Annotated in this window: 406 protein-coding genes, 3 tRNA genes, 2 pseudogenes and 2 riboswitches (1 of these 413 running past the window's edge); of the genes and pseudogenes, 244 read left to right on the forward strand and 167 right to left on the reverse strand. The window is 69.9% G+C overall.

Going from position 1 to position 456,204, the window contains the following annotated elements; genetic code table 11:
- Positions 1-48 precede the first annotated feature (48 nt).
- The 6 genes from ACGFX9_RS15360 (at position 49) to ACGFX9_RS15385 (ending at position 7,184) form a co-directional block, all read left to right on the forward strand.
- Positions 49-1,674 (forward strand): ABC transporter substrate-binding protein, encoded by a 1,626-nt coding sequence (locus ACGFX9_RS15360; RefSeq protein WP_393470859.1) that lies wholly within the window; start codon positions 49-51, stop codon positions 1,672-1,674.
- 90 nt (positions 1,675-1,764) lie between these two features.
- A complete protein-coding gene (locus ACGFX9_RS15365) occupies positions 1,765-2,694 on the forward strand; it encodes an ABC transporter permease (protein ID WP_393470862.1) in 930 nt (309 codons plus the stop codon).
- Positions 2,687-3,640, forward strand: coding sequence for an ABC transporter permease (locus tag ACGFX9_RS15370; RefSeq protein WP_393470865.1), 954 nt, complete (start codon positions 2,687-2,689; stop codon positions 3,638-3,640). Before ACGFX9_RS15365 ends, ACGFX9_RS15370 begins: the two co-directional genes overlap by 8 nt.
- A gap of 11 nt (positions 3,641-3,651) precedes the next feature.
- Positions 3,652-4,713 (forward strand): ABC transporter ATP-binding protein, encoded by a 1,062-nt coding sequence (locus ACGFX9_RS15375; protein WP_393470867.1) that lies wholly within the window; start codon positions 3,652-3,654, stop codon positions 4,711-4,713.
- Positions 4,706-5,857 (forward strand): ABC transporter ATP-binding protein, encoded by a 1,152-nt coding sequence (locus ACGFX9_RS15380; protein ID WP_393470870.1) that lies wholly within the window; start codon positions 4,706-4,708, stop codon positions 5,855-5,857. The genes ACGFX9_RS15375 and ACGFX9_RS15380 overlap by 8 nt, the downstream gene beginning before the upstream one ends.
- A gap of 205 nt (positions 5,858-6,062) precedes the next feature.
- Positions 6,063-7,184 carry an IS630 family transposase gene (locus ACGFX9_RS15385; protein ID WP_393470873.1) on the forward strand — a complete coding sequence of 374 codons (1,122 nt, stop codon included), beginning with the start codon at positions 6,063-6,065 and terminating at the stop codon, positions 7,182-7,184.
- A gap of 32 nt (positions 7,185-7,216) precedes the next feature.
- Here the strand turns inward: ACGFX9_RS15385 and ACGFX9_RS15390 are convergent, their stop codons facing one another.
- On the reverse strand, positions 7,217-8,014 hold the full coding sequence (locus tag ACGFX9_RS15390) for an inositol monophosphatase family protein (protein WP_393470876.1): 798 nt from the start codon (positions 8,012-8,014) through the stop codon (positions 7,217-7,219).
- Between the two features lie 95 nt (positions 8,015-8,109).
- On the opposite strand from ACGFX9_RS15390, the pseudogene ACGFX9_RS15395 reads away from it, so the two are divergent.
- Positions 8,110-8,642: pseudogene (locus ACGFX9_RS15395) on the forward strand (SigE family RNA polymerase sigma factor).
- The gene (locus ACGFX9_RS15400; RefSeq protein ID WP_393470878.1) at positions 8,635-9,288 is read left to right on the forward strand and encodes a hypothetical protein; all 654 of its coding nucleotides are present in this window, start codon (positions 8,635-8,637) and stop codon (positions 9,286-9,288) included. Before ACGFX9_RS15395 ends, ACGFX9_RS15400 begins: the two are co-directional and overlap by 8 nt.
- Positions 9,289-9,899: 611 nt before the next feature.
- On the opposite strand, the gene ACGFX9_RS15405 is transcribed toward ACGFX9_RS15400, so the two are convergent.
- The 5 genes from ACGFX9_RS15405 to ACGFX9_RS15425 all read right to left on the reverse strand — a co-directional run bounded on the left by ACGFX9_RS15405 (position 9,900) and on the right by ACGFX9_RS15425 (position 15,990).
- The gene (locus tag ACGFX9_RS15405) at positions 9,900-10,934 is read right to left on the reverse strand and encodes an ABC transporter ATP-binding protein (RefSeq protein WP_393470881.1); all 1,035 of its coding nucleotides are present in this window, start codon (positions 10,932-10,934) and stop codon (positions 9,900-9,902) included.
- A 52-nt stretch (positions 10,935-10,986) separates the two neighbouring features.
- Positions 10,987-12,012, reverse strand: a complete 1,026-nt coding sequence (locus ACGFX9_RS15410) for an ABC transporter ATP-binding protein (RefSeq protein ID WP_361833212.1) — start codon at positions 12,010-12,012, stop codon at positions 10,987-10,989.
- 19 nt (positions 12,013-12,031) lie between these two features.
- Positions 12,032-13,012 carry an ABC transporter permease gene (locus ACGFX9_RS15415; protein WP_393470884.1) on the reverse strand — a complete coding sequence of 327 codons (981 nt, stop codon included), beginning with the start codon at positions 13,010-13,012 and terminating at the stop codon, positions 12,032-12,034.
- Between the two features lie 86 nt (positions 13,013-13,098).
- Complete coding sequence (locus tag ACGFX9_RS15420) at positions 13,099-14,883, reverse strand: ABC transporter substrate-binding protein (RefSeq protein ID WP_393470886.1); 1,785 nt, start codon at positions 14,881-14,883, stop codon at positions 13,099-13,101.
- Positions 14,884-14,964: 81 nt separating this feature from the next.
- A complete protein-coding gene (locus ACGFX9_RS15425; RefSeq protein WP_393470890.1) occupies positions 14,965-15,990 on the reverse strand; it encodes an ABC transporter permease in 1,026 nt (341 codons plus the stop codon).
- A gap of 374 nt (positions 15,991-16,364) precedes the next feature.
- On the opposite strand from ACGFX9_RS15425, the gene ACGFX9_RS15430 reads away from it, so the two are divergent.
- The 5 genes from ACGFX9_RS15430 to ACGFX9_RS15450 all read left to right on the forward strand — a co-directional run bounded on the left by ACGFX9_RS15430 (position 16,365) and on the right by ACGFX9_RS15450 (position 22,135).
- Positions 16,365-17,996: an ABC transporter substrate-binding protein gene (locus ACGFX9_RS15430; protein ID WP_393470893.1), complete on the forward strand. Its 1,632-nt coding sequence runs from the start codon at positions 16,365-16,367 to the stop codon at positions 17,994-17,996.
- 66 nt (positions 17,997-18,062) lie between these two features.
- Entirely contained in the window at positions 18,063-18,986 is a 924-nt protein-coding gene (locus ACGFX9_RS15435) for an ABC transporter permease (protein ID WP_393470896.1), read from the forward strand.
- Entirely contained in the window at positions 18,979-19,956 is a 978-nt protein-coding gene (locus ACGFX9_RS15440) for an ABC transporter permease (protein WP_393470899.1), read from the forward strand. Before ACGFX9_RS15435 ends, ACGFX9_RS15440 begins: the two co-directional genes overlap by 8 nt.
- 6 nt (positions 19,957-19,962) lie before the next feature.
- A complete protein-coding gene (locus ACGFX9_RS15445; protein ID WP_393470902.1) occupies positions 19,963-21,009 on the forward strand; it encodes an ABC transporter ATP-binding protein in 1,047 nt (348 codons plus the stop codon).
- Between the two features lie 52 nt (positions 21,010-21,061).
- The gene (locus ACGFX9_RS15450) at positions 21,062-22,135 is read left to right on the forward strand and encodes an ABC transporter ATP-binding protein (protein ID WP_393472407.1); all 1,074 of its coding nucleotides are present in this window, start codon (positions 21,062-21,064) and stop codon (positions 22,133-22,135) included.
- A 172-nt stretch (positions 22,136-22,307) separates the two neighbouring features.
- Here the strand turns inward: ACGFX9_RS15450 and ACGFX9_RS15455 are convergent, their stop codons facing one another.
- Positions 22,308-24,497 carry a prolyl oligopeptidase family serine peptidase gene (locus ACGFX9_RS15455; RefSeq protein ID WP_393470906.1) on the reverse strand — a complete coding sequence of 730 codons (2,190 nt, stop codon included), beginning with the start codon at positions 24,495-24,497 and terminating at the stop codon, positions 22,308-22,310.
- Positions 24,498-24,646: 149 nt separating this feature from the next.
- Here ACGFX9_RS15455 and ACGFX9_RS15460 point away from each other — a divergent pair, with 149 nt between their 5' ends.
- The 8 genes from ACGFX9_RS15460 (at position 24,647) to ACGFX9_RS15495 (ending at position 32,369) form a co-directional block, all read left to right on the forward strand.
- Entirely contained in the window at positions 24,647-24,841 is a 195-nt protein-coding gene (locus ACGFX9_RS15460; protein WP_344521425.1) for a hypothetical protein, read from the forward strand.
- An 80-nt stretch (positions 24,842-24,921) separates the two neighbouring features.
- Positions 24,922-25,842, forward strand: coding sequence for an N-acetyl-1-D-myo-inositol-2-amino-2-deoxy-alpha-D-glucopyranoside deacetylase (mshB, locus tag ACGFX9_RS15465; protein ID WP_393470910.1), 921 nt, complete (start codon positions 24,922-24,924; stop codon positions 25,840-25,842).
- Complete coding sequence (locus ACGFX9_RS15470) at positions 25,839-26,291, forward strand: DUF6113 family protein (RefSeq protein ID WP_393470913.1); 453 nt, start codon at positions 25,839-25,841, stop codon at positions 26,289-26,291. Before mshB ends, ACGFX9_RS15470 begins: the two co-directional genes overlap by 4 nt.
- Positions 26,292-26,461: 170 nt before the next feature.
- On the forward strand, positions 26,462-28,702 hold the full coding sequence (locus tag ACGFX9_RS15475) for a hypothetical protein (RefSeq protein ID WP_393470916.1): 2,241 nt from the start codon (positions 26,462-26,464) through the stop codon (positions 28,700-28,702).
- 160 nt (positions 28,703-28,862) lie between these two features.
- Positions 28,863-29,798, forward strand: a complete 936-nt coding sequence (locus tag ACGFX9_RS15480; RefSeq protein WP_393470919.1) for an ABC transporter ATP-binding protein — start codon at positions 28,863-28,865, stop codon at positions 29,796-29,798.
- A complete protein-coding gene (locus ACGFX9_RS15485; RefSeq protein ID WP_393470922.1) occupies positions 29,792-30,526 on the forward strand; it encodes an ABC transporter permease in 735 nt (244 codons plus the stop codon). Before ACGFX9_RS15480 ends, ACGFX9_RS15485 begins: the two co-directional genes overlap by 7 nt.
- Positions 30,527-30,558: 32 nt before the next feature.
- Positions 30,559-31,743 (forward strand): sensor histidine kinase, encoded by a 1,185-nt coding sequence (locus tag ACGFX9_RS15490; protein ID WP_393472410.1) that lies wholly within the window; start codon positions 30,559-30,561, stop codon positions 31,741-31,743.
- Entirely contained in the window at positions 31,740-32,369 is a 630-nt protein-coding gene (locus tag ACGFX9_RS15495) for a response regulator transcription factor (RefSeq protein ID WP_393470925.1), read from the forward strand. The genes ACGFX9_RS15490 and ACGFX9_RS15495 overlap by 4 nt, the downstream gene beginning before the upstream one ends.
- Before the next feature lie 18 nt (positions 32,370-32,387).
- Here the strand turns inward: ACGFX9_RS15495 and ACGFX9_RS15500 are convergent, their stop codons facing one another.
- Positions 32,388-33,230 carry a transglutaminase family protein gene (locus tag ACGFX9_RS15500; RefSeq protein ID WP_393470928.1) on the reverse strand — a complete coding sequence of 281 codons (843 nt, stop codon included), beginning with the start codon at positions 33,228-33,230 and terminating at the stop codon, positions 32,388-32,390.
- An 89-nt stretch (positions 33,231-33,319) separates the two neighbouring features.
- Complete coding sequence (locus tag ACGFX9_RS15505) at positions 33,320-33,835, reverse strand: DUF2000 family protein (RefSeq protein ID WP_393470930.1); 516 nt, start codon at positions 33,833-33,835, stop codon at positions 33,320-33,322.
- Here ACGFX9_RS15505 and ACGFX9_RS15510 point away from each other — a divergent pair.
- Complete coding sequence (locus ACGFX9_RS15510) at positions 33,834-34,649, forward strand: AraC family transcriptional regulator (protein ID WP_393470933.1); 816 nt, start codon at positions 33,834-33,836, stop codon at positions 34,647-34,649. The two genes, ACGFX9_RS15505 and ACGFX9_RS15510, sit on opposite strands and share 2 nt — an antisense overlap.
- Here the strand turns inward: ACGFX9_RS15510 and ACGFX9_RS15515 are convergent.
- Complete coding sequence (locus ACGFX9_RS15515) at positions 34,642-35,478, reverse strand: tetratricopeptide repeat protein (RefSeq protein ID WP_393470936.1); 837 nt, start codon at positions 35,476-35,478, stop codon at positions 34,642-34,644. The two genes, ACGFX9_RS15510 and ACGFX9_RS15515, sit on opposite strands and share 8 nt — an antisense overlap.
- Before the next feature lie 40 nt (positions 35,479-35,518).
- On the reverse strand, positions 35,519-36,538 hold the full coding sequence (locus ACGFX9_RS15520) for a GNAT family N-acetyltransferase (RefSeq protein ID WP_393470939.1): 1,020 nt from the start codon (positions 36,536-36,538) through the stop codon (positions 35,519-35,521).
- Positions 36,539-36,681: 143 nt separating this feature from the next.
- Here ACGFX9_RS15520 and fdxA point away from each other — a divergent pair, with 143 nt between their 5' ends.
- Both fdxA and ACGFX9_RS15530 read left to right on the forward strand, forming a co-directional pair.
- Positions 36,682-37,002: a ferredoxin gene (fdxA, locus tag ACGFX9_RS15525; protein WP_393470942.1), complete on the forward strand. Its 321-nt coding sequence runs from the start codon at positions 36,682-36,684 to the stop codon at positions 37,000-37,002.
- Between the two features lie 119 nt (positions 37,003-37,121).
- A complete protein-coding gene (locus tag ACGFX9_RS15530; protein WP_393470945.1) occupies positions 37,122-38,225 on the forward strand; it encodes a bifunctional succinyldiaminopimelate transaminase/glutamate-prephenate aminotransferase in 1,104 nt (367 codons plus the stop codon).
- A gap of 57 nt (positions 38,226-38,282) precedes the next feature.
- On the opposite strand, the gene ACGFX9_RS15535 is transcribed toward ACGFX9_RS15530, so the two are convergent.
- On the reverse strand, positions 38,283-38,783 hold the full coding sequence (locus tag ACGFX9_RS15535; RefSeq protein ID WP_393470948.1) for an ATP-binding protein: 501 nt from the start codon (positions 38,781-38,783) through the stop codon (positions 38,283-38,285).
- A gap of 303 nt (positions 38,784-39,086) precedes the next feature.
- The gene (locus ACGFX9_RS15540) at positions 39,087-39,980 is read right to left on the reverse strand and encodes a heavy metal transporter (protein ID WP_393472414.1); all 894 of its coding nucleotides are present in this window, start codon (positions 39,978-39,980) and stop codon (positions 39,087-39,089) included.
- Positions 39,981-40,087: 107 nt separating this feature from the next.
- On the opposite strand from ACGFX9_RS15540, the gene dapE reads away from it, so the two are divergent.
- Together dapE and ACGFX9_RS15550 are read left to right on the forward strand one after the other, a co-directional pair.
- Positions 40,088-41,179 carry a succinyl-diaminopimelate desuccinylase gene (gene dapE, locus ACGFX9_RS15545; protein WP_393470952.1) on the forward strand — a complete coding sequence of 364 codons (1,092 nt, stop codon included), beginning with the start codon at positions 40,088-40,090 and terminating at the stop codon, positions 41,177-41,179.
- Positions 41,180-41,266: 87 nt separating this feature from the next.
- On the forward strand, positions 41,267-42,022 hold the full coding sequence (locus ACGFX9_RS15550; RefSeq protein ID WP_393470955.1) for a TIGR00730 family Rossman fold protein: 756 nt from the start codon (positions 41,267-41,269) through the stop codon (positions 42,020-42,022).
- A gap of 58 nt (positions 42,023-42,080) precedes the next feature.
- On the opposite strand, the gene folP is transcribed toward ACGFX9_RS15550, so the two are convergent.
- Positions 42,081-42,941, reverse strand: coding sequence for a dihydropteroate synthase (gene folP, locus ACGFX9_RS15555; RefSeq protein ID WP_393470959.1), 861 nt, complete (start codon positions 42,939-42,941; stop codon positions 42,081-42,083).
- Between the two features lie 124 nt (positions 42,942-43,065).
- Here folP and ACGFX9_RS15560 point away from each other — a divergent pair, with 124 nt between their 5' ends.
- Together ACGFX9_RS15560 and ACGFX9_RS15565 are read left to right on the forward strand one after the other, a co-directional pair.
- Entirely contained in the window at positions 43,066-43,503 is a 438-nt protein-coding gene (locus ACGFX9_RS15560; protein WP_393470963.1) for a DivIVA domain-containing protein, read from the forward strand.
- The gene (locus tag ACGFX9_RS15565) at positions 43,500-44,090 is read left to right on the forward strand and encodes a DNA-3-methyladenine glycosylase I (protein ID WP_393470966.1); all 591 of its coding nucleotides are present in this window, start codon (positions 43,500-43,502) and stop codon (positions 44,088-44,090) included. Before ACGFX9_RS15560 ends, ACGFX9_RS15565 begins: the two co-directional genes overlap by 4 nt.
- Before the next feature lie 7 nt (positions 44,091-44,097).
- Here ACGFX9_RS15565 and ACGFX9_RS15570 read toward each other — a convergent pair whose 3' ends face one another.
- A complete protein-coding gene (locus tag ACGFX9_RS15570; RefSeq protein ID WP_393470969.1) occupies positions 44,098-44,898 on the reverse strand; it encodes an enoyl-CoA hydratase/isomerase family protein in 801 nt (266 codons plus the stop codon).
- Between the two features lie 320 nt (positions 44,899-45,218).
- Here ACGFX9_RS15570 and ACGFX9_RS15575 point away from each other — a divergent pair, with 320 nt between their 5' ends.
- Complete coding sequence (locus tag ACGFX9_RS15575; protein WP_003966491.1) at positions 45,219-45,386, forward strand: DUF3117 domain-containing protein; 168 nt, start codon at positions 45,219-45,221, stop codon at positions 45,384-45,386.
- A gap of 251 nt (positions 45,387-45,637) precedes the next feature.
- On the opposite strand, the gene ACGFX9_RS15580 is transcribed toward ACGFX9_RS15575, so the two are convergent.
- The gene (locus ACGFX9_RS15580; protein ID WP_393472417.1) at positions 45,638-46,336 is read right to left on the reverse strand and encodes an O-methyltransferase; all 699 of its coding nucleotides are present in this window, start codon (positions 46,334-46,336) and stop codon (positions 45,638-45,640) included.
- A 153-nt stretch (positions 46,337-46,489) separates the two neighbouring features.
- Here ACGFX9_RS15580 and sigE point away from each other — a divergent pair, with 153 nt between their 5' ends.
- The 5 genes from sigE to ACGFX9_RS15605 all read left to right on the forward strand — a co-directional run bounded on the left by sigE (position 46,490) and on the right by ACGFX9_RS15605 (position 51,490).
- Complete coding sequence (gene sigE / locus ACGFX9_RS15585; RefSeq protein ID WP_393470972.1) at positions 46,490-47,257, forward strand: RNA polymerase sigma factor SigE; 768 nt, start codon at positions 46,490-46,492, stop codon at positions 47,255-47,257.
- A complete protein-coding gene (locus ACGFX9_RS15590) occupies positions 47,254-48,285 on the forward strand; it encodes an anti-sigma factor family protein (RefSeq protein ID WP_393470975.1) in 1,032 nt (343 codons plus the stop codon). Before sigE ends, ACGFX9_RS15590 begins: the two co-directional genes overlap by 4 nt.
- Before the next feature lie 126 nt (positions 48,286-48,411).
- A complete protein-coding gene (locus tag ACGFX9_RS15595) occupies positions 48,412-50,064 on the forward strand; it encodes a S1C family serine protease (RefSeq protein WP_393470978.1) in 1,653 nt (550 codons plus the stop codon).
- A gap of 82 nt (positions 50,065-50,146) precedes the next feature.
- Positions 50,147-50,632, forward strand: coding sequence for a sec-independent translocase (locus ACGFX9_RS15600; RefSeq protein WP_393470981.1), 486 nt, complete (start codon positions 50,147-50,149; stop codon positions 50,630-50,632).
- A gap of 186 nt (positions 50,633-50,818) precedes the next feature.
- The gene (locus tag ACGFX9_RS15605) at positions 50,819-51,490 is read left to right on the forward strand and encodes a hypothetical protein (RefSeq protein ID WP_393470984.1); all 672 of its coding nucleotides are present in this window, start codon (positions 50,819-50,821) and stop codon (positions 51,488-51,490) included.
- Between the two features lie 77 nt (positions 51,491-51,567).
- Here the strand turns inward: ACGFX9_RS15605 and ACGFX9_RS15610 are convergent, their stop codons facing one another.
- The 3 genes from ACGFX9_RS15610 to ACGFX9_RS15620 are packed head-to-tail and all read right to left on the reverse strand — an operon-like array spanning position 51,568 to position 54,603.
- Positions 51,568-52,701, reverse strand: coding sequence for an Mrp/NBP35 family ATP-binding protein (locus ACGFX9_RS15610; RefSeq protein WP_393470987.1), 1,134 nt, complete (start codon positions 52,699-52,701; stop codon positions 51,568-51,570).
- A gap of 44 nt (positions 52,702-52,745) precedes the next feature.
- A complete protein-coding gene (locus ACGFX9_RS15615) occupies positions 52,746-53,321 on the reverse strand; it encodes a DUF1003 domain-containing protein (protein WP_393470990.1) in 576 nt (191 codons plus the stop codon).
- Positions 53,308-54,603 carry a magnesium transporter MgtE N-terminal domain-containing protein gene (locus ACGFX9_RS15620; protein ID WP_393470993.1) on the reverse strand — a complete coding sequence of 432 codons (1,296 nt, stop codon included), beginning with the start codon at positions 54,601-54,603 and terminating at the stop codon, positions 53,308-53,310. Before ACGFX9_RS15620 ends, ACGFX9_RS15615 begins: the two co-directional genes overlap by 14 nt.
- A 222-nt stretch (positions 54,604-54,825) precedes the next feature.
- Between ACGFX9_RS15620 and ACGFX9_RS15625 the strand changes: the two genes are divergently transcribed.
- On the forward strand, positions 54,826-55,584 hold the full coding sequence (locus ACGFX9_RS15625) for a hypothetical protein (protein ID WP_393470996.1): 759 nt from the start codon (positions 54,826-54,828) through the stop codon (positions 55,582-55,584).
- Positions 55,585-55,662: 78 nt separating this feature from the next.
- On the opposite strand, the gene ACGFX9_RS15630 is transcribed toward ACGFX9_RS15625, so the two are convergent.
- On the reverse strand, positions 55,663-56,175 hold the full coding sequence (locus ACGFX9_RS15630) for a hypothetical protein (protein ID WP_393470999.1): 513 nt from the start codon (positions 56,173-56,175) through the stop codon (positions 55,663-55,665).
- Between the two features lie 24 nt (positions 56,176-56,199).
- Positions 56,200-57,321, reverse strand: coding sequence for a magnesium and cobalt transport protein CorA (locus ACGFX9_RS15635; protein WP_393471002.1), 1,122 nt, complete (start codon positions 57,319-57,321; stop codon positions 56,200-56,202).
- A gap of 478 nt (positions 57,322-57,799) precedes the next feature.
- On the opposite strand from ACGFX9_RS15635, the gene ACGFX9_RS15640 reads away from it, so the two are divergent.
- Positions 57,800-58,384, forward strand: a complete 585-nt coding sequence (locus ACGFX9_RS15640) for a suppressor of fused domain protein (RefSeq protein ID WP_393471005.1) — start codon at positions 57,800-57,802, stop codon at positions 58,382-58,384.
- Between the two features lie 18 nt (positions 58,385-58,402).
- Here ACGFX9_RS15640 and ACGFX9_RS15645 read toward each other — a convergent pair whose 3' ends face one another.
- Positions 58,403-59,656 carry an MFS transporter gene (locus tag ACGFX9_RS15645; protein WP_393471008.1) on the reverse strand — a complete coding sequence of 418 codons (1,254 nt, stop codon included), beginning with the start codon at positions 59,654-59,656 and terminating at the stop codon, positions 58,403-58,405.
- 160 nt (positions 59,657-59,816) lie between these two features.
- Between ACGFX9_RS15645 and ACGFX9_RS15650 the strand changes: the two genes are divergently transcribed.
- From ACGFX9_RS15650 to ACGFX9_RS15660, 3 genes are all read left to right on the forward strand, one after another.
- Positions 59,817-60,458, forward strand: a complete 642-nt coding sequence (locus ACGFX9_RS15650) for a DUF6758 family protein (RefSeq protein ID WP_249587912.1) — start codon at positions 59,817-59,819, stop codon at positions 60,456-60,458.
- Between the two features lie 149 nt (positions 60,459-60,607).
- The gene (locus tag ACGFX9_RS15655; protein ID WP_393471011.1) at positions 60,608-61,483 is read left to right on the forward strand and encodes a PHP domain-containing protein; all 876 of its coding nucleotides are present in this window, start codon (positions 60,608-60,610) and stop codon (positions 61,481-61,483) included.
- A gap of 85 nt (positions 61,484-61,568) precedes the next feature.
- Complete coding sequence (locus tag ACGFX9_RS15660) at positions 61,569-62,171, forward strand: MarC family protein (protein ID WP_393471014.1); 603 nt, start codon at positions 61,569-61,571, stop codon at positions 62,169-62,171.
- A 148-nt stretch (positions 62,172-62,319) separates the two neighbouring features.
- On the opposite strand, the gene ACGFX9_RS15665 is transcribed toward ACGFX9_RS15660, so the two are convergent.
- Positions 62,320-62,472 (reverse strand): hypothetical protein, encoded by a 153-nt coding sequence (locus tag ACGFX9_RS15665; protein WP_393471016.1) that lies wholly within the window; start codon positions 62,470-62,472, stop codon positions 62,320-62,322.
- Positions 62,473-62,680: 208 nt separating this feature from the next.
- On the opposite strand from ACGFX9_RS15665, the gene ACGFX9_RS15670 reads away from it, so the two are divergent.
- Positions 62,681-63,577: an NYN domain-containing protein gene (locus ACGFX9_RS15670; protein WP_393471019.1), complete on the forward strand. Its 897-nt coding sequence runs from the start codon at positions 62,681-62,683 to the stop codon at positions 63,575-63,577.
- Positions 63,578-63,612: 35 nt separating this feature from the next.
- Here the strand turns inward: ACGFX9_RS15670 and ACGFX9_RS15675 are convergent, their stop codons facing one another.
- Together ACGFX9_RS15675 and ACGFX9_RS15680 are read right to left on the reverse strand one after the other, a co-directional pair.
- Positions 63,613-64,467: an alpha/beta fold hydrolase gene (locus ACGFX9_RS15675; protein WP_393471022.1), complete on the reverse strand. Its 855-nt coding sequence runs from the start codon at positions 64,465-64,467 to the stop codon at positions 63,613-63,615.
- Between the two features lie 113 nt (positions 64,468-64,580).
- Positions 64,581-66,854, reverse strand: coding sequence for a DEAD/DEAH box helicase (locus tag ACGFX9_RS15680; protein WP_393471025.1), 2,274 nt, complete (start codon positions 66,852-66,854; stop codon positions 64,581-64,583).
- A 463-nt stretch (positions 66,855-67,317) separates the two neighbouring features.
- On the opposite strand from ACGFX9_RS15680, the gene ACGFX9_RS15685 reads away from it, so the two are divergent.
- On the forward strand, positions 67,318-68,055 hold the full coding sequence (locus ACGFX9_RS15685; RefSeq protein ID WP_393471028.1) for a ferritin-like fold-containing protein: 738 nt from the start codon (positions 67,318-67,320) through the stop codon (positions 68,053-68,055).
- Between the two features lie 54 nt (positions 68,056-68,109).
- Here the strand turns inward: ACGFX9_RS15685 and ACGFX9_RS15690 are convergent, their stop codons facing one another.
- From ACGFX9_RS15690 to ACGFX9_RS15705, 4 genes are all read right to left on the reverse strand, one after another.
- On the reverse strand, positions 68,110-68,379 hold the full coding sequence (locus ACGFX9_RS15690; protein WP_393471031.1) for a hypothetical protein: 270 nt from the start codon (positions 68,377-68,379) through the stop codon (positions 68,110-68,112).
- Positions 68,380-68,596: 217 nt separating this feature from the next.
- A complete protein-coding gene (locus tag ACGFX9_RS15695; RefSeq protein ID WP_393471034.1) occupies positions 68,597-68,824 on the reverse strand; it encodes a DUF3107 domain-containing protein in 228 nt (75 codons plus the stop codon).
- Between the two features lie 129 nt (positions 68,825-68,953).
- A complete protein-coding gene (locus tag ACGFX9_RS15700) occupies positions 68,954-69,595 on the reverse strand; it encodes a TetR/AcrR family transcriptional regulator (RefSeq protein WP_393471037.1) in 642 nt (213 codons plus the stop codon).
- A 144-nt stretch (positions 69,596-69,739) separates the two neighbouring features.
- A complete protein-coding gene (locus ACGFX9_RS15705) occupies positions 69,740-69,955 on the reverse strand; it encodes a hypothetical protein (RefSeq protein ID WP_393471040.1) in 216 nt (71 codons plus the stop codon).
- Positions 69,956-70,169: 214 nt separating this feature from the next.
- On the opposite strand from ACGFX9_RS15705, the gene ACGFX9_RS15710 reads away from it, so the two are divergent.
- The 12 genes from ACGFX9_RS15710 to moeZ all read left to right on the forward strand — a co-directional run bounded on the left by ACGFX9_RS15710 (position 70,170) and on the right by moeZ (position 84,602).
- Positions 70,170-71,159, forward strand: coding sequence for an alpha/beta fold hydrolase (locus tag ACGFX9_RS15710; RefSeq protein WP_393471043.1), 990 nt, complete (start codon positions 70,170-70,172; stop codon positions 71,157-71,159).
- An 8-nt stretch (positions 71,160-71,167) separates the two neighbouring features.
- Positions 71,168-72,637, forward strand: a complete 1,470-nt coding sequence (locus ACGFX9_RS15715) for a DUF3152 domain-containing protein (RefSeq protein WP_393471045.1) — start codon at positions 71,168-71,170, stop codon at positions 72,635-72,637.
- 68 nt (positions 72,638-72,705) lie between these two features.
- The gene (locus ACGFX9_RS15720) at positions 72,706-72,798 is read left to right on the forward strand and encodes an Ms4533A family Cys-rich leader peptide (RefSeq protein WP_393471048.1); all 93 of its coding nucleotides are present in this window, start codon (positions 72,706-72,708) and stop codon (positions 72,796-72,798) included.
- Positions 72,799-72,957: 159 nt separating this feature from the next.
- Complete coding sequence (locus ACGFX9_RS15725) at positions 72,958-74,682, forward strand: ABC transporter substrate-binding protein (RefSeq protein WP_393471051.1); 1,725 nt, start codon at positions 72,958-72,960, stop codon at positions 74,680-74,682.
- A gap of 20 nt (positions 74,683-74,702) precedes the next feature.
- The gene (locus tag ACGFX9_RS15730; RefSeq protein WP_393471054.1) at positions 74,703-75,695 is read left to right on the forward strand and encodes an ABC transporter permease; all 993 of its coding nucleotides are present in this window, start codon (positions 74,703-74,705) and stop codon (positions 75,693-75,695) included.
- Positions 75,692-76,681 carry an ABC transporter permease gene (locus ACGFX9_RS15735; protein ID WP_393471057.1) on the forward strand — a complete coding sequence of 330 codons (990 nt, stop codon included), beginning with the start codon at positions 75,692-75,694 and terminating at the stop codon, positions 76,679-76,681. The genes ACGFX9_RS15730 and ACGFX9_RS15735 overlap by 4 nt, the downstream gene beginning before the upstream one ends.
- Positions 76,678-78,294 carry a dipeptide ABC transporter ATP-binding protein gene (locus ACGFX9_RS15740; protein WP_393471060.1) on the forward strand — a complete coding sequence of 539 codons (1,617 nt, stop codon included), beginning with the start codon at positions 76,678-76,680 and terminating at the stop codon, positions 78,292-78,294. The genes ACGFX9_RS15735 and ACGFX9_RS15740 overlap by 4 nt, the downstream gene beginning before the upstream one ends.
- Before the next feature lie 201 nt (positions 78,295-78,495).
- The gene (locus ACGFX9_RS15745; RefSeq protein WP_393471063.1) at positions 78,496-80,229 is read left to right on the forward strand and encodes a DUF3492 domain-containing protein; all 1,734 of its coding nucleotides are present in this window, start codon (positions 78,496-78,498) and stop codon (positions 80,227-80,229) included.
- Positions 80,226-81,473 carry a hypothetical protein gene (locus ACGFX9_RS15750; RefSeq protein ID WP_393471065.1) on the forward strand — a complete coding sequence of 416 codons (1,248 nt, stop codon included), beginning with the start codon at positions 80,226-80,228 and terminating at the stop codon, positions 81,471-81,473. The genes ACGFX9_RS15745 and ACGFX9_RS15750 overlap by 4 nt, the downstream gene beginning before the upstream one ends.
- A 196-nt stretch (positions 81,474-81,669) precedes the next feature.
- Entirely contained in the window at positions 81,670-82,623 is a 954-nt protein-coding gene (locus ACGFX9_RS15755; protein ID WP_393471068.1) for an NAD-dependent epimerase/dehydratase family protein, read from the forward strand.
- A complete protein-coding gene (locus ACGFX9_RS15760) occupies positions 82,611-83,360 on the forward strand; it encodes a spherulation-specific family 4 protein (RefSeq protein ID WP_393471070.1) in 750 nt (249 codons plus the stop codon). The genes ACGFX9_RS15755 and ACGFX9_RS15760 overlap by 13 nt, the downstream gene beginning before the upstream one ends.
- Before the next feature lie 63 nt (positions 83,361-83,423).
- On the forward strand, positions 83,424-84,602 hold the full coding sequence (gene moeZ / locus ACGFX9_RS15765) for an adenylyltransferase/sulfurtransferase MoeZ (protein WP_393471073.1): 1,179 nt from the start codon (positions 83,424-83,426) through the stop codon (positions 84,600-84,602).
- A 121-nt stretch (positions 84,603-84,723) separates the two neighbouring features.
- Here moeZ and ACGFX9_RS15770 read toward each other — a convergent pair whose 3' ends face one another.
- From ACGFX9_RS15770 to ACGFX9_RS15780, 3 genes are all read right to left on the reverse strand, one after another.
- A complete protein-coding gene (locus ACGFX9_RS15770) occupies positions 84,724-86,286 on the reverse strand; it encodes an alpha/beta hydrolase (RefSeq protein WP_393471076.1) in 1,563 nt (520 codons plus the stop codon).
- An 89-nt stretch (positions 86,287-86,375) separates the two neighbouring features.
- Entirely contained in the window at positions 86,376-87,929 is a 1,554-nt protein-coding gene (locus ACGFX9_RS15775) for an alpha/beta hydrolase (protein WP_393471079.1), read from the reverse strand.
- Positions 87,930-88,037: 108 nt separating this feature from the next.
- Positions 88,038-90,842 carry a flippase-like domain-containing protein gene (locus ACGFX9_RS15780; protein WP_393471082.1) on the reverse strand — a complete coding sequence of 935 codons (2,805 nt, stop codon included), beginning with the start codon at positions 90,840-90,842 and terminating at the stop codon, positions 88,038-88,040.
- Positions 90,843-91,003: 161 nt separating this feature from the next.
- Between ACGFX9_RS15780 and ACGFX9_RS15785 the strand changes: the two genes are divergently transcribed.
- The 6 genes from ACGFX9_RS15785 to nudC all read left to right on the forward strand — a co-directional run bounded on the left by ACGFX9_RS15785 (position 91,004) and on the right by nudC (position 101,933).
- A complete protein-coding gene (locus ACGFX9_RS15785) occupies positions 91,004-91,516 on the forward strand; it encodes an MGMT family protein (RefSeq protein WP_393471085.1) in 513 nt (170 codons plus the stop codon).
- 251 nt (positions 91,517-91,767) lie between these two features.
- Complete coding sequence (locus ACGFX9_RS15790; RefSeq protein WP_393472421.1) at positions 91,768-94,977, forward strand: ATP-dependent helicase; 3,210 nt, start codon at positions 91,768-91,770, stop codon at positions 94,975-94,977.
- Positions 94,978-95,090: 113 nt separating this feature from the next.
- Entirely contained in the window at positions 95,091-95,786 is a 696-nt protein-coding gene (locus ACGFX9_RS15795; protein ID WP_393471089.1) for a hypothetical protein, read from the forward strand.
- Positions 95,787-95,899: 113 nt separating this feature from the next.
- Positions 95,900-99,490 carry a UvrD-helicase domain-containing protein gene (locus ACGFX9_RS15800; RefSeq protein WP_393471092.1) on the forward strand — a complete coding sequence of 1,197 codons (3,591 nt, stop codon included), beginning with the start codon at positions 95,900-95,902 and terminating at the stop codon, positions 99,488-99,490.
- 10 nt (positions 99,491-99,500) lie between these two features.
- A complete protein-coding gene (locus ACGFX9_RS15805) occupies positions 99,501-100,925 on the forward strand; it encodes a dipeptidase (RefSeq protein WP_393471095.1) in 1,425 nt (474 codons plus the stop codon).
- Positions 100,926-100,985: 60 nt separating this feature from the next.
- Positions 100,986-101,933 (forward strand): NAD(+) diphosphatase, encoded by a 948-nt coding sequence (nudC, locus tag ACGFX9_RS15810; RefSeq protein ID WP_393471098.1) that lies wholly within the window; start codon positions 100,986-100,988, stop codon positions 101,931-101,933.
- A 74-nt stretch (positions 101,934-102,007) separates the two neighbouring features.
- On the opposite strand, the gene ACGFX9_RS15815 is transcribed toward nudC, so the two are convergent.
- Entirely contained in the window at positions 102,008-102,262 is a 255-nt protein-coding gene (locus ACGFX9_RS15815; protein WP_393471101.1) for a mycoredoxin, read from the reverse strand.
- Between the two features lie 45 nt (positions 102,263-102,307).
- Between ACGFX9_RS15815 and ACGFX9_RS15820 the strand changes: the two genes are divergently transcribed.
- The 5 genes from ACGFX9_RS15820 to ACGFX9_RS15840 all read left to right on the forward strand — a co-directional run bounded on the left by ACGFX9_RS15820 (position 102,308) and on the right by ACGFX9_RS15840 (position 106,336).
- Complete coding sequence (locus ACGFX9_RS15820; RefSeq protein ID WP_393472425.1) at positions 102,308-104,620, forward strand: ATP-dependent DNA helicase UvrD2; 2,313 nt, start codon at positions 102,308-102,310, stop codon at positions 104,618-104,620.
- A 163-nt stretch (positions 104,621-104,783) separates the two neighbouring features.
- The gene (locus tag ACGFX9_RS15825; protein WP_393471104.1) at positions 104,784-105,158 is read left to right on the forward strand and encodes a hypothetical protein; all 375 of its coding nucleotides are present in this window, start codon (positions 104,784-104,786) and stop codon (positions 105,156-105,158) included.
- 167 nt (positions 105,159-105,325) lie between these two features.
- Entirely contained in the window at positions 105,326-105,694 is a 369-nt protein-coding gene (locus tag ACGFX9_RS15830; protein WP_393405741.1) for a WhiB family transcriptional regulator, read from the forward strand.
- The gene (locus tag ACGFX9_RS15835) at positions 105,691-106,014 is read left to right on the forward strand and encodes a hypothetical protein (protein WP_393471108.1); all 324 of its coding nucleotides are present in this window, start codon (positions 105,691-105,693) and stop codon (positions 106,012-106,014) included. Before ACGFX9_RS15830 ends, ACGFX9_RS15835 begins: the two co-directional genes overlap by 4 nt.
- Before the next feature lie 130 nt (positions 106,015-106,144).
- On the forward strand, positions 106,145-106,336 hold the full coding sequence (locus ACGFX9_RS15840; RefSeq protein ID WP_393471111.1) for a hypothetical protein: 192 nt from the start codon (positions 106,145-106,147) through the stop codon (positions 106,334-106,336).
- Between the two features lie 9 nt (positions 106,337-106,345).
- Here the strand turns inward: ACGFX9_RS15840 and ACGFX9_RS15845 are convergent, their stop codons facing one another.
- Positions 106,346-107,725: an ABC1 kinase family protein gene (locus ACGFX9_RS15845; RefSeq protein WP_393471114.1), complete on the reverse strand. Its 1,380-nt coding sequence runs from the start codon at positions 107,723-107,725 to the stop codon at positions 106,346-106,348.
- A gap of 41 nt (positions 107,726-107,766) precedes the next feature.
- A complete protein-coding gene (locus ACGFX9_RS15850) occupies positions 107,767-108,927 on the reverse strand; it encodes a ThiF family adenylyltransferase (RefSeq protein ID WP_393471117.1) in 1,161 nt (386 codons plus the stop codon).
- A gap of 218 nt (positions 108,928-109,145) precedes the next feature.
- Here ACGFX9_RS15850 and ACGFX9_RS15855 point away from each other — a divergent pair, with 218 nt between their 5' ends.
- The 4 genes from ACGFX9_RS15855 (at position 109,146) to ACGFX9_RS15870 (ending at position 113,030) form a co-directional block, all read left to right on the forward strand.
- A complete protein-coding gene (locus ACGFX9_RS15855) occupies positions 109,146-109,757 on the forward strand; it encodes a M48 family metallopeptidase (protein ID WP_393471120.1) in 612 nt (203 codons plus the stop codon).
- Between the two features lie 117 nt (positions 109,758-109,874).
- Positions 109,875-111,566 (forward strand): TerD family protein, encoded by a 1,692-nt coding sequence (locus ACGFX9_RS15860; RefSeq protein ID WP_393471123.1) that lies wholly within the window; start codon positions 109,875-109,877, stop codon positions 111,564-111,566.
- 11 nt (positions 111,567-111,577) lie between these two features.
- On the forward strand, positions 111,578-112,258 hold the full coding sequence (locus ACGFX9_RS15865; RefSeq protein ID WP_393471126.1) for an AIM24 family protein: 681 nt from the start codon (positions 111,578-111,580) through the stop codon (positions 112,256-112,258).
- A 16-nt stretch (positions 112,259-112,274) separates the two neighbouring features.
- Positions 112,275-113,030, forward strand: a complete 756-nt coding sequence (locus ACGFX9_RS15870) for an AIM24 family protein (RefSeq protein ID WP_393471129.1) — start codon at positions 112,275-112,277, stop codon at positions 113,028-113,030.
- Between the two features lie 55 nt (positions 113,031-113,085).
- Here ACGFX9_RS15870 and ACGFX9_RS15875 read toward each other — a convergent pair whose 3' ends face one another.
- Positions 113,086-113,625 carry an NUDIX hydrolase gene (locus ACGFX9_RS15875; RefSeq protein WP_393471132.1) on the reverse strand — a complete coding sequence of 180 codons (540 nt, stop codon included), beginning with the start codon at positions 113,623-113,625 and terminating at the stop codon, positions 113,086-113,088.
- Positions 113,622-115,112, reverse strand: a complete 1,491-nt coding sequence (locus ACGFX9_RS15880; protein WP_393471135.1) for a zinc-dependent metalloprotease — start codon at positions 115,110-115,112, stop codon at positions 113,622-113,624. The genes ACGFX9_RS15875 and ACGFX9_RS15880 overlap by 4 nt, the downstream gene beginning before the upstream one ends.
- A gap of 191 nt (positions 115,113-115,303) precedes the next feature.
- Between ACGFX9_RS15880 and ACGFX9_RS15885 the strand changes: the two genes are divergently transcribed.
- From ACGFX9_RS15885 to ACGFX9_RS15900, 4 genes are all read left to right on the forward strand, one after another.
- Complete coding sequence (locus tag ACGFX9_RS15885) at positions 115,304-116,416, forward strand: NAD-dependent epimerase/dehydratase family protein (RefSeq protein ID WP_393471139.1); 1,113 nt, start codon at positions 115,304-115,306, stop codon at positions 116,414-116,416.
- A gap of 132 nt (positions 116,417-116,548) precedes the next feature.
- Positions 116,549-117,013, forward strand: a complete 465-nt coding sequence (locus ACGFX9_RS15890) for a molybdenum cofactor biosynthesis protein MoaE (protein WP_393471142.1) — start codon at positions 116,549-116,551, stop codon at positions 117,011-117,013.
- Between the two features lie 128 nt (positions 117,014-117,141).
- The gene (locus ACGFX9_RS15895) at positions 117,142-117,312 is read left to right on the forward strand and encodes a hypothetical protein (protein ID WP_393471145.1); all 171 of its coding nucleotides are present in this window, start codon (positions 117,142-117,144) and stop codon (positions 117,310-117,312) included.
- Between the two features lie 67 nt (positions 117,313-117,379).
- Positions 117,380-118,468 carry a PDZ domain-containing protein gene (locus tag ACGFX9_RS15900; RefSeq protein WP_393471148.1) on the forward strand — a complete coding sequence of 363 codons (1,089 nt, stop codon included), beginning with the start codon at positions 117,380-117,382 and terminating at the stop codon, positions 118,466-118,468.
- Between the two features lie 70 nt (positions 118,469-118,538).
- Here the strand turns inward: ACGFX9_RS15900 and ACGFX9_RS15905 are convergent, their stop codons facing one another.
- Positions 118,539-119,081: a PPA1309 family protein gene (locus tag ACGFX9_RS15905; RefSeq protein ID WP_393471151.1), complete on the reverse strand. Its 543-nt coding sequence runs from the start codon at positions 119,079-119,081 to the stop codon at positions 118,539-118,541.
- Between the two features lie 145 nt (positions 119,082-119,226).
- Between ACGFX9_RS15905 and ACGFX9_RS15910 the strand changes: the two genes are divergently transcribed.
- The 4 genes from ACGFX9_RS15910 (at position 119,227) to ACGFX9_RS15925 (ending at position 124,687) form a co-directional block, all read left to right on the forward strand.
- Positions 119,227-122,184 carry a UPF0182 family protein gene (locus ACGFX9_RS15910; protein WP_393472428.1) on the forward strand — a complete coding sequence of 986 codons (2,958 nt, stop codon included), beginning with the start codon at positions 119,227-119,229 and terminating at the stop codon, positions 122,182-122,184.
- 50 nt (positions 122,185-122,234) lie between these two features.
- A tRNA-Met gene (locus ACGFX9_RS15915) sits at positions 122,235-122,308 on the forward strand.
- A gap of 220 nt (positions 122,309-122,528) precedes the next feature.
- Positions 122,529-124,415, forward strand: a complete 1,887-nt coding sequence (locus ACGFX9_RS15920; protein WP_393471154.1) for a tetratricopeptide repeat protein — start codon at positions 122,529-122,531, stop codon at positions 124,413-124,415.
- 198 nt (positions 124,416-124,613) lie between these two features.
- Positions 124,614-124,687: transfer RNA gene (locus ACGFX9_RS15925), tRNA-Met, on the forward strand.
- A 67-nt stretch (positions 124,688-124,754) separates the two neighbouring features.
- On the opposite strand, the gene ACGFX9_RS15930 is transcribed toward ACGFX9_RS15925, so the two are convergent.
- The 4 genes from ACGFX9_RS15930 to ACGFX9_RS15945 all read right to left on the reverse strand — a co-directional run bounded on the left by ACGFX9_RS15930 (position 124,755) and on the right by ACGFX9_RS15945 (position 128,218).
- On the reverse strand, positions 124,755-125,903 hold the full coding sequence (locus ACGFX9_RS15930; protein ID WP_393472431.1) for an ABC transporter substrate-binding protein: 1,149 nt from the start codon (positions 125,901-125,903) through the stop codon (positions 124,755-124,757).
- Between the two features lie 44 nt (positions 125,904-125,947).
- Positions 125,948-126,829: an ABC transporter permease gene (locus ACGFX9_RS15935; RefSeq protein WP_393471157.1), complete on the reverse strand. Its 882-nt coding sequence runs from the start codon at positions 126,827-126,829 to the stop codon at positions 125,948-125,950.
- Complete coding sequence (locus tag ACGFX9_RS15940) at positions 126,826-127,620, reverse strand: ABC transporter ATP-binding protein (protein WP_393471160.1); 795 nt, start codon at positions 127,618-127,620, stop codon at positions 126,826-126,828. The genes ACGFX9_RS15935 and ACGFX9_RS15940 overlap by 4 nt, the downstream gene beginning before the upstream one ends.
- A 181-nt stretch (positions 127,621-127,801) precedes the next feature.
- Positions 127,802-128,218 carry a Fur family transcriptional regulator gene (locus ACGFX9_RS15945; protein ID WP_393471163.1) on the reverse strand — a complete coding sequence of 139 codons (417 nt, stop codon included), beginning with the start codon at positions 128,216-128,218 and terminating at the stop codon, positions 127,802-127,804.
- Between the two features lie 165 nt (positions 128,219-128,383).
- Here ACGFX9_RS15945 and ACGFX9_RS15950 point away from each other — a divergent pair, with 165 nt between their 5' ends.
- Positions 128,384-129,853 (forward strand): catalase, encoded by a 1,470-nt coding sequence (locus ACGFX9_RS15950; RefSeq protein WP_393471166.1) that lies wholly within the window; start codon positions 128,384-128,386, stop codon positions 129,851-129,853.
- A 58-nt stretch (positions 129,854-129,911) separates the two neighbouring features.
- Here ACGFX9_RS15950 and ACGFX9_RS15955 read toward each other — a convergent pair whose 3' ends face one another.
- Complete coding sequence (locus ACGFX9_RS15955) at positions 129,912-130,331, reverse strand: cyclic nucleotide-binding/CBS domain-containing protein (protein WP_393471169.1); 420 nt, start codon at positions 130,329-130,331, stop codon at positions 129,912-129,914.
- Between the two features lie 149 nt (positions 130,332-130,480).
- Positions 130,481-131,281, reverse strand: coding sequence for a histidinol-phosphatase (gene hisN / locus ACGFX9_RS15960; protein WP_393471172.1), 801 nt, complete (start codon positions 131,279-131,281; stop codon positions 130,481-130,483).
- Between the two features lie 162 nt (positions 131,282-131,443).
- Between hisN and ACGFX9_RS15965 the strand changes: the two genes are divergently transcribed.
- A complete protein-coding gene (locus tag ACGFX9_RS15965) occupies positions 131,444-132,049 on the forward strand; it encodes a TetR/AcrR family transcriptional regulator (protein ID WP_393471175.1) in 606 nt (201 codons plus the stop codon).
- Positions 132,050-132,075: 26 nt separating this feature from the next.
- Here the strand turns inward: ACGFX9_RS15965 and ACGFX9_RS15970 are convergent, their stop codons facing one another.
- The 4 genes from ACGFX9_RS15970 to ACGFX9_RS15985 all read right to left on the reverse strand — a co-directional run bounded on the left by ACGFX9_RS15970 (position 132,076) and on the right by ACGFX9_RS15985 (position 135,628).
- Positions 132,076-132,399, reverse strand: a complete 324-nt coding sequence (locus ACGFX9_RS15970) for a DMT family transporter (RefSeq protein ID WP_393471178.1) — start codon at positions 132,397-132,399, stop codon at positions 132,076-132,078.
- Positions 132,400-132,508: 109 nt separating this feature from the next.
- Positions 132,509-133,519, reverse strand: a complete 1,011-nt coding sequence (rsgA, locus tag ACGFX9_RS15975; RefSeq protein WP_393471181.1) for a ribosome small subunit-dependent GTPase A — start codon at positions 133,517-133,519, stop codon at positions 132,509-132,511.
- A gap of 16 nt (positions 133,520-133,535) precedes the next feature.
- Entirely contained in the window at positions 133,536-134,852 is a 1,317-nt protein-coding gene (aroA, locus tag ACGFX9_RS15980; RefSeq protein ID WP_393471184.1) for a 3-phosphoshikimate 1-carboxyvinyltransferase, read from the reverse strand.
- A gap of 53 nt (positions 134,853-134,905) precedes the next feature.
- Positions 134,906-135,628: a M50 family metallopeptidase gene (locus tag ACGFX9_RS15985; protein WP_393472434.1), complete on the reverse strand. Its 723-nt coding sequence runs from the start codon at positions 135,626-135,628 to the stop codon at positions 134,906-134,908.
- 61 nt (positions 135,629-135,689) lie between these two features.
- On the opposite strand from ACGFX9_RS15985, the gene ACGFX9_RS15990 reads away from it, so the two are divergent.
- The 10 genes from ACGFX9_RS15990 (at position 135,690) to ACGFX9_RS16035 (ending at position 145,818) form a co-directional block, all read left to right on the forward strand.
- The gene (locus ACGFX9_RS15990; RefSeq protein ID WP_393471187.1) at positions 135,690-136,505 is read left to right on the forward strand and encodes an SOS response-associated peptidase; all 816 of its coding nucleotides are present in this window, start codon (positions 135,690-135,692) and stop codon (positions 136,503-136,505) included.
- Positions 136,506-136,518: 13 nt separating this feature from the next.
- Positions 136,519-137,163: an alpha/beta family hydrolase gene (locus ACGFX9_RS15995; protein WP_393472437.1), complete on the forward strand. Its 645-nt coding sequence runs from the start codon at positions 136,519-136,521 to the stop codon at positions 137,161-137,163.
- Between the two features lie 221 nt (positions 137,164-137,384).
- On the forward strand, positions 137,385-138,065 hold the full coding sequence (locus ACGFX9_RS16000; protein ID WP_393471190.1) for a sigma-70 family RNA polymerase sigma factor: 681 nt from the start codon (positions 137,385-137,387) through the stop codon (positions 138,063-138,065).
- Positions 138,062-138,421: a mycothiol system anti-sigma-R factor gene (rsrA, locus tag ACGFX9_RS16005; protein WP_393471193.1), complete on the forward strand. Its 360-nt coding sequence runs from the start codon at positions 138,062-138,064 to the stop codon at positions 138,419-138,421. The genes ACGFX9_RS16000 and rsrA overlap by 4 nt, the downstream gene beginning before the upstream one ends.
- A 172-nt stretch (positions 138,422-138,593) precedes the next feature.
- Positions 138,594-139,952: an HD-GYP domain-containing protein gene (locus ACGFX9_RS16010; RefSeq protein WP_393471197.1), complete on the forward strand. Its 1,359-nt coding sequence runs from the start codon at positions 138,594-138,596 to the stop codon at positions 139,950-139,952.
- A complete protein-coding gene (locus ACGFX9_RS16015; RefSeq protein WP_393471200.1) occupies positions 139,949-141,241 on the forward strand; it encodes an HD-GYP domain-containing protein in 1,293 nt (430 codons plus the stop codon). The genes ACGFX9_RS16010 and ACGFX9_RS16015 overlap by 4 nt, the downstream gene beginning before the upstream one ends.
- 102 nt (positions 141,242-141,343) lie before the next feature.
- Positions 141,344-142,324 carry a tetratricopeptide repeat protein gene (locus ACGFX9_RS16020; RefSeq protein WP_393471203.1) on the forward strand — a complete coding sequence of 327 codons (981 nt, stop codon included), beginning with the start codon at positions 141,344-141,346 and terminating at the stop codon, positions 142,322-142,324.
- A 64-nt stretch (positions 142,325-142,388) separates the two neighbouring features.
- On the forward strand, positions 142,389-143,039 hold the full coding sequence (def, locus tag ACGFX9_RS16025; protein WP_393471207.1) for a peptide deformylase: 651 nt from the start codon (positions 142,389-142,391) through the stop codon (positions 143,037-143,039).
- A gap of 308 nt (positions 143,040-143,347) precedes the next feature.
- Positions 143,348-144,469 carry a multidrug MFS transporter gene (locus ACGFX9_RS16030; protein WP_393471211.1) on the forward strand — a complete coding sequence of 374 codons (1,122 nt, stop codon included), beginning with the start codon at positions 143,348-143,350 and terminating at the stop codon, positions 144,467-144,469.
- Positions 144,466-145,818, forward strand: a complete 1,353-nt coding sequence (locus tag ACGFX9_RS16035) for a cytochrome P450 (protein ID WP_393471213.1) — start codon at positions 144,466-144,468, stop codon at positions 145,816-145,818. The genes ACGFX9_RS16030 and ACGFX9_RS16035 overlap by 4 nt, the downstream gene beginning before the upstream one ends.
- On the opposite strand, the gene ACGFX9_RS16040 is transcribed toward ACGFX9_RS16035, so the two are convergent.
- From ACGFX9_RS16040 to ACGFX9_RS16075, 8 genes are all read right to left on the reverse strand, one after another.
- The gene (locus ACGFX9_RS16040; RefSeq protein WP_393471217.1) at positions 145,772-146,773 is read right to left on the reverse strand and encodes a helix-turn-helix domain-containing protein; all 1,002 of its coding nucleotides are present in this window, start codon (positions 146,771-146,773) and stop codon (positions 145,772-145,774) included. The two genes, ACGFX9_RS16035 and ACGFX9_RS16040, sit on opposite strands and share 47 nt — an antisense overlap.
- A 252-nt stretch (positions 146,774-147,025) precedes the next feature.
- Entirely contained in the window at positions 147,026-148,048 is a 1,023-nt protein-coding gene (locus tag ACGFX9_RS16045) for a ribonucleotide-diphosphate reductase subunit beta (RefSeq protein WP_393471220.1), read from the reverse strand.
- The gene (locus ACGFX9_RS16050; RefSeq protein ID WP_393471223.1) at positions 148,048-150,456 is read right to left on the reverse strand and encodes a ribonucleoside-diphosphate reductase subunit alpha; all 2,409 of its coding nucleotides are present in this window, start codon (positions 150,454-150,456) and stop codon (positions 148,048-148,050) included. The genes ACGFX9_RS16045 and ACGFX9_RS16050 overlap by 1 nt, the downstream gene beginning before the upstream one ends.
- A gap of 159 nt (positions 150,457-150,615) precedes the next feature.
- Positions 150,616-150,693, reverse strand: a riboswitch (cobalamin riboswitch).
- A gap of 136 nt (positions 150,694-150,829) precedes the next feature.
- The gene (gene mctP, locus ACGFX9_RS16055; protein ID WP_393472440.1) at positions 150,830-152,473 is read right to left on the reverse strand and encodes a monocarboxylate uptake permease MctP; all 1,644 of its coding nucleotides are present in this window, start codon (positions 152,471-152,473) and stop codon (positions 150,830-150,832) included.
- Between the two features lie 2 nt (positions 152,474-152,475).
- Positions 152,476-152,745, reverse strand: coding sequence for a DUF3311 domain-containing protein (locus ACGFX9_RS16060; RefSeq protein ID WP_393471226.1), 270 nt, complete (start codon positions 152,743-152,745; stop codon positions 152,476-152,478).
- Positions 152,746-152,855: 110 nt separating this feature from the next.
- Complete coding sequence (locus tag ACGFX9_RS16065) at positions 152,856-153,053, reverse strand: CstA-like transporter-associated (seleno)protein (protein ID WP_393471229.1); 198 nt, start codon at positions 153,051-153,053, stop codon at positions 152,856-152,858.
- The gene (locus ACGFX9_RS16070) at positions 153,050-155,182 is read right to left on the reverse strand and encodes a carbon starvation CstA family protein (RefSeq protein ID WP_393471232.1); all 2,133 of its coding nucleotides are present in this window, start codon (positions 155,180-155,182) and stop codon (positions 153,050-153,052) included. The genes ACGFX9_RS16065 and ACGFX9_RS16070 overlap by 4 nt, the downstream gene beginning before the upstream one ends.
- Before the next feature lie 96 nt (positions 155,183-155,278).
- Positions 155,279-156,052 (reverse strand): GntR family transcriptional regulator, encoded by a 774-nt coding sequence (locus ACGFX9_RS16075; protein WP_393472443.1) that lies wholly within the window; start codon positions 156,050-156,052, stop codon positions 155,279-155,281.
- A gap of 286 nt (positions 156,053-156,338) precedes the next feature.
- Between ACGFX9_RS16075 and ACGFX9_RS16080 the strand changes: the two genes are divergently transcribed.
- The 4 genes from ACGFX9_RS16080 (at position 156,339) to ACGFX9_RS16095 (ending at position 161,068) form a co-directional block, all read left to right on the forward strand.
- Entirely contained in the window at positions 156,339-157,613 is a 1,275-nt protein-coding gene (locus tag ACGFX9_RS16080) for an extracellular solute-binding protein (protein ID WP_393471235.1), read from the forward strand.
- Positions 157,614-157,747: 134 nt separating this feature from the next.
- Entirely contained in the window at positions 157,748-158,728 is a 981-nt protein-coding gene (locus ACGFX9_RS16085) for a carbohydrate ABC transporter permease (RefSeq protein ID WP_393471238.1), read from the forward strand.
- A gap of 32 nt (positions 158,729-158,760) precedes the next feature.
- Positions 158,761-159,567: a carbohydrate ABC transporter permease gene (locus ACGFX9_RS16090; RefSeq protein WP_393472446.1), complete on the forward strand. Its 807-nt coding sequence runs from the start codon at positions 158,761-158,763 to the stop codon at positions 159,565-159,567.
- Between the two features lie 7 nt (positions 159,568-159,574).
- Complete coding sequence (locus tag ACGFX9_RS16095; RefSeq protein WP_393471242.1) at positions 159,575-161,068, forward strand: glycoside hydrolase family 3 protein; 1,494 nt, start codon at positions 159,575-159,577, stop codon at positions 161,066-161,068.
- Between the two features lie 140 nt (positions 161,069-161,208).
- On the opposite strand, the gene nagB is transcribed toward ACGFX9_RS16095, so the two are convergent.
- On the reverse strand, positions 161,209-161,994 hold the full coding sequence (nagB, locus tag ACGFX9_RS16100; RefSeq protein WP_393471245.1) for a glucosamine-6-phosphate deaminase: 786 nt from the start codon (positions 161,992-161,994) through the stop codon (positions 161,209-161,211).
- Positions 161,995-162,175: 181 nt separating this feature from the next.
- Positions 162,176-162,946, reverse strand: a complete 771-nt coding sequence (locus ACGFX9_RS16105) for an SDR family oxidoreductase (RefSeq protein WP_393471248.1) — start codon at positions 162,944-162,946, stop codon at positions 162,176-162,178.
- 105 nt (positions 162,947-163,051) lie between these two features.
- Between ACGFX9_RS16105 and ACGFX9_RS16110 the strand changes: the two genes are divergently transcribed.
- Positions 163,052-163,648 carry a TetR/AcrR family transcriptional regulator gene (locus tag ACGFX9_RS16110; protein ID WP_393471251.1) on the forward strand — a complete coding sequence of 199 codons (597 nt, stop codon included), beginning with the start codon at positions 163,052-163,054 and terminating at the stop codon, positions 163,646-163,648.
- Positions 163,649-163,957: 309 nt separating this feature from the next.
- Entirely contained in the window at positions 163,958-165,424 is a 1,467-nt protein-coding gene (locus ACGFX9_RS16115; protein WP_393472449.1) for a sensor histidine kinase, read from the forward strand.
- A gap of 203 nt (positions 165,425-165,627) precedes the next feature.
- Here ACGFX9_RS16115 and ACGFX9_RS16120 read toward each other — a convergent pair whose 3' ends face one another.
- Both ACGFX9_RS16120 and ACGFX9_RS16125 read right to left on the reverse strand, forming a co-directional pair.
- Positions 165,628-165,885: a WhiB family transcriptional regulator gene (locus tag ACGFX9_RS16120; RefSeq protein WP_016639615.1), complete on the reverse strand. Its 258-nt coding sequence runs from the start codon at positions 165,883-165,885 to the stop codon at positions 165,628-165,630.
- 319 nt (positions 165,886-166,204) lie between these two features.
- On the reverse strand, positions 166,205-167,173 hold the full coding sequence (locus ACGFX9_RS16125) for a diacylglycerol/lipid kinase family protein (RefSeq protein WP_393471253.1): 969 nt from the start codon (positions 167,171-167,173) through the stop codon (positions 166,205-166,207).
- A 92-nt stretch (positions 167,174-167,265) separates the two neighbouring features.
- Here ACGFX9_RS16125 and ACGFX9_RS16130 point away from each other — a divergent pair, with 92 nt between their 5' ends.
- The gene (locus ACGFX9_RS16130) at positions 167,266-167,718 is read left to right on the forward strand and encodes a hypothetical protein (protein WP_393471256.1); all 453 of its coding nucleotides are present in this window, start codon (positions 167,266-167,268) and stop codon (positions 167,716-167,718) included.
- 63 nt (positions 167,719-167,781) lie between these two features.
- Here the strand turns inward: ACGFX9_RS16130 and ACGFX9_RS16135 are convergent, their stop codons facing one another.
- The 3 genes from ACGFX9_RS16135 to ACGFX9_RS16145 form a co-directional block, all read right to left on the reverse strand.
- Positions 167,782-168,846, reverse strand: a complete 1,065-nt coding sequence (locus tag ACGFX9_RS16135) for an RNA polymerase sigma factor SigF (protein WP_393471259.1) — start codon at positions 168,844-168,846, stop codon at positions 167,782-167,784.
- Positions 168,843-169,256 (reverse strand): anti-sigma regulatory factor, encoded by a 414-nt coding sequence (locus ACGFX9_RS16140; RefSeq protein ID WP_135332116.1) that lies wholly within the window; start codon positions 169,254-169,256, stop codon positions 168,843-168,845. Before ACGFX9_RS16140 ends, ACGFX9_RS16135 begins: the two co-directional genes overlap by 4 nt.
- A gap of 247 nt (positions 169,257-169,503) precedes the next feature.
- On the reverse strand, positions 169,504-169,764 hold the full coding sequence (locus ACGFX9_RS16145) for a UBP-type zinc finger domain-containing protein (RefSeq protein ID WP_344530082.1): 261 nt from the start codon (positions 169,762-169,764) through the stop codon (positions 169,504-169,506).
- Positions 169,765-169,810: 46 nt separating this feature from the next.
- On the opposite strand from ACGFX9_RS16145, the gene ACGFX9_RS16150 reads away from it, so the two are divergent.
- The gene (locus ACGFX9_RS16150; RefSeq protein ID WP_393471262.1) at positions 169,811-171,409 is read left to right on the forward strand and encodes a Na+/H+ antiporter; all 1,599 of its coding nucleotides are present in this window, start codon (positions 169,811-169,813) and stop codon (positions 171,407-171,409) included.
- Here ACGFX9_RS16150 and ACGFX9_RS16155 read toward each other — a convergent pair.
- The 3 genes from ACGFX9_RS16155 to ACGFX9_RS16165 all read right to left on the reverse strand — a co-directional run bounded on the left by ACGFX9_RS16155 (position 171,388) and on the right by ACGFX9_RS16165 (position 173,368).
- Complete coding sequence (locus ACGFX9_RS16155; RefSeq protein WP_393471265.1) at positions 171,388-172,326, reverse strand: 1-aminocyclopropane-1-carboxylate deaminase/D-cysteine desulfhydrase; 939 nt, start codon at positions 172,324-172,326, stop codon at positions 171,388-171,390. The two genes, ACGFX9_RS16150 and ACGFX9_RS16155, sit on opposite strands and share 22 nt — an antisense overlap.
- A 64-nt stretch (positions 172,327-172,390) precedes the next feature.
- Entirely contained in the window at positions 172,391-172,981 is a 591-nt protein-coding gene (locus ACGFX9_RS16160) for an N-acetylmuramoyl-L-alanine amidase (RefSeq protein WP_393471268.1), read from the reverse strand.
- Positions 172,982-173,119: 138 nt separating this feature from the next.
- Entirely contained in the window at positions 173,120-173,368 is a 249-nt protein-coding gene (locus tag ACGFX9_RS16165) for a hypothetical protein (protein ID WP_393471271.1), read from the reverse strand.
- A gap of 322 nt (positions 173,369-173,690) precedes the next feature.
- Here ACGFX9_RS16165 and ACGFX9_RS16170 point away from each other — a divergent pair, with 322 nt between their 5' ends.
- From ACGFX9_RS16170 to ACGFX9_RS16195, 6 genes are all read left to right on the forward strand, one after another.
- On the forward strand, positions 173,691-175,097 hold the full coding sequence (locus ACGFX9_RS16170) for a family 2B encapsulin nanocompartment shell protein (protein WP_393471274.1): 1,407 nt from the start codon (positions 173,691-173,693) through the stop codon (positions 175,095-175,097).
- Positions 175,098-175,232: 135 nt separating this feature from the next.
- Entirely contained in the window at positions 175,233-176,276 is a 1,044-nt protein-coding gene (locus ACGFX9_RS16175; protein WP_393472451.1) for a family 2 encapsulin nanocompartment cargo protein polyprenyl transferase, read from the forward strand.
- Positions 176,277-176,515: 239 nt separating this feature from the next.
- Positions 176,516-177,181: a GNAT family N-acetyltransferase gene (locus tag ACGFX9_RS16180; RefSeq protein ID WP_393471278.1), complete on the forward strand. Its 666-nt coding sequence runs from the start codon at positions 176,516-176,518 to the stop codon at positions 177,179-177,181.
- A gap of 78 nt (positions 177,182-177,259) precedes the next feature.
- Positions 177,260-178,036, forward strand: coding sequence for an ANTAR domain-containing response regulator (locus ACGFX9_RS16185; RefSeq protein WP_393471281.1), 777 nt, complete (start codon positions 177,260-177,262; stop codon positions 178,034-178,036).
- 146 nt (positions 178,037-178,182) lie between these two features.
- A complete protein-coding gene (locus tag ACGFX9_RS16190; RefSeq protein WP_393471284.1) occupies positions 178,183-178,779 on the forward strand; it encodes a dihydrofolate reductase family protein in 597 nt (198 codons plus the stop codon).
- Between the two features lie 50 nt (positions 178,780-178,829).
- A complete protein-coding gene (locus tag ACGFX9_RS16195) occupies positions 178,830-179,936 on the forward strand; it encodes an HAD-IA family hydrolase (RefSeq protein ID WP_393471287.1) in 1,107 nt (368 codons plus the stop codon).
- A 35-nt stretch (positions 179,937-179,971) separates the two neighbouring features.
- Here ACGFX9_RS16195 and ACGFX9_RS16200 read toward each other — a convergent pair whose 3' ends face one another.
- Positions 179,972-180,439 carry a pyridoxamine 5'-phosphate oxidase family protein gene (locus tag ACGFX9_RS16200; protein ID WP_393471290.1) on the reverse strand — a complete coding sequence of 156 codons (468 nt, stop codon included), beginning with the start codon at positions 180,437-180,439 and terminating at the stop codon, positions 179,972-179,974.
- A gap of 175 nt (positions 180,440-180,614) precedes the next feature.
- Between ACGFX9_RS16200 and ACGFX9_RS16205 the strand changes: the two genes are divergently transcribed.
- Positions 180,615-181,532 carry a sigma-70 family RNA polymerase sigma factor gene (locus ACGFX9_RS16205; RefSeq protein ID WP_393471293.1) on the forward strand — a complete coding sequence of 306 codons (918 nt, stop codon included), beginning with the start codon at positions 180,615-180,617 and terminating at the stop codon, positions 181,530-181,532.
- A gap of 26 nt (positions 181,533-181,558) precedes the next feature.
- Here ACGFX9_RS16205 and ACGFX9_RS16210 read toward each other — a convergent pair whose 3' ends face one another.
- Complete coding sequence (locus ACGFX9_RS16210; RefSeq protein WP_393471298.1) at positions 181,559-183,607, reverse strand: GTP-binding protein; 2,049 nt, start codon at positions 183,605-183,607, stop codon at positions 181,559-181,561.
- 228 nt (positions 183,608-183,835) lie between these two features.
- Here ACGFX9_RS16210 and ACGFX9_RS16215 point away from each other — a divergent pair, with 228 nt between their 5' ends.
- Entirely contained in the window at positions 183,836-184,129 is a 294-nt protein-coding gene (locus ACGFX9_RS16215; protein ID WP_393471301.1) for a DUF3303 family protein, read from the forward strand.
- A 124-nt stretch (positions 184,130-184,253) separates the two neighbouring features.
- Here ACGFX9_RS16215 and sodN read toward each other — a convergent pair whose 3' ends face one another.
- The gene (gene sodN, locus ACGFX9_RS16220) at positions 184,254-184,649 is read right to left on the reverse strand and encodes a superoxide dismutase, Ni (RefSeq protein WP_160507177.1); all 396 of its coding nucleotides are present in this window, start codon (positions 184,647-184,649) and stop codon (positions 184,254-184,256) included.
- A gap of 145 nt (positions 184,650-184,794) precedes the next feature.
- Between sodN and sodX the strand changes: the two genes are divergently transcribed.
- Positions 184,795-185,235: a nickel-type superoxide dismutase maturation protease gene (sodX, locus tag ACGFX9_RS16225; RefSeq protein WP_393472454.1), complete on the forward strand. Its 441-nt coding sequence runs from the start codon at positions 184,795-184,797 to the stop codon at positions 185,233-185,235.
- Here sodX and ACGFX9_RS16230 read toward each other — a convergent pair.
- Positions 185,139-185,768 carry a CGNR zinc finger domain-containing protein gene (locus ACGFX9_RS16230; RefSeq protein ID WP_393471304.1) on the reverse strand — a complete coding sequence of 210 codons (630 nt, stop codon included), beginning with the start codon at positions 185,766-185,768 and terminating at the stop codon, positions 185,139-185,141. The two genes, sodX and ACGFX9_RS16230, sit on opposite strands and share 97 nt — an antisense overlap.
- Before the next feature lie 104 nt (positions 185,769-185,872).
- Between ACGFX9_RS16230 and ACGFX9_RS16235 the strand changes: the two genes are divergently transcribed.
- Positions 185,873-186,634, forward strand: coding sequence for a class I SAM-dependent methyltransferase (locus ACGFX9_RS16235; protein ID WP_393471307.1), 762 nt, complete (start codon positions 185,873-185,875; stop codon positions 186,632-186,634).
- 59 nt (positions 186,635-186,693) lie between these two features.
- Here the strand turns inward: ACGFX9_RS16235 and ACGFX9_RS16240 are convergent, their stop codons facing one another.
- From ACGFX9_RS16240 to ACGFX9_RS16250, 3 genes are read right to left on the reverse strand one after another with little or no spacing between them, the layout of a single operon-like run.
- A complete protein-coding gene (locus ACGFX9_RS16240) occupies positions 186,694-187,458 on the reverse strand; it encodes an amino acid ABC transporter ATP-binding protein (RefSeq protein ID WP_393471310.1) in 765 nt (254 codons plus the stop codon).
- Entirely contained in the window at positions 187,458-188,396 is a 939-nt protein-coding gene (locus ACGFX9_RS16245) for an amino acid ABC transporter permease (protein WP_393471313.1), read from the reverse strand. Before ACGFX9_RS16245 ends, ACGFX9_RS16240 begins: the two co-directional genes overlap by 1 nt.
- Before the next feature lie 35 nt (positions 188,397-188,431).
- Positions 188,432-189,394 carry an ABC transporter substrate-binding protein gene (locus tag ACGFX9_RS16250; RefSeq protein WP_393471316.1) on the reverse strand — a complete coding sequence of 321 codons (963 nt, stop codon included), beginning with the start codon at positions 189,392-189,394 and terminating at the stop codon, positions 188,432-188,434.
- Positions 189,395-189,945: 551 nt separating this feature from the next.
- Between ACGFX9_RS16250 and ACGFX9_RS16255 the strand changes: the two genes are divergently transcribed.
- From ACGFX9_RS16255 to ACGFX9_RS16270, 4 genes are all read left to right on the forward strand, one after another.
- Positions 189,946-191,160, forward strand: a complete 1,215-nt coding sequence (locus tag ACGFX9_RS16255) for an NADP-dependent malic enzyme (RefSeq protein WP_393471319.1) — start codon at positions 189,946-189,948, stop codon at positions 191,158-191,160.
- Between the two features lie 151 nt (positions 191,161-191,311).
- Positions 191,312-192,274 (forward strand): zinc-binding dehydrogenase, encoded by a 963-nt coding sequence (locus ACGFX9_RS16260; RefSeq protein ID WP_393471322.1) that lies wholly within the window; start codon positions 191,312-191,314, stop codon positions 192,272-192,274.
- 67 nt (positions 192,275-192,341) lie between these two features.
- On the forward strand, positions 192,342-192,551 hold the full coding sequence (locus tag ACGFX9_RS16265) for a helix-turn-helix domain-containing protein (RefSeq protein ID WP_393471325.1): 210 nt from the start codon (positions 192,342-192,344) through the stop codon (positions 192,549-192,551).
- Positions 192,551-193,204, forward strand: a complete 654-nt coding sequence (locus ACGFX9_RS16270) for a Clp protease N-terminal domain-containing protein (protein WP_393471330.1) — start codon at positions 192,551-192,553, stop codon at positions 193,202-193,204. The genes ACGFX9_RS16265 and ACGFX9_RS16270 overlap by 1 nt, the downstream gene beginning before the upstream one ends.
- 11 nt (positions 193,205-193,215) lie before the next feature.
- On the opposite strand, the gene ACGFX9_RS16275 is transcribed toward ACGFX9_RS16270, so the two are convergent.
- Together ACGFX9_RS16275 and ACGFX9_RS16280 are read right to left on the reverse strand one after the other, a co-directional pair.
- Positions 193,216-194,280: a helix-turn-helix transcriptional regulator gene (locus ACGFX9_RS16275; RefSeq protein WP_393471332.1), complete on the reverse strand. Its 1,065-nt coding sequence runs from the start codon at positions 194,278-194,280 to the stop codon at positions 193,216-193,218.
- A 1-nt stretch (position 194,281) separates the two neighbouring features.
- Positions 194,282-195,184 carry a DUF4097 domain-containing protein gene (locus ACGFX9_RS16280; RefSeq protein WP_393471334.1) on the reverse strand — a complete coding sequence of 301 codons (903 nt, stop codon included), beginning with the start codon at positions 195,182-195,184 and terminating at the stop codon, positions 194,282-194,284.
- A 161-nt stretch (positions 195,185-195,345) separates the two neighbouring features.
- Between ACGFX9_RS16280 and ACGFX9_RS16285 the strand changes: the two genes are divergently transcribed.
- The gene (locus ACGFX9_RS16285; RefSeq protein ID WP_393471336.1) at positions 195,346-196,191 is read left to right on the forward strand and encodes a hypothetical protein; all 846 of its coding nucleotides are present in this window, start codon (positions 195,346-195,348) and stop codon (positions 196,189-196,191) included.
- A gap of 46 nt (positions 196,192-196,237) precedes the next feature.
- Here the strand turns inward: ACGFX9_RS16285 and ACGFX9_RS16290 are convergent, their stop codons facing one another.
- From ACGFX9_RS16290 to ACGFX9_RS16310, 5 genes are all read right to left on the reverse strand, one after another.
- Positions 196,238-196,420, reverse strand: a complete 183-nt coding sequence (locus tag ACGFX9_RS16290; RefSeq protein ID WP_003961784.1) for a DUF6104 family protein — start codon at positions 196,418-196,420, stop codon at positions 196,238-196,240.
- A gap of 118 nt (positions 196,421-196,538) precedes the next feature.
- On the reverse strand, positions 196,539-200,333 hold the full coding sequence (locus ACGFX9_RS16295) for a multifunctional oxoglutarate decarboxylase/oxoglutarate dehydrogenase thiamine pyrophosphate-binding subunit/dihydrolipoyllysine-residue succinyltransferase subunit (RefSeq protein WP_393471339.1): 3,795 nt from the start codon (positions 200,331-200,333) through the stop codon (positions 196,539-196,541).
- A gap of 259 nt (positions 200,334-200,592) precedes the next feature.
- Complete coding sequence (locus ACGFX9_RS16300) at positions 200,593-201,681, reverse strand: ATP-binding protein (protein ID WP_393471342.1); 1,089 nt, start codon at positions 201,679-201,681, stop codon at positions 200,593-200,595.
- A 13-nt stretch (positions 201,682-201,694) separates the two neighbouring features.
- A complete protein-coding gene (locus tag ACGFX9_RS16305; RefSeq protein ID WP_393471345.1) occupies positions 201,695-202,435 on the reverse strand; it encodes a response regulator transcription factor in 741 nt (246 codons plus the stop codon).
- Between the two features lie 66 nt (positions 202,436-202,501).
- Positions 202,502-203,206: a spermidine synthase gene (locus ACGFX9_RS16310; protein ID WP_393471347.1), complete on the reverse strand. Its 705-nt coding sequence runs from the start codon at positions 203,204-203,206 to the stop codon at positions 202,502-202,504.
- A 152-nt stretch (positions 203,207-203,358) separates the two neighbouring features.
- Between ACGFX9_RS16310 and ACGFX9_RS16315 the strand changes: the two genes are divergently transcribed.
- Positions 203,359-204,126 (forward strand): rhomboid-like protein, encoded by a 768-nt coding sequence (locus tag ACGFX9_RS16315; RefSeq protein WP_393471348.1) that lies wholly within the window; start codon positions 203,359-203,361, stop codon positions 204,124-204,126.
- Between the two features lie 101 nt (positions 204,127-204,227).
- A complete protein-coding gene (gene lon, locus ACGFX9_RS16320; protein ID WP_393471351.1) occupies positions 204,228-206,657 on the forward strand; it encodes an endopeptidase La in 2,430 nt (809 codons plus the stop codon).
- 107 nt (positions 206,658-206,764) lie between these two features.
- Here lon and ACGFX9_RS16325 read toward each other — a convergent pair whose 3' ends face one another.
- Positions 206,765-207,607 carry a lysozyme gene (locus ACGFX9_RS16325; RefSeq protein ID WP_393471354.1) on the reverse strand — a complete coding sequence of 281 codons (843 nt, stop codon included), beginning with the start codon at positions 207,605-207,607 and terminating at the stop codon, positions 206,765-206,767.
- Positions 207,608-207,892: 285 nt separating this feature from the next.
- Here ACGFX9_RS16325 and ACGFX9_RS16330 point away from each other — a divergent pair, with 285 nt between their 5' ends.
- Positions 207,893-208,381 (forward strand): MarR family winged helix-turn-helix transcriptional regulator, encoded by a 489-nt coding sequence (locus tag ACGFX9_RS16330; protein ID WP_393471357.1) that lies wholly within the window; start codon positions 207,893-207,895, stop codon positions 208,379-208,381.
- A gap of 231 nt (positions 208,382-208,612) precedes the next feature.
- Here ACGFX9_RS16330 and ACGFX9_RS16335 read toward each other — a convergent pair whose 3' ends face one another.
- Positions 208,613-209,458, reverse strand: a complete 846-nt coding sequence (locus ACGFX9_RS16335) for a hypothetical protein (protein WP_393471359.1) — start codon at positions 209,456-209,458, stop codon at positions 208,613-208,615.
- A 357-nt stretch (positions 209,459-209,815) separates the two neighbouring features.
- On the opposite strand from ACGFX9_RS16335, the gene ACGFX9_RS16340 reads away from it, so the two are divergent.
- Genes ACGFX9_RS16340 through ACGFX9_RS16360 form a run of 5 tightly spaced genes read left to right on the forward strand, consistent with a single transcriptional unit; the run spans position 209,816 to position 215,549 of the window.
- Positions 209,816-212,707 carry a nitrate- and nitrite sensing domain-containing protein gene (locus ACGFX9_RS16340; protein ID WP_393471362.1) on the forward strand — a complete coding sequence of 964 codons (2,892 nt, stop codon included), beginning with the start codon at positions 209,816-209,818 and terminating at the stop codon, positions 212,705-212,707.
- A gap of 8 nt (positions 212,708-212,715) precedes the next feature.
- Positions 212,716-213,249 (forward strand): roadblock/LC7 domain-containing protein, encoded by a 534-nt coding sequence (locus tag ACGFX9_RS16345; RefSeq protein ID WP_393471365.1) that lies wholly within the window; start codon positions 212,716-212,718, stop codon positions 213,247-213,249.
- A complete protein-coding gene (locus ACGFX9_RS16350) occupies positions 213,246-213,650 on the forward strand; it encodes a DUF742 domain-containing protein (RefSeq protein ID WP_393471368.1) in 405 nt (134 codons plus the stop codon). Before ACGFX9_RS16345 ends, ACGFX9_RS16350 begins: the two co-directional genes overlap by 4 nt.
- Positions 213,631-214,260 carry an ATP/GTP-binding protein gene (locus tag ACGFX9_RS16355; RefSeq protein WP_393471371.1) on the forward strand — a complete coding sequence of 210 codons (630 nt, stop codon included), beginning with the start codon at positions 213,631-213,633 and terminating at the stop codon, positions 214,258-214,260. Before ACGFX9_RS16350 ends, ACGFX9_RS16355 begins: the two co-directional genes overlap by 20 nt.
- A 56-nt stretch (positions 214,261-214,316) precedes the next feature.
- Positions 214,317-215,549 (forward strand): styrene monooxygenase/indole monooxygenase family protein, encoded by a 1,233-nt coding sequence (locus ACGFX9_RS16360; RefSeq protein WP_393471374.1) that lies wholly within the window; start codon positions 214,317-214,319, stop codon positions 215,547-215,549.
- A 561-nt stretch (positions 215,550-216,110) separates the two neighbouring features.
- On the opposite strand, the gene ACGFX9_RS16365 is transcribed toward ACGFX9_RS16360, so the two are convergent.
- The 4 genes from ACGFX9_RS16365 to ACGFX9_RS16380 all read right to left on the reverse strand — a co-directional run bounded on the left by ACGFX9_RS16365 (position 216,111) and on the right by ACGFX9_RS16380 (position 219,513).
- Complete coding sequence (locus ACGFX9_RS16365; protein ID WP_393471377.1) at positions 216,111-217,289, reverse strand: NlpC/P60 family protein; 1,179 nt, start codon at positions 217,287-217,289, stop codon at positions 216,111-216,113.
- Between the two features lie 150 nt (positions 217,290-217,439).
- The gene (locus ACGFX9_RS16370; protein ID WP_393471380.1) at positions 217,440-217,718 is read right to left on the reverse strand and encodes a hypothetical protein; all 279 of its coding nucleotides are present in this window, start codon (positions 217,716-217,718) and stop codon (positions 217,440-217,442) included.
- A 33-nt stretch (positions 217,719-217,751) separates the two neighbouring features.
- Positions 217,752-218,480, reverse strand: a complete 729-nt coding sequence (locus tag ACGFX9_RS16375) for a TetR/AcrR family transcriptional regulator (RefSeq protein ID WP_393471383.1) — start codon at positions 218,478-218,480, stop codon at positions 217,752-217,754.
- Between the two features lie 94 nt (positions 218,481-218,574).
- Complete coding sequence (locus ACGFX9_RS16380; protein WP_393471386.1) at positions 218,575-219,513, reverse strand: diiron oxygenase; 939 nt, start codon at positions 219,511-219,513, stop codon at positions 218,575-218,577.
- A 216-nt stretch (positions 219,514-219,729) separates the two neighbouring features.
- Here ACGFX9_RS16380 and ACGFX9_RS16385 point away from each other — a divergent pair, with 216 nt between their 5' ends.
- Positions 219,730-220,848: a ferritin-like domain-containing protein gene (locus tag ACGFX9_RS16385; RefSeq protein ID WP_393471388.1), complete on the forward strand. Its 1,119-nt coding sequence runs from the start codon at positions 219,730-219,732 to the stop codon at positions 220,846-220,848.
- Positions 220,849-220,868: 20 nt separating this feature from the next.
- Here ACGFX9_RS16385 and ACGFX9_RS16390 read toward each other — a convergent pair whose 3' ends face one another.
- The 6 genes from ACGFX9_RS16390 to ACGFX9_RS16415 all read right to left on the reverse strand — a co-directional run bounded on the left by ACGFX9_RS16390 (position 220,869) and on the right by ACGFX9_RS16415 (position 226,735).
- The gene (locus ACGFX9_RS16390) at positions 220,869-222,329 is read right to left on the reverse strand and encodes a penicillin-binding transpeptidase domain-containing protein (RefSeq protein ID WP_393471391.1); all 1,461 of its coding nucleotides are present in this window, start codon (positions 222,327-222,329) and stop codon (positions 220,869-220,871) included.
- Positions 222,326-223,696, reverse strand: a complete 1,371-nt coding sequence (locus ACGFX9_RS16395; RefSeq protein WP_393471393.1) for an FtsW/RodA/SpoVE family cell cycle protein — start codon at positions 223,694-223,696, stop codon at positions 222,326-222,328. Before ACGFX9_RS16395 ends, ACGFX9_RS16390 begins: the two co-directional genes overlap by 4 nt.
- A 63-nt stretch (positions 223,697-223,759) precedes the next feature.
- Entirely contained in the window at positions 223,760-224,116 is a 357-nt protein-coding gene (locus ACGFX9_RS16400) for an SH3 domain-containing protein (protein ID WP_393471396.1), read from the reverse strand.
- Positions 224,117-224,245: 129 nt separating this feature from the next.
- Entirely contained in the window at positions 224,246-225,547 is a 1,302-nt protein-coding gene (locus ACGFX9_RS16405) for an ATP-binding protein (RefSeq protein WP_393471399.1), read from the reverse strand.
- Positions 225,544-226,341 carry a hypothetical protein gene (locus ACGFX9_RS16410; RefSeq protein ID WP_393471402.1) on the reverse strand — a complete coding sequence of 266 codons (798 nt, stop codon included), beginning with the start codon at positions 226,339-226,341 and terminating at the stop codon, positions 225,544-225,546. The genes ACGFX9_RS16405 and ACGFX9_RS16410 overlap by 4 nt, the downstream gene beginning before the upstream one ends.
- Before the next feature lie 79 nt (positions 226,342-226,420).
- A complete protein-coding gene (locus ACGFX9_RS16415) occupies positions 226,421-226,735 on the reverse strand; it encodes a hypothetical protein (RefSeq protein WP_393471405.1) in 315 nt (104 codons plus the stop codon).
- A gap of 227 nt (positions 226,736-226,962) precedes the next feature.
- Between ACGFX9_RS16415 and ACGFX9_RS16420 the strand changes: the two genes are divergently transcribed.
- Positions 226,963-227,766, forward strand: a complete 804-nt coding sequence (locus ACGFX9_RS16420) for a nuclease-related domain-containing protein (RefSeq protein WP_393471408.1) — start codon at positions 226,963-226,965, stop codon at positions 227,764-227,766.
- A 435-nt stretch (positions 227,767-228,201) separates the two neighbouring features.
- Here the strand turns inward: ACGFX9_RS16420 and ligD are convergent, their stop codons facing one another.
- Entirely contained in the window at positions 228,202-229,122 is a 921-nt protein-coding gene (gene ligD / locus ACGFX9_RS16425) for a non-homologous end-joining DNA ligase (protein ID WP_393471411.1), read from the reverse strand.
- 102 nt (positions 229,123-229,224) lie between these two features.
- Here ligD and ACGFX9_RS16430 point away from each other — a divergent pair, with 102 nt between their 5' ends.
- From ACGFX9_RS16430 to ACGFX9_RS16440, 3 genes are all read left to right on the forward strand, one after another.
- Positions 229,225-230,295, forward strand: a complete 1,071-nt coding sequence (locus ACGFX9_RS16430; protein ID WP_393471414.1) for a Ku protein — start codon at positions 229,225-229,227, stop codon at positions 230,293-230,295.
- An 87-nt stretch (positions 230,296-230,382) separates the two neighbouring features.
- Complete coding sequence (locus ACGFX9_RS16435) at positions 230,383-230,649, forward strand: type B 50S ribosomal protein L31 (RefSeq protein WP_393471418.1); 267 nt, start codon at positions 230,383-230,385, stop codon at positions 230,647-230,649.
- Between the two features lie 95 nt (positions 230,650-230,744).
- Complete coding sequence (locus tag ACGFX9_RS16440; RefSeq protein ID WP_393471421.1) at positions 230,745-232,148, forward strand: DUF1254 domain-containing protein; 1,404 nt, start codon at positions 230,745-230,747, stop codon at positions 232,146-232,148.
- A 24-nt stretch (positions 232,149-232,172) separates the two neighbouring features.
- Here the strand turns inward: ACGFX9_RS16440 and ACGFX9_RS16445 are convergent, their stop codons facing one another.
- On the reverse strand, positions 232,173-232,835 hold the full coding sequence (locus ACGFX9_RS16445) for a DUF4232 domain-containing protein (RefSeq protein ID WP_393471424.1): 663 nt from the start codon (positions 232,833-232,835) through the stop codon (positions 232,173-232,175).
- 511 nt (positions 232,836-233,346) lie between these two features.
- Positions 233,347-233,418: transfer RNA gene (locus ACGFX9_RS16450), tRNA-Arg, on the reverse strand.
- A 149-nt stretch (positions 233,419-233,567) separates the two neighbouring features.
- Between ACGFX9_RS16450 and ACGFX9_RS16455 the strand changes: the two genes are divergently transcribed.
- The 25 genes from ACGFX9_RS16455 (at position 233,568) to ACGFX9_RS16575 (ending at position 259,836) form a co-directional block, all read left to right on the forward strand.
- Entirely contained in the window at positions 233,568-234,077 is a 510-nt protein-coding gene (locus ACGFX9_RS16455) for a response regulator (protein WP_393471427.1), read from the forward strand.
- Between the two features lie 251 nt (positions 234,078-234,328).
- Positions 234,329-235,423 carry an ArgS-related anticodon-binding protein NrtL gene (gene nrtL, locus ACGFX9_RS16460; RefSeq protein ID WP_393471430.1) on the forward strand — a complete coding sequence of 365 codons (1,095 nt, stop codon included), beginning with the start codon at positions 234,329-234,331 and terminating at the stop codon, positions 235,421-235,423.
- A gap of 84 nt (positions 235,424-235,507) precedes the next feature.
- A complete protein-coding gene (gene lysA, locus ACGFX9_RS16465) occupies positions 235,508-236,899 on the forward strand; it encodes a diaminopimelate decarboxylase (RefSeq protein WP_393471433.1) in 1,392 nt (463 codons plus the stop codon).
- Between the two features lie 142 nt (positions 236,900-237,041).
- Positions 237,042-238,331, forward strand: coding sequence for a homoserine dehydrogenase (locus ACGFX9_RS16470; protein ID WP_393472458.1), 1,290 nt, complete (start codon positions 237,042-237,044; stop codon positions 238,329-238,331).
- A gap of 6 nt (positions 238,332-238,337) precedes the next feature.
- Complete coding sequence (gene thrC, locus ACGFX9_RS16475; protein ID WP_393471436.1) at positions 238,338-239,396, forward strand: threonine synthase; 1,059 nt, start codon at positions 238,338-238,340, stop codon at positions 239,394-239,396.
- 268 nt (positions 239,397-239,664) lie between these two features.
- Positions 239,665-240,582, forward strand: coding sequence for a homoserine kinase (thrB, locus tag ACGFX9_RS16480; protein ID WP_393471438.1), 918 nt, complete (start codon positions 239,665-239,667; stop codon positions 240,580-240,582).
- Positions 240,583-240,955: 373 nt separating this feature from the next.
- Entirely contained in the window at positions 240,956-243,055 is a 2,100-nt protein-coding gene (gene rho / locus ACGFX9_RS16485; protein WP_393471441.1) for a transcription termination factor Rho, read from the forward strand.
- A gap of 318 nt (positions 243,056-243,373) precedes the next feature.
- Entirely contained in the window at positions 243,374-244,495 is a 1,122-nt protein-coding gene (locus ACGFX9_RS16490; protein ID WP_393471444.1) for an LCP family protein, read from the forward strand.
- 172 nt (positions 244,496-244,667) lie between these two features.
- Positions 244,668-244,889, forward strand: a complete 222-nt coding sequence (gene rpmE / locus ACGFX9_RS16495) for a 50S ribosomal protein L31 (protein WP_249587748.1) — start codon at positions 244,668-244,670, stop codon at positions 244,887-244,889.
- Between the two features lie 134 nt (positions 244,890-245,023).
- On the forward strand, positions 245,024-246,100 hold the full coding sequence (gene prfA / locus ACGFX9_RS16500) for a peptide chain release factor 1 (protein ID WP_393471446.1): 1,077 nt from the start codon (positions 245,024-245,026) through the stop codon (positions 246,098-246,100).
- A 47-nt stretch (positions 246,101-246,147) separates the two neighbouring features.
- Complete coding sequence (gene prmC / locus ACGFX9_RS16505) at positions 246,148-247,017, forward strand: peptide chain release factor N(5)-glutamine methyltransferase (RefSeq protein ID WP_393471448.1); 870 nt, start codon at positions 246,148-246,150, stop codon at positions 247,015-247,017.
- A 47-nt stretch (positions 247,018-247,064) separates the two neighbouring features.
- Positions 247,065-247,712, forward strand: coding sequence for an L-threonylcarbamoyladenylate synthase (locus ACGFX9_RS16510; protein WP_393471450.1), 648 nt, complete (start codon positions 247,065-247,067; stop codon positions 247,710-247,712).
- Positions 247,709-248,350, forward strand: a complete 642-nt coding sequence (locus ACGFX9_RS16515) for a protein-tyrosine-phosphatase (RefSeq protein ID WP_393471453.1) — start codon at positions 247,709-247,711, stop codon at positions 248,348-248,350. The genes ACGFX9_RS16510 and ACGFX9_RS16515 overlap by 4 nt, the downstream gene beginning before the upstream one ends.
- A 98-nt stretch (positions 248,351-248,448) precedes the next feature.
- The gene (gene glyA / locus ACGFX9_RS16520; RefSeq protein WP_393471457.1) at positions 248,449-249,720 is read left to right on the forward strand and encodes a serine hydroxymethyltransferase; all 1,272 of its coding nucleotides are present in this window, start codon (positions 248,449-248,451) and stop codon (positions 249,718-249,720) included.
- 130 nt (positions 249,721-249,850) lie between these two features.
- Complete coding sequence (locus tag ACGFX9_RS16525; RefSeq protein WP_393471460.1) at positions 249,851-251,197, forward strand: MraY family glycosyltransferase; 1,347 nt, start codon at positions 249,851-249,853, stop codon at positions 251,195-251,197.
- A 260-nt stretch (positions 251,198-251,457) separates the two neighbouring features.
- On the forward strand, positions 251,458-251,895 hold the full coding sequence (locus ACGFX9_RS16530) for a hypothetical protein (RefSeq protein ID WP_393471463.1): 438 nt from the start codon (positions 251,458-251,460) through the stop codon (positions 251,893-251,895).
- A gap of 276 nt (positions 251,896-252,171) precedes the next feature.
- Positions 252,172-252,939: a F0F1 ATP synthase subunit A gene (gene atpB, locus ACGFX9_RS16535; RefSeq protein ID WP_393471466.1), complete on the forward strand. Its 768-nt coding sequence runs from the start codon at positions 252,172-252,174 to the stop codon at positions 252,937-252,939.
- 76 nt (positions 252,940-253,015) lie between these two features.
- On the forward strand, positions 253,016-253,258 hold the full coding sequence (gene atpE, locus ACGFX9_RS16540; RefSeq protein WP_361833615.1) for an ATP synthase F0 subunit C: 243 nt from the start codon (positions 253,016-253,018) through the stop codon (positions 253,256-253,258).
- 38 nt (positions 253,259-253,296) lie between these two features.
- Positions 253,297-253,845 carry a F0F1 ATP synthase subunit B gene (locus tag ACGFX9_RS16545; protein WP_393471469.1) on the forward strand — a complete coding sequence of 183 codons (549 nt, stop codon included), beginning with the start codon at positions 253,297-253,299 and terminating at the stop codon, positions 253,843-253,845.
- Complete coding sequence (locus ACGFX9_RS16550) at positions 253,842-254,663, forward strand: F0F1 ATP synthase subunit delta (RefSeq protein ID WP_393471472.1); 822 nt, start codon at positions 253,842-253,844, stop codon at positions 254,661-254,663. Before ACGFX9_RS16545 ends, ACGFX9_RS16550 begins: the two co-directional genes overlap by 4 nt.
- A 132-nt stretch (positions 254,664-254,795) precedes the next feature.
- Positions 254,796-256,394 (forward strand): F0F1 ATP synthase subunit alpha, encoded by a 1,599-nt coding sequence (atpA, locus tag ACGFX9_RS16555; RefSeq protein ID WP_393471475.1) that lies wholly within the window; start codon positions 254,796-254,798, stop codon positions 256,392-256,394.
- 20 nt (positions 256,395-256,414) lie between these two features.
- On the forward strand, positions 256,415-257,332 hold the full coding sequence (locus tag ACGFX9_RS16560) for a F0F1 ATP synthase subunit gamma (protein ID WP_393471478.1): 918 nt from the start codon (positions 256,415-256,417) through the stop codon (positions 257,330-257,332).
- Positions 257,332-258,774: a F0F1 ATP synthase subunit beta gene (gene atpD, locus ACGFX9_RS16565; protein WP_393471481.1), complete on the forward strand. Its 1,443-nt coding sequence runs from the start codon at positions 257,332-257,334 to the stop codon at positions 258,772-258,774. The genes ACGFX9_RS16560 and atpD overlap by 1 nt, the downstream gene beginning before the upstream one ends.
- A 109-nt stretch (positions 258,775-258,883) precedes the next feature.
- Positions 258,884-259,258, forward strand: a complete 375-nt coding sequence (locus ACGFX9_RS16570) for a F0F1 ATP synthase subunit epsilon (RefSeq protein ID WP_160507238.1) — start codon at positions 258,884-258,886, stop codon at positions 259,256-259,258.
- Between the two features lie 128 nt (positions 259,259-259,386).
- Entirely contained in the window at positions 259,387-259,836 is a 450-nt protein-coding gene (locus ACGFX9_RS16575) for a DUF2550 domain-containing protein (protein WP_393471484.1), read from the forward strand.
- A gap of 90 nt (positions 259,837-259,926) precedes the next feature.
- Here the strand turns inward: ACGFX9_RS16575 and ACGFX9_RS16580 are convergent, their stop codons facing one another.
- The 3 genes from ACGFX9_RS16580 to ACGFX9_RS16590 form a co-directional block, all read right to left on the reverse strand.
- Positions 259,927-261,762 (reverse strand): glycosyl hydrolase family 18 protein, encoded by a 1,836-nt coding sequence (locus ACGFX9_RS16580; RefSeq protein ID WP_393471487.1) that lies wholly within the window; start codon positions 261,760-261,762, stop codon positions 259,927-259,929.
- Positions 261,763-261,943: 181 nt separating this feature from the next.
- A complete protein-coding gene (locus tag ACGFX9_RS16585) occupies positions 261,944-262,600 on the reverse strand; it encodes a response regulator (protein ID WP_393471490.1) in 657 nt (218 codons plus the stop codon).
- Complete coding sequence (locus tag ACGFX9_RS16590) at positions 262,597-263,811, reverse strand: sensor histidine kinase (RefSeq protein WP_393471493.1); 1,215 nt, start codon at positions 263,809-263,811, stop codon at positions 262,597-262,599. The genes ACGFX9_RS16585 and ACGFX9_RS16590 overlap by 4 nt, the downstream gene beginning before the upstream one ends.
- Before the next feature lie 153 nt (positions 263,812-263,964).
- Here ACGFX9_RS16590 and ACGFX9_RS16595 point away from each other — a divergent pair, with 153 nt between their 5' ends.
- On the forward strand, positions 263,965-264,540 hold the full coding sequence (locus ACGFX9_RS16595) for a hypothetical protein (RefSeq protein WP_393471497.1): 576 nt from the start codon (positions 263,965-263,967) through the stop codon (positions 264,538-264,540).
- On the opposite strand, the gene ACGFX9_RS16600 is transcribed toward ACGFX9_RS16595, so the two are convergent.
- The 3 genes from ACGFX9_RS16600 to ACGFX9_RS16610 are packed head-to-tail and all read right to left on the reverse strand — an operon-like array spanning position 264,537 to position 266,678.
- Positions 264,537-265,109 (reverse strand): cob(I)yrinic acid a,c-diamide adenosyltransferase, encoded by a 573-nt coding sequence (locus ACGFX9_RS16600; RefSeq protein ID WP_393471501.1) that lies wholly within the window; start codon positions 265,107-265,109, stop codon positions 264,537-264,539. The genes ACGFX9_RS16595 and ACGFX9_RS16600 overlap by 4 nt on opposite strands.
- Before the next feature lie 13 nt (positions 265,110-265,122).
- Positions 265,123-265,878: an ABC transporter permease gene (locus ACGFX9_RS16605; protein ID WP_393471504.1), complete on the reverse strand. Its 756-nt coding sequence runs from the start codon at positions 265,876-265,878 to the stop codon at positions 265,123-265,125.
- Positions 265,879-265,895: 17 nt separating this feature from the next.
- Positions 265,896-266,678, reverse strand: coding sequence for an ABC transporter ATP-binding protein (locus ACGFX9_RS16610; protein WP_393471507.1), 783 nt, complete (start codon positions 266,676-266,678; stop codon positions 265,896-265,898).
- Between the two features lie 84 nt (positions 266,679-266,762).
- On the opposite strand from ACGFX9_RS16610, the gene ACGFX9_RS16615 reads away from it, so the two are divergent.
- The 4 genes from ACGFX9_RS16615 to ACGFX9_RS16630 all read left to right on the forward strand — a co-directional run bounded on the left by ACGFX9_RS16615 (position 266,763) and on the right by ACGFX9_RS16630 (position 271,571).
- Positions 266,763-267,404, forward strand: coding sequence for a TetR/AcrR family transcriptional regulator (locus ACGFX9_RS16615; RefSeq protein ID WP_393471510.1), 642 nt, complete (start codon positions 266,763-266,765; stop codon positions 267,402-267,404).
- 147 nt (positions 267,405-267,551) lie between these two features.
- Positions 267,552-268,400: a 3-hydroxyacyl-CoA dehydrogenase family protein gene (locus tag ACGFX9_RS16620; RefSeq protein ID WP_393471513.1), complete on the forward strand. Its 849-nt coding sequence runs from the start codon at positions 267,552-267,554 to the stop codon at positions 268,398-268,400.
- Between the two features lie 164 nt (positions 268,401-268,564).
- Positions 268,565-268,888, forward strand: coding sequence for an STAS domain-containing protein (locus ACGFX9_RS16625; RefSeq protein WP_393471516.1), 324 nt, complete (start codon positions 268,565-268,567; stop codon positions 268,886-268,888).
- A 217-nt stretch (positions 268,889-269,105) separates the two neighbouring features.
- Positions 269,106-271,571, forward strand: coding sequence for an ATP-binding protein (locus ACGFX9_RS16630; RefSeq protein WP_393471518.1), 2,466 nt, complete (start codon positions 269,106-269,108; stop codon positions 271,569-271,571).
- A 71-nt stretch (positions 271,572-271,642) separates the two neighbouring features.
- On the opposite strand, the gene nucS is transcribed toward ACGFX9_RS16630, so the two are convergent.
- Complete coding sequence (gene nucS / locus ACGFX9_RS16635) at positions 271,643-272,314, reverse strand: endonuclease NucS (RefSeq protein ID WP_393471521.1); 672 nt, start codon at positions 272,312-272,314, stop codon at positions 271,643-271,645.
- Positions 272,315-272,526: 212 nt separating this feature from the next.
- Between nucS and ACGFX9_RS16640 the strand changes: the two genes are divergently transcribed.
- Positions 272,527-272,919, forward strand: coding sequence for an SCO5389 family protein (locus ACGFX9_RS16640; protein WP_393471524.1), 393 nt, complete (start codon positions 272,527-272,529; stop codon positions 272,917-272,919).
- A gap of 70 nt (positions 272,920-272,989) precedes the next feature.
- Here the strand turns inward: ACGFX9_RS16640 and ACGFX9_RS16645 are convergent, their stop codons facing one another.
- The gene (locus tag ACGFX9_RS16645) at positions 272,990-274,042 is read right to left on the reverse strand and encodes an LLM class flavin-dependent oxidoreductase (RefSeq protein WP_393471527.1); all 1,053 of its coding nucleotides are present in this window, start codon (positions 274,040-274,042) and stop codon (positions 272,990-272,992) included.
- 212 nt (positions 274,043-274,254) lie between these two features.
- On the opposite strand from ACGFX9_RS16645, the gene ACGFX9_RS16650 reads away from it, so the two are divergent.
- On the forward strand, positions 274,255-274,593 hold the full coding sequence (locus ACGFX9_RS16650) for an ATP/GTP-binding protein (RefSeq protein WP_393471530.1): 339 nt from the start codon (positions 274,255-274,257) through the stop codon (positions 274,591-274,593).
- A gap of 10 nt (positions 274,594-274,603) precedes the next feature.
- Here ACGFX9_RS16650 and ACGFX9_RS16655 read toward each other — a convergent pair whose 3' ends face one another.
- The 7 genes from ACGFX9_RS16655 to mce all read right to left on the reverse strand — a co-directional run bounded on the left by ACGFX9_RS16655 (position 274,604) and on the right by mce (position 284,429).
- On the reverse strand, positions 274,604-275,440 hold the full coding sequence (locus ACGFX9_RS16655) for an ABC transporter permease (protein WP_393472462.1): 837 nt from the start codon (positions 275,438-275,440) through the stop codon (positions 274,604-274,606).
- Between the two features lie 95 nt (positions 275,441-275,535).
- Positions 275,536-276,750, reverse strand: coding sequence for an ATP-binding cassette domain-containing protein (locus ACGFX9_RS16660; RefSeq protein WP_393471533.1), 1,215 nt, complete (start codon positions 276,748-276,750; stop codon positions 275,536-275,538).
- 118 nt (positions 276,751-276,868) lie between these two features.
- Positions 276,869-277,639: an ABC transporter permease gene (locus ACGFX9_RS16665; RefSeq protein ID WP_393471536.1), complete on the reverse strand. Its 771-nt coding sequence runs from the start codon at positions 277,637-277,639 to the stop codon at positions 276,869-276,871.
- Between the two features lie 3 nt (positions 277,640-277,642).
- Positions 277,643-278,632 carry an ABC transporter ATP-binding protein gene (locus ACGFX9_RS16670; RefSeq protein ID WP_393471539.1) on the reverse strand — a complete coding sequence of 330 codons (990 nt, stop codon included), beginning with the start codon at positions 278,630-278,632 and terminating at the stop codon, positions 277,643-277,645.
- A 122-nt stretch (positions 278,633-278,754) separates the two neighbouring features.
- Entirely contained in the window at positions 278,755-279,690 is a 936-nt protein-coding gene (locus tag ACGFX9_RS16675; protein ID WP_344529168.1) for a cellulose-binding protein, read from the reverse strand.
- 182 nt (positions 279,691-279,872) lie between these two features.
- Positions 279,873-283,757, reverse strand: a complete 3,885-nt coding sequence (gene scy / locus ACGFX9_RS16680; protein WP_393472465.1) for a polarized growth protein Scy — start codon at positions 283,755-283,757, stop codon at positions 279,873-279,875.
- A gap of 231 nt (positions 283,758-283,988) precedes the next feature.
- Complete coding sequence (mce, locus tag ACGFX9_RS16685) at positions 283,989-284,429, reverse strand: methylmalonyl-CoA epimerase (RefSeq protein WP_393471542.1); 441 nt, start codon at positions 284,427-284,429, stop codon at positions 283,989-283,991.
- A 136-nt stretch (positions 284,430-284,565) separates the two neighbouring features.
- Between mce and ACGFX9_RS16690 the strand changes: the two genes are divergently transcribed.
- Both ACGFX9_RS16690 and meaB read left to right on the forward strand, forming a co-directional pair.
- Positions 284,566-285,768, forward strand: a complete 1,203-nt coding sequence (locus ACGFX9_RS16690) for an acetyl-CoA C-acetyltransferase (RefSeq protein WP_393471544.1) — start codon at positions 284,566-284,568, stop codon at positions 285,766-285,768.
- A gap of 51 nt (positions 285,769-285,819) precedes the next feature.
- The gene (gene meaB, locus ACGFX9_RS16695) at positions 285,820-286,776 is read left to right on the forward strand and encodes a methylmalonyl Co-A mutase-associated GTPase MeaB (RefSeq protein ID WP_393471547.1); all 957 of its coding nucleotides are present in this window, start codon (positions 285,820-285,822) and stop codon (positions 286,774-286,776) included.
- Positions 286,777-287,026: 250 nt separating this feature from the next.
- Here the strand turns inward: meaB and ACGFX9_RS16700 are convergent, their stop codons facing one another.
- On the reverse strand, positions 287,027-287,689 hold the full coding sequence (locus ACGFX9_RS16700) for a PepSY domain-containing protein (protein ID WP_393471550.1): 663 nt from the start codon (positions 287,687-287,689) through the stop codon (positions 287,027-287,029).
- Positions 287,690-287,833: 144 nt separating this feature from the next.
- Here ACGFX9_RS16700 and ACGFX9_RS16705 point away from each other — a divergent pair, with 144 nt between their 5' ends.
- Entirely contained in the window at positions 287,834-288,499 is a 666-nt protein-coding gene (locus ACGFX9_RS16705) for a response regulator transcription factor (protein WP_393471553.1), read from the forward strand.
- The gene (locus tag ACGFX9_RS16710; protein WP_393471556.1) at positions 288,496-289,923 is read left to right on the forward strand and encodes an ATP-binding protein; all 1,428 of its coding nucleotides are present in this window, start codon (positions 288,496-288,498) and stop codon (positions 289,921-289,923) included. Before ACGFX9_RS16705 ends, ACGFX9_RS16710 begins: the two co-directional genes overlap by 4 nt.
- Positions 289,924-289,926: 3 nt before the next feature.
- Here the strand turns inward: ACGFX9_RS16710 and ACGFX9_RS16715 are convergent, their stop codons facing one another.
- From ACGFX9_RS16715 to ACGFX9_RS16730, 4 genes are all read right to left on the reverse strand, one after another.
- The gene (locus tag ACGFX9_RS16715; protein ID WP_393471559.1) at positions 289,927-290,403 is read right to left on the reverse strand and encodes a MarR family winged helix-turn-helix transcriptional regulator; all 477 of its coding nucleotides are present in this window, start codon (positions 290,401-290,403) and stop codon (positions 289,927-289,929) included.
- A 120-nt stretch (positions 290,404-290,523) separates the two neighbouring features.
- A complete protein-coding gene (locus tag ACGFX9_RS16720) occupies positions 290,524-291,330 on the reverse strand; it encodes an AIM24 family protein (RefSeq protein WP_393472468.1) in 807 nt (268 codons plus the stop codon).
- An 8-nt stretch (positions 291,331-291,338) separates the two neighbouring features.
- A complete protein-coding gene (locus ACGFX9_RS16725) occupies positions 291,339-291,989 on the reverse strand; it encodes an AIM24 family protein (protein ID WP_393471562.1) in 651 nt (216 codons plus the stop codon).
- A 1-nt stretch (position 291,990) separates the two neighbouring features.
- Positions 291,991-292,629 carry an AIM24 family protein gene (locus ACGFX9_RS16730; protein WP_393471565.1) on the reverse strand — a complete coding sequence of 213 codons (639 nt, stop codon included), beginning with the start codon at positions 292,627-292,629 and terminating at the stop codon, positions 291,991-291,993.
- A gap of 168 nt (positions 292,630-292,797) precedes the next feature.
- On the opposite strand from ACGFX9_RS16730, the gene ACGFX9_RS16735 reads away from it, so the two are divergent.
- The 7 genes from ACGFX9_RS16735 to ACGFX9_RS16765 all read left to right on the forward strand — a co-directional run bounded on the left by ACGFX9_RS16735 (position 292,798) and on the right by ACGFX9_RS16765 (position 299,721).
- Positions 292,798-293,142 (forward strand): DUF3817 domain-containing protein, encoded by a 345-nt coding sequence (locus ACGFX9_RS16735; RefSeq protein ID WP_393408162.1) that lies wholly within the window; start codon positions 292,798-292,800, stop codon positions 293,140-293,142.
- Positions 293,139-293,432 carry an MTH1187 family thiamine-binding protein gene (locus tag ACGFX9_RS16740; RefSeq protein ID WP_249587703.1) on the forward strand — a complete coding sequence of 98 codons (294 nt, stop codon included), beginning with the start codon at positions 293,139-293,141 and terminating at the stop codon, positions 293,430-293,432. The genes ACGFX9_RS16735 and ACGFX9_RS16740 overlap by 4 nt, the downstream gene beginning before the upstream one ends.
- A gap of 147 nt (positions 293,433-293,579) precedes the next feature.
- Positions 293,580-294,275: a hypothetical protein gene (locus ACGFX9_RS16745; protein WP_393471569.1), complete on the forward strand. Its 696-nt coding sequence runs from the start codon at positions 293,580-293,582 to the stop codon at positions 294,273-294,275.
- Positions 294,272-294,955 carry a DUF4166 domain-containing protein gene (locus ACGFX9_RS16750; protein ID WP_393471572.1) on the forward strand — a complete coding sequence of 228 codons (684 nt, stop codon included), beginning with the start codon at positions 294,272-294,274 and terminating at the stop codon, positions 294,953-294,955. The genes ACGFX9_RS16745 and ACGFX9_RS16750 overlap by 4 nt, the downstream gene beginning before the upstream one ends.
- Positions 294,952-295,584: a TetR/AcrR family transcriptional regulator gene (locus tag ACGFX9_RS16755; protein WP_393471575.1), complete on the forward strand. Its 633-nt coding sequence runs from the start codon at positions 294,952-294,954 to the stop codon at positions 295,582-295,584. Before ACGFX9_RS16750 ends, ACGFX9_RS16755 begins: the two co-directional genes overlap by 4 nt.
- 330 nt (positions 295,585-295,914) lie before the next feature.
- The gene (locus ACGFX9_RS16760) at positions 295,915-297,759 is read left to right on the forward strand and encodes a glycosyltransferase family 2 protein (protein WP_393471578.1); all 1,845 of its coding nucleotides are present in this window, start codon (positions 295,915-295,917) and stop codon (positions 297,757-297,759) included.
- A gap of 3 nt (positions 297,760-297,762) precedes the next feature.
- A complete protein-coding gene (locus ACGFX9_RS16765; RefSeq protein ID WP_393471581.1) occupies positions 297,763-299,721 on the forward strand; it encodes a galactose oxidase-like domain-containing protein in 1,959 nt (652 codons plus the stop codon).
- Positions 299,722-299,770: 49 nt separating this feature from the next.
- Here ACGFX9_RS16765 and ACGFX9_RS16770 read toward each other — a convergent pair whose 3' ends face one another.
- A complete protein-coding gene (locus ACGFX9_RS16770; RefSeq protein ID WP_393471585.1) occupies positions 299,771-300,808 on the reverse strand; it encodes a glycoside hydrolase family 6 protein in 1,038 nt (345 codons plus the stop codon).
- Between the two features lie 97 nt (positions 300,809-300,905).
- The gene (locus ACGFX9_RS16775) at positions 300,906-301,898 is read right to left on the reverse strand and encodes a DUF5937 family protein (RefSeq protein ID WP_393471588.1); all 993 of its coding nucleotides are present in this window, start codon (positions 301,896-301,898) and stop codon (positions 300,906-300,908) included.
- A 72-nt stretch (positions 301,899-301,970) separates the two neighbouring features.
- On the opposite strand from ACGFX9_RS16775, the gene ACGFX9_RS16780 reads away from it, so the two are divergent.
- From ACGFX9_RS16780 to ACGFX9_RS16800, 5 genes are all read left to right on the forward strand, one after another.
- Positions 301,971-303,326 (forward strand): MFS transporter, encoded by a 1,356-nt coding sequence (locus ACGFX9_RS16780; RefSeq protein WP_393471591.1) that lies wholly within the window; start codon positions 301,971-301,973, stop codon positions 303,324-303,326.
- A gap of 10 nt (positions 303,327-303,336) precedes the next feature.
- Positions 303,337-303,846: a MarR family winged helix-turn-helix transcriptional regulator gene (locus tag ACGFX9_RS16785; RefSeq protein WP_393471594.1), complete on the forward strand. Its 510-nt coding sequence runs from the start codon at positions 303,337-303,339 to the stop codon at positions 303,844-303,846.
- A gap of 68 nt (positions 303,847-303,914) precedes the next feature.
- The gene (locus ACGFX9_RS16790; protein WP_393471597.1) at positions 303,915-304,247 is read left to right on the forward strand and encodes a DUF3817 domain-containing protein; all 333 of its coding nucleotides are present in this window, start codon (positions 303,915-303,917) and stop codon (positions 304,245-304,247) included.
- 74 nt (positions 304,248-304,321) lie between these two features.
- On the forward strand, positions 304,322-306,022 hold the full coding sequence (locus ACGFX9_RS16795) for a methylmalonyl-CoA mutase (RefSeq protein WP_393471599.1): 1,701 nt from the start codon (positions 304,322-304,324) through the stop codon (positions 306,020-306,022).
- A 192-nt stretch (positions 306,023-306,214) separates the two neighbouring features.
- Positions 306,215-307,315, forward strand: coding sequence for an alpha/beta fold hydrolase (locus ACGFX9_RS16800; RefSeq protein ID WP_393471602.1), 1,101 nt, complete (start codon positions 306,215-306,217; stop codon positions 307,313-307,315).
- Here the strand turns inward: ACGFX9_RS16800 and ACGFX9_RS16805 are convergent.
- Positions 307,312-308,697, reverse strand: coding sequence for a sensor histidine kinase (locus ACGFX9_RS16805; protein WP_393471603.1), 1,386 nt, complete (start codon positions 308,695-308,697; stop codon positions 307,312-307,314). The genes ACGFX9_RS16800 and ACGFX9_RS16805 overlap by 4 nt on opposite strands.
- The gene (locus ACGFX9_RS16810) at positions 308,694-309,416 is read right to left on the reverse strand and encodes a response regulator transcription factor (protein ID WP_393471606.1); all 723 of its coding nucleotides are present in this window, start codon (positions 309,414-309,416) and stop codon (positions 308,694-308,696) included. Before ACGFX9_RS16810 ends, ACGFX9_RS16805 begins: the two co-directional genes overlap by 4 nt.
- 65 nt (positions 309,417-309,481) lie before the next feature.
- On the opposite strand from ACGFX9_RS16810, the gene murG reads away from it, so the two are divergent.
- Both murG and ACGFX9_RS16820 read left to right on the forward strand, forming a co-directional pair.
- Complete coding sequence (gene murG, locus ACGFX9_RS16815; protein ID WP_393471610.1) at positions 309,482-310,675, forward strand: undecaprenyldiphospho-muramoylpentapeptide beta-N-acetylglucosaminyltransferase; 1,194 nt, start codon at positions 309,482-309,484, stop codon at positions 310,673-310,675.
- Positions 310,672-311,694, forward strand: a complete 1,023-nt coding sequence (locus ACGFX9_RS16820) for a GDP-mannose 4,6-dehydratase (RefSeq protein ID WP_393471613.1) — start codon at positions 310,672-310,674, stop codon at positions 311,692-311,694. The genes murG and ACGFX9_RS16820 overlap by 4 nt, the downstream gene beginning before the upstream one ends.
- A 16-nt stretch (positions 311,695-311,710) precedes the next feature.
- Here the strand turns inward: ACGFX9_RS16820 and ACGFX9_RS16825 are convergent, their stop codons facing one another.
- Positions 311,711-312,343, reverse strand: a complete 633-nt coding sequence (locus ACGFX9_RS16825; protein ID WP_393471616.1) for a TetR/AcrR family transcriptional regulator — start codon at positions 312,341-312,343, stop codon at positions 311,711-311,713.
- Positions 312,344-312,727: 384 nt separating this feature from the next.
- On the opposite strand from ACGFX9_RS16825, the gene ACGFX9_RS16830 reads away from it, so the two are divergent.
- The 4 genes from ACGFX9_RS16830 (at position 312,728) to ACGFX9_RS16845 (ending at position 317,040) form a co-directional block, all read left to right on the forward strand.
- Complete coding sequence (locus ACGFX9_RS16830; protein WP_393471618.1) at positions 312,728-313,714, forward strand: tetratricopeptide repeat protein; 987 nt, start codon at positions 312,728-312,730, stop codon at positions 313,712-313,714.
- A 674-nt stretch (positions 313,715-314,388) separates the two neighbouring features.
- Positions 314,389-315,006: a DUF6230 family protein gene (locus tag ACGFX9_RS16835; RefSeq protein ID WP_393471621.1), complete on the forward strand. Its 618-nt coding sequence runs from the start codon at positions 314,389-314,391 to the stop codon at positions 315,004-315,006.
- A gap of 140 nt (positions 315,007-315,146) precedes the next feature.
- Complete coding sequence (locus tag ACGFX9_RS16840) at positions 315,147-315,710, forward strand: DUF6114 domain-containing protein (RefSeq protein ID WP_393471624.1); 564 nt, start codon at positions 315,147-315,149, stop codon at positions 315,708-315,710.
- Entirely contained in the window at positions 315,700-317,040 is a 1,341-nt protein-coding gene (locus tag ACGFX9_RS16845; protein WP_393471626.1) for a hypothetical protein, read from the forward strand. Before ACGFX9_RS16840 ends, ACGFX9_RS16845 begins: the two co-directional genes overlap by 11 nt.
- 86 nt (positions 317,041-317,126) lie before the next feature.
- On the opposite strand, the gene pyk is transcribed toward ACGFX9_RS16845, so the two are convergent.
- The 3 genes from pyk to pta form a co-directional block, all read right to left on the reverse strand.
- Positions 317,127-318,554 carry a pyruvate kinase gene (pyk, locus tag ACGFX9_RS16850; RefSeq protein ID WP_393471629.1) on the reverse strand — a complete coding sequence of 476 codons (1,428 nt, stop codon included), beginning with the start codon at positions 318,552-318,554 and terminating at the stop codon, positions 317,127-317,129.
- A gap of 100 nt (positions 318,555-318,654) precedes the next feature.
- Complete coding sequence (locus ACGFX9_RS16855) at positions 318,655-319,893, reverse strand: acetate kinase (RefSeq protein WP_393471632.1); 1,239 nt, start codon at positions 319,891-319,893, stop codon at positions 318,655-318,657.
- 17 nt (positions 319,894-319,910) lie between these two features.
- Entirely contained in the window at positions 319,911-321,995 is a 2,085-nt protein-coding gene (gene pta / locus ACGFX9_RS16860) for a phosphate acetyltransferase (protein WP_393471635.1), read from the reverse strand.
- A gap of 323 nt (positions 321,996-322,318) precedes the next feature.
- On the opposite strand from pta, the gene ACGFX9_RS16865 reads away from it, so the two are divergent.
- Positions 322,319-323,344 (forward strand): ATP-dependent 6-phosphofructokinase, encoded by a 1,026-nt coding sequence (locus tag ACGFX9_RS16865; protein WP_393471638.1) that lies wholly within the window; start codon positions 322,319-322,321, stop codon positions 323,342-323,344.
- A 139-nt stretch (positions 323,345-323,483) separates the two neighbouring features.
- On the opposite strand, the pseudogene ACGFX9_RS16870 reads toward ACGFX9_RS16865, so the two are convergent.
- Together ACGFX9_RS16870 and ACGFX9_RS16875 are read right to left on the reverse strand one after the other, a co-directional pair.
- Positions 323,484-324,259 (reverse strand): annotated as a pseudogene (locus ACGFX9_RS16870) (hypothetical protein).
- Positions 324,260-324,307: 48 nt separating this feature from the next.
- A complete protein-coding gene (locus ACGFX9_RS16875) occupies positions 324,308-324,757 on the reverse strand; it encodes an ATP-binding protein (RefSeq protein WP_393471641.1) in 450 nt (149 codons plus the stop codon).
- A 233-nt stretch (positions 324,758-324,990) separates the two neighbouring features.
- On the opposite strand from ACGFX9_RS16875, the gene ACGFX9_RS16880 reads away from it, so the two are divergent.
- Together ACGFX9_RS16880 and ACGFX9_RS16885 are read left to right on the forward strand one after the other, a co-directional pair.
- The gene (locus ACGFX9_RS16880) at positions 324,991-325,842 is read left to right on the forward strand and encodes a helix-turn-helix domain-containing protein (RefSeq protein WP_393471644.1); all 852 of its coding nucleotides are present in this window, start codon (positions 324,991-324,993) and stop codon (positions 325,840-325,842) included.
- Between the two features lie 8 nt (positions 325,843-325,850).
- Positions 325,851-326,045 (forward strand): DUF397 domain-containing protein, encoded by a 195-nt coding sequence (locus tag ACGFX9_RS16885; RefSeq protein ID WP_393471647.1) that lies wholly within the window; start codon positions 325,851-325,853, stop codon positions 326,043-326,045.
- 45 nt (positions 326,046-326,090) lie between these two features.
- Here ACGFX9_RS16885 and ACGFX9_RS16890 read toward each other — a convergent pair whose 3' ends face one another.
- From ACGFX9_RS16890 to ACGFX9_RS16905, 4 genes are all read right to left on the reverse strand, one after another.
- Positions 326,091-326,816, reverse strand: a complete 726-nt coding sequence (locus tag ACGFX9_RS16890; RefSeq protein WP_393471653.1) for a helix-turn-helix domain-containing protein — start codon at positions 326,814-326,816, stop codon at positions 326,091-326,093.
- 1,105 nt (positions 326,817-327,921) lie between these two features.
- Positions 327,922-332,406, reverse strand: a complete 4,485-nt coding sequence (locus tag ACGFX9_RS16895; protein ID WP_393471656.1) for a DUF6531 domain-containing protein — start codon at positions 332,404-332,406, stop codon at positions 327,922-327,924.
- 70 nt (positions 332,407-332,476) lie between these two features.
- The gene (locus ACGFX9_RS16900) at positions 332,477-333,514 is read right to left on the reverse strand and encodes a hypothetical protein (protein WP_393471659.1); all 1,038 of its coding nucleotides are present in this window, start codon (positions 333,512-333,514) and stop codon (positions 332,477-332,479) included.
- On the reverse strand, positions 333,502-334,158 hold the full coding sequence (locus ACGFX9_RS16905; protein WP_393471661.1) for a hypothetical protein: 657 nt from the start codon (positions 334,156-334,158) through the stop codon (positions 333,502-333,504). Before ACGFX9_RS16905 ends, ACGFX9_RS16900 begins: the two co-directional genes overlap by 13 nt.
- Positions 334,159-334,322: 164 nt before the next feature.
- Here ACGFX9_RS16905 and ACGFX9_RS16910 point away from each other — a divergent pair, with 164 nt between their 5' ends.
- Together ACGFX9_RS16910 and ACGFX9_RS16915 are read left to right on the forward strand one after the other, a co-directional pair.
- Entirely contained in the window at positions 334,323-334,514 is a 192-nt protein-coding gene (locus tag ACGFX9_RS16910) for a hypothetical protein (protein WP_393471664.1), read from the forward strand.
- Positions 334,515-334,667: 153 nt separating this feature from the next.
- Positions 334,668-335,054, forward strand: a complete 387-nt coding sequence (locus ACGFX9_RS16915; protein WP_393471667.1) for an HIT family protein — start codon at positions 334,668-334,670, stop codon at positions 335,052-335,054.
- Between the two features lie 3 nt (positions 335,055-335,057).
- Here ACGFX9_RS16915 and ACGFX9_RS16920 read toward each other — a convergent pair whose 3' ends face one another.
- From ACGFX9_RS16920 to ACGFX9_RS16945, 6 genes are all read right to left on the reverse strand, one after another.
- Positions 335,058-337,241 carry a protein kinase gene (locus ACGFX9_RS16920; RefSeq protein ID WP_393471671.1) on the reverse strand — a complete coding sequence of 728 codons (2,184 nt, stop codon included), beginning with the start codon at positions 337,239-337,241 and terminating at the stop codon, positions 335,058-335,060.
- Between the two features lie 56 nt (positions 337,242-337,297).
- Positions 337,298-338,131, reverse strand: a complete 834-nt coding sequence (locus ACGFX9_RS16925; protein ID WP_393472470.1) for a carbohydrate ABC transporter permease — start codon at positions 338,129-338,131, stop codon at positions 337,298-337,300.
- A gap of 42 nt (positions 338,132-338,173) precedes the next feature.
- Positions 338,174-339,127, reverse strand: a complete 954-nt coding sequence (locus tag ACGFX9_RS16930) for a carbohydrate ABC transporter permease (protein ID WP_393471674.1) — start codon at positions 339,125-339,127, stop codon at positions 338,174-338,176.
- A 146-nt stretch (positions 339,128-339,273) separates the two neighbouring features.
- Positions 339,274-340,635 (reverse strand): extracellular solute-binding protein, encoded by a 1,362-nt coding sequence (locus tag ACGFX9_RS16935; RefSeq protein WP_393471677.1) that lies wholly within the window; start codon positions 340,633-340,635, stop codon positions 339,274-339,276.
- 187 nt (positions 340,636-340,822) lie between these two features.
- Positions 340,823-341,509: a response regulator gene (locus ACGFX9_RS16940; RefSeq protein ID WP_393471680.1), complete on the reverse strand. Its 687-nt coding sequence runs from the start codon at positions 341,507-341,509 to the stop codon at positions 340,823-340,825.
- Positions 341,506-343,479 (reverse strand): ATP-binding protein, encoded by a 1,974-nt coding sequence (locus tag ACGFX9_RS16945; protein WP_393472473.1) that lies wholly within the window; start codon positions 343,477-343,479, stop codon positions 341,506-341,508. Before ACGFX9_RS16945 ends, ACGFX9_RS16940 begins: the two co-directional genes overlap by 4 nt.
- Before the next feature lie 234 nt (positions 343,480-343,713).
- Here ACGFX9_RS16945 and ACGFX9_RS16950 point away from each other — a divergent pair, with 234 nt between their 5' ends.
- Positions 343,714-345,111 carry a cation:dicarboxylate symporter family transporter gene (locus tag ACGFX9_RS16950; protein ID WP_393472475.1) on the forward strand — a complete coding sequence of 466 codons (1,398 nt, stop codon included), beginning with the start codon at positions 343,714-343,716 and terminating at the stop codon, positions 345,109-345,111.
- Here the strand turns inward: ACGFX9_RS16950 and ACGFX9_RS16955 are convergent.
- Positions 345,108-345,746 (reverse strand): TetR/AcrR family transcriptional regulator, encoded by a 639-nt coding sequence (locus ACGFX9_RS16955; protein WP_393471683.1) that lies wholly within the window; start codon positions 345,744-345,746, stop codon positions 345,108-345,110. The two genes, ACGFX9_RS16950 and ACGFX9_RS16955, sit on opposite strands and share 4 nt — an antisense overlap.
- 149 nt (positions 345,747-345,895) lie before the next feature.
- Between ACGFX9_RS16955 and ACGFX9_RS16960 the strand changes: the two genes are divergently transcribed.
- Positions 345,896-347,611 (forward strand): MFS transporter, encoded by a 1,716-nt coding sequence (locus ACGFX9_RS16960; RefSeq protein WP_393471685.1) that lies wholly within the window; start codon positions 345,896-345,898, stop codon positions 347,609-347,611.
- Between the two features lie 45 nt (positions 347,612-347,656).
- On the opposite strand, the gene ACGFX9_RS16965 is transcribed toward ACGFX9_RS16960, so the two are convergent.
- Positions 347,657-348,328 (reverse strand): DNA-binding response regulator, encoded by a 672-nt coding sequence (locus ACGFX9_RS16965; protein WP_393471688.1) that lies wholly within the window; start codon positions 348,326-348,328, stop codon positions 347,657-347,659.
- Between the two features lie 76 nt (positions 348,329-348,404).
- Here ACGFX9_RS16965 and ACGFX9_RS16970 point away from each other — a divergent pair, with 76 nt between their 5' ends.
- The 8 genes from ACGFX9_RS16970 to ACGFX9_RS17005 all read left to right on the forward strand — a co-directional run bounded on the left by ACGFX9_RS16970 (position 348,405) and on the right by ACGFX9_RS17005 (position 354,351).
- Positions 348,405-349,265, forward strand: a complete 861-nt coding sequence (locus ACGFX9_RS16970) for an oxidoreductase (protein ID WP_393472478.1) — start codon at positions 348,405-348,407, stop codon at positions 349,263-349,265.
- An 84-nt stretch (positions 349,266-349,349) separates the two neighbouring features.
- Positions 349,350-349,574, forward strand: coding sequence for a hypothetical protein (locus ACGFX9_RS16975; protein ID WP_393471691.1), 225 nt, complete (start codon positions 349,350-349,352; stop codon positions 349,572-349,574).
- 112 nt (positions 349,575-349,686) lie between these two features.
- Positions 349,687-349,857, forward strand: a complete 171-nt coding sequence (locus tag ACGFX9_RS16980; protein WP_393471694.1) for a hypothetical protein — start codon at positions 349,687-349,689, stop codon at positions 349,855-349,857.
- A gap of 172 nt (positions 349,858-350,029) precedes the next feature.
- A complete protein-coding gene (locus ACGFX9_RS16985) occupies positions 350,030-350,914 on the forward strand; it encodes an SGNH/GDSL hydrolase family protein (RefSeq protein WP_393471697.1) in 885 nt (294 codons plus the stop codon).
- Positions 350,915-350,996: 82 nt separating this feature from the next.
- Positions 350,997-351,101 carry a hypothetical protein gene (locus tag ACGFX9_RS16990; protein ID WP_393471699.1) on the forward strand — a complete coding sequence of 35 codons (105 nt, stop codon included), beginning with the start codon at positions 350,997-350,999 and terminating at the stop codon, positions 351,099-351,101.
- Between the two features lie 63 nt (positions 351,102-351,164).
- Positions 351,165-351,557, forward strand: a complete 393-nt coding sequence (locus tag ACGFX9_RS16995) for a MerR family transcriptional regulator (RefSeq protein WP_393471702.1) — start codon at positions 351,165-351,167, stop codon at positions 351,555-351,557.
- Between the two features lie 23 nt (positions 351,558-351,580).
- The gene (gene trxA / locus ACGFX9_RS17000; RefSeq protein WP_393472481.1) at positions 351,581-351,919 is read left to right on the forward strand and encodes a thioredoxin; all 339 of its coding nucleotides are present in this window, start codon (positions 351,581-351,583) and stop codon (positions 351,917-351,919) included.
- A 164-nt stretch (positions 351,920-352,083) separates the two neighbouring features.
- On the forward strand, positions 352,084-354,351 hold the full coding sequence (locus ACGFX9_RS17005; RefSeq protein WP_393471705.1) for a HelD family protein: 2,268 nt from the start codon (positions 352,084-352,086) through the stop codon (positions 354,349-354,351).
- On the opposite strand, the gene glgB is transcribed toward ACGFX9_RS17005, so the two are convergent.
- The 5 genes from glgB to ACGFX9_RS17030 all read right to left on the reverse strand — a co-directional run bounded on the left by glgB (position 354,308) and on the right by ACGFX9_RS17030 (position 363,571).
- Entirely contained in the window at positions 354,308-356,533 is a 2,226-nt protein-coding gene (gene glgB, locus ACGFX9_RS17010) for a 1,4-alpha-glucan branching enzyme (protein ID WP_393472485.1), read from the reverse strand. The two genes, ACGFX9_RS17005 and glgB, sit on opposite strands and share 44 nt — an antisense overlap.
- 159 nt (positions 356,534-356,692) lie before the next feature.
- Positions 356,693-358,102, reverse strand: coding sequence for a maltokinase (locus ACGFX9_RS17015; RefSeq protein ID WP_393471707.1), 1,410 nt, complete (start codon positions 358,100-358,102; stop codon positions 356,693-356,695).
- Positions 358,103-358,222: 120 nt separating this feature from the next.
- Positions 358,223-359,923, reverse strand: coding sequence for a maltose alpha-D-glucosyltransferase (gene treS / locus ACGFX9_RS17020; protein ID WP_393471710.1), 1,701 nt, complete (start codon positions 359,921-359,923; stop codon positions 358,223-358,225).
- Positions 359,920-362,061, reverse strand: a complete 2,142-nt coding sequence (locus tag ACGFX9_RS17025; protein ID WP_393471713.1) for an alpha-1,4-glucan--maltose-1-phosphate maltosyltransferase — start codon at positions 362,059-362,061, stop codon at positions 359,920-359,922. Before ACGFX9_RS17025 ends, treS begins: the two co-directional genes overlap by 4 nt.
- A 295-nt stretch (positions 362,062-362,356) precedes the next feature.
- A complete protein-coding gene (locus ACGFX9_RS17030; protein WP_393471716.1) occupies positions 362,357-363,571 on the reverse strand; it encodes a S8 family peptidase in 1,215 nt (404 codons plus the stop codon).
- 300 nt (positions 363,572-363,871) lie between these two features.
- Between ACGFX9_RS17030 and ACGFX9_RS17035 the strand changes: the two genes are divergently transcribed.
- A complete protein-coding gene (locus ACGFX9_RS17035) occupies positions 363,872-364,336 on the forward strand; it encodes a nuclear transport factor 2 family protein (RefSeq protein ID WP_393471718.1) in 465 nt (154 codons plus the stop codon).
- A gap of 141 nt (positions 364,337-364,477) precedes the next feature.
- A complete protein-coding gene (gene glgP, locus ACGFX9_RS17040; protein ID WP_393471721.1) occupies positions 364,478-367,108 on the forward strand; it encodes an alpha-glucan family phosphorylase in 2,631 nt (876 codons plus the stop codon).
- Between the two features lie 67 nt (positions 367,109-367,175).
- Here glgP and ACGFX9_RS17045 read toward each other — a convergent pair whose 3' ends face one another.
- The 7 genes from ACGFX9_RS17045 to glgX form a co-directional block, all read right to left on the reverse strand.
- A complete protein-coding gene (locus ACGFX9_RS17045) occupies positions 367,176-368,810 on the reverse strand; it encodes a M4 family metallopeptidase (protein ID WP_393471725.1) in 1,635 nt (544 codons plus the stop codon).
- A 299-nt stretch (positions 368,811-369,109) separates the two neighbouring features.
- Positions 369,110-371,155: a M4 family metallopeptidase gene (locus ACGFX9_RS17050; protein ID WP_393471728.1), complete on the reverse strand. Its 2,046-nt coding sequence runs from the start codon at positions 371,153-371,155 to the stop codon at positions 369,110-369,112.
- Between the two features lie 427 nt (positions 371,156-371,582).
- Entirely contained in the window at positions 371,583-372,314 is a 732-nt protein-coding gene (locus ACGFX9_RS17055) for a DUF4232 domain-containing protein (protein WP_393471730.1), read from the reverse strand.
- Between the two features lie 497 nt (positions 372,315-372,811).
- The gene (locus ACGFX9_RS17060) at positions 372,812-375,574 is read right to left on the reverse strand and encodes a BTAD domain-containing putative transcriptional regulator (RefSeq protein WP_393471733.1); all 2,763 of its coding nucleotides are present in this window, start codon (positions 375,572-375,574) and stop codon (positions 372,812-372,814) included.
- Between the two features lie 77 nt (positions 375,575-375,651).
- A complete protein-coding gene (locus ACGFX9_RS17065; protein WP_393471736.1) occupies positions 375,652-377,661 on the reverse strand; it encodes an ABC transporter ATP-binding protein in 2,010 nt (669 codons plus the stop codon).
- On the reverse strand, positions 377,658-379,490 hold the full coding sequence (locus tag ACGFX9_RS17070; protein ID WP_393471739.1) for an ABC transporter ATP-binding protein: 1,833 nt from the start codon (positions 379,488-379,490) through the stop codon (positions 377,658-377,660). Before ACGFX9_RS17070 ends, ACGFX9_RS17065 begins: the two co-directional genes overlap by 4 nt.
- Before the next feature lie 91 nt (positions 379,491-379,581).
- On the reverse strand, positions 379,582-381,897 hold the full coding sequence (gene glgX, locus ACGFX9_RS17075; RefSeq protein ID WP_393471742.1) for a glycogen debranching protein GlgX: 2,316 nt from the start codon (positions 381,895-381,897) through the stop codon (positions 379,582-379,584).
- A gap of 222 nt (positions 381,898-382,119) precedes the next feature.
- On the opposite strand from glgX, the gene ACGFX9_RS17080 reads away from it, so the two are divergent.
- The 7 genes from ACGFX9_RS17080 to ACGFX9_RS17110 all read left to right on the forward strand — a co-directional run bounded on the left by ACGFX9_RS17080 (position 382,120) and on the right by ACGFX9_RS17110 (position 389,393).
- Complete coding sequence (locus tag ACGFX9_RS17080) at positions 382,120-383,319, forward strand: Ig-like domain-containing protein (RefSeq protein WP_393471745.1); 1,200 nt, start codon at positions 382,120-382,122, stop codon at positions 383,317-383,319.
- A 158-nt stretch (positions 383,320-383,477) separates the two neighbouring features.
- Positions 383,478-384,722 carry an Ig-like domain-containing protein gene (locus tag ACGFX9_RS17085; RefSeq protein ID WP_393471748.1) on the forward strand — a complete coding sequence of 415 codons (1,245 nt, stop codon included), beginning with the start codon at positions 383,478-383,480 and terminating at the stop codon, positions 384,720-384,722.
- A 70-nt stretch (positions 384,723-384,792) separates the two neighbouring features.
- Positions 384,793-385,563 carry an enoyl-CoA hydratase/isomerase family protein gene (locus ACGFX9_RS17090; protein WP_393471750.1) on the forward strand — a complete coding sequence of 257 codons (771 nt, stop codon included), beginning with the start codon at positions 384,793-384,795 and terminating at the stop codon, positions 385,561-385,563.
- 191 nt (positions 385,564-385,754) lie between these two features.
- The gene (locus ACGFX9_RS17095; RefSeq protein WP_393472488.1) at positions 385,755-386,363 is read left to right on the forward strand and encodes an ATP-binding protein; all 609 of its coding nucleotides are present in this window, start codon (positions 385,755-385,757) and stop codon (positions 386,361-386,363) included.
- A 422-nt stretch (positions 386,364-386,785) separates the two neighbouring features.
- On the forward strand, positions 386,786-387,568 hold the full coding sequence (locus tag ACGFX9_RS17100) for a polysaccharide deacetylase family protein (protein WP_393471753.1): 783 nt from the start codon (positions 386,786-386,788) through the stop codon (positions 387,566-387,568).
- On the forward strand, positions 387,568-388,755 hold the full coding sequence (locus ACGFX9_RS17105; RefSeq protein WP_393471755.1) for a YncE family protein: 1,188 nt from the start codon (positions 387,568-387,570) through the stop codon (positions 388,753-388,755). The genes ACGFX9_RS17100 and ACGFX9_RS17105 overlap by 1 nt, the downstream gene beginning before the upstream one ends.
- A gap of 86 nt (positions 388,756-388,841) precedes the next feature.
- Positions 388,842-389,393: a glycoside hydrolase family 25 protein gene (locus ACGFX9_RS17110; protein WP_393471758.1), complete on the forward strand. Its 552-nt coding sequence runs from the start codon at positions 388,842-388,844 to the stop codon at positions 389,391-389,393.
- A gap of 27 nt (positions 389,394-389,420) precedes the next feature.
- Here ACGFX9_RS17110 and ACGFX9_RS17115 read toward each other — a convergent pair whose 3' ends face one another.
- The gene (locus tag ACGFX9_RS17115) at positions 389,421-390,080 is read right to left on the reverse strand and encodes an NADPH-dependent F420 reductase (protein ID WP_393471761.1); all 660 of its coding nucleotides are present in this window, start codon (positions 390,078-390,080) and stop codon (positions 389,421-389,423) included.
- A 232-nt stretch (positions 390,081-390,312) separates the two neighbouring features.
- On the opposite strand from ACGFX9_RS17115, the gene ACGFX9_RS17120 reads away from it, so the two are divergent.
- Both ACGFX9_RS17120 and ACGFX9_RS17125 read left to right on the forward strand, forming a co-directional pair.
- Positions 390,313-390,963 carry an RNA polymerase sigma factor gene (locus tag ACGFX9_RS17120; RefSeq protein ID WP_393471764.1) on the forward strand — a complete coding sequence of 217 codons (651 nt, stop codon included), beginning with the start codon at positions 390,313-390,315 and terminating at the stop codon, positions 390,961-390,963.
- Positions 390,960-392,078, forward strand: coding sequence for a CU044_5270 family protein (locus tag ACGFX9_RS17125; RefSeq protein ID WP_393471768.1), 1,119 nt, complete (start codon positions 390,960-390,962; stop codon positions 392,076-392,078). The genes ACGFX9_RS17120 and ACGFX9_RS17125 overlap by 4 nt, the downstream gene beginning before the upstream one ends.
- Here ACGFX9_RS17125 and ACGFX9_RS17130 read toward each other — a convergent pair.
- Together ACGFX9_RS17130 and ACGFX9_RS17135 are read right to left on the reverse strand one after the other, a co-directional pair.
- Positions 392,036-392,506, reverse strand: coding sequence for an ABA4-like family protein (locus ACGFX9_RS17130; RefSeq protein ID WP_393471771.1), 471 nt, complete (start codon positions 392,504-392,506; stop codon positions 392,036-392,038). The genes ACGFX9_RS17125 and ACGFX9_RS17130 overlap by 43 nt on opposite strands.
- Positions 392,503-393,435 (reverse strand): hypothetical protein, encoded by a 933-nt coding sequence (locus ACGFX9_RS17135; protein ID WP_393471774.1) that lies wholly within the window; start codon positions 393,433-393,435, stop codon positions 392,503-392,505. The genes ACGFX9_RS17130 and ACGFX9_RS17135 overlap by 4 nt, the downstream gene beginning before the upstream one ends.
- A gap of 250 nt (positions 393,436-393,685) precedes the next feature.
- Between ACGFX9_RS17135 and ACGFX9_RS17140 the strand changes: the two genes are divergently transcribed.
- The gene (locus ACGFX9_RS17140; RefSeq protein ID WP_393471777.1) at positions 393,686-394,324 is read left to right on the forward strand and encodes a MerR family transcriptional regulator; all 639 of its coding nucleotides are present in this window, start codon (positions 393,686-393,688) and stop codon (positions 394,322-394,324) included.
- Positions 394,325-394,360: 36 nt separating this feature from the next.
- On the opposite strand, the gene ACGFX9_RS17145 is transcribed toward ACGFX9_RS17140, so the two are convergent.
- On the reverse strand, positions 394,361-395,053 hold the full coding sequence (locus ACGFX9_RS17145) for a FadR/GntR family transcriptional regulator (protein WP_393471780.1): 693 nt from the start codon (positions 395,051-395,053) through the stop codon (positions 394,361-394,363).
- Positions 395,054-395,262: 209 nt separating this feature from the next.
- On the opposite strand from ACGFX9_RS17145, the gene leuA reads away from it, so the two are divergent.
- Together leuA and ACGFX9_RS17155 are read left to right on the forward strand one after the other, a co-directional pair.
- A complete protein-coding gene (gene leuA / locus ACGFX9_RS17150; RefSeq protein WP_393471783.1) occupies positions 395,263-397,029 on the forward strand; it encodes a 2-isopropylmalate synthase in 1,767 nt (588 codons plus the stop codon).
- On the forward strand, positions 397,026-397,817 hold the full coding sequence (locus tag ACGFX9_RS17155; protein ID WP_393471786.1) for an ABC transporter ATP-binding protein: 792 nt from the start codon (positions 397,026-397,028) through the stop codon (positions 397,815-397,817). Before leuA ends, ACGFX9_RS17155 begins: the two co-directional genes overlap by 4 nt.
- Positions 397,818-397,882: 65 nt before the next feature.
- Here ACGFX9_RS17155 and ACGFX9_RS17160 read toward each other — a convergent pair whose 3' ends face one another.
- From ACGFX9_RS17160 to gcvT, 5 genes are all read right to left on the reverse strand, one after another.
- Entirely contained in the window at positions 397,883-398,095 is a 213-nt protein-coding gene (locus ACGFX9_RS17160) for an EF-hand domain-containing protein (RefSeq protein WP_371527050.1), read from the reverse strand.
- An 88-nt stretch (positions 398,096-398,183) separates the two neighbouring features.
- On the reverse strand, positions 398,184-399,569 hold the full coding sequence (locus ACGFX9_RS17165; protein ID WP_393472490.1) for an L-serine ammonia-lyase: 1,386 nt from the start codon (positions 399,567-399,569) through the stop codon (positions 398,184-398,186).
- Positions 399,570-399,727: 158 nt separating this feature from the next.
- The gene (glyA, locus tag ACGFX9_RS17170) at positions 399,728-400,987 is read right to left on the reverse strand and encodes a serine hydroxymethyltransferase (RefSeq protein ID WP_393471789.1); all 1,260 of its coding nucleotides are present in this window, start codon (positions 400,985-400,987) and stop codon (positions 399,728-399,730) included.
- 11 nt (positions 400,988-400,998) lie between these two features.
- Complete coding sequence (gene gcvH, locus ACGFX9_RS17175) at positions 400,999-401,376, reverse strand: glycine cleavage system protein GcvH (RefSeq protein ID WP_127909572.1); 378 nt, start codon at positions 401,374-401,376, stop codon at positions 400,999-401,001.
- A gap of 58 nt (positions 401,377-401,434) precedes the next feature.
- On the reverse strand, positions 401,435-402,559 hold the full coding sequence (gene gcvT / locus ACGFX9_RS17180) for a glycine cleavage system aminomethyltransferase GcvT (RefSeq protein ID WP_393471792.1): 1,125 nt from the start codon (positions 402,557-402,559) through the stop codon (positions 401,435-401,437).
- A gap of 156 nt (positions 402,560-402,715) precedes the next feature.
- A riboswitch (glycine riboswitch) is annotated at positions 402,716-402,821 on the reverse strand.
- Between the two features lie 153 nt (positions 402,822-402,974).
- On the opposite strand from gcvT, the gene ACGFX9_RS17185 reads away from it, so the two are divergent.
- The 11 genes from ACGFX9_RS17185 to ACGFX9_RS17235 all read left to right on the forward strand — a co-directional run bounded on the left by ACGFX9_RS17185 (position 402,975) and on the right by ACGFX9_RS17235 (position 415,254).
- The gene (locus tag ACGFX9_RS17185; protein ID WP_393472493.1) at positions 402,975-403,649 is read left to right on the forward strand and encodes an AAA family ATPase; all 675 of its coding nucleotides are present in this window, start codon (positions 402,975-402,977) and stop codon (positions 403,647-403,649) included.
- A gap of 60 nt (positions 403,650-403,709) precedes the next feature.
- Entirely contained in the window at positions 403,710-404,513 is an 804-nt protein-coding gene (locus ACGFX9_RS17190) for an enhanced serine sensitivity protein SseB (RefSeq protein ID WP_393471795.1), read from the forward strand.
- A gap of 125 nt (positions 404,514-404,638) precedes the next feature.
- On the forward strand, positions 404,639-405,412 hold the full coding sequence (locus ACGFX9_RS17195) for an enhanced serine sensitivity protein SseB C-terminal domain-containing protein (RefSeq protein ID WP_393471797.1): 774 nt from the start codon (positions 404,639-404,641) through the stop codon (positions 405,410-405,412).
- A 362-nt stretch (positions 405,413-405,774) separates the two neighbouring features.
- Positions 405,775-406,779: an ABC transporter permease gene (locus ACGFX9_RS17200; RefSeq protein ID WP_393471800.1), complete on the forward strand. Its 1,005-nt coding sequence runs from the start codon at positions 405,775-405,777 to the stop codon at positions 406,777-406,779.
- A gap of 103 nt (positions 406,780-406,882) precedes the next feature.
- Positions 406,883-408,652: an ABC transporter substrate-binding protein gene (locus tag ACGFX9_RS17205; protein WP_393471803.1), complete on the forward strand. Its 1,770-nt coding sequence runs from the start codon at positions 406,883-406,885 to the stop codon at positions 408,650-408,652.
- 117 nt (positions 408,653-408,769) lie between these two features.
- Positions 408,770-409,771 carry an ABC transporter permease gene (locus ACGFX9_RS17210; RefSeq protein ID WP_393472496.1) on the forward strand — a complete coding sequence of 334 codons (1,002 nt, stop codon included), beginning with the start codon at positions 408,770-408,772 and terminating at the stop codon, positions 409,769-409,771.
- Positions 409,768-410,874, forward strand: coding sequence for an ABC transporter ATP-binding protein (locus ACGFX9_RS17215; RefSeq protein ID WP_393471807.1), 1,107 nt, complete (start codon positions 409,768-409,770; stop codon positions 410,872-410,874). The genes ACGFX9_RS17210 and ACGFX9_RS17215 overlap by 4 nt, the downstream gene beginning before the upstream one ends.
- Positions 410,875-410,897: 23 nt before the next feature.
- Entirely contained in the window at positions 410,898-412,112 is a 1,215-nt protein-coding gene (locus tag ACGFX9_RS17220) for an ABC transporter ATP-binding protein (RefSeq protein ID WP_393472499.1), read from the forward strand.
- 109 nt (positions 412,113-412,221) lie between these two features.
- A complete protein-coding gene (locus ACGFX9_RS17225; RefSeq protein WP_393471811.1) occupies positions 412,222-413,613 on the forward strand; it encodes a M1 family metallopeptidase in 1,392 nt (463 codons plus the stop codon).
- 56 nt (positions 413,614-413,669) lie between these two features.
- Positions 413,670-414,362, forward strand: a complete 693-nt coding sequence (locus ACGFX9_RS17230; RefSeq protein ID WP_393471814.1) for a trimeric intracellular cation channel family protein — start codon at positions 413,670-413,672, stop codon at positions 414,360-414,362.
- A gap of 22 nt (positions 414,363-414,384) precedes the next feature.
- The gene (locus tag ACGFX9_RS17235; protein ID WP_393471817.1) at positions 414,385-415,254 is read left to right on the forward strand and encodes a thioesterase family protein; all 870 of its coding nucleotides are present in this window, start codon (positions 414,385-414,387) and stop codon (positions 415,252-415,254) included.
- Positions 415,255-415,404: 150 nt separating this feature from the next.
- Here ACGFX9_RS17235 and ACGFX9_RS17240 read toward each other — a convergent pair whose 3' ends face one another.
- From ACGFX9_RS17240 to ACGFX9_RS17250, 3 genes are all read right to left on the reverse strand, one after another.
- Positions 415,405-416,448, reverse strand: coding sequence for a YeiH family protein (locus ACGFX9_RS17240; protein ID WP_393471820.1), 1,044 nt, complete (start codon positions 416,446-416,448; stop codon positions 415,405-415,407).
- A complete protein-coding gene (locus ACGFX9_RS17245) occupies positions 416,448-417,017 on the reverse strand; it encodes a cysteine dioxygenase (protein WP_393471822.1) in 570 nt (189 codons plus the stop codon). Before ACGFX9_RS17245 ends, ACGFX9_RS17240 begins: the two co-directional genes overlap by 1 nt.
- Before the next feature lie 113 nt (positions 417,018-417,130).
- A complete protein-coding gene (locus ACGFX9_RS17250) occupies positions 417,131-418,036 on the reverse strand; it encodes a LysR substrate-binding domain-containing protein (RefSeq protein ID WP_393471824.1) in 906 nt (301 codons plus the stop codon).
- Positions 418,037-418,123: 87 nt separating this feature from the next.
- Between ACGFX9_RS17250 and ACGFX9_RS17255 the strand changes: the two genes are divergently transcribed.
- Complete coding sequence (locus ACGFX9_RS17255; RefSeq protein WP_393471827.1) at positions 418,124-419,113, forward strand: helix-turn-helix transcriptional regulator; 990 nt, start codon at positions 418,124-418,126, stop codon at positions 419,111-419,113.
- Here ACGFX9_RS17255 and ACGFX9_RS17260 read toward each other — a convergent pair.
- The gene (locus ACGFX9_RS17260; RefSeq protein ID WP_393471830.1) at positions 419,073-419,915 is read right to left on the reverse strand and encodes an alpha/beta fold hydrolase; all 843 of its coding nucleotides are present in this window, start codon (positions 419,913-419,915) and stop codon (positions 419,073-419,075) included. The two genes, ACGFX9_RS17255 and ACGFX9_RS17260, sit on opposite strands and share 41 nt — an antisense overlap.
- A gap of 76 nt (positions 419,916-419,991) precedes the next feature.
- A complete protein-coding gene (locus tag ACGFX9_RS17265; protein WP_393471833.1) occupies positions 419,992-420,615 on the reverse strand; it encodes a TetR family transcriptional regulator in 624 nt (207 codons plus the stop codon).
- 140 nt (positions 420,616-420,755) lie between these two features.
- Here ACGFX9_RS17265 and ACGFX9_RS17270 point away from each other — a divergent pair, with 140 nt between their 5' ends.
- From ACGFX9_RS17270 to ACGFX9_RS17285, 4 genes are all read left to right on the forward strand, one after another.
- Positions 420,756-420,911 (forward strand): hypothetical protein, encoded by a 156-nt coding sequence (locus ACGFX9_RS17270; RefSeq protein ID WP_393471836.1) that lies wholly within the window; start codon positions 420,756-420,758, stop codon positions 420,909-420,911.
- A 199-nt stretch (positions 420,912-421,110) separates the two neighbouring features.
- Positions 421,111-421,329 carry a DUF4190 domain-containing protein gene (locus ACGFX9_RS17275; RefSeq protein WP_393472502.1) on the forward strand — a complete coding sequence of 73 codons (219 nt, stop codon included), beginning with the start codon at positions 421,111-421,113 and terminating at the stop codon, positions 421,327-421,329.
- Between the two features lie 48 nt (positions 421,330-421,377).
- Entirely contained in the window at positions 421,378-422,541 is a 1,164-nt protein-coding gene (locus ACGFX9_RS17280) for a cysteine desulfurase family protein (protein ID WP_393471840.1), read from the forward strand.
- A 220-nt stretch (positions 422,542-422,761) separates the two neighbouring features.
- Positions 422,762-424,051, forward strand: a complete 1,290-nt coding sequence (locus ACGFX9_RS17285; RefSeq protein ID WP_393471843.1) for a cytochrome P450 — start codon at positions 422,762-422,764, stop codon at positions 424,049-424,051.
- A gap of 5 nt (positions 424,052-424,056) precedes the next feature.
- Here ACGFX9_RS17285 and ACGFX9_RS17290 read toward each other — a convergent pair whose 3' ends face one another.
- On the reverse strand, positions 424,057-424,734 hold the full coding sequence (locus ACGFX9_RS17290; RefSeq protein WP_393471846.1) for an N-acetylmuramoyl-L-alanine amidase: 678 nt from the start codon (positions 424,732-424,734) through the stop codon (positions 424,057-424,059).
- A gap of 61 nt (positions 424,735-424,795) precedes the next feature.
- On the opposite strand from ACGFX9_RS17290, the gene mnmA reads away from it, so the two are divergent.
- The gene (gene mnmA / locus ACGFX9_RS17295) at positions 424,796-425,932 is read left to right on the forward strand and encodes a tRNA 2-thiouridine(34) synthase MnmA (RefSeq protein WP_393471848.1); all 1,137 of its coding nucleotides are present in this window, start codon (positions 424,796-424,798) and stop codon (positions 425,930-425,932) included.
- Positions 425,933-425,961: 29 nt separating this feature from the next.
- On the opposite strand, the gene ACGFX9_RS17300 is transcribed toward mnmA, so the two are convergent.
- Complete coding sequence (locus tag ACGFX9_RS17300) at positions 425,962-426,288, reverse strand: DUF427 domain-containing protein (protein WP_393471851.1); 327 nt, start codon at positions 426,286-426,288, stop codon at positions 425,962-425,964.
- A 58-nt stretch (positions 426,289-426,346) separates the two neighbouring features.
- Between ACGFX9_RS17300 and ACGFX9_RS17305 the strand changes: the two genes are divergently transcribed.
- The 17 genes from ACGFX9_RS17305 (at position 426,347) to ACGFX9_RS17385 (ending at position 448,708) form a co-directional block, all read left to right on the forward strand.
- On the forward strand, positions 426,347-426,892 hold the full coding sequence (locus ACGFX9_RS17305; protein WP_393471854.1) for a TIGR00730 family Rossman fold protein: 546 nt from the start codon (positions 426,347-426,349) through the stop codon (positions 426,890-426,892).
- A 31-nt stretch (positions 426,893-426,923) separates the two neighbouring features.
- Positions 426,924-427,613, forward strand: coding sequence for an SDR family oxidoreductase (locus ACGFX9_RS17310; RefSeq protein ID WP_393471857.1), 690 nt, complete (start codon positions 426,924-426,926; stop codon positions 427,611-427,613).
- The gene (locus ACGFX9_RS17315) at positions 427,610-428,605 is read left to right on the forward strand and encodes a methionine synthase (protein ID WP_393471860.1); all 996 of its coding nucleotides are present in this window, start codon (positions 427,610-427,612) and stop codon (positions 428,603-428,605) included. Before ACGFX9_RS17310 ends, ACGFX9_RS17315 begins: the two co-directional genes overlap by 4 nt.
- A 30-nt stretch (positions 428,606-428,635) precedes the next feature.
- Positions 428,636-430,819: an NAD-dependent DNA ligase LigA gene (ligA, locus tag ACGFX9_RS17320; protein WP_393471864.1), complete on the forward strand. Its 2,184-nt coding sequence runs from the start codon at positions 428,636-428,638 to the stop codon at positions 430,817-430,819.
- 587 nt (positions 430,820-431,406) lie between these two features.
- Positions 431,407-433,458 carry a putative bifunctional diguanylate cyclase/phosphodiesterase gene (locus ACGFX9_RS17325; protein ID WP_393472505.1) on the forward strand — a complete coding sequence of 684 codons (2,052 nt, stop codon included), beginning with the start codon at positions 431,407-431,409 and terminating at the stop codon, positions 433,456-433,458.
- Positions 433,459-433,569: 111 nt separating this feature from the next.
- On the forward strand, positions 433,570-433,866 hold the full coding sequence (gene gatC / locus ACGFX9_RS17330; protein ID WP_016642027.1) for an Asp-tRNA(Asn)/Glu-tRNA(Gln) amidotransferase subunit GatC: 297 nt from the start codon (positions 433,570-433,572) through the stop codon (positions 433,864-433,866).
- A 5-nt stretch (positions 433,867-433,871) separates the two neighbouring features.
- Positions 433,872-435,371: an Asp-tRNA(Asn)/Glu-tRNA(Gln) amidotransferase subunit GatA gene (gene gatA, locus ACGFX9_RS17335; protein ID WP_393471867.1), complete on the forward strand. Its 1,500-nt coding sequence runs from the start codon at positions 433,872-433,874 to the stop codon at positions 435,369-435,371.
- A complete protein-coding gene (locus ACGFX9_RS17340; RefSeq protein ID WP_393471869.1) occupies positions 435,368-435,610 on the forward strand; it encodes a hypothetical protein in 243 nt (80 codons plus the stop codon). The genes gatA and ACGFX9_RS17340 overlap by 4 nt, the downstream gene beginning before the upstream one ends.
- Positions 435,611-435,626: 16 nt before the next feature.
- Complete coding sequence (gatB, locus tag ACGFX9_RS17345) at positions 435,627-437,138, forward strand: Asp-tRNA(Asn)/Glu-tRNA(Gln) amidotransferase subunit GatB (RefSeq protein ID WP_393471871.1); 1,512 nt, start codon at positions 435,627-435,629, stop codon at positions 437,136-437,138.
- A 483-nt stretch (positions 437,139-437,621) separates the two neighbouring features.
- Positions 437,622-438,878, forward strand: coding sequence for an SLC13 family permease (locus ACGFX9_RS17350; protein WP_393472508.1), 1,257 nt, complete (start codon positions 437,622-437,624; stop codon positions 438,876-438,878).
- 142 nt (positions 438,879-439,020) lie between these two features.
- The gene (locus ACGFX9_RS17355) at positions 439,021-441,117 is read left to right on the forward strand and encodes a phosphocholine-specific phospholipase C (protein WP_393471874.1); all 2,097 of its coding nucleotides are present in this window, start codon (positions 439,021-439,023) and stop codon (positions 441,115-441,117) included.
- Positions 441,118-441,343: 226 nt separating this feature from the next.
- Positions 441,344-443,587, forward strand: coding sequence for an MMPL family transporter (locus ACGFX9_RS17360; RefSeq protein WP_393471876.1), 2,244 nt, complete (start codon positions 441,344-441,346; stop codon positions 443,585-443,587).
- Positions 443,556-444,134 (forward strand): GNAT family N-acetyltransferase, encoded by a 579-nt coding sequence (locus ACGFX9_RS17365; protein WP_393471879.1) that lies wholly within the window; start codon positions 443,556-443,558, stop codon positions 444,132-444,134. The genes ACGFX9_RS17360 and ACGFX9_RS17365 overlap by 32 nt, the downstream gene beginning before the upstream one ends.
- Positions 444,135-444,169: 35 nt before the next feature.
- On the forward strand, positions 444,170-444,766 hold the full coding sequence (locus ACGFX9_RS17370) for a hypothetical protein (RefSeq protein WP_393471882.1): 597 nt from the start codon (positions 444,170-444,172) through the stop codon (positions 444,764-444,766).
- A gap of 213 nt (positions 444,767-444,979) precedes the next feature.
- Entirely contained in the window at positions 444,980-445,159 is a 180-nt protein-coding gene (locus ACGFX9_RS17375; RefSeq protein ID WP_393471884.1) for a hypothetical protein, read from the forward strand.
- Positions 445,159-448,395: an AAA family ATPase gene (locus ACGFX9_RS17380; protein WP_393471887.1), complete on the forward strand. Its 3,237-nt coding sequence runs from the start codon at positions 445,159-445,161 to the stop codon at positions 448,393-448,395. The genes ACGFX9_RS17375 and ACGFX9_RS17380 overlap by 1 nt, the downstream gene beginning before the upstream one ends.
- Before the next feature lie 79 nt (positions 448,396-448,474).
- Positions 448,475-448,708: a DUF6191 domain-containing protein gene (locus tag ACGFX9_RS17385; protein WP_393471889.1), complete on the forward strand. Its 234-nt coding sequence runs from the start codon at positions 448,475-448,477 to the stop codon at positions 448,706-448,708.
- Here ACGFX9_RS17385 and ACGFX9_RS17390 read toward each other — a convergent pair whose 3' ends face one another.
- Both ACGFX9_RS17390 and ACGFX9_RS17395 read right to left on the reverse strand, forming a co-directional pair.
- Entirely contained in the window at positions 448,709-449,884 is a 1,176-nt protein-coding gene (locus tag ACGFX9_RS17390; RefSeq protein WP_393472511.1) for a PQQ-dependent sugar dehydrogenase, read from the reverse strand.
- An 84-nt stretch (positions 449,885-449,968) separates the two neighbouring features.
- A complete protein-coding gene (locus ACGFX9_RS17395) occupies positions 449,969-450,961 on the reverse strand; it encodes an aldo/keto reductase (RefSeq protein ID WP_393471892.1) in 993 nt (330 codons plus the stop codon).
- 97 nt (positions 450,962-451,058) lie between these two features.
- On the opposite strand from ACGFX9_RS17395, the gene ACGFX9_RS17400 reads away from it, so the two are divergent.
- The 3 genes from ACGFX9_RS17400 to ACGFX9_RS17410 form a co-directional block, all read left to right on the forward strand.
- A complete protein-coding gene (locus tag ACGFX9_RS17400; RefSeq protein ID WP_393471895.1) occupies positions 451,059-452,009 on the forward strand; it encodes a 2-hydroxyacid dehydrogenase in 951 nt (316 codons plus the stop codon).
- A 376-nt stretch (positions 452,010-452,385) separates the two neighbouring features.
- On the forward strand, positions 452,386-455,322 hold the full coding sequence (locus ACGFX9_RS17405) for a putative bifunctional diguanylate cyclase/phosphodiesterase (protein WP_393471898.1): 2,937 nt from the start codon (positions 452,386-452,388) through the stop codon (positions 455,320-455,322).
- Between the two features lie 233 nt (positions 455,323-455,555).
- Positions 455,556-456,204, forward strand: partial view of an acetolactate synthase large subunit gene (locus ACGFX9_RS17410; protein ID WP_393471901.1) — the 5' portion only. The gene runs 1,199 nt beyond the window's last position; only the first 649 of its 1,848 coding nucleotides appear in the window; its start codon is at positions 455,556-455,558; its stop codon lies off the right edge, out of view.

Below are 456,204 nucleotides of genomic sequence, written 5' to 3' on the forward strand. Positions count from 1 at the left end.
ACGTACCCCCTCTTGTAGTGAACAAGTGGACTCATGAGGAGGAACTCCATGCGTGGTGCCAAGAGCGCCAAGTGGGTTGCGATAGCGGGCGTCGTGGCGCTGACGGCAACGGCCTGCGGTGGCGACAGCGACAGCGGCGGCAACAGTGGCAAGGTCGACCCCAAGGGGATCGTCAGCTACGCCAACGGTGAGCCGCAGAACGCCCTGCAGCCTTCCAACACCATGGAGGCGTACGGCAGCGTCGTCATCGACTCGCTCTTCACGGGCCTGGTCCACTACGACAAGCAGGGCAACATCACCTACGAGAACGCCGAGTCGGTCACCCCCGACAAGGACTCGAAGGTGTGGACGGTCAAGCTGAAGGCGGGCTGGAAGTTCCACAACGGTGAGGCCGTTACCGCCAAGTCGTACGTGGATGCCTGGAACTGGGCGGCCGACCCGGCCAACGGTCAGCAGAACAGCGCCTGGTACCGCGACATCGTGGGCTACGACAAGGTGCACCCCGAGAAGGGGAAGGCCAAGTCGAAGGCGATGGAGGGCCTGAAGGTCGTCGACGACAACACCTTCACCATCACGCTGAACTCGGGCATCCCGTACTACGCGTACAAGCTCGTCTACGCGCCCTTCTACCCGCTGCCCTCGGGCGCGCTGAAGGACCCGAAGGGGTACGGCGAGAAGCCGGTCGGCAACGGCCCGTACAAGTTCAAGAGCTGGGACCACAAGAAGTCGATCCAGGTCACCGCTTGGCCGCAGTACAAGGGCTCCAACAAGCCCAAGAACGGCGGCGTGAACTTCAAGGCGTACAACAAGGACACGGCCGCGTACGCCGACCTGAAGTCGGACAACGTCGACTCCATGCCGATCGTGCCGAACAGCGAGATCGCCAACTTCAAGCAGGACTTCGGCGACCGCGCCATCGAGCAGGACTTCTCGGCGATCAACACGGTCAACTTCGCCTTCTACACGAAGCAGTGGAAGGACGTCGACGTCAAGGTCCTCCAGGGCCTTTCGATGGCGATCGACCGTGACACCATCGCGAAGACGGTGTTCAACGGCACCCGCGAGTCGGCCACCGGCTGGGTCGCCAAGGGCGTCAAGGGCTACCAGAACGACGCCTGTGGCGAGTTCTGCAAGTTCGACGCCAAGAAGGCCAAGGCCTCCATCAAGGCCGGCGGCGGTGTCCCGGGCAACGAGGTCAAGATCCAGTACAACGCCGACCAGCCGCACAAGGACTGGGTCGTCGCGGTCTGCAACTCGATCACCAACTCGACCGGCGTCAAGTGCGTCGGCGACCCGGTGACCGACTTCGCGGCGGACACGGAGATCCGTGACCAGAAGAAGGTCAAGTCGATGTACCGCTCCGGCTGGGTGCTCGACTACCCGTTCAACGGCAACTTCCTCGCCGACCTCTACGGCACGAACGTCGACGGCAACAAGGGCGGTTTCTCGGACAAGAAGTTCGACGAGCTGACCAAGAAGGCCGACGCGGCCAAGTCGATCGACGAGTCCGCGAAGCTGTACCAGCAGGCCGAGAAGCAGCTGGTCAACACCTTCCCGGGCATCCCGCTCTGGTACAACAAGACGCTCTCCGCGTACTCGAACAACGTGAAGAAGATCGAGTTCGACCAGGCCGGCGACCCGATCCTCACCGAGGTCGAGGTCTTCGAGAAGTAGCAGTCGCCGGAGTTCCGTACTCGTGAAGCGACGCCCGGCGATCCCGGGCGTCGCTTCACGGGCGGCTCCGCAATGGACGGAGGCACCACCATGGGGCGTTACGTCGCGAGGCGACTGCTCCAGATGATCCCGGTCTTCATCGGGACAACCCTGCTGATCTTCCTGATGGTCAATGTGCTGCCCGGTGACCCGGTCGCGGCGCTCTGGGGAGACAAGCCGCCGGACCCCGCACAGGTGGCGCAGATCAAGCACGACCGCGGGCTCGATCTGCCGCTGTGGCAGCAGTACTTCCACTACATGGGCGGTCTGCTGCAGGGCGATTTCGGCAATACCATCGCCGGTAACCGGCCGATCCTCGACGAGATCACGCAGGCCTTCCCGGTCTCGGCTCGGCTCGCCGCCATGGCGTGGACGTTCGAGCTCATCGTCGGCATCGGCCTTGGCGTGCTGGCCGGTGTGAAGCGAGGACGCATCCTCGACAACTCGGTGACGCTCTTCACGCTCCTCGTGATCTCCGTGCCGATCTTCGTGTTCGGCCTGTTCCTCCAGCTGATCTTCGGCAACCAGCTCGGCTGGGTGACACCGACGGTCCAGGACTCGGAGAACTTCGGCGAGCTGCTCCTGCCGGCCCTCGTGCTCGGACTCGTCGGTCTCGCGTACGTGGCGCGGCTGAGCCGCACCTCCATCGCCGAGAACCGGCAGGCGGACTACATCCGTACGGCTGTCGCCAAGGGTCTCCCGCGTAAGCGGATCATCACCCGGCACCTGCTGCGCAACTCGCTGATCCCGGTGGTCACCTACCTCGGTACGGACATCGGCACCCTGATGGGTGGCGCGGTCATCACCGAGGGCATCTTCAACGTGACCGGCGTCGGAAATCTGCTCTACCGAGCGTTGTTCCAGCGCGAGGGAGCAGTCATCGTCGGAGTTGTCACCGTCCTGGTGCTCGTGTACCTCCTCGCCAGCCTGCTCGTCGACCTGCTTTACGCGGTCCTGGACCCGAGGATCCGTTATGCCTGACATCACCAAGACCGCCGCCGCGGACGAGCAGGCCATCGTCGACGCGGACGAGGCCATCGTCGACGCGGGTGATGCGCCCGGCAAGCCGCGCAGCCTCTGGGACGACGCCTGGCGTGACCTGCGCCGCAGGCCGCTGTTCCTCATCTCGTCGGCGCTCATCCTGGTGCTGCTGCTCGTGGCGGCCTTCCCGGGCATGTTCACCAGCGCGAGTCCGAGTTCAGGCGACCTGACGCACCACTTCCTGCAGAAGCCCAGCCTCGGTCACGTCTTCCAGCCGGACTGGTTCGGCTACGACCGTCAGGGGCGCAGCATCTACGCGCGGGTGGTCTACGGCACACGCAACTCGATCATGGTCGGACTCGGCGTGACCATCCTGGTCACCCTCTTTGGCGGCCTGGTCGGCATGCTCGCCGGTTACTTCGGCGGCTTCTGGGACAGCTTGCTGTCCCGGCTCACCGACGTGTTCTTCGGCATCCCGTTCCTGCTCGGCGCGATGGTCGTGCTGAACGCCTTCGAGAAGCGCACAGCTCCGGTGATCATCGGCGCGCTGGCCTTCCTCGGCTGGACGCAGATCGCTCGTGTGATGCGTGGCGCGGTCATCACCACCAAGCACTCGGACTACGTGGTCGCGGCGCGGGCACTTGGCGCAGACACCAAGCGCATCCTGTTCCGGCACATCCTGCCGAACGCGATCGCCCCGGTGATCGTCGTGGCGACCATCAGCCTCGGCACGTACATCGTCGCCGAGTCGACGCTGTCGTACCTGGGTCTCGGCTTCGGTGACGACGCGCTCTCGTGGGGCGGCGACATCTCCGACGCCCTCAGCGACATCCGGAACAACCCGCACACGCTGATCTTCCCCGCGGGGATGCTCAGCATGACTGTGCTGGCGTTCATCATGATGGGTGACGCCGTACGCGAAGCCCTCGACCCGAAGCTGCGCTGAGGGAGGCGTAAATGACCAGCATCGACATCAAGGAAGACTCGGTTCCCGCCCCCCGCTCGGGTGAGGAAAAGAGCGGCAGGCTGCTCGACGTCAAGGACCTGCACGTCGAGTTCCACACCCGCGAGGGTGAGGTCAAGGCCGTCAACGGCGTCAACTACAGCGTGGACGCGGGCGAGACGCTCGCCGTCCTCGGTGAGTCGGGCTCCGGCAAGTCCGTGACCGCTCAGGCGATCATGGGCATCCTCGACATGCCGCCGGGGAAGATCCCGCAGGGCGAGATCCTCTTCCGCGGTCAGGACATGCTCAAGATGTCCAACGAGGAGCGCAGGAAGATCCGCGGCCGGAAGATCGCGATGATCTTCCAGGACGCGCTGTCGTCGCTCAACCCCGTGCTCTCGGTGGGCTATCAGCTCGGCGAGATGTTCCGGGTGCACGACGGGCTCGGCCGCAAGCAGGCCAAGGCCAAGGCCATCGAGCTGATGGAGCGGGTGAAGATCCCGGCCGCCAAGGAGCGGGTGAACGACTACCCGCACCAGTTCTCCGGCGGTATGCGCCAGCGCATCATGATCGCGATGGCGCTCGCCCTGGAGCCGGACCTGATCATCGCCGACGAGCCCACCACGGCTCTCGACGTGACGGTCCAGGCGCAGGTCATGGACCTCCTGGCCGATCTGCAGCGCGAGTACAACATGGGCCTGATCCTGATCACCCACGACCTCGGCGTGGTCGCCGACGTCGCGGACAAGATCGCGGTCATGTACGCGGGCCGGATCGTCGAGACGGCTCCGGTCCACGAGCTCTACAAGCGCCCCGCGCACCCGTACACGCGCGGTCTGCTCGAGTCGATTCCCCGGCTCGACCAGAAGGGCCAGGAGCTCTACGCGATCAAGGGCCTGCCGCCCAACCTGCTCCACATCCCGTCCGGTTGTGCCTTCAACCCGCGCTGCCCCAAGGCGCAGGACATCTGCCGTACGGACGTCCCGGCCCTGGTGCCGGTGACCGAGCAGGACGGCGCGGAGCTGCCGGGTCGCGGCAGCGCGTGCCACTTCTGGAAGGAGACGATCCATGGCTGAGCCGCTCAAGAAGACGGATGAGCCGCAGGACGCGATGCCGAACGTCTCCGAGGTGGAAACGGTCGACGCGGCCACCGCCGAGGAGGCCGTCGCGGCCATCGAGGCGCCGGTGGAGCGCGGCGAGCCGATCCTCCAGGTCCGCAACCTGGTCAAGCACTTCCCGCTCACGCAGGGAATCCTGATCAGGAAGCAGATCGGCGCGGTCAAGGCGGTCGACGGCATCTCCTTCGACCTCTACAAGGGTGAGACGCTCGGCATCGTGGGCGAGTCCGGCTGTGGCAAGTCCACGGTCGCCAGGCTCCTGATGACGCTGGAGCGGGCCACGGCCGGCGAGGTCTTCTACAAGGGCCAGGACATCACCAAGCTGTCGGGGCGCGCGCTGAAGGCGGTGCGCCGCAACATCCAGATGGTGTTCCAGGACCCCTACACGTCCCTGAACCCCCGTATGACGGTGGGCGACATCATCGGGGAGCCGTTCGAGATCCACCCCGAGGTGGCTCCCAAGGGCTCGCGCCGCCAGAAGGTCCAGGACCTCCTGGACGTGGTGGGCCTGAACCCGGAGTACATCAACCGCTACCCGCACCAGTTCTCGGGCGGCCAGCGCCAGCGCATCGGCATCGCGCGCGGTCTGGCCCTCAACCCCGAGATCATCATCTGCGACGAGCCGGTCTCGGCCCTGGACGTCTCCGTCCAGGCCCAGGTCATCAACCTGATGGAGAAGCTCCAGGACGAGTTCAACCTCTCGTACCTCTTCATCGCGCACGACCTGTCGATCGTCCGGCACATCTCGGACCGCGTGGGCGTGATGTACCTCGGCAAGATGGCGGAGATCGGCTCGGACGAGCAGATCTACGAGCACCCGACGCACCCGTACACGCAGGCGCTCCTGTCGGCTGTCCCGGTGCCGGACCCGGAGGCGCGCGAGGGCCGTGAGCGCATCATCCTCACCGGTGACGTCCCGTCCCCCGCGAACCCGCCCTCGGGCTGCCGCTTCCGCACCCGCTGCTGGAAGGCGGAGGCGAAGTGCGCGGAGGAAATCCCGCTCCTTGCGATCCCGCAGCGCTTCGTGGGCCAGGACACTCCGGCGGCGCATGAGTCGGCGTGTCACTTCGCGGAGGAGAAGGACGTCGTGCACGCGGCGTAGTCTCGGCGTCGGCTTTTGGCCGTACGTGATGGGGGCGCCCGGAACCACTCGGTTCCGGGCGCCCCCATTTTCGTACGTAACATCCGGGCGCCGCCGAGCGTGTCTATTGCTGTGACCGCATTGGTTCGCCGGGTTGCCGTTGGCGGTGCTGGGCCTCGGGGCGGTTGGATGTCGGGAGACGTTCGATGCTGAGCCGGGAGGCGTGGTGGCAGAGCCGGTCAAGGTCCGCAGGCTGACCGACCAGGAGGGGCAGCAGTTACAGCGGATCGTTAGGCGGGGCAGCACCAGTTCGGTGCGCTACCGGCGGGCGATGATGCTGCTGGCCTCGGCCGGCGGCAACCGGGTGCCGGTCATCGCCCAGCTCGTGGCTGCCGACGAGGACACCGTGCGCGACGTGATCCACCGGTTCAACGAGATCGGTCTGGCCTGCCTGGACCCTCAGTGGGCGGGAGGCCGTCCCCGCCAGCTCACCCCTGACGACGAGGACTTCGTCGTCCGGACGGCCACCACCCGCCCGGCCAAGCTCGGCCAGCCCTTCACTCGCTGGTCGATCCGCAAGCTCGCGGTCTACCTTCGACGCGTCCATGGCCGGGTGATCCGCATAGGCCGCGAGGCCCTGCGCTGCCTGCTCGCCCGACGCGGCGTCACCTTCCAGCGCACCAGGACGTGGAAGGAGTCCACCGACCCCGAACGTGACACCAAACTCGACCGGATCGAGCACGTCCTGGAGCGCTTCCCCGACCTCACGTTCGCCTTCGACGAATTCGGGCCGCTCGGAATCCGCCCCACCGCCGGCAGTTGCTGGACCGAACAGAGCCGCCCCAACCGCCTGCCGGCCACCTACAAGCGCACGCACGGCGTCACCTACTTCCACGGCTGCTACTCGATCGGCGACGACACGCTCTGGGGCGCCAACCACCGCCGCAAGGGCGCCGTGAACAGCCTCGCCGCGCTCCGCTCGATCCGCGCGGCCCGGCCCGACGGTGCCCCCATCTACGTGATCATGGACAACCTCTCCGCCCACAAAGGGGCCAAGTTCCGCAAATGGGCGAGGAAGAACAAGGTCGAGCTGTGCTTCACCCCGACCAACGCGTCCTGGGCGAACCCGATCGAGGCGCACTTCGGACCGCTGCGGCAGTTCACCCTGGCCAACTCGAACCACCCGAACCACACGGTCCAGACCCGTGCGCTGCACCGCTACCTGCGCTGGCGCAACGCCAACGCCCGCCACCCCGACGTCCTGGCCGCCAAACGCAGAGAGCGCGCCCGCATCCGCAGCGAAAAGGGCATCCGCTGGGGCGGACGCCCTCTCCAAGCCGCAGCTTGACCCAATCCGGCTAAACCGGTGTGGTCACAGCACTAGCTTCGGCTGCGGATCATCGACATCAGCAGCCCGTGGGTCTCGGCGTCAGCGGCGACCACAAGCCCGCGGCCTGCCTGCCCGACAGGGGCGCCGTCGATCCCAGTGACTACGCAGCCAGCGGCCCGACACACAGCGATACCGGCGGCGAAATGCACACTCCCGGACAGGTCACCACCATCGGTGACGTACGCGGCGCGCTTGCCGGACGCAACCCAGGCCAACGCCAGCGTCGTGGACACGACCCGCGGCCGGAACCGCTCGACGAACTCGGGGTGGGCCAGCAGGTCCACAGCCCGGAATCGGGGCGCGCTCGGGAACGGAGGATCCAGGTTGACGTCCACCAGTTGGGTGGCGGGCGTGGGCACCAATTGCTCATCGACCCCGCCGTACCGCACCCAGGCGGTCTCACCGTCGGTGAAGAAGACCTCGCTGCTGAACGGGTCGGCCACCGCCGCCGCCCCGTTGCGCAGCGCCACGTTGACGGCCACCAGCGTGTTGCCGACCGCGTAGTTCAGCGTGCCGCACAAGGGATCCACCAACCACCGGCGCACAGCGTCGGCTGCACCCTGCTGCCCGCCTTCCTCGCCGAGAACCGCGTCATCGGGCCGAGCAGCACGGATGACGCCGAGGATCGTCTTCTCAGCCTCCACATCGGCGGCGGTCGCGAAGTCCCCGGCGCCCTTGTCGATGCGGGTGAGCCGCTGGCCGTACATATTGCGCACCACGTCCGCGCCAGCACGTGCCCCAGCTATCGCAACCTCAGCATCGCCGGAACTCGCATATGAGTTGATCATGGCATGCAGAATATCGGGGCGAAGCCACCAACCCGGTGAACCTATGCGGTCACAGCACTATGTCGGAAGCCGAACCGAGGGACGGACGGGGGACGATGACGCAACGGATGGAAGAGCTTGACCATGCTCGGGAGTTCGACGCGTTCTACGCCGCCACCGCCAAGCGGCTGGTCGCCACGGTCTATGCGATGACCGGGGATCTGGCAGAGGCGGAGGACGCGGTGCAGGAGGCGTACGTACGGGCCTGGCAGCGATGGGAGCGGCTGACGCGGGAGGGGGACCCGCTGCCGTGGGTGCGGACGGTGGCCTCGCGGCTTGCGATCAGTACGTGGCGCCGGACCAGGAACCGGCTCCGCGCCCAGCTGAGGCACGGGCCGGTGGGTGACGTGCCCGAGCTGTCGGCGGACCGGGTGGCCTGGTGGCCGCGCTGCGTGAACTGCCGTTGCCACAGCGGCAGGCGGTGGTGCTGCATCACCTGCTGGACCTGCCCGTGGAGCAGGTGGCCCGGGAGACAGGGGCTTCCAACGGGGCTGTACGCACCCGGCTGAGCCGGGCCCGCAAGGTGCTGGGGGAGCGCCTGACCGAGACGACTGCTTTCACCGCGGAAGGGGCGGCCCGCCATGGCTGAGGTCGAGGAACTGCTGGACGAGGTCGCCGTACGGATGCCGACCGCGGCGCAGGTACGGGCGCGGGGGAGGCGGCGGACGGTGCGGCGGCGGGTGGCTCTGGGCGTGGCGGTCACGGCCGTGGTGGCGGGGGCGGCTACGTGGGTGGCGATGCCGGGAGGCGGTGAAGGGCGGGACGTGCGGCCCGCCGCCACGCCGAAGGAGAACCCGTTCATGGTGGACGGCGTGGTGCGGGTGCTGGCCCCCGAGCAGATGCCGGAGGCCGGGAAGTGGCAATGGAAGGGCGATGAGGAGGAAGACACGCGGGATCTGGCGCTGCCCGCGGTGGGCGATACGGACAGCTGCCCGCAGTCGTACGCCGTTCGGAAGGCGCCGAATCAGGTCCAGTACGGCACCAGCTACTACAGCGACAAGGGGGCCGATGCCCGGCAGCGCGTCACCGAATACGACAGCGCGTCCGTCGCGGAGGCTGAAGTGGGGCTGCTGCGCGAGGCGCTGACCGAGTGCGGCTTGCGGGAGCACGGGACGGGGGCGGACCGGTACTGGTCAGGGGTGACCAAGTCCTCGTCGTCGCTCCGGGTCGAGGTGGAGGGCTGGGGCAAGTGGGTCTCGGTGGTCGAGGTGGAAGCAGAGGAGTCCGCCCGGTGAAGCGGTAGCCTCCGGGGCTGGCGGGGCTGGCGGGGCTGGCGGGGCTGGCGGGGCTGGCGGGGCTGGCGGGACCTCCGGGGCCTCCGGGGCTGGCACGGACTGGCGGGGCTGGCACAGCCTGCGGGACTGGCACGGACTGGCGGGGCTGGCACAGCCTGCGGGACTGGCACGGACTGGCGGGGCTGGCACGGGCTGCGGTGCTGGCACGGGCTGCCGGGTCTACCGGATTCCCGGGCCCCCGCAGCCTCCGTTGCTCCCGCATCCGCCGCTGCTCAGCGATGCGGTCGAGGCAGGCGGCGGGCTTTCCCTCGCCCCTGGGCGGCTTGCGTCGGAGGCATGCGGTGGTGGTGGCAAGGGATTGCGAAGAAATTCCGGCGGAGCGCCTGCTGAGGCCTCTGGCGCGGGATTTCCCTGCACCCCCTTGATTCCCCTGATTCCATGGATTTCGTGGATTCCGTGCATTCCGTCGATCTCCGAGGCCCCTCCGAATCGGCCCCCGCCACCCGGCCCGCCCCCCCCAGAACCAGCCGCGCCCCGCTCGGGTCAAAGGGTGGGCGGATCGGTTCCGGGGCGGCGGTCCGGCGTGGAGACCTGCGTCGGAGGGGTAGCGGTCAGAGGGACTTGCGGGCCGAGGGGAGCGTCAGCTGGGTTGAGTCCTCCGGATAGTGGCACGCCGTCAGGTGCCCGCCCCGGTTGCCCTCGATCTGCACCAGCGGCGGAGCCTCCGCAGCGCACTTGTCCGTCGCCTTCCAGCAGCGCGTGCGGAAGCGGCAGCCCGAGGGCGGGTTGACCGGGGACGGTACATCTCCCGTCAGCAGGATGCGCTCGCGGCGCGGGGTGTCGTCCGGGGTTGCCTCAGGGACGGCCGACAGGAGCGCCTTGGTGTAGGGGTGGCGCGGGTTGCCGTAGAGGTCCTCGCGGTCCGCGATCTCCACGATCCGGCCCAGGTACATGACGGCGACCCGCTGCGAGAAGTGCCGTACCACCGCCAGGTCGTGGGCGATGAACAGGAAGGCGATGCCCAGGTCCCTCTGGAGCTGCTGGAGAAGGTTCACCACCTGCGCCTGGATGGAGACGTCGAGCGCCGAGACAGGTTCGTCCGCCACGATCAGCTTCGGCTCAAGGGCCAGTGACCTGGCCACACCGATGCGTTGGCGCTGGCCGCCCGAGAACTCGTGCGGGAAGCGGTTGTAGTGCTCGGGGTTGAGGCCGACCGTCTCCAGGAGCTCGCGGACGCGCGCTTCCCGCCCGCCCGCCGGGTGGATGTCGTTGACCTCCATCGGGCCTGAGATGATCTTGCCGACCGTCTGCCGGGGGTTCAGCGACGCGTACGGGTCCTGGAAGATCATCTGGATCTCCGAGCGGACCGGCGCCAGCTGCTTGCGCGTGGCGTGCGTGATGTCCTGCCCGCGGTACGAGATCTTCCCGGCCGTCGGCTCCAGGAGGCGCGTGATCAGGCGGCCCGTCGTCGACTTGCCGCAGCCGGACTCGCCGACCAGGCCCAGGCTCTCGCCCTCGGCGACGGTGAAGTCCAGGCCGTCCACCGCCTGCACGGCGCCGATCCTGCGCTTGAACGGAAAGCCGCCCATGACCGGGAAGTGTTTGGTCAGCCCGGCGACGTCCAGGAGGGGAGTGCTGTCGCTCATAGTGGTCAAGTCCAGTCTCTTGTACGTCGGTCGGTGCGCGTGCCCGGGTGCGTCAGTCGGTGCGCGTGCCCGCGAAGTCAGCGAAGAATTGCGTCCGCTGTTCCGCCGTGAGGTGGCAGGCGGCGCCACGGCCGTCGGTCAGTTCCAGGAGTGGCTGCTCGTCCGTGCAACGCCCTCCCCCGACCTGCTCGGTGAACGCGCACCGCGGGTGGAAGCGGCAGCCGGAGGGCGGGTTGAGGAGGCTGGGAGGCGTGCCCGGGATCGGCGAGAGCGGCACGTCCACCGGGCCTTCCAGCGAGGGCATGGAGCCCAACAGGCCCCAGGTGTAGGGGTGCTGAGGCGCCCGCAGGACCTCCTTCTTGGTGCCGCGCTCCACGCACCGGCCGCCGTACATCACCAGGACGTCGTCCGCGATGTCGGCGATGACGCCCAGGTCGTGCGTGATGAAGATGATCGACGTGCCGAACTCCTGCTGCAGGTCCTTCAGGAGGTCCATGATCTGCGCCTGGACCGTCACGTCGAGCGCCGTCGTCGGTTCGTCCGCGACCAGCAGGGCCGGGTTGCAGACCAGCGCCATCGCGATCATCGCGCGCTGGCGCATGCCGCCGGAGAACTGGTGCGGGTAGTCGTCCACGCGCAGGTCGGGCTGGGGGATGCCGACCTTCGTCAGCATCTCGATCGACCGGGCACGGGCCTCCTTCTTGGAGGCGCCGGTGTGCTTGCGGAACGTCTCGCCGATCTGCCGGCCGATGGTGTGGTACGGCGAGAGCGAGGCGAGCGCGTCCTGGAAGATCATCGCCATCTTGTTGCCGCGCAGCTGCTCCAGCTCCCGCTCGGTCGCGACGAGGAGATCCTGGTCGTCGAGCCGGATCTCGCCGTCGATGGCGGTGCTGTCCTTGTGGTGCAGGCCCAGGATGGCGAGGTTGGTCACCGACTTGCCGGAGCCGGACTCACCGACGATGCCGAGGGTCTTGCCCTTCTCCAGGTCGAAGTCGAGGCCGTCCACGGCCTTGACCATGCCGTCCTCGGTGGAGAAGTGGACGCGCAGGTCGCGTACGGACAGGAAAGGGGTGCTCATCAGATCTCTCTCCTGAGCCCTAGGCGAGGCGCACGCGCGGGTCGATCAGCGCGTACAGGGCGTCGACGATGATGTTGAAGATGACGATCGCGGCGGCCGCCACTAGGACCACCCCGAGCAGCAGCGGCAGGTCGCTGGTGTCGACCGCCTTCACCGACAGCTCGCCGATGCCGTGCAGGGCGAAGGTCTTCTCGGTGATGATCGCGCCGCCGAGGAGCACGCCGAGATCGAGGCCGAAGATCGTGACGATCGGGCCCATGGCGCCGCGCCAGGCGAAGCGGAAGAAGACCGTGCGGCGCGAGAGCCCCTTGGCGCGAGCCGTGCGGACGTAGTCCTCGCTCATTGTCTCGACCAGCTGCGAGCGGGCCATGCGTGTGTAGTTCGCGGTGAAGATGAGCGCGAGCACGAGCCAGGGGATCAGCAGTCCGGAGAACCACTTGGCGGGGTTCTCCGAGATGGGTGTGTACGTGGGCCGGTCCAGCAAGTGCAACTGGTCGGTGAGGAGGTACACGGCGAAGACGCCGACGACGTAGATCTGCATCGAGGACGCGACGAGCGATGCCGATGACGCGATCTTGTCGAGGGCCTTGCCCTGCTTGACGGCGGCCAGCATGCCGGTGCCCACACCGAAGACGACGAACACGACCGCGGCGCCCATCGAGAGGGAGACGGTGGTCGGGAAGCGGTCGAGGATGGTGGCGAGGACGGGCTCGCGGTTACGGAACGAGTAGCCGAGGCAGGGCGCGTCACAGAAGCCGTACGAGTCGTAGTCGCGGCCGACGAACAGGCCCTCGAACCAGTGCCAGTACTGCACGGGCAGCGGATCGGCGATCCCCAGGTTGTGCTTCACCAGCGCCAGCGTGTCCGGCGGGCAGACCTTGCCGCAGGCCAGGCGCGCGGGATCGCGCGGGGCTGCGTAGAAGAGGAGGAAGACGATCGCGCTGATGACCAGCAGGATCACCGCGCCGCCGATGATGCGGCGAATGAGGAAGCGGAGCATGGCAGTTGGGATTCCTGACGGATGCCGTTAGGGAGGTGGGGGCCGGGGCGGGCTTTCCCCGTGGGGAGCCCGCCCCGGGGCGGGCGTCAGGCCTTGACGTACGTCTTGCAGAGCAGCGTCGCGGCGAACTGCGGGTCGTGGATGGCGCCGCCGACCTTGGAGCCGTGCAGGTACCAACGGCGCTGGTAGGTCTCCGGGATGATCGGCACGACCTCCTTCATGATCCGCTTGTCGAGCGCGGCCCAGGCCTTGCCGGCTTCCTTCGGGTCCGCGATGACGGCGTTCTTCTTGATCGCCTCATTGATCCAGGGGATGTCCACCTGCGAGATGTTGTTCTGGCCGTCACCGATCGCCGAGCCGTCGAAGAGCGGCTGGATCAGGGTGTAGGCGGTCGGCCAGTCCGGGGACCAGCCGAACCACATCACGTCGAACTTGTTGTCCAGGCGCTGTGCCTGGTCGTAGAAGTCCGTCGAGTTGAGCGGCTTGATGACCGGGTCGAAGCCCGCGGCCTTCAGGTTCTTCTCGATGACGATCTTGGTCTTGTCGTACGTGGGGCGCCGCGGGAAGGCGTAGACGATCTTGGTGCCGAGCTTGCCGGCCTTCTTCAGGATCTCGTGGGCCCGCTTCACGTCGCCCTCCGGCTTGTCCAGCTTGCCGTAGAGGTCGAACTTCTCGCGGCCCAGGATGTCGGGGCTGAGGATCGTCGTCGCGTAGTCACCCGCGGAGGTGCCGCCGTAGATCTTGCGGCTCTGCTCAAGGGGCCAGGCGATGAGGAGGGCCTTGCGCACTTCGAGGTCCGTGACGCGCTTCATGTTGATGGCGAAGTAGTAGGTGCCCGACGAGAGGCCGTTGAAGCTGCGCTCCTTGATGTCGGGCGTGGTGAGCACCTTCTGCATGCGCTCGGCGGGGATGGGCTCGTAGATGGCGACCATCTGCTGGTCGTTGCCCTGGTCCGCGATGAAGCGGTCGTTGGACTCCAGGCCGGTCGGCCCGAACTCGAACTCGAAGCTGTCCGGGTAGGCGTTGCGGATCGGGTCGGTCTTCGGGTCCCAGTGCTTGTTGCGCGTCAGCGTCATCGACTTGTCGATGGTGCGGTGCTTGACGATGTACGGGCCGCAGGAGAAGGGCGCCTTGTCGTACTTCTCCTTGGTGTCGTGCTTCACGGGCGTCGCCGCGTACGAGTGCATCGCCAGCGTGAAGTTGAACTCCGGGCGGGCTTCCGCCAAGTGGAAGGTGATGGTCTTCTTCGCCTTGTCGGTGACGATCGAGTCCAGGTGCTTGCCCTTGTACGGCCCCTCGTACGCGTCACGCCACTTGCCGCCCTTGCCCGTCAGCGCCTGCTGGGCGTAGATGGCGCCTTCGGTGATGAACGGGGCCCAGCCACGCTCGAAGCCGTGCCGGACGTCGTCGACCGTGAGCTCGCTGCCGTCCTGCCACTTCAGGCCGTCCTTGAGCGTGAAGGTCCAGGTCTTGTTGTCGTCGGACGGGGTGCCCGCGTCGGTGGCGAGGTCGCCGACCAGGGTCTGATGGCCCTTCATGTCGGTGTAGTAGCCGGTGAGGGCGCGCGCGTAGAGGTTGGCGAAGGAGGAGTTGTACGCGAAGTAGATGCGCTGCGGGTCCAGGTGCGACGCGTCGTCCTCGGCGACGCCGTAGATCGTGCCGCCCTTCTTCCCGCCGGGGACCTCGGGCGCGGGCCCGGTCGAGTCCTCCTTGGTGCCGATCTTCACGGTCGCGTTCGTGTACTCGGTGGTACCGCCGTGCGATCCGCCCTTGCCGCCGCCCGAGTCGCCGCTGCTGCATGCGGACAGGACGAGCGAGCCGCCCGCTGCCACGGACGTCGAGATGAGGAGGTTTCTGCGTGAAATTGCCATGTGGCTACCAACCCTGAGTGAAGGAGTAAGAGCGGAGGCGGACCGGCACAGCCCCGTCGCGCGTGCCGGTCCCGGGGAGTGTCAGCGTTTGGTCTTCGGGTCGAGCGCGTCGCGCACCGAGTCGCCGAGGAGGTTGAAGGCCACCACGAAGATCACCATGGCGAGGCCGGGGAACACCATGAAGGTGATGTCGTCCTGGTAGTACTTCGAGCCGTTCTGGATCATCACTCCCCAGTCCGGCGTGGGCTCCTCGAGTCCGACACCGAGGAAGGCGAGTCCCGCCTCGGCGGTGACGAACAGGGGCAGCGCGAGCGTCGCCTGGATCAGGATCGGCGTCCACAGATTGGGCAGCAGCTCCTTGAAGATGATGCGCGCCGGAGACGCCCCCGTGACCTTGGCCGCCTCCACGAACTCCCGCTCGCGCAGGGCGAGTACCTCACCACGCAGCAGGCGGGCCATGGGGGCCCAGCCGAAGGCGGTCATCACCGTGATGAGGCTGGTGACGGTCAGCCAGAGCGGGATCTTGTCCTCGGGGCTGACCAGGATCGAGATCATCACCGGGAAGAAGGCGATGTAGAAGAGCGTGGAGGGGAAGGCGAGCAGGATGTCGATGACCCGGCCGATGAGGTAGTCGGTCTTGCCGCCGAGGTATCCGGCGGTGACGCCGACCGTGATCCCGAGCAGTGTCACCAGGATCGTCGTCACGGCCGCGATCAGAAGGGAGTTGCGGATCCCGTAGAGGAGGAACGTGAAGACATCCCGGCCGAGCACCGGCTCGACGCCGAACCAGAAGTTGCCGTCGATGCCGCCGTTGGGCTTGACCGGGTAGTTGAAGTCGTTGAGCAGCCCTGGCTGGTCAAGTCCGTAGGTGTCGTACGGGTTCTTTCCGTACACCGCCGCGATCAGCGGCGCGCAGAGCGCGATGACGAAGAAGAAGAGCACCACCCACGCGGCGATGACGCCCGACCTGTCTCTCTTGAACCGCGTCCACGCGAGTCGGCCAGGTGAACGGCCTTTGCTGCCCTGGTTCTTGGGCGAGCCTGGTATGCCGTCAGTTTCGTCCGTCACTTCAAGTGCGGCTGAGGCGGCGGATGTCGGAGTGGTCATGGCGCTCCTGGGTGGCCCGATGGGGTCGTGGGATTCCGCAGGAGGAAAGTCCCCACGGGCTGGGCGCGACCTTCGCAAGGCATTTATGGCGCGGTCAATGAATCCTGTTCCTCCTTGGAGGGCTCTTGAGATCCTTGGCTAGAACTTGACTGTAGGTATGGGTGGTATTTGCCTTCGCGTAATCAAGCGTGATGGACAAGCCGGGGTGTTCCGGTTGAACCAGGCAATGTGTCCGATATCTGGGCTGAGCTGTCTGTCATGCGTACGGCCGAAGAGGTCCCGGACCCGTACGGACGCGGCAAATGTGCGTGTCTTTGCTGATACGGCGATATTTGGCGATAGCACCGGGACGGCATCAGAACAGGAGACTCTCCATGCGTGGAGCCACGCACGCCAAGTGGGCCGCATGTGCGGTGACCGTCGCCCTCGCGGCGACCGCCTGTGGTGGAGGCGGGGACAGCGGCGGGGGCGGCGACGGCTCCGGGATCGTGGGTTCCTCCTGGGGTGATCCGCAGAACCCGCTGGAGCCCGCCAACACCAATGAGGTGCAGGGCGGCAAGGTCCTCGACATGATCTTCCGGGGTCTCATGCGGTACGACCCGAAGACCGGCGAGGCCAAGAAGATGATCGCCGACAAGATCGACACCAAGGACTCGCAGAACTTCACAGTGAAGATCAAGAAGGGGTGGAAGTTCAGCAACGGCGAGAAGGTCACCGCGAAGTCCTTCGTCGACGCCTGGAACTACGGCGCCCACCTGAAGAACAACCAGAAGAACGCCTACTTCTTCGGCTATATCGAGGGCTACGACAAGGTTCACCCGGAGAAGGGTGACGCGAGCGCGGACAAGCTCTCCGGGCTGAAGGTCGTCGACGACACCACCTTCACCGTCAAGCTCACGCAGAAGTTCTCCACCTGGCCAAAGACCCTCGGCTACCCGGCCTTCGCGCCGCTTCCCAAGGCGTTCTACGACGACCACGACGCCTGGCTCTCCAAGCCGGTCGGCAACGGCCCGTACACCGTGGACTCGTACGACAAGGGCTCCAAGATGTCCCTGCGGAAGTGGGACGGCTACAGCGGCGACGACAAGGCACGGAACGGCGGTGTGGATCTCAAGGTCTACACCGACAACAACACCGCCTACACGGATTTGATGGCGGGGAATCTCGATCTCGTCGACGACGTTCCCGCCTCGCAGCTCAAGAACGCCAAGAACGACCTGGGCGACCGCTACATCAACACCCCGGCGGGCATCATCCAGACGCTGGCCTTCCCCTTCTACGACAGCAAGTGGTCGAAGGCGGGAATGGAGAAGGTCCGCAAGGGCCTCTCCATGGCGATCAACCGTGAGCAGATCACCGAGACCATCTTCCAGAAGACCCGCACCCCGGCCACCGACTGGACGTCCCCGGTGCTCGGCGAGGCCGGCGGCTACAAGTCGGGGCTCTGCGGTGACCCCTGCAAGTACGACGCCAAGCAGGCGAAGAAGCTGATCGACGACGGCGGCGGAATCCCCGGCGGCACGCTGAAGATCACGTACAACGCGGACACCGGCTCGCACAAGGAATGGGTCGACGCCGTCTGCAATTCCATCAACAAGTCCCTCGGCAATGACAAGGCCTGCGTCGGGAATCCGGTCGGGACGTTCGCCGACTTCCGCAGCAAGGCCTCCCAGCAGAAGCTGGACGGCGCCTGGCGCGCGGGATGGCAGATGGACTATCCGCTGATCCAGAACTTCATGCAGCCGCTGTACTACACGGACGCCCCGTCCAATGACGGCAAGTGGTCCGACAAGGACTTCGACAAGCTCGTCGACAAGGCGAACGCCGAGACCGACACCGGAAAGGCAGTCAGCACCTTCCAGGACGCCGAGAAGGTGCTCGCCGATCAGATGCCGGTCATTCCGCTCTGGTACCAGAACGGCAGCGCCGGCTATTCGGACAAGGTCTCCGACGTGGCGTTGAACCAGTTCAGCGTCCCGGTCTACAACGAGATCAAGGTCAGCTGAGGCACAGGGAGCGGTCATCCGGCGAGTCGCGCCGGATGACCGCTCCCGTTACTTCCGGAGCCCCTCATGGGACGTTATGTGATCCGGCGTCTGCTGCAGATGATCCCGGTCTTCTTCGGCGCCACACTGCTCATCTTCCTGATGGTGAACGTGATGGGCGACCCCATCGCGGGCCTGTGCGGGGACCGCAAATGCGACCCCGCTACGGCCGCCCAGCTGAAGAAGGAGTTCGGCCTCGACAAGCCCGTGTGGCAGCAGTACGCGACCTATATGGGCAATGTCTTCACCGGCGATTTCGGTACCGCCTTCAACGGGCAGAAGGTCACCGAACTCATGTCGACGGCGTTCCCGCTGACCATCCGGCTGACGATCGTCGCGATCCTCTTCGAGATCGTCATCGGAATCACGCTTGGCGTCATCACAGGGCTCCGCCGCGGGCGGCCCATCGACACCGTCGTACTGCTGCTCACGCTCGTCGTCATCGCCATTCCCACCTTCGTCACCGGCCTGCTGCTCCAGCTGCTGCTCGGCGTCGAATGGGGGGTCATGAAACCCTCCGTCTCCTCGGAGGCGCCTTTCGACGAGCTGATCATTCCCGGACTCGTCCTCGCCTCCGTGTCATTGGCGTACGTGACCCGTCTGACCCGCACCTCCATCGCCGAGAACCGCCGCGCCGATTACGTCCGCACGGCCATCGCCAAGGGGCTGCCCAGACGCCGCGTCATCACCCGGCATCTGCTGCGCAATTCACTGATCCCGGTGGTCACCTTCATCGGCACGGACATCGGCGCGCTGATGGGCGGCGCGATCGTCACCGAGCGGATCTTCAATATCCACGGCGTCGGATTCCAGCTCTATCAGGGAATTCTCCGGCAGAGCACACAGACCGTCGTCGGCTTCGTGACCGTCCTCGTCCTCGTCTTCCTGGTGGCCAACCTGATCGTCGACCTGCTGTACGCCGTACTCGACCCGAGGATCCGTTATGCCTGAATCCAAGGAGCCAGACGGAGCCATCGCCCCGACCGGTGCCGGGGGCGCGATGGACCTCGCGGCGACCGAGGGATCGACGCTGGACAAGGCCCCCGAGGGACCGGGCGGCACCGGGCCATCCGCGCCCGCCCGCAGCCTGTGGTCCGACGCCTGGCGCGAGCTGCGGCGCAACCCGGTCTTCATCATCTCGGGCCTCATCATCGTCTTCCTCGTCGTCATCTCGATCTGGCCCTCCCTGATCGCCTCCGGCAACCCGCTCGACTGCGATCTCGCCAACGCCCAGAAGAGCTCCTCGTCCGGTCACCCGTTCGGCTTCAACGGCCAGGGCTGTGACGTCTACACGCGGACCGTGTACGGGGCCCGTGCCTCGGTCACCGTCGGCGTCTGCGCCACGCTCGGCGTCGCGATCCTGGGTAGCGTGCTCGGCGGGCTCGCGGGGTTCTTCGGCGGGTTCTGGGACGCGATCCTCTCCCGCATCACCGACGTCTTCTTCGCCATCCCCGTCGTACTCGGTGGCCTGGTGCTCCTGTCGGTCGTCACCAGCAACACCGTCTGGCCGGTCATCGGCTTCATGGTCCTGCTGGGCTGGCCTCAGCTCTCGCGCATCGCCCGCGGCTCCGTGATCACCGCCAAGCAGAACGACTACGTGCAGGCGGCGCGCGCCCTCGGCGCCTCCAACTCGCGGATGCTGCTCCGGCACATCGCGCCGAACGCCGTCGCTCCGGTGATCGTGGTCGCCACCATCGCGCTCGGCACGTACATCGCCCTGGAGGCGACCCTCTCGTATCTCGGCGTCGGTCTGAAGCCGCCGACCGTGAGCTGGGGCATCGACATCTCGGCCGCCTCCCAGTACATCCGCAACGCCCCGCACATGCTGCTCTGGCCCGCAGGAGCGCTCGCGATCACCGTGCTCGCGTTCATCATGCTCGGCGACGCGGTGCGCGACGCCCTCGACCCCAAGCTGAGGTAGGCGCCCATGGCAACCGTGGCATCCGACGCGTCCACCCCGCCCACCACGGGGACGCCCAAGCTGCTCGAAGTCCGCGACCTGCACGTGGAGTTCAGGACCAGGGAAGGCGTCGCCAAGGCCGTCAACGGCGTCGACTACAGCGTCGCCGAGGGCGAGACGCTCGCCGTGCTCGGCGAGTCCGGGTCCGGCAAGTCCGTGACCGCGCAGGCCATCATGGGCATCCTCGACATGCCGCCCGGCAAGATCACCGGCGGCGAGATCCTCTTCAAGGGCCAAGACCTCCTGAAGCTCAAGACGGAGGAGCGGCGCAAGACGCGCGGCACCGGCATGGCGATGATCTTCCAGGACGCCCTGTCGGCCCTCAACCCCGTGGTCAGCGTCGGCCAGCAGCTCGGCGAGATGTACGTCGTCCACCAAGGCATGTCCCGCAAGGACGCCAAGGCCAAGGCGGTCGAGCTGATGGACCGGGTGCGGATCCCTGCCGCGAAGGAACGGGTCGGGCAGTATCCGCACCAGTTCAGCGGCGGCATGCGCCAGCGCATCATGATCGCGATGGCGATGGCGCTCGAACCCTCGCTGATCATCGCCGACGAACCGACCACCGCCCTGGACGTGACCGTCCAGGCCCAGGTGATGGACCTCCTCGCCGAGCTCCAGCGCGAGCTGCACATGGGCCTGATCCTCATCACCCACGACCTGGGCGTCGTGGCGGACGTCGCCGACAACATCGCCGTCATGTACGCGGGCCGCATCGTCGAGAAGGCCCCCGTCCACGAGATCTACAAGGTCCCGGCGCATCCGTACACCCGGGGACTCCTGGAATCCATCCCGCGCCTGGACCAGAAGGGCCAGGAGCTCTACGCGATCAAGGGCCTGCCGCCCAACCTCATGAACATCCCGCCCGGCTGCGCCTTCAACCCCCGCTGCCCGATGGCACGAGACGTCTGCAGGACCGATGTGCCGCCGCTCTACGAAGTGGCGTACGAAGGCCTGGCCGCCGACCGCCGGAGCGCCTGCCACTTCTGGAAGGAGACGCTCGATGCCTCATGGTGAGCACATCAGCAGGAAGCAGCTGGAGGAGGAGGGCCAGACCGCACGGCAGCTGATGGACAAGGCGCGGGCGGAGAACGAGTTCGCCGCGCACGGCTCGCCGTCGGGGCGCGAGCCGCTCCTCCAGGTGCGGGGCCTGGTCAAGCACTACCCGCTCACCCAGGGCATCGTCATCCGCAAGCAGGTCGGCGCGGTCAAGGCCGTCGACGGCGTCGACTTCGACCTCGGCCGGGGCGAGACGCTCGGCATCGTGGGGGAGTCGGGCTGCGGCAAGTCGACGGTCGCGAAGATGCTGGTGAACCTGGAGCGGCCCACGGCGGGCGAGATCCGCTACAAGGGCGAGGACATCAGCAAGCTGTCGGGGCGCGCGCTGAAGGCCGTGCGCCGCAACATCCAGATGGTCTTCCAGGACCCCTACACCTCGCTGAATCCCCGGATGACGGTCGGCGACATCATCGGGGAGCCGTACGAGATCCATCCGGAGGTCGCGCCGAAGGGTTCGCGGCGGCAGAAGGTGCGGGAGCTGCTCGACGTGGTCGGTCTCAACCCCGAGTACATCAACCGCTATCCTCACCAGTTCTCCGGCGGGCAGCGTCAACGCATCGGGATCGCCCGGGGGCTGGCGCTGCGGCCGGAGATCATCGTGGCGGACGAGCCGGTGTCGGCCCTTGACGTGTCGGTGCAGGCGCAGGTGATCAACCTGTTGGACCAGCTGCAGAACGACTTCGATCTGTCGTACGTCTTCATCGCGCACGACCTGTCGATCGTGCGGCACATCTCCGACCGGGTCGGGGTGATGTACCTGGGCCGGATCGTCGAGATCGGCTCCGACCAGGAGATCTACGAGCATCCGACGCATCCGTACACGCAGGCGCTGCTCTCGGCGGTGCCCGTGCCCGATCCCGAGGCCCGGGACCGCCGGGAGCGGATCATCCTGAGCGGCGATGTGCCGTCGCCGGCCAATCCACCGTCGGGGTGCCGCTTTCGCACGCGGTGCTGGAAGGCCCAGGAGCGGTGTGCGCTTGAGGTGCCGCTGCTGGCGGTTCCGGCGGAGTTCCGCCATGTGGAGGGGCCCGCGGCGCATGACTCGGCGTGCCACTTCGCTGAGGAGAAGCAGGTGGTGCCGTAGGGGGCTGAAGTTCAGCCCGCCCCGCGGAACCCGCTTAACGCCGGTGCAACCCCCGCGTCGCGCCCGCGATATACGCACTCGGCATGCTGGACGACGTACGGCCGTGCGGGTGCCGTAGATCGGCCGGGGTTCGCCATGTCGCCCCGGCCGATCGCCGTTTCCCGAAGTCAAGTCAGGCAAGGCCCAAGGAGCGCTTCAGGAAGTCGGCCTGGAGCAGCAGGAGGTTCTCCGCCACCTGTTCCTGCGGGGTCATATGCGTCACTCCGGAGAGCGGGAGCAGCTCATGCGGGCGGCCCGCGGCGAGCAGCGCCGACGACAGGCGCAGGGCGTGCGCCACGACCACGTTGTCGTCCGCGAGGCCGTGCACGATCATCAGCGGCCTGCTCGGGTTCTCCGGGGCCACCAACCCCTCCTCGGTGACGAGGGAGTTCAGGGCGTACGGCGCCGGGTCCGTGCCGGGGTCGCCCAGATACCGCTCCGTGTAGTGCGTGTCGTAAAGACGCCAGTCCGTCACCGGCGCCCCCGCGATCCCCGCGTGGAAGACGTCCGGGCGGCGAAGCACGGCGAGGGCCGCGAGGTAACCGCCGTAGGACCAGCCGCGGATGGCGACCCGGTCCAGGTCGAGGGGGAACGAGGCGGCGAGGTCCTGCAACGCGTCCACCTGGTCGTCCAGGGTGAGGGTGAAGTCACGCCGGACCGCCTTCTCCCAGGCGGGGGAGCGGCCCGGAGTGCCCCGGCCGTCCGCGACGATCACCGCGAAGCCCTGATCGGCGAACCACTGGGACGTCAGGTAGGGATTGTGCGCGGCCAGGACCCGCTGGCCGTGTGGGCCGCCGTAGGGGTCCATGAGGACCGGAAGCGGAACCCCCGAGGACGCGTCGTAGTCCGTGGGGAGCAGGACGGCGCACGGGATCTTGCGTGCGCCCCCTTCGGTAAGGGTCACGCGCGGGGTGAGCCCCGGGCGCTGGGCGTGTGAGGCGACGGTGGCCACCTGCTTGCCGTCGCGCAGTACCCGGACGCGGGAGCCCGGCTGATCCAGGGTGGCCGAGACGAGGACCGTGAGGCCACCGGCGCGCACCGCCGAGTGCACCCCGGGTTCGGCGGACACGCGCTCGACGCCCAGCTCGTTGACCCGGTAGACGTGCACCTCACCGGTCTCGGGGGCCGCTGCCGACGCCCCCGCCGACGCCGAGATCAGCACATCGTCGTCCGCCACGTCCAGCACCGCGCGGACGTGCAACTGCTGCCCGGTCAGCGGGCGTTCGCCCACCGCGAGGACCCGCGCGCCGCCCTCGTCCACGATGCGGACCAGCTTTCCGCTGGGGGACCAGGACGGCGCCCCGGGGAAGAGTTCGAGCCACGCGGTCTCGTCGGCGTCCTCCTCCGCGTGCACCATGCGGGTCGAGCCGTCGTCGGGGTTCACCGCCAGGTAGAGCTGGCTGAGCTGGTCACGGGACTGGACGAGGAGCAGCGGAGCCCCGGCCGACGACCAGTGCACCCGCGCCAGATACGGATAGCGGGCGCTGTCCCACGTCACCTCGGTGCGCGTGCCCTCCAGGTCGACCACGAAGAGGCGTACGTCCGCGTTGGCGGTGCCCGCCGCCGGGTACGAGACCCGCGTCGGCTCCGACTCCGGGTGCGCGGGATCGGCGATCCACCAGCGCCGTACAGGGGCGTCGTCGGCGCGCGCGACAAGGAGGCGGTCCGATGCGGGCGACCACCAGAAACCGCGCGAACGCCCCATCTCCTCGGCCGCGATGAACTCCGCGAGGCCGTACGTGACGGTCGCCTTCTCGGCGGAGTCCGGCTCCGGCGCCGCCAGCGCCCTGTCCCCCTCGCCGTCGGCGCCCGTCACCCGCAGGGCGCCCCCGGCGACGTACGCGATGTGGCGGCCGTCGGGCGAGGGGCGCGGGTCGATCACCGGTCCTGGGGTGGGCAGTTCGCGTGCCGTGCCCGCGCGCAGTTCCGCCGCGAAGAGCCTGCCGGAGAAGGTGAAGGCCGCGAGCTCCACCGCCGCGTCCGTCGCGTAGCCCACGATGCCCGCGCCGCCCTCACGGCTGCGCTCACGCCGGGCCCGCTCCTGGGCGGAGAGGCGCTCGGCCGCGCCGTTCAGCAGGACCCGCGGGTCCGCCGCGACGCGCTCGACGGCGCCGTCCGCCAGGTCCAGGACCCAGAGTTGGCCCGCCCGGTCGGTGCCGGACGACGAGCGGAGGAAGACGACGCGGGACCCGTCCGGCGCCACCGTGAACGCACGGGGCGCACCGAGAGTGAAGCGTTGCGTGCGGGCGTGCAGGCGCGGGAAGGAGAGCCGCTGCGCCGGACTCTCGGCATGCCCGGTCGTTCCGGGCGTCTCGGTGGTCATCCACCGAGCCTATGGGGCATGCGCCCCCTTGTGCTGCTGTGCTCCGAGTCATGCGGACCCACGGATAGTTATGATCCGTAGCGCTTAGTGGGTATGTACCTGCTGGCGTCCGCACTGGTGCAGGGTCTTGGACTTGGAGGTGAGCCGCCGTGGCACTCTCGATTTCGGCGGTGGTGCTGCTGGCGATCATTGTCTTCTTGCTGGTCAAGAAGTCAGGATTGAAAGCGGGCCACATGATCGTCTGTGTGTTGCTCGGCTTCTATCTGGCGAGTTCCTCCATCGCCCCGACGATCAACGAGCTGACGACGAACGTGGCGGGGATGATCGGCGACATCAAGTTCTGATCCGTTTCTGATCCGTGCGCGGTACGTTTCCGTGCGCAGTGCGTTCCGATCGGCGCGCGGGGTGCTCGTAGGGTGGTCCCATGACGGAACTGCCCGCCCGGCGTCTGCTGCTCGTGCACGCGCACCCCGACGACGAGTCGATCAACAATGGCGCGACGATGGCCGCGTACGCCGCCGACGGCGTCCACGTCACGTTGGTGACCTGCACGCTCGGCGAGGAGGGCGAGATCATCCCGCCCGAGCTCGCGCACCTCGCACCCGACCGCGAGGACGCGCTCGGCGCGCAGCGCATCGGCGAGCTGGCCGCCGCGATGAAGGAGCTGGGGGTCACCGACCACCGCTTCCTCGGCGGCACCGGCCGCTACCGCGACTCCGGGATGATGGGCGTCGAGCAGAACCACCGGGAGGGCGCCTTCTGGGCCGCCGATCTCGACACGGCTGCCGCGCACCTCGTCGAGGTGATCCGCGAGGTGCGGCCCCAGGTGCTCGTGACGTACGACCCGGACGGCGGGTACGGCCACCCCGACCACATCCAGGCCCACCGGGTCGCGATGCGCGCGGCGGACCTGGCGGCCGAGGACGCCTTCCGCACGGATCTCGGCGAACCGCACACCATCAGCAAGATCTACTGGAACCGCGCGCCGCGCTCCGTCGTCCAAGAGCGGTTCCGGTGGATGGCGGATGTGCTCCCGCAGTCGCCGTTCACCACCCCCGCCGCGGTCACGGACGTGCCCGGTGTGACGGACGACGAGCGGATCACGGCGGAGATCGACGGGACCGCTTTCGCGCGGGCGAAGGCGGCCGCGATGCGCGCGCACGCCACACAGATCGAGGTGCGGGGTCCGCTCTTCGTCCTGTCCAACGGGCTCGCGCAGCCCGTTTTCGACGTCGAGTACTACGAGTTGGTGCGAGGAAAGGCCGGTGCGATGGACGGCGGGCGCGAGAGGGATCTGTTCGCGGGGCTCGAAGGCGCGGAGCGCGAAGGGGTGAAGGCGCTGTGAGCACTCGTTCGCGAGCGGCGTCGGCCGCGGGCTCCTCGCCCGCCGCCCCCTCGCCTGTCGACAGCGCGCTCGCCCAGCCGCTCAATGCCGGGCACCTGGCCGCCTATGCCGGACTCTTCGTGCTGGGCGCGGTCATCGGCGTGGCCGGTGCGCTCGTCCAAGGGGGCTGGTTCCCCGGCGGGTTGCTGCTCGCGCTGCTCGGAGCCGCCGGGCTCTTCTACGGAGGGGCGCGGGCGGTCGGGACCAGAGCGGGGGCGGTGGCGCCGGCGGCGGGCTGGCTCGTCGCCGTCATGCTGCTCACGGCCAGCCGGCCCGAAGGGGACTTCCTCTTCGGCGCGGGCATCGGCTCGTACGCCTTCCTGCTCGGCGGAATGGCGGTCGCTGTGATGTGTGCCACCCTCGGTCAGCAGCCGCAACCAGGCGGGCCCGCCGCCCGACTTGGCAAGTGACGTACCACTTCAACCCGTGTGCCGCACGGGTTTGACGGCGGTCACAGGATGAGTGCCGACGGCGGCCAGTATGGTGGTGCGCGCCGCCGAGCCTCCCCCAGCCTCCGGCCGGGGGGACCCCCAGTCCGCGCGGGGAGCACGGGCGGCGGAGCCAACCGGGAGAACCTGCCTTGAGTCGTGAAACTGACAGTTCGTCCTCCGGGCCCCAGGGGCGCGGTGGAGCCGCATACCCCTCGGGGACGCCGCCGTACGGCTCCCCCGCGCAGGGCGCCGCGTCGGACGGCGCCCCGGAGGGCGCGCAGCGGCAGGCCGACGATGAGCGGCCCGACCAGCCCAAGACCGAGACCACGCTGACCACGCGCATCCGGATCAACATCCCCGGATCGCGGCCCATCCCACCGGTCGTCATGCGCACGCCCGTCACGGACAGCGACCCGGGTGCCTCCCGGCCGCTGGACGCGGGCCGCTCGGCGACCGCGTCCGGCGCCGGGGACGGCCCGGGGCGCCCGGGGTCCGCGAACGGCGCGGGTGGTCCCGCTTCCGCCGGGGCGCCCGACGCCGGTGCGGCAGGCCCCGCTGGAGCGCCCTCCGGGGGCGCGGCGCCCGCCACCGCTCAGGCCGAGGAGAAGACGAGCGACTGGTTCGCCCCGCGCAAGGGCGGTACGTCCGGTGGCAACGGCGCGGCCGGGTCCGCCGGTTCGGGTGGCGCCAGCAGCGGCGGCAACGGCAGCGGCTCCGGCACGGGCTCCTTCGACGTGTCCGGCGCCGTGGCGTCGGGCCCGCTCGGCGCGGGCGGCTCGGGTGGGCCCCACGGCCCCCAGGGCGGCGACCCGCAGCGCGGGGATCTGCCGTACTTCTCCGGAGGAGCCGGAGGAGCCGGGGGAGCCGGAGGCAACGGCGGGCGCGGGCCCGCCGGGCCGACCGGCGGACCGGTGACCGGTGACAGCCCGCTGACGCGGAACCAGACCGCCCCGTCCGACCCGGCGAACCAGGCCAACCCGGCGGGCCGCGCGAACCCGTTGGCCCCGCCGAACGTGGGTAATCCCGGCAACTCGGGTATTCCCGGCGCTCCGGGCAGCCCTGGCAACCCGGGCAACCCTGGCAACCGCCCCAACCCGGCCCGTCCTGCCCCCCGTTCCGGCGCGGGCGCCGGTTCGATGGGCGACGACACCGCCATCCTCACCCCGCAGAAGGCGGGCCCCCTCCAGGGCCCCCTCCAGGGTCCCCCCGGCGGCCCGGTCCCCGGCGGCCCCGGATCCATCCCCGGCGGCCCCAGCGCGCCCTCCCCCGGGACCAACGTCTCCGGCGACACGCTGACCAGCGGCATCCCCGTCGTACCGCCCGCCCAGAACTCCCCGTTCGCCACGGGCCCGCAGTCCGACGGACCCGTGCCGCACACCCCGCCCAAGCTCCCCGAGCCGGTGCAGCCCAACGTGCCCGTGGCTTCGGCGCCGCCGAAGAAGAAGGGGCGCAACAAGCTCGTTCTGCTGGCCGTGGCCGTGGTTGTCGTGGCCTGCGGGGCGTACGGCGCAGGCCTTTTGATGAACCACGCCGACGTGCCGAAGGGCACCACCGTGCTCGGCGTCGACATCGGCGGCGGCACGCGCGACGAGGCCGTCAAGAAGCTCGACGCGGCGATCGGCGAGCGCGTGGCCAAGCCCCTGAAGCTGTCTGTCGACGGCGAGGCGGTCACGCTCAAGCCGGACCAGGCGGGCCTGACCCTGGACAGCCAGGCGACCGTCCGCGAGGCGGCGGGCAGCGACTACAACCCCGTCTCGGTGATCGGATCGCTCTTCGGCGGCGAGCGCGTCACCGAGCCGGTCATGCCCGTGGACGAGGAGAAGCTGGCGGCGGCCCTGGAGCGCGCCGCGGGCGGCTCCGGCACGGCCAAGGAGGGCTCGGTCAAGTTCGTGCCCGGCAAGGCCGTCCCCGTGTACGGCAAGGCGGGCAACGGCATCGACATCGCCGCTTCGACGAAGGCCGTGTCGGAGGCGTACAAGAAGCAGATCGAGACCAACAGCGCGGGCACCGTCGCGGTGCCCGTCACCACGCGCAAGCCGACCGTCCCGAACGCCGAGGTCGACAAGTTCATGACGCGCTTCGCGAAGCCCGCCATGTCGGCGAACGTCACGATCAAGGCGGGCACCGCCTCGATCCCGTTCGGCCCGGCCAAGTCGCTGCCGAAGATCCTTGAGACGAAGGTGGCGGCGAACGGCAGCCTGCAGCCGCACTACAACCTCGTAGAGCTCAAGAAGCTGTACGGCAATGTCTTCGACGGCATCCTCATCCAGCGCGGCAACGGCTCCAAGACGCCGGTCCAGCCGAGGGATGTGGCCGCCGCGATGAACAAGGCGCTGACCGGCAAGACGCCGGCGGAACGGGTCGGCGTGATCGAGACCAACGGCAGCTGAAAGCGCCGTTGGGACGGCAGTAGGGGAACTGCGGGCCGGCTGTGGCCGATCGCGCGGTTCCCCGCGCCCCTTCGGGCGCCCACGGCATGACATCTGTCATCCAGGACCCGGCACACACGACACTGCCGCCGCCGACCGCCTCCGGCGGACGATGGCTCACATGACGACGCAGACCACAGCACCGCCCGCGACCCGCGCGGTGAGCTTCGAGCAGGTGACCAAGAACTACGGCGACGTACGTGCCGTGGACGCCCTCACGCTCGATCTCCACCCCGGCGAGACCGTCGCGCTCCTCGGCCCGAACGGCGCGGGCAAGTCCTCCACACTCGATCTGCTGCTCGGACTGCGGCGCCCGGACAGCGGCTCCGTACGCGTCTTCGGCACGAGCCCGCGCGAGGCGATCACCGCGGGCCGGGTCGGCGCGATGCTGCAGAGCGGCGGCCTGATGGGCGAGGTCACCGTCCGCGAACTGGTGCGGCTCGCCTGCTCCCTGCACCCGAGGCCGCACCGCGTGGACGACGTCCTCGCCCAGGCGGGCGTCAGCCAGCTCGCCGACCGCAAGGTCGACAAGCTCTCCGGTGGCCAGGAGCAGCGCGTGCGCTTCGCACTCGCGACCGCCGGGGCGAACGACCTGATCGTCCTGGACGAGCCGACCACCGGCATGGACGTCACCGTGCGCCAGGCCTTCTGGGCCACCATGCGCGAGCAGGCCGACCAGGGCCGCACCGTCCTGTTCGCCACGCACTACCTGGAGGAGGCCGACGCGATCGCGGACCGGGTCCTCGTCCTGCACCGAGGCCGCCTCCTCGCGGACGGCACCGCCGCCGAGATCAAGGCGAAGGCGGGTGCGCGGAAGGTCTCCTTCGACCTGGAGACCCTCGACGAGGTCCGCACCCGGGAGCTTCGCGCGCTGCCCTTCCTCACCGCCATCGACGTGTCGGGTCACACGGTCCGGCTCCAGTCGACGGACGCCGACGCCACCGTGCACGCGCTGTACGGGCTCGATGTCTACCCGCGCAATCTGGAGGTCGCGGGCCTCGGCCTCGAACAGGCCTTTGTGGCGATCACGACGGCCGAGGAGGCCAAGGCATGCTGATCAAGCTGGAAATCATCCGCGCACTGCGCAACAAGAAGTTCCTGTTCTTCTCGGTGCTCTATCCGTCGATGCTCTTCCTGATCATCGCGGGCGGCCAGGACAGCACGGACATGGTCGGCGACACGGGGCTCGCGCTCCCGGCCTTCTTCATGGTGTCGATGGCGTCGTTCGGCGCCCTCACCGCCGTCCTCATGGGCAACAGCGAACGCATCGCCAAGGAGCGCGAGAGCGGCTGGGTCCGCCAGCTGCGCCTGACGAGCCTGCCGGGGCGCGGCTATGTGATCGCCAAGACCGCGAGCGCCGCCGTGGTCAGCCTGCCGTCGATCGTCGTGGTGTTCGTGGTCGCGGCGGCCGTGAAGGACGTACGTTTCGAGGCCTGGCAGTGGCTTGCCCTGATCGGCGCCATCTGGGCGGGCAGCCTCTGTTTCGCCGCGCTCGGTGTGGCCATCGGCTACCTCGCGACCGGTGACGCCGTCCGCCCGATCACGATGATCGTGTACTTCGGGCTCTCCGTCCTCGGCGGCCTGTGGATGCCCACGGCCACTTTCCCGCAGTGGCTCAGCGACATCGCGTCCTGGCTGCCGACCCATGCGTACGCTGCCCTCGGGCAGGCCATCGAACTGGGCGACGCCCCGCACGCGAAGGACATCGCGCTCCTCGTCGGGTACTTCGTCCTCTTCGCGGGCGGCGCGGCGTGGCTGTACCGGAAGGACACCCTGAAGGCGTGAGCGACACCGACCCCACCGAGCGGGCCCACCCGATGGACGGATTCGGGCATCCGGCGGCCGGCCGCCGCCAGGTGCTGACGAAGGCGCTCTGGATAGGCATCTGGCTGGTGTTCCTGGCGAGCCCGGTGCAGGACCTGGTGCGGACGGACCGCGCCGGTGTCGCCGTCGCGTTCGGCTGGCTCGGTCTCGCCGCCTTCGTGGCCTGCTACCTGTCCCTGGTCTTCCGCTACACCTCCAAGGTGTCCGAGTGGCGCGTGGTGCACGCGACGTTCGGGGTGCTGCTCGCGCTGGCCGTCGGCCTCTCGTTCGCCTTCGGCACGTCCTGGCTCGGGCTCTTCGTGTACGTGTCCGTGTCCGCGGGGGCAGTGCTGCCGATGGGCCAGGCCATGTGGGTCATCCCGGCGGTCACCGTCGTGATGGTCGGGGTCGGCCTGCGCACCGACAGCATGGGAGACTTGCTCGGCAGCTTCGCCGTGCTGACCGTCCTGGTCGGCTTCGCGATGACGGGGGTGCGCCAGCTCGTCCGTACGACGATCCAGCTGCGTCAGGCACGGGCCACCGTCGCCCAACTGGCCGCCAACGAGGAGCGGCTGCGGCTCGCCCGCGATCTGCACGACCTCCTCGGCCACTCGCTCTCCCTGATCACGCTGAAGAGCGAGCTGGCAGGGCGGATGCTCCCGGACCACGTCGACAAGGCCGCACAGCAGATCGCGGACATCGAACAGGTCAGCCGCCAGGCCCTGGTGGACGTACGTGAGGCGGTCTCCGGCTACCGCAGGCGCACCCTCTCCGGGGAGCTCGCGGGCGCCCGTACAGCGCTCACGGCCGCCGGCATCGACGCCGACGTACCGCTGGAGGCGCCCGCGGTGCTGCCGGGTGACGAGGGGGAGGCGGCGCTGGCCTGGGCGCTGCGCGAGGCGGTGACGAACGTCGTACGGCACAGCAACGCGCGCCGCTGCGCGGTGACGTTCACCTCCCGGCAGACCCTGGACGGGCCCCTGCTCGAACTGGCGGTGGAGGACGACGGCTCGGGCGGTGCCACCGCGGCCCACGGCAACGGACTGACGGGCCTGACGGAGCGCGTGACGGCGGTCGGCGGCGTACTGGACGTGGCGCCCGGCGCCCGCGGCGGCTTCCGGCTCACGGCAAGGGTGCCGCTGGGGGAGGGTGCGGGGCGGGCAGGGGCCGCTCGGCAGGACCTAGGATCCTCCGCATGAGTACGAACAGCGCGGGCGGCCCCGTCAGGGTGCTCCTCGCCGAGGACCAGTCGATGGTCCGCGAGGCGCTCGCGGCACTGCTCGGCCTTGAGCCGGACATCGAGGTGGTCGCGCAGGTGGCCCGAGGCGACGAGGTGCTCGCGGCGGCACGCGACCACGCGGTGGACGTGGCGCTCCTCGACATCGAGATGCCGGGGAAGACGGGCATCGAGGCGGCGGCCGAACTGCACGCCGAACTGCCGGAGTTGAAGATCGTCGTCCTGACCACCTTCGGCCGCCCCGGCTACCTCCGCAGCGCCATGGAGGCCGGAGCCGACGCGTTCCTCGTCAAGGACGCGCCCGCGGCCCAGCTCGCCGAAGCGGTCCGCAAGGTCCTCGCGGGGGAGCGGGTCATCGACCCCACGCTCGCGGCGGCGGCCCTCGCCGGGGGCGCGAACCCGCTGACCGACCGCGAGCGCGAGGTCCTGCGCGCGGCGGCCGACGGCTCCACCAACGCCGAACTGGCCAAGGCCCTGCACCTCTCCCAGGGCACGGTCCGCAACTACCTCTCGACGGCGATACAGAAGCTGGCGGTGCGCAATCGTGCCGAGGCGGTCAAGGTCGCCCGGGACAAGGGCTGGCTCTGAACTGCCCGACCCAGGCCGTCAGTTCAGCATCGCCCTTGCCCCCGACGCCTCCTGGCGCAGCCGCGCCGCCGTCGCCTCGTCGGTGGCGGCGATGGCATCGGCGTACGCCTCGATCCCTGTCGCGCCCGCGAGATAGTCGCCGCGCTGGACGAGGAGCTTGGCCCGGTCGTAGTGCAGCCGGTCGGAGTGTGCGGGCAGCAGCAGGGAGAGCTCGACCGCCCAGAGCGCCACGTCCGAGCGCTCGGGGCGGGCCGCCGCCCACGCGCGGATGTTGTTGAGGACGCGCAGGACGATGTCCAGGGGCTCCGCGGGGCTCAGCATCGACGGCAGGAGCGGCGCGCCCGTGGCGCCCGCCACCAGCAACTGGGCGTCGGCGTACGCCAGTACGTGGCCGCCCGCGAACGGGTTGGCGAGCACCTGCTCCTCGTCGGCGCCGAAGCCGACCACGAAATGGCCGGGCAGGGCGACGCCGTGGGCGGGCAGGCCCGCACGCTGGGCGACCTCGATCCACACCACCGAGAGCAGGATGGGCAGGCCCCTGCGGCGCCGCAGCACCTCGTGCAGCAGCGCGGAGCGGAGGTACTGGTAGTCACCGGGCCTGCCCTTGAACCCATGGCGCGTACCGAGGAGTTCGGCCAGGGCGGCGGCCCAGGACCGGGGGTCGCCCGCGCGGCCGGAGACCAGCTCGGCCAGCTGGTCGGCGAGGCGGTCGAGTACGCGCCGCGCCGCGAGGAGGTCCGCGTCGTCGAGGGCCGGGTCCGCCTCCGCGCCGATCAGCAGGCACAGCAGTGCGAGATCGGGCCGCGCGGACCGTGCCTGATCGGCGAAGAGGCGTCGCCGCTCCGGGGAGTGGGGGTGCATAGATGCTTCGTGCCCGTCCGGGCCGATCGATAGCGCTCCGATCTCACCCCTCTCTCCCCGATCTCTCCCCTTGTGGTCGCGCTTGTCGGTCAAGGGTGCATCCGGGCCCCTTTGAGGACCTTGTCGACCGCGTTGCGCGGCCCATGGACGAGCAGCCCCACCAGGTCGAGCTGATCGGCCGGTACGGCCCGCACCGCCGCCCGGTTGTCCCGGTCGTTGCCGGTGGCGAACAGGTCCGACGTGAACACCGCCCTCGGCAGCGAACGGGACAGCGCGCGGCCGTGCGCGGCGGTCAGGGTCTCCTTCGAGCCCTCGAAGACCAGGACGGGCTGGCGGAACATCGGCAGGTAGGGGGTGCCGTCGGCGTCCTCGTACGGTTCGCCGACCACCTCGGGCGCCCCCGTGCCGAGCCCGCTGACCAGGAACGCGGTCACGTTGAGCCGCTGCCAGGGCTCCAGGTCGTCACGGAGCAGGACGGCGATCTTCGTGTCGAAGCGGACGGGGGCCTCGCCCGTGACCCCGGCGGTGGTGTCTGTCTCAGCGGTGGTTCTCATGCTTCGAGACTGCCGATCGGCCCGCCGCCACGTCTTGTACGTTCTTTGCATGGTGGCCCGGCAGGAGATATCCGCATGGCGCCCGCCGGTCGCGGGTGTCGTGGAGGTCTTCCACGCCCACTTCACCGAGCACGCGTATCCGATGCACGTCCATGACGCGTGGACGCTGCTCATCGTGGACGACGGCGCCGTCCGCTACGACCTGGACCGCCACGCGCACGGCACCCCCGCCGACACCGTCTCGCTGCTCCCGCCGCAGGTCCCGCACAACGGCTCGCCCGCCACCCCCGGCGGCTTCCGCAAGCGTGTGATCTACCTGGACATGACGCAGCTGGACGCGAGCCTCATCGGCCCGGCGGTGGACGGCCCCGACCTGGTGGACCCCGTCCTGCGCGGTCGCGTGGGCCGGCTGCACACGGCCTTGGAGCGGCGGGGCGACGAGCTGGAGGCCGAGAGCCGCCTGGCCCTGATCGGCGAGCGGCTGCGGGACCACCTGCGCCCCAGGCGCACCACCGGCACCCCTGACCCTGGCCGGGGCGTCGCACAGGACCTCCGGGACCTCCTCGACGAGCGGCTGCTCGACGGCGTGACCCTGGCCGAGGCGGCCCGCCTTGTCCACGCCCACCCCACCCACCTCGTACGCGCCTTCAGCGGGGCCTTCGGCATCGCACCGCACCAGTACGTGATGTCCCGCCGGGTCGACCGCGCCCGCGGTCTCCTCCTGGCGGGCCTGCCGCCGGGCGAGGTGGCGACCGCCGCCGGGTTCTACGACCAGTCGCACCTCACCCGGCACTTCAAGCGGGTGGTGGGCATCGCACCCGGGCGGTACGCCCGCACCGGAGCGGCCGGGCGCGCCGTCAGTTGAGCATCGCCCGCGCCGCCCGCGCCTGGTCCCGCACACGGTCCGCCGTGGTCGGCTCCACCGTCGTCACCACATCGGCGTACATCTCCAGCTCCGCGGCCCCGGTGAGGAAGTCCCCGCGCTGGACGAGGAGTTGGGCCCGCTCGTAGCGAAGCCGCGCGGGGTGCGAGGGCAGCAGCAGGGACAGTTCGACCGCCCAGAGCGCCACGTCCGAGCGCTCGGGGCGGGCCGCCGCCCACGCGCGGATGTTGTTGAGGATGCGCAGCACGATGTTCAGCGGATCGGCGGGTGTCAGCATCGAGGAGGACACCGTGCCGCCCGACGTCTTGGCCACCAGGAGCTCCGCGTCCTCGCCGGTAAGGAGCTGCCCCCCGGCGAACGGATCGGTGAGCACCTGCTCCTCGCGCTCCCCGAAGCCGACCACGAAGTGGCCGGGCAGCGCCACGCCGTAGACGGGCGCCCCGGCCCGCCGCGCCACCTCGATCCACACCACCGAGAGCAGGATCGGAAGCCCGCGGCGGCGCCGCAGCACCTCGTGCAGGAGGGAGGACTCCAGGCGCTGGTAGTCGGCGGGCGTTCCCATGAACCCGTGGCGCGCGCCCAGGAGTTCGGCGAGCGCGCCCGCCCACTCCCGTGCTCCGCCGGGCCGGTACGGCAGCAGTCCGGCGAGCCGGTCGAGCTCGATCTGCGCGGCGTCGATGCCGTCCTCGCCGAGTTCCGGGTCGGCCTCCGCGCTCAGCAGGAGGCACAGCAGGGAGAGGTCGGGCCGCTCGGACCTGGCCTCCTCGGCGAAGCGCCGCCGGGACGCGGCCGTCCTTGACTCCTCGTGCATGCGTGCCTCGTGCCTTACTTACCGAGCCGGCCGGTAGGACCTACCGAGCCGACGGGTATCGATAGTGGTGGTACGTGTGGTGCGCGGCGAAGCCAAGACCGCCGTACAGCGCCCGCGCACCCTCGTTGTCGTTCTCGACCTGCAGCCAGGCCGCCGAAGCGCCCTCGGCGAGAGCCTGCCGGGACAGCGCGGCCATCACCGCGGTCGCCAGTCCCCGCCTGCGGTGGGCCGGATCCACTTCGACCGCCATGAACCCCGCCCAGCGCCCGTCCACGACGCACCGCCCGATCGCCGCGGGCCCCTCATCGGCCAAGGCCCCGGGCACGGAAGCGAACCACACCGACGGGCCGCTCGCCAGCACCTTGCGCACATGGGCTCCGGGCTCCCTGAATCGCTTGTACCGCCGCAGCCACGCCTCGTCGAAGGAGCGGGAAAGACGCACCCGATCCACGTCCGCATCGGGCAGGGCCGGATCGCCGAGCGGCGCGAGAGCGCCGACGTGGATCTCCGAGCTGACCTCGCGCTCCCAGCCGTGCTCTTCGAGCCGCGCGCAGAGCAGCTCCTGGGTGCCTTCGGCGCCGGTCGCGGTCTGGACGTAGGCGGGAAGCTCCCGCTTCTCGTACCACTGACGTACGTAATCGAGGGCTTCGTCCAGCGGCCGTCCCGGCTCGCCCAACGGCAACACCGAGTTGGCCCGCCGCGTGAATCCGGACGCCGCCCGCAGCTCCCACTCGCCGAGCCACTCGCTCTCCACCGGCTGCCAGGCGCGCGCGGTGACCCGCGCCAGCTCCGGATAGGACGCGGCGGGGCCACGCCTGCGGGCCGGGGCGGCGGGGACGATCTTGCCCGCGACGAGACTGTTCTCCACGATGCGGACACGTTCGCCGTCACGTCGTGTGATCAGTACCACACCGTCATTCCACGATGTGAGAACACCCACCGTGTCAGTGAACTTGCCACCCGTCACAGGCCCTTCGTTCAGGCGCCGTACCGAGACCCGTTTACCCACGTCAGCAGGGGTGATGTGCACCTCTAGCCGTCCGCCCGCAGTGAATTCCACAGCTCTGTACGCCCCTCCTGTTCGGATCATGCCCGGGAACGGAGATACTAGAGGCGGGCATCGACGACGCCGCGCTCCCGCGCGCCAGGCGAGCGGAGCCTGAAGACGGCCCGCCAACGCCCGTATCGAGGAGGAACGACAGCGTGACCTACGTCATCGCGCAGCCTTGTGTCGACGTCAAGGACAAGGCGTGCATCGAGGAGTGCCCGGTCGACTGCATTTACGAGGGCTCCCGGTCCTTGTACATCCACCCGGACGAATGCGTCGACTGCGGAGCCTGCGAACCGGTCTGCCCGGTCGAGGCGATCTTCTACGAGGACGACACTCCTGAAGAGTGGAAGGACTACTACAAGGCGAACGTCGAGTTCTTCGACGATCTCGGCTCGCCCGGTGGTGCCAGCAAGCTCGGCCTGATCGAGCGCGACCACTCCTTCATCGCCGCATTGCCGCCGCAGAACCAGTAACGGCTGCTTGAAGCGCCGCCCCGGTCCCGTACGGCATCAGTCGCCGTACGGGACCGAGGCATTTGTCCATACACGCAGTCCATACACGCAGTACGTACACGCAGTACGGGAGTGAGCACGTGTCCGCAGTCTCAGGTCTCTCCGGCCGCCTTCCCACCTTCCCCTGGGACAAGCTCGAGCCGTACAAGGCCACGGCCGCCGCCCACCCCGGCGGCATCGTCGACCTGTCGGTGGGCACCCCGGTCGACCCGGTGCCCGAGCTGATCCAGAAAGCGCTGATCGCGGCGGCGGACTCACCGGGCTACCCGACGGTGTGGGGCACGCCCGAGCTGCGCGACGCGATCACCGGCTGGTGCGAGCGGCGCCTCGGCGCGCGCGGCGTCACGCACCACAACGTGCTGCCGATCGTGGGCTCGAAGGAACTGGTCGCCTGGCTCCCGACCCAGCTGGGCCTCGGCCCGGGCGACGTCGTCGCCTACCCGCGGCTCGCCTACCCGACGTACGAGGTGGGTGCCCGTCTGGCCCGCGCGGAGTACGTCTCGTACGACGACCCCACGGAACTGGACCCGACGAACCTCAAGCTCCTCTGGCTCAACTCGCCCTCCAACCCGACCGGTCGCGTCCTGACCAAGGACGAGCTGACCCGCACCGTCGCCTGGGCGCGCGAGCACGGCGTGCTGCTTGTCAGCGACGAGTGCTACCTGGAGCTCGGATGGGAGGCGGAGCCCGTCTCGGTCCTTCACCCGGACGTGTGCGGTGGTTCGTACGAGGGGATCGTCGCCGTCCACTCGCTCTCCAAGCGGTCGAACCTCGCGGGCTACCGCGCGGCGTTCCTCGCGGGTGACGCGGACGTCCTCGGCGCCCTGCTGCAGATCCGCAAGCACGGCGGCATGATGACCTCCGCGCCGACGCAGGCGGCGGTCGTGGCGGCGCTCGGCGACGACGAGCACGTCCGTGAGCAGCGCGAGCGGTACGCGGCCCGGCGCGCGCTCCTGCGCGACGCCCTCCTGAAGCACGGCTTCCGCATCGAGCACAGCGAGGCGAGCCTCTACCTCTGGGCGACCCGCGACGAGTCCTGCTGGGACACGGTCGGGCACCTCGCCCGGCTCGGCATCCTCGTGGCGCCCGGCGACTTCTATGGCCCGGCGGGCGACCGCTTCGTACGCGTGGCGCTCACGGCGTCGGACGAGCGCGTGGCCGCGGCGGTTCAGCGACTCGCCTGAGACATGAGGGAGGGCCCGCAGCCGATGGCTGCGGGCCCTCCCTCATGTGCCTGTGGATCAGCCGATCGGCAGGCTCTTGACCGGCAGCTGGTCGGTGGGCAGGCCGCCCTTGGTGACCGCGTCGGTGGGCAGACCGCCCTTGGCGACCGCGTCCGTCGGCAGGCCCTTGCCGACCGCGTCCGTCGGCAGACCGTCCTTGGTGGCCGTGCCTGCGGTCTCGTCGACCAGGCCACCGGCGTTGCCCGCGAGGTCACCCGCGGCCTTCTGCGCCACCGGGGTCGTGGTCTTGGCGCTCGTGCCGACGACCTTGCCCGCGGCCGGGACGCCGGTCTTCACGGCCTTGCTGCCGGCCTCACCCGCGAGACCGGTGGAGGTGCGCGCCGCGCCGTCGACGGTGTTGCCCAGACCGGCACCGTCCAGGGCGCTCACGCCGCCCAGGTCGGGGGTGGCCGGAAGTTCGGCGGCGCTTGCGGAGCCGGCCGCACCGACCACGGGAGCCGCCCCCGCTGCGATGAGCAGCGCGGCGCGGGCGATCCGGCGGGTCAGGGGGAGGGACATGATGCTCCTTCAGACGGGAGAGAATATGGGTGCGTCCGGCCGGATGGGGCCCGGCGCTTGGACGCAGTGACTACCGCTCGAAGGCCGCGAAGGTTGCGGTGCTTCAACGTAAAGAGTTGGCAATGCATCGCATTATCGGTTGCGGATAAAAACGGGCAAAGAGATCTTCGTGTTAATGCCTGCCGAAACGTCACTGCCCTGTGTTCGCAAGGGGTGTGACGCGTGTGGGAAGGGGTGCGCGAAAATCTGGGCGGCAGATCGGCCCTGAGTGATCGGCGTGGCCCGATCGGGTGACCCCCCGCACTACTGCCCGGTGACGATTCGGACCTCGCCCGCGCCGGTTCCGGCGCCGGACAGCTGCTCGTCCGTGCCCGTGGCGCCCGTCGTGCCTGCTTTGCCGGGCTTGCGCCATGCCGTGCCGTCGTCCCGGGCACTCCACTCCCGGCCGCCGTACGAGACGCGCTCGATGCCGAGCGCGGACGCCTGGGCCACCGCCCAGTGCGCGAGTTCCCAGCCCCGCTGCCGGGCGCCGCCCCCCGAGCTTCCCGCCGTGGCGTCCACCGGCACGGTGACCGTGGAGCCGCCGCTCCGCGCTGCCACGCCGCGGCCGAAGTCACGGGTCAGGGCGGCCCGCACCTTCGCCGGGTCGCCCGGCTCGTCGGCCGTACGGCCCTCGCAGGTGAGAGTGGCGGGAGCGCGGCCGGTCAGCGCGGCGGCGAGCAGCGCGGCGTCCGGCTCGTGCTTCGCGTACGCCTGGGGGTAGCCGCTGCGCTGCACGCGCTGGGCGGCGACGGTCAGGGGGAGCCGTGAGTAGCCGGGAACGTCCTTGAGATGGGCGTAGAAACGCGCCGCCGAATACGCCGGGTCCATGATCTGTTCCTCGTTGCCCCAGCCCTGCGAGGACCGCTGCTGGAAGAGGCCGAGCGAGTCCCGGTCGCCATGGCTGATGTTGCGAAGCCCCGACTCCTGAAGGGCCGTCGCCAGGGCGATGGTGACCGCGCGCTCCGGCATGCCGCGGGAGGTGCCCACCGCGGTGACCGTCGCCGCGTTCTGGGCCTGCTCGGCACTGAACTCGTACGAAGCGCCGTCGCCGCTGCCCGAGACGACCCGGCAGCGTGGAGCGGCCTTGCCCCCGAAGACGTACTGCACGACCACATAGCCCACGAGCGCGAGCAGGACCGCGACGGCGGCCCCCATGCGCAGGAGGCGGCCGCGCCGGACGAGGGTGGGGGGCTCAGGCACGCGACCAAGGTACTGGAGGCCACCGACAAGGCGTCGCGCCGAGGGGCGTTAGGGTCGAAGCCATGGCTCAGACCTCACACAACGCGTCGCTCGACCTCACGCTCGACGCCGCCGCGCTCACCGCCCAGCTCGTCGATTTCCCGTCGCCGAGCGGCGAGGAGAAGGCGCTCGCGGACGCCATCGAGACGGCCCTGCGCGGCCTGTCGCACCTCACCGTCGACCGGTACGGCAACAACGTGGTGGCGCGCACGAACCTGGGCCGGGCCGAGCGTGTGATCCTCGCCGGGCACATCGACACGGTCCCGATCGCGAACAACGTGCCCTCCCGCCTGGACGAGGACGGCATGCTGTGGGGCTGCGGCACCTGCGACATGAAGTCGGGCGTCGCCGTCCAGCTGCGCATCGCGCAGACCGTGACCGAGCCCAACCGCGACCTCACCTTCGTCTTCTACGACAACGAAGAGGTCGCCGCCCACCTCAACGGCCTCGGCCATGTCGCCGAGGCCCACCCCGAGTGGCTCGCGGGCGACTTCGCGGTCCTCCTGGAAGGCACCGACAACCAGGTCGAGGGCGGCTGCCAGGGCACGCTGCGGGTCCTGTTGAAGACCAAGGGCACGCGCGCGCACTCCGCGCGCGCGTGGCTGGGCTCGAACGCCATCCACAAGGCGGCGGCCATCCTGGCCAAGCTCGACGCGTACGAGCCGCGCAAGCCGGTCGTCGACGGCCTCGAATTCCACGAGGGCCTCAACGCCGTACGGATCGAGGGCGGCGTCGCCACCAACGTCATCCCCGACGAGTGCACCGTCGCCGTCAACTTCCGCTACGCGCCGGACCGCAGCGAGGACGAGGCGCTCGCCTTCGTACGCGACTACTTCGCCGACTGCGAGATCGACGAGTTCATCGTCGACGACCACACGGGCGGGGCCCGCCCCGGCCTGGACCACCCGGCGGCCGCCGCCTTCATGGCCGCGGTCGGCGGCGAGGCGTACCCCAAGTTCGGCTGGACCGACGTCTCCCGCTTCAGCGCGCTCGGTGTGCCCGCGGTGAACTACAGCCCGGGCAATCCGCTGCTCGCCCACAAGATCGACGAGCGGGTGAAGGCCTCGCTGATCCCGGAGGCCGAGAAGCGTCTGAGCGCCTGGCTGACATCCTGAGTTCCCGCAAGGGTGCGTCGCCTGTAACGCCCGTAGATCTACGCTGAAGCGGCACGTGAGCAAGACCGTCAGCGGAAGGGGATGTTCATGGGTATTCCGGAAGCGCAGGGCCCGCCGGACGAGCAGCACTTGGGGCCCGTGGTGCGGCGGCGTGAGCAGATCACCCCCGGTACGACCGATCAGCGGCTCCTCGACACCGACACCGAGGGCGAGTCCGAGTGGGTGCACACCGACCCCTGGCGGGTCATGCGCATCCAGTCGGAGTTCGTGGAGGGCTTCGGCGCGCTCGCCGAACTCCCCAGCGCCATCAGCGTCTTCGGCTCGGCGCGCACGCCGGCCGGTTCGCCCGAGTACGACGCGGGCGTCCGCATCGGCCAGGCGCTGGTCAACGCGGGCTTCGCGGTGATCACCGGGGGCGGCCCCGGTGCCATGGAGGCGGCCAACCGGGGCGCGCGCGAGGCCAAGGGCGTCTCCGTGGGGCTCGGCATCGAGCTGCCCTTCGAGCAGGGCCTCAACGAACACGTCGACATCGGTGTGAACTTCCGCTATTTCTTCGTACGGAAGACCATGTTCGTGAAGTACGCGCAAGGGTTCGTGGTCCTGCCCGGCGGGCTCGGCACCCTGGACGAGCTCTTCGAGGCGCTCACCCTCGTACAGACCCGCAAGGTGACCCGCTTCCCGATCGTCCTCTTCGGCTCGGAGTACTGGGGCGGACTCGTCGACTGGCTGCGCGACACGGTGGTGGCGGGCGGCAAGGCGTCCGAGCACGACCTGCATCTGTTCCACGTCACGGACGACGTGGACGAGGCGGTCACGCTGGTGACCAAGGAAGTCGGCAAGTAGCACGCACGCTCTCGCCGGGCGGGCGTCCACTCGGCCCGCCCGGCATGCTGTTCCGTCGCTACGCGAGTCCCCGCCGTGCCACGGCCGGCTCCCGGTGTCCGGCGATGGCCGCGACCATGTCCAGGACCTGCCGTGTCTCCGCGACCTCGTGCACCCGGTACACCTGCGCCCCCAGCCACGCGGAGACCGCCGTGGTGGCCAGCGTCCCCACCACCCGCTCCTTGACCGGCTTGTCGAGCGTCTCCCCGACGAAGTCCTTGTTGGACAGCGACACAAGCACCGGCCACCCCGTCGCGGTCATCTCCCCGAGCCGCCGCGTCGCCTCCAGCGAATGCCGCGTGTTCTTCCCGAAGTCGTGCCCCGGATCGATCATCACGGACTCCCGCGGCACCCCGAGCGCGACCGCGCGCTCGGCGAGATCCAGGGTGACCGAGAGGATGTCGGCCATGACGTCCTCGTACGTCGTCCGGTGCGGGCGGGTGCGCGGCTCGGCACCGCCCGCGTGCGTGCACACCAGGCCCGCTCCGTACCGCGCGGCCACCTCCGCGAGCCGGGGGTCCACCCCGCCCCACGCGTCGTTCAGGAGGTCCGCACCCGCCTCGCAGACCGCCTCGCCGACCTCGTGCCGCCACGTGTCGACACTGATCACGACCTCGGGGAAGCGCCTGCGCACCTCGGCGACGAAGCCGACCGTCCGCCGCGCCTCCTCCTCGGCCGTCACCTCCTCGCCGGGGCCCGCCTTGACCCCGCCGATGTCGATGATCGCCGCGCCCTCCGCCACCGCCTGCTCCACGCGGGCGAGCGCGGGCTCGTCACGGAACGTGGCGCCCTGGTCGTAGAAGGAGTCAGGGGTCCGGTTCACGATCGCCATGATCACCGGCTCGTGCGCGTCGAATTCGCGCCTGCCAAGCCTGAGCATCCCCTGTGAGCCTCCTCCGTCGGTGCCGTGGTCCGGCCGCCTGCGACCTTAACTGTCACTGCCGCATGGCACGATCAGACCCTGACAGTTTCAGCACGGCAGTCGAGCGTGGGGGCCTGAAGAGATGGTCTTGTTCTTGTTTCTGGTCATCGCCCTCGTGGTGGTGGTCGGCGCCGTGACGCTGGCCGTGATCGGCGGTGGAGAGCGCGGCGCACTGCCCGAGGTTCTGCCCGAGCGGTTCACCGACTCGCTGCCCCCGGACCGCGCCCTGCGCCGCGCGGACGTCGAGGCACTGCGCTTCCCGCTGACCCTGCGGGGTTACGACATGGCGGACGTGGACGACGCCCTCGGCCGCCTCGCCGCCGAACTCGCCGAGCGCGACGCCCACATCGCGGAGCTGGAGGCGGCACTCGCCGGCGCCCAGGCCACCGCGGTCGGCGGCCCCGGCCTCTTCAAGACGTACGCCCCGGCGACACAGGGCCCTGTGGCCCCGGACGACTCGGTGACCCCGCAGGACTCGGCGTCTTTGAAGGACGCGGCCGAAGAGGAGAGCGACAAGTGAGCGGCGACGCGGTGGCGGGACCTGACGGCAGACTGCGCTGCCCCTGGGGCCTGTCGACCGAGGACTACGTGGCGTACCACGACGAGGAGTGGGGCCGCCCGGTCCGCGGGGACGACGCGCTGTACGAACGCCTCTGCCTGGAGGCCTTCCAGTCGGGCCTCTCCTGGATCACGATCCTGCGCCGCCGCGAGGGCTTCCGCGCCGCCTTCGCCGACTTCAAGATCGCCGAAGTGGCGCGGTTCACGGACGCCGACCGTGAGCGGCTCCTCGCCGATCCCGGCATCATCCGCAACCGCGCCAAGGTCGACGCGACCCTCGCCAACGCGCGCGTGCTCGCCGACTGGGCCGAGGGCGAGCTGGACGAGCTCATCTGGTCGCACGCGCCGGACCCGGCCTCCCGCAAGACACCGGGCGCCCTGTCCGACGTACCGGCGATCACTCCGGAGTCCACGGCCCTGTCCAAGGCCCTGAAGAAGCGCGGCATCCGCTTCGTGGGGCCCACCACGGCCTACGCCCTGATGCAGGCGTGCGGCCTGGTGAACGACCACCTGGAGGACTGCGTGATCCGCGTCCCCAAGAGCCGGTAGCTCCTTCTCAGCGGCCGAGGTACTTCGGCTTCGCCTTGTCCAGGAACGCCTGGACGGCGATCGTGTGGTCCTCGGACGCGCCCGCCTTCGCCTGGAGTTCGTCCTCCTTCTCCAGGGACTCCTCCAGGGTGTGGCCCGCCGCGTAGGCGAGGGACTCCTTGAGGGCCCCGTAGGCGAGGGTCGGGCCTTCCGCCAGGGTGCGGGCCACCTTCAGGGCCTCGGCCGCCAACTCGGCCTCGGGGACGACCTTGTTGGCGATGCCGAGGTCGTACGCCTCCTGGGCGGAGATGTTGCGCGGGAACAGCAGCAGATCGGCGGCACGGCCGGGGCCGATCACCCGCTGCAGGGTCCAGGAGACGCCCGAGTCGGCGGTCAGCGCGACTCCGGCGAAGGAGGTGTTGAAGCGCGCGGTGTCCGCGACGATCCGGTAGTCGGCCGCGAGCGCGAAGCCGAGGCCCGCCCCGGCCGCGACGCCGTTGACGCCCGCGACGACCGGCTTGGCCATCCCGGTCAGCGCGCGCAGGACGGGGTTGTAGTGCTCCCTGACCGTGCTCATCGTCTGTCCGCTGCCCGACTCGCGGTCCGCCATGAGTGAACCCACGTGTTCTTTCAGGTCCTGCCCCACACAGAACGCGCGCCCGGTCGCGGTGAGCAGTACGGCACGGACCGCGGGGTCCGACTCGGCCGACTGCACCGCCTCTCGCAGAGCGACCTTGGCCTCGACGTTCATCGCGTTCATCGCCTCGGGGCGGTTCAGCGTGATGGTCGCGAGCCCGTCGCTCACCTCGTAGAGCACGGTGTCGGCCATGGTGAATCCCCTCCAGTGGTCCTGCGCCGGTCATCTTTGTCCGAGCCCAGCATGACGGAGATCATCGGGCTCCGACATGAGGGGAGATATGTGACCTGCGTCAAAGAATTCCTGGCCGAAGAGGCGTAAGGAGTGGCGCAGTATCGCAGCCACATCGCCGAATTGAGTGGTTTTGCGGGCGCGCGTTGCGCAAGCGATGCAGACCGATGTTGGTCATCGGGTCCTGCCATGCGGGATAATGGCCTGGAAGCAATGTGTTCGATGCCGGTGACACCTGGGTTGTCGGCTGCGATGAGCTGGTTTCAGGAAGGGGAACGAGCATGGCGGCCATGAAGCCGCGGACGGGCGACGGCCCGCTCGAGGTGACCAAGGAGGGGCGGGGCATCGTCATGCGCGTTCCGCTCGAAGGCGGCGGACGACTTGTCGTCGAACTGACTCCGGACGAGGCCGATGCACTCGGCGACGCCCTGAAGAAGGTCGTCGGCTGACGCGGAAGCGCATACTCTTTCACTGCCCCGGCACCGTACGACGTGCCGGGGCAGTGCTATGTGCGGGGCTGGGTGCGCCCTGGGGGGGCGCCCCGAAGGGGCGCGGGGCTGTGACATGTGCGGCTCCGCCGCGCGGGCGCGATCAGCCACGACGTGCCCGCAGACATCCCGGCGGCGTGCAGCGCAGCGGCCAGCCGCGGCGCAGCCGCAGGCACAGGCACATACGGTTCAACCCGCGGAGCGCTCAGCTCTCACCGTTTGACGGCGCAGAGCAACCCGTCCCCCACAGGCAGCAGCGCCGGCATCAAGTCCTGGCTCTCCCGCACCGCGCGCAGCAGCTCCCGGATCCGCAGTACGTCGGCCGGCTGTGGACCGGAGTCCACCGTGCGGCCGTCGGCGAAGGCGCCCTCGAAGCAGACGAGCCCGCCGGGCCTCAGCAGGCGCAACGATTCAGCGAGGTAGTCCAGGTACTCGGTGCGGTCGCCGTCGCAGAAGACGAGGTCATAGCCACCGTCAGCGAGCCTGGGCAGTACGTCCAGTGCGCGGCCGGGGATGAACCGCGCGCGGTTGCCCGCGAAGCCGGCGGCGCGGAACGCCTCCCGCGCGAACTGCTGGCGGTCGGGCTCGGGGTCGACGGTGGTCAGGACGCCGTCCGGCCTCATTCCGTGCAGAAGATGGATTCCGGACACGCCCGTGCCGGTTCCGATCTCGGCGACCGCCTTGGCGTCCGCCGTGGCGGCGAGCATCCGCAGCGCGGCGCCGGTACCGGGCGACACCGAGGGCAGCCCAGCCTCCCGGGCCCGGTCACGGGCCCAGCGCGCTGCCTCGTCCTCGGCGACAAAGGCGTCGGCGAACGCCCAGCTCGTCTGCCGGTTGCCGGTAATGGCCCTCTCCTGTCCCCGTGGATGCCTGGCCGTGACTGTATCCGTTGGTGCCGGGAACCCGCAGATGGGACCGGGCGTTTAGTAGGGGTAGGCGGACAGCGGGGGTAACGAATGGATCAAGACCGGATGCGGGCCCTTCGACCAGGCAGGACACCTGGCGGGAAGCCTGTGCCAAATTCCGGTAAAAACACTTATCCGGAGCTAACGGGCGAGGTGGTTATGGTAGGGGCTCCACTGGACACCACCAGAGCCGACAGGGGAGGTGCGGCTGCGTCCGCAGGCCGGGGAGGAGCGCTGAGACGTTTTCTCGGGCTGGCGGGTGAGCCGAAATCCGTGACCGACACCGCTGACCGATTCCACACCGCCAGTTCCGCTCAGACCGCGACCTTTGCCGCTGATGCGGAATCGCAGGCGTGGACTCCGCCCACCTGGGAGGAGATCGTCAGCACGCACAGCGGACGGGTCTATCGCCTGGCGTACCGCCTGACCGGCAATCAGCACGACGCCGAGGACCTCACGCAAGAGGTCTTCGTCCGTGTCTTCCGGTCCCTGTCGACGTACACCCCCGGTACGTTCGAGGGCTGGCTGCACCGCATCACCACCAACCTCTTCCTGGACATGGTGCGCCGCAAGCAGCGCATCCGCTTCGACGCCCTCGGGGACGACGCGGCGGAGCGCCTCCCCAGCCGTGAGCCCTCCCCGCAGCAGGTCTTCAACGACACGCATTTCGACGCGGACGTGCAGCAGGCCCTTGACACCCTCGCGCCCGAGTTCCGCGCCGCGGTGGTCCTGTGCGACATCGAAGGCCTTTCGTACGAGGAGATCGCCGCCACCCTCGGCGTCAAGCTGGGCACGGTCCGCAGCCGTATCCACCGCGGCCGCTCGCAGCTGCGCAAAGCCCTTCAGCACCGGTCGCCCGAAGCCCGCGCCGAGCGCCGTCTCCTCGCCGGAGCCGTGGCGCCGGGAGGAGGGGGCGCGACCGCGTGAGTGGATCACGGTCGAAACCTGTCGAGCCGCACCTGGCCGAGCAGCATCTGGGGGACCGGCTCGCCGCCCTTGTGGACGGAGAGCTGGGCCATGACGCGCGTGAGCGATGCCTCGCTCATCTCGCGACCTGTCCGAAGTGCAAGATAGAGGCCGACGCACAGCGGCGGCTCAAGAGCGTCTTCGCCGAGGTGGCACCGCCGCCTCCCACCGAGAGTTTCCTCGCGCGCCTCCAGGGCCTTCCCGGCGGCTGCAGCGAGCCCCCGTCCGGCCCCCGGCCTCCCGCGAGCGGCGGCTTCGCCACCGCGGACAGCGAATCCGGGCTGCCGCCCACCGGAGTCTTCGGCGTGCAGCCCGAGACCTTCGGCTATGCCCCATCGGGCAGCCACGCCGCGGTGCTGCCGAGCACGGGGCGCGGGTTCCGTATCCATGACGTCAGCCGGCAGGACGTCAGCAGGCATGAGACCGAGCGTTCGCTATGGCGCGGGCGGCGGTTCGCGTTCGCCGCCGCGGGCGCGGTCTCGCTCGCCGCGATAGCGCTGGGCGGCGTCACGACGGGCGTTCCCGCCGACCCGGGTGAGCCGCGCGCGGGCTCGGGGAGCAGTAACAGCAACAGCAATGCGTCGCCGCTGCGTTCGCAGGGCTCGGGTGCCACGACGGCCCCCGATTCCGTACGACGCCGTGGCAGCGGCCCCCTCTCCGCGCTCGGCCAGCGCCCTGGCGTGCTCGCGGCGCCGGTCGCGCCGACGCAGGCCACCGGGCCCCTGCTGCCGGGGGTGCCCGCGCGAGGGCCCCACGTCCAGGAGTCCTTGCCCGTGGTGCCCGAGGTCGCGGCGCCGATGCTGACCGGTGCGGCGATCATGTCCCCGATGATCCGCCCGGTCTCTCCCCTCGCCCCGGTCGGCCCGTCTTCCGGGGGCACCGTCCCGACGCTGGGCGGCACCACCGCGGTGGCTGGAGCGGACCCGGCGCGGACCGCGGCGGCCTCCCCCATCGAGGGCACACTGCAGGGCACTTCGCAGATCCGCTGACGTGCTCTGCGCTTCGGCGCGGGAACCTGGTTGAATCCTCGGTGGGCCGTGCCTGCCCGAGGCTTGTGGCGGGCGCGGAGTTGAGCACATATGCGGCGTCTGCCGGTGGCCAGTTGTGGGGAGAGCATGGACGAGGGCAAGCCCACGAAGGCGAAATGGTGGAGCCGCCCGAAGCAGGCGTCCGCGCCGGGCGCCACGGCCGCGGAGCCGGGGGGTTCCGGCCCCGACGAGGCGATGGACACCGCCGGGCGGCCGGCGAGCACGGAAGGTGACTTCACCCTGGCGGCGGCGACACCGCCCGAGGCGACGCCCCCGACCACCCCGCCCGGCCCCGGCCCCGCCGCGGAAACTCCGGCTGCTCCTGCTCCTGCTCCTGCTCCTGCTCCTGCTCCAGCCGCGGCCGACCGCCCCCGCCCGCTGCACGACCCCGACCCGTACAGCACCCCGCCCTACGGCGAGCCCGGCCCCTGGGCCCCCGCCCCGCCCGTACAGCACCCGGCGGCGACCCCGGCGCACGGCACACAGCTCCCGGCAGCGGCCCCCGCCGTACCCCCGAGCCCCGCCGGCCCCCCGAGCCCTGGCGGAACCCCGCCCCGGCAGCCGTACGACCCCTGGAACGCGCCCCTCCAGCAGAGTGGTGCCGTGCCCGTCGACAAGGCCAAGACGAAGAGGCGGGCGCGCCGGATCGTCATGATCGGGATCGCCGTCATCGCCCTGGTCTCCGGCGGCATCGGCGGAGCCATCGGTTCCTATCTGGAGCGCAACGCCGGCGTCACGGACGTCGAGCTGCCGCAGGCTGACGCCGAGGGCAAGGCCCGGGCCAAGGACAGCGTGGCCGGGATCGCGGCGAGCTCGCTGCCCGGCGTCGTGACGCTGCACGTCAGCGGCGACGACGCGCAGGGCACCGGGACCGGCTTCGTGCTCGACGGCAAGGGGCACATCCTCACCAACAACCACGTGGTCGAGCCCGCGGGCACCGGCGGCGAGATATCGGTGACGTTCAGCGGCGGCGAGACCGCGAAGGCGGAGGTCATAGGACGCGACTCCGGGTACGACCTGGCGGTGGTCAAGGTCTCCGGCGTACGCGGACTCAAGCCGCTGCCCCTCGGCAACTCCGAGAACGTCCAGGTGGGCGACCCCGTCGTGGCCATCGGCGCCCCCTTCGACCTGGCCAACACGGTGACCTCCGGCATCATCAGCGCCAAGGAGCGCCCCATCACCGCGGGCGGCGAGAAGGGCGACGGCAGCGACGTCAGCTACGTGGACGCGCTCCAGACCGACGCGCCCATCAACCCCGGCAACTCCGGCGGCCCGCTGGTCGACTCCGAGGCCCACGTCATCGGCATCAACAGCGCCATCCGCTCCGCCGACGACAGCGCATCGCCCGGCGGCGGCCAGGCCGGTTCCATCGGCCTCGGCTTCGCCATCCCGATCAACCAGGGCAAGCGCGTCGCCGAGGAGCTGATCAACACCGGCAAGGCCACGCACCCCGTGATAGGCGTCACGCTCGACATGGAGTACACGGGCGACGGGGCCCGCGTCGGCGAGAAGGGCAAGGACGGCGGCCCCGCCGTGAACAAGGGCGGTCCTGGCGACCGTGCCGGAATCGAGCCGGGCGACGTCATCACCGAAGTGGACGGTCAGCGCGTCCACTCCGGTGACGAACTGATCGTCAAGATCCGCTCCCACCGCCCCAAGGACAGCCTCGAATTGACGCTCCAGCGCGCGGGAAAGGACCGGAAAGTGACGCTCGTGCTCGGCGCGTCGGGGGGCAATTGATCCATGTCTGTCGCCCAGCGGCTACCGGACGGACAGGAACGCCGGGTACCGTGGACCCGGTCCGGATGGCAAGGAGCTCAAGGTGTTCTCAGACATTGGCCCGCTCGAGGTAGTGGCGCTGATCATCCTCGCCGTGCTCGTTTTCGGCCCGGACAAGCTGCCCAAGCTGATTCAGGACGCCTCGCGCACCATACGTAAGATCCGGGAATTCTCGGACAGCGCGAAGGCGGATATACGCAGTGAACTCGGCCCGGAATTCAAGGACTTCGAGTTCGAGGACCTGAATCCGAAGACCTTCATCCGCAAGCAGCTCGACAACGACGAGCTGGGTCTGAAGGAAATCCGGAACGGCTTCGACCTGAAGAAGGAGATGGCCGAGGTCACGGACGCCGTCCACGGGCGTGAGAGTGAATCGGCCGAGGGTTCGGACGCCAAGGGCGACGGCGCGGCCGGTGACCGTGTCGACATGGCCAAGAAGGACGGCCGGGGCGACCGTATCGACATGGACAAGAAGCCCGGGGCGACCGCGCCTCCGGAGCACCCGCCGTTCGACGCGGACGCCACCTGACCTCCTGCTCGTCACCCGCGGTACGTCCCTGAGCGCGCCGCCCGGCACACCCCGTGAGACACCCGTACGCCGACCGGTGTCCCAGGTTCCGGAACGGGTGTGGCTATCCTGCCTTGTTGTCCGGCTGAGGACGCCCGAGGGGGGCGGGCCCTGCGGACCGATGAGAACGAGGAGGCGGCCGGGTACATGGAGACGACAAGTCGCGTAGGCGCACAGGCGCCGGCCGCGGACGGCACCGCACAGGCGATGTCCTCCGCCCGGCGCACGGTCGACGCTTACCTGCTGGCGCCATTCCCCTGGTACGGCCTCGATGAGGCCTTCACGGGAGAGCGCTGGCTGATGCAGGTCGGCACCGCCGCGGACGGCGCGGTGGAGCACGGAGCCATCGGGCACGGCGACGAGCCGTCGGTGCGCAGCGAGATGTCCGACGACGGCAAGGACAAGGAGCGCTTCGCGGTCGTGGTGACCGTCGCGGCCAACCCGGTGCGGCGCAGCCCGGACGGCACGGGCCTGCTGGAGGCGACGTCGGTGTCGTCCGCGGCCTGGCTCGCCGGAGTGGGGCTGCTGTCCATCACCTGGCCCAGCCAGATGGACCACACCCTGCGGGACGACTGGCTGGACCAGCAGACCGAGACGGCCTGGGTCCTGGCGGACGACCTTCAGGGCGAGGACTGGTCGACGCTCTCGCTGCCGGTGGACGGGGTGCCGACCTCGTTCCACTACCGCGAGTCCGAGTTCGGCTGGGTGCTCGCCGGATCGACCAAGGAAGGCGTGCACCTGGGCGCGTACGGGCGTGGCATGAGCGCGTACGGCCTGGGCTTCTCGGTGGTCAAGGACATCAAGGAGTACGCGGCCTAGCGCCTCACAGACGTACGTACGCCGATGGGGGCGCCGCTCGACACGAGCGGCGCCCCCATCGGCGTACGGCGGAGAACTCAGAACTTGTTGCGCGGCGTGATGCCGAGCGTCATGCCCGCGAGGCCGCGCTGGCGGCCGCCGAGCTTGCCCGCGATCGTGCGCAGCGCCGAGCCCGCCGGGGAGTCCGGGTCCGTCAGGACGACCGGCTTGCCCTCGTCGCCGCCCTCGCGCAGCCGCAGGTCGATCGGGATGGAGCCGAGGACCGGGACCGTGGCACCCGTCGTCTTCGTGAGGCCCTCCGCGACACGCTGGCCGCCGCCCGTGCCGAAGACGTCGACCATGTCGCCGCAGTGCGGGCACGGCATCCCGGACATGTTCTCGACGACGCCGACGATCTTCTGGTGGGTCTGTACGGCGATGGAGCCCGCACGCTCGGCCACCTCGGCCGCTGCCTGCTGGGGCGTCGTCACGACGAGGATCTCGGCGTTCGGGACGAGCTGCGCCACGGAGATGGCGATGTCACCGGTGCCCGGCGGCAGGTCCAGGAGCAGGACGTCCAGGTCGCCCCAGAAGACGTCCGCGAGGAACTGCTGGAGCGCGCGGTGCAGCATCGGGCCGCGCCACACCACCGGGGCGTTGCCCGGGGTGAACATGCCGATCGAGATGACCTTCACGCCGTTCGCCGACGGCGGCATGATCATGTCCTCGACCTGGGTGGGCTTGCCGTCGACGCCCAGCATCCGGGGCACGGAGTGGCCGTAGATGTCCGCGTCCACGACGCCGACCTTCAGGCCGTCCGCGGCCATCGCTGCCGCGAGGTTCACCGTCACCGAGGACTTGCCGACGCCGCCCTTGCCGGACGCGACGGCGTAGACGCGGGTCAGCGAGCCGGGCTTGGCGAAGGGCACCTCGCGCTCGGCGGTGCCGCCGCGCAGTGCGGTCGCCAGCTCCTTGCGCTGCTCGTCGCTCATCACGTCGAGGGTGACGTCCACGCGCGAGACGCCCTCGACGGCGGCGACCGCGTCGGTCACGTTCTTCGTGATGGTCTCGCGCATCGGGCACCCGGAAACCGTCAGGTACACGGTGACCGCTACCACCCCATCGGCGGAGATATCGACCGATTTGACCATCCCCAACTCGGTGATGGGTCGGTGGATCTCGGGGTCGTTCACCGTCGCCAGTGCTTCACGCACCGCGTCTTCCGTAGCCATAAGACCGATAGTACGGCGCGGTAACCCTGCTCAGGAAAGGGCCGTCAACGGTCGCCTACGTCACTGCCCCCGCGCTCCTCTGCCGGGAATACGACGCGGCGGCCCGTCCGCTGCTCCTCCAGCTCCTTGACCAGGTCCTGGAGCTCGGAGCGGATCCAGTCGCGGGTGGCCACCTCGCCCAGGCCCATGCGCAGCGAGGCGATCTCGCGGCTGAGATATTCGGTGTCCGCGATGGCACGCTCGTTCTGCTTGCGGTCCTGTTCGAGATTGACCCGGTCACGGTCGTCCTGCCGGTTCTGCGCGAGCAGGATCAGGGGCGCCGCGTAGGACGCCTGGAGGGACAGCGCGAGGGTCAGGAAGAGGAACGGGAACGGGTCGAAGCGCAGTGAGTCCGGGACGGTGATGTTCCAGACGACCCAGACGGTGATGGTGACCGTCATCCAGACGATGAAGCGCCCCGTGCCCAGGAACCGCGCGATCCGCTCCGAGAGCCGCCCGAAGGCCTCGGGGTCGTACTCCGGCAGGAGCCTGCGGCGCGGCGGCCGAGGCTGGTCGAGCCGGAAGCGTGGCGTGGCCCGCGGCTCGGCACGGCCGTCCCGCTCGCGGTCAGCCGCCGCCATGGGGCGCCTCCTCCTCGGTCTCCTCGGTCTCGTCCAGGTGGAACTCCGTCTCGCGCCAGTCGTCCGGCAGCATGTGGTCGAGCACGTCGTCGACGGTCACCGCGCCGAGCAGCGAGCCGCCCTCGTCGACGACGGGGGCCGCCACCATGTCGTACGTGGCGAAGAACCCGGCGACCTCGGGCAGCGCGGTCTCCGGCGCGAGCGGCTGCAGATCGTCGTCCAGGATCGAACTGACCAGGGTGTACGGCGGATCGCGCAGGAGCCGCTGGAAGTGCACGGTGCCCAGATACTTGCCCGTCGGCGTCTCGTCCGGCGGCCGGCACACGTACACCTGGGCGGCGAGCGCGGGGGAGAGGTCCTGCTGGCGCACCCGCGCGAGGGCGTCGGCGACGGTCGCGTCGGGCCGCAGCACGATCGGCTCGGTCGTCATCAGACCGCCCGCGGTGCGCTCCTCGTACGCCATCAGACGCCGCACGTCGGCGGCGTCGTCGGGCTGCATCAGGGTGAGGAGGCGCTCCTTGTCGTCCTCGGGGAGCTCGGCGAGCAGGTCGGCGGCGTCGTCGGGGTCCATCGCCTCCAGGACGTCGGCGGCGCGCTCCTCCTTGAGCTTGCCGAGGATCTCGATCTGGTCGTCCTCGGGAAGCTCTTCGAGCACGTCGGCGAGCCGGTCGTCGTCGAGGGCGGCGGCCACTTCGGCCCGCCGTTTGGGCGAGAGGTGGTGCAGCACGTTGGCGAGGTCGGCGGCGCGCAGCTGCTCGAAGGTGGCGAGCAGGCTCTCGGCGCCCTGGCCGTGCTCCTCCAGGGAGAAACCGTCGACGGCCGACCACTCGACGGTCAGCGTCTCCCCCTTGCGCCGGAAGGTGCCGCCCTTCCCCTTGCGTACGAAGACCCGGTCGATCTCCCAGTCCCGGCGGGCCGGCAGCTGCTGGACCGCCACGTCGAGGACGGTCACCTCCTCGTCCGTCTCGATCAGCCGGACCCGGCGGTCGAGCATCTCGCCGAGCACGAGCCGCTCGGTGGGCCGCTGTTCGAAGCGCCGGACGTTCAGTACGCCGGTGGTGATGACCTGGCCCGTCTCGATGCCCGTCACCCGGGTCATGGGCAGGAAGATGCGCCGCCGCGTGGACAGCTCGACGACGAGGCCGAGCAGCCGGGGCGGCCTGCGGTTGACCCGGAGCATCGCGACCAGGTCGCGCACCCGGCCCACCTGGTCGCCGTTCGGGTCGAAGACGGCGGTGCCGGCCAGATGCGAGACGAAGACCCGGGAGGTGGTCGCGGCCATCACACGCGCCCTCCTCTGCTCCTCGTGAGCTCGTAGCGTCTTATGCCGTTCTGTCCCGTAATACGGGCTTCAGGCTAGCCCGTCCCGGTCGGATCCGCCCCGGCGGGTCATCCGTCAGGACTGGCGGTGATGCGACTGGTCAGCACGGGTACGCTGCCGTACTGCCGTAGCCGTAGCCGTCGTCCCCCACGAGAGGCAGGGCCCCCTGTGTCCGCTATCCCCATGGCCCGCCGCACCCGCAGGGCGGCACTCGTGAGCGCGTTGTGCGCGGGTCTTGTCATGGGGGTCACCGGTCTCACCGGGTGCAGCAGCGACGAGGATCCGGACGCGGGCACGAACGGCATCGGCAAGCTCTCCGCCACCAAGATCCAGAGCAAGTCCCGTTCGGTGGCCTACGCGGCGCCCGCGGTGCGGCTGTCGGGTTCCCTGGTCAGCAAGGGGCACACGTACAAGCTCGACATGCGCCTGAAGGAAGAGGGCGGCACCGGCTCCGTCACGTCGAAGGGCGAGACCTTCCAGCTGCTGCGCGTCGGCAAGCAGCTCTTCCTGAAGGCCGACGCCGGCTTCTGGACGCACGAGGACGCCAAGGGCGGCCAGAAGCCCGGCAAGACGGACGGCGCCGCCGCGGCCAAGCTCGACGGCAAGTACGTGAAGGTCCCCCGGGAGGACGCGGCCTACCAGCAGCTGAGCGGCTTCACCGACAAGGACGTCCTCCTGGAGGGCATGCTCACCCTGCACGGCAAGCTCGCCACCGGCGACCGCGGCACGACCAGCGGCGCCCCCAGCATCAAGATCACCGGCGACGAGGGCGCGGGCGGCACCCTGTCCGTCTCCCTCAAGGGCAAGCCCTACCCGCTGCGCCTGGTGCGCGCGGGCGACGCGGGCACGCTGCTGCTCAGTGACTGGGGGCGGGACTTCGCCCTCAACGTGCCGGCGAAGGACGAGATGGTGGACTACGGAGAGCAGCTCCCCGAGTCGTGACGGCGTGTCACGTGACGGCGTATCAAGGGGGCGCGGAGGAGGACAGAGGGGCGCGACGGGGTCCGCCCGCGCCGGGGCTCAGCCCTTCTGCTTCTTCCGCTTGAACAGCAGCCGCGGCAGCGCCTGAGGCACCGGCTGCCGGGTGGTCGCCGGGGTCGGCAGCGGCGGGGCCGCGAGGGAGCCGTCGGGCAGGTCGGTGACCGTCTCCCGCGGGGTGAGCCGGACCACCCGGCACTCGTCCGCCCAGCGCTGCGGCATCCGCTCGCCGTCGGGGGCGTTCAGGCGCTTGCCCTTGAGCTCGGCGACGGCCGCCTCCCACGCATCGGAGCGCGGCGCGAGCTCGGTCACCAGGGCCGTCCAGGCGATGAGCCTGCCGCCCTTGTCCTTGCTGCGTACGGTCACTTCGGCCCAGCCGCCGTCGACGAGTCCCGGCAGTGGCTGCTCGCCGGGGCCGTCGCCGACGAGGTGCGCGGCGCCCTCGTGCCACACGTGCCACAGGGCGCGGGCCGGTTCTTCGCCGCGCACCCAGATGAGGCCCGACTTCTTGGTGGCCTCCTCGACGAGGGCCCGGGCGAGCAGCGTTTCTGTCATGCGCGCACCCTATCGAGTGGCGGGCTACAGCCAGCCGTTGCGCTTGAGGGTGCGGTGGATGGCCCAGCAGACGCCGCCGATGAGGCCGAGGACCATCGGGTAGCCGAAGCGCCAGTGCAGCTCGGGCATGTGGTCGAAGTTCATGCCGTAGACCCCGCAGACCGCCGTGGGCACGGCGATGATCGCCGCCCAGGAGGTGATCTTGCGCATGTCCTCGTTCTGCGCGACCGCGGCCTGCGCGAGGTTGGCCTGGAGGATCGAGTTGAGCAGTTCGTCGAAGCCGACGACCTGCTCCTGGACGCGGGCCAGGTGGTCGGCGACGTCACGGAAGTACTTCTGGATGTCCGGGTCGACGAGCCGCATCGGCCGCTCGCTCAGGAGCAGCATGGGCCGGAGCAGCGGGGAGACGGCCCGCTTGAACTCCAGGACCTCCCGCTTGAGCTGGTAGATCCGCCCGGCGTCGACACCGCGCGCGGAGCCCTTGCCCTTGCTCGGCGCGGAGAACACCTCGGTCTCCACCTCGTCGATGTCGTCCTGCATCGCGTCGGCCACCGCGAGATAACCGTCGACGACGTGGTCGGCGATGGTGTGCAGGACGGCGGACGGCCCTTTGGCGAGCAGCTCGGGCTCCTCCTGGAGCCTGCGCCGCAGGGCACGCAGCGAGCCATGGCCGCCGTGCCGCACGGTGATGAAGAAGTCCCGGCCGGTGAAGCACATCACCTCGCCGGTCTCCACGATCTCGCTGGTGGCGGTGAGTTCGGCGTGCTCGACGTAGTGGATGGTCTTGAAGACGGTGAAGAGCGTGTCGTCGTAGCGCTCCAGCTTGGGCCGCTGGTGGGCGTGCACCGCGTCCTCGACGGCGAGCGGGTGCAGCCCGAACTCGGCGGCGATACCGGCGAATTCGGCCTCGGTCGGCTCGTGCAGACCGATCCAGGCGAAGCCGCCGTCGCGCCGCACCTGGAGCATCGCCTCGTGCGGCGTGAGCGTGTCGTCGCAGGCCGCGCGGCGGCCGTCACGGTAGACGGCGCAGTCGACGACGGCGGAGGCGGCGGTCGGGTCGCGCGTGGTGTCGTACGAGCTGTAGGGGCTGCCATCCTTGCGGAGCGAGGGGCGAACGGCGGCGCGGAGGTCACGGATCATCGACATGGGCAGGCTCCTTTGACGGAGGCCGCCGGCGGCGGGTGGAACTACCCGGAATGAGGACGTCCTGCTGAGGATGTTTGGCACGTCCACAAAGCGGGGAGCACCGCACCATCGCGGTGGCAGCTTCGCTACTGACTCAGATTCAGAGAACAGAGAAATCAGAGAGATCAGGTGGAAACGAAGTGCTCTTCCGTCGCACGCGAGCACGGGGAGTACAGGCGCACAGTGGCAGCTACAGGGCTGCGTGAGGTGTCAGACGGAAGAACGGGTGGTACTGCACGGTCGACTTCGATCCATGGCAGCCCCACCTCCTCCGGCCGGTCCCCCGTAGGGGAGTCCCAAGCGCGTAGCGCGCGAAGTCATCTGGCCGGGCTTGAGAGCACGCTCTGCGTGCTGCCCGGGACCAGCGGCCAACACTATCAGCCGACTGAAGTGTCAAGCCCCGCCTTTACCCCACACTGACGAGTTCTATGCTCGCGTCATGGCTGATGTTCTTGCTCTGGTCGAAGCCCGTCTCCGCACTGCCCTCGGTGAACCGGACGCCCGCGCCGCGGTGACCTTCCTCGGCACCGACCGCGTCGAAGTGCTGCGCTTCACGGACGGGGACGTGGTCCGCTACGCCACCCTCGGCATGTCGGGCAAGCCGATGGCCGACCCCACCGCCGCGCTCGCCGACCCGGTCAAGGGCCCGCGAGCGGAACTGGTCCTTTCGGTACGAGGTGGCGTCGCCGACACGGACAAGGTGCTGCGCCCCCTCGCGGTACTGGCGGCCTCGCCGCAGGTCGAGGGCCTGATCGTGGCGCCGGGTGCCTCGCTCGACGTGGGCGAACCGCTGTGGCCCGGCGCGCAGTTCACGTCGGTCCTGGTGGCGGAGCCGGGCGGTCTGGTGGAGGACCTGGAGCTCGATGAGCCGATGGAGCCCGTACGGGTCCTGCCGCTGCTGCCCATGACGCCGAACGAGGCCGCGTGGAAGCGGGTGCATGGGGCGCAGGCTCTCCAGGAGCGCTGGCTGAACAGCGGGACGGACCTGCGCGATCCGCTGCGCAGGTCCGTGTCCCTGGACTGAACTCCTCTGCTGGGAGCCTCAGTTGGCGAAGACGGTGACGCCGTCCTCCGCCGCGTGCTGGGGTTCGAGCTCCTCGGCCTCGTGGGCGAGGGAATTTCTGCGGACATAGACCACGACCGCGCCGAGCACCGCCGTGACGGCCGCGACGACGAACGGGATGTGGATGTTGCTCCACTCCTCGATCTTCGGCGCGAAGAACGGCGCGGCGGCTGCGGCGAACCACCGGACGAAGTTGTAACCGGCGCTGGCCACCGGCCGCGGCGCGTCCGATACGCCGAGCGCGAGCTCGGTGTAGACGGTGTTGTTCACGCCGATGAAGGCGCCGGACAGGATCGTGCAGACGATGGCCGTCGTGTGGTTGCCGTAGCCGAGCACGAGCACGTCCACCGCGAGCAGCACGAGCGAACCGCCGAGCACCTTCAGCGAGCCGATCCGCGCCTGCAGCCGTGGGGCCACGAGCACGGAGAAGACGGCGAGCAGCAGACCCCAGGCGAAGAAGATCGCACCCGACTTGTACGGGGTCGTGTTCAGCACGAACGGCGTGAAGGCCAGGACCGTGAAGAACGTGTAGTTGTAGAAGAACGCGGAGGCGGCGGCCGACGCGAGCCCGCCGTGGCCAAGCGCCTTGATCGGCGCGAGCAGTGAGGTCTTCTGCGCGGGCTTCGGCTGCTCCTTGAGGAACGCGGTGATGCAGAGGAAGCCGACGGCCATCAAGACCGCGGTGCCGAAGAACGGGTAGCGCCAGCTGGCGTTGCCGAGCACCGCGCCGAGCAGCGGTCCGCACGCCATGCCGAGGCCGAGCGCCGATTCGTAGAGCAGGATCGCCGCGGCGCTGCCGCCGGCCGCGGCGCCGACGATGACGGCCAGCGCGGTCGAGACGAAGAGCGCGTTGCCAAGGCCCCAGCCCGCGCGGAACCCGACGAGTTCGCCGACCGATCCGGAGGTTCCGGCGAGGCCCGCGAAGACCACGACGAGCGCGAGCCCGAGGAGCAGGGTCTTCTTGCCGCCGATCCGGCTCGACACGAAGCCGGTCACCAGCATCGCGACGGCGGTGATCAGGAAGTACGAGGTGAAGAGCAGGGAGACCTGGCTTGCGGAGGCGTCCAGGCCCTTGGCGATGGAGGGAAGGATCGGGTCGACGAGCCCGATGCCCATGAAAGCGACGACGGACGCGCCGGCCGTGGCCCAGACGGCCTTCGGCTGCCGCAGAAGGCTGGTCGCCCCCTCGTCGAACGGGTCCCCTTCACGGGGCCCTCCTGTGCTGCTGTTCATGCCAGCTCCTTAGCGGCTTCCGTCGAGGTCGTTGACGTATACACATATTAGTTAGCGAGACTAAAAGATGCAAGCTACATCTAATATTGCCTGGTGACAGGGCCACCGGACGGGTGATCGTCCTTGACGGGGGGACGGCCGGGGAGGACCGTTGGTCGCTATGAGGGGCGAACCCAGTTGCCCGAAGTGTGGTGGCCGGGTCAGGGCTCCCGGTCTCTTTGCCGACTCCTGGCAGTGCGATGTGCACGGGACCGTGCATCCGCTGCAGCCTGTGATCCCGCCGAGCGTCGAGGCCCTCCAGGTCGTGGTGCACCGTGCGCAGGTGCCGGTGTGGATGCCGTGGCCGCTGCCGGTCGGCTGGCTCTTCACGGGTGTGGCCTGCGCGGGCGACGACCGCAGCGGCGGCCGTGCGACCGCTGTGGCCTGCTCGGGGCCCGCGCCGCTCGGCGGCATGGGCGAGCTGGTGCTTGTCGCCGAGGAGCTCGGCGTCGGTCTCGGCGCGCGGTACGCGGGCATTGACGGCCCGGACCCCGGCCCGTATCTGAACGTCGAGAAACCCCCGCAGGCCAAGCTGCTCGCGGCCGGCCGGCCGACCCCGATGTGGCATGTGGCGGGCACGCCGGACGACCGCGCGGTCTTCGCGGGCGAGGCGCGGGGGCTGTGGCTGTGGGCGATCGCGTGGCCGGAGCAGTCGGGGCTCTTGATGTACGACGAGCTGGTGCTGACCGATCTGCGGGACGCGGGCGCCGAGGTGGACCTGCTGCCGTGCGGGGCGCTTTCGCCGCGGATTTTGATGCCGTGAGGTGGGGGCGGCGCCGGTGCTGAGGGTGAGGGGGGTCTCGTCCGGGGCGGGTGGTGGAGCGGTCGCCTCCCGTTATCCTTGAGCGTCCCCCTTGCGACCGTCCCCCGTGGACTTCCGCATCCGTACCGTCAGAGCCTGGAGTACGCGTCGTGCGCATCGACCTGCACACCCACTCCACCGCTTCCGACGGCACGGACACCCCGGCGCAGCTGATGCGCAACGCCGCCGCCGCAGGGCTCGACGTCGTCGCGCTCACGGACCACGACAGCACCCGCGGGTACGCGGAAGCCATCAAGGCCCTGGCGACACTCGACCGGGGCCTCACCCTCGTCACCGGCGCCGAACTCTCCTGCCGCCTCGACGGCGTGGGCCTGCACATGCTGGCCTACCTCTTCGACCCCCACGAGCCTGAGCTCGCCCGTGAGCGCGAGCTCGTGCGCGACGACCGGGTGCCCCGCGCGAAGGCGATGATCGGCAAGCTTCAGGAACTCGGCGTCCCGGTCAGCTGGGAGCAGGTCGCGCGCATCGCGGGCGACGGCTCGGTCGGCCGCCCGCACATCGCCGAGGCGCTGGTGGAACTGGGCGTCGTGCCCACCGTCTCGGACGCCTTCACGTCCGACTGGCTCGCCGACGGCGGCCGTGCGTACGCCGAGAAGCACGAACTCGACCCCTTCGACGCGATCCGCCTGGTCAAGGCCGCGGGCGGCGTCACCGTCTTCGCGCATCCGGCGGCCGTCAAGCGCGGGCAGGTCGTGCCAGAGGCCGCGATAGCGGCGCTCGCCGCGGCCGGTCTCGACGGCGTCGAGGTCGACCACATGGACCACGAACCGGCCACCCGCACCAGGCTGCACGGCCTCGCCGCGGACCTCGGCCTCCTCGCCACCGGGTCGAGCGACTACCACGGCAGCCGCAAGACGTGCGTGCTCGGGGAGTTCACCACCGACCCCGAGATCTACGGGGAGATCACGCGACGGGCCACCGGGGCGTTCCCCGTGCCCGGCGCGGGCGGAAGCGCCACCGCGTAACTCTCACGCGCCCCTTCGCGCCGCCCTGCCGCGCGGCGTTTCGTAGCACTTCACCACTCTCACCACTCTCTGCAAGGCCATCACTGTGTTCGACGCTGCCGTTTTCGGATCCCTCTTTCTCACCCTTTTCGTGATCATGGACCCTCCCGGGATCACGCCGATCTTCCTCGGTCTCACCTCGGGCAGGCCCGCCAAGGTGCAGAAGAAGATGGCCTTCCAGGCCGTGTGCGTCGCCTTCGGTGTGATCGCGGTCTTCGGGGTCCTGGGTCATCAGATCCTCGACTACCTGCATGTCTCCGTCCCCGCGCTGATGATCGCGGGCGGGCTGCTGCTCCTGCTGATCGCGCTCGACCTGCTCACCGGCAAGACCGACGAGCCGAAGCAGACCAAGGACGTCAACGTCGCCCTCGTACCGCTCGGCATGCCGCTGCTCGCGGGCCCCGGCGCGATCGTCTCGGTCATCCTGGCCGTGCAGGACGCCGACAGCGTCGGTACGCAGATCTCCGTCTGGGCGGCGATCGTGGCGATGCACGTCGTGCTGTGGCTGGTGATGCGCTATTCGCTGCTGATCATCCGGGTCATCAAGGACGGCGGCGTGGTCCTGGTGACGCGCCTCGCGGGGATGATGCTCTCCGCGATCGCGGTCCAGCAGATCATCAACGGCGTGACGCAGGTGGTCAACGGCTAGACCCGCGCCGCCGCCCCCGGCGACCTCGCCGGGGCGGCCGGGCATGCCAAGGGCCCCGTACATCTGCGTACGAGGGCCCTTCACCGTTGTTCGTCACAACCTGATCGTTACAACCTGTGCGGCACACGAATGTGCCGCCACATGTGCGTTACGAGGCCGGGGATTCGGCCGGGCGGATGTAGATGCGCTGGCCGATCGCTGCGGCCTGCTGCACGATCCGATTGACGGAGGCGGCGTCCACGACGGTCCGGTCCACGGCGTTGCCGTCGACGTCGTCGAGTCGCATGATTTCGAAGCGCATATGGCTTCTCCCTTCGTCTGGTCATCCTCCTGAAGGAGAACTACTCATTGTGGCCGCCGGGACAGCTGTGTCCGGCGTTCCATACGGGTACAACGGGTTGCCCCCAGCAAACATTCCCTACGCTAAGGAAATTTTTCGACAGACTAATTACTCACGAGTAGCGAGACCGGTTGTGTTCGCTGCGTGACCAGCGGGACAATGAACCTCAATGAACGACGAGATCGACATCAGCGCCCAGCTGGAGCGCACCAACGGACTCCTCGAGCGTGTGCTCGCCGAGGTGGCGAAGACACCGTCCACGCACGCGATCTTCGTCGACGCCGGGTATGTGTACGCGGCGGCGGGGCGGCTCGCGGTCGGCACGGAGGACCGGCGGGCCTTCGATCTGGACGCGGAGGGGCTGATCGAGGCGTTCATCGACAAGGCGCGCACGATCTTCGCGGACAGCCGTCTGCTGCGCGTCTACTGGTACGACGGCGCGCGCCGCCGCATCCACACGGTGGAGCAGCAGTCGATCGCCGAGCTGCCCGACGTCAAGGTGCGCCTGGGCAACCTGAACGCGAACAATCAGCAAAAGGGTGTCGATTCCCTCATTCGGACGGATCTGGAGTCCCTTGCCAGGCACCGCGCGATCAGCGACGCGGCCCTGATCGGCGGCGACGAGGACCTGGTCTCGGCGGTGGAGGCGGCGCAGGGGTACGGCGCGCGGGTTCATCTGTGGGGCATCGAGGCGGCGGAGGGCGGCCGCAATCAGGCGGAGCCGCTGCTGTGGGAGGTCGACAGTCAGCGCACGTTCGACCTCGAGTTCTTCAAGCCGTACGTGTCGCGGCGCACCGTGACGACGTACGAGACGGCGGGCACGCCGCGGCCCTCGCGTGAGGACGTGCGGTTCGTGGGCGCGCAGATCGCCGCGAAGTGGCTGGCGGAGCGGGGGCGTGCGGCGCTGGTGGATCTGCTGCCGGGGCATCCCTATCTGCCGGGTTCGGTTGACCAGGAGCTTCTGGTGGAGGCGGAGAAGCTGCTCGCGTACTCGCTGCGGGGGCAGTCGGATCTGCGGCGTGCGCTGCGGGACGGCTTCTGGGAACGGTTGCAGACGCACTACTAGCCACGCGGTACTAGCCACGCGGTACCGGCCACGTACTACTGGCCGGCGCTGATCCCGTCCCAGAAGCTGATGAGCGCGGCTGCGGTCTCCGCCGGGCGGTCGGTGTTGGGGGAGTGCTCGGCGCCGGTGATGACCGTGCGGTGGGCGCGGAGCCGGTCCGCCATGTCGTCGAGCCACGCGATGGGCCAGGTGTCGTCGCGCTCGCCGGAGACGACGTGCTTGGGCAGCGGGATGGCGGCGAGCTCCGTGACGCGGTCGGGCTCGGCGCAGAGCTGTTTGCCGGTGGCGATGAGCTGGGCGGGGCTGTGCCGCAGCCAGCGCTCGCGCAGGGCGTCGCCGTCGACGTCGGTGTCCTCGGGCGGATCCACGGCCTGCATGGCGGCCCAGGCCTCGGCCATGGACAGGACGGAGAGCGCGTCGGTCAGCATCTTGGCGCGGGCCTGCTGCGATGGCGAGATCCGGGCGGGGCCCGATGACATCAGGGTGAGCGAGGCGAAGGTGTCCGCCGGGGCGCGGAGGGTGGCGGCGCGGGCGATCTGCCCTCCCAGGGAGTGCCCGAGGAGATGCGGCCTGCCGCCGAGGGCGTCGGCCTGGGCGAGGGCGTCTTGGGCCAACTCGGCTTGGGCGTAGGGGGATTCGTCCTCGGCGGGGCCGGGGGTCTCGTACTGCCCGCGCCCGTCGACGGAGACCGCGCGGTACCCGGCATCTGCGAGGGGCCTGAGCAGAGCGATGAAGTCCTCCTTGCTTCCGGTGAACCCGGGGAGCAGCAGGACGGTGCCTCTGGCCTGGCCGGCCGGGCGGGCGTCGAGGGCGGCGAAGTCTCCGCGAGCGGTGTTCAGTCGCCGGGCGTCGACGCCGGGGGGCGGGGTGAAGGTCGGGGGCCTGCTCATGTGTCGAGGCTAGCCGCCGGGGGCGGGCCTTGAGCGGTCGGGATGGCGCGCAGAAGGCCCGGCTCCCCCTGCGGGGAGCCGGGCCTTCAGGCGTTGGACCTCAGCGGAGCGCGTCAGCTCTCCTCGGCCGGTGTGGCCACCGCCTTGCGCGCACGGCGACGCGGCTTCGCCACGGTCGGCTCCTCGGCGGCAGCCGGGGCCTCCGCGGCCTTACGCGTACGGCGACGCGGCTTGGTCTCTTCCGTCGACTGGGCCGGGATCTCGGCCTCGACGGTCTCGACCACGGCTTCCGCTGCCTTGCGGGTGCGGCGGCGTGGCTTGGTTGCCGGGGCGTCGGCCTCGGGGCTCTCTACAGCCTCGACCGCGGGCTCCGCAGCCTTGCGGGTGCGGCGCTTCGGCTTGGTGGCCGGGGCCTCGGTTTCGGCGGCTTCCGCGACCTCGGTCACCGGCTCGGCGGCCTTGCGGGTGCGGCGGCGGGGCTTGGTCGCCGGGGCTTCCGCCTCGGGGGCCTCCACGGCCTCGACCGTGTCGACGACAGCCTCGGCAGCCTTGCTGCGGGTGCGGCGCTTCGGCTTGGTGGCCGGGGCCTCGGTTTCGGCGGCTTCCGCGACCTCGGTCACCGGCTCGGCGGCCTTGCGGGTACGGCGGCGGGGCTTGGTCGCCGGGGCGTCGGCCTCGGGGGTCTCCACGGCTTCGACCGTGTCGACGACGGCTTCCGCAGCCTTGCGGGTCCGGCGACGAGGCTTCGATACCGGGGCTTCTGCCTCGGTGGCTTCCACGACGTCCACGACGGCCTCGACCGGCTCGGCCACGGCTTCCGCGGCCTTGCGGGTGCGGCGGCGCGGCTTCGTCGCCGGGGCTTCCGCCTCGGGGGTCTCCACGGCCTCGACCGTGTCGACGACAGCCTCGGCGGCCTCCGAGCCGTTCCGCGTCCGGCGACGGCGGCGCGGCGCACGCGGCTCCGGCAGCTCGGCCTCAGGGGCGGCCGCAGGCGCGGCGGCCTCGGCCACCGCCACGGAGGAGGGGGCCTCCAGCGGCGTACCCGATCGCGTACGACGGCGTCGGCGCGGTGTACGCGCCTCACGCTGCTCGCGCTCCGGCTCGGGAGCGACAGCGCGGTCACGGCCGCCACGGTCACGATCACGGCCGCCACGGTCGCGGTCGCGGTCACGGCCGCGCGATCCGCCCTTGCCGCCGGTCTCGCCGAGGTCTTCGACCTCCTCGGCACGGAGCCCGGCACGCGTACGGTCGCCGCGCGGAAGCACACCCTTCGTGCCCGCCGGGATGCTCAGCTCCTCGTACAGGTGAGGAGAGCTGGAGTACGTCTCGACCGGGTCGCCGAGGCCCAGGTCAAGAGCCTTGTTGATCAGCTGCCAGCGCGGGATGTCGTCCCAGTCGACCAGCGTGATCGCGATGCCCTTGGCGCCCGCGCGGCCGGTGCGGCCGATGCGGTGCAGGTAGGTCTTCTCGTCCTCGGGGGACTGGTAGTTGATGACGTGCGTGACGCCCTCGACGTCGATGCCACGGGCGGCGACGTCGGTGCAGACGAGCACGTCCACCTTGCCGTTGCGGAAGGCGCGCAGCGCCTGCTCGCGGGCGCCCTGCCCGAGGTCGCCGTGGACGGCGCCCGAGGCGAAGCCACGCTTTTCGAGCTGCTCGGCGATGTCGGCGGCGGTCCGCTTCGTACGGCAGAAGATCATCGCGAGTCCGCGGCCGTCGGCCTGCAGGATGCGCGAGACCATCTCGGGCTTGTCCATGTTGTGCGCGCGGAACACGTGCTGCTTCGTGTTCGCGACGGTTTGGCCCGCGTCGTCCGGCGAGGTGGCGCTGATGTGCGTGGGCTGCGACATGTAGCGACGGGCCAGGCCGATGACCGCGCCCGGCATGGTCGCCGAGAACAGCATCGTCTGGCGCTTGGCCGGAAGCATGTTGATGATGCGCTCGACGTCGGGCAGGAAGCCCAGGTCGAGCATCTCGTCGGCCTCGTCGAGGACCAGGCACTTGACGTGCTTGAGGTTGAGCTTCTTCTGACCCGCGAGGTCGAGCAGCCGGCCCGGGGTGCCGACGACGATGTCGATGCCCTTCTTGAGGGCCTCGACCTGCGGCTCATAGGCACGGCCGCCGTATATGGCGAGGACGCGGACATTGCGCGCCTTGCCGGCGGTCTGCAGGTCGTTCGTGACCTGCTGGCACAGCTCACGGGTGGGGACGACGATGAGGGCCTGCGGCGCCTCGGTCAGCTGCTCGGGCTTGGCCCGGCCCGCCTCGACGTCCGCGGGGACGGTGACACGCTCAAGGAGCGGGAGTCCGAAGCCGAGCGTCTTGCCGGTGCCGGTCTTGGCCTGGCCGATGACGTCGCTGCCGGAGAGCGCGACGGGCAGCGTCATCTCTTGGATGGGGAAAGGACTGATGATGCCGACGGCCTCAAGGGCCTCGGCCGTCTCGGGGAGAATTCCGAGATCGCGGAAAGTCGTAGTCAGGGCATTGCCTCTTCTGTGAGACGCGGCCTGAGGCGAACGCTGGGGGTCGTGACCGTGCCACTACCGCCGGCTGCTTGGGGGGCGGGGCCGGGGGCGCGGGACCACTGCCTGCGCTCGAGCGCTCATACCGCTGAGGTTCCCTCCTCATGCCGTACGCACTGTGCGTACTGCCTGGAGGGCTGTCGGTTCGGAGCCGATCGGGCCTCCGACCGGGCATCCTCATTCATACGACCCGACGAATATTCGGCGGGTGCATTACCACTGTACCCCGGAATCTCGCAGCCGTGTCGGCCGAATATGTCACGTAGCCGTCGTCACAGTCACCGGCCAGCCCCTTACGCGTTGCTGCGCGCGGGCTATTGTGCGGTTTATGGACACGCCTGACACCGCCGCTGACAAGCCTGCCGAACCCACCGGAATCGCCGCCCAGGACTGGAAGACCGCCTCCGCCGACCCGCACTACCGCGCCGCGGTGGAGGACCTGCTCGGGGCACTCGCCTACGGAGAGCTCGCGGCGTTCGAGCGGCTCGCGGAGGACGCGAAGCTGGCGCCGACGCTCGGCGACAAGGCGGAACTGGCGAAGATGGCGTCGGCCGAGTTCCACCACTTCGAGCGGTTGCGGGACCGGCTCACGGCGATCGGCGCGGACGCCACCGAGGCGATGGAGCCCTTCGTGGCCGCCCTCGACGGGTTCCACCGGCAGACGGCGCCGTCCGACTGGCTCGAGGGCCTGGTCAAGGCGTACGTGGGTGACTCGATCGCCAGTGACTTCTACCGGGAGGTCGCGGCGCGGCTCGACGGCGACACCCGGGGGCTCGTCCTCGGTGTGCTCGACGACACCGGGCATGCGAGCTTCGCGGTGGAGAAGGTGCGCGCCGCGATCGACGCGGACCCGCGCGTGGGCGGGCGGCTCGCGCTGTGGGCGCGACGGCTCATGGGCGAGGCGCTCTCGCAGTCGCAGCGGGTGGTCGCCGACCGGGACGCGCTGTCGACCATGCTGGTCGGGGGCGTCGCCGACGGCTTCGACCTCGCCGAGGTCGGGCGGATGTTCTCGCGGATCACCGAGGCGCACACCAAGCGCATGGCCGCGCTGGGGCTCGCCGCCTAGCGGCAGCGGAGCCCAGCGGCAGCACACCCTTGCCGCGGGCCCGCAGCCCCGCGGCTACGCCGTCGCAGAGCGGCGGCGCAGCCCACGGCTCGGGCGGATCAGGAGCGACAGCAGGGCCGCGGAGATGGCCACCGCGCCCACGAGTGTGCCGGGCGCGTGGCCCGCTCCCAGAGCCATGTGCGTGACGAAGGATCCGATCACGGCGCCCACCGCTCCGGTCGACAGGACCAGATTGCGGGCGGGGAGCCGGTGGGGCAGGCGGTGGGCCGCGGCCCACGCCAGGGCGAAACCGAGCAGTGCGGAGCCAAGTGCTTCCAGAATCACAGGGTGTCCCTCCCTCGCGGCCAGGTGCAAAACGGTCGTAGCCGGTCTTACCCGTGGCAGCCGGAATGCAATCCTCCGAGCCTTGGCCCGGATCGCGTCAACCCCCTGTTCCTGCCGCTTTGACGCTTTCGCGGGACCACGTCAACACACGGGAACGGCCCGGTGGTTGTCACCACCGGGCCGTTCCCGTCGTTCGTCCTGCGTGCGACGCCCCTGCCTACAGGGCGCTGAAGCCCACCTTGCGCGCGGTCGGCTCGCCGAGCTCGACATACGCGAGGCGGTCTGCCGGAACCAGGACCTTGCGGCCGTGTTCGTCCACGAGGCTCAGCAGCGGCGTCTTGCCGGACAGAGCCTCGGACACCGCGTGCTCGACTTCCTCGGCACTCTGGCCGCTCTCCAGCACGATCTCGCGGGGCGCGTACTGCACGCCGATCTTGACCTCCACGGCTTTGTCCCTCCGACGGTCAGTGTGTGCGCGGCCATCCGCGCCGTACCCAGCACACATTAGCCCGGTGAGGCGATGCGTACGGCAGCGCCGCCGCACGCCAGTAGCGAACAGAAAACGGGAATTCGCTCAGTGACCGTCCACGCCGTGCAGCGGGAAGCCCGCGATGCCCCGCCAGGCCAGCGAGCTGAGCAGCTGCACCGCCTTCTCACGCGGGACCGTGCTGCCACTGGAGAGCCAGTAGCGGGCCACCACCTGCGAGTAGCCGCCGAGGCCCACCGCGAGCAGCATCGCCTCGTCACGGGGCAGACCCGTGTCCTCGGCGATGACCTCGCAGATCGCCTCCGCGCACTGGAGCGTCACCCGGTCCACGCGCTCGCGGACCGCCGCCTCGTTCGTCAGGTCGGACTCGAAGACGAGGCGGAAAGCGCCGCCCTCGTCCTCCACGTACGCGAAATACGCGTCCATCGTGGCCGCGACCCGCAGCTTGTTGTCCGTCGTGGAGGCCAGGGCCGTGCGGATGGACTGCAGCAGTGATTCGCAGTGCTGGTCGAGCAGCGCGAGATACAGGTCGAGCTTGCCGGGGAAGTGCTGATAGAGCACCGGCTTGCTGACTCCGGCCCGCTCGGCGATGTCGTCCATCGCCGCCGCGTGGTAACCCTGCGCGACGAAGACCTCCTGCGCCGCGCCCAGCAACTGATTGCGTCGGGCACGACGCGGCAGGCGTGTGCCTCGCGGGCGCGCTGCCTCTGTCTGCTCGATGGCTGTCACGCCGCCTCCCATGATCGTGAATATGCGGTGTGCGCCGCGCGGCCATCGTACTTTTCGGTAACCATGATGTGCGCGGTACGAGCGGAGAATTTCGCGGACTGGACGGCCGTGAAAGCCATGCGTAGCAGGGCAAACACGGGCAGCTCAGCGATAGTCGTCCTCATCGAGACTCACGACGCGGGCCTGTTCGGCCACATCGGCCTCGTTGGCCACCGTCGGGTCGAGGTGCTCCAGGGAGTCGTCCTGGCTCGGCGTGAGGTCGGTGTGCTGCTCGGCGGCATCGGCCTCCGGAGCCTCGGGGCCGCTCTCGGCGGTCTCCGTGGCCTCGAAGGTCTCGGGGTCGGACGGATCGACGGTCATGGTGGCTCTCTTCCCTGGCGGACTGCGGCTCTCTCTTCTGGCGTGCCAGTGCTGCGAGCTTCTGGCGTACCAGTGCTGCGAGTGCCCTGTTTGCCCACACCTATGAGCCTAGGAGACGGCCGATCCGGGCGCTACGCGATCTCCGCGGGACTTCGTCGAGACCTGTGACGGCGAACACATGAACCACCGTGTGATCGTCTCGTAACATTGCCGCATGTCTTCGACCGAGCTGCCTGACGTACTAGCCGCCTCCGTCGCGCCCAAGCCGGGTGTCGTCGGGGTCGCGCCGGGCGAGCGGCTCGACTCGGTCACCCTGCCCGGACTCACGCTCTCCGTGCGTTCAAGGCCGTCGGTCCGCGAGGGGCTGCCCCCCGCGCTGTACGTTCACGGGCTCGGCGGGTCCTCGCAGAACTGGTCGGCCCTGATGCCGCTCCTTGAGGACGTCGTCGACTGTGCGGCGGTCGACCTGCCGGGGTTCGGCGACTCGCCGCCGCCGGACGACGGCGACTACTCGATCACCGGGCACGCGCGCGCGGTCATCCGCTACCTGGACGCACGCGAGCAGGGCCCCGTGCATCTGATCGCCAACTCGATGGGCGGCGCGGTCGCCACCCGCGTGGCCGCCGTCCGGCCCGATCTGGTCCGCACCCTCACGCTCATCTCGCCCGCGCTCCCGGAGCTGCGGGTGCAGCGCACCGCACTGCCGACCGGCCTTCTCGCGGTCCCCGGCATCGCGCGGCTGTTCACCAGGCTCACCAAGGACTGGTCGCCCGAGCAGCGCGTCCGGGGCGTCATGGCGCTCTGCTACGGCGATCCGGGCCAGGTCTCGCCCGAGGGATTCAGCGCGGCCGTGCGGGAGATGGAGCGCAGGCTCGCCCTCCCGTACATGTGGGACGCGATGGCCCGCTCGGCGCGCGGCATCGTGAACGCGTACACGCTGGGCGGGCAGCATGGCCTGTGGCGGCAGGCGGAGCGGGTGCTCGCGCCGACGCTGCTCGTCTACGGAGCGAAGGATCTGCTGGTCTCGTTCCGCATGGCCCGCAAGGCCGCAGCCGCGTTCCGTGACTCACGGCTGCTCACGCTTCCCGACGCCGGGCATGTGGCGATGATGGAGTATCCGGATACGGTGGCCACGTCCATCCGTGAACTGCTCGTGTACGCGGGTCAGTCGAACGACAGCAGCATCTCCGGCGCGAGGGGCTGAGGGGGCGCGTGGGACGTCATAGCCGCCGAGGGTCAGCCGACCTCGCAGACAACAAGGGCAGCACAGATACCGCCGGCACACCGGCACCGCAGCAGGGCGCACGCCCGCCGGGCCCCGGCACGGGGCGGCGCAGGCGTGCCCCCGGCGACGGCACACCCGCGCACGGGGTGCCCCAGGCGACACCTCCGCACGGGTTCCCGCAGGCCACCCCGGCGCAGGGCACGCCGCGTGTCCGTGGCGGGCACCCCGAGCAGCGTGAGCCGGGCGGGGCTTGGGGTGCGGGGCCGCGGATGGGCGCCGCCTATGGAGTGCCGGGTGCGCGGACCGCGCAGCCAGGGGTGCCGGGGCCGCGCCGCGAGTACGTGGACGCGTTCGGCGGCGAGTTCACCGACGAGGACCTCTTCGCGGGCGGAGCGGGCGGAGAGGCCGGAGCGGGCACCGCGACCGGCGCCGCCCCGCACACCGCGGTCGGCGTTCCGCCGCTGCCCCCGCCCCCCGACCCGTACGCCTCCGTCACCGACTGGGACCGCGCGGTCGACGAGGACGAGGAAGCGCACGGAGCGCTCTGGTCCACGGAAGGGGCCGACGGCCCGGACGGCCCCGGTGATGCCGAAAGCGCCGCGGACAGTGACGCCAAGGACGGCAAGGACGGCAAGGCTGGCAAGGGCGGCGGCAAGGGCCGTGCCTTCACCGGGATCGCGGCCGCCGCGGTCACCACCGTCCTCGCCATCGTGGTGGCCGGCCAAATGACCGGTGGGGGAAAGGATTCAGCTCCGGAGGCGAAGTCCGCCAAGGCCGCCAAGGGGCAGGAAGGGCGCGACCCCGGCGACCCCGCGTCCCGCTCGGACGACCGGCCAACGCCTCCCGAGTCGGCCCCGGCGACGTACGAGACGAAGATGGCCAAGAAGTACCCGCTCGACGCCAAGCTCACGGCGTCCGGCGACTTCGACGCGATGGCCGGTTTCGACAAGGCGCCGGGCAAGGGGCAGGTGTTCCGCTACCGCGTCGACGTCGAGAAGGGCATGGGCCTGGACGGCGAGCTGTTCGCGTCCGCCGTGCAGAAGACCCTGAACGACAACCGCAGCTGGGCGCATGGCGGGGGCCGCACCTTCGAGCGGATCTCCTCGGGGAAGCCCGATTTCGTCATCACGCTCGCCAGCCCCGGGACGACCGCGAAATGGTGCGCGAAGTCCGGGCTCGACACCCTTCAGCAGAACGTCTCCTGTGACTCCGCCGCCACGGACCGCGTCATGATCAACGCCTACCGGTGGGCGCAGGGCGCCAAGACCTACGGCGACCGCATCCACCCCTACCGGCAGATGCTGATCAACCACGAGGTCGGACACCGGCTCGGTTTCAATCACACGGACTGCACCAAGGACGGCGAGCTCGCGCCCGTCATGCAGCAGCAGACGAAGTTCCTCAACCACGACGGAATCAAGTGCAAGGCCAACGCCTGGGCGTTTCCCAAGAGTTGAGACTCAGTGGGCGTAATGCGTGATCGGCGGCTTTGACAACCGCCGAAAGTTCGTTCATATTTCTCCGCATGTCGCCTCGTCACGCCTCCTCGCGCACAGCCCTTGAGCTGGCGCTCTTTGGTGTGACCGCGCTCTGCGTGTCCGACATTCACTGTTGCTGACGCCCGCCCCTGGCGCGTGCGTCGCATCTTCTCCAGGCCCCCTCCTTCTTCTTTGTGGGCCTTGACCTTCTTCGGCGACCCCGGGGCGAGCTCTGCTCCCTTCCTGCTGACAGCCGTCGTACACCTGTGCGTGCGGCGCTCCCCGAGAGGTCCCCTCCCATGCGTCAACCGTCCGTCATAGCCCGCCGCGTGGCCGCGGCATCCGTCAGCCTGGTCCTGGCAGCGGGCGTCGCCGCCTGCGCGGGACCCAAGGACAACGACGGCGCCGGGAGCGGCGGCGACGGCAAGGCGGCCAAGGGCGGCACGCTCACCGTCCTCAACAGCCAGCCCCAGGTCGACTTCGATCCGGCGCGGCTCTACACCTCCGGCGGCGGCAACGTCCCCTCGCTCGTCTTCCGTACGCTGACCACCCGTAACCGCGAGGACGGCGCCAAGGGCTCGGAGGTCGTGCCCGACCTCGCCACGGACCTCGGCAAGTCGAGCAAGAACGCCACGGTGTGGACGTACACCCTGAAGAAGGGGCTCACGTACGAGGACGGTTCACCGATCACCTCCGCCGACATCAAGTACGGCATCGAGCGCTCCTTCGCCGGTGAACTCTCCGGCGGGGCGCCCTACTTGAGGGACTGGCTGATCGGCGGCGACAAGTACGCCGGGCCCTACAAGGACAAGGGCAAGGGGCTCGACTCCATCGAGACCCCGGACGAGCGGACCATCGTCTTCCATCTGAACAAGCCCGAGGGCGAGTTCCCCTACCTGGCCACGCAGACCCAGTTCACGCCCGTGCCCAAGAGCAAGGACAAGGGCACGAAGTACGAGGAGCACCCGGTCTCATCGGGCCCGTACAAGGTCGTCAGGAACGAGAACGACGGCGAGCGCCTCGTCCTGGAGCGCAACAAGCACTGGTCGGCGACGACCGACCCGGAGCGCAAGGCCTACCCGGACAAGATCGACGTGCGCTCCGGGCTCGACTCGTCCGTCATCAACCAGCGCCTCTCGTCGGGCCAGGGCGCGGACGCCGCCGCCGTGACCACCGACACCAACCTGGGTCCGGCCGAACTCGCCAAGGTCACCGGCGACAAGGAACTGGCCTCACGCGTCGGGACCGGGCACTTCGGATACACGAATTACCTCGCCTTCAACCCGAAGGTGAAGCCCTTCGACGACCCGAAGGTGCGCCAGGCCATCTCGTACGCCGTCGACCGGTCGTCGGTCGTCAACGCCGCAGGCGGTTCGTCCCTCGCCGAGCCCGCGACGACGTACCTGCCGAACCAGAAGTCATTCGGATACACGAAGTACGACCACTTCCCGGCGGGCAAGTCAGGCAACCCGAAGAAGGCCAAGGAGCTCCTGAAGGAGGCAGGCCACAAGGACGGGCTCACCATCACGCTGACCCACTCCAACGCCAAGGACTTCGAGACCAGCCCGGAGATCGCCACCGCCCTCCAGGACGCCCTCAAGAAGGCGGGCATCAAGGTCAAGCTGCAGGGCCTTGAGGACAACGACTACAAGGACAAGGTGCACAGCGCCACGTCCGAGCCGGGTCTCTTCCTCGCCCACTGGGGAGCCGACTGGCCTTCCGGCGGCCCCTTCCTCGCCCCGATCTTCGACGGGCGGCAGATCGTCAAGGACGGCGCCAACTTCAACACCGGCTTCCTGGACGACAAGTCGGTCAACACCGAGATCGACGAGATCAACAAGCTCACCGACCTCGACGCCGCCGCCAAGCGCTGGGGCGCCCTCGACAAGAAGATCGGCGAGCAGGCCCTGACCGTGCCGCTCTTCCACCCGGTCTACAAGCGCCTGTACGGCAAGGACGTCAAGAACATCGTGATCAGCGACTGGACGGGTGTCCTGGACATCTCGCAGGTCGCGGTCAAGTAAGGGCTACGGGTCACATCACCATGAGCGAGGCCCTGTTGGCCTCGGAAGCGGGGGCGGGCGCGAGCGCGCCCGCCCCGACTTCCGGTGCCCGTCAGTTCTGGCGGCGGCTGCGTGCGCAGCGTGCCGCCCTCGTCGCGGCGGTCGTCGTCGCGCTGCTCGTCCTGGTCGCGCTCGCCGCGCCGCTGCTCACCGCCGTCGAGGGCCAGGACCCCACCACGTACCACCCCGACCTCATCGACTCCGCGCGCGGCGGCGTGCCCATCGGCTCCCTCGGCGGGATCGGCGGCGAGCACTGGCTCGGCGTCGAACCGCAGACGGGCCGCGACCTGTTCGCCCGTCTCGTGTACGGGGCGCGCGTCTCGCTCGGCGTCGCGCTCGCCGCGACCCTGGTGCAGGTCCTGATCGGGGTCGGGGTCGGCCTCGCGGCCGGGCTCGGCAACCGCTGGGTCGACCAGGTGCTCAGCCGCGCCACCGACATCATCGTCGCGATGCCGCTGATGGTGCTCTCGCTCGCCCTGATGGCGATCGTGCCCAGCGGCTTCCCGCGCCCCGTCCTCGTCGCCCTCGTCATCGGGCTCATCGCCTGGGGCAGCGTCGCGAAGATCGTGCGCGCGCAGACCATCACCCTGAAGGAGCTTGACTACGTGGCCGCCGCCCGGCTCAGCGGCTGGAGCACCCTGCGGATCGCGCGCCGCGAACTCCTGCCGGGGCTCGCCGCGCCCGTCATCACCTACGCGGCCCTGCTCGTCCCCCTCAACATCACGGTGGAGGCCGCGCTCTCCTTCCTCGGCGTCGGCGTCAAACCGCCCACCGCGTCCTGGGGACAGATGCTGACCTCGGCCGACATCTGGTACCAGGCGGCGCCGCAGTACCTACTGTTGCCGGCCGGCGCGCTCTTCGTGACCGTGTTCGCGCTGACCGTCCTCGGCGACGGGGTGCGGGTGGCGCTCGATCCGCGCGCGGCCTCGCGGCTGCGCGTCGGCACAGGGAAGAAGCGGGAGGGCAAGGCATGACCGGCTTCTTCGTGCGGCGCCTGCTCGGCGCCCTCGTCACGCTCTTCGCCATCTCCGTGATCATCTACGTGGTCTTCTACGTCGCTCCGGGCAACGTCGCCCAGATCACCTGCGGGCCGCGCTGCTCACCCGCCCAGGTCCAGCAGGTCTCCGACCAGCTACGGCTCGACGATCCGCTGTACGCCCGCTACTGGGACTTCCTCCAGGGCCTCTTCGCCGGGCAGGACTACTCGACCGGCACGGCCGTGGAGCACTGCGACGCGCCCTGCCTCGGCCTCTCCTACCAGAGCGACCAGCAAGTCACCCAGCTCATCCTGGCGAAGCTGCCGGTCACCGGATCGCTGGCGCTCGGCGCGATGGTGATGTGGCTGATCCTCGGCGTCGGCACGGGTGTCCTTTCCGCCTGGCGGCGCGGGCGGGTCAGCGAGCGCGTCCTGACCGCCGTCACGCTCGCGGGCACGGCCACGCCCGTCTTCGTCATCGGCCTGCTGCTGATGATCGTCATCTGTGGCCAGCTGCGCTGGCTGCCCTTCCCGCAGTACGTACCGTTCACCGACGACCCCCAGCAGTGGGCGTGGAACCTGCTCCTGCCATGGCTGTCCCTCGCCCTCATCGAGGCCGCCAAGTACGCCCGCCTGACCCGCGCCTCGATGCTGGAGACCCTCGCCGACGACCATGTGCGGACCTTTCGCGCGTACGGCGTCGGGGAGCGGTCGATCATCGGCAAGCACGCGCTGCGGGGCGCTTACGCGCCGGTCATCGCCATGAGCGCCAATGACTTCGGATCGATGTTCGGCGGGGCCGTGCTGAGCGAGACGCTCTTCGGGCTGCCCGGCCTCGGCCGTGAACTCGTGCACGCGGTCAAGGTCGTCGATCTGCCGGTCGTGGTCGGCATGGTCCTGGTGACCGGCTTCTTCGTGGTGCTCGCCAATGCCGTCGCGGACGTGCTGTACGCGGTGGCCGACCGACGGGTGGTCCTGTCATGAGCCTCGTCCAAGTGACCGACCTGACGGTCGACTTCGGGGACACGCGCGCCGTGGACCGGCTCTCCTTCACGCTGGAGGAGGGCGCCGCGCTCGGCCTCGTCGGCGAGTCGGGGTCCGGCAAGAGCACGGTGGCGTCCGCGCTGCTGGGGCTCCACCGCGGCACCGGCGCGGGCGTCGGCGGGTCCGTGCGGGTCGGCGGCATCGACGTACAGGAAGCGTCAGGAGAGGAGCTGCGGCGGCTGCGCGGCGGGAAGGCGGCGATGGTCTTCCAGGACCCGCTGTCGTCCCTCGACCCGTACTACGCGGTGGGCGACCAGATCGCCGAGGTGTACCGCGTGCACACCCGGGCCTCGCGCCGTGCGGCACGCGCGCGTGCCGTCGAAGTGCTCGACCGGGTCGGCATCCCGGACGCGGCGCGCCGCGCGCGGTCCCGGCCGCACGAGTTCAGCGGCGGCATGCGGCAGCGGGCGCTCATCGCCATGGCCCTCGCGTGCGAGCCCCGGCTGCTGATCGCCGACGAGCCGACGACCGCCCTCGACGTCACCGTGCAGGCCCAGATCCTCGACCTGCTGCACGTGCTGCGGGCCGAGACGGGCATGGGCCTGCTCCTGGTCACCCACGACGTGGGCGTCGCCGCGGAGAGCGTCGACGACGTCCTGGTCATGCGGTACGGGCGGGCCGTCGAGCGGGGGCCCGTGCGCGAGGTCCTCGGGGCGCCGAGGGAGGCGTACACGCGGGAGCTGCTCGGGGCGGTGCCCCGGGTGGACGCGCCACGGGAGGCGTCCACCGCGCGGGGCTCCGCCGAGGGGGACGCCTCCGAGGCAGACGTCGTACTCGAAGCCGTCGACCTGCGGCGGGAGTTCGGGCGCGGCAAGCGCGCCTTCGCCGCGGTGGACGGCGTGTCGCTCACGGTCCGCCGCGGCGAGACGCTCGGAGTCGTGGGGGAGAGCGGCAGCGGCAAGACGACGCTCGGCAGGATGCTGGTGGGCCTCCTGGAGCCGACGGACGGAAAGCTCCACTACGGAGGCGTCGACAAGCCGGACGCCCGGGGCGTGCAGATGGTGTTCCAGGACCCCGTCTCCTCGCTCAACCCCCGCCGCTCCATCGGGGAGTCCATCGCGGACCCGCTGCGCGCGCGGGGCGAGCGTGACGAGGCACGCGTGCGCGCACGCGTGAACGCCCTCCTGGAGCGCGTCGGGCTCGATCCGGCGTACTACGGGCGCTATCCGCACGAGTTCAGCGGCGGCCAGCGCCAGCGCGTCGGCATCGCGCGGGCCCTCGCCGCCGAGCCCGGGATCATCGTGTGCGACGAGCCGGTCTCGGCGCTCGACGTGACGACACAGGCGCAGGTGACCGCGCTGCTCGCCGAACTCCAGCGGGAGCTGGGGCTCGCGCTCGTCTTCATCGCGCACGACCTCGCAGTCGTACGCCAGGTCAGCGACCGGGTCGCGGTGATGCGGCAGGGGCGGATCGTCGAGCACGGCACGGTCGACGAGGTGTACGGAGCGCCTCAGCAGGCGTACACCAAACAGCTTCTCGCGGCCGTGCCCGCGCTCGACCCGGAGGCCGCGGCCCGGCGCCGCACGGCCCGCAGGGAGCTGGCCGCAGCTTAACGCTCCGTAGCGATAGAGCGCTTTCTCGGTGCCATAGCGCGACAGAACGCTACCGGGGCGGGAAAGTTACTGGCATTCACCCCTTTTGGTGGCGCGATGGACAACCGTCCGTCGCGCCACCGGCATGTCCGCATACGTTCGTCCCGCTGCGAGCCGCCGGACCAACGGCGGCTCCCCACATGGGAGATCGGGGGTGTACGCGTGCGCATCGGACTGCTTACGGAGGGTGGCTATCCGTATGTGAGCGGTGAGGCAAGGCTCTGGTGCGACCGGCTCGTGCGCGGGCTCGGGCAGCACGAATTCGACGTCTACGCGCTGAGCCGCAGCGAGCGGCAGGAGGCGCAGGGCTGGATCGAGCTGCCGCCCCAGGTCAGCCGGGTGCGGACGGCCCCCCTGTGGACCGTCGACGATGACGGCACGGCCTTCGGGGCCGGATACGGACGGCGGGCGCGGCGGCGCTTCACCGACTGCTTCGGGGAGCTGGCCGCGGTGATGTGCGACTCCGGCGTGGCGGTGGCCGCCGGCGGCCGGGCGGCTTGTGACGAGTTGGCGGACCGTTTCGGCAGCGCGCTCTACGGGCTCGCCGAACTCGCGAGGGACGAGGGCGGACTCGTCGGCGCCCTGCGCTCCGAGGCCGCCGTGCGCATCTTGGAGAGCGCTTGCCGCGCGCCGGGCGCACTGCGAGCGGCACGCACCGCGCGGGTGCCCGACCTGCTCACGGTGGCGGGCCACCTGGAGCGCGCCCTGCGGCCGCTCTCCCTCGACTGGTACGAGGACGACGGGCTCGGCGCGGTCGACCTGTGCCACGCCACGTCCGGTGGCCCGGCGGCGCTCCCCGGCCTCCTCGCCCTGCACTTCTCCGGAGTGCCGCTCCTGGTCACCGAGTACGGCGTACAGCTGCGGGCGCACTACCTGGCAGCGGGCGATGAGGCGCTGAGCGCGCCGGCGCGGGCGCTGCTCACCTCCTTCCACGGCAGGCTCGCCGCCGAGGTGTACGGCAAGGCCACGATCATCACGCCCGGCAACACACACGCCCGGCGCTGGCAGGAGCGGTGCGGCGCCGAGCGGGCCAAGCTGCGCACGGTCTATCCGGGCATGGAGGCGGCCCGCTTCGCCGAGGTCGGCGAGCGTGAGGACCCGGGCGACCCGGCCACCCTCCTCTGGGTCGGGCGCATCGAGCCCGCCAAGGACCTGATCTCCCTGCTGCACGCTTTCGCGGAGATCCGCAAGGAGGAGCCCAAGGCGCGGCTGCGGATCGTCGCGGCTCCCGCGGAGGGCCCCGAGCCCGCCGAGTACCTGACCCACTGCAGGGTGCTCGCCGCGCAGCTCTTCCCCGACGAGGCGGACGGAGCGCACGCCGTCGGCGACAACCCCGTGTCCTTCGAGGAGATCGGGGCGCCCGGGACCCCCGACCTGGAGGACGCGTACGCCGCGGGCAGCGTCGTCGTCCTGTCGAGCGTCGTCGAGGGCTTCCCGATCAGCCTGGTCGAGGCGATGTTCTGCGGGCGCGCGACGGTCTCGACGGACGTCGGCGCGGTGGTGGAGGTCATCGGCGGCACCGGCCTCGTCGTGCCGCCGCGCAACCCGCGGGCCCTCGCCGAGGCGTGCGTGGCGCTGCTGCGGGACGCCGGGCGGCGCGAGCGCCTGGGAGCGGCGGCACGCGCGCGTGCGCTCGAACTCTTCACCGTGGAGCAGAACGTCGAGGCATTTCGCGGCATTTACCTGGAGATCGTCTCGCACTGCCCGGTGCGCAGGGAGGCGCTCGACGACGCGGGCGAGCCGGTGCCGTTCGGCAACCCGGCGGAGGCGTACATGCCGGGCCGGTGGGCGGGCGGCGGCGCCGGGGACGCGGGGACGGGCGGAACGCCCAGCTGGGCGGCGCCGACGCCGCAAGAGGCGGACGGAGACGTGCGGTTGAGGGGGGTCGGCGTATGACGCGGCAACGGAAGACGGACGCGCCGAGGGCTCCGGAGAGCCCTGGTGGGTGGGATGTGCGCTCGGAGGAACTGGTGGCCGAGGCGGCGGTTTCCGGGGCGGAGACCGCTGCGGGTTCCGGGGCCGTTTCCGGGACGGAGGCCCCCGCGGTTTCCGGAGCGGGCGCGGGGTCCAGGCCCACCCGGCGCGGTGCCGGCGACCCCGTGAAGGCCCTGATGCACCGGCATCGGGAGCTGTGCGAGCGTGCCGTCGATCCGTTGGAGATCGCCGCGGGCCTTGAGGCGCACGGCGTGACCGATCGGACCGCCGCGCGGTTCCGGCATCGGGACGTGTTCGCGCTCGCCGAGGAGATGTACGCGCGCGTGCCGCGCGGCGAGGAAGAACGCGGCGCCTCCATGGCGCCGCCCTCCCGGCGCTCCCCTGATCTGCCCGCCGGCTGGGCGCTGTTCGCCCTGCTGCCGGGGGTGGCGTGCGGGCTCACCGTCGTAGGGCTCGAACTGGGCGGAGGGCGTGCGCGGTTCGCGGTCGGCCTCGGCGGCCTGCTCGCCGTCAGCGTCGCCCTGAGGGTGGCTCTCCGCTTCGGCCCGCTGCGTTCCCCGCACCAGGCCGCGCCGGCCACGCGCGCGTGGGTGTGCTTTCTCCTCGCCTACGCGCTCCTGGGCGACGAGTTGCTGCGGGCCGCCGTCGCCGGTGGGCCCGACGAACCGTGGGCACCGTCCCTCACGGCCGCCCTCGGCCTCTCGCTCGCCGTCGCCCCCGGAGTGTGGTGCGCCCGGCTTTTCGCCGTGGCGGCGCGGAAACGGCTCGCCCTCAGCAAGGGGCTCACCGAATTCTCCGCGTCCGTCAGGCCGCTGCTGCTCGGCGTGGTCGCCCTGTACCTGTGCGCGCTCTGGGCGCTGCTCCTGGCAGCCGGGGCGGTCCAGGGGGAGCCTGCCCCGGCGGGGGCCGGGGCACTGGGCGCTCTGCTGCTGCTCTCCGCCCTGCTCTCCTCGTACGGCTTCACGCGTGCGCCCCTGCTGACGCTGGGAGCCGCGGGCGCGGTGGAGGCGGGCTCCGTCGCCTCGGTGTTCGCCGCACGGCTGCCGGGGTGCGACTGGATCGCCGTACCCGTGGAGGAGGCGGTCCAGGCATGGGGGCCCGGCGCCGTCCCCGTCATCGCCTGCGGGGCCGCCGCAGCGGCACTGCTGCTGCACGCCGCCCGCGTGCTGAGCCGCGCCTCCGCCCACGCGGACGAGACCCCGTGAGCGCGCCCGCCGCCGCCCGCGGCCCACACGACACCTCTTCGAGCGGCCCCCACGGGCCGCGACCGCCCCATCCGAAGACCTTCTCTCCCGCGGGGCCGACACCGCGGGCCTTACCCCGTGAATCCCGGCAACCCCCTGAAGGAGAACGCCAGATGAGCACCCTCAGCATCCGAGAATCCGACCCGGGAGCCGCCCGATGAGGGTGCTGCTGATCGGAGCCAACGGATACCTCGGCCGGTTCGTCGCCGACCGGCTGCTCGCCGACCCGGCGGTGCAGCTCACCGCGCTCGGCCGCGGCGACGACTCGGACGTACGGTTCGACCTCGCGAGCGGCAGCCCCGGCGCGCTCACCCGCTTCCTGGACGCCGTGCACCCGGGAGTGGTCATCAACTGCGCGGGCGCCACCCGTGGCGGCGCCCGCGACCTGACCCGGCACAACACCGTCGCCGTCGCCACGATCTGCGAAGCCCTGCGCCGCAGCGGCTGCGGAGCCCGGCTCGTGCAGCTGGGGTGCGGTGCCGAGTACGGACCCAGCCAGCCGGGGTCCTCCACCGCGGAGGACGCCGTGCCGCGGCCCGGCGGACCGTACGGCGTCAGCAAGCTCGCGGCCACCGAACTGGTCCTCGGGTCCGGCCTCGACGCCGTTGTCCTGCGGGTCTTCTCGCCCGCGGGGCCCGGCACCCCGGCCGGATCACCGCTCGGGCGCCTTGCCGAGGCCATGCGGCGTGCCATGCAGTCCGGTGACGGCGAGCTCAAGCTCGGGGGCCTCGGCGTCCAGCGGGACTTCATCGACGTACGCGATGTGGCGCGCGCCGTGCACGCCGCCTCGCTCTCGGCGGCCCAGGGCGTCGTGAACATCGGCGCGGGCCGAGCGGTGCGGCTGCGTGACGCGGCGGCCGTCCTGGCACGCGTCGCCGGATACGGCGGAGCCCTGCACGAGCTGGACCAAGGGGCCCTGCGGCCGTCCATCGGGCACCCGCGCACCGAATCCGACCACGGGAGCCCTGCCGCGTACCCCTACCCGGACGGCTGCGGCAGCTGGCAGCAGGCCGACGTGCGCACCGCGCGCGACCGGCTCGGCTGGCGGCCCCGGATCAACCTCGAAGAATCACTCGCCGACATCTGGATGGAGGCGGCATGCCGCATCTGACCAGCACAGCCACAGATACCGCGCACACCGACGTACGACTCGGCTTCGGCATCCCGGGCTTCGCGCACCCCCTCGTCGCACCCACCGAATGGTCCGAGCTCACCCGCCCCGGCGCCCCGCTGCACTGGGTCGTCCTGAACGTGAACAGGGGCCCGGGGGACCGGCCCGACCCGCACTGCCTGGAAGCGGCGGGGCGGCTGCGGAACGCCGGGGTGCGTGTTCTCGGTCACCTCGACGTGATGTACGGCGCCCGCGGCTTCGGAGAGCTCATCTCCGACGCGCACCGCTACCTCGACTGGTACCAGGTCGACGGCTTCTCCCTGGACCGCTGCCCGGGCGAGCGCGCGTCGCTTCCGGAGGTGCGCAGGACGGTCACGACGCTGCGCGCGCTCTGCGACGGGGCGTACATCGTCTTCGGGCACGGCACCCATCCCTATCCCGGATACGCCGAATCCGCCGACCAGTTGGTGACCTTCTCCGGGCCCTGGAGCGATTACCGCTGGTCACAGGTGGCGGAGTGGACCGCCGACTACCCGCCCGAGCGCTTCTGCCACTTCGTGCACGGCATGCCGCGCGGCCATCTCGAGGAGGCGCTGCGCATCGCGCGCTGGCAGGGCGCGTCGACGATCTACTTCACCGACCGCGTCGACAGCGGGGGAGCGGACGACCCCTGGGAGTCGATGCCCGCGTACTGGGACGAAATCGTCTCGCGTATCGGAACGGGTGTCTCGGAATGAAGAGGGGCGTGGCAGTGTTACGGACAGAACAACCGTTTCCATATACCGACCAACGGAGTCTCCGTGTCGCTGCCACCCCTGGTCGAGCCAGCATCTGAGCTCACCGTCGACGAGGTTCGCAGGTACTCCCGCCACCTGATCATCCCCGACGTCGGGATGGACGGGCAGAAGCGGCTGAAGAACGCCAAGGTGCTGTGTGTCGGCGCCGGCGGCCTCGGGTCGCCGGCGCTGATGTACCTCGCCGCGGCGGGCGTCGGCACGCTCGGCATCGTGGAGTTCGACGAGGTCGACGAGTCGAACCTGCAGCGCCAGATCATCCACAGCCAGGCCGACATCGGCCGCTCCAAGGCGGCGTCGGCGAAGGACTCCGTCCTCGGCATCAACCCGTACGTGAACGTGATCCTCCACGAAGAGCGGCTCGAAGCCGAGAACGTGATGGACATCTTCAGCCAGTACGACCTGATCGTCGACGGCACGGACAACTTCGCCACGCGGTACCTGGTCAACGACGCGTGCGTGCTGCTCAACAAGCCGTACGTGTGGGGTTCGATCTACCGCTTCGACGGGCAGGCGTCCGTCTTCTGGAGCGAGCACGGCCCGTGCTACCGCTGCCTCTACCCGGAGCCCCCGCCCCCCGGCATGGTTCCGTCCTGCGCCGAGGGCGGCGTGCTCGGCGTGCTGTGCGCGTCGATCGGCTCGATCCAGGTCACCGAGGCGATCAAGGTCCTGGCCGGCGTGGGCGACCCGCTGGTCGGCCGACTGATGATCTACGACGCCCTGGAGATGCAGTACCGCCAGGTCAAGGTCCGCAAGGACCCGGACTGCGCGGTCTGCGGCCCGAACGCCACCGTCACGGAACTCATCGACTACGAAGCCTTCTGCGGCGTCGTGTCGGACGAGGCCCAGGAGGCGGCGCTCGGCTCGACGATCACTCCCAAGCAGCTCAAGGAGTGGATCGACGCGGACGAGAAGATCGAGATCATCGACGTACGCGAGCAGAACGAGTACGAGATCGTCTCGATCCCCGGCGCCAAGCTGATCCCCAAGAACGAGTTCCTCATGGGCACCGCCCTGGAGAACCTTCCGCAGGACAAGAAGATCGTCTTGCACTGCAAGACGGGTGTCCGGTCAGCGGAGGTCCTCGCCGTGCTGAAGTCCGCGGGCTTCAGCGACGCGGTGCATGTGGGCGGCGGCGTGATCGGGTGGGTCAACCAGATTGAGCCCGCCAAGCCGATCTACTAGGCGTAGCGCAACATTTCAGCCCGTCCGGCGTTTGAGGACGAGCCCTTGAGGCGATAGGCAGCAGGCAGATGGGGCCGCACCGTAAAAGGTGCGGCCCCATCTGCGTTCAGGCCCGGGAGCCTCAGGTCTCGCAGATCTTGCCGTCCTGCGGGGCCTTGCCCTTCAGCAAGTAGTCGTTGACCGTGCCGTCCACGCAGTCGCTGCCGCTGCCGTACGCCCCGTGTCCCTCGCCCTTCCAGGTGAGTTCGACGCCGACGCCCTTGCCCAGCTCGTCCGCCATCTTGCGGGCGCCTTCGTAGGGCGTGGCCGGGTCTCCGGTGTTGCCCACGACCAGGACCGGGGCGGCGCCGGGTGCGCTCACCTCGGTCGAGTCGTGCAGCCCTGGCACCGGCCAGTCGTGGCACCAGCCCGCCGTGTCCCAGCCCATGAACTCGCCGAAGACCGGCGATATCTCGCGGAACTCGGGCAGCCGCGCCTTCGCCTCGGCGGGCGTCGTCCGCTGCTTGTCGTCGCGGCAGCCGATCGAGCGCTGGGAGTGGCTCTGCGTGCTGTAACTCCCCGACGGGTCACGCTCGTTGTAGGAGTCGGCCAGCTGGAGCAGCGCCGCGCCGTCGCCCTTCTCGGCCTGCTCAAGGCCACGGGTCAGGGCGGGCCAGCTCTCCTTGTTGTAGAGGGTGACCGTGATGCCGGTCAGTGCCAGGGACTGGGTGAGCTTGCGGTCGCCCGACGCGGGCAGCGGGTTGGCGTCGAGGCGCTTCAGGAGCCGCACTATCTTCTGCGAGCCCGCTTTTGGGTCCTGGCCCGAGGACTTCAGGTAGTTCTCCAGGGCGCGCTGGAAGCCCCGTGCCTGGTTCTTGGCGTGACCCACCGAGTCCGCGGTCGGGTCGACGACGGCGTCGAGCGTGAGGCGCCCCACCTTCTTGGGGAACAAGTGCGCGTAGACGCCGCCCAGTTCGGTGCCGTACGAGACGCCCATGTAGTGCAGCTTCTTGTCGCCGAGCGCCTGGCGCATGACGTCCATGTCCTGGGCGGCCTCGACGGTCGAGACATGGCTGAGGAGCTTGCCCGCGTCGCGCGCGCAGCCCGCGCCGAAATCGGCCGCGTCCTTGAAGTACGCCTTCTCCTCGGCCGGGGTGTCCGGAGTGGCGTCGACGGACTCCGCGGCTTGCGTCTCCTTGTCGCTGCGGCAGCGCACACCCTCGCTGCCCGCGACCCCGCGCGGGTCGAAGCTCACCAGGTCGTACCGCTCGCGCAGCGTGCCGTACGAGTCGGCGAACGACGGCAGCATGGAGACGCCGGAGCCGCCGGGACCGCCGAAGTTGAACAGGAGCGAACCGATGCGCTCGCCCTTGCCCGTGGACCTGGCGCGGATCAGCGCGACATCGATCGTCTCGCCGTCCGGCTTCGCGTAGTCCAAGGGGACCTTGAGGGTCGTGCACTGCCACTCGGAGCCTGGTGCGGGCTCGCTGCCGGTCGCCTTGCAGCCGCCCCAGTCCAGCTTCTGGGAGGTGAGCGAGGCGGGCAGCGTGGAGGAGGGATCGGGCTCCGGTGACTGCTCGGGGCCGGTCGGCGCGGGCTTCGCGTCGTCCTCGCCCCCGTCGGACGAACCACCGCAGCCGACGGCGAGCCCCGCCATCAGAACCCCTGCTGCGGCCAGGGCCGCTGACCGTACGAAACGCGGCATGGAGCGCTTCCCCCCTCGGAAAGACAGTCAAGCCATAGTAGGCGGGGCCTCTGACAATGACCTTGGCGGCCCGGGTGGCGCCGCCGTCCTCACGAACAGACCGTGCCCTCCTTCGGCACCGTGCCGTCCAGCAGATAGCCGTTCACCGCGTCCCGCACGCACTTGTTCTTGCTGTCGTACGCCCCGTGCCCCTGGCCCTTGTACGTCAGCTCGACGCCGACTCCCTTGCCCAGCGCGGTCGCCATCTTCTTCGCGCCCTCGTACGGCGTGGCCGGGTCGCCGGTGTTTCCGATGACGACGACGGGGGGCGCGCCCGGTGCGCTGACGTCCGGGTGGTCGGCGGTGCCGTCCACCGCCCAGTCGGTGCAGCCGGCCATGCCCCACGCCAGATAGTCGCCGAACAGCGGGGACGCCTCGCGGAATTCGGGGAGCTTCTCCTGGACGTACTCCGAGGTGTAGCGGGCCTTGTCGTCCGCGCAGTTGATGGAGATGTTGGCGGCCTGGAGGTTGCTGTACGTACCGTCTTCGTTTCGGCCGTTCATGGAGTCGGAGAGAATCATCAGCGTTTTGCCGTCGCCGTCGTACGCCTGGTCGAGGCCATCGGTGAGGTACGGCCAGAAGTCCTTGGAGTACAGCGCCTGCAAAATGCCGTTAGTGGCGGCGGTCTGCGTCAGTTCGCGCGGCGGCAGGGCGGGCAGCGGCTTGGCGTCCAGGTCCTTGAGGAGCTTCGCGATCTTGCCCTTGACGTCCTGCTCGGTGTCGCCGACAGGGCAGTCCTCGACCTTCGACGTGCAGTCCTTGGCGTAGTTGTCGAGGGCGAGCTGGAAGCCCTCGGCCTGGCCGAGCGAGCCCTGTTCGGCGTTCTCGGTGGGGTCGACGACCGCGTCGAAGACGGCACGGCCCACCTTCTTGGGGAACAAGTGCGCGTAGACGCCGCCCAGTTCGGTGCCGTACGAGATGCCGAAGTAGTGCAGCTTGTCGTCGCCGAGCACCTGGCGCATCAGATCCATGTCGCGGGCCGCGTCGGTGGTGCGTACGTGCGGGAGCACCTTGCCCGAGTTCTTCTCGCAGGCGCCGTTGAAGCTCTTCACGTTGTCGATGAGCTTCTTCCGCTCGGCGTCGTCGTCAGGCGTGGAGTCCTCCTGGAAATACGCGTCGAGCCGCTCGTCGTCCTCGCACTTCACGCCCGCGCTCCGGCCGACGCCACGAGGGTCGAAGCTCACCAGGTCATAGCGGGTGCGCAGCTTGGCGTAGTCCTGTCCGAATGCGGGCAGCGTGGTGACGCCGGAGCCGCCGGGGCCGCCGAAGTTGAAGACGAGCGAGCCGATCCGCCGGTCCTTCTCGCCGCTCGCCGCGGCGCGGATCAGGGCGATGTCCAGGGTGTCCCCCTTGGGCTTGTCCCAGTCGAGGGGGGCCTTCATGGTGGCGCACTGCCACTCGGCGCCGCCGGGCAGCGGGGACGGGGCCTCACCGCCGCCTTCGGATGCCGCGGGCGCGGGGCAGTCCTTCCAGCTCAGCTTCTGGGCCGACAAGTCCGTGTCCTTGGAGGCCCTGGAGTCCTTGGAGCCGTCACCGCCGCAGGCCGCGAGGGACGCAGACAGCAGGACGACGGTGGCGGCGGCACGCGCCTTGAGGTTGGGCATGCTTCCCATCCTGCGGGGGGCGCAGACGGGGCGCACGGCTGGCTCGGCCTTCCGTGGACCCCGCCTCCCCCTGCGAGACAAGGCACTTCTTTAAAGAAGACCCTCCTCTCAGAGAAGGCCCTTCCTGGTGAGGTGGTTGAAGAACAGCCACCCCGGGAGCACCGGCAGCCACAGCGTGAGGAGCCTGAACAGCAGCACCGCGGGCGCCGCCACGTCCTTGGGCACCCCCACCGCGATCAGACCGAAGGTGAGCGTCGCCTCGACCGCGCCGACACCGCCGGGCGTGGGCGCCGCCGAGCCCAGGGCGTTGCCGGCGAGGAAGACCACGGCGACGCTGGCCAGGGTCAGCGGCTTCATCTCCGTGGTGCTGAAGGCGCGTACGGAGGCGTCGAGACAGAGCACGAACATGAGCGTCAGGAGCAGCATGCCGCCGATGCCGGTGAGCAGCTTCTGGGGGCGCTGCAGCACGTCGAGCATGCGCGGCACGACGCCCGCGAACAGCGAACGCACGCGCGTGACGACGAACTTCCGCAGGAACGGGATCGCGGTCACCACGAGCACGAGCACCGCGACCGACAACAGGCCGGCGATGACCGTGCGGGACGGCGTCAGGGACGGCGTCTTCTCCGTACCGGTCAGATAGCCGAAGATCATCAGCAGCATGATGTGCGAGCCGAGCCCGAAGAGCTGCGAGGCACCGACGCTCGCCACCGCGAGACCGGAACGCACCCCGGAGCGCTGCAAGAACCGCGTGTTGAGCGCGACGCCGCCGACCGCGGCGGGCGCCACGATCTTCACGAACGACCCGGCGACCTGCGCCTGCACCGCCCGCAGGAACCCCACACGCTCCGGCACGAACCCCAGCAGGCTCATCGCCGCCGCGAAGTAGCTCAGCACCGAGCAGGCCACGGCCACGGCGACCCAGCCCCACTCGGCCTCGCCGACGATGGTGTTGAAGTCGACGTGGGTGAGCTGCGAGAGCAGGAAGTACGCACCGATGGCACCGGCGATGAAACTGATCAGCGTGCGCGGCCTGATGCGCTCCAGCTGGGCGGGCTCGACGGGCGCCTGCGGCCGGATGAGCAGCACCTGGTGGCGGATCTGGGTGAGCAGATCCTCCTCGCGTGCCTGGTCGAGCGCGACGTCTATGGCCTGCTTCTCGGCCTGCTTCTCCGCGCGCACGGTCTTGCGGTCGGGCCCCTTGGCGCCTTCCGCCGTCTCCGCGCCGGACTCATCGGCCGCCGCCGCGGCAGCCTCCTCGTGGCGGGCCAGCTTGTCCTTGCGCGACGCCTCAAGGACCGCGTCGCGCTCGCGCTGGGACCGTTCCCTGGCCAGCTTGCGCAGGGTCGCGCGCGTGGAGCGGGTCAGGGCGATGGGCTGGAGCAGCGGCAGACAGTCGGCGACCGCGTCCGGGCCGAGCACGTCCAGGGCCGTCGCGACCGCTCGCTCGGCTCCCACGCGCAGCCCGAAGGCGGTCAGGAGCTGGGCGATGTCCATGCGCAGGACCAGGTCGCCCGCGGCGATCTCACCGCCCCGCAGATCGGTCAGGATCACCGTGCCGGAACGATCCACCAAAATCGCGTCGCCCGCGAGCCTGCGGTGCGCGATCCGGCGCGACTGCAGCGCCTGAACCTGGTGCCAGGTGTCACGCAGCAGCTCATCGGTGATGACGTCGTCCGGCAGGGAGTCCAGGGAACGCCCGCCCGTGTGTTCGTAGACGAGCATCACCGCGTCGGGGCCGAGCTCGGAGGTGGCGATCAGCTTGGGGGCGTTGGCCCCGGCCGCGATCGCCGCGTACGCGAGGAGGGCCTCCTGCTCCAGGGCCTGGCGCAGCGACTGCAGGCTGCGGCGCTGGGTGATGCCGCGCAGCGTGAGCCTGCGCCAGACGCGGTAGAAGAAGCCCTGCGCCTGCTGTTCGCGGTCGATGACCGTGACGTCGAGGGGCGGGCCGTCCTCAAGGGTGACGAAGTAGCGCCGGCCGCGGTCGCCGTGCTCGCTGTCCGCGGACTCCTCGCGGGCCGCGTTCACCGGGTGGAAGCCGACGTGCCGCAGACCGGCGAGCAGCGTCTGGCCGGTGGGCCGTACGTTCGGCGAACCGACCGCGTAGAGCGTTCCGTAGGCCACGCTCCAGCCGAGCAGGACCGTCAGGATGATCGAGAACGGCGTGGTGTAGCCGGTGACCAGCATGGTGAAGGCGTCGAGCAGCAGCACCACCCACAGGACCACACGCCAGCGTGGTCTGCGGGCCATCCCGACGGCGGTCATGTACGCGATGACAGGCGCGAGATAGCCGTGCACGGGATCGGTGAGCGCGTGCAGATCGCCGGGGGACGGCCGGGTCAGCGCCTCCTGGATGGAGTCCGGGGCTGCCTTGGCGACCCAGAGGTCGGTGGCCAGCGTCACGCCGTGCGCGAGGACCGCCGCCAGGACGCCGTCGGCGATACGCAGCCCGTCCCGTTTGACCAGGCGTTCGATCGCGAAGGCGACGGGTACGAGCAGTACGCCGATGCTGGCGGTCAGGCCCGCGAACTTGATCAGGAGGTCGGGCGCCTGGTCCGTGCCCTTGTCGATGTCCTGGGCGAGCCCCGACGTCGTGCCGTGCGCGAACGCGGCGATGGCGAGGACCACGACGATCCCCAGGATGCCGACGAGCAGCCGCATCAGGTCCGACGGACGGTGCACGCGCGCGGCGAGCAGCGGTTCGTCGCCGGCGACGCGGTCCGGGTGCGCTCCCTCGCCGTCGGCGCAGTCGGCGAAGTCGGCGAGGCCGTCCTTCTCGTGCGTCTCGTGCTTCTCGTATTTCTTCAGGGAGTGCCCACCGGTGTCCGGGTGCGCCTCGGCCGCAGGGGTGCCCGCCGTCTCATCGGGGTGCACATCCTGCTGCTCCGTCGCCTCTTCTTGATCTCGTATCACCAGTCACCGCCCGCATGATGGTGGCATGTCCCGCCGACAGAGGGGGGCATCAGGGTGCAATGCGGGGGCGCGAAGTGTTCACCCGACTCCAGTTTGTCTCGTACCGCACACTCTGTCGCGGGCCGGTCACGGTGTCGGTGGAGTACGGCAGGATGGACCGGATGAGCGAGGAGAGCGGACCGGAACAGGGGCTTTCGGGGTACCCCGAGTACGCCGAGCGGGTCCTCGAGGTCGCGGAGCTGATCCCCCCGGGGCGTGTGATGACGTACGGCGACGTGGCCGAATGGCTGGAGGAGGGCGGCCCCCGGCAGGTCGGCCGGGTGATGGCCCTCTACGGGAGTGCTGTTCCGTGGTGGCGCGTGGTCCGCGCGGACGGCCGACTGCTGCCGGGGCACGAGCTGCGGGCGATGAGCCACTACCGCGCCGAGGGAACACCGCTGCGGGAGGCGAGCCGGGCGTCCGACACCCATGTGCCGCGTCTGGACATGCGGCGGGCGCGCTGGGACGGAACACGGCCGTACGGGGACGGCGAACCGCGTGGGGACGGCGAACCGCGTGAAGGTGGCGAACCGCACAGGGACGGCGACGCGGCCGGTGGCGGCGGCGCGGGGCGGGGCGACACGGCGGGAAGCGGCGGTGCCACTCGCCCGCGGGCTCCTCAGGCTCACATCTGACAGCTTCCGCCATCCCGGGGCCGCGTGGAGGACCGATGGCCCGTACGGGGGAAGCCCCGCGGCCCGCACGTCGGCTGGCGTAGCGTCGACAGCACGCATTTCTCTCACCCCGCAGCCATCGCGCAGCCTTTTTTCGACCAGTACACCCACCAGGACCGGCGACCCACGTGAGCTCCACTTCTTCCGCCCGGCACACCCGGCACCCGTCGCACCATCAGGTACGACAGGGGACCCAGGGCGCCTATCGACTGGTGCGTACCCCGCCGGTCCGCGTGGATCCCCCTCGTCTTGACGCACGGCAGCGTGCCGTGGTTGACCACCCCGGAGGACCGCTGCTCGTCCTGGCGGGGCCGGGCACGGGCAAGACGACGACACTGGTGGAGGCCGTCGCCGCGCGGATCGCGAAGGGCACGGAACCGGAGCGCGTCCTCGTCCTCACCTTCAGCCGCAAGGCCGCGGTGGAACTGCGCGACCGCATGGCGCTGCGCATAGGCGCGGCCAACGCCCCGCAGGCCACGACCTTCCACTCCTTCTGTTACGCCCTCATCCGCGCCCATCAGGACGCGGACCTGTTCGTCGAGCCGCTCCGACTGCTCTCGGGACCCGAACAGGACGTGGCCGTACGTGAGCTCCTCGCGGGCCAGATCGACCTGGCGGGCGAGGGGCGCTCCCGCGTCCGCTGGCCGGAAGAACTGCGCGCCTGCCTGACCACGCGGGGCTTCGCCGACGAGGTCCGCGCGGTGCTCGCCCGCAGCCGCGAGCTGGGCCTTGGCCCCGACGCCCTGGAGGCCTTCGCCCGCCGCGCGGGACGCCCGGACTGGGGTGCGGCGGCGGCCTTCCTCGCGGAGTACCTGGACGTACTCGACCTGCAAGGAGTGCTCGACTACGCGGAACTCGTGCACCGCGCGGTGCTGCTCGCACGGCGCCCCGAGGTCGCGCGGGCGCTCGGCGCGCAGTACGACGCGGTGTTCGTGGACGAGTACCAGGACACCGACCCGGCCCAGGTGCGGCTGCTGCACGCGCTGGCCGGCGGCGGGCGCTCCCTGGTCGCTTTCGGCGACCCGGACCAGTCGATCTACACCTTCCGGGGCGCCGACGTGAACGGCATCCTGGAGTTCCCCGACGACTTCCCGCGCACGGACGGCACCCCTGCGCCGGTCGAGGTCCTGACGACGTCCCGCAGATCGGGCGCCGGTCTCCTTCAGGCCACGCGCCTGCTCACCCGCCGCATGCCGCTGACCAGGCTGCCCGCGGAGAAGGTGCGGGCCCACCGGGAGCTGGCCGCGGTGCGGGACGGCGGCCGGGTGGAGGCGTACACGTATCCGACGTCGGGCGCCGAGCTCGACAACATCGCGGACATCCTGCGCCGCGCGCACCTGGAGGACGGGGTCCCCTGGAGCGAGATGGCGGTCCTGGTCCGCGCGGGCGCCCACACCATCCCGGCGGTCCGCCGCAGCCTCACGGCATCCGGCGTCCCCCTGGACATCGACGGCGACGACATCGCCCTGCGCCACGAGCCGGCGGTAACGCCGCTCCTTACGGCGCTGCGGGCGGTGGCCGGGGCGGCGCTGGGGGAGGGTGAGGGCCCCTGGCTCGACACCGAGACCGCGCTGGCCCTCCTCACGTCCCCCCTCGCCGGCATGGACGCCGCCGATCTGCGTCGCCTCGGGCGTGCTCTTCGGGCGGAGGAGCGGGCCGCGGGGAACCACCTGCCGCTGCCCTCCGACGAGTTGCTGGCCCGCGCGCTCGCCGAGCCGGAGCGGCTCGTCGCCCATGACCCCGCGTACGCCCGTGGCGCCCAGCGGCTCGGCGCGCTGCTCCGTAAGGCCCGGGAGCGCCTCGCGGGGGGCTGCAGCGCCGAGGAGGCGCTCTGGGAGCTGTGGGACGGCACACCGTGGCCCCGCCGCCTGGAGCGCGCGGCACGGCGCGGCGGCGCGGCCGGGCGCAACGCGGACCGCGATCTCGACGCGGTCTGCGCCCTGTTCGCGTACGCCTCGCGCGCGGAGGAACGCACCGGCGGTCGCGGCGCCCTCAACTTCCTGGAGGAGACCGAGGCGCAGGACATCGCCGCCGACACCCTCACCCGAAGGGGCGTACGCCCCGACGCCGTACGCCTGATGACGGCGCACCGCTCAAAGGGCCTTGAGTGGCGGCTCGTGGTGGTCGCCGGTGTCCAGGAGGGCCTCTGGCCCGACCTGCGCCGCCGCGGCTCCCTCCTGGAGGCCGACCGCATCGGCAGCGACGGCCTCGCCGAGCCCCTCACCCCCGGAGCGCTCCTCTCCGAAGAACGCCGGTTGTTCTACGTGGCCGCCACGCGCGCGCGTGAACGCCTCGTCGTCACCGCCGTCAAGGCACCCGCGGACGACGGCGACCAGCCCTCCCGCTTCCTCACCGAACTCGGCGTCGAGCCCAAGGACATAACGGGCCGCCCGCGCCGCCCCCTGTCCGTCTCCGCGCTCGTCGCCGAGCTTCGCTCCACCACCGTCGACCCCCGGGTCTCGGAGCCCCTGCGCGAGGCCGCGGCCCACCGCCTGGCCCGGCTCGCCGCGCTCAGTGACGCCGACGGGCGCCCTCTCGTGCCGTCCGCGCACCCGTACCGCTGGTGGGGCATGTACGAGCCGACGGCGAGCGAGGTCCCGCTGCGCGACCGCGACAAGCCCGTTGTCCTCTCAGGAAGCGCCCTTGACCAGCTCGCCAACACCTGTTCCCTGCAGTGGTTCCTGGGCCGCGAGGTGAAGGCCGACGCTCCCGCGACCGCGGCGCAGGGCTTCGGGAACGTGGTGCACGTCCTGGCCGACGAGGTCGCGTCCGGCAGGACACCCGCCGACCTCGCCGTCCTCATGGAGCGCCTGGACTCGGTCTGGGACGCGCTGGCCTTCGACGCCCCCTGGAAGTCGGCACAGGAGAAGGAGCACGCGCGCGTGGCGCTCGAACGCTTCCTCCAGTGGCACGTGATGGACCGCACGGCCCGCACCCCCGTCAGCAGCGAGCACGACTTCGACGTGACCCTCGAAGCGGGCCCCTACGAAGTACGCGTGCGCGGCTCCATGGACCGCGTGGAGCAGGACGCGGAAGGCCGCGCCTACGTAGTCGACTTCAAGACCGGCAAACAGGCGCCGACCGCCGCCGAGGTGGCCCGCCACCCGCAGCTCGCCGTCTACCAACTCGCCCTCCGCGAGGGCGCGGTGGACGACGCCTTCGAAGGCGTACGCCCGGAAGCGGGCGGCGCGGAACTGGTGCAGCTGCGCCAGGGCGCCGCCAAGAAGGACGGCGGCGAGACCCTCCCCAAGGTGCAGGCCCAAGAGCCGCTCTCCGGAGAGTGGGTAGGTGACCTGCTCGCCACCGCGGCGGGCAAGGTCCTCGACGAGCGCTTCTCACCCACGACGGGCCAGCACTGCACCCACTGCGCCTTCCGGGCCTCGTGCAGCGCACGGCCGGAGGGCCGACAGGTCGTGGAGTGACACCCGCAGCCGTGCCAGTGGCCAACGTCACCTCTTTTCGCTCGCGTTCATAGCAGCCGCACAGGCCATCTAAAGTCGCCGCAAAGCTCAACGTCTTTCGAGGAGATACATACATGGCAGCCAACCGGAAGCTCCTGGCCGCGGCAGTCGCCTGCGCCGCCGCGTTCGTCGGCATCACGGGCTGCTCCAGCGAGGAGAAGGACCCCTTCGACGGCATGAGTGCCGACAAGATCGCCAAGAAGGCGGCCGACGCGTCCAAGGGCGCGGGTTCCTTCCGGGTGTCCGGCGAGGGCAAGCAAGACGCCAAGACCGTCAAGGTCGACTTCTCGGTCGCCAAGTCCGGTGACTGCGAGGGCAAGATGGACGGCGGCAAGGGCGGCATCGCCGAGCTGCTCGTGTCCGGCGACACCCAGTACATGAAGGGCGACGAGGCGTTCTGGAAGGACGCCATGGGCGGCAGCGGCAAGGCCTCGACCCTGAAGGACAAGTGGGTGAAGACGCCGAACGCCAAGGGCGAGGGCATCTGCAACGCGGACGCCATGTTCCAGACCAAGGACCTCAAGAAGCTCAAGCGCGGCGACGACTCCGAGGTCGGCGGCAAGAAGGCGGCCGTCCTCACGAAGAACGAGTCCGGCAAGAAGACCAGCTTCTACGTCGCCGCCGAGGGCAAGCCGTACTTCCTGAAGGTCGTCACGTCGGGCAAGGAAGACCCGGGCACGATGAACTTCACCGACTACGGCAAGCCCGTCGCCGTCAAGGCCCCCGCGCCGGGCGACGTCATGGACATGGAAGAGCTCATGAAGCCCTGACACAGCTCATGAGGCCCAGACACAGCTCATGAAGCCCTGGCACCACGCGTGACGGCGGCCACCGACAGCCGGAGATGCCCCGATTGTCAGTGGCCGCCGCTAGCCTCTCTGACGTGCCACCTCGTATCACCGACCCCGAGCAGCTCAAAGAGCTCCTCGGTATCCCGTTCACCCCGGAGCAGACGGCCTGCATCACCGCGCCGCCCGCCCCGCAGGTCATCGTGGCCGGAGCCGGGTCGGGCAAGACGACGGTGATGGCGGCCCGTGTGGTCTGGCTGGTCGGCACCGGCCAGGTCGCCCCCGAGCAGGTCCTCGGCCTGACGTTCACGAACAAGGCGGCGGGTGAACTCGCCGAGCGGGTGCGCCAGGCGCTGATCAGGGCCGGGGTCACCGACCCCGAGACACTGGACCCGGACCACCCGCAGGGCGAGCCGGTCATCTCCACGTACCACGCCTTCGCGGGCCGCCTCCTGACCGACCACGGGCTGCGCATAGGGCTCGAACCCACCTCCCGGCTGCTCGCCGACGCCACCCGCTTCCAGCTCGCCGCGCGCGTGCTGCGCGAGGCGCCTGGCCCCTATCCCGCGCTGACCCGCTCCTTCCCCGACCTCGTCAGCGACCTCCTCGCGCTCGACAGCGAGCTCGCGGAACATCTCGTACGGCCGGACAGGCTGCGCGCGTACGACACCGAACTGCTGCACGCCCTGGAGGGCGCCAAGCTCTCCAACGCCGACCTGCGCAAGGTCCCCGAGACGGCGGCGGCCCGGCTCGAACTGGCCGAGCTAGTAGGCCGCTACAGGGAGGCGAAGCGCTCCCGCGACCTCCTCGACTTCGGCGACCAGATCGCCCTGTCCGCCACGCTCGCCCGCACCCGCGCGGAGGTCGGCGAGATCCTGCGCGAGGAGTTCCGCGTCGTCCTGCTCGACGAGTATCAGGACACCTCGGTCGCTCAGCGCATCCTCCTGGCAGGCCTCTTCGGAGGCGGCACCGGCCACCCCGTGACGGCGGTCGGCGACCCCTGCCAGGCGATCTACGGCTGGCGCGGAGCGTCCGTCGCCAACCTGGACGACTTCCCCGAGCACTTCGCGTACGCCGACGGGCGCCCCGCCGCCCGCCACGCGCTCAGCGAGAACCGTCGCAGCGGCGGCCGCCTGCTCGACCTCGCCAACGGCCTCGCGGAGCCGCTGCGCGCGATGCACGCGGGCGTGGAGGCCCTGCGGCCCGCGCCCGGCGCCGAGCGCGACGGCATGGTGCGCTGCGCCCTGCTGCGCACGCACACCGAGGAGATCGACTGGGTCGCCGACTCCATCGCCCACCTCGTAGGCACCGGCAAGGCCCCCGGTGAGATCGCCGTCCTGTGCCGCACGGCGACGGACTTCGCGCAGATCCAGGGGGCGCTGGTCGCCCGCGACGTCCCCGTGGAGGTCGTCGGCCTCTCCGGCCTTCTGCACCTCCCGGAGGTCGCCGACCTCGTCGCCGTCTGCGAGGTGCTCCAGGACCCGGGCGCCAACGCCTCCCTGGTGCGCCTCCTGACCGGCCCGCGCTGGCGCGTCGGCCCGCGCGACCTCGCCCTCCTGGGCCGCCGCGCACGCCTTCTCGTACGCCATGGGCACGCGGCCCCGGACGACGATCCGGACCGGCGTCTCGCCGAAGCCGTCGAGGGGGTCGACCCGGCCGAGGTGATATCGCTCGCGGACGCGCTCGACACGTTCCTGGAGACGCCTCTGGACGACGGCACGGAGGACGACGGACTGCCCTTCTCGCCGGAGGCGAGGGTGCGGTTCGCGCGCCTGGCCGCCGAACTGCGCGACCTGCGCCGCTCGCTGGCCGACCCCCTGATGGACGTCCTGCACCGGGTGCTCGCCGTCACGGGCCTGGAAGTCGAACTCTCCGCGTCGCCGCACGCCCTCGCGGCCCGCCGCCGCGAGACGCTCTCGAACTTCCTGGACGTCGCCGCGTCCTTCGCCGCGCACGACAGCGCGGCAAGCCTGCTCGCCTTCCTCGCCTTCCTGCGGACGGCCGCGCAGTACGAGAAGGGCCTGGACAACGCACTGCCCGGCGGCGAGAACACCGTCAAGGTGCTCACCGCCCACAAGTCCAAGGGCCTGGAGTGGGACGTCGTGGCCGTCCCCGGCCTGGTCACCGGGACGTTCCCCAGCACCCAGGGCCGCGAGAAGTGGACGTCCCAGGGCAAGGTCGTCCCGCACGCGCTGCGCGGGGACGCCGCGACGCTGCCCGACATCGCGGCGTGGGACGCCCGGTCCATGAAGACGTTCCACGAAGACATGAAGGACCACCAGCGCACCGAGGAGCTCCGCCTCGGCTATGTGACCTTCACCCGCCCCCGCTCGCTGCTCCTGGGCTCAGGCCACTGGTGGGGCCCTTCCCAGAAGAAGCCGCGCGGCCCTTCGGACTTCCTCCAGGCGCTGTACGACCACTGCGCGGTCGGTCACGGCGAGATCGAGGCCTGGGCGGACGAGCCGGAGGAGGGCGAGGAGAACCCCGCCCTGGCGGAGGCGGCCGCCGAGCACGCGTGGCCGCTCCCGCTGGACGACACGTCCCTGGCCCGCCGCCGGGCCGCCGCGCAGACGGTCCTCACCCACCTGGGCCGCCTGACGGGGGAGGGAACACCGGACGACGCCCGCTCGCACGAGGAGGCCCACCCCTCGGCGTACGACGACGTTCCCCCCTCCGAGGACCCGGACTGGCCGCCCCCTCCGGAGGACGAGGAGCCGCCTTACGGAGAGGGCGACTTCCCGGACGTCACCCCGGACGACTGGGACGCCCTGCCCCAGGAACGCCCCGCGCTGCCCCACGCGCGCGTGCATCCCGCCGCACACCCCGAAGAGGACCCGCGCCAGGCGGAGGACCCGCACCAAGCGGCCGTCCCGCACCAGGCCGCCCAGCCGGACGCCCGCCCGCACCCGCCCGAAGCCCTCCCCGAGCGCTCCCGTCTCACCCCGGAGGAGTCCCGCACCCTCGCCTCCTGGGACCGGGACCTGGACGCCCTCACCGGCGAGCTCCTGCGCGCCCGCGAGGCGATCAGGGACATCCCCGTCCCCGCCTCCCTCACCGCGTCCGAGGTGCTGCGCCTGGCCGCCGACCCGGAGGGCTTCGCGCGGGAGCTCGCCCGCCCCATGCCGCACCCTCCGCAGCCCGCGGCCCGGCGCGGCACCCGCTTCCACGCCTGGGTGGAGACCCGCTTCGAAGAGCTGCGGCTCCCCCTGCTCGGCCCCGATGACCTGCCGGGCGGCGGCCCCGGCGAGGCCGAGATCGCCGACGAACGCGATCTGGAAGCACTCAAGGAAGCCTTCGAGCGCACCGAGTTCGCCCACCGCACCCCCCATCGCGTCGAGGTGCCCTTCCAGCTGACGCTCGCGGGCCGCGTCGTCCGAGGCCGGATCGACGCGGTCTACAAGGAGGTCGACGGCGACGACGTCACGTACGAGATCGTCGACTGGAAGACCAGCCGCGCCGGCACCGCCGACCCCCTGCAGCTCGCCGTCTACCGCCTCGCCTGGGCCGAGCTGCACGACGTGCCCCCGGAGTCCGTGAAGGCGGCGTTCCTCTACGTCCGCACCGGCGAGACCGCCCGCCCCGCACACCTGCCCGGCCGGGCCGATCTTGAGCGGATCCTGCTGGAGGAACCGGGCGGCCGGTCGGGTGACGAACCACCGGACGGACCGACCGCGGCGGACGGCTAGGCTCGTGACCATGAGCAAGCCCGTTGACAGCGCCGTTGACAGTGGCGTCAGCGCTGTCCGTACGTACATCCAGACCCACCGTGCCGCCTTTCTCGACGATCTCGCCGAGTGGCTGCGCATCCCGTCCGTGTCGGCGCAGCCCGCCCATGCCCAGGATGTGCGGCGCAGCGCGGACTGGCTCGCCGCCAAGCTCAAGGAGACCGGCTTCCCGACCGCCGAGGTCTGGCAGACGCCCGGCGCTCCCGCCGTCTTCGCCGAGTGGCCGTCCGGAGACCCTCAGGCGCCCACCGTCCTCGTCTACGGCCACCACGACGTGCAGCCCGCGGCCCGCGAGGACGGCTGGCACACCGAACCCTTCGAGCCCGTCGTCCAGGGAAACCGCCTCTACGCGCGCGGTGCCGCCGACGACAAGGGTCAGGTGTTCTTCCACACACTCGGCGTCCGCGCCCACCTCGCCGCCACCGGCCGCACCACCCCCGCCGTGAACCTGAAGCTCCTGATCGAGGGCGAGGAGGAGTCGGGCTCCCCGCACTTCCGCGCGCTGATCGAGGAGCGCAAGGACCGCATCGCGGCCGACACGGTGATCGTCTCGGACACCGGCATGTGGGCGGAGGACACCCCCACGGTCTGCACCGGCATGCGCGGCCTCGCCGACTGCGAGATCGAGCTGCGCGGCCCCGACCAGGACATCCACTCCGGCTCCTTCGGCGGCGCCGTCCCGAACCCGGCGACCGCCGCCGCCCGCCTCGTCGCCGCCCTGCACGACGAGCACGCGCGCGTGGCCGTGCCGGGCTTCTACGAAGGCGTCACCGAACTCACCGACCGCGAGCGCGAACTCTTCGCCGAGCTGCCCTTCGACGAGGACAGCTGGCTGCGTACGGCCAAGTCGCACGCGGCCTACGGAGAAGCGGGTTACACCACCCTGGAGCGCATCTGGGCCCGCCCCACCGCCGAGGTCAACGGCATCGGCGGCGGGTACCAAGGAGCGGGCGGCAAGACGATCGTCCCGTCGTCCGCCCTCCTGAAGCTCTCCTTCCGGCTGGTCGCGGGCCAGGACCCGGACCGCGTCGAAGAGGCCGTGCGCACCTGGGTCGCCGACCAGATACCGGCCGGAATCAGCCACACGATCACCTTCGGCGCCGCCACGCGCCCGTGCCTGACGCCGCTCGACCATCCCGCGCTGCAGTCAGTCGTACGGGCGATGGGCCAGGCGTTCGAGCAGCGGATCCGCTTCACCCGAGAGGGCGGCTCCGGACCGGCAGCCGACCTCCAGGACGTACTCGCCGCCCCCGTGCTCTTCCTGGGCATCTCCGTCCCGTCCGACGGCTGGCACGCGCCGAACGAGAAGGTCGAACTCGACCTGCTCCTCAAGGGAGCCGAGACGACGGCCTACCTGTGGGGCGATCTCGCCGGGCCTCCGCGAGATGCACACTGAATTCACCGCCCTGCCGATCCCGCTGAACCACCCATTCCATCGGGGGAGTTGGAAGCACCTGTGACCACCTGGACCGACCGCACCGCTGACCGTCCCGTCTCGCTCACCGCACTGAGCGGCATCGACCGCGCGGCCCACCACCGCCTCGACGAGGCGTGGCTCGCCGCCGCCTGGAGCCATCCCACGACACGGGTCTTCGTGGTCTCCGGCGGACAGGTGCTCATCGACGAGACAACGGACGGCGCCACCGAACTGGTGATGACCCCGTCGTTCGAGGCGCCCCTCACCGAAGCCCACCGCTACTTCCTTGGCACGGACGACGACGGCGTGAGCTACTTCGCGCTGCAGAAGGACTCCCTGCCGGGCCGCATGGACCAGTCGGCGCGCCCCGCGGGCCTGCGCGAGGCGGGCCTGCTCCTGTCGCCCCGTGACGCGGGCCTGATGGTGCACGCCGTCGCCCTGGAGAACTGGCAGCGCCTGCACCGCTTCTGCTCGCGCTGCGGCGAGCGCACCGTCATCGCGGCGGCCGGCCACATCCGCCGCTGCCAGGCGTGCGGCGCCGAGCACTACCCGCGTACGGACCCGGCCGTGATCATGGCGGTCACGGACGACGAGGACCGCATCCTGCTCGGCCGCCAGGTGCACTGGCCCGAGGGCCGCTTCTCGACCCTCGCGGGCTTCGTCGAGCCCGGCGAGTCCATCGAGCAGTCCGTGCGCCGCGAGGTCTGGGAGGAGGCGGGTGTGACGGTCGGCACCGTCGAGTACGTCGCCAGCCAGCCCTGGCCGTTCCCCTCCAGCCTGATGCTGGGCTTCATGGCCTCGGCGACCTCTTCGGAGATCAACGTCGACGGTGAGGAGATCGAGGAGGCGCGCTGGTTCTCCCGGGAGGACCTGCGGGCGGCGTTCGAGTCCGGAGAGGTGCTGCCTCCCTTCGGCATCTCGATCGCGGCCCGGCTGATCGAACTCTGGTACGGAAAGCCGCTGCCGAGGCCGGGCAGCGTCGGCTGAGCTCGTCGATTGATCCGAGACGCAGAAGACCCCCGCACCCGAGAGGAGCGGGGGTCTTTCCGGTGGAGCGGGACTCAGGCGGCGATGGCCTGCTTGACCTGAGCGAGACTCGGGTTCGTCATGACGGACTCGGTACCCGAGTCGGAGACGACCAGCAGCGTGGGGACGGTCTGGTTCCCGTCGTTCGCCTTCTCGACAAAGGCCGCGGATTCCGGGTCGTGCTCAATGTTGATCTCGTTGTACGTGATGCCCTCGCGGTCCATCTGGCCCTTGAGCCGGCGGCAGTAGCCGCACCACGTGGTGCTGTACATCGTCACAGTGCCCGGCATGTGTCTCGCGCTCCTTTGTCGCTCGGGGTGCGTCATCGCAATGACCTGAACGTACGTGACCTCGCCACCATTCCCGCATTAGTACGACCGCGCCGGCCTCCCTGTGGACAACCGGCTCACCCGCCTCCGCCGACCTGGCAGCATGGCGGGGTGACAGCAGCAACGCATTCCCCCCTCTTCCCGCAGGTCCCGGACTCTGCCGACGCGGTGCTCGCCGGGCTCGACCCCGAGCAGCGCGAGGTGGCCACCGCCCTGCACGGGCCGGTGTGCGTCCTGGCGGGCGCGGGGACGGGCAAGACGCGGGCGATCACCCACCGGATCGCCTACGGGGTGCGCGCCGGCATCCTGCAGCCCGGCAGCGTGCTCGCCGTCACGTTCACCAACCGCGCGGCGGGTGAGATGCGCGGACGCCTGCGGCAGCTCGGCGCCTCCGGGGTCCAGGCACGCACGTTCCACTCCGCCGCCCTGCGCCAGCTCCAGTTCTTCTGGCCGAAGGCGGTCGGCGGCTCGCTGCCCCGGATCGTCGACCGCAAGATCAAGCTCGTCGCGGACGCGGCCGCCGCCTGCCGCGTCCGCCTGGACCGCAATGAACTGCGCGACGTGACGAGCGAGATCGAGTGGTCCAAGGTCACCCAGACCGTCCCCGCGGACTATGCGGCAGCCGCCGCGAAGTCGGGCCGCCTCATCCCCAGGGACGCCGCGGAGATCGCCCAGCTGTACGGCGCGTACGAAGACCTCAAGCGCGACCGCTCCGTCATCGACTTCGAGGACGTCCTGCTCCTGGCCGTCGGCATCCTCCAGGACCGGCACGACATCGCCGACCAGGTCCGCGCCCAGTACCAGCACTTCGTGGTCGACGAGTATCAGGACGTCAGCCCGCTCCAGCAGCGCCTGCTCGACCTGTGGCTCGGCGACCGCGACAGCCTCTGCGTCGTCGGCGACGCCAGCCAGACGATCTACTCCTTCACCGGCGCGACCCCCGACCACCTGCTGAACTTCCGCACCCGCCACCCAGGAGCGACGGTCGTCAAGCTCGTCCGGGACTACCGCTCCACACCCCAGGTCGTCCACCTCGCCAACGGCCTGCTCTCCCAGGCCCGTGGCCGCGCCGCCGACCACCGCCTCGAACTGATCTCCCAGCGCGAAGCCGGAGCCGAGCCGGTCTACGTGGAGTACGCGGACGAGCCCGCCGAGGCCGAAGGCGCCGCCCGCCGCATCCGCGCCCTCATCGCCGACGGCGTACCGACCAGCGAGATCGCGGTCCTCTTCCGTACGAACTCGCAGTCCGAGATCTACGAACAGGCCCTCGCCGACGCCGGTGTGCCCTACCAGCTGCGCGGGGCCGAGCGGTTCTTCGAGCGCACCGAGGTCAGGGAGGCGGGCGCGGCCCTGCGCGGAGCGGCCCGCTTCGGGGGCAACGACGCACTGCTCGACGACGTCATCGACCTGCCCTCACAGGTCCGGGCCGTCCTGTCCACCAAGGGCTGGACGACGCAGCCCCCGGCGGGCTCCGGCGCGGCCCGCGACCGCTGGGAGTCCCTGGCGGCCCTGGTGCGCCTCGCGGAGGACTTCGTGCGGGCCAAGCCCGACGCGACGCTCTCCGATCTCGTGGGAGAGCTCGACGAGCGCGCGAGCGCGCAGCACGCACCGACCGTCGAGGGCGTCACCCTCGCATCGCTGCACGCGGCCAAGGGCCTGGAGTGGGACGCCGTCTTCCTGGTCGGTGTCGCCGAAGGCATGATGCCGATCACGTACGCCAAGACCGACGAACAGATCGAGGAGGAGCGCCGCCTTCTGTACGTGGGTGTCACCCGGGCCCGCATCCACCTCTGTGTCTCCTGGGCGCTGTCCCGCTCACCGGGCGGCCGTCCCAGCCGTCGCCCCAGCCGCTTCCTCGACGGCCTGCGCCCGGGCTCGGGAGCGGGCACCGGAGCCCGCGCGGCCGGCGGCGGCCCCGGCGGTGTCGAGCGCGGCACCGGCGGCACGGGGAGCGGCGGCCCCAAAAGCCGCCGGCGCGAGAGCAGGTCCCCGGCCCGGTGCCGGGTCTGCGGGCGGACTCTGACCGGCGCGGGCGAGATGAAGCTGATGCGGTGCGAGGACTGCCCGTCCGACATGGACGAAGGGCTCTACGAGCGTCTGCGGGAGTGGCGCGCGGGCCAGGCGAAACAGCTGGGACAGCCCGCGTACTGCGTCTTCACGGACAAGACCTTGATCGCCATCGCGGAGGCCGCGCCCGACGAAGAGGGCGATCTGGCCCGCATCCCCGGCGTCGGCGTGCGGAAGTTCAACCGCTTTGGATCTGATGTCCTCGCCATCTGCGCAGGTGAAGAGCGTGTAAGGGGCGCCGATGGCAACTGATTCAAACTCGTCGAAAAAATAGTTTGCGCATGCGCAAGGAAGACCCATAGGTTCTTAAGCACGGGAACGGCGGGCTTCTCCGAAGCCCTCGCCTCGTGCTGTACTTAATAGCCGCAGGATCGGTTTCGACCGATCCCATAGACGCCGAGAGGAGGCGATTCCAGTGATCAGCATCAACGAGAGCTTCATCAGCACCGCGAAAATGACCGATCGCTCGGTCGTCGCTTCCTGCCTGCTCGGCTTCTCGAACCTGGGCACCGGTCTGTCCGGTGGCATCGCTGCCGCCGCCATCCGTCCGGAGTCCTCCGTCCTGCCTCTCTCCCTCCCGCGTCGCACCGCTCTCAACGTGCTCCCGATGCGTGAGGTCAATGAAGGCAGCGAGCGAGCGACCAAGGCACCGGAAGCAGTAGCGACGGCCCAGGCGCAGGCCTATGCCTTTGCCGCGGCCGGTGCCGGTGCCAAGAAGCAGACGACGACGCAGCACCACCACAAGATGTGGGCCTTCCGTGGGCTCGAACCCTGGAGCGATCCAGTCTGATCCTCGATCAGACCGGCGCCTTCAGGGCCGCGGAACCCCACCCGGGATCCGCGGCCCTTCTGTTTTCCCCAAAACGGGATGACGGAGCGAAGGGGCCGAGCAAGACCCGGTACCAGCCGCCAACCGGCCGACCCAGGCCGGCACGACCAGACGAGGAAAACACCACCGTGCAACTCGAAGCGCACGCCCCGTCCGTACCGCCTTCAGAGACGCTCCCGCCGCCTGTTCCTACGGAGGACCCGACCTTGACTCCCCTTACCGCGCTCACCGCGCTCGACGACGCCATCGAGAACCTCGGTGTACCCGTCCCCTGCCGTGCCTACGACCCGGAGGTCTTCTTCGCCGAGTCGCCGGCCGACGTCGAGTACGCCAAGTCCCTCTGCCGTACCTGTCCGCTGATGGAGGCCTGCCTGGCCGGCGCCAAGGAGCGGCGTGAGCCGTGGGGCGTCTGGGGCGGCGAGCTCTTCGTCCAGGGTGTGGTCGTTGCCCGCAAGCGGCCCCGTGGCCGTCCGCGCAAGAACCCGGTCGCGGCATGAGCACGACCGGAACGATCGATCGCCCCCTGACGCACGACCCCAAGAAGCAGGCCCCGATGAAGGCAGCCACCGCCGAGCCCGCGCGCTCCGCATCCCCAGACTTCACCACCACCGGTGCGAACGACTCGCGCCAGAACAGGACCCGCGAGATGCAACTCATCCCAGAAGCCATGGCTCGTGCGCATATGCACGAACGCATGCGTGAGGCCGAGGCCCAGCGCCCCGCCGCCCGTGTGATGGCGGCCCGCCGGATGCAGCGCCGTGCCGAGCGCGCGTCGCTGCGCGCCAAGCGCGCGCTCGCCATCGCCGTCATGCAGTGACGAGGCGAAGCTGACAAGGCGACGCTCCGGCTGAGCTTCACCACATGCCCGCGGGGGCCGGTCCGAACGGACCGGCCCCCGCGGTGCGTTGTGCCGGGCGAACCTCCAAAAGCGGCGATAGGGTCGCCGGGTGGACCAGCAGACTCCTCAGCCCGCAGGCGCCGAGAATCTCGTGTGTTCCCGCTGCGGAACGGTCGCCGAAGGCGCGCCGCCCACCTGGACCTGCTCCGTGGAGAACGGCGTCCGTCGCTACTTCTGCGACTCCTGTGCGCGCGAGAACATCAGAGCCATCGAGGGGCGACTCGACTCCCCCTGGTGGTGACAGTGGGCCTCAGGCTTCGGCTGCCGGATCGTCCGCCTCCTCCTCCAGCGCCTCCTCCTCCAGCGGTTCCTCAAGGAAGCCGGGCAGCCACTCCTCGAGCTCCTCCCGCATCCGCACCGTCGCCCCGAGCTGACACAGCACCCCGATCGTGCTCAACGTCACCCGGTGGATCAGCAGATACGACGGCGGGAGGTTCAGCCGCTTGCCCAACTGGTAGGCGGGGGAGCGGGGGTCGGCGACCCGGGCCGCCTGGCCGCGCATCCAGCCGCGGGTGAAGGTGAACTCCTCCACCAGCATGGGCTCGATGATCGGCAGCAGATAGTCGAGCACCGCGTCCGGTTCCAGCTCGACGGACTCCTGGACGAAGCCCTCCGCGCACAGCATCTCGTAGACAGCGTCGGCCTCGCCGTCGAGCGTCATCCGCAGGGATTCACCGATGGTCGGGGGCAGCCCGCCGGGCAACCGGTCCACCGTGCCGAAGTCGAGGACCCCGAGCCGCCAGCCGTCCTTCTCGTCGGGCAGCAGCCGGAAGTTGCCCGGATGCGGATCGGCGTGCAGCAGGCCGGTGCGCGCCGGACCCGAGAAGAGGAAACGGGCAAGGAGCTGCCCGGCCCGGTCCCGCTGCTCCTGCGTGCCGTCCGCGATCACGTCCGATAGGGGCACCCCGTCGATCCACTCGGTCACCAGGACCTGCTCGCACTGGTGGACCACACCGGGCACCAGGACATCCGGGTCGTCCGCGAACTCCTCGGCGTGCGCTTGCTGGGCCTGGGCTTCCAGGCTGTAGTCGAGCTCCTCGGAGACCCGGTCGCGCAGCTCCGCGATGAGCGGCTTGATGTCCATCCCGGGAATCAGCGGCCCAAGGAGCTTGGCGAAGCGGCTGAGTTGGTTCAGGTCGGAGAGCAGCGCCTCACCGGCTCCCGGATACTGCACCTTGACCGCGACCTCGCGCCCGTCCTGCCATATCGCCCGGTGGACCTGGCCGATCGAAGCGGCGGCGGCCGGCTTGTCCTCGAACTCCAGGAACAGCTCGCGCCAGTCCTCACCGAGCCGCTCTTCGAGCACGGCGTGCACGGTGCGCGTCGGCATCGGCGGCGCCGCTTCCTGCAGCTTCGTCAGCGCGGCGCGATAGGGCCCCGCGACCTCCTCCGGCAGCGCCGACTCGAAGACCGACATGGCCTGGCCGAACTTCATGGCTCCGCCCTTGAGCTCGCCGAGCACCTTGAACAGCTGCTCCGCCGTGCGCTGTTGCAGCTCACGGCCGACGATCTCCGCGGACTTGCCCCCGATCCGCTTGCCGAGCCCCCACGTCGCCCGACCGGCGAAGCCGAGCGGCAGCGCGGCCAGTTTGGCGGTACGGGTAACCGCCTTCCGGGGAAGATCAGACATGCGCCCCTCCAAATCCCAGACAGCCGCGCCTCGTAAGGCGCTTACCCGGCCATTGTGTCGTGTGGCTCCTGGCCCATGACGGGGTGTGCCCCCTTATCCACCACACCCGCCCCGCACGGGCACCGAGGATGAGCCGGCACGGGCCGCGTATGCCAGTCGAATCCCGGCACCGACGCCTCCCAGCGGACCCCCGCACTCGCCGGCGCCGCCCCGTCGAGGAAGGCAAGGGCATGTGCCGCGGCCAGGCCGGCGACCGTGGTCGACAGTGCCAGATCGCACGCGGTGACATGGCGCACGCCCCCCGAACGCCACTGGGCCAGCATGCGCGGCCAGGTCGGATCCCGGTCCGCGCGATCGAGCGCGAGGCAGCCCGCGCACGCCGTCGTCCCGGGCAGGACGAGCGGCCCCACACTTCCGGTTCCCTCGATCACTCCCGCATAGAGATGAGGGGTTCCCGCCCCGATGAGCGGCTCGGCGGCGACCGGGTCGGGGGCATGGGCGTCGAGTCCGTCCCGCGGGGCGATGATCACGAGGGAGAGCGCCGGCTCCCCTTCTGACGCCGCCCCCGCCCCAGCCCCCGCCTCCGGACGGCGACGACGGGGCGGGCGGTCGGAAGCCGAGCGCCGCACGGCCCGTCGCGCTGCCGCGTCCCTGCGGTCACCCACGGCATCGGCGGGCAGCCCGCCCGGCGCCACATCCCAGGGTTCGACGATTCCCCCGTCCATCACGTCGACCTGCCCCACGCCCGCCCCCGAGAGGACCGAGGCCACCACCGCCCCCACCCGTCCCGCTCCCCGGACCTGCACCCGCATCGCGCGCCGCGCCGCCAGCTTCCGCATCCCGTCGCCGGGTCCGGGCGTCACGACCGAAAGCGAGGCCAGGTCAGGGCGCAGCCGGTCCATGGCATGGCTCCGCTTGCGCAGGGCGTCGGCCGCCGAGCCGCCTCCCGTCGCGTCGTCGATGAGCCCCGCACTGGACAGCCGCCCCACGAGCTTGTCCACGTGGCCGTCCGGCAGGCCCATCCGTCTGCCCTCCTCGCACAGGAGCGGCAGCCCGCGTGTCCCGTCCAGAAGCTGGAGGAAGCTGCCCGTCGCCGTGTCCACCGGCCCGAGCACCAAGGCATGGGCGGGCGCCACGCCGAACTGGATGGTGTTCAGATCGCGCCAGCCGCGCCGCAGCGCGGGCTTCAAGATCGGATGCATGGTCGTATTCGGCTGCATGGTCGTCCCCCGTGTCCCCGGCCCTGGTCCCGTCCGCATCGCCGGTCGACAGCCAGAATGCCCGCCCCAGCGGACGGCTGCGCAGAGTTGTCCACAGGCAGGGGGTATTCGTCGTACTAATCGATCGCATGGGGAGCAGAACCCCGCCGAACCGTCCCGGAGGCGGGACTTCCCCCACGTCCAGCGGGTAACGTCGGGGCGTGCCCGCCGACCCACTGCACCGCGCCGGAAACCCACGCGCCGGAATCCCACAGCGCAGCACGACCAGCCCGCCGTCACCCGGCTCGAAGGCGAGCGCGGTCGAGGTCAGACGGAGCGCCCGCCGCCGCAGAACGGTCTCCGCGTACCGAGAGGGCGATCGCACCGTCGTGCTCATCCCCGCCCGCATGTCCGAGGCCGAGGAACAGCGCTGGGTCAACGTCATGCTCGACAAGCTCGCGGCCCAGGAGAGCAAGCGCGTCCTCGGTGACGCGGAGCTCGCCGAGCGCGCCGAGCGGCTCTCCGAGCAGTACTTCGGCGCCCGGGCCAGGCCCACATCCGTTCGCTGGGTCACGAATCAGAACACACGATGGGGCTCGTGTACCCCGTCCGAGGGCAGCATCCGTCTTTCGCACCGCCTCCAGGGCATGCCCGAGTACGTCGTCGACTACGTCCTCGTCCACGAACTCGCGCATCTCCTCGTCCCCGGTCACGGGCCCAACTTCTGGCAGCTCCTTGAGGCCTACCCCCGTACGGAGCGGGCTCGCGGTTACCTCGAAGGTGTGGTCGCGGCCGACCGGCTGCCCCACCTTCCCGCCGCCCGCGAGGAGTGAACCGCCACCGGACTCCGGCGTTGTGTACCGGGTCTGTACCGGCTTGGCTCGCTGTCGGACTTTGCGGATAGCCTGACGCGACGCATTTACATTCGGGATGGGGGACGGTCGTTACGTATGGCCAGGGAATTCCAACGCGGCCACAAGGCCAAGATCAGTGACCTCACCGCAGGGACCGATCTGTACGTAGGTGTGCAGATCGCCGCCCCCGGACTGAGCTTCGACATCAGCTGCTTCGGCCTGGACGCGGACGAGCGGCTCTCGGACGACAGTTACTTCATCTTCTTCAACCAGCCGAAGTCACCTGAGGAGTCCATCCAGATCCTCGGCGCGCAGGCCGGCGACACGGAGTCCTTCCGGGTCACGCTCGACCGGATCCCGCCGCAGATCCAGAAGCTGTCGTTCACCGCGACGATCGACGGCGCCGGACAGATGTCGCAGGTAGCCCCCGGGTACATCCGGATCGTCGCCGGCGGCGAGGAAGTGGCCCGCTATTCGTTCAACGGCGCGGAGTTCTCCACGGAACGCGCCGTGATGCTGGGCGACTTCTACTTGAAGGACGTCTGGCGGTTCGCCGCGATCGGGCAGGGCTTCGACGGCGGTCTCGACGCGCTCCTGAAGAACTTCGGCGGCGAGGTCGCCGATGAGGAGCCTGCCGCACCGGCGCCGCAGGCCGGTGCTCCGTCCTTCGCGCCGCCCGGCCAGGCCGCCGCGCCGCCCGCGTTCGGCGCTCCGGCGGCACCCGCGCCGACCCCCGCCCCTGCCCCCGCGCCCGCCCCCGCCCAGAATTTCGCGCCGCCGCAGGGCGCCACTCCGCCGCCCGCTCCTGCCCCTGCCCCCGCTCCCGTGGACCCCTCGGTGCACGCCGCGCAGACCATCGTCGCGCCGCTGCACCCGCCGCAGGGCGGCACGGTGCCGCCCCCGCCGGCCCCCGCGCCGTACGCACAGCCCGGTCAGCAACAGCCGCCCCAGCAGCCGCAGTTCGGCCAGGTCCCCGGCCAGTCCGCGCCCCCGCCGCCCGGCTACGGCCAGCAGCCGAGCGCCCCGATGCCGCCCGGTTACGGCCAGCAGCCTCCCGGTCAGTTCCCCGGTCAGCCCGCGGCCCCTTCGCCGTACGGAGCCGGAGTCCCGCAGGGTTCTCCGCAGGCCGGCGGTGTGACGGCGGCGCTCGCCGCGTACCGCGAAGCCCCCACCGGGCAGCGCTGGACGCAGCAGAACGAGAAGCTGGTCCGCGTCGACCTCGGCATCAGCGAGCAGGCCGTGCTCGCCCGGCAGGGCAGCATGGTGCTCTACCAGGGCAAGGTCGAGTTCAGCTACAAGGGCGCGGGCTTCGCGGGCCGCGTCGTCGGCAACGCGACCGGCCAGGAGATGCAGCTGATGCGCTGCTCCGGCCGGGGCCAGGTCTTCCTCGCCGAGGAGGCCACCCACCTGCACCCCATCGAGCTCCAGGGGGACGCGATCTGCGTCTCCGCTGAGAACGTCCTGGCGTTCGACGAGTCGCTCCAGCACGAGGTGCGCAGGATCGAGGGACACGGCATCCCCGGTGGCGCCCTGTTCGTCATGCAGTTCCAGGGCACCGGCACGGTCATCGTCAAGACGCACGGCGTGCCCGTCGTGCTGCCCGTCACGCCGACGACGTTCGCCGACTGCCACGCCGTGGTCGCGTGGTCGGCGGCGGCCCAGGCGATCGTCTCCAGCCAGGTCCGGGTGCGCAGCAACGCGTACGCGGGTTCCACGGGGGAGAGCGTGAACCTCCAGTTCCGGGGCGCGCCCGGCAACTTCATCATCGTCCAGCCGTTCGAGGTCTGAGGGAGCCCGTCATGAATCAGCAACTCGCGGGCTTCGCCCCGGCGCCGGTCGCCGCCCGCATGGAGAACCACGGCAGCCACATGCTCAAGGTGGCCATGCAGACCGGAAACGACCTCCTCGCGCGCGTGGGCTCGATGGTCGCCTACGAAGGGTTCGTGCAGTACGAGCCCAATCCGCCCGCCGTGCGTCAGATCGCACGCGAGTGGATGACCGGCGAGGGGGCACCTCTGATGAAGTGCTCCGGAGACGGCCTGCTCTATCTCGCCGACTACGGAGCCGACGTCGTCGTCATCAACCTGGCGGGCGACTCGCTCTCGGTGAACGGCACGAACCTGCTCGCCTTCGACACGTCCCTCCAATGGGGCGTCGAGCGGGTCAAGGGCATGGCGAAGTTCGCCGGCCAGGGCCTGTGGAACGTCAAGATCTCAGGACAGGGATGGGTCGCGCTGACCTCCCGCGGCACCCCGATCGTCGTCGACTGCGGCCGTGGCGAGGACGAGACGTACGTCGACCCGGACGCCCTGATCGCCTGGTCCCCGAACCTCAAGGTGAAGGGCAAGCGCAGCTTCAAGGCCGGTTCGCTCATCGGGCGCGGCAGTGGCGAGGCCTACCAGATGGGCTTCTCCGGGGAGGGCATCGTCGTCGTACAGCCCAGCGAGGACAGCACCGACCGTCTCCGAGCCCGGGGCTGAGGGGGAGCAACACACCATGCAGAGCCCACTTTTCGCGCACACCGAGCAGCAGACTCAGGAGCGCTACACCGTCCAGAACCCGCAGCTGCTGCGGGTCGCCCTCGCCGGCCACGACGACATCTTGGCCCGCAAGGGGGCCATGGTGGCCTACCAGGGTCTGATCGAGTTCGACGCCGAGTACCAGAGCCAGGGCAACCAGCGTGCCCGCGCGCGCACCGGTGAGGGCCTCGACCTGATGCGCTGCCATGGGCAGGGCACGGTCTATCTCGCCAACCTCGCCCAGTACATCCATGTAGTGGATGTGGACCGGGACGGTCTGACCGTGGACAGCAGTTATGTCCTCGCGCTCGACTCGTCCCTGACCCACCAGGTCATCGCCGTGGACAGCCAGTACGGGATCTCCGGCTCCGGCAAGTACCAGCTCAACATCACCGGCCGGGGCAAGGTCGCCCTGATGACCTCGGGCCAGCCGCTGATGATGCAGGTCACGCCCGACAAGTACGTGAACGCCGACGCCGACGCGATCGTCGCCTGGTCCAACGGTCTGCGGGTGCAGATGCAGGCCCAGACGCACTCGTCGGGCGTGTGGCGGCGCCGCGGCAACACCGGTGAGGGCTGGGAGCTCAGCTTCATGGGCCAGGGCTACGCGCTGGTCCAGCCGAGCGAGATGCTGCCGCCGCAGAACGCCGTCATCGGGCAGGGCGCCAGGGCTCAGTACGGCATGGGCCAGCAGGGGGCTCACGGGCAGAACCAGGGCAACGTCTGGAGTTAGGGACATGCGTAAGGGGCGGTCGCCACTGCGACCGCCCCTTACGCATGTCGTGGTGTCACACCTGAAGACGCGCCCTCGTCGCCTCCACCAGGCGGACGACCGACTCGTCGGCGACCCCCGCCACGTCGTCGTACGCGAACCAGCGCAGGTCCAGTGACTCGTCGCTGATCGCCTCGATGGCGTCGGCGGGGGCCAGCGCCGCGTACTGCACGTCCAGGTGCTGCGTGCACGGTCCCGGGATCGGGTGCCGGTCCAGGCGGACGGGGCCGCCCGGAAGCAGCGTCAGGCCCGGCACGCCGGACTCCTCGGTGGCCTCACGCAGGGCGGCCGCGGCCAGTGTCGGGTCGCCCGGCTCGCAGTGGCCGCCCATCTGGAGCCACATCCGCAGCTTCTTGTGCAGGGTCAGCAGCACGCGCCCGCGTGTCGGGTCGACCACCAGGGCGCTGGCCGTCACGTGGCCGACCGTGCAGGACTTCCACATGCCGTCCTCGGGGTGGGCGGCGAGGTGGTCCAGGTAGTACTGGCGCAGCTCTTCCTGGTCCGCCGGCTCCTCGTAACCCTTCAGTACGAGGACCGCGTCGTCGTGAAGGCTCACTTGTCGCCGGCGCCCTTGTCCTCGTCGTCGTCCTTGCCCTTGTCCTTGCCCTTGGCCTCAGTGTCCTTCTTGAGGTCCGGCTTGGCGGAGGAACCGCCGCCCGCAGCCTCGCCGAGCATCTTGTCCAGCTCGGAGAAGTCCAGCTGCTCGTGGTGCACGAAGCCGTCCGGGTCGTCCAGGTCGGAGGCCGTCGGGAGCATGTCCGGGTGGGCCCACAGGCCGTCGCGGCCGTCCACGCCACGCGCGTCCGTGAGCGAGGCCCACAGGCGCGAGGCGTCCCGCAGCCGGCGCGGGCGCAGCTCAAGCCCGATGAGCGTGGCGAAGGTCTGCTCCGCGGGACCGCCCGTCGCGCGGCGGCGGCGCAGCGTCTCGCGCAGGGCGTCGGCGGACGACAGGCGGGGCTTGGCCGCCGCGTGCACCACCGCGTCCACCCAGCCCTCGACGAGCGCGAGAGCCGTCTCCAGGCGGGCCAGGGCGGCCTTCTGGGCGGGAGTGTCCTCCGGCTGGAACATGCCCTGCTGGAGCGCCTCCTGCAGCTGCTCGGGGTTCTGCGGGTCGAGCTGTCCGACCACGTCCTCCAGCTTGGCCGTGTCGACCTTGATGCCGCGTGCGTAGCCCTCGACCGCGCCGAACAGGTGCGAGCGCAGCCACGGCACGTGGGCGAAGAGCCGCTGGTGGGCGGTCTCGCGCAGCGCCAGGTAGAGCCGCACCTCGTTCTTGTCGATGCCCAGGTCCTTGCCGAAGGCCTCGACGTTCACCGGAAGCAGAGCTGCCTTGCCTGCCGGGCCGAGCGGCAGGCCGATGTCGGTGGACCCGACGACCTCGCCCGCGAGCACCCCCACGGCCTGGCCGATCTGCTGGCCGAACATGGCGCCGCCCATGGACCGCATCATCCCGATCAGCGGGCCCGCCATGGCCTGCATCTCCTCGGGCAGTACGTCGCCCATGGCCAGGCCGACGCGCTCGGCGACCGGGTCGACCAGCTCCTTCCACACCGGGAGGGTCGCCTCGACCCACTCGGCGCGGCTCCAGGCCACGGCCACGCCGGAGCCGGACGGCAGCGACGTCGCGTCGTCGAGCCACAGGTCGGCCAGGCGGACGGCCTCCTCGACGGCGGCGCGCTCGGTGGGGCCGACGCTCGCGTCCTTGGTGCCGTCGGGCGTCCCCTGGGAGACGGTCTGGCGGGCGATGTCCTTGGCCATGTCCCAGTTCACCGGGCCGCCCTCGTACGAGAGCATCTGGCCGAGCTGCTGGAAGGCGGCGCCCAGGTCGTTCGGGTTCATCGAACCGAACATCGCGGCGAACGGATTGTCACCGCCGCCGGCGCCGCCCGCGCCGGGGAGGCCGCCGAAGCCGAAGGGGTTCCCAGGGCCACCTGCGCCCTGCCCCCCGCCCTGTCCCCCTCCGGGGGTGTCCTTCTTCTTGCCCTCGTCGCCGTTCTCCGGCTCCTCCGGCGGAAGGCCGAATCCGAATGGGGTGTCACTCACGGGATTCCTCGGCTCGTCAGGCCGCCGGTACTGGTCCGGCGGCGGCTGCCCTACAACACCACCCAGCGTAGACACCGTGACGGGATCGGGCCTCAGTGCTTCGCCTACTCATGGCCTGCGGCAGGATGGATGCCACCTGGTACGTACGCGTCATTCGCGTATCTACTGAAGACAACCGCTGGAGACGCCCGGTGAGTTCCCCAGATCCACAGGTTCGCGCAGCGCGAAACCTCTCAACTCCGGCCCCGGTCCGCGGGCCCGTGGTCGCCGTCACCGGCGCCGCGTCCGGCGTGGGCGCGCTGCTGACCGAGCGCCTGGCCGCATCCGAAGAGATCAAGCAGGTCGTGGCCATCGACGAGCGGCGTGGCGAGTGTGCCCAGGCCCAGTGGCACATCCTGGACGTCAGGGACCCCGCCATCGCCGAGAAGCTGCGCGGCGCGGACGTCGTGGTCCACCTCGCGCTCGATCTCGACCTGGAGACCGACGCGGCCGCCCGAACGGCCTACAACGTGCGCGGTACGCAGACCGTGCTGACGGCCGCCGCGGCGGCCGGTGTCCACCGCGTCGTGCTCTGCACGTCGGCGATGGTCTACGGAGCGCTGTCCGACAACGAACTGCCCCTCTCCGAAGACGCCGAATTGCGGGCGACCGCGGAGGCGACCGGTGTCGGTGACCTCCTGGAGGTCGAACGGCTCGCCAAACGGGCGCCCCGTGCGCACCCCGGTCTGAACGTCACCGTGGTGCGGCCCGCGATCCTGGTGGGCGGCACGGACACCGCGCTGACGCGTTACTTCGAGTCCCCGCGCCTCCTGGTGGTGGCGGGCTCACGCCCCGCCTGGCAGTTCTGCCATGTCGAGGACCTGTGCAGCGCCCTCGAATACGCCGTCCTGGAGAAGGTCGACGGGGAACTGGCCGTCGGCTGCGACGGGTGGCTCGAACAGGAGGAGGTCGAGGAGCTCAGCGAGATCCGCCGTATGGAGCTGCCCTCCACGGTGGCGCTCGGCGCGGCGGCCCGGCTGCACCGGATCGGTCTCACGCCCTCTCCGGCCGGGGACCTCGCGTACACGATGTACCCGTGGGTGGTCAGCGTCAGCAGGCTGCACGACGCGGGATGGCGGCCGCAGTGGACCAACGAGGAGGTCCTCGCGGAGCTGCTCGAAGAGGTCGCGGGGCGCCGGACCGTCGCGGGCCGCAGGCTCGGACGCAAGGACGCGACAGCCGCGGGTGCGGCCGGTGCGACGGTCGCACTGCTGGGCGCGGCGGCGGTCGTACGCCGGGCGCGGAAGGCGCGGCGCAGGATCTGAGCCTTCCGGGGGCGCCTCCCGCGGGAGGCGCCCCTCGAGAAGCAGCCCTGTAGAGAGCTCCAACGCGGCACACGCGCGTGCCGGGCGAAAACGCTATTCCGCGATGTCAGTGCCGTACGGCACCATGGCCGCATGGCACGCACCACGAACGACCACCCCGGCGAGCAGGCCGCCAAGGACCCGATCCGGCTCCTGGCGATCCGTGACGCACCGCTCTCCCTGGACGAGGTCTTCCGGGCTGTCGGCGACGACGCCGCGGGCGGCACGGCGCTCTTCGTGGGGACAGTGCGCAATCACGACGGCGGTGCGGACGTCGACGAGCTCGGCTATTCGACCCACCCGACGGCCGAGGCCGAGATGCGCCGCGTGGCCGAGAAGGTTGTCGCCGCCTATCCCGTACGCGCGCTGGCCGCCGTCCACCGAGTCGGCGACCTGGCGGTGGGCGACCTCGCGGTCGTCGTGGCCGTCTCCTGCCCGCACCGCGGGGAGGCCTTCGAAGCCTGCCGCCAGCTGATCGACGACCTCAAGCACGAGGTCCCGATCTGGAAGCACCAGCGGTTCACCGATGGCCAGGAGGAGTGGGTCGGCGCCTGCTGACGTCGCGTGGCGATTGGCCCAAGCGGCTCCGGTTGCGTAACCCGACCCCTGGCGTGAGCGTTGACGGAGCGGATGGTTAATCTGCTGATCAGTCAGTTGCGGTCGCTCAAGGGGTCGGGAGGTCGACGATGGCATCACTTGCCTGGTTGCTGATTCCGTTTGCGGCAGCTGTCGGTGCGGGTCTCTGGGGCGGCTGGGCGGCTCGTAACCGCAAGTCGGGCAAGACCGGGGACAACCACGAGCTCAACGGCTACGCGGCCTTCCGCAAGGCGATGGAAAAGTCCCGCTCCGGGACGTGATTCCGTGGTTCCCCGTACGGACTGGCCCCAGCGGTGCACTGACAGGCTGGTCCCGTACTGTCGTTCCATGCCACGCCGCACCGCGACGATGCTCGCCTCCACCCTGATGCTGATCGCGCTGCTCTGCGCCGGAGTCCTCATCAAAGTGCCGTACTCGGAGATGTCCCCGGGCCCCACGGTGAACACCCTCGGCGACCACGGCGGCGAGCCGGTGCTGCAGATCACGGGTCACAAGACCTACCCGACGACCGGTCACCTCAACATGACGACGGTCCGGGTCACCAGCGCCGACTACAACATGAACATCGCGGAGGCCGTCTACGGCTGGCTGGCCCACGACAACATCGTGGTGCCGCACGACACCCTCTACCCGGACGGCAAGACCGAGCAGCAGTCGACCCAGGAGAACGCCGAGGAGTTCAGCCAGTCCCAGGAGAGCGCCAAGGTCGCGGCGCTGCGGGAGCTGAACCTGCCGGTGAAGTCCCAGGTCGTCGTCTCCACCGTCTTCAAGGACAGCCCCTCCGAGGGCAAGCTCCACGCGGGTGACGTCATCAGGAAGGTCGACGGCACGCCCGTCAAGGAGATGACGGACGTCGCCAAGCTCGTCACCAAGCACAAGCCGGGCCAGGACGTCGTCTTCAGCGTCGTCCCCGTCAAGGAGGCGGCCGCCGCCGAAAAGGCCGGCAAGGAGCCGACCCGGACCGACGACATCAAGATGACCACGGAGAAGGCGGAGGACGGCCGGGCGATCGTCGGCATCAAGGCGGGCACCGACCACACGTTCCCCTTCACCATCGACATCAAGCTCGCCGACGTCGGCGGCCCCAGCGCCGGACTGATGTTCGCGCTCGGCATCGTGGACAAGCTGACCCCGAACGACCTCACCGGCGGCAACTTCGTGGCCGGCACCGGCACGATCGACGACAAGGGCAAGGTCGGCCCGATCGGCGGCATCGGGATGAAGACGGTCGGTGCGCGCGCGAAGGGCGCCCAGTACTTCCTGACGCCGAAGGACAACTGCGCCACGGCGGCCAAGGACGTCCCCGACGGCCTCACGCTGGTCAAGGTGGACACCATCGACGACGCCGTCGACTCCCTGAAGGACATCCGCAAGGGCGACACCGCGGACCTGCCGCAGTGCCTCGCGAAGAAGTAGAAGAAGTAGCGGCTGAGACAGAAGTACGCGGGTGAGGGCGCCCCCACCCGCGTACCAGACCAGCGTGGTGTCAGTCGGCGAACGTGGCCGCCAACGCGTCCGCGAGCCCCGGGACCAGGTCGGAACCGGTGAGCACCTCGGTCGGCGAGTCCTTCTCGCGCAGCCGCAGCGCGGAATCGCGCGCACCGTCACGAAGCACCGCGACCGTCATACGGACCTCCTGGCGGTCCGGGTGCTCGGCCACCCACTTCGCGAGCTGGGTCTCACTGAGCCCTTCCGGGACGGACGTCTCCGCCGACGGCGGCAGCATCATGCGCTCCACCGTGAGGGCGCAGCCCGCCACGGCGTCGGGCCACGCGATGGTGCCGAGGAACTCGTCCAGCGGCTTGCCGGCGGGAATCTCCTCCTGCTCGATGGGGGTGAGGCCGGATACCTCGGGGGAGCTGTCGAGGCCGAGCTGGTTGGCGAGGCCGGGTTCTTGGGTGCGCAGACGCGCCGTGTCGACCAGCGCGAAAAGGCGTGCGGGCCGGTCCCAGCCGAGGCCGGACGCGTACTCATCGATCTCGAGAACGGCACGGGTGAGGGGGCTCGCTGCCATGGGAGTGTTGGACATGGTCACAATCCTGCCTCGTTAGTCCCGAGAAACGGGAACCGAGTAAAGCGTGAGTAAGTTGCATAGGTGTGGGTCCACGATCACAGGGCCCTGACGGATCAACAGAATCAACATCGACTTCGAGGTGCGCACCTTGGCTTTCCAGATGCCGGACCGCGGCGGAGGCCCGACGGGGCCACGGATCAGAGTGGGCCGACCGTCCCGTCGCGTCCGGACTTTGCTCATGACACTGGGCATCCTGGCGGTTCTCGCCATGGTGTTCGTCATGTTCGCGGGGTTCTGGACGGACTGGCTCTGGTATCGCTCGGTCAACTATTCGTCGGTCTTCACCACGACCCTGTGGACCAAGGTCGGCCTGTTCTTCGTCTTCGGCCTCCTCATGGCGGCCGCGGTCGGCGTGAACATCTGGCTGGCGCACCGGCTGCGCCCGCCGCTGAGTGCCATGTCGATGGAGCAGCAGAGCCTCGACCGGTACCGCATGAGCATCGCGCCGTACAAGAAGTGGCTGCTGCTCGGCATCGCCACGCTCGTCGGCCTGATCGCGGGCGCGTCGGCCGCGGGCCAGTGGCGCACGTGGCTCCTGTGGGTGAACGGCGTCTCCTTCGGTCAGAAGGACCCGCAGTTCCACCTGGACGTGTCGTTCTTCGCGTTCGACCTGCCCTGGTACCGCTTCCTGCTGGGCTTCGGCTTCGCGGCCACGGTGCTCTCCCTGATCGCCGCCGCCCTCACGCACTACTTGTACGGCGGGCTGCGGATCACCAGCCCCGGCGCGCGGGCCACGGCTGCCTCGACGGGGCACCTGTCGGTGCTGCTCGGCGTCTTCGTGACGCTCAAGGCCGTGGCGTACTGGCTCGACCGGTACGGCCTGGCGGTGAAGTCCAGTGACTTCAAGGCGACGGGTGACTGGACGGGCCTTCGTTACGTCGACGCGAACGCGTACCTGCCGGCGAAGACCATCCTGTTCTGCATCGCCGTCATCTGCGCGCTGCTGTTCTTCGGGACGCTCTGGCGCCGCACCTGGCAGCTGCCGGTCATCGGCTTCGGTCTGATGGTCCTCTCCGCCATCCTCATCGGCGGTCTGTACCCGGCCATCGTGCAGAAGTTCCAGGTCCAGCCGAACGAGCAGGCCAAGGAAGCGCCGTACATCGAGAAGAACATCGAGGCGACGCGCGACGCGTACGGCATCAACGGTGTGAAGCCCGAGGACTACAAGGGCGCAGGCCGGGCCGACGAGGACCCCAAGCAGAAGCGCACCGACGCGGACTCGGCAGCCAACTACCGGCTGAACGACCCGAACATCGTCTCGCCGACGTTCCAGCAGCTGGAGCAGGAGCGCGAGTACTACCGCTTCCCGAAGACCCTGGACGTGGACCGCTACAACGGCCAGGACACCATCGTCGGTCTGCGTGAGCTGAGCCTCGACAAGCTCGACAAGCGCAACTGGATCAACGACCACTTCGCCTACACCCATGGCTACGGCATGGTCACCGCCAAGGGCACGGAGACGAAGAAGGGCTCCAAGGGCGCCCCGGACTTCACCGAGTCCGGCCTGCCCACCACCGGCAATCTCGGCCCGTACGAACAGCGGATCTACTACGGCGAGAAGACCACCCAGTACTCGATCGTCGGCGGGCCCCAGAAGGAGCTCGACTACGAACAGGACGGCGGCGGTCAGAAGACCTACAGCTACAAGGGCGACAGCGGCGTCAACCTCTCCAACCCGATCAACCGCGCCGCGTACGCGGTCTCGTTCGGCGAGCCGCAGATGCTCTACTCGGGCGCGATCGGCGAGGGGTCGCGGATCCTCTACAACCGCACGCCCAAGGAGCGCGTCGAGTCGGTGGCTCCCTGGCTGACCATCGACGGCGACACGTATCCGACGGTGGTCGACGGCAAGATCCAGTGGGTCGTCGACGCCTACACGACCAGCAACGGCTATCCGTACGCCTCGCGGACCACGCTCGGCGACACCACGGCCGACTCGCTGTCGGAGTCCGACGACGCGCGCGCGGTGGTGGCCCAGCAGAACCAGGTCAACTACATCCGTAACTCGGTGAAGGCGACCGTCGACGCGTACACCGGTGAGGTCAAGCTCTACACCTGGGACGACAAGGACCCGGTCCTCAAGACCTGGAAGAAGGCGTTCCCGGGAACCGTCAAGGACAAGGGCGATATCCCCAAGACCCTGATGGACCACCTGCGCTACCCGCAGGACATGTTCAAGGTGCAGCGCGAGCTCCTGACCCTCTACCACGTGACGGACCCGGGCCAGTTCTACAACGCGAGTGACGCCTGGCAGGTGCCGAACGACCCGACGAAGAAGGACAACAGCGCGGTTCCGCCGTACTACCTGTCCATGAAGGCGCCGGGCCAGTCACAGCAGCAGTTCGCGCTGACGACGACGTTCACCCCAAGCGGGCGCCCGAACCTGCGCGCCTTCATGACGGTCGACGCCGACGCCAGAAGCAAGGACTTCGGCACGATGAAGCTGCTGAGAGTCACGGGCGACGTGGACGGCCCTGAACAGGTCCAGAACAAGCTGAACTCGATGACGGAAGTCGGCAACTTCGTCCGGGACATGAAGGGCGCCGACTCCGACGTCCTCTACGGAAATCTGCTGACCGTGCCACTGGACGACGGCTTCCTGTACGTCGAACCCGTCTACGTACAGGGGCGCAAGTCGGCGTATCCGCTCCTGAAGAAGGTGGCCGTGTCCTACGGCACGGAGACCGCCTTCGCGGATTCCCTGAGCGATGGCCTCAACCAGGTGTTCGGGGCGGACGGAGGCAGCGAGCCACCGGCCGACGGCACGGATGAGCCGACCAAGCCACCCAAGTCGAACGACCCGACGGTGCAGGCGGCCCTCGACGACGCGCAGAAGGCGTTCGAGGACGGGCAGCAGGCGCTCAAGGACGGCGACTGGAAGGCCTACGGAGTAGCGCAGGACGACCTTGAGGACGCACTGCGCCGAGCCGAGGAAGCCCAGTCCAAGGCTGGCGACAAGGCGGACGGCAAGGCCGGTGACAAGGCCGGCGACAAGGGTGGCCAGGCCGCTGACAAGGACGACAAGGCGGCCGACAAGGGCGACAAGAACAGCGGCTGACCAGCTGCGAAACACCATCCCCGCGCCGTGGTACGGTTGCAACACAACGGCGCGGGGTGGAGCAGCTCGGTAGCTCGCTGGGCTCATAACCCAGAGGTCGCAGGTTCAAATCCTGTCCCCGCTACTAGTGGACGAAGGCCCGGATCCTAATTGGATCCGGGCCTTCGTCATGTGTGCGTGGGTGCCGTGGCGTCATGCGCTGGTCTGTGCGAACGGTGCTTCGCCCGAGGGGAGTTGAGAAAACTGTGTTTCACTTATCTCTCTGTGGGCAAGTCGACAAAACGCTGAAGTGACCTCGCTGGAGGCGGTATACCAGGTGTACCCAGGTTGCAGGTGGTGCGACGATGGACGTTATGGGGGACAAGGCAACTCTGTTGGAGACAGGGCGGTTTGTGCAGCCGGCCGACCGGGATGACCCCGGGGCGGCCGCCGAAGAGCTGCGCCATCGGCTGGCCGCCGAGGCCGGAGACGTCGACGCGATGAGCGTCCTCGGAAGCCTTCTGCTGCGCCGCGGTGATCTCGACGGTGCCGAATCGATGCTGCGCGCGGCGACCGCCGAGGGCGACCGCGCCGCGGCCAACAACCTTGGGGTCCTCCTCCACCAGCGTGGATACGCCGATGAGGCGGCCGGATGGTGGCGGGTCGCCGCCGTCGCCGGTTCCGCCGCGGCCGCGCACGCGCTCGGGCGCCACCACCGCGAGCGCGGCGACGAGCCCGCCGCGGAGTACTGGCTGCGGCAGTCCGCCGAGCAGGGCCATGCCCTGGGCGCGTACGCCCTCGCCGATCTTCTGGAGCACCGGGGTGACGTCGGTGCCGAGCGGTGGATGCGGGCATCGGCCGAGCGTGGCCACCGTGAGGCCGCGTACCGGATCGCACGCCTGCTCGACCGCCGGGCGACCGCTGAGCGCACCGACCCCTCTGGCCGTGCTGCTTCCTCTGGCCGTTCCGACTCCTCCGGCCGCACGGATCCCCCTGGCCGTGCTGACCGCGCCGGTCGCACCGAAGGCGGAGGTGTACGTTCCGCTGCCGTCGAGGCCGAGCAGTGGTATCGCCAGGCCGCCGCGCGCGGACACCGGCGGGCCGCGCTGCACCTCGGCGCGATCCTGGAGCAGCGCGGCGAGCTGAAGGAGGCCGGGCGCTGGTACCTGAACTCCGCGAAGGGCGGGGAGGCGCGCGCCGCCTGCGCCCTCGGCTTCCTGCTGCGTGACGCGGGCGACGAGGAGAGCGCCGCCGTCTGGTGGCTGAAAGCCGCCCAGGACGGCGACGGCAACGCGGCGAACGCCCTGGGCGCGCTGCACGCCGAGCGCGGCGAGACCCAGACCGCCGAGCGGTGGTATCGGGCCGCCATGGACGCGGGGGACGTGAACGGCGCGTACAACCTCGGTCTGCTCTGCGCGGAGCAGGGGCGGACCGCACAGGCCGACCAGTGGTATCGCCGTGCCGCGTACGCCGGTCACCGCGAGGCCGCCAACGCGCTTGCCGTGCTGCTGCTCCAGGGCGGCGACGCGGCGGGCGCCGAGCCCTGGTTCTCCAAGGCCGCCGAGTCGGGCAGCGTGGACGCCGCGTTCAACCTGGGCATTCTGTACGCGTCCAGGGAGGACGAGAGCTCCGCCCTGCCCTGGTACGAGCGGGCGGCGGCCGCCGGACACACCGAGGCCGCGCTCCAGGTCGGCACCGCGCGGCTGCGGGACGGCGACGAGCAGGACGCCGAGCGGCATCTGCGGTGCGCGGCTGGTGGCGGCAGCGCGGAGGCGGCGTACCGCCTCGGCACCGTGCTCGACGCGCGGCGGCCCCCCGCGGGTCCGCCCGCGCTCGGGGAGCCCGCCGCCGAGAAGACCGAGTGCGAGGAGTGGTACGAGCGGGCTGCCGAGCAGGGGCACCGCCGTGCGCAGGTCCGGGTCGGAATGCTGGCCGCGGGGCGCGGGGACGTCGTCGAGGCGGCGCGGTGGTACCGCCTCGCGGCCGACGCGGGCAGCCGGAACGGCGCGTTCAACCTCGGGCTTCTGCTGGCCCGCGAGGGGAGCGAGCCGGAGGCCGCGCTGTGGTGGACGCGGGCCGCTGACGCGGGGCATGGGCGGGCGGCGTTGCGGCTCGCGCTGCTTTACGCTCGGCGCGGGCAGCTGGTTGAGGGGCAGCGGTGGGCTTCCCGTGCTGTTGAGCTTGGGCCTGCGGAGGTTTCTGAGCGGGCCGCGCGGTTGCGCGAAGCGTTGCAGCAGGAGCTGACTGCGTAGCCCCGTGGCCTTGCCTGCCCCGCCCTGCCTTGCTTGCCCTGTGCCTGCGCTTGTCGTGACCTGACGTTGTCTCGCGGGTGCACGCCGTGGGTGGGCTGTGCCCACCCGTTCCGCCCTTGCGGAACGCCTGCCCACAGCAGGCCCCCGGAACGGATTTGCGCTGGTCGTCGGCTCTGACGTACGGTTACAACACAACGGCGCGGGGTGGAGCAGCTCGGTAGCTCGCTGGGCTCATAACCCAGAGGTCGCAGGTTCAAATCCTGTCCCCGCTACTAAAGGCCAGAGGCCGGGAAGCATCAGCTTCCCGGCCTCTGGTGTGTTCGCCTGCGTTCGGCGCGGCTACCGCTTGTGGCCCACCGCCTCCTCGTACAGCCTGCGGTCCACCGCCTTCTCCTCCGGGACCCTGTCACCCTTGGCGACGCCCGCGGCCTCGTACGCGGCCTGGAGCCTGTCCGTCGTGCCGGCCCGGATCTCCCAGTCCATGCGCAGCGACGGAGTCGACCTCAGCACCGCCTCGTCGGTCTTCAGGAGCTTCGCCAGTTCGGCCACGAAGGCCTTGTCCGCCTTGTAGTCACCGGCGAAGTAGGTGTTCACCGTCCGGATGTACGCGCGAAGCAGCGCGACGCCCGCGTCCGGGTCCTTCGTCAGGAGTTCGGGGCCGAACAGCAGGCCGCCGAGCGGTTCGCCCTGGGGCTGGCCGCCGAGGAAGGCGTACCGCTTGTCGCCGTCCACCTTGCGCCAGACCGGGTCGAGCAGCCAGGCGGAATCGGTTCCGCCGTTCTGCAGGGCGGTCAGGACGTCCGCCGAGCCCAGCTGCTGGAACTGGATCTCGTCGAGGCCGCCGCCGTGCTTCTTCAGGGCCTTGCCCATGGGGTACGAGATGACCGAGCCTTTGCCGATCATGGTGCCGAGCTTGCGGCCCGCCATCGGGACGTGGTCCGCGCTCTCGCCCTTCTTCAGCTTCGCCCACAGGCCGCTCTTGGACCTGGGGTCGGGGGAGAAGTTCCCGGCCGCCCACTTGATGGTGAAGCCGCCGGTGATGCCGTTCATGACCGCGGCCTCGGGGGCGGCCCACTGGGCGTCGATGTCACCCTTGGCCAGGAGGGGGAGGGCGTCGGGGGTCGGGAGCACCTTGAGGTGGACGTCCAGGCCCTCCTTCTTGAACTCCCCCTTCTTGAGCGCCATTTGGAGCGGTGCGACGTACTCCGCGCTGAGCGTGCCCGTCGCGATGGTCAGGCTGCGCTCCTTGGCGAGCGGGCGCGGGGCCGGGGCGCCCTTGTCGCAGCGGGCGGGCGCACGGTCCTTGGCGAGGTCGGACGGGTCGGTCCAGCTTCCCTTGCCGCAGCCGGGGACCGAGGTGATGGAGCGAGGCTTCGCGGGCGCCGCCGAGTCCGTCGTGTCGTCCTCCTTCGCGCAGCCCGCGGAGGCGAGCAGCGAGCCCGTGACGAGCAGGGTCAGTGCGGCGGTGGTGAGGGTGCGGGTGCGCATCGGGCCTCCGTACGCGGGCGAATGGTTCGGGAAGGTCATGAAGGTCATGACTGGCTTCTGCCGCGGTCGCGCGGGGCCCAGGGCGTGAGCAGCCGGCCCGCGATCCGCACCAGCTCGGAGAAGACGACGCCCAGTACGGCGACACAGACGATGCCGACGAACATCACGTCGTTCTGGAACAGCGCCCGGGAGTCGAAGATCAGATGGCCCAGGCCGTCCGCCGCCGCGATCTGCTCCGACGCGACGATCACCAGGACCGCGACGCCCGCCGCGATCCGCGCGCCGACGAGCACGGCGGGCAGCGAGGCGGGCAGCAGGACGTGGCGGAACATCTGCCACGGCGAGGCGCCGAAGACCTGGCCCGCGTCGCGGTGCCCGGACAGTACGGCGAGCACCGCCGCCATCGTCGAGATCCATACGAAGAAGAAGACGGTGGCCGCCACGAGCGCGATCTGCGGGCCCTCCCCGAGGCCGAACATGTTCAGGAAGACGGGCAGCAGGGCCAGCTTCGGTACGACGTACAGGGCGTCGAGCAGCGGCTCGAGTGCGGCGCGTACGAGAGAGAGCGAGCCCATGAGCAGGCCGAGCGCGTAGCCGGTGACCGTGCCGATCGCGTACCCGGCGAGTACGCGCTTGAGCGTGGCCCACACATCGGGCCACAGCTCGCCGTCCGCCGCGCGTTCCCAGCCGTCCTCGATGATCGTCTGGGGTGCTGGATAGACGCGGTCGTCGATCCAGCCCTGGGTGGCGGCCAGCTGCCACAGGAGGACCAGGGCGAGCGGAACGGCGACCGCGAGGCCGGTCTCCAGGGCGCGGCGCCTGCGGTGGGTGCGGGTGGGATGGAGTTCCTGGGGGCCTGGCTTGCGTACGAGGACGCCGCCGTCCTGGGGTTCCTCGGGCGCCTTGGGTGAGGTGGCCGTCGTCATGCCAAGGCCGCCTCGTCCTTGCGGGTGACTTCACTTCGCAGCAGGTCCCACAACTCGCCCTTGAGTGCGGTGAATTCGGGTGTCGCGCGTACGTCGCCGGTGCGGGGCCTGGGGAACGGCGGGCGGTGTTCGGCGATGATGCGGCCCGGCCGCGCGGACATGACCAGGACGCGGTCGCCGAGCACGATCGCCTCTTCGAGGCTGTGGGTGATGAAGAGGGTGGTGGTGCGGGTGGTCTGGGTGAGGTCGAGGAGTTCGTCCTGGAGGATCGTGCGGAGCTGGGCGTCCAGGGCAGCGAACGGCTCGTCCATCAGCAGGATCTCGGGCTCCACGGCCAGCGCGCGGGCGATGGCCACGCGCTGGCGCATGCCGCCGGAGAGGGTGGCGGGGTAGGCGTCGGCGAAGTCCGCCAGGCCCAGGCGGGACAGCAGGGCCGTGGCACGGGCGTTCGCCTCGCGGCGGGGGACCTTCTGGATGTCGAGGCCGAAGCGGACGTTGGCCTGGACGGTCTTCCAGTCGTAGATGCCGTAGTCCTGGAAGATCATCGCGGCGGGGCGCGGGTCCGCGGTGCGGATCGTCAGCTGCCCCGCGCTCGGCCGCAGGAGGCCTGCGGCTATGCGGAGCAGGGTCGACTTTCCGCAGCCGGAGGGGCCGACTACGCAGGTGAATTCTCCTGGGGCGATGGCCAGGTCGACGGGGCCCAGCGCGTCCACGGCCTTGGCGCCGCGGCCGAAGGTTCTTGTCACTGCGTGGGCTTCGAGTTTGGGGTGCGGAGGGTGCGGATCTCCCACGGGGGTCTCCTTGCGGAGGGCGGGCGAATATCGGGCGCCGCCGACGATATGACGACCCGTCAGATTGGGGAAGGGGGTGCGCCCTGGCTGAAATGCACAGGGCAAGCGAAAACCCCCGGCGCCTGGGGGCGTCGGGGGTTTTCGGAATGCGAGGGGGGAGTGCGGGGCTGCGGGGGGAGTGCTACGCCGCCGCGCAGTTCGGGCAGGTGCCTCGGTATGTGACCTCGACGCCCTCGACCGTGAAGCCGAAGCGCTCCGAGTCGGGAAGGCTCATCAGGGGGTTGCCCGTGGGGTGGACGTCCCGGATCGCGCCGCACTGCGCGCACACCAGGTGCTGGTGAGGGCGGTGGGCGTTCGGGTCGTACCGCTTGGCCCTGCGGTCGGTGGAGACCTCAAGGACCTCGCCGAGGGTCACCAGCTCGCCCAGGGTGTTGTAGACGGTCGCCCGGGAGATCTCCGGCAGCTTGTCCACGGCGCGGGCGTGCACCTCGTCAGCCGTCAGGTGGACGTGTTCGCCGTCGAGCACCTCGGCCACGACGCGCCGTTGCGCGGTCATGCGCCAGCCGCGTCCGCGCAGTCGTTCCAACAGGTCACTCATGAGAACCAGCCTAGCAGGAGAGGGGGTCAAGTTCCGAACGGGTGTGACTTTGGATGGCTGCTTGACTTAGACAAAGTCCATTGTAGGATCGAGTTCGGCAGTAGGCCAAGGCGCGTATAAGCCGAGGCACGCATAAGCCAAAGGGCAGGACAGGACTTGCAGGTAATGACGCAGGAGGCGCACGTGACGCAGGGACCGCTCACCACAGAGGCCGGCGCACCGGTAGCCGACAACCAGAACAGTGAGACCGCTGGTGTCGGCGGCCCGGTTCTGGTCCAGGACCAGGCGCTGCTGGAGAAGCTCGCGCACTTCAACCGCGAGCGCATCCCGGAGCGCATCGTCCACGCGCGTGGCGCCGGTGCGTACGGCACCTTCACGCTGACCCGCGACGTCTCGCAGTGGACGCGTGCGAAGTTCCTCTCCGAGGTCGGCAAGCAGACGGAGACCTTCCTCCGCTTCTCGACCGTCGCCGGCAACCTCGGCTCCGCCGACGCCGTGCGCGACCCCCGTGGCTTCGCGCTGAAGTTCTACACGGAGGAGGGGAACTACGACCTGGTCGGGAACAACACCCCCGTCTTCTTCATCAAGGACGCCATCAAGTTCCCCGACTTCATCCACACGCAGAAGCGCGACCCGTACACGGGTTCGCAGGAAGCCGACAACGTGTGGGACTTCTGGAGCCTGAGCCCCGAGTCGACGCACCAGGTCACCTGGCTCTTCGGTGACCGCGGCATCCCGGCGACGCTGCGCCACATGAACGGGTACGGCTCGCACACGTACCAGTGGAACAACGAGGCCGGCGAGGTCTTCTGGGTCAAGTACCACTTCAAGACCGACCAGGGCATCAAGAACCTCACCGCCGCCGACGCGGCCGTCCTCGCGGGCGCCGACGCCGACTCCCACCAGCGCGACCTGCGCGAGGCCATCGAGCGCGGCGAGTTCCCGTCCTGGACCGTGCAGGTGCAGATCATGCCGGCGGCCGACGCGGCGACGTACCGCTTCAACCCGTTCGACCTCACCAAGGTGTGGCCGCACGCGGACTACCCGCCGATCGAGATCGGCAAGCTGGAGCTCAACCGCAACCCGGAGAACATCTTCGCCGAGGTCGAGCAGTCCATCTTCAGCCCCGCCCACTTCGTGCCGGGCATCGGTCCCTCCCCGGACAAGATGCTCCAGGGCCGCCTCTTCGCGTACGGCGACGCCCACCGCTACCGCGTCGGCATCAATGCCGACCACCTGCCGGTGAACCGCCCGCACGCCACCGAGGCGCGCACCAACTCCCGTGACGGCGCGCTGTACGACGGCCGCCACAAGGGTGCGAAGAACTACGAGCCGAACTCCTTCGGCGGCCCCTTCCAGACGGACCGCCCGCTGTGGGTGACCACCCCCGTCACCGGCGGCACGGGCAACCACGAGGCGCCCTCGCACGCCGAGGACAACGACTTCGTACAGGCGGGCGACCTCTACCGCAAGATGTCCGAGGATGAGAAGGCGCGTCTGATCGAGAACCTCTCGGCCAACATCGCGGGCGTCTCGCGCGACGACATCGCCGAGCGCGCGATCAACAACTTCCGTCAGGCGGACGGTGACTTCGGCAAGCGTCTTGAGGCCGCGGTCAAGGTCCTTCGCGGCTGATATCTCGTAGAGAGAAGGTGCGGGCCGGATCCCCTCGGGGGTCCGGCCCGCACTGCTCTCAGACGGTCAGCGTCTGCGTCGGCGTGGGCTGCCGGACCGGGGCCCGGCTCGGAGCCCAGCAGCGGATGATGTCGCGGACCGAGACGATCCCGGCCGGTTCGTTGCCGTCGAGCACGATCAGGTGCCGGAAGCCGCCGTGCGCCATGGCCTCGGCCGCTTCCTCCAGGGTCCACGCCGGGGCGGCGAAGACGACCTCGGTCGTGGTGTGGGTACCGGCGGTCTCCAGGTCCGGGTTCTGCCCGAGGCCCACCGAGATGAGGACGTCGCGCTCGGTCAGGATTCCGAGGCCGCAGGTGTCGGGGTCGAGGACGACGGCCGCGCCGACGCGGCGCGCCGACATCAGCCGGGCCGCCCGGCGCAGGGTGTGGGCGGGGCCGATGGTGAGGACCACCGTGCTCATGGCGTCGCGGACGAGCATGGGCTTGAGCCACCTCCAGGATGAATCGCCTACGAGAAGCAATTCACAAGTTCACAAGTGGGGGAGCTCTCAGAGTCGCAGCCATGCGGGTCGTCAACAAGGGTTCGCGCGGCGCCAGTTCAGGGCGTGCACGCGCGGGGCGTGCGCCCTCAGTAGCGCTGGTTGAGGTAACCGAGCAGTTCTTCGTGGAGCAGGCCGTTCGACGCCGCCGCGTTGCCGCTGTGCGGACCCGGCGTTCCGTCGAGCCCGGTGAAGGTGCCGCCCGCCTCCGTCACCACGATCGCGGTCGCCGCCATGTCCCAGAGCGAGAGCTCAGGCTCCGCGCAGATGTCGACCGAGCCCTCGGCGACCATCATGTACGGCCAGAAGTCGCCGTACCCACGGGTGCGCCAGACCGCCCGCGTCAGGTCCATGAACCCGTCGAGGCGCCCCTGCTCGTCCCAGCCCGTGAGCGAGGAGTACGCGAACGAGGCGTCCTGCAGCCGGGAGACCTTGGAGACGTGGAGCCGGGTCGCGGAGGTCAGGCTGCGCCCGGTGTAGGCGCCGCCGCCCTTCGCCGCCCACCAGCGCCGGCCGAGCGCGGGCGCCGACACGACACCCACCACCGGCTGATAGCCGCCCTCACCCGCCTCCATCAGCGCGATCAGCGTGGCCCAGACCGGGACTCCGCGTACGTAGTTCTTGGTGCCGTCGATCGGGTCGACCACCCAGCGGCGCGGCCCCGTGCCCTCGACGCCGAACTCCTCGCCGAGGATCGCGTCGCGTGGCCGCCCGCGCTTCAGCGACGAACGGATCAGCTCCTCGGCCGTTTTGTCCGCCTCGCTCACCGGCGTCATGTCCGGCTTGGTCTCGACCTTGAGGTCGAGAGCCTTGAACCGGTCCATCGTCGCGGCATCGGCGGCGTCCGCAAGGACATGGGCGAAGCGCAGATCATCGTGGTAGTCGGGCATGAGTGAACAGTATCGATCTCGTTCTGCCTGAGCCACAACGCCGTATGTCCGGGCCTTTCCGGGACATGACGCATACCGGGCGGCCTCGCGCCGGAGCTATTGACAGTGCTGCCGAGCACGTCAACGCTGGCCGCAGAGCCGCTTCGGCCGATGGAGGCAACGATGCCTGCAGCTCGGGAATGCTTACTCGACGCGGCCCGTACGGCGCTCGCCCGCCGACCGTGGCCCGGCGTCCGCATGGTTGACGTCGCGGCCACCGCGGGTGTGTCCCGCCAGACCCTCTACAACGAGTTCGGCAGCAAGGACGGCCTCGCACGCGCCCTGCTCCGGCGCGAGACCGACGTCTACCTGCACGGCGTGGAGCGGGCGTTGACCGTGGAGGGCGGCCCGGCGGACCGGCTGGCCGCCGTGAGCGCCTGGACGATCAGCGCCGCGCGCGGGAACGACGTCGTACGGGCCATGCTCACCGGCTGCTGGAGCGAACGCCTGCCCGCACCGAGCAGGCCGGGGGTCTCCGCCTCACCCGTACCGGCGCAGCGCCGCGCGGACGCGGGGGTCCCCTCGCCCGCCGAACTGCTCGCCCTCGTACGGGACAAGGCGGTGAACGCGCTGGACGGCAGGGCCAGGCCGCAGGACACCCAGGAGCTCGCCATGGCCTGCGAGAGCGCCGTGCGGATGGCTCTGTCGTACGTCATCGCTCCCTCACCGCAGGGTGAGGATCCCGTCGAATTGGTGCGCGGGGTCATCGGGCACTGGGCAAGCACCTGAGGAGACGCGCCCGGAGAAGACGTCGCTCAGTGCGCGGAGCCCGAGAGCTGCAGGCCGATGACGCCGACGATCACCAGCGAGATGGAGACGAGCTTGAGCGTGGAGACCACGTCGCCGAGGAAGACCATTCCGTAGATCGCGGTGCCCGCGGCACCGATGCCCGTCCAGACGGCGTACGCGGGCCCGATGTCGAGCTTGCGCAGCGCGAGGGTGAGCAGACCGAAGCTGCCCAGGGCGAAGGCCGCGAAGGTGATGGTCGGCCAGAGCCGGGTGAAGCCGTGCGAGAGTTTCAGACAGACCGCGAAGCCGGTCTCCAGGAACCCCGCGACGATGACCAGCAGCCACGCCATGTATCTGCCTCCCGCATCCGTACGTTCCGTGACCGCTTCGCCTGGCTTGACGCAGGCTTGGTGCGATTATGCCCTTGCCGCCTCGCCGGACGCGCAAACAACGACGAGGTCAGTCGCCGTCGTGCCGGTCCCGTGTCGCGAGCAGCCTGCGCAGCGAGTAAAGACGCGCGGGGTCCGCGTGCCCCTCCGCGACCCAGGCGTCAAGCGCGCAGTCCGGCTCGTCGTGGCTGCACGCGCGCGGACACCCCTCCGTCCCCGGCACCAGATCGGGGAAGGCGAGGATGACGCGGGAGGGGTCCACGTGGTGCAGGCCGAAGGACCGGACGCCGGGAGTGTCGACCACCCAGCCCCCGGAGCCCGCGAGCGGCAGCGCGAGTGCCGACGTGGTGGTGTGGCGGCCACGGCCCGTGACGGCGTTGACGTGTCTGGTGCTGCGCCGGCGCTCCTCGGGGACGAGGGCGTTGACCAGCGTCGTCTTGCCCACTCCGGAGTGCCCGACGAACGCGGTGATCTTGCCGTCGAGCAGTTCGTGCACCCGGGCGAGCTCCGCGCCGTCGGTGAACTCCTCGCGGCTGGTGACGACATAGGGCACGTCGAGCGTGGAGTAGGTCTCCAGGATCTTGTCGGCCGACGCCAGATCGGACTTCGTCAGGACGAGGATCGGCTTGAGACCGCCGTCGAAAGCCGCCACGATGCACCGGTCGATGAGGCGCGGGCGCGGCTCCGGATCGGCGAGGGCGGTGACGATGGCGAGCTGGTCGGCGTTGGCGACGACGACCCGCTCGTAGGGGTCGTCGTCGTCGGCCGTGCGTCGAAGGACCGACGTACGCGGCTCGATGCGCACGATGCGCGCGAGGGTGTCCTTCTTGCCGGAGAGATCACCGACGAGCGCGACCTGGTCGCCCACCACGGCGGCCTTGCGGCCCAGTTCGCGGGCCTTCATGGCCATGATGATCCGGTCGTCGACCAGGACGGTCAGGCGGCCCCGGTCGACGGTGAGGACCATGCCGTCCGACGCGTCCTCGTGCTTGGGCCTGATGTGTGTGCGCGGGCGGTTGCCCTTGCGGTTGGGACGGAAGGGGATGTCGTCCTCGTCCGGGTTCTTTCCGTAGCGGCGCATGTTCCAGATCCGCCCGTCAGTTCCCGAGCATTCCGGTCCAGAGGTCGGGGAAGTCGGGCAGCGTCTTCGCTGTCGTCGCGACATTCTCGATCTGTACGTCCTGGACCGCGAGGCCGATGATGGCGCCCGCCGTTGCCATGCGGTGGTCGTCGTAGGTGTGGAAGACCCCGCCGTGCAGGCGGCGCGGACGGATGTGCAGTCCGTCGGCGGTCTCGCTGACGTCGCCGCCGAGTCCGTTGATCTCCTTGGTGAGGGCCGCGAGGCGGTCCGTCTCGTGCAGTCGCAGATGGGCGACGCCGCGCAGGGTCGAGGGGGAGTCCGCGAGGGCCGCGACGGCCGCGATGCCGGGGGTGAGCTCGCCGACCTCGCTCAGGTCCACGTCGATGCCGTGGATCGAGCCGGAGCCGGTGAACACGAGCCCCTGCGGGGTCAGTTCGCAGGAACCACCCATCTCGGTGAAGATCTCCCGCAGCTTGTCACCGGGCTGCGTGGTGCGCTCGGGCCAGTCGGGGATGGTCACACGGCCGCCGGTGACCAGGGCCGCCGCCAGGAACGGCTGGGCGTTGGAGAGGTCGGGCTCGACGGTCAGGTCACGGCCGAGCAGGGCACCGGGGGTGACGCGCCACACGTTCGGCTCGCCGCCCGACTCCGGGGTGTCCACCTGGGCGCCGACCGCGCGGAGCATGTCGACGGTCATCCGGATGTGCGGCATGGAGGGCAGCGCGGAGCCGGTGTGACGTACCTCCACACCCTGGTTGAAGCGCGGGCCCGAGAGCAGCAGGGCGCTCACGAACTGGGAGGACGACGAGGCGTCGATCTCGACAGGGCCGCCGTCGAGGGCGCCACCGCCGTGCACCGTCAGCGGCAGGGCGCCGCGGCTGTCGTCGTCGATGCGGGCGCCGAGCGCGCGCAGGGCGTCGATCACGCCGTTCAGGGGCCGCTCGTACGAACGGGGGTCGCCGTCGAAGCGGATCGCGCCGTCGGCGAGGGCCGCGACCGGGGGCAGGAAACGCATGACCGTACCGGCGTTGCCGACGTCGACCGTGGCGGGGCCGTGCAGCCCCGAGGGGATGATCCGCCAGGCCTCGCCGGAGCCGTCGGGGCCGATGCCCTCCTCGATGCCGACACCGAGTGCACGCAGGGCGCCCGCCATCAGGAGGGTGTCGCGCGAGCGCAGCGGGCGGCGCAGCCAGCCCGGCTCGGCGGCGAGGGCGGCCAGGACGAGCCCGCGGTTGGTGACCGATTTGGACCCGGGCACATGGACCGTCGCGGCGACGGCTCCGCTCGCGTGCGGGGCTGGCCAGAGGGTGTCGTGCGCTGGGTTAACGGTCATGCCCATCACTTTAGTGGCTCAGGGTTACGGCGCAGTCGGTGCTGCTCAGAGGCTCAGAGGCCGAGCAGCCAGCGTCCGCCGCCTATCAGCGAGCACAGTGAGACGGCGTGGAAGAGGAAGAGCCACATCCCCGCCGGGACATGCGTGAGCCGGGACAGCTGGTCCGCGTCCGAGTCGCCCGCGCCGCCGCGCCTGCGCTTGGACTGCAGCTCGAAGGCGGGACGTACGCCTCCCAGGAGCAGGAACCACACCACCGCGTACGCGAACGCCGCCTGCACCTGCGAGCTGGTCAGCCAGGAGACGAGCAGGAAGGTGCCGCCGGTGATGATCACGGTGAGGGCGCCGTACGCGTTGCGGATCATGACCAGCATCACTATGAGCAACGCCGTCGCGATCCACAGGAACGCGGTGATGTGGCCGGCGGCGAGCAGCGCGGCGCCGCCGAGGCCGAGCAGGGGCGGCGCGGTGTAGCCCGAGGCCGCCGTGAGGATCATGCCGAGACCGGTGGGCTTGCCGCGGGAGACGGTGAGGCCGCTGGTGTCCGAGTGCAGCCGGATGCCGTCGAGTCGGCGCCCGGTGAGCAGGGCGATCAGGCCGTGGCCGCCCTCGTGCGCGATGGTGATGGCGTTACGGGCCACGCGCCAGACGCCGTGCGGCAGGACGACCGCGAGCGCGACGACGCCGGTGGCGATCACCAGCCACTCGTCGGGGGCGGCCTGCGTGCCGAAGACCCGGTCCCAGAGGTCGGTCAGGCTGGCGTTCGCGGTGGCTTCCATTGCTCTGGCCATTGTCGGGACCGGCTCCTCTGGTCGTACGGGGTCTGGCAGTCTGGCACGTATGTGCGGACGGTATGCATCGAGTCGTAGGCCCGAGGATCTCGCGGCAACCTTTGAGATCGAGAAGTGGGAGCCGGGAGAGGCGCTCGCCCCCGATTTCAACGTGGCCCCCACCAAGGAGGTCTACGCGGTCCTGGACCGTCCCGTGAAAGACGCCGAGGACCCTCGCCCGGTTCGCCAACTGCGCACGCTCAAGTGGGGCCTCGTGCCGTCCTGGTCGAAGACGCCCGAGGGCGGCGCCCGGATGATCAACGCCCGCGCGGAGACCGTGCACGAGAAGCCCTCCTACCGCAGGGCCTTCACCTCCCGCCGCTGCGTCATCCCGGCCGACGGCTATTACGAGTGGGTGACCGGCTCCGGCGAGCGCGAGCTGGAAGTCGAGGGCAAGAAGAAGCGCCCCCGCAAGCAGCCGTACTTCGTCACCCCCGCCGACGGCTCGGTCTTCGCGATGGCGGGCCTCTACGAGTTCTGGCGCGACAAGACGCTGCCGGACGAGCACCCTCTGGCCTGGTGGGTGACGTGCACGGTGATCACCACGGAGGCGGAGACCTCGCCCCTCGCGGTCGCGCCCGAGGAAGGCCCGCGCACGCTGGCCGACATCCACCCCCGGATGCCCCTGATGCTCACGCCGGACCGCTGGGACGCCTGGCTCGACCCCTCGCGCACCGACGTCGAGGACCTGCGCCCGCTCCTGGAGCCGCCGCCGCACGGCCTGATGCGGGCCTTCCCGGTGTCGACGGCGGTCAGCAACGTACGCAACAACGGTCCGGAGCTGCTGAAGGAGCTTCAGGGGCCCGAGGAGGGCACACTCTTCTGATGTGACCCAGCACATGACGAAGAGCGAGACGGTCGCGACTGACGCGGGTGACGCACGCATCACCTGGCACCCGGCCGTCCCGAAGACCAAGGCCCGCCTCGTGCTCGCCCTGAGCCACGGCGCAGGCGGCGGCATCGAGGCCCGTGACCTGCGGGCCATCGCCGCCGCCCTGCCCGCGCACGGCGTCACCGTCGCCCTCGTGGAGCAGCCCTGGCGCGTCGCGGGCAAGAAACTGGCGCCCGCGCCGAAGACCCTTGACATGGGGTGGCGCGGCCTCTGGCCCGCGCTCGCCAAGCCCGGCCTCCCGGTGATCGCGGGCGGTCGCAGCGCCGGGGCCCGCGTCGCGTGCCGTACCGCCACCGAGCTGGGCGCCGCAGCCGTCCTCGCCCTGAGCTTTCCGCTGCACCCGCCGGGCAAGCCGGAGAAGTCCCGGGCCGACGAACTGCTCGGCGCCGGGGTGCCGACCCTCGTCGTACAGGGCGGCAACGACCCCTTCGGGAAGCCCGCCGAGTTCCCTGACGGGCCGTACGAACTGGTCGAGGTGCCCTTCGGTGATCATGGCTTCGCTATTCCCAAAAAGGCGGACATCACCGAGGCCGAGGCCATGACGCGCATCACGGATGGCGTCATCCGATGGACGGGAATGTTGGCCGGGTGACCTCTGTTGTGCCGAACAGACGCCAAACGCTGTAGGTACGAGAGGAAGTCCGCCGCATGGGTTCGACCATCTGCCCGGCCCGCTCCAGCGCCCCTGACCTGGAATGGACGGTGCTGAGCGCGCCCAAGACCGCTCCTATTCGGGCGGCGGCGGGACCGGATCGTCGTCTATCCTCCGATTCGAGTGGGGCTGCTTTCGGTCTCACCACGTCTTTGGAGGAGGTGGGTCCGGTCACAGGGACCGACGCAGGGGCCGAGCACGGCCAGGCGGAGCGACCCGACGCAAGCGCTGAGACGTCGGCGGAGCGCACCGCCCGCTTCGAGCGGGACGCTCTGGGCTTCCTCGACCAGATGTACTCCGCGGCGCTGCGCATGACGCGCAACCCGGCGGACGCGGAGGACCTGGTGCAGGAGACCTACGCCAAGGCGTACGCGTCGTTCCACCAGTTCCGTGAGGGCACCAACCTCAAGGCGTGGCTGTACCGCATCCTCACCAACACGTTCATCAACTCGTACCGCAAGAAGCAGCGCGAGCCCCAGCGCAGCGCCGCCGAGGAGATCGAGGACTGGCAGCTCGCGCGTGCCGAGTCGCACATGTCCACCGGTCTGCGCTCGGCCGAGTCGCAGGCGCTCGACCACCTGCCCGACTCCGACGTGAAGTCGGCGCTGCAGGCGATCCCCGAGGAATTCCGCATCGCCGTCTATCTGGCCGACGTGGAGGGCTTTGCGTACAAGGAGATCGCGGACATTATGGGGACACCCATCGGTACGGTGATGTCCCGGTTGCACCGCGGCCGTCGCCAGCTTCGCGGCATGCTCGAGGACTACGCCCGTGACCGCGGCCTCGTCCCCGCCGGAGCCGCGTCAGAGTCGTCGAACGAAGCGAAAGGCTCAGGCTCATGAGCTGCGGAGAGCCGCACGAGACGGATTGCAGTGAAGTCCTGGACCATCTCTATGAGTTCCTGGATCACGAGATGCCGGACAGCGACTGCACCAAGTTCGAGACGCACTTCGAGGAGTGCTCCCCGTGCCTGGAGAAGTACGGCCTTGAGCAGGCGGTCAAGAAGCTGGTGAAGCGCTGCTGCGGCCAGGACGACGTGCCGGTCGACCTGCGCGCCAAGGTCATGGGCCGTATCGACCTGATCCGCTCGGGCGAAGCCGTACCCGACCACGACGTGACGGTGGAGACGGTGACCGCCGAGGGCGGCGCGACGGCCGCGAAGGCCAAGGGGCTGCACGCGCGGGCCAAGGAAGCCTGAACTTCCGGTAGTTGAGCGTGAGCAGGCCGTGACGGAACTCCGTCACGGCCTGCTTTTTTCTGTTCACTGTCACTCGTACGTGCCAATTTCCGCCCACGGGGCTCGGCGGGCGCGACAGCCGTTCTAGTCTCCGGTCCCTGGGGACGACGGTCACGGGGGAGGAGACAGTGCCATGCGGTCCATCGCTCCATGGGCGCGCGCCTACATCCTGATGGCCGCCCTGGCCGGCGCCGCCTGCGTCGCGCCCGCGCTGACCTCGCGCACGCCGTGGGCCGCGCTCGCGCTGCTCGCCGCGCTCTACGCCGGGTGCGAGCAGATCACGCGGTGCCGCGTCATCGGCAGCCGCGTCCCGAACGGCCTCGGCACGTTCTTCCCCGTGCTGCTCGCCGCCGTGTTCCTGCTGCCGCCCGCCGCCGCCGCGCTCGTCGCGGTGCCCGGGGCGCTGCTCGCCCGCGTCGAGCGACGCCCCCGGTGGGTGCGCAGGCTCTGGCGCGCCGCCCAGATCGCCCTGGCCGCCTGGGCCTCGGCGTGGGTGTACGGGGCGCTCGGCGGGCGGGAGGCGGTGGCGGGGCCCGACTTTCCGTACGCGCCCGACTTCCCGTACGCGCTCGCCCCGGCCGGAGCCGCTGTCCTCGCCTTCTCCCTCGTACTGACGGCCCTGGACGGCGGCATCCTGGCGACGGCGGAACGCGTGCCGGTGCGGACGGCCTGGCGGGGGCTCTTCCTGCGGTCGTTCGCGCCGGTCGCGGTGCACGGCCTCGCGGGACTGATGATGGCCGTGCTGTGGCGCAGCCCCTACGGGCCGCTCGCCGCGCTGCTCGTGCTGCTGCCGATGGGGGTCTCCTGCTGGGTCTTCGCGCAGTACCACCGCGAGCGGGCCGCCCATCAGGCCACCATCCGGGCTCTCGTGCAGGCCGTCGACATCAAGGACCGCTACACCCGCGGGCACAGCGAGCGCGTCGGGCAGGCGTCGGTGCTGATCGCGCGGGAGCTGGGGATGGCGGACGAGCGGGTGGAGAGCCTGCGGTTCGCCGGAATCCTGCACGACGTCGGCAAACTCGGCGTACCGACACGGCTGTTGCGGAAGGACGGGCCGCTGACGCCGGAGGAGCGGCGGGTCATCGAGCTGCATCCCGAGTACGGACACGAGATGGTCCGCGGGATCGGGTTCCTCGGGGAGGCGCGGGCGGCGATCCTCCACCACCACGAGCGCATCGACGGCAGCGGGTACCCCTACGGGCTCGTGGGCCGGCAGATCCCGGAGTTCGCCCGGGTGGTCGCCGTCGCGGACGCCTTCGACGCGATGACGTCCACGCGGTCCTACCGCAGGGGGCGGCCCGTCGCGACGGCGCTCGCCGAGTTGTCCCGGTGCGCGGGGTCGCAGTTCGACCCCGCCATGGTCGCGGCGTTGCGGCGTGCCCTTGACCGGCACGGGTGGCACCCGGCGGTGACCTCGGACACGGCAGGGGTGCCGGGGCCCCGCCAGGAGGCGACCGGCGTTCCCGCGGCCCCGGGGGCGGGAGCGCGGTGAGCGCCCGCCGCCTGCCCGCAACGGTCACCGTCTGTGTCTACGGCTCCGCCACGCTGCTCACCCTGACCGCTCTCGTCTGGACCCTCTGGCACGGAGTGGCCGAAGGAGGGACCGCGCTCGCCTTCGGCGGGCTCATAGCGGTGGGGGAGCTCGCCCGGTGGGGAGCAGGGAGCAGCGACAGGGAGCCCGCCCCGCTGGGGGCCGCGGGCGCGCTCGCGTACGCGCTGCTCGGCGAGGCCGGGGGGCAGCCCACGCACCACGGCGTACCGCAGGTGATCGCCGTCGTCGTCGCGGCCGTGCTGGTGGGGGCCGTACCGCATGTGGCGCTCGGCAAGGGGCCCGCCCTCGACCACGTGGCGCGGCGCGTGCTCACCGTCGGGTTCGCCGCCGTCTGCTTCCAACCCCTCTACAACGCGGGCAAGTTGGAGCAGTGGGTGGGCCAGGGCCCCGCCTTCGCCGCCGTCATCGTCGCGCTGCTCGTCCTGACCGCCCTCTGCGACGCCGTGCTCGCCGCTGCCATGGCGCACGCCCGCACCCTCCCCCATGGCCTCAAGGGCAGGGGAGGTACCCCCATGCCCTTCGGACCCATCCTGAGAGACGAGCTGCGGGCCATGATCGGCATCGGGTCCGCCGTGTGCGCCTCGGGGGCCGTCATGGCGCTCGCGGTCGCCGTGGCCGGGCTCTGGGCGCTGCCGGTGTTCAGCCTGCCGCTGCTCCTGACCCAGCTGTCGTTCCGGCGGTACGCCGCGGTGCGGACCACCTATCGGCAGACCATCACCTCGCTGGCCAGGTCCACGGAGATCGCCGGGTACACCCCGCAGGGCCACGCCCGCCGCGTCGCCGCGCTCAGCCGGGCGGTCGGCCGCGATCTGGGGCTCTGCGAGGCCGACCTCGACGTCCTTGAGTACGCGGCGCTGATGCACGACATCGGGCAGCTCTCCCTGCTCGACGCGGTGCCCGCGGGCGCCACCGCCGCCCTGCCGGACGCGGAGCAGCGGCGGATCGCCCTGCTCGGGGGCGCCGTCGTGCGTCAGACGGGGGTGAACGGCGACGTCGCCGTGGTCGTGGAGCGGCAGGCCGACCCGTATCGCGAGCAGCCGCTCACCGCCCGTATCGTGCGAGCTGCCAACGCGTACGACGAGATGGCGAGGGGAGAAGGTCCTGGAGGCCCTCTCAACGCCCTGGAACAGCTGCGCCTGGGCACCGGCCGTGACTACCAGCCCGAAGTCGTGGAAGCCCTGGCCCGGGTGCTTGCGCGAGGCGGCCATAGCTTGCCGCCGGCTGGGTAACCCATGGGTAATGAGCGGCCGTCCGACCGTACGTGGTTGGATGCGAAGAGGCCCTCAGGCACAGCGGGAACTCTCAAACTCAGTAACTGGCAGGCGGGAATCGTGAGGATCTTCGGCAAGGGACGGCACCGGCCCTCCGCCTCATGGCGGCAGGCCACCGACCGCGCCTTCACGCTGATCGGCGACGGGCGGTACGAGGACGCGGGCGCGCTGCTTACCCGTGCGGCGGATCTTGAGCCGTGGCTCTCGGAGTCCTGGTTCAACCTCGCGCTGCTCCACAAGTTCCGGCACGACTGGGAGCAGGCACGGGCCGCTGGCCTGCGGGCCGTCGCGCTGCTCGACCGGTCGGCGGGCGCCCCCGACTGGTGGAACGTCGGCATCGCGGCGACGGCCCTCCAGGACTGGCCGCTGGCCCGGCGCGCCTGGCAGGCGTACGGCCTGCGCGTCCCGGGCGGTGTGGCCGCCTCGGGGGACCCCACCGGCATGGACCTGGGCAGCGCCGCCGTGCGGCTTTCGCCCGAGGGTGAGGCCGAGGTCGTGTGGGGGCGCAGGCTCGACCCCGCCCGGATCGAGCTGCTCTCCATCCCGCTGCCCTCCTCCGGGCGCCGCTGGGGCGAGGTCGTGCTGCACGACGGCGTCCCGCACGGCGAGCGGACCACGGGCGAGGGGCACTCGTATCCCGTCTTCGACGAGATCGAGCTGTGGGCGCCCTCACCGGTCCCCACCTGGGTGGTTCTCCTTGAGGCCGCCACCGAGGACGACAGGGACGCCCTGGAGAAGCTCGCCGCGGACGCGGGCTATGCCGCGGAGGACTGGTCGTCTTCCGTCCGGCTGCTCTGCCGGATGTGCTCCGAGAGCCGCATGCCGAGCGACGAGGGCGACGGCGAGCACCTGGACCCGCACGACCACAGCGAGCCGGGCCATCCCGGACCCCTCGGCCACCGCAGCCCCGGCGCCCTGTGGGTGCCCGAGCGCGAGTGCGGCCTCGCGGCGCCCGCCGCCCTGGTGCGCGGGCTGCTCGACGGCTGGGTCGCGGACAGCCCGGACTCCCGTGACTGGCGGGATCTGGAAGAGGTCTGCTGACTCCTGGCCGTAGGCTGTACGGGCACTATCTCTTGTGGGTTCCCAGGAAGGCGTACGTCGGACAATGGCGCAGGACACTGAGCAGCAGGCCTCGGGCGGGGTCCTCCCCGTCGACGACGAGGGCTTCGTCATCGACACCGAGGACTGCGAAGAGCGGGAGACGGCCCACCGCGAGCGCGGCACGTCCCGGCCCATCACGGTCGTCGGCAACCCGGTGCTGCACAAGGAGTGCAAGGACGTCACCGCCTTCGACGACGAGCTCGCGAAGCTCATCGACGACATGTTCGCCAGCCAGCGGACCGCCCAGGGCGTGGGCCTGGCCGCCAACCAGATCGGCGTCGACCTGAAGGTCTTCGTCTACGACTGCATGGACGACGAGGGCGAGCGCCACGTCGGCGCGGTCTGCAACCCCGTCGTCCGCGAGCTCCCCGCCGAGCGGCGCCGCCTGGACGACTCGGGCGAGGGCTGCCTCTCCGTGCCCACCGCCTACGCCGACCTGGCCCGCCCGGACTACGCCGAGGTGACCGGGCAGGACGAGAAGGGCAACCCCATCAAGGTGCGGGGCACCGGCTACTTCTCGCGCTGCCTCCAGCACGAGACGGACCACCTGTACGGCTACCTCTACATCGACCGCCTCTCCAAGCGTGAGCGCAAGGACGCGCTGCGGCAGATGGAGGAGGGCACACCGCGCTACCCGGTCGTGCCGAACGACTAGTCGACTCAAGGCGCGCGCGCACCGCGAGCCACCTGCGGCCCCTGGACGGGAACTGACCCCCGTCCAGGGGCCGTTCGCATGTGCTGTCCATCCGCCGATCAGATGTGCGATCGAATCAGGCTCTTGATGATCCAGAATCGGTCGCGTACGGGGATTTTCTCGGCACTGGGGGGTAGTGAATGGCGCAAATCTGTTCCCTGAACGGTCAGTTGTGGTGCTGAATGGAAAGCGCGGAGAGATACGCAACGGCGCGCGCCCGGTACGGCGGGAGGGGCGCGCGTCCTCAGGCGGCTGAGAGGGGTTTGTCCGTGCCTGCATATTCATCTAGCACTTCACCGACACAGCCACAGGCACCGGAGGTATCCGTGCCACCGGCGTTGGCGCTTCCGGTGATCGAGTCGGAGTTCCCTCGCCAACTGCATCCGTATTGGCCGACACTTCAGGAGACGTCCAGGACATGGCTGCGCGAAATGCGCCTCATGCCCCCGGACAAGGTCGAGCGGTACGCCGACAGCCTGTGCTACACGGACCTGGTGGCCGGCTACTACATTGGCGCCCCCGATGAGTTGCTCAGCGCGATAGCCGATCTCAGCAGCTGGTTCTTCGCGTGGGACGACCGGCATGACCGCGACTCGGTGCACGGCAGGGCGGCCCAGTGGCGCCGCCTGTGCCGCGGGCTCCACGAGACGCTCCGGGCCCCCCGGCAGCAACTGGGCCACCGTGACCCCTTGATCGCGGGGTTCGCGGACTGTGTCCTGCGGTTGTACTCGCACCTCGGCCCCAGCTGGAATGCCCGGTTCGCCCGGCATTTCCACAGCGTGATCGAGGCGTACGACCTGGAGTTCAGGAACCGCAGGACCGGGACTGTCCCGACGGTCGAGGCCTACATCGAACTGCGCAGGCTGACGTTCGCGCACTGGACGTGGATCGATCTGCTGGAGCCCACGGCGCAGCGGGAGCTGCCGCGGGACGTGCGGAGGCATCCGGCATACCGGCGGGCGGCGCTGGCCACACAGGACTTCTCCGCCTGGTACAACGACCTGTGCTCACTCCCCAAAGAACTCGCGGGAGACGAACTGCACAATCTCGGAATCAGCCTGATCCAGCACGAGGGAATGTCACTCGAAGAGGCAGTGACGGAAGTGCACAGGCGGGTGACCCGGTGCATATCCGATTTCCTCGAGGCGGAGGAAGAAGTGCTCAGCCTCGCCGGGCAATTGGCCGAAGAAAGCGCGCACGGAAAGGCGCTCGCGGAGACGGTGGAGTCCTGTGTCTCCAATATGCGGAACTGGTTCTCTTCCGTGTACTGGTTCCACCACGAATCAGGCCGCTATCGGGTGGACAGCTGGGACGACAGGTCAATTCCCCCGTATGTGAGCGACGCGGAAATGAGCGACTTGGCCGAAACCGAATTGGTAGGTGAGGAATGAGCGTCGAATCCGCGATACCCGCGACAACAACGACTCCACCGCTCGTCAGCGGCGGAGCCCCGCTCATCGGCCACGCCTGGAACCTGGTGCGCGACCCACTCGGCTTCTTCGCCGCGCTACGGGACCACGGTGATCTCGTACGCATCAGGCTGGGACCCAAGACGGCGTACGCGGTCTGCGACCCGGAGCTGGTCGGGCAGCTCCTGAGGAGCCCCGAATACATCGTCGGAGGGCCGCTGTGGGACACCCTGGAAGTGCTCCTCGGCAAGGGCGTGGCGACCAGCAACGGCAAGCTGCACCGGCGTCAACGCCGCATGATGCAGCCCGCGTTCAGGGCCGAGCGGATCGCCGGCTACGCCAAGGTGATGGAGGAGGAGGCCCGCATGACGGCCGCGCGCTGGCGGCCGGGCGACACGGTCGACATCAACGCGGAGATGTTCCGCACCGCCGTGCGCGTCGTGTCCCGCTCGCTCCTGGAGGTCGACGCGATCAGCGAGAAGGCGGACCGCATCGCCGAGTCGCTGCACACCGTCTTCGAGGGGCTCTACCGCAGGATGGTCCTCTCGGTCGGGCCGCTGTACCGCGTGCCGACCCAGGGCAACCGCCGCTTCCAGAGCGCGCTCGCCGATCTGCACGCCCTGGTCGACGAGATCGTCGCCGAAGGCAGGGCGGCCGGTGGGGACCAGGACGACCTGTTGGCCGAAATGCTGCGGGCGCGCGATGAATCAGGGCAGCCGCTCAGCGATCAGGAGGTCCACGACCACGTGATCTCCCTTGTCGTGGCGGGCGCCGAGAATATCGCGTCGACCCTGGCGTGGACGTTCCATCTGCTGGCCGAACACCCCGAGCAGGAAAGGCGATTGGTTGAAGAGGTAAATTCCATCGCACCGGACCGGGAGATCACATTCGCCGACCTCAGGGACCTTCCGCACACCCGGAATGTCGTCACCGAGGCCATGCGTATACAACCCGCGGCCTGGATATTCACCCGCCGCTCGGTGGGAGAATCCGTCCTGGGCGGCTACCGCATTCCGGCCGGTGCCGACATCGTCTACAGCGTGTACGCGATGCAGCGCGATCCGCGTTCCTTCGAACAGCACCTCGAGTTCGACCCGGACCGCTGGAATCCGGAACGTGCGGGCGATGTACCGGAGTTCGCGATGATGCCGTTCGGAACTGGCAACCGCAAGTGCCCGGGCGACCATTTCAGCCTGGCCGAACTCGCCATCATCCTGGCGACGGTGGCCCCGAAGTGGCGCCTGAGGCCGGTCGCGGAGACCGACGCCGAGACCAGGATCGGCATCACGCTACAGCCGAAGAAGCTCGTTCTGCGGGCCGAGAGGCGCTGACGGCCGGGCCGCGGAAGGCGCGGCGGTAGGCGTTCGGCGTGGTGCCGAGCGCCCGCAGGAACTGGTGGCGCATCGCCGCGGCGTTGCCGAAACCGGCACGCCCGGCGATCGCGTCCACCGTCTCGTCCGAACCTTCGAGCAACTCCTGCGCCAGGAGCACACGTTGGCGCAGGAGCCAGCGGTAGGGCGTCGTTCCGGTCTCCTGCTGGAAGCGGCGCGCGAAGGTGCGCGGCGACATGTGGGCACGCTCGGCGAGCCGCTCGACGGTGATGTCCGAGTCGAGATGGCGCTCCATCCAGGCGAGCACTCCGCCCACGGTGTCGCACCGCGTGCGCGGCAACGGCCGGTCCACGAACTGCGCCTGCCCGCCGTCGCGATGGGGAGGTACGACCATGCGCCGGGCGATGGCGTTGGCGACCTCCGTGCCGTGCTCCTGGCGCACGATGTGCAGGCAGGCGTCGATCCCCGCGGCGGTGCCCGCGGATGTGATGACGGGGCCCTCATCCACGTACAGCACATCGGGCTCGACCCGGGCATGCGGATAGCGCACCGCGAGCTCCGTGGCGTGCCGCCAGTGCACGGCGCAGCGGCGCCCTTCGAGCAGCCCCGCCGCTCCGAGCACGAAGACGCCGGAGCAGACCGACAGGACGCGCGCCCCGCGGTCGACGGCGCGGCGCAGGGCGGCGAGCAGCTCCTCGGGGTAGTCGCGGTCCACGAACGACTGCCCTGCGGGCACGGCGATGAGGTCGGCCTCTTCGAGCCGGTCGAGGCCGTACGGAGTGGTGATCGAGAACCCGGCGTGGTTGGTCAGGGGGCCGCTCTCCGCTGCGACCACCGCGAAGTCGTACACGGGCAGGCCCGCGTCGCTCCGGTCGAGGCCGAACACCTCGCAGACGACGCCGAGTTCGAAGGGATTGGCCCCGTCCAGCAGCACCACGGCCACGTTTTCCAGCATGCTCGCCAGTGTGCCGCAGGGCTGGCAGTAAGTCGATGGAGTGTGGCAGTCCTGCCACTGCCGCCTGGATCCGGCGCGCAGGACAGTAAGGACATGAACGCATTCCTGGATTACGCGACCGTCCTGACCCTCTTCCTCCTCCTGGCCGCACCCTCCCTCGCCGGGTACGTCCACGACCGCCGGATCGACCGCGAGCTGCGCGAGGCGGAACGCACCCCGCGCAGCTCGGCCGGTCCTGGCGAACCCGACGTACTAGAACTCGTCGTCGAAGGAGACCGAACCCTCGACCGCGACCTGGTAGGCCGAAGGACGCCGCTCGAAGAAGTTGGTCAGCTCCTGGACTCCCTGAAGCTCCATGAAGGAGAACGGGTTTGACGAGCCGTAGACCGGCGCGAACCCGAGCCGCTGGAGCCGCTGGTCGGCGACGCACTGCAGGTACTCGCGCATCGAGTCGGTGTTCATGCCGGGCAGGCCCTCACCGCACAGATCGCGCGCGAACTGCAGCTCGGCCTCGACGGCCTCCTTGAGCATGTCCGTGACCTGCGTCTGCAGCGCGTCGTCGAAGAGCTCGGGCTCCTCCTTGCGGACGGTGTCGACGACGTCGAAGGCGAAGCTCATGTGCATCGTCTCGTCGCGGAACACCCAGTTGGTGCCGGTGGCGAGGCCGTGCAGCAGACCGCGCGAGCGGAACCAGTAGACGTACGCGAAGGCACCGTAGAAGAAGAGTCCCTCGATGCACGCGGCGAAGCAGATCAGGTTCAGCAGGAAGCGGCGCCGGTCGGACTTCGACTCAAGGCGGTCCATCTTCTCGACGGAGTCCATCCACCTGAAGCAGAACTCCGCCTTCTCACGGATGGAGGGGATCTCCTCGACCGCGTCGAAGGCCGCCGCGCGGTCCTCGGGGTCGGGCAGATAGGTGTCGAGCAGCGTCAGATAGAACTGGACGTGCACGGCCTCCTCGAAGAGCTGACGGCTCAAGTAGAGCCGCGCCTCGGGGGAGTTGATGTGCTTGTAGAGCGTGAGCACCAGGTTGTTGGAGACGATCGAGTCACCGGTCGCGAAGAACGCGACCAGACGGCCGATCATGTGCTGCTCGCCGGGCGAGAGCTTGGCGAGATCGGTGACGTCCGAGTGGAGGTCGACCTCCTCCACCGTCCAGGTGTTCTTGATCGCGTCCCGGTAGCGCTCGTAGAAGTCCGGGTAGCGCATGGGGCGCAGGGTCAGCTCGAAGCCCGGGTCGAGGAGGTTCTTCTCGGCGTTGGTGGTGGAGCTCATTACTGGCAGGCCTCGCAGGACTCGGGGTTTTCCAGGGAGCAGGCAAGGGCCTCATCGGCGGTTGCCTGCGGGGGGACGGGGGAGGGGACGGGGGCGGCGGCTTCGGTCTTGCCCGCCGCCGCGCGGGCGATGCGGGTCGCCGGGCGCGAACGCAGGTAGTACGTCGTCTTCAGACCCTGCTGCCAGGCGTAGGCGTACATCGAGGAGAGCTTGCCGATGGTCGGCGTCTCCAGGAACAGGTTCAGGGACTGCGCCTGGTCGAGGAACGGCGTGCGCGCCGCGGCCATGTCGATCAGGCCGCGCTGCGGGATCTCCCACGCGGTGCGGTAGAGCTCGCGCACCTCCGCCGGGATCCAGCTGAAGCCCTGCACCGAGCCGCTGGCCTCGCGCAGCGCCTCGCGGGTCTGCGTGTCCCAGACGCCGAGCCGCTTCAGCTCCTGCACCAGGTAGGAGTTGACCTGGAGGAACTCACCGCTGAGCGTCTCGCGCTTGAAGAGGTTGGAGACCTGCGGCTCGATGCACTCGTAGACGCCCGCGATGGACGCGATGGTGGCGGTCGGCGCGATGGCGAGAAGCAGCGAGTTGCGCATACCGGTCGCGGCGATACGTTCCCGCAGCGCGGCCCAGCGCTCCGGCCAGGTCAGCTCGACGCCGTAGTGGTCGGGGTGCAGGACGCCACGCGCGGTACGGGTCTTCTCCCAGGCGGGCAGCGGGCCATTGCGCTCGGCGAGGTCGGCGGACGCCTCGTACGCGGCGAGCATGATCCGCTCGGCGATGCGCGTCGAGAGGGCGCGCGCCGCGGGGGAGTCGAAGGGCAGCTTCAGCTGGAAGAAGACGTCCTGCAGACCCATCGCGCCCAGGCCCACCGGGCGCCACTTGGCGTTGGAGCGCCCGGCCTGCTCGGTCGGGTAGAAGTTGATGTCGACGACGCGGTCGAGGAAGGTGACGGCGGTGCGGACGGTCTCGTCGAGCCGCTGCCAGTCGATGTCACCGGCGGCCGTGTCCACGAAGGCGCCGAGGTTCACCGAACCCAGGTTGCAGACGGCGGTCTCCCCGTCGTCCGTCACCTCCAGGATCTCCGTGCAGAGGTTGGAGGAGTGGACGGTGTGGCCGGGCTCCGCCGTCTGGTTGGCGGTGCGGTTGGCGGCGTCCTTGAACGTCATCCAGCCGTTGCCGGTCTGCGCGAGGGTGCGCATCATGCGGCCGTAGAGGTCGCGGGCCGGGATGGTCTTGCGGGCGAGCCCGGCGGCCTCGGCCTTGCGGTACGCGGCGTCGAACTCGTCGCCCCACAGGTCGACGAGCTCGGGAACGTCGGCCGGCGAGAACAGCGACCAGTCCTGGCTCGCGGCGACCCGGCGCATGAACTCGTCCGGGATCCAGTGCGCGAGGTTGAGGTTGTGCGTGCGCCGCTGGTCCTCACCCGTGTTGTCGCGCAGCTCCAGGAACTCCTCGATGTCGGAGTGCCAGGTCTCCAGGTAGACCGCGGCGGCACCCTTGCGCCGGCCGCCCTGGTTCACGGCGGCGACGGAGGCGTCCAGGGTCTTGAGGAACGGCACGATGCCGTTGGAGTGGCCGTTCGTGCCGCGGATCAGCGAACCGCGGGCGCGGACACGGGAGTACGAGAGGCCGATGCCGCCCGCGTGCTTGGAGAGGCGCGCGACCTGGTGGTAGCGGTCGTAGATGGAGTCCAGCTCGTCCAGCGGGGAGTCGAGGAGGTAGCAGGAGGACATCTGGGGGTGCCGGGTACCGGAGTTGAAGAGCGTCGGCGAGGACGGCAGGTAGTCCAGGCGGCTCATCAGGCGGTACAGGGAGGCGACTTCGTCCACCGCACGCGTGCTGCCGTCCTCCGCGAGGCCGCTCGCCACGCGCAGCATGAAGTGCTGCGGGGTCTCGATGACCTGCCGGGTGATGGGGTGGCGCAGCAGATAGCGGCTGTGCAGGGTGCGCAGGCCGAAGTAGCCGAAACGGAAGTCGGCGCCGTCCTCAAGGGCCGCCTCCACGAGACCGTCGAGGTGCTCCGCGTGGTCGGTGACGAACGCGGCGGTGCGGTCCGCGATAAGGCCCTCGCGGTGACCGACGGCGACCGAGTCGGAGAAGGAGCGCACGCCCTGCGACGCGGCCTCGTCACGGATGCTGAGGCTGAGGAGCCTGGCCGCGAGCTGCGAGTACGTCGGGTCCTCGGAGATGAGCCCCGCGGCCGCCTCGGTCGCGAGCTCCCGCAGCTCCGCCAGATCCGCCCTGGCCGAACGGCCACGCAACGCGGCGGCGGCGACCCTGCCGGGGTCGGCGTCGGGGAGGTCGGCGGTGAGGTCGGTCAGGGTACGCAGCAGCGCGGTTCCTGGGCCGTCGGCGGTCTGCTGACCGTCGGTGGTCTGCGCTGACGCAGGTTCGGCTGGCGCGATGGTCACGTGGAGCACTCCCTCGCTCGGCTCTGGGCCTTGGGGAGGGGTGAGTGACACACGGGCGCCCGCCCTTGGGCAGGGCTGCGCTCCGCGTCCACCAGCCCATTCCACGAGGCCCGGACGTCGTTGGCACCCGGACCGGACGGAACGGGCGCGCTGTCGACAGGTCTTCGGACTCGTGGGGACGACAAATGCGTACTCATACACCGTTGCGGGACAGTTCCGGACTTGCACCGGATTCCCCTGCGGCGACAGCGAGCACGAGCATACATCTTGTGCTGGCTCGGAGTGGCAGCCCCATATCTTGTGTGTCGGCAGTGCGCGCACAGCAGCGCGGGCCGCCGGATTCCTCCGACGGCCCGCGCTATGTGGTGTGTGCTCAGTGCCCGCCCGGCGCCCCCGCCGTGGCCGGCGGCAGCTCTTCCACGACGCCGGGGTCGCCCGCGTCCGCCGTGTAGTCGCCGGGAGAGGTCTCGTCGATGCCGTCAGGGGCCTTCACGGCGCGCAGGACGAAGGTCATGACCACGGTGACCACCACGTTCAGGACGAACGCCGTGAGGCCGATGTAGCCGATCTCGCCGATGCCGGGGATCTCGTCGGACGAGCCGCCGAAGTGCTTCTGCGTCGGCGAGGCGACCCCGTACGCGGCGGCCGTCCCGTAGACCATGCCGACCGCCCAGCCCGCAAGGAGCGCCCAGCGGTGGAACCACCGCGTGAACAGGCCGCCGACCAGCGCGGGCATCGTCTGCAGGATCCAGATGCCGCCCAGGAGCTGGAAGTTGATCGCGACCGTCTTGTCCATGGTGAGGACGAAGACGAGCGCGCCGACCTTCACCAGGAGCGAGACCAGTTTGGAGACCTTCATCTCCTGCTTGGGCGTCGCGTCCGGCTTGAGGAAGTCCTTGTAGATGTTCCTGGTGAAGAGGTTCGCGGCCGCGATCGACATGATGGCCGCGGGGACGAGCGCGCCGATGCCGATGGCGGCGAACGCGACGCCGGTGAACCAGTCGGGGAACATGTTCTCGAACAGCTGCGGGATCGCCAGCTGCCCGTTCTCGACCTTCACCCCGGCCGCGATCGCCATGAAGCCGAGCAGCGCGAGCAGGCCCAGCATCAGCGAGTAGAGCGGCAGGATCGTGGTGTTGCGGCGGATCACGTTGCGGCTCTTGGAGGAGAGCGTCGCCGTGATCGAGTGCGGGTACATGAACAGCGCGAGCGCGGAGCCGAGGGCCAGCGTCGCGTACGTCCACTGCCCCGCGTGGCCCGGTGCGAGCCCCGCTACGGGCTTGCCCGCCGCCTCGTTCGCCGCCGAGAACTTGGCGTTCGCCGCCTGGAAGATCTCGTCGAAGCCGCCGAGCTTGATCGGGATGTAGATGATCGCGACGGCGATGACCAGGTAGATCAGACCGTCCTTCACGAACGCGATCAGCGCGGGGGCGCGCAGACCCGACGAGTACGTGTACGCGGCGAGCACCGCGAACGCGATGAGCAGCGGCAGATCCTTGATGAACCAGTTGGTGTCCGGGCCGCCGCCGATGCCCATGACGTCGAGCACGGCCTGGATGCCGACCAGTTGGAGCGCGATGTACGGCATCGTGGCGAGGATGCCGGTGACCGCGACGGCCAGCGAGAGCCCCTTCGAGCCGAAGCGCCCGCGCACGAAGTCGGACGTGGTCACGTATCCGTGCTTGTGCGACACCGACCAGAGCCGCGGCAGGAAGGTGAAGATCAGCGGGTAGACGAGGATCGTGTACGGCACCGCGAAGAAGCCTGCCGCGCCCGCCGCGTAGACCGCCGCCGGGACGGCCACGAAGGTGTACGCCGTGTAGAGGTCGCCGCCGAGCAGGAACCATGTGACCCAGGTGCCGAACGACCGGCCGCCCAGGCCCCATTCGTCCAGGCTCTCGGTCTCGGCCTTGCGCCAGCGCGCGGCCAGGAAGCCCATCGCCGTGACGGCGGCGAAGAAGAAGATGAAGACGCCGAGGGCGATGCCGTTGACGCCGCCCGTGTCGCTTGCCAGCACGTTCACTTGGCCGCACCCCCCTGGACCTGCTCGGTCTTGCGGGCGCGCTGGTCACGCTGCCACAGCTTGTACGCGATCATCGTCAGCACGGTGGAGATGAGCACCCACAGCATCTGGTACCAGTAGAAGAACGGGATGCCTATGAAGGTCGGATCGACCTTCGCGTAGGAACCCACCCAGAGCATCGCCACGAACGGCGCGACCAGACAGAGGGCAATGACCACGCGGACCGGCGTGACCACCGGTCTGCTCACTTCAGGCGCATCTGACACTTCGCGGCTCCGCTCCCTCGCTTATCCCACCTTTAACGTGCGGGAAATCTAAGCGAGAGCGTTGATCTATGGAACCCCCGTCCGGATACCGGACGTATCAATGCGCCTGCTCAGCAGCAACGGAAGCCCCGCCGGGGGTCTGACTCCTGCTGGTCCGTCCGCATTCGCTCGAACTCCCGCCGGGAAGGGGTAGATGCCTCAGGATGCGTTGTCCGCGTGTGCTCCACATACCGGTCGTACGCGGATTCATCGGTCAACTCCCGCGCGTACCAACGCACCCAGCGCAGCCCTCGCAGCACCCACGTCACGACGTGCTCGCCGCCTTCTCCGCCTTCTCCGCCTTCTCCTCCTGGGTCGGGATGAGGCCGGCGGGTTCGATCAGCTTCGACTCCACGTACTCCGCCTCGCTCAGCCTCGACGACCGTGGGTCGCGTACGTGCTTCACGCAGATCCGTGCCGCGTCCGCGATCACGATGACGATGAGCAGTGCGAGCGCGGCCGAAAGGACACCGTCCACCGTGGAGTTGGTGACCACGGTGTGCATGTCCTCCATGGACTTGGCGGGCGGCAGTACCTTGCCCGCGTCGATGGCGTCCTGGTAGTTGGAGCGCTGCTGGAAGAAGCCCACGCGAGGATCGGCGGAGAACACCTTCTGCCAGCTCGCGGTCAGCGTCACCGTCGCGTCCCAGGCCAGCGGAACCCCGGTGATCCAGGCCCACTTGAGGCGCCCGGACTTCACCAGGAGGGTCGTGCAGACGGCGAGCGCGACCGCCGCGAGGAGCTGGTTGGCGATGCCGAAGATCGGGAAGAGCTGGTTGATCCCACCGAGCGGCTCATGAACACCTACCCACAGGAAGTAACCCCATAGACCGGTCACTACCGCGCTGGTGATGACGAGCCCCGGCTTCCAGCTCACCTTCTTGAAGGGCTTGTAGACGTTCCCGAGCATGTCCTGCAGCATGAAGCGGCCCACGCGCGTGCCCGCGTCGAGCGCGGTCAGGATGAACAGCGCCTCAAACATGATCGCGAAGTGGTACCAGAAGGCCCGCATGGAGCCGCCGGTGACCTTCGAGAAGATCTCGGAGACACCGATCGCGAGCGTGGGCGCCCCGCCGGTGCGCGAGAGCAGCGAGGACTCCTCGACGTTCTTGGCGGCCTGCGCCAGGTCCTCGGGCGAGATGGAGTACCCGAACCCGGCCACGGCCTGGGACGCGGCCTGGACGTTGTCCCCGATGACGCCCGCGGGTGCGTTCATCGCGAAGTAGAGCCCCGGGTCGATGATGCTCGCCGCGACGAGCGCCATGATCGCGACGGCCGACTCCATCAGCATGGAGCCGTAGCCGATCATCCGGATCTGCGTCTCCTTCTGGATCATCTTCGGCGTCGTGCCCGAGGAGATCAGCGCGTGGAAGCCGGAGAGGGCCCCGCAGGCGATGGTGATGAAGACGAACGGGAAGAGCGATCCCGCGAAGACGGGCCCGTCGCCGCGCGAGGCGAAGTCGGTCACCGGGTCCATCTTCAGAGTCGGCAGCGTGATGACGACGCCGAGCGCGAGGAGCAGGATCGTGCCGATCTTCATGAAGGTGGAGAGGTAGTCGCGCGGCGCGAGCAGCATCCACACAGGCAGGATCGAGGCGATGAATCCGTACGCCACCAGCCAGATGACCAGCGTCGAGGGCGCGAGCGTGAAGGTGTCCGCGAGGGACGACTCGGCGACCCAGCGCCCGGCGACGAGCGCGAGGAGCAGCAGCGCGATGCCGATGAGGGAGACCTCGCTGACCCGGCCAGGACGCAGGATCCGCAGGTAGAAGCCCATGAACAGCGCGATCGGAATGGTCATCGCGATGGAGAAGGTGCCCCACGGCGAGTCCGCGAGCGCGTTGACGATGACGAGGGCGAGCACCCCGAGCAGGATGATCATGATGGCGAACGCGGCGAGCAGTGCGGCGGCCCCGCCGAAGGGGCCGATCTCCTCGCGCGCCATCTGGCCGAGCGACTTGCCGTCACGCCGTGTGGAGAAGAAGAGGACGACCATGTCCTGGACGGCGCCCGCGAAGATCACGCCGACGATGATCCAGATCGTGCCCGGCAAGTACCCCATCTGCGCGGCCAGTACGGGTCCCACCAGGGGGCCCGCGCCCGCGATCGCCGCGAAGTGGTGGCCGAGCAGGACACGGCGGTCGGTCGGGTGGAAGTCGATGCCGTTGTTCAGGCGCTCGGCCGGAGTGGCCCTCTTCTTGTCGACCTTCAGTACGCGTTCGACGATGAACTTGGAGTAGAAGCGATAGGCGATGGCGTACGAGCCGAGGGCCGCGGCCACCATCCAGGCGGCGGACACCTCTTCGTCCCGCGAGAGCGCGAGCACGGTCCAGCCCGCGGCGCCCACCAGCGCGACGAGGGTCCAGATGACGATGGTTCGGGGGTTCGCTGTGCGCACCGGGCCATCCTCCCGTTCATCATGCGATGACGGGAGGAACGTAGAGCAGTGGGGTGATCCGCGCCAGACCCCCGGGAGGGTCCGTTGGGTGGCGGGTCAGTCCGTGGGGCGCTTGAGGCGGGCCACGAATTTGTAGCGGTCCCCTCGGTACACCGAACGCACCCACTCCACCGGCTGGCCGCCGCCGTCCAGGGAGTGCCGCGACAGGAGCAGCATCGGCAGGCCCACGTCCGTGCCGAGCAGTCCCGCCTCGCGCGGGGTGGCCAGCGAGGTCTCGATGGTCTCCTCGGCCTCTGCGAGATGGACGTCGTACACCTCGGCGAGTGCGGTGTAGAGCGAGGTGTACTTCACCAGGGAGCGGCGCAGGGCCGGGAAGCGCTTGGCCGAGAGGTGCGTCGTCTCGATGGCCATCGCCTCGCCGTTGGCGAGGCGCAGGCGCTCGATCCGCAGGACCCGGCCGCCCGTGCTGATGTCGAGGAGGCCGGCGAGGGTGTCGTCGGCGGTGATGTAGCCGATGTCCAGGAGCTGTGAGGTGGGTTCGAGGCCCTGGGCCCGCATGTCCTCGGTGTACGAGGTGAGTTGGAGGGCCTGGGAGACCTTCGGCTTGGCCACGAAAGTGCCCTTGCCCTGGATCCGCTCCAGGCGGCCCTCGACGACCAGCTCCTGGAGGGCCTGGCGCACCGTCGTACGCGACGTGTCGAACTCGGCGGCGAGCGTGCGCTCCGGCGGGACCGGGGTGCCGGGCGGCAGGGTCTCCGTCATGTCGAGCAAGTGCCGCTTCAGGCGGTAGTACTTGGGCACGCGCGCGGTGCGGCCGACGCTCGGGGCCGCGCCCGCGTCGGTCTCTGGACTGCCTGCCTCGGTGCCCATGCTCTGCCTTCCCGGCTCCTGTGCTGCTGCCGTCACCGGCTCCTCCGTCTGTCGCGGCTCACATGGTGGCACGTACCGGGCTGAGGGGACCGTGCCCGCTCAGGTGTCGGTCCGATAACGGACCTGACAGCCCTTCTTATACACCCTTGACACCCCTAAAGGTCTAGGCCAAGCTCCCCGTACTGGTCTACACCATTAAAGACCAGGTTCCAGTCCCACGGGCAGATCTCGGTCCTATTGGTCGCTGCGGGTGGGGGGTTGACTGGCATCCCTTGAGGAGGGTGACGTGAAGCGCAAGCTCATAGCGGCCATTGGTGTCGCGGGCATGTTGGTCTCGATCGCGGCCTGTGGCAGCGACGACAGCGACGACAAGAAGGCCGGAGCGGACGGCTTCAAGGGGGAGACCCTGACGCTCTGGGCGATGGACGGCTCCACGCCCGACGGCTGGACCAAGGACGTCAAGGCCGCCTTCGAGAAGAAGACCGGCGCCAAGCTCAAGATCGAAGTCCAGCAGTGGAACGGCATCCAGCAGAAGCTGACCACGGCACTCTCCGAGGAGAACCCTCCGGACGTCTTCGAGATTGGCAACACCCAGACCGCGGCGTACGCCAAGACGGGTGGCCTGGCCGACCTCAGTGACCTCAAGGAAGGGCTCGGCGCCGACTGGACCGAGTCGATCAACAAGTCCTCGGTCGTGGACGGCAAGCAGTACGCCGCCCCGTGGTTCGTCCTGAACCGCGTCGTGATCTACAACAAGAAGGTCTGGGCCGACGCCGGCATCAAGGACACCCCCAAGACCCGCGCCGAGTTCCTCAAGGACCTCAAGCAGATCGGGTCCAAGACGGACGCCGAGCCGATCTACCTGCCCGGCCAGAACTGGTACCACTTCGTCGGCCTGACCATCGGTGAGGGCGCCGAGCTGGTCAAGAAGGACGGCGACAAGTACGTCTCCAACCTGGCCGACCCCAAGGTCGCCAAGGCCATGAAGACGTACAAGCAGTTCGCGGACCTCTCCAAGGCCCCCAAGAACAAGGACGAGGCCACCCCGCAGCAGGCCGAGGTCTTCGCCAAGGGCAAGACCGGCGCCTTCGTCGGGATGAGCTGGGAGGCCGCGACCGCGATCAAGGCCAACCCGAAGATCGAGAAGGACATCGGTTACTTCACGATCCCCGGCGCCACGGCCGCCAAGCCCGAGGGTGTCTTCCTCGGCGGCTCGAACCTCGCCGTCGCCGCGACCAGCAAGAAGCAGGAGCTCGCCAAGGAGTTCCTGAAGATCGCGCTGAACGACAAGTTCGAGGGTTCGCTCGCCAAGGAAGGCGGCGTCATCCCGAACAAGCAGTCTCTGGAGGCCCAGCTCAAGGGCAACCCGGCCGCCGAGGCCATGGCCCCCGCCACCTCCGGCGGCGGCACGACCCCGCTGATCCCGGAGTGGGCCGCGGTGGAGAACCCGCCGAACCCGATCAAGAACTACATGACCGCGGTGCTGAACGGTAAGTCGAACGCCGACGCCGCCAAGCAGGTCGAGGGCGAGTTCAACAAGCGCCTGTCGCAGAAGCAGTAAGGACGCGCTTTCGCCGGGGACTTCGGGCCCGGGGTGTCATCCGCCCCCGGGCCCGCTGCCCCGGCTCAGCGCCGCGTTCCGCGATGCCCACGAAAGCGCTGCGTTCCGCGATGCCCACGAAAGAGATGGCGAGCATGACCGTGCAGACCGAACGGCCGCCCTCCGGCCCGACGGAGGATCTGAAATCGGACAGTCGGCCGAAGGATCCGGGCAGGCCCCGCGAGCGGGCCCGGTCGCTCGGTCCCTACTTGCTGCTGCTTCCCGCGGTGGCGGCCACCCTGGTGTTCCTCGGCTGGCCGCTGGTCAGCAACGCGGTCCTGTCGTTCCAGAACCTCAACATGAGGCAGTTCATCCTGCACCTCACGGAGTGGAACGGGATCGACAACTTCAAGGAGGTCCTCAGCGGCGAGGATTTCTGGCGGGTCACAGGACGCTCGATCGCGTTCACCGCGGTCAACGTCGTACTGATCATGGTGATCGGCACGCTGGTGGGCCTGCTGCTCGCGCGGCTCGGCAAGCGGATGCGAACGCTCCTCCTGGTCGGGCTCGTGCTCGCCTGGGCGATGCCGATCATCGCGGCGACGACCGTCTACCAGTGGCTGTTCGCCCAGCGCTTCGGTGTCGTCAACTGGGTCCTGGACAAGGCCGGCTGGCACTCGATGGCCGAGTACGACTGGATGGGCAGCCAGTACTCCACGTTCTTCGTGGTCATCGTCCTGATCGTCTGGCAGTCGATTCCCTTCGTGGCGATCAATCTGTACGCCGCGACGACGACGATCCCCAAGGAGCTCTACGAAGCCGCGTCGCTGGACGGCGCCGGCGCCTGGAAGCGGTTCACGAACGTCACGCTGCCGTACCTGAAGCCCTTCCTCTACGCGACGACGTTCCTCGAGGTCATCTGGGTCTTCAAGGCGTTCGCGCAGGTCTTCGCGCTCAACGAGGGTGGCCCCGACCGGCTCACCGAGATCCTGCCCGTCTACGCGTACATCGAGGGCATGGGCAACCAGCACTTCGGCATGGGTGCGGCGATCGCGCTGCTCACCATCGTAATCCTGCTGGCCCTGACCTCGTTCTACCTGCGGATCGTGCTCAAGCAAGAGGAGGACGAGCTGTGACGCGCACCGCTTCGTCTCGGCGGCTCCGCCGCATCTGGCCCAACGCCGTGGCCGTCGTACTCTTCATCGGCTTCGTCTTCCCGGTCTACTGGATGTTCGCCACGGCCTTCAAGCCGACCGGCGACATCATCAGCGAGGACCCGGTCTGGTTCCCGACCGACGCGACGTTCGAGCACTTCAAGACGGCCGTGGCGGCTGACCACTTCTGGACGATGGTCGGCAACTCCCTGACCGTCACGGTGCTCGCCGTGCTCTTCTCGCTGATCATCGGCCTCGCGTCGGCGTTCGCGCTCGCCCGGATGCGCTTCAAGGGCCGCAAGGGCTTCATCATCGGCTTCATGCTGGCCCAGATGGCGCCCTGGGAAGTCATGGTCATCGCGATCTACATCATCGTGCGCGACGCCGACATGCTGAACAGCCTCGTACCGCTCACCCTCTTCTACATGGTGATGATCCTGCCCTTCACACTCCTGACGCTGCGCGGCTTCGTCGCCGCGGTGCCGCGCGAGCTGGAGGAGTCGGCGATGGTGGACGGCTGTTCGCGGATGCAGGCGTTCCGCCGGGTGATCCTGCCGCTGCTCGCGCCGGGTCTGATGTCGACCTCGCTCTTCGGCTTCATCACCGCCTGGAACGAATTCCCGCTCGTCCTTGTCCTCAACAAGGAGGCGGAGGCCAAGACACTGCCGGTGTGGCTCTCCGGTTTCCAGAGCGTCTACGGCGACGACTGGGGTGCCACCATGGCCGCCGCCTCGCTCTTCGCCATCCCGATCCTGGTCCTCTTCGTCTTCCTGCAGCGCAGGGCCGTCAGCGGTCTGACCGACGGTGCCGTGAAGGGATAACCCGCATATGACGACACTCACCAGCCCCACCGACACTCTCACCCGCGACGCCCTGACCGTCCTGCAGCCAGGCTTCGTCGGGACCAGCGCGCCGGACTGGCTGCTGCGCCGGATCGGTGAGGGCCTCGCCTCGGTCGGCCTCTTCGGCCGCAACATCGCCTCGCCCGAACAACTGGCCGCACTGACAGCCCAGTTGCGCGCCGAGTGCGACGACGTCCTGGTCGCCATCGACGAGGAGGGCGGCGACGTCACCCGCCTTGAGGTGCGCTCAGGGTCCTCCTTCCCGGGCAACCACGCGCTCGGCGCGGTCGACGACACGGCGCTGACCCGTGACGTGGCCGCCGAGCTGGGCCGCCGGCTCGCCGCGTGCGGCGTCAACCTCAACTGGGCGCCGTCCGCCGACGTCAACTCCAACCCGGACAACCCCGTCATCGGCGTACGTTCCTTCGGCGCGGACCCGCTCCTGGTGGCGCGGCACACCGCCGCGTACGTCGAAGGCCTGCAGTCCGCGGGCGTCGCCGCCTGCACCAAGCACTTCCCGGGGCACGGCGACACCGCGGTCGACTCGCACCATGACGTGCCGCGCATCGGGGTGGACCCCGAGGTGCTCCGGGCGCGTGACCTCGCGCCGTTCCGCGCCGCGATCGCCGCGGGCACGCGGGCCGTGATGAGCGCGCACATCCTGGTGCCGTCGCTGGACCCGGAGTACCCGGCGACACTGTCGCACCGCATCCTGACGGGCATCCTGCGCGAGGAACTGAACTACGACGGCCTGATCGTCACGGACGGCATGGAGATGCAGGCCATCTCCGCCACGTACGGCATCGAGCGCGGCAGCGTCCTCGCCATCGCCGCGGGCGCCGACGCGATCTGCGTGGGCGGCGGCCTCGCCGACGACGACACGGTCCTGCGCCTGCGTGACGCGTTGGTCGCGGCCGTCCGCACGGGCGAGCTCTCCGAGGAGCGCCTCGCCGACGCGGCCACGCGCGTGCGGGCCCTGGCCCACTGGACTTCGGTGTCGGGCGCGGCCGATCGTTCGGGGGGCGCGCCCGGCACCGAGATCGGCCTGGTCGCGGCCCGCCGCGCCCTGACGGTCACCCGGGGCGAGTCCTACGCGGCTCCCCTGACCGAAGCTCCGTACGTCGCCGCCTTCACGCCGCTTGCCAACATCGCGGTGGGCGACGAAACCCCGTGGGGCGTGGCCGCGGAGCTGCGGCGGCTGCTCCCGGGCACTGAGACGGGCAGCTTCACCGGCTTGGACGCGGGTGCGCTCGCCCTCGCGGAGGCGGGGGAGCGGCGGGTGGTGGCCGTGGTCCGCGACGCCCACCGTCACGCATGGATGGCAGAGGCCCTGGACGTGCTGCTCTCGGCCCGCCCAGACACGATCGTCGTCGAGATGGGCGTCCCCCAGTCCCCACCGAGGGGTTCCGTACACATCGCGACGCATGGCGCTGCGAGGGTCTGCGGCGTGGCGGCGGCGGAGGCCATCGCGGGGATCTAGGGCATGCCCCTTCGGGGCGCCCGTAGGGGCGCGGGGAACTGCGCGCCCAGCCCCCGCGCACTCGCAGGTGTGGCTGCAAACAGAAAGGTGCCGGAACGCCCCAGCAGGGGGGCGCCCGGCACCTTCCAGCAATGCCAGATCTAGATACCCTGCCAGGCCGGCTTCGCCGCGTACGTGGCCCTGAAGTACTCCCCAAGTTTCAGCTTGGACGCAGCCGCCTCGTCCACGACGACCGTCGCATGCCGGTGCAGCTGCAGAGCCGAAGCCGGGACCACCGCGGCCACCGGCCCTTCCACCGTCGCGGCCACCGCGTCCGCCTTGCCCTCACCCGTGGCGAGCAGCACCAGGTGCCTGGCCTCCAGGATCGTCCCGATGCCCTGGGTGATCACGTGATGCGGCACCTGCTCGATGTCCCCGTCGAAGAACCGCGCGTTGTCCACCCGCGTCTGGTTCGTCAGCGTCTTGATCCTCGTACGCGAGGCAAGCGAGGAGCACGGCTCGTTGAATCCGATGTGCCCGTCCGTGCCGATCCCGAGCAGCTGGAGATCCACACCCCCGGCGTCCGCGAGCGCCTGGTCGTACGCCTCGCACGCCGCTTGCACGTCCTCCGCGCTGCCGTCGGGCCCCATGAAGGACTTCTCGCTGAGCCCCAGCGGCTCGACGACCTCGCGCAGCACCACGGAGCGATAGGACTCGGGATGCCCGGCGGGCAGCCCGACGTACTCGTCGAGCTGGCAGATCCGGGCCCGCGAGGCATCCACGGCACCGGAGCCGACCTTGGCGGCCAGGGCTTCGTAGATGGGCAGCGGGGTGGAACCGGTGGCGACACCGAGCAGGGCGTCAGGCTTACGGCGCACCAAGGCGGCCATGGCCTCCGCGATGAGCTCGCCGCCTGCCTTGGCGTCCGGGACGATGACAACTTCCACGCTGGGCCTGCCGATCTGGAGAGGGGGCTCACGGGTCCGGGGGGACCCACGGGGGACTATGTGGTATAGACCAATCTAGCAGAGCTGACCCGCCGCGGCCCCAGGTTCCCGGACCCCGGCAGCACGAACTTCCCGTGTCCCATGCTCGACTCTCCACCCCACCTCCGCCCGTCGAACAGGCCTACGCCAGCGAACCTCCCGTCGCGTCTATCCACTGCCCCGTGATCCACCGCCCGTCGTCCGAAGCGAGGAACGCCACCGCGTCGGCTATGTCCGCCGGGGTGCCGACGCGGCCGAGTGCCGAAAGCGCCGCCGCCCCCGCCCGCGCCTCCTTGTTCTCGTCGCCGCGCAGCCACGCCGCGTTGACGTCCGTGTCCACGATGCCCGGTGCGACGGAGTTGACCGTGATGCCGCGGGAGCCGAGCACCTTGGAGAGGTTGCGCGTGAACACGTCCAGGGCGCCCTTGGTCATCGCGTACGTCATGATCTCCGGCATGACCGCGGCCTGCGAGAGGCCCGACGAGATGTTGATGATCCGCCCGCTGTCCCGCAGCCGCCGCTCGCCGAGCTGAGTGATGAAGAACGGCGCCTTCGCGTTCACCGCGAACAGCCGGTCGTACTCCGCCTCGTCGGCATCGGCGAACGGCCGGGATGTGCCGATCCCCGCGTTGTTCACCAGGATGTCCACGCCGTCCGCGTGCGCGTCGAACGCCTCCCACAACGCCTGGGCGTCGCCCGGCACCCCGAGCTCGACCCCGATCTCGAAGGCGGAGCCGCCCGCCGCCTCGATCGCCGCGACCGTTTCCTTCGCGGCTGCCTCATTGCTGCCGTAGTGCACGGCGACCCGTGCGCCGTCCCGCCCGAGCCGCTCGGCGATGCCCCGCCCGATACCGCGGCTGCCGCCCGTGACCAGTGCCGTCTTCCCCGCGAGCTTCCCTGCAAGCGCGCCCATGAGAGCCGCCCCCTCTTCCTCTGGATATATCTCTAGCGGTCGCTACAGAAAGAACCGTAGCCGAGCCTGCACCGTTTTTCTAGTGTCCGCTATAGAATTCACCCCATGGCGACGAAACAACGTGGACGCCCCCGCTCCTTCGACCGCGAGACCGCGCTGGAGCAGGCGCTCCGCACCTTCTGGGAGCAGGGGTACGAGGCCACCTCGGTCACGGATCTCACCCGGGCCATGGGCATCGGCGCCCCCAGCATGTACGCGGCCTTCGGTGACAAGCGGTCACTGTTCGAGGAGGTCGTGGTGCTGTACGGGCAGACGCACGGCTCCTTCGGCGAGCGGGCCTTCACGGAGGAGTCCACCGTCCGCGGCGGAGTCGCGCGCATGCTGTACGAGGCGGCGGACAAGTACACGGAAGCCGGTCACCCCCACGGCTGCCTCGTCATCTGTGCCGCGACGAACTGCACGACGCCGGAGGTCGAAGCCGGTCTGCGCGAGCGGCGCAACGCCAACATCAGCTCCATCGAGTCCCGCATAAGGGCAGCCGTCGCCGCGGGCGAGCTCCCCGCCGGCACCGACGCCCCCGCCCTGGCCCGCTACACCGGAGCCGTGCTGCAGGGCATGTCCCAGCAGTCCCGCGACGGCGCGACCCGGCAGGAGCTCGAAGCAGTCGCGGAGCTGGCCATGCGGGTCTGGCCCGGGGTATAAGGCAGAAAGAGACATCAACAAACATCTCCCCACGCGTAGACACAAGTGAATGGTCTAGTCCACAATGCGTGGGTAAAGCATCCGCTCTTCCCGCACAGGAGAGCGGACCGAGGAACCGGCACTCTCTGCCCTGACCGTGTCGGATCCTCCGATCGACCGTCCGGTACCGCACATTCCGGTGGTCGGTGTTCCTGAAGGGCTGCGGTGCCGTGGGTGGGCTGAGGGTCCCACCCTGGCGCCGCGGCTCGTCGGGAATCTCCCCGAGCGGGCCCACCGGACGTGCCAGGTACGCTCGCACACGTGCCCTCCATGAACGACCTCGTACGCCAGCACACCGCTCTCGGTGACTCCGATCTCGAGTGGCTGCACCTGCTGGTCTCGGAGTGGCAGCTGCTCTCCGACCTCTCCTTCGCCGACCTCGTGCTGTGGGTCCCCACACGCGACGGCACCCGCTATGTCTCCGTGGCGCAGATGCGGCCGAACACCGGCCCCACCTCCTACCAGGACGACATGGTCGGCCACCTCGTCCCGCGCGGTCGCCGCCCGCTGCTCGACGCCGCCCTGGACGAGGGCCGCATCGTGCGCGAGGGCGACCCCGAGTGGCGCGAGGAGGTCCCGGTGCGGGTCGAGTCCATCCCCGTACGCAGGGAAGGGCGCGTCCTGGGTGTCATCGCCCGCAACACCAACCTCCTCACGGTGCGCACTCCCTCGCGGCTGGAACTGACCTACCTTCAGTCGGCTTCCGACCTGGCCCAGATGATCGCCGCCGGGTCGTTCCCGTTCCCGGGCCAGCAGGTCGACATGGACGCCTCCCCGCGCGTGGGCGACGGTCTGCTGCGCCTCGACGCCGACGGCATCGTCCAGTACGCGTCACCGAACGCGCTCTCCGCGTACCACCGCCTCGGCCTCGCCGCCGACCTGGTCGGCCTTCACCTCGGTACGGCGACCGCCGAACTCGCCCCGTCCCGCGGCCCGGTGGACGAGGCGCTCGCCAAGGTCGCAAGCGGCTGGGCGCCCCGCGAGTTCGAGATCGAGGGCGGCGACGGAGTGATTCAGCTCCGTGCCATCCCGCTCAAGCCGAAGGGCCCGCGCATCGGCTCGCTCGTACTCCTGCGCGACGTCACCGAACTGCGCCGCCGCGAGCGCGAGTTGATCACCAAGGACGCGACCATTCGGGAGATCCATCACCGGGTGAAGAACAATCTCCAGACGGTGGCGGCCCTCCTTCGCCTCCAGGCACGCCGCATCGACTCGGCCACCGGGCGCGAGGCCCTCGAAGAGGCCGTACGCCGTGTGGGCTCCATCGCCATCGTGCACGAGACGCTCTCCCAGAACCTGGACGAGCGGGTGGAGTTCGACGAGATCGCCGACCGTGTCCTCGCGATGGTCGCCGAGATCTCACCCGGGAAGGTGACCGGCCGGCGCACCGGGCGCTTCGGCATCCTGGATGCCGAGGTGGCCACCCCGCTGTCGATGGTCCTGACGGAGGTGCTGCAGAACGCGCTGGAGCACGGCTTCCAGGAAGGCGACACCGGAAAGGTCGAGGTCTCCGCTGTGCGCGGCGGCACCACCAAGGAGGCCCGCCTTCTGATCACGGTTCAGGACGACGGCGTCGGCCTGCCCGAGGGCTTCGATCCGCACCGCTCGGGCAATCTCGGCCTGCAGATCGTCCGCACGCTGGTCGAGGGCGAGATGGGCGGCACGTTCGACATGGTGCGGGCCCCGGAGCGCGGCACGCAGGTCATCCTCGACATCCCGGTACGCGGCGACAAGTAGCGCCCGCACACGGCGTACCGAAGCGCACGGCATACGGAAACACACGGCATACAGAAAGCAGTGAGCCCCGGACCGAAGTGGTCCGGGGCTCACTGCTCACGTTGCGTTGCGCATCGGGGGTACTGCGCGGCTGCGGCTCGGGGGCGGGAGATGCGTACTCGCTGTACGCGCCGCCGGGCTAAGGCTCGTAGGGGGCGTGAGCGTCAGGCGCTTGCCTGGCGTGCACGGTTGCGAGCGGCGCGGCGCTTCATTGCGCGGCGCTCGTCCTCGCTGAGGCCACCCCAGACGCCGGAGTCCTGGCCGGACTCGAGCGCCCACTGCAGGCACTGCTCCATGACGGGGCAGCGGCGGCAGACGGCCTTGGCTTCCTCGATCTGCAGCAGCGCAGGACCGGTGTTGCCGATGGGGAAGAAGAGCTCGGGGTCTTCCTCGCGGCAAACGGCGTTGTGACGCCAGTCCATGGCTGCTACCTCTCCTTGGTATTACATGCAAGTTGCTTGTGAATGTGAACGCTTTCACGAATCCCTCGACGACGGAAGGGACTTCCGTCACGTAACGCGACGATGTCCTATGCGTTGAGGAGGGGGTTCTGGCTATCTGTGGGGCCGATGTTGCGGGCCGTCCCGATCGCCATGTAGAGATTCGCAAACCTCGGCGGCGGATACAACCCCTTCCGGCAAGTTTTTTTTGATTCCTCAGTGTCGGCTGGGTCACAGCCGTACTTCCATGGGGTGGACCCTGGTCTAAACGTTCGAGTGAAAGGACTTTGGGCCCTTCCACTCACACAATCACACGCAGTGCACGGCGTACGCCTGTGAACGTCACGCTCGTGCGCAGCCCCAGGTGGTCACCGTCCATCTGAAGGGGGAGCGGCACCTTTGAATGCAAGGTGAAGTCGGTGAGGTCATGGAGCGTAACCGCGTGCTTGCCGTGTGGTCCGCGATCCGGCGTCGAGGTCAGGAGCTGCGTCCCGTACCGGGCGACCGCGGTGGTGGAGAGCTTGCTCAGACCGAGCACGTCGAGGCCGGTGTCGAAGGAGGCCTGCGGGGACGCGTACATCGGGCGATTGCCCAGGTAGGTGTACGGAGAGGTGTTGCAGACTATGGAGAGCACGAGGTCGGTCACCGGGTCCTCGCCGGCCCGTTCCAGCGTGATCATTCCGTGCCTGCGGTGCGGCTCGTCGAGGAACTGACGGAACACCTGGCGCAAATACAGCGCATGGGTGGACCGCTTCCCGCGTTCCCTCTGTTGTTCGACCCGGCCCACCACTCCGGCGTCGAAGCCGAATCCGGCGGCGAAAGTGAACCAGCGCGCCGGGACCGCCTCGTCCTCCGTGCCGGGGGTGCCCGACACCTGGCCCAGGCTCACTGTCCGTTCGCTTCCCTCACGCAACGCGTCGAGAAGCGCGCCGGTCGCCTCCACGGCGTCGTTGGGCAGACCCAGGGCGCGCGCGAAGACGTTGGTGGAGCCGCCGGGTACGACGGCGAGGCGGGGCAGGCGGTCCGGGGCGGGGCCGTTGTGCAGCAGTCCGTTGACGACCTCGTTGACCGTGCCGTCCCCACCGAGGGCGACGACCAGCTCGATGTCCTTGCTCTCCGCAGCCTGTCTGCCGAGGTCCCGGGCGTGACCGCGGTACTCCGTAGTGACCGCTTCCAGCTTCATCTCGCTCGCCAGCGCATGGATCAGTACGTCACGCGTGCGCGCACTGGTGGTGGTTGCCGCCGGGTTGACCACAAGAAGTGCACGCATGCGAAGCAGAGTACCTAGCGCTCTTTACCTGGCACAGACCGAGGGGGCGGACCGGGGGCCGGAGGACGGATACGCACAGCTACCCTGCAAGGGTGAGTACTGAGCGGAAGCCCACCCCCGAAGCCCAGGAGCCCGGCCCGCGTCCCGGCCGTCTGACGGCCGCCGCGGCCCTCGCCGCGCTGGAGGGCGTCGCGCTCCTCGCCGGCGGTGTGTACATGCTTGTGATGGGCCTCGCGGGTGACCCCGACAACCCGGAACAGGCCACGACGGGCGGCATCACGCTGATCGTCCTCGCGCTCCTGCCGCTGCTCGCCGCCCGCGGTCTCCTGCTCCTGCGCGGCTGGAGCCGGGGCCCTGCCATCATCACGCAGATCATGGCGCTTCCGGTGGCCTGGCAGCTGCTGCAGGCCGACAGCCTGGCGATCCCGGCCGGGATCGCCCTCGCCGCCGTCGCGGTGGCCGCGCTCGTCCTGCTGGTCAATCCCGCGACGACCGAGGCGCTCGGCATCCGAGGCCCCGGCAACGTACAGGACGACACGAAGTAGACCGCTTCGTCCCGCGCGAGACTCCCCGAAGGAGCAGACCCGGAGGGGCGGCCTGCTCCTCCGCTACTCCTCGACGAGGAGCTTCTCGCGCAGCTGCGCGAGTGTGCGGGCGAGAAGCCGGGAGACGTGCATCTGGGAGATGCCGACTTCCTGGGCGATCTGCGACTGCGTCATGTTGCCGAAGAACCGCAGCAGCAGAATGCGCTTCTCGCGTGGCGGCAGGTCCTCGAGGAGCGGCTTGAGCGACTCCCTGTACTCGACGCCCTCCAGGGCCTCGTCCTCCGCCCCCAGGGTGTCCGCGACCGCCGGGGACTCGTCGTCCGTGTCCGGGACGTCCAGGGACAGCGTGGAGTACGCGTTGGCCGACTCCAGGCCCTCCAGGACCTCCTCCTCGGAGATGCCCAGCTTCTCGGCGAGCTCGTGCACCGTGGGCGAGCGACCGTGCAGCTGCGACAGCTCGGCGGTCGCCGTGGTCAGCGAGAGCCTGAGCTCCTGAAGCCGCCGCGGGACCCGGACCGCCCAGCCCTTGTCACGGAAGTGGCGCTTGATCTCGCCGACGACCGTGGGCGTCGCGTACGTGGAGAACTCCACGCCGCGCTCCGGGTCGAAGCGGTCGACGGACTTGATCAGGCCGATGGTGGCGACCTGCGTCAGGTCGTCGAGCGGTTCGCCGCGGTTGCGGAAGCGGCGGGCCAGGTGCTCGACGAGCGGCAGGTGCATGCGGACCAGTTGGTTGCGCAGCCGCGCGTACTCCGTGCTGCCGCTCTCCAGTGTGCGCAGCTCGATGAACATCGCGCGTGCGCCACTGCGGTCCTGCGGATTGTGCCGGGTGTGCTGCTGCTCACCGTGTTCGCTCATGTATCCCGCCCGTTGCGCGCCGCCCGGGACGGAGGGCTTCGCGCGCTCCTCCTGGACGGTCGGCTCTGCCTGCTCCGACGCATCAGCCACAGTCGACGGACCCGGCTGCTCCTGGTCCTCCGGGTGCGGCCTGGCCTGCTGCTCGGGGATGCTCGTGAGTACCGGCTCCACCGGAGCCTCGCGCCCCTTCGTCGGTGTACCTCCCCGACTGTCGGGCAGACCCCGTGTGCCGCGCTCTTCGTCCCGCACCGGCCCCTCCCCGTCCCTCACGCCGGCCCGGGTCCCGCGCCGCGCTTCTTGTAGAGGCTGATCGAGACGGTGTTGTCCTCGGCCACGGAGGAGTCGACCTGACCCGCGAGGGCGGACAGCACAGTCCAGGCGAAGGTGTCCCGTTCCGGGGCCCGGCCATCGGTGGTCGGCGCCGAGACGGTCACCTCCAGTGAGTCGTCGACGAGCCGGAAGACGCAGCTGAGCACCGATCCGGGCACGGCCTGCTGAAGCAGGATCGCGCAGGCCTCGTCGACCGCGATGCGGAGGTCCTCGATCTCGTCGAGAGTGAAGTCCAAACGCGCCGCGAGACCGGCCGTGGCCGTACGCAGCACCGACAGGTAGGCACCCGCAGCCGGAAGGCGGACCTCGACGAAGTCCTGATTCCCGGGCTCGCCTGCGATCTGGGACACCCTCACCTCCAAGGTGGTACAAGCACTTTCGGGGCTCCAGGACCGCCGTCCAGCGGCGGTCCGGACTGCGTCACACGGGTAACGCACCACGTAGTTCTGCGGTGACGCTACCGCGCTCCCCAGTTCCGTGTCCCGGGGACCCCGCTCCGTTGCTGTCACTCATAGTAAGCCTAAGGGTACGGAGAGTGGCTAGGGGTCGCGCAGTCCCAATTGGAGAGTACGGGCGTCGGGTTGACGTACCCAGGCCTCAGACGATCGAACCGTCCACGAAGCACCAACGCCAGCTCTCACCCGGTTCGAAGGTCCTCATCACCGCGTGTCCGGTGTCCTTGAAGTGTGCCGTCGCGTGCCGGAAGGGCGAGGAGTCACAGCAGCCCACATGACCGCAGTCCAGACAGAGGCGCAGTTGCACCGGGTGACTGCCGACCGCGAGACACTCAAGACAGGTCTCGCTCAGCGGGGCGGGCTCAGGGTGCGGCAGCGCGGCGACATGCGGGCACTCGTTCATGATTGCCAGGTTACGACGGGAACACGCATCGCGGAGGCTCTGACCCATGGACGTATTGCCTCTGGTGGCGCTGATCGCGGCGAGCGCGGCGGTGGCGGGAGCCGCGCGCTGGACGCCGGTGCCCGCGCCGCTGCTCCTTGTCGCGGTGGGGCTCGTCGCCGCGTACGTGCCCGGGGTTCCGGACTACCACCTGGATCCGCACATCGTGCTCCCGCTGATCCTGCCGCCGTTGTTGCACACCGCGGCCCTGGAGAGCTCCTACCTGGACCTGCGCGCCAACTTCAGGCCCGTCGCACTGCTCTCGGTCGGGTACACGCTGTTCGCGACCGTAGCCGTGGGCTGGCTCGCGTATCTGCTGATCCCCGATCTGCCGCTGACGGCCGCGCTGGTCCTCGGCGCGGTGATCGCGCCGCCGGACGCGGTGGCGGCCACGGCCATCGCGCGGAAGGTGGGGCTGCCGTCGCGGATCACCACGATCCTTCAGGGCGAGTCCCTGGTGAACGACGCGACCGCGATCACCGCCTACAAGGTCGCCCTCGCGGCGGCCGTCGGTGAGGGCGCGAGCTGGTCGGGCGGGATCAGGGAGTTCCTGGTGGCGGCCGTCGGCGGGGTCGGCGTGGGTCTTGTCCTCATGGTGCCGATCCACTGGCTTCGCAGGCACATGAAGGAGGCGATGCTGCAGAACACCCTCTCCTTGCTGATCCCTTTCGTCGCGTACGCGGCTGCCGAGCAGGTCGGCGCCTCCGGGGTGCTCGCCGTGGTCGTCGTCGCCCTGTTCCTGGGGCACCGCTCCTGGGAGGTCGACTTCGAGACGCGGCTCCAGGAGGCCGCGGTGTGGAAGGTGGTCGCGTTCATCCTGGAGTCGGCGGTCTTCGCGCTCATCGGCCTGCAACTGCCGCTCGTGCTCAGGGGGCTTGGCGAGTACAGCGGCGTACAGGCGGTCTGGTACGCCCTGGGCGTCTTCTTCTTTGTCGTCCTCGTGCGCTTCGTGTGGTCGTATCCCGCCACCTATCTGCCGCGGGTCCTGTCGCGGCGCATCAAGGATCGGGAGGACGACATGGACTGGCGGCGGCCGCTGATCGTCAGTTGGGCCGGGATGCGCGGGGTGGTGTCGCTGGCGATCGCCTTCTCGATCCCGCTCGTCATGGACGACGGGGAGCCGTTCCCCGCGCGCAACCTCGTCCTGTTCCTGACCTTCACCACGGTGATCGGCACGCTGGTCGTGCAGGGGCTCTCACTGCCGTGGCTGATCCGTGTCCTGAAACTGCCGGGGCGGGACGCGCAGGCGGAGACGCTCGCGGAGGCGCAGGCCCAGAACGCCGCCTCGCAGGCCGCGGAGCGCCGGGTGGACGAACTGATGGAGGACGAGCGCAACTGCCTCCCACAGCCCCTCCAGGACCGTCTGCGCACCGTCCTGGAGCGGCGGCGCAACTCCGTGTGGGAGCGGCTCGGTCAGCCCAACCCCGTGACGGGGGAGTCCGCGGACGACACCTACCGCAGGCTCGCCAGGGAGGCGATCGCCGCGGAGCGGGAGGTGTTCGTGAGGATGCGGGACGAGCGGCGCATCGACGACGAGATGATGCGGACGCTGCTGCGGAAACTGGACCTGGAGGAGGCGGCCGCCTACCGGGAGGTCGAGGACTGAGCGGCGGGCGCCGCCGGCTCCGCGGCCGTGATCACCGCGGTGACCTGGGTGCCCGGGGGAAAACAGCCCTCTTCGGAGAGGGCTGTCAGCGCGTACAGGAGTTTGGCCACGTAGACGCGCTCCACGGGGAGGCCGTGCCGGTCCTCGAAGTCGTCCGCGAACGCGGTGAGTTGGGGCGGGGTGCGGGCGTAACCGCCGAAGTGGAAGCGCTCGTCCAGGTGCCAGTTGTCCGTGGGCGCGCCGAAGGTGCGCTGTTGCAGCGCCTGTATCTCGGGGCCGAGGAAGCCGCCTTTGAGTACGGGTATGCCAAGGGCCCGCTGGTCAGGGGCGAGGCCCGCTGCCATGCCCGCCAGGGTGCCGCCGGTTCCGCAGGCCACGGCCGCGGTGTGGGTGCGGCCGCGCAGCTCCTCGCCCAGTGCCGTGCAGCCCTGTACGGCAAGGGAGTTGCTGCCCCCTTCGGGGATGACGTAGGCGTCATCGGCGCCCGTGTCGTGGACGAGGGCGGCCAGGACCTCCGGCTCGGTTTTGCGGCGATACGTCGATCTGTCGATGAAACGCAGGCGCATGCCGTCGGCCACGCACCGCGTGAGGGACGGGTTCAGGGGGCGCGTCGCGAGTTCGTCGCCCCGGACCACGCCGATGGTGTCCATGCCCAGGAGACGGCCCGCCGCGGCGGTCGCCCTGAGGTGGTTGGAGTAGGCGCCGCCGAAGGTCAGCAGGGTGCTGTGGCCCGCGGTGACCGCGGCGTCCAGGTTCAGGGCGAGCTTGCGGTACTTGTTGCCCGGGAGGTCCGGGTGGATCAGGTCGTCCCGCTTGAGGGTGAGGGACACGCCGTGCCGCGCGAACCGGTCGTCCTCGACCTCCTGGAGCGGGGACGGCAGCCGGGGGCGCGGGCCGGTCGGCGGGGTGGTGCTCACCCCGCCATTCTGCCGTTGAGTGGGGACGCGATCTACCGGGGAACGGATTGAGGACGGGTTCGGTCTACTTGAGGCGGGACTCGATCCGCTCCCGCATGGCCTTCATGGTGAAACCACGGGGGTCCACCTTGCCCGGCTGCCATTCGAGGTGGCCGATCACCGAGCGCTCGGTCCAGCCGTGGTGGCGGCAGATGGCCGCCGCGACCTTCTCGATGGCATCCAGCTGGGCCTGCGGCCAGGGGTCCTCGCCGTTGCCGAGGTTCTCGCACTCGAAGCCGTAGAAGTGGCGGTTTCCGTCGGTGTTCGCCTCGTTGTCCGGCGGGAGCGCCTTCTCCGCGATGACCGCGCGCAGTACGTCGTCGTCGCCCATTCCCGCGTGGTTGGCGCGGCCGTACCCGACGAGGTGGACGCGGCCGTCCTTGGTGATGACGCCGTGGCAGAGCGGGCCGGGCAGCGAGGCAGAGCCGTCGCGGCAGATCTCCACCGTCCGCTCGCTCCCCGACGTGACCGTGTGGTGGATCATCACGCCGTGCACCGGGCCCCACGGCCCCTTGTGGTTGCGGTTGTGGTGGCGCCAGTCGCCGACTTCGACGACCGTCACCCCTTCGTCCGTGAGGGCATCGAGGAAGCTGCCCGCGGACATGGGTGGGGCCATGGCGGACTCCTTTGCGGAGCACGACGGCCGCCTGTCGCGGCCAGTCTTGTTATGTCCGCTTTTACCGGAACCACGGTGCCCGGGCCAGCCGTTCGGACGGATTCCGTGGCTGTTCGGGCACCGTGCGAGCCGATTTGGTCAGCCGCGGTGGTCGCCGCTGTGCAGGAACGCGTCGCCGTTCGTGGCGATGTGCGCTTCGAGCGCCTGCAGGGCCTGCTGGGTGGCCTGCGGCGTGCCCGTGCCGCGCTGCTGCGCGTAGTACGCCGAGCCCAGCTTCTTCAGGAGGTCACCGCCGGCGCGCTGCGCCTGCACGTCGTCGAGCTTCTGCTTGCCCTGGGTGAGACCCCGCTGTGCCTGTTCCTTGGCGCGATCCAGGAAGCCTGCCATTGCCGTCTCCTACGGATTGGTGCGGATAAGCGCCGATGGGCGCCGATGGGGGGGATTGTTGCGAAGGCTGTCAGTCGTTGTGTTCTGTCCAACGGGCGCGCGGATCTTCGAGTTCCCCGCCTCACGGATCTTCGACTTTCCCGCCCCGCGGACCTTGGCGGACCTTGTCGGTTCCCGCCCGTGGGCCCCCGCTTCCTGGTACGCGGGTGTGTGCCCAGTCTTCGCGTGATCCATTCCCGCTCGTTTGTGTAATGGCGCCCGTACTCAGCGTGCTGGAAAAGTTACTGACGCAGTTCAGCACTTGATCGGGAGGGCATAGCCAATGTCGGTAGGCGAAGAGGTCCGTGCGGAGCAGGGCAAGCCGCAGCAGAGCCTGGGTACATCAGCCGCACGGAATCTGGCCACCACCACCAAGTCCGCGCCGCAGATGCAGGAGATCAGCTCCCGCTGGCTGCTGCGGACGCTGCCGTGGGTGCAGGTGCAGGGCGGTACGTACCGGGTGAACCGGAGGCTCAGTTACTCGGTCGGCGACGGCCGGGTGACGTTCGTGAAGACGGGGGACCGAGTGGAGGTCATCCCCGCGGAGCTCGGCGAACTGCCGGTCCTGCGGGAGTACGGGGACATCGACGTCCTGAGCGAGCTCGCCCGGCGCTGCCAGCAGCGTGAGTTCGCCGCGGGCGAGGTCATCACTTCCTTCGGCAGCCAGGCCGACGAGGTGTTCCTGCTCGCGCACGGCAGGGTCGAGAAGATCGGCACCGGTCCCTACGGGGACGACACCACCCTCGGGTCCCTGGCCGACGGCGCCTACTTCGGCGAGCAGGCGCTGCTCGACCCGGAGGCCATCTGGGAGTACACGACGCGCGCGATCACCGCATGCACCGTGCTCACCCTGCCCCGCCAGGACCTGGAGCAGGTCGCGGAGCGCACGGATTCGCTGCGTGAGCATCTGCGGCGGCTGCGGTCCATCCCGGCCCAGCGGACGAACAAGTTCGGCGAGGCGGCCATCGACCTCTCCGCGGGACACGTCGGCGAAGCGGTGCTGCCGGGCACCTACGTCGACTACGAATCAGCGCCGCGCGAGTACGAACTGAGCGTCGCCCAGACCGTTCTGCGCGTCCACACGCGCGTGGCCGACCTCTACAACCAGCCGATGAACCAGACCGAGCAGCAGCTGCGGCTCACGGTCGAGGCGCTCAAGGAGCGCCAGGAACACGAGCTGATCAACAACCGAGAGTTCGGACTGCTCCACAACTGCGAGTACGAACAGCGGCTGCAGCCCCACGACGGCGTACCGAGCCCGGACGACATGGACGAGCTGCTCAGCCGCAGGCGGGGTTCGAAGCTCTTCCTTGCCCACCCGCGCGCGATCGCCGCGTTCGGCCGCGAACTCAACAAGCGCGGGCTCGTGCCGGAGACCATCGACATGGCCGGCAACCGCATCCCCACCTGGCGCGGTGTGCCGGTCTTCCCGTGCAACAAGATCCCGGTCAGCGACGCCGGCACCACGTCCATCATCTGCATGCGTACGGGCGAGGAGGAGCAGGGCGTCGTCGGCCTGCACCAGGCGGGCATCCCGGACGAGATCGAGCCGAGTCTGTCCGTGCGCTTCATGGGCATCAGCGAGCAGGCGATCATCTCGTACCTCGTGTCGACCTACTACTCCGCGGCGGTCCTCGTGCCGGACGCGCTGGGCGTCCTGGAGAACGTCGAGATCGGCCGCTGGAGGTGAGGCCGTGTCTGTGGACGCGCCGCCGGGTACACCCCTCCCGTACGCGCCCACAGGCCAAGGAACCGCCACCGTCCGCATCCTCCCCGGGGTGAGTCCATGACGGACACGACGACGGGCACGACGGGCACGACGGGCATGACGGGCATGAAGGAGATGGGTCAGGAAGGGGCCGAAGCGGCGGAGATCCTGGCGTCGGCGCGGGCATGCGTCGACCCGGAGCTGCGCCGGGCGATCGACTCACTGCCCGGATCGATGCGCCGCGTCGCGCTCTACCACTTCGGCTGGGAACACGCGGACGGCGCACCGGCGGCCGGGCACGCGGGCAAGGCGATCAGGCCCGCGCTCGTGCTCGCCGCGGTGCGGGCGACCGGCGGGGAGCAGGCCATGGCCGTCCGGGCCGCGGCCGCGGTGGAGCTGACCCACAACTTCACGCTGCTGCACGACGACGTCATGGACGGCGACACCACCCGCAGGCACCGGCCCACCGCATGGACCGTGTTCGGCGAGGCCGACGCGGTCCTGGCCGGTGACGCGCTCCACGCGCTGGCCCAGCGGCTGCTCGCCGAGGATCCGCATCCGGCGGCCCCGGCGGCGGCTGCCCGGCTCGCCTCCTGCGTGGTGGAGCTCTGCGCGGGCCAGCACGCGGACTGCGCCTTGGAGCGCCGCGGCCCGGACGAGGTCACGCTCGACGAGTGCCTCGCCATGGCCGAGGCCAAGACGGGGGCGCTGCTCGGCTGCGCCTGCGCGCTGGGGGCGCTGTACGCGGGGGCGGGGCGCGGTGAGGTGGAGGCGCTGGACGGGTTCGGGCGTGAGGCGGGGCTCGCCTTCCAGCTCATCGACGACGTGATCGGCATCTGGGGCGATCCTGGGCGCACAGGCAAGCCCGCCGGTGCCGACCTCGCGACCCGCAAGAAGTCCCTGCCGGTGGTGGCCGCGCTGGCCTCCGGCACCCCGGCCGCCACGGAACTGGCCGAGCTGTACGGGAGGCCGTCGGCCGACGGTGACCTGGAGCGCATGGCGCACGCCGTGGAGGCGGCGGGCGGCAGGGACTGGGCGCTGCTGCACGCGGCGGACCGGATGTCCCGCGCGATCAGCCAGCTCGCCCGCGCGGTTCCGGACCCTCAGGCGGCGGACGGTCTGCTGGCGCTCGCGGAATTCGTGACGCGGCGAACGTACTGAGCGCACTGAATGCACTGAGCGCACTGAACGCACGAGAGGAGGCCCGCCAGGTCGTCTGACGGACAGAGCCGGTCACACAGCATCGACGAGCTCCGTGCCCCGCCGGGATCCGGTCAGGGTGCGGGGCTCGCCGGTGTGCCCGGGTGGCCCGATCACTTACGCTGCGACTGGAGCGAGCAGGGCAACCAGCGGAGCAGGACGCGTAGTTGTACGCGGATCAGGGGCAAAAGGGGCGGGCTGTGGGCGTAGTGATCCGGCGGGCAGGGGAGAGCGACAGGGCGGATGTGGTCCGGCTGCTCGACGCGGCGTTCCTGGACGACCCGGTGAGCAGCTGGGTCTTCCCCGCCGAGGAGTACCGCCGCCGCAGGCACGGCGCTCTGATGGAGGCCTTCCTCGACATGGCGTTCAGCGAGGGGTTCGTCGACATCACCGAGGACGGCACGGCCGTCGCGCTGTGGTGGTCCGTCCCCGCGGGCGAGGAAGAGGGCGCGCAGGAGGGCGGGCGCGAGGGCGTGCACGAGGGCGGAGAGGACGGGCCCGCCCAGCTCCGCGCGGCCGTCGACCCCGACAACGCGCGTATCGAGGAGATCGGCCGGCTGACCGGTGAGGCGCACCCGACCGACCGGGCCCACCAGTACCTGCACATGATCGCGGTGAGCCCCGAGCGGCAGGGCGAAGGTCTCGGCTCGGCGCTGATCGGTGAGGTCCTGGAGCGCTGCGACCGGGAGGGCCTGCACGCCTACCTGGAGGCGAGCAGCAGCCGCAGCCGGGCGCTGTACACGCGGCTGGGCTTCGCGTTCACCGGGAAGGCGATAGATCTGCCGGACGGCCCGCGGCTGTGGCCGATGTGGCGGGAGCCGCGGCGTTTCTCCACAGACGGTGGCGACGGCAAGCGCTTCGCATAAGGTCGTTACAGCGCAGCCGAGTTGTACCCGGACACGACGGAAGGGGGGATCATCCTGTCCCACGATCTGACCCGCGAGGTGTCCGAGAGAGCATCCCGCGAACGGCTTCTGGCGGAGGCGTTCGTGGCGGTGGCCGACTCCTTGACCGACGAATTCGATGTCGTCGAATTCCTGCAGAGCATGGCCGTACACAGCGTGGAACTGCTCGGAGTCTCGGCGGCGGGCTTCACGCTGGCCGATTCCCAGGGTGAGTTGGGGCTCGTCGCGGCGTCCGGTGGGCACGCCTGGGTGTTCGACCTGTTCGCCCTGCAGCAGGGCCAGGGCCAGGGCCAGAGCCAGGACCAGGGCCAAGGCCAGGGACCGGGCCCGGACTGCTACCGCTCCGGCACAGCGCAAACGAACATCGCACTCGGCGACCCCGAAGCGACCACCGCCTGGCCGGGGTTCGCGCCGCGTGCCCTGGCGGTCGGCTGCGCGATGACGCACGTGCTGCCGCTGCGCCGGGAGGACCAAGCCCTCGGCACACTGCAGCTGTTCCAGACGACGGCCACCGTGCTGGGCCCGGACGAGATCGCGCTGGCGCAGGCCCTCGTGGACATCGCCACGATCGCGATCCTTCGGCGGCGCTTCCTGGAGCAGACCCTGGTGGAGCGCGACCAGTTGCAGTCGGCCCTCACCAGCCGGGTGGTCATCGAGCAGGCGAAGGGTGTGCTCGCCGAGCGCTGGCAGTGCACCGTCGACGAGGCTTTCGAGGCGCTGCGGCGACATGCGCGGACGAACCGGCTGCGGCTCACGGAGTGCGCCCGGCTGGTGGTGGCGGGGGAGTTCGACACGGAGGCGATTCGCCGGGGGTGACGTGGAGGGCCCGGGGGCGTCCCTGCCGACCGGGCAGGGCGAAGAGCCGTTCCGTAGAGGGAGCGGCGAAGAACAGTTCCGTGTGAAGAGGAACTGTGAAGAGGAACTGTGAAGAGGAACTGTGAAGAGAAACAAGGAGAACCGGCTTGAGAAAGCTCACCTACTTCGTCGCCGTTTCGATCGACGGTTTCATCGGGGACCGCGGTGGCGACGCTGAGACGTTCATGCGGTTCGTGGACGAGGAGTTCCTGGAGTTCCTCAAGACGGAGTACCCCGAGACGATCTCGGTCGAAGGCCGCCGCGTCCTCGGGCTGGAAGCCCTGGAGAACAAGCGCTTCGACACGGTCATCCAGGGCCGGGGCAGCTACCGCCTCGCCCTGGATCTCGACATCACAAGCCCGTACGGCCACATGCGCGAGTACGTGGCGTCCAGCACCATCGAGAAGTCGCCCGACCCGAACGTCGAGATCATCTCCGGTGACGTGGTCGGCAAGGTCCGTGAACTCAAGCAGGAGGACAGCGAGTTCGACATCTGGCTGTGCGGGGGCGCGAAGCTCGCGTGGGCGTTGCGGGACGAGGTCGACGAGCTGGTCCTCAAGACGTACCCGGTGCTCCTGGGGGCCGGTATGCCGATGTTCGACGGCGGTGCGGAGGGGCAGAGCGTGGTCGGTGATTTCGCGCTCGACTCGTCCCGGGTCTTCGGGAACGGTGTCGTCGTACGGACGTATCGCAGGCAGCGCTGACGCATCCCCCTCCCATGCCCCCCCCCAGCGCACATCTGCATCATGGGCTCATGGACATGACCGAGCTTGACGAACTTCCGTCGGCGGCGGCGCCCCGCGTCCGCCGTGCCCGCCCCGCCGACCTCCCCCGCGTCGTCGAACTCGTCGCCGAGCACGCCGTGTACGAGAAGGCCCCGCCCCTCGCCCCTGGGCTTGCCGGGCGCCTTGACGGCCTGCTCTTCGGGGTCTCCGAGCCCCGCCTGCGTTGCCTGGTGGCCGAGTTGCCCGGTGGTGACATCGTCGGCTACGCCACGTGCGCGCCGGAGGTATCCACCTGGGACGGGGCGGAGTACCTCCACATGGACTGCCTCTTCCTGCGCGACGGCCACCGGGGCCTCGGCCTCGGCCCGCTCCTCACGGACGCGGTGGCCGCGGAGGCCCGTGCTCTCGGGCTCACCGAGGTCCAGTGGCAGACGCCCGCGTGGAACGAGGGAGCGATCCGCTTCTACGACCGGCTCGGCGCCGACGCGAAGGAGAAGGTGCGCTACACCTGGCAGGTGCCGCGGCCGCCGTTCGACGCCGTGCTCTGCGACCTGGACGGAGTCATCCGGTTCTACGACATGTCGCAGGTGGAGGAGATGGAGAGGGCGGTGGGGCTCCCGCAGGGCAGCACCGCCGAAGTCGCCTTCGCGCCCGAGGCCGATCAGCCGCTGATGCTCGGGCACATCGGCAGGAAGGAGTGGGTCGAGACGATCGCGCGTGGCCTCGCGGACCGCATCCCGTGGGAACGCGGGCACGCACTCGGCACCGCACTCGCCGGGGCGGGCTTCTCCGCCGACGCCGCCGTGGTCGACCTGCTGCGGCGGGCCCGCGCCCGGCTGCACGTGGCGATCGTGACGAACGCGACCCCCTGGCTCGACGACGACCTGGAGCGGCTCGGCATCGTCGGCCTCGCGCACGACGTGATCAGCAGCGCGGGCGTCGGCATCGTCAAGCCGGACCGGCGGATCTACGAGCTGGCCGTGGAGCGGGCCGGGATCCCCGCCGAGCGCTGCCTCTTCGTGGACGACCGCAAGGAGAACGTGGAAGCGGCCGTCGCGCTCGGCATGGTCGGCCTGCACTACACGGGCCCCGACGACCTGCGGGAGGCGCTGGCACCGGTGCTCGGCCCCAGCTGACCCAGCCCCCAGCCCTCAGCGCCCCCCAGCCTCCCTCAGCGAACCGTCCACCGCCCGCCCAGCATCAGATCCCGCCCCGCGAGCTCGTCGGCCTCGCGCCAGGCCTGGAGGCGTTGCGGGGTGATGCGGAAGTAGGCGTACTCGGTGTCGAGCTTGCGCGGGTCGAAGCCCGTCTTCGTGGCGAAGGCGTCACCGGCCTCCACGGTCAACTCACCCTCGCCGAGCGCGCGTACGGCTCCCTCGATGAGGACCAGGTCACGGGTCGGCCCGATGCCGACCCGCACCCTGCCGGTCGCCCGGAGGTTGCGCCCGGTGACGCTCGCGTCCGGAGTGGCCACCAGCAGGCTCTCGCCGTCCCAGAGGAAGGACAGCGGGATCAGATAGGGCGCCCCGCTCTCCGCGTCGGCCGTGGAGACCCATGCGTCGATGTCCTGGTCGAGGCGGCGCAGTGCGTCCCGTTTGCGCTGCTCGGGCGCCCGGGGGCCCGCCGGCCCGGCGCTCATCGGGTCTGTCCCGTCGGCTTCAGGGCGGCGACGTCGACGTATGCGGCAGGTACGACATAGGCGTTCATTACTGTTCTCCTCCAGCGCTGTGTCGATCAAGTGTGCCGATCGAGTGCCGATCAAATGCCTGCAAGTGCCTGTCTTCTTGACGGATCGCGACGAGGGAATGTGACACATGGATCAGAACAGAGCAACCGTGGACCCGAACGACGCCCTCGCGGCCCGCTTCGAGGAGCACCGCCCGCATCTGAAAGCCGTCGCCTACCGCATGCTCGGCTCGCTCAACGAGTCGGACGACGCGGTCCAGGAGGCCTGGATCCGGCTCAGCCGCTCCGATACCAGTGACGTGGTCAACCTCGGGGGCTGGCTGACGACGGTCGTCGGACGGGTCTGCCTCGACATGCTGCGTACGAGACAGTCGCGGCGCGAGGAGTCGCTGACGCTGTCCCAGGACACGCACGTGCCCGACCCGGTGGTGAGCTGGGGGGACGTGGTCGACCCCGAGCAGGAGGTGCTGCTCGCCGACTCGGTCGGCCTCGCTCTGCTCGTCGTACTGGAGACACTGGCACCGGCCGAGCGCCTCGCCTTCGTGCTGCACGACATGTTCGCCGTGCCCTTCGACGAGATCGCCCCCATAGTGGAGCGCACCCCGGCCGCGACCCGGCAACTGGCGAGCAGGGCACGCCGCCGTGTGCAGGGTTCGGCTCCCACCCCGGACAACGACCCCGTACGCCAGCGTGAGGTCGTCGGAGCATTCCTCGCAGCCGCACGCGGCGGCGACTTCGACGCGCTGCTCGAACTGCTCGACCCGGACGTGGTGTTGCGGGCCGACACGGGCGAACTGGCCTCCGGACTCTCGAAGCTGGTGCGGGGCGCGGCCGTGGTGGCCGGGCAGGCGGCGATGTTCTCGAAGGGTGCGCCGGCCGCCGAGCTGGCCTTCATCAACGGCCGTATCGGCGTGGTCGGGGTGCCGGACGACGAGGTCGTCTCGGTCATGGAGTTCACGATCACGAACGGCAAGATCGTCGAACTCAACATCCTCGTCGACCGCGCCCGCCTGCGCGCCCTGGGCCTCCCTCCGTTCCGGGCCTGACGCCACCCCGGCATCTGACGCACGCGTCAGCGCCGGACGCCCGCCACCTCCCGCAGATACTCCTTGCGGCAGAGCGGATTGCGGTCGGTCCGCGGCCGGTCCGGGGCCTCGCCCCGGACCGGCTGGTACCGCTCGAAGGCGGACTCCAGCTCGCCCTCGCCGCGCGTCAGCGAGGGCAGCAGCTGCTCAAGTCCGTGCACGCGGGCGGCGGGGATCTCGCCCTCGACGACGTACGAGGCCCCGCGCGCCGTCTGGGTGTGCGGGACCGCCCGCAGCCGGGAGAGCGCGGGCAGCAGCTGCCCGAACACGTCCTCGGGGACGCTGAGCCGGAAGCGGTGCAGCGGCTCGTGCACCTCGGTCCCGGCGCGTCGCAGCGCGCTCAGCAGGACCAGCGGGGTCAGCTGCCGGAAGTCCCCCGCCGTGCTCGACATGCTCTTGTCGAAGGTGCCGTGGGCGTGGCTCTGCCGGGGCCAGTATCCGGAGTGCGTCATGGTGACGACACAGTCGTCGACCTCCCATCCGTGGACCCCTTGGCGCAGCGTCTCCCGCACGGTCTCCTCGACGGCCCTGAAGAACGCGTACGGCATCGATCCGAGCTCGACCTCCAGGCGGAACTCCACACCGGAACCCGGCGGACCGGGATCGACGCGCAGCCCGACGGTGGCAAGGAAGGGGTTGTCGTCCTTGGCGATGATCTCGAACGCGGCGCCGCTTCCGGTCACGCGCTCCACGTGGATGGTCGTGGTCTCGCGGAAATCGACGTCGATTCCGTACTCGTCGAGGAGAGTTGCCTGGATGACTTCCTTCTGGACCTCGCCGTAGAGCGATACGTACACCTCCTGGCGGAGGTCGTCCTGCCTCAGATCGATCAGCGGATCCTGCTCGGCGAGCTGGGCGAGCGCGAGATGCAGCCTGCCTCTGTCGCCGGGGCGGGTGGGAACGACGACGGTCTCCAGGGTGGGCGGCGAGAAGTGACGGCCGCCGCTCTCGTCCCCTTCGCGCGGTACGCCGATGACGTCACCGATCCGGATGTCGCCGAGCCCCCACACCTTCCCGATCTGCCCCGCGCGGACGTGCTCGCGCGGCACGGCGGACCCGTGGTCGAAGACGCAGACCGCGGTGACCTTGCCCTCGCGCCCGTAGACCTTGCCCTCGCGCCCGTCGCCGAACGTCAGCCGGTCGCGCGTACGCACCGTCCCCGCGAACATCCGTACGTAGGCAACCTTCTCGCCGGCGTCCCCGCGCTCCACCTTGAAGACGGTGCCCGACACGGGATCGTCCGCGTGCCCGGCGCCGTCCACGGAGGGCAGCAACTCCCGGATGCCCGCCATGAGTTCGCCGACACCGGCCCCGGTCGCCGCCGAACCGAAGAACACCGGGTGCACCAGCGCCCGCCGCGTCTGCGCGGTGAGTTCGGTGCGCAGCCGGCCGGGGGAGAGGCCCGTCTCGTCGTCGACGTACGCGGTGAGGAGTGCGTCGTCGTGCGCGGCCAGTACGTCGACGAGGCGGGCGGTGAAGGCGGGATCACCGGGGGCGAAGGGAACGTACGCGCCGTCGCGCCCGCCGGGATCGCGGACCGTCCCCATGGGGACGATGTCCGGGACGAGCCGCCGGGAGATCTCGCGCAGCAGATCCTCGTGGCGCGCGCCGCGCCGGTCGATCTTGTTCACGAAGACGAGCGTGGGAATGCGCAGCCGCCGCAGCGTCCGCATCAGCACGCGGGTCTGCGCCTGGACGCCTTCGACGGCGGAAATGACGAGCACGGCGCCGTCGAGCACGCTCAGGACCCGCTCCACCTCGGCGATGAAGTCCGGGTGACCGGGGGTGTCGATGAGATTGACGCAGACGTCGTCCACGGCGAACGAGACGACCGCGGATTTGATCGTGATGCCGCGCTGCCGCTCAAGGGCCAGTGAATCGGTCTGGGTGTTGCCCGCGTCGACGCGACCGATCTCGTCGATGACACCGGCGGCATGCAGAAGCCGCTCGGTCAGGCTGGTCTTTCCGGCGTCAACGTGCGCCAGGATTCCCAGGTTCAGGCTGGTGGACGCGTCCGCGCCCGTCGCGATATGCACGAAGTGTCATGTCCTCTGGGTTGGTAACGATTCCCTTCTGGCTGGACATGAACGAACGGCGCATTGCGTCTCCTTGACGGGTCGGGGCGTACGACAAGTGCAGCAGGCGCGGCTCCGGGGCGGCAACCGAATATTGGGCGGCGTGTCGGTGGGCCGCGGGGGTGCGCGGGACCAGGAGGTGCGGTATAGCGCGGGTGGGGTGACCCTTAAGGGGAGGAAGTGAGTCCTATGAGGGTCATGCTGAGAGCACGTATGGACACCCAGATCTCGAACGGGGCGATCAAGGACGGGAGCCTGCCCAGACTGATGCAGTCGATGACGGAGCGGCTCAAGCCCGAAGCGGCCTACTTCGGCCCCAGCGACGGCGGGCGCTGCTGCACCTTCGTCTTCGACATGCAGGACAGCTCGGACATGCCGTCGATCGCCGAGCCGCTCTTCGGGCAACTCGGCGCGCAGATCGAGATCTACCCGGTGATGAACGGCGAGGACCTCCAGAAGGGCCTCGCGGCACTGCAGGACTGACGCGACGGCAACGCGCCGACGCGACCAACGCGCCGACGCGACTGGAACGCGGAAAGCACCCGGCTCCGCGCGGATGCCGGGTGCTTTCGCCTGCGCTCTCTGTGGAAGAAGCTGACCGGTCAGGTCAGGCCTTCTTCGTCTCCCAGAAGATCTTGTCGATCTGGGCGATGTAGTCCAGCGCCTTCTGGCCCGTGGCCGGGTCCGACGAGCCCTTGGCGGCCGAGAGGGCCTTCAGGGTGTCGTTGACCAGCTGGTGCAGCTCCGGGTACTTCTCGAAGTGCGGGGGCTTGAAGTAGTCGCTCCAGAGCACCGAGACGTGGTGCTTGGCCAGCTCGGCGCGCTGCTCCTTGATGCCGATGGCGCGCGTCTGGAACTGCGCGTCGTCGTTGGCGGCCATCTTCTCCTGCACGGCCTTGACCGACTCCGCCTCGATGCGGGCCTGGGCCGGGTCGTACACGCCGCAGGGCAGGTCGCAGTGGGCGCTGACCTTCACCTTGGGGGCAAACAGGCGGGAAAGCATGTAGCTGTCCTTCCTCGTGATCGTCTTCTCAGGTGGGACATTACTCCGTGAGAGACGGGTTTTCGCGAGTGCCCCCATGGGCTTAGGACAAAAGTCCAGGGTCAGACTGGGACTCGTGGAGGATAGGACCGGGGAGGTGCCGGTGATGCCGGAGCTGTCGCAGGAGAGCGAGCGGAGAAGGTCCGTCGTGCCGCTGGGCGCGGCCGAGGTGACCGGCCCGTCGATGGTGCCCACGCTGTACCACGGCGACCGCCTGGTGGTTCAGTGGGGCGCACGCGTCCGTGCGGGTGACGTGGTGGTGCTCCGCCATCCGTTCCAGCAGGACCTGTTGGTCGTCAAGCGCGCCGCAGAGCGGCGCGAGGGCGGCTGGTGGGTGCTCGGGGACAACGCGTACGCGGGCGGGGACAGCACGGACTACGGCACGGTGCCCGAGGAACTCGTCCTGGGGAAGGTGTGGTTCCGCTACCGCCCGCCCCAGTTCAGGTCCGGTCAGCGCTCGCCGTTCGCGGTGCTGCGCTGGGCCGTCTCGGCCGCCAGGCCCGTACTCGCCGACCGTTCCGTCTCCAAGCGCTTGCGGGCGCGGTAGGCGGCGACGTTGGCGCGGGTCGCGCAGCGGTCCGAGCAGTAGCGTCGGGAGCGGTTTGTCGACGTGTCGAGATAGGCGTTGCGGCACGGCGCTGCCTCGCACAGGCCGAGGCGGTCCACTCCGTGCTCGGTGAGGTGGAAGGCGAGGCCCATCGCGGCGATCGCGGCGTAGCCGGACGTCGCGTTCGACGGGTGGTCCGCGAGGTGCATGTGCCACAGCGGGTTGCCCTGGTCGTCACGGTCGTCGTGGCCCGAGATCTGTGGGCTGACCGGGAACTCCATGAGCAGTGAGTTCAGCAGGTCGACCGCGAGGGTCTCGTCACCGCCGTCGGCCGCCTCGAACACCGCCCTGAGCCTGGCCCGGACCGAGCGGAAGCGGGTGACGTCCGAGTCCGTGGCGCGGCGGGCGGCCTGCTGGTTGCCGCCGAAGAGTTCGCGGATCGCCTCCACCGAGGTCAGTACGTCCTTGTTGCGGCCCGGCTCCTCGCTGTTGACCAGTCGTACGGCGTAGTCCGAGTAATAGGCCAGTTCCACTTGTAGTCCTTACTACGGCGGGCTATCTTCATCAAATGCGTGAGTAACGGCTGCGCGTGCCACGAGGGTATTACGAGAGCGTATTACGTACGGGAGGACTTCTGATGACGGAGACGGTGTCGAGCACCGACTGGCGTGCCTGGCAGGACAGCTGGGACCGCCAGCAGGAGTGGTACATGCCCGACCGCGAGGAGCGGTTCCGGGTCATGCTCGACATGGTCGAAGCCGTCGTGGGCCCCGAGCCCCGCGTCCTCGACCTCGCGTGCGGTACGGGGAGTATTACGGACCGGCTGCTCAAGAGGTTCCCGAAAGCGGTCAGCACCGGCGTCGACCTGGACCCCGCGCTCCTGGCCATCGCCGAGGGCACCTTCGCCGGGGACGACCGGGTCACGTTCGTGACCGCGGACCTCAAGGACCCGCAGTGGGCGGCGCAGCTCCCGTACGACTCGTACGACGCCGTCCTCACGGCCACCGCCCTGCACTGGATGCACAGCGAACCCCTCGCCGCCCTCTACGGCCAGCTCGCCGGACTCGTCAGGGACGGCGGCGTCTTCATGAACGCCGACCACATGCCCGACCCGGCGACGCCCCGCCTGAACGCCGCCGACCGCGCCCAGCGGCACGCCCGCATGGACGAGGCCAAGGCGGCGGGCGCCGTCGACTGGAAGGAATGGTGGCAGCTCGCCGCCGGCGACCCGGTCCTCGCGGGCCCCACCGCCAAGCGCTTCGAGATCTACGGCGACCACGCGGACGGCGACACCCCCTCGCCCGAGTGGCACGCGCGGACACTGCGCGACGCGGGCTTCGGCGAGGCGCGGACGGTGTGGTCATCGCCGTCGGACGCGATGGTGCTGGGCCTCAAGTAGCGGATACGCGAAGGGGCGGTACGGATCCAGGATCCGTACCGCCCCTTCGCGTGAACGCCTTAAAGAACCTTTGACAGGAACGACTGCGTCCGCTCGTGCTGCGGGTTCGTCAGGACGTCACGCGGGTGGCCGGACTCGACCACCACGCCCTCGTCCATGAAGACGAGGCTGTCGCCGACCTCCCGCGCGAAGCCCATCTCGTGCGTGACGACGATCATCGTCATGCCGGACTCCGCGAGGTCGCGCATGACGTCGAGCACGTCACCGACCAGCTCCGGGTCGAGCGCCGATGTCGGCTCGTCGAAGAGCATCAGCTTCGGCTCCATCGCCAGGGCGCGGGCGATGGCCACCCGCTGCTGCTGGCCGCCCGAGAGCTGCGAGGGGTAGCTCTTCGCCTTGTCGGCGAGGCCCACCCGCTCCAGAAGCTGCCCGGCACGCGCCCTCGCCGCCGACTTCGTCTCGCCCTTGACCTGGACCGGCGCCTCCATGACGTTCTCGAGCGCCGTCATGTGCGGGAAGAGGTTGAAGCGCTGGAAGACCATGCCGATGTCCCGGCGCTTGAGGGCGACTTCGCTGTCCTTGAGCTCGTACAGCTTGTCTCCCTTCTGCCGGTAGCCGACCAGCTCCCCGTCGACGTACAACCGCCCGGCGTTGATCTGCTCCAGGTGGTTGATGCAGCGCAGGAACGTCGACTTTCCGGAGCCGGACGGGCCGATGAGGCAGAAGACCTCGCCCGACTTGACCTCCAGATCGATGCCCTTGAGAACCTCGACGTTGCCGAAGGACTTGTGGACGCCTTCGGACTTCACCATGGCGGTCGTCATCAGTGACCAACTCCCGAGCGGTTGCCGAGGGACAACATATTGGCCTTGATCTTCTGGAACGGCGTGGCCGGCAGGGAGCGCGACGAACCGCGTGCGTAGTAACGCTCCAGGTAGAACTGCCCGACGCTGAGGATCGACGTCATGATCAGGTACCAGCACGCGGCAAGCAGCAGCGTCTCCACCGTCGCGCCGGACGAGGTGCCGATGTCCTGGGCGTACTTCAGGAGTTCGTAGTACTGAACGGCCGCGACCAGCGAGGTCGTCTTCAGCATGTTGATGACTTCGTTGCCCGTCGGCGGCACGACCACGCGCATCGCCTGCGGCAGCACGACCCGGCGCAGTGTCTTGCCGTGGCTCATGCCCAGCGCGTGCGAGGCCTCGGTCTGGCCCTCGTCGACCGAGAGCAGACCGGCACGGCAGATCTCCGCCATGTACGCGGCTTCGTTGAGGCCGAGGCCGAGCAGCGCCGTCAGGAACGGCGTCATGAAGTCCGACCACTCGTCCTTGTAGACGGGGCCGAGGTTCACGTAGTCGAAGACGAAGCCGAGGTTGAACCAGACGAAGAGCTGGACCAGGACCGGCGTACCCCGGAAGAACCAGATGTAGAACCAGGCGATCGACGACGTGACCGGGTTCTTCGACATCCGCATCACGGAGAGGATGACGCCGCCGACCACGCCGATGAGCATCGACAGGAAGGTCAGGATCAGGGTTTCCCGGACGCCCCGCAGGATGCGCTCGTCGAAGAAGTTGTCAGGAATCGCGTTCCAGTTGATGTCACCCTGGGAGAACGCGTAGACGATCGCGGCGAGCGCGGCGATGGCGACGATCGCGGCGACATACCGGCCGTAGTGCCGGACCGGGATGGCCTTGATGGCCTCGGGGCGGGAGGACGGGGGTGTGTCCTCCGGCCCCTTCTTTGAGATGTCGGTAGTCACGGGAGTGGCCTTTCAGCGGCGAGACGGTTACGCGGTCACTTGCCGCCGTTGATCTTGGCTTCCTTCACCGAGCCGTCCTCGACGCCCCACTTCGAGATGATCTTGTCGTAGTCGCCGTTCTTGATGATCGCGTCGAGCGCGGCCTTGATCGCGTCACGCAGCTCGGGGTTCTTCTTGGAGACCGCGATGCCGTACGGAGCGGCCTCGACCTGCTCGCCGACCAGCTCGAAGTCCTTGCCGCCGCCCGAGGTCTTCACCGCGTACGCGGCGACCGGGAAGTCCGAGGAGCCCGCGTCCGCGCCGCCGGAGCGCAGCCGGGTCTGGGCCTGCTGGTCGTTGTCGAAGGACTCGATGGCGATCTTCTTGCCGCCCTTGCACTTCTTCGACTCGGCCTTGGCCAGGTCGTGCGAGACGGTGCCGCGCTGGACGACGATCTTCTTGCCGCAGAGGTCCGACCAGGTCTTGATCCCCTGGTCGTCGCCCTTCTTGGTGTAGATCGAGACGCCCGCGGTGAAGTAGTCGACGAAGTCGACGCCGTCACCGATCTTCTTGCCGGTCTCCTCGTCGACGCCTTCCTGGCGGTTCTTGGTGTCGGTCATGGCCGACATCGCGATCTGGTAGCGCTTGGAGCGCAGGCCGCCGAGGAGGGTGTCGAAGGTGCCGTTGTCGAACTGGAACTTCACGCCCAGCTGCTTGCCGAGCGCGTCACCGAGGTCGGGGTCGATACCGACGGTCTTGCCGGACTTGTCCTTGAACTCGACGGGCGGGTACGCGATGTCCGAGCCGACCTTGATGACACCCGCGTCGCGGATGTCCTTGGGCAGCTTGTCGGCGAGCGGAGCATTGCTCACCTTCTCGCTGCCCCCTTCGTTGCTCTTGGTCTGGTCTCCGCAACCGGTCAGCAGCAGCGCGCCGGCGACCGCGATCGCGCCGACCGTGGCCATCCGGGACTTCGCGGACTTACCGGCGGCGGTACGACAGATGGAGCGTGCGGTCATGAGGGTCCTCCGGCGGATGAGGGAGTTGCCGAGCGGTCGTGCACACACCTTCGGGTGTCGCGACCTCGTGTGATGACGGCATCTTGCCATTCGGACCGTCCGATTCTGGGTGCCGGAGATGTCAAAATCGGATAACGGGTGCTCCGGGAACCCAGACAGCCCCGGACATCAGGGCCGTACCGGCCGGGAATGAAGTCCCGCTATGTGAGATCTTCGGCCGATCTCGCCATCCGGACCCTTGGAACGCGGCCTCCGGGACATTCGTGCGGGGCCACGGCGCCCTTCCTGTGTCCCGCTTGTGCCCCGCCTTGTCGGATCGCTACAAGGACCGTGGGCACCTCAGGTAACCAATCCCACTCGCCCGTGCCAAGGCCCGTCAGGTAGAAAGGTGCGTTACACCCCTCATCCGGGGCCCAGGGCGCGTGTGCGGCGCGCCCGCGTGTCTGTACCTCCCTCCGCCGACAGGCGGGGAACAGACGCGGTGCCCGCCCACTTCTCAACCAGGAGTGGACACCCTCAACTGATGATTTAAGACTTAAGGGGTAAGACAAGTGGCAGCGGAGATCGTCAATCCTCGCAGCGACAGCAGTACGGGTCACGAAGGCGCTGAAGAGCCCTTCGATCCTGCGTTCGCGCTGCACCGTGGCGGCAAGATGGCCGTGCAGGCCACCGTGCCCGTGCGGGACAAGGACGACCTGTCCCTGGCGTACACGCCTGGCGTCGCGAAAGTGTGCACCGCGATCGCCGAGCAGCCGGAGCTGGTGAACGACTACACATGGAAGTCGAACGTCGTGGCCGTGGTCACCGACGGCACGGCCGTGCTCGGCCTCGGTGACATCGGTCCCGAGGCGTCCCTCCCCGTGATGGAGGGCAAGGCCATTTTGTTCAAGCAGTTCGGCGGCGTGGACGCGGTCCCGATCGCGCTCGCGACGACCGACGCGGACGAGATCGTCGAGACCGTCGTGCGGCTCGCGCCGTCCTTCGGCGGTGTGAACCTCGAGGACATCTCGGCCCCGCGCTGCTTCGAGATCGAGCGCAAGCTCCAGGAGCGGCTCGACATTCCCGTCTTCCACGACGACCAGCACGGCACGGCGGTCGTGACGCTGGCCGCGCTGCGCAACGCGGCGAAGCTGACCGGGCGCACGCTCGGCGAACTGCGCGCCGTGATCTCCGGTGCCGGTGCGGCCGGGGTCGCCATCGCCAAGTTCCTGCTCGAGGCGGGCCTCGGCGATGTGGCGGTCGCGGACCGCAAGGGCATCGTGAGCCGGGACCGGGACGACCTCACCCCGGTCAAGCGTGAACTCGCGGAGCTCACCAACAAGGCCGGACTCAGCGGTTCGCTGGAGGCCGCGCTCGCCGGTGCCGATGTGTTCATCGGTGTCTCGGGCGGCACCGTCCCCGAGCCGGCGGTCGCCTCCATGGCGCCGAACTCCTTCGTGTTCGCCATGGCCAACCCGAACCCCGAGGTGCACCCGGACATCGCCCACAAGTACGCGGCCGTCGTCGCGACCGGGCGTTCGGACTACCCGAACCAGATCAACAACGTGCTCGCCTTCCCCGGCATCTTCGCGGGCGCGCTGCAGGTGCGTGCCTCGCGGATCACCGAGGGCATGAAGATCGCCGCGGCCGAGGCGCTGGCCAACGTGGTCGGCGACGAGCTGTCCGCCGACTTCGTGATCCCCTCGCCGTTCGACGAGAGGGTGGCGCCCGCGGTCACCGCGGCGGTCGCAGCGGCCGCCCGCGCGGAGGGTGTCGCCCGCCGCTGAGCGGTTCTCCGTCGATGTGACCGCGCCCCCGGTCCGTACGCACAGCTTGTGTACGGCACGGGGGCGCGGTTTGTGTACGAGGCGGGGGCGCGGCGCGTGTCACAGCCGTGCACGGTTACATCCGGGCAGGCCCGCGGCCTATCGTCGCCTCATGTTCGCCGCCTACGCCGCCCGCATCGACCGTGACCAGCCGCTCAGTGGCCTTGAGTTGGGGGAGCGTCCAGCCCCCGAGGCCAGGACCGGCTGGTCGACCGTGAACGTCCGGGCCGCCTCCCTCAACCATCACGACCTCTGGTCCCTGCGCGGGGTCGGCCTCGCCGAGGACAAACTGCCGATGATCCTCGGCTGTGACGCCGCCGGGATCGACGAGGACGGCAACGAAGTCGTCCTGCACTCCGTCATCGGGCAGAGCGGGCATGGGGTCGGGCCCCGGGAGGGCCGCTCCATCCTCACCGAGAAGTACCAGGGGACCTTCGCCGAGCAGGTCTCCGTCCCCACGTGGAACGTGCTGCCCAAGCCGAAGGAGCTGTCCTTCGCCGAAGCGGCCTGCCTGCCGACGGCGTGGCTCACCGCGTACCGCATGCTCTTCACCAACGCCGGTGTGCGCCCCGGCGATTCGGTCCTCGTCCAGGGCGCGGGCGGCGGCGTCGCGACCGCCGCGATCGTGCTCGGCAAGGCGGCGGGTCTGCGGGTCTTCGCCACCAGCCGCGACGAGGCCAAGCGGAAGCGGGCCCTGGAGCTGGGTGCTGTCGAGGCCGTCGAGTCGGGCGCGCGGCTGCCGCAGCGCGTGGACGCCGTCATCGAGACGGTGGGGGCGGCGACGTGGTCGCACTCCATCAAGTCCCTCAAGCCGGGCGGCACGTTGGTGATCTCGGGCGCGACCAGCGGCGACCGTCCCTCGCACGCGGAGCTGACCCGGGTCTTCTTCCTGGAGCTGAAGATCGTCGGCTCGACCATGGGTTCCAAGGACGAGCTGGAGGACCTGCTCTCCTTCTGCGCCGCCACGGGCGTACGTCCCGTCATCGACGAGGTGCTGCCCCTGGACCGGGCGCGGGAGGGCTTCGAAAGCCTGGAGGCGGGCTCGCAGTTCGGAAAGATCGTGCTGGAGGTCTGACTCTGACCGTCGTGGACCGTGTCAACTTTGGTTGACATGTCCTCCGTGTCAACGTAAGTTGACGTGCATGACCGAAGCCACGGATCTCGCCGAGCGCGCGGGCGACCATGACCCACGCGTCGGGCTGCGGGCCGTCTCCGCGCTGCGGAGGCTGGTGGAGCAGTTGGAAGCCTTGCAGGTGCGCAGTGCGCGCCGGCAGGGCTGGTCGTGGCAGGAAATCGCCGCGGAGCTCGGAGTGAGCAGGCAGGCCGTGCACAAGAAGTACGGGAGGCAGTGATGTTCGAGCGGTTCACTAAGGACGCCCGCGCCGTGGTCAAGGGTGCGGTCGAGCACGCCGAGGGCGAGGGCGCCGACTCCGTCGACGACGGGCACATGCTGCTCGCCCTGCTCGACCGCGAGGCGACCCGTGCGTCGTTCGCCCTGACCTCCCTCGGGGCCACGCGCCGCCGGGACTCGATCGAGAGCGCGCTGGGCGAGGCGCGGCGCCGCGGGGGCCTCTCACAGGCCGACACGGAGGCGCTCGCCGGGCTCGGTATCGACGTGTCCGAGATCGTCTCCCGGGTCGAAGAGGCCCATGGGGCAGGCGCGTTGGCGGGCGGCCGGGGGCGCGCGTCCGGCCGAGGCTGGAGCGGGCGCAGGCCCTTCACCCGGGAGGCCAAGGACACCCTGGAGAAGTCCCTGCGCATCGCCACCGCCCGCCGCGACCGGCACATCGGCGACGAACACATCCTGTTCGCCCTCACCGTCCGCCCAGGCTCCGTCAGCGAGGTCCTCGCGGATCACGGCGTGACCCATGAGTCGGTGGAGCGGATCCTGTACGGGACGGGGGCCACCGGAGGCGGCCCCAGAGGCGATGACGGCGGCGGTAGCAGCCCCGACTCCGGGGCTGGCCCCGGTACCGGCCCCGGCCCCAGCCCCGGCGCCGAGTAGGCCGGGCGGCGTCAGGCCTTCGGTGTGCGCAGTGTCGCGGCGATATGCGCCGCCGCCGACGACAAGTGGCGGCGGGCGTCGCGGAGTTGGTCCTCCGTCACGCCGTGGTCCCGGGCCGCGTCGCGGATGTCGTCGCGGAAGCGGTCCAGGAGGCGGTCCAGGTCGCGTGCCGGGTTGCCGGTGGTGTCCTCCTTGGCCCACTCCGGGGTGTACTCCGTGGGGACCTCGTCCTCGGAGGCGGACGTGAACTTGGGCTCCCCGGTGGTGGATCGCGGGCCCTTGCCGCCGAAGTCCTTGCCGAACTCCTTGGCCAGTTCCGTCAGGCCGTCGAGGACTCCCGTCGGCCAGTCGCCCCGCTTGAAGTGGTCCTGCACCTGGTCCTGGACGCGCTTCGCCATGCGCTGCACTTCCTCCTGCGCCTGGGCGCGTGCCGCGTCCTGGGCGTCCTGGGCCTGGCGGCGGGCGCGCTGGGCCTCGTCGCGGGCCTTGCGGGTCTCGTCCTTCGCGCGCCGGGCCTGCTCCTTCCACTCCTGCTTGGCCCGCTTGAACTCCTCCTTGGCCTGGCGCCAGCCCTCCTTGTCGCCCCAGGAGCCGTCGAAGAAGTCGCCGGGGCCGGGGAAGGGCTTTCCGGAGCTGGAGTCAGTGCCGGAGCCAGTGCCGGTGCCGCTCGTGGACGTGCCCCCGGACGAGCGAGCCTCCCTTGCCGCCTCACGCATCTCGCGGCGCAGCTCACCCGCGGCGCCCCGCACGCCGTCCCTGATCTCCGCGGCGAGCTCGGCGACCGAGTCGCGGATCTCCAGCTCAAGGTCGGCCAGCTCACCGCTGCGGTCGGCCAGTTCGGCGCGGCCCGCGTCCGTGATGGAGTAGACCTTGCGGCCGCCCTCGGTGGTGTGCGTGACCAGGCCCTCGGCCTCCAGCTTCGCAAGGCGCGGATAGACCGTCCCCGCAGAAGGCGCGTACAGCCCCTGGAAGCGCTCCTCCAGGAGGCGGATCACCTCGTAGCCGTGGCGGGGGGCCTCGTCGAGGAGCTTCAGCAGGTACAGGCGCAGTCGGCCGTGGGCGAATACGGGGGCCATCTCAGAGCACCTTCTTGTCGGTCGGGGCGGCGTCGTCGGCCGGGGGAGTGTCCGTCGGGGGCGCATCCCGTGGGGCCTCGTCGTAAGGATCTTCCTCCGTCGGCGGCCTGCGCAGCAGCGCGATGGCCCCCGAGACCGTCGTCGCCCTGAGCTTCCCGCTGCCCGAGCCCAGGCGACCGGTGATCTTCTTCGCTCCCCACTGGCCGCTGACCTGCAGATCCTCGAAGGCGTTGGAGACCGCACCGCTGGTGGTGTTCGCCTCCACCTCCGCGTCCGTCGGATGCGGCAGGCGGACCGCTATCTCACCCGAGACACTCGTCAGAGCGATGTCGGCCGGGGCGCCCGCCGGGTCGAGGTCCACGATCATCGAGCCGCTCATCGAATCGGCCCGGACGGAGGAGCCGGCCCCCTCGAAGACGGTCAGGTCACCGGAGACCGAGTTGAACCGGAGGTCGCCGGTGATGCCCTGTGCCTCCACGCTGCCCGAGACCGTGTCGGTGCGGACCGGGCCCGAGAGGCCGACGAGGGTCGTGTCGCCGGTGACGCCCTTGACCTCCGTGCGCCCCTCGATCCCCGAGACGACGGCGCCCGCCCCGACCACGCCCACCTCGACCCGCGTGCCCGCGGGGACGGCCAGGGAGACCACAGCGCTGCGGCGCCAGCCCTTGGGGTCGAGCCACTTGAGGAAGCCCTTCCAGGGCAGGTCGTCGTAGGCCACGGACAGTGCGCCGTCCGACTGCGTGACGGTCAGCGGTGGCCCCTCTATCTCGGAGACCTCAAGGCGTGCGGAAACTTCGTCGGTGCCCACGACGTTCACTGTTCCGTTGACGACGCGCACCTGGAGTGTCGTCACGGGGGCGTCGAAGGTGAGCTTCCGGGGCTCGGCGACGGACCACTCTGGCATCGGTCTTACCTCCTCTGGCGATCTGGGCGGGAGGGCGTGAAAGCCCGGACGGCAACGCGCCATATCGCGTCTCTGACATACACGATATATCGCGGTCACGGAAAGTCAAGACGCGATCGCTCCTCAGCGCCAAAGATGGTGTTTTGTCCTAGCGTGGGGCCATGTCGTCCGATGCTTCCGAGCGGGCCTCCGCTCCCGCTTCCGAGCGCGCCACCGCCGGTGCGCTGCTGCTCTGCCGGGCCGAACCCGACGCGGTCGAGCCCGCCGCCCGCCTGCTGCGCGAGCGGATGCTGCTCGCCCCCGCGGGCCGCGAATGGAGTGTGCTCGTGCCCGAGGGCAAACCCTGGGTGCACAGGGGCGAGCAGGTCGACCGGGTGCTCACGGGCTGGGCCACCGCGCTCGCCGTCGGAGCGCCCTGGCCGGTCCTCGCCCTGGGGTGGGACGCCGACCGCTCCGGATACACCCTCGCTGCGGGCTTCCGGCGCACCGTCGGCTACGAATGGCTTGCGAACGGCACGCCCGTCGGCGAGGACGAGGCGATGCGGACCTTCGCCGCGCGCCTGGGCCTCGACCCCGTCCTGGACATGCAGCCCCTGGAGGCCCTCGGCCGCCCCGACACGGACGCCGACGCCCGCGCGCGGATGCTGGGGCTGCTCGCGGTCCTCGCACGGGCGGAGGTGGCGCTGCCGGCCGGGCTGAGCCCCGGCGAACCGGCCGACCGGCTGCGCGAGGTGGCCCGGGCGGCGCCAGGCGTGCGGGAGGTCGAGAGCTCGGGGTGGCGGGACGTGGTGCGGGCGGAGCTGGACGTGGTGGAGCAGGGGAGTCTGGGGCCCTGGCTGCGAGGACCGCGGGCCCGCGCCCTTGCCGCCGCCCAGCTGGCCGCCGGCCTGCCGCTCACGGCGTGGGCCCTGCGGCGGCGCAGCGGCGGGTGGGCCACGGCGGGCGTACTCCTGATGGTGCAGGGGGCCCTGGGGTTCGCGTACGACAGGGTGCGGGCGCGGGACTGACCACCGGAGGCCGTCAACCCCGTACTACTCGTCCTTGAACCCCGTACTACTCGTCCTCGTCCTCGTCGTCCAGACGCGCAAGCCAGGTCGCCAGGCGCTCGACCGGGACCTCGAAGTCCGGGTTGAGGTCCACGAAGGTGCGGAGCTGCTCGGCGAGCCACTCGAAGGTGACCTCCTCCTCGCCGCGCCGCTTCTCCAGCTCCTCGATGCCACGGTCGGTGAAGTACAAGACGGGCTCCGCGATCGGACGAACAAGGACCTCCAGGATAAGCCGATACGCAGATGGGCCCGGCCCCGGGTGACAAGCACTCGGGACCGGGCCCACCGGCGTACGGAACCGCTGAGACCTACGCCTCGAAGACCTCGCTGACGAGCTGCTCCTGCTCCTGCTCGTGGCGCTTCTTCGAACCGACCGCGGGGGACGAGCCGTGCGGCCGCGAGATGCGGCGCAGGCGCTCGCCGTGCGGGATGTCCGCGCCGACCGCCAGGTCCAGGTGGTCGATGAGGTTGAGGGCGATGAAGGGCCACGCGCCCTGGTTCGCCGGCTCCTCCTGCGCCCACAGGTACTTCTCGGCGTTCGGGTACTTGGCGATCTCCGCCTGGAGCTCGGCACCCGGCAGCGGGTACAGGCGCTCGATGCGGATGATCGCGGTGTCCGTGACGCCGCGCTTCTTACGCTCGGCCTCAAGGTCGTAGTACAGCTTGCCGGCGCAGAAGACGACCTTGCGGACCGCCGACGCCTCGACCGAGTCGTCGCCGATGACCGGGCGGAAGCCACCCGTCGTGAACTCCTCCGTCTTCGAGGCCGCCGCCTTGAGGCGCAGCATCGACTTCGGGGTGAAGACCACCAGCGGCTTGTGGTGCGGGTTGTGCACCTGCCACCGCAGGAGGTGGAAGTAGTTCGACGGAAGGGTCGGCATCGCGACCGTCATGTTGTTCTGCGCGCACAGCTGGAGGAAGCGCTCGATGCGGGCGGACGAGTGGTCCGGGCCCTGGCCCTCATAGCCGTGCGGCAGCAGCAGCGTGACGCCGGAGTGCTGGTTCCACTTCTGCTCGGCGGCCGAGATGTACTCGTCCACCACCGTCTGCGCGCCGTTGACGAAGTCGCCGAACTGCGCCTCCCACATCACGAGGGACTCGGGACGGGCCAGCGAGTAGCCGTACTCGAAGCCCATCACCGCGTACTCGGACAGGAGCGAGTCGTAGACGTTGTAGCGCGCCTGGTCCTCGGAGAGGTACAGGAGCGGCGTGAAGTCCTCGCCCGTCTCACGGTCGATGAGGACCGCGTGACGCTGACCGAACGTGCCACGACGCGAGTCCTGGCCCGAAAGACGGACCGGGGTGCCCTCAAGGAGCAGCGAACCGATGGCGAGGGTCTCGCCCATGCCCCAGTCGATCGTGCCGTCCTCGATCATCGACGCGCGGCGCTGCAGCTGCGGCAGCAGACGCGGGTGGACGGTGACCCGGTCGGGGATGTTGACCTGGGACTCGGCGATCCGCTTGACGACCTCCTGGGAGATCGCGGTGTCGACGGTCACCGGGAACTCCGGCTGCGGCGCCGGGACCTCGGCCTCGGCCGGCTGCGAGATGGCCTCGCGGACCTCGGTGAAGACCTTCTCCAGCTGCCCCTGGAAGTCCTGGAGGGCCTGCTCGGCCTCTTCCAGGGTGATGTCGCCGCGACCGATGAGGGACTCGGTGTAGAGCTTGCGCACCGAGCGCTTCTTGTCGATCAGGTCGTACATCAGCGGCTGCGTGAACGCCGGGTTGTCCGACTCGTTGTGACCGCGGCGGCGGTAGCAGATGAGGTCGATGACGACGTCCTTGTTGAACGCCTGACGGAACTCGAACGCGAGCCGTGCGATGCGGACGACGGCCTCGGGGTCGTCGCCGTTCACGTGGAAGATCGGCGCCTCGATCATGCGGGCCACGTCGGTGGCGTACATGGAGGAACGCGACGACTCCGGGGCGGCGGTGAAGCCGACCTGGTTGTTGATGACGATGTGGACCGTGCCACCGGTGCGGTAACCCCGCAGCTGCGACATGTTGAGCGTCTCGGCGACCACACCCTGGCCCGCGAAGGCCGCGTCACCGTGCAGGGCGACGGGCAGGACCGTGAAGTCCGTGCCGCCCTTGTTGATGACGTCCTGCTTGGCGCGGGTGATGCCCTCGATGATCGGGTCGACCGTCTCCAGGTGGGACGGGTTCGCGGCGAGCGAGACCTTGATCTGCTCGCCGTCCAGACCGGTGAAGGTGCCCTCGGCGCCCAGGTGGTACTTCACGTCGCCGGAGCCGTGCATGGACTTGGGGTCCATGTTGCCCTCGAACTCGCGGAAGATCTGGGCGTACGACTTGCCCACGATGTTCGCGAGGACGTTCAGGCGGCCGCGGTGGGCCATGCCGATGACGACCTCGTCCAGACGCGACTCGGCCGCGCTGTCGATGACGGCGTCGAGCAGCGGGATGACGGACTCGCCGCCCTCCAGGGAGAAGCGCTTCTGGCCGACGTACTTCGTCTGAAGGAACGTCTCGAAGGCCTCGGCGGCGTTCAGCCGGCGCAGGATGCGCAGCTGCTCCTCGCGCTCCGGCTTCGTGGCGTGCGTGCGCTCGATGCGGTCCTGGAGCCACCTGCGCTGCTTGGGGTCCTGGATGTGCATGAACTCGATGCCGGTGGTGCGGCAGTACGAGTCGCGCAGGACGCCGAGGACGTCGCGCAGCTTCATCATGGACTTGCCGGCGAAGCCGCCGACCGCGAACTCACGCTCCAGGTCCCACAGGGTGAGGCCGTGCTCGGTGATGTCCAGGTCGGGGTGCTTGCGCTGCTTGTACTCCAGCGGGTCGGTGTCGGCCATGACGTGGCCGCGCACCCGGTAGGAGTGGATCAGCTCGAAGACGCGGGCGGCCTTCGTGACGTCGTCGTCGTGCGAGGCGTCGATGTCCTTGAGCCAGCGGACCGGCTCGTAGGGAATGCGCAGCGCCTTGAAGATCTCGTCGTAGAACTCGCCCTCGCCCAGCAGCAGGTTCGCGACGACGCGCAGGAACTCGCCGGAGGCGGCGCCCTGGATCACCCGGTGGTCGTAGGTCGACGTGAGCGTCATGACCTTCGAGATGCCGAGCTTGTTCAGGGTGTCCTGGGACGTGCCCTGGAACTCCGCGGGGTAGTCCATCGAGCCGACGCCCATGATGACCGACTGTCCGGGCATCAGGCGGGGGACCGAGTGGACCGTGCCGAGGCCGCCGGGGTTGGTCAGGGAGACCGTGACGCCGGTGAAGTCGTCCATCGTCAGCTTGTTGTCGCGGGCGCGACGGACGATGTCCTCGTAGGCCTGCCAGAACTCGAAGAAGTTCAGCGTCTCGGCCTTCTTGATGCCCGCGACGACCAGCTGGCGGTCGCCGTTGGGCTTCACCAGGTCGATGGCGAGGCCGAAGTTGACGTGCTCCGGCTTGACCAGCGTCGGCTTGCCGTCCTTCTCCACGAAGGAGTAGTTCATCGACGGCATGGCCTTGATGGCCTGCACCATCGCGTACCCGATGAGGTGCGTGAAGGAGATCTTCCCGCCGCGGGCGCGCTTGAGGTGGTTGTTGATGACGATGCGGTTGTCGAAGAGCAGCTTCACCGGGACCGCGCGGACCGACGTGGCCGTCGGGACCTCCACGGAGGCGTTCATGTTCTTCGCGACCGCGGCAGCAGGGCCGCGCAGCGTCACGTACTCGGGACCTGCCGGTGCCTCCTTCGCGGGCTCCGCCTTGGCGGCGGGCTTCGCGACTGCGGGCTTCGCGGCGGGGGCCGGAGCGGCGGCCGCGGGCTTCGCAGCCGGGGCTGCGGGCGCGGGCGCCGCGGGCGCGGCCGGAGCCGCTGGTGCGGCAGACGCGGCGGGAGCAGCGGGGGACGTGGTGTCCGCAACCCCCGCGGCTGCGTCACCCGCCGGCTTGGCCGGGGTGGGGGTAGCTGACGCGCCCGCTCCCGGCTTGTAGTCGGCGAAGAAGTCCCACCAGGCTCGGTCGACCGAGTTCGGGTCCTGGAGGTACTGCTGGTAGATCTCGTCGACGAGCCACTCATTGGGACCGAAGGCAGCAGCAGGGTCCTTGCCCTGACCGTCTTGGTCGGTCGAGATGCTCGAGCTACTGGGGGACTGTGACGACACGGCGGTAACCGCCCTCTTCCGCTTCACAAGGTGATGGACAGCGGAAATAAAGGCTACGCCTCCATTGCCGCCAGGTGCAGGCCGGGCCGGTCATCCGTCGTGTAAGTCACATTGGGCGGATGGTTTCGGCGCTGTAAATGGCGGGAAACAAGCGGAGTTCTCCAACGCCAGATGGCCGCGCGGGCCCTGCCCGGCGCGGCGGCTTCACCCGGGCGCGCTTCCGATGCGCCCGCGAATCGCTTCCGTTTCGAACCCTACGTCAACTTCGTACTTCGGGCAGGCCCGGAAGGGTGACCTGGATGCGGCAGCCACGTGGGGATTCGGCCACCCCGATGTGCCCGCCGTGCAGATCGACCGCCCAGCGCGCGATGGCGAGCCCCAGCCCGGTGCCGCCGTCGCTGCCGGGTCCCGCGTGCGGGGCCGCGTTGGCGTGGCTGCCGCGGTTGAAGCGCTCGAAGACGCGGTGCCACTCCGACTCCGGGATGCCGGGACCCTCGTCGAGGACCTCCAGGTCCAGGGACTCGGGGTAGAGGCCGCGCCGGGCGCGCACGGTGACGCGGCCGTGCGGCGGGCTGTGCTTGACCGCGTTGTCGATGAGGTTGGCCACGACCTGGTGCAGCCGCTCGGCGTCCGCGTGCGCGGTCAGCTCGGGCGGTGTGACGTCCAGGTGCAGATGCACGTCCGTACGTGTGTGGCTGCCGGAGCCCGAGGCGATGCCCGCGCGCGCGGAGGCGACCATGTTGGCCTCCTTCAGGACGCCCGACAGATAGGGCCACACCTCGAAGCGGCGGGCCCGCAGCGGTACGACGCCGTTGTCCAGGCGGGACAGGTCGAGCAGCGTCTCCACGAGGCGGCCGAGCCGCTCCGTCTGCTTCAGGGCCGTACGCATGGTCTCCGGGTCGGCGGCCGAGACTCCGTCGACGACGTTCTCCAGGACCGCGCGAAGGCCCGCGATGGGGGTGCGCAGCTCGTGCGAGACGTTGGCGACCAGCTCCTTGCGCTGCTGGTCCTGGGCCTCCAGGTCGTCCGCCATGCGGTTGATCGTGGTGGCCACGTCGCCCAGCTCGTCGCGGCGGTCGGCGCCGCGCACCCGGCGCGTGTAGTCGCCGTGCGAGACGGCGCGCGCCACGGAGTTCATCTCGTCGAGCGGCGCGGTGAGGCTGTGGGCCACGAACTGCGTGAGGAGCAGGGTGGCGATCACCGAGAAGACGGTGATGAAGCGCAGCTCGGTCTCCGTCTCCATCGCCACCATCAGCAGACCCGTGGTGATGAAGACCGAGACGACCACCAGCGTGCCGAGCTTGGTCTTGATGGAGAACGGCCGCAGCCCTCCGAAGGGCCCGCTCATCAGGTCACCGGCCTCATGGAGTCGGAGTCTCCAGCGCGTACCCGACACCGTGCACCGTCCGGATCCGCTCCGCGCCGATCTTGCGGCGCAGCGCCTTGATGTGGCTGTCGACGGTCCGGGTGCCCGACGCGTCGGCCCAGTCCCACACCTCGGCGAGCAGCTGCTCGCGCGAGAGCACCGCGCGCGGCGTGTTGGCCAGGCAGACGAGCAGGTCGAACTCCGTCGGCGTCAGATGTACGTCCTCACTGCGGACTCTGACCCGCCGCTGGGCATGGTCGATCTCCAGCTCGCCGAGGCGCAGGATGCCGCTGCGCGGGGTGGTCGCGGCGAGCGCGGCCCGCTCGACCCTGCGCAGCAGGACGTGCACCCGCGCCGCAAGCTCCCGCATGGAGAACGGCTTGGTCATGTAGTCGTCGGCGCCGACACCCAGCCCGACCAGCATGTCCGTCTCGTCGTCGCGCGCCGTCAGCATGAGCACCGGAACCGGCCGCTGGGCCTGCACCCGGCGGCACACTTCCAGGCCATCGAAGCCCGGCAGCATGATGTCCAGGATCAGCAGATCGGGCTGCCAAGCCTGTGCGGTGTCCACCGCCGCGGGACCGTCCGACGCCGTTTGCACTACGAAACCCTCGGCACGTAGCCGGGCGGCGATGGCGTCGACGATCGTCGGGTCGTCCTCGACCACCAGAACCCGGCGCTGGGCGCCTGGCATCGCCGCCGTCGCGCCGTTGTGGGAGGTGTGTGTCTGCTCCATCGCCCCGCCCCTGACACTGATCGCTTGTGTTCGGTCAGCAGGGTACGGGTCGCGAAGGCACCTCGGCTACGCAGCCCTTACGCCGAGATGAACCACGTCCGGTACGCCTCGGGCAACGGGGATCTCTTCCGTCCGTACCGACTGGAACCCGGCATTCCGTAGAGCGAAGCCGAAAGCGGACGAGGGCTGGGCGGACCATACGGCGAGCACTCCGCCGGGGTTCAGACGCGCACGGCAGGCGGCCAGACCGGCGGGAGAATAGAGGGAGTTGTTGTCCTCCGTCACCGTCCAGTCCGGGCCGTTGTCGATGTCGAGACAGAGCGCGTCGTACGTCGCCGGGGCGTCCTGAGGTGCGTCGGCGCCCCTGACGTACGCCACGAGGTCTGTGTGCAGGATCTCCGTGCGTGGATCGGCGAGCGCGGGGCCCGAGATCCCGGCGAGCGGGGCGTCCGCCCCTGAGCGGTGCCAGTCGATGATGGCCCGCTCGCGCTCGACGACGGCGATACGGCCCCAGCGCGGGTCGGCCGCCGCGTGGGCCAGCGAGAAGCCGACGCCCAGGCCGCCGATGAGGAGGCTGGGCTCCTTGGGATCCTCCAGCGCGTCGTACGCCGCGTCGACGAGGAGCCGCTCCGAGCGGCCGTCCGAAGTGTCCATCAGGAAACAGCCGTTGGCGATGATCTGCAGGAGCGCACCATGGCGCCGCAGTACGACTTCGCCGTACGGCCCCTCACGCCGGTCGATGACGACGGGGGTGGTGGTGTGGGTGTGCATGGCGGCCAGGGTATGACCGGTGGTGGCGCGCTCCGGGGCGGACGCGGACACGGCCTGTCGGGTTGCTGTGATTCGCGCCTCACGTGGCGCGGGTCATAGACAGTGCCGGAAAGATCGGCAAAGGGTGGACATGACGGAAGGAGCGTCTCACCGTGGACCTGAGCGCGTCGGCTGCCCCCGCGGCGCCCGAGCAGCCCGAGCAGCCCGACGAGACCGTCCCACCCGGCCTGGACGGCATCCCGCGCCAGCGGAGCCGCGCGCCCGAGCCGCCCATGGCCGGCACCAGGCCCCGCGACCCCTCGCGCCTCTGGCGCCTGCTCCCGACCCCCACGGGTACGCCTTTCACGTTCGGCTACGCGGCGGTCCTCGCCGCGACGTCACTCCTGACCCGGTACGCGGACCCGACGCTCATCTCGACCCTGCACCAGCACTCGAGTACGGACGTGGCGCACCTGACCCAGCAGCCGCTGCTCGTCCTGACGGCCAGCGCGCTGTGGATCGCGGGCGGCATCGCGTCGCCGTACGCGATCGGCTTCCTGCTGGTCCTCACGGCCCTTGAGCGCCGCATCGGCGCGCTGCGCACGGCGGGCGTCTTCCTGCTCGGCCATGTCGTGGCCACCCTCGCGACCGAGGTCCCGGTCGGCGTCTCGGTCCTCGCGGGCCATCTCCCCGAAAGCTCCCTGCACCGCCTCGACTACGGCATCAGCTTCGGCGTGGCCGCGAGCGTGGGCGCCCTGGCAGGACTCTTCAGGCCGTGGCTGCGGTGGCTGGTGCTCGCCGGGTTCGGCGGAATGCTGGTCGACGACCTGATCGCGTTCACCGACCCGATGACGAACTGGGGTCATCTGCTCGCCCTGTCGATCGGCGTCGCCACCTGGCCCTTGGTGCGGCGGTGGCGTCGGAGCGCGTCTCTCCGCTGAACTCAGCTCTGATCGCTGACAGCGAACAGAGCTTGGGGAACATTCAAGGACTCACGAGCATTGAGTCGGTACAGCTCAACTTGAATGCCGAAGGGGAGATCATGACTACTGAGTCTGCCGAGTCGAAGCCGTCCACACCGCTCACCCTGCCCGTGCTGCCGCTCGACGACGAGGTTGTCCTGCCCGGCATGGTGGTCCCGTTCGACCTGTCCGACGCCGACGTGCGCGCCGCGATCGAGGCCGCCCAGGCCGCCGCCCGCTCCAGTGGGAGCAGCAAGCCGCAGGTCCTTCTTGTTCCGCGGATCGACGGGACGTACGCCGCGACCGGCGTCCTCGGCACCGTCGAGCAGGTCGGCCGCCTCTCCGACGGCGATCCCGGCGCGCTGATCCGAGGCCGTGGCCGGGTGCGGATCGGTGCCGGAACCACCGGTCCCGGTGCCGCGCTGTGGGTGGAGGGGCTCAAGGTCGAGGAGACCGTTCCGGACCCCCTGCCCGGCGCCCTCGCCGAGCTGGTCAAGGAGTACAAGGCCCTCGCCACCAGCTGGCTGAAGAAGCGCGGCGCCTGGCAGGTCGTCGACCGCGTCCAGCAGATCGAAGATGTCTCCGCCCTTGCCGACAACTCCGGATACTCACCCTTCCTCTCCACCCAGCAGAAGATCGCCCTCCTGGAGACCGACGACCCGGCCGCCCGCCTGAAGCTCGCCACCGAGCAGCTGCGCGAGCACCTCGCCGAGCAGGACGTCGCCGAGTCCATCGCCAAGGACGTACAGGAAGGCGTCGACAAGCAGCAGCGCGAGTTCCTGCTGAGGCGCCAGCTCGACGCCGTGCGCAAGGAGCTGCGCGAGATCAACGGCGACAGCAAGGACGCAGCCGAGGAGTCCGACGACTACCGCACCCGCGTGGAGGCCGCCGACCTCCCTTCAAGCGTCCGCGAGGCCGCACTCAAGGAAGTCGACAAGCTGGAGCGGTCCAGCGACCAGTCGCCCGAGGGCTCCTGGATCAGGACCTGGCTCGACACCGTCCTCGAACTGCCCTGGAACGAACGGACCGAGGACGAGTACGACATCAAGGGCGCCCAGAGCATCCTGGACGCCGAGCACGCGGGCCTTCAGGACGTGAAGGAGCGCATCACCGAGTACCTCGCGGTGCGCAAGCGGCGCAGCGACCGGGGCCTCGGGGTCGTCGGTGGCCGCCGGGGCGGCGCGGTGCTCGCCCTCGTCGGTCCGCCCGGCGTCGGCAAGACCTCGCTCGGCGAGTCCGTCGCGCACGCGATGGGGCGCAAGTTCGTGCGGGTCGCGCTCGGTGGCGTACGCGACGAGGCGGAGATCCGCGGACACCGTCGTACGTACGTGGGGGCGCTGCCAGGACGGATCGTGCGGGCCATCAAGGAGGCCGGGTCCATGAACCCGGTGGTGCTCCTCGACGAGATCGACAAGGTGGGCTCCGACTTCCGCGGCGACCCCGCGGCGGCCCTCCTCGAAGTCCTCGACCCGGCGCAGAACCACACCTTCCGCGACCACTACCTGGAGGTCGAGCTCGACCTGAGCGACGTGGTGTTCCTGGCGACGGCGAACGTCACCGAGGCCATCCCGGAGGCGCTGCTCGACCGCATGGAGCTGGTCAGGCTCGACGGCTACACCGAGGACGAGAAGGTCGTCATCGCCCGTGACCACCTGCTCCCGCGCCAGCTGGAGCGGGCCGGTCTTCAGACGGACGAGGTGGCCCTGGACGAGAGCGCGCTGCGCAAGCTCGCGGGGGAGTACACGCGGGAAGCGGGTGTACGGAACCTGGAGCGGGCCGTCGCGCGACTGCTGCGCAAGGTCGCGGCGCAGCACGAACTGGGCGACCGGGAGCTGCCGTTCACCGTCGGCGAGAACGATCTGCGCGGTCTCATCGGGCGCCCGCACCACGTGCCCGAGTCGGCGCAGGACCCGGCCGAGCGGCGTACGGCGGTGCCGGGTGTGGCGACCGGGCTCGCGGTGACCGGCGCGGGAGGCGACGTCCTGTTCGTCGAGGCGTCGCTCGCCGATCCGGAGACCGGCGCCGCGGGGCTGACGTTGACCGGTCAGCTCGGCGACGTGATGAAGGAGTCCGCGCAGATCGCGCTCTCCTTCCTGCGCTCGCGCGGCGCCGAACTGGAGCTGCCCGTCGCCGACCTGAAGGAACGCGGCGTGCACATCCACTTCCCGGCTGGCGCGGTCCCCAAGGACGGTCCGAGCGCGGGCGTCACCATGACGACCGCCCTCGCGTCGCTGCTCAGCGGCAGGCTCGTCCGTACGGATGTGGCCATGACCGGTGAGGTCTCGCTGACCGGGCGCGTCCTGCCGATCGGCGGGGTCAAGCAGAAGCTCCTCGCCGCGCACCGCGCCGGGATCACCACGGTGATCATCCCCAAGCGGAACGAGGCGGATCTGGACGACGTTCCGGAGGAGATCCTCCAGAAGCTGGACGTCCACCCGGTGACGGATGTCCGCCAGGTGCTCGAACTGGCCCTGACGGAGGCCGAGGTGAGGATTCCGGCCGCCGCGTGACGGAGGTGGCCGGTGAGTGAGGGCCCGGGTCCCTGCGAGGGGGCCCGGGCCTTCGTGCCTGACGCTTGGTGCATCACGCTTCGTGCCTCACGCCGACAGGTGCGGGCTCAGCCGTTGGCGAGTGCCTGCACTCTGTCCAGGGCGCCGTTGAACTTGTTGTGGTCCCCGACCGTCGGGCCCGACGAGGTGTACTGCCACATCGTGTGGAAGCCCCACCCGGCGGGCAGCTCACCCGGATCGCTGGCGTAACGGGCGATCCAGAGCGGGTTGCTGGCGCCGAAGCCGCCGTAGTTGCCGGTGCACTGCTTCCACCAGCTGGTGGCCGTGTAGATCACCGCGTCGCGCCCGGTGCGCGCCTTGTACTGGTTCAGGAAGTCACGGATCCAGGTGACCATCGCGGACTGGGACTTGCCGAAGCAGGCCGCCCCGTACGGGTTCCACTCGATGTCGAGCGCGCCCGGCAGCGTCCTGCCGTCGCGCGACCAGCCGCCGCCGTTGTCCACGAAGTAGTTGGCCTGGGTGGCGCCGCCCGTGGTGTCGGGCGTAGCGAAGTGGTAGGAACCGCGGATCATGCCCACGTTGTACGAGCCGTTGTACTGCTGGGCGAAGTAGGGGTTCTTGTAATACGTCCCCTCGGTGGCCTTCACGTAGGCCCACTTCACACCGCTGTTCCAGAGCGTCGACCACGCGACGTTGCCCTGGTGGCTGCTGACGTCGACGCCCTCGGTCTGTACGGCGTCACCGCTGGGCGGCAGACTGCCCTGCCCGTCGTGCTTGATGACGCCCTGGCCCATGCGGGCGGAGCCGCGGGCCGGGGTGTCGTCGTCGCCGGCCGCCTGTGCGGCGCCCGGCAGGGTGAGGAGGAGGGAGAGCGCGGAGAGGACTGAGAGCAGGATTCCGGCCGCTGACCAGCGTGAGCGGCGGGGCGTTCCGGGTCTGTGCACGGGCATGCGTGCCTCCGAAGGCCTCGATTGAGCTCGATGGAGCTCGTGGGGGGACCTGTCGACATGTCGTGGTGTGAACATGTCATGCGTGACGCTACGCACGTAGACCCGGGGCTGTGAAGAGGGTCCGGGGCCTGCCGTTGGTCTACTCCTGCGGCGGTGTCCGCGGAGCGGGGCGGCTCGGCCTTACGAAATACTGGCCGAGCTGCGGCGATGCACCGGCTTGGGCGGTCGGGTGCCGCGCGGGGGCGGAAACCTTTGACGATGGACGATCCGGAAAGAAAGCGTGCCATGGGTGCTGAAGTGCACGAGGGCGAGAATGACCCCGGGGCTGACGTGAACCGCGGTGTCGACCGTGAGTTCCTCTCCCTGGAGCGGGAGTTGACGCTGCTCCTGCGCCGGGCCCGCGCCTCTTCCGGGGAAATGGCCCGCCAGGTCCACCCCGATCTGGAGCCCGCCGCGTACGGACTCCTCGTCTGCCTCGACGACTCCGGGCCGCAGCGGGCCACGGCTCTGGCCGCGTACATCGGCGTCGGCAAGGCGACGATGAGCCGTCAGCTGCGCGCCCTTGAGGAACTGGGCCTCGTCACCCGCGAGCCCGACCCCGCCGACGGGCGCGCCTGGCTGGTCCGCCTCACCGAGGTGGGCCGCACGCGGTTCCGTACGGTGCGGGCGGGGCGACGGGAGCGGTATGTGCGACAGCTGGCCGGGTGGGACCGGGTGGAGGTGGCGGAGCTTGCGCGGTTGCTGCGCCAGCTGAATGACTCTGCGGAGGCTTGAGCGGGGGTGCTGCGCTGAGGCTTGAGCGGGGGGTGCTTCGGCTGCGGGGGCGGTTGTGGCTGGGTGCGCGGTTCCTCGCGCCCCTTGGGGTGGTGCCTGTGCTTTTGTTGGTGCGGGTTGAGTGTGGTTGCTCGCGCAGTTCCCCGCGCCCCTGGGGGGGGTGTCCGTGCTTTTGTCTGTGCGGGTGCGTTGTGGCTGGTCGCGCCGTTCCTCGCGCCCCTTTGGGGCGCGTTACAGCTCTGCGTATACCGCCGCCGCGTCGTCATGCCGCTTCCCCCGCGGGAAAGTCGCGCCCTCGGGGTCGCCGCGTTCCAGTTCGCGGACCCGGTCCACCAGGCGTTGGGGGCCGTCCTTGCGCAGTAGTTCGAAGCACTCCGTCCAGTCGCCCTGCCGGAACGTCTCGACCCAGCGGCCCACCCCGTCCGTCAGGGCCGCCACCGCCGCCACCTCGGAACGGGCCCACTCCCCGGTGACGGCGCGGGCCGCCGCCGCGGGGTCGGCCGCCGCGGTGTAGAAGCCGCCCTCCGCGTTGCGCAACGCCTCGACGGCCGCTCCGTACGCGCGGCCCGCCACCTCGCGTTCGGCCGAGCCGCGCGGCAGGGCGCGGACCTCCTCACGCATCGCGCGGATCGCCGGCGGCAGTTCCGCGAGCCGCACGTCGAGCACCGGCGTGACCCGGCCGTCCGGCCCCGCCATCAGGAGCGTGGAGTCCGACAGGACCAGGTACTCGACCCGTTCGTCGTTCCAACGCACCAGAACCACGGTGGCCTGAGGAGTACGCGGGTGAGAAAGGTCACAGGTTTGACGATGAACCTCCGCGATGCGCGCGATCGCCGCCGCGAGGATCTCAGGGAGCGTCATATCCCGTCGCGAAACGGACAGTTCCCCCAGTGCGGCCCCGAGCCGCGCCGTGAACCAAGGGACGGAATGCAGACAGCCGTCATCTCCGGCGGGCGGCGTCACGCCGTCCAGAAGGACCAGCGATCCGCCCTGTCCGGATGCGGGAAGCGTGACCGCCACGTAGTCCTCGTTGGGGCGCGCGGGGTCACCGGGCTCGGTGGCGAGTTCGATACGCATTCCGCCAGTCTGCACGAGGCCTTCACAAGGTCGCCCAGGCGTCGCAGACGGATGGGGATTGGCCCGGACCAGCAGGTCAGGCGCCGGATTTCAGTCGGAATGATCACCTCCGGCGGCGTGTGGCGGCGCATCCTGCCAAAGCCTGCGGGAGACGTCCAACCGGCGCACCGTGGCCGGAACATCCGGTCCGCGTCGGGACTTGCTCGCCAACTCCCCGCCGATGTTCACTCCTTCGGGTGGCCAGGCATGTGATGTACGACTGCCACCCATCGGCACTGGAAGGGTCAGGAGCCGTACCGGGGGGCGCGTGCGTTGACGGATCGTCATCCCGGGCCCCATGGGCGGACGAAAACAGGAATGCGAGCACCGGTGCAGAAGATGCGGCCTGGGCGCAAGGGCAAGCAGACGGCTCCTGACGGGGCCACGCCGGGCGCGACCACCCCTACGGAGCGCTTGGCGGGAGAGTCCGCTGCCCCTGGCGTAAGCGCCCCTGACGGCTCGAAGCCCAGCGAGAAGCCGGCCGAGGCGGAGCCTGTCGCGGCCGACACCGCCGAGCCGAGCCCCGCCGCCGAGCCGCAGCCCGCCGAGCCGCAGCCCTCCGGGGCGAAGCCCGCCGAGCCGAAGCCCTCGCGGCCCGCGAAGTCCGTCAACGCCAAGCCCACCGCCCGCGTGCGCAATCGGCTGATCGTCGCCGTCGCCGTCGTGGCCGCCGCGATCGCCGGGGCCGGAGCACCTGCCATCGTCGCCGCCTCCGGCCAACTGAGCGACGCGCAGCGCCTGGTGACCCTCGCCGAGCGCACCCAGGACGCCGTGTCCCTCGGCCACTCCCTGGCCGATGAGCGCGACGAGGTCACCTCGTTCATCGCGGCGGGCCGCCCGCAGGGCCAGGGCCTCTCCGAGAGCCGCAGCGCCCGCGTCGACCGCCAGATCGACGAGCTGCGCACCGCCGACGCACCGGCCGGGCTGCGCAAGGACCTCGCCGACATCGCCGCCGTACGCAGAGCGGCGCTCACCGGCAAGAGCAGTGCTCTCCAAGCACACACGGCGTACTCGGACGTCATCGCCGAACTGCACGGCCTCACCAGCGAACTCGCCGAGCGGACCCCGCCCCGCGCGGGCTCCGGTGCCTACGCGCTCGCGGACCTCGACCACGCCGTCGAACAGACGGCCAGCGCCCGAGGCCTGCTCCTCGCCGCCCTCGCCGTCCCGCGTACCACCGAGACCAGCACCGCCGTCGACCCCGTCACCGGCCTGCCCACCACGGTCGTCGCGGAGTCCGCCGCGGGCAGCAAGCGCCGCGACGGCCTCAGCGCCGCCGCCCAGCAGGCCCACGTCCGCGCGGAGGCGGCCCTCGCCGACTTCCGGGACGCGGCCACGGACGGCGCCCGCTCCACGTACGACTCGACCGTCACGGGCCATGAGGTGACGGCGGCGGAGAAGTACCTCACCCGCCTCACCGACCAGCCCACGCTCTCCACCGCCGAGCGTGCCTACGACCGCAAGAAGCTCGACGCCACGCTCTCCGCCCGCATCGAGATGATGCGGGGCGCCGAGTCCGCGCTCACCGTGCAGCGCACCAAGGACCTCGCCCAGCTCCGCGACGACGACGTCACGGCCCTTGAGATCCGCGTCGCGCTCATCGGCGTCACCCTGCTCGTCGCGGTCGGCGTCTCCATGGGGATGGCCCGCAGCCTGACCCGCCCGCTCGCCGTCCTGCGCATCGGCTCGGCCCGCCTCGCCACCGAGCCCGCGCCCCAGGAGCCGATCCGCTTCACGGGCCGTGACGACGAGTTCGCCCAGGTCGTACGGTCCGTCAACGCGCTGCACGGCCACGCGTCCGCCCTCACCGAGCGCCTCACCACGCTCGAAGCGGACCGCAAGCACCTCATCGGCCGGCGGAAGTCCATGGCCGACGAGCGCGAGACCCTGCGTGCCGAACTGGCCGAGGCCTCCGCGCACTTGGAACGCGTGCGCCAGTCCATCCACGGCACCTTCGTGAATCTGGCGCTGCGCACCCTCGGTCTGGTCGAGCGGCAACTCGCCGTCATCGAGAACCTGGAGGACCGCGAGCAGGACCCCGACCGCCTCGCCACGCTCTTCAAGCTCGACCACTTCGCCACGGTCATGCGCCGCCACAGCGAGAACCTCCTGGTCCTCGCAGGCGCCGAGCACGGCCACCAGCACCCAGGACCGGTCCCGCTCGTCGACGTCGTGCGCGCCGCCGTCAGTGAGATCGAGCGGTACGAGCGGGTGCGCATCGCCACGCTGCCGCCGCACGCGCACGTCGCGGGCTTCGCCGCCGACGACATCAGCCACCTGGTCGCCGAACTCCTGGAGAACGCGACGTCGTTCTCGCCGCCGGACGCCTCCGTCGAGGTATCGGGCTGGCTCCTGGAGGGCGGCGAGGTGATGCTCTCCGTGCAGGACGAGGGGATAGGCGTCACCCCGGACCGGATGAACGAACTCAACTCCCGCCTCGCGGAGTTCCGTCCGGACGACGCGTACGACCAGGAGAGCGGGGACGGGCTCGGGCTCGGCCTCTACGTCGTGGCGCGGCTCGCCGCGCGGCACGGTGCGCGGGTGCGTCTTCGCGAGCAGAAGCAGGGCGGTGTCGCGGCGGTCGTGGTCCTGCCGAAGTCGATCCTCGCCGCCGCTCCCGCGGTGGGCGCGCCGCCGGTCGGCGTCCCGGTGGCCGGGGCGGCGCCCGCCGTGCATCTGCCCGGGTCGGAGGCCGAGGCGAACTCCAACGTGCTGCCGGGGCGTTCGGCGGGCTCCGCCACCGTGGTGCCCAAGGCCGCCGGTGCGGACCCGCTGATCGCGGCTGCCGAGCAGACGGTGCGTGAGGCCGAGACGACCATGGAGCTGGCGGTGCCGCCCGCTCCGGAGGAGCCGGAAGCCGTCAAGGAACCGGATGCGGCGGCTCCCGAAGCCGGGCCCGAAGCGGAAGCCGAAGCCGAGCCCGCCCCCAAGTGGGAGCGCGTCACCGACAAGGGCCTCCCCAAACGCACGCCCAAGATCACCGCGCCCGAGCCCACCGTGCCCAAGGCACGCAGCTCCGTGGACGCCGAAGCGCTGCGCAAGCGCCTGGGCGGCTTCCACCAGGGCGCCATGAGCGGTCGCCGTGACGTAGAGGCCGAGCTCACCGAGCTGACCGAACGTAACGAAGAGACCGAAGAGACCGAAGAGACCGCAGAGACCAAAGAGACCGAAAACAACATGGGGGACACAGTCGAGGAGGCAAGTAGTTGACTGCGCCCATGCGCTCGCCCAGTTCTTCCACCGGCAGTAAATCCACCGGCAGCTCCACCGCCGGAGGCACCTCCGCCCGTTTCGGACTGAGCAGCGAAGCACGCAACCTGCACTGGCTGCTGACGAATCTCGTCGAGGAGGTGCAAGGTCTGCTTTCGGTCGCGGTGGTCTCGTCCGACGGCTTGCTCCTGCTCTCCTCCGACCCCGCACGCAACAACGAGCAGGCGGCCGACAACAGTTCGGGCCCCAAGGGGTCGAGCGCGGACCTCGCCACGATCGTCTCCGGACTCGGTTCCCTCTGCATCGGCGCGGCCAAGCTGATGGAAGCAGGATCGGTCAAGCAGACCGTCGTCGCGATGGAGGAGGGCAGCCTCTTCGTGATGTCGATCAGCGACGGCTCGCTGCTCGGCGTGCACGCGACCCCGGACTGCGACATGAGCGTCGTCGCGTACCACATGGCGCTCTTCGTCGGCCGCGCCGGGCACGTCCTCACCCCCGAACTCCGCAGTGAGCTGCGCCAGTCGATGGAGAGCGTCCGATGAGCAGTAAGCCCGGCAAGCTTCCCCAGCGGGGTGCCGACCGCAAACCCTCGCGCGTACGCCCGTACTCGCTCACCGGCGGGCGCACCCGCTTCGGCCACGTCCTGCTCGTCGAGACCTTCGTGGCGGCGCTCGAAGCCCCCGAGGAGCGGCTCGAACTGCCGCAGGGCAACCTCTCCACCCGTGTCATGCCGGAGATGCGGGCCATCGTCGAGATCTGCCGCCGGATGCGTACGGTGGCGGAGATCGCCGCGCTTTTGAAGATGCCGCTCGGCGTGGTCCGCGTACTGCTCAGCGACCTCGCAGACCAGGGAAAGATCCGCGTGTACGGGACGGGCCACGGCCCGGGACAGCCGGACCGCGCACTGCTGGAAAGGGTGCTGAGTGGACTCCGCCGTCTCTGAACTCCGCCACCCGGGCCCCGACCCGGACGAGAACCTCCAGGCGTGGCAGACGGACCGTACCCGTGCTCCGATCGCGACGAAGATCGTGGTGGCGGGCGGGTTCGGCGTCGGCAAGACGACCCTGGTCACCGCGGTCTCCGAGATCACGCCCCTCCAGACGGAGGCGCTGATGACGCAGGCGAGCGAGGACACGGACGACCTCACGTCGACGCCGGACAAGACCACGACCACGGTCGCCATGGACTTCGGGCGGATCACGCTCGACGACGACCTCGTCCTGTACCTCTTCGGTACGCCGGGGCAGCAGCGGTTCTGGTTCATGTGGGACGACCTGGTGCGCGGCGCGATAGGCGCGGTCGTCCTCGCCGACACCCGCCGCCTGCCCGACTGCTTCCCGGCACTCGACTACTTCGAGAGCTGCGGGCTCCCGTACGTCGTGGCCGTCAACCACTTCGACGGCACCGAGGAGTTCGAGCCCGCGGACGTCCGTGAGGCACTGACGATCCCGGCGCACATACCGGTGCTGATCATGGACGCGAGGCAGCGGATCTCGGTGATCGAGTCGTTGCTGTCACTGGTCGGCCACGCCTTGGCAGCAGCCCCCGAATAGCTTTAGCCTAAACCTTTTTAGCCTTAAGCTTTTTAGTACGTAGGAGAAGCAGCCGCATGCGGAAGATACTCGTCGTCGGAGCCGGTCAGGCCGGTCTCCAGATCGCTCTCGGACTCCAGTCACAGGGGTACGAGGTCACCCTGATGTCCAACCGCACGGCGGACGAGGTCCGTTCCGGCCGTGTGATGTCCACGCAGTGCATGTTCCACACGGCGCTCCAGCACGAGCGCGATCTGCAGCTGAACTTCTGGGAGTCACAGGCGCCCAAGATCGAGGGCGTGGGCGTCTCGGTCGCCGGTCCTGACTCCTCCCGCGTCATCGACTGGGTCGGCAAGCTGGACGGGTACGCCCAGTCCGTCGACCAGCGCGTGAAGATGGCGGGCTGGATGGAGACCTTCGCTCAGCGGGGCGGCCAGCTGGTCATCCATGGCGCCGCGGTCTCGGATCTCGACTACTTCTCCCGCACGTACGACCTCGTGCTCGTCTCGGCGGGCAAGGGCGAGCTCGTCTCGATGTTCGAGCGCGACGCCTCGCGCTCTCCCTACGACGCGCCGCAGCGGGCGCTGGCCGTCGCGTACGTCCACGGGATGGGCCCGCGGCCCGAGCACCCCGAGTTCGAGGCGGTGCGGTGCAATCTGGTGCCGGGGGTGGGCGAGCTCTTCGTCATGCCGACGCTGACGACGTCGGGGCGTGCGGACATCCTGTTCTGGGAGGGCGTACCGGGCGGCCCCCTGGACGTCTTCCAGGGGGTCAAGGACCCCTCGGAGCACCTGGCGCTGACGCTGGAGCTCCTGGAGAAGTTCACGCCGTGGGAGTACGCGCGGGCGACCAAGGTCGAACTGACGGACGCGGGCGGCACGTTGTCCGGCCGCTACGCGCCGACGGTGCGCAAGCCTGTGGGCCGGCTGCCCGGTGGCGGACTCGTCCTGGGCGTCGCGGACGTGGTCGTGGCGAATGACCCGATCACGGGGCAGGGCTCCAACTCGGCGTCGAAGTGCGCGGCTTCGTACCTCTCCTCGATCATCGAGCACGGCGACAAGCCGTTCGACGAGGAGTGGATGCAGTCGGCCTTCGACCGCTACTGGGAGACGGCCCAGCACGTCACCAAGTGGACGAACGCGATGCTGTCGCCGCCGCCGGAGCACGTCCTGAACCTGATCGGCGCGGCGGGCCAGCTGCAGCCGGCCGCGGATCGGTTCGCGAACGGCTTCAACGACCCTTCGGACTTCGAGAACTTCTTCTATGAGCCGGAGAAGACGGGCGCGTACCTGGCGGGGCTCGCGGGGTAGTTGGCTCCCGGGGGGTGGGCGGCGCCGGGTGCCTGCGGCGCGGGGGCGTTTCTGTCATTCCGCGGGGCGATCTGCCCTGATCCGCCGCTTCGCGGCGGGTCTTTCCCGCCCACCCACCCGATTGCCCTGCGGCGCAGATTGGCTGCCGTATCCGTCGGTCCGCGGGGCCCTGAACTGCCGCCTCGCGGCGGAGCTTCCCTACGGCGCAGGGGCGGCCCGTATCCGTCGGGCCGTGGAGCGGGGCGCCCTTGATCCGCCGCTTCGCGCCGGGTCTTTCCCGCCCACCCACCCGTTCACCCCGCAGCTGCTGGCGCTCGGGGAAGACGGGCGGATGGGAGAGCTCGTTCGGTGCGGGCGAAGTTGCGGCGGGTGGGTGACTGGGCCGGTAAGCCTGTTCGTGCGGACAAAGCCGCGGGGCAATCGGGTGGGCGGGCGGGAAGGCTTGTTCGGTGCGGGTGAGGCTTCGGGGCAATCGGGCGGGTGGGTGGGAAGGCTTGTTCGGTGGGGGTGCAGCTGCCGGGCAATCGGGCGGGTGGGTGGGAGAGGTTCGTTCGGGAGGGGCTACGCCGACGGCGCCCGCGTAGAGGCGTAGCCCTTGTCCGTGCCCTTCAGGGCCCCGCGCGGCAGCTTCGGCGGGACGTAGCCCTTCATGGGGGACTCCGCAGGGTCAGGGCGTACCGCGCCGCGCAGCGGGTTTGCCGCGATGGGGGAGACCTTTACCCTCGCCCCGGGGCGCGGGGCCTGGATCACCATGCCGTCTCCCAAGTACAGCGCCACATGCGTGGCCTTGGGGAAGTAGACAACGAGATCCCCCGGCCGCAGCTTCCGCAAGGACACCCGCCGCAGCTGCGCCCACTGCTCCTGGGACGTACGCGGAATCGTCCGCCCCGCCGCCTCCCACGCCTTCGAGGTGAGACCGGAGCAGTCGAAGGAGCCCGGGCCCTCCGCGCCCCACTTGTAGGGCTTGCCGATCTGCTTCACCGCGTAGTCAAGCGCGGAGTCCCCCTGCCGCGACGGAGGACGAGCCGCCGGGGAGCCCCCCGAGCCCCCCACGCCCCCCGCGCCCCCCAGCGAGCCCGAAGCGAGGAACCTCTTCTGGGCCGTGGCCATCCCCTCCTCCTCCGCCCGCGCCAGCTCCGTCAGCTGCTCCGTGCTGAGCGAGGCGAGCAACTCCTCCACCTCCTTCAGCTGCCCCCGCACCGTGTCCCGCGCCGACTTCTGCCGCGAGGCCAGGGAGAGCTGGGTCTTCAGGGCGACCTCTGCCTTCGAGGCGAGCGTGGCCGCCCGCTGCTCGCCCCCCACAAGCCGCTTCACCGTCGCCGCCCGCCCCGCCGCCGCCCGCCCGATCACGTGCCCCTGGTCGAGCGCCCGCTGCGGATCGCGCGCCAGCAGGAGACGTACGTAGGGGGAGATCTCCGTAGTGCCCTGGTACTGCTCCCGCGCGAAGCGGCCCACCGCGCCCCGGCTGTCGCGCAGCGAAGTCCTCGCCCGCGCCAGGCTGCCGTTGAGGCGGGTGACCTCGGCGCGCTGCTCCTTGAGCTTCTCCGCGGTCGCGTTGTACGTCTCCGTCGACTCCTCGGCCTTCCGGTACAGCTTCTGAAGGTCCGTCAGGAGTTCGGAGACCGGGCGCTCGCCGGTGTCCGCCCCCGGGTCGGGAGCCGCGTACACCGGAGAAGCCGGCGCCAGCAGCGCGCCGACCGCCGCCCCCGTACCGACCCACCGCAGCAGCCTGCCTGACATGCCATCACCTCCCGAGCGCGGCGGCACGTCCGCCCCGCACCGCGAGCATCAGCCGCCCCGGCGGGACCCGCCTCCTGGAGGTGCGCGGGTTGGCGCAATGAGGTCACTCGTCCAGGGCCCCGCGGCGCGCCGCGCTTGCCCCGGCGGCGCTCAGCCCGCGGTGCCCGGCTTCGACCAAGGCCACTTCAGTCCGGACCCGGCCTTGTCGCCCTCGGGGTCGTACTCGTACTTCCAGCCCGGATGCAGCCCGAACCGCTTCCCCGCGGCCCTGGCCACCCGGCGGTACACGAGCACGGTCGGCGGGCCGCCCGCCTCGTCCGGCACCGGGACCCGGTACACCTTCGGGGGGTGGCCGGTCGGGCCAAGCAGGATGGGCAGGACGCGGCCGTCCAGGGGCCCGCCCATAAACGGGGTGTCTTCGCTCTTCACCCGGCCAGTGTCACAGCAGGCGGCCGCCGAGCGTCACAGCAGGTGCGCCGCGTCGCTCACCACGGGCAGCACACGCCGGGCGAGCGCGCCCGCGGGGCCGTCCGCGGTCTCCATGGCCAGCGCTCCCCGTACCGCCTCCGCGGTCTGCGGATCGCGGCCCGCGGAGGCCACGAGGACCGCCATGAACTGCTCGACCAGCCAGTCCCGCAGCTCGTCGAGCGGCGGCTGCTTCTCCTCGTCGAGCCAGATCAGGGACGCCGCCTCGACGGAGGTGATCCACATCCGCACGGTCATCCGCAGGCGCGGGCCCGTGACCCCGACGACCTCCAGATGGGCGAGTATGTGCTCGGCCGCCGTCCTGCGCACCTCGTCCACTATGGCGGTCGTACGCGAGGTCTCCACGACACTGCCGCCCTGCAGCAGCGCGCTGAACCCCGCGTCGTGCTGGTCGACGAAGGCGAGGTAGCGGTCGAGGGCGTTCGCGAGGCGCCGGGTCAGCGGTCCCTCCGGCGGTTCGGCGAAGCACTGCTCCAGCTCATCGGCGGCGGAGCGCAGCGCGGCCTCGTACAACTGCTGCTTGCCGCCCGGGAAATAGCGGTAGACCAGCGGCCGTGACACCCCGGCCGCCTCCGCCACGTCGTCGAGGGAGACCTCGTCGGGCGCGCGCACGGCGAAGAGGGACAGGGCGGCTTCCAGGAGCTGAAGCCGCCGCTCCTCGACGCTGAGGCGCCGGTACGCGCGGGTGGGAGCAGGCGAGGTCATGCCTCGCAGCGTAACCGCCCGCTCGAACAAGCGCCCCGGAACCAGCCGCCCCCTCTTCGCTGCGCCCTTCCCTACGCCAGCAGCCCCGAGCTCTTCAGGCAAGCAACCCCGAGCTCTTCCACAGCCGCCGCCCCGCGCCCCGCAGCACCCCGATGTCGTCCAGGAAGTCCGTCAGCCGCTTCGCCCCGGTCTGCATGATCTCGCGGCGGTGGCCGCTCGCCTTGACCTGCGCCATGGCCTCGCGCTTGTCCAGGCCGACGTTCGTGTAGACCTCGGGGTTGATGAAGGCGACGGAGAAGACGCGGGCGAACTCGCCGGAGGTGAGGCGGGTGAACTCCTGGGACCAGCGCGGTGCCGTCACCATCTGGCGGCGCAGCTCCTCACGGGCGTACCGCACATGGCGCGCCTCCTCCACGACGTGGATCCGCGTCACGCCGCGTACGAGGGTCTGGACGCGCTCGTCGGGGAACGTGAGGCGCTGCATCCAGTCGAGGATCTCCTCACCCAGCAGCGTCGCCGTGAACGAACCGGGCGTCGTCGAGATGGTCTTGAAGAGGCGGCCGAGGTGTCGGTGCACGGTGCTGACCGGGTAGTACGGAGTGTCCCCGCGCGTGATGAGACGCGCGAACATCTTCGAGTGCCGGCACTCGTCCTCGATCTCCGTCAGGGCATACCGCACGTGCGCGCTCGTGGCCGGCTTGTCGTAGATGTGCCGTACGAGAAGCTGCATCAGTATCAGCTCGAACCAGATGCCGAGGGAGGCGAGCGCCGCGGCCTCGTGCTGGGAGAGCGCGATGCGCTGTTCCTCGCTCATCCGCTGCCACATCGGCGTGCCGTACAGGGACACCAGCTCCGGGGGCCAGAACCACTTGCCCTCCTCGAAGGGCGCGTCCCAGTCCAGCTCCTTGTCGGGGTCGAAGGAATGCTTGGCGGAGGAGTCGAGCAGCCGCTCGGCCACCTGCTCCCGGTCCTTGAGCAGTCCGAGCGCGTCCCGCAGCCCTTCGATCGCCGCGTCCTCCGTGATGGTCGTCATGACTCTGTCCCTGCCTCGTCGTCACAGTTACCGGCGGTCATGTCTTATGAGACTGCCCGTCAGCAAGGGCGTCAATCCCTTGCGCACGACTTGTTGACCCCGCGTCTACGAGCGTGTGAGCCTGCCAACTACCAGTTAGTACAAGGCAGTCGGAAGCAGCGCGGAACGACCACTTAACGATCACGGAGAGCGAAGGCCCACCCCTAGGAGCCGTCAGTGTCCACGCATGAGCTGTACACCCACGCCCCGGACGAAACCACCTGGCAGATTCCGGCGACCGGCGCCGCCCGCTTCAGCTGGGAGTACGACGAGGGCCGCGCCCGGCTCCTCGCCCTCTACCAGAAGGGCAAGGACAAGCAGTGGGACGGCGCCAAGCGCATCGCATGGGACCTGGAGGTCGATCCGCTCGACCCCCTCGGCACCCCCGACGAATCGCTCTCGCTCTACGGCACCCGGCACTGGGCGAAGATGACCGAACGCGACAAGGGTGAGCTGCGCAAGCACTACGCCTCCTGGCAGTTCAGCCAGTTCCTGCACGGCGAGCAGGGCGCGATGGTCTGTGCGGCCCGCATCGTGGAGTCCGTCCCCGACCTGGACGCGAAGTTCTACTCGGCGACCCAGACCATGGACGAGGCGCGGCACGCGGAGGTCTACGGCCGCTTCCTGCACGACAAGATCGGCATGCTCTACCCGATCAACGACAACCTTCAGTCGCTGCTCGGCGACACGCTGCGCGACTCCCGCTGGGACATGCCCTACCTCGGCATGCAGGTCCTCATCGAGGGCCTCGCGCTCGCCGCCTTCGGCATGATCCGCGACACGACGGACAAGCCGCTGCCGAAACAGATCCTTGCGTACGTCATGCAGGACGAGGCCCGGCACGTGGCCTTCGGCCGCATGGCCCTGCGCGACTACTACAAGCAGCTCTCCGACGCGGAACTGCGCGAGCGCGAGGAATTCGTCATCGAGGGCTGCTACCTGATGCGCGACCGCCTGCGCGGCGTCGAGGTACTGGAGAACTTCGGCATCCCCAAGGCGGAAGCCGAGGAGTGCAGTGAGAACTCCGAATTCCTCGCCATCTTCCGGCAGTTGCTCTTCAGCCGCATCGTCCCGTGCGTCAAGGACATCGGCCTGTGGGGCAAGCGGCTGCAGGAGGCGTACGTCGACATGGGCGTGTTCGAGATGGGCAACGCCAACCTCGACCAGCTGATGGCGCAGGACGAGGAGATCGCCGAGAAGCTGGACGCGGAACGGTTCGCGGCGGAAGAGGGGCAGCGCGTGGCGGAGGTGGAGGACATGATCGCCGCCGGCGGCTCGCCGCCCTCGGAGTCCTGACCCCGGCCCTCAGCCGCCCCTCAGCCGCCCCTCAGCACCGCCTCCATCACCGCCTTCGCGACCGGCGCCGCGCTCCCGCCGCCGCTGATGTCCCCGCGGTCCGCCGCCGCGTCCTCCACCACCACCGCCACGGCCACCGAAGGCTCGGCCTCGCCGGATCGCTGGGCCCAGGAGATGAACCAGGCGTAGGGAGTCCCGGTGTTGTCCACGCCGTGCTGGGCCGTGCCCGTCTTGCCGCCGACCGTCACGCCGGGGATCGCCGCGTTGCCGCCGGTGCCCTTCTCGACGGCGTCGGTCATCAGCTCCCGCAGCTGCATCGCCGTGGCCGGGTTCATCGCCTGGTGCAGGGACTTGTTGCCGGTGTTGTGCACCACGTCGCCGTCGTCCGTCGTCGTCTCGTCCACCAGGTGGGGGGCCTCGACCGAGCCGCCGTTGGCCACCGCCGCCGAGACCATCGCCATCTGCAAGGGGGTCGCCCGGGTGTCGTACTGGCCGATCGAGGAGAGCGCCAGCTGCGCGTCGTCCATGGACGTGTCGAAGTTGCTCGCCGCCACCGCCGACGGGATCTTCAGACCGTCGTCGTTGAAGCCGAAGTTCCGCGCCGTCCCCAGCATGTCGCTCAGCCCGATGTCCGCGCCCAGCTTGGCGAAGAACGTGTTGCAGGACCATGTGAAGGCGTACCGCAGGGTCGCGTTCGTGCAGCCCTCGACCTCGTTCGTCAGCTGCGTGGTCGTCCCCGGCAGCGTGTAGGGATTGGGGGACTTGGTGCGGGCGTCCAGGTCGGTGACCGTGCCCGCGTCCAGCGCCGCCGCTGCCGTCACCACCTTGAATGTGGACCCCGGCGGATACGTCTGCCGGATCGCCCGGTTCAGCATCGGCTTGTCGGCAGCGGCGTTCAGTGACGCCCAGGACCGCGCCACCGACGCGCTGGTGCCCGAGAGCCGCTCGGGGTCGTACGAAGGCGTGCTGACCAGGGCGAGGATCTTGCCGGTCGACGGCTCGATCGCGGCGACCGCGCCCTTTTTCCCGCCGAGCCCCGCGTACGCGGCCTGCTGCGCGGCTGCCTTGATGGTCGTCCGCACCATGCCGCCCGGGTTCTGGGCGCGGGTGATGTCGTTCCAGAGGGGGAGCGGGGCGAGCATCGGGTCCGTGCCGGAGAGGATGTCGTCCTCGGCGTTCTCCAGGAGGGTCGTGCCGTAGACCTGCGAGGCGTATCCGGTCACGGAGGCGTACAACGGGCCGTTCCTGTACGTCCGTTCATAGCGGAGCTGCTCCCCGGTGTCCTTGGAACCGGTGACCGCGCGGCCGTCGACCATGATGTCGCCGCGCGGCTGGCCGAAGCGGGTGATGGCCTGGCGGCGGTTGGCGGGGTTGTCGTCGTAGGTTCCGGACTGCACGACCTGGACGCGGGTCGCGTTCACGAGCAGGGCGATGAGCAGCAGGGCGCAGAACGCGGCGGCATGGCGGATATACCTGGTCACGCGTGCTCCTTCGGGGGGCCGACCGGCTGGCCGCGGGCCGAGTCGCTGACCCGGATGAGCAGCGCCACGATGATCCAGTTGGTGACGACCGAGGAACCGCCCTGTGCCAGGAACGGCATCGCCATGCCGGTCAGCGGAATGAGCCCGCTCACCCCGCCCGCGATCACGAACACCTGGAGCGCGACGATCGAGGCGAGCCCCACCGCGAGCAGCCGCCCGAAGGCGTCCCGCAGGGCAAGGCCCGCCCGGTAGCCGCGCTCCACCAGGAGTGCGTAAAGCAGGAAGATCGCGGCGAGCCCCGCGAGGCCTAGCTCCTCGCCCGCCGTCGCCAGGATGAAGTCGGACTTGGCAGCGAAGCCGATGAGGATGGAGTGCCCCGCCCCGAGCCCGGTGCCGAGCATCCCGCCGGCCGCGAACGCGAAGAGGGACTGGGCCAGTTGGTTGGGTCCCTCGCCCGCGTCGATCGAGGCGAAGGGGTGCAGCCAGTCCTCGACGCGGCTGTGCACATGGGGTTCGAGCGAGCCCACCGCGAACGCGCCGAACCCGGCGAGCAGCAGGCCGACCGCGATCCAGCCGGTGCGGCCCGTGGCGACGTACAGCATGATCACGAAGAGCCCGAAGAAGAGCAGCGAGGTGCCGAGGTCCCGCTCAAGGACGAGGACCCCGACGCTCAGGAGCCAGATCGCGACGATCGGGCCGAGCACACGGCCGGTCGGCAGTTGCAGCTTCGTCAGCTTCCAGACCGTACGGCCCGTGTAGGCGAGCGCGTTGCGGTTGGCGGAGAGATAGCTGGCGAAGAAGACCGCGAGCAGGATCTTCGCGAACTCGCCGGGCTGGATGGAGAATCCGCCGATCCTGATCCAGATGCGGGCACCGTTCACGGCCGGGAAGAAGATCGGCACGATCATCAGGACCAGCGCGGCGACGACGCTGATGTACGCGTACCGCTGGAGGATCCGGTGGTCGCGCAGGATGACCACGACGGCGATGAACAGGGTCACGCCGACGGTGGACCAGACGAGTTGCGTGGGCGCCGCCTCGTCGCCGGGGGTCTCCAGGTCGAGCCGGTAGATCAGGACGAGCCCCAGGCCGTTGAGGAGCACGGCGATCGGCAGGAGCAGCGGATCGGCGTACGGCGCGCGGAAGCGGATCGCGAGATGGGCCAGGAGCGCGAGCACCCCGAGCCCGGCGCCGTAACCGGCGGCGCCGGGCGGGACGGTGCCGTTCTTGGCGAGGCCGACGCCGCAGTAGCCGTACACGGAGAGCAGGACGGCCACGACGATGAGGGCCACTTCGGTGCCACGGCGCCGGGGTAGGCGAACAGCGGGGACGGTAGGTGGTGCCGAGCCCGCTGTTGTTCCGGTCATGCCCGGAACGTAGCAAGCGATAGGCTCCGATGTCCGCTTATGTCACCGTGTGCTGGCGGTGCGTCAGCACCACCGCGGCGCGGGCCCGATGTTGGCGATGTAGTGCGCGGCGCCCCAGGCCCAGGTGCCGTCGGTGAGCAGATACCAGCGGTTGTTGTTGCTGACGCGGCTGCCGGTCGTCTTGCAGAAGATGTGGACGATCTTCCCGTACCGCTCGGTGCGGACCACCCTGCTGCCCCGGGTGGGCGAGGTGCGAAGGAGCAGTCCGTGCTTGGCGGTGACGCGGCCCTTGTAGACGCGCGGGTTGTGGCCTGCGTCGTCGGCGGCGACGGCGGGGCCGGTGACGGTGAGCGCCGCGAGTGCGCCGCCGGCCACGAGTATGCCGAGCCGGGTGAGGGTCGCGGTGGGCCGAAGGGACATGGGGCCTCCTCTGAGGAAGGGACGGGTGTGATGCGACCCGTGGGCCGAAACACATGGGTCATAGGCCGCAATTCACAGTAAAATCGGCACGCTGCGCGCGCAAAAGGTCACGCGGCGTCAGACCGCCCGTCAGACCGCCCCGTCGGCATCCCTTGCACCGGCCCCCGCGGACTCCTCGTACGGCAATGTCAGCGTCGCCACCGCCCCGCCGTCCGCCGCGTTGGCGAACGAGAGCCGCGCGCCGAGCACCGCCGTCTGGCCCAGCGCGATCGTCAGGCCGAGCCCGTGCCCCTTGGTCGTGCCCTCCGTGCGGAACCGCTGCGGCCCGTGTTCCACCAGGTAGTCCGGGTATCCCTCGCCGTGGTCGCGCACGGAGACCGCGGGCCCGTCGACGGTCACCACGATGGGTGGCCGCCCGTGCTTGGCCGCGTTGGCGATCAGATTCCCGAGCACCCGCTCCAGACGCCGCCGGTCGGTCACCACACAGACGTCGCGTACGAGGACCAGCTCGGCGTCGACCCCCGAACCCCGCACCGCGCGCTCGGCCAGTGGGGCGAGATGGTGGTCGTCCAGGTCCACGTGCTCGCTCTTCGCGTCGAGCCGGGAGATCTCCAGGAGGTCCTCGGTGAGGGTGCGCAGGGCGGCGACCCGGTCGCGCACCAGCTCGGTGGGGCGGCCCGGTTCGAGCAGCTCGGCCGCCGCGTGCAGACCGGTCAGCGGGGTGCGCAGCTCATGCGCCACGTCGGCGGTGAACCGCTGCTCGCTCTGGAGCTTGCCCTGGAGCGAGGACGCCATCGTGTCGAGGGCGCCGGAGACCGCCGCCACCTCGTCCTGGCGGCGGGAGGGCTCGCGGGTGCGCGGGTCGTTCACGCGGGCGTCGAGATCGCCCGCGCTGATCCGGCGGGCCACCCGCGCCGTCTGGTGCAGGCGCCGCGTCACGCGCGTCACGGCGAACGCCCCGACCAGGAGCGTCGCCCCGATCGCGAGCACCGACGAGCCGAGGATCGCGCGGTCGAGGCCGTCGATGGTGCGGGCCCCCTGGGCGTAGTCGACCTGGACGGCGATGGCGCGCCCGCCGGTGGCGGGACCCGCGGCCCACATCGTCGGCCGGGAGTCCCGCGCGCCGACCATCGTCCCGCGCTCACCGGCCACCGCGAGCTCCCGCAGCCGCACGGGAAGCCCCGGCGGATCGACGCCCGCTCCTGGGCCGAGGTCGTCGCCCGCCTGGAACGCGTCGGTGGCCTCGCCGAGCCGGGTGAGGGCGTGGTCGCGGGCCTGGCCCACGGTCTGGTCGGTCACCGAGACGTGGACGAGTGCGCCGAGCAGCGCGGCGAGCGCGCAGCACATGACGGTGATGAAGACCGCGGCCTTCCAGGTCAGCGTCGCCGTCCAGGCGGGGAGCCGCGGCCCGCGCGGCAGCCGGCGGCTCATGGGGTGCCGCTCGCGGAGTTCGCGGAAGGCGTGGTGGAGGGGGCGGGCTTCGCGCTGGGCGTGGGCTCGGACCTCTTGCGTCCGAGCTTCCCCGAGGGCGCGTTCGAGGAACGTACGATCTCGTCCGTCGTCGGCAGCATGGCCCCACGGTGGGAGTCCCAGGACCAGACGGTGCGGTACTCGTACCCCTTCATGCCCGAGACGGCCCGGACGATCACGTCACGGCCGGAGAGCTCGACGCCGAGCACCGCGTCACCCATGTCCATGATCTGCGTCAACTGCCGCTTCTCCATGGCGTAGGCGCGGATGTCGAGGTTCTCGGCGTGCCCCCGGGCGAGCCGGATGCCGACGATGAGGTCGTCCTTGCCGTCGCCGGTGAGATCGCGGTAGTAGGCGTTGAGTACGGGACATTTGCCGGTGCCGGTGTCGACCCCGGCGTGGGCGTGGGCGTCGTCGCACGCCTTGAGCTGCTGGACGGTCTGCTTGTAGACCGCGTCCGAACGGCTGTATATCCCGGGATTCTTGTCGAAGTCGGCCTTGGTGACGGTGACCGGATCCACCTTGTGCAGATCCCCGCCCGGCACGTCCACGCCCTTGACCGGCACGCTCTCCACGGTGCCGTAGTCCTCGGCGGGCGCCGAAGGGGGCGGCAGCTTCGGCCACAGGCGGGTGGGCGCCTGGGCGGTGGGCGTCGCTCCCGCGCCGCGCAGACCCCCCGGGTCGCCGCAGCCACCGGCCAGCAGGGCTGCGGACAGGACGAGGACCGCGGTGAGCGCGAGACGGCTGCGGTGCACTGCACTCCTGCCAGGGTGATGTCGTCGGTGCGGTGACCACCTTATGGGTGGGGAAGTTCTTTTTGCTTCGGGAGACGACTCAGGCGTCGGTGCGGCCGCGGCGCAGCATCGCGTACCCGAGACCGGCCGCACCGGCCGCCGCCATGGCGCCACCGGCGGCGAGGAACGCCGGGTCACCGCTGTGGAACCCCTCGGTGCCGGTGCCGCCCTGGGGTGCGGCTTCGCCCTTGGGCGCCACGTGGACCTGTCGCGCGTCGGGAGCGACCGTCCTCGTGCCGTCGACCCGCGCGGGCGAATCCGCGACCGCGGCGACGGCGGGCAGGAGGAACGCACCGCCGCCGACGGTGGTCACGGCTGCGGCACGGAGGAGGGAGCGGCGGCGGTAGGTGTTCACGTGCGGTCCTTATGGGTGGCGGTTACGGCCTACGGCAAGTACCTATAAGGCTAGATGTCCGCTATTGCGGCAATTACTCATTTACGTAACGGTCGGCCGTCCCCCCGGAGGCGGTGCTGTCACGAGCGGCTCATGGCTCAGCTCGTGGCTCAACTCCCTTCCGCGACGCCCAGGTTCTTGCCCAAGGCATGTCCTTGCTGCTCCCATGGTCGGTGGGGTGATGGTGCATGAGCGGACTGCGCGTCATACCGGCCTGGCGGCACGGGCAGGAGCGGCTGTACGTATGTCTCGCGGACGGCAGGAACGTGGCGTGGTACGACAGGGAGTCGTCCCGCGTGAACCTGCTCGGCGAGGACCGCAGGGAGGACGTCCTGCGCGTCCTCGCACCCTTCCTGACCGGCAGCTACTCGATCGGCCCGCCGCCCGTCCCGACCGCCGCCGAGCTGGCCCGTCTCGCCCTCCATCCGGACGACGACCTCGCCCCGAACCGCCCCGGCGAGACCCTCCTGATCGCCCTTGACCGCGAACCGCCTCCCGCCCGCAGGCTGCGCGCCGACCCACGTCAGCGGGCACTCACCGCCGAGCAGGCCGTCGGCGAGGTGCTCGACGGCCTCGAAGGCGCCGGCTGGCGCACGCTGCACTCGGTCCCGCTGCCGGGCGGCGCCCGTATCCATCACCTCCTGATCGGCCCCGGCGGCCTGTTCAGCGTCCACACCCTCCCCGCCCGCAAGCAGCGGGTGCGCGTCGCCGACCCGATGGTCGTGGTCGGCCGCGCGGACCCGCGTCCACTTCTGAGGGAGATCCGCGCCGACGCCGACCGGGCGTCCTTCGCGCTGACCGCCGAGATCCGCCCGGTCCTCGCCCTGGCGGGGGCGACGGACCTCCACGTCACGGAGCCGCCGCGCGCGGTGCGGATCGTGCGCGAGGAGGAGGTGTCCTCGCTGGCGGGCATGGGCGGCGTACTGAAACCGGCCGATGTGGAGGCGCTGCACGCGATGGCGCGTGACCGGCATACGTGGCTGCGGGTGTAGGCGGTGCGGGCCAGGCCCTGCCCCGCCTCAGCTGGATGTCGGCGTGATGTCCTCGCTCCCGTCTCCCATCACGTATCTTCGCGACACGCCCGCACGGGGCACATGCGCACTCTTCGCGAGGGCGGCACGTGTCGCACATGGGGCAGGTCTTTTCGCGTCGCTTGTAGCACCGGTCGCAGGTGTCCGGCCTGGAGCCGTCGGCCCGGGCGACGATGGGAACGATCTGCCCGCAGACACCGCACAGGCGGGCAGGGCTGGAGTAGCAGCCGCCGCAGACCGGCCCGTCAGAGGTCAGGGCGTTGACCTTGGGCGAACAGGTCTGGCAGAGGCTGGTGCCGTCGGGCAGGCGAAACACTCCAACAGGTCGCATAACGCCGTCGAGCATGGTGCCGGCTGGCAGCTGCGCCGCGGCCTCGGCGAGTAGGCCCAGCGTGATCACGACCGGGCCTTGCGGGGGAGGGGGCGGGCCCGGTTCGGGTCGTTGAGGGGGCTCAGGAGGTCCCCGTGCCGTTGCAGGCGGGGCGCGATGTCGTCGGCCAGGAAGACGAGCTGGGCCGCACTGCCGCACTCTTCGACTTCCGCCCAGGTCACCGGGGTGGAGGCGGTCGGTTCCTGGCGGGCGCGGAGGGTGTAGGGGGTGGCGGTCGTCTTCGCCGCGGCGTTCTGGCTGAAGTCGACGAAGACCTTTCCGGGGCGCAGGCTGCGGATCATCCGGTGGACGACCAGCTCGGGCAGCTCGGCCTCGGCCTCCTTGGCCAGCACCTTCGCGTACGCGGTGACCTGCTCGGAGGCGGTCGGCTCCAGAGGGCAGAGCAGGTGAAGGCCCTTGGAACCGGAGGTCTTGGCGTAGGCGTGAAGACCGTCAGCCGCGAGCCGGTCGCGCAGCCAGAGGGCCGCCCGGCAGCACTCCACGATGGTGGCCGGGTCACCGGGGTCCAGATCGAGGACGAGCCGGTCGGCGAGGCCGGGGGCGTCGGTCAGCCACTGCGGTGTGTGGAACTCCGTCACCAGATTGGCGGCCCACATGAGGCTGGGCAGGTCGTTGATGACGATCTGCGGGGCGTTCGTTCCAGTGCTCTGCCGGACGTCCCTGTCCGAGCGCGGTACGTCGGCGGTGTGGACCCAGACGGGGGTGCCCGGCGGCACGTTCTTGGCGAAGAAGCGCTGGCCGTCGGGCCCGTCCGGGAAGCGGAGGAAGGAGACGGGCCGGTCGCGGAGATGGGCGAGGAGAGCCCCGGCGGTACTGGCGTAGTAGTGCAGCATCTCGCCCTTGGTGAAGCCGGATGCCGGGTACAGCACCTTCTCCAGATTGCTGAGGGCCAGTCGCCGCCCCTCCACCTCCGTGATCGGCGTCATACGATGAGAATCCCACGAATGGGCACAAACCACCCAAAGCCTTGCTGAACCCCGACCACCCCCCTTGGGTTGTCGATCCCCGCCTGCTGAGAGGTGCATGACGTGCGATCCATATGGAACGGTGCGATCTCCTTCGGGCTGGTAAGCATCCCGATCAAGGTCGTGAACGCCACCGAGAACCACGCGATCTCCTTCCGGCAGATCCATATGGAGGACGGGGGCCGGATCCGCTATCGCAAGGTGTGCGAGCTGGAGGAGAAGGAGGTGACGTCCGCCGAGATCAGCAAGGGGTACGAGGACGCGGACGGCTCGGTCATCCCGATCTCGGACGAGGATCTGGCGGCGCTGCCGATCCCGACGGCCAAGACGATCGAGATCGTCGCCTTCGTCCCCGAGGAGCGGATCGACCCGCTGCAGATGGAGACCGCGTACTACTTGTCGGCCAATGGGATCCCCGCCGCCAAGCCGTACACATTGCTGCGGGAGGCACTGAAGCGCAGCCGGAAGGTGGCGATCGCGAGGTTCGCCCTGCGGGGCCGGGAGCGGCTGGGGATGCTGCGGGTGGTGGACGACGTCATCGCGATGCACGGGCTTCTGTGGCCGGACGAGATCCGCGAGCCGGAGGGGGTGGCCCCCGACTCCAAGGTCACGGTGCGGGACGCGGAACTGGACCTGGCGGACGCGCTCATGGACACGCTGGGGGAGGTCGACATCTCCTCCCTCCACGACGACTACCGCGCGGCGGTGGAGGAACTCATCGCCGCCAAGGTCGAGGGCGTGACTCCCCAGGAGGCGCCTGCCGATGAGGAGCCGGGCGGGGGCAAGGTCATCGACCTGATGGCGGCGCTGGAGAACAGCGTGCGCGCGGCGAAGACGAAGACGGCTCGGGGCGGGGACAGCGGGAGCGGCGAATCGGTGGCGGAGGTGAGGCAGCTACAGCGGGGCGGCGGCAAGAAGAAGGCGGCGCCCGCGCGCAAGAGGGCCGCGGCGGAGCCGAAGGATGTGGGCGGCAAGAAGTCGACGTCTTCGACGCGGTCGACGAGGACGGCGGCGAAGTCCCCGTCGAAGGCGACCAAGTCCACTTCAAAGGTGACGACGAAGAAGACAGCGGCCACCAAGACGGCGACGAAGACGGCGAAGAAGGCTGCTCCAAAGAAAAGAACATCGGCGTAGGGGCCGATCGGCGTAGGGAAGGGCGGCGGTACCCCGCCTGGCGCCCCCGGACTCGCCGGAGCGCACGGACGCGGCGACCCTTGGAGGATGACTCAGGACAACGCGAACTACCGCCCCGTGGTGTTCAGGGACCGTTCGGCGGGCTACGCCTTCCTCACCCGTTCCACCGCCACCAGCGACCGGACGATCGAGTGGGACGACGGCGAGACGTATCCGCTGGTGGAGGTGGAGATCTCCTCCGAGAGCCACCCCTTCTACACGGGCCGGGCCCGCGTAGTGGACTCCGAGGGCCAGGTGGCCAAGTTCGAGCGCCGCTACGGCGACGACCAGGCACCCCCGGACGACAAGGACTGATCCAGCCGTCCGCCTGGCGTGTCCGACCGCGCCACGCCGCGTGGAGCGGCAGGAGTGGCAGGAGGGGTGCGGCGGCCCGACCATGGCCTAGAACCTTGATCGCGTACGAGCTTGACCACGAGAAGGCGGCGGGCATGACCGACGGCACGATCGACCTCCAGGCGCTGGCGGCCGAGGCGTACATCTACGGCTGCCCGCTGGTGGTCGACCTCGACGAAGTCGACCGCTTCTCCCGGGCGGGCAGGGGCCCGGTACCTGCCGCGCCGCTCAACGAGTTCAGCCACGCCGACCGGCCCGCGGGCCCCGACGACACCCTCCCGGGCGCCGACCACGACACGATCCACTCGGTGGCACAACTCGACCTGTCCGGCGGCGCCCTGCTCCTGACGGTGCCGGACACGGCAGGCCGCTACTACGTCCTGCAGTTCGTGGACGCGTGGACCAACAACTTCGCGTACGTGGGCCGCCGCGCCACCGGCACGGGCGAGGCCAGCTTCCTGCTCACGCCTCCGGGCTGGGACGAGGAGGTCCCACTGGGCGCCACACAGATCGCCGTACCGACCGAGATGGCGACGATCATCGGACGGTGGGCCTGCACAGGGCCTGACGACGTGGAAACGGTACGAGCGCTACAGGAGGACACGCTCCTGGAGCCCTACTGGACGGCGACGGGCGAGCCGCGAGGACTGCCCACGCACACGTACGTCCCGGACAACGAACCGGAGCTGCTCTTCTACGAGAAGCTGCGGGCGAGGATGGCCGCCTTCCCGCCGGCCCCGGCCGACCTCACGTACCAGCAACGGTTCGCCCCGCTGGGCCTGCTGGACATGACGAGCCCGTACGCCCAGCCGGATCCGGAGCTGGCGGAAGCGCTGCGGGCGGGTTACGCGGCGGGCAGAAGGAAGGTCGAGGAGACGTCGGCGGAACTTGCGGACCAGCGACAGAACGGCTGGAACCTGAGCTACCACGCCTTCGACTACAACGCCGACCACTTCGAGGTGGGCACGCACAAGGGCCCTCAATGGGTCTACACGGACAGGGAGTTGGGCCGCCAGATCCGCGCCGCGTCAACCCACACCGAGCTCTGGGGAAGCCACGCCTACGAGGCGGCGACCGCGACGACGTCAACGGACGCCGACGGCCGGCCCCTGAACGGCGACCAGCCCTACACCTTGCGCTTCGAGAAGCCACCACCGGTGGACGCGTTCTGGTCACTGACGGTGTACGACGAGGAAGGCCGCCTGACCGCCAACCCCAGCGACGCCGACCCCATCGACCGCTACTCGCTGGGCGACGCCACCCCGACGCTGACCCACGAAGACGACGGTTCCCTCACCCTGCACCTACAACCGCAACGCCCCACAGAAGACAAGTCGGCCCCCAACTGGCTCCCCACCCCCACGGGCGGCTTCCGCACGACCCTACGGATGTACACGCCGCGGGCCGCGCTCTTCGAGGGGACGTACGAACTGCCGTCGGTGGTACGGGGACAGCCCTGACGCGGTGAGCGGACCGCTCGGGTGCTACTGCTTGCCGGTGCCGACGGGGTCCACCCGCACCTGGTCGCCGGCGTCGGCGCCGACCGGAAGGCGCAGGTCGGCCGAGAGGGCCTTGGAGTGGGTTTCGTTGGGCGGGGTGACGACGATGGCGCTGACGTACACGCCGGAGCCGCCGCTGTCGTTCGACGGGTAGTGAAGGGTGAACCGGGTCGACTCACCGGGCTTGACGGCAACGGCCGGGGCGGCGAGCTTGCTGCGCTTGGCGCTGAGGGGCCCGGAGGCGTCCTGGGACCTGAGGTCAACTCCGGGAAACCCCTTGAGCGAGCAGGAGTCGCCACCGTTGTTCTTGAGGCTGACCATGAGCGTGCCCTCAGCCATACGGTGAGAGGTACTGAAACCGAGGTCGGCGGTCTTGCAGGGCCCGGTGGTGACCTGCCCGTTGCCGCTGCCGTTGCCGCTGCCGCTGCCTTGGGCGGCTTCGGTGGCGGTGGAATCGTCGCCGGTAGTCGCGGCGCCCTGGTCGGATGCGCTGCTGCCGCCGGACTTCTCGGACGAGGAGGAGGACGAGGCCGAGGCCCCATCCCCGGAGCCACCCTTGCTCGCATCGGAGTCGCCCCCGCCGCCTTGGCAGGCGGTGAGGGAAAGCCCCGTGGCAAGGGCGAGGGCGGTGAGGTACTTGGCGCGCATAGTTTCTCTTCCTTCGTGCGAGCGAGGGTTGTTGATCACCAGGACACGCACACCCCACAAAACCGTTCCGCACCCCCACTCCCTGATACGTGCCCGTTACACGCGCTTGCAGAGCACGACCGGCAGCCCTTCGCCCCCTGAGTTGCCGAGACATTGCCGACCTTCAAGGTCGGCGCCGGTCGGCAGTCCCGGCGGTATGTCACCCCCACGAGCGACGTCAGGTTCGCGACGCACCGCTCGGCATTCATCATCGAGCCCGGCACCGGACGGCCCCGGCTGGGAGGCGCCACTTCCCACAACGGCGCCACGCTGCGCTGGCTCCAAGCCGACGACAGCCCGCACCCCCTGACGCTTACGTTGGCCGAGGGTCAGGATCCCGCCCACGAACGCCCGACCAGGCCTCGCCCACGGCGACTTCGGGTGGCATACGGCAGCACACGCCTGTAGATACGCGAAGACCCCGGCCTCAGCGTTTCCGCTGGTGACGGGGTCTTGGGCACCTGATCAAAGGTGCCCCCGGCAGGATTCGAACCTGCGCACACGGCTCCGGAGGCCGTTGCTCTATCCCCTGAGCTACGGGGGCGTGTCGGCGCGGCGTGCGCGGCGACGTGTAGAACCCTACCAGCTCCTAACGGCTCCCCATGAACAGGTATTTCCGCACTTCCGTGGGCGTGGGGGCCGTCGCGTCCGCACCCTGCGTCCCGTGCGTCGCCCTTGGCTCCCTCGCGCGGGGTGGAAGTGGGGAAAAGCCGGACGCGGCGGTGGGCGCGGACCTACTCTCGAGTTGTGTCAGGTGCGTCCGGCCGCGTGCTTGTTGTGGACGACAACAAGGTCATCCGGCAACTGATCAGGGTCAACCTCGAGCTGGAGGGCTTCGAGGTCGTGACCGCGGCTGATGGTGCCGAGTGCCTGGATGTGGTGAACCAGGTCAGGCCCGATGTAGTCACCCTTGACGTGGTGATGCCCCGTCTTGACGGGCTGCGTACCGCCGCCCGGCTCCGTGCCGATCCGCGTACGCGCAATCTGCCCCTCGTTATCGTCAGTGCCTGTACTCAGTACGAGGTCGAGAACGGGCTCGAGGTCGGGGTGGACGCCTTCTTGGCCAAGCCCTTTGAACCTTCCGAACTCGTGCGGTGCGTACGGCAGTTGATGGAGCGCGGTGGGGGTGGGAGCGACGCGCTCGGCGGTGAGTGCGGGGCCGCCCCCGGCGAAGCGGAGCGTGCGGGGAGGGCTGGGGGGTAACCCACCCCCCCCACCGCCGACGGACCTACCCCGCCCCTCGGCACATGCGGGCAGTAGCAACGACCGGCCCGGCGCCGGGCGCTGCCAGAGCTGAGCCCGCGAGGGTCACCCCTCGCGCTGAGCCCGCCGGTCCTGTACTCGCCCGGGCACCCCGCCCCCGCTCGCCCCGGCACCCCGCCCCCCGTCCACATCCCGGACCATCCGCTAAACCAGGTCGCGTCCCTACCCCCCTCCTCCCATACGCTTGTCCCGTGACCCCCGTCGAGCTCTCCCGCACCGTGCTGCGCGCCATGCGTCGTGCCGTCGATCAAGGTGAGCTCCGTGACGTGGCCATGCCCAGTCGCGTCGTCGTTGAGCGGCCCCGGCCCGGCGGATGCGGGGACTACGCCACCAACGTCGCCCTGCAGGTCGCCCGTGCCGTCGGGCAGCCGCCGATGCGGGTCGCCGAGATTCTGGGCCCCCGGCTCGCCGAGGAGCCCGGCATCGGGGCCATCGACATCACCGGGCCCGGGTTCCTCAACATCACCCTTGAGGCAGCTGGGGAGCGGGAAGGGCCCTACGGCGGCAGTGCCGGCGCCGATCTCGTGCGCGACGTACTCGCCCGCGGTGCCTGCTACGGGCACATCCACCCCGACACCGGCGCCCTCCACCAGCTCCACTTCCCCCGCGAAGTCCGCGCCGCCGTGCTGGCCGACTCCCTGCGCCGCATCCTCCGCTCCCAGGGTGGCCTCGTACGCACCACCTGCGAAGAAGCCCCGGATCCCGGCTGGGCCGCCCTCGGCGTACGCGTCGACGCCCACGGGAAGCCGCCGGCCCCGATGCCGACCCTCCGGCCCGTCCCCGCCCCGGCCGACCCCGCCCCCCTCGGCCGCGACGCCGCCCGCTGGGCCCTGCTGTTCCCCGCCGCCCACGACCGGCCCCGCATCAGCGACGAGCATCTGCTGCAGCGCGCGGAGAACCCCCTCTTCCGGGTGCGGTACGCCTACTCCCGCACCCGCGCCCTCACCCGCAACGCCACCACCCTCGGCTTCGACAGCACCCCGGGGGACGCCGCCCCGCACCCCGAGGGATCAGCCCCCACCCCCCGATCCGCCCCCCTCCTGGACGCGATAGCCGCCCACCCCCGCATCCTCGCCGCCGCCCAGCACCGCGCCCCCGACCGGCTGGCCCGGCACCTCATCGTCACGGCTGACGCTCTCCTCGCCTTTCAGGCCTCCGTCCTGCCGCTCGGTGACGAGAAACCCTCGGCCGCCCACCGCGCCCGGCTCGCGCTTGCCGAAGCCGCCGGGACGGTGCTCGCAGGCGGCCTGTCCCTGCTCGGCATCAGCGCACCCGAGTACTTGTGACACGCGAAGACGCGACTGACATGACTGACATGACTGACGCGACGACGTGATCGACGTGACTGAAGTGAGAGAGACGACCGCGACATGAGCCGTTCCGCACACCCCGCCGGGCCCCGCCACGCCGACGTAGTGCCCGAGGGGCACTACACCGCCCCGGCCGACGACCTGAACTCCCTCGATCCGAAGGTCTGGGCACAGACCGTCGAGCGTGGCGCCGACGGTGTCGTCAGCGTCGGCGGCATCGAAGTGACCCGGCTCGCCGAGGAGTTCGGCACCCCCGCCTACTTCCTCGACGAGGCCGACTTCCGTGCCCGCTGCCACGCCTGGCGCGGTGCCTTCGGCGCCGACGCCGACGTGTTCTACGCGGGGAAGGCCTTCCTCTCCCGTGCCGTCGTCCGGTGGCTGCACGAGGAAGGGCTCAATCTGGACGTGTGCAGCGGCGGCGAACTCACCACCGCCCTCGACGCCGGCATGCCCGCCGACCGCATCGCCTTCCACGGCAACAACAAGACCGTGGAAGAGATCGAGCGGGCCATCGACGTCGGCGTCGGGCGCATCGTCCTCGACTCCTTCCAGGAGATCGCCCGCGTCTCGCACATCGCCGAGCGGCTCGGCAAGCGCCAGCCCGTGCAGATCCGTGTGACCGTCGGCGTCGAGGCCCACACCCACGAGTTCATCGCCACCGCCCACGAGGACCAGAAGTTCGGCATCGCCCTCGCCGGGGGACAGGCCGCCGAGGCCGTGCGGCGCGCGTTGCAGCTCGACGGGCTCGAGCTCATCGGGGTGCATTCCCACATCGGGTCGCAGATCTTCGACATGGCCGGGTTCGAGGTCTCGGCCCGCCGCGTCGTTCAGCTGCTCGCCGAGATCCGTGACGAGCACGGCGTCGAGCTTCCCGAGATCGACCTCGGCGGCGGCCTCGGCATCGCCTACACCTCCGACGACGACCCCCGCGAGCCGCACGAGATCGCCAAGGCGCTCGGCGAGATCGTCACGCGCGAGTGCGAGGCCGCCAACCTGCGTACGCCTCGTATCTCCGTCGAGCCCGGTCGCGCCATCGTCGGTCCGACCGCCTTCACGCTGTACGAGGTCGGCACGGTCAAGCCGCTCGAAGGTCTGCGTACGTACGTCTCCGTCGACGGCGGCATGTCCGACAACATCCGTACCGCGCTCTACGACGCCGAGTACAGCGTCGCCCTTGTCTCGCGGACGTCCGACGCCGAGCCCATGCTCGTACGCGTCGTCGGCAAGCACTGTGAGAGCGGCGACATCGTGGTGAAGGACGCGTTCCTCCCGGCCGACCTCGCACCCGGAGATCTGATCGCCGTGCCCGCGACAGGCGCGTACTGCCGTTCCATGGCGAGCAACTACAACCACGCTCTTCGTCCGCCGGTCGTCGCCGTGCGGGACGGGGAAGCGCGGGTCATCGTCCGGCGCGAGACGGAGGAAGATCTCCTGCGGCTCGACGTCGGCTGAGGAAAAAGCGGCCCGTGCCGCGTCGGCCGATGAAGTATCGGCCAATGAAATACATGTCTCACGATCCGGACAATGGTTAGAAACTCAGTTCCGGTGGGTGAGACTGGTCCCACTGTAGATGTATGAGAAGTGAGGTCGGATGATGCGTACGCGTCCGCTGAAGGTGGCGCTGCTGGGCTGTGGGGTTGTCGGCTCAGAGGTGGCGCGCATCATGACGACGCACGCCGACGACCTCACGGCCAGGATCGGCGCCCCGGTGGAGCTCGCCGGGGTCGCCGTCCGCCGCCCCTCGAAGGTGCGTGAGGGAATCGATCCTTCCCTCATCACCACCGACGCGACCGCGCTGGTCAAACGTGGGGACATCGACGTCATCGTCGAGGTCATCGGCGGCATCGAGCCCGCCAGGACCCTCATCACCACCGCTTTCGAGCACGGCGCATCCGTCGTCTCCGCGAACAAGGCGCTCATCGCCCAGGACGGCGCCGCGCTGCACGCCGCGGCCGAGCAGCACGGCGGGGACCTTTATTACGAGGCCGCCGTCGCCGGCGCCATTCCGCTGATCCGGCCGCTGCGCGAGTCCCTGGTCGGCGACAAGGTCAACCGGGTTCTTGGCATTGTCAACGGGACCACCAACTTCATCCTCGATGCCATGGACACCACGGGTGCCGGGTATCAGGAAGCCTTGGATGAGGCCACCGCTCTCGGGTACGCCGAAGCCGACCCGACCGCCGACGTCGAAGGCTTCGACGCCGCCGCCAAGGCCGCGATCCTCGCCGGTATCGCCTTCCACACGCGCGTGCGTCTCGACGACGTCTACCGCGAGGGCATGACCGAGGTGACCGGCGCCGACTTCGCGTCCGCGAAGCGCATGGGCTGCACCATCAAGCTCCTCGCCATCTGCGAGCGCGCCGCCGACGGCGGGTCCGTCACCGCGCGCGTGCACCCCGCGATGATTCCGCTCAGCCATCCGCTGGCGTCGGTCCGCGAGGCGTACAACGCCGTCTTCGTCGAGGCGGAGGCCGCCGGACAGCTCATGTTCTACGGGCCCGGCGCGGGCGGTTCGCCCACCGCGTCGGCCGTCCTCGGCGACCTCGTCGCCGTCTGCCGGAACAAGCTCGACGAAACCACCGGGCCCGGCGAATCCGCGTACACCCAGCTGCCCGTGGGCTCCATGGGCGAGGTCGTCACGCGGTACCACATCAGCCTCGACGTAGCCGACAAGCCGGGTGTCCTCGCCCAGGTCGCGACGGTCTTCGCCGAGCACGGCGTATCGATCGATACGGTCCGTCAGACGGGCAAGGACGGCGAGGCCTCCCTCGTCGTCGTCACCCACCGCGCGCCCGACGCCGCCCTCACCGGCACCGTCGAGGCGTTGCGGAACCTCGACACCGTGCGTGGTGTCGCCAGCATCATGCGGGTTGAAGGAGAGTAACCAGCAATGACCCACCAGTGGCGCGGAATCATCGAGGAGTACCGGGACCGTCTTCCCGTCTCCGGCACCACGCCGGTCGTGACGCTCCGCGAGGGCGGCACGCCGCTCGTGCCCGCGCAGGTGCTCTCCGAGCGCACGGGCTGCGAGGTGCATCTCAAGGTCGAGGGCGCCAACCCGACCGGGTCCTTCAAGGACCGCGGCATGACGATGGCGATCACGAAGGCCAAGGAGGAGGGCGCAAAGGCCGTCATCTGCGCCTCCACCGGCAACACGTCGGCCTCGGCCGCCGCCTATGCCGTACGCGCCGGGATGGTCTGTGCCGTCCTGGTGCCGCAGGGCAAGATCGCGCTCGGCAAGATGGGCCAGGCGCTCGTCTACGGCTCGAAGATCCTCCAGGTCGACGGGAACTTCGACGACTGCCTGAACCTCGCGCGCAGCCTCTCCGAGAACTACCCGGTGGCGCTGGTCAATTCGGTCAACCCGTTCCGCATCGAGGGCCAGAAGACCGCGTCGTTCGAGATCGTCGACGCGCTCGGTGACGCCCCCGACATCCACGTCCTTCCGGTGGGCAACGCGGGCAACATCACGGCCTATTGGAAGGGCTACAAGGAGTACGCCGCCGACGCGGTCTCCACGCGTACTCCCCGCATGTGGGGCTTCCAGGCCTCCGGTTCCGCGCCCATCGTGCGTGGCGAGATCGTCAAGGACCCGTCGACCATCGCCACCGCGATTCGCATCGGCAACCCCGCGTCCTGGCAGTACGCGCTCGACGCCCGCGACGAGTCGCACGGCTTCATCGACGAGGTGACGGACCGTGAGATCCTGCGCGCCTACAAGCTGTTGGCGTCCCAGGAGGGTGTCTTCGTCGAGCCGGCGTCGGCCGCCTCCGTCGCCGGTCTGCTGAAGGCCGCCGAGCAGGGCAAGGTCGACAAGGGGCAGCGAATCGTCTGCACCGTCACCGGAAACGGCCTCAAGGACCCCGACTGGGCCGTCGCGGGTGCGCCGCAGCCGGTCACGGTTCCGGTCGACTCGGCCGCCGCGGCCGAGCGTCTGGGTCTGGCGTAACCGTCCCCGCCGGGGGTATCCGAAGACGGACGGCGGGCATAACCGCCTGGAAAACCCGCAACTCCGCATAGGGGGTGCACAGGGGGCTTACGACACGCATCGTGCGCCTCCTGTGCGCCCTATGTCGCCACAGAACCTTCCTTCGATAGGCTGTACCGAACCCGCCCCGCCGCATATGCCGCGGTGCTGCCGCAGAGCGGCCTTCGGGTAGTGCCTCATCACGTGGCAAGTCCTCAAAAGATCGCAGCTCAAGGAGAGTCATCGAGCGATGGCCGGTCCCGCGTTCCGCGCCGCCGCCGTCCGGGTGCGCACCCCCGCCACCAGCGCCAACCTCGGCCCGGGCTTCGACGCCCTCGGCCTGTCGCTGGGTCTGTACGACGACGTCGTCGTACGGGTGGCCGACACCGGACTGAACATCGACATCGCAGGTGAGGGTGGCGAGACGCTCCCGCGCGACGAGTCGCATCTGCTTGTACGTTCCCTGCGCACCGCCTTCGACCTGCTCGGCGGACAGCCGCGCGGGCTCGAAATCGTCTGCGCCAACCGCATTCCGCACGGCCGGGGCCTCGGCTCGTCGTCCGCCGCCATCTGCGCGGGCATCGTCGCCGCCCGCGCCGTGACGATAGGCGGAGACGCCCGGCTCGACGACAACGCCCTCCTTGAGCTCGCCACCGAGATCGAGGGCCACCCCGACAACGTCGCCGCCTGTCTGCTCGGTGGCTTCACGCTCTCCTGGATGGACGGGGGAGCGGCGCGGGCGATCAGGATGGAGCCGGCGGATTCCATCGTTCCGGTGGTCTTCGTGCCCGGAAAGCCCGTCCTCACCGAAACCGCGCGCGGACTGCTCCCGCGCACCGTCCCGCACGTCGACGCGGCCGCCAACGCGGGCCGCGCGGCTCTGCTCGTCGAGGCCCTGACCAGGCGCCCCGAGCTGCTGCTTCCGGCCACCGAGGACCGCCTCCACCAGGAGTACCGCGCGCCCGCCATGCCGGAGAGCGCAGCTTTGGTGGAACGCCTGCGCGCGGACGGTGTCCCGGCCATGATCTCCGGCGCGGGACCCACGGTCCTCGCGCTGGTCGACCAGAGTGCGGCGGACAAGGTCGCACGCCTTGCGGGAGAGGGCTGGGCGGCCAATCGTCTGGCCCTCGACGCGACGGGCGCGAGCGTGCTTCCGCTGGCGCCCTGACACCCGGTAGCCGGATAGAAAGAGGGGGAATGTTTGTTGGATCCGGTAGTGTTAACCTCAAGTCTGCACCCGACCCCACCATGGCGAGGTGCTTCGTGTCCCCGTCCGGGACATCCATCCTTCCGGGAGCCTCCCAAACTGCTCTGTGCCCCGCACTGAGCGGTGCCGAGCACGCTCCGGAACCGGCGTGACCGAGCCGAGTGACACCGCACCTCAGTGGCACCTCACCGGGACTCGCCATCACCAGTGAATTCTTCCGCCGCGCGTTGGCGGACCTCCGCCCCGGCACGGTCCACACACCAAAGGACCTCCGGACAGCACAACCGGTCGCCGAGCCAGACAGGCCGACGTCCGCTCCAGGGAAGGACCCTTCGTGAGCGACACCACCGATCTGATGGGCGTGACTGCCGACACGCCCGCCACGGACGCCTCTGCGGCGCCTGCCACCGGTGCTTCGGCCGGGTCCCGGCGGCGCCGCGGCACCGGCCTCGATGGCATGGTGCTGGCGGAACTGCAGCAGGTCGCATCAGGCCTCGGTATCAAGGGCACCGCGCGCATGCGCAAGAGCCAGCTGATCGAGGTCATCAAGGAGGCGCAGGCCGGGGGCTCCCCCGCGAAGAGTGCCGCGCCTTCCGCTTCGTCCGCCGAGGCCGAGACGAAGCCCAAGCGCCGCGCGACCTCGAAGGCCCGGACGGGCGAGGACACCGCGGCGAACTCGACGAGCGCGGACAAGGGCGCCAAGGCGAGCAAGGCCGACAAGGCGGAGCAGACCGCGGGCGCCAAGGCCGATGAGGCCGTCGCCCAGCAGCAGATCGACATCCCGGGCCAGCCCGCGGGTGCCGACAAGGGTGAGCGCCGCCGTCGCCGTGCCACCGCCGACGCGGGCAGCCCCGAGACGGTCACCGCCGAGGCCAAGAGCGAGCAGAAGTCCGAGCAGCAGTCCGAGGCCAAGGCGGACGCGCCGTCCGAGGCCAAGGGTGACGGCTCCGGCGACAACAACGCCGACGGTCGCCGCGAGCGCCGTGACCGTCAGGGCCGTGGCCGCGACCGCGACCGTCGTGGCAACAAGGGCGACGAGCAGCAGGGCGGCAACCGCCAGCAGGGCGGCGGCCGTCAGGACCGCCAGGACAGGGGTGACCGCGGCGACCGCCAGGACCGCGGTGACCGCCAGGACCGTCAGCAGCGGGACCAGCGGGACAACGGCCCGCAGGACGACTTCGACGACGAGGCGGGTGGCCGTCGCGGCCGCCGTGGCCGCTACCGCGACCGCCGTGGCCGTCGTGGCCGTGACGAGTTCGGCGGCGCCAGCGAGCCGCAGGTCGCCGACGACGACGTACTGATCCCCGTCGCGGGCATCCTGGACATCCTCGACAACTACGCGTTCATTCGTACGTCGGGCTACCTGCCCGGACCGAACGACGTGTACGTCTCGCTCGCCCAGGTCCGCAAGAACGGTCTGCGCAAGGGTGACCACGTCACCGGCGCCGTCCGTCAGCCCAAGGACGGCGAGCGCCGCGAGAAGTTCAACGCGCTCGTCCGCCTCGACTCGGCGAACGGCATGGCGGCCGAATCCGGGCGCGGGCGACCGGAGTTCAACAAGCTGACGCCCCTTTACCCGCAGGACCGGCTCCGTCTGGAGACCGACCCGGGTGTGCTCACGACCCGGATCATCGACCTCGTCGCGCCGATCGGTAAGGGCCAGCGTGGTCTGATCGTGGCCCCGCCGAAGACCGGCAAGACCATGATCCTTCAGGCGGTCGCCAACGCGATCACCGTCAACAGCCCCGAGTGCCACCTGATGGTCGTCCTGGTCGACGAGCGTCCGGAAGAGGTCACCGACATGCAGCGGTCGGTGAAGGGCGAGGTCATCTCCTCGACCTTCGACCGTCCGGCCGAGGACCACACCACGGTCGCCGAGCTGGCCATCGAGCGCGCCAAGCGCCTCGTGGAGCTGGGTCACGACGTGGTCGTGCTGCTCGACTCCATCACCCGTCTGGGCCGTGCGTACAACCTGGCGGCCCCGGCCTCCGGGCGCATCCTGTCCGGTGGTGTCGACTCGACCGCGCTCTACCCGCCGAAGCGCTTCTTCGGTGCGGCGCGCAACATCGAGGACGGCGGCTCGCTGACCATCCTGGCCACCGCGCTCGTCGACACCGGCTCGCGCATGGACGAGGTGATCTTCGAGGAGTTCAAGGGCACCGGCAACATGGAGCTCAAGCTCGACCGGAAGCTCTCGGACAAGCGCATCTTCCCGGCGGTGGACGTCGACGCGTCCTCCACCCGTAAGGAAGAGATCCTGCTCAACAGCGAAGAGCTCGCGATCGTCTGGAAGCTGCGCCGGGTGCTGCACGCGCTCGACTCGCAGCAGGCCATCGAGCTGCTTCTCGACAAGATGAAGCAGACGAAGTCGAACGCCGAGTTCCTCATGCAGATCGCGAAGACGACGCCGACGCCGGGCAACGGCAACGACTAGTCCCCATCGCCGCGAAGGGCCGCCCCCGTCATTCGACGGGGGCGGCCCTTCGTCGTGGGCCACCCCGGACGCGCGGAATGACCTTGGCCACACGGCTAAGAGATTTTTACGGTCACGGGCAGTAGCCCAGGGGCGGGAAAACCCGCAGGTGAGGAGCTGGAAGGGCGGGCAGAGGTGCACTATGCGTCACGAGTGCGCTCCGGGGCGCTCATAAACCGCTGTGCAACCCTTCTTTCGGTTTCGACGTCTGACCAGTGACGACAAACCGCGCCTGACCCTGAAAGCAGGGGGTACCCGACCGCGAGGACTGAGGAGCACATGAGCGACGAGAGCGCATCCGGGGATACGAAGCCGAAGCGGCACCGAGGTGGTGGCGGACGGCGTCGTAAGCCGCGCGAGAAGCGCAGCAAGGTCCTCGTCGTCACCGCGTGGACCGCGGCTTCGGTGGTCGTCCTCGGCGGTGCGGGCCTCGGCGTCGTGTACTTCAAGCTCAACGGCAACATCAAGGGCGTCGACATCAACGCGGCGCTCGGCACGGACCGCCCCAAGGACGTCGACAACGGCTCGCAGGACATCCTCGTCCTCGGCTCCGACTCCCGCTCCGGCGACAACGCCAAGTACGGCAAGGACGAGGGCGCCGCCCGCTCGGACACGGCGATGGTCGTGCACGTGAACAAGGGCCACAAGAAGGCCAGCGTCGTCTCGATACCCCGCGACACCCTGATATCCCGCCCCGAGTGCAAGACGGACGACGGCGGGACGGACCCGGGCGGTCAGCGGCAGATGTTCAACACGGCGTACGAGGTCGGCGGACCCGCCTGTGCCGTCAAGACCGTCGAGAAAATGTCCGGCATCCGGATGGACCACTACGTGGAGGTCGACTTCACGGGCTTCAAGAAGTTGATCAACACTCTTGGCGGTGTCGAGATCACCACCAAGAAGGCGATCAACGACAAGGACAGCCACCTCAACCTCAAGGCCGGCAAGCACCAGCTCACCGGCGAGCAGGCCCTCGGCCTCGTCCGTACCCGGCACGGCGTCGGCGACGGCAGTGACCTCGGCCGCATCCAGCTCCAGCAGGCCTTCATCAAGGCCCTGATCAACCAGGTCAAGGACGTCGGCGTCTTCAGCAACCCGAAGAAGCTGTACGACCTGGCGAACGACGCGACCAGCGCCATCACCACCGACTCCGACCTGAACGACGTCAAGAGCCTCGCGGGCTTCGCCGGCGGCCTCAAGGGCATCGGCGCGGGCGACATGAAGATGGTCACGCTGCCCATCCAGTACGACCCCAGCGACCCCAACCGCGTCCTGCCCCTGGAGAAGGCCGACCGGCAGGTCTGGGCCGCTCTCAAGGCCGACAAGGCCATCCCCAAGTCCGCCACCGAGAAGTCCGCGGGCGACAAGGGTGACGCGAGCGACGTGGTGAGCAGTAACTGACGGTGTCCCGAGAACGCCGTATCGCGACGGCCGGAACCCTCCGGGAATACTTCCGCCCCCACCCCGGTTTGGGCAGATGCGACCCGTCCTGGCAGACTGGTACGTCGGCCCCGGTTCACGTACGAGCAATCCGCGCGTACGACCCGGCGCCCTCCCGAAACTAGGAGACACCTTGAAGCGCGAAATCCACCCCGAGTACGTCGAGACGCAGGTCAGCTGCACCTGTGGCGCGGAGTTCACCACCCGCTCCACGATCTCCAGCGGCACCGTGCGTGCCGAGGTCTGCTCCGAGTGCCACCCGTTCTACACGGGCAAGCAGAAGATCCTCGACACCGGCGGCCGTGTGGCCCGCTTCGAGGCCCGCTTCGGCAAGGCTGCCGCCGCCAACAAGTAGCGAGCCACTGCGCCGGTCTTCGGCCGCCCCCGGGAGGGGGCGGTTGGGACCGGCGCTTTGCCGTCTGACGCAGCAGCCACCTTCGCGTATAACCCTTGCGCAGTACCTTCGCGTAGAAAACTCAGGAGACCCCGATGTTCGAGGCGGTCGAGGAACTGATCGGCGAGCACGCCGATCTGGAGACGAAGCTCGCGGACCCCTCGGTCCACGCCGACCAGGCCAACGCGCGCAAGCTCAACAAGCGCTACGCCGAGCTGACCCCGATCGTCTCGACGTACCGCACCTGGAAGCAGACCGGCGAGGACATCGCGACGGCCCGTGAAATGGCCGCGGAGGAACCGGAGTTCGCCGCGGAGGTCAAGGACCTGGAGAGGCAGCGCGAGAAGATCACCGAGAAGCTGCGGCTCCTCCTGGTGCCCCGGGACCCCAACGACGACAAGGACGTCATCCTTGAGGTCAAGGCGGGCGCGGGCGGCGACGAGTCGGCCCTCTTCGCCGGCGACCTCCTGCGCATGTATCTGCGGTACGCGGAGCGCGTGGGCTGGAAGACCGAGATCATCGACGCCACCGAGTCCGAGCTCGGCGGCTACAAGGACGTCCAGGTCGCCGTGAAGACCAAGGGCGGCAACGGCGCGACAGAACCCGGCCAGGGCGTCTGGGCGCGGCTGAAGTACGAGGGCGGCGTGCACCGCGTACAGCGCGTGCCCTCGACCGAGTCGCAGGGCCGGATCCACACCTCCGCGGCCGGCGTCCTGGTGACGCCCGAGGCCGAGGAGGTCGACGTCGAGATCCACGCGAACGACCTGCGCATCGACGTCTACCGCTCCTCGGGCCCCGGCGGCCAGTCCGTCAACACGACCGACTCCGCGGTGCGCATCACGCACCTGCCCACCGGAGTGGTCGCCTCCTGCCAGAACGAGAAGAGCCAGCTGCAGAACAAGGAGCAGGCGATGCGTATTCTGCGCTCCAGGCTCCTTGCCGCGGCTCAGGAGGAAGCGGAGAGCAAGGCCGCGGACGCCCGCCGCAGCCAGGTCCGCACCGTCGACCGCTCCGAGAAGATCCGGACGTACAACTTCCCGGAAAACCGGATCTCGGACCACCGCGTCGGCTTCAAGGCGTACAACTTGGACCAGCTGCTCGACGGAGACCTCGACGCGGTCATCCAGGCCTGTGTCGACGCGGACTCCGCAGCCAAGCTCGCGGCCGCGTAAGCACCCGACAACCGCACTGCCCCCGGAGGACCAGCGTGCAGCAACATATGGGGGGTCGACCCCCAAACCCCCGCGGCGTGCTGCTCGCGGAGGTGGCCCAGGCCACCCAGCGCCTTGCCGACGCCGGCGTGCCCTCGCCGCGCAACGACGCGGAGGAGCTCGCCGCGTTCGTGCACGGTGTGAAGCGGGGCGAGCTGCACTCCGTCAAGGACTCGGACTTCGACGCCCGCTACTGGGAGACGATCGCGCGCCGCGTGGCCCGCGAACCCCTCCAGCACATCACCGGCCGCGCCTTCTTCCGCTACCTCGAACTGCAGGTCGGCCCCGGCGTCTTCGTGCCGCGCCCCGAGACCGAGTCGGTCGTGGGCTGGGCGATAGACGCCGTACGCGCGATGGACGTCGTCGAGCCGCTCATCGTCGATCTCTGTACGGGGTCCGGGGCCATCGCCCTCGCCATGGCGCAGGAGGTCCCGCGCTCGCGTGTGTACGCCGTGGAGCTGTCCGAGGACGCCCTGAAGTGGACGCGGAAGAACGTCGAGGGATCCAGGGTCAAGCTCTCCCGCGGCGACGCGCGTGACGCGCTGCCGGAGCTCGACGGCCAGGTCGACCTCGTCGTCTCGAACCCTCCGTACATCCCGCTCACCGAGTGGGAGTACGTCGCTCCCGAGGCCCGCGACTACGACCCGGAGCTCTCGCTCTTCTCCGGCGAGGACGGCCTCGACCTGATCCGCGGCATCGAACGCACCGCACACCGCCTCCTGCGCCCCGGCGGTGTCGTTGTCATCGAGCACGCCGACACCCAGGGCGGCCAGGTGCCGTGGATCTTCACCGAGGAGCGGGGCTGGGCCGACGCGGCCGACCACCCCGACCTCAACAACAGGCCGAGGTTCGCGACCGCCCGCAAGGCGATGCCGTGAGCACACCCACTTCAAGTCAGCAGTACGTGTACGAGGAGGCCCGCTAAATGGCACGGCGATACGACACCAACGACGCGACCGACCGTACGACCGGTCTGCGCGAGGCCGCGTCGGCCGTCCGCCGTGGCGAACTGGTCGTGCTGCCCACCGACACCGTCTACGGCATCGGTGCCGACGCCTTCAGCGCGGAGGCGGTCGCCGACCTGCTCGACGCCAAGGGCCGTGGCCGTTCCATGCCCACGCCTGTCCTCATCGGCTCCCCGAACACGCTGCACGGCCTGGTCACCGACTTCTCCGAGTCGGCCTGGGAGCTCGTCGACGCCTTCTGGCCCGGCGCGCTGACCCTGGTCGCCAAGCAGCAGCCCTCGCTCCAGTGGGACCTCGGGGACACCCGTGGGACCGTCGCGATCCGGATGCCGCTGCACCCCGTCGCCATCGAACTGCTCACCGAGGTAGGCCCCATGGCGGTCTCCTCGGCCAACCTCACGGGCCACCCGTCCCCCGAGGACTGTGACGCCGCGCAGGAGATGCTCGGCGACTCCGTCTCCGTGTACCTGGACGGCGGCCCGACGCCCGGCATCGTCCCGTCGTCGATCGTGGACGTCACCGGAAAGGCGCCCGTGCTGCTGCGCGCGGGCGCCCTGACCGCGGAAGAGCTCCGCAAGGTGGTACCCGACCTCGAGGTGGCGAATTGACTGCCCCTGAGACGGGGCGTGGCATAGCGTCTTATGGCGGTTCGTTCCGCATCCTCCACGTCAGCACCGGCAACGTATGCCGCTCGCCCATCACCGAGCGGCTGACCAGGCATGCCCTGGCCGACCGCCTGGGTGATCCCTTCACCGGCGGCCTGATCGTGGAGAGCGCGGGCACGTGGGGGCATGAGGGCGCCCCCATGGAGACCAACGCCGAGGCGGTGCTCGCCGACTTCGGCGCGGACGCCTCCGGCTTCAAAGGGCGCGAGCTCCTCGACGAACACGTCATCCGGGCCGACCTCGTCCTGACGGCCACCCGGGACCACCGGGCGCAGGTCATCTCGATGGGCCACTCGGCGGGCCTGCGCACCTTCACGCTCAAGGAGTTCACCCGGCTCGTGCGGGCCATAGACCCGGCGACCCTGCCCGATCCCGACGGGGGCGTGGTCGAGCGGGCCAGGGCCCTGGTGCGGGCGGCGGCTGCGCTGCGCGGATGGCTGCTCGCGCCCACCGCGGAGGCGGACGAGGTGTACGACCCGTACGGGGCGCCGCTGCCCTTCTTCCGCTCCGTGGGCGACGAGATCAACGAAGCGCTCGACCCGGTGGTGACGGCGCTGACGGGCGTACGGGCCGAGGCCTGAACCATTCCGCTACGCCATCCGCCCGCGTGCCGCGCGGGCGGTCGACGGCGGGCCTACATTGGAGGAACCCTCACCTCTCGCCAGGCCCGGAGCCCACAATGCCGGTCAGCACCGCACCCCCCGCCGCCGCGCACGCGCCCGCTGACTTCGCCGCGCTCCGCCGCGAGGACCCCCAGATGGCGGAGATCCTCCTCGCCGAAGAGGACCGCCAGGCGTCCTGCCTCCAGCTCATCGCCGCCGAGAACTTCACCTCGCCCGCGGTGCTCGCCGCCCTTGGCTCGCCCCTCGCCAACAAGTATGCCGAGGGCTACCCCGGAGCCCGCCACCACGGCGGCTGCGAGCTGGTGGACGTCGCCGAGCGCATCGCCGTGGACCGCGCCAAGGCACTCTTCGGCGCCGAGCACGCCAACGTGCAGCCGCACTCCGGCTCCTCCGCGGTCCTGGCCGCGTACGCCGCGCTGCTGCGCCCCGGCGACACCGTCCTGGCCATGGGCCTGCCCTACGGCGGCCACCTCACGCACGGCTCGCCCGCGAACTTCTCGGGGCGCTGGTTCGACTTCGTCGGCTACGGCGTCGACCCGGAGAGCGGGCTCATCGACTACGACCAGGTCAGCGCCCTGGCCCGCACCCACAAGCCCAAGGCGATCGTCTGCGGCTCCATCGCCTACCCCCGGCACATCGACTACGCGGCCTTCCGCGAGATCGCCGACGACGTAGGGGCGTACCTCATCGCCGACGCCGCGCACCCCATGGGCCTGATCGCCGGGGGAGCGGCCCCCACCCCGGTGCCGTACGCCGATGTCGTCTGCGCCACGACGCACAAGGTGCTCCGCGGCCCGAGAGGCGGTCTGATCCTGTGCGGGGCGGAGCTCGCCTCACGCATCGACCGGGCCGTGTTCCCCTTCACGCAGGGCGGTGCGCAGATGCACACCATCGCCGCCAAGGCCGTCGCGTTCGGCGAGGCGGCGACCCCCGCCTTCACGGCGTACGCCCATCAGGTCGTCGCCAACGCACGCGTCCTCGCCGAGGCGCTGGCCGCCGCGGGCTGCGTGATCACCACCGGCGGAACCGACACCCACCTGATCCTCGCCGACCCGGCCCCCCTGGGCCTCGACGCACACACAGCCCGCGGCAGGCTCGCCGCCGCCGGCCTCGTCCTGGACACATGCGCCCTGCCCTACGGCGACGGCCGCGGACTCCGTCTCGGCACGGCCGCCGTCAGCACACAGGGCATGGGCGACGCCGAGATGGCGCGGATCGCGGGGCTCTTCGCCGAGGCGGTGCGCGAGGAGCCGCAGGACGCGAAGAGCTCGAGAGTACGAGAGGTCGTGCGTGAGTTGGTGGGCAGATTTCCGCCGTATCCGGGCTAGGACGGGGTAGGGGCGTCCGAGGAAGGCGCGTACTCGTGCAACCATCGTCGCTACCCGGAAGTCCCCAACCGTATGCACGCAGAGCTAGGGTGTGGGGCTGAGATGGCCAGCGATACCTGTGGGGAAGCCCGTGCGTGAATACCTGCTGACGCTCTGCATCACGGCCGCGGTGACTTACCTGCTGACCGGCCCGGTGCGGAAGTTCGCGATCGTGGCCGGCGCCATGCCGGAGATCCGCGCCCGCGATGTTCACCGGGAGCCCACGCCCCGGCTCGGCGGTATCGCGATGTTCTTCGGGCTGTGCGCGGGTCTCCTGGTCGCCGACCACCTGCCGAATCTGAGCGACGTCTTCGAGCGGTCCAACGAACCGCGCGCACTGCTCTCCGGTGCCGCGCTGATCTGGATCATCGGCGTCCTCGACGACAAGTTCGAGATCGACGCCCTGATCAAGCTCGGCGGCCAGATGATCGCCGCGGGCGTCATGGTCCTCCAGGGCCTGACGATCCTGTGGATCCCTGTGCCGGGCTACGGCATGGTCCTCCTCGACCAGGGCCAGGGCACGCTCCTGACGGTCGCGCTCGTCGTCATCACGATCAACGCGGTGAACTTCGTGGACGGCCTCGACGGCCTCGCCGCGGGCATGGTGTGCATCGCGGCGGCGGCGTTCTTCCTGTACGCCTACCGCCTCTGGTACGGGTACGGCATCGAGGCCGCGGCCCCCGCGACGCTCTTCGCCGCGATCCTGATGGGCATGTGCCTGGGCTTCCTGCCGCACAACATCCATCCCGCCCGCATCTTCATGGGCGACTCGGGATCGATGCTGATCGGTCTGGTCCTCGCGGCGGGGGCGATCTCCGCCACGGGACAGATCGACGGCGACGCCCTGAAGCTGAACTTCGGCGGCACCCGCGATGCCACGCACGCGATGCTTCCGGTCTTCATCCCGCTCCTGATGCCGCTGACGATCATCGCCATCCCGTTCGCCGACCTGGTCCTCGCGATCGTCCGGCGTACGTGGAACGGCAAGTCACCGTTCGCCGCGGACCGCGGGCACCTCCACCACCGGCTCCTGGAGATCGGCCACTCCCACAGCCGGGCGGTGCTGATCATGTACTTCTGGGCGGCGCTGATCGGCTTCGGCACGGTCGCCTACTCGGTCCACTCCACCAGCATGTGGATCCTCCTCGCGATCGTCGCGCTGAGCGCGGTGGGCCTCGTCCTGCTCCTGCTGCCGCGCTTCACCCCGCACATCCCGCGCTGGGCGGAGTCCTTCGTGCCGCCGCGCTACCGGCGCAGCAACAAGGCGGACGCGGAGGTGGCGGCCGTTGCCGATGCAACGGATGCAACGGATGCGACGGACGCGACGGACGGTGAGGCGGGGGAGCGTCCGCCCGCCGGCTCAGACGTCAACGGGGCGACGGCCGTTGGCACCCGCTCGCGCTTCGAGGATCGGCACAAGGCCGAGTCGTCGAGCTGACGCCCACCGTCAAACTTGCCCAATACCAGACAAGTTGCCGCGCTGCGTGCACAGACGCGCGGATTAACTCTCATGTGTGACAGCGAGCACACCTAGCAGGTAAAGACCTCATCAAATAGTTTGTGATACCGTTCACGAAACCAGGGACAGAGCCGAAGGACCGTAGTGCGACGGTCCATTGGCCCGAGGGACACTCTCGACCCCGGACTACGCTCGTCCATGACGACACCCTGCCCCCATCAGTAAGCGGAGCTGCCGCCATGCCGTCTCAAGACACCCGAACACTCCTTCAATCCGCAGTACCTACTGCTGCCGTCGGCGCGATCGCCGCCGTGGTCAGTGGTGTGGTCGCGGGTGGCAAGGGGGCGATCGGGGCGGTCGTCGGCACACTGGTGGTCATCGCGTTCATGGGGATCGGGATGTTCGTGCTGCAGCGCACGGCGAAGGCGCTCCCGCATCTGTTCCAGATGATGGGCCTGCTGCTCTACGTCGCCCAACTCCTGCTGCTTCTCATCTTCGTGGGTCTGTTCAAGGACACCACCCTGTTCAACCCGAAGGCGTTCGCCGTCGGGCTTGTGCTGGCGACCGTCGTCTGGATGGCCACGCAGGCCCGCGCGCACATGAAAGCCAAGATCCTTTACGTCGAGCCCGACTCCGAGCAGAAGGACAAGCCGGAGAAGTCGGGGTCCTCGACGTGATGGGTAGGGCCGGGATAAATGCGCGTTCGGGATGCTGCTATCGTCCGGTGCCAACTGCGGCACTGCCGGCGCGGGCATCTGAGCTGACGCCTGCACAATCGCGAGGCTCGATGCCTGAACGCCGCGCCCACATCCGAAACACCAGTCTGGTGCCGAATCGCGGCTGCGCGCCGCGCCGACACGACAACGAGGTTGCCGTACCTATGCGTCACGCCGAAGGAGCCCGCGGTGAGTGCTGACCAAACTGAGCTCGCCTTTGACTGGAGCTGTCGGATCATGTCCGACGGATGCGGCTTCCCGGCTCCGGGCCTGCACTCGTTCCTCTTCAAGCCGATGTTCGAAGTCGGCGGGTTCGAGTTCAACAAGGTCATGCTGCTCGCCCTGCTGACCACGCTCGTCGTCGTCAGCTTCTTCTACGCCGCCTTCGGCAAGGCGAAGGTCGTCCCGGGCAAGCTGCAGATGGCAGCCGAGGCCGGCTACGACTTCGTACGCCGCGGCATCGTCTACGAGACGATGGGCAAGAAGGAGGGCGAGAAGTACGTCCCCCTGATGGTCTCGATGTTCTTCTTCATCTGGATCATGAACATCTGGTCCGTGGTGCCGCTGACCCAGTTCCCGGTCTCGTCGGTCATCGCGTACCCGGCCGTGCTGGCACTCGTCGTGTATCTGATCTGGGTGCCCCTGACGTTCAAGCGCCATGGCTTCGTCGGTGGTTGGAAGAACATCACCGGCTACGACAACTCGCTCGGGCCGATCAAGTGGCTCGTCTCGTTCATCGAGCTCTTCTCGAACCTGCTGGTGCGCCCCTTCACTCACGCGGTGCGACTCTTCGCCAACATGTTCGCCGGTCACCTGATGCTGGTGATGTTCACCGTCGCCTCCTGGTACCTCCTGAACAGCGTGATGATCCCGGCTGCGGGCGTCTCGTTCGTCATGACGATGGTCATGATCCTCTTCGAGCTTTTCGTGCAGGCCGTCCAGGCGTACGTCTTCGTGCTCCTCGCCTGCTCGTACATCCAGGGCGCTGTCGCCGAGCACCACTGAGCTCCCTGACCCCCTAACCCCCAGATCGCCCGGTGGCCAACCCCCACCGGTCCTTGAAAGAGAAGGAAGAACCGGCATGTCCGCTCTCCAGACCCTCGCCGCCGAAGGCCTCCACGGTTCCACCGGCTCCATCGGTTACGGCCTCGCCGCGATCGGCCCCGGCATCGGTGTTGGCATCGTCTTCGGTAAGGGCACCGAGGCTCTTGCCCGTCAGCCCGAAGCGGCCGGCCTGATCCGCTCCAACCAGATCCTGGGCTTCGCCTTCTGTGAGGCGCTCGCCCTCATCGGCATCGTTATGCCGTTCGTGTTCGGTAAGTAGTCACTGCTTACTGACACTTTTCGACGAAAGGCACTGATGTGATCGCCAACCTGGTTCAGCTGGCGGCCGAGGAGGAGCAGAACCCGCTCGTCCCGCCGGGTCCTGAGCTGCTCGTCGGCGCCATCGCCTTCGCCATCGTCTTCTTCTTCTTCTGGAAGAAGCTCCTCCCGAACATCAACAAGGTTCTGGAAGAGCGCCGCGAGGCGATCGAAGGCGGTATTGAGAAGGCCGAGGCCGCTCAGACCGAGGCCCAGAGCGTGCTTGAGCAGTACAAGGCTCAGCTCGCCGAGGCCCGGCACGAGGCCGCGCGTCTGCGCCAGGAGGCGCAGGAGCAGGGCGCCCAGCTCATCGCGGAGATGCGCGCCGAAGGCCAGCGGCAGCGTGAGGAGATCGTTGCCGCCGGTCACACGCAGCTCGCTGCCGACCGCAAGGCCGCCGCGCAGTCGCTGCGTCAGGACGTGGGCCAGCTGGCCACCGACCTGGCCGGCAAGCTCGTCGGTGAGTCCCTCGAGGACTCCGCACGGCAGAGCCGCACCATCGACCGTTTCCTCGATGACCTTGAGGAGAAGGCCGAGGCGGCTCGATGACAGCGCACGGAGCCAGCCGCGAGGCCCTCGCGGCCGCGCGCGAGCGTCTCGACGCGCTGACGGACAACACCTCGGTGGACGTGAAGCAGCTCGCGGACGAGCTGGCCTCGGTCACCGCGCTGTTCAGCCGTGAGGTCTCCCTGCGCCGGGTCCTTACCGACCCGTCGCAGTCCGGCGAGGCCAAGGCGGAGCTCGCCGGGCGGCTGCTCGGCGGGCAGGTGAGCGGCGAGGCCGCCGACCTGGTGGCCGGCATGGTCCGCTCGCGCTGGTCGCAGTCGCGTGACCTGGTGGACGCCCTCGAGGAGCTCACCAACCTCGCCGACCTGACCGGTGCGCAGAAGTCCGGCGCGCTGGACGACGTCGAGGACGAGCTGTTCCGGTTCGGCCGGATCGTCGCCTCGAGCACCGAGCTGCGGTCCGCGCTGACCGACCGCGCCGCCACGGGCGCGGCCAAGAGCGAGCTGCTGCGCAGCCTGCTCGGTGGCCGGGCCGATGACGTGACGGAGCGGCTCGTGGAGCGCCTTGTGACCGCGCCCCGTGGACGTAGCCTGGAGGTGGGACTGGAGTCCCTCGCCAAGCTCGCCGCGGACCGCCGGGACCGGATGGTCGCCGTCGTCACTTCGGCTGTTCCGCTCTCGGACCAGCAGAAGCAGCGCCTCGGTGCCGCCCTCGCGAAGGTCTACGGCCGCCAGATGCACCTGAACCTCGACGTGGACCCCGAGGTCCTCGGCGGGATCACGGTGCAGGTCGGCGACGAGATCATCAACGGCAGCATCGCGGACCGCCTCGAGGACGCGCACCGCCGCATGGCCAGCTAGCAGTAGCAGTAACTCAAAACGTAGGAATGACGGCCCTAGTTGGGCCGTGCAGAGGATTCACCCTTACTTGGGGGGAGTCCCCAGACCCCCAAAGTGAAACTTCGGGCCCAACAAGGAGAGCAGGGAACCCAGATGGCGGAGCTCACGATCCGGCCGGAGGAGATCCGGGACGCGCTGGAGAACTTTGTCCAGGCGTACAAGCCGGACGCGGCCTCGCGCGAGGAGGTCGGTTCGGTCACCGTTGCCGGTGACGGCATCGCGAAGGTCGAGGGCCTGCCCTCGGCCATGGCCAACGAGCTGCTGAAGTTCGAGGACGGCACCCTCGGTCTCGCCCTCAACCTTGAGGAGCGCGAGATCGGCGCCGTCGTACTCGGCGAGTTCAGCGGCATCGAGGAGGGCCAGCCGGTCACCCGTACCGGCGAGGTCCTGTCCGTCGCGGTGGGCGAGGGCTACCTCGGCCGCGTCGTCGACCCGCTCGGCACCCCGATCGACGGCCTCGGCGAGATCGAGACGTCCGGACGCCGCGCCCTCGAGCTGCAGGCCCCCACGGTCATGGACCGCAAGTCGGTCCACGAGCCGATGGAGACCGGCTACAAGGCCGTCGACGCCATGACCCCGATCGGCCGTGGCCAGCGTCAGCTGATCATCGGTGACCGCCAGACGGGCAAGACCGCCCTGGCCGTCGACACGATCATCAACCAGCGCGACAACTGGCGCTCGGGCGACGTGAACAAGCAGGTGCGCTGCATCTACGTCGCCGTCGGTCAGAAGGGCTCCACCATCGCCTCCGTGCGTGGTGCGCTCGAAGAGGCCGGTGCGCTCGAGTACACGACCATCGTCGCCGCCCCGGCGTCCGACCCGGCGGGCTTCAAGTACCTGGCGCCCTACACCGGTTCGGCCATCGGCCAGCAGTGGATGTACGAGGGCAAGCACGTCCTCATCATCTTCGACGACCTCTCGAAGCAGGCCGACGCCTACCGCGCCGTGTCCCTGCTGCTCCGCCGCCCGCCGGGGCGCGAGGCCTACCCGGGTGACGTCTTCTACCTGCACTCGCGTCTGCTCGAGCGCTGCGCGAAGCTCTCGGACGAGCTGGGCAAGGGCTCGATGACGGGTCTCCCGATCGTCGAGACCAAGGCGAACGACGTGTCGGCGTTCATCCCGACCAACGTCATCTCCATCACCGACGGTCAGTGCTTCCTGGAGTCGGACCTGTTCAACGCCGGTCAGCGCCCCGCGCTGAACGTCGGTATCTCGGTCTCCCGTGTCGGTGGCTCCGCCCAGCACAAGGCGATTCGCCAGGTGTCAGGACGGCTCCGCGTGGACCTCGCCCAGTTCCGTGAGCTCGAGGCGTTCGCCGCCTTCGGTTCCGACCTGGACGCCGCGTCGAAGGCCTCCCTCGAGCGCGGTCAGCGCATGGTCGAGCTGCTCAAGCAGGCTCAGTACCAGCCGATGGCCACCGAGGACCAGGTCATCTCCATCTGGGCCGGCACCACGGGCCGCATGGACGAGGTACCGGTCAACGACATCCGGCGTTTCGAGCGCGAGCTGCTCGACTACCTGCACCGCAAGGAGCAGGGCCTGATGACCTCCATCAAGGAGGGCGGCAAGATGTCCGACGACACGATCACGGCCATCGCCGACGCCGTCGCCGAGTTCAAGAAGCAGTTCGAGACCTCGGACGGCAAGCTGCTCGGCGAGGACGCTCCGGCCGCCGTCGACGCGTCCAAGTGACGACGGAAGGGACCTGACTCATGGGAGCCCAGCTCCGGGTCTACAAGCGTCGCATCAAATCCGTCACCGCGACCAAGAAGATCACCAAGGCGATGGAGATGATCGCCGCCTCGCGTGTCGTCAAGGCACAGCGCAAGGTGGTGGCCTCCACTCCGTACGCGACCGAGCTCACCCGCGCGGTCACCGCGGTGGCCACGGGTGCGAGCGACAAGCACCCGCTGACCACCGAGGCCGAGGCTCCGACCCGGGCCGCTGTCCTGCTCCTTTCGAGCGACCGCGGTCTGGCCGGCGCCTTCAACTCCAACGCCATCAAGGCAGCGGAGAAGCTCACCAAGGAGTTGCAGGCCGAGGGCAAGGAGGTCGACACGTACATCGTCGGCCGCCGTGGCATCGCGCACTACAACTTCCGTGAGCGGAAGATCGCCGGGCAGTGGACGGGCTTCACCGATGCCCCTTCCTACGCGGACGCCAAGGCGATCGCCGCGCCCCTGATCGAGGCCATCGAGACGGAAACGGCCGAGGGCGGCGTGGATGAACTCCACATCGTCTACACCGAGTTCATCTCGATGATGACGCAGGAAGCGATCGGTTCCCGGTTGCTCCCGCTCAGCCTCGACAAGGTCGCAGAGGAGGCGGGCCAGACGGATGAGGCCCGCCCGCTGTACGACTTCGAGCCGTCGGCGGAGGACGTCCTCGACGCCCTGCTGCCGCGCTACGTCGAGAGCCGTATCTACAACGCGCTGCTCCAGTCGGCTGCTTCCAAGCACGCCGCCACGCGCCGCGCGATGAAGTCGGCGACCGACAACGCGGGTGACCTGATCAACGCTCTCACCCGTTCTGCCAACGCGGCCCGACAGGCCGAAATCACCCAGGAAATCAGCGAGATCGTCGGTGGTGCCAGCGCCCTGGCCGACGCGAACGCGGGGAGTGACAAGTAATGACGACCACTGTTGATACGGCCGTTGCCACGGGCCGCGTCGCCCGGGTGATCGGCCCGGTCGTCGACGTGGAGTTCCCCGTCGACGCCATGCCGGAGATCTACAACGCCCTGCACGTCGAGGTGGCCGACCCGGCCAAGGACGGCGAGCTGAAGACGCTGACGCTCGAGGTTGCCCAGCACCTCGGCGACGGCATCGTCCGCGCGATCTCGATGCAGCCCACCGACGGTCTGGTCCGCCAGGCCGCGGTGACCGACACGGGCAGCGGTATCACCGTCCCGGTCGGTGACATCACCAAGGGCAAGGTGTTCAACACCCTCGGCGCGATCCTGAACCACCCGGAGGCCGAGTCCGAGGTCACCGAGCGCTGGCCGATCCACCGCAAGGCCCCGGCCTTCGACCAGCTCGAGTCCAAGACCGAGATGTTCGAGACCGGCCTGAAGGTCGTCGACCTTCTCACCCCGTACGTCAAGGGTGGAAAGATCGGTCTGTTCGGTGGTGCGGGCGTCGGCAAGACCGTCCTCATCCAGGAAATGATCATGCGTGTGGCCAAGCTGCACGAGGGCGTTTCCGTGTTCGCCGGTGTCGGCGAGCGCACCCGTGAGGGCAACGACCTCATCGACGAGATGGAAGAGTCGGGCGTTCTGGACAAGACCGCCCTGGTCTTCGGCCAGATGGACGAGCCGCCGGGCACGCGTCTGCGTGTCGCCCTCGCCGGTCTGACCATGGCGGAGTACTTCCGCGATGTGCAGAAGCAGGACGTGCTGTTCTTCATCGACAACATCTTCCGCTTCACGCAGGCCGGTTCCGAGGTCTCGACGCTGCTCGGCCGTATGCCCTCCGCGGTGGGCTACCAGCCGAACCTCGCCGACGAGATGGGCCTCCTCCAGGAGCGCATCACCTCGACGCGTGGTCACTCGATCACCTCGATGCAGGCGATCTACGTCCCCGCGGACGACCTCACCGACCCGGCCCCGGCCACGACCTTCGCGCACCTCGACGCGACGACCGTGCTGTCGCGTCCGATCTCGGAGAAGGGCATCTACCCGGCGGTCGACCCGCTGGACTCGACGTCCCGCATCCTGGACCCCCGCTACATCGCGCAGGACCACTACGACACCGCCATGCGTGTCAAGGGCACCCTGCAGAAGTACAAGGACCTCCAGGACATCATCGCGATCCTCGGCATCGACGAGCTCAGCGAAGAGGACAAGCTGGTCGTTCAGCGCGCCCGTCGCGTCGAGCGCTTCCTGTCGCAGAACACCCACGCCGCCAAGCAGTTCACCGGCCTTGACGGTTCGGACGTTCCGCTCGACGAGTCGATCACCGCGTTCAACGCGATCATCGACGGTGACTACGACCACTTCCCCGAGCAGGCGTTCTTCATGTGCGGTGGCATCGAGGACCTGAAGGCGAAGGCCAAGGAGCTCGGCGTTTCCTGACGCCGTTTCTCCCGGGAGGGGTGGGTGCGTCCCGCCCCTCCCGATACGCCCACTAGAATTTGACCCAACACCCGGCGAAGCCGCCGGGTGGTGACCCGAGGAGCCACCCTTGGCTGCTGAGCTGCATGTCGAGCTGGTCGCCGCGGACCGCAGTGTCTGGTCCGGCGAGGCCACCCTGGTCGTCGCGCGCACCACGTCCGGCGACATCGGCGTCATGCCCGGTCACCAGCCGCTGCTCGGTGTGCTGGAGTCGGGCCCGGTGACCATTCGTACGAGTGACGGCAACACTGTCGTCGCCGCCGTCCACGGAGGATTCATCTCCTTCGCGGACAACAAGCTGTCACTGCTTGCTGAGATCGTCGAGCTGTCGGACGAGATCGATGTCCAGCGTGCGGAGCGGGCGCTCGAGCGCGCGAAGTCGGAGGCCGACGCCTCCGCCGAGCGTCGCGCGGACGTCCGACTGCGGGCGGTGTCGTCGCGCTGAAACCGGCGCGACGGCGTTTGACGTGACTCAGCCGCGGCCAGGTCGGAGCAATCCGGACCGGGTCGCGGCTGAGGCGATGCGGGTGCAATGTGCTGGTCCGTTACGAAGAGGCGAGGAGGTCGGTGCCGATGATCCTCACTCTGCTCGTGTGCGGACTCGTATTGGTCGCGCTGGTGTTGGTGGGGCTCTTCGTCTTCGGACTGCGGCGCCGGCTCATCCAGCGCTCCGGCGGGACCTTCGACTGCAGCCTGCGCTGGGACGCCCCGGAGAAGGGCGACACCTCCGGCAAGGGCTGGGGGTACGGCGTCGCCCGCTACAACGGCGACCGCATCGAGTGGTACCGCGTCTTCTCGTACGCTCCCCGTCCGCGCCGGACCCTGGAGCGCTCGGCCATCGAGGTCGTCGACCGCCGCGCGCCTGACGGCGAGGAAGAGCTCGCACTGCTCTCCGACGCGATCGTGCTCGGCTGCGTGCACCGGGGCGTCCGCCTCGAGCTGGCGATGGGCGAGGACGCGCTGACGGGTTTCCTGGCTTGGCTCGAGGCGGCGCCCCCGGGCCAGCGGGTCAACGTGGCGTAGTTCTCATAGCGGTATCCCGGCATCACGCGATGAAGAAGCCGGGGAGAACAGGGGGCGTACCTGTTCTCCCCGGCTTCGTCTTGGGACGAGCTACTTCAGACCGTCGTTGATGGCGCTCACCAGCTCACCGTCGGCAGTGTCCCCGCTGAATTCCCAGAAGAACGCACCGCCGAGACCCTGGCTCTTCGCCCAGGCCATCTTCGTCTTGACCGTCGCCGGAGTGTCGTACGACCACCAGTTGGTGCCGCAGTGGGCGTAGGCCGTACCGGCGATGGTGCCGTTGGCGGGGCAGGAGTTCTTGAGCACCTTGTAGTCCTCGATGCCCGCTTCGTACGTTCCAGGCGCCGCGCCAGTGGCCGTGCCGCCCGGCTCCTTCTGTGTGACGCCCGTCCAGCCGCGGCCGTAGAAGCCGATGCCGAGCAGGAGCTTGGTGGCCGGTACGCCCTTGGCCTTCAGCTTCGCGATCGCGTCGGCGGAGTTGAAGCCGGCCTTCGGGATGCCGGCGTAGGAGTTGAGCGGGGAGTGCGGGGCTGTCGGGCCCTTGGCCTCCCAGGCGCCGAAGAAGTCGTACGTCATCACGTTGTACCAGTCGACGTACTGTGAGGCGCCGCCGTAGTCGGCCGAGTCGATCTTGCCGCCGCTTGAGGCGTCGGCGGTGATGGCGGCCGTGACCAGGGCGTCCTTGCCGAACTCGGTGCGGAACGCCTGCGTCATGGTCTTCATGGCGGCGGCGCCGCTGGTGTCGCAGCTCAGGCCGCAGGCGTTGGGGTACTCCCAGTCGAGGTCGACGCCGTCGAAGACGTCGGCCCAGCGCGGGTCCTCCACCAGGTCGTGGCACGACTTGGCGAAGGCCGCCGGGTTCTTCATCGCCTCGGTGAAGCCGCCGGACCAGGTCCAGCCGCCGAAGGACCACAGGACCTTGAGGTTGGGGTGCTTGGCCTTGAGCTTGCGCAGCTGGTTGAAGTTGCCGCGCAGGGGCTGGTCCCAGGTGTCGGCCTTGCCGTCGACGGACTGGTCGGCGGTGTAGGCCTTGTCGTAGTCGGCATACGCGTCGCCGATGGCGCACTTGCCGCCGGTGACGTTGCCGAAGGCGTAGTTGATGTGGGTGATCTTGGAGGCGGAGGCCGAGGTGTCGATGTTCTTCACGTGGTAGTTACGGCCGTAGACGCCCCACTCGGCGAAGTAGCCGAGCTTGACCTTGTCACCCGGTCCTGGGCCCGGGTCGGTGGTGCCCGTGGTGTGTACCTTGACGGCGCCGGAGGCCGGTCCCGTCTGGTCCGCGGTGTCGCGGGCCTTGACCGTGTAGGAGTAGTCGGTGCCCGCGGTCAGGCCGCTGTCGGCGTACGAGGTCCCGGTGACGGTGGCGACCTTGGTGCCGTCGCGCAGGACGTCGTAGTTCTTGACGCCCTTGTCGTCGGTGGCCGCGCTCCAGGAGAGCTTCGCCGAGGTGTTGGTGATGTCGGACGCGGTGGGGGTGCCGGGCGCCGACGGGGGATTGTCGCCGGGGACGCTGCCGCCGTCACAACTGCCGCCGTTGATTGAGCAGTTGGAGGGGGAGCCGGAGCCCGAGCCGTTGAACCCGAAGGAGACCGAGGCGCCGGGGGCGAGCGTCCCGTTCCAGCCGACGTTCTTGGCGGTCCAGCGGTTGCCGGAGTTGGTGACGGTGGCGTCCCAGGCGGAGGTCACCTTGGTGCCGGTGGGGAAGTCCCACTCGACGTTCCAGGAGCTTATGGAGGTCGTTCCGGTGTTCTTGACGGTCCACTTGCCCTCGAAGCCGCTGCCCCAGTCCTGGGTCTTGGCGTACGTGGCGGTGGCCGCGGGGGCGGCTTCCGGCGCGGCTTCGGCGGGACTGCCGAGTGCGACGAGGGTGGCGAGCGGGAGCAGCAGGGTGGTGAGGCCTGCCACGGCTCTGTGTCTGAAGCGCAAGGTGTGCTCCTCGGGGAGATCCGGGGGTTCATAGGGGTGGAACCCTGCGCCGCCCGTGAGCACGTGGATCGCGTGGAGGAGTGCTCACCGCAGTGCGGTGAGAATAGAAAGGTCTGGACCAGCGGTCAAGAGGTCTGAACCATTGGCCGGATCGCGCCGGTCGGACGCATGAGATCCGGGGTCAGACACCCAACTCCTGCGCGAGTACCGCGGCTTGCACCCGGCTGCGCAGCTCAAGCTTGCCGAGCAGTCGGCTGACGTGGGTCTTCACCGTCGCCTCCGCCATGTCCAGACGGCCCGCGATCTCCGCGTTGGACAGCCCTTCGCCGACGCACGCGAGCACCTCGCGCTCGCGGCGGGTGAGGGCGTCGAGGATGGCGGGATCGGGTCCGTTCTCGCGGCGGGCGGGCCTTGTGGTCTTGGGAGCCGCGAACTCCGCGATCAGCCGCCGGGTGACGGCCGGGGCGATCAGGCCCTCGCCGCGGCCGACCGCACGGACTGCCTCCAGGAGGTCCTTGGCCTCGGTGTTCTTCAGGAGGAAACCGCTGGCGCCCGCGCGCAGCGCACCGAACACGTACTCGTCGAGGTCGAAGGTGGTCAGGACGAGGACGTCCGCGAGCCCCTCCGTGACGACCTGACGGGTCGCGGAGACCCCGTCGAGCCGCGGCATCTGGATGTCCATGAGCACCAGATCGGGCCTCAGTTCACGGGCGAGTGTCACCGCCTCCTCACCGTCGGACGCCTCCCCGACCACCTCTATGTCCGGCGCGCTGCGCAGGATCAGGACAAGCCCGGCCCGTACGGCGGACTGGTCCTCGGCGACGAGCACTCGGATCATTCGGTCACTCCTTCGTCTGCGGGGTCGAGGTCTGAGGGGTCGATGGGCAGGGTCGCGTAGATGCGCCAGACCTTCCTGTCCGGACCGTCCGCGTCGCTCTCGGGCCCCGACTCGAAGGAGCCGCCCAGGAGTTCCACGCGCTCCCGCATACCGACGAGGCCCGATCCGGAGCCGGGGGCACGGGGGCCGGACGGGGTGCCGTAGGGGCTTGTCACGCGGACTTCGAGGGCGCGGCGCGACTGGGCGATCGCCACCGTCACCAGGCCGGGCGACGCGTGCTTGAGGGCGTTGGTCAGGGACTCCTGGATGATCCGGTACGCCGCGAGCTCGACCGGCGCGGGGAGCTTGGAGCCGTCGGGGGCGCGGGCGTCGTCGAGGGTGACGTCCAACCCATTGGTACGGGCGTTGCCGATCAGGCTGCCGAGACCGCCGAGGGTGGGCGCGGCGGCCGGCTCCCGGTCGTCGCCGGCGTCCCGGAGGATGCCGATGAGGCGGCGCATCTCGGCGAGACCCTCGACGCTGTTCTCCCGGATGACCGAGAGGGCGTCACGGGTGGTCTTCGGGTCGTCGAGGGAGAGCGCGGCCGTGGAGTGGATGGCGATCGCCGAGAGGTGGTTGGCCACCATGTCGTGCAGCTCGCGGGCCATCCGGGCGCGTTCGGCGGTGATGGCCTGGACGCGGTCCATCTCGGCGAGCAGCGCGGTCTGTTCGGCCCGCAGGCGCGCGGCGACAGCGGCCTCGCGGTGGGTTCGTACGAGAACACCGGTGGTCGCCGGGGCGAAGGACACCAAGCCGGTGATGACGCCGACCAGGATCGCCTCCGGGTCACGGAACCAGGCCAGGAACCCGATCGTCACCGCCACCGTGATCATCCCCGTGGTGACCGGGATGCGCCGGGCGGCGGCCGGAGTGCCGTACACCACGGCCGCGTACATGATGTCCGTGAACATCATGATCGAGGCGAGGTTGCCGTCCGTGAACTGATCGGCGAGCAGCGCGAGCGTGCCGATGACCAGGGCGGTCTGCGGCATGCTCCTGCGCAGCAGTTCGAGGCCCGCGAGGACGAAGAGCGGGATCAGCGCCCAGGTGGTGCCGAGCGGCCGGTCCGTCTGCGTGTGCAGCCCGAGCCCCCACAGCGCGAGCCCGGCCAGGGCGCTGCCCACGGCGATCTGTACGTCGACGCGGTGCGGGCGGGGGAGGGACAGGGCCATGCGTCCATCCAACACGGCTCGCCGGGGCGGTGCCTGATCCTGAGGGAGGAACCGCGCGCTACATCGAAGGATGCAGTCCCACTTCGTCACTGGTGACGATGATCCGCGGCCGGTTCGGCGGGAGCCTGGAAAGGTGACCGAGAGGAGCGAACTGTGATCGTCACGCTGATCATCATCTGCGAGGTCGGCTTCTGGGTGCTGCTGGCCGGCGGCCTGGCCCTGCGCTACGCGGCGAAGATGCCGCGCGCGAGTGTCGCCGTGCTGTTGTGCGAGCCGATCCTGGAGGTCGTCCTCTTCGTCGTCACCGCGATCGACCTGAGGAACGGCGCCGAGCCCGACTGGAAGCACGGCCTGGCGGCCGTCTACATCGGCTACTCCATCGCGCTCGGCCATTACACGATCAAGTGGGTCGACGTCCGTGTAGCCCACCGCTTCGCGGGCGGCCCGCCGCCGAGCACCCCCAAGTACGGCGTGCCCCGCGCGATCCACGAGTGGAAGATCGCCGCCCGCTGGATCCTCGCCGGGCTGATCGCCATGGCGCTGCTGCAGGGCGCGGTCTGGTACGTGGACGGCGAGGGCAGCGTCGACTCACTGCGGATGTGGCAGGAGAGGATGCTCTGGCTGATCGGCATCAACGTCATCATCGCGGCGACGTACACGGTCTTCCCGAAGAAGGCGCCCGCCGTCCGGGACGGCGAGGAGAAGCCGAACTTCCTGAGCAGGCTCTAACGCTCACCGCCAGGCACCCAGAGCACATCCCCGACCTCCCTGTTGGCCGTACGAGCCAGGATGAACAGCAGGTCGGACAGCCGGTTCAGATACGTCGCGGTCAGCGGGTTCATCACCTCTCCGTGCACCTCGAAAGCAGCCCAAGTCGACCGCTCCGCCCGGCGGGCCACCGTGCACGCCTGGTGCAGCAGCGCCGCGCCCGCCGTGCCCCCCGGCAAGATGAAGCTGCGCAGCTTCTCCAGCTCCCCGTTGAAGCGGTCGCAGTCCTCCTCCAGCTTGTCGATGTAGAACTGCTCGACCCGCAGCGGCGGGTACTCCGGGTTCTCGGCGACAGGCGTCGACAGGTCGGCGCCCACGTCGAAGAGGTCGTTCTGGACCCGGACCAGGACCTTCACGACCTCTTCGTCGAGCTGACCGAGGGCGACAGCCGTGCCGATCGCGGCATTGGCCTCGTTCGTGTCGGCGTACGCCGAGATCCGCAGATCGGTCTTGGCGGTCCGGCTCATGTCGCCGAGGGCGGTCGTGCCCTGGTCGCCGGTCCTGGTGTAGATGCGCGTCAGATTGACCATGGGGCCAGCCTAGTTACGCGCCCGCCCTGCGGAAGACACGTGTGCCGACCGTCACGGACCCCAGCGTGAGCACGGCCGCCGCGAGGACGCCGTACAGCATCGCCGTACCCGCGTACTCGCCCACATAGGCGGCCCGCATCGCGTCCACGAGATAGCGGAACGGCATGAAGTGCGAGAGCACGTCCAGCCAGCCCGGTGCGAGCGCCATCGGCAGCATCAGACCGGAGAGCAGCATCGAGGGCATGCTCACCGCGTTGATGACGGGACCGAACTCGTGCGGCTTGGAGACGAGCAGCGCGAGCGCGTACGAGAGGGACGCGAGGACAACGGTCAGTACTCCCACGAACGCGAAGCCGATGAGGATGCCCGCGAGCGGCGCCCGCAGCCCCATCACCACGGCCGCGAGGACCAGGAGCACCGCCTGGAAGACGAAGAGCGCGGCATCGCGCAGCACCCGGCCGAGCAGCAGCGCGAGCCTGCTGACGGGCGTCACCCGCATCCGCTCCACCACACCGGACTGCTTCTCGATGATGATCGCGAATCCGCTGTACGAGGCGCCGAACAGGCCGAGTTGGAGCAGCAGGCCCGGCACGAGCACCTGCCAGGAGTCGCCGCGTGAGCCGAGTGGAAGACCGGTCAGGAGCGGGCCGAAGAAGAGCAGGTAGAGCAGCGGCATCAGGACGCCGAAGAGGATCTGGAACTTGGAGCGCAGGGTCTGGCGGGCGTACCGCCCGAAGATCAGCGCGGTGTCGGAGAGAAACGCAGACATGGAAGTGGTCCTGGGGTTCAGACGGCGACGGGCGCCGTGTCCTTGGGGGCGAGGTCCCGCCCGGTGATGGCGAGGAAGGTGTCCTGGAGCGAGGCGTCGATGGAGCCGCCGTGCCGGAGCTTGAGGGCGCTCGGTGTGCCTTCGGCCACCACGACGCCCTTGTCGATGACGACCAGGCGGTCGCAGAGCGCGTCGGCCTCGTCGAGGTAGTGCGTGGTCAGGACGACGGTGGTGCCGTGGTCGTCGCGCAGCCGCCGCACCAGCGCCCACAGGTCGGCCCGGCTGCCGGGGTCGAGCCCCGTGGTCGGTTCGTCGAGGAAGAGCACCTCGGGCCGGTGCATGAGGCCCATGGCGATGTCGAGCCGCCGCCGCTGGCCGCCGGAGAGGGCCGCGCACTTGCGGTCGAGGAGGTCGGCAAGGCCCAGGTCGGCGGCCAACTCCTCGGCTCGGGCCGCCGCATGAGGCTTCGTCATGCGGTAGAGGCGGCCCTGGGTGAGAAGTTCCTCGCGCAGGGAGATGTTGAGGTCGACGCCGCCGGACTGGGCCACGTAGCCGATCTTGCGTCGTACGCCTGCCGGGTCGCGGGCCAGGTCGATGCCCGCGACGGTGGCGGCGCCGCCGGTGGGCGCCAGGAGCGTGGTGAGCATGCGCAGGGTCGTCGTCTTGCCCGCGCCGTTGGGTCCGAGGAAACCGAGGATCTCGCCGGTGCCGACGGTCAGGTCGATGCCGCGCACCGCCTCGACGGGGCCGTGTTTGGTCCGGAAGGTCCGGGTGAGCCCGGCCGTGCTGATGATTGCCATGACGACCACAAAAACAGAGTCGCTTAAATTTTGCAATGCCTCCAAGTTTTCATCCGCCCTAGCGAGTGGTCGTAAGGTGGGCGCATGGCTGAAGGACTGAGGGAGCGCAAGAAGCGGCAGACCAAGCAGCGGATCTCCGACATCGCGACGGGGCTCTTCCTGGAGCACGGCTTCGTCACGGTGACCGTCGCCGAGGTCGCGGAAGCCGCGGACGTCTCCGTGAACACGGTCTACAACTACTTCCCGGCCAAGGAGGACCTCTTCCTGGACCGCGGCGAGGCCGTCGTCGACCGGCTCTCCGGCTATGTACGCGGACGCCGCCCGGGGGAGTCCGCCGCCGCGGCGGTCCTGCGTGAGCTGCGCTCGGACGTGGAGGGCGTGTCGCCGGGTATCGGTCTCTTCCCGGGGTGGGCCGACTTCATGAGGGTCATCACCGAGGCCCACGCCCTGCGCTCCCGGCTCTGGGAGATCCAGCAGCAGGCACTCGGCCACCTCACGAAGACCCTCGCCGAGGAGACGAAGGCCGCGGACGGGGACCCGCTGCCCGGGCTGATCGCGGGTCAGCTCTCCTGGCTCCACAGCACGCTCATGGCCTGGATCGGCGACGAGATGACCAAGTGCCGCAAGCCCGCCGAGGTGTCTCGCGAGGCCCTCGTCCTGCTCGACGAGATGGAGGACCTGCTCGGCGAGAAGGTCCTCAACTACGCGGTGCGGGGCGCCGAATGAGTCGTACCGGTGTGATGTCCGTCATCTGAGACGTGACGCGCATCTCTTCGCCGCCACTCCGCCGCTCACGGCGACTAATGTCCGCCGCAAGGGCTTGCGTAAACAGCGTGTAAGCCAGGCGTGATAAGCGGTAGGGGAGTCGGAACAGTGGCAGGGAAGCTCGCCGTCATCGGCGCCGGACTCATGGGGTCCGGCATCGCTCAGGTCTCCGCCCAGGCGGGCTGGGACGTCGTCCTGCGCGACGTCACCGAAGCGGCCCTCACCCGTGGCACCGACGGCATCAAGGCGTCGTACGACAAGTTCGTCAGCAAGGGCAAGCTGGCAGCCGAGGACGCCGAGGCGGCGCTCGGGCGGATCACGACGAGCACCGACATGGACGCGGTCGCGGACGCCGACATCGTCGTCGAGGCCGTCTTCGAGAAGCTCGAGGTCAAGCACGAGATCTTCCGTACGCTCGACAAGATCGTGCGCGAAGACGCCGTGCTCGCCTCCAACACCTCCGCCATCCCGATCACGAAGATCGCGGCCGTGACGGAGCGTCCGGAGCGGGTCGTGGGCGCGCACTTCTTCTCGCCGGTGCCGATGATGCAGCTGTGCGAACTCGTGCGCGGCTACAAGACCAGCGACGAAACCCTCGCCCGCACACGTGAGTTCGCCGAGTCCGTCGGCAAGACCTGCATCGTCGTGAACCGCGACGTCGCCGGCTTTGTGACGACCCGTCTGATCTCCGCGCTCGTCGTCGAGGCCGCCAAGCTCTACGAGTCGGGCGTCGCCACCGCCGAGGACATCGACATCGCCTGCAAACTCGGCTTCGGACACGCCATGGGACCGCTCGCGACCGCCGACCTGACGGGCGTCGACATCCTGCTGCACGCCACGAGCAACATCTACACGGAGTCCCAGGACGAGAAGTTCGCACCGCCCGAGCTGATGCGCCGGATGGTTGACGCCGGTGACATCGGACGCAAGAGCGGGCAGGGCTTCTACAAGCACTGACGTCCCCGAACCTCCCTCGCGGGGTCACCCCTCGGAGTGAATTCGGTATCGGTTCGCTTACAGACGGCAACTTCCTTGCCCATGCGGCAGTCAGTTGCAGTGACATACGCAGACGGCTTACGGAACAGACGTCACAGGAAACTCAGCACTCTCGGGGAGCGCATATGCACATCAGGGGCGACCAGGCCCAGCTGGTCGTCGGGGGACGCCTCGACGTACGCAGCGCGGCGGACGCCCGAACGGTCCTGCACTCGGCCGTCGACCACGGCGCCGGCGACCTGGTGCTCGACCTGTCCGAACTCGACTCGTGGGACGCCACGGGACTCGGCGTCATCATGGGCGCGCACCGGCGCGCGGGACGGTGCGGCCGCAGACTCGTGCTGCGCAGTGTGCCGCCCCAGATGCAGCGCCTGCTCGTGGCTACCCGGCTGCACCGGATCCTCGCCATCGAGGGCGGCATCGGGGTCGAATCACTTCCCCGTGTGTGAAACGCGCGCTTCGCGCACAATCCTCACGAAGCTGTGACGTCTCGGACGGCGCGGTACCCCGCCCGTTCGTAGATACTGAGCGAAGGTCTAGGGTTCGGTCGCCCACCGTCATGACGAAGACAGACGCCCGAGCGGGGGCACCGGACCAGAAGCGACAGCGCAGTGTGCACAAGGCCGGAGGGGGCTGTGTACACCACGCATCTGGGGGGCTTTGACCATGGACCCGATGAACCGGGGACCGGAAGAGTACGGCCATGACGGCATCAACGACGACGACCCGGCGCGCCGTTCCAGGCCGCCACGCGATCCGCTGACGCCCGACTTCGGGCAGCCCGCGCCCACGCTCGCCCGCACCGTCCAGCTCGTCTCGGGCGACTTCCTGCTCACCGTGAACCCCGTCGACGGCAGCGAGATCGAACCCTGCCCGCCGGGCGAACAGCCGACGCGACCCGTCAAGCGCACCGCCGCCGAGCGCGCCGAGGTGCGCCGCGCCTCCGCGCCGCCCGTGCCGCCGGGGCCCGCACTCCCGCGGACGCCGCTCCTCGAGCGGCAGGAGGAGCGCGAACGCCTCGTGCGCCTGCTCGCACGCGGGCGCTCGGTGCGGCTCACAGGACCCGCGGGCTCGGGGCGCACGGCGCTCCTGAATGCCGTGGCCGAGGACTGCGCGGACCTCGCGCCGGACGGCGTAGTGCGGCTCTCCGGGTACCACAAGACGCCCGGCGACCTGCTCCAGGACCTCTTCGGCGTGGTCTACAACGCCCCGCTGCACCGCCCCGACCGCGCCCTGCTGCTCGAACTCGTCCACGAGATCGGCGCGGTCGTCGTCCTGGACGACCTGGAGTTCGGCGCCGCCGCACTGGAGGAGCTCCTGGAGGCCACGCCCGAGTGCGCCTTCCTGGTCTCCGCGACACCCGACGTCGCCGCGCCGTCCCCCGATTCCCACCTCGAAGAGGTCTTCCTCGGCGGACTCGGCCGCAGCGGCGGGCTCGAACTCCTCGAGCGTGCCGTCGGCCGCGTCCTGACGGACGACGAGGCGAGCTGGGCGGGCGATCTGTGGTTCGAGTCGGAGGGCCTGCCCCTGCGCTTCGTCCAGGCCGGCGCCCTGCTGCGCCAGCGCGACCAGCTGCGCGCCGACCCGAACGCCTTCGACGAGTACGGCTACTTCGCCGAAGGACCCGTCGACGCGCCCTTCGACGCCGAGGGCCACGACGTACCGCTGCCCTCGCTCGCCGACGGTGCGGCGCCCGCCGTGCTGCTCGCCTCCCGGCTCAGCCCGTCGGCGCGCGCCACGCTGCGGTTCGCCGTCGCGCTCGGCGGCGAGCTGCCGCACCAGGCGCATCTGCCGGCCCTGGTGGGCGACACCCACGCCGACGCGGCCCTCGCCGAGCTGGTCTCCGCCGCGCTCGTCACGCCCGTCGGCTCGCACTACCGGCTCGCCGCCGGGGTGCGCACACAACTTGAGGCTTCCGGGTACGCGGACGACACCCCCGAACGCGCCCAGAGCGCCGCTCAGCACTACGCCTGGTGGGCCGGGCATCCCTCGGTGGGTCCCGAGAGGGTCACGGCCGAGGCGGACGCGGTGCTCGCGGCGCTGAGCGCCCTGGTCGCCGGGCAGTCCGCCTCGGGGGCGTCCGCCGGCGGCGAGGAGAGCGCCGCGGTGCTGCTCGCCCGCACCGTCGCGCCCGCCTTCGCGGGAGGGCTCGACTGGGGGAGCTGGGAGCGTGCCCTGCGGTCGGGCCAGGAGGCGGCGCGGACCGCTGGGGAGGTCGCCGAAGAGGCGTACTTCCACCATGAGCTCGGCATCCTCGCGCTCTGCGGCGGACAGCTCGACCGGGCCCGCGTCGAGCTGGAGGCCTCCATCGGCCTGCGTGGCGCGCTCGCCGACAAGCGGGGCATGATCGCGGGCCGCAGGGCCCTCGCCCTGGTCGCCGACCGCTCGGGCGGCACGCTGCCCGTGGGCCACGCGGCGGCGGGCGAAGAGGTGCCCGACGCGCGCTACGAGGAGTCGGCATCGCCCCCCGGCGGCATCCCGGCGGCGTTCGCGCTGCCGGCCCCGCCCCCGGAGCCCGAGACGCTGGTCACCCGCAACGCCTCGCCCGCCGTGGTCCCGGGCCCGGCGCCGACCCGCCGCTCCATCGTCAGCGGCACCCGGCGCAACCTGGTGGCGGCGGGCGCGGGGGCCCTCCTGGCGGCCGTACTCGGCACCGTGGTGACCCTCGGCGCGACGTCCGGCAACGACGACAACCCGCCCGACAAGGTCAAGACGGAGCAGTCGGCGAGCGAGGACCAAGGCGACGACGGCCTGAACGCCGACAAGCCGGCGAAGGACTCGACGAGCCGTCCGGACAGCGACGGCCCGGACGACGTGCCGGGCACCGCGGACGACGGCGGGCCGAGCACGTCCGGCGAACCGTCGGACGACCCGAGCGGCAGCGGGAAGCCGTCGGACGACACCTCGGACAAGCCGACGACGAAACCGCCCACGACGAAGCCGCCGACCACCAAACCGCCTACGACGAAGCCGCCGACCACCAGGCCGCCCACGACGAGGCCGCCGACCACCCCGCCGCCGACGACACCGCCGCCGAGCACCACGCCGGACCCGCCCGCGTCCCCGGACACGTCGAACTCGGCGAGCCGTTCCGCGAGCAGCCCCGCGTCGACCGCGTCGACGGTGATCTGACACGAGAGGGCCGGGTCCACCAGGACCCGGCCCTCTCGCGTACGGAAGAACTCAGACGCGTACGGAAGAACTCAGAACAGCCGCAGCTTGTCGTCCTCGATGCCGCGCATCGCGTTGTAGTCCAGGACGGCGCAGCCGATGCCCCGGTCCGTGGCGAGGACGCGGGCCTGCGGCTTGATCTCCTGGGCGGCGAAGATGCCCTTGACGGGGGCCAGGTGCGGATCGCGGTTCAACAGGTCGAGATAGCGGGTGAGTTGCTCGACGCCGTCGATCTCGCCGCGCCGCTTGATCTCCACGGCGACGGTCTGCCCGTCGGCGTCGCGGCAGAGGATGTCCACCGGGCCGATCGCCGTCATGTACTCGCGGCGGATCAGTGAGTAGCCCTCGCCGAGCGTTTCGATCCGGTCGGCGAGCAGCTCCTGAAGATGCGCTTCCACGCCGTCCTTGATGAGGCCCGGGTCGACACCCAGTTCATGCGAGGAGTCGTGCAGGATCTCTTCCATCGTGATGATGAGCTTCTCGCCCGCCTTGTTCACGACGGTCCAGACGCCCGCGTCGTCTCCGGCGCCCTCCTTCAACGTGCACGGCGGAGACATCCAGTTGAGGGGTTTGTAGGCCCGGTCGTCCGCATGGATCGAGACACTGCCGTCCGCCTTCACAAGGATCAGACGGGGGGCCGACGGGAGGTGGGCTGTGAGCCGGCCCGCGTAATCCACGGAGCATCGGGCAATGACGAGACGCATGGGGCGCAACGCTACTCGACACCGGGTGGTCCACGCGATTTCTCCAACGATGAACCTGTTCGATCCTGGCCGGTTGTGTTCCCAATCTCCTGGTGCAGCACGGGTCCGGTGCTTACCGTATAAGCAGGAGGTCGCCGTGCGTGCACGCTGCGTGTGCGGGCTCCTTCCCTGTCCGGAAGCCCCCGCTCCCCGGGGGTGCGAGAGGAGAACCCATGTCGCTCGACGTCTCACCGGCACTGTTGGAACAGGCCGAGCGAGGCGAGGTCGATGAAGCGGAATTCGTCGACTGCGTCCGGACCTCCCTGCCTTACGCATGGGAGATGATCAGCTCCCTGGTGGCCCAGCTGAAGGTTGACGGCGGCGAGTTCGCCGACAACCAGACGCCGCCGCCCAACGAGCAGGCACGTGGCCAGCTGCTGCGTGCGCTCGCGAGTGACGCGATTCGCGGAGCTCTGCAGCGGCACTTCGGAGTGCGACTGGCATTCCAGAACTGCCACCGCGTGGCGGTGTTCCCGCTGGACGCGTCCGTGGACGACAGGCTGGCCCGGTTCACTTCGGTCCGGGGCCAGCTGCTCAACCAGTCGCCCGAACTGCGGGACTGCTGAAGCGCGTTGCTGCCGCTCCGTACGCGGGAGGTGTACTAGTACCGGAGCGGCAGCTCCCCACCTCAGCGGCTCAGCCCAGCTGGGGCAGCACTTCGGCGCCCAGCCTCCGGACGTTCTCCTCGGTCGTGGCGAGATCGCCCGACCCCTCGACAAGCAGCGCGAAGCGGGTGATCCCCGTGCGCTCCGAGGTGGCGGCGAGCCGGTCGGCGCACACCTGGGGGGTGCCCACCGGGTGTAGTCCGCAGAGCAGTTCGGTGTACGCCAGCGGGTCCCGCATCGCCCGCGCGCGGCCGTCGACCGTGACATGGGCGTCCAGGCCCTGCTTGAGCCAGCCCGGCATCGCCTTCTGCAGCGTCTCCGCCGCGTCGAGACGCCGGTCCGCGATCTGCGCGACCCCGGCGGAGACGTGCGGCGCCCGGTGGACCTCCTCCGGCGTACGCCCCGCGGCGCGCGCGTGCCTGCGCCACAACGCCACCATTTCGGCCTTCTCCTCGTCGCCGACATGCATGCCGAGCAGCATCGGCAGACCGCGCTCCGCCGCGAGCCGCACACTGGACGGCGAGGTGCAGGCGACGATCACCTCGGGCCCGTCGGCGGGCTCCTCGGTGTCCTCTCCCGAGCAGGCCAGCGCCTCCTGCGGGCGAGGCACCACGGCGACCTCGCGGAACGAGAAGCGGCCCGCGTCGCTCGCGACCCGGGGCTCGCGCAGCCACCGCAGCAGCAGGTCGAGGGAGTCCGGGAAGCCCTTCTCGTACGCGTCGAGACCTGACCCGAAGACCTCCAGGTCCACCCACGGCCCGCCGCGCCCCACGCCCAGCGAGAAGCGCCCGCCGGACGTCAGGTGCAGCAGGGCCGCCTGCTCGCCCAGGGCGACGGGGTGAACGGTCGGCAGCACGCTCACGGCGGTGCCGACGCGGATGCGCCGCGTACGCCCGAGAAGGAGCGCGGCGAGGGTCACGGCGGACGGACACGTGCCGTACGGAACGAAGTGGTGCTCGGCGAGCCAGACCGCGTCGAGACCTGCCTCCTCGGCCACCTCGGCGGACCGCACCGCGCGGTGCAGCGCCTCGCCCTGCCCCTGTCCGGGGAACTGGGCGGCCAGAACAAAACTACCTACACGCATCGCACTCCTGCCTCCTTGGCGCCGACGCAGGCACTCCCCCTACGGGCAACAACGCTTGACACGTGCCAAAGGCACGGCTTCGCATGAGGATTGACGGATTTTCTGCGGAATGCAGGGGGGGATCTGTGGGGGTTGGTGAAGAACGCCTACCCCGCCGTGCGCCGCGTAGGCTGGACACACTCTTTGACCCCGTACATCCCGTGAGGTGTCCCGTGTCCCCGCGTCGCAACCGCCCGAAGGGCGCCGGAGAAGACGGTCCGCGCATGGGCGCGGGCACGGGTCCTTCGGGCCGCTACGGCGGCTTCCAGTCCACGGAGAGCTGGCAGGGCGAGGAGTGGAGCCTGCGCCACGTCGCGGGCGCGAGCGCGGCCGGCAAGAGCTACCGCTGCCCCGGCTGCGACCAGGAGATCCCCTCCGGGGTCGCGCACGTGGTGGCCTGGCCCGAGCACTCCGGTGTGGACGAGCGCAGACACTGGCACAAGGCCTGCTGGAACGCGAGGGACCGCCGCACCACGCGGGTGCAGCGGTCCCGTAACGCGCCCAGATACTGACGGCCTGCGGCTACACGTCGCGCTTCTCCAGGAGTGCGAAGGCGCCGACGACCGCGGCGACCGTCACGCCGACGAGCAGCATGAGCTGCGAGGTGCCGCCGCCCTCGCCGTCCATCTCGAAGATCTTGGCGAGCGAGTTGATGGCGTTGTAGTCCAGCATCTTCTCGCCGAGCGGCCGTGTGCCCTCGGAGATCATCAGGAACACGGGCAGGATCGCGGGCACCAGGACCACGCCGAGCATCGCGGTGATCGCGCCCGCCGAGTGGCGCAGCATCGATCCCGCGGCGAGCGCGAGGACGCCGAGGAGCGAGACGTAGAGGCCGCCCTTGAGCACCGTGCCCGACCAGTCGCCGTCGCCCGCCTCCGGACCGCTGTGCATCCCCGACGTCATCAGGCCCACCAGCAGGATGGAGCCCGCCGCGACGACGAAGGCGATCACGAAGAAGACCAGGAACTTGGCGGCGAGCACGCGGTAGCGCTGCGGCGAGGCCGTGAACGTCGTACGGATCATGCCCGTGCCGTACTCGGACGACGTCACCAGGACGCCCAGCGTGATCAGGCAGATCTGACCGAGTACGAGACCGAAGAACGCCGGGATCGTGAACGGCACGTCCGCGTAGTCCCGGTCCTGCGTCTGGGCGGCGACGAGCAGGCCGATGCCGATGACCAGGAGCAGGAAGACACCGAGCGTCCACATCGTCGAGCGGACCGACTTGATCTTCGTCCACTCGGAGGCGAGCGCGTTGCCGAGGTGGGTCTTCTTGACCGGGATCGGCGAGGTGTAGGCGTTGTTGATGGCCTGCTGCCAGGCGGAGGGCGGCGCGGGGGCGGCCGGCGGGGGAGCCATCGGGGCGCCTACCGGTGCGTAGGCCTGCTGGGGGGCCTGCGGGGCCTGCGGGGCCTGCTGGGGCTGCGCCTGCGGCTGCGGAGTCGGAGGCGTGGTCATCGGGGGTCCTCGCTGTCGGTCGCGCGCTTCGTCATCTCGGGGGCGGGGGCGGGGGCGGGAGCTGGGGCAGGAGCAGGGGCGGGAGCGGCTGCCTGCGGGGCCGCGGCCGCGTACGGGTTCGGGGTGTGCTGCGGCGGACCCTGGGGAGCGCCCTGCGGCATCGCGAACGGCTGGCCGCCCTGCTGGGGCGACGGCGGCGCGTACCACCCGGGCTGGCCCTGGCCGGGCACCGGCATCGGCCCCTGCGGCATCGCACCCGGCGGCAGCTGCTGCTGTAGTCCCGCGCGCTGGTCGACCGTCGAGCGGTAGTCGACGGCGCCCTGCGTCATCCGCATGTACGCCTCTTCCAGCGAGGCCTGGTGCGGCGAGAGCTCCCACACGCGGACGTCGGCGCCGTGCGCGAGGTCGCTGATGCGGGGCAGCGGAAGGCCGGTCACGCGCAGCGCACCGTCCTGCTCGGGCATGACCTGCCCGCCGGCCTCGCTCAGCACGGCCGACAGCTTCTCGCGCTGCTGCACCTCGCCCTCCGGCACCCGCACCCGGGCGAAGTCGGCGGAGTTGTGCGAGATGAAGTCCTTGACGCTCATGTCCGCGAGCATCTGCCCCCGGCCGATCACGATCAGGTGCTCGGCGGTGAGTGCCATCTCGCTCATCAGGTGCGAGGAGACGAAGACCGTACGCCCTTCGGCGGCGAGGGACTTCATCAGATTCCTGACCCAGAGGATGCCCTCGGGGTCCAGGCCGTTGACCGGCTCGTCGAAGAGCAGCACCTGCGGGTCGCCGAGCAGCGCGGCCGCGATGCCCAGACGTTGGCCCATGCCGAGGGAGAAGCCCTTGGAACGTTTCTTCGCCACGTCCTGAAGGCCCACGACACCGAGCACCTCATCCACGCGGCGGGCCGGGATGCCGGAGAGCTGCGCGAGGCACAGGAGGTGATTTCGCGCGTGCCGCCCGCCGTGCACCGCCTTCGCGTCGAGCAGCGCGCCGACCTGGCGGGGGGCGTTGGGGAGCTTGCGGTACGGGTAGCCGCCGATCGTCACCTGGCCCGTGGTGGGTTGGTCGAGCCCGAGGATCATGCGCATGGTCGTCGACTTGCCCGAGCCGTTGGGGCCCAGGAAGCCGGTGACCGTGCCGGGCCGCACCTGAAAGGAAAGGTTGTACACGGCTGTCTTGGCGCCGTAGCGCTTCGTCAGGCCGACTGCCTCGATCATTCTCCGCACCCATCGAATGGTTCAGGACGTCGGGGCACACGCCCCCGTAAGGGTTAGGAGGATATCGGGGAGCTGACGGTTCCAGCCAAGAGCGGGTAAAACCGTTTCCCCGCAGGGACTACGCGTCCCGCTTCTTCAGCAGCGCGTACCCGCCGATCAGCGCCACCGCCACCCACACCACCATGATCGCGAGCCCGCCCCAGGGCCCGTACGGAGTGTCGTCGTCTAGCGGGGTCTTCACCTGCATGATCTTGCTTCCTGCCTGGTCGGGGAGGAAGCGGCCGATCTTCTTCGTCGCCGATACGTTGCCCAGGATGCTGGAGATCAGGAAGAAGAACGGCATCAGGATGCCGAGCGACAGCATCGGGCTGCGCAGCATCGTGGCGACGCCCATCGAGAACATCACGATGAGCGTCATGTAGAGGCCGCCGCCGATCACCGCCCGCAGGACGCCCGGGTCGCTGATCGACGCCTTGTACTGGCCGAGCACCGCCTGGCCCACGAAGAACGTGATGAAACTGGTGACGAGGCCGACCACCAGGGAGAGCAGCGTGGCGACCACCACCTTGCTGACCATGAAGGTGCCGCGCTGCGGGACCGCGGAGAGCGAGGTGCGGATCATGCCGGTGCTGTACTCGTTCGAGACGACGAGCACGCCGAATACGATCATGGCGAGCTGGCCGAGGCTCATCCCGGCGAAGCTGGTGAAGGTCGGGTCGAAGACCCTGCGGTCCTGGGCGTTGAGGCTGTCGTAGTCGTTCTTCGCCAGAATGCTGATCAGCAGCCCGAGCCCGACCGTGACGACCACCGCGAGACCCAGCGTCCACACGGTCGACGAGACCGAGCGGATCTTGGTCCACTCCGACTTCAGTACCTGCGTCGCGGCCATCGCTCAGGACCCCTTCTTCTGGTTGGCCCAGCCCGCGCCCCAGCCGCCGGACTGTGCCGGAGGCGGCGGGGCGCCGGGGCCCGCGTGGTCGGCGTGCGCGTGATACTCCACCGACTCGGCGGTGAGCTGCATGAAGGCCTCCTCCAGGGAGGCCCGCTGGGGGCTCAGTTCATGGAGTACGAGCTGATGGCGTGCGGCGAGTTCACCGAGGTCCTCCGCGGTGGTGCCGTCGACCTCAAGGGTGCCGTTGCCCGCCTCGACGGCGGCGATCCCCTCCTGGTGCAGCACATCGAGGAGACGCTCGCGCTGCGGCGAGCGCAGTCGGACGTATGACCGTGAGTTCTGCTGGATGAAATCCGCCATCGAGGTGTCGGCGAGGAGCCGCCCCTGCCCGATGACGACGAGGTGTTCGGCCGTGAGTGCCATCTCGCTCATCAGGTGCGAGGAGACGAAGACCGTACGGCCCTGCGAGGCGAGGGACTTCATCAGGTTCCGGATCCAGTGGATGCCCTCGGGGTCGAGCCCGTTGACCGGCTCGTCGAACATCAGGATCTCGGGGTCACCGAGCAGCGCCCCCGCGATCCCGAGCCGCTGCCCCATGCCGAGCGAGAACCCCTTGGCCTTCTTCCTGGCCACCTGGGTCAGCCCGACGGTGTCGAGTACCTCGTGGACGCGGGCCCGTGGGATGCCGTTGCTCTGCGCGAGGCACAGGAGATGGTTGAAGGCGCTGCGCCCGCCGTGCATGGCCTTGGCGTCGAGCAGGGCGCCGATGTACTTGAGCGGCTCCTTCAGCTGGGCGTACCGCTTGCCGTCGATCCGCACGGCCCCCGCCGAGGGGTTGTCGAGCCCGAGCATCATGCGCATCGTCGTGGACTTGCCGGCGCCGTTCGGGCCGAGGAAGCCGGTGACGACCCCCGGATGCACGGTGAAGGTGAGGTTGTTGACGGCCAGCTTCTCGCCGTACCGCTTGGTCAGCCCCTCGAGCTCGATCATGCGGCCACGCTAAGACGGGACAGAGCCCCCTGCCACTTGGACAGAGGGCCCTGCAAGCGCCCGTAAGGGGCGCGGGGCTGTGACATCTGCGGCTGCGCCGCGGGGCGCGACCAGCCGCACCGTCAGCGAGTCTGCTGAGCCGGAACCCCACGAGAGACAGGCTCATCCTCGGCAGGCGTCCCGGCGGCAGCCACAGCCGCACCCGTGAGCGTGGCCAGCATCTCCCGCACATTGGTGAGCTGAGCGTTGATCGAATCGCGACGATTCGTCAGCGCCGCAAGCTCGCGCTCGGATTCGCTGCGGATCCGGTCCGCCTTGGCGTTGGCATCGGCGACGATGTCCTCCGCCTGACGCTGAGCCGTCTCCACCGTCTGACGGGCGCGACGCTCGGCGTCCGTACGCAGCTTCTCCGCCTCAAGACGCAGCTGCTCCGCACGGTGCTCGATCTCCGCGAGCCGCTTCTCGGCCTTGGCCTGACGCGAGGCCAGGTCACGCTCCGACTGCTCGCGGCGCTTGGCGAGGTTCGTCTCGAAGTCCGCGGCGGCCTGGGCGGCCTTGGCGCGGGTCTCCTCGAAGAGCGCGTCAGCCTCCTCGCGCTTCTGCTGCGCGTCCTTCTGCGCCTCGCTGCGCAGCGTGCCCGCCTCGCCCTTGGCCTTCTCGACGATCCGGACGCCCTCGTCCTCCGCCTTGGCCTTGCGCTCTGCCGCGAACGACTCGGCGTCGTTGCGCACCTGCTGGGCCGCCGACTCGGCGAGCTCACGGTGCTGCTCGGCTGCGCGACGGGCCTCCTCGCGCAGGTCCTTGGCCTCCTCCTCGGCGAGGCGGAGGATCTTCTCGACACGCGCGCCGAGGCCCGCGTACGACGGTTCGGCGTCGGCTACCTGCGCCTGCGCGTTCTGCGTCTCGAGGTGCAGCTCCTCAATGCGCTTTTCCAGAGCAGTGATACGAGCAAGAGCGCTGTCACGGTCGGAGACGAGCTTGGAGATACGTTCGTCCACCTGAGCGCGGTCGTACCCACGCCGCACAAGCTCGAAGCCGTAGGGGGAAGTGTCGCTCATGGGGTTCCTGTCGAATGAGACCGGTGAGGTGATAGAGGGAATCCTAGGGGTCCAAGCGGCGTGTCATCGAGCAGATGCCCGTTTGATCTGGAGAATGACACCCCTTTTGAGTGGCTAACCGCCGGAGCACTTGCCAGGGACAGTGCCGAAGGTCCTTACGAAGCACGCGAGATGTTCTTTGGCTAGCCCTCGGACGGCTTGCCACCCGATCGAGTTGAGCCCGCCGCCGCACCGGCCTTGACGCCACCGTCCTTGGCACCGGCGGCCGGTGGGGCCTCAAAGGATTCCAACGCCTCCAGTACGTCCTGGACACGGGAAATCTCGGCGTTGATGTCCTCGCGCCGTCTGACGAGGACCGCAAGCTCGCGCTTGCCCTCGTCAACCGTACGCTCGGCCTCGGCCTTCGCCTCCGCCTTGACGCGCTCGGCGTCGCGCACCAGCGTGGCCACCTTCGCCTCGGCCTCCTTGAGCAGCCCCTCGGCCTTCTTCACGGCGCCGATGCGCACCTTGCCCGCCTCGGAACTCGCGTCCGACACCAGCTCCTTGGCCTTTGCCTCGGCCTCGGCGAGCTGCTCCTGCGCGGCCTTCACAAGAGCGTCGCAGCGCTCGCCCGCGGTCTTCATCGCCTCGGCGGACTCGCGGCGCGCACGCTCGTGCAGCTCCTCGATCTCCGCGGTGAGGCGGTCGCGCTGCTCCTCCGAGCGCTCCCTTATGGCGGTCGCGTCCCTGCGGGCGCCGATGAGCAGCTCGTCCGCGTCCGTACGCGCCTTCTCCACCCGGGAGTTGCCCTCGACCGTCGCCTCGGAGATGAGCCGGTCGGCTTCCGTGCGTGCGGCGCCGACCATCGTGTCGGCCTGCGCCTCCGCCTCCGTGGTGGCCTTGAGCGCCTTCTCCTGGGCGTCCTTCGTCAGCTTCTCGGCCTCGGCCGCCGCCTCCGTGATGAGGGTGTCGACCTGCTCGGCCGCCTCGGAGCGCCGCTTGTTGGCGGCCTGGCGCGCCTCGTCCTGGGTGCGCTCGGCCTCGGCCCGCGCCTGCGAGGTGAGCCGCTCGGCCTCGGCCGCGGCCTCCGCCTTGACGCGCTCGGCCTCGGCCCGGATGCGCTCGGCGTGCTGCTGGGCGGAGCCGACCGTCTCGGCGGCGTCCGCGCGAAGCCGCTCGGCGTCGCCCGACGCGTCCGAGATGAGCTTCTCGGCCTTGGCCACCGACTCCGTACGAAGCCGCTCGGCCTCCGAAGCCGTCTCGCCGCGCAGCCGCTCGGCCTCGGCGATCGTCTCGTTCTGCAGCCGCTCGGCCTCGCTGCGCGCCTCGCCGATGAGCTGGTCGGCCTGGCTCGCCGCGTCGCCGCGGATGCGGTTGGCGTCCTCGCGGGCGTCGGCCCGGGTGCGGGAGGCGTCCTGCTCGGCCGACGCGATCGCGTCCGAAGCCTCGGTGCGCGAGCGCTGGGCGTACTCGGACGCGTCCGAACGCATCCGCTCGGCCTCCGCGATCGCCTCCGAAACGGTGCGCTCGGCAAGCGACTTGGCGGCCTCGGACTCCTCGGTCGCCTCGCGCCGGATGCGGCCCGCGTCCTCGGTGGCCCGCTCCCGCTCCGCGTACGCGTCGGAGCGGACACGGTCCGCCTCCTCCTGCGCCTCGGTCCTCGTACGCTCCGCCGCGTGCTCGGCGGCGCTGCGCAGGCCCGCGATCTCCTCCTGCGCGCTCTCCTGGAGGCCCGCCACCGAGTCCCGTACGGACTGGGCGGTCTGCTCGGCGCTGGAGACCATCTCGGTCGCCCTGCGGTCGGCCTCCTCGACGAGGCGGACTGCCTCGGCCTGGGCCTCATCCACGCGCTTGCGGGCGGAGGCGAGGAGTTCCTCGCTCTGCTCGCGGGCGCGCTCACGCTCCTGGTCGGCCTCGGCGCGCGCGGAGCTGAGGGTCTCCTCGGCCTCGCGGCGGCGCCTCGCTGCCTCCTCCTGCGCCGCGGACAGGGCCTCCGCGGCCTCCGCGCCCACCCGCTCGGCGGCGGCAGCGGCCTCCGAGCGGACCCGGTCGGCGGACTCCTGGGCCTCGGTCTTGAGCCGCTCGGCCTCGGCGGCGGCGTCCGAACGCAGCCGTACGGCGATGTTCTCGCCCTCGGCGCGCGCCTGCGAGGCGTCGGCGGCGGCCTCCGTGCGCAGCCGCTCGGCCTCGGTCTCGGCCTGCGACTGAAGGGTGCGGATCCGCTCGGCGGACTCCGAACGGAGGCGGTCCGTCTCGTCCGACGCTTCCTTGCGGATGCGCTCGGCCTCGGCGCGGGCGTCGGTCAGCGCCTGCTCGGCGGAGGCGAGACGCTCCTCGGCCTCCGTGTGCAGGCGCGTCAGCTCGTCGGCGGCCTCGGCCTGACGTGCCGCTATGGCCCGCTCGGTCTCCTCGTGCAGGGCCCGCGCGGCGTCCTCGGCCTCCGACTTCGCGGCCTCGGCCTGCTCGGCGGCCTCCTCGCGGTGCCGCTCGGCCTCGGCGCGGGTGCGCTCCAGCGTCTCCTCGGCCTGCTTGCGCAGGCTCGTGGCACGCTCGATGGCCTCGGTGCGGACCCGCTCGCTCTCGGTGGTCGCGGCCGACTTCAGCTCGTCCGCGTCGGCCTTCGCCTTGGCGAGCAGCTCCTCGGCGGACTTGGCCGCCTCCTCGATCTGCTGGACGGCCTCGCGCCGGGCCTCGCCACGGATCCGCTCGCCCTCGGTGACCGCGTCGGCCCGCAGCTGCTCGGCCTCGCCGCGCAGCCGGCGCGCCTCCTCCTGCAGCTCGACGGTCTTGGCGCGGTACTCCTTGGTGTCGTCCTTCGCCGTGCCCTTGAGCTCCTCGGCGATGTCGTGCGCCTCGGCGCGCAGCCGGTCCGCCTCCGCCTCGGCCTCCGAGCGGATCCGCTCGGCCTCCTCGGTGGCGGCCTTCGTCGTCTCCTTGGCGTCCTTGGACGCCTTGTCGAGTACGTCCTCCGCGGTGCGGGCGGCCTTGGCGAGCTGGCCCGCGGTCTCCTCCGCGGTGATCGTGCGCGCCTTCTCGGCGGCGTCCTTGATCAGCTTCTCGGCCTCGGCACGGGCGTCGGCGACGAGCTGCTCGGCCTCGGACTTCGTGGCCTCGGCTTCCTTGGTGGCCTCGCCGACAAGGCGCGCGACCTGCTCCTTGGCCGTACGCGTGCGCTGTTCGTTGGCGCCCTCGGCGGCCGAGAGCTGCTTGGACGCCAATTCCTTGGCCTCGGCGAGGACCTTGTCGGCCTCGGTGCGCGCCTCGCGCAGCGCCGTCTCGGCCTCCGTCATGCGCTGCTCGGCGGCCCGGCTCGCCTCGGTGGCCTGGCGGCGCGCCTGCTCGGACTCGGTGGCCGTGGTGGAGCGCAGCTGCTCGGCGTGGTCGGTGGCCTCCTGCGCCTGCGTGGAGGCGGCGTTCAGGAGGCGCTCGGCGTCCGTGCGGGCCCGGCGCAGGATGGCCTCGGCCTCGGCGCGGGCCGACTCGGCGTCGCTCGAAAGGCGCTGGCGGGCCTCTTCGGTGACGCGCTCGGCCTCGGCACGGGCCGCCGCGAGGGCCTGGTCGGCCTCGGCGCGGGACTCGTCGAGCAGGCGGCGCGCCTGCTGTTCGGTGCGTGCCCGGAGCTGCTCGGCCCACGCCACGTTCTCGTTGACGTGCGACTCGACGGTCTGGCGGCGCTCCGACAGCTCCTGGTCGAGCTGCTGACGGCGTGACACCGCCTCGGAGTGCAGCTCCGACTGGAGCCTGGCCTGCTGTTCGGCGTGCTCCTGGAGGATCCGCTGGGTCTGCGCACGGGCGTCGCGCAGCTCGCGCTCGGCATCCTGGCGCAGCTGGTCGGCCTGGATCTGGGCATTGCGAAGCAACTGCTCGGCCTGATAGCCGATGTCCGCGCCGTCATAGGCAGGGCGGGACGCGAGGTTGCGGCGCGCCTCGTGCAGCTTGGCGCGCAACACCTCGACCTGGTAGCCGAGGTCCTCGGCGTGCTGAACAGCCTTCTCTCGTTCGGTCTTCAGCCGGTCCATCTCGGCCTCGAACCGCGAAAGATGGTCCGGTTCAGCCCGCGAGCTCTCTTGGCGTTCGTAGCCCCGCACTGCGCGGTCCCATCCGTCCCCTGGTCGCAAGTCTCTTCTTACGAGCCCTGTCCATCCGCCGAACGGGGCCCCCGGGGAATGGTGTCAGATCAACAGCAGAGCATGGGCTGCTGCCCCGACGCTCGTCCCCCGAAACCCGGACCCCGGCAAGCGGCCGCCCAGCGTACGGACGACCGGCCGCCCTTACTTCGGACGGCCGACCCCAACCCTACCGGCCCAAGTATGCGGAGGTCAGTGCTCCGGTGACTCCTGGGCCGCGGAGGTGACGAGTTCGGTGAGCACACCGTGACAGTCCTTGGGGTGCAGGAACGTGATGCGGGAGCCCATGGAACCGATGCGCGGCTCCTCATAAAGGACGCGTACGCCCTTGTCCTTGATGGCCGCGGCGTCGCCGTCCACGTCGGCGGTGCCGAAGGCGATGTGGTGCACACCCTCGCCGTTCTTCGCCAGCCACTTGCCCACCGCGGAGTCCTCGCGGATGGATTCGAGGAGCTGCAGATAAGAGGCGCCGCCGTCGCTCGTCTCATTGATCTTCAGCATGGCCTCGCGCACGCCCTGCTCTTCATTGACTTCGGTGTGGAACACCGTGAAGCCGTACGTCTCCCGGTAGAACTCGACGGTCTTGTCGAGGTCGAAACAGGCGATCCCGATGTGATCGATTCGCGTCAGCATGGTTTAAGTGCAGCCCTTCCGGCCGTGATTACGCAACGTGCGCGCGATCACACCGAGCGCCCGATGACGCGCGGCGTACCGCTCAGTACATTCAAGTAAACCCTCATTAACTTCTCCTCCCAAGGGGCCGTGGCACATGTCTGGAACGACCGGTACCACCTCAGTGATCGTCGCGGGCGCGCGCACGCCCATGGGCCGCCTGCTCGGCTCCCTGAAGTCCTTCTCCGGCGCCGACCTGGGTGGCTTCGCGATCAAGGCCGCGCTCGACCGGGCCGGCATCGGCGGCGACCAGGTGCAGTACGTGATCATGGGCCAGGTGCTCACCGCCGGGGCAGGGCAGATCCCGGCACGCCAGGCCGCCGTCAAGGCGGGCATCCCCATGAACGTCCCCGCGCTCACCGTCAACAAGGTGTGTCTGTCGGGGCTCGACGCGATCGCGCTCGCCGACCAGCTGATCCGCGCGGGCGAGTTCGACATCGTCGTCGCCGGCGGCCAGGAGTCCATGACGAACGCGCCGCACCTCCTGCCCAAGTCGCGCGAGGGCTACAAGTACGGCGCCATCGAGATGCTCGACTCCATGGCGTACGACGGTCTGACGGACTCCATTGAGAACATCGCCATGGGCGCGTCCACGGAGAAGCACAACACCCGCCTCGGCATCGCACGTTCCGAGCAGGACGAGATCGCCGCCGCTTCCCACCAGCGCGCCGCCGCCGCCCAGAAGAACGGCATCTTCGAGGCCGAGATCACCCCGGTCGAGATCCCGCAGCGCAAGGGCGACCCGGTCCTGTTCGCCAAGGACGAGGGCATCCGCGCCGAGACCACCGCCGAGTCGCTCGGCAAGCTGCGCCCCGCCTTCGCCAAGGACGGCACGATCACGGCGGGCACCTCCTCGCAGATCTCCGACGGCGCCGCCGCCGTCGTGGTGATGTCGAAGGCGAAGGCCGAGGAGCTCGGCCTTGACTGGATCGCGGAGATCGGCGCGCACGGCAACGTGGCGGGCCCGGACAACTCGCTCCAGTCGCAGCCGTCGAACGCCATCCAGCACGCCCTGAAGAAGGAGGGCCTTGACGTCGCGGACCTCGACCTGATCGAGATCAACGAAGCCTTCGCCGCGGTCGCGGTGCAGTCAATGAAGGACCTCGGGGTGTCCTCGGAAAAGGTGAACGTCAACGGCGGCGCCATTGCCCTGGGTCACCCGATCGGGATGTCCGGCGCGCGTGTGGTCCTGCACCTCGCCCTTGAGCTGAAGCGGCGCGGCGGTGGCGTGGGCGCGGCGGCGCTGTGCGGTGGCGGCGGGCAGGGTGACGCACTGATCGTGAGGGTGGCGAAGGCCTGACGCGTCGGCGCTTACACCTTCCCTTTACGTCTTGGAACGGAGCTGTCTGACATGCAGGACGTCCCCTCCCTGGTGGCGCAGGCCCGCGAGGGCAGGCCACGGGCCGTGGCCCGGCTGATCTCACTGGTGGAGGGGGCGTCGCCGCAGCTCCGCGAAGTCATGGCGGCGCTGGCTCCGCTGGCGGGCCACGCGTACGTGGTGGGCCTCACCGGATCGCCGGGTGTCGGCAAGTCGACTTCGACGTCGGCGCTTGTCTCCGCCTACCGCAGGGCGGGGAAGCGGGTCGGCGTCCTGGCCGTCGACCCGTCGTCACCCTTCTCCGGGGGCGCGCTGCTGGGCGACCGGGTCCGGATGTCGGAGCACGCGTCCGACCCCGGCGTCTACATCCGCTCGATGGCGACCCGCGGCCACCTCGGCGGCCTCGCCTGGTCGGCACCCCAGGCCATCCGCGTCCTGGACGCGGCGGGCTGCGACGTGATCCTGGTGGAGACGGTCGGCGTGGGCCAGTCCGAGGTGGAGATCGCCTCGCAGGCGGACACGTCGGTGGTGCTGCTCGCCCCCGGGATGGGCGACGGAATCCAGGCGGCGAAGGCGGGAATCCTGGAGATCGGCGATGTGTACGTCGTCAACAAGGCGGACCGGGACGGCGCGGACGCCACCGCGCGCGAGCTGAACCACATGCTGGGCCTCGGGGAGTCCCGCGGCCCCGGCGACTGGCGCCCGCCCATCGTGAAGACGGTGGCCGCCAGGGGCGAGGGCATCGAGGAGGTCGTCGAGGCCCTGGAGAAGCACCGGGCGTGGATGGAGGAGCGGGGAGTCCTCACGGAACGCCGCGCGACGCGGGCGTCCCGCGAGGTGGAAACCATCGCGGTCACAGCTTTGCGGGAGCGCATCGCGGACCTCCACGGGGACGCGCGGCTTTCGGCGCTGGCGGGACGGATCGTGGCGGGGGAGCTGGATCCTTATGCGGCGGCGGATGAACTGGTGGCCAGCTTGACCTCGGGGTGACCCGAGCCGCGCGGTGGGCTCCGCCTCGGGGCGGGCGAGCCGGGTGGTCCCGCAGCCGGACGAGCCGCCGCTTCGCGGCGATTTTTTCCCGCCCGCCCACCCGATCACCCCGGGGCAATCGGGTGGGTGGGCGGGAGAGTTCCCGCCGCGAAGCGGCGGTTCAGGATGTAGCGCACGTGCGCCGGCCCCGCAGGGTGTCCCTGCGGGGCCGGCTCATCGGGGGACGGGGGACCGTCAGTCGTCGGAGCCGTCAGTCGTCGGAGCCGTCGTCGTCCGAGTCGTTGTCGTCGGAGTCATCGTGGCTGTCCGACTTGTCGGCCGTGACCTTGCCCGACTGCAGGTCGACCTTCCAGTCCGACTCCGCACCCTTGGCACCGGAGGTTTCCGCCTCCCAGGCCCCGGTCGTACCGTCGTCATCCAGGTCCACGGACGTCACCGTGCCCTTGTCGGCGGCAGCCTTCGCCGCGTCCTCGGCGGAGACGGACGCGCCCTTCAGGGCAGCGGAGACCCGCTTCGCGTCGCCGTCCTCGTCCTGCTCGGTGTGCGTGCCGAGCACCTTGCCGGTGCCGGGGTCGACCTGGACGCTGTGCCACGTGCTGCCCTTGCCGAGTACGTCGACGTCCCAGACCAGGCCGCCGTTGTCCTCGTCGTCCAGCTCGGCGGAGACCGCCGTACCGGACTGCTTCGCCAGCGCCGCCTCGATCGCGTCGGCCGCCGTCACCTTGGCGGCCTTCACCTCGGCGGTGTTCTCCTTGGCGTCGTCCTCAGAGCCCTCGTCGTGCTTCAGCTGAACGCTCGACTTCTTCGCGGCGGCCGACGACTCGTCGTCGCCGGTGACGGCGAGTGCCGACGCCGTGCCGCCCCCGACCAGTGCGATGGCGGCGACTGTGGCGATGACGATGTTGCGCTTCATAAGGGGTTCCTCCCGAGACGGTGGCCCGCGGCCGGTGAGCCGCTGCCGTTCGCTTTCGACAAGGAACAATCTGGCTGAGCGACCCTGAACGCAGCCTGAAGCCGCCTGAAGAACTCTTCAGCTTCGCTCTGCGACCCTGAACGCATGCGCCTGTTGATCGTGGAAGACGAAAAGCGCCTCGCGTTGTCCCTGGCCAAGGGTCTGACAGCCGAGGGCTACGCCGTGGACGTCGTACACGACGGCATCGACGGACTGCACCGGGCGAGCGAGGGAACGTACGACCTCGTCATCCTCGACATCATGCTGCCCGGCATGAACGGCTACCGCGTCTGCTCGACCCTGCGGGCCGCAGGACACGACGTACCGATCCTGATGCTCACGGCGAAGGACGGCGAGTACGACGAGGCCGAGGGGCTCGACACGGGCGCCGACGACTACCTCACCAAGCCTTTCTCGTACGTCGTACTGGTTGCACGTGTGAAGGCGCTCCTGCGCCGCCGCGGCAACGGCGGCCCGTCTCCCGTCCACACCCTCGGCGACCTCAAGGTCGACACCGCCGCGCGCCGCGTCTTCCGTGGCGACGACGAAGTGGCGCTCACCGCGAAGGAGTTCGCGGTCCTTGAGCAGCTCGTCCTGCGCACCGGCGAGGTGGTCTCCAAGGGCGACATCCTGGAGCACGTCTGGGACTTCGCCTACGAAGGGGACCCGAACATCGTCGAGGTGTACATCAGCGCCCTGCGGCGCAAGCTCGGCGCCCAGTTGATCAAGACGGTGCGCGGCGCCGGTTACCGCCTGGAGGCCCCGCGATGAAGCGGCTCTTCGGTTCCGTCCGGGCCCGGGCAACGCTCGGCGCCAGCCTCGTCGTGGCCGTCGCGCTGGTCGCGGCCGGCGCCGCCGTGCTTCTCTCGCTGCGCGCGAATCTGATCGACCAGGCGGACGGACAGGCCGATTCGGCCGCCCGCCAGGTCGCGTCCCGGCTCGCCGCGAACGTCGGCTACGGAGACCTGGAGCTGGACGGCGAGGACAATCCGGTGCAGGTCGTCGACGCCGACCGCAGGCTGGTCGCCGTCAGCGACGACCTGGAGAGCATCAGCGGTACGGGAGTCGGCGAGGTCAAGCCGCGGCCGGCGGCGACCCCGCCCCGCGGCGACGATGACGACGAAGGCGACAGCGGCGAGGACGCGCTCGACGCGGGGGAGATCTCCGAGGACACCGAGTACAGCGGCGGTTCTGCGACCGTCGACGGCGACACGGAGGAGTACCGCTTCGCCGCGGTCGAGGTGAACGTCGAGAAGAAGGGCGACCTCACCGTGTACGCGGGCGGCTCGCTCGCCGCCGAACGGAGCGCGGTCTCCACGGCGTTGACCTCCATGCTGATCGGCTTCCCGCTGCTGCTCGCCGTCATCGCCGCCGTGACCTGGCTGGTGACGCGCCGCGCCCTGCGCCCGGTGGACGCGATCCGCTCGGAGATGGCGGCGATCACCGCCTCCGAGGACCTCGCGCGCCGTGTGCCCGAGCCGGACACGCACGACGAGATCGCGCGTCTGGCCACGACCACGAACGAGACGCTCGCCGCCCTGCAGAGCTCGGTGGAGCGCCAGCGCCGCTTCGTGGCCGACGCCTCGCACGAGCTGCGCAGCCCGATCGCGTCCCTGCGCACCCAGCTCGAAGTGGGCGCTGCCCACCCGGAGTTGCTGGACGTGGACGGCGCGGTCGCCGACACCGTACGGCTTCAGGAGCTGGCCGCCGACCTGCTTCTCCTCGCGCGTCTCGACGCGGGTGAGAAGCCGGGCGGTGGACATGTGGACCTGGGGGCGCTGGCCCGCGAGGAACTCTCGCAGCGCACGCGGGACCGCGTCGACGTCCGCATGGAACTGGGGAACGCCGAGGTCACCGGCTCCCGGAGCCAGTTGGCGCGTGTCCTTGGCAACCTCGTGACCAACGCGCAGCGCCACGCGGGCTCACACGTCACGGTCACCACCCGCGTGGAGGGCGGATGGGCGGTCCTTGAGGTCTCCGACGACGGAGCGGGCGTGCCGGAGAGCGAACGCGAGCGCGTCTTCGAACGCTTCGTCCGCCTCGATGACGCCCGCGCCCGTGACGACGGCGGGGCGGGTCTGGGCCTCGCCATCGCGCGCGATGTGGCCACGCGCCACGGCGGCACGCTCACGGTCCGGGAGGCCCCCGGTGGGGGAGCGCTCTTCGAGCTCCGGATCCCTGTCGTCCGCCGGTGAGGGTCAGGGCTTGCCCCGCTGGGCGCGGAGGTGTTCCGCGATCGGGGTCAGAGCCTTGTGGAGTTCGCCGAGCGCCTCGGGTGAGATCAGGTCGACGAAGTGCTGGCGGACGGAGGCCACGTGGTGCGGGGCGACCCGCTTCATGGTCTCCATGCCGTCGTCTGTGAGGACGGTGTAGAGCCCGCGCCGGTCGGACTCGCAGTTCTCCCGGCGGACCAGGCCCGCGTTCTCCATACGGGTGATCTGATGGGACAGGCGGCTCTTGGACTGCAGTGTGGCGGCCGCGAGATCGCTCATACGCATCCGCTGCTCCTCCGATTCGGAGAGATGCACGAGGATGTCGTAGTCGTTCATGGTCAGGTTGAACGGCTGGAGGTCCTTCTCGAGCTGATAAGTCAGCATCCTGTTGACCTCCACGTGGGTGCGCCAGGCGCACTGTTCCTCGTTGGTCAGCCACTGCGGGGCCGTATCGGTCTCCATGGAATCGATTCTACCTAAGAAGTTGAAAGGTGAACGAATGGGGGTGTGTGACACGCGCCTCTCGCCCCCCAGGTGACAGAGGGGCACAGACGTTCGCCGTCACACTCCGCAGACTACCGCTCACAGGCCGAAGCGACGCTGGAGGTCCCCCAGTTGTCCGGGAAGGCGCGGTTGTCCCGGCTGCTGTCCGTGTTGGCCACGTTGACCCGGTGCGCCCTGCCCGCCCTGTCCACCCGGCACCCCCGCCTGATGGGGCACCGCGCCCGTCGCCTGCTCGGCCATGAGCGCCTCCGAGGACTGCAGAAGCACGGTGCCCGCTCCCACGAACTCGAACTGGTGCTCCTCACCTGAGGTGCCGCCGATCCCGGTCAGCGCCCGCAGGCCACCGAGGACTCCGGTCATATAGCCATGGTCGTAGTGATGGCAGGGCGAGGGGCAGTCGGCCCAGCCCACCAGGGCCTGCGGGTCGACCCGGATCGGCGGCTCCATGAAGACCACCGGGCCGTTCGACGCGGCCACGAACTTGCCGGTGCCGATCAGGGTCAGAAAGCCCGGGACGATGGACTGCTTCAGCGAGAGAGTTGGCTGAAAAGCGAGGAGGTTGCCGGAGCGAATGGTCAGGTTGCCTTCTTCGAGGTCGTACGAATTCACGTCGAAGGCCCGGTCGGCGAGGAGCATCTTGCCCTGGCCGTCCGCCACGACCCAGTCGCTCGCGTGCAGCGGCGAATGGAAACTCGTGCGCACCAGACGATCCAGGCGGCCGTGCCCGATGCCGTTGAACTCGATCGACCCGTAGTAGGCGATCATCTTTCCCTTCTGCAGGAACCACTGGCTCCCCTTGAGCTCCACGCAGAAGGTGTACGCGTTCACGCTGTCGTCGCTCGGCAGCGTCATCGGGTCGAAGACCGTGGGCCCTGCCGCGGGCATTGAGGGGTTCACAGCTTGTCCTCCGATGCCTGGACGTAGACCGCGCCGCTGCCCGACAGCTCCAGCTGGAACGCCTCGCCGGAGCCTCGCCCCACCATGTCGCGCCAGCCGAGCGCCGTGGAGAGCTTGTTGCGTACGTCGCCGTGGTGCGCGACATAGGCCTGCGGGTCGACATGGACCGGCCGCTGCGGGGTGATCGGTACCTCGATGACCCCGCCGTGCGCCATGACGGCGACCGCGCCCTGGCCCTTGAGGGTGGTGGTGAACAGGCCCTGGCCGGAGACCTGCCCGCGGACCATGCCCATGACGCCGCCCTGGGAGCCCATGAACATCGTCCCCTGCTGCAAGGTCCCGTCGAACGCGAGCAGCCGGTCCGCCTCCACGTAGAGGGTGTCTCCGGAGAGGGTGATCACCTGGATGTGGTGGCCGCCGTGCCCGAAGAGGACCGTGCCGCTGCCCTCCACGGTCATCAGGGGCGTCGCCTCATTGGCGACCCGGCGCCCGATCATGGAGGCAAGGCCGCCCTGCCCGCCCTGGACGTTGGGTGTGAAGGAGACGTCCCCCTTGTAGGCGAGCATGGCGCCGCGCTGGCTGAACAGCCGCTGGCCCGGCACGACGGTCGCCTCGACGACCTTCGAGTTGATCTCTTGGAAGGGCATGTCAGACGTCCCCCGCGATCGTGTTCCGCTCGCTGGGCTGGACGTACACCAAACCGTCGCCCTCGAAGCGGATCTGGAAGGCCTCACCGCCGCCCTCGCCCATGAGCGTGCGGAAGGTGACGCCCGACTGGAGGTTCTGCCGGAGGTTTCCCTGGTGCGCGATATACGCCCCAGGGTCCACCGTCAGGGGGTATTGCTGACTGACCCGGAGCACCACCGCCGGGCCGTCGGACATGATCGCCGCCTGGCCCGAGCCCTCGACGGTCGTGGTGAACAGGCCGTTGCCCTGCGAGGCGCCGCGCACGCCCGTGAAGTGCGTGCCGGTGTGCAGGCCCGCGTCCGTGCACAGGAGGTTGTCGGACTCGACGAACAGCTTGTCGCCGCGCAGCTCCACCAGATTGATCTCGGTGGCCCGGTCGGCGAACCAGCAGGTGCCGTGCCCCTTCACCTCCATCACCGTCATCTGCTCGCCGGTGAGGCGCCGGGTCACCATTCCCCGGATGCCCTCGCCGCCGCCGGTCATCTTTTTGAAGGCCATCTGGCCGTCGTACGCGACCATCGAGCCGTTCTTCGCTTTGACGGCGTCGCCGGACATCTCCACGGCGAGCACCCTGCTGCCTTGCAGTCGGAACGTTGCCACGTATCGACGGTAGCCGTCGGATATGGGGTCGGAACAGGGCAACGGCCCCTGAGCGAACCCGGAGAACACCCCGATGTCACAATGGGGGTCGCTTGTGCGCGCATTCACAAGATCGATGCCGTCGAGCGGCCCCCACCCCCGCTCCCGCCCTCCCACCGAAGGTGATCCGTGGACATCAAGACCGCTTCCGCACTCCGCCGCCTCCGTCTGGTCTCGGCCCCCGAGGCCGTCTCCTTCCTGCTCCTGATCATCTGCTCGGTGCTCAAGCGGACCACGGACTTCAACGCCGTACCGGTGATGGGCATGGTCCACGGCGTGCTCTTCATCCTCTACGTGCTGTTCTGGCTCGACGCCTGGAACCGTACGAAGTGGAACGCGAAGACGGCCGCCCTCTACTTCGTCCTCTCCGTCCTGCCGACCGGCGGTTTCTTCGCCGAGCGCAAGCTGAAGCGTGAGGCCGAGGCCGCCGTGATCGCCTCGCGCGCCCGCCGTGAAGGGGTGGTCAGCGCATGATCGTCGCCTTCTCCGTGACGCCGCTGGGGGTCGGCGAGGACGTGGGTGAGTACGTCGCCGACGCGGTCCGCGTCGTCCGCGAATCCGGGCTGCCCAACCGGACCGACGCGATGTTCACCTCCGTGGAGGGTGAGTGGGACGAGGTGATGGACGTCGTCAAGCGCGCCGTCGCCGCGGTCGAGGCGCGGGCGCCGCGCGTCTCCGTCGTCATGAAGGCGGACATTCGCCCCGGGGTGACGGACGGGATGACGTCCAAGGTCGAGACGGTGGAGCGCCACCTTTCCGAGTAGCCGCCGTAGCCGCCTGGCTTCAAATTTCCAGAGCCCCCGCCGACCCGGCGGGGGCTCTCTTCCGCCCTCGGACTTGAGCGGTCGCTCAAAAAACCCTACGATCCACTTGAGCAGTCGCTCAAAAGCGCGGTGACATGGGGGTATGTCGTGGGCCTGTACGTAGAAGCACGCATAGAAGCCGACCTCGACGAGCTCTGGGCACGGACCCAGGAGCCGTCCCAGCATCAGCGCTGGGACCTGCGCTTCACCGAGATCGACTACCTGCCGCAGGCGCCGGGCGAGCCGCGGCACTTCCGGTACGGCACGCGCGTACTGCCCTTCCTCACCGTCGCGGGCACCGGGATCTCCGCCGGCGAGAAGCGCCGCGCCGACGGCACCAGGACCTCGGCCCTGCGCTTCGCCTCGCCCCACCCGCTGTCGCTCCTGCGGGAGGGCTCGGGCTACTGGCGCTACGTCCCCACCGCGGAGGGCGCCATCCGCTTCGTCACCGGCTACGACTACCGCCCGCGCTGGGGCCGCTTCGGCGCCCTCGCCGACCGGGCCCTCTTCCGACCGCTGATGGGCTGGGCCACGGCCTGGTCCTTCGACCGCCTCCGACTGTGGCTCGAGCGGGGCATCACCCCCGAACGCCAGCTCCTGCACGCGCTCGCCGAGACGGCCGTCCGCGCCGGGTGCGTGGTGGCGGCGGTTCTCGCGCTGCCGATGGTGGCTCCGGCGACGGTCGCCCTCGTCTGCTTCATCCCGCCCCTGCCGACGACGCCGGCGGCGCGCCGCTGCCTTCGGACACCACCGCCCCGTACGCACGCGCCCCGCATTCTCTCGACCCTCCAGGAGCAGTCATGACGTCCTCGATCTTCCGTACGGTGATGGGCGCCGACTTCGACCGTCTGCACCCCGAGCTGCGGCGCCGCTTCTCCGTGGGCCTCGCGAGCGGGGAGGCGTGCACCGGCAGGGGCGTCATGGACCGCGTCTGGCACGGCAGGGGCTTCGTGAAACCGTTCCTGGCGCTGGGAGGAACCCGCAACATCCTCGTCCCGCGCGCCGGACGGAACGTCCCCTTCACCATCGAGAACGTGCCGTACACCGACTCGTTCGGCCGTGAGACGGTGAGCTTCGTGCGCACCTTCGATCTGCCAGGCCGCTCCCGCCGCTTCGACGCCCAGATGGTCCTCGGCCCCCAGGGGGACCGGATCCTGGACTACCTCGGCACCCACCAGCACCTCGCGAGCGACCTCCACCTTCGTGCCGAGCCGGACGGCTCCCTCCTGATCCGCTCCGGGGAGCACCGCTTCCGTGAGGGGCCGGTGGATGTACGCGTCCCCGGCCTGATCGGCGGCGACGCGGAGGTGCGGGAGTCCTTCGACGACTCCACGGGCCGCTTCCACATCCGGGTCCGGGTGGTGAACCGGCACTTCGGGCCGCTCTTCGGGTACGAGGGTTCCTTCAAGGCGTCGTACGCGGATGTCAGGGCCTGCGGTGTACGCCCGGGGCTGCGGCCCCTGCGTGAGGAGGCGAGGGCGTGAGCGCCGGGACCAAGGAGAAACTCCTCGAAGGGGCGCTGCGTACGCTGACGGAGCAGGGCATCGCGAAGACGTCCGCGCGGACGATCGCGGCGACGGCCGGGGTCAATCAGGCGCTGGTCTTCTACCACTTCGGGTCGGTCGACGAGTTGCTCGCGGCGGCGTGCCGCCACGGGTCGGAGCAGCGGGTGTCCCGTTACCGGGAGCGTCTCGACTCGGTGTCCTCGCTGGCCGAACTCCTCGAATTCGGGCGGGAGATGCATGAGGAGGAGCGGGCCGCGGGGCATGTCGCGGTCCTCGGCCAGCTTCTCGCGGGCGCGCAGACGCAGCCTCGTCTCGCCCCCGCGACGGCGGCGGGCCTCGCCCTCTGGATCGAGGAGATCGAGAAGGTCCTGATCCGTGTCCTCTCCTCCACGCCGCTGGGGGAGTTCGCTGATCCGGCGGGGCTCGCGAGGGCGGTGGCGGCGTCGTTCGTGGGGATAGAGCTGTACGAGGGGGTGGACGGGGCGGGGGCGGGCAGGGCGCTGGACGCCCTGGAGCAACTGGCGGTGCTGGTCACCGCCGTTGAGGAGTTGGGGCCCTTGGCGCAGCGGGCCATGCGGCATCGCCTACGGCGGGTTGCGCGGTCCTGAGGCCCCTTCCGGGGGCGGGGATTGCCACCCTCGGGGACGCTCCCGCAAGAACCTCTCCCACCCACCCACCCGATCACCCCGCGTCCATCCTCGCCGAACAAGCCTTTCCCGCCCACCCGCCCGATTGCCCGGTGGGTGGGCGGGCGGGGGACTGAAGCAGGCTCGCGCTCTCCCCGCAACCCCAGCCGAACCGGTCACCGTAAAACCGCTCGCACGGACGCGCCCGGTTCGACACGCCGGGGAAACTCCACTTTTGTGTGGGTATCGGGGTATCGGCTTGTTCGTACCTGAACCTGCCATTGCCAGATCACCGAAGACCTGGAGGGCGCTGTGCGGCCGGAGGGCTACGACTACCACACCCACAGCACATTGGCCGGGCCGCTGAGCGAGCCGGAAGGCGGCGGCGGCAGCGGCGGCGGCAGCGGCGGCGGGAAACGCTATCGGGTGCAGTACAACAAGCTTCTCGCCGGCGAGCCCCACCGAATACGGGCCGTCATCCTCATGACGCTCGCGCCCGTCCTCACCGGGCTCCTCCTCGTCTACCTCGTCTGGCCGACCCACTGGACGGAACGCGAGGGCGCCGACAGCTGGCTCATCGGGCTCGACGCCACGATGCTCGTGGCCATCGGCCTGATCGAGCTCTTCATGCTCGTCAATGTCATCTCCATCGCCCACGCGACGATGGTGGCCAGGGATCCCATCCCCGTCACCCCCGAACCCGGCACCCGCGTCGCGTTCCTCACGACGTACGTCCCGGGCAAGGAACCCCTCGGCATGGTCCGCGCCACCCTTGAGGGCGCGAAGGCGATACACCACACCGGCCCCCTGGACGTCTGGCTGCTGGATGAGGGGGACAACCAGGACGCCAAGGCGCTCTGCGCCGAGCTCGGCGTACGGCACTTCACCCGCAACGGCGTGCCCGAGTGGAACCGCGAGAAGGGTGCCCACAAGGCCCGCACCAAGCACGGCAACTACAACGCCTGGCTCGCGATGCACGGCGGCGAGTACGACTTCTTCGCCTCCGTCGACACCGACCACGTTCCCCTCCCCAACTTCCTCGAACGGATGATGGGGTACTTCCGGGATGAAGATGTCGCCTTCGTCGTCGGGCCCCAGGTGTACGGGAACTACGACACCCCCGTCACCAAGGCCGCCGAGTCCCAGCAGTTCCTCTTCCACGCCCTGATCCAGCGCGCCGGCAACCGCTACCGCGCCCCCATGTTCGTCGGCACCAACAACGTCGTACGCATCAAGGCGCTCCGCCAGGTCGGCGGCCTGTACGACTCGATCACCGAGGACATGGCGACCGGCTTCGAGATTCACCGTCACAAGAACCCCGCCACCCGGCGCCACTGGCGCTCGGTCTACACCCCGGACGTGCTCGCCGTCGGCGAGGGCCCCGCCTCCTGGACGGACTTCTTCACCCAGCAGATGCGATGGTCGCGCGGGACGTACGAGACGCTGTTCAAGCAGTACTGGAAGGCACCGTTCACGATGCCGCCCGGCCGCCTCTTCTCGTACACGATGATGCTCGTCTACTACCCGATGACGGCGGTCAACTGGCTGCTCGGTGTGCTGAGTTGCGTGCTGTTCCTCTGGTTCGGAGCGTCCGGTACGCAGGTCGCCGCGTCGGTCTGGCTGATGCTCTACAGCGACGCGGCAGCCCTCCAGGTGGGGCTGTACCTGTGGAATCGCCGTCATAACGTCTCTCCGCACGAACCCGAGGGTTCCGGAGGGCTCGCGGGCATGGCGATGTCCGCGCTCTCCGCCCCGATCTACGCCAAGTCGCTCGGCGCAGCCGTCCTGCGCCGTCCGAGCCGCTTCGTGGTCACGCCCAAGGGCAGTGGCGTCAGCCCGGACCGGGTGGCCACCTTCCGCATCCACCTCTTCTGGGCGGCCGTCCTCGCCAGTTCCCTGATCGCCTCGTTCGTGCTCGGCCACACCCACGTGGCGATGCGCACCTGGGCCGTACTCGCGATGGCCATCTCCCTCGCCCCCGTCACCATCTGGGGCTACACGCTGCTCACCGGGCGCAAGGGCCACAAGGAACGCAAGGAGGCCCGGCAGCGGGCGCGCCAGCTCGGCAGGGCGGACGCGGACGGCATCGGAGCCAAGGGCCCGGAGGGCGAGCCGGAGCCGGCGTTCGCCACGGGTACGACGACCGGAGGGAACTGACCCATGGCTTACCGGCCCTCGAAGCGCACCAAGAAGACGCTCCTCGGTGTCGGGGCGGGCACGCTCCTCGTAGGACTCAACGCACCGGCGGCGCTCTCCTTCGCCGAGGAGCAGTACTACGAGTACAAGATCGCCCAGCCCGGCTACAAAGCCCAGTACGGCTCCTGGAAGCAGATCGGCATCCCCGAGGAGTTCCGCACCAACGCCATCCATGCCGCGCTCCTGCACACCGGCAAGGTCCTGATCGTTGCGGGCTCCGGCAACGAGCAGAAGAAGTTCGACGCGGGGGCGTTCGACACGATTCTCTGGGATCCGAAGACGGACACCTTCAAGAAGGTGGCGACCCCGGAGGACTTCTTCTGCTCCGGTCACGCCCAACTCCCTGACGGCCGCCTCCTGGTGGCGGGCGGCACGGCCCGGTACGAACTCCTGGACGGCGAGCTGACCCGCGCGGGCGGCGGCATGCGCGTCAAGAACGAGAACCCCGACAAGCCCATCGTCCTCAAAAAGGGCACCCGGTTCCGCTCGCCGTCCGGCGTCGAGTACGTGAGCAAGTTCGACGTCAAGGTCCCCAAGGCCAAACGGGATTACGAGATCACGTACTCCAAGTCCGGTGTGATGCAGCCCTGGAAGACCAAGGTCAAGGCGAGCGAGGCACGCGTCTTCGTCGAAGCCACGGGGGAAGGCGAGCAGTTCGTCGCGCGGAAGTCCGCGCAGTACGAGATCGAGGGCCTCACCGGCAAGGACGCGGACAACGCGTACGGGATCGCCGAGAAGATCACCATGGACAAGCAGGACTTCCAGGGGATCAAGGCGGCGTACGAGTTCGACCCGAAGGCCGAGAAGTACATCGCGGTGGACCCGATGAAGAAGGCCCGTTGGTACCCCACGCTCGTCGGTCTCGACGACGGCAAGGTGCTCGCGGTCTCCGGCCTCGACGACGTCGGCATGATCGACCCCGGCGACAACGAGATCTACGACCCGAAGACCAAGAAGTGGACGAACGGCCCCAAGCGCTACTTCCCGACCTACCCCGCCCTCTTCCTCACCAAGGGCGGCAAGCTCTTCTACCCGGCGTCGAACGCGGGCTACGGCCCCGCCGACAAGGGCCGTGAACCCGGCCTGTGGGACCTGAAGACGAACAAGTTCGAGAAGATCCCCGGCCTCGTCGACCTCGACCAGACCGAGACGTCCGCCTCCGTCCTGCTGCCCCCCGCGCAGGACCAGAAGGTGATGATCCTGGGCGGCGGAGGCGTCGGCGAGTCCGACAAGGCGACCCGGCGCACGGCCGTTGTCGACCTCAAGGAAAAGAGTCCCGCCTTCCGGACAGGGCCCGAACTCCCGCAAGGAACACGCTACTTGAACAGCGTGATCCTGCCGGACGACTCGGTGTTCACCTCCAACGGATCCAAGGACTACCGAGGGCGCGGCGGAAGCAACATCCACAAGGCGCAGTTCTACGACCCCAAGACGAACAGCTTCCGGGAGGCGGCATCCCCCAGGGTGGGCCGCAACTACCACTCCGAGGCGCTGCTCCTGCCCGACGGCCGGGTCGTCACCTTCGGCTCGGACCCGCTGTTCGACGACCAGGAGAACACCAAGCTGGGCCACTTCGAGCAGCGCATGGAGGTCTTCACGCCGCCCACGCTGCACAAGGCGGGCAACAACCGCCCGGCTCTTCGCGGGGGCCCCGAGCAGCTGCCGCCGGACGGCCGCGCGATGTTCCGTACGGACCACCCGGAGAAGATCATCTCGGCCCGGCTGATGCGTCCCAGCGCGGTGACCCACACGACCGACGTCGAGCAGCGGTCGATCGCGCTCGGACTGACCAAGGGCAAGCACACGGTGACGGTGGACGTGCCCAAGGGCGACACCGCGCTGGTGCCGCCCGGCTGGTACATGCTGTTCGTGACGGACCAGGACGGCACGTCGTCAGAGGCGACGTGGATCCAAGTGAAGTAGCGGGTCTAAGTGAAGTAGCGGATCCACGCCGGGTGTTCGCGGCGGTCGGTCAGGTGTCCTTGGCGTTGCGCGCGAGACCGAGCGCGTAGTCGGGCCACCACTGGCCCGCCGCCGGGCCGCCCCTGCACGGTCCGTCCGAGTCGCCGGGCCGCTTGATCCACAGGACCGCGTCGAGCAGCGCGTCACCGGTCTTGTCCGTGGGCGGGGTGCCAAGGCCCCGTCCCGGCGGATTGCACCAGGCGTCCGCGCGGTCACCGGCGAGCGGGCCCTTGCCGTTGCGGCTGGTGTCCATCACGAAGTGCTTGCCGCCGACGATCCCGGAGAGGGTGCGGCCGTACGACTTGATCGTCTCGTCGCTCTGGAAGTTCGAGACGTTCAGCGAGAAGCCGTCGGCGCGGTCGATCCCCGCCTGTTCGAGCGGCTCGGCGAGCTTGTCAGGCTGGCTGATCCAGCCCGGGTTGCCCGCGTCCAGATAGACCTTCACCTGGGGCTGCCGCTTCAGGCGCTGGATAGCGTCGGAGAGCAGCTGGTAGCGCTCGGTGTGGTACTCGGCGGGGGTGCAGCCGTCCGCGATGTGCGCGATCGCGTCCGGCTCCAGGATGACCAGGGCCTGCTTGTCGCCGATGGCGCCCGCGAACCTGTCGATCCACTGCCGGTAGAAGTCCGCGCTGTGCGCGCCGCCCGCCGAGTGCTGGCCGCAGTCGCGGTGCGGGATGTTGTAGGCGACGAGTACGGCGGTGCGGTCGCTCCGCGCCGCGCCGCCCACGGCCGCCTGGATGTCGGGCGCCGGGTCGTCCCCCGCGGGCCATACGGCCATGGGCTGCTCGGAGATCCGCTTGAGCGCGTCGGCGTCCTGGGTGCGGCCCTCCCGCTCCCACTGTTTGACCTGCCGGGCCGCCGCGCTCTCGGGGTCGACCCAGAACGCGCTCTGCGCCGCCTTCTTGGAGCTTCCGGAGGGCGAGCCGGATTCGACGGCCGCTGTTTCCCGGCCCGCGGAACCGGAGCCGGAGCCGGAGGAGCACCCCGCCGTGAGCCCGAGGGCCGTGAGGGCCGTGAGTGCCGTGAACGTACGGAGCAGCCGGTGCATCCAGCCCCCTTGGGCGACGGTGACCGGGCAATCGTTACATAACGGCCCAATCGCCCACGGTTACGACACCGGGCCGGACGTCCCCTACCGGACTCCGTCAGACGTCCTCGCCGCCCCCGCCCGCCAGCGCGATGCCCAGCGGAGTGCGCTCGTACAGCACCTGATGCCCGTACCGCCGCGAAACCAGCAGCCCCGCGCCCCGGAGCGCGCCGAGGTGCGCGGAGACGGAGGACGGCGCGAGCCCGACGCGGTGCGCGAGGGCCGAGGTGGTGGCGGGGTCGGTGAGCGCGGCGAGTACGGTCGCCCGGCCCCGCCCCAGGAGCCGTACGAGCGCTTCGGAGGTACGGTCGCTCGGCTCGGCCCAGAGTCCGGCGAGACCACGGGCGGGATAGACCAGGGTCGGCTGCCAGGGCGGGTCGTGGCCGCCCACCACGTCCGGCCAGGCGAAGACGCTGGGCATCAGGACGAGGCCCTGCCCCGCCAGATGCCGCACATGGTCGGCCGCCCGCGCGACGGTCAGCGACTCCGCGTCCCAGCTGAACCTGGGATCGAGCTCGGCGACGAGCGCGCCGAGGCCGACCTCCGCGAGCCGCCGCGAGTGGAAGGCGACGTCCGCCTCCAGAAGGGCGCGCAGCCGGGGCCAGTCGGGCTCGACGAGGGTGTGCCAGGCGGCCTCCATGGCGTCGGCCAACTCCCGCACCGCGCGCGCGGGATCGGCGAGCAGCGCGCGCCCCTGCGGGGAATCGGCCGCCCCCGTAGTACAGGCGAGCGCCCGCGTCAGCTCGTCCCGCGCGGCCTCCGGGTCGGCGGCGCGCACGGCCGCGATCTCCTCATCGAAGGTGGCGGCGGGGCCGATGGGGGGCGGGCCGATGAAGTCAGGGCTGTACCCCCGCTGCGGCATCAGCAGCCACAGCGCCCCGAGTTCGAGCTGGGCCCCCGCCCCGCGGATCCGCCGCAGCCACTGCGGGTGGTAGCCGTGCCGGTCGGGCCGTTTCAGGGTGCGTACGGCTTCCTGCGTCTCCCACAGCGGCGACACCGCGAAGCGGCACCGCAAGAGATCGTCCGGCCCGAAATACAACCGGTTCGGCACGCCCTCACCCCCAAGATTCGCCCCGGACCGAAACTCTAGGGCGACGGGCACGCGCGCGTGCAGGGTGCGGACATGTCTGACGAGTACATCTCCGAGGTGTCCGCCCCTGAACCCCCTGAACCCCCTGAACCCACCGCACCCACCGCACCCGTCGGCTACCTCCGCCTCTTCACCGTCCGCGAGTTCCGTGCCGTCTTCCTCGCGCACGCCCTCTCCCTGCTCGGGGTCGTCGTCAGCGAGGTCGCGCTCACCGTGCTCGTGTACGGGCTCACCGGCTCACCGCTGCTCAGCGCCCTCACCTTCGCGCTCGGCATGCTGCCCTACCTCGTGGGCGGCACCCTGCTGTCCGGGATCGCAGACCGGTATCCGCCAAGGCGGACCCTCGTGACCTGCGATGTCGTGTGCGCCGGGTGCGCGGCGCTCATGGCCGTGCCCGCCACGCCCGTCTTCGGGCTGCTCGCGCTGCGGTGCCTCATCGCCATGGTGTCGCCCGTCTTCAACGGCACGCGGATGGCGACCCTCACCGACATCCTCGGGGACGGCGACCTGTTCGTCCTCGGGCGTTCCCTGCTCCGGATCGTCTCGCAGAGCTCCGTGCTCGTCGGCTTCGGGCTCGGCGGCGTCCTGCTCACCGTCGTACCGCCGCGCGGGGCCCTGCTCATCACCATGGGTACGTTCACGGCGTCGGCCCTGCTGCTGCGGTACGGGACGAAGCCCAGGCCCGCGCGCGGAGGCGGCGGCGCCGCGCTCATGCGGTACTCGCTCAGCGGCGCCCGGCAGGTTCTCCGCGACCGCAGGATCCGGGCACTGCTGCTGCTCCTCTGGGCGCCGCCGATGTTCATGGTCGCCCCGGAGGCGCTCGCCGCCCCCTACGCCGACGAGATCGGCGTAGGCGTCGCGGGCGTCGGACTGCTGATGTGCGCTCTGCCGGTCGGCACGATCGCGGGGGAGCTGTACGCCGGCTCCGCGCTCTCCGCCACCGCCCGGGCCCGCATCGTCCTGCCGCTCGCCTCGCTCACGCTGCTTCCGCTCACCGTGTACGCCGTCACCCCTGGCCTCGGCTGGGCGATGCTCGCCCTCGCGCTCGCCGGCGCCGGATCCGCGTACACCCTGGGTCTCGACCGGTGGTTCGTCGACGCAGTCCCCCAGGAGCTTCGGGGGCGGGCGATGACCGTGCACACGGCGGGGCTGATGACGATCCAGGGGGTCGGGATGGCGCTGGCCGGGCTCGCGGCGGAGTTCTTCGCGGTGAGCACCGTCGTCACGGCGGCGGGTGCGCTCGGCGCGGTCTGCTGCCTCGCCCTGGCCGCCGAGGTGCGCGCCACGGGCCGCGCCGCGCACCGTACCGAAGAGGGCGGGCCCGTAGACGTACGCGAACATGCGACCGAATCGCGAGACGGGGCTGACCAGCATGTGACCGGCGGGTAAGGTCTTTGGCGTGCCGAAGCCGCTCAGCCTTCCCTTCGATCCCATCGCCCGCGCCGACGAACTCTGGAAGCAGCGCTGGGGCTCCGTACCGGCCATGGGCGCGATCACCTCGATCATGCGGGCGCACCAGATCCTGCTCGCCGAGGTCGACGCGGTCGTCAAGCCGTACGGACTGACCTTCGCGCGGTACGAGGCGCTGGTCCTGCTGACGTTCTCGCAGGCTGGCGAGTTGCCGATGTCCAAGATCGGCGAGCGTCTGATGGTCCACCCCACGTCCGTCACCAACACCGTCGACCGCCTTGTCAGGTCCGGCCTCGTCGACAAGCGCCCCAACCCGAACGACGGCCGCGGCACCCTCGCCTCCATCACGGAGAAGGGCCGCGAGGTCGTCGACGCGGCCACCCGTGAGCTGATGGCGATGGACTTCGGGCTCGGGGTGTACGACGCCGAGGAGTGCGCGGAGATCTTCGCGATGCTGCGGCCCCTGCGGGTCGCCGCCGAGGACTTCGAGGAGCAGTAGAACCTCGGGTTCCGGTCGGGCCGGGGCCGCTTGAAGATCGCGCAAATCGTGCCGATACGCTCGTAGGCATGAAGCGAAGCGTGCTGACCCGTTACCGGGTGATGGCCTATGTCACCGCCGTCATGTTGCTCGTGCTGTGCACCTGCATGGTTTTCAAGTACGGCTTCGACAAGGGTGAGGGTCTGACGCTCGTCGTCTCCCAGCTCCACGGTGTCCTCTACATCATCTACCTGATCTTCGCCTTCGACCTGGGCTCCAAGGCGAAGTGGCCGTTCGGCAAGCTCCTGTGGGTGCTGGTCTCCGGCACCATCCCGACGGCCGCGTTCTTCGTCGAGCGCAAGGTCGTGCGGGATGTCGAGCCGCTGATCGTCGACGGCTCCCCGGCCACCGCGAAGGCGTAACTTCCACCGCCACGGACAGGTCCGTGGCGGTGAGCCATCGACATTTACTAGGACGTCCAAGTAAATTCGAGGGTATGGACGCTGACGCCATTGAGGAAGGCCGCCGTCGCTGGCAGGCCCGGTACGACACCGCGAAGAAGCGCGACGCGGATTTCACCACGCTCTCCGGCGACCCGGTCGAGCCCGTCTACGGGCCACGGCCAGGGGACACCTACGAGGGATTCGAGCGGATCGGATGGCCCGGCGAATACCCCTTCACCCGTGGACTGCACCCCACCGGCTACCGCGGCCGGACCTGGACCATCCGCCAGTTCGCGGGCTTCGGCAACGCCGAGCAGACGAACGAGCGCTACAAGATGATCCTGGCCGCCGGCGGCGGCGGACTCTCCGTGGCCTTCGACATGCCGACCCTGATGGGCCGGGACTCCGACGAGCCCCAGTCCCTCGGTGAGGTCGGCCACTGCGGCGTCGCCATCGACTCGGCCGCCGACATGGAGGTCCTCTTCAGGGACATCCCGCTGGGTGATGTCACGACGTCGATGACGATCTCCGGTCCTGCCGTCCCCGTCTTCTGCATGTATCTGGTCGCCGCCGAGCGCCAGGGCGTCGACCCGGGCCTGCTCAACGGCACGCTCCAGACCGACATCTTCAAGGAGTACATCGCGCAGAAGGAGTGGCTCTTCCAGCCCGAGCCGCATCTGCGTCTGATCGGCGACCTGATGGAGCACTGCGCGCGCGACATCCCCGCGTACAAGCCGCTCTCGGTCTCCGGCTACCACATCCGCGAGGCCGGGGCGACGGCCGCGCAGGAGCTGGCGTACACGCTGGCCGACGGTTTCGGGTACGTGGAGCTCGGGCTCTCGCGCGGGATGGACGTGGACGCCTTCGCCTCGGGGCTCAGCTTCTTCTTCGATGCGCATCTGGACTTCTTCGAGGAGATCGCCAAGTTCCGCGCCGCGCGCCGCATCTGGGCCCGCTGGATGCGGGACGTGTACGGCGCGCAGACCGACAAGGCCCAGTGGCTGCGCTTCCACACGCAGACCGCGGGCGTCTCGCTCACCGCCCAGCAGCCCTACAACAACGTCGTACGTACGGCTGTGGAGGCGCTTTCGGCGGTGCTCGGCGGGACCAACTCCCTGCACACCAACGCCCTCGACGAGACCCTCGCGCTGCCGAGCGAGCAGGCCGCCGAGATCGCGCTGCGTACGCAGCAGGTGCTGATGGAGGAGACGGGCGTCGCCAACGTGGCGGACCCGCTTGGCGGCTCCTGGTACGTCGAGCAGCTCACCGACCGCATCGAGGCCGAGGCCGAGAAGATCTTCGATCAGATCAAGGAGCGGGGGCGCAGGGCCCATCCCGATGGGCAGCACCCGATCGGGCCGATCACCTCCGGCATCCTCAGGGGGATAGAGGACGGCTGGTTCACCGGGGAGATCGCCGAGTCGGCGTTCCAGTACCAGCAGTCTTTGGAGAAGGGCGACAAGCGGGTCGTGGGCGTCAACGTCCACCATGGTTCCGTCACCGGTGATCTGGAGATTCTGCGGGTCTCTCACGAGGTGGAGCGGGAGCAGGTAAAGGAGCTCGGCAGCCGCCGGGTGGCACGGGATGAGGCTCGCGTGCGGGCCGCTCTCGAAGCGATGCTTGTCGCTGCGCGGGGCGGGGTGAACATGATTCCGCCCATGCTGGAGGCGGTGCGGGCCGAGGCGACCCTCGGGGAGATTTGTGGCGTGCTGCGGGATGAGTGGGGGATTTATACGGAGCCCCCGGGGTTCTAGTTCGGGGTTCTTCGGTGCGTGGAGATCTGCGGGGCCGTTGTGGCTGGTCGCGCAGTTCCCCGCGCCCCTAAAGGGCCCCTCCGGGGCGCCTCCAGGGCGGCTTCGGGTGCGCCGCCAGAAATTGTGGGTGTCAGATGCACGGAGCTGGGTAGGCGCGCCCGCGTCAGCCCGTCCTGCCTCTGGAGTCACCCTGTGTCACCCGTGAGCCTGCCCGGCCCCACCCGTACCGCTGTGATCGCCATCGGAGCCGCCACGCTCACTCTTCTCGGTGCGCTGACGCTGGTCGGCTCCGGCGAGTCGAGTGCGAGCCCGTCGCCCGAGCCGAAGGTCCAGGACACCTTCGACTCGCTCGGCCCCGAGGTGCACGCGGCGAAGCTCTCCAACGGCCGGACGGCTCACTACTCCGACTCCGGGAACAAGCAGGGCAAGCCCGTCCTCTACATAGGCGGCACCGGCACGAGCGCCCGCGCCTCGCACATGACGGACTTCTTCCGTACGACGCGCGAAGACCTCGACCTGCGCCTCATCTCCGTCGAGCGCAACGGCTTCGGCGACACGGAGTTCGACAAGAAGCTCGGCAAGGCGGACTACGCCGAGGACGCCCTCGAAGTGCTCGACCAGCTCGGCGTGGACGACGTGAGCGTCATCGCCATCTCCGGCGGCGGCCCCTACGCCGCGGAGCTCGCGGCGCGTGCCCCCGAGCGGGTCTCGGCCCTGCACCTGGCGGCCGCCCTGCCGCCCTACGGCACGAAGCCCGCGTACTGCTCCATGTCGGACGACGAGCTCGCCGCGACGGTGAAGGACTCCATCAGGGATCCCCGCAAGTGGTGGGCCTTCCCGGACGACAGCCCCGTCAAGTCGATACCGGGCTTCGCCGACACGGCGTACGAGGAAGGCGCGCGCACCTACAACCAGCGCGGCCAGCAGGCGGACCCCGCCCCGCAGGTGCACGAGCAGAAGCTGTACTGCGGGCGCCCCGGCCCGGACCTTGCGAAGCTCGACGCCCCCGTGTACCTCTACGGCGGCAAGAAGGACACGACGGTGCCGCCGGCGACCCTGAAGACCTGGCAGGACGAACTGCCGGGCAAGGCGAAGGTGCGTACGTACGCCGACTCCGGGCACGACGTGCAGTACCGCCACTGGGACCAGATCCTGGTGGACCTGGCGGGGCACAGCGACAAGACGGTCATCTGCCGCGGAAAGCACACGCGCGTCATGCCCGCGGGGGAAGCGGATCGCCTTCTCTCCAAGGGGCGCGCCGCTCTTGGCAGTTGTGCCTGGAAGAACAACTAGCCCGGCAGCGTCAGCCTGAACAGCGCGCCGCCCCCCGGCGCCCCCTGAGCCGTCAGTTCCGCCCCGTGCGCGTGGGCGATCTGGCGGGCCATCGCGAGGCCGAGGCCCGAGCCCGGCAGGGCGCGGGCCTTTTCCGCGCGGTAGAAGCGGTCGAAGACGTACGGCAGGTCCTCCTCCGCGATGCCGGGGCCGTGGTCGCGGACCGTCAGGGCGGCGGGGGAGAGGGAGATCTCCACGGGGGTGCCCGGCGGGCTGAACTTGGCCGCGTTGTCCAGGAGGTTGGTGACGAGGCGGGAGAGGCGCGCGGGGACCCCGGGGATGCTCACGTCGTCGGCGTCCGGTGACACCTGGAGCGTGAACGGCACCTGGGGCCAGTGGCCGCGCGCCGCGTCCACGACGTGGGCGACCAGGGGAGCGAACCGCACCTCCTCCAGGAGGGGCTGCGGCTCCTCGTCGCGGGCCAGCTCGATCAAGTCGTTGACCATGCCCGTGACTTCGCGGAGCTGGCGGCCGAGCGCGCCGGACGCCCGATCGCGCTGGGCGTCGGTCAACCGGTCGGCGCGGGCGAGGAGTTCGGCGTTCGTACGCAGCGCGGTCAGCGGCGTACGCAGCTCGTGCGAGGCGTCGGCGACCAGGCGGCGGCGCGCGGCCACCGACTCCTCCAGCTCGGCCAGCATCGCGTTGAACGAGGCGGCGAGGCGCGTGACTTCGTCCTCGCGGCCCGGCGGCCCCGGCGGCAACTCGATGCGGTGGCGGGCATCGCGCGTCGCCGCGATGCGCTCCGCGGTGGCGGTGAGGCGGGCGACCGGGGCGAGTCCGGTGCGCGAGACCCAGTAGCCACCGAGCCCGGAGAGGAGCACTCCGGCGCCGCCCACCGCGGAGAGCAGCCCGGCGGCCTGCCGTACGCCGCGCTCGGCGATGTCGGCGCGCAGCGCTACCTGGACGGCGTTCCCCTCGCCGTAGGTGGTGGTGTACATCCGGGTCGGCCTCCCGTGCAGCGTGAGGCTCGTGTAGTACGGGCCCGCCCGGCCGGCCGCGACCTTCCGGGTGGACTCGCCGACCGGGAGCAAGTACGGCTTCGACGGGTCGTCCGCCGGGTCGGCAGGGACGATCTGCGAGCAGGCGGGAGCCCCGAGGAAGCGGCACTCGCCCGTGACGACGCCCGGCTCGGTGTCGTAGTGCCGCTGCTGGGCGATGAGGCTCGCCGACTGGGCGAGGTTCTGGTCGAGCTGCTGGTACAGCTTGAAGCGGATGACGAGGAACGCGGCCACGCACACCCCGACCGCGACAAGCGCGACGGCCGCCGCCGCGGCGAGCGCGAGCCGCGTGCGCAGCGGACGGCGCCGCCGCCACCGGGCGCCGAGCCTGCGCCGGGCGCTCACGGGTTGCCGAGCCGGTAGCCGACGCCGTGCACCGTGTGTACGAGGCGTGGTTCGCCGCCCGACTCCAGCTTGCGGCGCAGATAACCGACGTACACGGCAAGGGAGTTGGAGTCGGGCCCGAAGTCGCGGCCCCAGACCGTCTCCTGGATGAGGTCGCGCGGGAGTACCCGGCCCGCGTTGCGCAGGAGCAGTTCGAGGAGGGCGAACTCGGTGCGGCTGAACTCCAGCGTGCGGTGGCCGCGCCGGCCGGTGCGCGTCGACGGGTCCAGGACGAGATCGGCGTACACGAGGTCGTCGATGTCGGCGGCGGAGGGCTGGTCCGGGGCGGCGCGGCGCAGCAGGGCGCGGACGCGGGCCACGAGCTCGTCCAGGGCGAACGGCTTCACCAGATAGTCGTCGGCGCCCGCGTCGAGGCCGTCCACGCGTTCGCTGACGGAGTCGAGCGCGGTGAGCACCAGGACCGGGGTGCGGTCGCCGAGCGCCCGCATCTGGCGGCAGACGGCGAGACCGTCCATGACCGGCATCATCACGTCGAGGACCACGAGATCCGGCTCCCAGCGGGCGATGGCGCTGAGCGCGCGCTGCCCGTCCGCGGCTCCGCGGGCGTGGTGCCCCTCGACGCTGAGGGCGTCCTCCACGGCGGCCCGGACCTCGGGGTCGTCGTCGACGACCAGCACCTTCGCCGGGGGAGTGCCGCTGTGCACGCTCGTGAAGCTCATGGACCCAAAGGTGCCAAACGCGGCTCTTAAAACACTCTTAGACCTGCTCGTAATGCTCCATTGCCATGCGAACACCCGATATGCGATCTCCCGAGACAGGGGCGCGGTCCACTGGGAGGGCCCCTCTCTCCGTCGTCATCGGCGCGGGCGGCACCGGTGGACACATCTATCCCGGGCTCGCCCTCGCCGACGCCCTGCGGCGTGCCGTGCCGGGCGCGGTCATCTCCTTCGTCGGCACGGAGCGGGGCCTTGAGACCCGGCTGATACCGGACGCCGGATACCGCCTGCACACCGTCGACATGATTCCCTTCGACCCCTCGCTCGGCGCCAAGCGGTTCCTCCTTCCCGCGGCCCTGGTGAAGTCCGGCGCCCAGTGCCGGACGATCCTGCGGGAACAGGGCGCGCGGGTCGCAGTCGGCATGGGCGGCTACCCCAGTGCTCCGGTCATCGTCGGCGCCCGGATGGCGGGCCTGCCGAGCCTCATCCACGAGTCCAACGCCGTCCCCGGCCGCGCCAACCGTTTCGCGGCCCGCCTCACCCCGAACATCGCGGTCGCCTTCGACCGCAGCCGGGAGCACCTGCCGGGCGGTGAGCGCGCGTACACCACCGGGATGCCCATCGCGGCGCCGCTCGCCGCGCTCGACCGGACCGCCCTGCGGGGCGCCGCACGCCGGGAGTTCGGCGTGCCGGACGGCGCCCGGCTGCTGCTGTTCAACGGCGGCAGTCTCGGCGCGGCCAGGCTGACCGAGGCGGCCGTGGGGCTCGCGGCGCGCTGGCGGCACCGCGCCGACGTACAGCTCCTGATCAAGACGGGGCCCGCCGCGCTCGACGAGACGCGGCGCCGCCTCACGGAGGCGGGCGCGGACACCATCGCCCGCGCCGTGCCCTACCTCGACCGGATGGACCTCGCCTACGCGGCGGCCGACCTGGTGATCTGCCGCGCCGGTTCGGCGACCGTCGCCGAACTCGCCGCCACCGGCGTCCCGGCCGTCCTCGTCCCCTATCCGCACGCCCCCGGCGACCACCAGACGCACAACGCGCGGGTCCTCTCAGACGCGGGCGCCTGCCTGCTCCTGCCCGACGCCGAGACCACGGCGGCGCGGCTCGCGGAGCTGGTCGGGCCGCTGCTCGCCGACCCGGCGCGGCTCGCCGCGATGAGCGGGGCGGCCGACCCGGGCCCGCACGCGCGCGCCGCCGACCTGCTCGCCGAGCGGGTCATCCAACTCACCCACCCCACCCCGCACTTGGAGTACGCATGAGCAGCGACAGCAGCAACAACAGTGACGGCACCTTCAGCTGGACCGGCCGCACCGTCCTGGTCACCGGAGCCGAGGGCTTCATCGGCTCGACGCTCGTCGATCTGCTCCTGGAGCAGGGGGCGAAGGTCCGCGCCTTCGTGCACTACAAGCCGTACGCGGAGAAGGGCCACCTCGCGCATCTGCTCGGGGACCCGCGGGTCGAGATGCTCGCGGGCGACGTGCGGGACGCGGGGCGTGTGATGGACGCGGTCGAAGGGTGCGACACCGTGTTCCACCTGGCCGCGCTGATCGGTATCCCGTACTCGTACGACTCCCCGGGCGCGTACGTCCAGACGAACGTCGTCGGCACGGAGAACATCGCGGAGGCCTGCCGCCGCCACTCGGTGCGGCGGCTCGTCCACACGTCCACCAGCGAGGTGTACGGGACCGCGCTCACCGCCCCCATCTCCGAGGAGCACCCCCTCCAGCCCCAGTCCCCGTACTCCGCGTCCAAGATCGGCGCAGACATGATGGCGCTCTCGCACTGGCACGCCTTCGAGCTGCCGGTGACGGTGGTGCGCCCCTTCAACACCTACGGCCCGCGGCAGTCCGCCCGCGCGGTGATCCCCACGATCCTGGCCCAACTGCACGCGGGCGCACGGGAGATCAAGCTGGGCTCGCTCACGCCCACCCGTGACTTCACGTACGTGACGGACACCGCGCGGGGCTTCATGGCCCTGGCGCGGTGCGAGGCGGCAGTCGGGCACGCGGTGAACCTCGGCGTGGGCCAGGAGATTTCGATCGGTGATCTCGCCGAGGCGCTGATCGAGGCCTCCGGCCGCGAGGCGAAGGTGGTCGTCGACCCGTCCCGGCTCCGCCCCTCGGGAAGCGAGGTGCGGCGGCTGCTCTCGGACAACACCCGGGCGCGGGAGTGGGCGGGCTGGACTCCGGAGGTCTCCCTGACGGACGGTCTGAAGCGGACCTCGGCGTGGGTCGCCGAGAACCTCAGCCTCTTCGCCCCGGACCGCTACCAGGTCTGAGCCCCGCTCCGGAGGGCTACGGCTGGGCGGCGGCCGCGGCCAGGCCGCCCAGCAACAGCAGCGTAAAACGGCTGGCCCAGTCCTGGTCGACCGGTTCCGCGCTGACCAGGGCGCGGTGGACCACCGCGCCTGCGATCACGTCGAAGATGAGGTCGGCGGTCCGCCGGGCGGCGGCGGGGTCCGGCTCCGGAGGAAGCTCCCCCCGCTCCTGCGCCCGCTTCCGCCCCGCGAGGACCAATCGCTTCTGGCGGTCCACGATCGACGTACGGATCCGCTCCCGCAGCGGCTCGTCCGAGGTCGACTCGGCCACCACCGCCATCAGTGCCGTCTTCGTCTCAGGGCGGCCGAGCAGCGCCGCGAACTGCAGGACCACACCCTCGATGTCCGCCGCGAGGCTGCCCCGGTCCGGCAGCTCCAACTCGTCGAAGAGCTCCGCCACCGCGTCCACGACCAGCTCGCTCTTGCCCGCCCAGCGGCGGTAGAGGGTCGTCTTGGCGACGCCCGCGCGTGTGGCGACGTCGCCGAGGGTCAGCTTGGACCAGCCCAGTTCGACCAGGGCCTGCCGGGTCGACTCCAGGATCGCGGTGTCCGCCGCGGCGTTGCGGGGACGGCCGCCCGTGCGGGCGGAAGGCGGAATGCGGCTCTGCATCCCGCGACCATACCGGCCAGTACGGAATCGGCCGGATCGGCGGCGAGTGAGGGAGATCACCGAAGTTCACGCGGGCCCGCCGCCCACACGGCCGCACGGGACAGTTACGCTACGAGTCGTAGCGAAAGAGTGGTGGGTGCGGCGAACGGCAACTCCTCGGCGCCCACGCTCGATCGCTCCGGACGTACACAGAAGCGAAACCACAGACGCACCACAGACACACCACAGCGACACAGCGGCCAGCACTGGCACGGGGTGGGGACCCCGCGCCACAACCAGCGGTCCTCCTCGGGACCTTGGCGCCACGGCCGTCCGCGGCCCCGCAATCCGGCGGGGGGCTTCGGACGGGCGCGGTTCCCGCACGGCTTGGGGGAGGATGTACTCATGCAGCCACGGAACATGTCCATGAGCGGAGTCGTCGACCTCGCCGCCGTGAAGGCGGCCCAGGAGGCCAAGGCGAAGGCGGAGCAGGCGCGCGCCGAAGCGGCACGGCAGGGCGGGGGCGCGGTCTCCGGCGTCTCGCCGTCAAGTCTCGTCATCGACGTCGACGAGGCCGGTTTCGAGCGCGAGGTCCTGCAGCGTTCCACCGAAGTGCCCGTCGTCATCGACTTCTGGGCCGAGTGGTGCGAGCCGTGCAAGCAGCTGAGCCCGCTGCTCGAAGGCCTCGCGCGGGAGTACAACGGCCGCTTCGTCCTCGCCAAGATCGACGTAGACGCCAACCAGATGCTGATGCAGCAGTTCGGGGTCCAGGGGATCCCGGCCGTCTTCGCGGTGGTGGCGGGCCAGGCCCTGCCGCTCTTCCAGGGCGCCGCCCCGGTCGAGCAGATCCGCCAGACCCTGGACCAGCTGATCCAGGTCGGCGAGGAGCGCTTCGGTCTGACCGGCATCGCCGTCGACCCGGGCGCCGAGAGCGCGGACCAGGCGGAGGCCCCGGTCGCCGAGGTTCCCGCCGGTCCCTATGACGCCCTGCTCGAAGCCGCCGTCGAGGCGCTCGACGCGGGCGACTTGGGCGGCGCCGTCCAGGCGTACCGCAATGTCCTGAGCGACGACCCGGGCAACACGGAGGCCAAACTCGGCCTCGCCCAGGCCGAACTGCTCCAGCGGGTGCAGGGCCTGGACCCGCAGCAGGTCCGCAAGGACGCCGCCGACCGGCCCGCGGACGTGGCCGCGCAGATCGCCGCCGCCGACCTGGATCTGGTGGGCGGTCATGTGGAGGACGCCTTCGGGCGGCTCATCGAGGCGGTCCGGCGTACGGCGGGCGAGGACCGGGACGCCGCGCGTGTGCGGCTGCTCGAACTCCTCGACGTGGTCGGCTCGGACGACCCGCGGGTGACCGCGGCGCGTACACAGCTCGCGCGAGTGCTTTTCTGACCCGGCCCGGCCGTTCGGCGCGGGCCCGGGTGTTCGACCTGTCGCGCGCCGTCCGCTGACCAGTCCCTAAACACCGGTGCTTGTGATGCCGGAGTGAAAACTTCGCCCCCAGGGCGTCACAGTGGCCGCGCTTTACCAAATCTTGGTAAACGCGGCCACTGTTACTTGGAGTAAGACGAGGACGTTCTTCTGTCCTGTTACGTCCTTCAACCTCCCGGTCTGTGTCACCCCTTGGACGTACCGTCCGTGGCCGACCGATACCCCGCGGTCGCGCTTCGGTTATCGCGCCGTTACTAGCCAGTAACGAACCCCCTTGTGCGGCGGCCGAGAATGCACCACGATCGGCGACGCTCGGTCCAATAGCCCGCAGCCCGACAGCCAATCGGGAGCGGGGTTTCTGGGTCCCCACCGAGCAGGCCGGAGGCATCCCGTCGCCGGTCTTGGACAGGGGGGTCTCTGCCATCCGGCAGGGCCTGTCCGGCAGGTTGTGCGTGTCGCGTGCGACCAGTGGTTGTCGCTCGGGGGTGATCGCCGGTGCTGAGTGGTGCAGTCGCGCCTCCCATGCGGGCGCTCTCCTTCCCGAGGACGTAGCGCTTCTCCCATCCCTGCCCGGCTGAGCCGCCCGAACGGGACCAGTCAGGGCCGGAGATGTACGTCCGAGAAGGAGGAAAGTCATGGAGTCCGTGGCTCGTGGCGGAACCAGATGGAAGCGGTTCGCCGTAGTCATGGTGCCGAGTGTCGCGGCTACTGCCGCGATAGGCGTCGCCCTTTCGCAGGGTGCACTTGCGGCATCTTTCAGTGTGTCCGGTCAGCAGTTCAAGGTGACTGCCGACCAGCTCGACGGTACGGGATTCATCCAGTACGGGGCGCTTGACAGCGGTAAGTCGGGTAACCACCCGGTCGCCGTCGTCGGCCTCGACTCGGCCAAGATCACCAACCTCTGCCAGTCCGTCGTCGTTCCGGTCCCCGTCTTCGGCGATGTGTCGATGACCCTCAAGGCCGGTGGCAAGGGCGGCCCGAGGGTCGAGGCGAAGAAGCTCTACATCGACGCCGATGACCTCAAGGCCGACGCGACGTTCACCAACGTCGACATCGGTGTATCGGTCGACCAGACCACCAAGGGCCCCGGCCCGTCGAAGGGCGACAAGTACGCCCCCGACTCGTTCGCGCAGCAGGCTGACAAGGTGCGGTTCACCGACGTCAAGCAGCGTGCGTGGGCGACCACCGCCGGAACCTTCAAGCTCTCCGGTCTGGGCATGTCGGTCAAGAAGGGCAAGCACGAGTGCTACTGAGGCGACTGATGCCTTAGCAGCGGTACTTGTTGCGCAGAACGGCCGGGCGCGGGGGCGCACGGATCTTGACCTCAACCGTCCCCGTGCCCGAATCCGCACGACACACAGAACCAACGCCATTCCCCGAGGAGCTGTACGACATGAGCGCCGAAGCGCAAGTGGGCCTTGGCATCAAGCTCGGCCGGATGCGCCGATCGTTCCGAGGGTGGCGCGGTCAGCGCCCGTTCTGGGGTGGTCTGCTGACGTTGCTCGGCGGCATCCCGATCATGTACTTCCCGTACGCGAACCTCACGATCGGCACGATGACGATCCGGATGGCGACGACCGCCGGTGCCGGCTCGCTGATCATCGGCGTCCTGCTTGTCGTGCTCGGCCTGACCATGTGGTTCCAGCCGCACTCCCGGATCTTCGCCGGGGTCGCGGCGATCCTGCTCGCCCTGGTCTCCCTGGTGGTCTCCAACTTCGGCGGCTTCGTCGTCGGCTTCCTGCTCGCCCTGCTCGGCGGTGCCCTCGGCATCGCCTGGGCCGCGGCCAAGCCGGCCAAGCCGGTCAAGAAGCGCACCGACGGAGATGCCGACGGCTCCGATGACGGGGCGCCGGAGCCCGCGGCCGCGGGGGCCGCGAACGGGGTGAGCGGCACTACGGACGATCTGTCAGGAACGAGCCCGGACAACGGGACGAACGGGAGGCACCGTGCCGGCTGACGAGGTGCACCATGAGGACTCCGCGGGGGAACCCCGCGCGAGATCCGGGCCGCGCCACGCGGCACCCAGAAAGCCGCTCCTCACCCGCCTGCACGTTCCTGCGGGCAAGGCGATAGCCATCGCGGCCATGCCGACCGCGGTCCTCATGGGCATGGGACTGACCCCCCAGCTCGCGCAGGCCAAGCCGCTGCCGAAGAACCCCTTCCAGGACGGCCCGTGTGTCACGGCGCCGGACGAGGCATCCAAGGACGCCGAGAAGGAAGCCGACAAGGCTGCCGAGGAGAAGGCGGCCAAGGAGAAGGCCGAGAAGGACGCGGCCGACAAGGCCGACAAGGGTGAGGACGGCAAGGCGACCGCCGAGCCGACGCCTTCCCCGTCCGCCGGAGACAAGGCGGGCACGGACAAGGCGGGCACGGACAAGGCCGAGCCGACTCCCTCTCCTTCCGCTTCCGACGACACGTCCGGCGACAAGGCCGACGAGCCCGCTCCGGAGCCCTCCAAGACCAAGAACCCGCTGGACCCGCTGGGCGTCGGTGACGCGCTCGAGGACATCTTCACGCCCGACGAGAAGCAGTCCCCGAGCCCCACCCCGACCCCCTCCGCCTCGGAAGAGAGCACATCCCCCGAGGAGACGGCGAAGGACTCGGCCAAGGACACGGTCGACGACGTCACCAAGCCCGTCGAGGACACCGTCGACGGCGTCACGGACGGCGTCAAGGACGGTGCCGACAAGGCCGGCGACACGGTCGACAAGGCCAAGGAAGAAGCCGAGAAGGCGGCCGAAGAGGCCGCCGACAAGGCGAAGGGCGAGGAGTCCGCCGATCCGTCGGCGCCGGACGAGGACGGCAAGAAGCCGTTCCCGTGCGTCGTCGAGAAGAAGGTCGACGGAAAGGGCGAGCAGACGCCCTCCCCGATCCCGAACCAGCCGTGGAACCTGGAAGCCAGTTCGCTGACGCTGAAGGGCGCCGACTACCAGGGCGTCGTGAACCTCACGATGCCCAACGGGCAGAGCAAGCAGGCCCTGAAGTACGTCGTCCAGAACACGGACATCGGCGACCTGCACCAGATCGTCGACGGCCCGGCCGGCAAGAAGTACCACGTCCAGGCCGAGAAGGGCTCCACGTCCACGATCCGTGGCGGCGAGACGACGATGTACACCGAGTCGATATCCGGCAAGCTCTTCGGCCTGATCCCGATCACGTTCGACCCCGAGCACCCGCCGCCCATCAACATCCCGCTGATCTACTTCACGGACGTGAAGGTCAAGCAGGCGGGCCAGTTCGGCGGCAACCTGCACGTGCCAGGACTGTCGCAGACGATCACCGACTGACCGGCAGGACACCGATACGACGCTGAGGGCGCCCCCTGGACCAGGGGGCGCCCTCAGTGTCGTATCAAGCGGGTGTCAGGCGGTGATCAGCCGCGCTCGCCGCCCAGGTGGTGCACCCGGACCATGTTGGTGGTGCCGGGGACGCCGGGGGGCGAACCGGCCGTGATGACCACGGTGTCGCCGTCGTTGAAGCGGTTGAGCCTGACCAGCTCGGCGTCGACGATCTCGACCATCGCGTCGGTGTTGTCGACGTGCGGCACGACATAGGAGTCCACGCCCCAGCTCAGGGAGAGCTGGTTGCGGGTCGACTCGTCGGTCGTGAAGGCCAGGATCGGCTGGGCCGCGCGGTAGCGGGACAGACGGCGGGCCGTGTCACCGGACTGCGTGAAGGCGATCAGCGCCTCGGCGCCCAGGAAGTCCGCGATCTCACACGCGGCACGGGCCACCGAACCACCCTGCGTACGCGGCTTCTTGCCGGGCACGAGCGGCTGCAGCCCCTTGGAGAGCAGCTCCTCCTCGGCCGCCACGACGATCTTCGACATCGTCTTGACGGTCTCGATCGGGTACGCGCCCACGGACGACTCGGCGGACAGCATGACCGCGTCCGCACCGTCCAGGATCGCGTTGGCGACATCGGACGCCTCGGCGCGCGTGGGACGCGAGTTGGTGATCATCGACTCCATCATCTGGGTCGCGACGATCACCGGCTTGGCGTTGCGGCGGCACATCTCCACGAGGCGCTTCTGCACCATCGGGACCTTCTCGAGCGGATACTCGACGGCCAGGTCACCACGGGCGACCATGACGGCGTCGAAGGCCGCGACGACGCCCTCCATGTTGGCGACGGCCTGCGGCTTCTCCACCTTGGCGATGACGGGGACCCGGCGGCCCTCCTCGTCCATCACCTTGTGGACGTCCTTGACGTCGCTCGCGTCGCGCACGAAGGACAGGGCGACCATGTCGCAGCCCATCTTCAGGGCGAAGCGCAGGTCCTCGATGTCCTTCTCGGAGAGCGCGGGCACGTTCACGGCCGCGCCGGGCAGGTTGATGCCCTTGTGGTCGGAGATGACGCCGCCCTCGACGACGATCGTCTTCACCTGCGGGCCGCTCACCTCGACGACGCGCAGCTCGACGTTGCCGTCGTTGATCAGGACCTGGTCGCCCTTGGAGACGTCACCCGGCAGACCCTTGTAGGTGGTGCCGCAGATGGACTTGTCGCCGGGGACATCCTCGGTGGTGATGGTGAACTCGTCACCGCGCACCAGCTCGACGGGGCCCTCGGCGAAGGTCTCCAGACGGATCTTGGGGCCCTGGAGGTCGGCGAGGACACCGACGGCACGGCCGGTCTTCTCCGCGGCGGCCCGTACACGGTCGTAACGCCCTTGGTGCTCGGCGTGCGTACCGTGGCTGAAGTTGAATCGGGCCACATTCATGCCGGCCTCGATCAGCGAGACGAGCTGCTCTTCGGAGTCGACGGCGGGGCCCAGCGTGCAGACGATTTTGGAACGGCGCATGGGGGCGATCCTATCGGTTTGTTTCGCTTCGGAATATTCCGTCTGGTGGAATCTACAAATGGGCGGAACCGCGCTCAGGCGTTGCGGTTATGAATTGCGTTTATGACGGGTTTCCGACCAATGCGTAGGTCTGCTGCGCGATCTCCAGCTCCTCGTCGGTCGGGACAACGGCGACCGCCACCCGCGCGTACTCCGGCGAGATCAGCCGCGCCTCGTCGGAACGTACAGCGTTGAGCTCGCCGTCGACCGCGAGCCCCAGCTCCTCGAGGCCCGCGACGGCAGCCTCCCGCACCGGCGCCGCGTTCTCACCGACCCCCGCCGTGAACGCGATGGCGTCCACCCGGCCGAGTACCGCGTAGTAGGCGCCGATGTACTTCTTCAGACGGTGGATGTAGATGTCGAAGGCGAGCGAGGCCGCCTCGTCTCCCGCGTCGACGCGGCGCCGGATCTCCCGCATGTCGTTGTCACCGCAGAGACCGACCAGACCGCTCTTCTTGTTGAGCAGGGTGTCGACCTCGTCGATCGACATCCCGCCGACGCGGGCCAGGTGGAAGACGACCGCCGGGTCCACGTCACCGGAACGGGTACCCATCACGAGCCCCTCAAGCGGCGTGAGCCCCATCGATGTCTCGACGCACCTGCCGCCGCGCACGGCGCTGGCGGACGCGCCGTTGCCCAGGTGCAGCACGATGACGTTCACGTCCTCGGGCGCCTTGCCGAGCAGCTTGGCCATCTCGCGGGACACGTACGCGTGCGACGTCCCGTGGAAGCCGTAGCGCCGCACGCGGTGCTGGTCGGCGGTGGCCACGTCGATCGCGTAACGCGCCGCCGACTCCGGCATCGTCGTGTGGAACGCCGTGTCGAAGACGGCGACCTGGGGCAGGTCGGGGCGCAGGGTCTGGGCGGTGCGGATGCCGGTGATGTTGGCCGGGTTGTGCAGCGGCGCCACCGGGACGAGCCGCTGGATCTCCGCGAGCACCTCGTCCGTGATGACCGTCGGCGCGGAGAACTTCAGGCCGCCGTGCACCACGCGGTGCCCGATCGCGGCCAGCTCGGGGGAGTCCAGGCCGAGCCCGTCGGCCTTCAGCTCGGTGGCGACGGCCCTCAGGGCGGCCTCGTGGTCGGCGATCGGCTCCTCGCGCTCACGCTCCTCGGCGCCGTCGACCAGCGGGGTGTGCTTGAGCCGCGAGGTCTCCTCGCCGATGCGCTCGACCAGGCCGACCGCGAGACGTGAGCTGTCCCGCATGTCGAGCAGCTGGTACTTCACCGACGAGGAGCCGGAGTTGAGGACGAGGACGCGGGTGGCGGTCACAGGAGGAATGCTTTCTGTAGACGTCATACGGGGCTTGCGGGGTACTACACGGAGGTGGTCGGGCCGCCCTGGGCCTGGATCGCGGTGATGACGACGGTGTTGACGATGTCCTGCACGAGGGCGCCGCGGGACAGGTCGTTGACCGGCTTGCGCAGCCCCTGGAGGACCGGCCCGACGGCGATGGCGCCCGCCGAGCGCTGCACGGCCTTGTAGGTGTTGTTGCCGGTGTTCAGGTCCGGGAAGATCAGCACGCTCGCCTGGCCGGCGACCTCCGAGTCCGGCAGCTTCGTCGCCGCGACCGAGGGCTCCACGGCGGCGTCGTACTGGATCGGCCCCTCGACCTTCAGGTCGCTGCGCATCGCCCGCACCAGCTCCGTCGCCTCGCGCACCTTGTCGACGTCGGCGCCCGAACCCGACGTACCCGTGGAGTACGACAGCATCGCGATCCGCGGCTCCACGCCGAACTGCTCGGCGGTGGCGGCGGCCTGCACGGCGATGTCGGCGAGCTGCTCGGCGTTCGGGTCCGGGTTCACCGCGCAGTCGCCGTACACGAGCACCTTGTCGGCGAGGCACATGAAGAAGACGGAACTGACGATCGAGGCGTCCGGCTTGGTCTTGATGATCTCGAAGGCGGGCCTGATGGTGGCGGCCGTGGAGTGCACGGAGCCCGACACCATGCCGTCGGCGTACCCTTCCTGCACCATCAGCGTGCCGAAGTAGTTCACGTCGGCGACGACGTCGTGCGCGAGCTCGACGGTGACGCCCTTGTGGGCGCGCAGCTCGGCGTACTTGGCGGCGAACGCGTCCCGCAGCTCTGAGGTCTGCGGGTCGATGAGCTGCGAGTCGGCGAGGTCGATGCCGAGGTCGGCGGCCTTCTTGCGGATCTGCTCGACGGGCCCGAGGAGCGTGAGCGCGCAGACACCGCGGCGAAGGAGCACGTCGGCGGCGCGCAGGACGCGTTCCTCGGTGCCTTCGGGCAGCACGACGCGGCGCTTGTCGGAGCGGGCCTGCTCCAGGAGCTTGTGCTCGAACATCATGGGCGTGAGGCGGTCGCTGCTGGGTGCCTGTACGCGGGTGAGCAGCCCCGCCGTGTCGACGTACCGCTCGAAGAGCCCGAGGGCGGTCTCCGCCTTGCGAGGCGTGGCGGCGTTCAACTTCCCCTCCAGGGCGAAGAGTTGGGCCGCGGTGGGGAAGGAGCCGCCGGAGACGGCGATGACCGGGGTGCCGGGCGCGAGGCGGTCGGCGAGGGTGAGGATCTCGGGCCCCGGCTGCTCGTTCAGGGTCAGGAGCACGCCGGCGATGGGCGGCGTCCCGGCGCTGTGCGCGGCCAGCGAGCCCACGACGAGGTCGGCGCGGTCGCCGGGGGTGACCACGAGGCAGCCCGGGGTCAGGGCGTTCAGGAAGTTCGGCAGCATCGCGCCGCCGAAGACGAAGTCGAGCGCGTCTCGGGCGAGGCCGGAGTCGTCGCCGAGTACGACGCGGCCGCCGAGCGCGTGGGTGATCTGGGCGACGGTGGGCGCGGCGAGGGCGGGCTCGTCCGGCAGGACGTAGCAGGGCACGGGGAGGCCGGTGTCGAGCAGCTCGTTGATCTCGTCGCGGTCGGCGGGCGCCACCCGGTTGGTGACCATCGCCAGGACGTCGCAGCCGAGGCTCTCGTAGGCGCGGTAGGCGTTGCGCGTCTCGGCGTGGACGGATTCGGCGGTCTGGTTCTTGCCGCCGACGACGGCTATCACCGAGGCGCCGAACTCGTTGGCGAGGCGGGCGTTGAGGGACAGCTCGTCCGGGAGCTGGGTGGCGGCGAAGTCGGTGCCGAGCACCAGGACGACCTCGTAGTCCCGCGCCACCCGGTGAAAACGGTCGACGAGCTGGGATACCAGCTCGTCGGTGCCCTGCTCGGCCTGGATCGCGGTGGCCTCGTGGTAGTCCATGCCGTAGCCGGACGCCGCGTCCTGCGCGAGCCGGTAGCGGGCGCGGAGGAGATCGAAGAGGCGGTCAGGCCCGTCGTGGACGAGTGGCCTGAAGACTCCGACCCGGTCGACCTGGCGGGTCAGGAGCTCCATGACTCCCAGCTCGATGACCTGGCGGCCGTCGCCCCGGTCGATCCCGGTCACGTACACGCTGCGCGTCACGTGTGCTCTCTCCTTCTCCGCTGCGGTTTCCCCTGGGCGCCCGTGAGACCGGGAGCCTTCCGTCAGGGCCGGACAAATGACCCGATATGGTTGCCGTGCCTTCTTGACAATACCTCCGTGGCTGGCTAGGTCGCCCGCCGGACGAAAGGCCTCGTGGAGCGGGCTGCCGAGGGGGCACAAGGGCCTTCTCCCCAGGATCGGGCGGAGCAGCCGCGAGCCGGGAGAGCTTCCTCCGAGCCCCTGTGTGCGCAGCGTCCCCCGCGTGGCCATGGAACAATCAGACCGGCTCACAAGTATCAACAGCGAGCAGGAGACACAGCACGATGCGCATCGGAATTCTCACCGCAGGCGGCGACTGCCCCGGCCTCAACGCAGTGATCCGGTCGGTCGTGCACCGAGCCGTCACGCATTACGGCGACGAGGTCATCGGCTTCGAGGACGGTTACGCGGGTCTGCTCGACGGTCGCTACCGCACGCTCGGCCTCAACGAGGTCAGCGGCATCCTGGCCCGTGGCGGAACGATTCTCGGCTCCTCGCGCCTGGAGCGCGACCGCTTCCGCGCGGCCTGCGAGGACGCGCCCGCGCTCGCCAAGGAGATCGGCTTCGACGTCCTGATCCCGATCGGCGGCGAGGGCACGCTCACGGCGGCGAAGATGCTGTCGGACGCGGGCCTGCCGGTGGTGGGCGTCCCCAAGACCATCGACAACGACATCTCCTCGACGGACCGCACCTTCGGCTTCGACACGGCGGTGGGTGTGGCGACGGAGGCGATGGACCGCCTCAAGACGACGGCCGAGTCGCACCAGCGCGTGATGGTCGTCGAGGTCATGGGCCGCCACGCGGGCTGGATCGCCCTCGAATCCGGTATGGCGGGCGGCGCCCACGGCATCTGCCTGCCCGAGCGGTCCTTCCACCCCGACGACCTGATCAAGATGGTCGAGGAGCGGTTCGCGCGCGGCAAGAAGTTCGCGGTGATCTGTGTGGCGGAGGGCGCGCACCCGCAGGAGGGCACCATGGATTACGGCGTGGGCGCGATCGACAAGTTCGGCCACGAGCGCTTCCAGGGCATCGGTACGGCACTGGCGTACGAACTGGAGGCCCGCCTCGGCAAGGAGGCCAAGCCGGTCATCCTGGGCCACGTCCAGCGCGGCGGCACCCCGACGGCGTACGACCGCGTCCTCGCCACCCGCTTCGGCTGGTACGCGGTGGAGGCGGCGCACCGCGGGGACTTCGGCCGGATGACGGCGCTGCGGGGCACGGACATCACGATGGTGCCGCTGGCGGAGGCGGTCACGGAGCTGAAGACGGTGCCGAAGGACAGGATGGACGAGGCTGAGTCGGTCTTTTAGCTTCGGGGGGCTCTGCCGTCCGGTGCGCGAGCTGCGTGGCTGGCTGGACGAGGACCGGTGTCCCGGAGGAACACCGTGTTCTGGCGGGCTCGACCGGGACTTTTCCGCAATCCGGACTGACGGACTGACGGCGTGCGGCTCAACTCTCCTCCGCGAACAGTTCCTGCGCGTCGGTGACCTGGTAGGAGCGGTCCAGCCAGGCGGCGAGCTGGTCCAGGTCCGTGGTGCTGAGCACACGCTCCCGCTCGGCGTCCGGGATCTGGATACCGCGCCATACGAGAGTGCGCAGGATCATCGTCGCCCGCTCCTGGGCCCGAGCTTCTTCGCGGCCTTCTTCGCGGCCCTCCTCGCGCACCTTCTCGGCGACTTCGTGCCGGAAGAAGTAGTTGATCGTCGCCATCATGTCCCTCCAGATCTTCCATGCGTCATCGCCGAGAACACCGCGAGCGGGACGTCGCGGGCGGCATCCCGCTCGTTCGCGATCAATGGCACGTTATCGGGGCCCAGGACCAGCGGTCTCACCGTGAGCGAGTGCCAGCCGGGCAGTCCGAGCTGGATGGGCTTCGCTGCCCAGCGGGCCGTGGCGGTGCTCTGGGTCAGCACGATCAGCACCGGCTCGCACCGGTACTTCGCGTACAGGTACGAGAGGTAGTACGCCCAACTCCCTCGCTTGGCCTCGTCCTTCTTCCCCTGCGACTCGACGACCAGCAGATAGTCCCCCTCGTCGGTGTCCACCCGGAGCAGGGTGTCCACCCGCCGCTCGATCGGCTCGATCTCGGTGAGCTCGGCGTTCAGGACCGCGATCTCGCGCGGCTCCGGGAACGGGATGTGCAGCAGGCGCTGGCAGGCACGAGTCAGAAGCGCCGGGTCCTTCTGGAAGATCCGGTGCAGCGCCTCGTGTGATGAGCCGACCATCAGCTCTCCTTCCTGTTCGGCATGGTCAACGAGCTGTACGGACAAGAGCTACGCGGCACCGAGTTCGCACCACACGTACTTGCCGGTGTCGCCGCTCGTCGCGTACGGATGCCAGCCCCAGCCGTCGGCGCAGGCCCGGACCAGCTCAAGGCCCCGGCCTTCCTCGGCGTCGAGGCCGGCGATCAGGCCTGGCGGAGGCGCGGGCGGGGTCGGGTCGGCGTCCCATGCGCCGAGGCGCAGTACGCCGCGCGCCCAGCGCAGACGGAGGGCCGCCGGGCCTTTCGTATGGCGTACGGCGTTGGAGACCAGCTCCGTGGCGAGCAGCTCAGCCACGTCGGCGAGGTGGAACAGGCCGTGCGCGGCGAGGATGACCCGCAGGGTGCGGCGACTGACCGTGACGGCGCGGGGGTCGTGCGGGATGGAGAGGACGTACTCCCAGGGCCCGGGGTCGGGGCCGGGCCCGCGATGATCCGAGTGGTCTTCGTCGGGTTTCTGCATGACTGAACTCCAAGTGGTGCGAGGGTGAGAGGAGTTCGCGGCGGTCTACGGGCGGTGGCCATGTCACGGCCGTCATGGCATGACGGCGTGGTGCGCTTCCGGGCTCCCGGTCTCGCAGCGTTTGCGACGCGTCACTGACGGTACTCCTAAAATTTTAGGACCAGCAAGCGGTTCGCATAACATGACACCCGAACGGGGCGCCCCCGTAGAAGAGTTGGCTGAGGGAGTGATGCATGGCTACGAGGCGGAACCCCACCGCGCGCCAGATTCGACTGGGGGTCGAATTGCGGAAGTTGCGTGAAGCCGCTGGGCTGAAGGCTCGCGAAGCGGCAACGCTCCTGGGGGCCGACTCCGCCCAGATGAGTCAGATCGAGTCCGGAATCGCCGGTGTGAGTGAGGAACGCCTACGTCGCTTGGCAGCTCACTACGCATGCGCGGACGAAGCGTTGATCGCGGCGTTGGCAGCTATGGCGACCGACCGTACGCGCGGCTGGTGGGAGGAGTACCGCGGAGTCCTGCCCGCCCCGTTCCTGGACCTGTCCGAGCTTGAGTGGCACGCCACATTGCGGCGTGATGTGGACTTCCTCCAGGTGCCAGGGCTTCTGCAGACAGAGGATTACGCCCGCGCGCTCTTCGCGTTTCGCGTGCCCGAGCTCCCACGCAGCGAACTGGAGCCCCGGGTCAGCCACCGCACGAAGCGGCGCGTCGTGATCGAAGGTCCCGCCCCCATCCCGTACGAGACGGTGATTCACGAGTCGGCACTACGGTTCCGGGTCGGCGATCGCACGGCTTACCGGAACCAACTCACCCGCGTTCTGGAGCTCTCCGAAGCGGAGCACGTGACTGTGCGGGTCATCCCGTTCGACCTGGATGGCTTCGCCGGGTCCAGCAGCGCCATGGTCTACGTGGGCGGAGCGATTCCCCAGCTGGACACCGTCCTGCGGGACGCGCCACATGGCACCGGGTTCCTTGATACGGAAGCTCAACTGGCCCGCTTTCGAACGCTCTTCCGTAAGGTGGAGAAGGTGTCGCTGCCCCCTGAGCGATCGCGTGATTTCATCCACCAGATGGCGAAGGAACTGTGAGGCAGGCCATGAGTGCTCCCAAGGACTGGCAGAAGTCCACCTTCTCCGGTGGCGGCGATGGCAACGCCTGCGTAGAACTGGCCATGGCCCCCAACCAGGACATCCACCTCCGCGAAAGCGACCACCCGGCAACGGAGCTGGCCGTGGGCCCTGCCCTCCTCGCTCACCTCCTCCGCACCGTGAAGTCCGGCCAGTTCAGCTGAACCGCGGGGCTCTGCGTTCCGGGGGCCGCTCGCCGGCCGGGCGTGTCAGCCCTCGACCGCCCCCGTCCCGCGGAGCTGGGTCCAGAAATGCTCAAGGATCTTGTCCAGATAGTCCCTCCCGGCGCTCCCCGACGCATCGGCGCCGGCCCCGCCGCCCCAGCTCAGCGTCCGGACCATGCGGGACTGATAGTCGGCGTGCAGCTGCTGCAGCACGTCCTCAAGATGCCGCTTGCGCAGGGGGAGCATCTTGCTGACGGGGCGGACGTACCCCTGCCAGCGGGTGGTGACGGCGCTGCGCAGCAGCTCGGCGAGTTCGTCGGAGCGCCCGGTGACGGTGATGAAGTCGGGCAGGGGCAGCTGCAGCACTTCGGCGAGGGCGGCGGACTGCCGCTCGTTGCCGCGCCAGGTGTTGGTCTCCTCCATCCGCAGATACGTCTGGATCTCGACGCCGGCTCCTCGCGCCACGTCTTCGGGCGCGAGCCCACGGGCGAGCCGATGCTCGCGCAGGGTCGTAGCGGCGCCCATCAGCTCTCCCGGTGAACACCAAAGGGTCCCCGCGAGGGCGGTGAGCTCGGCAGAGGTGGGCGCGGCGAGCCCACGCTCCCAGGCGGCGATGGTCTCCGGGGTGATGTAGGTGAGCCCATAACTGGCCCGCATCCCGTAGGCGACATGCCCGTGCGCCATCCCGAGGGCCTCACGGAGGCGCCGGGCGGCGGGGAAGTTGAAGGGGGGCGTGGGCTGGTGCGGCGGTTGGCTCGGTTGCACGGGCACACGGTATGGGTGCGAAGGCCTGGCGACTACGGTGCGTTCATACGAGGTTGCGGATTGGTACGAAGCTACGGAGGGGCTTTCGGCCCCTGGCGGCGCGTCCGGGGCGTGCGCGTGCTGCTGGCGGAGCGAGCGGGCGGCGGGGCGCGAGGGTGTTTTCCGGGACGTCCCACTTCGGGTTGCTCAACTGGCGCTTTCCGTCGACCTCAATGCCTCACTCGCTCTTCGTGCGGCAGGTCGCTGTCGCAGAATACGCACACGAAGTGGGAATCCCTCACAGTGTTCCATTCGTGACAGGAAGGGCAATTACGAAAGATGATGGGGTGTGTGAAGCCTGTGTCGCAGTGGATACCCGCACGGTGCAGGCAGTTCTTGACCATCGGCCATGATTCAATCCCCGGGCAGTAGCCGGTCGACTGATTGCTGATGTACGTGGCTGACCATTCTTCTCTGGAGCGGGAGAACCCCACCTCTCCGGCGGACAAAACTTTTCCGCCGCCCGCGCATGCCACGTGCTCCGAGCGGCGTGGTGCAAGCAGCAGAGTATGCGAAGGGTCGATCACGAAGGTGAACGGCTGGCTCAGTTCGTCTTGGCCAACCTGAGCCAGGAAGCCTTCCAAGTCCTCTATGGATCGAACGCGGTACCCTCTTTGAAGCGTAATCCTCTCTCTTATTTCGGGAGGTCCCACATAGTCGTACACCGGCATCCGTGCTCTTTATCCTTCCGCGTCGAGGCGCAGGTCTTGGATACGGCTGGGCGCATCGTCGGCCGGGGACGGGTTCCTTGCGACCTGGATCAACGGCCCGGGCGTGCCGGGTCCCCAGGAGTGCCAACCCTCATGGAAGTGATGATCAGTCAGCGCAGAGCCGTCAGGGCCCGTCGACAGTCGGTTGGTCAAGTTGTTGCTCAAGGCTGACAGGAATTCCCTGATATCAGCTTCTTCGGGGGCTGCGTGCACACTGCTCCAGCAGCCCAGCCAGCCTCTTCCTGCTGCCCGACTTCCGGATCTGACGCATACCCAGACGGGGCCAGTGTCTTGGCGCGTGTCGTGGATGATGTCCGCAATCAGTGGGGCAGTGCCGTTCAGTAGCACTGAGATCATGACGTTCACTCCCGTAGTGCAAACTCTATGAGGAGGTTCGGGTCCATTTCGCCGGTTCCGATTCTACGGACGACTTCTGCCGTCCGATGATGCCCACCTGTGATGTGTACCTGTGATCCCGGGAACCGCGGGGAGTCGCCCGGGCCCCAATCGCGGTATCCGCTGATGGGGTCGTTTCCTTGGGGGCCTCCAAATCTCGTCAGATCCTCGTTGGGTAGATTCCTCACCCCTCCATGCCCCACAACGTCCCCACCGTGCATCTGGGCGTCCGTCAGTGGGTGACTGGCAATCCTATTGTCGACCAACTCGCCGGCCCTCACATAGAACCTGTCGTAGCGAGAGTGAACGGGGAGATTCCCGAGGCTCTCGTTGGGGTATGGAGAAAGCCCGAGCGGGTCGGCTTGTGTCCGGGGGTTTCTGACATATGAGACGGGGTTGGGAGCCGGTGCGAGACCTAGCGGATCCTGGCTGACGTAGCGTGCACTCTCCGGATCGAAGTGCCGGAAGTAGTTGTAGTGGAGTCCGGACTCCGGGTCGAAGTACTGCCCGGGAAACCGCAAGGGAGTGTACGCGGACGCCGCGGCGTTCCATGAAGTGATGCCCCAGAGAGAGGTGCGGGAGCGCCAGGCCACGTCGCCACATTCGTCGACGAGCTCGCTGGGGGTGCCGATGATGTCGGTGACTATGGCGAAGAAGCGTGTGTCGATGTCACCTTGGTGCGCGTCGGCTGAGGTGATCTGCTCGAACTGGCTGATCGGATGGAGTCCCTGGTGCTCCCAGGTCAGGCTGACCTCGTTAGAGCGTCCGGCATATCGGGTGGTCTGTTCGCAGAGCGTGGGGCCGTCCCACGTGAAGTCGACCTGCTCTGCCACTGATTCCTCGTCCGACGTCATGCGTTGTTTGGCCGTGCGTCGCCCAAGGGGGTCGTACCGGTAGAGCCAGAGTGTCCCGTCCGGTGTGCGCACGGACGTCAATTGGTCCTCGGCGTCCCAGGTGTAGTGCCAAGCAGCCGGCTTGCGTGACAGCCGGGTCCGCTGACGCAGAACGACACGCCCTTCAGAATCGTGCTCGTAGCGGACGTTCCCCGCGCGGGTGATGTGCGTGCCCGCGTAGTCCCGCGAACCTGTGCTGTCGTGACCAGGATGGTCGGAAGGCCAGGTTGCCTCGGCCTGGTTGCCTGCCCCGTCATAGGCATACGACTCCGACCAGTTGTCCGAACTGACCGCTGTCACGCGGCCGACTGCGTCCAGGGCGAAGTGGCGATCCCCTTGCGACGGGTCGGTGACTTGGAGGGGATGCCCGTCGGCGCGGTAGGCGTATCCGCGGGATAGGCGAGTGCCCCCGCCGGTTCCCATGACCGTTTGGCTCGTCACTCGGCCCAGCTCGTCGTAGGCGCGTCCCAGGATGAGGCCGGATCCTATGCTCCGGTTCACTTCCCTGCCTGCCGCATCGAACTCGAAGGCGATGGTGCGGCCCGAAGTCACCAGCTCCGTGCGATGGCCGGCGGCGTCGTACGACCAGGCGCTGGTGGCGCCGCTTGGTGTAGTCCGGCCTGTGCGACGCCCCATGGCGTCATATGTGTACGTGGTGGTGCGCCCGTTGACTGATTCGGTCCTGACGAGGCCCCTGACGTCACGGGTGAAAGCGAGGGATGAGTCAGGGCTGACGGCTTGGGTGAGCCGGTCAGCGGCATCCCATGCATAGGTGGTGACACGTCCCGCGGCGTTCTTGCGGACGGTCCTGCCTAGGCTGTCCCGCTGGAATCGAACGGTCTGGCCCAGGGAGTTGGTGCGTGAGACCAGTCGATGAGCTGCGTCGTGCTCGTACGTCACGCAGCGGTTGTTGAAGTCCGACTCGGATGTCAGGCGTCCGGACGCGTCGTAGAAGTACGACCAAGTCAGCCCCAGAGGGTTGGAGACTCGTGTCAGGCGCAGAGAACTGTCGTACGTGAACTCATGGCGAGCGCTGTCCGGATCGGTGCGCGCGCTCAACAGGTCGAAGTGTGTGTACTCGAAGGTCGTGACCCCGCCAATGGCATCCACGTGGCGGACGCAGTTGCCCTCTCCGTCGTACTCCCACGCCTCCTCGGTTCCATCCGCCCGGAGCAGCCGAGCGATCTGGCCTTCGATGGTCCACCACATCCGCGTCTTTGCACCCACCGGGTCGGTGACTTCGGTGAGGCGCCCGAAGGCGTTGTAGGTGCGGGTGGTCCGTTCGCCGAGCGCGCTCACGATCTCGACGGGGAGCCCCACAGAGTCGCACCGCACCCGTGTGATGGCACCCAAGGGGTCGGTGACCGTCAGCGGCCGTCCTGCGGTGTCGTAGGTGAAGCGCGTCGTCGCCCCGTCGGGATCGGTGAGCGCCGTACGGTTGCCTCGCTCGTCGTAGGCGTGCTCCCACACGGTGTCGTCCGTCGTCACCACCCTTACCGGCAGACCGAGTTCGTTGTAGTCGGTGCTGGCGTCGGTGCCGTCGGGGCGGGTGACCTTGACGGGGCGGCCGTGGGCGTTGTTGGTGAACTTCGTGGTGTGCCCGAGTGGGTCGGTCCACGAAATGAGGTGGTGATGAACGTCGTACGCGCTCCGCGTCACGGAGTTGTTCGGGTCGATCTCCGCCGTGACCTGGCACTGCTCGTTGATGACGAACCGGGATACGGCGCCGTCGGCGGTGGTGAGGGTGGTGACGCGGCAGCCAGGCCAGGCATCGTCCGTTCCGTCGTAGTCGAGAGTGAGGGTGACGTGTCCGGCCTCGCCGCCCTCGGCGACGCACCGGTCTTGGTCGTCGTACGTGTAGTCGTAGCGGCTGTGGTTGGTGTCCGTCCAGGATGTGACGCGCAACCGTTCGTCGTACGTGAACTGCATCGGGAGACCAGAGGAGTTGACTGACTCGGTGAGGTTCCCGTCGGTGTAGCGATACCTCTTGACCGTGACGTCCGAGCCGTCCTCGGCCCCTCCCGCCAAGCGCAGCTCGGTGATTCGCTCCTCCTCGACCACGAGCTTGAGGTAGTAGCCGCCGGAGTGCCGGATGGCTAGGGGCGTGCCTTGCTCGTCGTAGTCGAAGTCAATGGTGTTGCCGTTGCGGTCGGCTATGCGCCCCAACAGCGCGACGCCTTCGGATGGGAGGCCGAAGTATCGGCTCTGCCCCGTCAACGGGTCGTCGATGCGATAGTCGCCTTCGTCCAGGCGGACGAGGGGCCAGCGGGGGCCGACATCCGGCAGGACCGCCCTTCCGGGCTCGTCGGCGTGCGGATAGGCCAGGAGTAGACCGTCCTCGGTGACGAAGACAACGCCTTCCTCGTCGACTTCGAGGCGCTGGTCGACGGTGGAGGACCAGGTGGGCCCGAACCACCAGCCCGTGCGGTAGTCGGAGGCCACGCGGCGACGGAAGGCCAGCGGGAGGGTGCCGGGCAGTTCGATGTCGGTCTGCGGCAGGAACATCTGCCCGGTGGCCAGGTCGACCGGGTCGGTCAGCTTCTTCCAGACGGCCTTGGCGCTGCGCCCGAACGCGTCCTTGCCCCGGCTGAGCAATGTGCGGGCGCTCTTCAGCCCCTTGAGGCCGCCCTTGAGTCCCTTCAGGCCTTTGGCGAGTCCGCGGAGGCTGGTCAGCCCCTTCATGCCGGGGATGCAGTCGAGGGCGGCGAAGGCGACGTCGAGTAGGCCTGCTTCTCCCTTGGCGTATTTGTTGAGGGTGTCGGCGAGGACGATGAGGGCGGCGATGAGGACGATCGCGCCGAGGATCGGGCCGCCGATGATCATCGCGATGATGCCGAGTACGGCGACGACGACTTTGCAGACGGCGACGATGGTGTCCCAGTTGTCGGTGACCCAGTCCCCGACCTCCTCCCACCACTTACGGTTCTGAATACCCGCGTCGGAGGCGTCTTCGAGCTTCTTCTTCGCCGTGCCCGCGGCGTCCTGACGCATCTTGCGCGCGTCTTCCGCCATCTTCTTCGCCGCGTCCAGGTTGCTCTGGGCGGCGGTGACGTCGGACTTGGCGGCGGTCTGGGCATTCTCGGCGGAGTTGGCGTTGCGGGTGGCGGCCTTGACCTTATCGGGGTCGGGCTTCGGAACGTCCTTCCCGGAGTCCTTGTCGTCCTTGTACTTGTCGGCTTCCTTGCCCGCCCTATCCATCCACGAGTCGGCGGACGTGAGGCGGGACTGGGCGGCGCTGAGGCTGGTCTGCGCCTCACGGCCCTGCGCGAGTGCCTTGTCGGCGAGGGCCTGGGAGCGTTCCAGCTCCGGCCAGTACGTGGACAGGGCATCGCCTGCCATCTCGTAGCTCTTCTTGAGCTTCTTCAGCTTTCCCGGCGCGGACTCGAACTCCGAGGTGAAGGACTCCGCCGTCTTCCCAGCCCAGGTGAGGATCGCGTCCTCACCCGCCATGCCCTTGATGTCCCGCAGGACCTTGGAGACATCGTCGGCGAAGTCGTGCAGATTCTTGGCCAGGTTCCGAACCCGGTCCGGATCACCGGGAGTTGGGTCCTTGTCCAAGTCCAGGACATGCCAATCCGCCGGACGATTGCCCCCCACGTCGTAACTCCCGTCACTTTCGTACCGTCGGCTATCGGTTGATGGACTGGATCTCCTGCACGATCACGTCCTGGTCCGCCCCGAACTCCCCGTCGGGCAACCGCTTCTGTCCGTTCATCCCGGTACCGGTCCAGTGGATCTTCCACGTGACGGTCGCCTTGAGCGGGTACGAGCCGTCGCCGGACGAGCGGAGGTACTTCACGCCGCAGGGCGGGTCTTGGTCGGCCTTGCCCTTGGCATACGGTTCGCCGATCTTGCCGTTCTCGATCGGGCATACCCCGGAGGCGGGGTACGTCTCGGCGTCCTTCGTGCCTGGGTCGATCTTGAGGGAGTCGGGTACGGCCGTCGCCGTCGCCTGGATATCGAGGACCGGGACCGAGGCCGTCACTGACACCGGCTTGAACTCCGCCTTGTCCAGCCAGGCCCAGGTGGGCAGGTTGACCTTTGTGGTCTCCGCCGGGGCGAGGGTCACTTCGGTGTCCGGTACGCGGATCTCCGCGTATGCCAGCTGCGCGAGGACCTCGGGAGTGACCGCCTCCGGTGTGTCGGCCGGCGGGGGGTCGCCCTTGTCGACCCAGAAGTACGGCTTGTCGCAGTCGAATGCTCCCGGCGCGCTTTCCCTCCCCTTCGGGATGAAGCCGTCCCACCAGTAGCCTTTGCCGGTCTTCTCCTTGTTGAAGTCCTTGTAAGGCTGCCCGTCGACATAGCGGTTCCGCTGCAACAGGTCCCACTGGGGGCCGGTGGACTCGGCGGACCAGATCGGTTCCAGCTTCTTCTGGAGCTGAGCCGGGGTGTGCGCGGGCGCGTAATAGCAGGGTGGGGGCGTCCAGCTGGTGGCAGGAGTCACGGGGCCCGCGGTACCGCCCTTGCCGTTCTTCGAGCGGTCATAGACGATGCCGCCCGCGGTCGCCGACAGAGTCTGCTCGTCGCTGCCCGCGTCCACCTGCGTCTCGGAGTCCTTGCCGTTGCCACCGGGCGTCATGTCGGCCCAGGCCGACGGGCTACTGATGGCGACCGCGACACTTACCAATAGGGCCGTGACGGCCGTGGCCCTGCCTACGGTTGGCATTGAGCCGCCCCCCTTGTGGAGATGATCTGGGATGTCTGCCACGTACCGCCGCTGTTCTTGACCAGCTGCGTGTTGTAAAGGACGTAGCTGTTCTTGGTCACCGGGGTCTTGTTGATCTCGTCGTTCGCCTTCTTCTTGCTGTAGCCCTTGCTTTCGTCCGCGCAGAAGGCGAGCGTGGCGGTGGTCTTGTCCTTGAGCGTCACGCGGCGGTCGTAGTAACGGACCGCTCCGGTGAGGGTGAGGTCGGCGTCCTTGAACTTCTCGACCCAAGTCACCGCGGCTTCCAGGGCTTTGCCGGTGTTGTAGTAGCTGACGGCCTCGCCCTTCGGGTCGGTTCCCGTGATGGAGGCGTTGACGGCGCGCATGCGCTCCGCGCTGTCGGCGAGTACCGCCTTCTTCACGGCGTCCCCCGTGGTGGGCGACTCGAAGGTCATGGTCAGGTCAGCTGGAAGCTTGATCTCGGGACGGCCGGAATCCTCTGCCGGGCTCGCGCTCGGCGATGCCGACTTCTTCCCGCCTTCCTGGTCCGCCCCGGCGATCTTGTCGTTGTCCTTGGACTCGTCGTCACTGCTGCCGCATGAACTGAGCAGCAGAGCCGCGGACACGGCGAGCGCGGACGTCGCCAGGCGGAGAGGGCGGTTCACTGGTGGCTCCTGGTGAGGGTGAGAGTTAGCGCGAGCTAAGCACGCTAGCGGGAGCTGATCTCTGGCACCAGAGAGAAATCTGTCAAGTAATGGGGCGGCAGCGGCCACAGGGTCACTCCGAGCCGCTCCTCAGGGCGCCGGCTCTTTGCACGTTGCTCGACGCCATGCCCCCACCTGAAATCCGCGAAGCCACGTGGCAACTACCCCGCACGACGCGCAGCGCCGCCCGCGCCCGTGCGCTCTTGCGGGAGCTGCTCGTGGAGTGGAAGGTCGAGGGTGAAGTCGTCGACACCGCAGAGCTGTTGCTCCCCGAGCTCGTCGCCAACTCCGTTCAGCACGCCTTCGTGGGTCGTTGATGCGAACTCCGGGAGAGCTTGATGTCGGGAGGGGTGCGTGGGGTGATGGAGCGGCGCGGTATGGATCTTGAGGGTTATATGGAGCGGGCTCGGAACGGGCCCTGTTTTGTCTGTGCATTTCTTGCCGGGGATCCCGGCTATCCGCATCACACCGTGTACGAGGACGACGAGCACGTCGCGTTTCTCGATCGGTGGCCCACCCTTCCCGGGAAACTTCTCGTCGCGCCGAAGGCGCATGTCGAGCATGTCGTGAAGGATCTGGACGAGGGGGCGTATGTGCGGATCATGTTGGTCGTGCGGAAGGTCGCCCTTGCCGTCGAGCGGGTCTTCGAAGGTGAGCGGACCTACCTTTACTCCCTCGGCAGCCAGGAAGGGAACAGCCACCTCCACTGGCACATCGCCGTACTGCCGCCCGGAGTCCCGTACGAGGAGCAGCAGTTCCACGTGTTGATGACCGAGAACGGGGTGCTGGATGTGCCGCCGGGGGAGATGGTTGATCTCGCTGCTCGGATTCGGGCCGCCGTCCTTGCAGTCGAGTGACAGCTACTGCTTCGTCGGCTCGTATTTCTTGTCCACCTTGCCGAATTCGGTCCACGTGCCCCCGTCCCGGCGGTCCAACCACACCGGGCGTTCGCGTGCCGAGCGGCGCTTTTCGAAGGAGACCTCGTCCAGGACGCCGTTCACGGAGACGCTTTGGATCCCGCGGTCCAGGGTGTGCCGGAGGGAGGTCGCCGAGGCGGTCGGTGGGAGTGTGCCGAGTGCCTTGGCCAGGGCCAGGGCGCCGTCGTACAGCTCCTGGTTGCCGCGTGCGGGGAGGTTGTCGTCGGGTTCGGCCGAGTAGTTGCGGGTGCGTAGGACGCCTTCCGGGATGGACTTGTCCGTTGTTTTGGCTGCCGCTCGCTCCTTGGAGTCCTCGCAGATGCCCTCGGGGGCACTCTGTGTCAGCATCGGGCCCTCGAAGCCGTCTGCCTGGAGGGTCTTAGCCCAGGTGGCAGCCGATGTGCCTGTGGGGATCACTACCGCGTCCGCCCGTGCCTTGGTCACAAGCGCCGGGATCTGCGACGCCTTCACCTCGCGCGGTTCCGTGTCCAGCGCCTTCGTCGTGACGCCCGCCTTGCGCAGCGCCGTGCCGATGCCGTCCTCGCGGTTCACCCAGAGCTTGTCCTCGGCCACCAGTACTCGGCGGGCCTCTGTCTCGGACAGGAGGTACGCCGCCATCGCCTCACCCTGGCGCGCCTCATCCGCCGGGATCGCGAACGCGCCGCCCGCGTGGGCTACTTCGGAGCACGTGCTGATCTCCGGCAGGAACGCCTCGTCCGTGTCGTGCACCCAGGAGAAGTCGACGGTGTCGCCGACGACGGCCAGCATCCGGGGGTGCTTGGCGAGCATCTTGCGGGAGGTCGTGTCGGGGTCGGCGGCCACTGGGACCAGGCGGAAGCGGCTGCCGCTCTTCGCGCCCAGCGTCTCGGCGAAGGCGGATCGCACAGTGCGCAGTTGCTGCTTCGTGAACTGGTCGTACTCCGACTTCTCGTACGCGTCCGGGGTGCCGCCTGACCGCTCTGCGCCGACGTGGGTGTAGCTGTGGGCGACGCCGATCTCGTAGATGGACGAAGTGGCGTCCTTCGCTTCCGACGTGGACTCCGTGTCGGGTGCGGCCAGGGAACGTATGCCGAGTCCCGCCGGGATACCGACCGCCAGGACCAGGGCGGCGGGGATCAGCAGGCGCTTGCGGGAGCGGCGGCGGGGCTCGGGGGTGGAGGGGGCGACTTGGTCCTTGCGGACCTCCGGGGAGTCGGCGCGCGCGTCCTCGATGCCGCTTGGCGGCTCGGGGACGGCGTCCTGTACGTCCGGCGCCGATGCCTCGTAGGTGAAAGCGGCCGGCGAATCCGCCGCCGCCAGGATCCGCTCCAGCGTCGTCGCCGCGTCCGCCGGGCGGTCGGCGGGGTCCTTGGCCAGGAGGTCAAGTACGAGGCGTTCCACCGGCGCCGTCACCTCGGCCCGCGCCCGCGAAGGCCGCAGCGGGGCGTCGTTGACGTGGTTGTACATCATGCCGACGGCGGAACCGGTGAACGGCGGTCTGCCGACGAGGAGTTCGTAGAGTACGCAGCCGAGTGCGTAGAGGTCCGTACGTCCGTCGCCCGACTCCTGGCGGAACCGTTCCGGCGCCAGATACGGCACGCTGCCGAACGGCAGCTGCCCCGTCTGCGTGAGCCGCGAGTCGCCCGCCGCCCGCTCCATGAACGTGGCGATGCCGAAGTCGACGACCTTCGCGGCACCGTCCTGCGCGATCATCACGTTGCCGGGCTTGATGTCGCGGTGTACGACACCCGCCGAGTGCGCCGCGTCCAGGGCGCGGCAGATGTCCGCCGCCCAGCGCAGCGCGTCCGCCACGGGGACGCGGACGCTCTCGCGCAGCACCTGGTCGAGCGAGCGCCCCTGCACCAGGGCCATCACCAGATACGGGGTGCTGTCGTCCGTGCCGTGATCGTGGACGGCGACGATGTGCGGGCTGTCCAGCGAGGCCGCGGCGCGCGCCTCCTGCCGGAACCGGGCCAGGAGCTGCTCCAGCTCGTCCTCCGCCGCCGCGGACGCCGACGACGGCACGAAGAGCTTGACCGCGACCTCACGATCGAGGCTCCGGTCGCGGGCCCGCCAGACCTGCCCCATGCCCCCCGCGCCGATCGGCGCGAGCAACTCGTACCGCCCGTTCAGCAACCGACCCCGCATGTGCCCTCCTCAGACCCGGTGATCCTAGCCAGCGGGCCGGGCACCCAGGAGGCAGGTCACCCCTTGACCGCGCCGCCCAGCGCGAAGCCCCCGCCGAGGCGGCGCGAGATGAGGACGTACAGCAGGATCACCGGCGTCGAGTAGATGATCGAGAACGCCGCCAACTGCCCGTAGATCACTGTGCCCTTGTTGCCGAAGAAGTCGTTGATGCTGACCGAAGCCGGCATCTGCTCCGGGGTGAGCAGCAGCATGAACGGGACGAAGAAGTTGCCCCACATCATGACGAAGGAGAAGACCGTCACCACCGCCACCCCCGGGCCCATCAGGGGGAGCACGATGCGCAGCAGGGACTGGAACGGCGAGGCGCCGTCCGTCCATGCCGCCTCCTCCAGTTCCTTCGGTACTCCGTCCATGAAGTTCTTCATCAGCCAGATGGCGAAGGGGAGTTGGGACGCGGCGAAGAAGAAGATCGTGCCCTGCATCGTGTCGATCAGGTTGACCTGGACGAACAGTGCGTACACCGGGACCATGATGGCCGTGATCGGGAGGCTCGTCGCGAAGAGGATCGTCAGCATGAAGGGGCGGTTCAGGCGCGACTTGAAGCGGGAGAGCGGGTAGGCGGCGAGGGCCGCGCAGACCACCGTCAGGAGCGTGCCGCCGCCGCACAGCAGCAGGCTGTTGAGGAGCGGGGTGAAGGTGATCTCGGGGGTCAGTACCGCGTCGTAGTTGTCCAGGGTGATCCCGTCGGGGACCTTCACCTTGAGGTCGGCCTTGGTGTCGAGCGAGGACAGGACCACCCACGCCAGCGGCAGGACGAACGTCGCCGCCACCACGAGCAGGCCCACGTCCGCCGCGAGGCGTCGCGTCGTACGGCGTGAAGTCATCGTCATGGTGGGCGACTTGACGGGTGATTTGACGGTGTTGGCGGACACTCAGACCTCCGTGCGGAGCAGGCGCATGTAGACGAGGGAGAAGAGTGAGCCGACGACCAGGAGCAGAAGCGCCACCGCCGTGCCGTAGCCGATCATGCTCTTCTGGAAGGCCTGTTCGTACATGAACAGGGGGAGGGTCTGGCTGCGGTTGCCGGGGCCGCCCCGCGTCATCACCCAGATCAGGCCGAAGACGGAGAGGGTCTGCAGGGTGTTCAGCATCAGGTTCGTGCCGATGGAGCGGCGGATCATCGGCAGCGTGATGTGCCACATGCGGCGCCAGCCGCCCGCGCCGTCCACCTCGGCCGCCTCGGTGATCTCCTTGGGGATCTCGTTCAGGGCCGCCGAGTAGACCAGCATCGAAAAGGCCGTGCCCCGCCACACGTTGGCGAACGACACCGCCAGGATCGGCAGCGTGTACATCCAGTTCTGGGAGGGGAGGTTGAGGAAGTCCAGGACCGCGTTGAGCGTGCCCTCGCGGCGGAAGAACGCGTACAGGAGGAAGGCCGCCACCACCTCCGGAAGGACCCATGCCGTGATCACGATCGCGCCGGTGATCGTGCGGACCGGCTTGGATGCCCGCTGCATCAGGGACGCGAGCGCGAGGCCGATGGTGTTCTGGCCGATCAGGGACGACAGGACCGTGAAGACGAGCGTCAGCCAGACCGCGTTGAGGAACGCCTCGTCACCGAACGCCTGACGGAAGTTGTCGAAGCCGACGAAGCTCGACTCGGCCTGGCCGGTGAGCTGGAGGTCGGTGAAGGCGATGTAGGCGCAGTAGCCGATGGGCCCCGCGAGGAAGAGGAGCAGGAGGACGACCGCGGGGGAGACGGGCAGGGCGCGGGTGAGGGCGCGGCCCGTCCGCTTGCGGCGGGACGGAGGACCGGGGGGCGGGGAGCCGGGGCCCGGTGCGGTCTTGGCGATGTCGCCGGGCCCGGCGGGGGATGCGGTGGTCACCTCTTGGCACTCACTCTCTGGGCGCGCACTCGCTGGGCACCCATTTCCCTTGCGTACGGACGTACGGAGTACTGCTGGCAAGTGGCTGCCGGGGGCGCGGAGATACGTGACCCGCGCCCCCGGCATACCGGCCGAGCTCGCCCCCGCTACTTCTCGATGACCTTGCCGTCCGCCGCCGCCTTGACCTCTTCGTCGTACCCGCTCGCCGCCTCGTCCACCGACCCGTCGCCCGTCGTGACCTTCTCCATGGCCTCCTGCACCGCCGTGGAGACCTTCGGGTACGCCGGGAACGCGGGGCGATAGTGCGTCGTGGGCACCAGGTCCGTGAAGAACTTCAGGCCGGGCTGGGCCTTGAGGTACTCCGGGTCGGCCGCGACGTCCTTGCGGACCGCGATGCCCGAGTTCGCCACGTACCACTTCTGCGCGTTGGCCTTGGTCTGCATCTGCTCGATGAACTTGAACGCCAGGTCCGGGTTGGAGGCCTTGGTCGGGATCGCCCAGGTCCAGCCGCCGGACATGCTCACCTTGCCGGGCGCCTCGCCGTTCTGGGTCGGCATGTGGGCAAGGCCCAGCTTCTTCGACCACTGCGGCCACTCGTGGCCCGCGCCCTTGCCCCAGTCCTGCGGCAGCCAGGAGCCGTCGAGGTTGATGCCGAGCTTGTCGTCGGGGAGCAGTTCACCGCGGACCCGGGTCGCGTAGTTCGGGTCGAGGGCGTCGGATACGTCGGGGCCGAGCTTCTCCTTGTAGACGGTCTCGACGAACTTCAGGGAGTCCTTGAAACCCTGGCTTCCCGTGACCCACTTCTTCGACTTCGGGTCGTACATGGGGTTCTCGCCCGTGCCGTACAGGAGCATCTCCATGCCCTGCATGGTCGCCGCCTCGCCCGCGGGCTTGCCCGTGTAGACGTTCAGGGGGGTGACGCCGGGGACCTTCTTCTTGATGGTCCGCGCCGTCTCCAAGATGTCGTCCCACGACTTCGGCTGCCAGTTCGCGGGCAGCCCGGCCTTCTTGAAGATGCCCTTGCTGAACCAGAGGCCGCGGGTGTCGGTGCCGTCCGGAACGCCGTACGTCTTGCCGTCCGCCGCCTTCGCCGCCGCCTTGGACGTGCCGATGAACTGATCCCAGTCCTTCCACTTGTCCAGGTAGGGATCGAGCGGCTTCAAGTACCCGCTGGTGATGTCCGAGTTGATGAGGAAGGTGTCCTCGTAGACCAGGTCGGGCGCGGTCTTCGGGGAGCGCATCATCTGCTGGAGCTTGGTGTAGTACTCGGAGTCCGGTGCCTTGATCGGCACCAGCTTGACCTTCTTGCCGGGGTTCGCCTTCTCGAACTGCTTCTTGATGTCCGCCAGATAGGTGTCCATGACCTTGATCTGGTTGTCCGTGGACTGTTTGAAGGACACCCGCACGGTGTCCGGGTCGTCGCCGGAGTCCCCGCCGCACGCGGTGAGGGTGCCGGCGGCGACCAGGGCGGTGGCGAGGAGCAGAGGGGTGGTGGGACGCACGGGCACGACCTCCTACTGGCCGACGCGGCCGGTTGGCACGCAGGGCGCAACGCGGGGCTGCCCGGTGAACGTAAGGGCGGGTTCGGAGCAAGGTCAATGCCCGTGCGTCGCCGCTTGTCATCAACGTGACAACGTTGTTATTGGCGGCGGTGCGGGGGCGGTAACCGGCGTGCGTAGGCACGCACTTGATGCCTTACGCGGTGGACGTCAGCCAGCGGTACACATACTCCGGCCGCCCGACGTGCCCGTACTGCGGGTTGCGGGAGGCGCGCCCCGTGGTGACCAGGTGCTCCAGGTAGCGGCGTGCCGTGATGCGGGAGATGCCCACGGCCTCGGCGGCCGCGGCGGCGGTGACACCCTCGGAAGGCGCGTCGCGCAGGGTGCGGGTCACGCGTTCCAGGGTGGGGCCGCTGAGCCCTTTGGGCAGGGCGGCGGGGCTCGGCGCACGCAGGGTGGCAAGCGCGCGGTCCACCTCGTCCTGGCCGGTGGCCTCGCCCGCGGCGGTGCGGAATTCGGCGTACCGGGTGAGGCGGTCGCGGAGGGTGGCGAAGGTGAACGGCTTCAGTACGTACTGGACGACGCCGAGGGAGACGCCTTCGCGTACGACGGTGAGATCGCGGGCGGAGGTGACGGCGATGACATCCGCGCGGTGGCCCGCGGCCCGCAGGGTGCGGGCGAGCTGGAGGCCGTGGCCGTCGGGGAGGTGGAGGTCCAGGAGGAGGAGGTCGACCTGGGTCCGGTCGAGGGCGAAGCGGGCCTCCGCGGCGGAGTGCGCCTTGCCGACGGCCTGGAAGCCGGGGATGCGGTTCACGTAGAGGACGTGCGCGTCCGCGGCCACGGGGTCGTCTTCGACGACGAGGACCCGGATGGGTTCGGTCACTGGGTGCCTCCGTCTCGCACGTCAGGCACGGGGGTGCCTCCGTCTCGCACGTCAGGCACGGGGGCGGCTCCGTCTGCCGGGTCCGACGCCGGGGTGCCTGTCGGGTCCGAGGCCGGGTCCGACGCCGGGGCCGACGCCGGTCCGTCTGTCGGGTGGTCCTGCGCCGGGGTGTCGCCGCCTGCTGTGTCCGGCTCCTGGGACGCACGGGCTCGCGCGTCCGGTACCGCGACGCCTTCGCCCGCGTTCGGCACCTTAGAGGTAGGGGTTCGTGCGTAGGACGGCCGGGTGCTTTCGCGTGCCGCGTCCGTCACCTCGGAGTCGGTCCGCGCATCCGGGGGCGGGGTGCCGCCGCTTGCCGTGTCCGGCACCGGCGGGGTGCCCGATGTCGCCTCCGGCGACCCACCCGGCACATCAGGGGCGCCGGAGGTGTCGGCACCCGCCAACCGCACCTCGAACTCCGCACCCCCCTCCGGCGCGTCCCGCACGGTCAGCGTCCCCTCGTGCTTCGTCACCGTCTGGTGGACCAGGGCAAGGCCCAGGCCCCGCCCCGCCGTCGCCTTCGTCGACCAGCCCCGCTCGAAGACCGCCTCCATGTGGGCCGGGTCCACGCCGGGCCCCGTGTCCGACACCCGCAGCGTAAGCCCGTCCTCGTCCGCCCGTGCGGTCACCGTCACGCGGGCCGCGGGGGAGCCCTGGGCCGCGTCCACCGCGTTGTCGATCAGGTTGCCGAGGACCGTCACCAGGTCGCGCGCGGGCAGGTCCGCGGGCAGCATGCCGTCGTCGATGCTGCTGTCGGCGGAGACGACCAGCTCGACGCCGTGCTCGTTGGCCTGGGCCGCCTTGCCCAGGAGTAGGGCCGCGAGGACCGGCTCGCTCACCGCGGCGACCACCTGGTCCGTCAGCGTCTGCGCCAGCTCAAGCTCGGCCGTGGCGAAGTCGACCGCCTCGTCGGCACGGCCCAGCTCGATGAGGGACACCACCGTGTGGAGGCGGTTCGCCGCCTCGTGGGCCTGCGAGCGCAGCGCCTGCGTGAAGCCGCGCTCCGAGTCCAGCTCGCCGGTCAAGGCCTGGAGCTCGGTGTGGTCGCGCAACGTCACCACTGTGCCGCGGCGCTCACCGCTCGATACGGGGGAGGTGTTCACCACGACCACGCGGTCCGCCGTCAGGTGCAGTTCGTCCACCCGCGGCTCTGCCGCGAGCAGCGCGCCCGTCAGCGGCGCGGGCAGGCCCAGCTCGGCGACGTTCCGCCCGACCAGATCGCCCGATACGCCGAGCAGCTCGCGCCCCCCGTCGTTGATCAGGGCGATCCTGCGCTGCCCGTCCAGCATCAGCAGCCCCTCGCGCACCGCGTGCAGCGCCGCCTCGTGATAGTCGTGCATGCGGCTCAGCTCGGCGGCGTTCATGCCGTGGGTGTGGCGGCGCAGGCGGGCGTTGATGACGTACGTACCGAGCCCGCCGAGCGCGAGCGCGCCCGCCGCGACACCGAGCAGGGCGAGCAGCTGGCCGCGTGCCTTCTGGCTGATCTCCTCGATGGTGATGCCCGCGCTGACCAGGCCGGTGATGCGCCCGCTGCCGTCGGCGGCCCTGATCGGGGTGACCACGCGCACGGACGGGCCGAGCGTCCCCGTGTACGTCTCGGTGAACGTCCTGCCCCGCAGCGCGGCCGCGGTGTGGCCGAGGAAGCGCTCGCCGATCTGCTCCTTGGCGGGGTGCGTCCAGCGGATGCCGTTCCTGTCCATGATCGTGACGAAGTCGACCCCCGTGTGCCGGCGCACGTCGTTCGCGTACGGCTGGAGGGTCCGCGTCGGATCGTCGCCGAGCACGGCCTCGCGTACCGAAGGGGCGTCCGCGACCGCGCGTGCCGCTGCCGTCGCCTGGCGGCGCGCGCCCTCCTCGGCCTGCTGCCGGTCGCTCAGGAACGTGAACAGTGCACATCCGGCCACCACGACGGTGACCAGCACGATCTGCATCGCGAAGAGCTGCCCGGCGAGGCTGCGGGGGCGAGGCGGGCGGGCGAGGGACATACAGCAAGTCTGCCTCGCCGTATAAGTGCGAACTAAATGAACGTAAGGGTGACCGCCCTCACAGGGCGAGAGATAGTCACCGGGATTCGCCTGCCCAGGACGTGAGCCGCACGCACTGGCCGAAAACGCCGACGTAGTCGTTCAAGGAGGGCCCCCGTGGCCGACACCGCCGACAGCAAGGTGGCTCCGGTACCCGCAGCCAAGCGGGACCGCACCCACTATCTGTACATAGCCGTCATCATCGCCGTCGTCGTCGGTATCGGTGTCGGCCTGCTCTTCCCCGACTTCGCCAAGGAGCTCAAGCCGGTCGGAACCGGCTTCGTGAACCTGATCAAGATGATGATCTCGCCCATCATCTTCTGCACGATCGTTCTGGGCGTCGGCTCGGTCCGCAAGGCCGCCAAGGTCGGCAAGGTCGGCGGGCTCGCGCTCGGCTACTTCGTCGCGATGTCGGTGGTCGCCCTGGCCATCGGCCTGCTGGTCGGCAACATCCTGCACCCGGGCTCGGGCATGGACATCTCCGACTCCGAGAAGGGCGCGGGTCACGACGCGGCCGAAGAGGCGAACAAGGGTCTCGTCGACTTCGCGCTCGGCATCATCCCGAAGACCCTCGTCTCCGCCTTCACCCAGGGCGAGGTGTTGCAGACGCTGCTCGTCGCGCTGCTCGTGGGCTTCGCGCTGCAGGCCATGGGCCGCTCCGGGGAGCCGATCCTGCGCGGCATCGGGCACATCCAGCGGCTGGTCTTCCGCGTGCTCGGCATGATCATGTGGGCCGCTCCGGTCGGCGCGTTCGGCGCGATGGCGGCGGTGGTCGGCGAGACCGGCGTGGACGCCCTGAAGGCGCTGGCCACGATCATGATCGGGTTCTACGTCACCTGTGCGCTGTTCATCGTGATCGTGCTCGGTACGCTGCTGCGCCTGGTGACCGGGGTCAACCTCTTCAAGCTCATGAAGTACCTGGGCCGTGAGTTCCTGCTGATCCTCTCCACCTCCTCGTCCGAGTCCGCGCTTCCGCGGCTCATCGCGAAGATGGAGCACCTGGGCGTCAGCCGCCCGGTCGTCGGCATCACGGTCCCGACGGGCTACTCGTTCAACCTCGACGGCACGATGATCTACCTGACCATGTCGTCGCTCTTCATCGCCGAGGCGATGGACCAGCCGCTCGGCCTCGGTGAGCAGGTCTCGCTGCTGCTGTTCATGATGATCGCGTCCAAGGGCGCCGCGGGTGTCTCAGGGTCCGGCATCGCGGTCCTGGCCAGTGGTCTCCAGTCGCACAAGCCGGGTCTGGTGGACGGCGTCGGCCTGATCATCGGCGTCGACCGCTTCATGAGCGAGGCCCGCGCCCTGACCAACTTCGCGGGCAACGCGGTGGCCACCCTCCTGATCGGTACGTGGACCAAGGAGGTCGACCGGGAGCGGGTCGACCTGGTGCTCGCCGGGAAGCTGCCGTTCGACGAGAAGACGCTCCTTGACGACCACGCTCCTGAGCCCGAGAAGGCGGACCCGGACGCGGTGGACGCGATCCCGTCGCAGCCGGACAGCCCGGCCGACAGCGGGAAGAAGACTCTGACGGCTTAGCCGTCGGCGGTCGCCGCCCTTCTGTCGGCGACCTTCGTCACCAGTTCGGTGGCTTGTGAGGCGGGCAGGCCCGCCGCGGTCAGAAACGTGATCGCGGTGGACCTGCCCGCCTTTTCCGCGGGTACGACACCGTCGTTGACGGCCTCCATCACGCCGAACAGGACCCCTTCGAGCACGTAGCCCAGCGCCCGCGTCGGCAGCGGCGACACGAACGTGCCCTCGTCCAGGCCGCGTTGGAACATCTCAAGACCGGCCTCGTGGACGCAGCCGAGCCGTTCGCGGATGCCGCTCAGGGTCACGCTCCGCTGGGCGAGCGACAGCAGCAGGCGGTAGCGGTCGGCGACGTCCCATACGGCGAGCAGGGAGCTGGCCACCGCCTCCGCGGGGTCATCGATGCCCTCGCGGCCCGCCGCGTGCGCGGACTCCACCGCCTCTACGGCCCGCTCCACGATGGCCTCGACCAGGGCGTCGCGGCTGGGGAAATGCCCGTACACGGTCCGTCGCACCACACCCGCGGAGCGCGCGATCTGATCCATGGACGCGTCGGGATCGCGCAGCAGCTCCGTGACGGCGACGTCGAGGATGCGGCGGCGGTTGGCGTCGGCTCTGACGCTGCTCGCTGGGCGGGGGTTCATGGCCCCATTCTGCCCATTCGCCGATGCCTCCGCCCACCCCACTTGCACACTGCTGTGCAATATCGGGTATCTTGCACAACGGTGTGTAGTTGCACAGGTATGTGCAAGACATGCGTAAGACGTGTGCAAGACGGAATGGGTGAATCCAGATGCCTCTGCTGATCAAGGAACCGGTCGAACGGATGGAGCGGCCGTACGCCCGGCGCTGGTGGGCCCTCGGCGTGCTCTGCCTGAGCCTGCTGATCGCCGTGATGGCGAACACCGCCCTGACGGTGGCCGCGCCCGACATGACCATGGACCTCGGTCTCTCAAGCTCCGACCTGCAATGGGTCATCGACGCGTACACCGTCCCGTACGCCGCCCTGATGCTGCTGCTCGGCGCGATCGGCGACAAGTACAGCCGCCGGGGCGCGCTGGTACTCGGGCTGCTGATCATGTCCGTCGGCGCCGCCGCGGGCTCGCTGGTCGACAGTGCTGCGGCGGTCATCGTGGTCCGCGCCGTGATGGGCGTGGGCGCGGCGCTGATCATGCCCGCGACGCTGTCCCTCCTCGCCGCGACCTTCCCGCGCGCGGAACGGGCCAAGGCGATCACGATCTGGGCGGCCACCTCCGGCATCGCGATCGCGGCGGGCCCGCTGATCGCGGGGGCGCTCCTTCGCGACAACGGCTGGCACTCGACGTTCCTGATCAACATCCCGGTGGCGGTGCTCGCGATCGTCGGCGCGTTCGTCCTCGTACCGCCGTCGAAGGCGGCGCAGCACGGCCGGATCGACTACGTGGGCGGCCTGCTCTCGGTCGTCTGGGTGGGCTCCCTGATCTTCATGATCATCGACGGCCCGCACTTCGGGTGGGGCGTGCGGGCGATCAGCGCGGCGGTGGTGGCCGGGCTCGGCCTGATCGTCTTCGTCGTCTGGGAGCTGAAGCACCCGCGCCCGGTCCTCGACGTACGCAAGTTCACGCAGCGGGGCTTCGCGGGCTCGAACCTGGCCGTGGCGCTCTTCTTCCTGGCCGTGTTCGGGGCCTTCTACTACCTGACCCAGCACCTCCAGTTCGTCCTCGCGTACGACCCGCTGGAGACCGGCATCCGCATGCTGCCGCTGGCCGGCGCGGTGTTCGTGGGCTCGGCGGTCACCGGCATCCTCACGCCGCGCATCGGCGGCAAGATCATGGTGGTGGCCGGCATGGTCGGCGGCACGGTGGCGCTTGCGCTCCTGACGCAGATCGAGGCGGGCTCCACGTACGCGGACTTCGTGGCGCCGCTGGTCATCCTCGGCCTGTCGCTCGGCTTCGCCGTCTCGCCGTGCACGGACGTCATCATGGGCGCGTTCCCCGAGTCGGAACTCGGGGTCGGCGGCGCGGTGAACGACACCTCGCTGGAGCTGGGCGGCTCGCTGGGCATCGCGGTCCTCGGCTCGGTCCTCGCGGGCTCGTACTCGTCGAAGCTGGCGGACGCGACACAGGGCAGCAAGCTGCCCGCTTCCGCGCTGGATTCCGCGCAGGACTCCGTCGGCGCGGGCAACGTCGTGGCCCAGGGGATCGGCGATCAGGCACGTGCCCTCTCCGAGAAGGCAGCGGCGGCGTCCTCGCCCCAGGAGGCGGCGCAGCTCAAGGCGCAGGCGCAGGAACTCGCCGGGGGCGCGCACCAGATGGCGGACGCGGTGGGCTCGGCGTTCTCCGACGCGGTGGCCCACACCAGCCTGGTCGGTGCGCTGATCCTGGGCGTGGGGACGGTCGTGGTGGCGGTGCTGCTGCCGGGGCACCCGAAGCGGGCGGGGTCACCGGCGGCCGAGGAGCCGTCCGCCGAGGCCGAGGTCGAGGCCGGGGAAACGCCCCGTGCCGAGTACGCCGACGGGTCCCGCCGCTGACACGGAAGCTGGGGGAGTGCCCCGCTGGGCCCAGTCGCACAGGCCCTAGTGGGGCAGCCCCAGTTCGCCCGCGTGCAGCCCCGCCTGGAAGCGGGAGTCCGCTTCGAGCTTCGTCATCAGCTCGGCCACGCGCCGCCGGTAGGTGCGCAGCGAGACGCCGAGCCGTCCGGCCGCAGACGCGTCGGTGAGTCCCGAGCCGAGGGCCTTGAGGATCAGTTGTCCTTCGGTGTCGAGGTGGGGGACATCCCTGCGCAGATAGGTCTCGAAGTCGGCGGAGTTGTTCCAGAGCGCCCAGAACAGCGAGAGGACGCCGTCGACCAGTACCTGTGACGTCGTCACGGTGTACTCACGGCCGCCCGGGGTCTCCTGGCCCGCCAGGATCATCACCCGCCGGTCGATGAGGATGGTCTCGTGCGGCAGAGGTGAGCCGCTGATCCGTACGAGCGCTCCGTTGCGCCGCAGCTCCCGCAGGTGCGCGCGGGCCTCCTCGTCGGCGAGCGCCACCGGGCTGAGCAGCTTGTGCGGGGTGAAGCCCAGGGAGCGGGCGTCCGTGGCGCGCGCCCGGTTCTGGACCGACGCCCTGGCCTCCGGCTGGGACCAGGTCCTGAGGTCCCGGGCGGCGCACAGGAACTCGGTGGACGCGGAGCGGAAGAGGTGACCGGCGCGCGCGACCAGCTCCGCGTCTCCCTGGACTGAGAACACCTGTTCATTCCGCACGCCGCCAGTCTGGCAGCAAACTGCCAGGAGCTAGCCGGGCTCCGCGCCGCCGGACACGATGAAGCCCATGACTCCCATGAATTCCACGAATCCTGTGACGACCAAGACCTTCTCCCTCGGTGGAGATCTGACCGTCAACCGGCTCGGTTTCGGCGCGATGCGGCTGCCGGCGGGCACGTTCGACGGCCCGACGCGCGACCCGGAGACCGGCATCGCGGTGCTCCGGCGCGCCATGGACCTTGGCGTGAACCACATCGACACCGCCGGTTTCTACAACAGGGGCACGGTGCGGGCCAACGAGCTGATCCGTAGGGCGCTGACGCCTTACCGCGACGACTTGGTGATCGCGACGAAGGTCGGGCCGCTGCCCGGCCCGAACGGCGTGCCGAGCGGGCAGGCGACCCCTGACCAGCTGCGCGGCCTGGTCGAGACGGATCTGCGCGCCCTCGGCCTCGACCGGCTCGACCTGGTCTATCTGCGGGTGGGCGGGATGACTGGGCTGGGCGGCGAGTCGATCGCCGAACGGTTCGCGGTCCTGGCCGAGCTGCGGGCGCAGGGCCTGATCCGGCACCTGGGCGTCAGCAATGTCGACGCCGCCCAGTTCGCCGAGGCCCGCGCGATCGCGCCCGTCACGGCCGTGCAGAATCAGTACGCCGATGACATGGGGCTGCTCGCGGAGTGCGAGGAGGCGGGCATCGCTTACGTGCCGTACTTCCCGCTCGGCGGGGGCGGCAGCCCGCTGGACGCCGAACGGCTCGGCAGGGTCGCGGCGCGCGTGGGCGCGAGCACCATGCAGGTGCAGATCGCCGCGCTCCTCGCGGTGTCACCGTCGGTACTCGCGATTCCGGGCACCGGTTCTCTTGGCCACCTGGAGGAGAACGTCGCCTCGGGAGACCTCGTCCTCAGCGAGGAGGACCTGTCCGACCTGCGAGGCTGAGCCGCTCCCCGGGAAAGCCCATCCTTTAGCCTCAATACAGCGCGACCACGGGGGAAGCGTGGAAACGGGGAAAGGGGCCGGACCATGGGATCGAAGCCGAGGCGGGCTGCCATCGGTGACATGTGGATCAACTGCCAGGTCTGCAAGGGGGATCTGTTCCGCGACCGCGAGGTCAAGCTCAACAGCTCCGGCATGGAGCTCATGAACCTGGCGTGGGCGAACGAGTCCGCCACCGGGTTGATCTGCTACCGGTGCGGATACGTCCACCTCTTCGTGAACCGCGAACTCCGGTTCTACCGGCCGGAATAGTGCGCCCAGGGGGAGCTGCGGGGAAGGGAAGCGGCTGTCCGGCTTGCGGCCTTGCGGACGGCTCCCTTCCCCTGCCTGGCGGCACTCTGCTGCGCACGGCGTCCACTTCGTCGTGCAGCCCGCCCGTACGCGGGACATCGACCGCCACGGCGGCGCGTACGGCCCCGCCCTGCAGATGGCGATGTTCGCCGAGGGCGCGCCACCGGAGCCTGGTGCGGTGGAGGAGTTCTGTGGGCGGCTGCGGCATGCGCTGAGTGCGCCGGGTGAGGGTTCAGCCAACTAGGTGGACGCGTGCGCAAACTGTTGACTCTTGTTCAAACCTGCCAGTAACTTCTGCGTTGCGCCGCTGAAACAGCCACCGAAACACCTGTCACAGCACGGATGTTGGTCCTCCCGGTCCTGGCCCTTCCCTGCTCTCCCGGGGCCACCCCCATCGGATTCAAAGGAGACTCCAGATGGTGATCCGCGCCCTCACGCTTCGCCTGGCAGCCGCCCTCGCCGCAGCGGGAACCGCCGCCCTCGGCCTCGCCGCCCCGGCCCAGGCCTCCGGCACCGCCTCCGATCCGCTCGACTACGTCGCACTCGGGGACAGCTTCAGCGCCGGATCCGGGGTCCTGCCCCTGGACCCGACCGCGCCCCTCCTCTGCGCGCGCTCCACGGCCAACTACCCGCATGTCGTGGCCCAGCGCACCGGCGCCGATCTCACCGACGTGACCTGCGGCGGGGCCCAGACCAAGGACTTCGCCGGGTCGCAGTACCCCGGCGTCGCCCCGCAGCTCGACGCGGTCGACGCCGACACCGACGTCGTGACGCTGACCATCGGCGGCAACGACAACAACACCTTCATCAGCGCGATCCTCGCCTGCGGCAGCGCCGGTGTGTTCTCCGGCGGCAAGGGCAGCCCCTGCAAGGACGCCCACGGGGATTCCTTCACCCAGCAGATCGACAGCAACACCTACCCGGCGCTGAAGACCGCCCTGCGAGCGGTCAAGGCCAAGGCCCCGAAGGCCCGCGTCGGCATCCTCGGCTACCCCTGGATCGTCCCGGCCAAGGCCGACCCGGCGTGCTTCGCCAAGATGCCGATCGCCGAAGGCGACGTCCCCTACCTGCGGGACCTTCAGGCCCACCTGAACAAGACCGTGCAGCGCGCCGCCACGGAGACGGGCGCCACGTTCATCGACATGGCCGCCACCTCCGACGGGCACGACGCCTGCAAGCCGAGCGGCACCCGCTGGGTCGAGCCCGTACTGTTCGGCACCAACTTCGTCCCGGTACACCCGAACGCCCTCGGCGAGTCCAAGATGGCCGACCAGGCCATCGGCGTACTGAAGCTCGGCTGACGACAGCAAGGCGGGCAAACCCCCGCTGGCTCACCTCGCGCTGGATCCGCGAGGTCGAGCAGGTGCGGGACGTCGCGGAGCGGTGGGGGAGGCGGCGGGACGGCTGTGGGACGGGGTGGTGCTGATGGCGGGCGTACCGGCCTTCTTCGAGCTGAAGCGGGCGTATGGCGCGCTCGACTTCGACTGATCTCCAGGTACCGGCAGGCTCACGCTGGCCTTGACGCCCGCGTCAAGGATTACCGTCGTACGCATGCGCATCGGCGAACTTGCGGAGCGGGCCGGCACCACCACGCGGGCGCTTCGGTACTACGAGTCACGGGGGCTGTTGCCCGCCCGGCGGAGTGGCAACGGCTACCGCACCTACGACGAGGACGACGTACGGCTCCTTGAGCAGATCAGGACCTTGCAGGACTTCGGGTTCGACCTGGAGGAGACGCGGCCCTTCGTGGAGTGTCTGCGCTCGGGGCATCCGGCGGGCGACTCCTGTCCCGCGTCGCTCGACGTCTACCGCCGCAAGCTCGGTGAACTCGACGCACTGATCAGCGAGTTGAGCGCGGTGCGCGAACAGGTCGGTGCGCAGCTCGTGCGCGCCGAGGCGGCGGTTCCGGGCGGGCCGGAGCCGACCTGCGAGCTGACGGGTTGAGGGAGAGGGAGCAGAACATGGGGATGGTCAAGGCGGCAGGAGTGGCCGAGGTGACGGACGCGGACTTCGCGGGGGAGGTGCTCGGGGCGGAGCTGCCGGTGCTGGTGGAGTTCGGAGCGGAGTGGTGCGGTCCGTGCCGGCAGCTCGCGCCGGTGCTCAGTGAGATCTCGGCCGAGGAGGCGGACCGGCTGAAGATCGTGCAGCTGGACGTGGACCACAATCCGCATACGGCGATCGCGTACGGAATCCTCTCGGTGCCGTCCCTGCTGGTGTTCCGGGGCGGTGAGCCGGTGAAGTCGATGGTCGGCGCGCGGCCCAAGCGCAAGCTGCTGGCCGAGCTGGCAGAGGCCGACGTGCTCTGAGTGGACGTACGCAGAAGGCGTACGCAAAAAGAAATGCCCCGGACGAATTGACGTCCGGGGCATTTCTTCGCGTATATTGGATCCTTTCGCGACCACTCAGCCATTTGAGCATGACGGGATCGCGAGAATCTGTATAAGAGCACTGTAACTGGCGAGGGGCTGAATTGTCAACCGAGGAATTGCGGGAAGAGCAGCAATTCGTCTCCGGGCTGTACGCGCGCCTCGACGCGCTGCGCGAGGAGGCCGAAGCAGCCGTGCGGACGTCGTTGACGCAGGTCGGCAATGGTCTGCAGGCCAGGCTTGAGCGTGACGTCCTGGTGGCCGAGCAGTCCGGACTGCTGGCCGCCTTCAACGCGGGGGAGAACGGCCTGTGCTTCGGGCGGCTCGAATTCCGCGACGGACGTGATCACCACATCGGACGCATCGGAATCCGCGCCTCCGACACCGAACGCACGCCACTCGTGATCGATTGGCGCGCCGACGTGGCACGCCCCTTCTATCTCGCGACCGGCCATACGCCGATGGGGCTCCGCCGGCGCAGACACATCACCACGCAGGGCCGCGACGTGACGGCGCTGCACGACGAGATCCTCGATCTCGGCGACACCACCCGCACCGGGTACGAGGGCGCGGACGCCGACGAGGTGCTGCTCGCCGCGCTCGACTCGGCCCGCACCGGACGCATGCACGACATCGTGCGGACCATCCAGGCCGAGCAGGACCGCATCATCCGCGCCCCGCACCGCGGTGTCCTCGTCGTCGAGGGCGGCCCCGGCACCGGCAAGACGGTGGTGGCGCTGCACCGTGCCGCGTTCCTGCTCTACGCCCACCGCGAGCTGCTCGCCAAGCGCGCGGTCCTGATCGTCGGCCCGAACCCCGCCTTCCTCGGCTACATCAGCGAGGTCCTGCCCGCGCTCGGCGAGACGGGAGTCCTCCTGTCGACGGTCGGCGAGCTGTTCCCGGGTGTGACCGCCACCGGCACCGACACCCCCGAAGCCGCCGAGGTGAAGGGCCGCGCGGAGATGGCGGACGTGCTCGCCGCCGCCCTGCGCGGCCGGCAGCAGCTCCCCGAGCCCGGCGCGCCGATGATCATCGAGCATGACGACGGCGACCTCATCCTGGACTGGACGATCGCGGGCGAGGCTCGCGAGGCGGCGCGCGACGCGGACGTCCCGCACAACCTCGGCCGCCCGCACTTCGCCTTCCGCGTCATCGACATGCTCACCGAGCAGCTCGCCGAGCGGCTCGGCGCCGACCCGTACGGCGGGCCCAACTTCCTTGGCCCCGACGACATCGCCCAGCTCGGCAAGGCCATCGCCGCCAGCCCCGAAGTGCACGCGGCCATCGAGCAGTTGTGGCCGCAGCTCACCCCGCAGGACTTCCTCGCGGACTTCCTAGAGGACCCGGAGCCGCATCTGGCGGACGACGACGCCCGGCTGGTCCGGCGCCCGCGCGGCGCGGCCTGGACGACCGCCGACATCCCCCTGCTCGACGAGGCCGCCGAGCTGCTCGGCAGCGACGACAGCGCGGCGCGGGCGATGGCGGAGGCCGAGCGCGCCAAGCAGATCGCCTACGCACAGGGCGTCCTGGACGTCTCGTACGCATCGCGTACGTATGAGTTCGAGGACAAGGACGATGACGAGTCCGAGGTCCTGCTCGCGCACGACATCATCGACGCCGAGCGGATGGCCGAGCGGCAGGAGGAGGCCGATCACCGCAGCGCGGCCGAGCGGGCCGCGGAGGACCGCACCTGGGCGTTCGGGCACATCATCGTGGACGAGGCGCAGGAACTCTCCGCCATGGCCTGGCGGTTGCTGATGCGGCGCTGCCCGACCCGTTCGATGACGCTGGTCGGCGACCCCGCCCAGACGGCGGAGGCGGGCGGCTGCGGCTCCTGGGACTCGATCCTTTCGCCGTACGTCGAGGATCGCTGGGAGTACACCCGGCTCGGCGTCAACTACCGCACACCGGTGGAGATCATGGACGTGGCCGCCGAGGTGCCCCGCGTCGAGAACCCCGGCTTCCAGCCGCCGAGTTCGGTGCGGTCCACGGGCGTACGCCCCTGGGCGCACCGCACCGACGACCTCGCCGCGGCCGTGGGTGACGCGGTGGCGGCCGAGGCACGGGACGAGGGCCGCCTGGCGGTCATCGCCCCACGCGAGCTGCATGACGAGCTCGCCGGAAAGCTCCCCGGGGTGACGGCCGGGGAGGCCCCGGACCTGACGCGGCCGGTCGTCCTGATCGACCCGCGTCAGGCGAAGGGCCTGGAGTTCGACACCGTCCTGGTCGTGGAGCCCGCCCGCTACGGCACGAGCGACCTGTACGTGGCCCTGACCCGGGCCACGCAACGCCTCGGCGTCCTGCACGCAGAGGAACTGCCGGTGGCTCTCACACCGGTCGCAGCCACACCGTGGCCAGCGGCGGCAGAGTGAGCCGGATGGACGCGGGGCGGCCGTGCGACGCCACCGGCTCGGGCTTGACGGGGTCCGCGTTGGTGACGTCGCCGCCGCCGTAGGCCCCGGCGTCCGTGTTCAGGACCTCGTGCCAGGCGGTGAACTCGGCGGGCACCCCGAGGCGGTACTCGTGCCGCACCACCGGTGAGAAGTGCGAGACGGCGAGGAGCGGGCCGCCGTCCGTGTCCTCGTCGGCGTAGCGCAGGAAGGCGAAGACGTTGTCCTCGGCGGCGCCGCCCTCGACCCAGGCGAAGCCGCCGGGGTCGGTGTCGCGCTGCCACAGGGCGGGATCGCGCCGGTAGACCGTGTTCAGGTCGCGTACGAGGTCGCGTACGCCCCGGTGGTCCGCCTCCGCCCCGTACGCGGGGTCGAGGAGCCACCAGTCGGGGCCGTGTCCCTCGGCCCACTCGGCGCCCTGGGCGAACTCCTGGCCCATGAACAGGAGTTGCTTGCCGGGGTGGGCCCACATGAAGCCCAGGTAGGCGCGGAGGTTGGCGCGCTGCTGCCACCAGTCGCCCGGCATCTTGGACACCAACGACCGCTTGCCGTGCACGACTTCGTCGTGGGAGATCGGCAGGACGTAGTTCTCGCTGTACGCGTACACCATCGAGAACGTCATCTCGTTGTGGTGGAACTTGCGGTGCACCGGCTCCTTCGAGACGTAGTCGAGCGAGTCGTGCATCCACCCCATGTTCCACTTCAGGCCGAAGCCGAGCCCGCCGAAGCCACCCGGGCCCTGGTGGTGCGTCGCACGGGTCACGCCGTCCCAGGCCGTGGATTCCTCCGCGATCGTGACGACGCCGGGGGCACGGCGGTAGACGGTGGCGTTCATCTCCTGGAGGAAGGCGACGGCGTCGAGGTTCTCCCGGCCGCCGTGCACGTTCGGGGTCCACTCACCGCTCTCGCGCGAGTAGTCCAGGTACAGCATCGAGGCGACGGCGTCGACGCGCAGGCCGTCGATGTGGAACTCCTCGCACCAGTAAGTGGCGTTGGCGACAAGGAAGTTGCGGACCTCCTTGCGGCCGTAGTCGAACTCCAGGGTGCCCCAGTCGGGGTGCGCCGCCCGGTTCGGGTCCTCGTGCTCGTACAGGGTCCGCCCGTCGAACTCCGCGAGCGCCCAGTCGTCGCGCGGGAAGTGCGCGGGCACCCAGTCCATCAGGACGCCGATGCCCGCCCGGTGCAGGGCGTCGACGAGGTACTTGAAGTCGTCGGGCGTGCCGAGGCGGGCCGTCGGCGCGTAGAACCCGGTGACCTGATAGCCCCACGAGCCGCCGAAGGGATGCTCGGCGACCGGCATCAGCTCGACGTGCGTGAAGCCGAGGTCCGCCACATACGCGGGCAACTGCTCGGCGAGCTGGCGATACGTCAGCCCCGGGCGCCAAGAGCCCAGATGCACCTCGTACACGGAGAACGGCGCCTCGTGGACGGGCCGCTCGGCCCGCTTCGCCAGCCACTCCTCGTCGTGCCACTCATGATGCGACTCGTGCACGACCGACGAGTTCGCGGGCGGGACCTCCGTGCGGCGGGCCAGCGGGTCGGCGCGCATCGTCTTCGTGCCGTCGGGCCGGGTGATCTCGTACTTGTACAGCTCGCCCTCGCCGACCGAGGGCACGAACAGCTCCCAGATGCCGCTGCCGCCGAGCGAACGCAGCGGGAAGCCGGTGCCATCCCAGAAGTTGAAGCCCCCCACGACGCGCACGCCCAGGGCGTTGGGCGCCCACACCGTGAAGCGGGTGCCGGTGGCCCCCTCGTGCACCATGGGGCGCGCCCCGAGCGCGTGCCACAGCTGCTCATGCCGTCCCTCGCCGATCAGATGGAGGTCGAGTTCGCCGAGCGCGGGCAGGAAGCGGTACGCGTCGTGGATCTCAAGGTCGGCTTCCTCGTACGTGATGTTCAGCCGGTAGTCCTCGGGGACCTCCCGCAGCGCGAGCACCGCGGAGAAGAACCCGTCCCCGTCGTCGTGCAGCTCGGCCCGCAGATCCTTGGCGACGACGGTGACGGAGCGCGCGTAGGGCCGCAGCGCGCGGAAGGCGATGCCGCCGGGCACGGTGTGCGCGCCGAGCACGCCGTGCGGGTCGTGGTGCGTGCCGTTCAGGAGGCGTACGCGGTCGGCTTCGGGCACGGGCGATGTGGGGCGGGGGCTCTCGCCCTGCCGGGGCAGCGGAGCCGGCCCTGCCGGTGGGGCCGCCGGCTGGACCGGGGGCTGCGGCTGCCGCTGCTGCGGCGGCTCCGGTTTCCGCTTGCCCTTCTTGCTTGCCTCGGACGGTTTGCGCGGCTGCGGGCGGGGGGTCACAGGGGAGGCCTCCTCGGCGGTGGCGGGTCAGTGGGCTTCGGTGGCGGGGCCGTTCGTGGCGAGGCGTTTGACTGCAGAGAGGGGGACGGGGAGCCAGTCGGGGCGGTGGCGGGCCTCGTAGAGGACTTCGTAGACCGCCTTGTCCGTTTCGTAGGCGCGCAGGAGTACGGGGTCCATACGGGGATCGCGGCCGGCGACCTCCGCGTATCCCGTGCAGTACGCCGCCCGGCAGTCGCCCGCCCATCCCGTCGCCCACGGCTCCCGGGAGCGTGCCGCGTAGTCGAAGGAACGGAGCATGCCCGCCACGTCCCGCACCGGCGGCTGCGGCATCCTGCGCTCGGCCAGCGGGCGCGACGGCTCACCCTCGAAGTCGATGACCGACCACTCGCCGGCGGGGGAGCGCAGGCACTGCCCCAGGTGCAGGTCCCCGTGGACGCGCTGGGCCGTCCAGCCGGGGCCCTTCTGCCCGAGGTCGGCGAGCGCCTCGAAGGTGGTGTGCAGGGCGGGGGCGTACGGAAGGAGGGCGGGCACCGCGTCGGCCGCCGCCTCCAGGCGTTCCGCCATGCCCTGGGCGAGCACCTCCACCTGGGCGTGGCCCAGCGTGACGGTGGGCAGCGCGCGGGCGAGCGCCAGGTGCACCTCGGCCGTCGTACGGCCCAGCGACCGTGCCTCGCCGCTGAAGTCGCGGCCGTCGGCGAGCTCCCGCAGGGCGAGCTCCCAGCCGTCCGCCGTGCCCTTCAGATAGGGCTGGAGCACACCGAGTACGTTCACTTCGTCGCCGATGTCCGCCAGGAACCACGCGGCCGGTGCGGGGACCTGAGTACAGCCTTCGCGGGCCAGCTCCAGGGGCAGTTCCAGGTCCGGATTGACTCCGGGGACGATGCGGCGGAACAGCTTGAGTATGAACGTCTCGCCGTACACCAGCGAGGAGTTGGACTGCTCGGATGCGAGCAGGCGGGGTGCGAGATCGTCCCCTATGGTCTTGCCCGCGGCACGCTCGAAGCGCAGCTTGCCGACGCGCGCCCGTATGCGCAGCGCCTCAAGGAGGAAGCCGGACATCCGGGTGTCGTGCAGTGCTTCGTAGACCGTGAACCCGGCGAGGGGGCCTGCCGCCACGTGCCCGATGAGGGCGGGGGCGAGCCTGGGCGGCAGTTCGCGCCGTACGCCGATGAGGAGTTGGTAGCAGTCGGCCGGCGGTGGCGCCCCGCCGCCCGGGCCGGGGACCTGCGGCTGCCTGACCTGAACAAGGAGATGGAGCAGCCCTAACTCCGCTGTCGGCGGGAGGAGTTCGGTCGCCGATACCACGGTGAAGTCCGTGATGGGGCGGCCTTTGCCCGCGAACCAGCGCTGCCGGGGCAGCCACGAGCGCAGGAGCGGATCGAGCGAGGCGAGCAGCGCGTCCGCGGTGATTCCCGGGCGTGTGACAGCTTCCGACATGGCGTCGCGTCCTTTCCGCGGTGCGGACAAGGGGGGAGTGCGGGAGTGCCGGTTGTGCGGGGAGAGTGCCCAGGGCGGGGCGGTGGAAACCGCCCCGCACAGGAGTAGCAGGTGTGGAGCCTACGCCGGGTCCTTGCGGAGCCGGAACCAGTAGAAGCCGTGTCCGGCCAGGGTGAGGAGGTAGGGGAGTTCGCCGATGGCGGGGAAGCGCACGCCGCCGATGAGTTCGACGGGGTGGCGGCCGTTGAAGGTCTGCAGGTCGAGTTCGGTGGGCTGGGCGAAGCGGGAGAAGTTGTGCACGCACAGCACGAGGTCGTCTTTGTACTCCCGTAGGAAGGCGATGACGGCCGGGTTGGAGGAGGGCAGTTCGGTGTAGGAGCCGAGGCCGAAGGCGGGGTTCTGTTTGCGGATCTCGATCATCCGGCGGGTCCAGTGCAGGAGGCTGGAGGGGGAGGACATGGAGGCCTCGACGTTGGTGACCTGGTAGCCGTAGACCGGATCCATGATCGTCGGCAGGTAGAGGCGTCCCGGGTCGCAGGAGGAGAAGCCGGCGTTGCGGTCGGGGGTCCACTGCATGGGGGTGCGGACCGCGTCGCGGTCACCGAGCCAGATGTTGTCGCCCATGCCGATCTCGTCGCCGTAGTACAGGATCGGTGAGCCGGGCAGGGAGAGCAGCAGGGCGGTGAAGAGTTCGATCTGGTTGCGGTCGTTGTCCAGGAGGGGGGCCAGGCGGCGGCGGATGCCGATGTTGGCGCGCATGCGGGGGTCTTTGGCGTATTCGGCGTACATGTAGTCGCGCTCTTCGTCGGTGACCATTTCCAGGGTCAGCTCGTCGTGGTTGCGCAGGAAGATGCCCCATTGGCAGCCGGAGGGGATGGCGGGGGTTTTGGCGAGGATTTCGGAGACGGGGTAGCGCGATTCGCGGCGTACGGCCATGAAGATGCGGGGCATGACGGGGAAGTGGAAGGCCATGTGGCATTCGTCGCCGCCGTCTTTGAAGTCGCCGAAGTAGTCGACGACGTCTTCGGGCCATTGGTTGGCTTCGGCCAGTAGGACGGTGTCGGGGTAGTGGGCGTCGATTTCGGCGCGGACGCGTTTGAGGAGGTTGTGGGAGCGGGGGAGGTTTTCGCAGTTGGTGCCCTCTTCGGCGAAGAGGTAGGGCACGGCGTCGAGGCGGAATCCGTCGATGCCCAGGTCGAGCCAGAAGCGCAGGGCGGAGATGATTTCTTCCTGGACGGCGGGGTTTTCGTAGTTCAGGTCGGGCTGGTGGGAGAAGAAGCGGTGCCAGAAGTACTGTTTGCGCACCGGGTCGAAGGTCCAGTTGGAGGCTTCGGTGTCGACGAAGATGATGCGGGCGTCCTGGTATTGCTTGTCGTCATCCGCCCAGACGTAGTAGTCGCCGTAGGGGCCTTCGGGGTCGGTGCGGGAGGCCTGGAACCACGGGTGCTGGTCGCTGGTGTGGTTCATGACGAAGTCGATGATGACGCGCATGCCGCGTTGGTGGGCGGAGTCGACGAATTCCACGAAGTCGGCCAGATCGCCGAATTCGGGGAGGACGGCGGTGTAGTCGGAGACGTCGTAGCCGCCGTCGCGCAGGGGGGATTTGAAGAAGGGTGGCAGCCAGAGGCAGTCGACTCCGAGCCATTGCAGGTAGTCGAGTTTGGCGGTGATGCCCTTCAGGTCGCCGACGCCGTCGCCGTTGCTGTCCTGGAAGGAGCGGACCAGGACCTCGTAGAACACGGCGCGTTTGAACCACTCGGGATCACGGTCCTTCGCGGGTGTGTCCTCGAAGGTGTCCTGGACGGGCTCGTTGACGATCATGATGTGGGTGACCCTCCGATCAACGGTGAGGACGGTCGCAGGACCCTGCTGTGCTCACCCGGGGGATGACCCCCGGAATCCCGGCCGACAAGCAACACGTGCGCGCCGCCCGGGCCAAGTCGCACGTAGTTGGCCCTGCCCCAGTGATAGGTCTCGCCGGTGAGCTCGTCGCGCACCGGCACGGTCTCGTGCCAGTCGAGGCCGAGTTTCGGCATGTCCAACGACACCGTGGCTTCCTGGGTGTGGTGGGCGTCGAGGTTCACGACCACCAGAACCGTGTTCGAGCTCTCCGCGTCCGAGACCGTCTTGGAGTACGCGATCACCGCTTCCTGATCGGTGGAGTGGAAGTGCAGGTCACGCAGTTGCCGCAGCGCGGGGTTGGCGCGCCGTACGCGGTTCAGCGTGGTGATGAGGGGCGCGATGGTGGAGCCGGTGCGCTCCGCCGACTCCCAGTCACGCGGGCGCAGTTGATACTTCTCGGAGTTCAGATACTCCTCGCTGCCCGCCCGGGCCGGGGTGTTCTCGCACAGCTCATATCCGCTGTAGACGCCCCAGGTCGGCGCGAGGGTGGCGGCAAGGACGGCGCGCACCTCGAAGGCCGGTCGCCCGCCCTCCTGGAGGTAGGCGTGCAGGATGTCCGGGGTGTTGACGAAGAAGTTCGGCCGCAGATAGTGGGCGGTCTCGCCCGCCAACTCCCGCAGATAGTCGGTCAGTTCATCCTTGGTGTTCCGCCAGGTGAAGTACGTGTAGGACTGCTGGAAGCCGATCGCGGCCAGGGTGCGCATCATCGCCGGGCGCGTGAACGCCTCCGCCAGGAAGATGACGTCCGGATCGGTGCGGTTGATGTCACCGAGCACCTCGTCCCAGAAGGCGACGGGCTTGGTGTGGGGATTGTCGACGCGGAAGATGCGTACGCCGTGATCCATCCAGAACCGCAGCAGGCGCACGGTCTCGGCGACCAGGCCCGGCATGTCCGCGTCGAAGGCGATCGGGTAGATGTCCTGGTACTTCTTGGGCGGGTTCTCGGCGTACGCGATGGTGCCGTCGGCGCGGTGCTGGAACCACTCGGGGTGCTTCTCCACCCAGGGGTGGTCGGGAGAGCACTGCAGCGCGAAGTCCAGGGCGACTTCGAGCCCCAGACCGGCCGCCCGGCGGACGAAGGCGTCGAAGTCCTCCAGCGTGCCGAGGTCCGGGTGGACCGCGTCGTGTCCTCCCGCGGGGGAGCCGATCGCCCACGGCACGCCGACGTCGTACCGGCCGGGGGACAGGGAGTTGTTCGGGCCTTTGCGGAAGGTGCTGCCGATGGGGTGGATGGGCGGCAGATACACGACGTCGAAGCCCATCTCCGCGATCGCGGGGAGCCGTTCGGCGGCCGTGCTGAATGTCCCCTGCTTCGGGGGCGCGCCCTCCTGGACGACGGCGCCCTCGGAGCGCGGGAAGAGTTCGTACCAGGACCCGAAGAGGGCTCGTTGCCGTTCCACGAGCAGCGGCAACCGCTCCGATTCCGTGACGAGTTCGCGCAGCGGATGCTCGGCGAGGACCGCGTCCACCTCCGGGGTGAGGGCGGCGGCGAAGCGGGCCGCGACGGAGCGCCCGGGGTCGCGCAGGGACGCGGCGGCGGCGCGCAGGGTGGCGCGGCAGCTGTTCTTCACCGGGGCCGAGGCGGCGGCGCGTTCGTGGAGCCGGGCGCCTTCCTCCAGGACGAGTTCGGTGTCGATGCCTGCCGGTATCTTGATGTGCGCGTGACGGCGCCACTGGGCGAGGGGATCACCCCACGCCTCCACGCTGTACGTCCAGGCGCCCTCGGCGTCCGGAGTGACGTCAGCGCCCCACCGGTCGGTGCCGGGGGCGAGTTCGCGCATGGGGGTCCAGGGGCCGACGCGTCCTCGCGGGTCGCGCAGGACGACGTTGGCGGCGACCGCCTCGTGTCCTTCGCGGAAGACGGTCGCGGTGACCTGGAAGGTCTCGCCCGCCACGGCTTTGGCGGGCCTTCGCCCGCCGTGCACGACGGGGGCGATGTCGAGGATGGGTATGCGTCCGATGAGGGCGTTCTGCTGGCTCGGCTGTGCTGCCGGGGTCTTGGGCACCTTCGAGGAAGCCTTTGTCGAGGCCTTCGCCGACGGGCGAGCTGAGGGCATGACCGCTCCTGTCCGCGTTACATGAGTGGGGCGGATACGGGTGTGTGGAGGGGTGCTGCGAGATGGTGCGTCGTACTGAGCCTTGCGTACCGGGGGGAGCCTGCCCACCCCCACCGGGTGGGCAATCCGGCACTTTGTTAACTACTAGTGCGTAAGGCCTCATACAAGGCTGTGCGCGTATCGAGCGTACGTCCGGGTGGAGGGAAGCGGGCTGTTTCAGGGAGGAGTCGGCACCGGCCACACAGAAACCGGCCCCGCCGTGTGCGGCGGGGCCGGTCCGGTGAAGCGTGCTGCCCTAGGGGTTGTTGACCTGCAGCAGCTTGTTCGGCGAGCCGAGCCCGCTGCCCGTCACCTTGCCCACCGCCGCCCGGTCGGTCAGTGCCTTGCTCACCGCGGCCGGTGCGGCCGTCGGGTGGTCGGCCAGATACAGCGCCGCCGCGCCCGCCACGTGCGGCGAGGCCATCGACGTACCGGAAATGGTCTTCTCGGCGCTGTCGTTCGTGTTCCACGCGGAGGCGATGTCGACCCCCGGCGCGAACAGGTCCAGGCTGCCGCCCCAGTTGGAGAAGCTCGCCTTCGCGTCCTTGATGTCGCTCGCGCCGACCGTGACCGCTTCCTGTACGCGGGCCGGTGAGAACAGGAACGCGGGCAGTCCGTCGTTGCCCGCGGCCACCGTGTAGGTGACTCCGGACGCGATGGAGTTGCGTACGGCCGCGTCCAGTTGGACGTTGGCGGAGCCGCCGAGGCTCAGGTTGGCGACGGCGGGCTTCTTGGCGTGCTTCGTCACCCAGTCGATGCCGGCGATGACCTGGGCGGTCGTCCCCGAGCCCGCGTCGTCGAGCACGCGCACGCCCACGACATCGGCCTTCTTGGCGACGCCGTGGCTCTTGCCGGCGATGGTCGCGGAGACATGCGTTCCGTGTCCGTTGCCGTCCTGTGCCGTGGCGTCGTTGTCGATGAAGTCCCAGCCGCTGGTGGCCCGGCCGCCGAAGTCCTCGTGCGTGGTGCGTACGCCGGTGTCGATGACGTACGCGGTCACGCCCTGCCCGGCAGACTCGGGCCACGTGTAGGACTTGTCGAGCGGCAGACCCTTCTGGTCGATCCGGTCGAGTCCCCAGGAAGGCGGATTCTTCTGGGTGTGGTCCAGGGACACGGTGCTGTCCTGGACGACGGAGGCGACATCCGCGTCACCCGCGAGTTTCTTGGCCTCGTCCGAACCGGCCTTCACCGCATAGCCGTTGAGCGCGGTGCTGTAGGTGTGGCTTATCTTCGCCCCGTACTTCGCGGCGATGCCCTTGCCCGCGTCGGACGGGGCCTTGGTCCCGCCCTTGAGCGTGACGATGTAACTTCCGCTGATGGAACCGGGCTCCCCGGCGCCGAGTATCTGCCCCAGCGGGGCATCGGCGGGGGCGGCGTGTGCGGGCAGCGTGATGGCCGAAAGTACCGCCGCCGTGGTGGCGGCGGTGACTGCTCCCGCCCACCGCAAACGCTTCGTTCGCGACAGAGTCATACGCTGGTTTCCCTCCCCAACTTGACGTGCGACTCGTGGAGTTGGACCGATTTCTGCCAGATCCCCCGTAGTCCTCCACGGGTGCCACTTGGCAGCCTCTCGTGCACTGTGAAGCCCTACAAGACCACGGGCCGATGTGGAATCGGCCCTATCGCCCGTGGGGGTGGTGTGAGGGTTGCGGCGATTTTCGGACGAGTACGGGCGTGCTTGACCCGTGCGGAACCCTCAGGTGCGTGTTGTCGCAGGTCGACGTCCGATGTCCGCCAGCTGTGTGCGACCCCGGCGCACAGACTCGAGGCCATGAACGCCCAGCACGCCCAGCACCCCACGCCCGGAACCGACACGGTGAGCGTCCTCACCGCCATGTACGCGGCGGAGTCCCGCTACCTGGCAGCAGGCGGCCCCGGCAAGGCATCCTTCGAGCTGCTCGCCCCCTACTTCGCCCCCGACGTCGTCATGCACCAGGCGGCGGCTCTCCCGTATGGGGGAACCTGGCACGGCCACGACGGCATGGCGCGCTTCTTCCTCGCCATGAGCGAGACCTGGGAGACCTTCGAGATCGGCGACCAGGAGTTCCTCGCCACGGGCGAGACGGCGGTGATCCGCACCCAGGTCCGTGCGCGGGCCCGCGCCACCGGGCGGGAACTTGCCTTCCCGGTACTTCAGACGATCACCCTGCGGGACGGCATGATCGTGGAGGTGCGGCCGTTCTACTGGGACACGGCGGCGATCGTGGCGGCGACGGGCCCCGACCAGGAGCGCTGAGCCGCCGACATCTCGCCCCGGCCGGGAACATGCGCCCCATGCGCCGTGGTGACAGGAGCGGCACACCGCTACCGTCGATGCGACACGTCGATCCGCGATGTACGAACGCCCTTTCAGACGCCCCGGCAGAGGTGCACCGTGATGAAGGCCATCCGTCGATTCACCGTACGTCCAGCCCTTCCCGACCCCCTCTCCCCACTGACGGAGCTGGCGCGCAACCTGCGCTGGTCCTGGCACACGCCCACCCGAGAGCTCTTCGAGGCCGTCGACCCCGAGCAGTGGGCGAAATCCGGCGGCGACCCCGTGCGGCTGCTCGGCTGCGTGCCGCCCGCGCGGCTCCAGCAGCTCGCCGGGGACGCTCCCTTCCTGCGCCGCCTCGCCGAGGCGTCGGACGGACTTCGGGAGTACGTCACCGGAGCCCGCTGGTATCAGGACCAGGCCGCCGAGCGCGGCAGCGAACTTCCGCGCGCCGTCGCCTACTTCTCACCGGAGTTCGGCATCACCGCCGCCCTGCCGCAGTACTCGGGCGGCCTCGGCATCCTCGCGGGCGACCACCTGAAGGCGGCGAGCGACCTAGGGCTTCCGCTCATCGGGGTCGGGCTGCTCTACCGGCACGGCTACTTCCGCCAGTCCCTCTCCCGCGACGGCTGGCAGCAGGAGACCTACCCGGTGCTCGACCCGAACGAGCTGCCGCTGACCCTCCTGCGCGAGGCGGACGGCACCCCCACCCAGGTCGCCATCGCGCTGCCCGGCGGGCGCTCGCTGCGGGCGCACGTCTGGCAGGCCAGTGTCGGGCGCGTACCGCTCCTCATGCTCGACTCGGACGTCGAGGAGAACGACACCGGCGCCCGTGAGGTGACCGACCGGCTCTATGGCGGTGGCAGTGAGCACCGGCTGCTCCAGGAGATGCTGCTCGGCATCGGCGGGGTGCGCGCCATAAGGACGTACTGCCGGCTCAGCGGACACCCCGCGCCGGAGGTCTTCCACACGAACGAGGGCCACGCGGGCTTCCTCGGCCTTGAGCGGATCCACGAACTCGCCGCACAGGGCGTGGGCTTCGACGCGGCCCTTGAGGCGGTCCGGGCCGGCACCGTCTTCACCACCCACACGCCCGTCCCCGCCGGAATCGACCGCTTCGACCGTGAACTCCTCGCCCGGCACTTCGGCCCTGACGCCGAACTGCCCCGCATCGAGGTCGCCGACATCCTGCGGCTCGGCATGGAGACGTATCCCGGCGGCGAGCCCAACCTCTTCAACATGGCGGTGATGGGCCTGCGGCTCGGGCGCTGCGCCAACGGGGTCTCCACCCTGCACGGCAAGGTGAGCCGCGAGATGTTCGCGGGCCTGTGGCCGGGCTTCGACGCCGAGGAGGTCCCGATCTCCTCCGTCACGAACGGCGTGCACGCCCCTACGTGGGTCGCCCCCGAGGTCTTCAGGCTCGGCGCGCGGCAGATCGGCGCGCAGCGCACCGAGGACGCGCTCTCGGTGGGCGGCTCGGACCGATGGGACGCCGTCGCCGAGATCCAGGACTCCGACATCTGGGAGCTGCGGCGTGAGCTGCGGGGCCAGCTGGTGACGGAGGTCAGGCGGCGGCTGTACGCGTCGTGGCGTCAACGGGGCGCGGCGAGCGCCGAGTTGGGGTGGATCGACGACGTACTGGATCCGGACGTCCTGACGATCGGCTTCGCGCGCCGGGTCCCTTCGTACAAGCGCCTGACGCTGATGCTGCGGGACCGCGACCGGCTGATGGAACTGCTCAACGACCCGGACCGGCCGATCCAGATCGTGGTGGCGGGCAAGGCGCATCCGGCGGACGACGGGGGCAAGCGGCTCATCCAGGAGCTGGTGCGCTTCACGGACGACCCGCGGGTGCGGCACCGGATCGTGTTCCTGCCGGACTACGGCATGGCGATGGCGCAGAAGCTGTATCCCGGGTGCGACGTGTGGCTGAACAATCCGCTGCGTCCGCTGGAGGCGTGCGGGACGAGCGGGATGAAGGCGGCGCTCAACGGCTGCCTCAATCTGTCGGTACTCGACGGCTGGTGGGACGAATGGTTCGAGCCGGACTTCGGATGGGCGATCCCCACGGCGGACGGCGCGGCCACGGACGACGACCGGCGCGACGAGCTGGAGTCCGCGGCGCTGTACGACCTCCTTGAGCGGAGGATCGCGCCCCGCTTCTATGAGCAGGGGCCGGGGGGTCTGCCCGACCGGTGGATCGAGATGGTGCGGCGGACGCTGACACGCCTGGGGCCGAAGGTGCTCGCGGGCCGGATGGTGCGTGACTACGTGGAGCAGCTGTACGTTCCCGCCGCGCGGGCGCATCGCACCCTCGGTGCGGAGGCGGCGGCGGAGCTGGCCCTCTGGAAGGCGCGGGTTCGTGCGGCCTGGCCGCGGGTCGCCGTCGACCACGTCGAGGCGACGGCTACGGGGGCAACCGCCGAACTGGGGTCCACGCTGTCGCTGCGGGTCCGTGTGCGCCTGGGCGAGCTGACCCCGGACGACGTCGAGGTCCAGACGATCGCGGGCCGCGTAGACCCCGAGGACTTCATCGCCGAGGCGAGTCCGCTGCCGCTGAAGCCGGTGGGCGGGCCCGACGCGGAGGGCCGCTGCCTGTACGAGGGCCCGCTGGCCTTGGACCGCACGGGGCCGTTCGGGTACACCGTGCGGATTCTTCCGGCCCATCGACTGCTGGCCAGCGGCGCCGAGTTGGGTCTTGTGGCGGTGCCGTCGGAGGGGACGGGGGAGGCCGCGGGGGTGTTGCTGCGGTAGGGGCTTTCTCTACGCGAACGCCGGACGGGCTGAAGGATCTCAGCCCGTCCGGTGGGAGTGGTGGGAACTACTTGACGTTGACGCCGGCCCAGGCCGCGTCGACGCCCTTGTACTCGGCGGAGTCCGCGCCGTACAGGTCCTTCGCGGCGCTCAGCGTGCCCTCACGGGCCGCCTTGTAGTCCGTCGTCGTCGTGAAGTACGTCGTCAGGGCCTTGAACCAGATCTTCTCGGCCTTGTCGCGCCCGATGCCCTCGACCTTGGAGCCATCCGCGGTCGGGGAGTCGTACTTGACGCCGTTGATCTCCTTGGCGCCGCTGCCCTCGGACAGCAGGTAGAAGAAGTGGTTGGCGATGCCGGAGGAGTAGTGGACGTCCACGTTGCCCGCGTCCGCGCTCCAGTTGTCCAGGGACTGGCCGTCCTTGGAGGGCTTGTCCATGAAGCGCAGCGGCGACCCGTCGCCGTTGATGTCGATCTCTTCGCCGATGAGGTAGTCGCCGACGTCCTCGGCGTTCTTGGCGTTGAACTCGACGGAGGAGCCGAAGATGTCGGACGTGGCCTCGTTCAGGCCGCCCGACTCGCCGCTGTACTCCAGGTTGGCGGTGGCCGCGGTGACGCCGTGCGACATCTCGTGGGCCGCGACGTCGATCGACGTCAGGGGCTTCTTGTCGCCCTCGCCGTCGCCGTACGTCATGCAGAAGCAGCTGTCGTCCCAGAAGGCGTTGACGTACGCCTTGCCGTAGTGGACCCGCGAGGTCGCGCCCTTGCCGTCGCCCTTGATGCCCTCGCGACCGTGCACGGTCTTGTAGTAGTCCCAGGTCAGCTGGGCGCCGTAGGCGGCGTCGACGGCGGCCGTCTGCGGGTCGTCCGGCTTTCCGGTGCCCCACGTGTCGTCGTCGTCCGTGAAGAGCTTGCCCTCGCCGCTCTCGCTGTGGGCGAGGTCGAGCGTCGAGTGGCCGCCGCGCGAGTCGTCGGTGAGGTCGAAGCCGCTCGACCCCTTCTTGGAGCCGACCTCGACGTCGCCGCTGTACTGGCTGTGGCCCGCGCCGTTCTCGATGGCCTGGTACTGGAAGAGCTTCTTGCCCGTGGCCGCGTCGGTGATGACGTGCAGCTTGCTGGGCGTGCCGTCCTTCTGGACGCCGGTGACGACGGTCTCGTGGGCGAGGACCGGCTTGCCGGACGCGGCCCAGACGACCTTGCGCGGAGCCTGGGCGTCCGCCTTCTTCGTGTCGCCGCTCTTGGCGGCGGTCGACTCGGCGGACTTCGCGGCCGACTTGGCCCCGACCTTCGCCGAGGTGGAGGCGACCTTGATGGAGGCCTTGGTCGCCTTGGTCACGCCCTTGACCGAGCCGCTCTTCGCGGTGTGGACGACGAGGTCGCCGCCGAGGACGGGCAGGCCGTCGTAGGTGCGCTCGTAGCGGGTGTGCGTGGTGCCGTCGCGGTCCTTGATGACATCGCGTACGACGAGCTTCTCCTTGGCGCCGAGACCGATCTTCTCGGCGGTGGCGGCCTTGTCGGCGTTCGCGTCCTGCAGCAGGTCCGCGCGGGCCGTCGCGGAGAGCGAGACGGGCGCGGCGGAGGACTTCGCGGCGAGGTCGGGCTGCGCGGAGGCTCCGGTGGCCAGACCTGCGGTGAGCAGAGCTCCGGCGGCAACAGCGGTGGCGATGGCCAGCGTTGAGCGCTTCCGGGATATGTGGGGGGTCACGCATGCTCCTTCTGTGGGGGGCCCGGACGGCATGGGGACTGTCCGGGCTGAAAGATGCGGTGCGGGTGTTACTGGTGTGCCGTGCGAGGGGAACAGTGCCAGTTGAGGCAGGTGCATGTCAGGCCCCTGGCCGCAGGTTGGCCAGAAATCGTCCGTTGAGCGATGGTCCATGTACGCAATGCGAACGGGGTGTTAAGCGGCCGACGGTGCGGACGGCGCCGCACATGGGTGCGCCGCCCCGGGGGAGTTGAACCTCCCGGAGCGGCGCCGTGTGCGTGTTCCTCAACCCTGACCAGGGTTTACGGGAACGTCAGCTTCCAGCTGTTGATGCGGCCGACGTCCTGCGCGGCCACGTCCTGGACCTTCAGCTTCCAGGTGCCGTTGGCCACCTCGGACGAGGCGTTGACCGTGTACGTCTCGACGATGTTGTCCGCCGAGTCCGACCCGCTCGAGTTCTTCAGGCGGTACGTCGAACCGTCCGGGGCCACCAGGTCGACGACCAGGTCGCCGCGCCAGGTGTGGGTGATGTCGACGCCGACCTTCAGGGCGGAGGGCGCGTTGCCCGTGCGCCCGGTGACGTTGACCGATGAGGTGACGGCCGCTCCGTTGTCCGGAATGGCGACGGGCGTGGTGTTCTCGAAGACCGTGCCGCCGCCACCGGGCCGCGAGCCGACGTTGACCGCCGCCCAGGCGTCGGCCACCGCCTTGTACTCGGCGCTCGTGGTGCCGTACAGCTCACCGGCCGCCGCGAGGGTCCCGGTGCGGGCCGACGCGTAGTTGGTGGTCGTGGTGAACTTCGTGGTCAGCGCCTTGTACCAGATGAGCGACGCCTTGTCGCGACCGATTCCGGTCACAGGCAGGCCGTCGGAGGTGGGCGAGTTGTAGGAGACGCCGTTGATGACCTTGGCGCCGCTGCCCTCGCTCAGCATGTAGTAGAAGTGGTTGGCGACACCGGACGAGTAGTGCACGTCGATGCCACCGATGCCCGAGTACCACGAGTCCTTGGACCCGCCGTCCTTGGAGGGCTTGTCCATGTAGCGCAGCGGGGTGCCGTCGCCGTTGATGTTGATCTTCTCGCCGACGAGGTAGTCGCCCACGTCCTGGGCGTTGTTGGCGTTGAACTCGACCGCCGCAGCGAAGATGTCGGACGTGGCCTCGTTCAGGCCGCCCGACTCACCGCTGTACTGCATGTTGCCGGTGGCCGCGGTGACGCCGTGCGTCATCTCGTGGGCCGCCACGTCGATGGACGTCAGCGGCTTGGAGTTGCCCGAGCCGTCGCCGTACGTCATGCAGAAGCAGCTGTCGTCCCAGAACGCGTTGACGTAGTTGTTGCCGTAGTGGACCCGTGAGTACGCGCCGACGCCGTCACCGCGGATGCCGGTGCGGCCGTGCACGTTCTTGTAGTAGTCCCACGTGAGCGCGGCGCCGTAGGCGGCGTCGGCGCCCGCGGTCTCCAGGTTGGAGGCCTGCCCGTTGCCCCAGACGTCGTCCGGGCCCGAGAAGAGGGTGCCGGTGCCGGACGTGCCGTGGTTGAGGTTGTACGTCTTGTGGCTGCCGCGGCCGGTGTCCGTCAGGGTGTAGTTGGACCCCGACTGGGCCGAGCCGAGCGTGACCTGACCGCTGTACTGGGTGTTGCCCGTGCCGTTCTCGATGCCCTGCCACTGGAAGAGCTTCTTGCCGGTGGCCGCGTCCGTGACGACGTGCAGCTCGTTGGGCGTGCCGTCGTGCTGCAGGCCGCCGACCACGGTCTCGTACGCGAGAGTCGGCTCGCCCTTGGCCATCCACACGACCTTGCGGGGCGCGCGGTCCGCGTCGGTCTTCTTCGAGCCCTCGCTCCTTGCGGCACCGAGCGCCTGCTTCTCGGCGGCGGCCGGCTTCACATCGGCGCTGGTGTCGACGCCCTTGAGCTGCGCCTTCGCGGCCTTGGTGACGGCCTTGGTCTTCCCGGACTTCGCGGCGTCGACCACCAGGTCGCCGCCGAGGACCGGGAGGCCTTCGTAGGTGCGCTCGTAGCGGGTGTGCGTCGTGCCGTCGGCGTCCTTGATGACGTCACGTACGACGAGCTTCTCCTTGGCGCCGAGGCCCAGGTCCTTGGCCGTGTCCGCCTTGGTGGCGTTGGCGTCCTTGAGGAGCGCCGCGCGCTGGGCGGGGGTGAGCTTCACGGGGAGGGAGCCGGGGTCGGCCTTGCCTATCTTCGTGGCGGCCGGCGCCTTGTTCAGCGGATCGTCGGCCGATGCCGGACCCGTCTGGACGGCCACCGCGATGAGCGCGGCGACGGCGGTGAGGGCGCCCGCGGCAGCGGCGCGTCGGTGGGAGGCAGGTCTGTGGGAGGTGGTTCTCAACACGGACTCCTTCTGCGCGGCCGCGGGGGTACGCGGCCAGGGCGACCGGACGGCGCGGTCGTGCCGTCCGGGCAGAACAAGGCAGAACGCGGAGCAGGTGGGGCAGGTGGAGCGGGTGGAGATGGTGGAACAGGCAGAGCTGGGAAACGAGGGGAAGAGTGGCACCAGCGCGCACTGTTTGTCAGGAGTGCGTCAAGAGTTGGCCGGAACTGGTCCGCTGCCCGGTGGGGGGTGTTCGCTATGCGGTGGAAGTCGCACAAGGTGAAGAGCTCCCTACTGTCCGCGGGAGACCCCTTGCTGTGCTTCAGATGACGCGTGGCTGAATTTTGCCCTTGAGCAGCCGTGGAGGGTGGCCGGTTACGCATACACGAACGCCGGCCCGGAGCGCGGTGTGCGCGCTCCGGGCCGGCGGCGGACCGAGGGGCGGGGCTCAGAAGTTGTAGGGCTTCGCCGTGTTCCAGTTGGTGACCTCGGCGTCGGACCAGGTGAACTCCGAGGGCACGCCCTTGCCGTCGAAGGCGCCGGTCTCGGCGCCGGGGCCGGTGTCGCCGGTCTGGTCGCGCAGGGCGATGGAGAGGTCGGTCGAGGTGTGGTCGTTGGCGCTGTCGGTGAAGAGGGCGACGGCCGAGTAGACCTTGCCGCCGGGCTTGACCGTGATCCGGGTGGAGCCGCCAGGGGCGTCCTTGGAGGAGTGGGGCAGGACGTTCGAGGTGCTCCCGAGCATCACGGACGGGAACGAAGTGACCCAGCAGGACGCGGAGTCGGCGTTCGTCGCGGTGATCAGGAGGTGCTCGCCCTGTGCCGCCGGGAAACGGTGCACCACGGAGTACGAGATCTCGTCACCCTTGCACGCCTTGACACCGGCGGCCTTGGCGGCAGCGGCCTTGCCGGGGGAGGTCCGGGTGGTCTTGGCGTGCCGCGCGCCGTCCGGGTTCCCGGCGGTGCCGGCCGTCTCCGTGGTCTTCGTGGTCTCCGTGGTCTGCGTCGTGTCCGCGGTCTCCGTCGTCTTCCCGGAGCTCTTCGCCCCGTCGGCGGTGGCGACGCTCTTGCCCGAACCGGCCTTGGCGCCGCCGGTGTCCGAGCCGCCGCAGGCGGTCAGGGTCAGGGCCAGGGCGGCGGTGGTGGCGGCGAGGACGGTGGTGCGGATTCGGGTCGTACGCATGATGAGGTTCCCCCGTGCGGTGGTGGTGCGGGTCTGACTGGTCGTCCCCGCTTCTGACACCAGAGTGACCGCCCCCGCTGGCGTCCCGCTCACGCCCCGCTCACGTCCCGCTGACGTGACGGGGGCGGGGCGCAAGGAAGGGTGAGCTGCGGTGATGTGACGGGCTGCGTGCCGTGCGCCCGCGGCGTGGCGCGTGCGGGCCCCCGGTGGGTGTGCGGTGGGGATGCTCGTGTCCACGGGGGGCAGCCACGCGAGCCGTCAGCCGCGGGGTGTGCCCGAGGTGCGGGGTGTGCTGGACGTGCGGGGTGTGCTGGAGGTGCGGGGTGTGCTTGAGGTGCGGGGTGTGCCCGAGGTGCGGGGTGTGCCGGAGGTGCGGGGTGTGCTCGAGGTGCGGGCTGTGCCCGAGGTGCGGGGTGTGCCGGAGGTGCGGGTTCTGCTCGAGGTGCAGGCTCTGCCCGAGGTGCGGGTTCTGCCCGAGCCGTCAGCCGCAGGCCCCCTCACTCCCGGTCGGCCAAGCGCACCAGTGCCGTGTCGTACCGTGCCCGCAGGCCCACGTCCGCCGATACCCGGAGCAGTACGCCGAGCGCCCGCAGCGCCCCCTCGTCGTAGCCCGTCGTCTCCGCCTCGCTCGCCGCAGCCTCAAGGCGGCGGATTCCCTCGGTCTCGTCGCCCATGCCGAGGAGCGCCTCCCCGGCCGCCGTGAGCAGCAGGACACGGGATGCCGCCGGTTCGTCCGAAGGGCCCGTCAGGGGCAGTGCGGCGGCGGTGGTGTCCAGGGCCGACTGCCACTGGCCCGCGTCCAGTTGGTGGCGCGCCAGGTGGTGCAGAGCCAGGCGTTCCGTGTGCCGGTCGCCCGCCTCGCGGGCCAGCGCCGCCGCCTGTACGCAGCCTTCCGCCGCCTCCTCCGGGCTGCCGAGCGCGGCCTGGGCGAGCGAGAGGTTGACCAGCGCGGTGGCCTCGCCACTCGGGTCCCCCGCCCTGGCGGCGATCGCCGGGGCGGCCTCCAGGTGGACGAAGGCCTCGTCGGTGCGGCCCTCCTCGGTGAGCACCCAGCCCAGCAGGGCGAGCACCCGGGACTCCGCGCGGGGATCCGCGTCGGCGCGCGCCGCGTCAAGTGCCTTGCGCAGCAGGGGAGTCCAGTCGTCAAGGACCCGCCACACCATCTGCGGCCACATCCCGAGCACGATCCGCCAGGTCCTGCCGTGCAGTCCCGCCGCGTCCGCCGCGGCCGCCGCCAGGGTCAGGTCGTCGCGTTCGGCCGCGTACCAGGCCATGGCATCTTCGCGTCCGGTGAACTCCCGCAGCGCATGCGGCGGATGGAAGTCCGCGGGCAGCGCGAAGCACGGCTCGTCGCCGGGCTCGGCCGCGCCGGCCGCGGCCAGGGCCGTCGCCACCGTGTGGTCGAGCACCCGGACCAGGGCGTCAGGACCGGCGTCCAGGCCACGCGCGTACAGCCGTACGAGATCGTGCAGCGTCCAGCGCCCCGGCGCGGTCCGGTTGACCAGGTGCGCAGCGGACAGCCGGTCGAGGGCGGCCTCGGCCGTGCCGGGGTCCGTACCGGCGAGGGCCGCCGCCGTGAAGCGGTCGACATGCGTGCCCGGGTGGCGGCCGAGGTGGGCGAAGTGGTGCGCGACGTCCTCGGGCAGCCGCCGCACGGTGAGCCGCAGAGCGGCCCGTACCCCCGTGTCCTCCACGTCGAGGAGCCCCAACCGGCGTGACTCGTCGGCCAGTTCGGCGCTCATGGCCCGCAGCGACCACTCCGGCTGGTCCGCGAGCCGGGCGGCGGCCACCCGCAGCGCGAGGGGAAGACCGCCGCACAGCTCCACGAGATGCCGGGCACCCACCGCTTCCGCCAGCACCCGCTCCTTGCCCAGCACCGCGGCGAGCAGGGCCGTGCTGTCGTCCGGGTCGAGGACGTCCACCGGGACGGGGCGGGCGGCGTCGGAGGCGATCAGGCCGCGCAGGCGGTAGCGGCTCGTGACCACCGTGACGCACCGGGTGCCGCCCGGCAGAAGCTCCCTGACCTGCTCGGAACCGCGCGCGTTGTCCAGTACGACGAGCAACTGCCGGTCGGCGGCGAGCGAGCGGTACAGCGCGGACGCGCCGTTCGCCGACTCCGGTATCCGGCGCGGCGCGACCCCGAGCGCCAGCAGGAACTCCCGCAGCACCTCAAGGTGGGTCGGCTCTCCCGTGTCGCTGAAGCCGCGCAGATCGGCGTAGAGCAGGCCGCCGGGGAACGCGGCGCGGCTGCGGTGCGCCCAGTGCACCACCAGCGCCGTCTTGCCCACGCCCGCGGGCCCGGTGACCAGACAGACGGGAGCTTCGCCCGCCGCGGCCCGCGACAGGGCGGTGAGCTCACCGGCCCGCCCGTGGAAACCGCGCGGCATGCGGGGCAGGAGGTCCACCGTGTCCGGGGGCAGGGACGGGGACGGCCCTCGCGCGGGCAGCCCCTGTGTCCGCGGGACGGCGGCCTTCACAGGCGCCGACGACACGCCAGGTGCGGCCTGCCCCTCCCCGTCGCCCTCCCCGCGCAGCGCCACCCCGTACGCGTCCGCCAGCTCGCGGCCCGGATCGACCCCCAGCTCGTCGGCGAGCAGCCGCCGGGTTCGGTGGAACCAGTCGAGCGCCTCCGAGCGGCGCCCCGCGCGCTGGAGTTCCCGCATGAGCGCGGCGGACAGCGACTCGCGCAGCGGATGGGCCTCGGCCTCCGCGCGCAGCACGGCGGCGGCCCGGTTGTGCTCACCGAGGCGCGCGTACGCACCGGCCAGCATCTCCACGGAGGCGAGCCGCAGCTCCTCGAGCGCGTGCGCGGCGGCCTGCAGCGGCGGGCTCGGATAGGCGCCGCTCAGCGCGGGCCCCTGCCACAGGGACAGCGCCTCCTGGTACATCGCCACGGCGTCGGCAGGCGCGCGCTGGCTGCGGGCCAGCGTCACCAGCTCCTCGAAGCGATGGGCGTCGAGCAGGCTCTCCGGCATCCGCAGGACGTACGAGGTGCCCTGCGTGACCAGCTCCACGCCGAACATCTCGGCCTCCGCACCGGTGAGCAGGACCCTGAGCCGCGACACATGGCCCTGGATGACGCCACGGGCACGCGGCGGCGGCTCCTGATCCCACAGCGTGGCCGCCAGCTGCTCCACCGGAACCGGGCGGTTGGGCCGCAGCAGCAGCGCCGCGAGGAGGCTGCGCCGCTTGGCGGGACCGAGGGGCAGCTCACCGGCCTCGGTGGCGACGGAAACCGCTCCGAGCAGCCGGAACTCCACTGGCGCATCTCCTCTGGGGGGAAACGTCCAGATTACCGGAGGCGCCCGTGCTCCCCGCGTGCGGCCCGCGCCGCGCTCTACCCCACGACGCTGTCCCGCCACGCCCGGTGCAACTCCGCGAACGACCCGCTCCTGGCGATGAGTTCGGCCGGAGTGCCGTCCTCCACGATCCGGCCGTGCTCCATCACGAGCACCCGGTCGGCGATCTCCACCGTGGAGAGCCGGTGGGCGATCACGACGGCCGTGCGCCCGCGCAGCACCGTGTGCATGGCCCGCTGCACCGCCCGCTCGCCCGGGATGTCGAGCGAGCTGGTCGCCTCGTCGAGGATCAGCACCGCCGGGTCGGCGAGCAGCGCCCGCGCGAAGGCGACGAGCTGGCGCTGACCGGCGGAGATACGGCCACCCCGCTTGCGTACGTCGGTGTCGTAGCCGTCGGGCAGGGACGCGATGAAGTCATGCGCGCCGATGGCCTTGGCGGCGTGCTCGACGTCCTCGCGGGTGGCGTCCGGGCGGCCGATGGCGATGTTCTCCGCGACGGTGCCGGAGAAGAGGAAGGCCTCCTGCGTCACCATCACCACGCCACGCCGCAGCTCGGCGTTGGCGAGGTCGCGCAGATCGATGCCGTCGAGCAGGACGCGGCCCTCAGTCGGGTCGTAGAACCGGGCCAGGAGCTTGGCGAGCGTCGACTTGCCCGCGCCGGTGGAGCCGACGACGGCGACGGTCTGCCCGGCGGGCAGCGTCAGGTCGAAGCGGGGCAGGACCTCGCCGCCCGTCCGGTAGGCGAACCGCACGCCGTCGAAGGCGACCTCGCGGCCGGGGTGTTCGGAGGCAAGGGCGGGCAGCGTGCGGGCGCGGTCGGCGTGCGGCTCGGGCACGGAGGGTGTCTGGGCGAGCAGTCCCGCGACCTTCTCCAGGGAGGCGGCGGCCGACTGGTAGGAGTTGAGGAACATCCCGAGCCGGTCGATCGGGTCGTACAGGCGCCGCAGATACAGCACGGCGGCGGCGAGGACGCCGAGGGCGAGGGAGTCGTCGGTGACGCGGTAGGCACCCCACAGGACGATGCCGGCCACGGCGGTGTTGGCGACGAGCCGGGAGCCGACCACGTAGCGGGCCATCTCCAGCATGGCGTCGCCGTTGGCCCGCTCGTGGCGGTGATTGAGGGCGCCGAACTCGGCCTCGTTGGCGTGCTCGCGCCGGAAGGCGCGGACGGGCCGGATGCCGTTCATGGTCTCGGCGAACTTCACGATGACGGAGGCGATGGCGGTGGACCGCTTCCCGAAGAGGGGGCCCGCGCGGCGCTGGTAACGGCGTACGAGGAGGTAGAGCGGCACGAACGACACGACCGCCGCCGCGCCGAGGCTCAGGTCGAGCCAGAGCAGCATCGCCGAGATGTAGACGAAGGACAGGATGACCGTGAGCAGCTCCTGCAGCCCCTCGCTGAGGAGTTCCCGCAGGGACTCCACGTCGGTGGTGGACCGGGAGATGAGCCGCCCCGAGGTGTACTGCTCGTGGAAGTCCACGCTCAGCGCCTGCGCGTGCCGGAAGATGCGCCCGCGCAGGTCGAGCAGTACGTCCTGGTTGACGCGCGCGGAGGCCACGATGAACGCGTACTGGAACGCGCCGGACGCGCCCGCGCAGAGCAGATAGCCGAGGCCGACGCCGATGAGGGGCCCGTAGTCGTCGGCACGGACGGCGGGCACGCCACGGTCGATGGCGTACGCGACGAGCAGGGGGCCGCCCTGGATGGCGGCCTGCTGGAGGAGCAGCAGGACGGCGGCGAGAACGACGCGCCCACGCAGGGGCGAGAGCAGCGAACGCAGGAGGGCGGAGGTGGCTCCCGGGGGAGCGGGAAGGGTGTCCTTGCCGAAGTCGTCGGCCGAGGCGCCCTCGTCCCTTGCGGCACGGCTTTCCGCGCGGGGGGCTTCGTCTTCCCGAGGGGCGGTGTCCACGTCCCGCCTCGGCCGGCTCTCCTGTACGGAGCCTCCCTGCTCCGCGGAGCGCCCGTGTTCCCCGGAGTCGCCGGGCCCCCCGGAGCGTTCCTCCTCCGTCGGTCCCGTGGTGCGTGACGACGGTGTCGACGCGGTCATCGTGCGGCCTCCCCCTCTGCGGACATGGCGCCCGCTCCCGACATCAGCCACGCGTACTCCCCGTTCCCCCGCAGCAGTTCCTGGTGCGTGCCGACCGCCGTGATCCTGCCCTCGGAGAGCAGGGCCACGCGGTCGGCGAGGAGGACCGTGGAGGGGCGGTGGGCCACCACCAGGGCCGTCGTGTCCCGCAGGACGCGCCGCAGAGCCGCCTCCACCAGGGCCTCCGTGTGGACGTCGAGCGCCGAGAGCGGGTCGTCCAGGACCAGGAAGCGGGGGCGGCCGACCACCGCGCGGGCCAGGGCGAGGCGTTGGCGCTGGCCGCCGGAGAGGCTCAGGCCCTGCTCGCCCACCTGGGTAGCCGTACCCCGCGGCAGGGCGTGGACGAAGTCGGCCTGCGCTACCTCAAGGGCCCGCTCCAACTCCCCCTCACCCGCGGCTTCCCCGGCCCCCATCAGGACGTTCTCGCCCACCGTCGCCGAGAACAGGGTCGGCTCCTCGAAGGCGACCGCCACCAGCGTGCGCAGGTGCTCGCGGTCCATCCCCGCGATGTCCTCGCCGTCCAGCGTGATGCGGCCCCCGCTCACCTCGTGCAGCCGCGGCACCAGCGCCGTCAGGGTCGTCTTGCCGCTGCCGGTCGCGCCGACGAGCGCGAGGGTCTCGCCGGGGCGGATATGCAGGTCGATCCGGTCGAGGGCGGGCGGGGCATCGGGCGGCGCGTCAGGGTAGCGGAACTCCACGCCGTGGAAACGGAGTCCGCCCTCGACGCGGCCGGAGCCCTCGGCGACCGCTGACACCACCGAGGACTCCGGCTCCGCGTCCATCACCTCGAAGTACCGCTCGGTGGCCGTCGCCGACTCCTGGCTCATCGCGAGCAGGAACCCGATCGACTCCACCGGCCAACGCAGCGCCAGCGCCGTGGACAGGAACGCCACCAGCGTCCCCGTCGACAGGCCGCCGTCCGCCACCTGCACCGTCCCGAGCACGAGCGCCGCACCGATCGCCACCTCGGGCAGCGCCATGATCACCGCGTTGATGGCCGCGAGCAGCCGCGCCTTGGCCAGCTCCGTGCCCCGCAGCGTGTGCGAGAGCTCGCGGAACGCCCACGCCTGGCTGCGGTGGCGGCCGAAGCCCTTGATGATGCGGATGCCGAGCACGCTCTCCTCGACGACCGTCGTCAGATCGCCGACCTGGTCCTGCGCCCGCCGGGCGACAGCCATGTACCTGCCCTCGACGTACGCGCAGACGATCACCAGCGGCAGCAGAGGAGTGAGCAGCACCAGACCGAGCACCCAGTCCTGCGCGACCAGGATGACCATGCCGACCACGATCGTCGTCCCGTTCACCACCAGGAACGTCAGCGGAAAGGCGAGGAACATCCGAAGCAGCGCCAGGTCCGTCGTGCCGCGCGACAGGAGCTGCCCCGAGGCCCAGCGGTCGTGGAAGGCCACCGGGAGCCGCTGCAGATGGCGGTAGAGATCCGCCCGCATCGCCGCCTCGACCGAGGCGAGCGGCCGTGCCACCAGCAACCGCCGCAGCCCGAAGAGCAGCGCCTCCGCGAGCCCGAGCAGCAGCAGGAGCAGGGCGCCGAGCCACACCCCGCCCAGGTCCCGGTCCGCCACCGGGCCGTCCACGAGCCACTTCAGTACGAGGGGGAAGACCAGCCCCGTACAGGAGGCGAGGATCGCCACAAGCCCCGCGCTTAACAGGCGAGTTCGTACGGGACGGACATACGGCCACAGCCGCAGCAGCGTCCGTGCCGCGGATCCGCCCTTGGCCGATGGCCCTTCCCGGGCCGGTTCCTCGGTGGTTGGTGCATCTGGTTTCGGCATCAACAGCGAGCCTACGGATGGCCACTGACAGAGCCCACCGAGTTTTGACCCGTCCCCACTCGTCCGCTGGTCCTGAGCCCCAGGACCAGGTTCACCCGCCCCCCTCCCGCACCCGCAGCAACAGCACCGACCGCGCCCCCACCGTGACCGCCATGCCCGAGCGATGCACGACCCCGGGTGCGTCCTCCTGTTCCTCCAGGGCGGTGTCCACCACCACCTCGTACTCCTCGGCCCACGGCGCCCCCGGCAGCACAAAGCTGCCCGGGCGGTCCGCCGCGTGGAGGATCGCAAGGAAGCTGTCGTCGACGATCGGCTCGCCGCGGGCGTCCCGGCCCGGGATGTCGCGGCCGGACAAGTACATGCCGAGCGTCGCCGTCGGCGCGTACCAGTCCGCCTCTGTCATCTCCCTGCCCCGCGGCGTGAACCACGCCAGGTCCCGCAGCCCGTCCGCCGAGTGCGCGCGCCCGGAGAAGAAGGCCCGCCGCCGCAGCACGGGATGCCGGTGCCGCAGGGCGATCAGACGGGACGTCAGGTCGCACAGCGCCCGCCAGCCCGGCGATTCGAGCAGCCCCCAGTCCACCCAGCTGATCTCGTTGTCCTGGCAGTACGCGTTGTTGGAGCCTCCCTGCGTACGCCCCATCTCGTCCCCGGCGACCAGCATCGGCACCCCGGTGGAGAGCAGCAGCGTCGTGATCAGATTTCGCAGCTGCCGGCGCCGCAGCTCCGTCACCCGCTCGTCCGTGCTCTCGCCCTCCGCGCCGCAGTTCCAGGACCGGTTGTCGTCCGAACCGTCCCTGTTGCCCTCGCCGTTGGCCTCGTTGTGCTTGCGCTCGTACGACACCAGGTCCCGCAGCGTGAACCCGTCGTGCGCCGTCACGAAGTTCACCGACGCGTACGGACGCCGCCCTCCCCACGCGTAGAGGTCACTCGACCCGGAGAGCCGGTAACCCAGGTCACGGACATCGGGCAGCGCGCCCCGCCAGAAGTCCCGCACCGCGCCCCGGTAGCGGTCGTTCCACTCCGTCCACAAGGGCGGGAAGGAACCCACCTGATAGCCGCCGGACCCCACGTCCCACGGCTCCGCGATCAGCTTCACCCGCCGCAGGACCGGGTCCTGCGCGATGACCGCGAGGAAGGGCGAGAGCATGTCCACGTCGTGGAAGGACCGCGCGAGCGCCGCCGCCAGATCGAAGCGGAAGCCGTCCACGCCCATCTCGGTCACCCAGTAGCGCAGGGAGTCCGTGATCAGGCGCAGTACGTGCGGCTGCACCACCTGGAGCGTGTTCCCACAGCCCGTGTAGTCCGCGTACCGCCGCGCGTCGGACGGCTGCAGCCGGTAGTAGCCCCGGTTGTCGATGCCCTTGAGGGAGAACATCGGGCCCAGCTCGCCCGCCTCGGCCGTGTGGTTGTAGACCACGTCGAGGATCACCTCGATCCCGGCCTCGTGCAGCGCCCGCACCATCCGCTTGAACTCGCCGACCTGCTCGCCCCTGGTCCCCGACGCCGCGTACGACGCGTGCGGGGCGAAGTAGCCGATCGAGTTGTAGCCCCAGTAGTTCGTCAGGCCCCGTCTGAGCAGATGGTCCTCGTGCGCGAACTGATGCACCGGCAGCAGCTCCACCGCCGTCACACCCAGGCGCAGGAGATGGTCGATCGCCGCGGGATGCGCGAGCCCCGCGTACGTGCCCCGGAGCTCCTCCGGTATCCCCGGGTGCCGCTTCGTGAAGCCGCGCACGTGCACCTCGTAGATGACCGAGTCGGCCCACGGCGTCTTGGGGCGCCGGTCGTCCGCCCACTCGTCGTCCGGCGCGTCGTCGTGCACGACCACCCCCTTGGGCACGTACGCCGCCGAGTCCCTGTCGTCCCGCACCGTGTCGGCCACCTGCTGCTGGGGCCAGTCACGGACGTGCCCGTACACCTCGGGAGGCAGGCCGTACGCGGCGAAGTCGCCGTCCACCGCACGGGCGTAGGGGTCGAGGAGCAGCTTCGCCGGGTTCCAGCGGGCGCCCGTCCACGGGTCCCAGCGGCCGTGCACCCGATAGCCATAGCGCCGGCCCGGATGGACGCCGGGCACGAAGCCGTGCCATATCTCGTGCGTCAGCTCGGTCAGCGGACAGCGCGTCTCGACGCCCTCGTCGTCGAACAGACAGAGCTCGACGGCCTGAGCACCTCCCGCCCACAGCGCGAAGTTGGTGCCCGCGACGCCATCGGGCCCGACTCTGAACCGCGCGCCGAGCGGCGTCGGCGCCCCCGGCCACACGGGCAGCCGGCGTGTCTCGGCGGCGGCCGGCGGCGCCGCCCGCGCGGGGGTGCCCGTCCCGTTCACGGCCAGCTTCCCGGCCACGGAGGCCGCGCCGGTCCCGCGCCGCCCACCCCGCAGTGCTTCCTGTTCGGCTGCGCTCGACACCCATCCGCCTCCTGCGGCTCGACCCCTGCCGCGTCCCGGCGGCGGGGGCGTACCGGACCGGACGACGCGTGGATCCAAGGGGTTCCCGCGCCGTCCTCCTCACTGTTCTGCCCAGCGGGTGCGTCGCACTCACGTTTCCCCAGGAGGGGGACGGTCGTTGGGACGGACGTGAGACAGGTAGCGAGGCGCGCACGGCGCGCAGGGGCCGCGCTGGCCGCCGTAATGACATGGGCAGGACTGCTCGCCGGAGCCGCGGGGTGCACCGGTGACGGCGGTGGCATCGACCGGCTGATGGGCAAGCCCCGTTCGCCCGACGACGCGATCCGGGTGACGCCCGAAGACGGCAGCAAGGGCGTCAAGGGCGATGAACAGCTCCGGGTCGAGGTCCCCGACGGACGCCTCGAATCGGTGAAGGTCTCCCGGGTGCAGGACGCGCACGAACTCCCCGTGCCCGGCCGCATCGACGAGGACGGCACGAGCTGGCGGCCCTTGGACGAAGGTGGCCTGGCACTCGCGGCGAAGTACTCGGTGGACGCCGTGGCCCTCGACGGCTACGGCCACCGCTCGGCCCGGCACACGACGTTCACGACGGACGTCCCCGACGAGCGGTTCGTCGGCTACGTGACGCCGGAGAACCGCTCCACGGTCGGCACCGGCATGATCGTCTCCCTGGAGTTCAACCGGGAGGTCGTCAACCGCGAGGCGGTCCAGCGGGCCATCCACGTCACCGCCGATCCCGCCGTCGACGTACGGCCGCACTGGTTCGGCGGCGGCCGCGTGGACTTCCGCCCGGAGAAGTACTGGAAGCCCGGCACGAAGGTCACCGTCGGCCTGCGCCTGCGCGACGTCGAGGCCGCCCCCGGCGTCTACGGCTTGCAGGACAAGAGCTTCTCGTTCACGGTCGGGCGCAACCAGGAGAGCCTGGTCGACGCCGCCGAGCACACCATGGAAGTACGACGCGACGGCGAGCTCGTCTCGACGGTCCCGATCACCGCGGGGGCCCCCAAGACCACCACGTACAACGGGAAGATGGTGGTCACCGAGATGCTGGAGGTGACCCGCATGAACAGCCGCACCGTCGGCTTCGGCGGCGAGTACGACATCCCCGACGTCCCGCACGCGATGCGCCTGACCACCTCCGGCACGTTCCTGCACGGCAACTACTGGTCGCCGGACGCCCCGGGCAACACGAACGTCAGCCATGGCTGCGTGGGCCTGCGCGATGTGAAGGGCGGCAGTTCACAGACGCCGGCGGGGTGGTTCTTCGACCGGAGCCTCATCGGTGACGTCGTGGAAGTGGTCAACAGCCATGACAAGAAAGTGGCTCCTGACAACGGGCTCGGTGGCTGGAACATGAAGTGGAAGGACTGGACGGCGCCGCCCGGCGCCGAGCCGCAAGCCAAGGCCGAAGACCCCAGCTGAGGCAGGGCCCGCACCCCATGCGCAGTTGGGACTGAACGGTGACATTGGCGGGGAGTCATCGGTCAGGGCCGTGTGGTTATCTAGCGCAGGCGCGTGTCTGTGCGCGCTGATGCACTGGGGTGCGGGCCTGACCAGGCCGTGCGAGGGGAGACAACATCTTGAACGGGCGACCGATATCGGGGACGTCGGTTGGTGCGCGGGGGCGCGCACGGCGGCGGGGAACCAAGGGCCTCTTTGCGGTGGCATCGGGTGTGACGCTGCTGTTGGTCACGGCGTGCGGCGGTGGCGGCTCGGACGCGGGCGACGGCAAGGGCAAGGACAAGGCAGCCGACAAGAACGCGCCGTCGGCGGCGGTCGTGACGATAGCGCCCAAGGACGGCGCCGACGCGGTGGCCACCAGCGGCGCCCTGAAGATCGCGGCCGACAAGGGCAAGCTGTCGCAGGTCAAGGTCGTGGACAGCAAGGGCAATCCGGTCCCGGGCAAGATCACTTCGGGTGGCGCCACGTGGACTCCGGCGCACCACCTCGCGGCGGCCACCAAGTACAAGGTCCACGCGATAGCCAAGGACTCCGATGGACGTGAATCGGCCAAGGACACGTCGTTCACGACGCTGACCCCCAAGAACACCTTCATCGGTCAGTTCACGCCGGAGGACGGTTCGAAGGTCGGCGTCGGGATGCCGTTCTCGGTCCACTTCACGCGGGGCATCACCGACCCGACGGCCGTCGAGAAGGCCATCGAGGTCAAGACCGAGCCGTCCGTGCCGGTCGAGGGCCACTGGTTCGGCAACGACCGCATCGACTTCCGTCCCGAGAAGTACTGGAAGCCGGGCACGGAGGTCACCGTCAAGCTCAACCTCGACGGTGTCGAGGGCCGGCCCGGGGTCTACGGCAAGCAGGCCAAGACCCTGAAGTTCACCATCGGCCGCAGCCAGGTCTCCACCGTCGACGCCAAGTCCCACCAGATGAAGGTCGTCAGGGACGGCAAGCAGATCAAGAAGTTCCCGATCACCGCGGGCGCCCCGGGCACCACGACGTACAACGGCCAGATGGTCATCAGCGAGAAGCTCCAGGTCACGCGCATGAACGGTGACACCGTCGGCTTCGGCGGCGAGTACGACATCAAGGACGTGCCGCACGCGATGCGCCTGTCCAACTCGGGCACGTTCCTCCACGGCAACTACTGGTCGGGCGGCGCCTTCGGCAACACGAACGCCAGCCACGGCTGCATAGGCCTGAGCGACGTACGCGGCGGCTACAGCAAGAAGACGCCCGCCGGATGGTTCTTCGAGAACTCCCTCATCGGGGACGTCGTGGTCGTGAAGAACTCCGCGGACAAGACGATCCAGCCCGAGAACGGCTTCAACGGCTGGAACATGTCCTGGGAGAAGTGGAAGGCCTGACCGGACCGGTCCTGCTGGACTGACCGGACCGGCCCGCGCCGTCATGCGGGGCACGGCTAACGTGCCTCGCATGACATCTGTGCATCTCGAAGTCGCCGAGGGCGTCGGCACGATCCGCCTCGACCGCCCCCCGATGAACGCGCTCGACATCGCCTTGCAGGACCGGCTCAAGGTTCTTGCCGAAGAGGCCACCGCGCGCGAGGACGTCCGCGCCGTGATCATCTACGGCGGCGAGAAGGTGTTCGCGGCGGGCGCGGACATCAAGGAAATGCAGGCCATGGACCACGCGGCGATGGTCGCGCGCTCCCGTGGTCTGCAGGACTCCTTCACGGCGGTCGCCCGCATCCCCAAGCCCGTCGTCGCCGCCGTCACCGGCTACGCCCTCGGCGGCGGCTGCGAGCTCGCGCTCTGCGCCGACTTCCGCATCGCCGCCGACGACGCCAAGCTCGGCCAGCCGGAGATCCTGCTCGGCCTGATCCCGGGCGCGGGCGGCACCCAGCGGCTCTCCCGTCTGGTCGGCCCCTCCAAGGCCAAGGACCTCATCTTCACCGGCCGCATGGTGAAGGCGGACGAGGCGCTCACCATGGGTCTTGTGGACCGGGTCGTGCCCGCCGCGGAGGTGTACGAGCAGGCGCGTCAGTGGGCCGCGCGGCTCGCCCAGGGTCCCGCGCTCGCGCTGCGCGCGGCCAAGGAGTCGGTGGACGCGGGCCTGGAGACGGACATCGACACCGGGCTCGCGATTGAACGCACCTGGTTCGCCGGTCTGTTCGCCACGGAGGACCGCGAGCGGGGCATGCGCAGCTTCGTCGAGGAGGGTCCTGGCAAGGCGAAGTTCCTCTGAAACGCCTGTGCCGATCATCTGAAGTTCCGCTGGTACGCGCCCAGTTGGGGCCGCGTCAGCCAAACCGTCCCCCGAAGGGGCGGATTATGCGCACCTTAAGAGAACCTTAAGTCTGCGTGGTCCGCAGCCGTAAGTGATCACCCGTAAGCGGTTGGTCATCGCAGGTCAGATGGCGTGTCGCAGCGGTTTGACTGCCAGCGGCATATGCCTACCCAGCCCCCCGGAATGGATGGTTCCGGGGGGCTTATTCCGTCGGAACGGCCCCGGGGGGCGCTCTGTGCGGCCATGATGGGGGCATGGCGGGGCTGGAGGGTATCGAACAGCCGCGGCGGCACGGCAGTGCGACCGCGGCGCGCTGGTCGCCGGCGGTTGAGGACGAACACGCGCTCAAGGCGCTCGAGTTGTTCGGTAATCCGACGGACGCGGAGGTTCCGCTGCCGTCGCGCCCGGAGTCCGCCGCCATCGCGCGCCGGCTCGCCCAGGTCGTCGTACTCCGTCACTGGGGTCTCTCCCCGAAGCTGACCGAGGACGTGGTGCTCCTCACCTCCGAACTCGTCGGCAATGCCGTGCGGCACACCGGCGCCCGTGTCTTCGGGCTGCGGATGACCAAGCGGCGCGGCTGGATCAGGATCGAGGTGCGCGACCCCTCGCGCGGACTGCCCTGCCTGATGCCCGTCCAGGAACTCGACCTCAGTGGCCGCGGCCTCTTCCTGGTCGACAAGCTCTCCGACCGGTGGGGCGTGGATCTGCTGCCGCGCGGCAAGACGACGTGGTTCGAGATGCGGGTCGCGGACCGCTGAGCGGGCCGCTGGGCGGACCGCTGACGCGGCTTCGGATGCAGGTGCGGATACGCGAAAGCCCCCGGTCGCCGGTTGCGGCAGTGCGGGGGCCTTCGCGGAGGGCCGTGAACGATGGGGTGTGGTCCACGGCCGCTGATGACGACCTGAGCCCGGGTCAATGGGGGTCGTGGCTCCGACTATGGCAGACGGGGGCCGGTGATCCAAAAGCCCCTAGTCGGTCAAACCGGTGCAAAACGTGACAGTTCAAAGGTGAATCCTTGGTGAGCTGGGACACCTGCCTGGTAAACACTGGTTAAGTTGAAGCTGTGACAGGTGTTCCGCAAGGGGCGACGAGATGTCCCGGAGCCTTCGCGACCCCGACCCGCGGGGTTCACGGCCGGGCAATAAGCGGCTTTCGCCCGCTATTCCCATTAAATGGTCGAGTGATTGAGACCGACCGCCGCGGAGTCCTGCGCGCGGGCGCCGCACTGACCGCCGCGGGCGCGCTCACCGCAGGCTGCTCCGCCTCCGGATCCGCCCCCGCGACGCACCAGGCCGCCCCCGCCGCCCGGCCCTCCGCCGCCAAAGCCCCCCGCGCCGCCCCCGCCCCCCGCCGCTTCCCCGGACTCCCCGACCAGATCGCGCACAGCCCCCGCGGCCGCCCCCAGGTCGCCCTCACCTTCCACGGCCAGGGCGACCCCGCCATCGCGCGCTCCCTGCTCTCCATCGCCGAGAAGGCGGACGCCAGGATCACCGTCCTCGCCGTCGGCAGCTGGCTCGACGAGCACCCGGAGCTGGCCCGCCGCATCCTCGACGGCGGCCACGACCTGGGCAACCACACCCAGCACCACCTCACCGTCAACGAGATGTCCGAGGCCGAGGCCACCGCGGAGATCACCGGCTGCGCCGACCGCCTGCGCCGACTCACCGGCTCCATCGGCGCCTGGTTCCGCCCCTCGCGCGCCGAGTGGGCGACTCCCCTCGTCGCCCGCGTCGCCCACCGCGTGGGCTACCCGCACGTCCTGTCGTACGACGTGGACTCCCTCGACTTCACCTCGCCGGGCGCCCCCGCCGTCACCCGCAAGGTCGCCGCCGAGGTGCGCGCGGGCTCCGTGGTGAGCCTGCACTTCGGGTACGCGGACACGGTCGCCGCGCTCCCCGCCGTCCTGGAAGAACTCGACCGCCGCGGCCTGCGCGCGGTGACCACCACGGAGTTGCTGACCTGATGACCCTGCACCTGAACCTCACCAAGCGCACGGGGGCGGTCCTCGCCGCCGGTGCCGTCGTCGTCGCGGCGCTCGCCGGCTGCGGCGCCGACAACCGCGACGACGAAGCCCTCGGCACCAAGGGCATCCGGAAGACCGCGAAACCCAAGGCGGCGCCCGGCCTTCCGGGCATGCCGCCCGTCCTCGACCCGAAGGACGTCTACGCGGCCGACCGCCCGGGCAGACTCTCCCCGGTCGTCAAGGACTTCCCCTCCCGGATCTACGTCCCCAACACCAACTCCAACACCGTCTCGGTCATCGATCCCAAGACGTACGAAGTGATCGACACGATCCGTGTCGGGGTCCAGCCCCAGCACGTCGTCCCCTCCTGGGACATGAAGACGCTCTGGGTCAACAACAACCGCGGCCACACGCTCACGCCCATCGACCCCAAGACCGGCAAGGCGGGCAAGCCGGTCGACGTACACGACCCGTACAACCTGTACTTCACGCCCAACGGCAAATACGCGATCGTGATGGCCTCGATGGACCGCGAGCTCGTCTTCCGCGACCCGCACACGATGAAGACGGTCAAGACCGAACCGGTGAACTGCTACGGCGTGAATCACGCCGACTTCTCCGCGGACGGGCGGTACTTCATCGTCTCCTGCGAGTTCTCCGGCGAACTCCTCAAGGTCGACACGGAGAAAATGAAGGTCATCGGCCAGCAGAAGCTGCCCTTCAAGGGCGCCATGCCGCAGGACGTGAAGGTCTCGCCCGACGGAAAGACCTTCTACGTCGCCGACATGATGGCCGACGGCATGTGGGTCCTGAGCGGCGACAGGTTCGGCAAGCCGAAGCTGCTGCCCACCGGAAAGGGCACCCACGGCCTGTACGTCAGCCGCGACTCACGCGAGATGTACATCTCCAACCGCGGCGAAGGCACCATCTCCGTCTTCGACTTCCCGAAGAACAGACTCACCAAGAAGTGGAAGCTCCCCCAAGGCGGAAGCCCCGACATGGGCGGCGTCTCCGCTGACGGCAACACCCTCTGGCTTTCCGGGCGTTACGACTCCGAGGTGTACGCCATCGACACCCGCACCGGCGTCCAGATCGCCCGCATCCCCGTCGGCGGCGGCCCGCACGGCCTCGCGGTGTATCCGCAGCCCGGGCGCTATTCGCTGGGGCACACGGGGATCTTTCGCTGAGTCATTCAACGGTTGACGACCGCGGCCACCGGGCACGAAAAGGGTAGTTCCGCATGCCCGTCCCTCTGCCCCACAGGAGGTCGCCCGTGCTGAAAGGCATCGACGTCAGCTCGTACCAATCCGCTTTCGCCACGGACGGCCTCTCCTTCGTCATCATAAAAGCGACAGAGGGCCGTTCGTACGTGAACCCGAGGCTGTCATCGCAGGCGAAGAGGGCGCGGGACGCCGGTTGTGTGGTGGGCTTCTACCACTTCCTGTGGCCGGGGAACATCAAGGCCCAGGCCGAGTACTTCGTGAGCAAGTCCCCTGAGAAATCAGGGGACTTGCTCGCGGTGGACTGGGAGTGGACGGGCGAGCACACGCGCGCGAGCAACGCGGAGAAGGACCGCTTCATCCGTGAGGTGAAGGAACTGCGTCCCTCGCACCGGGTCCTGCTGTACACGAACCGCGATTTCTGGTTGAACCACGACACCACGTCGTACGCGGGCGACGCCCTCTGGATCGCCGACTACGTGTCGGCGGGCAAGCCGCGCATCAAGGCGAAGTGGCGGATCCATCAGTACACGTCGTCGCCGCTGGACAAGAATGTCGCGGACTTCGAGAGCGAGGACGCGCTGCGGGAGTGGGCCACACCGTAGCCACCCCCGCCGCGCGACCGGTGGCGCTCAGGCGCGCCACTCCGCCGTGCGCTCCGGGGACGCTTCGGCCAGCGCCTTGGTGACCGCTTCGGTGTCCTTCGCGAGGCCGTACACGGGAGTGCCGGGCTGCTGGCGCCACGACTCGTCCTGGCCGCCGTTGTCGACGGTGTCGAAGCCGAGCTCGTCGAGCAGCTCGCGTACGACCTTCTTGGCGGCCTCGTCGTCGCCGGAGACCGGCAGTGCCACGCGGCCGGGTGTGCCCTTGGGCTGCGGCTTGTCGAGGATGTCCTGGGCGTAGGTGCCGTTGAAGGCCTTGACGACCGGATGGCCGATCTGGCGTTCGGTCCAGCGGCTCTCGGTCAGGCCCTCCTCGATCTCGGCGATCTTTCCGTCCCGCTGCTGCGGGTAGTAGTTGCCCGTGTCGATGACGGCGACGTCGTCGGCCGCGCCGTCGAGGAAGCCGGACGGCAGGTTCGGTACGGCCTTCAGGGGGATCGTCACGACGACGACCTGGGCGCCGCGCGCGGCCTCCTCGACCGTCACCGGCGTCGCGCCGGTCTCCTCGGCGAGGTCGGTGAGGGTCTGCGGGCCACGCGAGTTCGCGACGGAGACGTCGTGACCGACGGCCGTGAGGCGGCGGGTGAGGTTGCCGCCGATGTTGCCCGCTCCGATGATGCCGATCTTCATGACTCGCCCTTCCGGGGGTTGGTGCGTGCTGCCTGTCGTAGCGGAGCCAACCTCCGGAACGGCTGAGGTATTCCGGTCCCGAGGGCGGCCTCTCCTCAGAGTTTCACCACGATCTTCCCGAAGCGCCTGTTGGACTCCATCAGGCGGGAGGATGCTCGCAGGCCGCCGGGCGACCCTCGCGGTGTGACGAGGGGCACAGGAACTCGGCAGGGAGTGCGGAGAGATACCTGATGTGAGGCGTACTGAACTGGGAGACGGCATCCATGCACGTATCCGGGCGGGGGAGCGGGAGGCGTTCGGCGAGCTGTACGAGGCGTATGCGCGGACGGTCTACAACCATGCCCTGAGGCTGACCGGCGACTGGTCGGCCGCCGAGGAGGTCATGTCCGAGACCTTCCTCGCGGCCTGGCGTACCCGCGAACGCCTTGAGCCGGGCGACGGTTCGCTCAAGCCGTGGCTGCTGGGCATCGCGACGCACAAGGCGCAGAACGCCAACCGCGGGCTGCGCCGACGGCTCGCCTTCCTGTCCCGCCAGCCGTCCCCGCCCCAAGTGGCGGACTTCGCCGAGGAGTCGGCGGGCCGGATGGACGACGCGCACAAGCTGGCGGCGGTGCATGATGCGCTGCGGCGGCTGCGCCGTCCGGAGCGTGAGGTGCTCGTGCTGTGCGTGTGGTCCGGGCTCGACTACGCCCAGGCCGCCGAGGCGCTCGGCGTCCCGGTCGGCACGGTGCGGTCGCGTCTTTCGCGGGCCCGGGCACGGCTGCGGCGGCTGAGTGAGGACGGGACGGATGCGAAGAACATGACGGAACCTCGCCGTGGTCGCGGAGAGGTAGAGAGTGAGGCCGCGTTCGCGGCCCTGCCCCTGCGGGAGGAATTCCGATGAACGCCGCCACCCCGTCCCCGGGAGAGGCCGAGGCCGCTGAACTGGCCCGCCTGCTGCCGGAGTCGGACGAAGACGAATGGCAGCTTCCGCCGGGGCGTCACCTTCATTACAAGGACGTCCTGATGCACCAGATCGACCACGACACGGACCACGCACAGCAGGCCCCCGCCGCCGCGTCGCCCCGGCGCAGGCTGCTGCGTCCGGCGGTGCTGATGCCGGCCGCCGCCGCCTTCGCCGCGGCCGGCATCCTGCTGGCCACGCTTCCGTCCGGCAACACCGACGGTGTCCGTGACATGGGGTCCGGCGACGGCTCCACCTCCGACGCGGCCGTCACTCTCGGCCGGATCGCCAACGCTTCCCTGAAGGCCGATACCCAGCGGGTGAAGGCGAGCCAGTTCGTCTACACCCGCAGCCTGGTCCAGGGCAACGAGGGCGAGCTCAATGCCGAGGTGAAGCTCGGTGCTCCGTACAAGCAGGAGTCCTGGATGTCGCAGGACCCCGCTCCCGTCACGAACCTCGGCATGAACCGGGAGAGCGGAAAGGGCGCGACGATGCCCGGCCAGGACGTCCCCATCGAGACATCCGTCGTGGACGGTTCCGAGGACTCCGGAGCCATACCGGAGGGGCTGGAGCGGCCCACGTACAACTGGCTCGCCTCGCTGCCCACCGACCCCGACGCCCTGCTGAAGAAGCTGTATGCCGAGACGCAGGTGATCGAAGGGGAGGAGACGAAGGCGCAGGCCGTCTTCGACAAGATCGGTGACCTGGTCAGCTCGACGGTCATGCCGCCGGAGAATGCCGCGGCCCTCTACAAGGTCGTCGCGAAGCTCCCCGGTGTGACCGAGGTGCCCGACGCGGTGGATGCGGCGGGCCGCCACGGAATCGGCATCACTCTCGATGAGTCGTCGTGGGCAACGCGCGAGGTGTGGATCTTCGACAAGAAGTCCTTCGAATATCTCGGCTCGCGCGGCTACATGACGAAGAATCACAAGCCGGGCGGCAAGCCGGGCAAGGGGGGCAACCCCGAGGTTCTCTACGGCAGCAGCGCGATCCTGGAGCGTGCTGTCGTCGATCAGAAGGGCATGGAACCCGAGGCCGCCGACAAGCGCGGCTGATCACGGTCCGGCCGCCCGGCCCGCACCTTCCGCAGCAGCAGGAAGAGCAGCAGCCCGAAGGGTGAGAGGAGGATCGTCAGGACCAGGAGCGGTCCCATCACCAGCGGATGGACGCCGGTGCGCCGCGCCTCGCGGTACATCCACTGTCCGATCAGCAGGTCCCAGGCGATGACCTGGGCCCAGATCGCACCGGCGCCGTTCGCGAGGACGAGCAGGTCGCGGAATCCGTCGATGTCCGGGCTGCTGACCGCGGTCCAGAGTTCGGGGAAGACGGGCAGTGCCATCGTCATGTAGACGGCGAGGACCGGTACGACGGTGAGGGGCGAGGCGGCGACGCGGGCGGTGAGCCGGTGTCCCGGCGCGAAGATCATGAGCAGCCAGACCGGGGCGGCCAGCCAGAAGGTGAGTTCGAAGAGGAATCCGGTCATGCCACAAGCTCCTTGTTGCCGTTGTTGCGTCCGGGTGCCTCAACTTCCGGTTCTGTCCCGCCGGTTGAGGCACTGAGGCGAAGTGCCGCGTAGGCGCCCGCGGCCGTGGCCCCGAGGATCAGTCCCGCCGCCGTCAGCGTCGCGCCGTCCGGGCGGAGGAGCGGCTGGCCGCGCAGGGCCTGCCAGGTGACCAGGGCGAAGACGGCTGCGTACGTACCTGAGGCGAGGAGTACGAGCCGCAGCCGCACCCGCTCGTCGGCGAACCGGCCGAAGCGGGGGCGTGCCGCGAGTGCCGTCAGCCCCATGAGCAGGAGGGGCAGCAGCTGCAGCGCGTGCATGCCGACGAAGTGCGGGATCCGCAGATCGCCGCCGGTGGTCGACCAGCCGGTGAGGGCCATCGAGGGGCCGCCGTCCGGTACGCCGACGCTGTGGGCGCCGACGACCGGGGATGAGCCCCTTTCCTGGCCGGGCGCTGGCTGGGTCATCAGGAACCCGATGGCGGCACCGGCGAGCGCGAGCACGGTCCCGCTCCGCATCGCCCAGGCGGACGCGCGGTCGACGATCCGGGCGCGCAGCAGCAGGACGGCGATGACCAGGGTGCCGAGCCACAGGATGACGACGGTGACGGCCATCGCGTTGAACAGGGCCTCGTCAAACGGGGTTTGGTGGTTGAAGTGGCTGCGCTTCCCGCGGACCACCTGCCCGGTGATGATCAGCATCTCGACGAGGCTCGACACGGCGACGACCGTCCCCGCCCACCAGCCCGCCTTACGGCCACGGTCGAGCATCGACAGCATCCAGGCGAGCGAGAGGCCGTAGGCGACGAACGAGACCGAGAACTTGAACGGCTTGAACCAGATCCGCGCCCCGGTGAGGACACGGTCGTCGACGACGAGGCCGACGCCGGATATGACGGCTAAGACCGCCATGGACGCGGAGAAGGTGACGAGCGGCCGGTGCCACGAACCCCACGAACGCCATGAAGACACAGTGATCCCCCTGAACAGAATGGACGGCTGAATAGATAGTGGCGCTTACCGCTATCCGATAGCGCCACTATCTATGCTGGGTGTCGGGGATGGCAAGGGCGCGACCGGTGGCAGAGTGGCGAGCAGCGGCAGCGCGAACGGTGAGCGGGCAGGAATGTGGCCAGGAAGCGGCCAGGAAAGTGGGCAGGTCGTGCGTATTGGCGAGTTGAGCCGCAGGACCGGTGTGCCGGTGCCGACGATCAAGTACTACGTCCGTGAAGGGCTGTTGCCGCCGGGCGAGCTGAGCAGCCCGAACCAGGCGCAGTACGGCGAGACGCACGAGCGCAGGCTGCGGCTCATCCGCGCGCTGCTCGACGTGGGCGGCCTGAAGGTGGCCGCGATCGCGGAGGTGCTCGGCGCGGTCGACGATCCCGGCCGCCCGCTGCACAAGGTGCTCGGCGCCGCCGCCGACCGGCTCGGTTCGGCGGGGGAGGCCGACGACGACGCCGAAGCGGCGGCGGCGAATTCGGCGGTCGAGGAGCTGATCGCGCGCCGGGGCTGGCGGACCCACGAGTCGAACCCCGCCGCCGACGACCTCTCACGGGCCCTGGCCGCCATGGGCCGGCTCGGCCACGGAGCGTTCACGGAACTCCTCGACGAGTACGCCGACGCCGCCGAGGTCGTCGCCCGCGCCGACCTCGGTTACGTGGACCGGCGGGTGGCGGTCGAGGACTTGGTGGAGAGCGTGGTCATCGGCACGGTGCTGGGGGAGGCCGTGTTCAACGCGATGCGGCGCATGGCGCATGTGGACGCGTCGGCGCGGTTGTTCGGAAGCGAGCGCCCGAGTTGACCATGCCGTGGCGGTCGCGGACTCGTCCTCCTTCGGTCAGGCGCGGGCCAGCAACCGCCCGAGCGTGTCCTGGAGTTCGGCCTGCGCCACGCGTACCGCCTCCTCCGCGTCCATCGCCTCGACGGCCCGCACGAGCGCGGCGTGGGCGGCGTCCCCGTGATGCGTCTCCTCGGTGCGTACGTCGATCAGGTCGAGGAGGTCGAGCAGGCCCTCCCGCAGCACGGGGGTGAACTCCGCGAAGAGGTCCGTGAGCACGGGATTGCGGGCCGCCGCGACGACCGCCGCGTGCAGGGCGATATCGGCGTCGATGAACTCCGCGTCGCCCGCCGCGGCGGTGGCCCTGCGTCGCGCGAGGGCGGCCCGCATCGCCGCGATGTCCTCGTCCGTGCGCCGCAGGGCCGCGAGCCGCGCCGCCTGCACCTCCACCAGCATCCGCACCTCGTACACGTCCGACACCGCCGCCCGCCGCAGCCGCGTGGGCCAGTCCGCGACCACTTCCGTCGCGATGACGAAGACGCCGGAGCCCTGGCGCGGCTGCACGAGACCGGCTCCCGCGAGGGCGCGCAGCGCCTCGCGGACGGTGGAGCGGCCGATGCCGAGCTCCTTGGCGAGTGTCGTTTCGCCGGGGAGTTTGCTGCCGACGGGCCAGTGGCCGCCGGTGATCTGCTCGCGCAGGCGCTCGGCGGCCTGTTCGACGAGGGGGCTGGGGCGTAGGGAGTTCAGGGGCATCGGGGGCACCTTGTCTGACGGGCACTTGCCTGAGGAGTACTCGTCTGAGGAGTACTTGTCTGAGGACCTGAGGTGTGGCTAGTGTAGCCGCATGATCTTCTGCGGTCTCCTTCTTCTCGGCTGCCGCGGCGGGGCCTGAAGCGACCGGCACCCCGCCGCGGGGTGCCGTGCTGCCGGTCGGCGAATCGACCGAGCCGAGAGGCAGCTCCATGAACTCCCCTGCGTACCCCCACCCGTACCCGTGGAATCCCCAGCGCCCCAGCGCGATGCCCTCCCACCGCTACCGCCCCTACCAGGACCGGGTCGATGTGCCCTCGCCCCCGGACCGGAGCTGGCCCTCCGCCCGCATCGAGCGCGCCCCCCTCTGGGTCCCCGTCGACCTGCGCGACGGCAATCAGGCGCTCGCCGAGCCGATGGACCCCGGTCGCAAGCGCCGCTTCTTCGACCTGCTGGTCTCGATGGGGTTCAAGGAGATCGAGGTCGGCTATCCGTCGGCCAGCCGCGCGGACTTCGACTTCGTACGCGATCTCGCGGCCCTCAGCGCGAGCGGCGGAATCCCCGAGGACGTGAGCATTGTCGTCTTCACGCCCGCCAAGCCCGAACTCATCGACCGCACCTTCGCGTCGATCGAGGGACTGCCCCGCGCCGTCGTCCATCTCTACATCCCCACCTCGCCCGTCTGGCGCGACGTGGTGCTCGGGCGGTCGCGAGCACAAGTGCGCGACGTCGTCACGGAAGCCGCCACCCACATGGCCCGGCTGGCCGACGCGCGGCCCGGCGCGGACATCCGGTTCCAGTTCTCGCCGGAGACCTTCAACCTGACCGAGCCCGGCTACGTACTCGAACTCTGCGACGGACTCACCGAGTTGTGGGACGCGAGTCCCGGCCGTCCCGTCACCCACAACCTGCCGGTGACCGTCGAGATCGCGACCCCGAACGTTTACGCCGACCAGATCGAGTACCTGCACCAGAACCTCTCCCGGCGCGACTCCGTCATCCTCTCCGTCCACCCGCACAACGACCGCGGCACCGGCGTGGCCTGCGCCGAACTCGCCGTCCTGGCCGGGGCCCAGCGCGTCGAGGGCTGCCTCTTCGGCAACGGCGAGCGCACCGGCAACGTGGATCTGGTGACCCTCGCCCTCAACCTGCACGCCCAAGGCGTCGACCCCATGGTCGACTTCTCCGACATCGACGCCGTACGCGAGGTCGTCGAGCACTGCAATCGGCTCCCCGTGCATCCCCGCCACCCCTACGCCGGCGACCTCGTCCACACCGCATTCTCCGGCACCCACCAGGACGCCATCAGCAAGGGATTCGCCCATCACGCCCGCCGGGCAGCCGAGTTGGGGCTGCCGGAGAGCGAGGCGCCGTGGGACGTGCCGTATCTGCCCATCGATCCCGTCGACATCGGACGCACCTACGAGGCCGTCATCCGCGTCAACTCCCAGTCGGGCAAGGGCGGAATGGCGTATCTGCTGCGGACCCGGCACGGACTCGACCTGCCGCAGCGCATGCGCCCCGACTTCTCGCGCGTCGTGCAGGAGGCCACCGACGACAGCGGTCAGGAGGCGAGCGCCAAGGAGCTGTACGAACTGTTCCGCGCGACGTACGTCGCGCCGGGGGAGGGCGGCGGCGACGTGGAGCTGATCTCCTGGACCACCGACCGCGCCCCGGACGGCGCCCACCGCTTCATCTGCACGCTCCAAGTCGGTGACAGGGCAGGGGACTTCGAAGGAGCGGGCAACGGTCCGCTGTCCGCATTCGTCGAGGCGCTGGCCGCCGCCGGGATCGCCGTCGACATCCTGGACTACTCCGAGCACGCCACCGGGGAGGGCGGCACCAGCGAGGCCGTCGCGTACGCGGAGTGCCGGGTGGGCGGTGTCGTCCGCTGGGGAGCGGGCCTGGACACCTCGGTCCTGACCGCCTCCGTGCAGGCGGTGCTCGCGGCAGTGAACCGGGCGGCGGTCGCCCGGTGACCCCCGTCCTGCACGCGGACGACGTCACCGTCGTCCGCGAGGGCCGCCCCATCCTCGAAGAGGTCACCCTCACCGTCCGCCCCGGCGAACACTGGGCGCTGCTCGGCCCGAACGGCGCCGGAAAGTCGACCCTGCTCAGCCTCTGCGGCGCGGTCACCCATCCCACGCGCGGCACGGTCGAGGTGCTCGGCCGCCGCCTGGGCAGTGTCGACCTGCGCGAACTGCGCGCGTACGTCGGACACGTGAACCCGCGCCATTTGCTCCGCTCACCCCTGCGGGTTCGCGACGTCGTTCTGACCGGGCTCACCAACAGCGTGGAACCGGTGCCCCGTTGGCGCCCCACGCCTGAGCAGGAGGAACAGGCCGACGCTCTGATCGCGATGCTCGGCCTCGCCCACCGCACGGACGCCCGCTGGCCCACGCTCTCCCAGGGCGAACGCGGCCGGACGCTCATCGCGCGCTCGCTGATGCCGAGACCGCGGCTCCTCCTGCTCGACGAACCGGCCACCGGCCTCGACCTCGTAGGCCGCGAACGCCTCCTGGACAGCCTGGACACTCTGCGCGAGACCCACCCCGAACTCGCCACAGTCCTGGTCACGCACCACCTGGAGGAACTCCCGGCCGGTACGACACACGCGCTGCTGCTGCGCGAGGGGCGCGCGCTCGCCTCCGGCGCCGTGGACGACGTACTGACCAGTGATCAGGTCAGCAAATGCTTCGACCATCCGGTACGGCTCGAACGTACGGAGGGGCGGTGGAGCGTGCGGGCCGCGCGGCGACCCCGCTGAGTACGCGGAAGGGGCCCGGCGCTCGCGCGTGCCGGGCCCCTTCCGCGTACGTGGCTCGTGTCCCGCTACTTGTTCAGGCTCGCCCAGAACTCGTCGAAGGAGAGACGCTTGTCCTTGTCGGTGTCCTTCGTGCCGATCACGGCCTCGGCCACCGTCTCGGTGACGTAGAAGTCCCCCATCTTCGCCATGGCCGACTTCCACTCGGCCGCCGTGATGAAGCCGTCGCCGTCCGCGTCGAACTGCTCGAACGTCCTGCGCGCTTCCTCGATGTCCGCCACCGGATCCACCCCTTCTTGGTGCACTACTGACGTGGGTCAGGGTATCGGCCGTCCGGGGGGCGGGATCACAAGGAGTACGCCCATGGCCTCAGCATTCGATGATGTTCACCGCGAGCCCGCCGCGCGCCGTCTCCTTGTACTTCACGCTCATGTCGGCGCCGGTCTCCTTCATGGTCTTGATGACCTTGTCGAGGGACACCTTGTGGCTGCCGTCGCCCCGCATCGCCATCTTCGCCGCAGTCACGGCCTTCACCGCCGCCATGCCGTTGCGCTCGATGCACGGGATCTGGACGAGGCCGCCGACCGGATCGCAGGTCAGGCCGAGGTTGTGCTCCATGCCGATCTCGGCGGCGTTCTCGACCTGCTCGGGGCTGCCGCCGAGCACCTCGGCGAAGGCGCCCGCCGCCATCGAGCAGGCGGAGCCGACCTCGCCCTGGCAGCCGACCTCGGCGCCGGAGATGGAGGCGTTCTCCTTGAAGAGCATGCCGATCGCGCCGGCCGCGAGGAGGAAGCGGACCACGCCGTCCTCCCTTTCCTCCTGGGAGGAGCCCCCGGCCACGAAGTTCATGTAGTAGTGCAGGACCGCCGGGATGATGCCCGCCGCGCCGTTCGTCGGGGCGGTCACGACCCGGCCGCCCGCGGCGTTCTCCTCGTTCACGGCCATCGCGTAGAGCGTGATCCACTCCATGGCGCGCGCCTGCGGATCGCCCTCGGCGCGCAGCTGGCGGGCCGAGTTGGCCGCGCGGCGGCGGACCTTGAGGCCGCCCGGCAGGATGCCCTCGCGGGACATGCCGCGGGACACGCAGGACTGCATCACGCCCCAGATGTCGAGCAGCCCCGAGCGGATCTCCTCCTCGGTGCGCCACGCCTTCTCGTTCTCCAGCATCAGCGCGGAGATGGAGAGGCCGGTCTCCTTGGCGAGGCGCAGCAGCTCGTCACCGGTGCGGAAGGGGTGCTTGAGGACTGTGTCGTCCGGCACGATCGGGTTTTCGCCGGCCACTGCGTCGTCGTCGACGACGAAGCCGCCGCCCACGGAGTAGTACGTCTTCTCCAGGACGAGGGCGCCCTCTTGGTCGTACGCGAAGATCGTCATGCCGTTGGCGTGGTACGGCAGGGCCTTGCGACGGTGCAGGACCAGGTCCTCGTCGAAGTCGAAGGCGATCTCGTGCATGCCGAGGAGGCTGAGGCGGCCGGTGCGCTTGATCTGCTCGATCCGCTCGTCGGCGAACTCGACGTCGACCGAGCGCGGGGACTCGCCCTCCAGGCCGAGAAGGACCGCCTTGGGGGTGCCGTGGCCGTGTCCCGTCGCGCCGAGCGAGCCGTAGAGCTCGGCCCGTATCGCGGTGGTGTGGGCCATCAGGCCCTCGTTCTTGAGGCGGCCGGCGAAGATACGGGCGGCGCGCATAGGCCCCACCGTGTGAGAGCTGGACGGGCCGATGCCGATCGAGAACAGGTCGAAGACCGAGAGGGCCACGAGAAACTCCAATGGTGGTTGGTAGACGCCGTTGTCTGCCGGGGTGGTGCAGAGAACTACGAAAGCGGGGCATGAGCCGGGGCACCGCACTCACTGTCGTCACTGTCCAGTGTGCGCGGTGCCCCGAAGAATCGTACGAAGGAAAGCGTACGAAAATGCTACAGGTTGGGGTACAGCGGGTGCTTCGCTGCCAAGGCCGAGACGCGGGTCTTGAGCGACTCCGCGTCGAAGCCCGGCTTCAGCGCCTCGGCGATGATGTCGGCGACCTCACGGAAGTCGTCATCCTGGAAGCCGCGGGTGGCGAGCGCCGGGGTGCCGATCCGCAGGCCCGAGGTGACCATCGGGGGACGCGGGTCGTTCGGGACCGCGTTGCGGTTGACCGTGATGCCGACCTCGTGGAGACGGTCCTCGGCCTGCTGGCCGTCGAGCTCGGAGTTGCGCAGGTCCACCAGGACCAGGTGCACGTCCGTGCCGCCGGACAGGACGTCCACGCCGACAGCCTTCGCGTCGTCCTGCACCAGGCGCTCGGCCAGGATGCGGGCGCCGTCCAGGGTGCGCTGCTGGCGCTCCTTGAACTCCTCGGAGGCCGCGACCTTGAAGGACACGGCCTTGGCCGCGATCACGTGCTCGAGCGGGCCGCCCTGGAAGCCGGGGAAGACCGCGGAGTTCAGCTTCTTCGCGAACTCCTTGCTGCGGGCCAGGATGATGCCGCCGCGCGGGCCGCCCAGCGTCTTGTGCGTGGTGGAGGTGACCACGTCCGCGAACGGCACCGGGTTCGGGTGCAGACCGGCGGCGACGAGCCCGGCGAAGTGCGCCATGTCGACCCACAGGTACGCGCCGACCTCGTCGGCGATCCGGCGGAACTCGGCGAAGTCCAGCTGACGCGGGTAGGCGGACCAGCCCGCGATGATGACCTTGGGGCTGTTCTCCTTCGCCAGGCGCTCGACCTCGGCCATGTCGACCAGACCGGCCTCGTCCACGTGGTAGGGGACCACGTTGAACTGCTTGCCGGAGAAGTTCAGGCGCATGCCGTGGGTGAGGTGGCCGCCGTGCGCGAGGTCCAGGCCGAGGATCGTGTCGCCGGGCTTGGCGATCGCGAAGAGGGCGGCCTGGTTGGCGGAGGCGCCGGAGTGCGGCTGGACGTTGGCGTACTCGGCGCCGAACAGCTCCTTGACCCGGTCGATCGCGATCTGCTCGGCGACGTCGACGTGCTCACAGCCACCGTAGTAGCGGCGGCCCGGGTAGCCCTCGGCGTACTTGTTGGTGAGGACCGTGCCCTGGGCCTCCATGACGGCGACCGGAGCGAAGTTCTCCGACGCGATCATTTCCAGGGTGGACTGCTGGCGGTGGAGCTCGGCGTCGACGGCGGCGGCGACATCCGGGTCCAGCTCGTGGAGAGGGGTGTTGAGAAGCGACATCGGGGAGATCCTTAGCTGCCGGAGAACTCGGTGTACTCGTCCGCGGAGAGCAGGTCTTTCGGCTCCTCCGTGGTCCGGACCTTGAAGAGCCAACCGCCCTCGAACGGCGCGGAGTTCACCAGCGACGGGTCGTCCACGACGTCCTGGTTGGCCTCGACGACCTCACCGGTCACCGGCGAGTACAGGTCGCTGACCGACTTGGTCGACTCCAGCTCGCCGCAGGTCTCGCCCGCGGTCACCGTGTCGCCGACCTCCGGGAGCTGCACGAAGACGACGTCACCGAGCGCGTTGGCCGCGTGCTCCGTGATGCCGACCGTCGAGACGCCCTCCTGGGCGTCCGACAGCCACTCGTGCTCCTTGCTGTAACGCAGCTGCTGGGGGTTGCTCATGACCTGAATTCTCCTGTACGCGGGGGAGTGCTGATGGACGAGGCGGTTGTGCGGGGTGTCACTTCTGGCGCTTGTAGAACGGCAGCGCCACGACCTCGTACGGCTCGTGCGTGCCGCGGATGTCGACGCCGACCCCCTCGGTACCGGGAGCCGCGTGCGCCGCGTCGACGTACGCCATGGCGATCGGCTTGCCCAGCGTCGGCGAGGGGGCGCCGGAGGTGACCTCGCCGATGACCTCGCCGTCGGCGACCACCGGGAAGCCCGCACGCGGGATGCGCCGGCCCTCGGCGATCAGGCCCACCAGCTTGCGCGGGGGAGCGGTCTCGGCGCGCTCGGCGGCGGCCGCGAGCGCCGCGCGCCCCACGAAGTCATCGGACCGCGAGGTCTTCTCGAACTTCACGACCCGCCCGAGGCCCGCGTCGAAGGGCGTGAGACCGGCGGTCAGCTCGTGCCCGTACAGCGGCATGCCCGCTTCCAGACGGAGCGTGTCGCGGCAGGAGAGCCCGGCCGGGACCAGACCGACGGGCTCGCCCGCCTCCATCAGCGCGTTCCAGAGCTTCTCGGCGTCACCGGGGGCGACGAAGAGCTCGAAGCCGTCCTCGCCGGTGTAGCCGGTGCGGGCGATCAGCGCGGGCACGCCCGCGACCGTGCCGGGCAGGCCCGCGTAGTACTTCAGGCCGTCCAGGTCGGCGTCCGTGAGTGACTTCAGGATGCCGGGGGACTCGGGGCCCTGGACGGCGAGCAGGGCGTACGCGTCGCGGTCGTCGCGGACCTCGGCGTCGAACGCCCCGGAGCGGCCGGTCAGCTCGTCCAGGACCGTCTGGGCATTGGAGGCGTTGGCGACCACCATGTACTCGGTCTCACCGAGGCGGTAGACGATCAGGTCGTCCAGGATCCCGCCGTCCGCGTCACAGATCATCGTGTAGCGGGCGCGGCCGACACCGACGGAGCCGATGTTGCCGACGAGCGAGAAGTTCAGGAAGTCCACGGCCTCGGGTCCTGTGACCGTGATCTCGCCCATGTGGGAGAGGTCGAAGAGACCGGCCTTGGTGCGTACGGCGATGTGCTCGTCGCGCTCGCTGCCGTAGCGCAGCGGCATGTCCCAGCCCGCGAAGTCGGTCATGGTCGCGCCGAGCGCCCGATGCACGGCATCAAGGGCTGTCAGACGGGGGGCGGTACTCATATGTGGAACTCCCAGGGCATGACGGGCGAGGTCGATCCTCCCCATCTGTCATCGGAACCTGAGAGGTTCACCACGACCTGTCCGTACGTCTCGTACAGGAGGCCATGACTTGCACCTTGGGTGGAGCCGCCGGGGCGGCCCGCTTTTCAGATGTGCCTCGCCCGCGCGGTACGGGGCCTGAGAGATTCAAGGGAGGGACTTGCTCCTTCGGCGCCCCGGAACGTCGTACGACGGTCACCGGGAACTCTCCCGCGCGGATTCAAACGGCCTGTATGGAGTTTGCGCGCACATCATTGCACGCGGCTGCGTCACAGGGCAGTGCCAGTCGAGTAATGCCCTTGTGCCGCATTACCTTCTCTTTACACTTGCCGGAGAAGCTGCGGGAAGCAGGTACGTGACCGCTATGGGGAGGCCGATCACGGTGCGCAGGACCAGTGTCTACGCGACCAACACAGGGGTGGCCCTGCCCAAACAGGCCGCCGCCCCCGCCAGGGAGAGCTGCGGCCCCCTGCCCACGGCCATAGTCCGGGACCTCAGGCAGCGGACCGGCCACAGCCCGCACCGGCTGACGTTCGGCGAGGGCGATCTGGTCGTTGTCTCCGGGCTGCCCGGCAGCGGCAAGTCCACGCTGATGCGCAGAGCCGTGACGGGCCCGCGCATCGACTCCCAGGACACCCGCGACCGCTGGGCCCTGCGCATGCCGCGCCTCCTGCCGTACGCGGTCTACCGCCCCCTCGTCCGTCTCGCGCACTACGCGGGCCTGCGCCGCGCCCTGCGCTCCGGTGAGAGCGTCGTCGTGCACGACTGCGGCACCCAGGCCTGGGTGCGCCGCTGGCTGGCCCGCGAGGCCGTGCGGCGCGGCACGACCCTGCATCTGCTCCTTCTCGACGTGCCGCCGGACACCGCCATGGAGGGCCAGGTGGAGCGCGGGCGCGGTGTGTCGCGCTACGCCTTCGCGCGTCACCGCAGGACGGTCGGCCGCCTCGTCGGCGCCGCCGAGCGGGGCGATCTGCCGCGCGGCTGCGGCTCGGCGGTGCTGCTCGACCGGACGGCGGCGGGCGTGCTGCGGGGGATCGGCTTCGAGAACTGACTTGCCCGCCGCGCTAGGGTCGTGCCGCAGGCAGAGCGGGACAGAGCAGGGGTAGGACAGATGGACTTTCCGGCGCAGGCGCACGCCCATCCCTACGGAGGATGGCCGGGCAACGAACTCGAAGAGGTGCTCGCGGCATCCCTGGGCACACCCGGTGCGCCTCAGGCGTCCGCGGGGGCCCGCATCGTCGAGGTGCTCGGCCGCAGCCACCTCTGGATCCCGCTGCCGAACGGCGGCACCCCGGACAGCGGCACCCTCGACCTGCCCACGCTGGAGATCGACGGCCAGGCGTACGTCCCCGTCTTCAGCTCCGAGCAGCAGTTCCAGCAGGCCACCGGCGGCCGCATGGACCGCACGGTGGCACCCGCCGTGGAGTTCGCGCGCGGCCTGCCCCCGCAGCTCGGCATCGCGGTCAATCCGGACGGCACGGTCGGCGTACCGCTGCCGCCGCCCGCCGTCGCCGAGCTCTGCCGGGCCGGACGCACCCCGCTCGACGGTCCCGCGAGCGGCGGCCGGGTCCGCCTCTACGAACCGGACTGGCAGCACGACCCGGTGGACTTCCTGTCCGCCGCGGCCCGTGAGTTCGAGGCCACGGGGGTCGTCCTGAGCGCCCGCCGCTGCCTGGCGAGCGTCGAGAACGACGAGCCGACCCTGTTCATCGGCGTCGAACTGACCTCCTGGGAGGGCAACGCGCGCGAGCTGCCGATGGAGGCCGTGGGCCGTGCGCTCGGCCACGCCCCGGTGGCCTGGCCGGTGAACCTGGTGCTGCTCGATGTCGCCCAGGACCCGGTCGGCGACTGGATGCGCGAGCGGGTCCGGCCCTTCTTCGGACAGAGCCCGGGCCGCGAGCACGGCCATGTGTAAGGACATGCGCGGGTACGTGTGTGAGGGTGCCGTACGTCAAGTCGGTGTCAGGATCGCCGCTTAAGCTGGTTTCATGAGCCGGAGTTCCACCGGGTCAGCGGGTCATCGCGAAGGGGCGGTTAAGGGTGAGTGCGTCGGGCACGGCTGCGGCCGGGCAGGTCGAGCACATGCTGCGCCAGGTGACGCCGGGGCGCTACGACGCCTATGAGGCGCTCCTGCGGGCGCTCGCCGCCGACCAGGTGTGGATGCTGCTCTGGCACGGCCAGGCCGGATCCCCCGACGCCCAGTACGGCAACATGGAGGTCGAGGGCCTCGGCTACGCGCCGTGCGTGACCTCCGCCCAGGAGCTCTCCGCCAGTGGCTGGAACCGCTCGTACGAAGTGGTCGCCGGACAGGACATCTCCCGCACCCTCTACCCCGACCACTACGGCCTCTGGCTCAACCCGCACGCGCCCGGCGGAGGCGTCGGCATCCCCTGGCTCGACCTGCGGCGCATCGCGTCGGGCCTCGACCTGATGCCCGCGGGACCGCTGCGGCTCACCGAGCCCGCCATCGAGATCCCGCAGTTCTACGCCCTGCTCACGCAGAACGCGCACCGCACCCCCGCGGTCCGGGCGCTGCGCCGCGCCTGGGTGCAGCCGGCGCTCGGTGCCCCGTATCTGGCCATCGGACTCGATGTGTACGACACGTCACCGCCCTCGGTCGACGCGGTGCGCACGATGATGCAGCAGTCGATCGCCGCCGTCCCCGAGGGCCTCCCGGTGTCGACGGTCGCCATGTCCGACGCGTACGACCCGGTGGCCATGTGGCTGCGCGGCAACGCCCGCCCGTTCTACGACCGCGAAGCCCAGCCGGCCCCGGCGCCCGCGGGCGGATACGGCTACCCCGCGCAGTACTGAGCGGCTCCGAAGCGCCCCGGAGCGGCTCCGAAGCGGTCGTGAACCGGCCGCCGCGGCTCGTATACCTGCCCTGACGGCCACGATGTCCGTTCTGATGGTGGAGGGGTCCTATGGGCTCCCGTGACACCTTGCACCCCAACTGCCCCGTGTTCGCCCCTCGTTCACCCGCGTCCGGATAACGGAACACCTCGATCAGCATCACGGTTGCGCATCCATTCCCCGTCAAGTCTGGTAACAGATCGCGACCCCGATGAAGACTCCCGCACCAGGGGCGCTTCGCCCCTGTGTACGACGGACTGATCACATCGCTACAGCGACAAGTGCGGGCCGGTCACCACCGGTTGAGAGGGGTCCCTGCCACGATGACGGCACCATTGCATGACACACCTGCGGACGCGGACCCGACAGCGGACGTCGCTCCCGCAGTTGATGCAGGGGTGAAGAAGGTCGAGGGGCGGTCCCTCAAGCAGATCGCCTGGAACCGCCTGAAGCGGGACAAGGTCGCCCTGGCCGGCGGCATCACCGTGATCGTCCTGGTCCTGGTCGCCGTCTTCGCGCCCCTGATCGTCTCCCTGCTCGGCCACCCGCCCAACGAGTTCCACCAGGACGAGTTGGAGGACCTGACGAACCTGCCCAAGGGCGCGTTCGGCGGCGTCAGCGGCGACTTCCTCTTCGGAGTCGAGCCCAACAAGGGCCGCGACGTCTTCAGCCGCATCGTCTACGGCGCCAGGATCTCGCTCCTCGTGGCGTTCCTCGCAGCCGTGGTCGCCGTGGTGCTCGGCACCTTCTTCGGCATCATCGCCGGTTACTTCGGCGGCTGGATCGACGCACTGATCAGCCGGGTCATGGACGTGCTGCTCGCCTTCCCGCAGCTGCTCTTCGTGATCTCCCTGGTCTCGGTCCTGCCCGACGATCTGCTCGGGCTCACCGGCAGCGGCGTACGCATCGCCGTACTGATCCTGGTGATCGGTTTCTTCGGCTGGCCCTACGTCGGGCGCATCGTCAGAGGCCAGACCCTCAGCTTGCGCGAACGTGAGTACGTCGAAGCGGCCCGCAGCCTCGGTGGCGGTCAGCGGCACATCCTCTTCCGTGAGTTGCTGCCGAACCTGGTCGCTCCGATCACCGTGTACGCGACGCTCATGATCCCCACCAACATCCTCACCGAAGCGGCCCTCAGCTTCCTCGGCGCAGGTGTACGCCCGCCGACGGCCTCCTGGGGCGGCATGCTCCGGGACGCGCTCGCGACGTACGAGCACGATCCGATGTTCATGGTCTTCCCCGGCCTGGCGATCTTCGTGACCGTGCTTGCCTTCAACCTCTTCGGTGACGGGCTGCGCGACGCCCTGGACCCCAAGGGAACTCGGTAAACAGCTCCAACTGACTTGCCCCTGCCGCAGCGTCAGGTGGCTCTTCCCATGGTCCTTGAGGCAGTCAAAAGCCAAGGACCGCGAATCTCGGAGGATGCGAGAAATGCCCACAGGTTCCTCTAAACGACGGTTGACCGCCGGTGCGGCCCTCGTCGTGGCGGCGCTGGTGACCACCACGGCGTGCGGCGGCGGCAGCGACGACGACGACAGCAAGGGCCCCGGCTACAACGCGGGCATCGGCAAGGTCGCCAACGCGTCGACGAAGAAGGGCGGCACGCTCAAGTTCATCGCGAAGCAGGACCTTGACTCCGCCGACCCGCAGCGCGCGTACTACGGCATGACGTGGGACTTCATGCGGTACTACACCCGCACGCTGGTCACGTACGACACCAAGCCGGGTGCCGCGTCCAACAAGCTCGTCCCCGACCTCGCCGAGTCCACGGCGAAGATCAGCGACGACGGCAAGACCTACACGTACAAGCTGCGTGATGGTCTGACGTGGGAGGACGGCTCCAAGCTGACCTCCAAGGACATCAAGTACGGCATCGAGCGCATCTGGGCGACCAAGGTCATCACCGGTGGTCCCTCGTACCTGAAGACCACGCTCGACCCCAAGGGCGAGTACAAGGGTCCCTACGACGACAAGTCGAAGGACAAGCTGGGCCTGAAGGCGGTCGAGACGCCGGACGACAACACCATCGTCTTCAAGCTGCCCAAGAAGAACGGCGACTTCGAGCAGATGCTCGCGATGCCGTCGGGCACCCCGGTCAAGCAGTCCGAGGACACCGGCGCCAAGTACACCCAGCGCCCCTTCTCCTCCGGTCCGTACAAGTTCCAGAACTACAGCGCGGGCAAGAGCATCACCCTGGTGCGCAACCCGAACTGGAAGAAGTCGTCGGACCCGGTCCGTCCCGCCCTGCCGGACAAGATCTCGGTCACCATCTCGGCGAACCTCGAAGAGAACGACAAGCGCCTGATGGAAGGCGACTACGACATCGACATGAATGGCACCGGCATGACCCAGTCGGGTCGTACCACCGCCATTCAGGACCACAAGGGCAACGTCGACAACATGGCGACGGACTTCGTCCGTTACGTCGCCCTGGTGACCAAGACGAAGCCGTTCGACAACGTGGCCTGCCGCAAGGCCGTCTTCTACGCCACGGACTTCGCGAGCCTGCAGAAGACCCGTGGTGGCCCGATCGCCGCCGGTGACATCGCCACCAACGTCTTCCCGAAGTCGATCAAGGGCAACGACGACTACGACCCGTACGGCATCCTGAAGCGCAAGGGCAAGCCGGACGTCGCCAAGGCCAAGGAACAGCTCAAGGAGTGCGGCAAGCCGGGCGGCTTCTCGACGAAGCTCTCGGCCCGCACCAACCAGCCGGGCGAGGTGGACGCCGCCACGGCGCTCCAGGAGCAGCTGAAGAAGGTCAACATCAACGCCGAGGTCGACCAGATCGATGGCGCCGACTCCTCCAGCATCACCGGCTCTCCCTCGGTGGTGAAGAAGCGCGGCATCGGCATGACGATGGCGGGCTGGGGTCCGGACTTCCCGACCGGTCAGGGCTACGCGCAGCCGCTGTTCGACAGCCGCTTCATCGCGGAGAACGGCAACTACAACGAGTCGCAGATCGACGAGCCGAAGATCGACAAGTACTTCGACGACGCGATCGCCGAGGTCGACCCGACCAAGGCCGGTGAGATCTACACCGATCTGGCGCACGAGATCGTGGACAAGGCGTACTGGATGCCCTTCCTCTACGAGAAGAACATCACCTGGCGCGGACCGCGGGCGACCAACGTCTACTCCTCCGCCGCCTACAGCGGCCGTTACGACTACGTCTCGCTCGGTGTGACCGACAAGAAGTAGTCCTGCCGCAAGGCAGTCCCACCGCCGAATCCCGCCAGTCCGAAGGGCAGGTGATGGCCTCGGGCGGTGGCCGGGACCCCTCACGAGGGGGTCCCGGCCACCGCCGGGCCGCGCACAGTGCTTGCTTATCTCATCCGGCGCCTGATCGCCGTTGTCGTCATGGTGCTGGTCGTACTGCTCGCGACCTTCACCGTCTTCTACATGCTGCCCAAATGGGCGGGACAGGACATCGCCGTCCTCTTCGCCGGGAAGTCGTCCGGTGCCGAGCAGCTCGCGGGCATCCGGATCAAACTGGGTCTCGACGACCCGCTGCTCGTCCAGTTCTGGGAGTTCGTCAAGGGCATCCCGATGGGCCGTGACTACGCCAACGGGGCCGACGTCACCCACTGCCCGGCCCCCTGCTTCGGATACTCCTTCCGTACCGAGGCACCGGTCTGGGAGACCCTCAAGGACGCCCTGCCCGTCACCGCCGCGCTCGCCGCCGGCGCCTGTGTGCTGTGGCTGATCGCCGGTGTCGCCACCGGTGTGCTCTCCGCGCTCAAGCGGGGCACCATCTGGGACCGCTCCGCGATGATCACCGCCCTCGGCGGCGTCTCGCTGCCGGTCTTCTTCACCGGCATGATCGCGATGGGGCTCTTCGTCCACACGCTTGGCTGGGTGAAGATCGAGGACACCCTCACCACGGACGATCCGATCAACATCTGGATCGAGACGCTGATCTTGCCGTGGATCGTGCTCGCGTTCCTCAACGCCGCGATGTACGCCCGGCTCACCCGCGCCACCATGCTGGAGGTGCTCGGCGAGGACTACATCCGCACCGCGCGCGCCAAGGGGCTCGGCGAGGCCACCGTCATCAGACGGCACGCGCTGCGCTCAGCCATGACGCCGATCCTCACGGTCTTCGGCCTCGACCTGGGCGTGCTCATGGGCGGCGCCGTCCTCACCGAATCCACCTTCAACCTGCCGGGACTGGGCCTGGAGGCGGTCAAGGCCATCAGCAACAAGGACCTGCCGGTGATCCTCGGCGTCACCTTGTGCGCGTCGCTCGCGATCGCCCTCGCCAACCTCGTCGTCGACCTTCTGTACGCCGTCATCGACCCGCGAGTGAGGCTGGGATGACCGAACTGCACAAGACCGGAGCGGCGGTCGGAGAGCCCACCGACGTCACAGCCGACTCGGTCGCTCCCACCGCCTTCCTCGAAGTCCGTGACCTCAAGGTGCACTTCCCGACGGACGACGGCATCGTCAAGTCCGTCGACGGGCTCAGCTTCCAGCTGGAGAAGGGCAAGACCCTCGGCATCGTCGGCGAGTCCGGCTCCGGCAAGTCGGTCACCTCGCTCGGCATCCTCGGCCTGCACACCGCGGGGCAGTACGGCAGCCGCAAGCCGCGGCTCTCCGGCGAGATCTGGCTGAACGGCACCGAGCTGCTGAGCGCGGACCCCAACGCCGTACGCAAGCTGCGTGGCCGCGACATGGCGATGATCTTCCAGGACCCGCTGTCGGCGCTGCACCCGTACTACTCCATCGGCAAGCAGATCATGGAGGCGTACCGGGTCCACAACGACGTGGACAAGAAGGCCGCCCGCAAGCGCGCCATCGAGATGCTCGACCGGGTGGGCATCCCCCAGCCGGACAAGCGGGTCGACAGCTACCCGCACGAGTTCTCGGGCGGTATGCGCCAGCGCGCGATGATCGCGATGGCCCTGGTGAACAACCCCGAACTGCTCATCGCGGACGAGCCGACGACCGCCCTTGACGTCACCGTCCAGGCGCAGATCCTCGACCTCATCCGGGATCTGCAGAAGGAGTTCGGCTCCGCGGTCATCATGATCACGCACGACCTGGGCGTGGTCGCCGAGATGGCGGACGAGCTGCTCGTGATGTACGGCGGGCGCTGCGTCGAGCGCGGCACCGCCGAGAAGGTCTTCTACGAGCCCCAGCACCCCTATACCTGGGGCCTGTTGGGGTCGATGCCGCGCATCGACCGCGAGGAGACCGACCGGCTCATCCCGGTCAAGGGCTCCCCGCCCAGCCTGATCAACCTCCCCTCGGGCTGCGCCTTCAACCCGCGCTGCCCCTACGCCGACATCCCCAAGGACCAGATCACCCGCCGCGAGCGTCCCGACCTGCACGAGGTCGCCTCGGGTCACTTCACCGCCTGCCACATGTCGCAGGACGAGCGCACCCGGATCTGGACCGAAGAGATTGCGCCGAAGCTGTGAACGACGACGTGAAGGGCCAGGAGATGACGATCCCGGCGCAGCCGAAGAGCTCACCCGAGCCGCTGCTCAAGGTCGACGGCCTGGTGAAGCACTTCCCCATCAAGAAGGGGCTGCTCCAGCGCCAGGTGGCGGCGGTGCAGGCCGTCGACGGCCTCAGCTTCGACGTACGCCCCGGTGAGACGCTCGGCGTCGTGGGCGAGTCGGGCTGCGGCAAGTCGACGATGGGCCGTCTGATCACCCGGCTGCTCGAACCGACCGCGGGTCGCGTCGAGTTCGAGGGTGTGGACATCACGCACCTGAGTGTCGGCAAGATGCGGCCGCTGCGCCGCGACGTGCAGATGATCTTCCAGGACCCGTACTCGTCGCTGAACCCCCGGCACACCATCGGCACGATCGTCGGGGCGCCGTTCAAGCTCCAGGGCGTCAAGCCCGAGGGCGGTCTGCGCAAGCACGTGCAGGAGATGCTGGAGCGGGTGGGGCTCAGCCCCGAGCACTACAACCGCTACCCGCACGAGTTCTCCGGTGGTCAGCGCCAGCGCATCGGCATCGCGCGTGCGCTTGCCCTGCGGCCCAAGCTGGTCGTGGCCGACGAGCCCGTCTCCGCCCTGGACGTCTCCATCCAGGCCCAGGTGGTCAACCTCCTGGACGACCTCCAGGACGAGCTCGGTCTCACGTACGTGATCATCGCGCACGACCTCTCGGTCATCCGGCACGTGTCGGACCGCATCGCGGTGATGTACCTCGGCAAGATCGTGGAGCTGGCGGACCGCAAGGACCTCTACTCCACGCCGATGCACCCGTACACCAAGGCGCTCCTGTCCGCGGTGCCGGTGCCGGACCCCAAGCGGCGCGGCACCAAGAGCGAGCGCATCCTGCTCAAGGGCGACGTGCCGTCCCCGATCGACCCGCCGACCGGCTGCCGTTTCCACACGCGCTGCTGGAAGGCGACGGAGCTCTGCGCGAAGACGGAGCCGCCGCTGCTCACCCTCGCCACGGGCCACCAGGTGGCCTGCCACCACCCGGAGAACGCCGACGACCAGGCGCCGGGCGACACCACGCTGCTGCAGGTCGCCAAGGAGGCGATCGAGGTCGTGACGGTGGTGAGCAAGGCGGAGGAGACGGCTGCGGAGGAAGCGGCGGAGGAAGCGGCGGAGGAGTCCGCACCGGCGGTTTCCAAGGCTGCTTCCAAGGGCGCTCCGGAAGCGGAGGCAAAGGGTCAGGAGTCAACTGACCTGTAGCGCCTGATGACTTGGCAAAAATCAGACGCCAAGTCATGTACACGCCCATACGGGAGAGTGCAGAGTCTGCGTGTCCGTCTCATTCGGAACACGCGCTAAGGGATGACTCATGGCACTCTCCCGTTCGGCACGTCTGGGGGCGCTGGCCACCGCCGTCGCCTCCTTCTGCTTGATAGCCGCCGCACCCGCACCGCACCCCGGTTCGCCCGGCGTCGGCGACACGTACTTCCCGCAGCTCGGCAACGGCGGTTTCGACGTAAGCCACTACGGCCTCGACGTGGCGTACAACCCCGACACCGACCGTCTCGACGGCCGCACCACCATCACCGCGAGAGCCACCCAGAACCTCTCCTCCTTCGACCTCGACCTCCAGAAGCTGGAGGTGACCCGAATCGATGTGAACGGCAGACGGGCCAAGTTCACGCGCGACGGTGACGAGATACGCATCAGCCCGCGCGACGCCCTGCACAAGAACAAGAAGTTCACCGTGACCGTCACCTACGGCGGTGTGCCCGAGCCGCTGAGCGGCCCCATCGTCTTCGGCTCCGACTACGGCTGGATGAAGACCACCGACGGCGTCTTCGTGGCCTGTGAGCCCAACGCCGCCTCGACGTGGTTCCCCTCCAGCGACCACCCGATGGACAAGGCCGCCTTCGACATCCGCATCAAGGCCCCCAAGGGCCTGACAGGCGTCTCCAACGGCCGTCTCGTCGACACCTATGACAAGGGCGGCCAGACCGTCGCCCACTGGCGCGAGACCAAGCCCATGGCGACTTATCTCGCGACCGCCACCATCGGCAAGTTCGACGTGAAGACCGGCAAGACCCCGGCCGGCACCCCGATCTACGTGGCCATCGACCCCGTACTGCAGAACAGCAACAACGTCGACGTGTACGGCGTCACGGCCGCGGTCACCGACTACTGGTCGGAGATCTTCGGGCCCTATCCCTTCGAGGAGACCGGCGCGATCGTCGACGACATGCCGCAGGCGGGCTTCTCGCTCGAGACCCAGACCAAGCCGGTCTACTCGGCGATCCGCAGCGAGTCGACCATCGCCCACGAACTGGCCCACCAGTGGTTCGGCGACTCCGTCTCGGTCGACAGGTGGAAGGACATCTGGCTCAACGAGGGCTTCGCGACGTACTCGCAGTGGCTGTGGACCGAGCACAAGGGCACTCAGTCCGCCCATGACGCCTTCCTCGCGGGCTACAACTCGCGGCCCGCGGACTCGGCCTTCTGGCAGACGGTCGTCGGCGACCCGCAGCGCGACACGATGTTCGCGTCCGCCGTCTACCAGCGCGGCGCGATGACGCTCCAGGTCCTGCGCGAGCGCATCGGCGACAAGGCGTTCTTCAAGCTGCTTCCGGCGTGGACCGCGCAGAACCGGTACGGGAACGCGGACACCGCCGACTTCATCAAGCTCGCCGAGAAGATCTCGGGCAAGCAGCTGGACAGCCTCTTCCAGACCTGGCTGTTCACGAAGGGGAAGCCCGCGCTGTAGGCGTGGTCGCGCCGGGCCCGTAGTGGCCCTCACCGGCCGACAGGTAAGAATGTCGCGTGATCCAGGATCTGTTCAGTCCCTCCGTCCAGCACGCGCTCGACATCGTCGGGATCTTCGTTTTCGCGATCTCCGGTGCGCTGCTCGCCGTACGCAAGAACTTCGACGTCTTCGGCATCGCCGTGCTCGCCGAGGTCACCGCGCTGGGCGGAGGACTCATCCGTGACGTGGTCATCGGGGCGGTGCCGCCGGCCGCCTTCACGGATCTCGGCTACTTCATCACCCCGCTCTTCGCCGCCCTGCTCGTGTTCTTCCTGCACCCCGAGGTGGAGCGCACCCAGCTCGCGGTGAACGTCTTCGACGCGGCGGGCCTCGGTCTCTTCTGCGTCACGGGCACGACCAAGGCGTACGACTACGGCCTCGGCCTGACCGCGTCGGCGGCCCTGGGGCTCGCCACAGCGGTGGGCGGCGGTGTGCTGCGTGACGTGATCGCCAACGAGGTGCCCTCGCTGGTGCGCTGGGACCGGGACCTGTACGCGGTGCCCGCGATCGTCGGCTCCGCGATGGTCGCGCTCTGCATCAAGTACGACATGGTGAACGGTTTCACCAGCACCCTCGCCGTGATCACGGCCTTCGTCCTGCGCCTGCTCGCGATGCACTACCACTGGCGGGCACCGCGGGCCTGGCACCGGCGGTCGACCGCGGTGGAGGTGGAGGACCCGGGCTCGGCAGGAAAAGCTACCGCTCAGTAATTTCTTGTTGTACGTTGCTGGCATGGCAGAGGCGACATCCATACCGGCAGCGGTGCGTGCGAGCATCGGCGACAGCGAGTTCGACCGCGACACCGCGGTCACCCGGCGGGAGCCCGGCGTCTACGACATCGAGCTCTCCGCGGGCTGGACGATCATCAACGCCGTCAACGGCGGTTATCTCCTCGCGGTCATCGGCCGCGCGCTCGCCGACGCCCTCCCGCACTGCGACCCCTTCACGATCTCCGCGCACTACCTGACGGCGTCGCATCCAGGCCCCGCCGTCATCCGCACGGACACGGTGCGCGGCGGCCGGACGCTCTCCACCGGGCAGGCCTCGCTCTTCCAGTACGACGAGGAGGGGCGCGAGGTCGAGCGGATCCGTGTGCTCGCCTCGTACGGTGATCTCGCGGGGCTCCCCGATGACGTGCGGACCTCGGCCAAGCCGCCGGAGCTGCCGCCGGTCGATCAGTGCTTCGGCCCGCAGGACGCGCCGGACCACCGCCCGGTGCCCGGCAGTTCGGCCATCAGTGACCGCCTCTTCCTGAAGCTGGACCCCTCCACCCTGGGGTGGGCCCTCGGTAAGCCCTCCGGCAAGGGGGAGATGCGGGCCTGGTTCGGCCTCGCGGACGGGCGCGACGCGGACCCGCTGTCGCTGCTGCTTGCGGTGGACGCGCTGCCGCCCACGGCCTTCGAGATCGGCCTCTCCGGCTGGGTCCCCACGGTGGAGCTGACGGTCCACGTACGGGCGAGGCCCGCAGCGGGCCCCCTGCGGGTCTCGATCACCACGCGAAACCTCGCGGGAGGCTTCCTGGAGGAGGACGCGGAGGTCTGGGACGCGGAGGACCGCCTGGTCGCCCAGTCCCGCCAACTGGCGAGGGTCCGCCTTTCCTGAACCGCCGCTTCGCGACGGATCTCTCCCGCCCACCCACCCGATTACCCCGCAGCGCAGAGGTAATGAGTGGGCCCACCAGCCAGGGGCCTGTCCGCCGGGTCGGCGACGGACAGGCCCCTCCTGGTGCCGCGCGGCTGGTCACCGTGCCGCCTAGGCCGTCACCATGACGCCCAGGTACGACACCCCCGCCACCACCACCCACGCGCTCAGCCCAAGTGCCGCCGTCCTCCCGCCCGTTCGGGTGAGCGTGGGCAGGTCCACCGCCGTGCCCAGGCCGAACAGCGCCGCTGCCAGGAGTAGTTCCTGGGCGTGGGCTGTCACGGCCAGGGCGGAATCCGGTACCCAGCCCGTGCTTCGTACCGCGACCATCCCCATGAACCCCGCCACGAACAGCGGCAGCACCGGCGGCCGCTTCCCCGTCGTCCCCGCCCCGCGCGCCGCGGACCTCGCCCGCAGGGACAGTGCCACCGCCGCCACCAGCGGAGCCAGTACCGCCACCCGCATCAGCTTCACCAGGACCGCGTCGCCCAGCGCCCCCGCCCCCGCGGTCTGCGCGGTCGCCACCACCTGGCCCACGTCGTGCACACTCGCCCCGGCCCACCGGCCGAACTCCACGTCGCTCAGGCCCAACGGCCCCTGGAGGAGCGGAAGTACGGCGATGGCCAGCGTGCCGCACAGCGTCACGAGGGCCACCGACACCGCCGCGTCCCGCTCCTCGCTCTCGCTCACCTCGCTCACCGCGCCGATCGCCGACGCCCCGCAGATCGCGTACCCCGTGGCGATCAGCAGTGGCTGGTCGCCGGGCAGGCCCATCCGGCGGCCGAGCCACCACGTACCGAAGAACGTCGCCGCGACCACCCCGAGCACCATCGCGACCGTCGCCCAGCCGAGGCCGAGCACGTCGTCCAGGCTCAGTTTCAGGCCGAGCAGGACGACGCCGAGCCGCATCAGCCGCTTCCCGGCCAGCGAAAGCCCCGCCTTGGCCCGCCCCCGTACGACGGCCCGCACGCCCGGCACATGCGCCGCCGCCAGGCCGAGGACCACCGCCGCCGTGAGCATCGGCACGGCCGGGACCAGTGCGTGCGTCACCCACGCCGCCATGACACCGAGGGCCGCGAGGGCGAGCCCCGGCAGTGGGCGGGGGCCGGGAGGAGGCGCCGTGGCGAGGCGCGGACGCTGGCCGAGGAGCGCCATCAGCGGGCGGCCGGGAGTTCGTACACCCGGCGCACGCTGGTGCCGAGGCGTGAGATGTCGGCGCCGTACACATGGAGCGAGATCGCCCGCTCCGTACCGGCGTTCCAGACCCGGTGGATGTCCCCGGGCGGCGCGAACCCGCACACCTCGCCCTGGCGGTTGACCAGGTCATCCGAAGCGACGAGCCGTGCCGGGGCGCCGCCCGCCGCCGGTATCAGCCGGTAGCGCCGCTCGTGCTCCGCGCCCTCGTGGACCCCGGTCACGCACCACGAGACGTGGTCGTGGACGGACGTGCGCTGGCCCGGCAGCCAGACAAGGCCGACCACCGAGAAGCTGCCGTCGTGCTCGGCGTGCAGCAGATGCTGCCGGTAGCGCGCGGGGTCGCCCTCGCACTGCTCGTCGGTGAGCAGATCGGCCGCGCCCAGGTGCGGCGCGAGCCGTTCGCCGACCAGATACGCGGTCAGGTCCGGCGGAAGGCCCCGGCCGACGACCTCGCGGACGCCGGCGACGAGGGTGTCGAGCCGGCCGGTGGTTCGGGCCGCGCGGTACGCGGTGGTGGAGGCACTCATAAAGGCAGCGTCCTGCCGCCCATCCATCACGTCCAACGACAGTTTCTAAGCCCTGCCCCAACTTCCGCTTATGGATGCGGGACAACAGGTGGGCCGGGGAGCGAACCGGGGCCTCAGCAGCCCACCCTGTTCGCCGCCACCGCCTTCAACTCCTCGAGCACCAGCGCCGTCGCGGGTATCCGCAGGTGCTCCCGGAGCGCGTACGCCGAGACCTGCCTGCGCGACGCCGGGTCGAGCGCCCGCCCCGTCACCTCCCGGTGGCGCAGGAAGTTGAGGACGAGCCCCGGCATCATCGCGATCCCGAGGCCCTCGGCGACCAGGCTCTGGATGACGAGGTTGTCGTCCGTGGTGAAGGCGATGTCCGGCGCGAAGCCCTGCTCGGCGCATTCGTGCAGGAAGTTGGCGCGGCAGCGCAGACAGCCCGCGATCCACCGCTCCCCGGCGAGATCGATGAGCTTGACGGACCGGCGCCGGGCCAGCGGATGGCGCGACGGCATGAGCACCGTCAACTGGTCTTCCATAAGCGGAATTTCGACCACCTCGTCCGGCACGTCCTCGTGCAGGCCGGGGTAGTGGAAGGCGAGCGTGATGTCGCAGCCGCCGTCCACAAGCCGCTGGAGCGACTCGGGCGGCTCGTTCTCCTGGAGCTCGACGCGCACGCCGGGATGGCTCGCCGCGAGCCGGGCCAGGGCCTCGGGGATGAGGGTGGCGTTGGCGCTGGGAAAGGCGCAGATGCGCACGCGCCCGGTGCGCAGACCCGTGATGGCGTTCATCTGCTGCTGGGCCGCGTCGATGTCACCGAGGATGATCCCCGCGTGCCGGGACAGCGCCTCGCCCGCCTCGGTCAGCCGCATGGTGCGGCCGACCCGGGTGAACAGGACCGTGCCGACGGACCGTTCGAGCGCCTTCATCTGCTGGGTGATCGCCGGTTGTGTATAGCCGAGCGAGCGGGCGGCGGCGGAGTAGGAACCGGTGCGGACCACTTCATGGAATGACCTGATGTGCCGGGAATCGAACACGCCTGAATCATAAACAGGACCGGGAGAGGGACGACAGGCCGCTTCCCCGCCTCCCCGCTCGGGGCGGCGGGCGTCATCCTTGGCTGCGTGAAATCCGACCGGCTCCTCTCGATCCTGCTGCTGCTCCAGACCCGCGCACAGGTACCGGCCCACGAACTCGCCGACCGGCTCGAAGTCTCCGTACGCACCATCTACCGCGACATCGAGGCCCTCTCCGCCTCCGGCATCCCGGTGTACGCCGAGCGCGGCAGGCACGGCGGCATCGCGCTCCTGCCCGGCTTCCGCACGGACGTCACGGGGCTCACCGCGGACGAGTCGCGGGCGCTGTTCATCCTGGCCGCGCAGGGCGCGCATGCCGCGCTGGGGCTCGACCAGGCGCTCGGCTCAGCGCTGCGCAAGGTCATGGCCGCCCTGCCCGCACCGCACCGCCCGGCCGCCGAGCTGGCCAGCCGCCGCATCCTGGTCGACTCGGCGCGCTGGATGCCCGGGGCCCCCGGGTCGATCCCGGTCCCCGTCGACCTCGACGTACTGCAGGACGCGGTGTTCAGCGACCGGAGGCTGCGGCTGCGCTACCGGCACAGCGGCGACGCGGAGCCGAAGACGTACACCGTCGACCCCTACGGCCTCGTATCGAAGGCGGGCGTCTGGTATCTGGTCGCGGACCGGCACGGCACCCCGCGGCTCTTCCGCGCCGACCGCGTGCAGCTGGCGACCCTCACGGACCTGCCCGTGCAGCGTCGGCCCGGGATCGAACTCGCCGACGTCTGGGGCGTCCTGAAGCGTCAGGTCGAGGACCGTCCGGTCGGCGTCGACGTGACGGCGCGGGTCGCGCGTGACCGTTTCGCGCAGTTCCTGCGTCTCAAGGGCCAATTTCTCAGCGCACGTCCCGAGGACGACGGAGAGAGCGAGTGGATCACTGTCCGGCTCGGGTTCAACGCTGTCGGAGACGCCCGCACACTGCTCCCGTTCGCCGACGCCGTCGAGGTGCTCTCGCCGTCCGATGTGCGCGCCGAGCTGGCGCGTGCAGCCGCCGCGGTCACCGTCCTGTACGCAGAAAGCGGCTCAGCTCGCCGGTGAGCTCGGCGGGCGCGTCTTCTTGTACGAGGTGTCCCGCGCCCTCGATCAGGCGCAGCTCGGCGCCGGGGATCAGCTTGGCGAGTTCGTGGCCGCGTTCCACCGGGATCCAGGTGTCGTCCGTGCCCCAGCAGATCAGCACGGGCGCCTCCAACTCCCCGTACAGGGGCTGGACTTCATCGGTGAATCGCTGGTCGTTCTGTTCGATCTGCCGGTAGAACGCGGGCCTTCCCTCCTCGCTGCACCAGGGTTCGACCAGGCGGTCGAGCACCGCCGGGTGCAGTCCGCGGTGGCTCGCCGAGCTGACGTACTCGCGCACCAGTGCCTCGTGCAGCGCGGGCGGCAGCTGGGTGAACACGTCGGCGTGCGCGCCGAGCAGGCGGTACGTGGGGGAGCCCCAGGGGGCGAGCGCCACCGGGTCGACCAGGGCGAGGCGGTCGTAGCGGGCGCCGTGCAGGAGGTTCGCGCGCAGGGCGACGCAGCCGCCGAAGTCGTGGGCGACGACAGCGGGCCGGTCGAGGCCCCAGTGGTCGATGAGCTCGGTCAGGACGCGGGCCTGCGCGGCCAGCGACACGTCCTGCCCGGCCCGCATCTCCGATGCGCCGTACCCGGGCAAGTCCCATACGTACACACGGTGTTCGCGGGAGAGCGCGCGGGCGACCCCCCGCCAGACGTACGAGGAGAAGGGCGTCCCGTGGACCAGGATGACGGGCGGTGCGTCCTCGGGGCCCAGGGCCGCCCAGCGGACGGCGCCGGTGGAGCCGGTGAAGGTCTGGTCGAGCGTCCAGTCGCGGTCGGTCGTCATGACCGTAAGGTTAGTAGCTCCTTACGGGGGAGTCGAGCGGTTGTCGTGGTGCCGCTCGCGGTGGCCTGTGGCGCCGCTACTGTCCGTCCAGCCAGTGATGCCGACCGAGCGACACCAGGCGCAGCTGCCTGCGCGCCCTTGCCGCCACCTGCGCCTCGGCCTCGGGGGTCGTCCCCAGGAGGGCGGACGCGGTCATCACCATGTGGGCGACGTACATCCCCGCCAGCATCAGGAGGTCGTCCTCGTCCCAGCCCGCCGACTCGGGCTCCTGGGCGAACTGCCCCTTCACCTCCTGCGCGAACAGGTCGAGTTGATCGCCTATCGCCGCCCGCACCGCCTGCACTCCGCCGTGCTGCTCGCGCGCGATGAAGCGGACGTGCGCGGGGTGCGTACGCACATAGGCGACGATCAACTCGACCGTGGCCGCGATGCGTTCCTCGCCGTCGCCGGTCGCCGCGAGGAGTGAGACGAGCGTGGTGTGCAGGCTGTCGAGCGCCTCCTCTACCAGGGCCACGCCCAGATCGCCCATGTCACGGAAGTGGCGGTAGAAGGCGGTGGGGGCCACGCCCACGGCACGGGTGACCTCGCGCAGGCCCAGGCTGCTCAGGCTCTGCTCCTCAAGCAGCTGGAGCGCCGCGTCGAGGAGTGCCTGCCGGGTTTTCTGCTTCTGGGCCTGCCGGATGCCGAGAGTGTGACTCATGCCATCCAGTTAACAACTGTTCTCCGGGATTGGAAAGCGAGAGAGGGAGTAGACTTCTAAGTCAGTGAACACTTGTAACCACAAGCGTTCACCGAACTTCCTTCCTGAGATGACCGTCTTACCGAGACTGAGAGGCATCCATGCTGTTCCTCGTCGCCGCCCTTCTTCTGCTCGGCGTCGTCCTGGGCGCCGTGGCCCACGCGCCGCTCTCCGTCAGCCTCGTCGCAGCCGCCGTCATCGGCACCTGGCTCGTGGTGTTCGCGATCCGCGAGCGGAACGCGCGCCACCACTCCTGAGCGCGTCACCACTGATCCGCTGATCCGTACGACACCTGCAAGGAGTCGCACCATGACCCTCACTCTCACCAAGACCCGCAGCGCTTCCGGCCACGACACCGAGGCCCCCGAAGTCCCCGAGGCCACTCGGACACCTCAGGCCGCTGAAGCCACCGAGGCCGCCGCCCCGGTGCCCACCGGTCGGCGCGACACCGACGGCATGGCCGTGGCCGCGTTCGTCCTCGGCCTGCTCGGACTGCTCGTCCTGAACCTCTTCCTCGGCCCGATCGCGATCGTCCTCGCGAGCATCGCGCTCATGCGCGGGACCAGCCGAAAGGGCCGTGCGGTCCTCGGGCTCGGGCTCGGTGTGGCCGACCTCGTCGTCCTCGCCGTACTCATGTCGATGGACAACACCGTGTCGTGGGGTCTCGCGGGCTGACACCGCTTGGACGCGGGGCCGTGCGGGGCTCGTAGAATCGTGCCCACCATGGCCTACCTCGACCACGCAGCGACCACTCCGATGCTCCCGGAGGCGATCGCGGCGATGACCGCCCAGCTCTCCGTCACCGGCAACGCCTCCTCACTGCACGCCGCGGGGCGCCGGGCGCGACGCACCGTCGAGGAGGCCCGCGAGGCGCTCGCCGAGTCACTCGGCGCGCGCCCCAGCGAGACCGTCTTCACCGCGGGCGGCACCGAGGCGGACAACCTCGCCGTCAAGGGCCTGTACTGGGCGCGGCGTGACGCCGACCCGGCGCGGACCCGGGTGCTCGCGAGCCCCGTCGAGCACCACGCCGTCCTGGACGCCGTGCACTGGCTCGGCGAACACGAGGGCGCCACCGTCGAGTACCTCCCCGTCGACTCCTACGGCCGCGTGCACCCCCAAGCGCTGCGCGAGGCGATCGAGCGCGACCCCGACGACGTCGCCCTCGCCACCGTCATGTGGGCCAACAACGAGATCGGCACCCTCCAGCCGATCACCGAACTGGCCGAGGTGGCGCGGGAGTTCGATGTCCCGCTGCACGCCGACGCGGTGCAGGCCTTCGGCCAGGTGCCCGTCGACTTCGGCGCGTCCGGGCTCGCCGCGATGACCGTCTCCGGACACAAGATCGGTGGTCCGTACGGCATCGGGGCGCTGCTGCTCGGGCGCGAGTACAGCCCCGTGCCCGTCCTGCACGGCGGCGGGCAGGAGCGTCATGTGCGCTCCGGGACGCTCGACGTGCCCGCGATCGCCGCGTTCGCCGTGGCGGGGCTCCATGCCGCCGGGCAGCGCGAGTGGTTCGCCCGCGAGATCGGGGCGCTGCGGGACGATCTGGTCGCCGCCGTGCGCGCCGCGGTGCCCGGCGCGATCCTGGGCGGGGATCCGGACGGCCGGCTGCCCGCCAACGCGCACTTCACCTTCCCCGGCTGTGAGGGGGACTCCCTCCTGCTGCTGCTCGACGCCCAGGGCATCGAGTGCTCCACCGGCTCGGCGTGCACGGCGGGCGTGGCCCAGCCGAGCCACGTCCTGCTCGCCACCGGAACCGACCCGGACCTGGCCCGCGGCACGCTCCGCTTCTCCCTCGGCCATACGTCGACCAAGGCGGATGTGGAAGCGGTGGCCCAGGCGATCGGCCCGGCGGTGGAACGGGCGCGGACGGCGGGGCTGAGCTGAGGGCGGCCTCGCGCGAGCCGGGTCCGGGTCCGGTACCGGGTCCGGGTTCGGGTTCGGGTTCGGCAGTGGGTCAGGTCACTTCCGGTTCGCGTTCATGCCGGTTTGCGGTGCTTACGGGTGGCCTGGCGACGGATGAGGCTACGAGGCCCACAGGCCACCGATCTATGCTTGCCGCTCGCGAGTCCGCTCCGCGCGTTCGGGGCCGCACGACAACCCCCTGATGGAGTTCACATTGAAGGCGAACCTCCGCTCTCGCATCGCCGCGCGGCTCGGGCGCGTATATCTCTCCCGGATGCAGAAGAACGGGATCAGCGCCTCCGCGATATCGCGGCTCCCCGAGCCCCTGCTCGCGCCGATGCGCCGCGACGGCCTCGACCCGGTGGCGCGGCTCACCGAGAACCAGGCGGAGCAGCCGATCTCCAAGGTGCCGCTGCCGTTCGGCATGGACGCCTGGGTGGTCACCGGATACGACGAGGTCAAGGCCGTCCTCGGTGCCACCGACGGCTTCAGCAACGACTTCACGAACCTCACGGGCAACGCCGGTGTGGTCGACGACCACCACCCCGGCGGCCTCGGCTTCAGCGACCCCCCGGTCCACACGCATCTGCGCCGCATCCTCACCCCCGAGTTCACGATGCGCAGGCTGCGCCGCCTCACGCCCCGGATCGAGGCCATCGTCGAGGAACGGCTCGACGCGATGGAGGCCGCCGAAGGCCCCGTCGACCTCGTCCAGGCCTTCGCGCTGCCGATCCCCTCGCTGACCATCTGCGAGCTGCTCGGCGTGCCGTACGAGGACCGCCATGACTTCCAGCAGTTGGCCATGGAGCGCTTCGACCTCTTCGGCGGGGCGACCGCTCCCTTCGGTGCCATATCCGCCTCGCTCTCCTATTTCAGGGACGTCGTCAAGAAGCAGCGCGAGAACCCGGGTGACGGACTGCTCGGCATGATCGTGAAGGAGCACGGCGACACGGTCGACGACGAGGAGCTCGCCGGTCTCGCCGACGGCGTCCTCACTGGCGGCTTCGAGACCACCGCGAGCATGCTGGCCCTCGGCTCCCTGCTGCTCCTGCAAGGCCCGGAGACCGCCGCGCGGCTGCGCGAGGACGACGCGGCCGCCGCCCCCTTCGTCGAGGAGGCGCTGCGCTACCTCACCGTCGTGCAGGTGGCCTTCCCGCGGTTCGCCCGCGAGGACATCGAGATAGCCGGGGTGCGCATACCCAAGGGCGACCTGGTCCTGTGCTCCCTGAGCGGCGGCAACCGCGACGCCAAGTACACCCCCGACGGCGGCGGCTTCGACCCCCACCGCAAGGCATCGGGACACCTCGCGTTCGGCTACGGCATCCACCGCTGCATCGGCGCCGAACTGGCCCGCATGGAACTGCGCGCCGCCTACCCGGCCCTCGTCAAGCGCTTCCCGCGGATGCGGCTCGCGGTCGACCCCGATGAGCTCGCCTTCCGCAAGCTGTCGATCGTGTACGGGGTGGAGTCGCTGCCGGTGCACCTTCGGTAGAGCGGTCACCCGAGGGCTGTGCGGGCCTTCCGTACGAGCCGTATGTACCGGTCCCAGTCCCAGTGCGGCCCGGGGTCCGTGTGGTCCGTGCCCGGCACCTCCACGTGCCCGATGATGTGCTCGCGGTCCACCGGCATGTCGTACCGCTTGCAGATTCCGGCGGTGAGCCGCGCCGACGCCTCGTACATGGCGTCGGTGAACGAGGACTTCTTGTCGACGAAGCCCTCGTGCTCGATGCCGATGCTCCGTTCGTTGTAGCTCTTGTTCCCCGCGTGGAACGCCACGTCCAGTTCGCGGATCATCTGGGCGATGTGTCCGTCCTTGCGCACCACGTAATGGGCCGCCGCGCCGTGCGCCGGGTCCTTGAACACCCGCAGCGCCGTCGCGTACCCGCCCTGGACGACATGGATGATGACGCGGTCTATCTCGTAGTCATCGGGCCGGTCCGCGCGCCGCCAGTTGTAGTCGGACGCGGCTGTCCACTGCGCGCCCCGGGCGTCGACCGCGCCCTCCTTGCGCTTCTTGACGACGCCGGGAATCCGCCACCACAGGCGGCTCAGCTCGTCCGAGGCGAGCACCGCCGTGCCGACGGCCGCCGCGGCGCCGCCGATCAGAAGCGTCCGCCGGTTGACGCCCCGGCGCCCCCGCTCCTGCTCCGCCGTCGAGTCCAGTTCTTCCCCCATGTGATCGTCAACGCTTACTCACGGGCGGCTGGTTCCCGCGGGCCCGTACCCTGTTAGAGCTATGACTGAGAACCGGACCCCGCAGCGCCCCCGCCCCCTTCGCGTACTCGCCGCCATGTCGGGCGGCGTGGACTCCGCCGTCGCCGCCGCGCGTGCCGCCGAAGCAGGGCACGACGTGACCGGAGTGCACCTGGCACTTTCGGCGAACCCGCAGTCGTTCCGCACGGGCGCGCGAGGCTGCTGCACCATCGAGGACTCACGCGACGCCCGCCGCGCCGCGGACGTCATCGGCATCCCGTTCTACGTCTGGGACCTGGCCGAGCGGTTCCGCGAGGACGTGGTCGATGACTTCATCGCCGAGTACGAGGCGGGGCGCACCCCCAACCCGTGCCTGCGCTGCAACGAGAAGATCAAGTTCGCCGCGCTCCTGGACAAGGCACTCGCGCTCGGCTTCGACGCGGTGGTGACCGGCCACTACGCCAAGGTGATCGTCCACGAGGACGGCTCCCGCGAGCTGCACCGCGCATCGGACATGGCCAAGGACCAGAGCTACGTCCTCGGGGTCCTGGACGACCGCCAGCTCGCCCACGCGATGTTCCCCCTCGGTGACACGCTCACCACCAAGGAGGAGATCCGCGCGGAGGCCGAGCAGCGCGGCCTCGCCGTGGCCAAGAAGCCCGACAGCCACGACATCTGCTTCATCGCAGACGGCGACACGCAAGGCTTCCTCGCCTCCCGCCTGGGCAAGGCGGAGGGCGACATCGTCGACGCCGAGGGCAACAAGCTGGGCACCCACGAGGGCGCCTTCGGCTACACCATCGGCCAGCGCAAGGGCCTGCGGATCGGCACCCCGGCCCCCGACGGCAAGCCGCGCTACGTCCTGGACATCTCCCCGGTGAACAACACCGTGACGGTCGGCCCGGTGGACGCCCTGGACGTCACGGCCCTGACGGCCATCAAGCCCCGCTGGTGCGGCACGGCCCCCGCGGGCCCCGGCACGTACACGGCGCAGCTGCGGGCGCACGGCGACGAGACGCCGGTGCGCGCGGAGCTGGTCGACGGCTCGGAGCTGCGGGTCACCTTCGACGAGCCCGTCCGCGGCGTGGCCCCCGGCCAGGCGGTCGTGCTCTACGACGGCACACGCGTGGTGGGCTCGGCGACGATCGCGACCACGGAGAGGGCGACGGCGGCGGCCTAGGCCCGCCCGCCGTCTCCGCTCCGCTGCCGCTACTCCACTGCTTCTACTTCGTAGAAGCAGAAGTGGTCCTTGATCTGCGCCACCGCGTCCTTCGGCTCGGGGTATCCCCACACCGTGTCCTCGGCGTCCGGCAGCGACCAGTACGAGGCCGTTCCCTTGAACGGGCAGTACGACGTCGTGCCGGAGGGGGTCAGGAGGTCGGTGCGCACGTCCTCCGGGGGGAGGTAGTAGCGCACCGGGTAGCCCGTCTCGCGCAGCAGCAGCGGGCGGCTGCTCTCCGCGACGACCTGGCCGTCCCGGACCACGCGTACGTGGTCGGTGCCCTGTTCGACGGTGATCTTGTGTCCTGCGGTCATGGTCACGCCCTTCTGGGTGGGTCGTCCCATTGTCGGAGGCGGACCGTACCGTGGGCGCATGAACATCTGTGTCTTCCTCTCCGCCGCCGACCTCCCCGAGCGCTACACCCGCCCCGCCCGCGAGTTCGCCGAACTGCTCGGCAAGGGCGGCCACACGCTGGTGTGGGGCGGTTCGGAGAGCGGCCTGATGAAGGTCGTGGCCGATGGTGTGCACGAGGCCGGCGGGGGGCTCGTCGGCGTTTCGGTGGACTTCCTCGCCGCCAAGGCCAGGGTCGTCTCGCCGCCCGACGAGATGGTGATCGCGGGCGACCTCGCCGAGCGCAAGGCGCTGCTCCTGGAGAAGTCCGACGCGATCGTGATCATGGTCGGCGGGACCGGCACGCTGGACGAGGCCACGGAGATCCTCGAACTGAAGAAGCACGGCAAGCACACCAAGCCGGTGGTCCTGCTCAACTCGGCGGGGTTCTACGACGGCTTGAAGGAGCAGTTCCGCCGCATGGAGGACGAGGGCTTCCTGCCGCTCCCGCTGACCGATCTCGTCTTCTTCGCCGAAGAGGCAGTCGGCGCCCTCGCGTACCTCGAAGAGTCGATGGGCACGCGCTGACCTGCGCCTGCCGGAGTGCGACGATGGACGCATGGCAACACATGTGATCACTGGGGCCGGCTCCGGCATCGGCGCGGCCGTCGCCCGCCGCCTCCACGCACGAGGCGACGCACTCGTCCTGCACGCACGGGACGCGGGCCGGGCCAAGGAACTCGCGGCGCAGTTCCCCGGCTCGGACACGCTCGTAGGTGACCTCTCGGACCCGGACAAGCTCTCCTGGGCGTTCGGCCACCAGACGCTGCCCGACCGCGTCGACTCCCTGCTGCACATCGCGGGCGTCGTCGACCTGGGCCGGGTCGGCGACCTCACCCCCAAGTCATGGCGTCACCAGCTCAACGTCAACCTCATCGCCCCCGCCGAGCTGACCCGCCACTTCCTGCCCCAACTCCGCGTCGCCCAGGGGCACGTGGTCTTCGTCAACTCCGGCGCGGGCCTGAGCGCCCACGCCGACTGGTCCGCCTACGCCGCCTCCAAGCACGGCCTCAAGGCCCTGGCCGACGCCCTGCGGGCCGAGGAGCACGCGAACGGCGTCCGTGTCACCTCGGTCTATCCGGGGCGCACGGCGAGCGCCATGCAGGCCAAGGTGCACCAGCAGGAGGGCAAGACGTACGACCCCTCCCGCTTCATCGATCCGGAGTCGGTCGCCACGACGATCGTGATGGCCCTCGACCTGCCGCGTGACGCGGAGGTCAACGACCTGACGGTGCGGCCCGGACGGTGAGCGCGTTCAGTTTCGGCCCCGCCACCGGCATCGGGTCCATGCCCGGCGGCGACGCCCGCGAGGCCGCGAAGACCGTCACCGGCAGCTTCGACGACTTCCCGTACCTGGCCGAGCTGCCCGCGCGCGGTCCCGGCGCCGACATGATCGGGCGGACCGCGGGAATGCTCGCCGAGCTCTACGCGCGCGTGGAGCCCAGCGGCTGGCGCATCGGCGACCGGCCAGGACGGGACACGCGCCGCGCGAAGGCCTGGCTCGGCGAAGACCTCGACGCCCTGGAGGAGTTCACCCAGGGGTACGAAGGGCCGGTCAAGGTGCAGGCCGTCGGGCCGTGGACCCTGGCCGCCGCCCTGGAGCTGAAGAACGGCGAGGCCGCGCTCTCCGACCCCGGCGCCTGCCGTGACCTGGCCGGTTCGCTCGCCGAGGGTCTGCGCACCCACCTCGCGGACCTGCGCCGCCGGATCCCCGGCGCGCGGATCGTGCTCCAGCTCGACGAGCCCTCGCTCGTCGGCGTCCTGCGCGGGCACATCAAGACCGCGAGCGAGTACCGCACCCACCGCGCCGTGGACCGCCAGCTCGTGGAGAGCACCCTGCGGGAGGTCCGGGGCGTCCACGACGGCCCCGTGGTGGTCCACTCCTGCGCGCCGGACGTGCCCTTCGCGCTGCTGCGCCGCGCCGGGGCGGACGCCGTCTCGTTCGACTTCTCGCTGCTCACCGAGCGTGACGACGACGTGATCGGTGAGGCCGTCGAGTCGGGCACCAAGCTCTTCGCCGGTGTCGCGGCCGGCGTGGACGGCCCATTGTCAGACCCTGCCGGTAGCGTCATGGGTGTCAGGACGTTGTGGCGCAGGCTGGGGCTGAATCCGGGGTCTCTCGCGGAGTCGGTCGTGGTCACTCCGTCGTGCGGACTCGCGGGGGCTTCCCCGGCGTACGCCCGCGCGGTGCTCGCCCACTGCGCCCGGGCGGCGAGATCACTCGCGGACAACCCTGAGTAATTGGGTATGACGTAACGGGAGGATGTAACGGTGGCTGTCGAACAGCAAGGCTCTGTGCCCGCCGAGGCACGGGATCAGCACGCCCAGCTGGCCGAACAGATCGAGGAGCACCGCTTCCGGTACTACGTGAACGACCAACCGGTCGTCAGCGACGCCGAGTTCGACAAGCTCCTTCGCTCGCTCGAAGCCCTGGAGGAGGAGTACAGCGAGCTGCGTACGCCCGACTCGCCGACCCAGAAGGTCTCCGGGGCGTACGAGACCGAGTTCACCTCGGTCGAGCACCGCGAGCGCATGCTGTCGCTCGACAACGCCTTCGACGACGCGGAGCTCGCCGCCTGGGCCGAGCGCGTCGCCAAGGAAGTCGGCACCGGCGACCATCACTTCCTGTGCGAGCTGAAGGTCGACGGCCTCGCCGTGAACCTCACGTACGAGGACGGCAAGCTCACCCGCGCGGCCACCCGCGGCGACGGCCGCGCCGGTGAGGACATCACACCGAACGTCCGCACGATCGCGGACATCCCGGACCGCCTCAAGGGCGACAACATCCCCGCCCTCGTCGAGATCCGCGGCGAGGTCTTCTTCCCCATGGAGAAGTTCGAGGAGCTCAACGCCCGCCTGGTGGAGGCCGGCGACAAGCCCTTCGCCAACCCGCGCAACGCGGCGGCCGGTTCACTGCGCCAGAAGGATCCGCGCGTCACCGCGACCCGCCCGCTGCACATGGTGGTGCACGGCATCGGCGCCCGCGAGGGCTTCGACATCGACTGCCTCAGCCACGCCTATGAACTCCTCAAGACCTGGGGCCTGCCCACCGCCCTGCACAACAAGGTGGTCCAAGGGCTCGACGGCGTACGGGAGTTCATCACGTACTTCGGGGAGAACCGCCACTCCGTGGAGCACGAGATCGACGGCGTCGTCGTGAAGCTGGACGAGATCCCGCTCCAGGGCCGCCTCGGTTCGACCTCGCGCGCCCCGCGCTGGGCGATCGCCTGGAAGTACGCGCCCGAGGAGGTCAACACCAAGCTGGTCAACATCCGCGTGGGCGTCGGCCGCACCGGCCGCGTCACTCCGTACGCCCAGGTGGAGCCCGTCACCGTCGCCGGATCCGAGGTCGAGTTCGCGACCCTGCACAACCAGGACGTGGTGAAGAAGAAGGGCGTCTTCATCGGGGACACGGTCGTCCTGCGCAAGGCCGGCGACGTCATCCCGGAGATCCTCGGCCCCGTCGTCGACCTGCGCGACGGCACCGAGCGGGAGTTCGAGATGCCCGCCGAGTGCCCCGAATGCGGGACGGCGCTGCGGCCGATGAAGGAGGGCGACATCGACCTCCGCTGCCCCAACGCCCAGTCGTGCCCCGCCCAGTTGCGCGAGCGCCTGTTCTACCTCGCGGGCCGCAAGAGCCTGGACATCGAGAACTTCGGATACGTGGCGGCTGCCGCGCTCACCAAGCCGCTTGAGCCGTCAGAGCCGCCGATCCTGGACGAAGGCGACATCTTCGACCTCACCATCGAGCGCCTCCTTCCCATCAAGGCGTACGTACTGGATCAGGACAGCGGCCTGCCCAAGCGCGACCCCAAGACGGGCGAGGAGAAGGTCGCCACGGTCTTCGCCAACCAGCAGGGCGAGGCCAGGAAGAACGCCGTGTCCATGCTGGAGAACATCGCGGCGGCCAAGGAGCGCCCGCTCGCGCGGGTCATCACCGGCCTGTCCATCCGCCATGTCGGCCCCGTCGCCGCGGTGGCGCTCGCCCGTGAGTTCCGGTCCATCGACCGGATCGAGCAGGCCACGGAGGAGGAGCTTGCCGCCGTCGAGGGAGTGGGCCCGACCATCGCCGCCTCCCTCAAGCAGTGGTTCGAGGAGGAGTGGCACCGGGAGATCCTGCGCAAGTGGCGGGCGGCCGGGGTCCGTATGGAGGAAGAAGGAGGGGGCCAGGACGAAGGGCCGCGGCCGCTCGAAGGCCTCACCGTCGTCGTGACCGGAACGCTCGAACACCACACGCGGGATGGCGCAAAAGAGGCGCTCCAGAGCCAGGGTGCGAAGGTGACCGGTTCCGTTTCCAAGAAGACGGCATTCGTGGTCGTGGGCGACAACCCCGGCTCCAAGTACGACAAGGCGATGCAGCTGAAGGTTCCGGTTCTGAACGAGGAAGGCTTCGCCGTCCTGCTGGAACAGGGGCCTGACGCGGCGAAGGAAGTCGCGCTTCCGACCGAGGAGTAGCGGTTGAAGGCCACCCGTTCAGCGCATACCAGAGGCATAAGGGTGGCCGGGTCGCATTCGGGCAACCGTTGTGGACCGCTGCCCGTAGAAGCCTTCTGCGGCCTACTGTTGAGGAGTGCGCCTGCCGTGCCCCGCTGCGATTGGGGTATCCCCTGCTCATCGAGAGCCGGGGAAGGACTTCCAGACGCGGCTGACTTCTGGACCGAGTCCGCGTGGTGCGGGCACAGCCGGCTGTGAGAGGGACGGGAATGGAACCGACCGAGAGCGCCGCCCCGGACTCCCGGCTGCGCGCGCGCCTGCGGCGCGGGCCGGCCGCGTGGCTCAGCGGACGCGGAGCGGCACAGGAGTCACGCGAAGCAGAGGCCGCGCGCGCCACCGCCCCGAGCACCGCCGTCGAGCGACGCGAACGGGCATGGAGCACCGTCGGCGCGTACGGCACGCAGGAGACCGCCGCCGGAGCGGCCACCGGCGGCAGGGACACCGCAGGGAACGGCCCCGCCAAAGCGTCCGCGGAAGGGCGGCCCCGACGCCTCTGGCGCGGCCCCGAGAACACGGATCACGCCTCGGACGAGCGCGACCCCTGGCCGGTGCTTCCGGTGGCCATCGTGGCGACGGCCGCGGTGGTGCTCGGCGCGGGCTTCTTCCACGGCTTCACCGGACGCCACGCGCTGTTCCCCTCCGGCACCGTCGGCTGGTCCCTCGCCGTCCTCACGGGCTTCATCGTCGGCCACCTCGTCGCGCTCGGCCGCGACCGCTGGTGGGGCGGCACCGGATCGGGCGGCGCGCTCACCGTGGCCGTGCTCCTGCTGTACGGCTGGGTGCCCGCCGGCATGGTCAGCCTCACCGTCGTCGTCCTGGTCGGCGTCGCGCGCCGCCACCGCTGGCGACAGGGCGTCCTGCACGGCGCGGTCGACATCCTCGGCATCGGCGCGGGAGCGCTCGCCATGGCCGCGTTCGGCACGGCCCCGTCGGCGGAGTCGCCCTGGCTGCCCGAGACCTGGGACCTGTACTCCGCCCCCGAAGTGGCGCTCGCCGCCGTCGCCTACCTCGTCGTCACCCGCGCCCTGCTCTGGTACGTCCACGCGCCGCGCACCGGCGCCCTGCCCACGGTCACCCGCACCGCCCTGGTCAGACAGGGCCTCGTCGGCGTCGCGCTGCTCGGCATCGCCCCGCTGATCTGCGTGGTCGCGGCCTCGACGCCCGTCCTGCTGCCGCTCTTCGCGATCCCCCTCGTCGCGCTCGACTCGACGCTGTGGATCGCGCGCGCCAGGGCCGAGGAGCAGCTGCGCGACCCGCTCACCGGTCTTCCCAACCGGCAGTGGCTCCTCGAGCGGACCTGGACGGCTCTGGACGACGCCGAGCGGATCGGGGCGCGCTCCGCCCTGATGCTGATCGACATGGACCGCTTCCGTTCGGTGAACGACACGCTCGGCCATCTCGCGGGCGACCGGCTGCTGCTGCAGATCGCCGACCGGCTGCGGCTCGCCCTGCCGCGCGGTGCGGAGGCCGCGCGGCTCGGCGGTGACGAGTTCGCCGTACTGCTGCCCATCGCGGACTCCACGACGTCGGCCACCCGCGCGGCACGCGCGCTAGTCGCCGCCCTCGGCTCGCCCCTCGACCTGGACGGCCTTTCCCTGGTCCTGGAGGCCAGCGCCGGGCTCGCCGTCTTCCCCGACCACGCGATGGACGCGGAGGGGTTACTGCAGCGGGCGGACGTCGCGATGTACCAGGCCAAGCGGGACCGCACGGGCGTCGAGGTGTACGAATCCAAGCGGGACTCCAACACCCCTGACCGCCTCGGCCTGTTGGGCGACCTGCGCCGGGCGCTCGACGCGGGCGACGTGGAGCTGCACTACCAGCCGAAGGTCAAGTTCGACGGCCAGGTGGCGGGGCTCGAAGCGCTGGTGCGGTGGGTGCACCCCGAGCGCGGGAAGGTTCCGCCGGACGAGTTCATCGCCATCGCGGAGTCCTCCGGGCTCATGCCCCACCTGACGGAGTACGTCCTGGAGACGGCCCTAGGCCAGGTGGCGAAGTGGATGGCACAGGGCCTCAAGGTCCCGGTCGCGGTGAACGTCTCGCCGCGCGACGTCCACACCCCCGGCTTCGCGGGCGCGGTCGCGGCCCGGCTCGCACGGCACGGCGTCCCTCCGGGGGCGCTGCAGCTGGAGATAACGGAACACGTGCTCCTGGAGGACCCGCAGCGGGCCGCCGACACCCTGGCGGGCCTGACCGGCCACGGCGTCAAGATGTCGCTCGACGACTTCGGCACGGGGTACTCGTCCCTGGTGCATCTGCGGCGGCTTCCGGTGAGCGAACTGAAGATCGACCGGTCGTTCGTGGCGCGCCTCGCCGTCGACACCGAGGACGCGGAGATCGTCCGCTGCACGGTCGACCTCGCGCACTCCCTCGGTCTCCTCGTCGTCGCGGAGGGCGTCGAGGACGACGAGACGTGGGAGCGGTTGCGCGATCTGGGCTGCGACGCGGTCCAGGGCTGGCTCGTCGCCGCGGCGATGCCCGCCGACGAGACCACGGCCTGGCTGCGGGCGCGGGGTTCCCGCGGGTGGCGGCGCCCGGTGGACGTCGCCGCCGAGGAGGCGGAGGCGGCCCGCGCGGCAGCGGAGTCCGAGGCCCTGCAGTAGCCGCGCCCGTAGCCGTACGGGCCTTCGGCGGACAATCCGTTTCACGGGCACGGGGTGTGGCCCCATAGGATTGGGGCCACACACCACACACTCACCCCAGAGGATCGCCGCATGCCTGGCATTACGCGCGAGGAGGTCGCCCACCTCGCCCGCCTAGCACGTCTTGAGCTGAAGGACGAGGAGCTCGACCACTTCGCCGGACAGCTCGACGACATCATCGGCGCGGTCGCCCGCGTCTCCGAGGTCGCCGACCAAGACGTACCGCCGACCTCCCACCCGCTGCCGCTGACGAACGTCATGCGCGCGGACGAGGTCCGTCCGTCGCTCACCCCCGAGCAGGCGCTCTCCGGAGCCCCGGCACAAGAGCAGCAGCGTTTCAAGGTGCCGCAGATCCTGGGGGAGGACTAACCACCATGGCTGACACCAACATCATCAAGCTCACGGCCGCCGACATCGCGTCGAAGGTCGCCTCCGGCGAACTCACCGCGGTCGAGGTCACCGAAGCCCACCTGGCCCGCATCGAGGCCGTCGACGAGAAGGTGCACGCCTTCCTGCACGTCGACCGCGAGGGCGCCCTCGCGCAGGCTCGCGCCGTCGACGCCAAGCGGGAGAAGGGCGAGAAGCTCGGCCCGCTGGCCGGCGTCCCGCTCGCGCTCAAGGACATCTTCACCACCGAGGGCGTCCCGACCACGGCCGGTTCCAAGATCCTCGAGGGCTGGATCCCGCCGTACGACGCGACCGTCACGCGCAAGCTGAAGGAAGCCGACGTCGTCATCCTCGGCAAGACCAACATGGACGAGTTCGCCATGGGGTCCTCCACCGAGAACAGCGCGTACGGCCCCACCGGCAACCCGTGGGACCTCACCCGTATCCCCGGCGGCTCCGGCGGCGGCTCCTCCGCCGCCCTCGCCTCGTACGAGGCACCCCTCGCCATCGGCACGGACACCGGCGGCTCCATCCGCCAGCCCGCGGCCGTCACCGGCACGGTCGGCGTCAAGCCCACCTACGGCGGCGTCTCGCGCTACGGCATGGTCGCGTTCTCGTCCTCCCTGGACCAGGGCGGCCCCTGCGCCCGCACGGTCCTGGACGCCGCGCTCCTGCACGAGGTCATCGCCGGTCACGACGTGCTCGACTCGACGTCCATCGACGCCCCGGTCCCGTCCGTCGTCGAAGCGGCACGCAACGGCTCCGTACAGGGCATGCGCGTAGGCGTCGTCAAGCAGTTCGCGGGCGAGGGCTACCAGGCGGGTGTCGTCCAGCGCTTCCAGGAGTCCGTGGCGCTCCTGAAGGAGCTCGGCGCCGAGATCGTCGAAGTGGACTGCCCGTCCTTCGACCTGGCGCTCTCCGCGTACTACCTGATCGCGCCCTCCGAGTGCTCATCCAACCTCGCGCGCTTCGACGCCATGCGTTACGGCCTGCGCGTCGGCGACGACGGCACGAAGTCCGCCGAGGACGTCACCGCGCTGACCCGCGAGGCGGGCTTCGGCGACGAGGTCAAGCGCCGCATCATCCTGGGCACGTACGCGCTGAGCTCCGGCTACTACGACGCGTACTACGGAAGCGCCCAGAAGGTCCGCACCCTGATCACGAAGGACTTCGAGAAGGCCTTCGAGCAGGTGGACGTGATCGTCTCGCCCGCGACGCCCACCACCGCCTTCCCGATCGGCGAGCGCGCCGACGACCCGATGGCGATGTACCTCGCGGACGTGTGCACCATCCCGTCGAACATGGCGGGCAACGCCGCCATGTCGCTGCCCTGCGGCCTCGCGCCGGAGGACGGCCTGCCCGTCGGGCTGCAGATCATCGCCCCCGCCATGAAGGACGACCGTCTTTACAAGGTCGGCGCTGCCGTAGAGGCCGCCTTCGTGGAAAGGTGGGGTCACCCGCTGCTTGAGGAGGCACCGTCACTATGAGTCCGATGACTGCCAAGGCCAAGGGCTTCAAGAAGTCGAAGCCCGGCGCGTACCTGTCGATGGCCACCACCGCCTTCGGCGCGGTCTCCGTCGTCAAGCAGGCCAGGATGGCCCGCAAGGAAAACGACACGCTCCGTCTCATCGACGCCGCTGTCTCCGCCGCCGCCATCGTCACCGGCCTCGCTCTGCTCTATCGCGAGCTGAAGAAGCTCGGCGACGACGACGTCCTGCTGGGTTGAGAGGGAAAGTTTCACCGTGACTGTCACGACTGACCTGGTGTCGTACGAGGATGCCCTCGCGACGTACGACCCCGTCATGGGCCTTGAGGTCCATGTCGAGCTGGGCACCAAGACGAAGATGTTCTGCGGCTGCTCCACCGAGCTCAAGCAGGACGCCAACAGCCAGACCTGCCCGACCTGTCTCGGCCTGCCCGGCGCGCTGCCGGTCGTCAACGAGATCGGCGTCGAGTCCGCCATCAAGATCGGTCTCGCGCTGAACTGCGAGATCGCCGAGTGGTGCCGCTTCGCCCGGAAGAACTACTTCTATCCGGACATGCCGAAGAACTTCCAGACCTCCCAGTACGACGAGCCGATCGCCTTCAACGGCTATCTGGACGTCCAGCTGGAGGACGGCGAGGTCTTCCGCGTGCAGATCGAGCGCGCCCACATGGAGGAGGACACCGGCAAGTCCACCCACGTGGGCGGCGCGACGGGCCGTATCCACGGCGCATCGCACTCGCTCCTGGACTACAACCGCGCCGGCATCCCGCTCATCGAGATCGTCACCAAGCCGATCGAGGGCGCGGGCGAGCGGGCTCCCGAGGTCGCCAAGGCGTACGTCGCCGAGCTGCGCGAGGTCATCAAGGCGCTGGACGTGTCCGAGGCCCGGATGGACAAGGGCCAGATGCGCTGCGACGTGAACCTGTCCCTGCGCCCGCACGGGCGTGCGGAGTTCGGTACGCGCTCGGAGACGAAGAACGTCAACTCGCTCCGTTCCGTGGAGCGTGCGGCGCGCTACGAGATCCAGCGTCACGCGGCCGTCCTGAACGGCGGCGGAACGATCATCCAGGAGACCCGTCACTTCCACGAGGATGACGGCTCCACGACGTCGGGCCGCATCAAGGACAACGCGGAGGACTACCGGTACTTCCCGGAGCCCGACCTCGTCCCGGTGGCCCCGGCCCGTACGTGGGTCGAGGAACTGCGCTCCGGCCTCCCCGAGATGCCGCGCGTGCGCCGCAACAGGCTCCGCGAGGAGTGGGGTGTCTCGGAGCACGACATGCAGTCGATGCTGAACGCCGGTGCGGTCGACCCCATCGTCGCCACGATCGAGGCGGGCGCGGACGCGGCTGCCGCGCGCAAGTGGTGGATGGGCGAGATGGCCCGTAACGCCAACGAGACGGGCAGGGCCCTGGACGAACTGCCGGTCACCCCCGTGCAGGTCGCCCGGGTCGCCGAGCTCGTCGCCAAGGGCGACCTGAACGACAAGCTGGCGCGCCAGGTCTTCGAGGGTGTCCTCGCGGGCGAGGGCACGCCGGACGAGGTCGTCGAGAAGCGCGGCCTGAAGGTCGTCTCGGACGAGGGCGCGCTGACGGCCGCCGTCGACGAGGCGATCGCCGGCAACCCCGCGATCGCCGACAAGATCCGCAGCGGCAAGGTCGCCGCGGCGGGCGCGCTGGTCGGCGCGGTCATGAAGGCCACCCGGGGCCAGGCGGACGCGGCCCGCGTCAAGGAACTGATCCTTCAGAAGCTGGGCGTGGAGGGCTGAGGCCTTCTGCCGGTACGTGATGTGGGGCGGCGCACCTTCGGGAGCGCCGCCCCGCGTCGCGTTCCGGGCGGGGGCGCCGCGTTCGCACCCGGCCGGGGCGCTGAGCGCGGGGGCCTGAGCCGAAGCTCGGCCTGACCCGAAGCTCGGCCTGCGCACCGGCCCCGAAGCCCCAGCCAGGCATCGCCGCGGCCGTAGCCCGAGCCCGTAGCCGTAGCCGTAGCCGTAGCCGTAGCCGTAGCCCGAGCCCGTAGCCGTAGCCCGAGCCCGTAGCCGTAGCCGTAGCCGTAGCCGTAGCCGCAGCCGCAGCCGCAGCCGTAGCCGTAGCCGTAGCCGCAGCCCGAGCCCGCAGCCGCAGCCGTAGCCCGAGCCCGTAGCCGTAGCCCGTGCCGCAGCTGCAGCCCGCAGCCCGAACCCGCAGCCCCGCCCGATCAGCCGCCCCCCGCCCCACCCGAACGCCGCCCCCCCCGGCCCCGGAGCACTCCCCTGAACACCGTCACCGCCGAACTCCTCTCCGTCGGCCTCCTGCTCACTGTCCTTGCCTTCGCCGTCATACGGCCCCGGCAGTGGCCCGAGGCCGTCGTCGCGCTGCCTGCCGCGGGGGTCGTCGTGGTGCTCGGGGCCGTCTCGCCGCGGCACGCGCTCGCGGAGGTCGAGAGTCTGCTGCCCGTCGTGGGGTTCCTCGCCGCCGTGCTCGTGCTCGCGCAACTCTGCGCCGACGACGGGCTTTTCGCCGCTGCCGGGGACCTTGTCGCACGGCTCTGCGGCGGGCGGACGCGGGCGCTGCTCGGCGGGGTGTTCGGGGTGGCCGCCGCCGTCACCGCCGTGCTCAGTCTCGACGCCACCGTCGTCCTGCTCACCCCGGTCGTCTTCGCCACCGCCGCCCGCGTCGGGGCCCGGCCGCGGCCGCACGTCTACGCCACAGCGCACCTCGCCAACTCGGCGTCCCTCCTGCTGCCCGTCTCCAACCTCACCAACCTCCTCGCGCTCACCGCCAGCGGGCTGACCTTCACCCGGTTCGCGTTCCTGATGGCGTTGCCGTGGCTGGTGGCCATCGGCATCGAATACGTGGTGTTCCGGCGTTACTTCGCGGCCGACCTGGCCGCAGGCACCGAAGAGGCCAAGGAGGTGGAGCCGACCCCCGTGCCGGTCTTCACGCTGGTCGCCCTCGGCCTGACGCTCGCCGGTTTCGTCGTCACCTCGCTCGCCGGACTCGAACCCCTGTGGGCCGCCCTCGCCGGTGCCTCCGTACTCGCGGGCCGTGCGCTGCTGCGACGACGTACGAGCGTCACCGGACTCGTCCGCTCCGCGAGCCCCCTGTTCTGTCTGTTCGTGCTCGCGCTCGGCGTCGTCGTCAAGGCCGTCGTCGACAACGGTCTCGGCTCCGGGATCGAATGGCTCCTGCCGGACGGCGCGTCCCTGCCCGCGCTGCTCGCCGTCGCCGCCGTCGCCGCCGTACTCGCCAACCTGATCAACAACCTGCCCGCGATCCTCGCCCTGCTGCCCGCCGTCGCCCCCGCGGGCCCCGGCCCCGTCCTCGCCGCCCTGATCGGCGTCAACATCGGCCCGAACCTCACGTACGTCGGTTCGCTCGCCACGCTGCTGTGGCGCCGCATCCTGCACGACCACGGCACGGACGCCGACCTGCGGACGTTCACCCTGCTCGGCGCGCTGACCGTGCCCCTCACGCTCGCGGCGTCCACCGTGGCCCTCTGGGCGGGCCTCCTGCTCGGCGGCTCCTGAGCCCCGCCCGGGACAGCGGGTCCATTCGTTCACGCCTACTTCGTCCCCAAGTCTTCACAGGGAAACCAGACTTCACTACCGTCCCGGCCGAGCAGGTCAATGGATCAGCGGAGAACCATTGGCCGTCGACTGGAGGTCGTACGTGTCCCCGGAGATATCGCGCAGGCGGCTGATGGCAGTCGGCGGTGGCGCACTCGGCGCCGCCGCCGTCGGATCCTTCCTGCCGCCGTCGTTGCAGCAGGCACTGGCACAGGACCGGCCCGAACACGGAACCGGCGGGCTCGACTCGATCGAGCACGTCGTCATCCTGATGCAGGAAAACAGGTCTTTCGACCACTACTTCGGAGCCCTGCGCGGCGTACGCGGCTTCGGCGACCGCAACGCCATCAGGCTCCCCGGCGGCAAGTCCGTCTTCGAACAGCCGGACGTGCTGCGCACCGTCCTGCCCTTCCCCGTCCGCGAGGCCGCAGCGGCGCAGAAGAAGGACCTGCAGTACATCGGCGCCCTCGACCACTCCTGGAGCGGCGGCGCCAAGGCCTGGCACGACGGCTGGATGGACGGCTGGATCACCGCCAAGACCGCCGCCACGATGGCGTACTACACGCGCGAGGACATCCCTCTGCACTACGAACTCGCCGACACCTTCACCGTCTGCGACGCCTACCACTCGTCCATCCACACCTCGACGAGCCCCAACCGCAACCACCTGTGGAGCGGCAGGACGGGTTACGAGGCCAATGGCAACAGAGCCGTCGGCAACGACGCGTACGACGAGGGCAAGCACCCCGGATACGACTGGGGAACGTACGCCGAGCGGCTCGAAAAGGCGGGCGTGAGCTGGCAGACGTACACGGAGTGGGAGAACTTCACCGACAACCAGATCGAGTTCTTCACCACCTTCAAGGCCATCGCCCGCAAGGTCCTGGCCAAGACCGGCCTCACCTTCATGGAGGCCTTCTACACCAAGGTGCGCGACGCCAAGGACGACGCCGAGCGCGCGCAGCTGCTCGCCACCCTGGAGGAGGGCGTCGCGACCCTCACCAAGGCGGAGAAGTCGCTGTTCGAGCGCGGCCTGCGGCGCGTGCCCACCGGCAAGCTCGCCGAGGAGTTCGCCAAGGACGTCGCCGGCGGCAAGCTCGCCAAGGTCAGCTATCTGGTGCCGTCCGCCCTGGACTCCGAGCACCCCAGCGTCTCCTCGCCCATCCACAGCGCGACCATCGTCTACAAGGTCCTCGACGCGCTGGCCTCGCACCCCGAGGTCTGGCGGCGCACCGCCGTCTTCATCAACTACGACGAGAACGACGGGTTCTTCGACCACGTCCCGCCGCCCGTCCCGGGTGTGGACGACAAGGAGGAGCGCTGGAAGGGGCTGCCGACCGGCCTCGGTGCGCGCGTACCCATGCTCGTCGTCTCGCCCTGGACCATCGGCGGCTACGTCACCTCCGAGGTCTTCGACCACACCTCCGTCGTGCGCTTCCTGGAGAAGTGGACGGGGGTGAAGGAGCCCAACATCAGCGCCTGGCGCCGCCAGGTCACCGGCGACCTCACCGGCGCCTTCGACTTCGGACGCGGCCACCGGCAGCCCGAGGTCGAACAGCCCGGCGCCATCCCGGCGTTCAGTGGCCGCTGGGCCCCGCAGCCGCCCCTGAAGCAGTCCATGCCGGTCCAGGAGCCCGGCACGCGGCGCGCCCGCCCGCTGCCCTACCAGCCCGACGCGTATGTGAAGCCGGGCGAGAGCGATGCTCTCTCGGTGCGGCTGCGCAATGGTGGCCGCTCCAGCGCGCACTTCGCGCTCTATCCGTACGCCGGTGAGTTCAGTGCCCCGCAGCACCAGGACGTCAAGCGCGACGGCAGCTGGACCGTGCCGGTGACCAAGGACGCGTACGCCTTCACGATCACGGGGCCGAACGGCTTCCGGCGCGAGTTCGCGGGCGGCAAGGACGGCAGCGCCCAGCTCGCCTCCGCGATCACCCGCCGCGAGATCCACGTCACGCTGGCCAATCGGGGCCGCAAGGAGCTCGTCTTCACGCTCAAGCCTGTCGGATATGTGGAGGACCATCACATCAAGTCGCGGACCAGGATCGTCCGCGTCAAGGCGGGCGGCAGCCGCACGATCGCCTGGCGGACGGACGACGAGCACGGCTGGTACGACGTCGAGGTCACGGCCGCGGGCGAGCCCGCCTTCCGGCGGCGCCTGATGGGACACATCGAGAACGGACGCGCGAGCGTATCGGGCTGAAGTCCCCCGTTCGCAGGGTGAGCGAAGGGCGTGCGAGGTCCCGGTGGGGCCACGCACGCCTTTTGTGCGCTTGTGAGGAAACCCACGAACCGGACCAACGATCTCCAGGTCCTGTCAGAGTGTTCTCGGCGCACATGTCATCGCTCATGCGTTCTTTGCGGGCTGTTCAGGTCATTCAAGACAGTTCCCGACAAAGAACAATGAACCACTCCAGGGAGCCCGGTCAGTGGCAGCACTCGCACGATGGTGTGTGCAGCACCGCCTCCTCGCCGTACTGCTCTGGCTCGCCGCCCTCGGCACCGCCGCGAGCGCAGCGGCCGTGATGGGGTCCTCGTACTCGAACGACTACGAGGTGCCGGGGACCGAGTCCGGTCGTGCGACCCAGCTCCTGAACGAAGGCTTCGAAGGGCTCGGCGGCGACAGCAACACCGTCGTCTGGCAGACCGGAGCGGGCACGACGGTGAGCGCGGCCGACGTCGAGCAGACGATGATCAGCGCCCTCGACACGATCGAGGACATGCCGGCCGTCGCCTCCGTCAGCAGTCCGTACGACGAACAGGGCGCCGCGCAGATCAGTGACGACGCGCGCATCGCGTACGCCACCGTCACCTTCCACGAGCAGGCCGACGCCATCGACAAGGCGGACGCCCAGGCTTTCGTCGACACCGCGAAGGCGGCCGGGACGGACGGCCTCGACGTCGAGCTCGGCGGCAGCGCCGTCGGCCTCACCGAGTCCAAGAGCGCGCAGACCGCCGAGATCGTCGGGGTCGCCGTAGCCGCCGTCGTGCTCTTCCTCGCCTTCGGCTCGCTCGCCGCGTCGGTCCTGCCCATCGCCACGGCGCTGGTCTCGGTCGGCACGGCCTACGCGGGCATCGTGCTCCTCGGCCACCTCATGACCGTCGCCGACTTCGCCCCGATGCTCGGCACCCTGATCGGGCTCGGCGTCGGCATCGACTACGCGCTGTTCATCGTGACCAGACACCGCAAGGGCCTCAAACAGGGCCTCCCGGTGGCCGTCGCCGCCGAGCGCGCGGTCGCCACCACCGGGCGCGCGGTCGTCTTCGCGGGCGCCACCGTGTGCATCGCGCTGCTCGGCATGCTCATCCTGCGGCTCAGCTTCCTGAACGGCGTCGCGATCGCGGGCTCGCTGACCGTGCTCCTCACGGTCGCCGCGTCGGTGACCCTGCTGCCCGCACTCCTGTCCTTCATCGGGCCGCGCGCGCTCAGCCGCCGCGAGCGCCGCCGCCTCGCCGAGCACGGCCCCGCCCCCGAGCTGCCCACCGGGCTCGCCGCCCGCTGGTCCGCCTTCGTGGAGCGGCACCCCAAACTGCTCGGCGGCGTCGCCGTCGCCGTGATGGCGCTGCTCGCCCTGCCCACGCTCTCCCTGCACCTGGGCACCTCCGACCAGGGCAACAACCCGGCGACGGCCACCACACGGCAGGCCTACGACCTGCTCGCGGACGGCTTCGGGCCAGGCGTGAACGGCCCGCTCACCCTCGTCACCGACATCGAAGGCGCGGGGGACCGGCTCGCCCTCGCCAACCTCGGCCCGGTACTCGAATCGACCAAGGGTGTCGCCTCCGTCAGCCCCGTCACGTACGACGCCGACGGCACGGCCGCCTTCCTCACCGTCGTACCGGACTCCTCCCCGCAGTCCGAGCGGACCAGCGAGCTCGTCGACCGGCTGCGCGACGACGTACTCCCGCGCGCCGAGGCCGACACCTCGCTCGACCTGCACGTCGGCGGTGTCACGGCGAGCTACGACGACTTCGCGGAGATCATCGTCGGCAAGCTGCCGCTCTTCGTGGGCGTGGTCATCGGCCTCGGCTGCGTCCTGCTGCTCCTCGCCTTCCGGTCCGTCGGCATCCCGCTGAAGGCCGCCGCGATGAACGTGGCGGCGGTGGCGTCGGCCTTCGGGGTCGTCGTCGCGATCTTCCAGTGGGGCTGGGGGAGCGAGCTGCTCGGCCTGGGGGCGGCCGGGCCGATCGAACCCTTCCTGCCGGTGATCATGGTGTCCGTCCTCTTCGGGCTCTCGATGGACTACCAGGTCTTCCTGGTCAGCCGGATGTACGAGGAGTGGCTCGAGACCGGCGACAACCGGCGGGCCGTCCGCGTCGGCCTCGCCGAAACGAGCCGCGTGATCAACTCCGCGGCCGTGATCATGATTTCGGTCTTCCTCGCCTTCGTCCTGAGCGGGGACCGGGTCATCGCGATGTTCGGCATCGGCCTCGCGGCGGCGGTCGCACTCGACGCGTTCGTCCTGCGTACGTTGCTGGTGCCCGCCCTGATGCACATGCTGGGCGGCGCCAACTGGTGGCTGCCGCGCCGCCTCGACCGCTGGCTGCCGCGCATCAGCATCGAGCCGCCGGAATGTCGTTCGAATACGGCCGTCGTGAGTGCGAGGATCCGGGGACAACAGGACGGATCGAAGGAGCGGGATGTTCGCGATATCGCTGGGCGAGGGCGCTGAGCTGAGGCCGATCGAGCCGTGGCAGGCACAGGAGTTCCTCACGCATGTCGAGCGGGCGCGTGAGTACGCCGGCCCCTGGGTGCCACTGACCGCCGTGGTGACGGACCTCGAATCGGCTCGGGACCGGCTCCAGGCGTTCGCCGACAAGCAGGCAGCCGACACGGGCCGCCTGTACGGCATCTGGCTGGACGGCACGCTCGTCGGCGGGGTGCTCTTCCGGATCTTCGATACGGCGACGGAGTCCTGCGAGGTGGGCGTCTGGCTGGAGCCTTCGGCCGCCGGACGCGGCCTGGTCACCAAGGCGAGCCGGGTGCTCATCGACTGGGCGGTGTTGGAGCGCGGGATGCACCGCGTGGAGTGGATGGCGTCCACCGCGAACGAGCCCAGCATCGCCGTGGCCAAGCGGCTCGGGATGACCAAGGACGGGGTGCTGCGGGAGTGCTTTCCCTGGCAGGGGGTGCGCCACGACATGGAGGTCTGGTCGGTGCTCGCACCGGAGTGGCGCAAGGCGCGGGAGGCCCGGAGCACCGGGGAATCGGCGCGTTAAGAAAGCTCTCAGACTCCGTCCGTACGGTGCGGTGCATGGGAACTAAGACAGAGGACGAGACCGCGGCCGAGGCGGCCGCGAAGCCCGCAGAACCGGAGGCGGCTCAGCCCGCTGACGCCACGGATGCCACCAAGGTGGATGCCGTAAAGGTGGAGAAGACCGCCCCGGCTGAAGATGCCGATGACGCCGATGACGCCGACGAGCTTGTCGTGGTGGAAGAGGTCGCCGAGGCCAAGTCCAGTGGCGTGTTCCAGGGCGCCGCGGCCGTCGTCTCCGCCGCGCTCGGCCTGATCGGCCTCTCCGGCGGCTGGCTCGGTACGGTCGCCGCGGCGCGCTCGAACATCGTCGGCCAGCTGGAGACCAAGCAGTCGGCGAGCGTCGGCGATCAGATCCAGGCCTTGTACGGCGACTCCTGGCAGGTCACGGCCCTGATTGCCGGTGCCTTCGCGCTCGCCGCGCTGGTCGTCGGGTTCGTCGTGCTGGTCAGGCCCGCGTTCGGCGCGCCCGACCAGGTACAGGCACCGTGGATCAAGTCGGTGGCCTGGGCGGGTGTCGTGCTCGGTGTCATCGGCCTGCTGCTGGCCATCGCCAAGTACTCGGACCTGATCTACGGGCTGCCGTCGGCCAGTTGACGCGGACGAAGTACTCAGAACGCCGGAGGGGCCGCATCCAGGCTCCCTCCGGCGTTTTCGTGCGTCCGGAGCGGAAGCCCTAAGGCCCCCTACCGCCCGCCTAAGGCCCCCCGCCCCCTCAAGATGCGGCACTCTCCCGATGTGCCACCCCTCCCTGGCAGACGAAAGTAAGGGCAAGCCAGAAGGCAGACACCAAAAGTCAGGGAGTACCCCATGTTCGAGTACGAGATGCACCAGCTCCGCGCCGCCGACCTCACCCGTGAGGCCGACCGCCGCCACCTCCTCCGTGAGGCCCGCGAGGCCAGGGCCGCCGCCCGCCGGTCCGCCCGCCAGGAAAGCGAGGGGCGGGTGAGCACGACCCCGCGGAAGGTCCGCTTCACCCGAGCCGCCTGATGAGCACCGAGGGATCCGCCGCGGGCCCGGTCGCCGCGGGCCCGCGGATATCCGCTGCCGCGACGCCCGCACCCTGTGCGATGCTCACCGCTGTGGAGACCAGGTCCGTAAGCCCCGTGTTCGTCGGCCGCACCGATGAGCTGGGCGTTCTGAACGACGCGCTCGCCCGTGCCAAGGGGAAGACCCCCGGCACGGGCGAGCCGCAGGCGTTGCTGCTCGGCGGTGAGGCGGGCGTCGGAAAGACGCGCCTCATCGAGGAGTTCACCGCCGCGGCCCGTGCCGAAGGCGCCGTCGTCGCGCTCGGCGGCTGCGTGGAGATCGGCGCGGACGGCCTGCCCTTCGCCCCCTTCTCCAGCGCCCTGCGCTCCCTGCGCCGCCAGCTCCCCGAGGCGGTGGACGCGGCCGCCGCCGACCAGGAGGGCGAGCTCGCCCGGCTCCTGCCCGAACTCGGCGAGGCCCCGCAGCGCCGCCGGGGCACCGACGCCCAGCACGACGAGGAGGGCATGGCCCGGCTCTTCGAGCTGACGGCCCGCCTCCTGGAGCGCCTCGCCACCGACCGGCCCGTCGTCGTCGCCCTGGAGGACCTGCACTGGGCCGACGCCTCGACCCGGCACCTCCTCGCCTACCTCTTCCGCACCCTGCGCAGCGGCAGCCTCGTCATCGTCGCGACCTACCGCGCCGACGACATCCACCGCCGCCACCCGCTGCGCCCGCTCCTCGCCGAACTCGACCGGCTGCGCACGGTGCGGCGCATCGAACTCGCCCGCTTCGACAAGGGCGAGGTCGCCCGCCAGATGGCCGGGATCCTCAGCTCCGAGCCCGCGCAGTCGCTGGTGGACGACGTCTTCGACCGCTCGGACGGCAACGCCTTCTTCGTCGAGGAACTCGCGGTCGCCTCGCACGGCGCCAGCTGCGCGAGCCTCACGGACTCCCTGCGCGATCTCCTTCTCGTACGCGTCGAGGAGCTGCCCGAGGACACCCAGCGGGTGGCCAGGATCGTCGCCGAGGGCGGCTCGACCGTCGAGTATCCGCTGCTCGCGGCGGTCGCGGGGCTCGCGGAGGACGACCTGATCGAAGCCCTGCGGGCCGCCGTCGGCGCCAACATCCTGCTCCCGTCGCCCGACGGGGACGGCTACCGCTTCCGGCACTCCCTGGTGCGCGAGGCCGTCGGCGACGACCTGCTGCCCGGCGAACGCTCCCGGATCAGCCGCCGGTTCGCCACCGTCCTCGAAGCCGACCCCTCACTGGTCGCAGCCGACCAGCGCGCCGCCCGCCTCGCCAGCTACTGGTACCACGCCCACGACGCGGCGAAGGCGCTCCCCGCCGTCCTTCGCGCCTCCGTCGAGGCCCGCCGCCGCTACGCGTACTCCGAGCAACTGCGCCTCCTCGAACGGGCGATGGAGCTGTGGGACGACGCCCCCGAAGACGTACGCCTCGAACTGCGCCCCGTCGACTACGCCGAGGTCTACCCTCCGTGCGGCTGCGACCCGGCCACCACCCCGCTGCGCTACCTCGACCTCATGGCGGAGGCCGCCGTCGCCGGCCGTCTCTGCGGTGAGCGGGAACGCGCCCTGAAGATCACCAAGCGTGCGCTGCGGCTCCTGGAGGAGGAGCAGGACCCTCCCACAGGCTCTCAACACAGTTCGAGCAGGGGGGACCCCCATCGCTCCGCCTGGTTCTGGATCCAGCGCTCCCGGCTCACCTCGACGCTCGGCAGGGGCGACGGCTGGGCGGAGATCGCCACCGCGCAGGAGCTGGTCCGCGGCCTGCCGCCGTCCGAGGTGCACGCCGAGGTACTGACCAACGTCGCCTCCTGGGGCATGCTCCACAACCCCGGCGAAGAGACCCTGGCGGCGGCCCGACGAGCCGTCGAATACGCACGGATGGTCAAGGCCGAGGAGATCGAACTCAACGCCCGGCTCATCTACGGCGGCCTCCTGGTCGACGCGGGCGACGTCGAGCAGGGATTGGCGGAGATGTACGCGGTCAGGGACCGCTGCGTGGCGCCGCCCGGCCTGGTCTCCCGGATCCCGCACATCCACGTCAACCTGCCGTCCGTGCTCGAAGGCGCGGGCCGTTCCCTCGAGTCGCTGGAGGTCGGCGACCAGGGCATCGCGCTCTGCCGGAAGTACGGACTCACGGACACCGAGAGCTGGGTCCAGGTCAACAAGGCGGAGACCCTTGACTCGCTGGGCCGTTGGGACGAGGCGGTCGACGCCTCCGAGGCGGCCCGCCGCGGTGCGCTCAGCGTCAAACCACGGGCCGGCGCGGCCCTGCGCCTCGCCTGCATCGCCCTCGGCCGCGGCGACCGGGCCGAAGCAACCGCCCAACTGACCCTGGCCCGCGGTCACTACGGCACGACCCACATCCTCATGCCGCAGTACTCCCTGCCCATGGTCACCGCCGCCATCGGCATCGCGGCGGCCGACCCCGACCGCGCGGCCGGCGTCACCGCGGCGCGCGCCGAGCTCGAACAGGCCCTGGCCAACGGCTTTCCGCCCGGCACCCAGCGCTACACCTGGCCCCTGCTGCTCGCCGCCGCCACCTCGGAGGCCGATACGCGCGGCCTGCCCGCCGCCGAGCCCGGCCGGACCGAGGCCATCGACAGCATCCGCCGAGCCGCCAGGAATCTCCCCTCGCCCGTGCCGGTCTGGGCCGCCCACGAGAAGTGGGTACGCGCCGAACTCCTGCGCGCCGAGGACCGCGACACCCCCGCCGACTGGTCGGCCACGGTCACCGCGTTCGAACCCGTCGACCGCCCCTACGACCTCGCCCGCACCCGCCTGCGCCTGGCCGAGTCCCTCCTCGCGGCCTCCGGCGCGAGTGCGGGCGCCGCTGACGAAGCGGACCGCGAGCACGCCACCGTACTGCTGCGCCAGGCCCGCGAGACCGCCGAGCGCCTGCGTGCCCGGCCCCTCGCCGAAGCCGTCGCCGGACTCGCCCAGCGCGCCCGCCTCACCCTGAACGCCGACGCCACCCCGCGCGCCCACCTCGCCCCGGTCGACCCCGCAGAGGCGCTCGGTCTCACCAGCCGGGAGCGGGACGTGCTGCGCCGGGTCGCCGCGGGCCGCAGCAACCGTCAGATAGCGGAGGAGCTCTTCATCTCCCCGAAGACGGCGAGCGTCCACGTCTCCAACATCCTCGCCAAGCTGGGCGTCGCCGGCCGGGGTGAGGCCGCTGCCCTGGCCCACCGCCTGCGCCTCTTCCCCGCGGATCGCGTACAGCCAACGGGCTGACCTGCGCTTTCCTGGCGCCGAATCGTTTCCTGACCCCTCGCTTACGCTGGTAGGAGGAACCCGGCCGCCAGGAGGCGCAGTGTTCAACCTGATGGAGCTTTTCCAGCCCGGCCGCAAGCACACGGACGACGAGCAGAAGCGGCTTGAGCTGAGCCGGACCGACGTGGCCGACGGGGACCCCGGCCGCGGGCCGATAGATCTGACCTCCGGCAAGGTCGTGGTGAGGGTGCCGCAGCAGACGGAGCCGACCGACACCGGCCCCGACGTCGGCCCGGATGCCACGGAGGACGCGGAGCCCGGGCCGGGGAAGTAGCTACTTCACCTCCACCTCAAGGATCTTGTCGTCGCCCTTCTCCGGCGTCCCCCGGGAATCCGTCTCGTTCGTCACCAGCCACAGCTTGTCCCCGCCCGCCGAGACGACCGTACGCAGGCGGCCGTGCTCGCCCTTCAGGAACGACTGGGGCTCGACGGTGCCGTCCACGCCCCGGACCGGAATGCGCCACAGGCGCTCGCCGCGCAGGCCCGCCATCCAGATCGAGCCCTCGGCGTACGCGATGCCGCTGGGGGAGGCCTCCGAGGTCTTCCACTGGGCCACCGGGTCGTGGAAGCCGTCCTTGTCGCCCTTGCCCTCCACCTCGGGCCAGCCGTAGTTGTCCCCGGCCTTGATCTCGTTCAGCTCGTCCCACGTGTCCTGGCCGAACTCCGCCGCCCAGAGCCGCTTGTCCTCGTCCCAGGCAAGGCCCTGCACATTGCGGTGGCCGTACGAATAGACGGGGGAGTCGCCGAAGGGGTTGCCGGGGGCCGGGTCGCCGTCCGGGGTCAGGCGCAGGATCTTGCCGCCAAGCGACTTCTTGTCCTGGGCGAGGCCCGTGTCGCCGGTCTCGCCCGTGCCCGCGTACAGCATCTTGTCCGGGCCGAAGGCGATCCGGCCGCCGTTGTGGACCACGCCCTTGGGGATGCCCTTGAAGACCGTGTCGGGTGCGCCGAGCTGCTCACCGGACGGCTTCTTCTCGTCGTACAGCATGCGGGCGACGCGGTTGTCCGACTCGGTGGTGAAGTACGCGTAGACCATGTGATCCGAGGCGTACGAAGGGGAGAGCGCGAGGCCCATCAGGCCGCCCTCACCGGCCGGGAAGGCGCCGGGGACCGAGCCGAGCTCCGTCTTCTTGCCCGTCTCGCCGTCGACGCGGGTGATCGTGCCCTCGTCGCGTGAGGACACCAGCAGGTCGCCGCCGGGGAGCGGTGCGAGGCCCCACGGTGACTTCAGATCCTCGGTGAGGGTCTTGGTGACCTTCGCGGACCCCTTCTCCGGAGGCGCCTCACCGGCGCGCGGCTTCCCCGACGAGTTCTCGCCGGAGCCGGACGCCGCGGGGCTCGACTCGGCGCTCTTTCCGTTGTCCGGCGCGTCATCGCCCCCGGACGAACAACCGGCCGTGAGTACCAGGGCGGCGGCCAATGCGGCCGTGACAGCGGGTCGTTGCACGATCAGGTTCCCTTCGACGCAGCGCTTCTACTGTTCATACACCGCTGGGTCCCCAGAGGTTCCCACCCCCGCTCCGCGGAATCGCCGACGTCAGTCCCACGACCCCATCGCCGACGGCAGCGCCGCGATCCGGGCCAGGTCCTCCCCGGTGAGCCGCACCCCGGCCGCCCCCGCGTTCTGCACCGCCCAGCGCTCCCGCTTGGCCCCCGGGACCGGCACCACATGGCGGCCCTGCGCGAGCACCCACGCGATGGCCACCTGCGCCGGCGTCGCCCCGTGCCGCTCGGCCACCTGGCGAAGCCCCACCAGGAGCGGCTGGTTGGCCGCCATCATCTCGGCGGTGAAACGCGGATGGCGGGCGCGCACATCGTCCGGCTCGAAGCCCTGCCCCGGCGTCAGCGTCCCCGTGAGGAAACCGTTCCCCAGCGGCATCGCCGCCAGGAAGCCCACCCCGCGCGACGCGCACCACGGCAGCAGTGTCTCCAGCGCCTCCCGCGACCACACCGAGAGCTCGGCCTCCACCGCGCTGACCGGGAAGACCTGCTGGACCCGCTCCAGCTGCCGGATCGTCCCCTCGTGCAGCCCCCTGCCCTCACGCCGCGAGGCGCGGGCCCCCACCGCGCACAGCCCGAGCGCCCGCACCTTCCCCGCGGCGACGAGCTCGGCCATCGCGCCCCAGGTCTCCTCGACGGGCACCTCGGGATCGGCGCGGTGCAGCTGGTACAGGTCGATCGTCTCGGTCTGCAGCCGCCGCAGCGACGCGTCACAGGCCCGCTTCACATAGCCGGGGCGGCCGTTGGCGACGATGTGCTGCTCGCCCACCAGAAGCCCGCACTTGGTCGACACGAAGGCCTCGCCCGGCCGCTCCTTCAGTGCCCGCCCCACGAGCAGCTCATTGGTGAACGGCCCGTACATGTCCGCCGTATCGAGGAGGGTCGTGCCCTGGTCGAGCGCGGCGTGCACGGTGCGCAACGACTCCTCGCCCCGCTGCCGGGAGCCGGTGTACGCCCAGCTCATCGGCATGCAGCCGAGTCCGACCGCCCCCACCTCGAGCGCTGTCGCGCCGATCGTCCTGCGGTCCACCTGGCCGTGCCCTCCCACCTCATGTCCGAGCGGCCCCCAACGTAACCTCTGCCGCCCCCCACGCTGCGCGGGGCCTGCGCGCATTAGCCTCCTGACCATGACGACAGATGTATGGCTCCCCTATGCCGCGGACGAGATCGACGGCCTGCCCGATGCGGCCCGCTCCGGCTTCAACTACCGTTTGTGGGACGGCGGCCCGGACTTCCCCGCGGACCCGGCCGACTGCGCGTTCTACGTGGTGCCCTATATGAAGGGCTCCGAGACCTCCGTACGTCCGCTGCCGAAGATGGCATCCCTGCGTGCCGTGCAGACGCTCACCGCGGGCATCGACCAGATGGACTCCGGGCTCAAGTACCTCGCTCCCGGCGTGCAGTTGTGCAACGCCAAGGGTGTGCACGAGGCGAGCACCGCCGAGCTCGCGCTCACCCTGGTCCTCGCGTCCCTGCGCGGCATCCCCCGGTTCGTGGAAGGGCAGCGGCAGGAGGACTGGCGGTCCGGGTTCTATCCGGCGCTCGCCGACAAGTCGGTCCTGATCGTGGGCTACGGATCGATCGGTTCCGCCATCGAGGACCGGCTCGTCCCCTTCGAGTGCGCGCGGGTGGCGCGCGTCGCGCGCTCCGCACGTGCCACGGAGCGCGGCCCCGTGCACCCGCTCGCCGAACTGCCGGCGTTGCTGCCCGAAGCCGACGTGGTCATCCTCTCCACGCCCCTCACCGACACCTCCCGTGGCCTGGTGAGCGCCGACTTCCTGGCCCGTATGAAGGACGGCGCCCTGCTCGTGAACGTCGCGCGCGGCCCCGTGGTCGACACCCAGGCGCTCCTCGCCGAACTGGCGAGCGGACGGATCACCGCCGCTCTCGACGTCACCGATCCGGAACCGCTCCCCACCGGCCACCCCCTGTGGCACGCTCCTGGAGTGCTCATCAGCCCGCACGTGGGCGGATCGACCTCTGCCTTCCTGCCCCGCGCCAAGCGCCTCGTCGCCGCGCAGCTCACCCGGTACGCGGCAGGGGAACCCCTGGGGAACGTTGTCCTGACAACCAAGTAGCGCACCAAGTCGCGTTCGTCCAGGGATCGTTCGAGCACGCTCCGCACTCGAACGGGTGCACCCCGTGTCCACACGCCCGTCGACGGTCACGGAGCGTAGAGGAACTATGTCCCTGAGTGACGAGACTGGTGTATCGTCCCGACAGGGGCTGCGCCGTGGACAGTTCGGCGCGGGGGACGAGACATCAGACGCGAGGGGGGCGACGGGCGATGCACGGCCAATGGGCGAACGATCCGACGCGGCGAGGCCGCCGGTGGCGACTCTCACGCACACTGGCCCGCTGTCGGAAGCACGGCGCACACACAGACCACGTCCCGGGGCCGAGCGGTCACGGGAGGCAGAGGGACACGGGGGCGGCGCGGACCAGGGCGGCCCGGTGAGCACCCGCCCGTCAACCGCCACCGTCCTGGAGGGCGGCGGAGGACTGACGGCGCCGATTCCACCAGGATCGCCACTGACCCGGCGCCCCGTCTCCGGCGCCGGTGCGGGTCTGTTCTCGCAGCTCGCACTCCTGGTGGTCTGCGGCGGGTACGCGACCGGGGCGGCGCTCGGCTGGGGTTCGACCCGAGCCGCCCTGATCATGGGCGACTTCGGCCTGAGCATCGCAGCGGCGGCCGCCGCCGTCTCCTGCTTCCGCTACTCCCGCACGCGCCGCAGCCGTTTTCGACCCGCATGGCTGCTGTTCGCGCTCTCCTCCGCCATGGCCTCCCTGGGCAACGGCGTATGGGGCTGGTACGAGGTCGTGCTCGACCGGCCGGTCCCGAGCCCCGGCCTCGCCGACCTGTTCTTCCTCTGTTTCGCGCCGCCCGCCATCATCGGCCTCCTCGTGCTCGCCAAACGCCCGGTGACCAGGGCCGGTTGGGTCTGCCTCGCGCTCGATGCCTGGCTGATCGGCGGCTCGCTGCTCACGCTCTCCTGGAGCCTGGCGCTCGCGCACACCGCGCAGTTCGAGGGCCAGAGCGTCGAGCACGCCGCGCTCACGCTCGCCTATCCGCTGCTCGACATCGCGCTGGTCAGCATGGTCCTCGCGCTGCACTTCAGGCGGTCATCCGCCAACCGCACGGCGGTGAACACCGCGATCGGCGCCCTCGCGCTCACCGTCATGTGCGACGCGATCTTCACCTCCCCGCTGCTGCACGCCAGTTACCGCTCGGGGCAGATGCTGGACGCGGGCTGGTTCGCCGGATCACTGCTCCTCGCGTACGCGCCCTGGGCGGTCCCCTGGCACAAGCAGGCGGACGACGCCCCCCGCGCGCGCGGGGAGCGCGAAGGCGTCCCCAAGGGCGCGCGGGCCGCCGTCACCAGGCCGATCGCCGGCTCGCTGGCAGCGCTCACCCCGTATCTGGCCGCCGCCGTCTGCACACTGGGGATTCTCTACAACGTCCTCAGCGGCCGCAGCGTCGACGAAGTCGTGCTCTTCACCGCGGGCACCGTCGTGCTCGCCCTGGTCGTGCGCCAGGGCATCATGCTCCTGGACAACATCACCCTCACCCAGGAACTGGCGCAGAAGGAGAACCACTTCCGCTCCCTGGTGCAGGGATCGAGCGACGTCATCATGATCGCCGCCCCGAACGGCATACTCCACTACGTCAGCCCGGCCGCCCTCGGGGTCTACGGCCGGGAGGCCGACGACCTCGTAGGCTCCGAGCTCGCCTCGCTCATGCACCCCGAAGACCTGGGACGCGTGGTCCACGAAGTCCGCAGATTCCTCGCCGCGAGCCCCGTCGAGGAGCCCACGACCCGCATCGAGTGCCGCTTCAAGTCAGGCAGCGGCGACTGGCTGAACGTGGAGTCCACGGTCAACCGCCACCAGGGCGGCCTCATCTTCAACAGCCGCGACGTCACCGAACGGGTCCGCCTCCAGGCGCAGTTGCAGCACAACGCCGAGCACGACCCGCTCACCGACCTGCCCAACCGCGCCCTGTTCACCCGCCGGGTCGGCCAGGCGCTCAACGGCCGCAGAGTCACCGACCGGGGCACAGCCGTGCTCTTCATCGACCTGGACGGCTTCAAGGCGGTCAACGACACCATCGGCCACCAGGCGGGGGACGAGCTCCTCATCCAGGCGGCCCGCCGCCTTCAGGAGGCCGTCAGGTCCGGGGACTGCGCGGCCCGGCTTGGCGGCGACGAGTTCGCCGCGCTCATCGTGGGTGACGGCACCCGCGACCAGGCCGCACGCGAGCAGCACATCTACGAACTCGCCGACCGCCTCAGAATCACCCTCTCCCAGCCCTACGCGATCGGCGGCAACGACGTGCGCGTGGCGGCGTCCATCGGCGTGGCCTTCGCCGAACCGGGCATCGGCGCGGGCGAGTTGCTGCGCAACGCCGACCTCGCGATGTACCGCGCCAAGGCCGCGGGCAAGGGCCGCGTCGAGCTCTACGCCCCGCAGATGCAGGCCGACGTCGTACGCAAGGCGGAGCTGGCGACCCGGCTGCGCACCGCGCTGCACGAGGGCGAGTTCGCGCTGCTCCACCAGCCCGTGGTCTCCCTGGCCGACGGACGCATCACCTCCGTCGCCGCCCAGGCGCGCTGGCGCTCGGCCCAGGGCATCCTCTTCACGCCCGCCGAGTTCCTGCGCGTCGCCGACACCTCGGACGGCCAGGAGGGCGCCCGCACCGCGGAGCTGGGCCGCTGGATGTTCGAAGAGGCCGTCCAGCAGGCCGCCGAACGCGGTCGCACGGGCCACGCCGTGCCCGTAGGCATCCGGATGAGCGCCCGGCGCCTCCTGGACCGCTCGCTGCCGCTCGGCTCCATCGAAGCCCTTCTGACGCGCCACGGACTTCCCTCCGGAGCGCTGATCATCGAGCTCGCGGACATCGACCCCCGGGTCCCCCTTGAGGAACTGGAGCGGCGGCTGACCTCCCTGCGCAGGCTCGGCGTACGCGTCGCCCTGGACGGCTTCGGCAGTGGCTACGCGGCCATCACCGCACTGCGCCGGCTCCCCGTCGACGTACTGAAACTGGACCGCAGTCTCATCGAGGGCGTCGTCGAGTCCGCGCGCCTGCACAAGATCACCACCGGTCTGCTGCGCATCGCGAGCGATCTGGGCCTGCGCTCCGTGGCCGACGGCGTCGATCTGCCGGAGCAGGTCACCGCCCTGCGCGCGATGGGCTGCACGCACGGACAGGGCATGGCGTTCTCCGGGCCGCTCGACGAGTACCGGCTGCGGCGCGCGCTGTCGCTCGGGCATTTTCCGGTGCCGCACGGGCCGGTGGAGCCTGTCTTCGCGGGCGCTCCTCCGGTGTCCTTCGGGGGAGGTGTCGAGTCCTATGTCCGTTCACATAATGAGACCCCCGTCCCACCTACTTGACAGGCACAGTGCGCCAAGGAGAAGGTCAATGCCATGCGCACCCGAATTCTCGTACTTGGAAAGCGCGTCGGCTGAAGCTGGGACTCACCGGTCCGAACACCGGAATCCCTGCACCCGCTCCGACGCGCTCCCCTCGCTTGCCTCACGGCACGAGGGGTTTTTTGTTGCACCGGCACCTGCCAAACCCCCGCAAAAACCCCGCAAAAACCCTCAGCTTCGAGAAGAGAATGCCGATGACCGAGCAGGCCACCGGGGCCCACCATCCGCAGCCGCGGCCCCGATCCTCAGGACAGCAGTCGACGCCCGTCGAGCACGTCACGGGCGCGAAGTCCCTCATTCGTTCTCTCGAGGAAGTCGGGGCCGACACGGTATTCGGCATTCCCGGCGGTGCCATCCTTCCCGCGTACGACCCGATGATGGACTCCACCCGGGTCCGGCACGTCCTGGTCCGGCACGAGCAGGGCGCAGGACACGCGGCCACCGGATACGCGCAGGCCACCGGCAAGGTCGGGGTGTGCATGGCGACGAGCGGCCCCGGTGCCACCAACCTCGTCACACCGATCGCCGACGCGCACATGGACTCCGTCCCGCTGGTCGCGATCACCGGCCAGGTGGCGTCCAAGGCGATCGGCACGGACGCCTTCCAGGAGGCGGACATCGTCGGCATCACGATGCCGATCACCAAGCACAACTTCCTGGTCACCAAGGCCGAGGACATCCCGCGCACGATCGCGGAGGCCTTCCACATCGCCTCCACCGGCCGCCCGGGCCCCGTCCTGGTCGACATCGCCAAGGACGCCCTCCAGGCGCAGACCACGTTCTCCTGGCCGCCCACCCAGGACCTGCCCGGCTACCGCCCGGTGACCAAGCCGCACGCCAAGC

Source organism: Streptomyces sp. NPDC048436 (assembly GCF_043200355.1).
In the GTDB taxonomy this organism is placed as follows: Bacteria; Actinomycetota; Actinomycetes; order Streptomycetales; family Streptomycetaceae; genus Streptomyces.

What these genes read in the sequence shown, in the direction of transcription:
- ACGFX9_RS16340 (WP_393471362.1), top strand. Translation starts at nt 209,816, where the DNA reads ATGCGAGCACCGGTGCAGAAGATGCGGCCTGGGCGCAAGGGCAAGCAG.
- ACGFX9_RS17025 (WP_393471713.1), bottom strand. Translation starts at nt 362,061, where the DNA reads ATGCCCTCAGCTCGCCCGTCGGCGAAGGCCTCGACAAAGGCTTCCTCG.
- ACGFX9_RS16955 (WP_393471683.1), bottom strand. Translation starts at nt 345,746, where the DNA reads ATGAACCCCCGCCCAGCGAGCAGCGTCAGAGCCGACGCCAACCGCCGC.
- ACGFX9_RS17030 (WP_393471716.1), bottom strand. Translation starts at nt 363,571, where the DNA reads ATGACTCTGTCGCGAACGAAGCGTTTGCGGTGGGCGGGAGCAGTCACC.
- ACGFX9_RS15935 (WP_393471157.1), bottom strand. Translation starts at nt 126,829, where the DNA reads ATGACGACGGCCACCTCACCCAAGGCGCCCGAGGAACCCCAGGACGGC.
- ACGFX9_RS16675 (WP_344529168.1), bottom strand. Translation starts at nt 279,690, where the DNA reads ATGAGCGACACTTCCCCCTACGGCTTCGAGCTTGTGCGGCGTGGGTAC.
- ACGFX9_RS17270 (WP_393471836.1), top strand. Translation starts at nt 420,756, where the DNA reads ATGCTGTTCCTCGTCGCCGCCCTTCTTCTGCTCGGCGTCGTCCTGGGC.
- ACGFX9_RS17035 (WP_393471718.1), top strand. Translation starts at nt 363,872, where the DNA reads ATGAACGCCCAGCACGCCCAGCACCCCACGCCCGGAACCGACACGGTG.
- ACGFX9_RS15570 (WP_393470969.1), bottom strand. Translation starts at nt 44,898, where the DNA reads ATGGCCGACACCGTGCTCTACGAGGTGAGCGACGGGCTCGCGACCATC.
- ACGFX9_RS16395 (WP_393471393.1), bottom strand. Translation starts at nt 223,696, where the DNA reads ATGACCGGAACAACAGCGGGCTCGGCACCACCTACCGTCCCCGCTGTT.
- ACGFX9_RS16715 (WP_393471559.1), bottom strand. Translation starts at nt 290,403, where the DNA reads ATGGAGACCGATACGGCCCCGCAGTGGCTGACCAACGAGGAACAGTGC.
- def (WP_393471207.1), top strand. Translation starts at nt 142,389, where the DNA reads ATGGCGCAGGACACTGAGCAGCAGGCCTCGGGCGGGGTCCTCCCCGTC.
- ACGFX9_RS15770 (WP_393471076.1), bottom strand. Translation starts at nt 86,286, where the DNA reads ATGCCGCGTTTCGTACGGTCAGCGGCCCTGGCCGCAGCAGGGGTTCTG.
- ACGFX9_RS16035 (WP_393471213.1), top strand. Translation starts at nt 144,466, where the DNA reads ATGAGCGTCGAATCCGCGATACCCGCGACAACAACGACTCCACCGCTC.
- ACGFX9_RS16875 (WP_393471641.1), bottom strand. Translation starts at nt 324,757, where the DNA reads ATGCAGAAACCCGACGAAGACCACTCGGATCATCGCGGGCCCGGCCCC.
- ACGFX9_RS16260 (WP_393471322.1), top strand. Translation starts at nt 191,312, where the DNA reads ATGTTCGCCGCCTACGCCGCCCGCATCGACCGTGACCAGCCGCTCAGT.
- ACGFX9_RS16470 (WP_393472458.1), top strand. Translation starts at nt 237,042, where the DNA reads ATGCGTACGCGTCCGCTGAAGGTGGCGCTGCTGGGCTGTGGGGTTGTC.
- ACGFX9_RS15425 (WP_393470890.1), bottom strand. Translation starts at nt 15,990, where the DNA reads ATGACCACTCCGACATCCGCCGCCTCAGCCGCACTTGAAGTGACGGAC.
- ACGFX9_RS17245 (WP_393471822.1), bottom strand. Translation starts at nt 417,017, where the DNA reads ATGAGTGCCTCCACCACCGCGTACCGCGCGGCCCGAACCACCGGCCGG.
- ACGFX9_RS16215 (WP_393471301.1), top strand. Translation starts at nt 183,836, where the DNA reads ATGAGGGTCATGCTGAGAGCACGTATGGACACCCAGATCTCGAACGGG.
- rsgA (WP_393471181.1), bottom strand. Translation starts at nt 133,519, where the DNA reads ATGCGCCGCTACGGAAAGAACCCGGACGAGGACGACATCCCCTTCCGT.
- ACGFX9_RS15485 (WP_393470922.1), top strand. Translation starts at nt 29,792, where the DNA reads ATGCTGATCAAGCTGGAAATCATCCGCGCACTGCGCAACAAGAAGTTC.
- glyA (WP_393471789.1), bottom strand. Translation starts at nt 400,987, where the DNA reads ATGTCGCTTCTCAACACCCCTCTCCACGAGCTGGACCCGGATGTCGCC.
- ACGFX9_RS15420 (WP_393470886.1), bottom strand. Translation starts at nt 14,883, where the DNA reads ATGGCAATTTCACGCAGAAACCTCCTCATCTCGACGTCCGTGGCAGCG.
- murG (WP_393471610.1), top strand. Translation starts at nt 309,482, where the DNA reads ATGCGAACACCCGATATGCGATCTCCCGAGACAGGGGCGCGGTCCACT.
- ACGFX9_RS15500 (WP_393470928.1), bottom strand. Translation starts at nt 33,230, where the DNA reads ATGCACCCCCACTCCCCGGAGCGGCGACGCCTCTTCGCCGATCAGGCA.
- ACGFX9_RS16010 (WP_393471197.1), top strand. Translation starts at nt 138,594, where the DNA reads ATGCGGTCCATCGCTCCATGGGCGCGCGCCTACATCCTGATGGCCGCC.
- ACGFX9_RS15890 (WP_393471142.1), top strand. Translation starts at nt 116,549, where the DNA reads ATGGCACGCACCACGAACGACCACCCCGGCGAGCAGGCCGCCAAGGAC.
- ACGFX9_RS16240 (WP_393471310.1), bottom strand. Translation starts at nt 187,458, where the DNA reads ATGACGACCGCCATGGTGAAGTCCGAAGGCGTCCACAAGTCCTTCGGC.
- ACGFX9_RS16125 (WP_393471253.1), bottom strand. Translation starts at nt 167,173, where the DNA reads ATGCGTGCACTTCTTGTGGTCAACCCGGCGGCAACCACCACCAGTGCG.
- lysA (WP_393471433.1), top strand. Translation starts at nt 235,508, where the DNA reads ATGAGCCGTTCCGCACACCCCGCCGGGCCCCGCCACGCCGACGTAGTG.
- ACGFX9_RS16720 (WP_393472468.1), bottom strand. Translation starts at nt 291,330, where the DNA reads ATGCCCGCGGCAGGGCCCACGGTCTTCGACCCGATGACGCTGCCGAGC.
- ACGFX9_RS15710 (WP_393471043.1), top strand. Translation starts at nt 70,170, where the DNA reads ATGTCTTCGACCGAGCTGCCTGACGTACTAGCCGCCTCCGTCGCGCCC.
- ACGFX9_RS15490 (WP_393472410.1), top strand. Translation starts at nt 30,559, where the DNA reads ATGGACGGATTCGGGCATCCGGCGGCCGGCCGCCGCCAGGTGCTGACG.
- ACGFX9_RS16780 (WP_393471591.1), top strand. Translation starts at nt 301,971, where the DNA reads ATGTCTGACGAGTACATCTCCGAGGTGTCCGCCCCTGAACCCCCTGAA.
- thrC (WP_393471436.1), top strand. Translation starts at nt 238,338, where the DNA reads ATGACCCACCAGTGGCGCGGAATCATCGAGGAGTACCGGGACCGTCTT.
- ACGFX9_RS16810 (WP_393471606.1), bottom strand. Translation starts at nt 309,416, where the DNA reads ATGAGCTTCACGAGCGTGCACAGCGGCACTCCCCCGGCGAAGGTGCTG.
- ACGFX9_RS15615 (WP_393470990.1), bottom strand. Translation starts at nt 53,321, where the DNA reads ATGGCGGCGGCTGACCGCGAGCGGGACGGCCGTGCCGAGCCGCGGGCC.
- ACGFX9_RS17065 (WP_393471736.1), bottom strand. Translation starts at nt 377,661, where the DNA reads ATGACCGCGTCGACACCGTCGTCACGCACCACGGGACCGACGGAGGAG.
- ACGFX9_RS17240 (WP_393471820.1), bottom strand. Translation starts at nt 416,448, where the DNA reads ATGGCGCTCCTCGGCCAGCGTCCGCGCCTCGCCACGGCGCCTCCTCCC.
- ACGFX9_RS15625 (WP_393470996.1), top strand. Translation starts at nt 54,826, where the DNA reads ATGGCCCGCCGCACCCGCAGGGCGGCACTCGTGAGCGCGTTGTGCGCG.
- ACGFX9_RS15675 (WP_393471022.1), bottom strand. Translation starts at nt 64,467, where the DNA reads ATGAGCAGGCCCCCGACCTTCACCCCGCCCCCCGGCGTCGACGCCCGG.
- ACGFX9_RS16095 (WP_393471242.1), top strand. Translation starts at nt 159,575, where the DNA reads ATGACGACACTCACCAGCCCCACCGACACTCTCACCCGCGACGCCCTG.
- ACGFX9_RS16645 (WP_393471527.1), bottom strand. Translation starts at nt 274,042, where the DNA reads ATGCGTGTAGGTAGTTTTGTTCTGGCCGCCCAGTTCCCCGGACAGGGG.
- ACGFX9_RS16590 (WP_393471493.1), bottom strand. Translation starts at nt 263,811, where the DNA reads ATGGCCCTGTCCCTCCCCCGCCCGCACCGCGTCGACGTACAGATCGCC.
- ACGFX9_RS15900 (WP_393471148.1), top strand. Translation starts at nt 117,380, where the DNA reads ATGCCACGCCGCACCGCGACGATGCTCGCCTCCACCCTGATGCTGATC.
- ACGFX9_RS17265 (WP_393471833.1), bottom strand. Translation starts at nt 420,615, where the DNA reads ATGAGTCACACTCTCGGCATCCGGCAGGCCCAGAAGCAGAAAACCCGG.
- ACGFX9_RS16615 (WP_393471510.1), top strand. Translation starts at nt 266,763, where the DNA reads ATGGCTGAAGGACTGAGGGAGCGCAAGAAGCGGCAGACCAAGCAGCGG.
- ACGFX9_RS16550 (WP_393471472.1), top strand. Translation starts at nt 253,842, where the DNA reads ATGACAGCGCACGGAGCCAGCCGCGAGGCCCTCGCGGCCGCGCGCGAG.
- ACGFX9_RS16360 (WP_393471374.1), top strand. Translation starts at nt 214,317, where the DNA reads ATGCGGAAGATACTCGTCGTCGGAGCCGGTCAGGCCGGTCTCCAGATC.
- ACGFX9_RS16925 (WP_393472470.1), bottom strand. Translation starts at nt 338,131, where the DNA reads ATGACGATGACTTCACGCCGTACGACGCGACGCCTCGCGGCGGACGTG.
- ACGFX9_RS16640 (WP_393471524.1), top strand. Translation starts at nt 272,527, where the DNA reads ATGTCGCTCGACGTCTCACCGGCACTGTTGGAACAGGCCGAGCGAGGC.
- ACGFX9_RS16975 (WP_393471691.1), top strand. Translation starts at nt 349,350, where the DNA reads ATGGGATCGAAGCCGAGGCGGGCTGCCATCGGTGACATGTGGATCAAC.
- ACGFX9_RS15985 (WP_393472434.1), bottom strand. Translation starts at nt 135,628, where the DNA reads ATGGAAGCCACCGCGAACGCCAGCCTGACCGACCTCTGGGACCGGGTC.
- ACGFX9_RS16560 (WP_393471478.1), top strand. Translation starts at nt 256,415, where the DNA reads ATGGGAGCCCAGCTCCGGGTCTACAAGCGTCGCATCAAATCCGTCACC.
- ACGFX9_RS15795 (WP_393471089.1), top strand. Translation starts at nt 95,091, where the DNA reads ATGGCAGCCAACCGGAAGCTCCTGGCCGCGGCAGTCGCCTGCGCCGCC.
- ACGFX9_RS15365 (WP_393470862.1), top strand. Translation starts at nt 1,765, where the DNA reads ATGGGGCGTTACGTCGCGAGGCGACTGCTCCAGATGATCCCGGTCTTC.
- ACGFX9_RS16345 (WP_393471365.1), top strand. Translation starts at nt 212,716, where the DNA reads ATGCGCTCGCCCAGTTCTTCCACCGGCAGTAAATCCACCGGCAGCTCC.
- ACGFX9_RS16250 (WP_393471316.1), bottom strand. Translation starts at nt 189,394, where the DNA reads ATGACCGCACGCTCCATCTGTCGTACCGCCGCCGGTAAGTCCGCGAAG.
- ACGFX9_RS16970 (WP_393472478.1), top strand. Translation starts at nt 348,405, where the DNA reads ATGAATTCCACGAATCCTGTGACGACCAAGACCTTCTCCCTCGGTGGA.
- ACGFX9_RS17275 (WP_393472502.1), top strand. Translation starts at nt 421,111, where the DNA reads ATGGCCGTGGCCGCGTTCGTCCTCGGCCTGCTCGGACTGCTCGTCCTG.
- ACGFX9_RS17115 (WP_393471761.1), bottom strand. Translation starts at nt 390,080, where the DNA reads ATGAAGATCGGCATCATCGGAGCGGGCAACATCGGCGGCAACCTCACC.
- ACGFX9_RS16770 (WP_393471585.1), bottom strand. Translation starts at nt 300,808, where the DNA reads ATGCACCGGCTGCTCCGTACGTTCACGGCACTCACGGCCCTCACGGCC.
- ACGFX9_RS15650 (WP_249587912.1), top strand. Translation starts at nt 59,817, where the DNA reads ATGAGGGGCGAACCCAGTTGCCCGAAGTGTGGTGGCCGGGTCAGGGCT.
- ACGFX9_RS16145 (WP_344530082.1), bottom strand. Translation starts at nt 169,764, where the DNA reads ATGAACGAGTGCCCGCATGTCGCCGCGCTGCCGCACCCTGAGCCCGCC.
- ACGFX9_RS16610 (WP_393471507.1), bottom strand. Translation starts at nt 266,678, where the DNA reads ATGGCAATCATCAGCACGGCCGGGCTCACCCGGACCTTCCGGACCAAA.
- leuA (WP_393471783.1), top strand. Translation starts at nt 395,263, where the DNA reads ATGAACTCCCCTGCGTACCCCCACCCGTACCCGTGGAATCCCCAGCGC.
- ACGFX9_RS16110 (WP_393471251.1), top strand. Translation starts at nt 163,052, where the DNA reads ATGGCGACGAAACAACGTGGACGCCCCCGCTCCTTCGACCGCGAGACC.
- ACGFX9_RS15515 (WP_393470936.1), bottom strand. Translation starts at nt 35,478, where the DNA reads ATGCACGAGGAGTCAAGGACGGCCGCGTCCCGGCGGCGCTTCGCCGAG.
- ACGFX9_RS16445 (WP_393471424.1), bottom strand. Translation starts at nt 232,835, where the DNA reads ATGCGCGCCAAGTACCTCACCGCCCTCGCCCTTGCCACGGGGCTTTCC.
- ACGFX9_RS15725 (WP_393471051.1), top strand. Translation starts at nt 72,958, where the DNA reads ATGCGTCAACCGTCCGTCATAGCCCGCCGCGTGGCCGCGGCATCCGTC.
- ACGFX9_RS16910 (WP_393471664.1), top strand. Translation starts at nt 334,323, where the DNA reads ATGCCCCCACCTGAAATCCGCGAAGCCACGTGGCAACTACCCCGCACG.
- ACGFX9_RS16725 (WP_393471562.1), bottom strand. Translation starts at nt 291,989, where the DNA reads ATGCCCTTCCAAGAGATCAACTCGAAGGTCGTCGAGGCGACCGTCGTG.
- ACGFX9_RS17205 (WP_393471803.1), top strand. Translation starts at nt 406,883, where the DNA reads ATGCCCACAGGTTCCTCTAAACGACGGTTGACCGCCGGTGCGGCCCTC.
- ACGFX9_RS16235 (WP_393471307.1), top strand. Translation starts at nt 185,873, where the DNA reads ATGACGGAGACGGTGTCGAGCACCGACTGGCGTGCCTGGCAGGACAGC.
- ACGFX9_RS15845 (WP_393471114.1), bottom strand. Translation starts at nt 107,725, where the DNA reads ATGTCTGATCTTCCCCGGAAGGCGGTTACCCGTACCGCCAAACTGGCC.
- gcvH (WP_127909572.1), bottom strand. Translation starts at nt 401,376, where the DNA reads ATGAGCAACCCCCAGCAGCTGCGTTACAGCAAGGAGCACGAGTGGCTG.
- ACGFX9_RS15965 (WP_393471175.1), top strand. Translation starts at nt 131,444, where the DNA reads ATGCCTGCAGCTCGGGAATGCTTACTCGACGCGGCCCGTACGGCGCTC.
- ACGFX9_RS15640 (WP_393471005.1), top strand. Translation starts at nt 57,800, where the DNA reads ATGGCTGATGTTCTTGCTCTGGTCGAAGCCCGTCTCCGCACTGCCCTC.
- ACGFX9_RS15705 (WP_393471040.1), bottom strand. Translation starts at nt 69,955, where the DNA reads ATGACCGTCGATCCGTCCGACCCCGAGACCTTCGAGGCCACGGAGACC.
- ACGFX9_RS16175 (WP_393472451.1), top strand. Translation starts at nt 175,233, where the DNA reads ATGACGGGCATGAAGGAGATGGGTCAGGAAGGGGCCGAAGCGGCGGAG.
- ACGFX9_RS15405 (WP_393470881.1), bottom strand. Translation starts at nt 10,934, where the DNA reads ATGAGCGACAGCACTCCCCTCCTGGACGTCGCCGGGCTGACCAAACAC.
- meaB (WP_393471547.1), top strand. Translation starts at nt 285,820, where the DNA reads ATGCAGGACGTCCCCTCCCTGGTGGCGCAGGCCCGCGAGGGCAGGCCA.
- ACGFX9_RS15455 (WP_393470906.1), bottom strand. Translation starts at nt 24,497, where the DNA reads ATGACCACCGAGACGCCCGGAACGACCGGGCATGCCGAGAGTCCGGCG.
- ACGFX9_RS16285 (WP_393471336.1), top strand. Translation starts at nt 195,346, where the DNA reads ATGTCGTCCGATGCTTCCGAGCGGGCCTCCGCTCCCGCTTCCGAGCGC.
- ACGFX9_RS15835 (WP_393471108.1), top strand. Translation starts at nt 105,691, where the DNA reads ATGAGCACGACCGGAACGATCGATCGCCCCCTGACGCACGACCCCAAG.
- ACGFX9_RS17125 (WP_393471768.1), top strand. Translation starts at nt 390,960, where the DNA reads ATGAACGCCGCCACCCCGTCCCCGGGAGAGGCCGAGGCCGCTGAACTG.
- ACGFX9_RS15370 (WP_393470865.1), top strand. Translation starts at nt 2,687, where the DNA reads ATGCCTGACATCACCAAGACCGCCGCCGCGGACGAGCAGGCCATCGTC.
- hisN (WP_393471172.1), bottom strand. Translation starts at nt 131,281, where the DNA reads ATGCCCGACTACCACGATGATCTGCGCTTCGCCCATGTCCTTGCGGAC.
- ACGFX9_RS15435 (WP_393470896.1), top strand. Translation starts at nt 18,063, where the DNA reads ATGGGACGTTATGTGATCCGGCGTCTGCTGCAGATGATCCCGGTCTTC.
- ACGFX9_RS15450 (WP_393472407.1), top strand. Translation starts at nt 21,062, where the DNA reads ATGGACAAGGCGCGGGCGGAGAACGAGTTCGCCGCGCACGGCTCGCCG.
- ACGFX9_RS16310 (WP_393471347.1), bottom strand. Translation starts at nt 203,206, where the DNA reads ATGCACACCCACACCACCACCCCCGTCGTCATCGACCGGCGTGAGGGG.
- ACGFX9_RS15680 (WP_393471025.1), bottom strand. Translation starts at nt 66,854, where the DNA reads ATGACGCTGCCCGTCGCGCTCTCCGGCAGCGACGTCATCGGCCAGGCC.
- ACGFX9_RS16365 (WP_393471377.1), bottom strand. Translation starts at nt 217,289, where the DNA reads ATGTCAGGCAGGCTGCTGCGGTGGGTCGGTACGGGGGCGGCGGTCGGC.
- mnmA (WP_393471848.1), top strand. Translation starts at nt 424,796, where the DNA reads ATGACTGAGAACCGGACCCCGCAGCGCCCCCGCCCCCTTCGCGTACTC.
- ACGFX9_RS15730 (WP_393471054.1), top strand. Translation starts at nt 74,703, where the DNA reads ATGAGCGAGGCCCTGTTGGCCTCGGAAGCGGGGGCGGGCGCGAGCGCG.
- ACGFX9_RS16630 (WP_393471518.1), top strand. Translation starts at nt 269,106, where the DNA reads ATGGACCCGATGAACCGGGGACCGGAAGAGTACGGCCATGACGGCATC.
- ACGFX9_RS15905 (WP_393471151.1), bottom strand. Translation starts at nt 119,081, where the DNA reads ATGTCCAACACTCCCATGGCAGCGAGCCCCCTCACCCGTGCCGTTCTC.
- ACGFX9_RS16380 (WP_393471386.1), bottom strand. Translation starts at nt 219,513, where the DNA reads ATGACGACCATCACGGAGGACGCGGCGATCGAAGGGCTGCGGGACGCG.
- ACGFX9_RS15495 (WP_393470925.1), top strand. Translation starts at nt 31,740, where the DNA reads ATGAGTACGAACAGCGCGGGCGGCCCCGTCAGGGTGCTCCTCGCCGAG.
- ACGFX9_RS16530 (WP_393471463.1), top strand. Translation starts at nt 251,458, where the DNA reads ATGCCGTCTCAAGACACCCGAACACTCCTTCAATCCGCAGTACCTACT.
- ACGFX9_RS16170 (WP_393471274.1), top strand. Translation starts at nt 173,691, where the DNA reads ATGTCGGTAGGCGAAGAGGTCCGTGCGGAGCAGGGCAAGCCGCAGCAG.
- ACGFX9_RS15920 (WP_393471154.1), top strand. Translation starts at nt 122,529, where the DNA reads ATGGACGTTATGGGGGACAAGGCAACTCTGTTGGAGACAGGGCGGTTT.
- ACGFX9_RS17280 (WP_393471840.1), top strand. Translation starts at nt 421,378, where the DNA reads ATGGCCTACCTCGACCACGCAGCGACCACTCCGATGCTCCCGGAGGCG.
- ACGFX9_RS16880 (WP_393471644.1), top strand. Translation starts at nt 324,991, where the DNA reads ATGGCTACGAGGCGGAACCCCACCGCGCGCCAGATTCGACTGGGGGTC.
- ACGFX9_RS16330 (WP_393471357.1), top strand. Translation starts at nt 207,893, where the DNA reads ATGGGTGCTGAAGTGCACGAGGGCGAGAATGACCCCGGGGCTGACGTG.
- ACGFX9_RS15670 (WP_393471019.1), top strand. Translation starts at nt 62,681, where the DNA reads ATGAACGACGAGATCGACATCAGCGCCCAGCTGGAGCGCACCAACGGA.
- ACGFX9_RS15575 (WP_003966491.1), top strand. Translation starts at nt 45,219, where the DNA reads ATGGCGGCCATGAAGCCGCGGACGGGCGACGGCCCGCTCGAGGTGACC.
- ACGFX9_RS16820 (WP_393471613.1), top strand. Translation starts at nt 310,672, where the DNA reads ATGAGCAGCGACAGCAGCAACAACAGTGACGGCACCTTCAGCTGGACC.
- ACGFX9_RS15735 (WP_393471057.1), top strand. Translation starts at nt 75,692, where the DNA reads ATGACCGGCTTCTTCGTGCGGCGCCTGCTCGGCGCCCTCGTCACGCTC.
- ACGFX9_RS15610 (WP_393470987.1), bottom strand. Translation starts at nt 52,701, where the DNA reads ATGGCTACGGAAGACGCGGTGCGTGAAGCACTGGCGACGGTGAACGAC.
- glyA (WP_393471457.1), top strand. Translation starts at nt 248,449, where the DNA reads ATGCCGGTCAGCACCGCACCCCCCGCCGCCGCGCACGCGCCCGCTGAC.
- ACGFX9_RS17105 (WP_393471755.1), top strand. Translation starts at nt 387,568, where the DNA reads ATGACCCTGCACCTGAACCTCACCAAGCGCACGGGGGCGGTCCTCGCC.
- ACGFX9_RS16900 (WP_393471659.1), bottom strand. Translation starts at nt 333,514, where the DNA reads ATGCCAACCGTAGGCAGGGCCACGGCCGTCACGGCCCTATTGGTAAGT.
- ACGFX9_RS17220 (WP_393472499.1), top strand. Translation starts at nt 410,898, where the DNA reads ATGACGATCCCGGCGCAGCCGAAGAGCTCACCCGAGCCGCTGCTCAAG.
- ACGFX9_RS16865 (WP_393471638.1), top strand. Translation starts at nt 322,319, where the DNA reads ATGCGCATCGGAATTCTCACCGCAGGCGGCGACTGCCCCGGCCTCAAC.
- ACGFX9_RS15760 (WP_393471070.1), top strand. Translation starts at nt 82,611, where the DNA reads ATGCCGCATCTGACCAGCACAGCCACAGATACCGCGCACACCGACGTA.
- ACGFX9_RS16325 (WP_393471354.1), bottom strand. Translation starts at nt 207,607, where the DNA reads ATGCCCGTGCACAGACCCGGAACGCCCCGCCGCTCACGCTGGTCAGCG.
- ACGFX9_RS16790 (WP_393471597.1), top strand. Translation starts at nt 303,915, where the DNA reads ATGAAGCGAAGCGTGCTGACCCGTTACCGGGTGATGGCCTATGTCACC.
- ACGFX9_RS15895 (WP_393471145.1), top strand. Translation starts at nt 117,142, where the DNA reads ATGGCATCACTTGCCTGGTTGCTGATTCCGTTTGCGGCAGCTGTCGGT.
- ACGFX9_RS15950 (WP_393471166.1), top strand. Translation starts at nt 128,384, where the DNA reads ATGACGCAGGAGGCGCACGTGACGCAGGGACCGCTCACCACAGAGGCC.
- ACGFX9_RS15620 (WP_393470993.1), bottom strand. Translation starts at nt 54,603, where the DNA reads ATGGCCGCGACCACCTCCCGGGTCTTCGTCTCGCATCTGGCCGGCACC.
- ACGFX9_RS16705 (WP_393471553.1), top strand. Translation starts at nt 287,834, where the DNA reads ATGCGCCTGTTGATCGTGGAAGACGAAAAGCGCCTCGCGTTGTCCCTG.
- ACGFX9_RS16405 (WP_393471399.1), bottom strand. Translation starts at nt 225,547, where the DNA reads ATGAGCCGCCGGCTGCCGCGCGGGCCGCGGCTCCCCGCCTGGACGGCG.
- ACGFX9_RS15995 (WP_393472437.1), top strand. Translation starts at nt 136,519, where the DNA reads ATGACGAAGAGCGAGACGGTCGCGACTGACGCGGGTGACGCACGCATC.
- gatC (WP_016642027.1), top strand. Translation starts at nt 433,570, where the DNA reads ATGCCTGGCATTACGCGCGAGGAGGTCGCCCACCTCGCCCGCCTAGCA.
- ACGFX9_RS16585 (WP_393471490.1), bottom strand. Translation starts at nt 262,600, where the DNA reads ATGATCCGAGTGCTCGTCGCCGAGGACCAGTCCGCCGTACGGGCCGGG.
- sodX (WP_393472454.1), top strand. Translation starts at nt 184,795, where the DNA reads ATGCCGGAGCTGTCGCAGGAGAGCGAGCGGAGAAGGTCCGTCGTGCCG.
- ACGFX9_RS16835 (WP_393471621.1), top strand. Translation starts at nt 314,389, where the DNA reads ATGGAGTCCGTGGCTCGTGGCGGAACCAGATGGAAGCGGTTCGCCGTA.
- ACGFX9_RS17015 (WP_393471707.1), bottom strand. Translation starts at nt 358,102, where the DNA reads ATGTCGGAAGCTGTCACACGCCCGGGAATCACCGCGGACGCGCTGCTC.
- ACGFX9_RS15860 (WP_393471123.1), top strand. Translation starts at nt 109,875, where the DNA reads ATGGCCAGGGAATTCCAACGCGGCCACAAGGCCAAGATCAGTGACCTC.
- ACGFX9_RS16305 (WP_393471345.1), bottom strand. Translation starts at nt 202,435, where the DNA reads ATGGAGCAGACACACACCTCCCACAACGGCGCGACGGCGGCGATGCCA.
- ACGFX9_RS17055 (WP_393471730.1), bottom strand. Translation starts at nt 372,314, where the DNA reads ATGCGTACGACCCGAATCCGCACCACCGTCCTCGCCGCCACCACCGCC.
- ACGFX9_RS16795 (WP_393471599.1), top strand. Translation starts at nt 304,322, where the DNA reads ATGGACGCTGACGCCATTGAGGAAGGCCGCCGTCGCTGGCAGGCCCGG.
- ACGFX9_RS16750 (WP_393471572.1), top strand. Translation starts at nt 294,272, where the DNA reads ATGACGTCCTCGATCTTCCGTACGGTGATGGGCGCCGACTTCGACCGT.
- ACGFX9_RS15560 (WP_393470963.1), top strand. Translation starts at nt 43,066, where the DNA reads ATGGTCTTGTTCTTGTTTCTGGTCATCGCCCTCGTGGTGGTGGTCGGC.
- ACGFX9_RS16205 (WP_393471293.1), top strand. Translation starts at nt 180,615, where the DNA reads ATGGATCAGAACAGAGCAACCGTGGACCCGAACGACGCCCTCGCGGCC.
- ACGFX9_RS17090 (WP_393471750.1), top strand. Translation starts at nt 384,793, where the DNA reads ATGACATCTGTGCATCTCGAAGTCGCCGAGGGCGTCGGCACGATCCGC.
- ACGFX9_RS15775 (WP_393471079.1), bottom strand. Translation starts at nt 87,929, where the DNA reads ATGCCCAACCTCAAGGCGCGTGCCGCCGCCACCGTCGTCCTGCTGTCT.
- ACGFX9_RS15645 (WP_393471008.1), bottom strand. Translation starts at nt 59,656, where the DNA reads ATGAACAGCAGCACAGGAGGGCCCCGTGAAGGGGACCCGTTCGACGAG.
- gcvT (WP_393471792.1), bottom strand. Translation starts at nt 402,559, where the DNA reads ATGAGTACCGCCCCCCGTCTGACAGCCCTTGATGCCGTGCATCGGGCG.
- ACGFX9_RS16510 (WP_393471450.1), top strand. Translation starts at nt 247,065, where the DNA reads ATGGCACGGCGATACGACACCAACGACGCGACCGACCGTACGACCGGT.
- ACGFX9_RS17260 (WP_393471830.1), bottom strand. Translation starts at nt 419,915, where the DNA reads ATGACGACCGACCGCGACTGGACGCTCGACCAGACCTTCACCGGCTCC.
- ACGFX9_RS16275 (WP_393471332.1), bottom strand. Translation starts at nt 194,280, where the DNA reads ATGGCCCCCGTATTCGCCCACGGCCGACTGCGCCTGTACCTGCTGAAG.
- ACGFX9_RS17145 (WP_393471780.1), bottom strand. Translation starts at nt 395,053, where the DNA reads ATGCCCCTGAACTCCCTACGCCCCAGCCCCCTCGTCGAACAGGCCGCC.
- rsrA (WP_393471193.1), top strand. Translation starts at nt 138,062, where the DNA reads ATGAGCTGCGGAGAGCCGCACGAGACGGATTGCAGTGAAGTCCTGGAC.
- ACGFX9_RS17225 (WP_393471811.1), top strand. Translation starts at nt 412,222, where the DNA reads ATGGCACTCTCCCGTTCGGCACGTCTGGGGGCGCTGGCCACCGCCGTC.
- ACGFX9_RS15785 (WP_393471085.1), top strand. Translation starts at nt 91,004, where the DNA reads ATGAGCGAGGAGAGCGGACCGGAACAGGGGCTTTCGGGGTACCCCGAG.
- ACGFX9_RS15815 (WP_393471101.1), bottom strand. Translation starts at nt 102,262, where the DNA reads ATGCCGGGCACTGTGACGATGTACAGCACCACGTGGTGCGGCTACTGC.
- ACGFX9_RS16045 (WP_393471220.1), bottom strand. Translation starts at nt 148,048, where the DNA reads ATGAGCTCCACCACCAACGCCGAGAAGAACCTCCTCGACCCGGGCTTC.
- ACGFX9_RS15870 (WP_393471129.1), top strand. Translation starts at nt 112,275, where the DNA reads ATGCAGAGCCCACTTTTCGCGCACACCGAGCAGCAGACTCAGGAGCGC.
- ACGFX9_RS17130 (WP_393471771.1), bottom strand. Translation starts at nt 392,506, where the DNA reads ATGACCGGATTCCTCTTCGAACTCACCTTCTGGCTGGCCGCCCCGGTC.
- ACGFX9_RS17305 (WP_393471854.1), top strand. Translation starts at nt 426,347, where the DNA reads ATGAACATCTGTGTCTTCCTCTCCGCCGCCGACCTCCCCGAGCGCTAC.
- ACGFX9_RS16280 (WP_393471334.1), bottom strand. Translation starts at nt 195,184, where the DNA reads ATGCCAGAGTGGTCCGTCGCCGAGCCCCGGAAGCTCACCTTCGACGCC.
- ACGFX9_RS15480 (WP_393470919.1), top strand. Translation starts at nt 28,863, where the DNA reads ATGACGACGCAGACCACAGCACCGCCCGCGACCCGCGCGGTGAGCTTC.
- ACGFX9_RS16200 (WP_393471290.1), bottom strand. Translation starts at nt 180,439, where the DNA reads ATGAGCGCCGGGCCGGCGGGCCCCCGGGCGCCCGAGCAGCGCAAACGG.
- ACGFX9_RS17370 (WP_393471882.1), top strand. Translation starts at nt 444,170, where the DNA reads ATGGGAACTAAGACAGAGGACGAGACCGCGGCCGAGGCGGCCGCGAAG.
- ACGFX9_RS17200 (WP_393471800.1), top strand. Translation starts at nt 405,775, where the DNA reads ATGACGGCACCATTGCATGACACACCTGCGGACGCGGACCCGACAGCG.
- ACGFX9_RS15805 (WP_393471095.1), top strand. Translation starts at nt 99,501, where the DNA reads ATGAGCAAGCCCGTTGACAGCGCCGTTGACAGTGGCGTCAGCGCTGTC.
- ACGFX9_RS15505 (WP_393470930.1), bottom strand. Translation starts at nt 33,835, where the DNA reads ATGCAAAGAACGTACAAGACGTGGCGGCGGGCCGATCGGCAGTCTCGA.
- ACGFX9_RS15390 (WP_393470876.1), bottom strand. Translation starts at nt 8,014, where the DNA reads ATGATCAACTCATATGCGAGTTCCGGCGATGCTGAGGTTGCGATAGCT.
- ACGFX9_RS16490 (WP_393471444.1), top strand. Translation starts at nt 243,374, where the DNA reads ATGAGCGACGAGAGCGCATCCGGGGATACGAAGCCGAAGCGGCACCGA.
- ACGFX9_RS15630 (WP_393470999.1), bottom strand. Translation starts at nt 56,175, where the DNA reads ATGACAGAAACGCTGCTCGCCCGGGCCCTCGTCGAGGAGGCCACCAAG.
- ACGFX9_RS15910 (WP_393472428.1), top strand. Translation starts at nt 119,227, where the DNA reads ATGCCGGACCGCGGCGGAGGCCCGACGGGGCCACGGATCAGAGTGGGC.
- ACGFX9_RS15445 (WP_393470902.1), top strand. Translation starts at nt 19,963, where the DNA reads ATGGCAACCGTGGCATCCGACGCGTCCACCCCGCCCACCACGGGGACG.
- prfA (WP_393471446.1), top strand. Translation starts at nt 245,024, where the DNA reads ATGTTCGAGGCGGTCGAGGAACTGATCGGCGAGCACGCCGATCTGGAG.
- ACGFX9_RS15970 (WP_393471178.1), bottom strand. Translation starts at nt 132,399, where the DNA reads ATGGCGTGGCTGCTGGTCATCGTCGCGGGGTTCCTGGAGACCGGCTTC.
- ACGFX9_RS16830 (WP_393471618.1), top strand. Translation starts at nt 312,728, where the DNA reads ATGCAGCCACGGAACATGTCCATGAGCGGAGTCGTCGACCTCGCCGCC.
- ACGFX9_RS16885 (WP_393471647.1), top strand. Translation starts at nt 325,851, where the DNA reads ATGAGTGCTCCCAAGGACTGGCAGAAGTCCACCTTCTCCGGTGGCGGC.
- ACGFX9_RS15550 (WP_393470955.1), top strand. Translation starts at nt 41,267, where the DNA reads ATGGGTATTCCGGAAGCGCAGGGCCCGCCGGACGAGCAGCACTTGGGG.
- ACGFX9_RS15510 (WP_393470933.1), top strand. Translation starts at nt 33,834, where the DNA reads ATGGTGGCCCGGCAGGAGATATCCGCATGGCGCCCGCCGGTCGCGGGT.
- aroA (WP_393471184.1), bottom strand. Translation starts at nt 134,852, where the DNA reads ATGACCGTTAACCCAGCGCACGACACCCTCTGGCCAGCCCCGCACGCG.
- ACGFX9_RS16300 (WP_393471342.1), bottom strand. Translation starts at nt 201,681, where the DNA reads ATGAGCGGGCCCTTCGGAGGGCTGCGGCCGTTCTCCATCAAGACCAAG.
- ACGFX9_RS15535 (WP_393470948.1), bottom strand. Translation starts at nt 38,783, where the DNA reads ATGTCCCTCCCCCTGACCCGCCGGATCGCCCGCGCCGCGCTGCTCATC.
- ACGFX9_RS17190 (WP_393471795.1), top strand. Translation starts at nt 403,710, where the DNA reads ATGGACTTTCCGGCGCAGGCGCACGCCCATCCCTACGGAGGATGGCCG.
- ACGFX9_RS16085 (WP_393471238.1), top strand. Translation starts at nt 157,748, where the DNA reads ATGACCGTGCAGACCGAACGGCCGCCCTCCGGCCCGACGGAGGATCTG.
- folP (WP_393470959.1), bottom strand. Translation starts at nt 42,941, where the DNA reads ATGCTCAGGCTTGGCAGGCGCGAATTCGACGCGCACGAGCCGGTGATC.
- ACGFX9_RS16335 (WP_393471359.1), bottom strand. Translation starts at nt 209,458, where the DNA reads ATGCGTATCGAACTCGCCACCGAGCCCGGTGACCCCGCGCGCCCCAAC.
- ACGFX9_RS15415 (WP_393470884.1), bottom strand. Translation starts at nt 13,012, where the DNA reads ATGCTCCGCTTCCTCATTCGCCGCATCATCGGCGGCGCGGTGATCCTG.
- ACGFX9_RS15740 (WP_393471060.1), top strand. Translation starts at nt 76,678, where the DNA reads ATGAGCCTCGTCCAAGTGACCGACCTGACGGTCGACTTCGGGGACACG.
- ACGFX9_RS15360 (WP_393470859.1), top strand. Translation starts at nt 49, where the DNA reads ATGCGTGGTGCCAAGAGCGCCAAGTGGGTTGCGATAGCGGGCGTCGTG.
- ACGFX9_RS17400 (WP_393471895.1), top strand. Translation starts at nt 451,059, where the DNA reads ATGACGACAGATGTATGGCTCCCCTATGCCGCGGACGAGATCGACGGC.
- ACGFX9_RS16660 (WP_393471533.1), bottom strand. Translation starts at nt 276,750, where the DNA reads ATGATCGAGGCAGTCGGCCTGACGAAGCGCTACGGCGCCAAGACAGCC.
- ACGFX9_RS16995 (WP_393471702.1), top strand. Translation starts at nt 351,165, where the DNA reads ATGCGCATCGGCGAACTTGCGGAGCGGGCCGGCACCACCACGCGGGCG.
- lon (WP_393471351.1), top strand. Translation starts at nt 204,228, where the DNA reads ATGACTACTGAGTCTGCCGAGTCGAAGCCGTCCACACCGCTCACCCTG.
- ACGFX9_RS15930 (WP_393472431.1), bottom strand. Translation starts at nt 125,903, where the DNA reads ATGCGCACCCGCACCCTCACCACCGCCGCACTGACCCTGCTCGTCACG.
- ACGFX9_RS16605 (WP_393471504.1), bottom strand. Translation starts at nt 265,878, where the DNA reads ATGTCTGCGTTTCTCTCCGACACCGCGCTGATCTTCGGGCGGTACGCC.
- ACGFX9_RS16160 (WP_393471268.1), bottom strand. Translation starts at nt 172,981, where the DNA reads ATGGCCCCACCCATGTCCGCGGGCAGCTTCCTCGATGCCCTCACGGAC.
- ACGFX9_RS16700 (WP_393471550.1), bottom strand. Translation starts at nt 287,689, where the DNA reads ATGAAGCGCAACATCGTCATCGCCACAGTCGCCGCCATCGCACTGGTC.
- ACGFX9_RS15945 (WP_393471163.1), bottom strand. Translation starts at nt 128,218, where the DNA reads ATGAGTGACCTGTTGGAACGACTGCGCGGACGCGGCTGGCGCATGACC.
- ACGFX9_RS17235 (WP_393471817.1), top strand. Translation starts at nt 414,385, where the DNA reads ATGGCAGAGGCGACATCCATACCGGCAGCGGTGCGTGCGAGCATCGGC.
- ACGFX9_RS16350 (WP_393471368.1), top strand. Translation starts at nt 213,246, where the DNA reads ATGAGCAGTAAGCCCGGCAAGCTTCCCCAGCGGGGTGCCGACCGCAAA.
- atpA (WP_393471475.1), top strand. Translation starts at nt 254,796, where the DNA reads ATGGCGGAGCTCACGATCCGGCCGGAGGAGATCCGGGACGCGCTGGAG.
- ACGFX9_RS16920 (WP_393471671.1), bottom strand. Translation starts at nt 337,241, where the DNA reads ATGCGGGGTCGGTTGCTGAACGGGCGGTACGAGTTGCTCGCGCCGATC.
- ACGFX9_RS15665 (WP_393471016.1), bottom strand. Translation starts at nt 62,472, where the DNA reads ATGCGCTTCGAAATCATGCGACTCGACGACGTCGACGGCAACGCCGTG.
- prmC (WP_393471448.1), top strand. Translation starts at nt 246,148, where the DNA reads ATGGGGGGTCGACCCCCAAACCCCCGCGGCGTGCTGCTCGCGGAGGTG.
- ligD (WP_393471411.1), bottom strand. Translation starts at nt 229,122, where the DNA reads ATGACGCCGATCACGGAGGTGGAGGGGCGGCGACTGGCCCTCAGCAAT.
- ACGFX9_RS15750 (WP_393471065.1), top strand. Translation starts at nt 80,226, where the DNA reads ATGACGCGGCAACGGAAGACGGACGCGCCGAGGGCTCCGGAGAGCCCT.
- ACGFX9_RS16665 (WP_393471536.1), bottom strand. Translation starts at nt 277,639, where the DNA reads ATGGCCGCGACGCAGGTACTGAAGTCGGAGTGGACCAAGATCCGCTCG.
- ACGFX9_RS16120 (WP_016639615.1), bottom strand. Translation starts at nt 165,885, where the DNA reads ATGGACTGGCGTCACAACGCCGTTTGCCGCGAGGAAGACCCCGAGCTC.
- ACGFX9_RS16690 (WP_393471544.1), top strand. Translation starts at nt 284,566, where the DNA reads ATGTCTGGAACGACCGGTACCACCTCAGTGATCGTCGCGGGCGCGCGC.
- ACGFX9_RS15595 (WP_393470978.1), top strand. Translation starts at nt 48,412, where the DNA reads ATGGACGAGGGCAAGCCCACGAAGGCGAAATGGTGGAGCCGCCCGAAG.
- ACGFX9_RS16265 (WP_393471325.1), top strand. Translation starts at nt 192,342, where the DNA reads ATGACCGAAGCCACGGATCTCGCCGAGCGCGCGGGCGACCATGACCCA.
- atpE (WP_361833615.1), top strand. Translation starts at nt 253,016, where the DNA reads ATGTCCGCTCTCCAGACCCTCGCCGCCGAAGGCCTCCACGGTTCCACC.
- ACGFX9_RS17375 (WP_393471884.1), top strand. Translation starts at nt 444,980, where the DNA reads ATGTTCGAGTACGAGATGCACCAGCTCCGCGCCGCCGACCTCACCCGT.
- pyk (WP_393471629.1), bottom strand. Translation starts at nt 318,554, where the DNA reads ATGCGCCGTTCCAAAATCGTCTGCACGCTGGGCCCCGCCGTCGACTCC.
- trxA (WP_393472481.1), top strand. Translation starts at nt 351,581, where the DNA reads ATGGTCAAGGCGGCAGGAGTGGCCGAGGTGACGGACGCGGACTTCGCG.
- ACGFX9_RS16960 (WP_393471685.1), top strand. Translation starts at nt 345,896, where the DNA reads ATGCCTCTGCTGATCAAGGAACCGGTCGAACGGATGGAGCGGCCGTAC.
- ACGFX9_RS16855 (WP_393471632.1), bottom strand. Translation starts at nt 319,893, where the DNA reads ATGACGTCTACAGAAAGCATTCCTCCTGTGACCGCCACCCGCGTCCTC.
- ACGFX9_RS16150 (WP_393471262.1), top strand. Translation starts at nt 169,811, where the DNA reads ATGGACGTATTGCCTCTGGTGGCGCTGATCGCGGCGAGCGCGGCGGTG.
- ACGFX9_RS16400 (WP_393471396.1), bottom strand. Translation starts at nt 224,116, where the DNA reads ATGTCCCTTCGGCCCACCGCGACCCTCACCCGGCTCGGCATACTCGTG.
- sigE (WP_393470972.1), top strand. Translation starts at nt 46,490, where the DNA reads ATGGTAGGGGCTCCACTGGACACCACCAGAGCCGACAGGGGAGGTGCG.
- ACGFX9_RS15400 (WP_393470878.1), top strand. Translation starts at nt 8,635, where the DNA reads ATGGCTGAGGTCGAGGAACTGCTGGACGAGGTCGCCGTACGGATGCCG.
- atpB (WP_393471466.1), top strand. Translation starts at nt 252,172, where the DNA reads ATGTCCGACGGATGCGGCTTCCCGGCTCCGGGCCTGCACTCGTTCCTC.
- nucS (WP_393471521.1), bottom strand. Translation starts at nt 272,314, where the DNA reads ATGCGTCTCGTCATTGCCCGATGCTCCGTGGATTACGCGGGCCGGCTC.
- ACGFX9_RS15410 (WP_361833212.1), bottom strand. Translation starts at nt 12,012, where the DNA reads ATGAGCACCCCTTTCCTGTCCGTACGCGACCTGCGCGTCCACTTCTCC.
- ACGFX9_RS15605 (WP_393470984.1), top strand. Translation starts at nt 50,819, where the DNA reads ATGGAGACGACAAGTCGCGTAGGCGCACAGGCGCCGGCCGCGGACGGC.
- ACGFX9_RS17080 (WP_393471745.1), top strand. Translation starts at nt 382,120, where the DNA reads ATGACATGGGCAGGACTGCTCGCCGGAGCCGCGGGGTGCACCGGTGAC.
- ACGFX9_RS17340 (WP_393471869.1), top strand. Translation starts at nt 435,368, where the DNA reads ATGAGTCCGATGACTGCCAAGGCCAAGGGCTTCAAGAAGTCGAAGCCC.
- ACGFX9_RS15865 (WP_393471126.1), top strand. Translation starts at nt 111,578, where the DNA reads ATGAATCAGCAACTCGCGGGCTTCGCCCCGGCGCCGGTCGCCGCCCGC.
- glgP (WP_393471721.1), top strand. Translation starts at nt 364,478, where the DNA reads ATGAAGGCCATCCGTCGATTCACCGTACGTCCAGCCCTTCCCGACCCC.
- ACGFX9_RS17070 (WP_393471739.1), bottom strand. Translation starts at nt 379,490, where the DNA reads ATGCCGAAACCAGATGCACCAACCACCGAGGAACCGGCCCGGGAAGGG.
- ACGFX9_RS17215 (WP_393471807.1), top strand. Translation starts at nt 409,768, where the DNA reads ATGACCGAACTGCACAAGACCGGAGCGGCGGTCGGAGAGCCCACCGAC.
- treS (WP_393471710.1), bottom strand. Translation starts at nt 359,923, where the DNA reads ATGATCGTCAACGAGCCCGTCCAGGACACCTTCGAGGACACACCCGCG.
- ACGFX9_RS16985 (WP_393471697.1), top strand. Translation starts at nt 350,030, where the DNA reads ATGGTGATCCGCGCCCTCACGCTTCGCCTGGCAGCCGCCCTCGCCGCA.
- ACGFX9_RS16710 (WP_393471556.1), top strand. Translation starts at nt 288,496, where the DNA reads ATGAAGCGGCTCTTCGGTTCCGTCCGGGCCCGGGCAACGCTCGGCGCC.
- dapE (WP_393470952.1), top strand. Translation starts at nt 40,088, where the DNA reads ATGGCTCAGACCTCACACAACGCGTCGCTCGACCTCACGCTCGACGCC.
- ACGFX9_RS15635 (WP_393471002.1), bottom strand. Translation starts at nt 57,321, where the DNA reads ATGTCGATGATCCGTGACCTCCGCGCCGCCGTTCGCCCCTCGCTCCGC.
- ACGFX9_RS16040 (WP_393471217.1), bottom strand. Translation starts at nt 146,773, where the DNA reads ATGCTGGAAAACGTGGCCGTGGTGCTGCTGGACGGGGCCAATCCCTTC.
- ACGFX9_RS16575 (WP_393471484.1), top strand. Translation starts at nt 259,387, where the DNA reads ATGATCCTCACTCTGCTCGTGTGCGGACTCGTATTGGTCGCGCTGGTG.
- ACGFX9_RS17310 (WP_393471857.1), top strand. Translation starts at nt 426,924, where the DNA reads ATGGCAACACATGTGATCACTGGGGCCGGCTCCGGCATCGGCGCGGCC.
- atpD (WP_393471481.1), top strand. Translation starts at nt 257,332, where the DNA reads ATGACGACCACTGTTGATACGGCCGTTGCCACGGGCCGCGTCGCCCGG.
- ACGFX9_RS15685 (WP_393471028.1), top strand. Translation starts at nt 67,318, where the DNA reads ATGGACACGCCTGACACCGCCGCTGACAAGCCTGCCGAACCCACCGGA.
- gatA (WP_393471867.1), top strand. Translation starts at nt 433,872, where the DNA reads ATGGCTGACACCAACATCATCAAGCTCACGGCCGCCGACATCGCGTCG.
- ACGFX9_RS17290 (WP_393471846.1), bottom strand. Translation starts at nt 424,734, where the DNA reads ATGGGGGAAGAACTGGACTCGACGGCGGAGCAGGAGCGGGGGCGCCGG.
- mce (WP_393471542.1), bottom strand. Translation starts at nt 284,429, where the DNA reads ATGCTGACGCGAATCGATCACATCGGGATCGCCTGTTTCGACCTCGAC.
- ACGFX9_RS15850 (WP_393471117.1), bottom strand. Translation starts at nt 108,927, where the DNA reads ATGCATCCGATCTTGAAGCCCGCGCTGCGGCGCGGCTGGCGCGATCTG.
- ACGFX9_RS15755 (WP_393471068.1), top strand. Translation starts at nt 81,670, where the DNA reads ATGAGGGTGCTGCTGATCGGAGCCAACGGATACCTCGGCCGGTTCGTC.
- ACGFX9_RS16655 (WP_393472462.1), bottom strand. Translation starts at nt 275,440, where the DNA reads ATGGCTCCCCCGCCGGCCGCCCCCGCGCCGCCCTCCGCCTGGCAGCAG.
- ACGFX9_RS17365 (WP_393471879.1), top strand. Translation starts at nt 443,556, where the DNA reads ATGTTCGCGATATCGCTGGGCGAGGGCGCTGAGCTGAGGCCGATCGAG.
- ACGFX9_RS15720 (WP_393471048.1), top strand. Translation starts at nt 72,706, where the DNA reads ATGTCGCCTCGTCACGCCTCCTCGCGCACAGCCCTTGAGCTGGCGCTC.
- ACGFX9_RS15955 (WP_393471169.1), bottom strand. Translation starts at nt 130,331, where the DNA reads ATGCTCGTCCGCGACGCCATGAGCACGGTGGTCCTCACCATCGGCCCC.
- ACGFX9_RS16435 (WP_393471418.1), top strand. Translation starts at nt 230,383, where the DNA reads ATGACTCAGGACAACGCGAACTACCGCCCCGTGGTGTTCAGGGACCGT.
- ACGFX9_RS15380 (WP_393470870.1), top strand. Translation starts at nt 4,706, where the DNA reads ATGGCTGAGCCGCTCAAGAAGACGGATGAGCCGCAGGACGCGATGCCG.
- ACGFX9_RS16740 (WP_249587703.1), top strand. Translation starts at nt 293,139, where the DNA reads ATGATCGTCGCCTTCTCCGTGACGCCGCTGGGGGTCGGCGAGGACGTG.
- ACGFX9_RS15430 (WP_393470893.1), top strand. Translation starts at nt 16,365, where the DNA reads ATGCGTGGAGCCACGCACGCCAAGTGGGCCGCATGTGCGGTGACCGTC.
- ACGFX9_RS16420 (WP_393471408.1), top strand. Translation starts at nt 226,963, where the DNA reads ATGAGCGGACTGCGCGTCATACCGGCCTGGCGGCACGGGCAGGAGCGG.
- ACGFX9_RS16105 (WP_393471248.1), bottom strand. Translation starts at nt 162,946, where the DNA reads ATGGGCGCGCTTGCAGGGAAGCTCGCGGGGAAGACGGCACTGGTCACG.
- ACGFX9_RS16165 (WP_393471271.1), bottom strand. Translation starts at nt 173,368, where the DNA reads ATGGCAGGCTTCCTGGATCGCGCCAAGGAACAGGCACAGCGGGGTCTC.
- ACGFX9_RS16195 (WP_393471287.1), top strand. Translation starts at nt 178,830, where the DNA reads ATGGACATGACCGAGCTTGACGAACTTCCGTCGGCGGCGGCGCCCCGC.
- ACGFX9_RS16625 (WP_393471516.1), top strand. Translation starts at nt 268,565, where the DNA reads ATGCACATCAGGGGCGACCAGGCCCAGCTGGTCGTCGGGGGACGCCTC.
- mshB (WP_393470910.1), top strand. Translation starts at nt 24,922, where the DNA reads ATGACGGAACTGCCCGCCCGGCGTCTGCTGCTCGTGCACGCGCACCCC.
- ACGFX9_RS16765 (WP_393471581.1), top strand. Translation starts at nt 297,763, where the DNA reads ATGGCTTACCGGCCCTCGAAGCGCACCAAGAAGACGCTCCTCGGTGTC.
- ACGFX9_RS17285 (WP_393471843.1), top strand. Translation starts at nt 422,762, where the DNA reads ATGGAGTTCACATTGAAGGCGAACCTCCGCTCTCGCATCGCCGCGCGG.
- ACGFX9_RS15540 (WP_393472414.1), bottom strand. Translation starts at nt 39,980, where the DNA reads ATGGGGGCCGCCGTCGCGGTCCTGCTCGCGCTCGTGGGCTATGTGGTC.
- ACGFX9_RS16115 (WP_393472449.1), top strand. Translation starts at nt 163,958, where the DNA reads ATGAACGACCTCGTACGCCAGCACACCGCTCTCGGTGACTCCGATCTC.
- ACGFX9_RS16825 (WP_393471616.1), bottom strand. Translation starts at nt 312,343, where the DNA reads ATGCAGAGCCGCATTCCGCCTTCCGCCCGCACGGGCGGCCGTCCCCGC.
- ACGFX9_RS16075 (WP_393472443.1), bottom strand. Translation starts at nt 156,052, where the DNA reads ATGGGCACCGAGGCAGGCAGTCCAGAGACCGACGCGGGCGCGGCCCCG.
- ACGFX9_RS15375 (WP_393470867.1), top strand. Translation starts at nt 3,652, where the DNA reads ATGACCAGCATCGACATCAAGGAAGACTCGGTTCCCGCCCCCCGCTCG.
- thrB (WP_393471438.1), top strand. Translation starts at nt 239,665, where the DNA reads ATGGCCGGTCCCGCGTTCCGCGCCGCCGCCGTCCGGGTGCGCACCCCC.
- ACGFX9_RS16375 (WP_393471383.1), bottom strand. Translation starts at nt 218,480, where the DNA reads ATGACCTCGCCTGCTCCCACCCGCGCGTACCGGCGCCTCAGCGTCGAG.
- ACGFX9_RS16270 (WP_393471330.1), top strand. Translation starts at nt 192,551, where the DNA reads ATGTTCGAGCGGTTCACTAAGGACGCCCGCGCCGTGGTCAAGGGTGCG.
- ACGFX9_RS15440 (WP_393470899.1), top strand. Translation starts at nt 18,979, where the DNA reads ATGCCTGAATCCAAGGAGCCAGACGGAGCCATCGCCCCGACCGGTGCC.
- ACGFX9_RS15990 (WP_393471187.1), top strand. Translation starts at nt 135,690, where the DNA reads ATGTGCGGACGGTATGCATCGAGTCGTAGGCCCGAGGATCTCGCGGCA.
- ACGFX9_RS16670 (WP_393471539.1), bottom strand. Translation starts at nt 278,632, where the DNA reads ATGATCGAGCTCGAGGGGCTGACCAAGCGGTACGGCGAGAAGCTGGCC.
- ACGFX9_RS16840 (WP_393471624.1), top strand. Translation starts at nt 315,147, where the DNA reads ATGAGCGCCGAAGCGCAAGTGGGCCTTGGCATCAAGCTCGGCCGGATG.
- ACGFX9_RS16600 (WP_393471501.1), bottom strand. Translation starts at nt 265,109, where the DNA reads ATGGTCAATCTGACGCGCATCTACACCAGGACCGGCGACCAGGGCACG.
- sodN (WP_160507177.1), bottom strand. Translation starts at nt 184,649, where the DNA reads ATGCTTTCCCGCCTGTTTGCCCCCAAGGTGAAGGTCAGCGCCCACTGC.
- ACGFX9_RS17135 (WP_393471774.1), bottom strand. Translation starts at nt 393,435, where the DNA reads ATGGCGGTCTTAGCCGTCATATCCGGCGTCGGCCTCGTCGTCGACGAC.
- ACGFX9_RS17380 (WP_393471887.1), top strand. Translation starts at nt 445,159, where the DNA reads ATGAGCACCGAGGGATCCGCCGCGGGCCCGGTCGCCGCGGGCCCGCGG.
- ACGFX9_RS17300 (WP_393471851.1), bottom strand. Translation starts at nt 426,288, where the DNA reads ATGACCGCAGGACACAAGATCACCGTCGAACAGGGCACCGACCACGTA.
- ACGFX9_RS16945 (WP_393472473.1), bottom strand. Translation starts at nt 343,479, where the DNA reads ATGCAGATCGTGCTGGTCACCGTCGTGGTGGCCGGATGTGCACTGTTC.